At 41.4% G+C, this 377,099-nt stretch carries 319 protein-coding genes, 5 tRNA genes and 1 riboswitch (1 of these 325 only partly in view); of the genes, 155 read left to right on the forward strand and 169 right to left on the reverse strand.

Features of this window, described 5'->3' with window-relative positions; translation table 11 throughout:
- The 5 genes from Q0E08_RS00260 to Q0E08_RS00280 all read right to left on the reverse strand — a co-directional run.
- Positions 1-53, reverse strand: partial view of a TetR/AcrR family transcriptional regulator gene (locus Q0E08_RS00260; RefSeq protein ID WP_294774808.1) — the 5' end (the start) only. The gene continues 472 nt to the left of window position 1, outside the view; the window shows 53 of its 525 coding nt (coding positions 1-53); it begins with the start codon at positions 51-53; its stop codon lies beyond the left edge, outside the window.
- Positions 54-258: 205 nt separating this feature from the next.
- Positions 259-1,497, reverse strand: coding sequence for a 3D domain-containing protein (locus Q0E08_RS00265; RefSeq protein WP_294774811.1), 1,239 nt, complete (start codon positions 1,495-1,497; stop codon positions 259-261).
- Between the two features lie 547 nt (positions 1,498-2,044).
- Positions 2,045-4,324 carry an ATP-dependent helicase gene (locus Q0E08_RS00270; protein ID WP_294774814.1) on the reverse strand — a complete coding sequence of 760 codons (2,280 nt, stop codon included), beginning with the start codon at positions 4,322-4,324 and terminating at the stop codon, positions 2,045-2,047.
- An 80-nt stretch (positions 4,325-4,404) separates the two neighbouring features.
- A complete protein-coding gene (locus Q0E08_RS00275) occupies positions 4,405-5,622 on the reverse strand; it encodes a sodium ion-translocating decarboxylase subunit beta (RefSeq protein WP_294774817.1) in 1,218 nt (405 codons plus the stop codon).
- Between the two features lie 18 nt (positions 5,623-5,640).
- Positions 5,641-6,072: an OadG family protein gene (locus Q0E08_RS00280; protein ID WP_294774820.1), complete on the reverse strand. Its 432-nt coding sequence runs from the start codon at positions 6,070-6,072 to the stop codon at positions 5,641-5,643.
- A 167-nt stretch (positions 6,073-6,239) separates the two neighbouring features.
- Here Q0E08_RS00280 and Q0E08_RS00285 point away from each other — a divergent pair, with 167 nt between their 5' ends.
- Positions 6,240-6,374 (forward strand): hypothetical protein, encoded by a 135-nt coding sequence (locus Q0E08_RS00285; protein WP_273339237.1) that lies wholly within the window; start codon positions 6,240-6,242, stop codon positions 6,372-6,374.
- 427 nt (positions 6,375-6,801) lie between these two features.
- Here the strand turns inward: Q0E08_RS00285 and Q0E08_RS00290 are convergent, their stop codons facing one another.
- Genes Q0E08_RS00290 through lexA form a run of 7 tightly spaced genes read right to left on the reverse strand, consistent with a single transcriptional unit; the run spans position 6,802 to position 12,471 of the window.
- Positions 6,802-7,746: a biotin--[acetyl-CoA-carboxylase] ligase gene (locus Q0E08_RS00290; RefSeq protein ID WP_294774824.1), complete on the reverse strand. Its 945-nt coding sequence runs from the start codon at positions 7,744-7,746 to the stop codon at positions 6,802-6,804.
- A 36-nt stretch (positions 7,747-7,782) separates the two neighbouring features.
- Entirely contained in the window at positions 7,783-8,646 is an 864-nt protein-coding gene (locus Q0E08_RS00295) for a DegV family protein (RefSeq protein ID WP_294774827.1), read from the reverse strand.
- A 1-nt stretch (position 8,647) separates the two neighbouring features.
- Complete coding sequence (locus Q0E08_RS00300; protein ID WP_294774830.1) at positions 8,648-9,922, reverse strand: hypothetical protein; 1,275 nt, start codon at positions 9,920-9,922, stop codon at positions 8,648-8,650.
- A 15-nt stretch (positions 9,923-9,937) separates the two neighbouring features.
- Positions 9,938-10,528 (reverse strand): haloacid dehalogenase-like hydrolase, encoded by a 591-nt coding sequence (locus Q0E08_RS00305; protein WP_294774833.1) that lies wholly within the window; start codon positions 10,526-10,528, stop codon positions 9,938-9,940.
- Position 10,529: 1 nt separating this feature from the next.
- Positions 10,530-11,030 (reverse strand): dCMP deaminase family protein, encoded by a 501-nt coding sequence (locus tag Q0E08_RS00310; RefSeq protein WP_294774836.1) that lies wholly within the window; start codon positions 11,028-11,030, stop codon positions 10,530-10,532.
- Between the two features lie 11 nt (positions 11,031-11,041).
- The gene (locus Q0E08_RS00315) at positions 11,042-11,860 is read right to left on the reverse strand and encodes an Mrp/NBP35 family ATP-binding protein (protein ID WP_294774839.1); all 819 of its coding nucleotides are present in this window, start codon (positions 11,858-11,860) and stop codon (positions 11,042-11,044) included.
- Between the two features lie 20 nt (positions 11,861-11,880).
- On the reverse strand, positions 11,881-12,471 hold the full coding sequence (lexA, locus tag Q0E08_RS00320; RefSeq protein ID WP_294774842.1) for a transcriptional repressor LexA: 591 nt from the start codon (positions 12,469-12,471) through the stop codon (positions 11,881-11,883).
- Between the two features lie 225 nt (positions 12,472-12,696).
- Here lexA and Q0E08_RS00325 point away from each other — a divergent pair.
- Together Q0E08_RS00325 and Q0E08_RS00330 are read left to right on the forward strand one after the other, a co-directional pair.
- Positions 12,697-12,773 (forward strand) — tRNA-Met (locus Q0E08_RS00325).
- Positions 12,774-12,777: 4 nt separating this feature from the next.
- Positions 12,778-12,852: transfer RNA gene (locus Q0E08_RS00330), tRNA-Glu, on the forward strand.
- A gap of 217 nt (positions 12,853-13,069) precedes the next feature.
- On the opposite strand, the gene Q0E08_RS00335 is transcribed toward Q0E08_RS00330, so the two are convergent.
- The gene (locus tag Q0E08_RS00335; RefSeq protein WP_294774845.1) at positions 13,070-13,492 is read right to left on the reverse strand and encodes a flavodoxin; all 423 of its coding nucleotides are present in this window, start codon (positions 13,490-13,492) and stop codon (positions 13,070-13,072) included.
- 16 nt (positions 13,493-13,508) lie between these two features.
- Entirely contained in the window at positions 13,509-14,063 is a 555-nt protein-coding gene (locus Q0E08_RS00340; protein WP_294774848.1) for a DUF3793 family protein, read from the reverse strand.
- A gap of 391 nt (positions 14,064-14,454) precedes the next feature.
- On the opposite strand from Q0E08_RS00340, the gene Q0E08_RS00345 reads away from it, so the two are divergent.
- Both Q0E08_RS00345 and Q0E08_RS00350 read left to right on the forward strand, forming a co-directional pair.
- Positions 14,455-14,625, forward strand: a complete 171-nt coding sequence (locus tag Q0E08_RS00345) for a hypothetical protein (RefSeq protein WP_294774852.1) — start codon at positions 14,455-14,457, stop codon at positions 14,623-14,625.
- 29 nt (positions 14,626-14,654) lie between these two features.
- Positions 14,655-15,227 carry a GNAT family N-acetyltransferase gene (locus Q0E08_RS00350; RefSeq protein WP_294774855.1) on the forward strand — a complete coding sequence of 191 codons (573 nt, stop codon included), beginning with the start codon at positions 14,655-14,657 and terminating at the stop codon, positions 15,225-15,227.
- A gap of 339 nt (positions 15,228-15,566) precedes the next feature.
- Here Q0E08_RS00350 and Q0E08_RS00355 read toward each other — a convergent pair whose 3' ends face one another.
- The 8 genes from Q0E08_RS00355 to Q0E08_RS00390 all read right to left on the reverse strand — a co-directional run bounded on the left by Q0E08_RS00355 (position 15,567) and on the right by Q0E08_RS00390 (position 27,715).
- Positions 15,567-17,387 carry a DUF2357 domain-containing protein gene (locus tag Q0E08_RS00355; RefSeq protein ID WP_294774858.1) on the reverse strand — a complete coding sequence of 607 codons (1,821 nt, stop codon included), beginning with the start codon at positions 17,385-17,387 and terminating at the stop codon, positions 15,567-15,569.
- A gap of 17 nt (positions 17,388-17,404) precedes the next feature.
- Positions 17,405-19,942 (reverse strand): hypothetical protein, encoded by a 2,538-nt coding sequence (locus Q0E08_RS00360; RefSeq protein WP_294774862.1) that lies wholly within the window; start codon positions 19,940-19,942, stop codon positions 17,405-17,407.
- 119 nt (positions 19,943-20,061) lie between these two features.
- Positions 20,062-20,376, reverse strand: coding sequence for a hypothetical protein (locus tag Q0E08_RS00365; RefSeq protein ID WP_294774864.1), 315 nt, complete (start codon positions 20,374-20,376; stop codon positions 20,062-20,064).
- Positions 20,377-21,013: 637 nt separating this feature from the next.
- Positions 21,014-22,624 carry a hypothetical protein gene (locus Q0E08_RS00370; RefSeq protein ID WP_294774866.1) on the reverse strand — a complete coding sequence of 537 codons (1,611 nt, stop codon included), beginning with the start codon at positions 22,622-22,624 and terminating at the stop codon, positions 21,014-21,016.
- A gap of 3 nt (positions 22,625-22,627) precedes the next feature.
- Entirely contained in the window at positions 22,628-24,736 is a 2,109-nt protein-coding gene (locus Q0E08_RS00375; protein WP_294774869.1) for a toll/interleukin-1 receptor domain-containing protein, read from the reverse strand.
- A 21-nt stretch (positions 24,737-24,757) separates the two neighbouring features.
- A complete protein-coding gene (locus Q0E08_RS00380) occupies positions 24,758-26,104 on the reverse strand; it encodes a fibronectin type III domain-containing protein (RefSeq protein ID WP_294774871.1) in 1,347 nt (448 codons plus the stop codon).
- Positions 26,105-26,116: 12 nt separating this feature from the next.
- Positions 26,117-27,400 (reverse strand): SPFH domain-containing protein, encoded by a 1,284-nt coding sequence (locus Q0E08_RS00385; protein ID WP_294774874.1) that lies wholly within the window; start codon positions 27,398-27,400, stop codon positions 26,117-26,119.
- Between the two features lie 111 nt (positions 27,401-27,511).
- Positions 27,512-27,715, reverse strand: coding sequence for a ribbon-helix-helix protein, CopG family (locus Q0E08_RS00390; RefSeq protein ID WP_294774877.1), 204 nt, complete (start codon positions 27,713-27,715; stop codon positions 27,512-27,514).
- A gap of 138 nt (positions 27,716-27,853) precedes the next feature.
- Here Q0E08_RS00390 and Q0E08_RS00395 point away from each other — a divergent pair, with 138 nt between their 5' ends.
- The 3 genes from Q0E08_RS00395 (at position 27,854) to Q0E08_RS00405 (ending at position 30,119) form a co-directional block, all read left to right on the forward strand.
- Positions 27,854-28,138 (forward strand): helix-turn-helix domain-containing protein, encoded by a 285-nt coding sequence (locus tag Q0E08_RS00395; protein WP_294774880.1) that lies wholly within the window; start codon positions 27,854-27,856, stop codon positions 28,136-28,138.
- A gap of 486 nt (positions 28,139-28,624) precedes the next feature.
- Entirely contained in the window at positions 28,625-29,230 is a 606-nt protein-coding gene (locus Q0E08_RS00400) for a type IV toxin-antitoxin system AbiEi family antitoxin domain-containing protein (protein ID WP_294774883.1), read from the forward strand.
- Entirely contained in the window at positions 29,223-30,119 is an 897-nt protein-coding gene (locus tag Q0E08_RS00405) for a nucleotidyl transferase AbiEii/AbiGii toxin family protein (RefSeq protein ID WP_294774886.1), read from the forward strand. Before Q0E08_RS00400 ends, Q0E08_RS00405 begins: the two co-directional genes overlap by 8 nt.
- Positions 30,120-30,229: 110 nt before the next feature.
- On the opposite strand, the gene Q0E08_RS00410 is transcribed toward Q0E08_RS00405, so the two are convergent.
- From Q0E08_RS00410 to Q0E08_RS00460, 11 genes are all read right to left on the reverse strand, one after another.
- The gene (locus Q0E08_RS00410; protein ID WP_294774889.1) at positions 30,230-33,361 is read right to left on the reverse strand and encodes a type I restriction endonuclease subunit R; all 3,132 of its coding nucleotides are present in this window, start codon (positions 33,359-33,361) and stop codon (positions 30,230-30,232) included.
- A complete protein-coding gene (locus Q0E08_RS00415) occupies positions 33,354-34,604 on the reverse strand; it encodes a restriction endonuclease subunit S (RefSeq protein WP_294774893.1) in 1,251 nt (416 codons plus the stop codon). Before Q0E08_RS00415 ends, Q0E08_RS00410 begins: the two co-directional genes overlap by 8 nt.
- Complete coding sequence (locus Q0E08_RS00420) at positions 34,597-35,400, reverse strand: hypothetical protein (protein ID WP_294774896.1); 804 nt, start codon at positions 35,398-35,400, stop codon at positions 34,597-34,599. Before Q0E08_RS00420 ends, Q0E08_RS00415 begins: the two co-directional genes overlap by 8 nt.
- A gap of 3 nt (positions 35,401-35,403) precedes the next feature.
- Positions 35,404-37,068 carry a type I restriction-modification system subunit M gene (locus Q0E08_RS00425; protein WP_294774898.1) on the reverse strand — a complete coding sequence of 555 codons (1,665 nt, stop codon included), beginning with the start codon at positions 37,066-37,068 and terminating at the stop codon, positions 35,404-35,406.
- Positions 37,058-37,414: a hypothetical protein gene (locus Q0E08_RS00430; RefSeq protein WP_294774901.1), complete on the reverse strand. Its 357-nt coding sequence runs from the start codon at positions 37,412-37,414 to the stop codon at positions 37,058-37,060. The genes Q0E08_RS00425 and Q0E08_RS00430 overlap by 11 nt, the downstream gene beginning before the upstream one ends.
- Positions 37,415-37,588: 174 nt before the next feature.
- Positions 37,589-37,966 (reverse strand): TnpV protein, encoded by a 378-nt coding sequence (locus Q0E08_RS00435; RefSeq protein WP_294774904.1) that lies wholly within the window; start codon positions 37,964-37,966, stop codon positions 37,589-37,591.
- Between the two features lie 4 nt (positions 37,967-37,970).
- Positions 37,971-39,101, reverse strand: a complete 1,131-nt coding sequence (locus Q0E08_RS00440) for a plasmid recombination protein (RefSeq protein ID WP_294774907.1) — start codon at positions 39,099-39,101, stop codon at positions 37,971-37,973.
- Between the two features lie 176 nt (positions 39,102-39,277).
- Entirely contained in the window at positions 39,278-40,399 is a 1,122-nt protein-coding gene (locus Q0E08_RS00445) for an AAA family ATPase (protein ID WP_294774910.1), read from the reverse strand.
- 5 nt (positions 40,400-40,404) lie between these two features.
- Positions 40,405-40,722: a plasmid mobilization protein gene (locus Q0E08_RS00450; protein ID WP_294774913.1), complete on the reverse strand. Its 318-nt coding sequence runs from the start codon at positions 40,720-40,722 to the stop codon at positions 40,405-40,407.
- Complete coding sequence (locus Q0E08_RS00455; protein WP_294774916.1) at positions 40,703-41,800, reverse strand: site-specific integrase; 1,098 nt, start codon at positions 41,798-41,800, stop codon at positions 40,703-40,705. Before Q0E08_RS00455 ends, Q0E08_RS00450 begins: the two co-directional genes overlap by 20 nt.
- A gap of 3 nt (positions 41,801-41,803) precedes the next feature.
- Positions 41,804-42,004 carry a helix-turn-helix domain-containing protein gene (locus tag Q0E08_RS00460; RefSeq protein ID WP_177921107.1) on the reverse strand — a complete coding sequence of 67 codons (201 nt, stop codon included), beginning with the start codon at positions 42,002-42,004 and terminating at the stop codon, positions 41,804-41,806.
- Between the two features lie 180 nt (positions 42,005-42,184).
- Between Q0E08_RS00460 and Q0E08_RS00465 the strand changes: the two genes are divergently transcribed.
- Positions 42,185-42,679 (forward strand): helix-turn-helix domain-containing protein, encoded by a 495-nt coding sequence (locus Q0E08_RS00465; protein WP_177921106.1) that lies wholly within the window; start codon positions 42,185-42,187, stop codon positions 42,677-42,679.
- A 145-nt stretch (positions 42,680-42,824) separates the two neighbouring features.
- Here the strand turns inward: Q0E08_RS00465 and guaA are convergent, their stop codons facing one another.
- The 5 genes from guaA to Q0E08_RS00490 all read right to left on the reverse strand — a co-directional run bounded on the left by guaA (position 42,825) and on the right by Q0E08_RS00490 (position 47,536).
- A complete protein-coding gene (gene guaA / locus Q0E08_RS00470; RefSeq protein ID WP_288528192.1) occupies positions 42,825-44,369 on the reverse strand; it encodes a glutamine-hydrolyzing GMP synthase in 1,545 nt (514 codons plus the stop codon).
- Between the two features lie 209 nt (positions 44,370-44,578).
- Positions 44,579-44,905, reverse strand: a complete 327-nt coding sequence (locus Q0E08_RS00475) for a DUF86 domain-containing protein (RefSeq protein ID WP_294774924.1) — start codon at positions 44,903-44,905, stop codon at positions 44,579-44,581.
- Entirely contained in the window at positions 44,898-45,371 is a 474-nt protein-coding gene (locus Q0E08_RS00480; RefSeq protein WP_294774927.1) for a nucleotidyltransferase domain-containing protein, read from the reverse strand. The genes Q0E08_RS00475 and Q0E08_RS00480 overlap by 8 nt, the downstream gene beginning before the upstream one ends.
- Before the next feature lie 176 nt (positions 45,372-45,547).
- Positions 45,548-46,498 (reverse strand): 50S ribosomal protein L11 methyltransferase, encoded by a 951-nt coding sequence (prmA, locus tag Q0E08_RS00485; RefSeq protein ID WP_290906859.1) that lies wholly within the window; start codon positions 46,496-46,498, stop codon positions 45,548-45,550.
- 78 nt (positions 46,499-46,576) lie between these two features.
- A complete protein-coding gene (locus tag Q0E08_RS00490; RefSeq protein WP_294774934.1) occupies positions 46,577-47,536 on the reverse strand; it encodes a 3'-5' exoribonuclease YhaM family protein in 960 nt (319 codons plus the stop codon).
- A 230-nt stretch (positions 47,537-47,766) separates the two neighbouring features.
- On the opposite strand from Q0E08_RS00490, the gene Q0E08_RS00495 reads away from it, so the two are divergent.
- Positions 47,767-48,606 carry an SDR family oxidoreductase gene (locus tag Q0E08_RS00495; RefSeq protein WP_294774936.1) on the forward strand — a complete coding sequence of 280 codons (840 nt, stop codon included), beginning with the start codon at positions 47,767-47,769 and terminating at the stop codon, positions 48,604-48,606.
- A 101-nt stretch (positions 48,607-48,707) separates the two neighbouring features.
- Complete coding sequence (locus Q0E08_RS00500; RefSeq protein WP_294774938.1) at positions 48,708-50,156, forward strand: MFS transporter; 1,449 nt, start codon at positions 48,708-48,710, stop codon at positions 50,154-50,156.
- A gap of 98 nt (positions 50,157-50,254) precedes the next feature.
- Here the strand turns inward: Q0E08_RS00500 and Q0E08_RS00505 are convergent, their stop codons facing one another.
- Both Q0E08_RS00505 and Q0E08_RS00510 read right to left on the reverse strand, forming a co-directional pair.
- On the reverse strand, positions 50,255-51,841 hold the full coding sequence (locus tag Q0E08_RS00505; RefSeq protein ID WP_294774940.1) for a fibronectin type III domain-containing protein: 1,587 nt from the start codon (positions 51,839-51,841) through the stop codon (positions 50,255-50,257).
- Positions 51,842-51,957: 116 nt separating this feature from the next.
- A complete protein-coding gene (locus Q0E08_RS00510; RefSeq protein ID WP_294774943.1) occupies positions 51,958-53,472 on the reverse strand; it encodes a hypothetical protein in 1,515 nt (504 codons plus the stop codon).
- Between the two features lie 145 nt (positions 53,473-53,617).
- On the opposite strand from Q0E08_RS00510, the gene Q0E08_RS00515 reads away from it, so the two are divergent.
- Together Q0E08_RS00515 and Q0E08_RS00520 are read left to right on the forward strand one after the other, a co-directional pair.
- On the forward strand, positions 53,618-54,463 hold the full coding sequence (locus tag Q0E08_RS00515) for an NAD(P)/FAD-dependent oxidoreductase (protein WP_294774946.1): 846 nt from the start codon (positions 53,618-53,620) through the stop codon (positions 54,461-54,463).
- Positions 54,460-54,948 carry a transposase gene (locus Q0E08_RS00520; RefSeq protein WP_294774948.1) on the forward strand — a complete coding sequence of 163 codons (489 nt, stop codon included), beginning with the start codon at positions 54,460-54,462 and terminating at the stop codon, positions 54,946-54,948. Before Q0E08_RS00515 ends, Q0E08_RS00520 begins: the two co-directional genes overlap by 4 nt.
- A 160-nt stretch (positions 54,949-55,108) precedes the next feature.
- Here Q0E08_RS00520 and Q0E08_RS00525 read toward each other — a convergent pair whose 3' ends face one another.
- The 8 genes from Q0E08_RS00525 to Q0E08_RS00560 all read right to left on the reverse strand — a co-directional run bounded on the left by Q0E08_RS00525 (position 55,109) and on the right by Q0E08_RS00560 (position 64,956).
- Positions 55,109-56,722 carry a leucine-rich repeat domain-containing protein gene (locus Q0E08_RS00525; RefSeq protein ID WP_294774952.1) on the reverse strand — a complete coding sequence of 538 codons (1,614 nt, stop codon included), beginning with the start codon at positions 56,720-56,722 and terminating at the stop codon, positions 55,109-55,111.
- 14 nt (positions 56,723-56,736) lie between these two features.
- A complete protein-coding gene (locus tag Q0E08_RS00530; protein ID WP_294774955.1) occupies positions 56,737-58,527 on the reverse strand; it encodes a leucine-rich repeat domain-containing protein in 1,791 nt (596 codons plus the stop codon).
- Between the two features lie 468 nt (positions 58,528-58,995).
- The gene (locus Q0E08_RS00535; RefSeq protein WP_290906631.1) at positions 58,996-60,081 is read right to left on the reverse strand and encodes a CdaR family transcriptional regulator; all 1,086 of its coding nucleotides are present in this window, start codon (positions 60,079-60,081) and stop codon (positions 58,996-58,998) included.
- A gap of 186 nt (positions 60,082-60,267) precedes the next feature.
- A complete protein-coding gene (locus Q0E08_RS00540) occupies positions 60,268-60,972 on the reverse strand; it encodes a pseudouridine synthase (protein WP_294774960.1) in 705 nt (234 codons plus the stop codon).
- On the reverse strand, positions 60,959-61,417 hold the full coding sequence (locus Q0E08_RS00545) for a DUF4830 domain-containing protein (RefSeq protein WP_294774962.1): 459 nt from the start codon (positions 61,415-61,417) through the stop codon (positions 60,959-60,961). The genes Q0E08_RS00540 and Q0E08_RS00545 overlap by 14 nt, the downstream gene beginning before the upstream one ends.
- A 128-nt stretch (positions 61,418-61,545) precedes the next feature.
- A complete protein-coding gene (locus tag Q0E08_RS00550) occupies positions 61,546-62,943 on the reverse strand; it encodes a penicillin-binding transpeptidase domain-containing protein (protein ID WP_294774965.1) in 1,398 nt (465 codons plus the stop codon).
- Entirely contained in the window at positions 62,940-64,202 is a 1,263-nt protein-coding gene (locus tag Q0E08_RS00555; RefSeq protein WP_294774968.1) for an FtsW/RodA/SpoVE family cell cycle protein, read from the reverse strand. Before Q0E08_RS00555 ends, Q0E08_RS00550 begins: the two co-directional genes overlap by 4 nt.
- Positions 64,203-64,206: 4 nt before the next feature.
- Positions 64,207-64,956: an FHA domain-containing protein gene (locus tag Q0E08_RS00560; RefSeq protein ID WP_294774972.1), complete on the reverse strand. Its 750-nt coding sequence runs from the start codon at positions 64,954-64,956 to the stop codon at positions 64,207-64,209.
- Positions 64,957-65,111: 155 nt separating this feature from the next.
- Between Q0E08_RS00560 and Q0E08_RS00565 the strand changes: the two genes are divergently transcribed.
- Positions 65,112-66,164 (forward strand): aldose epimerase family protein, encoded by a 1,053-nt coding sequence (locus tag Q0E08_RS00565; RefSeq protein ID WP_294774975.1) that lies wholly within the window; start codon positions 65,112-65,114, stop codon positions 66,162-66,164.
- 93 nt (positions 66,165-66,257) lie between these two features.
- Positions 66,258-67,064 (forward strand): hypothetical protein, encoded by an 807-nt coding sequence (locus tag Q0E08_RS00570; RefSeq protein ID WP_294774978.1) that lies wholly within the window; start codon positions 66,258-66,260, stop codon positions 67,062-67,064.
- 196 nt (positions 67,065-67,260) lie between these two features.
- Here Q0E08_RS00570 and Q0E08_RS00575 read toward each other — a convergent pair whose 3' ends face one another.
- Entirely contained in the window at positions 67,261-68,502 is a 1,242-nt protein-coding gene (locus tag Q0E08_RS00575) for a M28 family metallopeptidase (RefSeq protein WP_294774981.1), read from the reverse strand.
- A gap of 203 nt (positions 68,503-68,705) precedes the next feature.
- Here Q0E08_RS00575 and metF point away from each other — a divergent pair, with 203 nt between their 5' ends.
- Genes metF through Q0E08_RS00595 form a run of 4 tightly spaced genes read left to right on the forward strand, consistent with a single transcriptional unit; the run spans position 68,706 to position 72,823 of the window.
- A complete protein-coding gene (gene metF / locus Q0E08_RS00580) occupies positions 68,706-69,575 on the forward strand; it encodes a methylenetetrahydrofolate reductase [NAD(P)H] (RefSeq protein WP_294774984.1) in 870 nt (289 codons plus the stop codon).
- On the forward strand, positions 69,568-70,128 hold the full coding sequence (locus Q0E08_RS00585; RefSeq protein ID WP_294774987.1) for a vitamin B12 dependent-methionine synthase activation domain-containing protein: 561 nt from the start codon (positions 69,568-69,570) through the stop codon (positions 70,126-70,128). The genes metF and Q0E08_RS00585 overlap by 8 nt, the downstream gene beginning before the upstream one ends.
- The gene (locus Q0E08_RS00590) at positions 70,125-72,416 is read left to right on the forward strand and encodes a homocysteine S-methyltransferase family protein (RefSeq protein WP_294774990.1); all 2,292 of its coding nucleotides are present in this window, start codon (positions 70,125-70,127) and stop codon (positions 72,414-72,416) included. The genes Q0E08_RS00585 and Q0E08_RS00590 overlap by 4 nt, the downstream gene beginning before the upstream one ends.
- A gap of 14 nt (positions 72,417-72,430) precedes the next feature.
- Complete coding sequence (locus Q0E08_RS00595) at positions 72,431-72,823, forward strand: Rrf2 family transcriptional regulator (protein ID WP_294774993.1); 393 nt, start codon at positions 72,431-72,433, stop codon at positions 72,821-72,823.
- An 81-nt stretch (positions 72,824-72,904) separates the two neighbouring features.
- On the opposite strand, the gene rpsR is transcribed toward Q0E08_RS00595, so the two are convergent.
- The 8 genes from rpsR to Q0E08_RS00635 all read right to left on the reverse strand — a co-directional run bounded on the left by rpsR (position 72,905) and on the right by Q0E08_RS00635 (position 78,643).
- Positions 72,905-73,141 (reverse strand): 30S ribosomal protein S18, encoded by a 237-nt coding sequence (gene rpsR, locus Q0E08_RS00600; protein WP_078768596.1) that lies wholly within the window; start codon positions 73,139-73,141, stop codon positions 72,905-72,907.
- Between the two features lie 30 nt (positions 73,142-73,171).
- Positions 73,172-73,615, reverse strand: coding sequence for a single-stranded DNA-binding protein (locus Q0E08_RS00605; RefSeq protein ID WP_177663121.1), 444 nt, complete (start codon positions 73,613-73,615; stop codon positions 73,172-73,174).
- A 14-nt stretch (positions 73,616-73,629) separates the two neighbouring features.
- Complete coding sequence (gene rpsF, locus Q0E08_RS00610; RefSeq protein ID WP_177663123.1) at positions 73,630-73,920, reverse strand: 30S ribosomal protein S6; 291 nt, start codon at positions 73,918-73,920, stop codon at positions 73,630-73,632.
- A 221-nt stretch (positions 73,921-74,141) separates the two neighbouring features.
- Positions 74,142-74,318: a DUF4250 domain-containing protein gene (locus Q0E08_RS00615; RefSeq protein ID WP_294775000.1), complete on the reverse strand. Its 177-nt coding sequence runs from the start codon at positions 74,316-74,318 to the stop codon at positions 74,142-74,144.
- 24 nt (positions 74,319-74,342) lie between these two features.
- Positions 74,343-75,149, reverse strand: a complete 807-nt coding sequence (locus Q0E08_RS00620) for an ABC transporter ATP-binding protein (protein ID WP_294775003.1) — start codon at positions 75,147-75,149, stop codon at positions 74,343-74,345.
- Positions 75,142-76,050 (reverse strand): ABC transporter permease, encoded by a 909-nt coding sequence (locus Q0E08_RS00625; protein ID WP_294775005.1) that lies wholly within the window; start codon positions 76,048-76,050, stop codon positions 75,142-75,144. The genes Q0E08_RS00620 and Q0E08_RS00625 overlap by 8 nt, the downstream gene beginning before the upstream one ends.
- Positions 76,051-76,379: 329 nt before the next feature.
- Positions 76,380-77,420: an ABC transporter substrate-binding protein gene (locus Q0E08_RS00630; protein WP_294775008.1), complete on the reverse strand. Its 1,041-nt coding sequence runs from the start codon at positions 77,418-77,420 to the stop codon at positions 76,380-76,382.
- Positions 77,421-77,710: 290 nt separating this feature from the next.
- Entirely contained in the window at positions 77,711-78,643 is a 933-nt protein-coding gene (locus Q0E08_RS00635; protein WP_294775011.1) for a CehA/McbA family metallohydrolase, read from the reverse strand.
- Positions 78,644-78,746: 103 nt separating this feature from the next.
- Here Q0E08_RS00635 and Q0E08_RS00640 point away from each other — a divergent pair, with 103 nt between their 5' ends.
- On the forward strand, positions 78,747-79,643 hold the full coding sequence (locus tag Q0E08_RS00640) for a phosphatidylinositol-specific phospholipase C domain-containing protein (RefSeq protein WP_294775014.1): 897 nt from the start codon (positions 78,747-78,749) through the stop codon (positions 79,641-79,643).
- Between the two features lie 353 nt (positions 79,644-79,996).
- Here Q0E08_RS00640 and Q0E08_RS00645 read toward each other — a convergent pair whose 3' ends face one another.
- The 5 genes from Q0E08_RS00645 to Q0E08_RS00665 form a co-directional block, all read right to left on the reverse strand.
- On the reverse strand, positions 79,997-81,613 hold the full coding sequence (locus Q0E08_RS00645; RefSeq protein ID WP_294775017.1) for a CTP synthase: 1,617 nt from the start codon (positions 81,611-81,613) through the stop codon (positions 79,997-79,999).
- A gap of 100 nt (positions 81,614-81,713) precedes the next feature.
- Complete coding sequence (locus tag Q0E08_RS00650; protein WP_294775020.1) at positions 81,714-83,168, reverse strand: DUF1846 domain-containing protein; 1,455 nt, start codon at positions 83,166-83,168, stop codon at positions 81,714-81,716.
- 493 nt (positions 83,169-83,661) lie between these two features.
- Positions 83,662-84,276, reverse strand: a complete 615-nt coding sequence (locus Q0E08_RS00655) for an ECF transporter S component (RefSeq protein ID WP_294775022.1) — start codon at positions 84,274-84,276, stop codon at positions 83,662-83,664.
- Between the two features lie 115 nt (positions 84,277-84,391).
- A riboswitch (FMN riboswitch) is annotated at positions 84,392-84,511 on the reverse strand.
- Between the two features lie 63 nt (positions 84,512-84,574).
- The gene (locus tag Q0E08_RS00660; protein ID WP_294775025.1) at positions 84,575-85,297 is read right to left on the reverse strand and encodes a 16S rRNA (uracil(1498)-N(3))-methyltransferase; all 723 of its coding nucleotides are present in this window, start codon (positions 85,295-85,297) and stop codon (positions 84,575-84,577) included.
- 8 nt (positions 85,298-85,305) lie between these two features.
- Entirely contained in the window at positions 85,306-86,124 is an 819-nt protein-coding gene (locus tag Q0E08_RS00665; RefSeq protein ID WP_294775026.1) for a DNA-3-methyladenine glycosylase, read from the reverse strand.
- A gap of 404 nt (positions 86,125-86,528) precedes the next feature.
- Between Q0E08_RS00665 and Q0E08_RS00670 the strand changes: the two genes are divergently transcribed.
- The 5 genes from Q0E08_RS00670 to trxA all read left to right on the forward strand — a co-directional run bounded on the left by Q0E08_RS00670 (position 86,529) and on the right by trxA (position 89,570).
- A complete protein-coding gene (locus Q0E08_RS00670) occupies positions 86,529-86,804 on the forward strand; it encodes a hypothetical protein (RefSeq protein WP_294775029.1) in 276 nt (91 codons plus the stop codon).
- Between the two features lie 89 nt (positions 86,805-86,893).
- Positions 86,894-87,604, forward strand: a complete 711-nt coding sequence (gene sleB, locus Q0E08_RS00675; protein ID WP_294775031.1) for a spore cortex-lytic enzyme — start codon at positions 86,894-86,896, stop codon at positions 87,602-87,604.
- A 300-nt stretch (positions 87,605-87,904) separates the two neighbouring features.
- Positions 87,905-88,864 carry an L-lactate dehydrogenase gene (locus Q0E08_RS00680; protein WP_294775034.1) on the forward strand — a complete coding sequence of 320 codons (960 nt, stop codon included), beginning with the start codon at positions 87,905-87,907 and terminating at the stop codon, positions 88,862-88,864.
- Between the two features lie 146 nt (positions 88,865-89,010).
- Positions 89,011-89,253 (forward strand): hypothetical protein, encoded by a 243-nt coding sequence (locus Q0E08_RS00685; protein ID WP_294775037.1) that lies wholly within the window; start codon positions 89,011-89,013, stop codon positions 89,251-89,253.
- Positions 89,254-89,264: 11 nt separating this feature from the next.
- Positions 89,265-89,570 (forward strand): thioredoxin, encoded by a 306-nt coding sequence (trxA, locus tag Q0E08_RS00690; protein ID WP_294775040.1) that lies wholly within the window; start codon positions 89,265-89,267, stop codon positions 89,568-89,570.
- Between the two features lie 61 nt (positions 89,571-89,631).
- On the opposite strand, the gene Q0E08_RS00695 is transcribed toward trxA, so the two are convergent.
- From Q0E08_RS00695 to Q0E08_RS00765, 15 genes are all read right to left on the reverse strand, one after another.
- Positions 89,632-90,855, reverse strand: a complete 1,224-nt coding sequence (locus Q0E08_RS00695) for a permease (RefSeq protein WP_294775043.1) — start codon at positions 90,853-90,855, stop codon at positions 89,632-89,634.
- Between the two features lie 93 nt (positions 90,856-90,948).
- Positions 90,949-92,553, reverse strand: a complete 1,605-nt coding sequence (locus Q0E08_RS00700) for an FAD-dependent oxidoreductase (RefSeq protein WP_294775045.1) — start codon at positions 92,551-92,553, stop codon at positions 90,949-90,951.
- A gap of 13 nt (positions 92,554-92,566) precedes the next feature.
- Positions 92,567-93,244: a 4Fe-4S dicluster domain-containing protein gene (locus Q0E08_RS00705; RefSeq protein ID WP_294775048.1), complete on the reverse strand. Its 678-nt coding sequence runs from the start codon at positions 93,242-93,244 to the stop codon at positions 92,567-92,569.
- 21 nt (positions 93,245-93,265) lie between these two features.
- A complete protein-coding gene (locus Q0E08_RS00710; protein WP_177663142.1) occupies positions 93,266-94,093 on the reverse strand; it encodes an FAD/NAD(P)-binding protein in 828 nt (275 codons plus the stop codon).
- Positions 94,093-95,112 carry a 4Fe-4S dicluster domain-containing protein gene (locus tag Q0E08_RS00715; RefSeq protein WP_294775050.1) on the reverse strand — a complete coding sequence of 340 codons (1,020 nt, stop codon included), beginning with the start codon at positions 95,110-95,112 and terminating at the stop codon, positions 94,093-94,095. The genes Q0E08_RS00710 and Q0E08_RS00715 overlap by 1 nt, the downstream gene beginning before the upstream one ends.
- The gene (locus tag Q0E08_RS00720; RefSeq protein ID WP_294775053.1) at positions 95,112-96,092 is read right to left on the reverse strand and encodes a 4Fe-4S dicluster domain-containing protein; all 981 of its coding nucleotides are present in this window, start codon (positions 96,090-96,092) and stop codon (positions 95,112-95,114) included. Before Q0E08_RS00720 ends, Q0E08_RS00715 begins: the two co-directional genes overlap by 1 nt.
- A complete protein-coding gene (locus Q0E08_RS00725) occupies positions 96,077-96,520 on the reverse strand; it encodes a hydrogenase iron-sulfur subunit (RefSeq protein ID WP_078767539.1) in 444 nt (147 codons plus the stop codon). Before Q0E08_RS00725 ends, Q0E08_RS00720 begins: the two co-directional genes overlap by 16 nt.
- A complete protein-coding gene (locus Q0E08_RS00730; protein ID WP_294775057.1) occupies positions 96,511-98,505 on the reverse strand; it encodes a CoB--CoM heterodisulfide reductase iron-sulfur subunit A family protein in 1,995 nt (664 codons plus the stop codon). The genes Q0E08_RS00725 and Q0E08_RS00730 overlap by 10 nt, the downstream gene beginning before the upstream one ends.
- A gap of 20 nt (positions 98,506-98,525) precedes the next feature.
- Positions 98,526-98,912 carry a 4Fe-4S dicluster domain-containing protein gene (locus Q0E08_RS00735; protein WP_294775060.1) on the reverse strand — a complete coding sequence of 129 codons (387 nt, stop codon included), beginning with the start codon at positions 98,910-98,912 and terminating at the stop codon, positions 98,526-98,528.
- A gap of 12 nt (positions 98,913-98,924) precedes the next feature.
- Entirely contained in the window at positions 98,925-99,710 is a 786-nt protein-coding gene (locus tag Q0E08_RS00740) for a CoB--CoM heterodisulfide reductase iron-sulfur subunit B family protein (protein WP_294775062.1), read from the reverse strand.
- A gap of 53 nt (positions 99,711-99,763) precedes the next feature.
- Positions 99,764-101,140, reverse strand: a complete 1,377-nt coding sequence (gene fumC / locus Q0E08_RS00745; protein ID WP_294775064.1) for a class II fumarate hydratase — start codon at positions 101,138-101,140, stop codon at positions 99,764-99,766.
- A 712-nt stretch (positions 101,141-101,852) separates the two neighbouring features.
- Positions 101,853-102,806: an L-lactate dehydrogenase gene (locus Q0E08_RS00750; RefSeq protein WP_366775124.1), complete on the reverse strand. Its 954-nt coding sequence runs from the start codon at positions 102,804-102,806 to the stop codon at positions 101,853-101,855.
- Positions 102,807-102,941: 135 nt separating this feature from the next.
- A complete protein-coding gene (locus Q0E08_RS00755) occupies positions 102,942-103,475 on the reverse strand; it encodes a DUF3877 family protein (protein WP_294775067.1) in 534 nt (177 codons plus the stop codon).
- A 1-nt stretch (position 103,476) separates the two neighbouring features.
- On the reverse strand, positions 103,477-104,517 hold the full coding sequence (locus Q0E08_RS00760; RefSeq protein WP_294775070.1) for a 3-deoxy-7-phosphoheptulonate synthase: 1,041 nt from the start codon (positions 104,515-104,517) through the stop codon (positions 103,477-103,479).
- Between the two features lie 155 nt (positions 104,518-104,672).
- Positions 104,673-106,739, reverse strand: a complete 2,067-nt coding sequence (locus Q0E08_RS00765; protein ID WP_294775073.1) for an alpha-galactosidase — start codon at positions 106,737-106,739, stop codon at positions 104,673-104,675.
- A gap of 186 nt (positions 106,740-106,925) precedes the next feature.
- Here Q0E08_RS00765 and Q0E08_RS00770 point away from each other — a divergent pair, with 186 nt between their 5' ends.
- The 4 genes from Q0E08_RS00770 (at position 106,926) to Q0E08_RS00785 (ending at position 110,930) form a co-directional block, all read left to right on the forward strand.
- Positions 106,926-107,282, forward strand: a complete 357-nt coding sequence (locus Q0E08_RS00770) for a cell division protein ZapA (RefSeq protein WP_294775075.1) — start codon at positions 106,926-106,928, stop codon at positions 107,280-107,282.
- Positions 107,283-107,347: 65 nt separating this feature from the next.
- Positions 107,348-109,357 (forward strand): U32 family peptidase, encoded by a 2,010-nt coding sequence (locus Q0E08_RS00775; RefSeq protein ID WP_294775078.1) that lies wholly within the window; start codon positions 107,348-107,350, stop codon positions 109,355-109,357.
- Positions 109,357-109,902, forward strand: a complete 546-nt coding sequence (locus Q0E08_RS00780) for a nucleoside triphosphate pyrophosphatase (RefSeq protein ID WP_294775081.1) — start codon at positions 109,357-109,359, stop codon at positions 109,900-109,902. Before Q0E08_RS00775 ends, Q0E08_RS00780 begins: the two co-directional genes overlap by 1 nt.
- A 125-nt stretch (positions 109,903-110,027) precedes the next feature.
- Positions 110,028-110,930, forward strand: coding sequence for a PHP domain-containing protein (locus Q0E08_RS00785; RefSeq protein ID WP_294775084.1), 903 nt, complete (start codon positions 110,028-110,030; stop codon positions 110,928-110,930).
- 355 nt (positions 110,931-111,285) lie between these two features.
- Here Q0E08_RS00785 and Q0E08_RS00790 read toward each other — a convergent pair whose 3' ends face one another.
- From Q0E08_RS00790 to Q0E08_RS00805, 4 genes are all read right to left on the reverse strand, one after another.
- On the reverse strand, positions 111,286-112,464 hold the full coding sequence (locus Q0E08_RS00790) for a leucine-rich repeat protein (protein WP_294775087.1): 1,179 nt from the start codon (positions 112,462-112,464) through the stop codon (positions 111,286-111,288).
- A 68-nt stretch (positions 112,465-112,532) separates the two neighbouring features.
- The gene (locus tag Q0E08_RS00795) at positions 112,533-113,924 is read right to left on the reverse strand and encodes a hypothetical protein (protein ID WP_294775090.1); all 1,392 of its coding nucleotides are present in this window, start codon (positions 113,922-113,924) and stop codon (positions 112,533-112,535) included.
- A 12-nt stretch (positions 113,925-113,936) separates the two neighbouring features.
- Entirely contained in the window at positions 113,937-120,488 is a 6,552-nt protein-coding gene (locus Q0E08_RS00800; protein WP_294775093.1) for an Ig-like domain-containing protein, read from the reverse strand.
- 265 nt (positions 120,489-120,753) lie between these two features.
- Positions 120,754-121,917, reverse strand: coding sequence for a PAS domain-containing protein (locus tag Q0E08_RS00805; RefSeq protein ID WP_294775096.1), 1,164 nt, complete (start codon positions 121,915-121,917; stop codon positions 120,754-120,756).
- Between the two features lie 225 nt (positions 121,918-122,142).
- Between Q0E08_RS00805 and Q0E08_RS00810 the strand changes: the two genes are divergently transcribed.
- From Q0E08_RS00810 to Q0E08_RS00820, 3 genes are read left to right on the forward strand one after another with little or no spacing between them, the layout of a single operon-like run.
- Positions 122,143-125,898 (forward strand): phosphoribosylformylglycinamidine synthase, encoded by a 3,756-nt coding sequence (locus Q0E08_RS00810; RefSeq protein ID WP_294775098.1) that lies wholly within the window; start codon positions 122,143-122,145, stop codon positions 125,896-125,898.
- Between the two features lie 14 nt (positions 125,899-125,912).
- Complete coding sequence (locus Q0E08_RS00815) at positions 125,913-126,209, forward strand: metal-sensing transcriptional repressor (protein ID WP_294775099.1); 297 nt, start codon at positions 125,913-125,915, stop codon at positions 126,207-126,209.
- A 10-nt stretch (positions 126,210-126,219) separates the two neighbouring features.
- A complete protein-coding gene (locus Q0E08_RS00820; protein WP_294775101.1) occupies positions 126,220-126,561 on the forward strand; it encodes a hypothetical protein in 342 nt (113 codons plus the stop codon).
- A gap of 98 nt (positions 126,562-126,659) precedes the next feature.
- Here Q0E08_RS00820 and Q0E08_RS00825 read toward each other — a convergent pair whose 3' ends face one another.
- Both Q0E08_RS00825 and Q0E08_RS00830 read right to left on the reverse strand, forming a co-directional pair.
- Complete coding sequence (locus Q0E08_RS00825; RefSeq protein WP_294775104.1) at positions 126,660-127,388, reverse strand: RimK family alpha-L-glutamate ligase; 729 nt, start codon at positions 127,386-127,388, stop codon at positions 126,660-126,662.
- 2 nt (positions 127,389-127,390) lie between these two features.
- Positions 127,391-128,206: a RimK family alpha-L-glutamate ligase gene (locus tag Q0E08_RS00830; RefSeq protein ID WP_294775108.1), complete on the reverse strand. Its 816-nt coding sequence runs from the start codon at positions 128,204-128,206 to the stop codon at positions 127,391-127,393.
- A gap of 134 nt (positions 128,207-128,340) precedes the next feature.
- Here Q0E08_RS00830 and Q0E08_RS00835 point away from each other — a divergent pair, with 134 nt between their 5' ends.
- Both Q0E08_RS00835 and Q0E08_RS00840 read left to right on the forward strand, forming a co-directional pair.
- Positions 128,341-129,516 carry a phosphoribosylaminoimidazolecarboxamide formyltransferase gene (locus tag Q0E08_RS00835; RefSeq protein ID WP_294775111.1) on the forward strand — a complete coding sequence of 392 codons (1,176 nt, stop codon included), beginning with the start codon at positions 128,341-128,343 and terminating at the stop codon, positions 129,514-129,516.
- Between the two features lie 138 nt (positions 129,517-129,654).
- A complete protein-coding gene (locus tag Q0E08_RS00840; RefSeq protein WP_294775114.1) occupies positions 129,655-130,929 on the forward strand; it encodes an adenylosuccinate synthase in 1,275 nt (424 codons plus the stop codon).
- 83 nt (positions 130,930-131,012) lie between these two features.
- Here Q0E08_RS00840 and Q0E08_RS00845 read toward each other — a convergent pair whose 3' ends face one another.
- Together Q0E08_RS00845 and Q0E08_RS00850 are read right to left on the reverse strand one after the other, a co-directional pair.
- The gene (locus Q0E08_RS00845; protein ID WP_294775116.1) at positions 131,013-131,348 is read right to left on the reverse strand and encodes a DUF86 domain-containing protein; all 336 of its coding nucleotides are present in this window, start codon (positions 131,346-131,348) and stop codon (positions 131,013-131,015) included.
- Positions 131,345-131,632, reverse strand: coding sequence for a nucleotidyltransferase family protein (locus tag Q0E08_RS00850; RefSeq protein WP_078768651.1), 288 nt, complete (start codon positions 131,630-131,632; stop codon positions 131,345-131,347). The genes Q0E08_RS00845 and Q0E08_RS00850 overlap by 4 nt, the downstream gene beginning before the upstream one ends.
- Positions 131,633-131,760: 128 nt before the next feature.
- Here Q0E08_RS00850 and Q0E08_RS00855 point away from each other — a divergent pair, with 128 nt between their 5' ends.
- The 3 genes from Q0E08_RS00855 (at position 131,761) to fba (ending at position 136,861) form a co-directional block, all read left to right on the forward strand.
- Complete coding sequence (locus Q0E08_RS00855; protein ID WP_294775120.1) at positions 131,761-133,350, forward strand: ClC family H(+)/Cl(-) exchange transporter; 1,590 nt, start codon at positions 131,761-131,763, stop codon at positions 133,348-133,350.
- Between the two features lie 17 nt (positions 133,351-133,367).
- The gene (locus tag Q0E08_RS00860) at positions 133,368-135,788 is read left to right on the forward strand and encodes a glycoside hydrolase family 3 protein (RefSeq protein ID WP_294775123.1); all 2,421 of its coding nucleotides are present in this window, start codon (positions 133,368-133,370) and stop codon (positions 135,786-135,788) included.
- Positions 135,789-135,997: 209 nt separating this feature from the next.
- Entirely contained in the window at positions 135,998-136,861 is an 864-nt protein-coding gene (fba, locus tag Q0E08_RS00865; protein WP_294775126.1) for a class II fructose-1,6-bisphosphate aldolase, read from the forward strand.
- A gap of 42 nt (positions 136,862-136,903) precedes the next feature.
- Here the strand turns inward: fba and Q0E08_RS00870 are convergent, their stop codons facing one another.
- The 6 genes from Q0E08_RS00870 to Q0E08_RS00895 form a co-directional block, all read right to left on the reverse strand.
- Positions 136,904-137,086 carry a hypothetical protein gene (locus Q0E08_RS00870; protein ID WP_177663198.1) on the reverse strand — a complete coding sequence of 61 codons (183 nt, stop codon included), beginning with the start codon at positions 137,084-137,086 and terminating at the stop codon, positions 136,904-136,906.
- Positions 137,087-137,175: 89 nt separating this feature from the next.
- The gene (gene folK, locus Q0E08_RS00875) at positions 137,176-137,664 is read right to left on the reverse strand and encodes a 2-amino-4-hydroxy-6-hydroxymethyldihydropteridine diphosphokinase (protein WP_294775129.1); all 489 of its coding nucleotides are present in this window, start codon (positions 137,662-137,664) and stop codon (positions 137,176-137,178) included.
- A gap of 6 nt (positions 137,665-137,670) precedes the next feature.
- Positions 137,671-138,030, reverse strand: coding sequence for a dihydroneopterin aldolase (folB, locus tag Q0E08_RS00880; protein ID WP_294775131.1), 360 nt, complete (start codon positions 138,028-138,030; stop codon positions 137,671-137,673).
- 2 nt (positions 138,031-138,032) lie between these two features.
- Positions 138,033-138,842, reverse strand: coding sequence for a dihydropteroate synthase (folP, locus tag Q0E08_RS00885; RefSeq protein WP_294775134.1), 810 nt, complete (start codon positions 138,840-138,842; stop codon positions 138,033-138,035).
- A gap of 33 nt (positions 138,843-138,875) precedes the next feature.
- Positions 138,876-139,445 carry a GTP cyclohydrolase I FolE gene (folE, locus tag Q0E08_RS00890; protein ID WP_294775137.1) on the reverse strand — a complete coding sequence of 190 codons (570 nt, stop codon included), beginning with the start codon at positions 139,443-139,445 and terminating at the stop codon, positions 138,876-138,878.
- Between the two features lie 156 nt (positions 139,446-139,601).
- Positions 139,602-140,525 (reverse strand): LCP family protein, encoded by a 924-nt coding sequence (locus Q0E08_RS00895; RefSeq protein WP_294775139.1) that lies wholly within the window; start codon positions 140,523-140,525, stop codon positions 139,602-139,604.
- A 341-nt stretch (positions 140,526-140,866) separates the two neighbouring features.
- On the opposite strand from Q0E08_RS00895, the gene dnaA reads away from it, so the two are divergent.
- From dnaA to Q0E08_RS00945, 10 genes are all read left to right on the forward strand, one after another.
- The gene (gene dnaA, locus Q0E08_RS00900; RefSeq protein ID WP_294775141.1) at positions 140,867-142,204 is read left to right on the forward strand and encodes a chromosomal replication initiator protein DnaA; all 1,338 of its coding nucleotides are present in this window, start codon (positions 140,867-140,869) and stop codon (positions 142,202-142,204) included.
- Between the two features lie 528 nt (positions 142,205-142,732).
- The gene (gene dnaN / locus Q0E08_RS00905) at positions 142,733-143,845 is read left to right on the forward strand and encodes a DNA polymerase III subunit beta (RefSeq protein ID WP_294775143.1); all 1,113 of its coding nucleotides are present in this window, start codon (positions 142,733-142,735) and stop codon (positions 143,843-143,845) included.
- Positions 143,835-144,083, forward strand: coding sequence for an RNA-binding S4 domain-containing protein (locus Q0E08_RS00910; RefSeq protein ID WP_290910902.1), 249 nt, complete (start codon positions 143,835-143,837; stop codon positions 144,081-144,083). Before dnaN ends, Q0E08_RS00910 begins: the two co-directional genes overlap by 11 nt.
- Entirely contained in the window at positions 144,073-145,164 is a 1,092-nt protein-coding gene (gene recF / locus Q0E08_RS00915) for a DNA replication/repair protein RecF (protein WP_294775149.1), read from the forward strand. The genes Q0E08_RS00910 and recF overlap by 11 nt, the downstream gene beginning before the upstream one ends.
- 2 nt (positions 145,165-145,166) lie before the next feature.
- Positions 145,167-145,400: an extracellular matrix regulator RemB gene (remB, locus tag Q0E08_RS00920; protein WP_177663216.1), complete on the forward strand. Its 234-nt coding sequence runs from the start codon at positions 145,167-145,169 to the stop codon at positions 145,398-145,400.
- Positions 145,401-145,413: 13 nt separating this feature from the next.
- Positions 145,414-147,408: a DNA topoisomerase (ATP-hydrolyzing) subunit B gene (gene gyrB / locus Q0E08_RS00925; RefSeq protein ID WP_294775153.1), complete on the forward strand. Its 1,995-nt coding sequence runs from the start codon at positions 145,414-145,416 to the stop codon at positions 147,406-147,408.
- A gap of 24 nt (positions 147,409-147,432) precedes the next feature.
- On the forward strand, positions 147,433-149,961 hold the full coding sequence (gene gyrA, locus Q0E08_RS00930) for a DNA gyrase subunit A (RefSeq protein WP_294775155.1): 2,529 nt from the start codon (positions 147,433-147,435) through the stop codon (positions 149,959-149,961).
- A 30-nt stretch (positions 149,962-149,991) separates the two neighbouring features.
- Positions 149,992-151,728, forward strand: coding sequence for an LCP family protein (locus Q0E08_RS00935; protein WP_294775157.1), 1,737 nt, complete (start codon positions 149,992-149,994; stop codon positions 151,726-151,728).
- 276 nt (positions 151,729-152,004) lie between these two features.
- Positions 152,005-152,226 (forward strand): hypothetical protein, encoded by a 222-nt coding sequence (locus Q0E08_RS00940; RefSeq protein ID WP_294775159.1) that lies wholly within the window; start codon positions 152,005-152,007, stop codon positions 152,224-152,226.
- A 152-nt stretch (positions 152,227-152,378) separates the two neighbouring features.
- Positions 152,379-153,758, forward strand: a complete 1,380-nt coding sequence (locus Q0E08_RS00945; protein WP_294775161.1) for a TrpB-like pyridoxal phosphate-dependent enzyme — start codon at positions 152,379-152,381, stop codon at positions 153,756-153,758.
- Between the two features lie 107 nt (positions 153,759-153,865).
- On the opposite strand, the gene Q0E08_RS00950 is transcribed toward Q0E08_RS00945, so the two are convergent.
- A complete protein-coding gene (locus tag Q0E08_RS00950; protein ID WP_294775164.1) occupies positions 153,866-154,498 on the reverse strand; it encodes a histidine phosphatase family protein in 633 nt (210 codons plus the stop codon).
- A gap of 190 nt (positions 154,499-154,688) precedes the next feature.
- On the opposite strand from Q0E08_RS00950, the gene Q0E08_RS00955 reads away from it, so the two are divergent.
- On the forward strand, positions 154,689-155,312 hold the full coding sequence (locus Q0E08_RS00955; protein WP_294775166.1) for a helix-turn-helix domain-containing protein: 624 nt from the start codon (positions 154,689-154,691) through the stop codon (positions 155,310-155,312).
- Between the two features lie 172 nt (positions 155,313-155,484).
- Here Q0E08_RS00955 and Q0E08_RS00960 read toward each other — a convergent pair whose 3' ends face one another.
- Entirely contained in the window at positions 155,485-156,189 is a 705-nt protein-coding gene (locus Q0E08_RS00960) for a 5'-methylthioadenosine/adenosylhomocysteine nucleosidase (RefSeq protein WP_294775169.1), read from the reverse strand.
- Positions 156,153-157,034, reverse strand: a complete 882-nt coding sequence (locus tag Q0E08_RS00965) for a VanZ family protein (protein WP_294775171.1) — start codon at positions 157,032-157,034, stop codon at positions 156,153-156,155. Before Q0E08_RS00965 ends, Q0E08_RS00960 begins: the two co-directional genes overlap by 37 nt.
- Before the next feature lie 220 nt (positions 157,035-157,254).
- On the opposite strand from Q0E08_RS00965, the gene rpmH reads away from it, so the two are divergent.
- From rpmH to serS, 12 genes are all read left to right on the forward strand, one after another.
- Positions 157,255-157,389: a 50S ribosomal protein L34 gene (gene rpmH, locus Q0E08_RS00970; RefSeq protein ID WP_078768629.1), complete on the forward strand. Its 135-nt coding sequence runs from the start codon at positions 157,255-157,257 to the stop codon at positions 157,387-157,389.
- Positions 157,390-157,412: 23 nt separating this feature from the next.
- A complete protein-coding gene (rnpA, locus tag Q0E08_RS00975; RefSeq protein WP_294775173.1) occupies positions 157,413-157,754 on the forward strand; it encodes a ribonuclease P protein component in 342 nt (113 codons plus the stop codon).
- Entirely contained in the window at positions 157,741-158,007 is a 267-nt protein-coding gene (gene yidD / locus Q0E08_RS00980) for a membrane protein insertion efficiency factor YidD (RefSeq protein ID WP_294775176.1), read from the forward strand. The genes rnpA and yidD overlap by 14 nt, the downstream gene beginning before the upstream one ends.
- Positions 158,004-158,996: a YidC/Oxa1 family membrane protein insertase gene (locus Q0E08_RS00985; RefSeq protein WP_294775178.1), complete on the forward strand. Its 993-nt coding sequence runs from the start codon at positions 158,004-158,006 to the stop codon at positions 158,994-158,996. Before yidD ends, Q0E08_RS00985 begins: the two co-directional genes overlap by 4 nt.
- Positions 158,997-159,014: 18 nt before the next feature.
- Positions 159,015-159,959 carry an RNA-binding cell elongation regulator Jag/EloR gene (gene jag / locus Q0E08_RS00990; protein ID WP_294775181.1) on the forward strand — a complete coding sequence of 315 codons (945 nt, stop codon included), beginning with the start codon at positions 159,015-159,017 and terminating at the stop codon, positions 159,957-159,959.
- A gap of 88 nt (positions 159,960-160,047) precedes the next feature.
- On the forward strand, positions 160,048-161,409 hold the full coding sequence (gene mnmE, locus Q0E08_RS00995) for a tRNA uridine-5-carboxymethylaminomethyl(34) synthesis GTPase MnmE (RefSeq protein ID WP_294775183.1): 1,362 nt from the start codon (positions 160,048-160,050) through the stop codon (positions 161,407-161,409).
- 12 nt (positions 161,410-161,421) lie between these two features.
- Positions 161,422-163,293 (forward strand): tRNA uridine-5-carboxymethylaminomethyl(34) synthesis enzyme MnmG, encoded by a 1,872-nt coding sequence (gene mnmG / locus Q0E08_RS01000; protein ID WP_294775185.1) that lies wholly within the window; start codon positions 161,422-161,424, stop codon positions 163,291-163,293.
- Positions 163,286-163,990, forward strand: a complete 705-nt coding sequence (rsmG, locus tag Q0E08_RS01005; RefSeq protein ID WP_294775187.1) for a 16S rRNA (guanine(527)-N(7))-methyltransferase RsmG — start codon at positions 163,286-163,288, stop codon at positions 163,988-163,990. Before mnmG ends, rsmG begins: the two co-directional genes overlap by 8 nt.
- Before the next feature lie 100 nt (positions 163,991-164,090).
- Positions 164,091-164,882 (forward strand): ParB/RepB/Spo0J family partition protein, encoded by a 792-nt coding sequence (locus Q0E08_RS01010; protein WP_294775189.1) that lies wholly within the window; start codon positions 164,091-164,093, stop codon positions 164,880-164,882.
- Between the two features lie 302 nt (positions 164,883-165,184).
- The gene (locus Q0E08_RS01015) at positions 165,185-165,946 is read left to right on the forward strand and encodes a ParA family protein (RefSeq protein WP_294775192.1); all 762 of its coding nucleotides are present in this window, start codon (positions 165,185-165,187) and stop codon (positions 165,944-165,946) included.
- Positions 165,947-165,980: 34 nt separating this feature from the next.
- Positions 165,981-166,826: a ParB/RepB/Spo0J family partition protein gene (locus Q0E08_RS01020; protein WP_294775194.1), complete on the forward strand. Its 846-nt coding sequence runs from the start codon at positions 165,981-165,983 to the stop codon at positions 166,824-166,826.
- Between the two features lie 40 nt (positions 166,827-166,866).
- Positions 166,867-168,159 carry a serine--tRNA ligase gene (gene serS / locus Q0E08_RS01025; protein WP_294775196.1) on the forward strand — a complete coding sequence of 431 codons (1,293 nt, stop codon included), beginning with the start codon at positions 166,867-166,869 and terminating at the stop codon, positions 168,157-168,159.
- Positions 168,160-168,518: 359 nt separating this feature from the next.
- On the opposite strand, the gene Q0E08_RS01030 is transcribed toward serS, so the two are convergent.
- From Q0E08_RS01030 to Q0E08_RS01040, 3 genes are all read right to left on the reverse strand, one after another.
- Positions 168,519-168,594: transfer RNA gene (locus Q0E08_RS01030), tRNA-Gly, on the reverse strand.
- A gap of 57 nt (positions 168,595-168,651) precedes the next feature.
- On the reverse strand, positions 168,652-169,191 hold the full coding sequence (gene rbr / locus Q0E08_RS01035) for a rubrerythrin (protein ID WP_294775199.1): 540 nt from the start codon (positions 169,189-169,191) through the stop codon (positions 168,652-168,654).
- 67 nt (positions 169,192-169,258) lie between these two features.
- Positions 169,259-170,077: a Cof-type HAD-IIB family hydrolase gene (locus tag Q0E08_RS01040; protein ID WP_294775201.1), complete on the reverse strand. Its 819-nt coding sequence runs from the start codon at positions 170,075-170,077 to the stop codon at positions 169,259-169,261.
- A 552-nt stretch (positions 170,078-170,629) separates the two neighbouring features.
- Between Q0E08_RS01040 and Q0E08_RS01045 the strand changes: the two genes are divergently transcribed.
- From Q0E08_RS01045 to Q0E08_RS01075, 7 genes are all read left to right on the forward strand, one after another.
- Positions 170,630-171,208 carry a xanthine phosphoribosyltransferase gene (locus Q0E08_RS01045; RefSeq protein WP_294775202.1) on the forward strand — a complete coding sequence of 193 codons (579 nt, stop codon included), beginning with the start codon at positions 170,630-170,632 and terminating at the stop codon, positions 171,206-171,208.
- Between the two features lie 138 nt (positions 171,209-171,346).
- Positions 171,347-172,618: a BMP family ABC transporter substrate-binding protein gene (locus tag Q0E08_RS01050; RefSeq protein ID WP_294775205.1), complete on the forward strand. Its 1,272-nt coding sequence runs from the start codon at positions 171,347-171,349 to the stop codon at positions 172,616-172,618.
- 120 nt (positions 172,619-172,738) lie between these two features.
- Positions 172,739-174,289 (forward strand): ABC transporter ATP-binding protein, encoded by a 1,551-nt coding sequence (locus Q0E08_RS01055; protein WP_294775207.1) that lies wholly within the window; start codon positions 172,739-172,741, stop codon positions 174,287-174,289.
- Complete coding sequence (locus tag Q0E08_RS01060) at positions 174,276-175,388, forward strand: ABC transporter permease (protein ID WP_294775209.1); 1,113 nt, start codon at positions 174,276-174,278, stop codon at positions 175,386-175,388. The genes Q0E08_RS01055 and Q0E08_RS01060 overlap by 14 nt, the downstream gene beginning before the upstream one ends.
- Position 175,389: 1 nt before the next feature.
- Positions 175,390-176,382, forward strand: coding sequence for an ABC transporter permease (locus tag Q0E08_RS01065; protein WP_294775211.1), 993 nt, complete (start codon positions 175,390-175,392; stop codon positions 176,380-176,382).
- 63 nt (positions 176,383-176,445) lie between these two features.
- On the forward strand, positions 176,446-176,991 hold the full coding sequence (gene hpt, locus Q0E08_RS01070; protein WP_294775213.1) for a hypoxanthine phosphoribosyltransferase: 546 nt from the start codon (positions 176,446-176,448) through the stop codon (positions 176,989-176,991).
- Positions 176,992-177,165: 174 nt separating this feature from the next.
- Positions 177,166-178,080, forward strand: coding sequence for a CAP domain-containing protein (locus Q0E08_RS01075; protein WP_294775215.1), 915 nt, complete (start codon positions 177,166-177,168; stop codon positions 178,078-178,080).
- A 170-nt stretch (positions 178,081-178,250) separates the two neighbouring features.
- Here Q0E08_RS01075 and Q0E08_RS01080 read toward each other — a convergent pair whose 3' ends face one another.
- The 3 genes from Q0E08_RS01080 to glmU form a co-directional block, all read right to left on the reverse strand.
- Positions 178,251-179,621, reverse strand: coding sequence for an MATE family efflux transporter (locus tag Q0E08_RS01080; RefSeq protein WP_294775218.1), 1,371 nt, complete (start codon positions 179,619-179,621; stop codon positions 178,251-178,253).
- 3 nt (positions 179,622-179,624) lie between these two features.
- Positions 179,625-180,503 (reverse strand): VanW family protein, encoded by an 879-nt coding sequence (locus Q0E08_RS01085; protein ID WP_294775222.1) that lies wholly within the window; start codon positions 180,501-180,503, stop codon positions 179,625-179,627.
- 66 nt (positions 180,504-180,569) lie between these two features.
- On the reverse strand, positions 180,570-181,958 hold the full coding sequence (glmU, locus tag Q0E08_RS01090; protein WP_294775226.1) for a bifunctional UDP-N-acetylglucosamine diphosphorylase/glucosamine-1-phosphate N-acetyltransferase GlmU: 1,389 nt from the start codon (positions 181,956-181,958) through the stop codon (positions 180,570-180,572).
- Between the two features lie 241 nt (positions 181,959-182,199).
- Here glmU and ppdK point away from each other — a divergent pair, with 241 nt between their 5' ends.
- Both ppdK and Q0E08_RS01100 read left to right on the forward strand, forming a co-directional pair.
- Positions 182,200-184,842 carry a pyruvate, phosphate dikinase gene (ppdK, locus tag Q0E08_RS01095; protein ID WP_294775228.1) on the forward strand — a complete coding sequence of 881 codons (2,643 nt, stop codon included), beginning with the start codon at positions 182,200-182,202 and terminating at the stop codon, positions 184,840-184,842.
- A 239-nt stretch (positions 184,843-185,081) separates the two neighbouring features.
- Positions 185,082-188,375, forward strand: coding sequence for an InlB B-repeat-containing protein (locus Q0E08_RS01100; protein WP_294775230.1), 3,294 nt, complete (start codon positions 185,082-185,084; stop codon positions 188,373-188,375).
- A gap of 38 nt (positions 188,376-188,413) precedes the next feature.
- On the opposite strand, the gene Q0E08_RS01105 is transcribed toward Q0E08_RS01100, so the two are convergent.
- Genes Q0E08_RS01105 through Q0E08_RS01115 form a run of 3 tightly spaced genes read right to left on the reverse strand, consistent with a single transcriptional unit; the run spans position 188,414 to position 192,429 of the window.
- Positions 188,414-188,623, reverse strand: a complete 210-nt coding sequence (locus Q0E08_RS01105) for a hypothetical protein (RefSeq protein WP_177663294.1) — start codon at positions 188,621-188,623, stop codon at positions 188,414-188,416.
- Positions 188,610-190,691, reverse strand: a complete 2,082-nt coding sequence (gene yidC / locus Q0E08_RS01110) for a membrane protein insertase YidC (protein ID WP_294775234.1) — start codon at positions 190,689-190,691, stop codon at positions 188,610-188,612. Before yidC ends, Q0E08_RS01105 begins: the two co-directional genes overlap by 14 nt.
- 10 nt (positions 190,692-190,701) lie before the next feature.
- Positions 190,702-192,429 carry a sulfatase-like hydrolase/transferase gene (locus Q0E08_RS01115; protein ID WP_294775237.1) on the reverse strand — a complete coding sequence of 576 codons (1,728 nt, stop codon included), beginning with the start codon at positions 192,427-192,429 and terminating at the stop codon, positions 190,702-190,704.
- Positions 192,430-192,592: 163 nt separating this feature from the next.
- On the opposite strand from Q0E08_RS01115, the gene Q0E08_RS01120 reads away from it, so the two are divergent.
- Positions 192,593-194,041 carry a hypothetical protein gene (locus Q0E08_RS01120; RefSeq protein WP_294775239.1) on the forward strand — a complete coding sequence of 483 codons (1,449 nt, stop codon included), beginning with the start codon at positions 192,593-192,595 and terminating at the stop codon, positions 194,039-194,041.
- A gap of 79 nt (positions 194,042-194,120) precedes the next feature.
- Here the strand turns inward: Q0E08_RS01120 and Q0E08_RS01125 are convergent, their stop codons facing one another.
- Positions 194,121-195,284: a glycosyltransferase family 87 protein gene (locus Q0E08_RS01125; RefSeq protein ID WP_294775242.1), complete on the reverse strand. Its 1,164-nt coding sequence runs from the start codon at positions 195,282-195,284 to the stop codon at positions 194,121-194,123.
- A gap of 101 nt (positions 195,285-195,385) precedes the next feature.
- On the opposite strand from Q0E08_RS01125, the gene Q0E08_RS01130 reads away from it, so the two are divergent.
- A complete protein-coding gene (locus Q0E08_RS01130) occupies positions 195,386-195,550 on the forward strand; it encodes a hypothetical protein (protein WP_294775244.1) in 165 nt (54 codons plus the stop codon).
- Positions 195,551-196,236: 686 nt separating this feature from the next.
- Positions 196,237-196,587, forward strand: coding sequence for an Hpt domain-containing protein (locus tag Q0E08_RS01135; protein ID WP_294775247.1), 351 nt, complete (start codon positions 196,237-196,239; stop codon positions 196,585-196,587).
- Positions 196,588-196,653: 66 nt separating this feature from the next.
- Here the strand turns inward: Q0E08_RS01135 and Q0E08_RS01140 are convergent, their stop codons facing one another.
- From Q0E08_RS01140 to Q0E08_RS01150, 3 genes are all read right to left on the reverse strand, one after another.
- Complete coding sequence (locus tag Q0E08_RS01140) at positions 196,654-197,478, reverse strand: hypothetical protein (protein WP_294775249.1); 825 nt, start codon at positions 197,476-197,478, stop codon at positions 196,654-196,656.
- 104 nt (positions 197,479-197,582) lie between these two features.
- Complete coding sequence (locus tag Q0E08_RS01145; RefSeq protein ID WP_294775253.1) at positions 197,583-198,710, reverse strand: 5-methyltetrahydropteroyltriglutamate--homocysteine S-methyltransferase; 1,128 nt, start codon at positions 198,708-198,710, stop codon at positions 197,583-197,585.
- Between the two features lie 90 nt (positions 198,711-198,800).
- Positions 198,801-199,706 (reverse strand): LysR family transcriptional regulator, encoded by a 906-nt coding sequence (locus Q0E08_RS01150; RefSeq protein WP_294775255.1) that lies wholly within the window; start codon positions 199,704-199,706, stop codon positions 198,801-198,803.
- A 173-nt stretch (positions 199,707-199,879) separates the two neighbouring features.
- On the opposite strand from Q0E08_RS01150, the gene Q0E08_RS01155 reads away from it, so the two are divergent.
- Both Q0E08_RS01155 and Q0E08_RS01160 read left to right on the forward strand, forming a co-directional pair.
- Positions 199,880-200,581 carry an ABC transporter ATP-binding protein gene (locus Q0E08_RS01155; RefSeq protein ID WP_294775258.1) on the forward strand — a complete coding sequence of 234 codons (702 nt, stop codon included), beginning with the start codon at positions 199,880-199,882 and terminating at the stop codon, positions 200,579-200,581.
- A 15-nt stretch (positions 200,582-200,596) separates the two neighbouring features.
- Positions 200,597-203,320 (forward strand): FtsX-like permease family protein, encoded by a 2,724-nt coding sequence (locus tag Q0E08_RS01160; protein WP_294775261.1) that lies wholly within the window; start codon positions 200,597-200,599, stop codon positions 203,318-203,320.
- Positions 203,321-203,392: 72 nt separating this feature from the next.
- Here the strand turns inward: Q0E08_RS01160 and Q0E08_RS01165 are convergent, their stop codons facing one another.
- Positions 203,393-204,541 carry an ATP-binding protein gene (locus tag Q0E08_RS01165; RefSeq protein ID WP_294775263.1) on the reverse strand — a complete coding sequence of 383 codons (1,149 nt, stop codon included), beginning with the start codon at positions 204,539-204,541 and terminating at the stop codon, positions 203,393-203,395.
- 69 nt (positions 204,542-204,610) lie between these two features.
- Entirely contained in the window at positions 204,611-205,603 is a 993-nt protein-coding gene (locus Q0E08_RS01170; protein WP_294775265.1) for a CehA/McbA family metallohydrolase, read from the reverse strand.
- Positions 205,604-205,723: 120 nt separating this feature from the next.
- Between Q0E08_RS01170 and Q0E08_RS01175 the strand changes: the two genes are divergently transcribed.
- Positions 205,724-206,098: a hypothetical protein gene (locus Q0E08_RS01175; RefSeq protein WP_294775268.1), complete on the forward strand. Its 375-nt coding sequence runs from the start codon at positions 205,724-205,726 to the stop codon at positions 206,096-206,098.
- A gap of 13 nt (positions 206,099-206,111) precedes the next feature.
- Positions 206,112-207,173 carry a leucine-rich repeat domain-containing protein gene (locus Q0E08_RS01180; RefSeq protein ID WP_294775270.1) on the forward strand — a complete coding sequence of 354 codons (1,062 nt, stop codon included), beginning with the start codon at positions 206,112-206,114 and terminating at the stop codon, positions 207,171-207,173.
- Between the two features lie 44 nt (positions 207,174-207,217).
- Here the strand turns inward: Q0E08_RS01180 and Q0E08_RS01185 are convergent, their stop codons facing one another.
- A complete protein-coding gene (locus tag Q0E08_RS01185) occupies positions 207,218-209,038 on the reverse strand; it encodes an ABC transporter ATP-binding protein (RefSeq protein WP_294775272.1) in 1,821 nt (606 codons plus the stop codon).
- Complete coding sequence (locus tag Q0E08_RS01190) at positions 209,031-210,809, reverse strand: ABC transporter ATP-binding protein (protein ID WP_294775274.1); 1,779 nt, start codon at positions 210,807-210,809, stop codon at positions 209,031-209,033. The genes Q0E08_RS01185 and Q0E08_RS01190 overlap by 8 nt, the downstream gene beginning before the upstream one ends.
- A gap of 291 nt (positions 210,810-211,100) precedes the next feature.
- Between Q0E08_RS01190 and Q0E08_RS01195 the strand changes: the two genes are divergently transcribed.
- Positions 211,101-211,174: transfer RNA gene (locus Q0E08_RS01195), tRNA-Gln, on the forward strand.
- Positions 211,175-211,637: 463 nt separating this feature from the next.
- Here Q0E08_RS01195 and Q0E08_RS01200 read toward each other — a convergent pair.
- Positions 211,638-211,973, reverse strand: coding sequence for a helix-turn-helix domain-containing protein (locus Q0E08_RS01200; RefSeq protein ID WP_294775277.1), 336 nt, complete (start codon positions 211,971-211,973; stop codon positions 211,638-211,640).
- 284 nt (positions 211,974-212,257) lie between these two features.
- Here Q0E08_RS01200 and Q0E08_RS01205 point away from each other — a divergent pair, with 284 nt between their 5' ends.
- Genes Q0E08_RS01205 through Q0E08_RS01220 form a run of 4 tightly spaced genes read left to right on the forward strand, consistent with a single transcriptional unit; the run spans position 212,258 to position 215,353 of the window.
- Entirely contained in the window at positions 212,258-213,091 is an 834-nt protein-coding gene (locus tag Q0E08_RS01205) for a nuclear transport factor 2 family protein (protein ID WP_294775280.1), read from the forward strand.
- Between the two features lie 60 nt (positions 213,092-213,151).
- Complete coding sequence (locus Q0E08_RS01210; RefSeq protein ID WP_294775283.1) at positions 213,152-213,763, forward strand: 4Fe-4S binding protein; 612 nt, start codon at positions 213,152-213,154, stop codon at positions 213,761-213,763.
- Positions 213,760-214,533, forward strand: a complete 774-nt coding sequence (locus Q0E08_RS01215) for a protein-ADP-ribose hydrolase (RefSeq protein WP_294775286.1) — start codon at positions 213,760-213,762, stop codon at positions 214,531-214,533. Before Q0E08_RS01210 ends, Q0E08_RS01215 begins: the two co-directional genes overlap by 4 nt.
- Positions 214,484-215,353 (forward strand): Sir2 silent information regulator family NAD-dependent deacetylase, encoded by an 870-nt coding sequence (locus Q0E08_RS01220; protein ID WP_294775288.1) that lies wholly within the window; start codon positions 214,484-214,486, stop codon positions 215,351-215,353. Before Q0E08_RS01215 ends, Q0E08_RS01220 begins: the two co-directional genes overlap by 50 nt.
- Before the next feature lie 240 nt (positions 215,354-215,593).
- Here the strand turns inward: Q0E08_RS01220 and Q0E08_RS01225 are convergent, their stop codons facing one another.
- On the reverse strand, positions 215,594-217,558 hold the full coding sequence (locus Q0E08_RS01225) for a hypothetical protein (RefSeq protein WP_294775291.1): 1,965 nt from the start codon (positions 217,556-217,558) through the stop codon (positions 215,594-215,596).
- Between the two features lie 710 nt (positions 217,559-218,268).
- Between Q0E08_RS01225 and Q0E08_RS01230 the strand changes: the two genes are divergently transcribed.
- A complete protein-coding gene (locus Q0E08_RS01230; protein ID WP_294775293.1) occupies positions 218,269-218,781 on the forward strand; it encodes an SLOG family protein in 513 nt (170 codons plus the stop codon).
- A 117-nt stretch (positions 218,782-218,898) separates the two neighbouring features.
- Here the strand turns inward: Q0E08_RS01230 and larE are convergent, their stop codons facing one another.
- The 3 genes from larE to cysK form a co-directional block, all read right to left on the reverse strand.
- A complete protein-coding gene (gene larE / locus Q0E08_RS01235) occupies positions 218,899-219,705 on the reverse strand; it encodes an ATP-dependent sacrificial sulfur transferase LarE (RefSeq protein ID WP_294775296.1) in 807 nt (268 codons plus the stop codon).
- Positions 219,702-220,382, reverse strand: coding sequence for a hypothetical protein (locus Q0E08_RS01240; protein ID WP_294775299.1), 681 nt, complete (start codon positions 220,380-220,382; stop codon positions 219,702-219,704). Before Q0E08_RS01240 ends, larE begins: the two co-directional genes overlap by 4 nt.
- 192 nt (positions 220,383-220,574) lie before the next feature.
- On the reverse strand, positions 220,575-221,507 hold the full coding sequence (gene cysK / locus Q0E08_RS01245; RefSeq protein WP_294775597.1) for a cysteine synthase A: 933 nt from the start codon (positions 221,505-221,507) through the stop codon (positions 220,575-220,577).
- Positions 221,508-221,879: 372 nt separating this feature from the next.
- Here cysK and rplM point away from each other — a divergent pair, with 372 nt between their 5' ends.
- The 10 genes from rplM to Q0E08_RS01295 all read left to right on the forward strand — a co-directional run bounded on the left by rplM (position 221,880) and on the right by Q0E08_RS01295 (position 231,160).
- The gene (gene rplM, locus Q0E08_RS01250) at positions 221,880-222,308 is read left to right on the forward strand and encodes a 50S ribosomal protein L13 (protein WP_294775302.1); all 429 of its coding nucleotides are present in this window, start codon (positions 221,880-221,882) and stop codon (positions 222,306-222,308) included.
- A 16-nt stretch (positions 222,309-222,324) separates the two neighbouring features.
- Positions 222,325-222,723: a 30S ribosomal protein S9 gene (gene rpsI / locus Q0E08_RS01255; protein ID WP_290907022.1), complete on the forward strand. Its 399-nt coding sequence runs from the start codon at positions 222,325-222,327 to the stop codon at positions 222,721-222,723.
- A gap of 221 nt (positions 222,724-222,944) precedes the next feature.
- Positions 222,945-223,601: a helix-hairpin-helix domain-containing protein gene (locus Q0E08_RS01260; RefSeq protein WP_294775306.1), complete on the forward strand. Its 657-nt coding sequence runs from the start codon at positions 222,945-222,947 to the stop codon at positions 223,599-223,601.
- Between the two features lie 211 nt (positions 223,602-223,812).
- On the forward strand, positions 223,813-225,162 hold the full coding sequence (gene gdhA, locus Q0E08_RS01265) for an NADP-specific glutamate dehydrogenase (RefSeq protein WP_294775308.1): 1,350 nt from the start codon (positions 223,813-223,815) through the stop codon (positions 225,160-225,162).
- Between the two features lie 482 nt (positions 225,163-225,644).
- The gene (locus Q0E08_RS01270) at positions 225,645-226,694 is read left to right on the forward strand and encodes an ABC transporter substrate-binding protein (RefSeq protein WP_294775309.1); all 1,050 of its coding nucleotides are present in this window, start codon (positions 225,645-225,647) and stop codon (positions 226,692-226,694) included.
- A gap of 169 nt (positions 226,695-226,863) precedes the next feature.
- Positions 226,864-227,805: an ABC transporter permease gene (locus Q0E08_RS01275; protein ID WP_294775311.1), complete on the forward strand. Its 942-nt coding sequence runs from the start codon at positions 226,864-226,866 to the stop codon at positions 227,803-227,805.
- Complete coding sequence (locus Q0E08_RS01280) at positions 227,805-228,590, forward strand: ABC transporter ATP-binding protein (protein WP_294775314.1); 786 nt, start codon at positions 227,805-227,807, stop codon at positions 228,588-228,590. Before Q0E08_RS01275 ends, Q0E08_RS01280 begins: the two co-directional genes overlap by 1 nt.
- Before the next feature lie 140 nt (positions 228,591-228,730).
- Positions 228,731-229,720, forward strand: a complete 990-nt coding sequence (gene cbiM, locus Q0E08_RS01285) for a cobalt transporter CbiM (RefSeq protein WP_294775316.1) — start codon at positions 228,731-228,733, stop codon at positions 229,718-229,720.
- Complete coding sequence (locus Q0E08_RS01290) at positions 229,713-230,525, forward strand: energy-coupling factor transporter transmembrane protein EcfT (protein WP_294775319.1); 813 nt, start codon at positions 229,713-229,715, stop codon at positions 230,523-230,525. The genes cbiM and Q0E08_RS01290 overlap by 8 nt, the downstream gene beginning before the upstream one ends.
- Positions 230,522-231,160, forward strand: a complete 639-nt coding sequence (locus tag Q0E08_RS01295) for an energy-coupling factor ABC transporter ATP-binding protein (RefSeq protein WP_294775322.1) — start codon at positions 230,522-230,524, stop codon at positions 231,158-231,160. The genes Q0E08_RS01290 and Q0E08_RS01295 overlap by 4 nt, the downstream gene beginning before the upstream one ends.
- 127 nt (positions 231,161-231,287) lie before the next feature.
- Here Q0E08_RS01295 and Q0E08_RS01300 read toward each other — a convergent pair whose 3' ends face one another.
- From Q0E08_RS01300 to spoIVB, 3 genes are all read right to left on the reverse strand, one after another.
- Positions 231,288-232,313: a branched-chain amino acid aminotransferase gene (locus tag Q0E08_RS01300; RefSeq protein ID WP_294775325.1), complete on the reverse strand. Its 1,026-nt coding sequence runs from the start codon at positions 232,311-232,313 to the stop codon at positions 231,288-231,290.
- A gap of 75 nt (positions 232,314-232,388) precedes the next feature.
- Positions 232,389-233,438 carry a DUF3048 domain-containing protein gene (locus Q0E08_RS01305; RefSeq protein WP_294775328.1) on the reverse strand — a complete coding sequence of 350 codons (1,050 nt, stop codon included), beginning with the start codon at positions 233,436-233,438 and terminating at the stop codon, positions 232,389-232,391.
- Positions 233,439-233,565: 127 nt separating this feature from the next.
- The gene (spoIVB, locus tag Q0E08_RS01310; protein WP_294775330.1) at positions 233,566-234,756 is read right to left on the reverse strand and encodes a SpoIVB peptidase; all 1,191 of its coding nucleotides are present in this window, start codon (positions 234,754-234,756) and stop codon (positions 233,566-233,568) included.
- A 114-nt stretch (positions 234,757-234,870) separates the two neighbouring features.
- Here spoIVB and Q0E08_RS01315 point away from each other — a divergent pair, with 114 nt between their 5' ends.
- Entirely contained in the window at positions 234,871-235,617 is a 747-nt protein-coding gene (locus tag Q0E08_RS01315) for a YebC/PmpR family DNA-binding transcriptional regulator (protein WP_294775333.1), read from the forward strand.
- A gap of 159 nt (positions 235,618-235,776) precedes the next feature.
- On the opposite strand, the gene Q0E08_RS01320 is transcribed toward Q0E08_RS01315, so the two are convergent.
- From Q0E08_RS01320 to Q0E08_RS01345, 6 genes are all read right to left on the reverse strand, one after another.
- A complete protein-coding gene (locus Q0E08_RS01320) occupies positions 235,777-236,514 on the reverse strand; it encodes a ZIP family metal transporter (protein ID WP_294775335.1) in 738 nt (245 codons plus the stop codon).
- 438 nt (positions 236,515-236,952) lie between these two features.
- Positions 236,953-237,813 carry a hypothetical protein gene (locus tag Q0E08_RS01325; RefSeq protein ID WP_294775336.1) on the reverse strand — a complete coding sequence of 287 codons (861 nt, stop codon included), beginning with the start codon at positions 237,811-237,813 and terminating at the stop codon, positions 236,953-236,955.
- A complete protein-coding gene (gene thiI / locus Q0E08_RS01330) occupies positions 237,813-238,982 on the reverse strand; it encodes a tRNA uracil 4-sulfurtransferase ThiI (RefSeq protein WP_294775338.1) in 1,170 nt (389 codons plus the stop codon). Before thiI ends, Q0E08_RS01325 begins: the two co-directional genes overlap by 1 nt.
- Positions 238,983-239,096: 114 nt before the next feature.
- Positions 239,097-240,230: a cysteine desulfurase family protein gene (locus Q0E08_RS01335; RefSeq protein ID WP_294775341.1), complete on the reverse strand. Its 1,134-nt coding sequence runs from the start codon at positions 240,228-240,230 to the stop codon at positions 239,097-239,099.
- Positions 240,230-241,405, reverse strand: coding sequence for an HAD hydrolase-like protein (locus Q0E08_RS01340; protein ID WP_294775344.1), 1,176 nt, complete (start codon positions 241,403-241,405; stop codon positions 240,230-240,232). The genes Q0E08_RS01335 and Q0E08_RS01340 overlap by 1 nt, the downstream gene beginning before the upstream one ends.
- Positions 241,405-241,794: a thioesterase family protein gene (locus tag Q0E08_RS01345; protein WP_294775347.1), complete on the reverse strand. Its 390-nt coding sequence runs from the start codon at positions 241,792-241,794 to the stop codon at positions 241,405-241,407. Before Q0E08_RS01345 ends, Q0E08_RS01340 begins: the two co-directional genes overlap by 1 nt.
- Positions 241,795-242,809: 1,015 nt before the next feature.
- Between Q0E08_RS01345 and Q0E08_RS01350 the strand changes: the two genes are divergently transcribed.
- Positions 242,810-243,034 carry a hypothetical protein gene (locus Q0E08_RS01350; protein WP_294775350.1) on the forward strand — a complete coding sequence of 75 codons (225 nt, stop codon included), beginning with the start codon at positions 242,810-242,812 and terminating at the stop codon, positions 243,032-243,034.
- Positions 243,015-243,347, forward strand: a complete 333-nt coding sequence (locus tag Q0E08_RS01355; RefSeq protein WP_294775353.1) for a sigma factor-like helix-turn-helix DNA-binding protein — start codon at positions 243,015-243,017, stop codon at positions 243,345-243,347. The genes Q0E08_RS01350 and Q0E08_RS01355 overlap by 20 nt, the downstream gene beginning before the upstream one ends.
- 171 nt (positions 243,348-243,518) lie before the next feature.
- On the opposite strand, the gene Q0E08_RS01360 is transcribed toward Q0E08_RS01355, so the two are convergent.
- The 9 genes from Q0E08_RS01360 to Q0E08_RS01400 form a co-directional block, all read right to left on the reverse strand.
- Positions 243,519-244,037, reverse strand: a complete 519-nt coding sequence (locus Q0E08_RS01360; protein WP_294775355.1) for a TIGR04002 family protein — start codon at positions 244,035-244,037, stop codon at positions 243,519-243,521.
- A 96-nt stretch (positions 244,038-244,133) separates the two neighbouring features.
- Complete coding sequence (locus tag Q0E08_RS01365) at positions 244,134-244,805, reverse strand: PHP domain-containing protein (protein WP_294775357.1); 672 nt, start codon at positions 244,803-244,805, stop codon at positions 244,134-244,136.
- The gene (gene recG / locus Q0E08_RS01370) at positions 244,805-246,823 is read right to left on the reverse strand and encodes an ATP-dependent DNA helicase RecG (protein WP_294775360.1); all 2,019 of its coding nucleotides are present in this window, start codon (positions 246,821-246,823) and stop codon (positions 244,805-244,807) included. Before recG ends, Q0E08_RS01365 begins: the two co-directional genes overlap by 1 nt.
- 67 nt (positions 246,824-246,890) lie before the next feature.
- Positions 246,891-248,516, reverse strand: a complete 1,626-nt coding sequence (locus tag Q0E08_RS01375) for a DAK2 domain-containing protein (protein WP_294775362.1) — start codon at positions 248,514-248,516, stop codon at positions 246,891-246,893.
- A 15-nt stretch (positions 248,517-248,531) separates the two neighbouring features.
- Entirely contained in the window at positions 248,532-248,906 is a 375-nt protein-coding gene (locus tag Q0E08_RS01380; RefSeq protein ID WP_177663799.1) for an Asp23/Gls24 family envelope stress response protein, read from the reverse strand.
- Positions 248,907-248,932: 26 nt separating this feature from the next.
- A complete protein-coding gene (locus tag Q0E08_RS01385) occupies positions 248,933-250,420 on the reverse strand; it encodes an ABC transporter substrate-binding protein (RefSeq protein WP_294775367.1) in 1,488 nt (495 codons plus the stop codon).
- A complete protein-coding gene (locus tag Q0E08_RS01390; protein ID WP_294775369.1) occupies positions 250,417-251,190 on the reverse strand; it encodes a TIGR00282 family metallophosphoesterase in 774 nt (257 codons plus the stop codon). The genes Q0E08_RS01385 and Q0E08_RS01390 overlap by 4 nt, the downstream gene beginning before the upstream one ends.
- 128 nt (positions 251,191-251,318) lie before the next feature.
- Positions 251,319-251,684: a metal-dependent transcriptional regulator gene (locus tag Q0E08_RS01395; protein ID WP_294775371.1), complete on the reverse strand. Its 366-nt coding sequence runs from the start codon at positions 251,682-251,684 to the stop codon at positions 251,319-251,321.
- 24 nt (positions 251,685-251,708) lie between these two features.
- A complete protein-coding gene (locus Q0E08_RS01400) occupies positions 251,709-253,235 on the reverse strand; it encodes a sodium/proline symporter (protein WP_294775373.1) in 1,527 nt (508 codons plus the stop codon).
- Positions 253,236-253,373: 138 nt separating this feature from the next.
- On the opposite strand from Q0E08_RS01400, the gene murI reads away from it, so the two are divergent.
- Complete coding sequence (gene murI / locus Q0E08_RS01405) at positions 253,374-254,132, forward strand: glutamate racemase (RefSeq protein WP_294775375.1); 759 nt, start codon at positions 253,374-253,376, stop codon at positions 254,130-254,132.
- Between the two features lie 64 nt (positions 254,133-254,196).
- On the opposite strand, the gene Q0E08_RS01410 is transcribed toward murI, so the two are convergent.
- Positions 254,197-255,348, reverse strand: coding sequence for a cation diffusion facilitator family transporter (locus tag Q0E08_RS01410; protein WP_294775378.1), 1,152 nt, complete (start codon positions 255,346-255,348; stop codon positions 254,197-254,199).
- 183 nt (positions 255,349-255,531) lie between these two features.
- Between Q0E08_RS01410 and Q0E08_RS01415 the strand changes: the two genes are divergently transcribed.
- The 5 genes from Q0E08_RS01415 (at position 255,532) to Q0E08_RS01435 (ending at position 260,430) form a co-directional block, all read left to right on the forward strand.
- Entirely contained in the window at positions 255,532-257,280 is a 1,749-nt protein-coding gene (locus Q0E08_RS01415) for a class I adenylate-forming enzyme family protein (protein ID WP_294775380.1), read from the forward strand.
- Between the two features lie 150 nt (positions 257,281-257,430).
- Positions 257,431-258,117, forward strand: a complete 687-nt coding sequence (locus tag Q0E08_RS01420) for a TIGR00266 family protein (protein WP_294775382.1) — start codon at positions 257,431-257,433, stop codon at positions 258,115-258,117.
- Positions 258,118-258,298: 181 nt separating this feature from the next.
- Positions 258,299-259,372 carry a macro domain-containing protein gene (locus tag Q0E08_RS01425; protein WP_294775384.1) on the forward strand — a complete coding sequence of 358 codons (1,074 nt, stop codon included), beginning with the start codon at positions 258,299-258,301 and terminating at the stop codon, positions 259,370-259,372.
- Positions 259,373-259,508: 136 nt separating this feature from the next.
- A complete protein-coding gene (locus Q0E08_RS01430; protein WP_294775386.1) occupies positions 259,509-260,159 on the forward strand; it encodes a vWA domain-containing protein in 651 nt (216 codons plus the stop codon).
- 121 nt (positions 260,160-260,280) lie between these two features.
- Positions 260,281-260,430, forward strand: coding sequence for a helix-turn-helix domain-containing protein (locus Q0E08_RS01435; RefSeq protein ID WP_294775388.1), 150 nt, complete (start codon positions 260,281-260,283; stop codon positions 260,428-260,430).
- A gap of 142 nt (positions 260,431-260,572) precedes the next feature.
- On the opposite strand, the gene Q0E08_RS01440 is transcribed toward Q0E08_RS01435, so the two are convergent.
- The 3 genes from Q0E08_RS01440 to Q0E08_RS01450 all read right to left on the reverse strand — a co-directional run bounded on the left by Q0E08_RS01440 (position 260,573) and on the right by Q0E08_RS01450 (position 262,279).
- Complete coding sequence (locus Q0E08_RS01440) at positions 260,573-261,025, reverse strand: RNA polymerase sigma factor (RefSeq protein WP_294775390.1); 453 nt, start codon at positions 261,023-261,025, stop codon at positions 260,573-260,575.
- A gap of 430 nt (positions 261,026-261,455) precedes the next feature.
- Positions 261,456-262,079: an acetyltransferase gene (locus tag Q0E08_RS01445; protein WP_366775080.1), complete on the reverse strand. Its 624-nt coding sequence runs from the start codon at positions 262,077-262,079 to the stop codon at positions 261,456-261,458.
- Positions 262,079-262,279, reverse strand: a complete 201-nt coding sequence (locus Q0E08_RS01450) for a cysteine-rich KTR domain-containing protein (protein WP_288547524.1) — start codon at positions 262,277-262,279, stop codon at positions 262,079-262,081. Before Q0E08_RS01450 ends, Q0E08_RS01445 begins: the two co-directional genes overlap by 1 nt.
- 639 nt (positions 262,280-262,918) lie before the next feature.
- Here Q0E08_RS01450 and Q0E08_RS01455 point away from each other — a divergent pair.
- Positions 262,919-263,455, forward strand: coding sequence for a stage V sporulation T C-terminal domain-containing protein (locus Q0E08_RS01455; RefSeq protein ID WP_177663781.1), 537 nt, complete (start codon positions 262,919-262,921; stop codon positions 263,453-263,455).
- Between the two features lie 169 nt (positions 263,456-263,624).
- Complete coding sequence (locus Q0E08_RS01460) at positions 263,625-264,473, forward strand: YitT family protein (RefSeq protein ID WP_294775396.1); 849 nt, start codon at positions 263,625-263,627, stop codon at positions 264,471-264,473.
- Positions 264,474-264,621: 148 nt separating this feature from the next.
- Here the strand turns inward: Q0E08_RS01460 and Q0E08_RS01465 are convergent, their stop codons facing one another.
- The 5 genes from Q0E08_RS01465 to Q0E08_RS01485 form a co-directional block, all read right to left on the reverse strand.
- Positions 264,622-266,337: an alpha-galactosidase gene (locus Q0E08_RS01465; protein WP_294775398.1), complete on the reverse strand. Its 1,716-nt coding sequence runs from the start codon at positions 266,335-266,337 to the stop codon at positions 264,622-264,624.
- Positions 266,334-267,503 carry a nucleotidyltransferase family protein gene (locus Q0E08_RS01470; protein WP_294775400.1) on the reverse strand — a complete coding sequence of 390 codons (1,170 nt, stop codon included), beginning with the start codon at positions 267,501-267,503 and terminating at the stop codon, positions 266,334-266,336. Before Q0E08_RS01470 ends, Q0E08_RS01465 begins: the two co-directional genes overlap by 4 nt.
- Positions 267,503-268,006, reverse strand: coding sequence for a small multi-drug export protein (locus Q0E08_RS01475; RefSeq protein WP_288527912.1), 504 nt, complete (start codon positions 268,004-268,006; stop codon positions 267,503-267,505). Before Q0E08_RS01475 ends, Q0E08_RS01470 begins: the two co-directional genes overlap by 1 nt.
- 10 nt (positions 268,007-268,016) lie before the next feature.
- Positions 268,017-268,733 carry a bis(5'-nucleosyl)-tetraphosphatase gene (locus Q0E08_RS01480; RefSeq protein WP_294775403.1) on the reverse strand — a complete coding sequence of 239 codons (717 nt, stop codon included), beginning with the start codon at positions 268,731-268,733 and terminating at the stop codon, positions 268,017-268,019.
- Positions 268,734-268,957: 224 nt separating this feature from the next.
- Positions 268,958-276,919 carry a hypothetical protein gene (locus Q0E08_RS01485; RefSeq protein ID WP_294775405.1) on the reverse strand — a complete coding sequence of 2,654 codons (7,962 nt, stop codon included), beginning with the start codon at positions 276,917-276,919 and terminating at the stop codon, positions 268,958-268,960.
- 758 nt (positions 276,920-277,677) lie between these two features.
- On the opposite strand from Q0E08_RS01485, the gene Q0E08_RS01490 reads away from it, so the two are divergent.
- From Q0E08_RS01490 to Q0E08_RS01505, 4 genes are all read left to right on the forward strand, one after another.
- The gene (locus tag Q0E08_RS01490) at positions 277,678-283,695 is read left to right on the forward strand and encodes a hypothetical protein (protein ID WP_294775408.1); all 6,018 of its coding nucleotides are present in this window, start codon (positions 277,678-277,680) and stop codon (positions 283,693-283,695) included.
- Between the two features lie 142 nt (positions 283,696-283,837).
- The gene (locus Q0E08_RS01495) at positions 283,838-284,896 is read left to right on the forward strand and encodes a carboxypeptidase-like regulatory domain-containing protein (RefSeq protein WP_294775410.1); all 1,059 of its coding nucleotides are present in this window, start codon (positions 283,838-283,840) and stop codon (positions 284,894-284,896) included.
- An 18-nt stretch (positions 284,897-284,914) separates the two neighbouring features.
- Complete coding sequence (locus tag Q0E08_RS01500; RefSeq protein WP_294775412.1) at positions 284,915-287,182, forward strand: hypothetical protein; 2,268 nt, start codon at positions 284,915-284,917, stop codon at positions 287,180-287,182.
- A 263-nt stretch (positions 287,183-287,445) separates the two neighbouring features.
- Positions 287,446-288,525 (forward strand): sugar-transfer associated ATP-grasp domain-containing protein, encoded by a 1,080-nt coding sequence (locus Q0E08_RS01505; RefSeq protein WP_294775415.1) that lies wholly within the window; start codon positions 287,446-287,448, stop codon positions 288,523-288,525.
- Between the two features lie 50 nt (positions 288,526-288,575).
- Here Q0E08_RS01505 and Q0E08_RS01510 read toward each other — a convergent pair whose 3' ends face one another.
- From Q0E08_RS01510 to Q0E08_RS01525, 4 genes are read right to left on the reverse strand one after another with little or no spacing between them, the layout of a single operon-like run.
- Positions 288,576-289,706 carry a sugar-transfer associated ATP-grasp domain-containing protein gene (locus tag Q0E08_RS01510; protein ID WP_294775418.1) on the reverse strand — a complete coding sequence of 377 codons (1,131 nt, stop codon included), beginning with the start codon at positions 289,704-289,706 and terminating at the stop codon, positions 288,576-288,578.
- A gap of 2 nt (positions 289,707-289,708) precedes the next feature.
- Positions 289,709-290,407: a class I SAM-dependent methyltransferase gene (locus tag Q0E08_RS01515; protein ID WP_294775420.1), complete on the reverse strand. Its 699-nt coding sequence runs from the start codon at positions 290,405-290,407 to the stop codon at positions 289,709-289,711.
- Between the two features lie 25 nt (positions 290,408-290,432).
- A complete protein-coding gene (locus Q0E08_RS01520) occupies positions 290,433-292,055 on the reverse strand; it encodes an FGGY-family carbohydrate kinase (RefSeq protein ID WP_294775423.1) in 1,623 nt (540 codons plus the stop codon).
- Positions 292,056-292,087: 32 nt separating this feature from the next.
- A complete protein-coding gene (locus Q0E08_RS01525; RefSeq protein WP_294775426.1) occupies positions 292,088-292,747 on the reverse strand; it encodes a TetR/AcrR family transcriptional regulator in 660 nt (219 codons plus the stop codon).
- 262 nt (positions 292,748-293,009) lie between these two features.
- On the opposite strand from Q0E08_RS01525, the gene Q0E08_RS01530 reads away from it, so the two are divergent.
- The 4 genes from Q0E08_RS01530 to bsh all read left to right on the forward strand — a co-directional run bounded on the left by Q0E08_RS01530 (position 293,010) and on the right by bsh (position 297,340).
- Positions 293,010-294,494 (forward strand): aspartate aminotransferase family protein, encoded by a 1,485-nt coding sequence (locus Q0E08_RS01530; RefSeq protein WP_294775429.1) that lies wholly within the window; start codon positions 293,010-293,012, stop codon positions 294,492-294,494.
- Between the two features lie 358 nt (positions 294,495-294,852).
- Positions 294,853-296,070, forward strand: coding sequence for a class II aldolase/adducin family protein (locus tag Q0E08_RS01535; RefSeq protein ID WP_294775431.1), 1,218 nt, complete (start codon positions 294,853-294,855; stop codon positions 296,068-296,070).
- Positions 296,071-296,203: 133 nt separating this feature from the next.
- Positions 296,204-296,290: transfer RNA gene (locus tag Q0E08_RS01540), tRNA-Leu, on the forward strand.
- 78 nt (positions 296,291-296,368) lie between these two features.
- Positions 296,369-297,340: a choloylglycine hydrolase gene (gene bsh, locus Q0E08_RS01545; protein WP_294775434.1), complete on the forward strand. Its 972-nt coding sequence runs from the start codon at positions 296,369-296,371 to the stop codon at positions 297,338-297,340.
- 90 nt (positions 297,341-297,430) lie between these two features.
- On the opposite strand, the gene galE is transcribed toward bsh, so the two are convergent.
- Positions 297,431-298,447: a UDP-glucose 4-epimerase GalE gene (gene galE, locus Q0E08_RS01550; protein WP_294775437.1), complete on the reverse strand. Its 1,017-nt coding sequence runs from the start codon at positions 298,445-298,447 to the stop codon at positions 297,431-297,433.
- 98 nt (positions 298,448-298,545) lie between these two features.
- Positions 298,546-299,988, reverse strand: a complete 1,443-nt coding sequence (proS, locus tag Q0E08_RS01555; RefSeq protein ID WP_177663747.1) for a proline--tRNA ligase — start codon at positions 299,986-299,988, stop codon at positions 298,546-298,548.
- Between the two features lie 426 nt (positions 299,989-300,414).
- On the opposite strand from proS, the gene atpB reads away from it, so the two are divergent.
- From atpB to Q0E08_RS01590, 7 genes are read left to right on the forward strand one after another with little or no spacing between them, the layout of a single operon-like run.
- Positions 300,415-301,242 (forward strand): F0F1 ATP synthase subunit A, encoded by an 828-nt coding sequence (atpB, locus tag Q0E08_RS01560; protein WP_177663745.1) that lies wholly within the window; start codon positions 300,415-300,417, stop codon positions 301,240-301,242.
- Between the two features lie 39 nt (positions 301,243-301,281).
- Complete coding sequence (gene atpE / locus Q0E08_RS01565) at positions 301,282-301,509, forward strand: ATP synthase F0 subunit C (protein WP_177663743.1); 228 nt, start codon at positions 301,282-301,284, stop codon at positions 301,507-301,509.
- A 40-nt stretch (positions 301,510-301,549) separates the two neighbouring features.
- The gene (gene atpF / locus Q0E08_RS01570; RefSeq protein ID WP_294775441.1) at positions 301,550-302,032 is read left to right on the forward strand and encodes a F0F1 ATP synthase subunit B; all 483 of its coding nucleotides are present in this window, start codon (positions 301,550-301,552) and stop codon (positions 302,030-302,032) included.
- Positions 302,032-304,050 (forward strand): F0F1 ATP synthase subunit alpha, encoded by a 2,019-nt coding sequence (gene atpA, locus Q0E08_RS01575; protein ID WP_294775443.1) that lies wholly within the window; start codon positions 302,032-302,034, stop codon positions 304,048-304,050. The genes atpF and atpA overlap by 1 nt, the downstream gene beginning before the upstream one ends.
- Complete coding sequence (gene atpG, locus Q0E08_RS01580) at positions 304,043-304,939, forward strand: ATP synthase F1 subunit gamma (protein ID WP_294775446.1); 897 nt, start codon at positions 304,043-304,045, stop codon at positions 304,937-304,939. Before atpA ends, atpG begins: the two co-directional genes overlap by 8 nt.
- 25 nt (positions 304,940-304,964) lie before the next feature.
- Entirely contained in the window at positions 304,965-306,347 is a 1,383-nt protein-coding gene (gene atpD / locus Q0E08_RS01585; RefSeq protein ID WP_294775449.1) for a F0F1 ATP synthase subunit beta, read from the forward strand.
- A 12-nt stretch (positions 306,348-306,359) separates the two neighbouring features.
- Complete coding sequence (locus tag Q0E08_RS01590) at positions 306,360-306,773, forward strand: F0F1 ATP synthase subunit epsilon (protein WP_177663734.1); 414 nt, start codon at positions 306,360-306,362, stop codon at positions 306,771-306,773.
- 57 nt (positions 306,774-306,830) lie between these two features.
- On the opposite strand, the gene Q0E08_RS01595 is transcribed toward Q0E08_RS01590, so the two are convergent.
- The gene (locus Q0E08_RS01595; RefSeq protein ID WP_294775453.1) at positions 306,831-307,775 is read right to left on the reverse strand and encodes a glycosyltransferase family 2 protein; all 945 of its coding nucleotides are present in this window, start codon (positions 307,773-307,775) and stop codon (positions 306,831-306,833) included.
- A 106-nt stretch (positions 307,776-307,881) separates the two neighbouring features.
- Between Q0E08_RS01595 and Q0E08_RS01600 the strand changes: the two genes are divergently transcribed.
- The 6 genes from Q0E08_RS01600 (at position 307,882) to gap (ending at position 315,993) form a co-directional block, all read left to right on the forward strand.
- The gene (locus tag Q0E08_RS01600) at positions 307,882-308,349 is read left to right on the forward strand and encodes a GtrA family protein (RefSeq protein WP_294775456.1); all 468 of its coding nucleotides are present in this window, start codon (positions 307,882-307,884) and stop codon (positions 308,347-308,349) included.
- A 167-nt stretch (positions 308,350-308,516) separates the two neighbouring features.
- Positions 308,517-310,178 carry a glutamate--tRNA ligase gene (gene gltX, locus Q0E08_RS01605; protein WP_294775458.1) on the forward strand — a complete coding sequence of 554 codons (1,662 nt, stop codon included), beginning with the start codon at positions 308,517-308,519 and terminating at the stop codon, positions 310,176-310,178.
- Positions 310,179-311,861 carry a glutamine--tRNA ligase/YqeY domain fusion protein gene (locus Q0E08_RS01610; protein ID WP_294775460.1) on the forward strand — a complete coding sequence of 561 codons (1,683 nt, stop codon included), beginning with the start codon at positions 310,179-310,181 and terminating at the stop codon, positions 311,859-311,861. It begins immediately after the preceding gene.
- Between the two features lie 13 nt (positions 311,862-311,874).
- On the forward strand, positions 311,875-313,710 hold the full coding sequence (typA, locus tag Q0E08_RS01615) for a translational GTPase TypA (RefSeq protein WP_294775462.1): 1,836 nt from the start codon (positions 311,875-311,877) through the stop codon (positions 313,708-313,710).
- Between the two features lie 2 nt (positions 313,711-313,712).
- Positions 313,713-314,753: a radical SAM family heme chaperone HemW gene (gene hemW, locus Q0E08_RS01620; RefSeq protein WP_294775464.1), complete on the forward strand. Its 1,041-nt coding sequence runs from the start codon at positions 313,713-313,715 to the stop codon at positions 314,751-314,753.
- Positions 314,754-314,976: 223 nt separating this feature from the next.
- Positions 314,977-315,993, forward strand: a complete 1,017-nt coding sequence (gene gap, locus Q0E08_RS01625) for a type I glyceraldehyde-3-phosphate dehydrogenase (protein WP_288527449.1) — start codon at positions 314,977-314,979, stop codon at positions 315,991-315,993.
- A gap of 202 nt (positions 315,994-316,195) precedes the next feature.
- Here the strand turns inward: gap and nrdG are convergent, their stop codons facing one another.
- Positions 316,196-316,726, reverse strand: a complete 531-nt coding sequence (gene nrdG, locus Q0E08_RS01630; protein ID WP_294775468.1) for an anaerobic ribonucleoside-triphosphate reductase activating protein — start codon at positions 316,724-316,726, stop codon at positions 316,196-316,198.
- Between the two features lie 144 nt (positions 316,727-316,870).
- On the opposite strand from nrdG, the gene Q0E08_RS01635 reads away from it, so the two are divergent.
- The 3 genes from Q0E08_RS01635 (at position 316,871) to Q0E08_RS01645 (ending at position 320,746) form a co-directional block, all read left to right on the forward strand.
- Positions 316,871-318,049, forward strand: coding sequence for a polysaccharide pyruvyl transferase family protein (locus Q0E08_RS01635; protein ID WP_294775471.1), 1,179 nt, complete (start codon positions 316,871-316,873; stop codon positions 318,047-318,049).
- A gap of 17 nt (positions 318,050-318,066) precedes the next feature.
- Positions 318,067-318,561, forward strand: a complete 495-nt coding sequence (locus tag Q0E08_RS01640) for a GtrA family protein (protein ID WP_294775474.1) — start codon at positions 318,067-318,069, stop codon at positions 318,559-318,561.
- A gap of 463 nt (positions 318,562-319,024) precedes the next feature.
- Positions 319,025-320,746 (forward strand): carbon starvation protein A, encoded by a 1,722-nt coding sequence (locus Q0E08_RS01645; RefSeq protein WP_294775477.1) that lies wholly within the window; start codon positions 319,025-319,027, stop codon positions 320,744-320,746.
- A 221-nt stretch (positions 320,747-320,967) separates the two neighbouring features.
- On the opposite strand, the gene Q0E08_RS01650 is transcribed toward Q0E08_RS01645, so the two are convergent.
- Together Q0E08_RS01650 and Q0E08_RS01655 are read right to left on the reverse strand one after the other, a co-directional pair.
- Positions 320,968-321,660: a response regulator transcription factor gene (locus Q0E08_RS01650; RefSeq protein ID WP_294775480.1), complete on the reverse strand. Its 693-nt coding sequence runs from the start codon at positions 321,658-321,660 to the stop codon at positions 320,968-320,970.
- Positions 321,661-321,664: 4 nt separating this feature from the next.
- The gene (locus tag Q0E08_RS01655; protein WP_294775482.1) at positions 321,665-323,173 is read right to left on the reverse strand and encodes a HAMP domain-containing sensor histidine kinase; all 1,509 of its coding nucleotides are present in this window, start codon (positions 323,171-323,173) and stop codon (positions 321,665-321,667) included.
- 337 nt (positions 323,174-323,510) lie between these two features.
- On the opposite strand from Q0E08_RS01655, the gene nrdD reads away from it, so the two are divergent.
- The 7 genes from nrdD to Q0E08_RS01690 all read left to right on the forward strand — a co-directional run bounded on the left by nrdD (position 323,511) and on the right by Q0E08_RS01690 (position 330,609).
- Positions 323,511-325,712 carry an anaerobic ribonucleoside-triphosphate reductase gene (gene nrdD / locus Q0E08_RS01660; protein ID WP_294775484.1) on the forward strand — a complete coding sequence of 734 codons (2,202 nt, stop codon included), beginning with the start codon at positions 323,511-323,513 and terminating at the stop codon, positions 325,710-325,712.
- Between the two features lie 163 nt (positions 325,713-325,875).
- A complete protein-coding gene (locus tag Q0E08_RS01665; RefSeq protein ID WP_290912039.1) occupies positions 325,876-326,619 on the forward strand; it encodes a tRNA1(Val) (adenine(37)-N6)-methyltransferase in 744 nt (247 codons plus the stop codon).
- The gene (rsmI, locus tag Q0E08_RS01670; protein ID WP_294775487.1) at positions 326,619-327,437 is read left to right on the forward strand and encodes a 16S rRNA (cytidine(1402)-2'-O)-methyltransferase; all 819 of its coding nucleotides are present in this window, start codon (positions 326,619-326,621) and stop codon (positions 327,435-327,437) included. The genes Q0E08_RS01665 and rsmI overlap by 1 nt, the downstream gene beginning before the upstream one ends.
- Positions 327,434-328,315, forward strand: a complete 882-nt coding sequence (locus Q0E08_RS01675; protein ID WP_294775489.1) for a radical SAM protein — start codon at positions 327,434-327,436, stop codon at positions 328,313-328,315. The genes rsmI and Q0E08_RS01675 overlap by 4 nt, the downstream gene beginning before the upstream one ends.
- A 48-nt stretch (positions 328,316-328,363) precedes the next feature.
- The gene (gene mscL / locus Q0E08_RS01680; protein WP_294775491.1) at positions 328,364-328,795 is read left to right on the forward strand and encodes a large conductance mechanosensitive channel protein MscL; all 432 of its coding nucleotides are present in this window, start codon (positions 328,364-328,366) and stop codon (positions 328,793-328,795) included.
- Positions 328,796-328,918: 123 nt separating this feature from the next.
- Positions 328,919-329,842, forward strand: a complete 924-nt coding sequence (locus Q0E08_RS01685; protein ID WP_294775494.1) for an alpha/beta fold hydrolase — start codon at positions 328,919-328,921, stop codon at positions 329,840-329,842.
- The gene (locus Q0E08_RS01690; protein WP_367118511.1) at positions 329,839-330,609 is read left to right on the forward strand and encodes a TatD family hydrolase; all 771 of its coding nucleotides are present in this window, start codon (positions 329,839-329,841) and stop codon (positions 330,607-330,609) included. The genes Q0E08_RS01685 and Q0E08_RS01690 overlap by 4 nt, the downstream gene beginning before the upstream one ends.
- 77 nt (positions 330,610-330,686) lie before the next feature.
- Here Q0E08_RS01690 and Q0E08_RS01695 read toward each other — a convergent pair whose 3' ends face one another.
- Positions 330,687-331,739, reverse strand: a complete 1,053-nt coding sequence (locus Q0E08_RS01695; RefSeq protein WP_294775497.1) for an SIS domain-containing protein — start codon at positions 331,737-331,739, stop codon at positions 330,687-330,689.
- Positions 331,740-333,851 carry a SpoIIE family protein phosphatase gene (locus Q0E08_RS01700; RefSeq protein ID WP_294775499.1) on the reverse strand — a complete coding sequence of 704 codons (2,112 nt, stop codon included), beginning with the start codon at positions 333,849-333,851 and terminating at the stop codon, positions 331,740-331,742. It lies immediately after the preceding gene.
- 155 nt (positions 333,852-334,006) lie between these two features.
- On the opposite strand from Q0E08_RS01700, the gene Q0E08_RS01705 reads away from it, so the two are divergent.
- From Q0E08_RS01705 to Q0E08_RS01720, 4 genes are all read left to right on the forward strand, one after another.
- On the forward strand, positions 334,007-335,614 hold the full coding sequence (locus Q0E08_RS01705) for an ABC-F family ATP-binding cassette domain-containing protein (RefSeq protein ID WP_294775501.1): 1,608 nt from the start codon (positions 334,007-334,009) through the stop codon (positions 335,612-335,614).
- Between the two features lie 439 nt (positions 335,615-336,053).
- On the forward strand, positions 336,054-337,250 hold the full coding sequence (locus Q0E08_RS01710) for a hypothetical protein (protein WP_294775505.1): 1,197 nt from the start codon (positions 336,054-336,056) through the stop codon (positions 337,248-337,250).
- Positions 337,251-337,361: 111 nt separating this feature from the next.
- Positions 337,362-337,928 carry a LemA family protein gene (locus Q0E08_RS01715; RefSeq protein WP_294775508.1) on the forward strand — a complete coding sequence of 189 codons (567 nt, stop codon included), beginning with the start codon at positions 337,362-337,364 and terminating at the stop codon, positions 337,926-337,928.
- On the forward strand, positions 337,928-339,631 hold the full coding sequence (locus Q0E08_RS01720; RefSeq protein WP_294775511.1) for a DUF2207 domain-containing protein: 1,704 nt from the start codon (positions 337,928-337,930) through the stop codon (positions 339,629-339,631). Before Q0E08_RS01715 ends, Q0E08_RS01720 begins: the two co-directional genes overlap by 1 nt.
- A 70-nt stretch (positions 339,632-339,701) precedes the next feature.
- Here Q0E08_RS01720 and Q0E08_RS01725 read toward each other — a convergent pair whose 3' ends face one another.
- From Q0E08_RS01725 to acpP, 4 genes are all read right to left on the reverse strand, one after another.
- The gene (locus Q0E08_RS01725) at positions 339,702-340,874 is read right to left on the reverse strand and encodes an NADP-dependent malic enzyme (protein ID WP_294775513.1); all 1,173 of its coding nucleotides are present in this window, start codon (positions 340,872-340,874) and stop codon (positions 339,702-339,704) included.
- A 140-nt stretch (positions 340,875-341,014) separates the two neighbouring features.
- A complete protein-coding gene (locus Q0E08_RS01730) occupies positions 341,015-342,181 on the reverse strand; it encodes an Ldh family oxidoreductase (RefSeq protein WP_294775515.1) in 1,167 nt (388 codons plus the stop codon).
- Between the two features lie 61 nt (positions 342,182-342,242).
- A complete protein-coding gene (gene glpK, locus Q0E08_RS01735) occupies positions 342,243-343,745 on the reverse strand; it encodes a glycerol kinase GlpK (protein ID WP_294775516.1) in 1,503 nt (500 codons plus the stop codon).
- A 175-nt stretch (positions 343,746-343,920) separates the two neighbouring features.
- Positions 343,921-344,157, reverse strand: coding sequence for an acyl carrier protein (acpP, locus tag Q0E08_RS01740; protein ID WP_294775518.1), 237 nt, complete (start codon positions 344,155-344,157; stop codon positions 343,921-343,923).
- A gap of 130 nt (positions 344,158-344,287) precedes the next feature.
- Between acpP and aroE the strand changes: the two genes are divergently transcribed.
- From aroE to Q0E08_RS01755, 3 genes are all read left to right on the forward strand, one after another.
- On the forward strand, positions 344,288-345,145 hold the full coding sequence (gene aroE, locus Q0E08_RS01745) for a shikimate dehydrogenase (RefSeq protein ID WP_294775520.1): 858 nt from the start codon (positions 344,288-344,290) through the stop codon (positions 345,143-345,145).
- Positions 345,138-345,629, forward strand: a complete 492-nt coding sequence (locus tag Q0E08_RS01750) for a shikimate kinase (protein WP_294775523.1) — start codon at positions 345,138-345,140, stop codon at positions 345,627-345,629. The genes aroE and Q0E08_RS01750 overlap by 8 nt, the downstream gene beginning before the upstream one ends.
- Positions 345,630-345,775: 146 nt before the next feature.
- On the forward strand, positions 345,776-346,633 hold the full coding sequence (locus Q0E08_RS01755) for an ABC transporter permease (RefSeq protein WP_294775525.1): 858 nt from the start codon (positions 345,776-345,778) through the stop codon (positions 346,631-346,633).
- Between the two features lie 37 nt (positions 346,634-346,670).
- Here Q0E08_RS01755 and Q0E08_RS01760 read toward each other — a convergent pair whose 3' ends face one another.
- Positions 346,671-346,985, reverse strand: coding sequence for a hypothetical protein (locus Q0E08_RS01760; protein WP_294775527.1), 315 nt, complete (start codon positions 346,983-346,985; stop codon positions 346,671-346,673).
- Positions 346,986-347,097: 112 nt separating this feature from the next.
- Here Q0E08_RS01760 and Q0E08_RS01765 point away from each other — a divergent pair, with 112 nt between their 5' ends.
- The gene (locus Q0E08_RS01765) at positions 347,098-347,448 is read left to right on the forward strand and encodes a cupin domain-containing protein (protein ID WP_294775529.1); all 351 of its coding nucleotides are present in this window, start codon (positions 347,098-347,100) and stop codon (positions 347,446-347,448) included.
- A 58-nt stretch (positions 347,449-347,506) separates the two neighbouring features.
- Here Q0E08_RS01765 and Q0E08_RS01770 read toward each other — a convergent pair whose 3' ends face one another.
- Positions 347,507-348,907: a hypothetical protein gene (locus Q0E08_RS01770; protein WP_294775531.1), complete on the reverse strand. Its 1,401-nt coding sequence runs from the start codon at positions 348,905-348,907 to the stop codon at positions 347,507-347,509.
- Between the two features lie 220 nt (positions 348,908-349,127).
- Between Q0E08_RS01770 and Q0E08_RS01775 the strand changes: the two genes are divergently transcribed.
- Entirely contained in the window at positions 349,128-350,777 is a 1,650-nt protein-coding gene (locus Q0E08_RS01775) for a leucine-rich repeat domain-containing protein (protein ID WP_294775534.1), read from the forward strand.
- Between the two features lie 49 nt (positions 350,778-350,826).
- Here the strand turns inward: Q0E08_RS01775 and Q0E08_RS01780 are convergent, their stop codons facing one another.
- The 7 genes from Q0E08_RS01780 to Q0E08_RS01810 all read right to left on the reverse strand — a co-directional run bounded on the left by Q0E08_RS01780 (position 350,827) and on the right by Q0E08_RS01810 (position 362,232).
- Positions 350,827-351,522: a M23 family metallopeptidase gene (locus Q0E08_RS01780; RefSeq protein WP_294775537.1), complete on the reverse strand. Its 696-nt coding sequence runs from the start codon at positions 351,520-351,522 to the stop codon at positions 350,827-350,829.
- A gap of 41 nt (positions 351,523-351,563) precedes the next feature.
- Positions 351,564-355,022: a transcription-repair coupling factor gene (gene mfd / locus Q0E08_RS01785; protein ID WP_294775539.1), complete on the reverse strand. Its 3,459-nt coding sequence runs from the start codon at positions 355,020-355,022 to the stop codon at positions 351,564-351,566.
- A 9-nt stretch (positions 355,023-355,031) separates the two neighbouring features.
- A complete protein-coding gene (pth, locus tag Q0E08_RS01790; RefSeq protein WP_294775541.1) occupies positions 355,032-355,622 on the reverse strand; it encodes an aminoacyl-tRNA hydrolase in 591 nt (196 codons plus the stop codon).
- A 3-nt stretch (positions 355,623-355,625) separates the two neighbouring features.
- Positions 355,626-356,894, reverse strand: coding sequence for a hemolysin family protein (locus tag Q0E08_RS01795; RefSeq protein WP_294775544.1), 1,269 nt, complete (start codon positions 356,892-356,894; stop codon positions 355,626-355,628).
- Positions 356,895-356,976: 82 nt separating this feature from the next.
- Complete coding sequence (locus tag Q0E08_RS01800; protein ID WP_294775547.1) at positions 356,977-358,401, reverse strand: radical SAM protein; 1,425 nt, start codon at positions 358,399-358,401, stop codon at positions 356,977-356,979.
- A 127-nt stretch (positions 358,402-358,528) separates the two neighbouring features.
- Positions 358,529-361,588, reverse strand: a complete 3,060-nt coding sequence (locus Q0E08_RS01805; protein ID WP_294775551.1) for a glycoside hydrolase family 2 TIM barrel-domain containing protein — start codon at positions 361,586-361,588, stop codon at positions 358,529-358,531.
- 26 nt (positions 361,589-361,614) lie between these two features.
- Positions 361,615-362,232, reverse strand: a complete 618-nt coding sequence (locus Q0E08_RS01810) for a sugar transferase (protein ID WP_294775554.1) — start codon at positions 362,230-362,232, stop codon at positions 361,615-361,617.
- Between the two features lie 237 nt (positions 362,233-362,469).
- Here Q0E08_RS01810 and Q0E08_RS01815 point away from each other — a divergent pair, with 237 nt between their 5' ends.
- The 12 genes from Q0E08_RS01815 to Q0E08_RS01870 all read left to right on the forward strand — a co-directional run bounded on the left by Q0E08_RS01815 (position 362,470) and on the right by Q0E08_RS01870 (position 375,969).
- Complete coding sequence (locus Q0E08_RS01815) at positions 362,470-363,063, forward strand: hypothetical protein (protein ID WP_294775557.1); 594 nt, start codon at positions 362,470-362,472, stop codon at positions 363,061-363,063.
- A 104-nt stretch (positions 363,064-363,167) separates the two neighbouring features.
- Entirely contained in the window at positions 363,168-365,984 is a 2,817-nt protein-coding gene (secA, locus tag Q0E08_RS01820) for a preprotein translocase subunit SecA (protein ID WP_294775561.1), read from the forward strand.
- Between the two features lie 499 nt (positions 365,985-366,483).
- Entirely contained in the window at positions 366,484-367,656 is a 1,173-nt protein-coding gene (locus tag Q0E08_RS01825; protein WP_294775563.1) for an Mbeg1-like protein, read from the forward strand.
- 15 nt (positions 367,657-367,671) lie between these two features.
- Positions 367,672-368,208 carry a VanZ family protein gene (locus Q0E08_RS01830; RefSeq protein ID WP_294775566.1) on the forward strand — a complete coding sequence of 179 codons (537 nt, stop codon included), beginning with the start codon at positions 367,672-367,674 and terminating at the stop codon, positions 368,206-368,208.
- A 34-nt stretch (positions 368,209-368,242) separates the two neighbouring features.
- The gene (locus tag Q0E08_RS01835; RefSeq protein WP_294775569.1) at positions 368,243-369,589 is read left to right on the forward strand and encodes an MFS transporter; all 1,347 of its coding nucleotides are present in this window, start codon (positions 368,243-368,245) and stop codon (positions 369,587-369,589) included.
- A 2-nt stretch (positions 369,590-369,591) separates the two neighbouring features.
- Positions 369,592-371,826, forward strand: coding sequence for a glycoside hydrolase family 2 TIM barrel-domain containing protein (locus tag Q0E08_RS01840; protein WP_367118512.1), 2,235 nt, complete (start codon positions 369,592-369,594; stop codon positions 371,824-371,826).
- A gap of 119 nt (positions 371,827-371,945) precedes the next feature.
- Positions 371,946-372,455 (forward strand): RNA polymerase sigma factor, encoded by a 510-nt coding sequence (locus Q0E08_RS01845; protein ID WP_294775576.1) that lies wholly within the window; start codon positions 371,946-371,948, stop codon positions 372,453-372,455.
- 24 nt (positions 372,456-372,479) lie between these two features.
- Positions 372,480-373,145, forward strand: coding sequence for a DUF4367 domain-containing protein (locus Q0E08_RS01850; RefSeq protein WP_294775579.1), 666 nt, complete (start codon positions 372,480-372,482; stop codon positions 373,143-373,145).
- 232 nt (positions 373,146-373,377) lie between these two features.
- On the forward strand, positions 373,378-373,869 hold the full coding sequence (locus tag Q0E08_RS01855) for a hypothetical protein (RefSeq protein ID WP_294775583.1): 492 nt from the start codon (positions 373,378-373,380) through the stop codon (positions 373,867-373,869).
- A gap of 39 nt (positions 373,870-373,908) precedes the next feature.
- Positions 373,909-374,706: a fibronectin type III domain-containing protein gene (locus tag Q0E08_RS01860; RefSeq protein ID WP_294775585.1), complete on the forward strand. Its 798-nt coding sequence runs from the start codon at positions 373,909-373,911 to the stop codon at positions 374,704-374,706.
- 64 nt (positions 374,707-374,770) lie between these two features.
- A complete protein-coding gene (locus Q0E08_RS01865) occupies positions 374,771-375,022 on the forward strand; it encodes a hypothetical protein (RefSeq protein ID WP_294775588.1) in 252 nt (83 codons plus the stop codon).
- 173 nt (positions 375,023-375,195) lie between these two features.
- Positions 375,196-375,969 (forward strand): sulfite exporter TauE/SafE family protein, encoded by a 774-nt coding sequence (locus Q0E08_RS01870; RefSeq protein ID WP_294775590.1) that lies wholly within the window; start codon positions 375,196-375,198, stop codon positions 375,967-375,969.
- 48 nt (positions 375,970-376,017) lie between these two features.
- Here the strand turns inward: Q0E08_RS01870 and Q0E08_RS01875 are convergent.
- On the reverse strand, positions 376,018-377,099 hold a 1,082-nt coding region (locus tag Q0E08_RS01875), incomplete at its 5' end, for an InlB B-repeat-containing protein (protein ID WP_294775592.1).

A 377,099-nucleotide genomic window follows, 5' to 3' on the forward strand; every position in this document is an offset into this window, starting at 1 on the left:
TCCAAAACAGATACTAAAATTGCTCGTCTGGTTCTCACAATTCTTTTATCCATCTGACTCTTTCCTCCTTGTGAAAACATTTATTCCTTTTTTGCTATGTTATCACACTTTTTGCCGTATTTCAACAAAAAAATCAATTAATTAACATCCAAAAAACAAAAAACCCCGTATGCCGACAGCATACAGGATTTTTAAATACAAGCGGTACTCAACCGTCTTTTGTTTATTTAATTTTTTAAGTGCTTTTTTGTGGTCAGATTACCAACCGAGGCGAACAATCTCTATTGTGCATGAACCGACGCCGAGCTTGTAGCACTCGCTGTGACCTTCCGGAGTGAATATATCGATTCTGCCCTTTCGTGACAAGCCGCTTCCGCCACGGTCTGCTACCGTGTAAAGTGTACCGTCCACGCTGATAACCGTACCGAGCGGCAACCAGTTGCAAGCAACATAATACGGATTTTCCATTCCGTTGGAAATCTTTTTGCCCGATGAGGTTACGCCTCTTGAATTGCCGTTGCATACGGCACAGGCACAATAATGGCTGTATCTGCCTTCAATTACCTGACCTACTTTGTAGCCCTTTGCACTCTTGACGCCGTTGGACTTAACAGCTTCTTTGGCTGCCTGTTCCTTTGTCTTTGTGCCTACGGCAACTTCTTTGTCCGTAACAAATTTTGTATCTTCTCTTGATACTTCGGTTTTTTCCTTTTTCTTGCCGTTAACATATTTAACTGAATATGTTACCTTGGCTTCACCGTTTTCACCGTCTTTGAGAACCTTTGTTTTGCCCTCTTCAATGGTGTTGTCTTTAATTTTTATTGTTTTATATTCAACCGTTTCGGTTGCTGTTTCTGTTTTGTACTCAACTCTTTTAACCTTTACAACAAGGTCTTTTTCAAGCTTTGTATCGAGTGACGGCTCGGTGTAATCATCCTTGCCGAGTTTTACGCCTGCTGTTTTGATAAGGTCTGCAACAGTACCGTCTGTCAAGGCATACTTTGTTTCGTTGCCGTCTGCTTCAAGCGTTACATACTGAGCCTCATTAATCTTAATTACCATACCGTCGGTAATTTCGGTATTAAGGCTGTAATTGAGTTGGTCATTGCTTTTAATGCTTAATCCGATTTGTGAAAAAGCGTCGCCGATTGTGTGCGAATAAACTTGATACGCTGTAATGTTGCCGTCAAATTCAACATAAATAGTGCTCAATCTGTTTACTACAATACTACCGCCTTCCGATTCTTTAAAATCGGTAATGTCCAGCTTATCGCCGGCAGATAATGTAATACCTGCGGATTTGAGAATCTCGATAGGTTCCGTCTCAGTTGTAGTAACGGCAATGCTTCTTGAACCGTCTGTAATGTCAACACTGTATTCGTCCGAAGTTTGTGCAAATGCTGTGCCGGCAAACGTTGTAATAAGAAGTACAAGCGCAATTACTATTGTCAGGATTGTTCTTAAAGAACGATTACCTGCAAATGATTGGTTAGTCATCTTAAATCTCCTTTTATCTTAACAAGTGAATTGGCAGTTGTGCCGAATATTTCCGCACCGCCTAATATCAGTTTGTCACGAACGTTGCCTATTATAGCAGTTTTTCACAATGAGTCAAGTTTGAACTATATAATTTTTTGTGCAACATCAACAAATAGTTACAGCCGTAATATTATTGTAACCTTTAAAATGTCCATATATTGTGGTTTTGAACTTTTACGCTTTACCATACTAAATTGAATATTTGGGAAAGGTGACGAACTTTTTACAAAACCTTACGATTTTGTAACATTTTTGCGTTTCCAAAATTTGGCAACTTCTATATATGGTATAGTTTTTGAATTTTTAAGGTTTTTATGTCCATATATAGAATTGCGCAAAACATCCGCTTGATAACTTTTTCACAAACTTTTCGCTTTTTTCGCCTTGTTTTTTAACCGACTTTTTGCCCTATATATTATAATATATAAATTATATACATTAATAAGAAAAACCCGTTCGACACAATTCGTCAAACGGGAATTATATATCATTCTTCAAAAATCAATTATAATTTTTGCAATTTTGCATAATTTGCCATAAGTTTTTTGGTGCCTGCCTTATCAAACGCAATTTCCATAAGAATATCATTGCCCATAGGCTTTGCAGAAATAACAACGCCTGTGCCGAATGAAGCGTGACGAACCGTATCGCCCACCGCATAAGAAACACCGCTTGCCTGCGGCTTTGCACCGCCTACCTGACCGAATGCGTGAGCTGCCGTAGAACTGCGTTTTGCGTCACCGATAGGAGTTGACCTGCTGTACTTGTGCGGCTTTGCCGGTGAGCCGAAATGGTCGCCGTAACCGCCGGCGGAAGTGCCGAAGGTCGATTGCATTCTTACCGTCTTATCCTCGCAAATATCGGTCGGGATTTCTCCCACGAAGCGAGAAAGCATATTTCTGTTTGTTGTACCGTAAAGCATACGCTGACGGGCAGATACAAGATAAAGCTTCTCTCTCGCACGGGTAATGCCGACATAAGCAAGGCGGCGTTCTTCCTCCAAATCCTCATCGCTGTACATACTTTGGTTGCCCGGGAAGATACCTTCCTCCATACCCGGAATGAAAACAACAGGAAATTCAAGTCCCTTTGCCGAGTGCAAAGTCATAAGCACAACGCTGTCCTCATCCTCATTGTACGAATCAATGTCCGACACAAGGGCAACATCCTCAAGGAAGGTTTGGAGAGTGAAGTTTTCGTCCTCCTCCTGATACTTGACAAACATTGACGAAAGTTCCTGAACATTTGCTTTTCTGTCGTCTGACTTTGTAGGGTCATCCTCCTCAAGATATGCAAAATACTCGGTCTGCTCCAAAATTTCCTGAAGCAAATCGTTAACGCTCATTCCGTCCTCTAAATCCTCACGGAAGCCGTTAATCATATTGCAAAACGCCTTGAGCTTGTTTGCACTTCTCTGTGTCTTTGCAAACTCGTCCGCCTGCTCGCACACCTCAAAAGCCGTCATTTTGTTTGCGGCAGCAATTTCCAAAATATAATTGAACATAGTATCGCCTATGCCACGCTTTGGTGTGTTGATAATACGCTGAAGTCGAACATTGTCCGCTGTGTTGTTGATGAGTGCAAAATACGACACAATATCCTTGATTTCCTTGCGGTCAAAGAAACGGTTGCCACCGATAATTCGATAAGAAATACCTGATTTTGCCATCATAATTTCTATGTTTCGGCTCTGTGCATTCATACGGTAAAGCACCGCATGGTCCTTGTAGCTCATTCCGTTTTTAACATTTTCGTTGATTTGGTCGATGATAAACTGTGCCTCGTCAAGCTCGTTATTTGCGGTATAAAGCACAATTTTGTCGCCGTCTTTGCCTGCATATGAGCGAAGTCGCTTGTCGGCAAGCCTTGTTTTGTTGTTGGCAATAACAGCATTTGCGGCGTCAAGAATATTTTGCTTTGAGCGATAATTTTCGGCAAGTTGAAGCTGAATTACCTTTACGCCCTCGTCCTCATATCTTTCCTTAAAACGCATAATATTTTCGATTGTAGCACCTCTGAAGCGGTAAATGCTTTGGTCATCGTCACCTACAACGCAAATATTGTGATATTTGCCGGCAAGAAGATAAGTAAGCACATACTGTGCATAAGAAGTGTCCTGATACTCGTCAACAATTATGTACTTGAATTGGTGCTGATAAGTTTCCAAAACATCGGGATTTTCCTTGAGAAGTCGAACCGTGTTGAAAATCATATCGTCAAAATCCATTGCGTCCGAACGCAAAAGTTCCTGCTGATAATCACGGTAACATTCGGCAATCTTTGATTTTCTGAAATCGTTTTGATTGGTGTGCTTGTATTCTCTCGGGTCGATAAGACTGTCCTTTGCACGGCTTATCTCCGTCAAAATCGCACGGTGATTTAGGAACTTGTCATCAATGCCGAGATTTTTTTGCACACGCTTCATAACACGCTTTTGGTCGTCGGTGTCGTAAATTGTAAAGTGCTGGGTATAACCGAGCCTGTCACCGAAGCGGCGAAGCATACGGCTGCACATACTGTGAAAAGTTTGTGCCCAAATGTCGTTTGCCTCAGGTCCGATAGTGTTTTCAAGTCTTTCTTTGAGTTCGCCTGCCGCCTTGTTGGTAAAGGTGATTGCAAGCACCTGCCACGGACGGGCATAGCCGTCTTTGATTATATGTTCAATTCGCTTTACAACAGTTGCTGTTTTGCCCGTACCGGCACCTGCAACAACAAGCACAGGTCCGTCAACAGTGTCGATAACCTGCTGTTGCTCACGATTTGGCTTTACTGCGTCTTTGTTCATAATAAATATCCTTTTACTGTTAAAAACAGAGGTGGAACATATGCGCCACCTCTATTTATAATCATTGTATTGTGTTTAATTTAACCGAGAAGGGTAAGCAAAATACCTGCGGCAACGGCTGAACCGATAACGCCCGATACATTTGGACCCATAGCGTGCATAAGAAGGAAGTTTGAAGGATTTTCTGCCTGACCGACCTTTTGTGACACACGAGCCGCCATAGGAACCGCAGATACACCTGCCGAACCGATAAGCGGATTAATCTTGCCCTTGGTGATAACATACATCAACTTACCGAAGAGTACGCCGCCGGCTGTACCGAATGCAAATGCGATAAGACCGAGAAGTACAATCTTCAAAGTATTGAGGTTGAGGAATGACTGAGCAGATGTTGTTGCACCTACCGAAAGACCCAAGAGAATTGTTACGATATTCATAAGTTCGTTTTGAGCCGCCTTTGCGATACGCTCTGTCTGTCCGCTCTCTTTAAGAAGGTTACCGAGCATAAGCATACCTACAAGAACTGCGGCATCCGGAAGAAGAAGCGAAACGATAACCGTTACCATAATCGGGAACAAAATCTTTTCAAGCTTTGAAACCGGACGAAGTGTGCCCATAACAACGCTACGCTCTTTTTTGGTTGTAAGTGCCTTCATAATAGGCGGTTGAATAACAGGTACAAGCGCCATATAACTGTATGCCGCCACAGCGATTGTACCCAACATTGCCGGAGCAAGTTTTGATGTAACGAAAATAGCCGTAGGTCCGTCTGCACCGCCGATGATAGCGATTGAGCCTGCCTGCTGAGGGTCGAAGCCCAAAACAATGGCAATAACATAAGCAACGAAGATACCGAGCTGAGCCGCAGCACCGAGAATAAATGATGACGGGTTTGCGATAAGTGAGCTGAAGTCGGTCATAGCACCGATACCGAGGAAGATAAGCGGAGGATAAATACCCGCTTTAACACCAAAGTAAAGGAAGTCCATAAGACCCGGCGTCAGCGTGTTGCCTGCCGCATCTGTCATTCTGCCGGCTACCAAATCAATAAATCCCTGCAAATCGTGATACTGTACGGCAAGGTTTGCGCCCGGCAGGTTTGCAAGGAGCATACCGAATGCGATAGGTATCATCAAAAGAGGTTCAAAGCCTTTCTTAATTCCCAACCAAAGGAAGAAGAAAGCAACAATAAGCATAATTAAGTTTTTGTATCCGCCGTCTGCGGTAAAGAAGTAAGCGTATCCGCTGTTAACAAGGATACTTTTAACTACTTCCCATACACCTTGTAATATTTCCATAAAGCCTGTTTGTCCTCCTTAAAACGGTCTGGTATTGTCCGCAACAGCCGCCTGTGCCCAAGGGTTACGGGTGGTAATAGGACTTGTTTTTCTTGTTACGCTGCGAATAACCGCAGAACTGCCCTCCATTGAATAAACGGCTGCGCTGATTGCCGCAACAACTTCACCGCTTATACCTTCTTCAACAACGGGAGCAGGTGCACTTACGGGAGCAGGAGCCGCCGGTTTTGCCTTTGACAAATCCGCCTCCATGGCACTTTGCATTTTTTTAGCTTCATTTTTCTTTGTCTTTGCCTGCGACTTCGACACGATTGCACCGAATGCATAGAAAACACCGATTAATACAAGAAGTGTGCAAAGAACAATTCCGATTCCGGCAACGATAACAGTTACGGTAAAGGTTACAGACCTGTCCGCAACAATGCCTGTTGCCAATGTTATAGTATCCATACAACAATATCCTCCGTATAAAATTTCATACATCACTCATTATATAGCATTGCCAAACTTTTTTCAACAATTATTTTATATAAAAATATTAAAAATACTTAAAATTACTATTGATTTTCTCATCAAAAGTGTATATAATAATATTATCGATCCTTTGGAGGTGGGTTATGAGCAAAGAAGCACTTATAATTGCAATCCTTATAGCGCTTATCATCCTTTGGTTTACAGAAACTTTAGGGATGCAAAAAACCTCACGAATTCTCGCCGGAGCGATTGATCTTGGTTTCGCAGTATTGCGTTGACAATACTATATTTAATAATTAATAAAAAAACGCATTCTTCCCAAATCGGATGCGTTTTTTTATTTTGCCCGAAAGCAACGTAAGCTGTTGAGAAAGGTTCTGAATTTCGTTTTCTTGCGAAGGAAGATGTACGATGGTACCTCGACTGAGCAAAAAACGAAAAACGCCAAAAGTGCCGCAAATTCGATGTTTGTGGCACTTTTACAATCCCTCCGTCAACACTTTGTGTTGCCACCGTCTCACCTGCCGGTTCGGTCAGTGCTTCTGCATTAAAATGCAGAGGTCTCCACAGGAGACCCGCACCCTTTACACAAGGGAGGCATTAAGCGGTTAGTTTATTTTATTGGCGTGGTTCAGGGGCTTTATCGACAGTCTGAGAGGCGAACACAGTTCGCCCCTACGATAATTTTGATACGGTTCAAAAATGTCATCTTGTCCTGACAGTGATTTCGCCCGAGCGGAGAACATCGTGAGTGCCGTCGGAGAGAACAACCTCAAGTCCGCCGACATCATCAATGCCTACCGCAGTTGCAGGAGTGACAATTCCGTTTTTGATAAAATTAATATCCTTGCCGACAATCATACTGTGAGAACGGTAGTAATCAATAAACGCACTGTAATCACCCGTTACGATTCCGTTGAGCTCGTTTGCAACGGTTGCAATAAACTCGGCTCTTTTGACCGGTGCTTCAAGGCACGCCGCATTTTGCACATCCGACGGAAAGCTGTGAGTTTTGAGATTAACCCCTATGCCTATCACAACCGACTCAACCGTTTGCGTTTCAAAATTTGTTACGGCTTCGGTCAATATGCCGCAAATCTTTTTGCCGTCAACATAAACATCATTCACCCACTTGATTTGCGGAGTGATATCGGTCAGCTTTTCAATAGCCTTGCACACGGCAACCGAAGCGGCGGTTGTAGCCGTTACGGCATTTTGGAGTTTTGCCATAGGGTGAACGACAAGGCTCATATAAATCCCCGTTTTTGCCGGAGAATAAAAACTCTTGCCCTGTCTGCCCCTGCCTGCCGTTTGCTCCTCGCCCACAACAAGAAGCGGCTTTGTGTCACCGTCGGTGATAATACGCTTTGCCTCGTTGTTTGTGGAATCTATGCTTTTGTAAAAAGCCACATTGCAATCAAAATCTATATGCTTTTTAAGTTCGTTTTCATTTAAAATATCGTTATTTGCATCAAACATATATCCACGATTTGTAACTGCTGTAATCGTGTAACCGTCCGCCTGAAGTGCCTTGACGGCTTTCCACACGCCTGCACGGCTTTTGCCGAGATTTTGTGCAAGCTCCTCGCCGCTGACATAATCTCCGCTGTGTTCGGACAAATAATTCAAAATTTCTTCTTTAAGTGCCATAATATTAATTACATTATATATAATAAGTGTTTACAATCATTTTTTGATATAAAATATTGCAAATGTTTTAGGTCCGCAATGAGATGAAATAGTACAGCCCGCATCTGCCACAATCACTTGATTGAACTTGTCCTTGCCCTCGATTACGCCCTTTGCAAAAGCTATTGTTTGCGGCGACACTCCGCCGCTCTCTGCAATAACAACACGGTCGGGCTGAATCCGTTTTATCTCGTTCATACGGTCGGCGATATACTGCTTGTAAACAAGTTCGATTTTGCCTCGGTATTTTTTTGAAACCTCAAGTTTGCCGGTTTGATTGTCAACGGCGATTGACGGCTTAATTCCGAGAACATTTGCACCGAACCTTGCAACAGACGAACATCTGCCGCCCTTGTGAAGATATTCAAGTCCGTCAAGAACAAAAGTTGCACTTACTTTTGGCACAAGTTTTGTAACCCTGTCGGCTATTTTTTTTGCATCCATACCCTTTGCACGGTAATCGCAAGCCTTGAGAACCAAAAGTCCCTGTGCTGCACAAAGTGTTTTTGAATCAACGCAAAAAACATTGTCAAACTCACTTGCCGCTACGCAAGCATTTTGGAACGAGGACGAAAGTCCCGAAGAAAATCCGATGTGCACCACCTTTTTGCCCTCATCGGTCAGCTGTTTAAAAACCTCAAAGTATTCTGCAGGAGTTACTGCCGAAGTTTTTGGAAGTTTGCCCGTTTTTTCAACAAACGAATAAACATCATCGGGTTTAATATCAACACCGTCACGATACACCGTATCACCCAAAAGAACGGTAAGAGGCACAACGGTTATATCATTTTCATCTATAAGCCTCTGCGGCAAATCACAAGTGGAATCGGTTGTAATTGCAATATCTTTAACATTATTCATATTACCTAACTCCGAAATTAATTTTTATCTTATCTATATTATCCCTCTTATAAGGCTGATCAAACTTAACGGTTAAAATTTCCGCACCATTTGAACTATGCGAAAGTGTAGCCGTATATGAAACATCAAAGTTGTTTGACTCACCATCCGTAATTGTCATAGGAACAGAAAATTCATTGCTCTTGATAAGCGACTTTTTAAATTTAAAGCCCTGTTTTGCATAAAGAACAACCCCGTCCTGCTGCACGGTAATTTTTGACAATTTATTCAAATCACTTGTATTTTTTGAAAAATCATCGGTATCCAGGTCTGATTTAACTTCCATATCATACTGAATATAATCTATAACCTTGTCGCCGTCTGTGGAAGAATTGGCGTTTTTGCACACCGACTTCCATTCCTTATCGTCATAGTCATAGTTATATGCACCGTATTCCATATTAGGCTTAAAAGTCATTGTTTTGTTAACAACATATGTTTGGTTAGTACTGCTTACCGAAAGCATACATTTTACATATCCGGCATCTTGCACAACATCGGTATTTTTATATTTTATTGTTATCGGGAACGAAACAAATATACCGTTGTCCTCAACCGTATATTCGGCAGCACCTCTTTCCCAAGTATCAACAGTGAGATAATCGCCGTTTTCATCCTGCAAAGTTTTAAACGAGCGATAATATCCCTGCGGAACACCTGTTTCACGGTCATATTCCATCTCGTTGTAAACATAATAAAGAGCAACATAACCGATTTTTTTGCATACAGGTGACTGGCTAATTTCTATATTAACCTTGTCATCAATAATTTGCTTTGTCGTTGAACGGGTCATTGCGTTGACGGTGTACTTAATTGTGCCGTCTTCTCTTGCAATTTCATTGATAACATAAACACCGTAAACATAAGTGCCGTCGTCGTTGACATCACTTACAAGCTTTATAATCATTTCAAGAGGCTCATCCTTATCAAGCTGCCTGAAATAAAGCTTTGGCTTTTCAACATCGATATAAGAACTCCAATTTTCAAATGTGTACTCCACACCGTTATGTACCATAATAACATCGTTGTCCTGCTTGTAAAAGTGATAATCCCTTTTGTTATTTTCAACAAGCAGAGTTCTGTCGCTGCCTTTTTCTGTAACGGCAAGCTTTGTTGCAGTGGTTTGCACGGCAGAGCTTCTGTCATGTTTTACCGCCTTTTCGGACACTAAATATGAAGAAAACACCGCACAAACAACAAGCAAAAATACCAAAAATATATCTGCAAATTTTTTCATTAACAACTCTCGTTTCTATTTTGAATAAACTTCTTCGTAATCAAACGGAACCTTTTCTCCGTGTTCTATATGATAGCATTGATTTTTTGCAAGTGCAAAAATGTACTTATCGTGCCTGTAAGAATCGGAATAAACATCCTCAATTTCCAAATCCTCCGGCTTATGTATCTCATAAAGTCGGCGTACCTTTTCCTCGCCCCTGCAATTTTCGCCTATTATAACACCTGTTTTAGGATTGTGGCGTGTGCATATCAATTCATCAAAATTGAGCCTTTTTGCAATTTCGCCAAGCAGAAAATCAGGGCTTGCACTGATGACAATGCTGTATCTTTTTCTGTCATAAAACCACGGGTGTACTTTTTTTATATACTTGTCCCAAAACTTTTTGACTGCCTTTTCCTTTGGAATAAGCGGCAAAAAAAGGTAACAAGTGCGTTTGAACAGCGTAAATCTGATTATACCGAGCCCCATAAGAAGTCCTGAAATCGCAACAAGCGGCAAAATAATCATACACCACGGATAATGCACCATGCAATACACAAAAAACAGCGTACCGCTGTCAAACGGCACTATTGTTTTGTCAAAATCATAAATATCAATTTGCATATTATACATCACTTTCGTCAAATGAGATTTCCAAATTTTTATGTGTCGGAGTGAATTTTGTAAGCTTTACACCTGCAGACAAAAACATTTTTTTGCTGGCAAGAGTGCTTTCTGTTTCGGCATATTTATCCGACATATAAACAACCTCTTTTATGCCGCTCTGGATAATGGCCTTTGCACACTCGTTGCACGGAAAAAGCGCAACATAAATCCTTGAACCGCTGAGATTGTGACCGCCCGAATTCAAAATAGCATTAAGTTCTGCGTGGCAAACAAACGGATATTTTGTATCGTTTGACTTGTCGCCCGAACGCTCCCACGGGTATTCGTCATCACTGCAACCGCGAGGGAAGCCGTTGTAGCCCACCGACATAATTTTGTTGTCATCGCTTACGATACAGGCACCGACCTGCGTGCTGGGGTCCTTGCTTCTCATAGAAGAAAGAAGTGCAATACCCATAAAGTATTCGTCCCACGAAATATAATTCTCTCTTTTCGGCATAATTTTTCTCCTTAATCAAGTGCAGAAACAAATTCGTCAAGCTGCGGACATTCCACATCCTCAACTCTGCCCTCATCAACAAGCTTTGCAACCTCGGGGTCAATCGGCAACTTTGCAAGAACGGGAACACCGAGTTCCTTTGCGGTTTCGTCAATTTGGCTTTCGCCGAAAATGTTATGCTTTTTGCCGCAATCCGGACATTGATAATAGCTCATATTTTCAACAAGACCGAGAACAGGAACATTCATAATCTTTGCCATATTAAACGCTTTATTTACAATCATCTTTACCAAATCCTGCGGAGTTGACACAATTACTATTCCGTCAACAGGGAGGCTCTGGAACACTGTAAGTGCCACATCGCCAGTTCCCGGAGGCATATCAACAAAAAGATAATCAAGTTCGCCCCAATTAACATCGGTCCAAAACTGCTCGATAACACCCGAAATAACAGGTCCTCTCCAAACAACAGGGGAGTTGACATCTTCAAGAAGAAGGTTGATTGACATCATCTTTACGCCTGTTTTTGTAACCGTTGGCAAAAGACCCGTGTCGTCCTGCATTGCTCTTGAAGTTATGCCAAAGGATTTTGGCACGGAAGGGCCGGTAATATCGGCATCAAGAACGCCGACTTTGAGCCCTGCCTTTTGACATTTTGCGGCAAGAAGACAGCTTACAAGGCTTTTGCCTACGCCGCCCTTACCGGATACAATACCTATAACTTTTTTGATATTTGAATTTTTGTTCATAGGTTTAAGAAAGCTCTGCGGCTCTTTTCTCTCTCCGCAGTTGCTCGAACAAGTCGAGCAATCGTGTGTACATTCGCTCATATTTCCACTCCTAAGTGATATTAGTATTTTCTGATTACCATATTGACCTTGCCCAAAATCATCACTTCTTTTACAATAATAGGCTCGTAAATATCGTTTTCGGGTTGAAGCCTGAAATGGCCTTTTTCTTTGTAAAATCTTTTTACGGTTGCCTCATCGCCGATAAGTGCAACAACTATTTCGCCGTTTGACGCAACCGGAGTTTTTTCAACTATAACCGTGTCGCCGTCCAAAATTCCGGCATTAATCATTGAATCGCCCCTGACTTTAAGAGCAAACATATTTTTGCCTTTATTCTTTACAGGCACCGGAATATAATCCTCAATGCTCTCAACCGCCAAAATAGGCTGACCTGCCGTAACCGTGCCTACAAGCGGCACATGATAAGCCTTTGTGTCAAAACCTTTTATGCGAACCGTTCTTTTCATCAAAGGGTCACGCTCAATATACCCTGCTTTTTCAAGCGAGTTGAGCATATACTGTGCGGATGACGGCGAATGGTAATCCATAGCCGTTTCTATTTCCCTTACTGTAGGAGCAACTCCTCTTTCATCAAAGTACTCTTTGATAAACTCGAGGCATTGCTGCTGCTTGAGATCCATCTTTTTCATTTGGCCCTCCGTTACTATAATTATAATATAGTTATTTTTATACATCTTATATATTCAATATACTATCACCGAGAAGTGCCAAAGTCAAACAAATGTACCCTTTTTAATAAAAAGTTCAAAAAAGATAATCATAAAGGGACGAATTTTACACTTTTAAAAAATTTTTTAAAAAAAGTGTTGACAAATGCCTCGTTTTACGCTATACTCTTGCTTGCAAGTCTAAATGGCTTTATAGCTCAGTTGGCTAGAGCACGCGGTTCATACCCGCGGTGTCACTGGTTCGAATCCAGTTAAAGCCACCAATTTGGCCCGGTGGTCAAGCGGTTAAGACACCGCCCTTTCACGGCGGTAACACGGGTTCGATTCCCGTCCGGGTCACCATAAAAGGAACATCAAATTTGATGTTCTTTTTTATTTTATAAAAAGCATATAACAAAAAGCGAACGACATAGCCGTTCGCTTTCTGTTTATTGGATTAGGAGTAGAGAAATGTGAACAATTTACTTTTGAGCTAAGTTTAAACTGTTCCGAATATCCTCAACCTTAATTAAAAACATTCGGAGCAATTTAAGCCGAAGCTTAAATTGTTCATCGGGCACTAAGCAAGTGCTTTACCTAAATCTTCGCATTTAGCAACCGCTTCATCATCCGGTGCGTCATTGCAAATTACGCTGTCGCATACCAAATCGGCACCAAAAGATTTGCAATCATTCTCCCATGTTTGCATCCACTCGCCGTCACCCCATCCGTATGAACCGAAAAGGGCTATTTTTTTGCCTTTTAACTTGCTTTTGCAAGAGTCAAACATAGGCTCAAATTCTGTATCTTCAAGCTGTTCGCAACCCATTGATGGGCAACCGAACGCTATAAAATCATAATTGTCAATCATATTGGAGTTGAATGAATCCGCCGTAAACAATTCAGGCTGTCCGCCTGCCGATTTTACACCGTCAACAACAGCGTCTGCCATAGCCGCCGTGTTGCCTGTTCCGCTCCAATATACAACTGCTGTTTTGCTCATAAATCCACCGTCTTTCTTAAACCGCTCTTACAGTAAGTTTCGTTATACTTCTGCCGCCGAGCCATAATTTTGTATATATTTCCTTGCATTTGTTGAATTTTGCAAAGGTTTTTATTGCTTCACACTCGTTACAATACACCTTCCAACAACCCGTGCACTTGCTGTTTTGCCCCGCATTGTCGATAAATCCTTTGACATCCTCAAGCGGATAGCCGAGGAAAATTCCGATTTCGTGCGGAAACTCATCCGTGTACATCAGTCGACTTTTAAGCCTTTCAAGGCACGCTTCAACATCGGTATTGCCGTAACCGTATTGCATCAAAAATTCCGCAACGCCGTCCTTTTGCAAATCGGACGCAAGTTTTGATTTCCTCACGGCATAAACAAGAGCACACTTTTGGCTTTTCTTCAGCACCAAAATGCAAACTCCCGTGCCTTGCAACTCCTTGTTTATTCTTTCAACCGACGATATGAGAAGTGCATCGTTGTCAAACGAAATGTTCACAAGATTTGCTGTTTTAAGCGACGCAAGGGTCGGCGAGCAATGCTCTATCAGGTACTTTTCAAGCATATGTGTTCTTCCTGTATTGTGTGCGAATATTTTATGTTTATCAGTTAGCATATGCTAACTTCATTACCAAAAAATAAAAGCATTTAGCTTTATAAATTCCGGCGTTTCAAATTGTCTCAATGAGTTAGCTGTTGCTAACCACAAACACATAATACCATCTCTCCAAGTATTTGTCAACACTTTTTTCAAAAAAAATTAAGAACAACAAAATGTCCCAAATCAGTTCATAATATTTTAGCATATTTACTACATATTTTCAATTCGCAAATAAATCATAAAAACCATCAATTAAGTATCGGGTAATCTTTAAGTACAAATACAGCATAAACACAATGTATAAATCTTTAAAGATTCAAGAAGCGAATATTATGCGTTTCTAAAACGAATGGATATGCCCGACAAAGATTTACCCCGCCTTGACATTGACAGCGTTATGCCGTATGATTGTATTAGATTGAAGTATGCGTGGGCTGAACAATCCGAGAAATATCACAACGGCAACAGAAAGTGCCGTCACAGAATTTCAGCGACGCTATGGTTGAAGCGTTTAAGGATAAGTTAAAAGATTAAACATAATTTAGGGGTAAATAAATGACTGATATAGAATTATTACATCCTTTAAATCACGTCGGAACTAATACGATAAAAACCGCAAGGTTAATTTTAAGGCGTTTTCAATTAAACGATAGTGTCGATATGTTTAAGTGGGCAAGTAATCATGATGTGGTAAAGTATCTTTCTTATGAGCCACACAAAACGATAAATGAAACAAAGACCGTCCTGAAAAGCTGGATAAAAAATTACAGTAAAACGACAACTTATAACTGGGCTATTGAATTTCAAGGAGTTGTTATCGGCAATATTGCTGTCGTTACTCAAGACGACGAATGTTTTACCTGTCATCTCGGATGGCAAATTGATAAGCCATATTGGAATAAAGGAATAATGACAGAAGCGGCAAGTGCAGTGGTGGATTATTTATTTGACGAAGTGCATTATGATAGGATTACATCCGGTTGCGATACACGAAATATCGGTTCAAGTAAGGTTATGCAAAAGATAGGTATGACTCTTGAGGGAACATTCAGAAGATACTGCTATCAAAAAGACGGAAGCATCGGGGATAAATTCTATTACGCTATACTCGAATCAGACCGATATTAATATCCAATTTACCGGTTCACATTTTATTTGGCATAATTTAAACAAAAGAACTATCGGACTTAATGTCTGATAGCTCTTAATCTTTTGTGAATATTTTGTTGTTGCCAAAATGTTGCCATTTGGAGTTGCAAAACCCTCGAAAGCCTTATAAATAGGGCATTTATCGAAATTGCGGAGTTACTCTCACTCGACTGTGGGTTTGCTATTCCTCACTGTTTACCGTTAAAAACAACGGTATTTCGCTGTTTTTAGCATAGCGCACTCGCTACATTCTTCACCGTTTTCAAATTTTGTACTCAATTTTTACTCATGAGCATAAAGATTATATCATCAATATTGTTATAATAGTTTGTAATATTTCTCAAAATATTCAGATAGCAAATCATTGTGAACCTGCTCAATATCATCGATTGGCTCTTCTGATATTGTCAAAATATCTGCAAACGGCATATACTCACTTGGAACCTCGTTTGTATAAACCGAAACACATTTATCATCTTCTGAAATTTTTCCGTTTATTGCACACAATCCAATTATTTCACTATTATCAAATATAGGTGCAAGAGAAAACAAGTATTTAAAAGTAAGATTTGGGAAATACCAGTTTTTTACGGTGTTTTGATTTGAGTATTTACTGTCAAGAATTAAATACTTATCAATTCCATTTTTAGAAAACTTAATTATATAATCAGGCAAATAAAACTTACCTTCAATTTCTTTTTGATTAATATGATTTGCCATTGATAATTTTGTATTTCTAATTATGTTAATTTGATTTGAAGCCATACTCTTTTTGAAAAAAATTACTGGTTGATAATACATAGTGATAGAAACATCACCTTTTTGGAAACAATAAGTATTAGCATACATTGTATTCTTGAAGTACTTAGAGTTAGGAACTTTATAGGTAAATCTATCCTTTCGAGATAACTCATAATCTGCTCCATCAAAATAATTATACAATTTTAATAGTACATAATACTCATATAATTGGCTATTAGCCAAAAATGGTAATAAGAATTCATCTTGTTTTAAATCATAAATTCCAAATTCATACCATTTTTTAATACACTTATAAATTCTGTTATACTGCTTTATAGACAGAAAAGTGTGTGTAGGTTTTGGTACATCAGCGACAATAAATTGTGATACTGGTAAAATATGTTTATATTGTTTTAGTAACGCTACCAATTCATCGACACATTTTAACAATTCCAAGCTAAAATTTTCCAATTTCTTTTTTGTTGCACCATAAATCATAAATGCAGATGCTTGATAACCATCTTCCGTTATCTGTTCTTCAGAAAAATCGATAACTCTCTTATTAATCTCTTTTCTCAAAGTAACGACATTATTGATTAAAGAACTTAAAAAGCCCACAACAATTTGGTTTTCATAAATATCAAAAGAAACCTTATTGTTAATTATTAAAGTATTTTTAGGAATAAAATTTCTTCTCCCAACCTTTATTCCACTCTCACCTAAAGTTTCGCGCAATTCTTCTGGATGTTGAGTTATATATGAAATTGTATCAGATGATACATAATTAAGCTTTTCAAACTTATCAATTGTATTATTACTTTTCAAAGTGAACTTACTGTTAGTTTTAAAGTATCTAAATGACTGTCTATATTCACTGATTATTTCTTTGATAATGGCCACTTGCGATTCAATTGTTTTCTTTTCACTTTCTTTTAATGATGATGTGTCAAGAGATTTCATTGTTCCATCAAACAAAAGTTTTTCTTGATTTGAGTAAACATATTCTGCCATTCTTCGGATACATTTCGATTCTTCATTCTCCTTAATCATAACATTGAAATAATCCGAATTTAATGTTATTTCGATGTTATTATAAAATGAAATAAGCAATGAAATCTGAACAAAACCGAAATTGTCTATAAATATTCGATTGTCTTTAAAGTAAAACTTTCCATTATTAAATTTTGAATCTACTTCAAATCCATTAATAAATAATGTAACATTTCTTATGTCACCAAGTTCACCATTCAGATATACGTCATAGGTTCTATCCGAATACACCTTATTAAACAATGTTTTCTCAATATTGTCAAAATCGAAATCGAAAATATCATCAAATAAAGGTGTCTCTAAAGCATCCATATTATATGGTTTAAGTTTTAGTGTAAACTTATCCATAGATATATGCTCCTAAATTAATTAAAGAATTGATAATATTGCATAGAATTATCACCATCAGAAATGATTTTATCTAATTGTGATGCAGTCATTGTAAGGAATTGACCCTCACAATAAGTCTTTAATTCTTCTAACCATTCTCTGTATTCAAGCCCATTACCAGAAATTTTAGTGATTGCTTTTTGACACATTGCATAATCCAAAGCAACTATAGAAGGTTCAGCAGATCTTTCTTTTTCTAACAAGTTTTGAGCTACTGAACAATAATTAATTACATCTTCTTCAATTCTTGGACTTAATGGTTGCTTAATACGTCTAAATCTATCCTTAATGTTTTCAAAGATAGAATTTGCTGTTTCTTCCATACTTGAACGATGTGATTCTATACACGAATTAATCTTTTCGATAGATATGGGTGAATTAAATCCATCAAATTCCTTAAGTGCTTCATCGTTATAGCTATAGCTCGACGAAGGTAATGAAACAACAAATGCTCTATCAATAAGTCGAGGAGATATTGTTTCAGTTGTATGGTCATTATTTATAGTTGCTAGGAAACGTAATGTTTTTGGAATTCTTAAAACTTCGTTTTCACCAAGATTAATTGAATTGTTAACATTTCTGCTTCCTCTATTAAATGTATCACATATATTAACAAAATCGCCCCAATAATATTCCATTGGACTCAAGTTTGCTTCATCAAGCAATATTATCATAGGAAATTTAGAATCTTGAGACTCAAAATGCAATAATTTCATAGCGTCATACAAATTACAATTATTTTTCTCAATTCTCTTTGATAATGGATTATAATATCCAATCAAATCACGTTTTGAGTTCCATCCTCTACCAACTGCAACAAGTAAATAACGTTCCGTAAACACATTTGTATCTTGAACAATTGGATGATCTAATCCTAATGAATGAGCAAGTATTCTACAAATTGAAGTTTTACCTGTTCCGGGTGCCCCAGAAAAGATTGTTAAGAATCCTAATGATGTACATAATACTAGATTTACAATCGTATTCTTTGAATACTTTGGTCTATACAACTGAATTTCACTTATAACATAATCAATCAGTTTTTCTTCTGTTATTCCACTATCAGAATAATTAATGATGGATGCCGCAATGTTTTTGTATTTTGTTTCCTCATCATCTCGCTCATATTTCGCAAGAGCATTAGATAAGGTTTTAGAAATCATTTTATCAAACTGTTCATCAAAAATAATTTTTGATGCCTTGTCTGTGACCTCTGTCACTTTATTTTCAATTTCTGTTTGTAATAAACTAAATCGTTTTTGATAGTGTTCTTCTAAAAACTGTAGTTCTTGAATATCTGTACTCAATTTAGTTTTTTGAACAATTTCATTAAATTCAGCATGAGCCTCTTCTATTTGAGCTTCTAATTGAATTTTTTCATTCTTTAAAGATTCTATTTCTCCAATAGCATCTTCTTTGCTACCTGCTTTAATTTCATCAATATCAGCAATAGTTTTCTCTTTTTCCTCTCTAACTCGTTCTAATTCTTCACGTTCTTCATCTAACTTACTCTTAAATACCTTATGTGATTGGAAACTATCGAGCAGTTCAGGATCAGAAACTATTTTCTCAACTAATTCGTCTAAATTAGAATCTCCATTTAACAATACAGCCAACATATCTGTTGTACTTGTCATTAATTCATGAAAATCTGTTGTATTGGAAATCAATTCCTTTAGCCTATTTACTCTTGATTGAGTTATTTTTTCATTACCATTTACAGCAATAAAAGGCGATGAATTAATCGTTTCAACTGCTTCCCCAAGTTTGTTAATAGGAATACTCGAATTGTCAAGATGCATACTTGATAAAGCTTTTATAAAAGCCTCTAACAAATCATCATCCGACATAACATCTTCAGTAACAACCTTAAAATTGGAATCTAAATGTATAAAATCAATCATTCTCTCTGAACGATAAAATTGACAGTAAATAATAGGATCATTCTCACCATCTTCATCAAGAGAATACTTATTAACAACATATCCATTTTGTTCTATTCTTGGATTAACATACATTTTTTCGTCGATATCTCTAATGGCAGTGTCAAAAGGACCATAATAGTATCCTTGATAATACAAAAATGATTTTGTCATAAACTTGTTAATAGGAAAACTGTCTTCTACAAAAATAACCTTCTTATTTTTGAAATCAACAGCGCTTTCTGCTATAACAGTTGGGTATAGATTATAATCTGATAAAGAATGCAATTTATTATTCTTTACCAAGTCTTTAATATCAATCTTAAAATGAGAGGTGTAAAAATCACCATTATAATTCTTATTCTCTTGTATATCACTTTCATCAAGAGTTAATACGCAAAACTCTCTTTTCATAATTTTGTCTTCTATGTCATAATATCTGCTCTTATAAACTGCAAAATTACCATGCTCGGGGAATCTTTCCTCTGCATCATCAATAGCGACAAACTTGTTATCTATGTATTCATACAGAGGATAAAAGTTATAGTATTGTTCGTCATATACATCCATATAACCTAAAAAAGTATACATATATAAACCTCCAAATGTTAAAAATACCATTGATATAATTATAGCACTTTTAATTTTAAATGACAATAATCGACATCAATTTTATATTATAACGGGTGGCAGATTAGTCTGCCACCCGTTTACATCATTTGAATATCGTCATCGTAATCATTATCATATCCGTAATATTCCTCGTAATTCTGCTTAATGGCTTTTATAGCCAGCTCGTGCAGGGAGTCTAAGATACGGTCACGCCATTGCTTGAATTCTCCAAACAAATCCGTTAAGCTTAACTGATAAAGGAAATCCTTATACCACTCAACCTCTGTTTGAAGATTGTCATTTTCGTTAGATCGCGATACTATCTCCATTTGGAGCTTATTGTTTGCTAAAACTGCGTTTTCACTGATTATCTTCAAATCATATTTTTCTGCTATCTTTGTGAATATTGACACTTTGCTCCCTCCAAATGCAGATTTGTCGCTCTTAATATGTTCAATTATACCACTTCTTTGTAAAATTTTCCACCGCTTAAATTATACTTGCAACTTAGTAACTTTTTGAATACTTGACGATAAAAGAAATCGGAGAATAGCAAAAGAGCTGTCAGACTTGATGTCTGATAGCTCTTAGCTTTATGTGAATATTTTATTGTTGCCAAAACGTTGCCATTTAGGGTTACAAAACTCCCGAATGCCTTGTAAATAGGGCATTTATCGAATCAGCGGAGTTACTCCCACTCTGCAACAAAGATGTGATTCTAAACTTTTTTGTTTAAAAATTTTATCTTCTTTTGCTCCTGATTATTTGATGTATCCATATTATCCAGCGTTGCTGATATATTGTTATCATTTTGTTATCAACCTTGATAACAGCTATAACATTTCACAACCTATTAGCAAGTTTATTATAGCATACACAGTATAGTAACGCAATATTATTCGTATAATCATATAAGGACTCGAGATATAAGGGTAAGCATTTAGGAGTTCTAAAAGCCGCATGAATACTGCATTTAAAAGTTTCAAAATGAGGGTAGCAACGGTATATCATTGCCACCCTCAAAAATTGTCTTCTAAATGCTTTTAATTGTTAATCATTAAACTCAGACAACAATAATTTCCAACTTGAATTATAATACTCTTCTATCATTTCATCTGTAATTTCATCATATCCTATCATTTTTGAAGGAATAAATGCTTCATCTTCTTCAAGCATTCTGGCATCATAAGCGTCGCAATATGCTTTTGATATAACACAAACTTCTGTTTCGGATGTAACTTCTGTTGGTTCCATGTTCATTCCTTGAGTTTCTGTCATCGTTAGACTATTATAAATTCCATCAATAAGATAAATATATTCATCGTCATGATAACTAACTTGAGTTGTTCCTATTTTATCCGGAATGATTTCACCTGCAGGTACTACAACCGCGGCAACATAATCATTATCAGCAACAAATTCATATCCTATATCAATTATTTGATAACGAGGTAACCCATCATGATAACCTTCAAACAATAATTTTGTTCGGAATCCTTGCTCGTTTAAGGTTTTTATTGTTTGGTTACCGTCAAGAATTACTTTAAGATAATCTTTAACGGTTGTATTTATTACCTCTTCATCTGATTTATTGTCTTTCGTGAAAACATGTTCTCCTTCATCAAAAAACAATTTTGATGATTTTGTATTAGTAATAACATTAAAAATAATCTTTTCGTTTTCAAGAGATACAACTATAGTGCCTTGATTGTTTTCCGTGTCGACAAAAGAAAATTCAATTGGAAACTCTACACCTTCTTTGGTCTCAGAAAAAGAATCAGTTTTAACTCCATCTTTCTTTTTTATCTCAATTCCAACATCGTTTTCATTAACAATTATGCGATAACCGGTACTAATGTCTTCATCGTAATAAAAGCCATTGAAACTTTCGTAATATTCATAAATAATTTTTTTGCTATTTTGATAATCGCCTAAAGCATAAAGAATTGGCAAGGCATTTACATAATCATTTTTTTCAACATATATCATTGCCGTTTCATATTTTTTGCTATCAAGTACTTTATCTGTTCCAAACACATAGTATAAAGCACCACTTGCAGCAATTAATAATACAACCAAAACAGAACAAAGGGCAATAATCTTTTTCTTTTTTGCCGCCTTATCATGTATCTTAGCTAACTCTATTTCCTTTTCTCTTCCCAAGAGTTTTAGAACAGCATTAGTTAAATCACTAATCGCACCAATGTTGTCATAATTCATAACCTGAATAGATTTTAACTCTTGTGGTAAGTCGTTGGCATTCATTTTAGAAATAACAGGAATAATTATTTTGTTTAATTCCTTGGCTTTATTCTCCTCTAATAATTGCTCAAAGTGTTCTTTTTGAATGCCTACAAAAATTAACACATCCGAATTGAACATAGCTAAATCGTTGCTAATTTCAAGGTCATCTCCAATTATATCAGCAGAATCTACTCGTGAGAAAAAAGCATTAATATTATTAAACTTTAGCTTTTGATAAACATCTTGAGCAATAATGCTGTCTTGTGTTCGTCTACCCAACTCATCATTTTCAATGCAGCATATACAAACGTCAAAATGCTGAATAACGATTTCAGGATGGAGTACATTACCACAACTCTGACATTTGTAATGCCCATTTACAAAATCTAATACACCACCACAATTCTTACAAATCATAATTTAACCCTCATAATTAATTACTTTTGAATTTAAAGAGCGAACTTCGAAAACCGAATTGTCATCAATATCCGAATAGTTATATTCTCCAATATACAAACTATTCGTATGAGTAGCAAATAAGTTATTACAAATATATCTTACATCACTTAATATTGATTTTGAACCAAAATTGCGGTAGAGCTCTCCTTTTTCGTTTACATAGAACATTTCATCTCCCCAAATGCTTACATCTTTAACATTCTTTATGTTCTTTTTTTCAAACTTATTTTGTTTTAATATACACAGATTATCATCAGTTGTGGCAATAACATTATAATACAATACACTCTCATCATTTTCATTTAATTCTTCTGAATATCCTATATCAAAATCCTTAACATTACTAAACTGCTCTAATCCTTCTATTGATGATGATTCATTATAGTATTCACCCGTGTAACTATCTTGCCATTCCGAATAATAAACACCGACAAGTGTTCCGTCTGATTTTAATCCTACTATACCAGCGTGTTTAAGAGCACCTTTCCAATAATCACTAAAACTTTTTATCTCAATAATGTCTGTCCATTCTTCTACTGATTCGAGCCACGAATCGTTAACATCGGAGAAACCATAACCATAGACAGCATATTCGGCCATATCGTCTGCAAATGAATATAACTTTACCGTACCATCTTTCATCAAGCAAGCAACAGTTGCCTGAAATGCATTTGAAATTTGAATAACATCCTCAAATTTTCCGTCAAATTTTGGGTTTTGATACTCAGTCCAAACAAAACCGTCCTCTTGGAGAATAACAGGATTCAAGCCTCCAGTTATTGATACCGGATATCCGTGACTCTCATCTATTTCCAGACTTTTTCCCTTTTTAACGTCTCCGCAATCTTCAATGTTTCCGTTTGCATTAATACAGTATCTGTATTCAGCACGATTACCGTCTTGAACACTGCAAACAGTATCGGCTAAACTTTTACGCCAACGGACAAGTGATTCATAGGATTTATCACTGCTGTCTTTATAGCCCTCAAGACTGTCAAATTTTTCAATAGCAAGTGCATAATTTCCGCTGTTCATGGTATACAAAGCATCTTCATAAACTTTGTTTTTCTTCATAATAGGAATATAAACAATAGTTCCAACAATGATTGATATAACAAGAATAACCGCAATAATTGAAAGAGCAATTCTTCTCTTTCTGCGTTTTTCCTTTTTGGTAACGGAAACAGGAATAATCTTCTTTATACCGCGAATAAACTCGTCCCAAAAACCTTCATCGTCAGTATTGTAAGAAGTAAGTGCAGACAATTCCGTTGGAAGTTTATCATGAGTCATTCCTATTCTTAACGGAATTAGGTTCTTATCTGCTTTTGACATTGAAGAATACCTAATCCACTCATTTTTTACCCACGGTGCATTAACATATTCTTCATTAGAAGCAATCAAAAGCATGACCTTGCTTGTTGAAAGAGCAGAATAAATATAAGGTTCATATTCAGAGCCAATTTTCGACTCAAGAGTAATTCTTGAATAGAAGACTTTATATCCTAATTCTGTTAATTCGTTATACACTTTTTGAGCAAACAAGCTGTCCGCTGTTCTGTTACCGTTTTTGTCACTCTCTTTGTAGCAGATAAAAACATCAAACGGCTTTTCTTTTTTACAAAGCTCAATTATTCCTCTTTGAATATCATCAATAGTCTTTGCATCTTTTTCGTAAATAGCTTTTTTGCCCTCATCTGCAAATTGTATTGCCTTCTTATAATTCTCGTCTTCGAATATTGAAGACATTGATGTTCTGTTACATGTTGGTACATATTCTGAATTTACGGGATTTTTTACATATGTAACACCATATTTACATAAAACCAAACTCCAGTAAGCATTTGAGTCTTCTGGTGCCACTAACAGAATCTGTCTATACAAATTCTCCGCATTACTAAAGTCGTTGCTTTGAAAGGCATTGTTTGCTAAATCATAAAGCTTTTGTAAATTTTCATCTAAACGTTTTGGTACTGTTTGCTCAGTTCCACAGTACTCACAAACTGCTGTATTTGAACCCTCTATTAGTTCTAACGTACCACCGCAGATTCTACATTTATAAGTGAACATGTTATACCTCTCTCTTAAACCTTATTTTAATAATTTGCACTTATTGTTTCTATCTTCAATAAGTATAAGGAGCTCTTTTTCAAGTGCTTTTGATAACTCATAATCATCATCTATTACAGCATCTGAAAATTCTTTGAATTTTATTGTGATTTGAGCTTCTGCACCTGCAAGAGCCTCTATTGACATTGGGTCTGAATATCTAATAGCCTCATACACTTCATTAGCCAGCGTCTTAACCTTATCAGACTTAGCTTTTGAAACAAGTGTATTAGCATTAACAGATAACATTTTAACAAATTGTGTCTGCTGCTTTACTTCTTCCCCTCGTTGCTCAATTAATTCTCGTGCAACTGTTTTTTTCAACAATTTTCCCAACGCACATGCAAAGATGATAATTGCTACAACGACTTGTAACAGTTGTGATAATCCAAAGAAAAGTGAAACACCACACCAAATTGTAATAGCTATATATGTTACTAATCCACTGTAAACAAAAGGAATTCCATAGAATGTGCCTTCTGCAGTTTTACTCTTCTTGAAGCCAATGAACGTTGAAAGAACGGCAAATAAATAACCAAGAATCATTACCGCCATAACTGTATAGAATTCTTTTGTATAACGAGACGATTTGAAAGTTGAATTAATTTTTGTTACACTCTCTGGTATTTGAACAGATCTAATGCCTTTATTCAACACCTTCATAGAAACAGTTTTTACTGGTAATCCATCAATTGTATTAGGAATAATAACATCAGGCGCCAAGCCTTTATATTCGGTAATATCAACAGATTCGCCATCGTAATTGTATGCAAAATCCATATTTTCTTTTGCTGTGACCGCATATACAACTTCACTGAAGTTGCTATCATCTATTTCTTTATCATCACTTGTTGCCTGAACGGAATAAAAATAAAATTTATTTGAATCAAGATTCTTTACTAGATATGCTGTAGTATCATTTGCCGAAGTAGTAGCTATCTTTTCATAATCACTTGTTATAGTTGCCTGATAAATTTCATAACGATCAGCATTTTCTACACTATCCCATGTTAATGAAATAGAATCAACCGATTTCGTTTGGGCCTTGAGATTTTTGGGCTTGCTTAATTTGTTTTTATTGTTGTTTTTCTTTTCTTTTTTAGCATACTTTGCTTCATCGATTATAGGAATACTTACATCATCATTTTCTGAATCATTTAATTCGATATATTCCAAGCCATTTTCTTCTGCAAATGTTTCGGCATATGAACCAGCAACTGCTTTAACTGAAACCGATTCAGAAGCATCAAATACAACAAATGATACAGCTAAAAACGCTGCTAAAATAATACTTGCTATTGATATAGGCAATACTTTCAAATTCTTCATATAATTCTCTCCTTAAAGAATACTTGAAAGAAGCTGTTGTTTGAGGTTGCTAAACTCTTCTTCTGTTAATAAGCCTGCTTCTTTCATCATTGTAAGCTTGTCGAGTTTTGCTTTAAAAACCGCTGTATCATCCTGAACAGGCGCTGTGTTTGTTTGTTCTGCATCAGAATCCAAGCCATCAAACATGCCTTTAAACTGTTTGCCCACAGCACCTGCTGCTTGAAGCCCTACACCTAGACCAACAATATCACTCATTGCAGAGCCACCGGCACTTCCTCCTGAACCCATATTACCCATTCCTTCTGCATAAGCTTTTTGAACTTCTGCTTGGAGAACATCTTTTTCAGAGTATCCCTTTGCTTTCATAACTTCTGCTTCAGCAAAACCAGTTGCTTTTGCAGCTGCTGCCTTAGCTTGAGCCTCAATAACTGCTCTTTCTGCTTCTCTTTTTGCAACTTCAGTCTGCGTGGTTTGTCTTTCGAGTTCTGCAACTCTCTGTGCAGCCGTGATTTCAGCCTCTGCCTGTGCCTGTGCAGTTTTAACCTGTGCTTCGGCATGAGCCATCTTCTGTTGCAGACCTACAGTGTATAGCTCTCTGAGGTGCTTGAAGTTTGGATCATCTTCAGGAAGAACGACTGTTGTAAGATAGAAATTAGGAATTGTTAATCCGTACTCTTCAAATCCACCAACAATATATGATTTTAATATATCTGATAATTCTGATAGGTGTTCATCAACTTCAAGAATGTTAATATTAAGCTTCTTGATGGCTGCAGTAAGATTAGATTTAACCTCTGTCGAAATAAGTGGGCGAAATGAAGTTTGAAGTGATTTTGTAAATCTTCCATTTTCATTGTTCCACGCAATACCATTAGTTGTTCCAACAAGTTTCATAAGCATCTTTCTGCTATCAGAAACCATGAGATTCATTTCACCGCTTGCTCCAAGTTCAAGTGGCAAGTTGGAATCGGGATCTATGTATCTTACCTTACTGTCTGTACCCCATTTAACTGACATCTGAACGGTTTTATTAATAAAATAGACCTCACAATGAAATGGGTTTTTCCCTCCAGTATGTATCCGCATAAATTTTCCTATAAGAGGGATGTTTTGCGTTTTAAGCGTGTGTCTTCCCGGTCCGAATGTGTCAAGTGCCTGACCGTTCATAAAAAAAATTGCCTCTTGTGACTCATGCACAATAAGCTGAGTGGTTGTATTAAAGTCTTCACAAGGATGCTTCCAAATAAAAGTACTGTTATCCCCCTCATATTGAATTACATCAACAAGTTTTGCCATAATTTTTCTCCTTATCGCTTTGGGTTATATAAATGTAAAACAAACAATAAATAACCCCAGCATAAACTCCTTTTCATTTTATTTTTGTTGGCACATGTTTAGATTATTTAACTAGTTATCGCACTCCTTATCTGTTATTTCTAAATTATCAATCGAAAACTCCAAACATCGTTGCATAATATCATTCCTTGTACGACCTGTTTCTTTAGCTAATTCATCAAGTGTATTGACGAGTTCAATAGGAAGTCGAAGTGATATAACCGATGTTTCGCCTTGATACTTTTTGATAGTTATTTTCAGTTTCTTGTCAGTCATTCTTTCACCTTCTTCAAAACATAATTCATCGACTTTATTGTAATACATTTGTAGTGCTTTGTCAATTGCTTTAATACTTATAATCGACCCTATTGATACAATTATTCGGTAAACTATATTTAAAACGGAGATAGCAATATGGTTGATTTTGATAATAACCTTAAAGAATTGCGGTTAAAACATAAAATGACAAAAAAAGAGTTTGCGGATAAAATCGGCGTTACTAAATCTGTTGTTTCATATTATGAATTGCAAGAGCGCTCACCCTCGCCTGAAATTTTAATTAAACTTTCAAGAATATTTCATGTAACTACCGATTATCTTCTAGGAATAGAGCACACGCATACAATTGATGTTTCAAATTTGTCATCAGAAGAAATAACGGTTGTTGAACAAATGATAAAAATATTAGAAAAAAAATAGTAAAAGAGCTATCGGACTTGATGTCTGATAGCTCTTAGTTTTATGTGAATATTATATTGTTGCCAAAATGTTGCCATTTTGGGTTTCAAAACTCCCGAATGCCTTATAAATAGGGCATTTATCGAATCAGCGAAGTTATTCCCACTCGCTCAATTCAGTTATTTACTAAGCTTTTTTGTTTAGTAAATATTTTGCTTTAATACAGATAATCTAACCGTTTTTTACTAAGTTTTTGTAGCTCAAAATTTACAGTATCAAAACAGTATCACCATCTGCCATATCGTTTGTATTGTATCATAGGTGTATATCAAAGTCAACACTTTAAAGCGATAAAGCTATCTTTTATATCTGTTTAATTGCCGTTTCTATAATTATATCTATGATTGCAGGGCTATTTTTCAAAAAATGTTGTATTTTATTAAAAATATTGCTATAATAAATTTGCGTACAAATTTTGATAACTGTACGCAGAAAGTTGGTGAGCCGTTGTCTAAAGAAAAAATTGCAAAAAATGTTTTTCAAAATGTTGGCGCAATCGCAAAAACTTCCGATTTTAAAAATGTGGGACTTACAAATTATGATATTGCAAAATTGTGCAAAGATGGTGTTATCGAGAGAATACGAAATGGCTTTTACCAACTTCCTAATAATTACAACATAAGTGAAGAACAGCTAATATCAAATTTATTACCTTATGGAACAGTTTGCGTTGAATCGGCTTTGTTTCATTATGGATACAGTGACTTTGCTCCAAGAGAATGGTCAATAGCAGTTCCTCGAACTTACAGAAATCAAATTTCAAATATCCAAGAAGTGCCTATCAAAGCATATTATGTTCAAAAGAATATAATTGAACTCGGAAAAACAATAGGTGATTTTAATGGTGTAACACTCCCTGTTTACGACCGTGAAAGGACTATTTGCGACTGTTTTAAGTATCGCACAAAGCTTGATAGCGAAACATTTAATAAAGCACTTAACGCATATGTTTTGGACGATAAAAAGAATCTTTTAAATCTTTCAAAATATGCTAAAGAAATGCATGTATATACAAAAATGATGAGTGTTATGGAGGTGTTGCTGAATGGCTGATATTGCCGCATCTGTACTTACAAGATTAAAAAACAAATCGAAAGAATCCGGTCGAAGCTATCAGCTGTGTATGCAACTGTTTTGTCAGGAAGAATTTTTACGCCGGTTGCAAAATTCAAAATATGCAGATAATTTCGTACTTAAGGGTGGACTATTTATCTATTCAATAACGGACTTTGACAGCAGGGTTACAGTAGATGTAGATTTTCTTCTGAGAAAATTACCAAACACACCTGAACAACTTCGTGCAATACTTGAAGAAATTATAGCTATAGATACCGGAAATAACTTTATAACCTTTGAAATTAAAAATGTTTCACCTATTTCAGTCGCAAAGAAATATGCCGGAATCAGTGCCTCTCTTGTTGCACACATCAAAAATACTCGAACTCCTTTTAGTATTGATTTCGGTATTGGTGATGTAATTGTACCAAATCAAGAAAAAAGGTCAATTCCTACACAGTTAAAAGATTTTCCTTCACCAATCATAAATACATACTCGCTTGAAACGACCATTGCGGAAAAGATCGATGCAATATTAGACCTTATGGAATTCTCAAGCAGAATGAAGGATTACTACGACATCTATTATCTTGCAAATAAATTTGATTTTAACGGTAAAACATTAACAGAAGCATTAAAAAGAACATTTGAAAATCGTGGTCATAGCTTTACTATTGAACAATTTGATCGGATAACTGCTTTTGCTGATGATGAAGAAATGCAAAAGAAATGGAAAGCATTTACTCATAAAATCAATACTAAGACTGATGATTTTAGCACAGTGCTGAAATCCATCAAAGAATTTTTAGCGGAGCCGTTTACGGCAGCAGTTGAAAATAAAGAATTTGAAGAAAAATGGTCTGCTTTGGAGAGCAAGTGGAAATAAGAGGAGGAATAATAAAATAGTAAAATCAATCAGAAGTTAGTAAAAATATCAAAATTTAATTTTCACATAGTTAAAACCGCTGCCGGTTTAAAAACGGTAGCGGTTTTGTGTTATATTAAGCCAAAATATTTTTCAAAAAAGTCTTTTAGTTTATCGATGACAGTTTGTTTTTTTAAGGTCCTATTAGAGCCGCTTGAAAACCTTGACATCGGAGGTAATATTTTATCAAGATCTGTTCCAGTGGTTTTTATTCCACCATCTCTGAAAGAGTTTTCCATAAATTTTTGAGCCTCATCGTGTTTTAGCTTTTCTTCTTTGATGATAGTATCTAAATCCTGTTCCTTTTGCTTTTTAACAAAGTCTTTCCAGTCCTTTTCAACATCTGTTTTTACTGTCATTTGGGCAACAAATCCCTCAATTAAAGCTTTTTTACTGCGCAGCTCAACACTTGCATCTATTGATTTATTAATATTAACAAGAATCGTTTTATCCTCACAATTTGATTCGTGATATTTGGCAACAAGCATCAAGATATAATCTATATTGACCTCGACCTGCTTAATAAGTTCAATTTCAAAGACAATATCATTGTTGATTCGTTCTTTTTCAATATCGCTTTTTTTAACATAATCTTGATATAAGTCAATATAAATGCTTTGATAATCCTGTAAATCTCTAACGGATACAGAACTGTCGCTTTCAAAATCATCGAAACACCTTAAAATATTTCTCAATTTCAAAATGCGACCAAACAGTTTGACGAATTCTTTTTCGTTATCCTCGCCAATGATTTGACTGCTTATCGGAAATTCATTTACCAGTCTGGCTACAAGCTCGTTATAACCTTCAATATGCTTTCCGTGCTCATCTTCATAGCCATTCATATACTCATTGTAAGTTTTTAGAATAACCATACCTCTTGCGTTTTTATCCCCAAAAAGCGCTAAGGCATTATTAGTGGCCGTCTCAAGATTTCTGAAACAAACAATATTTCCAAATGTTTTAACCGAGTTCAAAATACGATTGGTACGAGAAAACGCTTGTATCAAACCGTGATCTTTTAAATTCTTGTCTACCCACAAAGTGTTTAAAGTGGTTGCATCAAATCCAGTTAGAAACATATTAACTACGATCAGCAAATCAATCTCACGATTTTTCATTCTCAATGATACATCTTTATAGTAGTTTGGAAATTTATCCGCAGATGTATCGTAGCTAACATTAAATAACTCATTATAATCATCAATCGCACTGTCAAGAAAATCCCGTGAAGTCTGATCAAGACCGCTTGTGTCAAAATTCTCATCTTGCAAGATATCATCCGGATCTTCTTCGTTTGGATTAAAACTGAATATCGTAGCAATATTTAATTTATGACCTGTTTCCTCCATTTGCTTTTTAAATTCATTGTAGTATGCAATCGCTGCCGGAATAGATGCGACTGCAAAAATTGAATTAAAACCATTTACTTTTGCAGTCGTTTTTCGCTCTGATACCGTATTATTCTTGGACTTTGCCATTTTTTCTACATTCGTAATCACTTTATAGCCATAATAGGAACGGCTTTGATTGCGATAAGTTTTCTGCTCAAAATGTTCAAGAATGTATTGTGTAATCTCAGATACTCTTTGGGGATCAAGCAAAGCTTTTTCGCGGTCAATTGCTTTTACTTGCTTGTCATATAAAATTTCAGGATTTTTAATCGTATTGATATAATCAATTCTAAAAGGCAAGACATTTCCATCATGAATAGCATCTACAATGGTATATGCGTGCAGTGGTCTTACTTTGTTCCCGTTTTCGTCCGGTTCACCTCCGAAAACCTGTGCCGTAGTACGCATATTAGGTGCATTGGAACTGTTGGAATTTGATGGAAAAATCGGCGTACCCGTAAAACCAAAAATATGATAATTCTTAAAATGCTTTGTAATCGACTTGTGCATATCTCCGAACTGAGAACGATGGCATTCATCAAAAATCATAACAATATGTTTTTTATAAACTTCATGTTCTTTGTTCTTAGATATGAATTTATCTAACTTTTGAATAGTTGTGATGATGATCCTTGCATTATCATCTTCCATTTGTTTTTGCAAAATTTTAGTAGAGGTGTTGCTGTTGGCAGCACCTTTTTCAAACCTGTCATATTCTTTCATTGTCTGGTAGTCAAGATCTTTTCTGTCAACAACAAACAATACTTTGTCAATGAAATTCAATCCTTGAGCAAGCTGTGCAGTTTTAAAACTTGTTAAAGTCTTTCCGCTTCCGGTGGTATGCCAAATGTAACCGCCCGCCTCTTTTCTGCCGGTTTTTTTGAGATTGGTAGAAACGATAATGCGGTTTAGGATTTTTTCAGTTGCCGCAATTTGATAAGGACGCATTACCAATAATAAATCCTCTGAGGTAAATACACAGTAACGAGTCAAAATATTAAGCAGCGTATGTTTTGCAAAAAAGGTTTTTGTAAAGTCCACAAGGTCCGGGATGGTACGATTTTTTTCATCCGCCCAATAACTTGTGAATTCAAAGCTATTAGAAGTCTTTTTCTTTTTTGATATGTTTTTCTCTGCGTTATCTTTGATATGCTGAAATCTTGTTGAGTTAGAATAATACTTTGTATGCGTACCGTTGGAGATTACAAACAGCTGTACATACTGATACAATCCGCTGCCTGCCCAAAAGCTGTCACGCTGGTATCGATTGATTTGGTTAAACGCTTCTCGAATTGCGTTCCCTCGTTTTTTAAGCTCAATATGCACTAACGGCAATCCGTTTACCAAAATCGTTACATCATAACGGGTTTTACGTTCACCCTCATTTTCTTCGTACTGGTTTATTATCTGCAAATGATTGTTATGAATGTTGGTTTTATCTATCAACTTGATGTTCTTCACATAACCGTTATCGAGGGTAAGGTTTTGCAGGTAATCTTCTTGTATTTTGCGGGTTTTCTCAACAATACCATCATTTCCATTGGAAATAACAGTGCTGTAAAAGTCGTTCCATTCTTTATCGAAAAAGGTGTAGTTATTAAGTTTTTCAAGCTGAGTACGGAGGTTGTCAATTAAGTCTTGTTCGCTTTTTATGGAAATGTATTCGTAGCCCTGATCGACAAGGCGATTTATAAAATCTTTTTCAAGTTCCGCTTCGCTTTGATAGTCGGTGCTTTTTCTTTCTTCAGGCGTGTATTCAGCAACAACTGTATTTTCGGTTGAACTTGCCACAATTTCAAAGCTATTCATTTTCCACCGCCTCCTTTTTCTTAAAAGTTAAGAGCTTATCTCGGTAATATTCATATTGCTTTTGTCTTGCTTCGATTTCGGCAGGCAATCCCTCGCTAATATCGTTGCAAAGCCTGTCAAAATGGTCAAGGATATCAACTATGCGTTGTTGTTCTACAAGTGACTTTTCCTTGTCTTCCGGATATGGAATCGGAATAGTTAATTTTTCGAAATCGGTTTTATTAAATTTACTCTGTCCCATATTTGAAGTGACTTTTTTCAATTTTTTTTGGAATTCAAGAGATTCAAATGTGTATTTTAAATATAGCAAATTAACTTTACTGCTACGAATTAGCAACGCGTTTTTAGCAAGAGCATTGTATTTATAAGGTAGCTTTATTGGATTGATATAATATACTTCTCCACAATTTCCTACACTAGGCAAAACAATGCATGGGGTGTCTAATTGAACTCTCCACAAATAATCGTATGAATCTTTAGATATATAAATTGGTGAGCTATTGGTATAGTTGCACTTAATATCAACTGTTCTTATTAATTGAGCATAATCTGGTTTTGATAAATAAGGCACATTTTTTGAAACTTCAGCAAAAGAACCCGCTGCTGCAAAGTTAGTTATTGTGTCACAAACTTCCTTTATCGGATATAATTCACTCTGTTTAATTGAATTTAAAACAGTGTCTCTATAATACTCATACTGTTGCTTTCTCGCAGTGAGTTCCGCAGTGAGTTCCGCAGTGAGTTCCGTAAATTTATCCAATATACGAACGATTTCTTCTTGTACTGGTAAAGGTGGAAAAGGAATTATGAAGTCTTCAGTTACTCGCAAAGAAATTTGAGGTAATGATCCCATTCCTGAAGCTGTTTCTCTGAAGTGTTCAATATTATTTTTCAGAACATAATATAAATATTTTACTTTGATTGGATTATCTGCTGTATATGCCCACATTTCATTTTTAAAAGTAAATGGTTTATCGTAATAAACAGCATCAATTACCCCTCTGGACTGCACTAAAACAGCAGGTACTCTCGTAATATTTGCATTAGGTATATCAGCTTCATGAGCAGTGATGACAGTTTTTCCTCCTGCAAAGATTTTGATTTCACCGTCATCAGATGCAATGTCCTTCATTTTGCCCGCAGTAATAGGAGTACCTTTTATTCTTGTATAACTATTTTTTATTTTCTTAAATTCTACCCCATTTGGGCAAAGTTCATTTATAAGTTGTTCTAATTTACTCATTCTCCTCACCTCCGGTATGCCAACCTAAGGTACCTATCGCATCCATTAGTTCTCTGTTAGTTTTTATTTTTTCCAGTACACCTGTAACTAATCGATAAAAAGCATCAAATTTTTGTAATGCCTCATCTTCGTCATAATCTCCATGAACTACATCACTAAGCTCACCAAATAGTTTATAGCCATCTTCAGCAAATTCCGAAGGGATGATATTACATTGATCTTTTACCGGTGTAAGAATCTGAATAAACGGTTTAAGATTGCCGTTTGCTTTCCTCGTTTCAATGGGCGGATTTGCAGCCTCTGCTGTTTGGGTAATAATTCTTTCAAAAACCTTTCTCAAATAAACAATAGACCCTGCTCCAAATCCTTCTCTGGCCGCCTTTCTGGCTTTTTCCAAAGCATCTGTGAAATCACCGTAAGTTTCAGTATTTAGCGAAACTGCTTCAGAAAATTTTTCACTTCTTTTTGCAATACGCACATAAGGATATTGACTATGTATATTATCTTCCTCTCTGCACTCAAGCAAGAACCACATTTGCACAGAAGCTCCGCAACGAGGACATTCAAGAACACAGTCAATGCTGACAGTCTTTTCGTTTACACCAATACAGAACAAGTCTTCCCCAGAATAGAATGTTCGCTGATCGCCGCAATTATTACAATAATAATTTAATGCAACCTTGCCGACTGCAATTTTTTTAGAATTTCCGGTTTTAAGCTTTCTACTGCCCAAAAAGTTTTCTATTTGTACATAATCTGTTGTTATCGGTTTTGATAACACATCTGACAATCTCATATATTACGCCTCCTCAATATCAGCTATAATCGCATCAATTTCGGCACGCAACGTATTTTCACGCTGAACAATTTCAGATATTTGTTTGTTAAGAACGGCTATATCAATAATTTCTCTTGTATCCTCACTTTCTACATAAGTTGACACAGAAAGATTGTAATCTGCATTTTCAATATCTTTCTGTTTAACAAGAGCAGTAAAATACTTTTCAGTCTTTCGGTTGATATATGCGTTTAATATATTCTGAATGTTATTAGGTTCATTGCTTGCAGTTCCGTCGCCCAATTTATTGCTGTTGGTAGACTTGATAAATTCTTTTGAAGCATCAATAAATAAAGTTTGGTTGTCAACTTTTGATTTTTTGAGAACCATAATGCAAGTTGCAATGCTTGTTCCATAAAAAAGATTATCAGGCAACTGAATGATACATTCAATAAAATTATTATCAATCAAATATTTTCTGATTTTCTGTTCTGCGCCGCTACGATACATAATACCGGGGAAACAAACAATAGCCGCTGTTCCGTCTGTAGCAAGCCAGCTAAGGCAATGCATAATAAAAGCAAAGTCCGCTTTTGATTTAGGTGCCAATACACCGGCAGGAGAAAAACGAGGATCGTTTATCAGTGTTCCATTGTCAGACCCTTCCCATTTAATAGAGTACGGAGGATTTGAAACAATGGCTTCAAACGGTTCTTCATCCCAATGCTTAGGATCAGTCAAAGTATCGCCGTGTTCAATGCTGAATTTATCGTAACCTATATCGTGTAAAAACATATTGATACGGCAAAGGTTATAAGTTGTAATGTTGATTTCCTGACCAAAGAATCCATTACGGACATTGTCTTTACCGAGAATTTTTGCAAACTTCAAAAGTAACGAACCGCTTCCCACAGCAGGGTCGTATACTTTATTTACTTCTGTTTTCATTTTACCGTTATTATCAAGAAGTGAAATTTTAGTTAGAAGATCAGATACCTCTTGTGGTGTGAAAAATTCGCCGCCGCTTTTTCCGGCATTAGAAGCGTACATTCCCATTAAATACTCATAAGTGTCCCCAAAAGCATCAATGGAATTATCTTGATAATTACCAAGATCCATATCTCCAATAACAGTGATTAGTTTTTTTAGTCTTTTGTTTCTTTTGACTACTGTTGGTCCGAGTTTATTGCTGTTTACATCTATATCGTCAAACAAACCTTTGAAGTTTTCTTCGCTTGGACTTCCTATAGCAGATGCTTCAATGTTTTTAAAGTTTGTTTGCAATATTTCATTTAAATTTTCATCCAAATCAGCAATTTCTAATTCTTTGCCGTCTTTTTCTGCTTGATCCTTTGCGTCTTTATCAGCTTTTCTAATTCTGTTTAATAAATTCCCAAACAATTCACCGGGTAAAATAAAGAAGCCTTTTTCTTGCACCATATCATTTTTAACCCTTAAAGCTTCTTTATCGCTGATTTTCGCATAATCAAAATCAGTATTTCCTGCTTCCCATTCACCTTTGTTGAGATAAGTTGTAAGGTTTTCAGATATATATCTATAGAACAGCATACCTAAAACATATTGTTTAAAATCCCAACCATCGACACTTCCTCTAAGTTCATTTGCAAGCGCCCATATTGTACGGTAAAGTTCTGTTCTTTCTTGTTCTCTTTTATTATCGCTCATTTTTGTATTCTCCGTTCTTTAATAATTTTTCGTAATCTATACCATTTCTCAATTTTCTGCACAAATCTTTATTTTCTAAGGCTTTTGCGATATCAGCAGGTACTTCATTTCGTTCTTGTGCAGCTAAATCAAAAAACAACGCTATTTGTTCAGGCTTTGGATTCAATAACCGAAGCATTGCAATTTGTCTATCAGGAGGAGGTGGGTTAACTTTACCGCTTAAAATATCATAAAAGTAAGGTTTCTTTATGCCAAGTGCGGTGTAAAACTTGACATTTGATAATTTTGCCTCTTTTATCATTTGTGCAAGCAAATTACAGAATTTCATAGAATCATCAACAATCAAGTAATCACCACCGTTTCTAAATTAGTATGTAAGTTTACATACTTACATACTATCATATTTTAAAATAAAAGTCAATTTAAAAAGCTTTACAAATTCATAAATGAAATGTATATAATTATAACATTCTTGTACTATCTAAAAATCGGCAGGGATTTCTCCCTGCCGTCGTTGTGTTTATACCGTATAAATCAATTCCGCATTTACAATTTCTGTTGCTCTATTACGAACATTATTCATCTTTTGCACCCAACGCATCATATCGGTTGCTTTGAGTTCCTCGGTTACATTTTCTTTTTCGGCGAGGTCTTTTACTAGCCGGAGAAAAAGGTCTTGCGCCTGCTGTTCAATATCTGCAAGATATGAATTTAGTTTACATTGAGTAAGCAGGGTTGTATAAAACGCCGGTTTATGTTGTTTAATATACTCCTTATGTTTTCTGCCCCAACAGCCGATTTCATAATTTGTATCGGTTGACACAAGATTTGGAATATACACATCGCCTACAAGAGTATAGCTAATGCCTGTAATTTTGTCTGTTATATATTTTTTCATAAAATCACCTATACATTTCTTTATTTCTCGATTGAGATTGTTTTAGAATTTCATCAACATTTTTTGGTCCGATTATTCTGCGAAGTTTACTGTATTGAGCAAGCTTTTTATCTGCTCTGTGAGCCATCTTACTGAATGATTTTGCATCTTTTTTATAAATTTCAACATCATTTTGAAGTCTCCCGACAATTCTGTTTGCATTATAAGCTCGTACCTCTGCTTTGAAGCATCTTACAATCAACGCTTTTACCATTTGCTTTAGCTTATTGAACATCGGTTCAATCAATTTCTTATACGCATTTGCCGACATAAACGGCTTGGGTTCGGGTAAAACGAATTTGTCATCAAAACCACTTTCATCAATTTCTTGCAATTCATTATTGCAATCTTGATAACATTCAATTTCATTTTTAAGCATATCGACCTTTTCTTCAAGCTGTATAACTTCTTTTTGCCGTTCTTTCTTTTTATAATCAAGAACCGATAAATGCTCTCTGTTTGTATGCTGATTTTCCCATTCAATATTAAATTTAAACATAGATTCAGCCAATGATTCTTTTTCGGAATTCACCCATAATACCCATTCTGTTTCTTCTCTGCCGTTGCCGACAAAGCCTTGATTTGCAAGAGCCTGTTTTAACGACACTCTTGTATCAAGTCCACGCTTGCTTCCGGTTGTAAATGGAACAAAATCAATATGCAAATGCGGTGTTGCCTCATCCAAGTGCATATGGGCGGAGAACACACGCAAATACGGATTGCGTTTTTGAAAAGTGCTAACATAATTATCAAGTGCCTTTTCTGCAAGTCCGGTAGTTTGCTTACCAATTCCAAAATCATTTTTATTGCCAATTTGAACTACTATTTCATGAAATGGTTTTTCCTGTTTACCGTTGCAAATTTTTTCATAATAGTTTTTTACTTTTCTGTCATTGCGAGTTTGTTTGGAGTTATAACGCTCAACAGCTTCGTCAAACAATTCGTGATAAACATTTTTTATATCGTCATTTATATACTCTTTGTTCAGGTGCGACCTTTCGGGATTTGTATTCGAGGTATTAAATATCCTGCTGTTATGCTTTAATGCGCCTTTACCAAGTTCAATACTTATGCTTGCTAAATATATAATCGTCACGCCCTTTCTTATAATTTACAAACCTTATTTTTCTGTTACTCTTGCCAAGAGTAACGCAAAAGCACTTTTGACACTTACGCATCACAAGTGCCCTTGCGACCTACGGTGTTTTGAGAAAAGCGTGTCGATTGCGTCGATAATTACACAGCGGTTAAAATATCGACACATCGACGCACCTATTCTATTATCGACAATGATATTATTTTACCTGAATGCTTTCGTTCAAACTTGTATTCAATGTTATAATCGTTTAATAACACAGAATGAAGTGCATTTAAACTACGGCTCAAAACATTTGGAGTAATATCAAATTTCGTTTCTTCTATCAATTGAGTTGCCGTACCTTGCCAAACCTTACAGGCAGAAACAAAAGGCACAATTTTATCGAGTATTTTATCTTTTGGCTTATCGAATAAATCAACATCGGATTTTACAAAATCCCAAGTGCAATTTGCCGAGCGTTCAATTTGAATACATTGTTCGGGCAAATCCCTGCCGGTAACGGAAATAGTAGCTTTGTTCTTGCCTCGTTTTTCCTTTTGCATAACAAATGCTCCGTCAGCAGCACCAAGCAATCCGTTTGTACCTGAAATTGTATCAAACACATCATCGGAATCTTGCTTTCTTGTGTGATGAACAACAAGCAAACACACCTTGAATCTATCAGCAAATCTTTTAAGAATTTCAATAATTCCATAATCACTTGAATAATTCATTTTGTCATTTGAGCTTTCCCTAATCATCTGTAAAGTGTCAATTATAATTAACGATACGCCTTGATTTCTTGCCAAAATATATTCAAGCTGACCTTCAAGACCGTGACCCGCCTTGTTTGAGAATGTTGAAATTATTATATTATCCGGATTTGGCGGAACGCCAAACATATTATAATAACGAGATACTATTCGAGCCTCTCTGTCCTCAAGAGCAAGATAAACTACCTTGCCCTGATTGACCTTTTTATCCCACAAGTCTAAACCGTTGCTGACATGATGTGCTAATTGCAACATTGCAAACGATTTACCGATTTTAGGTGCACCGACAAATAAGTACATTCCCGGATAAAGCAAATCTTTAATTATCGGCTGCTTAATATCATATGATTTATCAAAAAGCTCACCTAAAGTAAAAGTTCTTATAAAATTCGGGTTGCTCTCCTCTCTGAATTCTGCAAACAAATCATCACTATTGCAAAAATCATCTTCATCGGTTATAATATTATTGCTATTTATTAGTGACTGCTTTTCATCTGTACCGGCAGATGTTTCAAAAGCAGTCTTTTTTATTTTCTCGTTCATTATGATTACCCTCCCATTTCCCTTAAAATGGCAGACATATAACAAATAAGACAAAGTGTTTCTTCGCTAATTTCGGAGCCTTTTTCTATTCTGCAAAGTTCGCTGTAAACATTATTTAACTTGTCCCTCAAACCTTTATAAACTCTCGGACTGGGATTAACTGTTATCTCCGTTCTCAGCACCCTATCGATAATATAATCTTGCTTATTAAGTCCCGAAACAGAAACATAATCGTCAAGAAGCTTTGCCTCTTGGGGCGACATACGAAACGATACGATTTTGTTTCGCAATCTGCCTTTTAAGTCAAGATTTTTCGCCGACATTATCAACACCCCTTTCAATATTCAGTTTATTTGCAATTTCGCTTTGCTTGTTAGGAAACATATGGGCATATCTAAAAGTAATATCTATACTTTCGTGACCTACACGATTTGCAATGTCGACTGCACTAAAGCCCATATCAATCAAAAGCGAAACATGAGAATGTCTTAAATCATGAATACGAATTCTTTTTACATCTGCTAGTTTACACCCTCTTTCCATTTCATGGTGCATATAGCTTTTTGTAATTTGAAATATTCTGTCGTCGTCTTCAATACCATAAATACTATGAATATAGTCCTGCATTTCTTCGGCAAGAAATGCAGGCATTTTCACTGTTCGCTTACTTTTCGGTGTCTTTGGGTCTGTAATAACATCCCTACAATCAAATCTTTGATAAGATTTATTTATGCGTACGGTTTCCTTTTGAAAGTCAAAATCAGAAGGAGTTAATGCAAGCATCTCGCCGAGGCGTAAGCCACACCAATACAGCATTTCAAATGCATAAAACGACACAGGTTTATCCATCATCACATCTGCAAATTTAAGATATTCTTCTTTTGTCCAAAAGAGCATTTCTCTGTCACTTTCTTTTTTGCCTATATTTCCTGCCTTTGCCGCCGGATTATTTCTTAAATCATAATATCTTACTGCGTGATTAAAAATTGCACTAAGTTGATTATGAATTGATTTAAGATAAATCGGTGAATAGGCTTTGTCACTCGGGGAACGATAAGCCATCATTTCATTTTGCCACGCTCGTATATCGGACGGTTTTATCTCGTTAATCTTCTTATTTTTGAAATAAGGTAAAATCTTTTTGTCAATAATAGCATTCTTTCCTATCCAGGTATGCTCCTTAATTCTATCCTTCATATCTGCCTTGTATATGTCAACAAAGGTTTCAAAATTCATACTAAGATCGCCTGCTTGCTTCGAGAGAAATTCTCTTTCCCACTCTTGTGCATCACGCTTAGTTTTAAAGCCACGCTTAACCTTACGAGATTGATTGTTTTCCCAATCTTTATAGTAAACAGAAACATACCAAGTACCATTATCTTGATTTTTGTAAACAGGCATAATTTACGCTCCTTTCTCTTCTGCATTTTCATTTATGCCATAAAACTTTTCATTAAAGAATTTACGGCTGACACGACCTGCAAGAGTTTTATAACCCATTTTTTCAAGCTCTTCGTTCAATTCTTTTATAATTTTATAAGCATATGTTTTTGAAATTCCTAATTCTTCTTGAATTTCCTCGGCTTTCATAAAAAGTTTGTTCATTATTTCACCTCCCTTCGATCACTAAACAATATTGTTTAGTGTTCATTTGTATAATACTAAACATTTTTGTTTATGTCAATACTTATGGCACAATTTCATTAAACTTTTTTGTTTAATATGTTGCAAATTTCAAATTTATCGGTTATAATCAAATTATACAAAAATGTTTAGGAGTAAGATATGACAGTTGGCGATAGATTAAAGAGGTTTAGAAAAAGAAAAAATCTCACGCAAAAACAATTAGGCTTAGCCGCAGGCTTTGACAAACTCGGAGCAGATGTTCGCATTGCTCAATATGAAAGCGGCACAAGACGACCAAAGGGTAAATATGTTGAACGGTTAGCCGCTATTGTCGGTGTACAGCCGTCAGCCTTGGAAGTTCCCGACATAAATAATTACGAAGCGTTATTTCAGCTTCTTTTCGCACTTGAAGATGAGTACGATTTACATATTTGCACCGATGAAATAGGTTTACCTTATTTAATGCCGAAAGACCCGACATCTCACGAGTCCGACGGGTTTATGGAATGGAGCAAAAAACATGAGCAGCTTAAAAATGGAGAAATAACGCAAGAGGAATATGATGAGTGGCGTTATAATTACCCTATGAGTGCCGCAAGAGAAAACCATAAAAAACTTATGGAATTATGGGACAAAAAGAAAAACGGCGAATAAAAATAACCCCTAATGTATGAATTGAGTCATACATTAGGGGTTTTCCCTTTGTATTAAATTAGTGAAACAGTATCAAAACAGTATCATTTGAAGTTATCAAACACTCAAAGCCCAGTGTTTAAGCCACTTTCAAGATTTCTGTTAATTATTCCCACTCAACTGTTCCGGGTGGTTTGGAGGTTATATCATAGACCACTCGATTGATATGAGCGCACTCGTTTGTGATGCGGTTGCTGACTTTGGCGAGAATATCATACGGAATTCTTGCCCAGTCGGCAGTCATAAAGTCATCGGTTGTAACGGCTCTGATGACAACCACATTGTCGTATGTTCTGTGGTCGCCCATAACGCCTACGGAGTTGACGCCCGGAAGGACGCAGAAGAACTGCGCAAGGTTGCTCTCGTAACCGTTTTTGCTCATTTCGTCACGGAGTACCCAATCGGCATCCTGCAAAATTCTTACTTTTTCGGCTGTAACTTCGCCGATAATTCTTACACCGAGGCCCGGACCCGGGAACGGCTGACGCCATACAAGCTCGTGAGGAATTCCGAGTTTTTCGCCTACTGCTCTTACTTCGTCCTTAAAGAGGTCGCCGAGCGGCTCGATTGTGTCAATAAACGAAATATCCTTTGGTTTTTCAACCATATTGTGGTGAGTTTTGATAACAGCAGTCTGTGCCTTGCCGTCGCTTTTGCCCTTGCCGGACTCAATTCTGTCAGGATAAATTGTACCCTGTGCAAAGAATCCCTCTGCGGCTCTTGCTCTGACTTCGTCCCAGAATACCTTGTAAAATTCCGTGCCGATAATCTTTCGCTTTTGTTCAGGGTCTGTAACGCCCTTCAAACATTCCATAAAGTGGTCGCCGCAATTTACACGAACAAAATTCATATCAAAAAGCTCTGTAAAAGTCTTTTCTACAAAGTCGCCCTCGTCCTTACGCATAAGGCCTTGATCAACAAAAACGCAGGTGAGTTGCTTGCCGACTGCACGGGAAAGCAAGCCTGCTGCAACGGAGCTGTCTACACCGCCCGACAAGCCCAAAATTACATGCTTGTCGCCGATTTTTTCACGAAGTTCTTTAACAGTATTGTCAATAAAATTATCCATTACCCAGTCGCCCGAGCACTTGCAAACTTCGTAAAGGAAGTTGTAAAGCACCTGCTTGCCGTACTCGGAATGAGTAACCTCAGGGTGGAACTGAACAGCGTAAATATTCTTTGCCTTGTTCTCCATAGCGGCACACGGGCAGTCATCGGTGTAACCGATAATTTCAAATCCCTGCGGCGGAGTTGCAATATAGTCTGTGTGGCTCATCCAAACTACCGACTTTTCAGGTACGCCTTTGAAAAGCACAGAGTCCTTGGCATTGAGTTCAATCTTGCCGTATTCGGAAACAGGAGCGGTTTTAACCTCGCCGTCGCCCATCCAAGCGATAAGCTGACAGCCGTAGCAAATGCCGAGAACCGGCACGCCGAGTTCCAAAATATCCTTTGTATAATGCGGTGACGACATATCAAAAACCGAATTAGGTCCGCCTGTAAAAATAATGCCCTTGTAACCGTTTGCTTTGATGGTTTCAAGCGGGGTGGTATAAGGCAAAATTTCGGCATAAACATGATGGTCACGCACACGACGGGCGATAAGCTGATTGTACTGACCGCCGAAGTCCAAAACTAAAATCTTTTCCATATCTTTCTCGCAATCTAAAAATTTTAAATACACAATTATTATATAGTATATCCCGAATTAATGCAAGGGGATAATAGCCCAAAAGAAAAAGAACTTTGCATTGCTGCAAAATTCTTGTGCTAACCCCTCAGTCGCACATAAAGTGCGACAGCTCCCCTTTAAAGAGGAGCCTTGGTCGGTTATTTGATTTTAGTTCGCCCCTACGGTGTTTAATCAAGCATATTTAGCAATTCGGGAATGTCATTTTTTAAGGTATCATAAACAACATTCAAATCAACATTTCCATAGTCGTGCACAATACGGTTACGCAATCCCGAAATCGAATTCCATGGAACATTTGCTTTTTTCAATTTATAATCGTCAGTTAAACGCTTTGAATTTTCAGATATTTGAATCATTCTAAACATCATAGAATCAAGCAATATATCGTTTTTACCGAATTCCTCCAAAGTCACATCTGCCATATGAAATGAAATAAATCGCAAATCGTTTACTATTTTTTCAATATAATAATTATCATTTTTAATGTTATCCATAAATTTTTATACCGTCCCTCAAAATTTCTCGGAGCAATTCAGGATTATTGTTTAGTTGTTTTATATCTAATGCATCAATTTTTTTATTAAGTGCATTTCTCAAATCTTCAACAAGTCCAAAATATTTCAATCCTCTTTCTTCAGTACAAATCAACAAATCAACATCGCTGGTTTCTGTTGCTCTGCCCTTTGCATATGAGCCGAAAAGATAGCAAAATTCAACATCATAATTCTCAAAAACAGAACTGCATTCATCAATTATATTTTGGATTTCAAGTATTCCGTGCTCCTCATCAACGGGGTTAATTAAATTTAGCTGCTCAACAAAATAATTATACTTTATTGTGTCTTTCTTTGATTCATCATTTTCATACGATTTATAAGAACGCAACGAAACACCAAACATATCGGCAACCTGCTGTTGGGTTAAGTTCTTTGATACTCTCAATTTTTTTAGTTCGCTCATAATTGCACCTCTATTGTATTATAGTGCAAAAATTGCACCCTGTCAATAATGAAAGTGCAAAAATTGCATTTTATGTAAAGTCAGGGTGCAAAAATTATATCAAGTCCTTTTAACCCCTCAGTCGCACATAAAGTGCGACAGCTCCCCTTACAAGTAAGAGGAGCCTTATTGAATTATTATGCTTTTTTGAGGGCGAAAACGAGCCAGCCGTTATTTTCGAGGCGTTCCATAACCTCAAAGCCGTTTTGAGCAAAGGAATAAAGCACTTCGTCCTCTCGGCTTTCGATAATTCCGCCTGTGATGTAAACGCCGTCATCTGTAAGGAATTCGCCAACCTGCGTGTTGAACTGCATAACAATGTCGGCAACGATATTTGCAACAACAACATTGAACTTGCCGCTCACCTTGTCGGACAAATCACCCTGAACGGCGGTGAATCTGTCCTCGCCGAAACCGTTTTGGAGTGCGTTCTCCTTGGCAGTTTTGACAGCAAGTTCGTCAATGTCAACGCCGAATGCCGACTTTGCACCGAGAAGAAGCGTTGCGATAGAAAGAATGCCCGAACCGCAACCGATGTCAAGCACGGTGCTGTTTTCATCAACATATTTTTCGAGCGTTTCAAGGCAAAGTTGAGTTGTCGGGTGAGAGCCCGAACCGAAAGCAAGACCCGGCTCAATATCAAGCACCTTGCGGTCGCCTGCATCATAATTATCTTCCCAAACAGGGCGGATAAGTAACTTCTTACCTATCGGCATAGGGTGAAAATACTGCTTCCAATTGTTCTGCCAATCCTCCACCTTGCAATCGGAAATTGTAATTTCGTGCTCAATTCCGAGTGCGTCAAGGCGTTCCTTGATAAACGAAGTGGACTCAAGCGGATTTTCATCAGGATTGATGTAAATATGGATTATGCCCTTTGTTCTGTCCTTTTCAAGCAAGGATTCCTCAATCAAATCAATGTGGGCAATCTCCATAGTTTCCTCTTCAAGAGCGGAATAATCCTCAATGTAAATGCCGTACGGCACTACCATATTTGCAATGTCGCCTGCGGCGTCTATATCTTTTGTGTCAACAGTAACAGCGATTTCCGTCCAGCTGTCCTGCTCAACTGCGTTAGTCATTCCCATAATTTTAACCTTTCATATATGGCATATTCGTAATTTTCATAAAAGGCGAACACAGTTCGCCCCTACGATATTTGATAATCAGAAATTCACCTTGTGGCTTGGGTCGCCGAGATGGTGATTATATAATTTTCTGTTGTCGAGTGCCCACTGTCTATCGGAAAAACCGCCTTTTTCAACGCCGTCAAGAGCGTTGTTAATCTCATAAATCGTTGCGTCAAGTGAGTCGAGAGTTGACAAAATCTCCGCCTCAAGGAACATTGGGCGAACAGCCGCACCGTAATCCGGAATTCCGTGGTGTGACAAAATCATATGCTCAAGAAGTGTAACCTTTTCGCCCGAAATGCCGAGTTTTTTAGCCGTTTCGTCAACATACATTGCACCTTTTACGAGGTGACCGATAAGTTCGCCCTCGGTGCTGTAACCGCTTGCAAGTCCCGATTGAGAAGTTTCAAGTTCCCAAGTTTTTGCGACATCGTGAAGAATTACACCCGAAAGAAGCAAATCCTTGTTGATATTTGGATAAATTTTGCAGATTTCCTCTGCCATACGCACAATGCTCATTGTGTGATACATAAGGCCGCCGACGATTGCGTGATGAAGTCGAAGTGCGGCAGGATAAGTTACGAGTTTGTCCTTTTTGTCGTCAATAATCGCAAGCACAATCGCCTTCAAATCATTGTCTGCAAAAGCTTCAACCCTTTTGTGAATCATATCAAAAAGCTGTGCACCGCCAACCTCGGCACTCGGCACAAGGTCGGCAAGATTATAGTCATCATTTGCCGATGCAGGACGCATTTGCGAAATTCTGAACTGGTCCCTGCCGTTATATTGTTCTACGCTTCCTCGAATTTTAACAATCATATCTGATGAAAAAATGCCGTTTGGCTGATAATCCCACCATTTGCCGCTCATCTCTCCGTCTTTGTCGCAAATAACGACATCAAGATAAATCGAGCCTGATTTTGTCTTTTTTTCTTCACATTTTTTGAGGAGCACAAAACTCTCAACCATTCCGTTTGGCAATTCGGTAAAATTCATAATATATCTCACTTTCGTTTGTGTTAATAACAAGAATATGTACAATATGTACGGTAGGCGAACACAGTTCGCCTCTACGATATATTGATTATACATTATAATACATTATATATCAAGTTGACGAACAAAAAAATGTACTTTAACATTCCATTTGACATTTGACAACAGCATAATTTTGTAGTATCATTATAGCGTATGAAAACACAAATAATCACTCGGAGGATATACATATGAGTACATGTTGGCTTCAAGGCAAAACCGTAGTTGTTACCGGCGCATCGGGCGGTATGGGTGCAGGTATTGCCGCAACACTTATCAAAAAACACGGCTGCACCGTTATCGGCGTAGCAAGAAACGAAAAGAAAATGCTTCACTTCATTGAAGAACTCGGCGAAACATATGCAAAGCAATTTTCATACGAGCTTTTTGATGTAAGCGTTAAAGAAAATTGGGAGAACTTTGCAAACGAGCTTAACGAAAAGGGCATTAAGGTTGATGTTCTTGTCAACAACGCAGGTATTCTTCCAAAATTCAAGAGATTTGACAAATATTCTTATGACGAAATCGAAAGAGCAATGAACATCAACTTCTACTCTTGCGTATATTCGGTTAAAACAATGTTGCCGATGCTTCTTCAGTCAAGCACACCGGCTATCATCAACATTGACTCATCTGCCGCTCTTATGACTCTTGCAGGCACATCAATGTATTCTGCATCAAAGGCTGCACTCAAGGGCTTTACAGAAGCACTTCGTGTTGAGTTCCAAGGCAAGATGTATGTTGGTCTTGTTTGCCCGGGCTTCACAAAGACAGATATTTTCAGAGGCCAAGGCAATGCCGATATGAGCAGCGGCGCAAAGGTTATGGATATGATTTCAACCGATTGCGACAAGATGGTTAAGATGATTATGTTTGGCATCGAGCACAAGGCTCCTATGCAGGTTCACGGCTTTGATGCACACGCAATGAGCGTTTTCAACCGTCTTATGCCTGTTTACGGTTCAAAGCTTTTCAGCTCGGTTATGAGAATGGCTAATGTAGATATTTTTAAAGAAGTATTTTCGGATTAATCTAAAATTTCTTCTTTGTCATGGCAAAGGCGCCAAGGCAGGATTGCACTATTCTGTCTTGGCTTATTTTATTTAAAAATTTAAAAGTGAGGTAAAAAACAATGGCTGAAGCTACAAAAGATATTGCAAAGCAAAAATATCTTAACTTCAAAGAAATTGCCGCTTATTCTCTCGGTCTGTTCGGCTTTCAGGCAATAGTCGGATTGCTCAACAGTTATCAGGCAGAATTTGACGGCTCGATTTTGGGTGCAAATGTATCGGTGGTTGCAATTCTCATCTTGATTGCAAAAATCGTTTCTGCAGTTGCCGACCCTGTCGTAGGTAATTTGGTTGACCGCTCAAAAAGCAAAATGGGCAAATTCAAAAGTATGATTGTGTATTCAATCGTTCCGCTTCTTATTTTCACGGCGGTTGTGTTTATTGATGTTCCGTTTAAAGACAACAAGGTTGCAACATACATTTGGATTTTCGGCACTTATCTTATTTGGAGCATTGCAATGACAATGGGTGATGTTCCGTCGCAGGGTATCGCCGCCGCACTCACACCAAACCCGACAGAAAGAACAAATGTTGTTTCTATCTCAAACACCTTCAAGCAGGTAGGTTTCAGTGCTTGCGTTGTAATTGTGCCTATTGTTTGCCTCATCATTCCGGGCGGCTCAAAGGTTTTTGTAAAATCGGGCGAAACAGACACCCCGATGATTTCCGGCGAATATCTCGGCACTGCAATTCTCACGGCGATTTTAGGTTGCGTACTTTTTGCACTCATTCCGCTCCTCAACAAAGAGCGTGTTACGGTTGAATCCGGCGAAAAAACAACCGCAAAAGATATGATTTTCGCCCTCAAAGACAACAAGCCGTTTATGCTTGTAATTGTTTCTTACTTCCTCGGCTTCGGCAGACAGATGGCAATGGGCATTCAGGTTCAGGCTGCCACCGTTATTCTCGGAAGCCAAAACCTCGTTGCCGTTTTGGGTATTGTAACCGCCGTAGGTTCTATGATAAGCATGGCACTTTGCCCGTTGCTCATCAAAAAGTTGGATGAAAGAAAGGCTTACATTCTTCTTTCGGTTTACGGTTTTGCCGCTTCGATTTTCTCATTTGCAGTCGGCTACTTCTGGTTCAAATCCCCAAGTAATATGGTGCTTACCGTTTTGTTCTACGCAAGCTTGTTCCTTATCGGCTTGCAATTCGGTGCCGTAACTCTTATGCCAATGATTATGACAGCCGACTGTGTGGATTACTACGAATACAAAACAGGCAAGAGAATGGAGGGCACCTGCTACTCAATCCTCACTCTTACAATCAAGGTTTGCCTTGCTCTCGGCACAGCTGTCGGACTCATCTTTGTTCAGGCTTCGGGCTATTATGACGGCCTTGCAACAGGCACATTTAACCTCAGCACAAAGAACATTATATTCTTTGCATACACCGCCCTTCCGGGTATACTTGCACTTCTCTCAATCATTCCTATGATTAAGTACGATGTTGTAGGTGCCAAGAAAGCCGAAATCAGCGAAACCCTCGCAAAGAAAAGAGAAATTCAGTAAAACAAAACAATTCAATAATCTTGAACCGAACACAAAAATTATAAGGGATTGCTTCACATAACAGTGAAGCAGTCCCTTATTTATTGTGCTGAATTAATTTACTTTGCAGTCTTTGCTTTGATGTTTGACCACGGGCCGTAATATATTCTGCCGCCTGCCTTTTTATAGGCTCTGACTCTTACATAATACTTTCTGCCCTTGGTGAAGTTTTTGCCGGTATAAGACTTGTATCTTCTGCCTGTGATTGTCTTTTTGGCAGAAATCTTTTTAAACTTCTTATCTCTTGCCCAAACAATTTGATAACCTGTAGCGGATGTTGTGCACTTGTTCCACTTTACAACAATCTTGTGACCGCTCTTTTTAGCTATAAGACTTACAAGCTTAACCTTTGCCGGAGTGTAGTTCTTAGTAGTTGTTACAGGCTTTGTTGTGGTTGGCTGAGCTTGAGTTATTGTGGCATTTGTGTAATACAATGTTGTATTTGTCTTTGCCTTCATATATCCTGCGGCAAATGCAAGACCGTCCGATGCAGTGTTGTTTGCACCGATATTAAAGAAATTATAAATACCCTGGAACGGTGCGGTTGTGCCTGTAATTGCAGAACCGTAGTATACACCGTTTTCTTGGCGAATCTTTGTTGCAATGTAATTTACGCCCCAGCCGTTAGTTGTGGAAGCAGCAATTATCGCATCTGTATATGTAGCATTCTTAAGAGTTGTTCCCGAGCCTGTTGTATAATTTGTTATTGAACCCTCTGTAGTGGTGTATGTGATGTCTTTATTCTCCATCCAAGAGCCCTTGAGAATACCGTTTACAAGATTCTTTGGGGCATTTGCATCAGGAGACATTTTATCACAATCTTCCTTTTTCAGGCTTTCAAACTGGAAAACACCGTCTAAAGTTAAGAAATTAAGAGGATTGAGATACTTTTCAACATCTGTTTTTAAAGCTCTAGGATTTGCTTTCATTTCTGCCGCTACCGCCTGATCAAATGTAAGACCGGTATTAACAGCTTTAAAAGTATAATTTGTTCCGCCGTACATTCTTGCAAAATCTGCAATATCATGCGCATATTTACCTGTAAATTCCGGATAACTTGCCGTTGAATAATTACCGTTATCACCCGGAATATTTAAATAAACAGGAATGTAAAATGTATGCGGTGATTCAAGCAAACCTGCATTTTTATATCCGTTATAAAGAATCTTTGCTTCATCAGCTGCACCGCTGATATTTGTCATATATTCATGTGTAAACTGCTTTGTTGAAGTTGTATTAACATTAAACTTCTGGAAATACAATGTAAATTGGTCTGAAAGATAATTGTCGGCAATATACTTTGCACCGTAAACGATTGAATCGTAAGGGTTTGTCCACGGTCTGCCGTAGTTACCGCCAAAAAATGTTGTGTCAACATCTGTTTTGTTGATGTAGCCGATGATTCCGCTTGATGCAGTTGCAGTTTGAGTGCCAAACTTTACCTGTGTTGTAGGTGCATATTTGCCACTGCCTTGCTCTGTATAAAGTCTGACCACATACTGATTTCCGCTGTCACGGATATAAGTCATACGCTGACCGGCAGGAATTGTAATGTTTGTTGTTGCCGCCTGAGCAGTTGAAGCAAAACCAAGCATACTTGTAGCAAGAACTGCAACAGACAAAATACCTGAAATTAATTTTTTCATTTTATTCATCCTTTCATAAATTTTATATAATTTATTCCTTGTATTCAAATTATACCATATGTACATTTAAAATGCAATACAAATCCGAGCACCGCTTTAACGCTCCGTATATTAAGTTATTTAGATGTTTTTGACTTAATATTTGACCAAGGAGCGTAATATTTTTTGCTTCCGACCTTCTTATAAGCTCTTACCTTTACATAATACTTTTTACCCTTTGTAAAGTTTTTGCCGGTGTAAGTTACCTTTGACCTGCCTTTTGTAGTTGTTTTGGCAACAATCTTTTTAAACTTTTTGTCCTTTGCCCAATAGATTTGGTAGCCTGTTGCAGATGTTGAGCACTTGTTCCACTTTGCCTTGATTTTGTGACCTTTAAGTGCGGTAAGGCTTGTTAACTTAACCTTTTTCGGAGTATAATCCTTTGTTGTTGTGGAAACTGACGAGTCTGAATCTGAATCATCATTTGGCATATTGTCAAAAACAGGAATATAGAATGTATGTGCTTTGTCGAGCAAATCCGCTCTTGAATAACCGCTGTAAAGATGATATCCCTCGCTTGCCGCACCGTTGACATTTGTCATATACTCATGCTTGTACAAATTGCCCGACTGCTCGTTAACATTAAACTTTTGCAAATACATTGTGTATTGATATTTAAGATAGCCGTTTGCGATGTACTTTGTGCCGTAGTAAATTGCTTTGTTTGGGTCGGTCCACGGTCTGCCGTAATTGCCGATGTATGTTGTATTCAAATCGGATTTTTTAACATATCCGATATCTTTATCTTCATATTTGCCGTTTCCGAGTTCATCGTAAAGAGTAACCCTGTAAAAATCACCCTTTTGATTAATATAGCACATCCTTTGACCTTTTGATACAGTTGCAATCGCCTCGGAATTTTCATCAGCGGCTTCGTACAAAACCGTATCGGTCTTTGCCTTTAAAAATCCTGCCGCCCAAGCAAGTCCGTCCAAAGCTGATGAGTATGCACCAATGTTAAAATAATTATATATACCCTGAAACGGCGGATTTAACCCACTTACGGCTTTGGCGGAATTTGTTGCACCGCCGTTTTCCTGACGGATTTTTGCCGCAATGTAGTTTGCACTCATTCCGCTGTCGTTTGACGCCTTAATCATTGACTCGGCATAGCTTGAAACTTCGCTTACTTTTTTGCTGACATTTTGTGTGTCAAAATATGTAATTTCACTGTTTGCCATCCAAGTGCCTTTGAGAATAGCATTTACACTTGATACGGACTGAGAAGCATCGCTTTTTTTGATGCTTTCAAACTGAAAAATGTACTTTTCGCTTAACCAATTACGAGGGTCAAGATAATCACGCAGATTTTCTTCTGAAGTAGGAGTGCCTGATTTTTCGCCTTGAACGGCTTCGTCAAAATCCAAACCGGTTTTGAATGCCACAAATTTCCAATTAGGGTGTTCTTTTTGCAATTCAGCCAATCCCACGGAGCCGTGTTCCGAGCTGTAAGAGCCGTCTATGTAACTGTCCGAAAATCCTGCGGCTTTTAAACTTTCTTCAACCGTTGCCGCCTGAACGCTTGCACCGAATGTTGCAAAGCTTGTTACAAGCATTACAGTTGATAATATTACAGATATAATTTTTTTCATAAATTTTCCTTTCAAAATATTACAAATTGTAACTTTCGGAATATATATTATCACAATTTGTAGAAAAATGCAACACACTAAGTTTTGGTACAGATGGAAAATAAACGCAATATGTGGTATAATAACCACAAAGGAAGTGAATAAAATGTTTGATATAGCAATAATCGGAAGCGGTCCGGCAGGAATTTCTGCGGCAATAAATTGCAAAATCAGGAACAAATCATTTGTTCTTTTCGGTCAAAATGAGCTTTCACACAAGGTGGTAATATCGGAAAAAATCAATAACTATCCGGGTTTGCCAAACATAACAGGCGAAGAACTCAACGCAAAAATGCGTGAGCACCTCAACTCAATGCAAATTGAGATTACCGATGAAAGAATAACCGGAATATACAAAATGAAAGACAAATTCACCTTGCTTGCAGACAGAAAAATGTTTGAAGCAAGGGCGGTTATACTTTGCCTCGGTGCGGAAACAATAAAGCCATTGCCAAACGAGCGAGAACTTCTCGGCAGGGGCGTAAGCTACTGTGCAACCTGTGACGGAATGCTGTACAAAGACAAAAAAATCGCCGTATTCTGCGACAATGCAGACAGCGAGGAGGAAGTTGAATATTTGAGCGAACTTGCAAGCGAGGTCTACTATTCGCACAGGTTTGAATCCAGAATAAACAACGAAAATGTTATACATCTTACATCAAAAATTAAAGGGGTTATCGGTGAAAACAAAGTAAGCGGAATTGAGCTTGCAGACGGAACAAAACTTGATGTTGACGGTGTGTTTTTCATCAAGCAGGCTGTTGCCGCCGATGTGCTTTTGAATAAACTCGAAGTTGAGCAGGGAAGAATTGTAGTTGACAGAAATATGCAAACTAGCATTGACGGCTGTTTTGCCGCTGGTGACTGCACAGGCACTCCGTACCAAATTGCAAAAGCCGTAGGCGAAGGAAATGTTGCGGCACACAGTGCAATAAAGTGGTTGAGTTTATGAACAACATTGAATTACCAAAAAGAAAAGCCAACAGATTGCCAAATTATGATTATTCGCAAAACGGTGCATATTTTATAACAATTTGTGTAAAGGATAAAGAACCGATTTTGTCAAAGATCGAATTTAACAGCATTTATCCAAACGAAATTAGGTTATCAAAATTTGGTATCATTGTTGCTAATGAAATTTTAAATATTGAAAAAAGATTTGATAATACTAAAGTTTTGGATTATGTTATTATGCCAAATCATATACATTTAATTATTCAATTAGATGATTGTAGCTGTTCATTAGGTCAAATTATTGGTTCTTTCAAATCAATAGCTACATTACAAAGCAAAAAAATCGGATATTCTAATGATAAATTATTTCAGCGAAATTATTATGACCATATAATTAGAAATGAAGATGATTATTTGACAAAATCAAATTACATCAAGAATAATCCGGAAAAATGGTTAGATGATAAATATTATAAATCGTAGGGGTCAGGCTTGCCTGACCCGTTTTAATTTTCGGGATGGGCAAGCCCATCCCCTACGGTGTTTCTTGTTATATATATAAGAGTAAAACCCGGTGCTCTGTAACAGAGCACCGGGCCACTTTGAGAACTATAATAATTTAATTAAAATTAACACTAAAAACTTACTTAACTTTTACAGTCTTTGCAGCTGAGTATGAGCTATACTTTGTGCCGTTTGAAGTCTTCTTGTAAGCACGAACCTTAACCTTATACTTACCAGCCTTGAGACCCTTAACTGTTGTGTTGAGAGCGCGAGCGTTCTTAACCTTTACAGACTTGCTCTTGCCGTTCTTTGTGAACTTGATCTGGTAACCAGTTTGGCCAGCCATAGCAGAAGCCTTAACTGTGAACTTGCTCTTGCCGCCCTTTACAGATGCCTTAAGAACCTTCTTCTTAAGAACCTCTACCTTAGTAGCGTCGCAAACCTTACATGTGTAAGTCTTTGAACCTGCAGCCCAGATTGTAGCAGCTACAGTCTTTGTAAGAGCATATTGATGCTTACCAGCTGCGCAATCAGCAGCGTTGTAAACTGCAAAGCCTTCAGCCTTAGCATACTTAGCAGCTGTTGAATCAGCGTTTGCTACTACGAAGAAGCCATTGATTTCCTTGTGAATAGTATCATCATACTTCTTGTACTGAGTTGTTGTGTTCATACCGTGTGTATAACCGAATGCACGTTCACCGATTACTGCATCATCATTTGGTACAGTAGCACCGGCAATGTTTGTGCCGTCGAATGACCAAGCACCGATGTAAGCAACTTTCTTGCCGAAGTCAACTCTGTTCTTGAGAGCCATATCTTCTTCAAAAGCATTATCATCTACATATGTGAGGTCTGCAGGCATGTTAACCTTCTTGAGGCTGTGCATGTAATCGCAACCATAGATAGCTGTAACTGTTGAAGGAATTGTCATACCAACGATTCTGATTCTCTTTGATTCAGACATATTTGAGAGGTCTACAGATGTTACATCGTAGCCACCAACTGTCTTAGGCATTGTGAGGTTGATAGATGCGCCATGGTAACCAGTAATTTCTGCACCAACACCTGTTGTGTACCACTGAGCAGGAGTCTTGATCTTGCCATCCTTGTCATAAAGAGCAACATATTCTCTCTTTACATCATACTGATATGAATAACCTGTGTTTTCAACAGCAGAAATTGTTGCATATGACTTTGCAGGAATAACAAGTTTTACAAGATATGTGTAAGCCTTAACGAATGTTTCTGTACCCATACCATTAAGATTGTAGTGAGTTGCATTTGCACCGGCATCATAGTTTACAACTACATCGCCTTCGTTAGCTGTCTTAACAATCTTTACGAATGTTGAAGAATCAAATACCTTATTTCTGATATCTGTAGGATCAGCATTACCTTCTGCATCCTTATGATTTTCATCAAATTGCATCATGTAGTTGCCGGATTTATCCTTAGCCCAGTCATAACGAACACCGTCATATACACCAACTTGTACCTGAGCTGTTGCGCCTGTTTCTTTTGAGCAAGCTACTGAGAATGTATAATCAGCAGTCTTAGCAGGCTTGAACAAATACCAAACTGTTTTTTCAGTATCTGCACTGTTCATTACTGTTTGATTTGCAAAAGCAGCTGCTTTTTGAACAGTTGAACCATCATTTGTTTCAGCAGCGAATGCTGTTGAACTTACAGCAGCAGATGAAACAGCCATAATAGCTGCAAGTGCTACTGAAAGAGTTTTCTTAAATTTTCTCATTTACTTTCTCCTCCTTACTTAACTTTTACAGTCTTTACAGGTGAGAATGCAGAGTATGTCTTCTTAGAACCGCTCTTCTTGTAAGCACGGATCTTAACATATACCTTCTTACCTCTCTTCAAGCCCTTAACTGTCTTGCGGAGGCTGTCTCTTTCCTTAACTGTAACAACCTTAGTTGTCTTCTTTGTGAACTTCTTAGAAGTGCTTACCTTAATCTGGTAACCGCTTACACCTGCAGTCTTGTTTGCATAAACCTTAATCTTGCCCTTGCCTGTTGACTTAACAGCCTTGATAGCCGGCTTTGTCTTTGCAAGAACCTGAGTTGTTGATACGCCGCAGAAACCGCAAGCCTTAACGATAGAACCTGTTGAGAAGAATGTTGGAGCAACCTTTACATATGAAATGTAGTGGTGTGAGCAACCGTTTGTAAGGTCTACATATGGAACGTCATTCTTCTGAGCCCACATCTTAACGAAATCTGTTGTACCGCCAAGAACGAACTTAGGGTTAACGATTGTAAGATAATCATGGTTGTAAGGATCCGGGTAGAAGTCGTTATCAGCTTCGATGAAACCAAAAGCTTCTGTGCCGATTGATGTAACTGTTGAAGGAACCTTAACTGCAAGAGCAGCTGTGTCATAGAAAGCTCTGTTGCCAACTGTCTTGAGGCCTTCGTTAAGTGTGATTGAAGCAAGGTTTACACAATGTGAGAATGCGTCGTCACCGATTGTTTCAATTGACTTAGGAACAACGATTGTCTTGAGAGCTGTACAATTTTTAAATGTACCTGCACCGATTGACTTAACGATATCGTTGTATGTGAATGATACAAGCTTCTTGCAACCTGCAACATTGAGGTTCATGTTTTCACAGTTCTTACCAAGCTTAACAGAAGTTACGTTCTTGTTAGCTGTACCTGTGATTGTAACTGCTTTGTAACCTGCAGGATATTCATCAGGCATAACGATTGAATTGCTGTCGCCAACATATTCAACTGAAGTCTTAAGATCTTTGTATGTAGCTGTTGTTGAAGCAACATTTACATTTGTTGAAACATCTGTGTACTTCCAATCAGCCTTAGAAACTGAAACTGTACCTGTTGTTGAAAGACCCTTTTCCTGTGAACCGATAACGATTGTGCTATCGATTGATCTTTCATAACGGTCATATGGATCTGCTACTGCAGCAATGTAGTATGTCTTGTTCTTTTCAAGAGATACTTGTGTTGTCTGAGCAAGATCTGTGTATGTAAGACCATCTTTTACATTAAAGCCTGTAGCGATGTGCTTGTAAGAACCAGCTTCGTGGTCTTTCTTGCTGCTATCCATTGTGTTAGCAACTGTATCTTTTTTAAATGTAACAACTGAATTAGCAACTGCAGCATTTTGATTTGCCTTGAAAGCATCAGCTACATTTGAAGCAGCCTTATCATCATCAGCCTTGAACATTACCAAGCTGGCATTGTCAAGTCTGTCGCCCTTTGAAAGAACCTTTACAGGAGCTGTTGAAGGGTCGTTATCTGTATCAGCATAAGCATCAGCTGTAAGAATATATGCTTGTGATGAAAGTGTTACATCATACAAACCTGATTCTGATGGCTTGAATGAGTAAAGAGTTAAAGTCTGATCATATTTCTTTGAATCAGCCTTGTTTGCGTCACACTTGAAAGTAGCTGAAGCCTTTGTTGAAGACTTAAGTTCATTAACCTTATTGTCAGCAGCAAATACTGATGTGCCAACAGCCAATGAAGAAACAGCCATAATTCCGGCAAGTGCAACAGAAATAGTTTTCTTTGCAAGTTTCATTATAAAACTCCTCCTTGAATTTTTGTGTGTTTGTGTTTCGCAGATTGTTCTCGTTCTGCAGTCTTTAGTGTTTTAATTCTTAAATTATTACCTCCCAAATCAGATTGCAATCCAAAGTTCTTGATTAGATCACACCATAAGTATAGTATAAGAGTACAAAAAAGTCAACAAAAATTTTCCATTAAATCATTTTTTTGTAAAAAACAATACAACGAACAAGATTTGTGACAAGATAAATTTTGCAACTTGCACACTTTTGGTAAGCTAATCAAGCCGATTACATTTATATATGCCAAACCGACGAAGTCGGGTACAGCCGATGTAAATAATCAAACGCAATGTAGGGGAGGATATTATCCTCCCGATGCAGTCTAAACGGGCGGATGATATCCGCCCCTACGGGTGTATTGTAAACAGGCGAACACAGTTCGCCCCTACGGGTGTAATATAATAGGTATATAATATATATTAATATTTAATAGGGGTAGAGTCAAGATATTTATTAACCATAAGTGCTACTTTGAACACGATTGCATCGTCAAACTCTCTGAGGTCAAGGCCTGTGAGCTTTTTAATCTTTTCAAGACGGTAAACAAGAGTGTTTCTGTGAACAAAGAGCTTCCTTGAAGTTTCGGAAACATTGAGGTTATTGTCAAAAAACTTTTGAATGGTAAACAAAGTTTCCTGGTCGAGCGATTCGATACTGCCTTTTTTGAACACTTCCTTGAGGAACATCTCGCAAAGTGTGGTAGGAAGCTGATAGATAAGGCGGGCGATGCCCAAATTATCGTAGTTGATGATGGTTTTTTCGTTATCAAAAACCTTGGAAACTTCGAGTGCAACCTGTGCTTCCTTGAAAGATTTTGCAAGGTCCTTAATGCCTGTTACGCAAGTGCCGATGCCGACAACAGCCTGGCAATAGAACTCGGTTGAAAGAGTGTCGCAAATAGACTGTGCAAGCTTTTCCAAATCCTTGGAATCAACATTTGGGCGTACTTCTTTGATAAGTGCAATATCGGTTTCGCTGATGCTGATAACGAAATCCTTGGTTTTGTCAGGGAAGAAGTTTTGCACAACATCAAAAACGGAAACATCGGTGTGCTCCGCAATGCGGATGATGAACACAACCCTTGTAGCATCGTTGTTGAAGCGAAGCTCACGGGATTTGATGTAAATATCACCCGGAAGAATATTGTCGAGTATTACATTTTTGATAAAGTTTGAACGGTCAAACTTTTCGTCATTATTTTTCTTAATTTGGTCAAGCGCAACAGCGATAATAGACACATAGCGGCGGCTTGTTTCGTCCGTGCCGTCAACAAAGCAGGCGTACTCCGGATGAACATCGTCACCGAAAGCCTTGTATGTGCAGGTATCCACGCAGACCTGTGCTCCGCTGAAAACTCCGGCGGCAACAACGCCCTTGCGGGATTCGCCGATTAAGCCGAGCTCGCTGCAAGAAATGACAGTGCCGGTATCGTCAACAACGCCGATGATTCTGTCGGTTGCGTCACGCATTTGATTTATGATACTTTGAAATAATCTGTTAGGCATAAAATCTCCTCCACGGTGCAACATACTCAAATACTGCACAAAAAAATATCAAACCTGTTGTATATATTATACAAGAGGTTTGACAAATTTGCAACCTTTTTACCAAATTTTTTTCTTATTTTTGTGACATTTGACCAAGGCTTTACAAAATACACAATATATAGTATTCAAACAATGCAAAACACACTATTTGCTACAAATTAAATCAAGTTCTTCGGCGGTCAAATATCGGCTTTCGCCCGGTTTGAGTGAAGAATCGAGCGAAAGATTGCCCATTTTTGTACGGTCAAGTGCGGTGACGGTTATGCCGTGTTTTTTGAACATACGCTTGACCTGATGATAAAGTCCCTGCCTGAGCACAACTTTGCAGACGGTCAAATTGCCGTCAATCGGGGTGACCTCGGCTTCAAGCAATTTTTCGCCGTTAAGCTCCATTCCACACTTGAAATCCTCAATCACCTGTAAAGTAATCGGCTTGTCAAGGTGAGCAACATAAGTTTTGTCGATATGCCGTGACGGTGACAAAATCGAATGTGCAAAATCGCCGTCATCAGTGATGAGAACGAAGCCGGTTGTGTCCTTATCCAGTCTGCCGGCAGGGAAAAGTCCCCGCCTTTTCATACTGTCGGGGAGCAAGTCAACCACGGTTTTTTCGCCCTTGCCGTCGGAGGCGGAAATCACGCCCTGCGGCTTGTTCATCATAATATAGACAAATTTTGAATACGCAATTTGCTCGCCGTCAACCGTGACAATGTCGCTGTCGGCACACTTGGTATCTGCCGTTTTTGTGACCGTGCCGTTGACCGAAACTCTGCCTTTTTTGAGCATTGTTTTGGCATCCGAGCGTGAAATATTAAGTTGTGTGGATAAAATTTTGTCAAGTCTTGTCATTGAGTGCTACCAAAAATCCGTCGTCGGCAGAGGTGTCGCACAAATCTGCACCGATAAGTTCGCCGTCGAGGACAATCAGGTTGGCAATAACATTGTCGTTATCGCCGTAATTTATAATATGATATGTGTACATCACAGCGGTTTTGCCCTTATAGGCGGTCAAATCAAAGTTCTGCTGTTTTTGAATTTCGTTGTATTTATTGTACACTTCGTTGAATTTTTGCGGAATGATTATCTCCTTGCTCTCCTCGTTTGAATCGGTTTTGTAGCCGAGAGAATTGATGTAATTTACCCGTTCTTCGGCGGTTTTGCACGACACAACCGTTGTTTTTGAGGCAGGTTTTGCCGGATGATTGCCGACAAAGGTTACAAGAATCACGATTACACCCGTCAGGAGAAGAATCAGCCCGAAAATAGTTTTTGGTTTAAGTTTAAAAGTTAACATACGCATAATATCACCAAAGGATTATATGCGAATGTTGAGGTTGTTATGAATTAAGTTGAATAGGTTAAACCCTACCGCCTCGTTTTACTCGGCACCTCCCATTGCAACAAGAGGAGCCTTAATCGGATTTATTCCGACTCAACAAGCTTTGTGAGGACTCGTTTTGCAACGGGGCCTGCCGTTTGTGAGCCTGAATTTCCGTTTTCGATTGCAACAACAAAGGCATACGGGTGCTCGCTGTCATCCATAAAACCAACAAACCACGCAATGTTGTGGCTTTCGTCGCTGTCTATCTGTGCCGTACCCGATTTTGCACAGAGATTAAGCCCTTTATATCTACTTTCGCCGTAATGGTCGGTGACATTGTAACGCATCATTTCCTTGAGTTTTGCCGCAACATCGGAATTCATCATGGAAAGCTGATTGCTTGGCAGTGTAAAGTCAAGTGCCTTGCCGGCCTGATTTGCAAGAGAATCAACAATATTGAACGAAACCGCATTGCCGCCATTGGCAACAGCCGACACGATACGAAGCATGGTTATCGGAGCAATTCGGGTATTGCCCTGACCGATGCCTGTCCAGCCGAGAGCGTCAACGCCAAGTTTGATTTTGTCGGTTGCGTCAAAATATCCTGCGTAAGAATCAATAGTTCCGCTGACGGTTACGACAGAGCCGATACCGAGTTCCTTTGCGGTGGTTGCAAGTTTTTCCTGACCGAGTTCAATGGCAATTTGGGCAAAAGCGGAGTTGCACGACTTTGCAAGTGCGTCCTTAAAATTGATGTGCTTGCCGTGATTTGCGTTGCACTTGATTGCCACGCCGCTTTTTGGCTGATATTCGCCGTTGCACACCCATTCTCTTGAATAAATATCGGGAATATTTTCGATTGCACAGATTGCCGTAACAAGTTTGAAAGTTGAACCGGGAACATAGTGAGCACCCAAAAGGCGATTGATGTAAACGCCCTCGTATCTTTCGCTTGTCAAGAGGCTGTCGGGAACATCCTCTACATCATATGACGGTGACGAAACGGAGCAAACAATATCGCCGGTTTTGTAATTTACAATGCCCACGGTGCCCTTTCTGCCGTCAAGTGCGTTGTACGCTTCATCGCAAATATCACGATCGATAGTGAGTTTGAGGTCGTTGCCCTTGCCGTATTTTTGAATATTATGCACGCCGAAAAGCAGGCTGTATCCCGTGAGCCTTGCGGAATAAACAGACTGAACGCCTGTTGAAATAAAGTTCTTTGGGTCGCCGACAACATGAAGCGTTGACTTTCGGGTTATGGCAGAATCGGAATAAACACGGTCGCCGTCCTTGGTTTCGGCAAGAACATCGCCGTCCTTGTCATAAATCGTGCCTGCACCGATAAGTTCGCCGTTGCTGTAAACATGGTGATTAAAGCGTTTCATAACCCAAGTGTCGCCGTTTTGCACAAGCGAAACGGTCATAAAAACAAGACCGACAACGAATGCAAGCGACATAATCCAGAGGAAAATTCCTCGTTTGGTAATCATTTTCATTTCTTCTTTGCACCTCCAAGATAATTGTAGGTACGGACATCCGAAGCCTTGATGAACGCAAGCACCGCCCAACAGCACATCATACTTGAACCGCCCTGGCTGACGAACGGAAGCGTTACACCCGTGAGCGGCAAAATATCGGTTATGCCGAAAATGTTAAGTGCGGTTTGGAAAAGCAACATTCCCGCACTTGCAATGGAAGCGATTGAATAAAATGTTGAACGGGAAGCGATGGAGTTCATCAGTGCCGACACCGCAATGCACACGAAAGAGAGCACAAGTGCGATACCGAAAAGATAGCCCCATTCCTCGCAAATTACGCCGAAAATAAGGTCGTTTGTTGACTCGCCGATATTGCGAACATTGCCGTTGCCGATGCCGAGACCGAGCAGTCCGCCGCTTGCAAGACCGACAAGCACACGGCTCTGCTGATAGCCTGTTGAATAGTAGAATTCAGGCTCCATAACATGGCGATAAACCGCAAATCTGTTCTTGATATTGCTACGGTATTTGAGCACGATTGCACTGCCCATCACAGCCGAAGCAACTGCCAAAACTATGGTTTTGATGTCGCCCGAATTCATAAACGCAATAATAAGGAAGGTGACAAAGAAAATCAACGCCGTGCCGAAGTCCTTGATGATGATAAGCGAACCGACAACCGCCATTGAGAAGCCGATGAATGCAATGATGTTCTTTGAAGTTTGAATTTTTTCGAGCGTTGCCGAGCCGACAAAAATAAACGCAACCTTGACAAATTCCGACGGCTGAAGCGTTATTCCGCCGATGGTTATCCAATTTCGTGCACCGAGTGTTGTTTTTGCAATAACGAGGTTGACGAGCAAAAGCAAAAGTGCACCGATTGCCACATACAAACGCACTTTCATACAAAAATCAACATAGCCGAGCAGGAACATCAAGAAAATGAAAATCAAAATTCCTGCCAAAATCATAAAATACTGCTTTAGGGCAGCGTCCGCATTTTGGCTGCCGATGGTCACAAGTCCCACTCCCGACAGGAAAAACGCAATGATTTCGAGTTCAAAATTTCGTCTGTGAAAAACGGTGTAAAAGAAAATCAAATACACCCATTCCGTTGCAATGAGAAGTGCCAACGCTATCATAACTTTCGGCTCAAAAGTGTCACCGCAATTTGCACCGGCAAAGCCTGTTACAAGCTGAAACAGCGACAGCACAAGCAGCAACGCAAAGTTATTGACCGGCTTTATTCTGACCGGCTTTTTAATTTTATCTTTCATAATCTTACCTCTCATAGAAGATGAACACCCTGTCGCCGAAGGTTATCATATCTTCATCAAAAATAAGCTGTGACTGTGTCAAAAATCTGCCGTTGAGCTTTGTTCCGTTGTGGCTGTCCAAATCGGAAAGTGCCCAACCTCTCGAAGTTTTGTAAATTCTGGCGTGGTGCGAACTTACGGTTTGCGACATAATGCGAATATCCGCATCCTCGCCCCTGCCTATGAGGACATCCTGCTTTTTAAGGTAAATCGGCTTTTTTGTTTTTATGTCAACAAGAACGCCGTAAGCAACGGTTTTTGATTTTTCGCCGCTCGGCTGAGCCTCGTTTCTTATCTGCTTTTTACTGTTTGACGAAAGAGCCTCTTCACATTCAAATTTGAGCGGAATGTTGCCGATTGTGATAATATCGTTGTTTTCAATTACGCAACTGCCGTCAACCTTTTCGCCGTTTACCAAAATGCCGATTGCACGGGCAGAAGTATCTGTTACCACCCAATCCTTGCGTTTTTTGGCAATAACCGCATGAAAACGGGCAACGGTCGGAAGCGGCAAAACAATATCGTTTGCCTTACTTTTGCCGATTGAAGTTTCCCAATGGGTGATTTCAACTATATTGCCGTCGTTTTGGTCGATGAGGCGAGCAAGTTTGTGCACTCTCGGGCGGTTGCGAAACAGCGATATAATACAGGTTGCCAATATAAGAATTGCGGCAACGGGAGCAACATATCGCAAAATCATAATAAGGTAGTCCATAAAAGTACCTCTTTTCGTTTTTACATAATAATACATTGTAATTTTATTAAGTTTTGCCTAAATTGTCAAGTTACTTGAAAATTATTTACAATTAATCTATAATGAAACAAGGGGAAACCCTGCTGATTTTTACAAAAACAAAGGGGAATTTTGATATGGTAGAAAAATCATTGTTCGGCACACTTGCCGACGGAACAGCTATTAGCCTTTACAAAATTACAAACAAAAGCGGTGCATTTGTAACACTCCAAACTCTCGGTGCAGGTATTCAATCAATCAATGTGCCCGACAAAAACGGCGTGCTTGCAGATGTTGTGCTCGGTTTTGACAATCCGCAGGATTACACAAATCCCGACCTCGGCTATCAAGGTTTGGTTGTAGGCAGATGGGCAAACAGAATCAGAGGTGCAAAGTTCACTTTTAACGGCAAAGAATACACAACACCGATGAATCAGGGACAGTGGACCCTCCACAGCGGCGGACGATTCAGTTTTACACCTTGGGATGTTGAGGAAACGGGCGAAAACTATGTTGTTTTCAAGCGTTTTTCACCTGACGGAGAGGACGGCTTCGGCGGCAACTTCACAATGAGGGTTAAGTACACATTCACCGAGGACAACACACTCCGCCTTGAATACAGCGTACTTTCGGACAAGGACACGGTTGCAAACCCTACAAACCACGCATATTTTAACCTTTCGGGCAATCCTGACGAAACCGTGGAAACTCACTTCCTCAAAATCAACGCCAATTACTTTACCGAAACCGATGACGACCAACTTCCGACAGGCGAGCTTGCAGAGGTTGAGGGCACAATGATGGATTTCAGAGAGAGCAAGCAAATCGGCAGAGATATTGACAAGCCGTTCAGAGCAATAATTGACGGAATCGGATACGACAACAATTTTTGCCTTTACAAAAAGGATTTTACACTTCAGGAAGCTGCCGTGCTTGAGCACAAAGAATCGGGCAGAGTGCTTGAAGTATACACAGATTTACCGGGTATTCAGCTTTACTGCGGCGGCTGGCTTGCAAAACAGGGCAATCCGGGCAAGGCAAACGGCAAGGTAACATACCGCAGAGGTGCGGCACTTGAAACACAGTTTTACCCTGACACCGTGCATTTTGCAGATGTGTTCCCATCACGCTTTGTAAAAGCAAATGAGGAATTTAAAACAACAACAGAATTCAGATTTTCCGTAAAATAAACTTTTGCAGTAACAAAAACAATTCTCCCTCATAGTATGAAGTGAAGTAAAGGATAATATCCTTATCTTACAATACTGTGAAGGAGAATTTTTATGCCCGACAATCCTATTATTAAAAATTGCAACAGACAGATAAGCGAGGCGGTTTGCATTGACACAAAGCGAATTTACGATTCGTGCGTCAGCAAGGACTGCTTGGAAGATTTAAGAGTTACATTTTTTGGTGCAAGCCAACGACTTATTGACGAGGCAACAACCGTAAAATGCCGCAGCTGTACAATCAAAGCGGTGAGCATTGATGTTGACGAAGTGCCGTTTAACAGAGGATTTTACAGTGCAAATGTGCATTTTTACTTTATGCTCTGCTTTGACTGCTATAATGCTCCGTGCTCAACTCCGCAGGTAGCTGTGGGCTACACCGATTTTGAAAAGAAGTGCATACTCTACGGCTCGGAGGGTGATGTTAAAATCTTTACATCAAATCTTTGCGATGAGAGAACGGACTGCCCCGAAGCACCGCAGTACACAAACCCAACCGCAAAGGTGCAAGCCGTTGACCCGGTTGTGCTTTCAAGCGAAGTTGTGGAAACCTGCAACTGTCCCGTTCCGCTTTGCACCTGCTTCCCTCAAAGCATTATGCAAGGCTCAAACGAAGGCGGAATTCCCGTTGCATCAAGCAGAGCCGTGCTTGTAACTCTCGGACTTTTCTCGATTATTCAGATGGAAAGAGATGTGCAAATGACCATTCCTGCATATGATTTCTGTATTCCTGACAGAGAGTGCAACTGCTCAACGCAAGACCCGTGCAGTGCTTTTCAGGGTGTGGAATTCCCTGTGGATGAATTCTTCCCGCCTGAAAAACCCGACGGCTGTTGCTGTCCCGGTGTGATTGAAAAGTAAACAAAAGCGGACGGAAATTCCGTCCGTTTTTTAATTGTAACGGTATAAAAACAAAAACAAAGAGGCGAACACAGTTCGCCCCTACGAAATAACAATATAAAATTTATAAATGGGATGATTTTTGCTTTTCTCGGGAGGAGAGCTGTATGAAGATACCGCCTCCGAGCGAAAAAGTGAAAAGCACCCATTTATGGTTTTATTGCTTTGCACCGTTGATGAACATTTCGCAAGCCTTTACCGTTGCTGCATAGCAGTTGGCAAGACCTTCGGCGTTCATATTGTCATATGTATCACGGCGAGTGTGGTAGTAATCTTCAAGATTATGGTTAAGACCGGTGATACCTGCTGCACGGAAACCTGCCTGTGCAAAAGCAGCCGAGTCGGTTGCACCGCCGAGTGGCGGAACCCAACCTTTTTTACAAGGAACATCTACTGCCTCGGCAGCTTCCATAAAGAGGTCGGAATAATCCTTATCAGCCTTTACGGTACCGTTAAGGTCACGGTAGTTAACCATCAAATATTTAGGGTCGTGGATTGTATCGTAAGAAATAATCATAGTCGGGCAATCCTGGAATTCGCCCTTATGAGCCTCGCACCAAGCCTTTGAACCACGAAGTCCCGCTTCTTCGGAACCTGTGAGAACGCAACCGATTTCTGTATCTTCAAGGTCGATACCCTCGTCCTTGAGTGCCTTCATAACAGCGATGCCCATATAGCAACCCGAAAGGTTATCGTTTGCACCGTCAACTACTCTGCGATAGTTAACCATCCAATAAAGACCGACAAGCGGAATGAGGAAAACAAGACCGATAAGGCTTGCCTTAACGATTGGCTCGGATACAGGAACATTGCCGAAAACACCGAACTTTACGCATTTGATGATTGCGATTACAAGATAATAAATCGCACCTACACCGCAAAGAATAGCGTGACCCTCAAAGCCGACACCGCCGAACTTATAGTTCATAGGCCATTCCCAAGCTGCGTCAGGGTGACCGTTGAAAAGAATTCTTCTCTTTGGTGTGCCGCTTGTGCACTTTTTGATTGCTGTTACATTGTGACCTGTTTTTTCAGGGAATGCCCAGTCAATGAGTTTGAGATAAAAACCGAACTGTGCAAGCACAATTACAAGACCCACAACGATGAGAATAATGCTCAAAATCGGTGCAAAGAATGAAAGTGCAATGCCTGCGATTACGAATGTGATGGTAAAATAAATCCAGCCATAGAATGAGCCCGGATTTTCCTTGAACGGCTCAACATCTGCCTGCTCGCAGCCACAATCCTTTTGAAGAACCTCTGCCATATATTGGCAAGCCTGACGCTCGCCCTTTGAGCCGGGATCTCTTTTATCAAAAGTCTTGATAATATGAGTGATTTCGTCAATCATATATTGAGCGGCTTCGTCTTTTTTGTTGATAATTTTTGTTAAATCCATAAAAAGGCCTCCAAAATGAAAAATTTATACATTCAGTTTATCACAATTATACAAAAGTTGCAATAAGTTAGACCGAATAAAAATAAATTTGTTGAAATATTCCTGTGCAAAGAGGTTTTTAATTCCTATTGACAAAGTGGGGATTGACTAATATAATATAAAATTAGAATTATACACATATTAATATATATGAGGGACAGAATATGAAAATCAGTGAAATACTCAAAAACAACAAGGTGACTGTATCGTTTGAAGTTTTTCCGCCAAAGCAGTGGGACAAGCTTGAAAACACAAAAAATACCGTAAAAGAAATGTGCAAATACAATCCGTCGTTTATGTCTGTAACCTACGGTGCGGCAGGCACAACATCGGGATTTACAACAGAAATTGCGAACGAGATAAAAAAATGCGGCGTATCTCCGCTTTCGCACCTCACTTGCCTGACTTCTACAAGGGACAAAATCCATCAGGTTGTCGGCGAGCTTGAAGAAAACGGAATTGAAAACATTCTTGCACTGCGTGGCGACATTCCGCAGGGATTTGAATTTACGAACAAGCAGTATTTCAAAAACGCATACCAACTTGTAAACGAAATCAAGAGCATTAATCCGAACATCTGCGTAGGCGGTGCGTGCTATCCCGAAATTCATCCGGAGAGCAAAAACAGAGTTGAGGACATTGCCCGACTCAAAGAAAAGGTTGACTGCGGCGTTGAATTTTTGACAACACAGATGTTTTTTGACAACGAAAAATTCTTCAACTTTTACGAAATGTGCCAAATCAAGGGCATAAATGTGCCGATTATTGCAGGCATTATGCCGATTACAAACGCAAACCAAATCAAAAGAAGTATTGAGCTTTCAAACTCGAGCGTGCCGCCAAAGTTCTTCAGAATTATGGACCGCTTCGGCGACGACCCGGACAAGATGAAGCAGGCAGGCATTATCTATGCCACCGAGCAAATCATTGACCTTATGGCAAACGGCTTCAACAACATTCACATTTACACAATGAACAAGCCTGATGTTGCGGCGGCAATTATGGGCGGACTTTCTAACATCATCAATGAATAAAGCAGACATTTTAAGATATATGCGAACCTCGTCCAAAACCGACGATCCGCAGATTTTGGCACTTGTTGACAAGGCGATAGACATCATCAACTCATCTGTTACACCGAAAACGCTGTACAGGATTTTTGACTGCAAGGTGACGGAAAACTCGCTGATTATCGGCGATACGGAATTTTTCAGCACCCGACTTGCACAAAACCTAAAAGGCTGTACAAGAGTGGTTGTGTTTGGCGCAACACTCGGCACGGAATGTGACAGGCAGATAAAAATCGCAACGGCAACCGATGTGGCACTTGCAATGGCATTGCAGGCAACCTCGGCGGACAAAATCGAGGAGGTGTGCGACAATCTTGAACAGGAAATAATCAAAGAGCACAACATAAAATTGCGACAAAGATACTCACCGGGGTACTTTGACCTTGACATAAAGGAGCAAAAAAAATTCTTTTCTCTGCTCGAATTACAAAAACGAATAGGCTTGACGCTCACGGACACATACGAAATGTTGCCGACAAAGAGCGTTACGGCATTTATAGGAATTGACGAATTATGATAAAATATTTTGACGGCGGAATGGGAACAATGCTCAACCTCAAAGCAGGTGAGCTTCCCGAACTTTTGAACCTCTCCGACCCGGAGAGAATTTTTGCCATCCATAAGGCATATGCCGAGGCAGGCTGTGACATCATTTCAGCCAACACCTTCGGCGCAAACAGATTGAAATACGACAACGCAGACGAACTCATCAGGGCTGCCGTGCAAAATGCACGCAGAGCAGGCAAAAAAGTTGCTCTCGACATCGGACCGACAGGCAAACTGTTGAAGCCGATGGGCGACCTTGATTTTGAAGAATGCGTGGATGTTTTTGCCGATATGGTTAAAGCGGGCAAAGACGGTGCAGACCTTGTTCTTTGCGAAACTTTCGGCGATGTTTACGAGCTTAAAGCCGCTATGCTTGCCGTCAAAGAAAACTGCGATTTGCCGCTTGTTGTATCTATGATTTTTGACGACAAGGGCAGACTTCTTACCGGTGCGGATGTAAAAACCGCCTGTGCGGTTGCCGAGGGACTCGGTGCGGACGCAATCGGATTCAACTGCGGATTAGGACCAAAGCAGATGCTTCCGCTTGTTGAGGAACTCGAAAAATGCTGTTCAACCCCTATCATCGTTATGCCGAACGCAGGCTTGCCCGAAAGCGTTGACGGCAAAACAATCTACAATGTTGACCCGGCGGAATTTGCCGACTATATGAAGCAAATTGCCGAAATGGGCGTTTCTGTACTCGGCGGTTGCTGCGGCACAACTCCCGAACACATCAAAGCTATGATTGAGGCAACAAAGGACATTCCCGACAAAGTGCCGAGTTTCAAGACCGACACGCTTGTTACCTCTTATTCTCAATGCGTAGATATTTCCGACATTGTGGTTATCGGCGAGCGAATCAACCCAACGGGTAAAAAACTGCTCAAAGAGGCACTCCGCAACAAGGATATGGACTACATTTTGCGTGAGGGCATCACCCAAAAAGACGCAGGTGCGCACATCCTTGATGTAAATATGGGCTTGCCTGAAATTGACGAAGAAGAGATGCTGTGCAAATCGGTGTTTGAACTTCAATCCGTGCTTCCGACACCGCTTCAGCTTGACTCATCGGACGCAAAAGCTATGGAATCGGCACTCCGCATTTACAACGGCAAGGCAATGATTAACTCCGTAAACGGCAAGGAAAAGTGCATGAAAGAGATTTTTCCGCTTGCCAAAAAATACGGCGGTGTGGTTGTGTGCCTTTGTCTTGACGAGGACGGTATTCCGTCAACCGCAGAGGGCAGAATTGCCATTGCAGAAAAGATAATAAACACTGCAAAAGAATACGGAATTGACAAAAAAGACCTTGTTGTCGACGCTTTGACAATGACGATTTCCACCGACAAAAACAACGCTGTGGAAACCTTGAAAGCCGTTGATTACATCCGTCACACTCTCGGCGTGAACACGGTTTTGGGTGTGTCAAACATCAGCTTCGGCTTGCCTAACAGAGAAGCAATCAACACTGCGTTTTACACGATGGCTATGAACGCAGGCTTATCAGCAGGTATCATCAACCCAAAATCAAAATCGATGATGAACGCCTTTTACAGCTACAAGGCACTTGCGGGGCTTGACGACAACTGCGAGGAATACATCAAATCGGCGACTCCTGTTGAGGTTGTTGCCGAGGGTGCAAAAATCGACTTAAAACAGGCTATCATCAAGGGAATGAAAGACGAAAGTGCAAAGTGTGCAAAAGAGCTTCTTCAAACCACGGACAGCCTTGAAATAATCAACAACTACATCATTCCGGCACTTGACTTTGTGGGTGACGGATTTGAGAAAAACACACTGTTTTTGCCTCAACTTTTGATGAGTGCCGACAGTGCAAAATCAGCATTTGACGAGATAAAAGCCCACATTGTTATGAGCGGAACTCCGCAGGTCAAGGGCGACAAAATCATAATTGCCACCGTTGAGGGCGACATCCACGACATCGGCAAAAACATAGTTAAGGTGCTTTTGCAAAACTACGGTTTTGATGTTATCGACCTCGGCAAAGATGTCAAATGCGAACTTGTGCTTGAGGAGGCAATCAAGCAGAATGTCAAACTTGTCGGCTTGTCGGCACTTATGACAACGACTGTTCCGAATATGGAAAAGACGATTAAACTTTTGCACGACAACACCGACGCAAAGGTATTTGTAGGCGGTGCGGTGCTCACAAGAGATTATGCAAAGATGATAAATGCCGATTGGTACGCAAAGGACGCAATGGAAAGCGTCAGAATTGCACAGGAATTTTTTGACTAAGGAAGCAAAACATTATGATGATTTCAACAAAGGGCAGATACGCCTTGAGCATTATGCTCGACCTTGCCGCACACGATGACGGCAACTACATTTCACTCAAGGACATATCCGAAAGGCTCGAAATTTCTATGAAATACCTCGAAGCGATTATTGCAAAGCTCTCAAAGGGCGGACTTGTTGACAGCGCACGAGGAAAGAGCGGCGGATACAAACTCAACCGCAAAGTTGAGGAATATTCCGTGGGCGAAATTTTGGTTTTGACCGAAAAAACGCTTGCACCCGTTGCGTGCGTTAATTGTGACGCTTGCAAAAAAGAGGAATCCTGCCTCACCAGACCTATGTGGAACGAGCTGAACGAAATCATTATGAACTTTCTCAATTCCAAAACCTTGGCGGATTTGTTGTAAAAACAAAAAAACGGTGATTAAACCGGCAATACGCAAAATAAAAAAGCAGTTCGCAATGAACTGCTTTCTTTATTTGCTTAATCAGTCTGATGTGTAAGGCAAAAGAGCGAGATGTCTTGCTCTCTTGATAGCTGTTGTAAGCATTCTCTGGTGCTTTGCACAAGTGCCTGTTACACGGCGAGGAAGGATCTTTGAACGCTCTGAAATGAACTTCTTGAGCTTTGTTGTGTCCTTGTAATCAATGCTTTCAGCCTTATCTACACAAAATTGACAAACTTTTCTACGGCTCTTTCTTGGGCCCTTAGCGTTATATGCCATTTTGGTTTCCTCCTTAATTAAAATAAGATGTTAGAACGGAAGGTCATCATCATCGTCAACGATTTCTTCAAAATCGCTGTTGTCTGCGCTTGCATAAGACGGTGCAGGCTCGTTGAAACCGCCATTTACGGCAGGTGCGCCTGTGTTCGACTCATTCTTTGAGCCGCAGAATGATACGTTGTTTGCAACAACCTCGACCTGTTTTCTTTGGTTACCGCTTTTGTCTGTATAGCTGCTTGTTTGGATTGAACCTTCAACAGCTATCATTGAACCTTTGTGGAAATATCTGCTGATAAATTCCGCAGTTTGACGCCATGCAACACAGTCGATGAAATCTGCCTGTCTGTCTTGTCCGGAGCGTTGATAATTTCTATCGCACGCAACCTGAAAACGGATAACAGAAACACCGCTCGGAGTTGTACGGAGTTCAGGTTCAAAGGTAAGTCTACCCATAAGGGCTACCATATTAATCATAGTATGCCTCCTAATTATTCGCCTTTAGCGACGATAAGTGAGCGAAGTACACCGTCTGTAATGTTGATTACACGGTCAAGCTCAGCAGGGAAAGACTCTTCTGATGAGAAGTTGATAAGAACATAGTAACCGTCAGCTTCGTAGTTGATTGGATAAGCAAGCTTCTTCTTGCCCCATTCCTCTACTTCGCCGAGAGTGCCATTCTTAGAGATGAGGTCAGTGAACTTTGTCTTGAGAGCGTTTACTGCCTCTTCTCCCTTTGAAAGAGAGAAAACCATTACGATTTCGTAGTCTTTTAATGCCATTCTTCAGCACCTCCTTTTGGACTTTGGCGTATTATCCATACGCAAGGATATTTACTTGCATTAAGACATACTGCAAGTGTTAGTATTATAGCAGTTGGCAAGCAAGATGTCAAGGATTTTTTTAAATGAGTATCGTACGAATCCCTTTTAACCCCTCAGTCGCACATAAAGTGCGACAGCTCCCCTTGATAACATAACAAGGGGAGCCTTAATAGATTAGATTATTTAAATGAATTTGTGTTTTCGTCGTATTCAAAGCCTGCGGCTGAGAGGGTGGAGATAATCTCGTCCTTATTCTCGTCCATATCATTGCAAAAAACGTCAAGCGACGAATAGCTGTCACGCAGTTTCATATTTATCATACTTAAAAGTATAAACGGGTCTTTTGGTAATGCCATAATGTTCGCCTTAACAAATTTTATTTATTCTTCCGCTTCGGAAAGGAGGATTTTATCGTCCTCTAATTCTTCGCCCGATGTGAGTTTGAACTTTGCAAGAAGGTCGGCTGTGGTGAGTTTCTTCTTTTCCTCGCCCTGAACATCATAGATGATTTTACCGTCATTCATCATAACAAGGCGGTTACCGATATTGATAGCGTCCTTCATATTATGAGTAATCATAATTGTTGTAAGATGATTTTCTTCAACGATTTTTTCTGTCAAATCAAGCACCTTTTTTGCAGTTTTTGGGTCAAGTGCGGCTGTATGCTCGTCAAGAAGCAAAAGCTTTGGTTTGCGAAGCGTTGCCATAAGAAGTGTAACAGCCTGACGCTGACCGCCCGAAAGCAAGCCTACCTTTGAAGTAAGTCTGTCTTCAAGACCGAGGTCGAGGTGTTTGAGCACTTCCTTATAATGCTCTTTTTCCTTACGCTTTACGCCTGCACCGAGGCCTCTGCGGCTGCCTCTTCTTGAAGCAAGTGCAAGGTTTTCGATAATCTGCATATTAGCGGCAGTACCTGTCATAGGGTCCTGGAAAACTCTGCCGATATATTTTGCTCTTTTATGCTCCGGAAGTTTTGTAACATCAACGCCGTCAATAACGATTGAGCCGCAATCAACAGGATAAACACCTGCTATCATATTGAGCATTGTTGATTTGCCGGCACCGTTGCCGCCGATTACGGTAACAAAATCGCCCTCGTTGAGAGTTAAATCAATGCCGTTGAGAGCCTTTTTTTCATTAATAGTGCCCGGGTTAAAGGTTTTATGCACATTTTTAATTTCAAGCATTTTCTTTAACCTCCTTTTTTGCAGTCTTAATATGAGTTTCTTGGTATCTGCCCTTGATGTAAGGAATACCGAGGAATACGGCAACTACTGCGGCTGTGAGGAGCTTGAGGTCGTCCGTATTAAGACCGAGGCTGATAACAAACTGCATAACAATGTAATAGATGATACCGCCGATTGCAACGGACAAAAGTTTGAGCGCAAAGTTTTTGAAAATCTTGCCGAAAAGAACTTCGCCGATAATAACGGCGGCAAGACCGATAACGATTGCACCTCTGCCCATATTGATGTCGGCATAGCCCTGATATTGAGCAAGAAGTCCGCCTGCAAGTGCAACCAAACCGTTTGAAAGCACAAGTGCGATAATTTTTGTTGAATTGATATTGATACCGTTTGCACGAGCCATATCCATATTTGTACCGGTTGCACGGATTGCGTGGCCGATTTCCGTTCCGAAAAACCAATAAAGAATTGCAATGATGACCAAAACAAAGATTGTGGCAACAATGAGTGCCTGATTAAGCTTTGTCATTGAGCAAATAAGATCATATTTGTAGCCGGACACAGGCTGATTTGCCTTGCCCAAAATACGCAAGTTAATTGAATACAATGCAAGCTGGGTCAAAATACCTGCCAAAATAGGCGGAATACCGAAAGCCGTGTTGAGTATACCCGTTACAAGTCCTGCCAAGCAGCCTGCAACAAAGGCAATAAGAAGTGCAACATAAACATTGCAACCTGCCATAAGCGACATTGTCATAGCGGCGCCGCCTGTTGCCAAAGTTCCGTCAACGGTAAGGTCGGCAAAGTCAAGCACTCTGAATGTGATATACACACCGATTGCCATAATGCCCCATATAAGTCCCTGACCGACAGCACCCGGCAGAGCGTTTAAGAATCCCATAAATTCTACCTCATTTCTCGGGCTTCTAAACAAAAGCCCAAAATTATCAATTATACTTCATCATTATACTTTAAAGCGTTGAATTAGTCAACTGTTAATTTGCACATAAAAGATTGTATTTGCGTTATTGATGTACCGTAGGGGCGAACTGTGTTCGCCTGCGGAAATACGGGAAGATGATATCTTCCCCTACGATATATTAATACCTTTTAACCCCTCAGTCGCACATAATCATAGGTTAATTCCTTTTATCCCCTCAGTCGCACATAAAGTGCGACAGCTCCCCTTACAAGTAAGAGGAGCCTGATTGGTTTTATTAATTTATTTGCTTATTCCTCTGTGGTTGCTTCGGCTGTTGTAGCTTCTTCGTAACCGTCAGGAATGTTTGCCTTAAACTTCTTAGCCTGTTCTGAATTGTACTTGTATGTAAGACCGTCTGTTTGCTGAATGTTCATTGTTGCAGGGTCTTTGCCGTTTACAAGAATGTCATATGCCATTTGAGCTGTTGTTTCACCGAGTGCATAGTAAGAAATAGAAAGTGTTGCTACGGCTCTGGTGTTTGTAAAGATACCCTCTTCACCTGCAATAATAGGAACATTTGCATTTGAGCAAGCATCATCAATTACCGCACCGTTTGAAGCTGCTGTGTTGTCGGTTGGAATGTAGACTACATCAACCTCTGAAGCGGCTTTCTTTGCAACTGCCGAAATATCGTTTGAGTCGGAGAAAGCAAAATATTCGCAAGTAACGCCCTTTGCTTCAAGTGCCTTTTTAACACCGTCTGCCTGTGGCTTTGAATTTGTTTCTGCCGAGCAGAAGATTACGCCGACTTTCTTTGTTTCAGGGAAAAGATCCATAATCTGGTCTGCCTGCTTGTCGAGCGGTGCAAGGTCGCTTGTGCCGGTTACATTGATGCCTGTTGCGTCTGTCGGGCCCATATCAATGTCGAGTGCAGCCGCATAATCGGTTACGGATGTTCCGACAACAGGTGTTTTTGAGGCAGCTGTTGCTGTCGTGCAAGCCTGAAGTGCCGGTGTTGCGTTTGCCATAATCAAATCATAGCCCGATGAAACGAACTTGTTTGCGATTGTTGTGCAGTTTGCGGAATCGTTTGAAGCATTTTGATAATCAAACTCAAATGTAATTCCGTCTGCCTCGCCAAGCTCCTTGAGTTTGTCCTCAAATCCCTTGGTTGCCGCATCAAGTGCAGTGTGCTGAACAAGCTGGCAAATACCGATTTTGTAAGATGTTTTTTTGTTGGATGTTTGAGCGTCGTCACCGTTTGAAGCGGCTGAACAACCTGCAAACATACCGCCGACCATTGCTACGGAAAGAGCAACTGCCGCAATTTTTTTTGCAAATTTTTTCATTGATAATCTCTCCTATCAAGTATTTTTTATTTGTGTTCAGTTTAGCACCTAAAAGCGTTAAAGTCAACGGGATTTTAGATATTTGCAATGAAACATTTTTGCCCAATTTCAATTATCAATAAAAATTTGTAATGCGAGTCATAAAAAATATTCGTAGGGGCGAACTGTGTCCGCCTGCGGTAATTGCGGTAAGTGCGGGAAGTACGGGAAGATGATATCTTCCCCTACGATATACATTATAAATAATGACGGCTCCCCTTACGATAAGGAGAGCCATAATTGAATATTTATTATGCCGTGTAAATCGGGGAGGTTACGGCGAGGAGCTTTTTCACTCCGTCAACCTTGCCCCAGAGTTCGGCACGGTACCATTGATTGCTTTTGAGATTGATATGTATATGTCGCTCGGACACGGCAGTTTCCATAATACAGGCACCGCCGTTTGTAATGAGTTTGATTGTTTGGTATTCGAGTTCTTCACCGCCTGAATTCTTTTCTCTTGAATGAAGGTCGGTGAAAAAGCTGAAAACAGCACCGCCTTTTTTGAGCGTTTCACCGATAGTGTAAGTTGTGCCTTTTTGATGAACACGGAAGAACATTTTGGCACCCGTTGAAGCAACGGTTTTGCCCATACGCAATGCCTTCAAGGCATTGTGCTGATTAATTTCTCCGTCTATATCAAGATATGTACAGCCGAAATGACCTGTGTTTTCGTCATTTTTCAAATCCTTGCCGTAGGTACACGCAATGTGATAACCCTTGTCAAGCAAAGCCGTCCACATAGCAAGTGCCTTATCGTTTTCGGAATTCTCAAAGGTAAAAGCACCGTGCCAAATTTCCACAAAATCCACATTTCTCGGATTGCGAAGATTATACTTCCACTCCGAACCGTCGGCAAACGGATGAGCAATGCCCACAACTGCACCGCCCTCTTTGAGTGCTTCTATCCTGCTGTCGATGTTTTCGGTTGTTATATCCGCAAAATCGGGAGCAAAATTCACTCCGAGAGCAAGCAAGTTGCCGTTTGGCGTTGCACATTCCACACCTTTAATTGACGGAATAACCCCGTCATTAAGCTCGGCAAAACCGTCCGTTGTATTTTTATCCGTCAATGCAATCAAGGCAAGATGGTCGTTTGTCGCCCTTTGCAAAATTTCGCCTACGGAAAACTTTCCCTCGCCGTTTTTGCTGTTGCAATGAAGTTCGCATGGTAAATAACTCATATGTTTCATCCCTTAAATAAATATATACTATTATAACATTATGACAAGCAATATTCTATTGCTAAACTTTAACAAATATTATATACTATTATTGGTGATAAGTATGAAAATTAATCTCAAAAAATGGATGGCAGACTTTGCCGACGACGAAAACCTCTTTAAAATGACAATTCCCGGCAGTCACGACTGCGTTACGCAGTATGTGCAGTTTCCCCGTCATTTTCAAACGCAAAATCAAAACATATACGAGCAGCTGAACATCGGCATTCGTGCACTTGACATCAGAGTTGAAAGCAAAGACGAAAGGCTGAAAATGGTGCACGGAGTTGTAAAGGCATTTTGCACGCCAAATCATTTCGGCAGACAAATGGACCTTGAAGATGTGCTCAATCACTGCTACAACTTCTTGAACGAAAACCCGAGCGAAACAATTATTTTTCAGTTTAAAAACGACAGCAACAGCGAAAACGAAAAATGCTTTGACAACTTGTTTTACACCTACATAAAGGGCAACGAAGAAAAATGGTACACTCAAAACCGCATACCTACCCTCGGCGAAGCAAGGGGCAAAATCGTGCTTATCCGTAGGTGCAAAATGGATATGCAAAACAAAGATTTTACCGATGACAACACGGGCATTGATTTTTCACGCTGGGTGGAACAGAGAACGGCAGAGCCGCACGCACTTACGCTTGAAACAAAAAGCAAAGACAACGCCGTTTTTATTGTTCAGGACAGATTCAAATACAAACCCGTTGAGCGTTGGAACGAGTGCCTAAAACCGTTTTTAGACAGTATGGCGGAATTTGACGGCAGATATATAATTGACTACACATCAACCGCCGGCGGATTAAAAGGTCCGAGAAAAAATGCAAAAATCATCAACACATTTTTTATGAGCTATCCGCTTGGCAAAGCAAAATATTACGGAACAATCTACCTTGATTTTCCTTATCCGGAACTTACACGCAAAATCATTGAACACAATTACAAAGATTAATTATTGACAAAAATAAATAATACGGATATAATAAAAATGAACAAGGAGCAGTCCGATAGACGGTCAGCCCTTAGTTATGATTAAGTAATCGCCCTAAGTTTGTTAGGCTGTGTGGGCGGTTACTTATTTTTTATAAGAATAATAAGTAATAAAACTACAGTAAGATACAATATTATCATTTCCATAGCATCACCCCCTAACATAAAATTAGAGGGCATTGCCCTCTTTATATCAGAGAGCTAACCGCCTACCGTTTTTCGTGACAAATCTCCTTGCCCGAAAACATTATAAATTAAACACAAGAATATGTCAAACAAAAATCCTTACGGTTACATACCGTAAGGATTTTTTGCTTATTTGTTCAATAAATGCTCGCAAGCGGCTGTTACAAAACCACGGAAAAGCGGATGCGGTTTGTTTGGGCGGGACTTAAATTCGGGATGGAACTGACCTGCAACAAACCACGGGTGATCCGGAATTTCTATCATTTCAACAATATGATTGTTTGGACTTGTGCCGGCAAAAATCATACCGTGGCTGAGAAGTGCCTCGCGATAATCGTTGTTAACCTCATATCTGTGGCGGTGACGCTCCCAAATTTCATCTGCACCGTAAAGTTCGTATGATTTTGACTCCGGATTGAGCACACAAGGATATTTGCCGAGGCGAAGTGTACCGCCGAGGTCGGTCAAATTTTTCTTTTCAGGCAAAATATCGATAACCGGGTATCTTGTATCGGGATTGATTTCAGCCGAGTTTGCACCCTCAAGACCCAAAACATTTCTTGCAAATTCGATAATTGCGATTTGCATACCGAGGCAAATACCGAGATACGGAATTTTGTGAGTTCTTGCGTAATTGCAGGCAAGAATTTTGCCCTCGATACCACGACTGCCGAAGCCGCCCGGAACAAGAATACCGTCAACATCCCTGAACACTTCGTCAAGGTCTACGCCGTCTGCTTCAAGGCTTTCGGAATCAATCCAATTAATATCAACAGCACTTCTTGTGGCAATACCGCCGTGCTTAAGTGCCTCGTTTACGCTGATGTACGAATCGTGAAGTTCAACATATTTGCCGACCATAGCGATTTTTACGGTTTGCTTTGGATTGCGAAGTGCAAAAAGCATATCCTCCCAATCGCTCAAATCCTGATTTGGTGCGTCAATGCCAAGCTTACGCAAAACAACTTCGTCCATTTTTTGCTCTTTGAGCATCATAGGAACGGCATAAAGAATATCGCAGTTGTTGTTTTCGATAACGCAATCCGGACCGACATTGCAGAAAAGGGAAATTTTACGCTTAATATCCTCAGACAACGGATGTTCGGTTCTGCACACAATAATATCCGGCTGAATACCGATGGACAGCATCTCTTTAACCGAGTGCTGAGTAGGCTTGCTCTTCAACTCGTCCGAAGCGGCAAGATAAGGCACAAGCGTTACATGAATAAACACACAGTTTTCTCTGCCGTAATCCGTTGCAAACTGACGGATAGCCTCCAAAAACGGCTGACTTTCAATATCGCCGATAGTGCCGCCGATTTCAACAAGGCAAATATCCGCACCCGTTTCTTCATTGCGGCGGATGTATTTTTTTATTTCATTTGTAATATGCGGAATAATCTGAATTGTCTGTCCGCCGTAAACGCCCTTTCTCTCGTCCGAAATAACCTTCCAGTAAACTCTGCCCGAGGTGAGGTTTGAATTTTGAGTAAGGCTTTCGTCAATAAATCTTTCGTAGTGACCGAGGTCAAGGTCGGTTTCCGCACCGTCGTCGGTAACAAAAACCTCGCCGTGCTGAACGGGGTTCATAGTGCCCGGGTCAACATTAAGGTACGGGTCAAGCTTTTGTGCCGTAACCTTTAAGCCTCTTGATTTAAGAAGTCTGCCGAGGGATGCCGCAGTTATCCCTTTACCGAGTCCCGATACAACACCGCCGGTGATGAATATGTACTTTGGTTTTTTCATTTATATGTCCTCCTAAATTAGTTTTGATATAACAAAAGACGGCAATACACCCTTGGGGTGTACAACCGTCATTGATTGTTGTGCGACCCCTTGTATATAATTACCTGTCGTTACAAGTGAGTCTGATACCAAGCTCCTTGAGCATTTTTTCGTCAACGGAAGAAAGCATAACAGAACAATGCATTTCGCTGTACTTCAATTTGTCAAGCTGTGCAAGAGCCTTTTTGGCATTTTCGTCCGTTACTGCCGATATTGCAAGGGCAATAAGAATTTCGTTGATGTGAAGCTGTGGATTTTTTGCACCTAAGTGCTGTGTTTTAAGATTTTCTATAGGCTTGATAACCTCAGGGTCGATAAGAGTAATATCATCAATCCCTGCAAGAGATTTGAGTGCATTGAGAAGCGTTGCGCTTGCACAACCCATAATAACCGAAGTTTTGCCCGTGATAATCTTGCCGTCGGGAAGTTCAACAGCCGCAGCGGGTGCACCTGTTTTTTCCGACAATTCCTCCGCAAACTTAACGCATTTTCTGTCGTTTACATCAAGGAGAGCGTTGTTGAGAAGAAGTTCAAGTTTGTATATTTCGCTGTCATTCTTTGCACCACGCTTTTTGTTACGCTTTGCATTGAAGTATCTGCGGATAATCTCATTATTCGACGCTTCGCAAACCGCATCATTATCAATAATACAGTTGCCTGCCATATTTACGCCCATATCCGTAGGTGACTTGTACGGGCACTTGCCGTAAATCTTGTCAAATGTTGCTTTAAGAACCGGGAAGATTTCCACATCACGGTTATAGTTAACCGTGGTTTTGCCGTAGGCTTCAAGGTGCCACGGGTCAATCATATTGACATCGTTTAGGTCGGCGGTTGCGGCTTCGTATGCAATGTTAACCGGGTGATTGAGCGGAATGTTCCAAATCGGAAAAGTTTCAAACTTTGCATAGCCGGCTTTAACTCCACGCTTGTTTTCGTGGTAAAGTTGTGAAAGGCAGGTTGCCATTTTTCCGCTGCCCGGACCCGGTGCTGTGATGACTACAAGCTCTCTTTCGGTTTCGATATAATCATTTTTGCCGTAGCCGTCATCCGACACGATTTTTGAAATATTATTCGGATAGCCGTCAATAAGATAGTGATGGTACGACTTAATTCCTGCTTCTTTAAGTTTTTCTTCAAAAGCCAAAACCTTTGGAGTTGCGGTATATTTTGTAAGGCAAACCGAGCCGACAAACAAGCCCTTGTTTTCAAAGGCATCAATAAGGCGGAACACATCAACATCGTATGTAATGCCGAGGTCGCCTCTGATTTTATTCTTTTCAATATCTTCTGCGCTGATTACAACAACAACCTCTGCTTCATCTTTTAGCTGAAGAAGCATTTGGAGCTTGCTGTCGGGCAAAAATCCCGGCAAAACTCTGCTTGCGTGATAATCGTCAAACAATTTGCCGCCAAACTCAAGATAAAGTTTGCCGCCGAACTCCGCAATGCGTTCCTTAATTCTGCTTGACTGCATAGACAGATATTTGTCATTATCAAATCCGATTTTATACATCCTTATATTGTCCCCTCTTACGAACATTTAAAAAAAGAAAAGACAGATGCACAAAACACCTGTCTGTACTTACCTATTATAAAGTATGGAGAGGAACTTTTCAATAGGTAAAAATAAAATTTATGAAAAATTTTATTTTAAGACTGTCGATAAAGCTCCTGAAGCACGCCAAAATATAATCCAACCGAATTATGCCTCCCTTTAAATGTAAGGGGAGGTGGCAACACGAAGTGTTGACGGTGGGGTTTTAAAAATGTTGTCAGTATCAAACTTACAACATTTTTGGCGTTTTCCGTTTTTTGCAAATAAGCAAATATAAGGCTTCCAAAAAATCCGTGGATTTTTTGGAAAGAGGAAAAACATATGTAGTATACTTACAAAACTTTGTTTTGTTCTATACGGAATATGTTTTGACGAGGTACAGCTCCCACTCGCAAGAAAACGAAATTCAGAACCTTTCTCAACAGCCCACAAAAATAAATCTTATAAATTTTTATTTTGTTTTACCTTTTAAAAACGGTCTGAGCGGTTTGTAAATAAGGGCAGAAATTGCAACGCTGATTAATCCCTTGATAAATGTAAACGGCACATTGTAAATCAAAATTGCCATTTCAATGCTGTTAACCTTGAAAAGTGCCTGATAAACACCGAGCACCGCCTCTTTTGGCATAAAGTTGTAATAAAACGGATAAACAACAAAGAGGTTTGACGGATAGCTGACAGCAGCCATAATGAGTGCACCGATTACGCCGCCCAAAATTGCACTTTTCTTTGTCTTGTGTTTTTGATAAATCAAGCCTGCCGTGAGGGTGAAGACCGCACCCAAAATGAAGTTTGACAATTCGCCGACATATCCGCTTTTGCTGACTGCAAGGTGGATAACATTTTTGATAAGCTCAATGAGCACACCTGCTACGGGACCGTAGGCAAACGCACCAAGGAGAGCCGGCAAATCCGAAAAATCAAGTGCAATGAAATTTACCGGACTCGGAATTTCAAGATATTGCAAAGCCGTTGCCGCCGCCGCAAGCACGCCGCAACCTACAATAAGGTGGGTTTTGTTCGGTTTTGATGATGAATTTTGTTTGATAATGTTTTCTTTTGACATAGTCATTCCTTTCCTGCCCGGGTCGGCATAAGAAAAACCCTAACATAAACCATGTTAGGGCGAAAGACAAATCCGTTACCTGCACACTCATCGGATGTGCAAAATGTATTAAGATTTTATATTTCTTTCATCCGGACTTTAACCGTCGGTTTCGGAATTGCACCGAATCAGCTGTCTGCGACAGGTCGTGGACTGTACCACCGGTGAGGAATTGCACCTCGCCCCGAAATATTTGTATATATAATAATACTAATTATATGTGTTGTCAATAGGTAATATTTACATTATTGCGGTTTTCTTATTCCAAATTACCCGTGAGGAGCATAATTGCCGTGAGAGCCGCAACAGGTGCGGTTTGCGTGCGAAGAATTCGTTTGCCGAGAGTTGCACGAACTCCGCCCGAAGCTTCGATTTGCTCAACCTCCTCCTGTTCAAATCCGCCCTCGGGGCCGATAAAAACACTCACGCTTTCGGTATCGGGCTTAACAATGTCGGCAAGTTTTTCGCCGCCGCCCTCATAAAACACAATTTTTACATCGCTTTCATCTTCGGCAATTGCCTGACGGAGCGTTTTCATATTTTCGATTTTAGGCACAATTCCTCTGCCGCTTTGCTGTGCGGCTTCAAGTGCTATTTTTTGATAACGCTGATTTTTTTTGCCTGCCGCCTTGTCATCGGGGCGTGAAACGCAACGCTTTGTAAGGGTCGGCACAATTTCGCATACGCCGAGTTCCACGCATTTTTGGATAATATCCTCCATTTTACTGCTTTTCGGCACGCCCTGATAAATCGTCACCCTGCAACTCGGTTCGCTCTCGCACGCCTGCTTGTAGCAAACCTTGAGCACAACCTCGTCCTTTGTAATTTCTTCGATTTGACAGCCGTAATCATCTCCGCCGCCGTCGGTAACGCAAATAACATCGCCGACCCTCATACGCAGAGATTTTGCAATATGCCTTGCACTTTCGCCGTCAAGTATAATTTTTTCTTCATTTATATTTTCAACAAACAGCTTTTGCATTTTTCACCTCATAAATTTTGTCTTGCCCAGTAAAACAAGTATTGCTGTGCTATGCCCTCAATGCCGTCAAAACATTCGGGCAGTCCGTCGGGATAAAACTTCATAACCCGTTTCATCCACACATCAAGCGGAAAACAGGAATAAAACCGCATACCGAAAAGCAGGGCACAGTTTGCCACCTTTTCGCCCACTCCGTAAATTTTGAGCAGTTCTTTTTTTGCTTCTGCAAGCGGAAGTGATTTTATGTAATCCAAATCTATCTCGCCGTTTGCAACATTTTTTGAGAGTTTTTCAAGATACTTTGCACGATAGCCCGTGCCGAGTGCTTCAAAATCCTCAACGCTCAACTTGCTCAGTCGTTCTGCACTCGGGAACGAATACCAACCGTCTGCAACCTCATCACCGTAAGCCTTGCAAAGCCGTGAAATTATCAGCTTTATCCTTTTTATATTATTCTGCTGACTGATGACAAACGAACACAGTGCTTCCCAGCTGTCCTGATTGAGTATGCGAATACCGTAGTATTCATCAATCGTGGAAGCAAGGAGCTTATCCTCTTTAAGTCTGTTGCAAATACCGTCATAATCTTTGTTCAAATCAAAATAATCAACCCAAAATGAATTAAATGTATCCTCATCGGTATCATAAAAAATAAGAGAGTCGTCCTCTTTTGCGATATGCAAAAAATGACCGCCGGCAACTCCGCAATACGAACCGTCCTCAAGACGCTCCCATCTGAACGCCTGACCGCAATCAAGAGTTAAATCGAGGTCAAGGCAGGTGACATTGTTTACAACTATATTATTTTCGGTAACGGTATAATTCATTTTGTAACCTCAAAAAACTTTCTGTAATATCAAGATTATAACATTTTTTTGTCAAGACCGAAAGTAAAAAACAGCAAATTATACAAAATTTTTAAAAAATATTTTTTGTTGAAAACTATGTGTAAAATGTTGAAAGATATGTATATTTTTAGTTTTCAACACCCTAAAAGTGCTTAAATATAGCGTTTTGGGGGTAAGTTTTACACCTTTTCCACATAGTTTTCCACATTTTAAACATCGGTGGAATAATACGAAATGTTTACCGAAACGAGTTGTCAAGAGAAAAAAACTGTTAAAAATGTAGAAATTGAACACCCTTGTTTATGTATAAAATTTGGGCAATATTCAAACACTATTTGTATAATTCAGTGCCGAAAATTTGGCACACAAAAAGGAAGATGCCTATGCTCAAAGGAGTTAACAAGCAAATACTCGAAATAACAAATCCCGACTCGCCGTATTTTGAAAAAATCATATTTTTTGTGCGACCCTCATCACAAAATACAGACAGCAAAAAGCTACACAAAGAAGCGGAAAAAATCTCGACCTCGACCGCCGTCAAACCGCCGAGGCAAAAACTTGATGTCAAAAAAACGCTTGCTCTTGCAGGCTACTCGGCAATGACGATAATGTCGGGCGTGGGAATAACATTTTTGCTTGACCGCTTAAACATTATATAAATATTTTCGGGAGGATGATATCCTCCCCTACGATACAATGATTTTGCGGGAGGATGGTATCCTCCCCTACGAAATATACGGAGGATTATATGAAAAACAAGGTAATCAAAAACATTGTAAGTTTTGCACTTGCACTTGCGATAATTTTCGGTGTAGGCGGTGCAGGGCTTCTCGTCTACGACACATTCATTAAAGAAACAAGCGTTTATGCGTTGTCAAAGCTCGGTTCAAGCGGAAATGAAGTGAAGAAAATCCAACAAAAACTTCAGTCGCTCGGATATTACAACGGCTCGATTGACGGAATTTACGGCTCGGCAACGAAAAAAGCCGTAACGGCATTTCAAAAAAACTGCGGACTGACGGCTGACGGAATTTGCGGCAAAACAACACTGCTTTATCTCGGACTCGGCGGAAGCTCATCGGGCGGCAGTTCAAACGGTGCGTATTCAAGTGCCGATGTTGAATTGCTTGCAAAAGTGATTTCAGCCGAAGCAAGGGGCGAAAGCTACGAGGGGCAGGTTGCCGTGGGGGCGGTAATTCTCAACAGAGTTGCACACCCGTCGTTTCCCGATACATTATCGGGAGTGGTGTACCAAAAGGGTGCGTTTTCGTGCGTAAACGACAGCAACTGGTACCAACCGGTTGCCGAATCAAGCAAGCGTGCCGCAACGGACGCACTCAACGGCTGGGACCCGTCGGGCGGTGCAATATACTACTTCAACGCAAACAAAACCAACGACAAATTTATGCACTCCAGAACCGTAATCAAGGAAATAGGCAATCACAGATTTTGCATTTAAAGGCTTGAAATTTTACGGGTCAAAATTATGTAAAAAACGGATATTTAAAACATAGGCTGTTGAGAAAGGTTCTGAATTTCGTTTTCTTGCGAAGGAAGATGTACAATGGTACCTCGACTGAGCAAAAAACGAAAAACGCCAAAAGTGGTGCAAACTCGATGTTTGCGGCACTTTTACAATCCCTCCGAGTGCGATAAATCGCACCCACCTCCCTTTACACAAGGGAGGCATTAAGCGGTTAGTTTATTTTATTGGCGTGGTTCAGGAGCTTTATCGACAGTCTGGTAAGAGGGTGACAATATGACAAATTCAGACGCAAGAAAAGTTGCGGTAATCGGTTGCGGCTTTGTGGGCAGTGCGTGTGCGTTTGCACTTATGGAAAGCGGACTTTTCAGCGAAATTGTTTTGCTTGACGCAAACACAGACAGAGCCGAGGGCGAGGCACTCGACATCAGCCACGGTCTGCCTTTTTCTAAGCCTATGCAGATTTACGCAGGCACATACGACGACATAAGCGACGCATCAATCATTATCATAACGGCAGGAACGGGGCAAAAAGAGGGCGAAACCAGACTTGATTTGGTGCACAGAAATGTGGGCATTTACAAATCAATCATTCCGCAAATCGCAGGGCGAAACTTCAAAGGCATATTGCTGATAGTATCAAACCCCGTGGATATTTTGACCTATACGGCACTTAAGTTGTCGGGTTTGCCGTCAAACAGAGTGTTCGGCTCCGGCACGGTGCTTGACACGGCAAGGCTTAAATATCTGCTCGGCGAACACCTCGGAGTTGACCCGAGAAGCGTGCACGCATTTATTTTGGGCGAACACGGCGACAGCGAAATTGCGGCATTCAGCAGTGCAAATGTATCGGGTATTCCGCTGAAACAGTTTTGTGCCGACAACTGCGGCGACATCTGCCACACAGACAAAATGAAAGAAATTGCCGAAGATGTAAAAAATTCGGCATACGAAATCATCAAAAAGAAAAACGCCACCTACTACGGCATTGCGATGAGTGTAAGACGCATATGCGAGGCGGTGGTGCTTGACCAAAAATCGATTTTGCCCGTATCGTGCATACAGACGGGGCAACACGGAATATCAAATGTTGCACTGAGTATGCCTGCCGTTGTGGGCGAAAACGGTGTTGAAAAAAATGTAAAAATATCCCTCAACGCGGAAGAGGAAACGGCGGTAAAAAAATCTGCCGAAATGCTCAAAGACATCATAAGCGAGCTTGATTTGGATTATTAAAACAAAATTCATTTTCTTTTTCTTGACATTATTCGACTTTTGAATTAGAGTAAAGGTAGAATACAGAAAGGAAATTTGCTTTTTTCGGCTTTGCGGGAAGATGGTATCTTCACCTACAAATACAGCCGATATGCAATCCAAACAATATGGCATTTAATCCGATGGCATTGCTTCAAATCAAGGAAAAGGCAGAGGGTTTCAACTCTCGCCACCCAAAGCTTGCAATGTTTTTCAAGGATGTAGGCGGCAGGATAGACACAGGCGCTGTGCTTGAACTTTCGGTCACCACACCCGACGGCAACAAAATACGCACAAATTTCAGAGTGTGTGAGGAAGACAAGGAATTCCTTGCCATGCTCACATCACTTGCAGGACAAAACAAACAGTAGGAGGGATAGTTATGACTGTTGATGTAACGGCAGAAAATTTTGATGAAGAAGTGCTCAATTACAACGGCAAGGTGCTTGTTGACTTTTGGGCAGAATGGTGCGGACCGTGTATGATGCTCGGGCCGATTATAGAAGAAGTTTCGGAAGAGGTTGACGATGTAAAATTTTGCAAGGTCAACTGCGATGTGGCAAGAGATGTTGCACTTCAATTCGGCATTATGACTATTCCAAACCTTATCGTGTTTGAAAACGGCGAGCAGGTCAACCAATCAATCGGCTACATCGAAAAAGAAGATGTGCTCAATTTGATTAAATAAACAGACAAACAAAAAAGGCGACACATTCGGTAACAAGAATGTGCCGTCTTTAATTTTTTACTCAGCAAAACATAATAATCAGTTTTGAAGCCACAACAACGCTGATGAGGGCAACGGGATAGGTTGCCGCATAAGCGGAAGCAACATCCTCTGTGCCGGCAACGCTGATGAGTGTGCCGAGTGCCGGTGTACTTGTCATACCGCCGGTGATAGAGCCAAGGTTGTTGAGAAGCGGCATTTTGAGCACAAATTTTGCAAACACATAGCCGATAACCATAGGCACGAGTGTAAGCAACGCACCGTAAAGGAAGTAAATCGGTTCAAAATACTGCACAAACTTTGCACCGCCCGAAACGCCCGCACCGATGAGGAACATCATAAGTCCGAGTTCTCTTGATGTGCGAAGTACCGACTGTTCCGGCATAATGCTGATTTTACCTATTCTGCCGAAGTGGCCGAACACAAGGGCAACCAAAATGCAACCGCCCGTTGTGGTGAGCGAAAAGCCCTTGACCTTGATTGAGCCAAGCATAACGCCCAAAATTGCCGCAAGCGAAAACGGAGTAAATCCGAGTTCGTCAAGCAAAATAAGTTTTTTGTCATCTTTCTTTTTTGACGATTCGCTTGCCTCAACCGAGATTTTTTTGAGTTCCTCTGCCATATCCGCCTTTGTGATTTTCGGAATAATCTGAACGAAAAGAACAACGCCGATAACACCGAAAAGGTAAGCTATTGCATAGCCTGCCGATACGGCATCCTCATAGTGAGCGCCCATTTCGGCAACCGCCTCTTTTGAAGCGGAAAACGCCGGGGTTGAAGTTAACGCACCCGCAAACAAGCCGACCATTGTTGACTTGAAAGTTTCGTGGTCAACAGATGTGAACTTGCCGCCGATGAACACGCAAAGTGCACACATAATCGAAGCGGAGGCAATGATCACAATGCCCAAAAGCACATAGGACTTAAAGTTCTTTTTCATATTTCTGAAAAACTTTGGCCCTGCGATGAAGCCGACCGAAGTGACAAAGAAAATAAGCCCGAGATTTTCTACAATTTTAAGTGCTTCTTTGGTAAACGAAACCGCTTCGTCGCCAACCAAAAGCTGGTCATCAAGAACAGGGAACAAAAACGCACCGAACAGCAGGGCAACAATGAACACACCTGCCGTGCCGAGATTTACTCCCTTAATGGTAATTCTGCCGAGAGTGTAGCCAACTGCCGCAATAGCCAGCACACTAAAGGTTAAAAACGCTACGCCCGTAACGGACACAATACCGAAATCCATAATTTCTCCTTAAATAACAAAGTGTGCCATTTGACACACCGTATAAACAGGCTCTCCTAAAAGCAAACAAGGAGAGCCTTATTAGATTAATACTTATTTATCATTTACCTTGCGGGTATAATCAGGGAGAAGCTTTGGTGAAACGGTTGTTGTTTCGATGCCTGCGTCCTTGATTTCTGCTTCAAAGCTGTCAACATGCGAAAGAGTGAGGTCTGCAACATCAACACTCTTTGACTTCTCGGAAGCGTGTTTACCTGCATTTCTGCCGAATACGATAACATCAAGAAGTGAGTTACCCATAAGTCGGTTTCTGCCGTGGATACCGCCGACAGCCTCGCCGGCAACATAGAGGTTTTCAACCTCTGTCATGCCGTCAGCCTTGATGTCAAGACCGCCGTTTTGATAGTGAAGTGTAGGATAAACGAGAATAGGCTCTTTGCGAATATCAATTCCGTACTTGCCGAACATTCTCATCATGGCAGGAATTCTCTTTTCGATTGTGCCCTCGCCGCCCTTGAGTTCAATCATAGGGGTATCGAGCCAAACGCCCACGCCGTCATCTGTGTGAACACCGTTGCCGTTTGTTGAGCACTCACGAATGATAGAAGCCGCAGAAACATCACGGGTTTCAAGCGGGTGCATAAATACTTCGCCGTTTACATTGACAAGTTTTGCACCGAGAGAACGAACTTTTTCGGTTACAAGAGCACCGAAAATCTGCTCAGGATAAGCCGCACCCGTTGGGTGATACTGGAGTGTGTCGGCATAAAGAAGCTTTGCACCTGCACGGTAGCCGAGGATAAGTCCGTCGGCTGTTGCACCGTAGTGGTTTGAAGTTGGGAAGCCCTGATAGTGAAGTCTGCCTGCACCGCCTGTTGCTATAATGACAGTCTTTGCCTTTGCAATGAGGATTTCCTCTGTTTCCATATTAACAAGAACAGCACCGGCAACCTTGCCCTCTGTGTCCTTGATAAGTTCAATAGCCGCCGTAAAGTCAACGATAGGGATTTGTCTGTTTTGAACTTCGTCACGGAGAGTTCTCATAATTTCCGCACCCGAATAGTCCTTTGCGGCGTGCATTCTCTTGCGTGATGTACCGCCGCCGTGGGTGGTAATCATTGTGCCGTCAGGTGCTTTGTCAAACTCAACACCGAGGTCGTTAAGCCATTGAATAGCCTCGGGAGCATCGTTTACAAGTTTGTAAAGAAGTTCCGGCTTTGCGGCAAAGTGACCGCCGCCGAAAGCGTCAATATAGTGCTGTGCCGGGGAGTCGTTCTCCTTGTCGGCAGCCTGAATACCGCCCTCTGCCATCATTGTGTTGGCATCGCCGATACGGAGCTTTGTAACTATCATACAAGAAGCGCCGTTGTTGTCTGCCTCGATTGCAGCCGATGCACCTGCACCGCCGCCGCCGATGATAAGAACATCAACATCATAATCAACCTTGTTAAGGTCAATATCCTTTGTGTTGATTCTGCTGTGAGCCTGAAGCAAATCCGCAAGCTCAAGAGGCACTTTTTCGCCTTTATTCGGACCGATTTGAAGTGTTGCAAATTGGTCCTGCTTATAGTCAGGGTGATAGGTTGCAAGGAGGGTGTCCTTTTCCTCGGCTGTCATACGGCGAGGTTCAAGTGCGGCGTTTTCCGCTCTGTTTGCCGCAACCTTTTTCATAGATTCCTGCATTTCTTTGTTGTACATTTCGGTCGCCTCCTTACTTTTCTATCTCTCTGTTATTGTAGAGTTCTTTCATTTCTTCAATCGGCTTTTGCATAAGATTTTGGAGAAGCTCCTCAAATGTGCCGTCCTTGATTTCCTGAACTCTGTTTGTCAAGTGCTTGCTTTCCGGAGCAAGATACTTGCCGTTGATTCTTCTTGCCAAAAGTGCAACCTGCGGATGAGAAATACCGGCAGGGCAACGGGATGAGCAAACACCGCACATAACGCAGTCAAAGCTCTCCTCTGCACACTTTTCAAACTCGCCACGCTGTGCATATGCAATGTACTGCATAACATTGAGCCCCTGTGTGCACGCATTTGTGCAGGCATTACAGCCTACGCAAGCGTAAATTTCGGGATAAAGCTGCATCATAATAGTTTCGTTTGTGCTGATTTTTTCAATATCATAAGGTTCTTTTACAAGAGGGAAGAACGGCAATGTTGCAATGTACATACCCTCCTCAACCTGTGTTTGACAAGCAAGGCAAGCCTTTAAATCCTTATCGCCCGCAACTCTGTAAATTGTTGCACAGGCACCGCAAAAGCCGTTGCGACAGCCGCAGCCTCTTTTGAGCTGATAGCCGGCATATTCCATTGCTTTCATAATTGTTAAATTTGACGGCACGGAATATTTCTTGCCGAACAAATATATATTAACCATATTATTTTCCATAATCCAATATCCTCCCAATCTTTAGTATTCGTCAGGCAATTCGTCAAGTTGGTCACAGCGGAACACCGGACCGTCCTTGCAAACATACTTGTTGCCGATGTTGCATCTGCCGCACTTGCCCACACCGCATTTCATACGAAGTTCCATTGTGGTGTAAACCTGTGTTTTTTCAAATCCGAGTTCAATAAGTCCCTGAAGTGTAAACTTAATCATAATAGGCGGACCGCAGATGACGCAGGTCTTGTTTGTGTCAAAGCCGAGTTCCTTAACATAATTGGGAACAAAGCCTACATGACCGTCCCAGCCCTCTTGCTCACGGTCGATGGTGAGGTAAACATTGATGCCGTCCTCTTTGCACCACTCGTCAATGATTTCCTTGTAGTCAACAAGGTCATCCATACTGCGTGAACCGTAAACAATATCGATTGAGCCGTACTTATCTCTGTTATCTCTGCAATAATTGATTACCGAGCGAAGCGGTGCAAGACCGATACCGCCGGCGATAAAGAGCAAATCTTTGCCTGCAAATTCCGTATCAACCGGGAAGCCGTTGCCGTACGGGCCACGGATTGCGATTTCCTGACCGACATCCATCATATGGAGCCAAGATGTGAGGCAACCGCATTTTTTGATGCTGAATTCCATAAATTCTTCGTTTGTAGGAGAAGATGTGATTGAGAACATACCTTCGCCTGCGCCCGGAATAGAAAGCATTGCACACTGACCCGGAATATGCTCAAACACTTTTCCGCCCTCAAGTGCGTTTACTCTGAATGTTTTTACATCCGGTGTGTCCTGACGAATGTCGGTAACAACGCCGATGTGAGGAATTAAAGTTTCATTATTCATTATGCTTCAACCTCCAATGCTTTTTCTACCTTAACGATATTCATCGAAATAGGGCACTTTGCAATACATCTGCCGCAACCTACGCAACCGAAAATACCGTCGTTGTTATCCGGATAATACACAAGTTTGTGCATAAATCTTTGACGAAAACGCTCAAGCTGTGATGTTCTCGGATTGCCGTGAGCCATTTTTGTAAAATCGCTGTACATACAGCTGTCCCAACATCTGAACTTCTTTACTCCGTTGCCGGTGTCGAATTCTCTGATGTCGTAGCACTGACAGGTTGGGCACACAAAGGTGCAAGTTCCGCAACCGATACAGCTTTCGCTGAGCTGTGCCCACTTTTCGTTTTTGAAATGAGCCAAAAGGTCGTTTTGCTTCATACCCTCAAACGATGTGTTTGCAAGCGGAAGCTTTGACATAACCGTTTTAACCGCACTTTTAACTTCTTCAACAGGGGCAGTGTCCGCATCTTCAAGCACAGTGCTCAATTTTGCGATAAGTGCCTCGCCCTTTTCGGTTTTGGCGTCCATATAAAGGGTGTCGCCGTGCTTCCAAGCGGTGATGTCGCCGTTAGGGTCGGAAGCGTCAATGCCGAAAGCGTTGCAAAAGCAAGTTTCTTCAGGGCGGTTGCACGCAAGCGAAATAATTGTTGCGTGGCTTCTTCTGTTTTTATAATATGTATCAATCGGGTCAACGAGGAACACTCTGTCAAGAATGTCAAACGCTCTGACATCGCAACCTCTTACGCCGAATACCACAAAATCTTCGCACTCCTTACGGGTGTCCTTGATTTCAAGCTTCAAGCCGTTCATACGAATGTCGTACAAATTCTCGGTCTGTGGGAAGAAGAAATCCTTTGCCGAGCGGTTTGTGTTGTACTTTTCGGTAAGTGTCATACCGTCCTCGTACTTTGCAAACTCTGCAATGTCGCCCTTATCGGTCGGGATATAAAGTGCCTCGTTTTGTGCGATAGCCTTAAAAAGAGAGTCGATTTGTGACATAGAAATCTTTTTCATTACTTTTGTCCTCCTCTCTCATAAACAACGCTCGGTTCGCAATCGTCAAAATCAAAGTTAACAAGAGGGAAGCGACTGTCTGCGTCCTCGCCTGCCTGATACTCGCCGTAAAGTTCGTTGGCGTCCTTGATGAATTTGCGATTGAGAAGATGAAGCGGAATATTTTGAGGGCAAACCCTTGAACATTCGCCGCAATCGGTACATCTGCCGGCAACATGGAACGCACGGATGATGTGGAAATTGCTCTCTTCAAAGCTTGTTTGAGCCGCCTTTTGAGCAACGCCGGAATTGTCGTTGTCAAACACGCACTTTTCGCAAGTGCAGGCAGGGCAAACATTTCTGCAAGCGTTGCATCTGATGCACTTTGAAAGTTCGTTTTGCCAGAATTCAAAGCGTTCATCCGGTGTCATTGCCTCAAGTTCGGCAACTTGGTCAAAGCGGTTTGAATCGAGAACCTCGCCGTTTTCGCCGATAAGTTCATCATAGATTACGATTTTCTTGCTCTTGCATGAAAGGCAACGCTCTGCCATAACTTCAAACTTCTTGAAAGTCTTTTTGTCACCGTAAATTGTTTCAACAACGATTGAATCATCAGCTTCGGTAATATCCGAAATACCGCTGAGCCCCGTTGCTTTAATCTTGTTTATGTCGGTTTTGCCAAAACATTCAATGCCGACAATGTAGACTTTTTCACGGTCTACTCTGTGCTCCTTGATGAGCTGTTGGAGGCTGTAAGAATCGCAAGGTTTTACAAAAATTGCGATTTTGCCCTCACCTTTTCTTGTTTGCTTTACAAGATATTTTGAAAGGTTGGCACCCGAAAAAGTGTTGTAAACAAATTCACGGTCAACCTCTTCTGCCGAAGTGAACACGCCCGGAGTGAGGTCGTACTTAAATTCGCCGACTTTCCAGCCGAGAACACGGTTAACAGTGCCGTTTTGGAGGAGTTCCTTTGCTTTTGCAATTATTTGTTCTTGCATCTCAAATCCTCCAATCTCTTATTTTCGCCAAGCTCGTAGATAGTTTCCACAAAGCTGTTCATAGTTTCCGCAAACTTTTGACCCTCTGCGGCGGATACCCATTCAACACGGGTTCTGCCCTTTTCGATGCCGAGATAATCAAGCATTGAGAAAAGGAGAGTCATTCTGCGTCGTGCATAATAGTTACCTGTGGTGTAGTGGCAGTCACCCGGATGGCAGCCGCACATAATTACACCGTCTGCACCTCTTTGGAACGCACGGAGAATAAACATAGGGTTTACTCTGCATGAGCAAGGCACACGGATAATTTTTACATCGGCAGGATAGTTAAGTCTGTTTGTACCTGCCAAGTCAGCCCCTGCATATGAGCACCAGTTACAGCAGAAGGCTACAATTTTTGGCTTGAATTCGTTATTCTCTATTTGCATATTGCATCTACCTCCGCCATAATCTGTTTGTTGGAAAATCCGTTGAGGTCCATTGCACCCGACGGACAGGCAACCGTACAAGCACCGCAACCCTGACAAACGGCAGGATTTACGCTTGCAACTCGTCTGATTTGAGTTGTTCTGTCAGGCATACGGAATTCTTTTTCCTGATATGTAATTGCACCGTAAGGGCAAACCTTTTCGCAAGATGAACAGCCGTTGCACATCATCTCGTCACTATGGGCAACACAAGGGTTGCAAGTGAGTTTGTCTTTTACAAGAAGTCCGATAACCTTTGCCGCACAAGCCGAAGCCTGCGATACGGTTTCCGGAATATCCTTTGGACCCTGGCACATACCCGAAAGGAACACACCTGCGGTAGGTGATTCTACGGGACGGAGTTTTGGGTGAGCCTCTGTGAAGAAATCGTTTGTATCCATAGAAGCCGTGAGCATTGTTGCAAGAGGTCTTGCAGTCTTTGACGGTTCAACAGCCGCCGCAAGAACAACCATATCCGCATCAATGTGAAGCTGTTTGTTGTTGAGCAAATCGGAAGCCTGAACTTTGAGCTTTTTGCCGTCCGGAACAACCTTGCCTACCATACCTTTTACATAATGAACACCGTATTCTTCAACGGCTCTGCGATAGAATTCGTCAAAATTCTTGCCCGGAGTACGAACATCGATGTAGAACACATAAACATCCGTGTCCGGATATTTTTCACGGGTGAGCATTGCGTGCTTTGCTGTGTACATACAGCAAACCTTTGAGCAATACGGCTTGCCCTTTGGGTCTGTTTCGGCACAACGGGAGCCGACGCATTGAACAAATACAATAGTATGCGGATGCTCGTGGTCGGACGGACGGAGAAGTGTGCCGTTTGTAGGACCTGCCGCATTCATAAGTCTTTCGTATTCAAGAGAAGTTACAACATCAGGCGACTGGTTGTATGCAAACTCATCAAACTTATCAACCTTAATCGGTTCAAAGCCTGTTGCAACAACGATTGCACCGTACTGTGCGTCAACAAATTCGTCCTTTGCGTCATAGTTGATAGCCTTTGCCTCGCAAACCGTTGAGCAAAGTCCGCACTTGCCTGTTTTCATCTTAATACAATAATTAGGGTCGATAGTTGCAACCTTAGGTACAGCCTGTGCAAACGGAATATAGATTGCACTGCGGTTATCCATACCGAGATTGAACTCGTTAGGCACTTTTTTCATAGGGCATTTTTCGGTGCAAAGTCCGCAACCTGTGCAAATGTCCTCATTTACAAATCTTGCCTTACGCTTAATTTTTACATTGAAGTTGCCCACGAAGCCTTTAACTTCTTCAACCTCGCTGTAAGAATAAATCTTGATTTTTTCCTGCTGTGCCGCCTCAACCATTTTAGGGGTCAAGATACAAGCCGCACAGTCGAGAGTCGGGAAAGTCTTGTCTATCTGTGCCATTTTACCGCCGATAGTAGGTGACTTTTCAACAATATCAACTTCAAAGCCTGCCTCGGCAATGTCGAGTGCGGTTTGAATACCCGCAATACCGCCGCCGATAACAAGCGCACGCTTTGTAACAGGGCTTTCGCCTGCAACAAGTGGAGTGTTGAGCTGAACCTTTGCGATAGCGGTTCTGCCCAAGATAACAGCCTTTTCGGTTGCCGTTGCCATATCTTTGTGAATCCAAGAGCACTGCTCACGAATGTTTGCAATCTCAACCATATACGGGTTAAGACCAACCGAAGCAGCCGCCTTGCGGAATGTGTTTTCGTGCATACGAGGTGAGCAAGAGCAGATTACAACGCCTGTAAGGTTATATTCCTTGATAGCGTCCTTAACCATATTTTGTCCTGCCTCGGAACACATATATTGATAATCGGTGGAGTAAACTACGCCCGGCTCGTTCTTCAAAGTTTCCGCAACCTTGTGAACATCAACCGTACCGGCGATATTGCTACCGCACCAACAAACGAATACGCCTATTCTGTGCATATTTTTCTACTCCTCCCTGCTTATTTCCAATACTTTCTCATTGCAGACACGATAGCCTGCTGAGGTAAATCCTCATCCCACATATCGGGAATGTCCTGCGGATGCAAATGCTCCTCGCCCTGACGGCGAATTTTGGCAACCCTTACAGCCTCGACAAATCTTGCCGGCTCAACGCCTCTCGGGCAACGCTCCAAGCAAGCAAGGCACGAAAGGCAGGTGTAAAGCGAGTCGCTCTCCAAAAGCGGTTCGATGTTGCCGTTTGCCACCATAGACACAAACTGATGCGGATGATATTCCATATTATCATAAGAAGGACAGGTAGCGGAGCACTTGCCGCAACCCATACATTTGAGCGGATTGATTCCTGCAGAACGGATAACCTGCTCTTTGAGATAATTATTTTCCATTGCAAGCCCTCCTTATTCGCCAATCAAACCGAGTGCCTCTGCAAGCACCTCTGTAAAGTACTTAACAGGCACATCGTAATCCGTTGCGTTCTTATTGAGATTATACATACAAAGCGGACAAGCTGTGATAACCATCTCTGCTCCGTTTTTAACAGCGTTTTCAAGCACTGCGTTGCCCTTTGATTTGGCAATTTCCTTGTTTTCAAGGGTGGTGTAGCCGCCGCAGCATTCGTTACGCATTGAATAAACAACGGGTGTTGCACCGAGAGCCTTAATCAAATCCTCCATAATTGTAGGATTTTCAGGGTCGTCCATTTGCATAACTCTGCTCGGACGAAGAAGCAAGCAACCGTAGTATGCGGCAATCTTTTTACCCTTGAGCGGATTTTTAACAGCCGCCTTTACATTGTCAAAACCCACCTTGTCACGCAAAACCTCAAGGTAATGAATAACATTGGTTTCGCCTCTGTATGGCTCGTCAAGTTTCATATATCTTGCAACCTTGTCGGCGATTTCTTCATCAAGCATATCGTTGTTTACCTGCTTAATTACATTGTGGCAGGCGGAGCACATGGTTACAAGGTCCTGACCGAGTTCTTTTGATTTATTGAGCGCACGGACGGAAGAAAGCTTTGTGGCAATCTCGTCCTTTGCCATAGGATAAACACCGCCGCAACACTGCCAATCAGGAAGTTCCTCAAGTGTAACACCAAGGGCCTCTGCCGACATTCTTGCGTATTTATCCAAATCCTGCGCCTTTGTTTTCAAGGTGCATCCCGGATAATAACTGAAAGTCATTATTCTATTCTCCTTTATCCTAAATCCAAAATTGTAATATTACCTACCGAAAATCAAACCATATTTTCCGGATGGAATACTTCGTCAAACTTTTCCTCTGTAAGGAAGCCGAGTTCTACGCAAGCTTCTTTAAGAGAAATGTTGTTTTTGTATGCAAGCTTTGCTGTCTTTGCCGCATTTTCGTAGCCGATATACGGATTGAGTGCGGTTACAAGCATAAGAGAGTTGTGTAAGTTGGCAGCCATTTTGTCCTCGTTTGCGGTGATACCGACAGCACAGTTGTCGTTGAACGATATCATAACTTCGGAAAGAAGTCTTACGGACTGTGTGAAGTTGTAAATAATTACCGGCATAAATACATTGAGTTCAAAGTTGCCCTGTGAAGCCGCCATACCGATTGCCGTATCGTTGCCGATAACCTGAACTGCTACCATTGTAACAGCCTCGCACTGTGTTGGGTTAACCTTACCCGGCATAATTGATGAGCCCGGCTCGTTTTCAGGAATTTTGATTTCGCCAAGACCGAGACGAGGACCGGAAGCAAGCCAACGAACATCGTTTGCAATCTTCATAAGGTCTGCGGCAAGTGCCTTGAGTGCACCGTGAGCAAACACAATCTCGTCTTTTGAAGTGAGAGCGTGGAACTTGTTTGGTGCTGTGATGAAGTGCTTGCCTGTGATTTCGGTTACAGCCTCGGCAACCTTAACATCAAAGCCCTTTGGTGCGTTAAGTCCCGTACCTACTGCGGTGCCGCCGAGTGCCAATTCCTTGAGTTCCGGAAGTGCGATTTCAAGAAGTCGTCTGTCCTTTTCAAGAGAAGATCTCCAACCGCTGATTTCCTGTGAAAAAGTGATAGGAGTTGCGTCCTGAAGGTGAGTTCTGCCCGACTTTACAATGCCCTGATGCTTTTCTTCAAGCATTTTAAATGTTGCAATGAGCTTGTCAAGAGCAGGGAAAACCTTGTCCTCAATTCCGAGAACAGCGGCAATGCTCATAGCTGTCGGGAATGTATCGTTTGATGACTGCGACATATTGATGTCGTCATTTGGGTGAAGAATTTTTTTGCCTGCAATCTCGTTACCTCTGTTTGCGATAACCTCGTTTGCGTTCATATTTGACTGTGTGCCCGAGCCTGTTTGCCAAACAACAAGCGGAAAATGCTCGTTGAGTGCACCGCTCATAACTTCGTCGCAAGCCTGCGAAACGGCGGCAAGTTTTTCATCCGTCATTTTTTCTGGCTTAAGCTGATTGTTTGCGATTGCGGCAGCCTTTTTGAGCACACCGAATGCGTGAGTGATTTCTCTCGGCATAACCTCGATGCCGACACCGATTTTGAAATTTTCGTGGCTACGCTCGGTTTGTGCTGCCCAATATTTATCGGCAGGCACCTTAACCTCGCCCATTGAATCGTGTTCAATACGGTATTCCATAAATCTTTACCTCCTGATAATTAGGTGATTATAATTTTTTACTTCTATATTATATATTTCTTAAATTCCAATATCAAGAGTTAATTGTTAAAAAAATAACAATTAATACATTTTCAGTTACTTCTACAAAAAAAGCTTTGTGAAAACTTTATTTTTTGTAATTATGCCTGTTGAATGATAAAAAATTGCACAACATTGCTCATTTCTTTTACAATTTGCACGAAAACGGTCAAATGATAGCGGAATTTTCATCCGCCCGTAAAACATTTGTTGTTCCGTAGGGGCGGATACCATCCGCCCGTTTTTGTTATTTCGCAAACCGTAGGGGCGAACTGTGTTCTCCTATGAAAATACGGGAAGATGATATCTTCCCCTACGATGTTAAAGTGCAACAGCTCCTTTTGCAACAAGCGAAAAAGTATTTTTGACACGCTGTAGGCTGTTGAGAAAGGCTCTGAATTTCGTTTTCTTGCGAGCGGGAGCTGTACGATGGTACCGCCCCCGAGCAAAAAACGGAAAACGCCAAAAGTACCGCAAACTCGATGTTTGCGGTACTTTTCTTTAAATAGTATTATTGAAATAATAATGTTTCGGGATAGGCAAGCCTATCCCCTACGAAATCACGCTGAAATAACTTTGGCGTGTTTCAGGGGCTTTATCGACAGTCTAAGCTCCCCTTGATAACAAGAGGAGCCGTAATAGGTTTTATATATTAGATATTTAATCCTTCGTACGATTCTTTAAGGATATTGTACGAATTGTGGAGCTTTTCTATTTCTTCATCGGTGAGGTTGAGAGGAAGAATTTTTCTGACGCCGTTGCGGTTGACATAAGCAGGCAAGCCAAGGTAAACATCACGCATACCGTACTCGCCGTTGAGTCTTGACGAAACCGTGATAACGCTGTTTTCATCACCGAAGATTGCCTTTGTAATTCTTACAAGGCTCATACCGATGCCGTAATAGGTTGCACCTTTAAGCTCGATAACCTCTGCACCGGAATTCTTAACCTTTTCTATAATCTTTTCAATATCCTCACGCTTGTAATCGTTTGCAAATCTTTCGTCATTAAAGAATTCTTCAACATTTTTTGTTGAAAGATTAAGCTGGCTGAACGGTACGAACTCGCTGTCGCCGTGCTCGCCGATTACATAGCCGTGAACCGAGTGCGGATCTGCCTGAAAATAATCGCCGATGAGATAACGAAGTCTTGCAGTGTCAAGCGTTGTGCCCGAACCGATAACTCTGTTTGCCGGGAAGCCCGAAAGCTCATAAGTTATTCTTGTCATAACATCAACCGGGTTTGAAGCAACAAGGAAGATGCCGTTGAAGCCCGAAGCAACAATCTTTGAAATGAAAGACTTAAAGATTTTTACATTTTTGTTAAGCTGGTCAAAACGGGTTTCGCCCGGCTTTCTTGAACCTGCCGAAGCCGTAATAACAACAAGGTCGGCATAAGCGCAATCCTCAAAAGAGCCTGCACGGATTTTCATATGAGAACTTGAAAAGCACAAGCCGTGATTAAGGTCCATTGCCTCACCTTTTGCCTTGTTCTCATTAATATCAATAAGAATTAACTCATTGCACAAATCGGAATTAAGAAGAGCATAAGCATAGCTCATACCTACCATGCCGCATCCGACAAGTGCTACTCGTCTGTTTGCCATATTTATCCCTACTTTCCAATAACATTGTTAATTATCTAACAATTTGATTTGTAATAATTTTATATCATGGCAACGCAATTGTCAATATTTTAACAAGTTTTATTAAAAAATTCTCCCTTTATAACAAAAAGGGAGTTAAAAATCGAAATCCAAATAGTCATCCTTCATAAAACGATGGTAGGTCATACCCAAATCCTCGGTATCTATGCAATACCAAAATTCATCGGGTGTGCCGTCCTCAAAGTAGATGAGATAATCAAATTCGGGGTTGTCGTCTGTTTTTTCGATGTGAACATTGTTGCTGTATTTTTTAAACACAGCAATAACGCTTTCAATAGTTGCCGACGGCGAGCGAACCTCATTGATGAAGTTAACCAAAAAGTCATCGTCACCGATTAAGCCGTGCACATAGTCCGCACCTTTGGGCGAAACATCCAGACGATAGCCGACATCGGTTTTTCTGACGGCAATTTCACCGAAAGTGTCCTCGTTTTGCTTTGCAAAATCAAGGAGAACCTGCTGCAAATCTTCCTCTTTTACGCTCGGCAAAAGGTGCAAAAGCGAGGGCGTAACATAATTTACGCCCATAGTTACACTTTCGTACCCCAATTTGATTTGAGATTCTTTAAGTACGCTGATTAAATTTTTCTTTAATACACCGTAATCCATATTACAACTGCTCTGCAATAGTATAAATAAGTTCCTTGGTCTTGTCCCAACCGAGGCACGGGTCTGTGATTGACTTGCCGTAAACGCCGTCTTCAACCTTTTGAGCACCGTCTTCAATATAAGATTCAATCATAAAGCCCTTAACCATCTTCTTGATGTCATCGCTGTGACGCATTGAATGGAGAACTTCGTTTGCAATACGAACCTGTTCAAGATACTTCTTGCCGGAGTTTGAGTGGTTTGTATCGATGATAACAGCAGGATTTTTGAAACCGCCGTCACAATACTGTGCACAAAGGTTAATCAAATCCTCGTAGTGATAATTTACATGATTAATACCGTGCTTATCAACGCTGCCACGGAGAATAACATGAGCCATATCGTTGCCGGCAGACTCAACTTCCCAACCTCTGTAAAGGAACATATGACCCGACTGTGCGGCTTTGATGGCGTTGAGCATAACGGAAACATCGCCCGATGTAGGATTTTTCATACCAACAGGGATGTTGAGAGCGGAAGAAACAAGTCTGTGCTCCTGATTTTCAACGCTTCTTGCACCTACCGCAACATATGAAAGAAGGTCGGATAAATATCTGTGATTTTCCGGATAAAGCATTTCGTCCGCACAGGTAAGACCTGTTTGCTCAATAGCGTCCTTGTGAAGCTGTCTTACCTCGATAATGCCCTCAAGCATATCCGGCTTCTTTTCAGGGTCCGGCTGATGAAGCATACCCTTGTATCCCGCACCCGTTGTACGAGGCTTACCGGTGTAAATTCTCGGAATGATGAGGATTTTGTCATCAACCTCTTTTTGAACTTCCGCAAGTCTGTGAATATAATCGAGTACAGGTTCAGGCTTGTCCGCAGAACAAGGGCCGATAACCAATACAAGCTTGTCGCTTTCGCCCTTGAAAACCTTTTCTATCTCTTTATCTCTTGCCTCTTTTTTAACGGCTGCTTCTTCGGAAAGCGGATACTGTGCCTTGATGTCCTTTGGTACAGGCAACTTTCTGATGAATTTTGTATTTTTCATATTGTCCATATTTTTCACCTCTCAAAGTTTGTTGTAATTATATGCTGAACATCAATATAATTTGTAACATATATTAACACTGTTTATACCATTAGTCAACTAATAGAACAAATTTTCATTACAGTTGAAAAATCAAGCAATTTTGTTTGTTGAAACAGGATGGTCTATACCTTTTCAAATTCAACAATAACACTTGAAAGCGGATTCCAATCATCAATTACAATACCTTTGTTCATAAGATATGCACCGCTCTTTGTGTACCTCCTGCCGCCAAGAGTGTAGGTATACTCCGCATTTTCGTCAAGTCCGCAAAGCGTTACATCGTGCAAACGCTCTGTGAATAATGCCGAGCCGACTCCGCAAACAAACAAAATCGCACCGTCGCCGTTTGCGTATTCCGTAGCATAGTAGCCGTTTTTGTCGGCGGTCTTTAGCCGATAAAGATTGCCAAACTGAACCAGCGGACGGATTTTTTTGTAAAAAGCAATATTGTCCCTGCATTTTTGCAAATCCTCGGCTGAAAGCCTGTCAAGATTTGCACCGACGGACAAACTGCCCTGCATTGAAGAATTGAAACGGTAATCCATAGGAACGGGACGCTTGTCGCTGTTCCAATCCGTTACCCACGCACGCATACATTTGACCGGATAAAGCTGTGAAAAGCCGTACTGAATTGCAAGGCGGTCAACCGGGTCCGTATTGTCCGAGGTCCACACCATATCAAAATGCTCCATTGCACCCAAATCGGCTCTGCCGCCGCCCGACGAGCACGCTTCAAGCTGCAAATACGGATATTTTTCCTTGAGTCTGTCGGCAATTCTGTACACCGCTTCGGTGTGTCTGAGCCAAAGCTCCTGACCGTTTTCAAGGTTTTCCGCTCCGATTTCCGAAAACGGGCGGTTCATATCCCACTTGATATAGCGGATATTGTGATTTTTAAGCATTTCGTTCATAGCCGAAAAAGCGTATTCCTCAACTTCGGGCTTTGTGAGATTGAGCACAAGCTGATGACGCAGCTCGCTGTTTGCCCTCTTTGGATAGTGATAAATCCAATCGGGATGAGCACGGAACAAATCGCTGTCCCTTTGCACCATTTCAGGCTCAAACCACAAGCCGAAATCCATACCGAGCGCATTAACGCCGTCTATAAGTTCATCAATTCCGTCAGGGAATTTTTCGGCATTTACAAACCAATCGCCCAAGCCTGCACGGTCGTTGTTTCGCTTGCCGAACCAACCGTCATCCATAACAAAAAGTTCGCAACCGATTTCTGCCGCCTTTTTTGCAAGAGAAAGCTGATTTTGGGTGTTTACATCAAAGCCGGTGGCTTCCCACGAATTGTAAAGCACGGGAAGCGGCTTGTCGGCAAAAGTCTTTGGCAAAATATGTGCAACCGCAAACTTTGACATATCGTTGCTCATCTGTGCAAAGCCGTCGGCACAACCCAAATACACCTTAGGCGAAACAAGTTTTTCGCCCGACTTTACGGTGTAAGAAAAATCAAAATCATTTATGCCGAGCATAATTCTTGTGCGGTTTTCAAAATCGCACTGAGCCTCCACCTTAAACGAACCGCTGTAACCGAGTGCACCGTAATAAACCGTGCCGTGTTCCTCCGTTGCACCGTGATGTGCCGCAAAAGTAGGCTGATTTGTATGACCCGAAGTGCCTTTTCTGCTGTCAAAAACAAGATAGCCTGCAAGGAGCTTTTCGGTTTTTACCTGAAATTCGCCGCCCCACGAACCGTTTGTGTTTTGGATATAATAAGGTTCAAGCCCCGGCAAGTTCACCTCGCACGACATAAATTTGTCCACCTTGACATCATCTGCCGAATTGTTGCAAAATTCGACATATCGGGTGATAACATCACTGTCGGAATAATGCACAAAATGAAGCACAAGTTCGGTGCCGTAAGCCTTATCTTCAAGCGTTATCACAAGTTCGTTTTCGCTCTCAATGTGTGATTTGTATGTATAAAGTGCATCACGGCAACCGTCAAAATATGTGCACTTAAAGGCACAGTTGCGGTACATTTTGCCGCCGAACACCGTGTATTCCTGACAAACTCCGTCCAAATCCGAATGATTTGAGTTGGATTCGTTAAGTTCATCCACGGAAAAATCGGAATGTTTTATTTTTTTGCCCCAATAAAGGTGAAAAAGTCTGCCCTCGCTGTCCGTGCCGAGGACATAGGTGAGTGTTTTTGTGTCAAATGCAAAAATCCGTTCCATACAGTTACCGCCGTAAATTTATTTTTTATTATTATACGAAAATTTGACACATAATACAATATGATAAATTAATAATTATATTTGCAATATCACAATACCGACGCTTATTTTATTGACAATAAGCAATTTAATTGTTATACTTATAAGAGAAATATTTTGAGCTATTATGACGAAAAAGGTGATACTATGGAAAAAAACAGAGTTACTCTGAAAATTTACGGCAATTCATACACCATCCTTACCGAGGACGACCCGGAATATGTTGAACAACTCGGCGAGCTCATCAACAAGGAAATGCACGATGTTTCAAACGATTCGCCAAACCTTTCGCAAACTCAGTGTGCGGTGCTTGTGGCTCTTGACCAGGCAGACGCTTGCAAAAAGGCAAACAGCGAGGCGGTTAACCTTCGTGTTCAAATCAAGGATTATATAGAGGACGCCGCAAGGGCAAAACTTGAGGTTGATGTTGCAAGAAGAGAAATCGAGCGACTCAACAGAGAACTCTCTGCTTTGAGAAACAAAAAAGCAAGCGAGAACAAGTAAAATATATATTTATGAATAACTAATGGACGCAGTCAATATGTGTCCATTTTTTTGCCCGAAAGGCTATGGTGATTACTATAAACAAAACAGAAATTTTGGCACCTGCCGGAAGCACGGAAGCGTTGACGGCGGCTGTAAGGTGCGGAGCAAACGCCGTGTACCTCGGCACAAAGGGAATAAACGCACGCAGAGGTGCGGCAAACTTTACATTTGAAGAGCTGAAAAACGCTGTGGAATACTGCCACGCAAGAGATGTCAAGGTGTACCTTGCACTCAATATTCTTATATCCGACAACGAAAGAGAAATTGCATACAAAACGGTTGAAGCGGCAATGTCGCTTGGAGTTGACGCATTTATTGTGCAGGATTTGGGTCTTGCAAAAATAATACACACCCATTTTCCAACGGCAAGGCTGCACGCCTCCACACAATGCAGCGTAAACTCGCCCGAGGGCTTCAAGGCACTTGAAAAAGCAGGCTTTGTGCGTGCCGTTGTGCCGAGAGAAATGAGCCTTGACGAAATAAAAGAAATACGCAAATCCACCGATATGGAGCTTGAAATGTTTGTGCACGGTGCTCTTTGTATGTGCGTAAGCGGTCAGTGCTATATGTCGGCAATGCTAGGCGGCCGTTCGGGCAACAGAGGACTTTGTGCTCAGCCGTGCAGACTGGGTTTCAGTGCAGACGCAAGCGGAAGCTGTGACCTGTCGCTGAAGGATTTGAGCCTTATCAAAAACATAGGCGAAATTGCCGAGGCAGGAGTTGTAAGCCTAAAAATCGAGGGCAGAATGAAGCGTCCCGAATATGTTGCGGCGGCTGTTACATCGTGCAAAAAAGCGATAAACGGCGAATATTCGCCAAACGACGAAGCAACGCTGAAATCGGTATTTTCACGAACAGGATTTACAGACGGATATTTTACGGGCGAACGCAAAGATATGTTCGGCACTCGGCAAAAAGAAGATGTTGTGGCGGCAAAAGATGTGCTCAAAGAGCTGTCGCACCTATACGACAACGAAAATCCGCTTGTACCGATTGACATCGAGTTCACCTGCAAGGAAAACCGCAAAGCGGAGCTGACTGCAACGGCACTCGGAAAAACCGTAACCGTAACCGGCACCGTGCCGGAAAAGGCAATCAACAAACCGATGACGGAGGACTCCGTAACAGGCAGGCTTGCCAAATTCGGCAACACTCAATTTTATTTGAAAAATATAAAAATCAACCTTGACGACGGCTTGATTTTGCCGGCAAGCGTAATCAATTCAATGCGAAGAGAAGCGGTTGAAATGCTTGACAAAGTTGAAATTCAGCCGTTTACCCAAATGCCGTACAAAGCCGAAAAGTACAAAGAAAAGGACTGCACACCGTACTACACGGCAAGATTTTTAAATCCCGACAGCATACCGGACAAACATCCGTTTAAGCGAATATTCATTCCGATTTGGAGCAGTGATGAGGATTTTGTGGACAATCGTGCCGGAGTTGAAGTGCCGAGAGGTCTTTTCGGCATGGAAGAAAAGCTGACAAAAAGGCTTGAACATCTCAAAAAAATCGGCGTAAAAAAAGCACTTTGCTCCAACCTCGGTGCATACGAGCTTGCAAAAAAATTGGGCTTTGATGTATACGCCGACTTTGGATTGAACATATTTAACAGTGAGAGTGCAAAACTTTTTCACTCCCCGATTTTGTCTTTTGAAGCAACGCTTGAACAGGCAAACCGAATTGACGCTGAGGACACGGGAATTATCGGCTACGGCTTTCTGCCGCTTATGCTGACAAGAAATTGCCCGATAAAAAATCACCTCGGCTGTGCAAACTGCACGGGCAAGCTGACCGACAGAAAAGGCTTTGAATTCAAAGTAAAATGCTCGCCTTACCCTTGCGTTGAAGTGCTCAACCCGGTTCCCGTTTATATGGGTGACAGACAAAAGGAAATCAAAACCGATTTTGTCCACTTTTACTTTACGGACGAGAGCAAAAAACAGGTTGAAAAAATTGTTGAATTGTTCAAAACAGGCGGTCAATTTGACGGCAAATACACAAGAGGCTTGACATACAGAGGTGTTGAATAATGATTATACTTGCATCGCAAAGCCCAAGACGGCAGGAACTTTTGAAGCTGATAACAAGTGATTTTGAAATAAAAGTGAGCAATGTTGACGAAACCTTGCCCGACAAAATTATGCCCAAAGAAGCGGTGATGTATCTGTCAAAAATCAAGGCAGAGCCGTTTGCCGACGGTGATAACATCGTCATCGGTGCAGACACGGTTGTTGCACTTGACGGCAAAATTCTCGGCAAGCCGAAAAGCGAAGAAAACGCAAGGGAAATGCTCAGATTTTTATCGGGCAGAACTCACAGCGTTTTTACAGGCGTTACGCTTGCAAGCGGCAAAAAAACAAAAACCTTTGCCGTTGAAACAAAGGTGAAATTCTTTGAACTCACAAACGAAGAAACAGACGCATACATAAAAACAAAAGAGCCTTTTGACAAAGCCGGAGCATACGGAATACAAGGCTACGGCTCGCTGCTTGTTGAAAAAATCGACGGCGACTACTTCAATGTTGTGGGACTTCCCGTAAGCACGCTTGCACGGGAACTGAAAGCATTTGAATAAAAGCTCAAAATATGCAGAAATACCGACATACAAAGGATTTTGTTGTTGAATTTTAATCATTTTTATGTTATAGTATAAATAGATATTGTGCCCTAATACCGACACAAAACAGAAAGGAGAGTATTATGGCGGCGGATTTACATTGTCATACAAAACTGAGTGACGGCTCGGTTGGCATTGAAGATTTGATTGTTATTGCTCAAAAAAGCGGCATAGACACTTTAGCCATCACCGACCACGACTGCCTTGCAGGTGTTGTAAGAGGTCAGGTTATCGGCAAAAGATATGGCATTAACATTGTTCCCGGCGTTGAAATCAGTGCATTTGATGAGATAGCCGGCAAAAAGGTTCACATCATTTCTTACCTTGCGGACGCACCGGACAGACTTGAGCGTATTTGCAAAAAGACTTCTGTTGCACGCAAAAGAGCAGGTCAGATTATGATGCTTAAAGTTGCGGCAAGATTTCCTGTTACAAGCGAATTCATCATCAACCACGCAAGCGGTTCAACCAATCTTTACAAACAACATATTATGCACGCACTTATGGATGCGGGTTACACAGACGAGATTTTCGGAGATTTGTATTATCAGCTGTTTGACACAGGCAGCGAAAATAATATTCTTGCTCCTACAAAGTACCCTACCGTTAAAGAAGTTATAGACGAAATTCACGGTGCGGGCGGCATTGCGGTGCTTGCTCACCCGGGCAAATTCGGCAACCAAGACGAGATTGAGGATTATATCGAACTCGGACTTGACGGTGTTGAGGTTTGGTCACCTGAAAACAGTGATGAACTCACGGAAGAACTTATTGCCCTTTGCAAAAAGAAAAAGCTTCTTCAAACAGGCGGCTCGGACTTCCACGGAACTTACGGCAGACAATCGGTTACGGTTGGTGCATACTCAACTCCGCAGGAGCACCTCGACAAGCTGTTAAGTTACAAATCACGCAAAAAGAGTGCGGCTCGCCGTGCCGAAAAAAAGGCGGCGGCTGAAAAAGCGGCACTTGAAGCAGCTCAAAAATAATAACGAATATAACAAAAGGAACGAACAGTTTAACGTTCGCTCCTTTCAGACTGTCGATAAAGCTCCTGAACCACGCCAAAATTATTTCAGCAAAACTCTGTAGAGATAGGCTTGCCTATCCCGGAATATATCGTATTAATAACACTGACTAAAGAAAAGTGCCGCAAACATCGAGTTTGCGGCACTTTTGGCGTTTTTCGTTTTTTGCTCAGTCGAGGTACCATCGTACATCTTCCTTCGCAAGAAAACGAAATTCAGAACCTTTCTCAACAGCCTACAGTGTGTCGAAAACACTTTTTCGACACACTGAGGAACGAACAGTTTAATGTTCGTTCCTTTTTATTATGCCCATATTTTATTTTTTGTAGAGTATTGCATAATCCTTTGCGTTGATAACGCCGTCACCGTTTACATCAAGGGCCTTGTTTTCATCCGTAACATCCGAGTGATAATTATCCGCAAAGCCGATTGCGGAAGTGTCATCACCTCTGACGCACTGCAAAGTAACCGTGTCGCCGTCAACCGAAACCGCCTTGTAGCTGTGACCGAGCGGCATAACGCTCTCTTTGTACGATTTGCCGCAAGCAACACAAGTGTAGGTATTGTAGCCGAATTCCGTGCAGGTAGGCTCGGTTGTTGCCGAAAGCTCATACCTATGTTCGGAGCAAGCAAAACTCACAGCAACACCGAATTTGCCGTTTTCGTTTGCTTTTGAGCCGTCATAAAGATTGTTGGTTCTGAAGCGGGCGGCAAGGTAATATCTTTTGCCTGCCGTCACCTTGTATGTAAGTTTAAAATTAACATCGTTGCCGTTATCGTCATTATAAGCAAGGGCGTTCTTTTTTAATTCGCTGATACTTGTTGTGTCCAAATAAACATAGTTTTCTGCATCATACAAAAGGGCAAAAGTATCCTTTGTGCCGCTTGAAGAAAAAGTAAGCGTGCCGTCGGTAAGCGGAACAAACGACCAAAACTGCCGTTCACCGCCGTATGTTATATGTGCCGTTGCTTGGTTATCCTGCATAGGCGAATCAAACGGAATATAATTTTTGAAGCAATACGCCTGAGCCGCACTTTTTGTTGAGCAATGAGCCACAAAGCCCTGCGGAACTTCTATATTTCCGTTGTATCCAAAAGCATAATCACCCACCGTTGCAACGCTGTCGGGAACAGTGATTTCGCTCAAACTGTCCGCTCCGACAAATGCGGCTGTGCCGAGCGACACAACGCTGTCGGGAATTTCCACACTTTGCACATACTTAAACCGGGCAAACGCATAATCACCCACGGCGGTTATTCCGTCACCGATTACAATATGCTTTGTTTCGTCCTTATAAACATTCCACGGACGGGATTTAATCGTGCCCTCGGTATAATCAGCAATTTCGCCCGTTCCTTTAACGGTGAGAGTTGCACTTTCTGCCTCATAAGCAAACGAAACATCACCGGCAAACGCCGTAAAGTTTATACCCGCAACAGCCGATACGGCAAGAACCAAAGACATCAAAATACATATTAACTTTTGTTTTTTCATAAAATCACACCCAAAATAATTTGTGAAAAAAATGCCTGCAACGATTATAACCGTTACAGGCACAAAAATCAATACTTTAATATAATTGCGTAGTCTTTTGCATTTACATACCCGTCACCGTTAAGGTCGGCATCGGCATTGTAATTGTCATCGCCTTTGGCAGAATTGTAAGTTTCCATAAAGTTGAAGTGCAAAGTTTTTTGGTTGCACTTTGTACACTTGATGTCCACATCACCGGTTGATTCATCAATCTTTCTTACCATATTATGGTCATCTGCCCACACAATGTAAATATCTTTGTCGCTTGTGATATTGGAAAAATCCTCCGACCACGAAACAAATTTTTTACAGGTTGGAGCTTCCGGAACAGCCGGAGCTGTTGCACTTTTGCCCGATTCAACAAGTTTGTAATCAATTCTTACGCTCTTGCTTTCATCAAGATAAAAGTTAACCTGATACATATTTCTGCTGACAACGGCGTTAACCGTCATCAAATCGCAATTTGGATTGCCTGTATTATATTTATAAGTAAAGCCGTCCTTAGTCTCTTTGTTTGCGGTTGTAAGCTTGCCCGAAATATCCATAAGCTCATTTGCAACAAACATACCGTTTGAATACGCAAGAATTATTTCCTCGCCGTCATCGGTTTGCTTAACCGTGTCAAGAGTTGTGGAAGTAATCCTTGACGAATTGGAAAAACTGCACGGAATAACAACATTGTTATCCTTAACGCTTGCCGACAGTTCAATCCATTGGTCGCCCAAATTTTCGGTTGAAGTGTTTTCAAGCAAAGTATTTCCCGAAAGGTCAAGTTCGGCAATGTGATTGCTGTTGCAAATCAGTTCGGTAAGGCTTATATTGTTGCTCAAATCAAGCTTGGCAATGTTGTTTTGGAACACATAAAGCGAAGCGAGTTGATTATTGTTGCTCAAATTTATGCTTGATATTGAATTTACGCTTGCCTGCAAAGTTTGAAGTGCAGGGCAATTTGCAACATCAATGCTTGTCAAATTATTGTTTGAACAGTTAAGCCATGTAAGATTTGGAAGTGAACCTACGGTGAGCGAGGTGAGTTCGTTACCCATACAGGTAACAGAGTTAAGTTTGGTGTTTTTGCTTACATCAAGTTCTTTAAGACCGAGCGAAGCACAATAGAGTTTTTCAAGATTATAAAACTTTTCAATGCCCGAAAGAGATGTGATTGTTTCGTTATCATTAAGGTAAGCACCCGGTGTCATAACCTTTACACGCTCAATTTCAGCCGTGCTCAGAAAACCGTTGCTGTCCTTATCGTACACCTCCGATATAACGGTGCGAAAATTTTTGTCGGGAAAAACCGTTTCGTTAATTACAACCAAATCCTCGGCAAAAGCCACACTGCCTGCCGAGAGGCAGGTGGCTGCTGAAATCACCGCTAATAAAGAGGCTATACCTTTTTTAATATTTTTAATTTTAAACATTATATATACCTCTTATCTTTGGATTGTAACCGGAATCTTTACTGTAACCGTTGAACCGTCAACATTTGTTATGGTGCAACTGATGTTTGTTGTATTAACTTGCTTTGCTCTGCCGACCGTTGTAAGGTCTACATTACCTTCATTGTCAACGGTGATGTATTCCGAATTTGTTGACTTCCATTCAACGCTTACAGGGTCTGCAACTCCAACCTCGTCGGTCTTGTATTCAAGCTTAAAGGATGCAAAATCTCTGTAACCGATCTTGTAGCCCGACTTGTTAACGGAAGTAACCTGTTCTCCGTTAAGCGTCATATAAATTGATGTGATGTAAACAAGCTTGTCAACAAGAGTAATGTTGTAGGTATAAGTTGTTTCTCTGTCGTAATTGTCAACAACTCTTGCACTTACAGTAACGGTTGCATTGTCGCCCGTCTTTGTAAGAGTAATGCTCTTGTCGCCGATAACCGAGGTTACATTGTTTTCGTTATCTGTTGCAAGTTCAAGAGTCTTATACATATTGCCTGCAACGGCAACATCAATGTTGAGCACGCCGTTTACGGTTTCAAATGTCATACCGTTTGTAACGGTCTTGTCGTTTGCTGTCATTGTTACAACAGGAAGCACAAACTTGTGCTCTTCAAGAACGGTTAATGTTTCCTGAAGTTTTGTGCAAGCGGCGTCAATCTCTGCCTGTGAAGCGTCCGGATTGTTATAAACAACCTTTGCTGCTTCCAAATCCGTCTTGAGCTGTTCGCCGTATTCATACTCGTAATCCTGATAGTTAAGCTCGCTTGCCTGAGCAATAGCTTCTTCAAGAGCCGAAGTATCCCAAGTTGTTTGAACCTGAAGTTCGCCCACATAACCGCCGTCAACGGTTGTAACCTTAATTGTTGTCTTACCCTGAGTCTTAAACAATACAAGTCCGCTTGCATTAACTGTTGCAATACTTTCATTCATTGATTGATAAATGCAATCCGTTACCGAAGCACTGATTTGTTCAACCTTTGAATCGCTTGCCAAAACAACCGGCACTTGCTTTTGCTTGTTTGGAGCACCGTAAAGAAGTTCTGTACCAAACGATACGCCCGTTACCGCATATCTTACAAACGAAACATAAACGCTGTCGGTATAGCTGTCGCCGTATGCGGTTGTAACCGTTGCGGTAATCTTTGCCACAGCAGGAAGAGCCGTTGAATTTGTAACTGTGCCTTCATCATTTACTGTAATTGCGGAATTTGATGAACTCCACTTGATTGATGAATACATACCTTTTTCAGGGAATGTTTTGCTTGCAAGCTGAACGGTTGCACCGTTGAGAGCGGTGCTCTTGTATCTGATAAATCCTGCGTTAGGCTCACTTACATCAGCCTGAGTATCAACGAGAGATACCTTAATTCCCGTTGCCGGAATGTAGCCCGAAAGATTGCCGTAAGCTTCGTTAAGCTTCTTCAATGCGGCATTAACTTCTCTTTGGCTTGCCTTGCCGTCATTAACAATTGCCTTGCAAATTTCTACCTGTCTTGACAATTCGTTAAGTGATTCTTCGGTATATTGGTCGGTATCCTTTGCACCGCCAATAAGTTCTTCGTACTCTGTTACCTTTGCGGCAAGTTGGCTGAAATCGGTTTGAACGGTTACGCTTACTTTTTGAGTAAAGCCACCGTCAAGAGTTTTAGCAGTGATTGTGCAAGAACCTGCATCAACAGGGGTTACAATACCGTCTGCCGAAACTGTGGCTACTTCCTCATTGTCGGAAGTAAAGTAAACCTTTTTTGTATATCCGTCTGCCGAACCCGTTGTAGAATAATTGAGCTGAGACGGCTTGGATGTACCGAGAAGTTCAAGTGTTTGCGGAGTTACGGTAAGGCCCGTACATACGCTGTCTGCCATTACAACCCAAATTTCACGCTCGGCTGTTTTGCCGTAGTAATCGGTGAATATTGCCTTAACTCTTGCCCATGCGGTTGAATTGTGACCGCTCGGAGTGAGAGTAATTTTACCAACCGATGTGCTTGATTGAATTTCGGATGATTCTATAATCTCCCAGCTGATGTTCTTGTACATCGCATTTTGCGGATAAGCCGAAGCGGAAAGAATTACATCATTATAATCATTATAGTTTGAATAACTGTTTGAGAGGTTAACGGATACAGCATTGTTTGTGCCCACCGTTTCGTCTTTAACAACTTCCGTCGGAACATTTGTAAGACTGCGTTTTTGAGTGCCGTAGTTTACATTGATTGCTTCAACCGGAACATTCGGATGCTCGGCAAGATTTTGACCTGCGTATTCAAGTGCAGAAGCGGCATCGTCAATCTCCTTTTGAGATTTTGATTTGTCGTTAAGAACTTCAATTGCTTTTTCGTACGCCTGCTTGAAGTTCATACCGTATCTATATTCATACTGAGTATAATCGGTATCCTGATACTTCTCAATAGCGGCTTTAAGTGCGGTTCTGTCGCCCTCCGATGAAACCTTACATTCGGAGCTTACACCGCCGTCATAAGATACGCAACGAACAACGGTTGAGCCTGCACCCACAAAGTGAACCGTGCCGTCTTGGTCAACGGTTGCAACATTTTCGTCATCCGACTCCCAATAATAATCCTTAATGTCTGCCGCACCGATATGGGTAAGCGACGAACCGGTTGGAAGAACGGTTGCCGTAAGTTTTTCTTCTGTGCCGATTGCACCTGTAATGCTGTCCTTTGAAAGCTGAATAGCCGTTACAGGATAGTAGGAGAACGATACCCAAACGGTATCTTCAAATTCCTTACCGAACGAGTCGGTAACAACACACTTGATTTGACCGTAGCAAGCCTTGTTTGATGTAGGCGAGCATACACCGTCGGACGAAACGGAAATCAATTCGGTTGATGATGACCACTCTGCCTTTTGATATGTTGCGTTGTTAGGGTACAAACGAACATCAAGGTCGAGTTTTGCATTCTTATAGCTCAATCCTTCTTTAAGAAGTTTGAGGTCGTATTGATAAAACTCGGAGGTTTGCTCACCGTTGAGGTAAAGCTCAACCTTTTGAATGTCTACATACTTTTTAAGGTTGTTATACGCAGTTTCAAGTTTAACATACTGTGCGTCAACTTCTTCCTGAGTGTAACCCTTCTTTTCAACCATATTTTCCGCCTCTGTTTTAGCGGTGATATACGGCTCCCAAGTTTCAGGATAGTAGCTTACTTCCTTGAGCGACAAATCGTCATATTGCTTGCAAAGAAGTGCAAGTTGGTCATAGTTTGTTGTTACGGTAACCTTACATTCTGTGGTGTAACCGCCGTCCGAAGTTGTGGCTGTGATTATTGCACTGCCGCCGTAAACGAATGTAAGAACGCCGTTTTCGTCAACCGTACAAACCTTTTCATTTGACGACTGCCATTTAACTTCGCCTACCGAAGCGGTGGAGTTGCCCAATACATTCTTAGGAAGAACGGTTGCTTTGAGCTGTTTTGTTTCACCGATTTTAGCCTCGGTGATTTCGTTTGTGTCAAGTTCAACGCCCGTTGCTTTTGTTTTTGCAAAGGCGATGTGAATAATATCTATTACCTTGTTGCCGTTGTAGTCTGTTACCGAGCAGGTAATGTCGGCTGCACAAGGATTGTTTGATGTAGGACGGCAAACACCGTTTTCATCAACAGATACCGAGCTGTTTGACGAAGTCCATACCGCTCTTGAGAACATCGCACCCTTAGGGTTTACTTTGTAATCAAGGTCGTAGCTGTAATTCTTGTAGTTCTTTGTACTGCCTACCGAAACGGTGAGGTACTTGCTTGCAAGTGCAGAACCGCCCGTGCCCTTGATTTCAAGAGAAGTAACCGCTACAAATCCGCCCACCTTTGTAAATGCGGCAAGAAGATTTGCGGCTGTTGTGTCAACAACATTTTGAGATGCCATATCCTCCTCGTACAAAACAATGTACGCAAGGTCAAGCTTCTTTGAATAATCCTTATAATATGCCTGATTGAACTTTGTTTTGAGAACTATGGTTCTGTCGCAAAGGTCAACAAGTTCTTTAAGGTTTTGTTTGTCAGGTTTAACGGTTACTGTTTTTGTATCTACAAACGCACCGTCGGCAGATACACAGTAAAGCGTCGCCGTGCCGACATCGTGAGCGGTGAGAACAGCGTCCGAATTGCTGTTGCCCTTGTTTTCAACGGTGAAAATTTCTTCGTCCGATGAATACCAGTTTGCATCGTAGCAGGCATATGCGTCGCTTTCCCACGAACCGTCAAAGGTCATTGTGTGAGTAGCCTCACCCGTTTTGCCGTTGATGAGTTCTATTGAGTCCTCATTAATCTTGTTGGCGGTTGCGTAGTTTCTTGTAACGCAAACCGTGATGACATTCGATTTAATCTCTCCGTCGGATGAAACGGCATAAACATCAAATTTTTGAGTTTGCTCGTGACCGGCTTTAAGAGTTATTTCGTTTGTATGAGTATCCTCCGAAAGGCTTTGATCGAAATTGCCGTTGCTGACAACCCATTTAAGCTTTTGGTCGGTTGCGTTTTCGGGATAAACACTTGCCGAAATGCTTGTGCCCTTGCCGTTGTACATATTGCCGACGCCGATTTTTTCGGTGCAATAGAAGTATTCTTTACCGTTTATCGTAACAGTTTCGTTTCTTCCGAGAGAACCGCCTGCACCGATTGCCTTTGTTACATCAATCTTAATGCCTTCAACCGGAATACCTGTTTCAACTTCTTTGGTTGCAATGTACGAGCTGATTTCGTAAAAACTGCCATCGGAAATAAGATAACCCGTTTTTGCTTCAAGGGCGATTTTGCATTTGCCGCCGTTGAGCGGAGTGAAGTGACCCTTGCTGTCAATTTGACCTACGCCGTCAGGGTCAACCGCAACATTGTCGCCGTCTGCCCAAATATATGTTGGGTTTCCGTCCTCATCTTCCGGACCTACAATACCCCACTTGATGTAGAGGTTGTCGCTTTCGGCAACACGCTTTGGATAAATGGTATAGGTAAAATCTTCGCTTTCCTCTATTCCGACAATATCCTTGCCCTTGATGTCAACTTTTGAAAGGTATTTACCTGTTTTACCCGTTACGGTAACGGTCATTGTACGCTTTACATCATTTGTTGTTGATGTTGCCGTGATTGTAACCGTTTGTGAAGAAAGCGAGCCGAGCGAACCGCCTGCGTCAAGACCGGTAATGATACCAGTTGTCGGGTCGATACAAGCAACGCTTGGGTCGGAAGAAGTCCAAACAATGTCCGAAACATCGCCGACAGACGGAACAACATTTGTAGGAGTAAGCTGGATTTGCTGACCCTCTTTAACGGAGTTAAGACCCTCAATGTCAAAACTTTCAATCGGTTTTGAATCAACTACGGTAAAATCGATTGTGTCATTGTAAGCAAACTGCAAGCAAAGGTTTGCAATAAGTTTTACCGCTGTTGCGGTGAGCTGAACAGGGTCTGCCGCATCGCCCACAATGTCTTTGATTGCAAAACAAGCATCAAGGATTGCGGCAAGCACCGTACGGTTGATGTCCAAACCTACATACTTAATGATAATATCGGCAATTTTGTCCGTATCGATGGTGCCGGTATTGTCAAGTTTGTAAAAATAATTAACAAGTTTGAGAATACCCTCGATAACATCCTCCGAATCGGGAGAAACCATAATGGTTGCCGTGCCCTTGTTTTTGAACGATACAAGACCGCTGTCCGTAACGGTTGCAACAACCTTGCCCTGGGTGAATATTGATGATGATTTTACTGAGTAAACCGTGCCGAAATGTAGTCTTTGCGGAGTGGTGATGGCATAAATCTGAACAGAACCGCCCGTTGCCACAGTGTCGGGAATTTGCGACTTGTTGGTGATATGGGTGCCGTTTGGCAAAAATGCCGCATACCATTCCTCGTTTTTCTTAACAACGATTTTGATAACATCGTCGGCAACCTGTTCGCCTTCTTTGTTATAAAGCACGCAGTGAACATTTGAATTTACCTTGTCAAGATATTCACGAAGCGAATCGATAAGTTCGCCCTTGTACGATTCGATTTGCTCGGCAATCCAAGAATTTGAGCCGAGTGTCTTTTCAAGAAGAGCAACAATTTCATCGGTGTCCATAGAATCAAGGTCAACATAATCGTTGAAAAATGCCTTTTCTATCAAAGCACCGAGAGGCTTGCCCAAAATAGGAATTGTCTTTACCTCATTGTCAATCCAAAGGTGGATAACCGCACCCTTAGACGAGTCGAAAGCCTTGACCTTACCTGTTTGGTCAACATCGGCAAGAGCCGGTGCCTCCGAATACCACTTTACATAGCCGTTATCCGGAAAGACGGAATCAATCAGTTTGTACTTAAACTGAACCTCTTCGCCCTCGGTCATATAAACGACAAACGGTGTTGTTCCGTCATCCTCATATGTAGGAACTATGGTGTCTGTGTCGCTGTAAAAAATCTGAAGATCGTAATAGCCCTCAACGCCGTCACCGGCAAATGCACTCATTGCAGGCAACATGGCTGTAAATGCCATAACGACTGCAAGCATTATGCTGATGGCTTTTTTTACAAAAGTCTTTTTCATAATTCTTCCTCCATTAAAAAATTACTCCGTAAGAATCTTATATAAGTATAAAAACTCTTAATATATATTATAAACCGATTGTATGAAACCGTCAATATTTACCATATCGGCAAAAATTACAAAGTTTTTTTGTATGGTTTGTGCAATAACACGGCAGCGATATTACTCGTTGTATATAAAATAAACCTCCCCTTGAAGCAAGGGGAGGCAGTAAGCGGTTAGTTTGTTTTATAGGCGTGTTTCAGGGGCTTTATCGACAGTCTGATTATGACTCGAAATACATATCCAAATTTTTTGATGTTATATCGCTGATCATACCGATAAGCGATTTTTCGCCGGAATCGAGTTCAACAATTTTTCGCCTGTCGATAACAATCAACTGCTTGCCGCTTTTTGTCCTGATTGCATAAGTTGCACGGAGAACTTTTTTATTGTTTTCAATATCTTTTTCGATAGAATGACGGGCAACATCCACCTCTCGAGGAACAATCAATTTCGTTAAATCACCGTCAAAATCCTCAAAAAGTTCCGCCCTTGTATATCCCAAAAGTTTTAGGAAATCGCTGCTTGCAACGGTAAGCCTGAACGGATCGTCAAACGGTGTTGAAAACATAGGACCGGGCACATTTTTAAGCACTTTAAGGAGCATTTCTTTTTGCTCCTCAACCTCTTTTTCAACCGCTTTAAGTTCGGTTATATCCGTAAGCATGGCGTGAAAAATCGGGCATTTGTCCTTTTTGTCATAACGCTGAATATCCGAATTTAACTTGACCCACTTATACTCATCTTTGTGAGTGATTATGCGAAGTTCCATATCAATCGGTTTTTTTGTTGCCATTGCTCCGCCGATTGCGGTGAGGGCACGGCTTTTGTCATCGGGATGAACAAGGTCACCGATTTTGTAGCTGTCCCTCGAAACGGTCTGCTTGGTTGTGCCGAAGAATTTGCAGCACGCCTCGTTGGCATAAAGCACTTCAAAACGCATATCGGAATTGACCTTGAACAGGCAAACGCCGCCCGTTACAAAATCAATAAGGTGGTTCATCGTTTTTGCTTTTTCACGAAGTTGCTTGCTCTTTTTTTCAGACTTGCCGACATCGGCAAAGGTGATTTGGCAAAGCGAATTTTCTTCATTATTCCTTGCGGTTGCGTGCACAAAATTATACTGAGAGGAATTATCTTTCAAATAAAGGTCAAAGTACACATAAGGCGAATCCTTTTTGCAAAGCTTCTTTACAACATCCTCACGGTCCTGCGGAACAAGAATGTCAAGAAGTGACAGTTTGCCCTGCTTAACCTTGGAATAATGTATGCCCACAAAGTCGCAAAAATGGCTGTCGGCATCCACAACCTCAAAATCTTTCTTTTTATCAACTGTGCACGAGAGGAATTCAACCTCAAATGCAAGTTCGTCGGTATTATCTAACATTATAAACAGATACACTCCGTTAAAATTCTCTAAAAAATTCATAGCTGTTAAACTATATTTTGATTATACCACACCTATGACAAAAAAGAAACAATGTTCACAATTTTTTAATTATAAATTATAAATTTGACATTAATTGGGACTATTTGCAAAAAACCGTTGTAATGCGGAATATTATATGTTAAAATATTTAATCATAAAAATTATAATTACAGGAGCAAGTTTATGAGCAAAGTTTATCGAGTATTCGCAGAGAAGAAAAAAGGTAACGACATTGAGGCTGTCCATATGCTGGAGGACCTCAAAAACAATGTCGGCATAACCGGACTTGAAGAGGTGCGTATCATCAACAGATACGACGCAGAGGGATTGCCGGAGGAAAGCTTCAAAGCAGCCGTTAAAGGTGTGTTCAGCGAAGCAAACCTTGACGATGTTTATTATGACGAAATGACATTTTCGCCTGAATGGAAAGTGTTTGCAACGGAGTATCTCCCGGGTCAGTACGACCAAAGAGCCGACAGTGCGGCACAGTGCATTCAGCTTCTTACGGTGGGCGAGCGTCCTACGGTTGCATCGGCAAAAATCATTGCGGTTAAGGGCGACATCACCGATGAAGAATTTGACAAAATCAAGGCATATGTAATCAACCCGGTTGAATCAAGACTTGCATCTATGGACAAGCCTGAAACGCTCGACATCAAGAGTGATGTTCCGGCTGATATTGTTCGCATAAACGGTTTTATCAATATGACCGATGAAGAAATTGCAAAATACCACGCATCAATGGGCTTTGCAATGAGCATTGCGGATTTGTGCTGGGTTCGTGACTATTTCAAGAATGACGAAAACCGTGAGCCGTCGCTTACGGAACTCAAGGTTATCGATACATATTGGTCCGACCACTGCCGTCACACCACATTTGCCACTCAGCTTGACGAAATCAAGATTGACGAGGGCAAATATTCAAAGGCTGTTGAAGAAGCTCTTAAACAATACTTTGCACTTCGCAAAGAAGTTTACGGCGACAGAAAAGACAAGATTGTTTGCCTTATGGATATGGCTTGCCTCGGCACAAAGGTGCTCAAAAAGAGAGGGGTTGTTACCAACCTTGACGAAAGCGAAGAAATCAACGCTTGCTCCATTAATGTTGATGTTGAAATAGACGGCAAAAAAGAGCCGTGGCTTGTTCAGTTTAAAAACGAAACACACAACCACCCAACCGAAATCGAACCTTTCGGCGGTGCGGCAACCTGCCTCGGCGGTGCAATCCGTGACCCGCTGTCGGGCAGAGCATATGTTTACCAGGCAATGAGAGTTACGGGTGCAGGCGACCCGACAACTCCGTTTGAAAAAACTCTTGACGCAAAACTTCCGCAGGCAAAAATCACCACGGGTGCGGCACAGGGTTATTCATCATACGGCAACCAAATCGGTCTTGCAACAGGTCAGGTAACAGAACTTTATGACGAGGGCTATGTTGCAAAGCGTATGGAAATCGGTGCGGTTATCGGCGCATCACCAAAAGAAAATGTTATCCGTGAAGTTCCGCAAAACGAGGATGTAATCATTCTCCTCGGCGGTCGCACAGGCCGTGACGGCTGCGGCGGTGCAACAGGTTCATCAAAGGCACACGACAGCTCATCTATCGAAACCTGCGGTGCGGAAGTTCAAAAGGGTAATCCGCCTACGGAAAGAAAAATTCAGCGTTTGTTCCGCAACAGCGAAGTTTCAAAGATGATTAAGCGTTGCAACGACTTCGGTGCAGGCGGTGTTTGCGTTGCCATCGGCGAACTTGCAGACGGCTTGCAGATTGACCTTGACGCTGTTCCGAAAAAATATGAAGGTCTTGACGGCACAGAACTTGCCATCTCCGAATCACAGGAGAGAATGGCAGTTGTTGTTGACAAGGCAGACGCAGAAAAATTCATTGCACTTTCAAACGAAGAAAACCTTGAAGCAACAATCGTTGCAAAGGTTACGGACAATAACAGACTTGAGATGACTTGGAGAGGCGACAAGATTGTTGACCTCAGCCGTGACTTCCTCAACACAAACGGTGTTGTTCAGCACGCAAATGCCGAAATCGCAGGTATTGACGACACATCATACCGTGACGAAATTCCGTCTGAACTTAAAGGAATGAGCAACGCAGAAGCTCTCAAAGCAAACCTTTCAAGACTTGAAGTTGCAAGCCAAAAGGGACTTGTTGAGAGATTTGACGCATCAATCGGTGCAAGCACCGTTCTTATGCCGTATGCCGGCAAATATCAGCTCACACCTGAAGAAGCAATGGTTGCAAAAATTCCGCTTCTCAAGGGCGAAACCGACACGGCAACGGTTATGTCTTACGGCTTTGTGCCAAAGATTTCACGCTGGTCACCGTTCCATTCGGCAGCATTTGCCGTTACGGAATCACTTGCAAAGCTTGCGGCGGTTGGTTGCAATCCGAAAGACGCAAGACTTACATTCCAGGAATATTTTGAAAAACTCGGCAACGAGCCAAAGCGTTGGGGCAAGCCGACAGCAGCACTTTTGGGTGCACTTTCGGCTCAAATCGGCTACAACACTCCGTCAATCGGCGGTAAGGACTCAATGAGCGGCAGCTTCAACGACCTTGATGTTCCGCCTACTCTTGTTTCGTTTGCAGTAGGTATTTCAAAAGCAAGCGAAACCGCTTCCGCACAGTTCAAACAAAACGGCTCAACCGTTAAACTCGTTAAACTTCCTGTTGACGAAGAAACAGGACTTCCTAAATATAAAGAGGCTCTCGACCTTATGATTGCCGTTGCCGACGGTATCAAAAACGGCACCGTTCTTGCGGCAGGCGTGGTAAAAGAGGGCGGCTCGGCAGCTACCGTATGCAAGATGGCATTCGGCAACAAAACAGGCGTTACATTTGCTCAAAACCTTGACAGCAAGGATTTGTTTGCACCGCTTCAGGGCAGTTTTGTGCTTGAACTTGCAGACGAAAACGCATTTGACGGCGTTGTTTTGGGTACTACAAACGACAACAGCGTGTTCATCATTGACGGCACGGTTTACACCTGCGATGACCTCATAGAGGCTTGGACAGGCAAACTCGAAAAGGTATTCCCTACCGATTCGGGCAAGCAGGCTAAGATGTACGAAGATGTGCCGCTTTACAAGGAGCGTTCTATCTTTGTTGCAAAGAACAAGGTTGCAAAGCCGAGAGTATTCATTCCTGCATTCCCGGGCACAAACTGTGAGGTTGACTCTGCCCGTGCATTTGAAAAAGCAGGTGCAGATGTTTCCGTTCTTGTTGTAAACAACCTTTCATCAGCCGCCATCAACGAAACAATCGACAAAATGGCAAAAGAAATCGAGCAGAGCCAAATCATTATGCTTCCGGGCGGTTTCTCGGGCGGTGACGAACCTGAAGGTTCGGGCAAATTTATCGCTACAACATTCCGCAATCCTAAAATCAGCGAGGCTGTTCAAAAGCTTCTCAACTGCCGTGACGGTTTGATGCTCGGCATCTGCAACGGCTTCCAGGCTCTTATCAAGCTCGGTCTTGTTCCGTACGGCGAAATCAAAACAATCAACGAAAACGACCCGACTCTTACATTCAACACAATCGGCAGACATATTTCTTCAATGGCGTACACAAGAGTTACAAGCGTTAAATCACCTTGGCTCTCGGGCGTTAACGCAGGCGATATGTTTGCAGTGCCTATCAGCCACGGCGAGGGCAGATTTGTTGCAAACGAAGATGTTATGAAGAAGCTCATTGAAAACGGTCAGGTTGCAACACAGTATGTAAACCTTGACGGCGAAGTTGTTGCCGATATGCCGTTTAACCCTAACGGCTCCGTTTGTGCGGTTGAGGGTATCACATCACCTGACGGCCGTGTACTCGGCAAGATGGGTCACTGCGAGCGTAAGGGCGACAATCTTTACAAAAATGTTCCGTTTGAAAAGGATATGCTTCTCTTTGAAAGCGGCGTAAAATACTTTAAGTAATCGGCAGGTACAATATGAGTGATTTGCAACACAAACATCACCATCATCATTCCGAAGAGCACAGGCGTGAGGTGTCAAACCGCCTTGCCCGTGCTATCGGTCATTTGCAAAAGGTTAAGCAAATGGTTGAAGATGACGAGGATTGCAGCGATGTGCTCATTCAGTTGGCGGCGGTTAAATCCGCCATCAACAACACCGGCAAGGTGATACTGAAAGACCATATGGAGCACTGCATTGTGCATGCGGTTGAGGACGGCGACACCGAAATGATTGACGAGCTCAACGCGGCAATAGACAAGTTTATGAAATAAAGGAGAAACTATGCCTACTTTAGCTTTAAGTCCAATGCTTATTTTGGAGATTATAATTGCATTTTCGTTTATAATGACATCAATATTTATGTTCAAACCAAAGGGCAACGAAACCGTGCACATCATATTCTTTTGGCTTGCGGTTGCACTCAATGTGCTTGTAACATTCATCAGTGCCACCTCACTGCCCGACAACTATATGCGTGAGGTTATCATCGCCTGGTGCGGACTGATAATTTCCGCCGTCGGCATAGTTATCCGCATTGCCAAGGGCAAAACGAGTGCCGTTGCAAACATTTTTGTAATGCTCTCCACAGTCTACGGCGTGCTGGGATACTTTTTGTTAGCATAAAAATATAAATCAATCGTAGGGGCGACCTTTGGTCGCCTTATTTTTATATAACAAAAACAAAGAGGCGAACACAGTTCGCCCCTACGAAATTGTTAATTTTATATATTCTTTATTATATACTTTATATACCTATCTATAATGTCAATATCGGTGAGGTCATAGACCATTCGTGCGCCGACGGTATCCTCCAACTCATTAAAGACGGCTTTGCCGTGATTGAACACAAAATCAATGCCGTAATAATGAGCACCGAGCGGAGATACCAAATCAATGATTTTTTGCACCTCTGCCGTTTCTTCGGCTGAAAGATTATAAAGTTCCGCCCTGCCGCCGAGGCAATAATTTGAACGAAAATCGGTATCGGACACACGCAAAATCGAAGCAACGATTTCTCCGCCGAGCACCCACACACGCACATCTTTGCCAAGGTCGGACGCCGGCATTTGGCACACCTGATTTTCATCGTATTCCTCCGCACTGCGGCACATAACAACACCGTTGCCGCCGTGGGAATTCTTCGGCTTTTTCACAAAAGGCGGAATTGAATACCTTGTGGGCATAATCTCTATGCCACGCTTTTGCATAAAATCATAACAAAGCTGTTTATCGTTTGCAAGACGGCAAAACTCCGCACCGTTAAAAACTTTTGCACCTGTTTTGCCGTAATATTCCGCAACCGCAAAGTCGTTGCTTCGGTTGATGACAACATCAGCCTGCACCCTCGCCGTCGGGTCAACAAGCTCCGCCCCAAGCTGTTCCTTAAATTTTTTCACCACAAAGGAATTGCGTGCGGCTTCCTCGGGCGAATAAACCAAAATCGTTTTCATATCTACTTAATTTTCTCTGATATTTCGTCAAAAATCAACGGTGCAACATCCACACCCGTTGTGTTCATAATGTTGATAATGTGGGCGTTTGAATTAACTTCGCACACCGCACCGTTTGGCAAAATGTCAACTCCGCCGAAAGTCAAACCGAGTTCTTTGCACACAGCCACGGCTGTCTGTTTTTCGTATTCTGTCGGAGTATACTCGCTTGCAGTACCGCCGTTTGTGATGTTTGAGCGAAAGTCATTGTCGTTATGCCTTTTCATTGCGGCAACCACCCTGTCGCCCACAACCTCAAGCCTTACATCCGAATTGTCACACTCAACATATTCCTGCAAAAGAAACGGCTTGCCGTTGATACAATTCATCACCTCATCAACCGTTTGGCACAAATGCACCTGCTCGCCGAACGAACCGCAACGCTCCTTAAAAACAACGGGAAGTTCCAAATTTTCCACCGCCGTATTCACAAATCGTGAATAATCCACGGCAAAAAACGAAAGCGGTGCAATAATCGTTTTTGGCTGGCTGAATTTGTTTTCAAGAGCAAAATAAGTTTTTGCCTTGTCATCGCAAAGTTCAATTGAGCGTGACGAATTAAAAACGGGAACGCCCTTGTTCTCAAACGATTTTGCAAGCATTGTGTCCTTGTCCCAAAACAGAACAAAATCGGGTTTTTCATCCGAAAAAAGTGCGTTTTCATTGGTAACAATATCCAAATCTACGCCTTTGTTTTTAGCTGAAACCAACAAATGATTGTGCAGTTCGTTGTACTTTCCACCGTGCAAATAGTGATTAACTACCAAAAAGCCGTGCATTGCCCCGCTCCTTTTCTACATATTACTGCAAATATTGTAGCATTCTCACTTGCAAACTGCAACAAAATATTGTACAATAATTACCTATGGTATTTTTATTATAGACTAAATATCTGATTTTACGGGGTGTATCAATGACAGAATATAAGTTAAAATACGGTTGTAATCCAAATCAAAACCCGGCAAGAATCCATATGGACGGCAAAGAGCTTCCGTTTACCGTTCTCAACGGTGCGGCAGGCTATATCAATTTGCTTGACGCCTTTAATTCATGGCAGCTTGTCAAAGAATTAAAAGAGGCAACAGGACTTCCGAGTGCCGCAAGCTTTAAGCATGTTTCGCCGGCAGGTGCGGCTGTTGCTCAACCGCTTGACGAAGCAGACAGAAAGGTTTGTATGGTTCCCGACGGTCTTGAGCTTTCTCCGATTGCACAGGCTTATGTAAGAGCAAGAAGCACGGACAGACAGTCATCATTCGGCGATTTTGTTGCTCTTTCGGACGAGTGTGACGAATCGATTGCACAGTTCCTTATGAAAGAAGTATCCGACGGTATCATTGCTCCGTCATACAGCGACAAGGCACTTGAACTCCTCAAATCAAAGCGCAGAGGCAACTTCCTCATCATCCAAATGGACCCTGATTATGTTCCCGAAGAGATGGAAACAAAGCAGGTTTTCGGCATTAAGTTTGAGCAAAAACGCAACAATGCAAAAATCACTATGGATTTGTTTGACGATATGCCGACAAAGGTTAAGGAAATTCCCGAAATTGCAAAAATCGATTTGCTTATTTCAATGATTACACTCAAATATACACAGTCAAACTCCGTTGTTTACGCACAGGGCGGTCAAACCCTCGGCGTCGGTGCAGGCCAACAGAGCAGAATTCTCTGCACAAGAATGGCAGGCTCAAAGGCGGATATGCTTTGGCTCAGAAGAAACGAAAAAGTGCTCAATCTTCCGTTTGTTGACGGCATAAGAAAATGCGATGCCGACAACGCAATTGACCTCTACATCTCTGATGATTACGAGGAACTCCTCAAAGACGGCGTATGGCAGAGATACTTTACCGTTAAGCCTGAACCGTTTACGGCAGAAGAAAAAGCCGCATGGCACGAAAAGATGGACAATGTTGCTCTCGGCTCTGATGCATTTTTCCCGTTTGAGGACAATATCGAGCGTGCCGTTAAGTCGGGCGTTAAGTACATCGCACAGCCGGGCGGTTCGGTAAGAGATGAAAATGTTATTGAATGTTGCGACAAGTACGGCATTGCAATGGCAATGACAGGAATTCGTTTGTTCCATCACTAAAATATTTTGCGGGAGGATGATATCCTCCCCTACAAATCAAAACATATATGTATGGCGAACCGGGTTCGCCTAATAACCACGATCCAAACCGTAGGGGCGAACTGTGTTCGCCTAATATAAATTCTAAGGAGAATAAAAATGGTACGAGCAATAGTAGGCGCCAACTGGGGCGACGAAGGCAAGGGTAAAATCACGGATATGTTCGCTGAAAAGAGCGACATCGTTATTCGCTTTCAGGGCGGTGCAAACGCAGGTCACACCATCATCAACGAACACGGCAGATTTGCACTTCACTTGATGCCGTCGGGTGTGTGCTACAATCACACAACCTGCATCATCGGCAACGGTGTTGCACTTGACATCAACAAGTTTATCAACGAGCTTGAAGATGTTAAAAAGGCAGGGCTTAATCCAAAGCTTCTTGTAAGCGACAGAGCACAAATCCTTATGCCATATCACATTTTACTTGACACATACGAGGAAGAAAGACTCGGCAAAAACGCATTCGGTTCAACAAAGAGCGGTATTGCACCTTTCTTCTCGGACAAATATTCAAAAATCGGTATTCAGGTTAACGAGCTTTTTGATGACGAAACTCTCAAGGCAAAGCTCAAGAACATCTGCACGCTCAAAAACCTCACTCTTGAGCATGTTTACCACAAGCCGCTTCTCAGCGAAGAAGAACTTTACAACACCTGCGTAGAGTACAGAGAAAAGATTGCACCTTATGTTTGCGACACTCACAAGTACATTGCACAGGCACTCAAAGACGGCAAAAACATTTTGCTTGAAGGTCAGCTCGGCACTCTTAAAGACCCTGATTTCGGCATTTATCCTATGGTTACATCTTCATCAACACTTGCAGGCTACGGCTGTGTAGGTGCCGGAATTCCGCCTCACGAGGTTAAGGACATTGTTGTTGTAACAAAGGCTTATTCTTCTGCTGTAGGTGCAGGCGAATTTGTATCCGAAATTTTCGGCGACGAGGCTCAGGAACTCCGTATCCACGGCGGCGACAAGGGCGAATTCGGTGCAACAACAGGCAGACCGAGAAGAGTAGGTTGGTTTGACTGCGTTGCTTCTCGCTACGGCATTGAATGTCAGGGTGCAACACAGGTTGTTATGACCGCTCTCGACTGCCTCTCATATCTTGAAGAAATCAAGGTTTGCGTTGGCTACGACATTGACGGCGAAGTAACAAAAGACTTCCCGACAACATCTGTGCTCAAAAAGGCAAAGCCGGTGTTCAAAACCCTTAAAGGCTGGCACTGCGACATCAGGGGCATCAAGGAATTTGACAAGCTCCCTAAGGAAGCACAGGACTATGTTCTCTTTGTTGAAAACGAACTCGGCCACAAGATTAATATGGTATCAAACGGCCCTGAAAGAGAAGCAATCATCTACAGAGATTAAAAATTTAATATTTCGTAGGGGCGAACTGTGTTCGCCTCTTTTTTATAATAAAAACCCTATCCGAACGGAAAGGGTTTTTATTGCTATATTAATTTTTTGACATCGTTCACAAATTCTTCCATCTCGTTAAAAATCACATCAACGATAATGCTCCAATTTATGCCCTCATAATCGTGAACAAGGCGGTGACGCAAACCCGACACAACGCTCCAAATAATTTGAGGATGTTGTTTTTTTGTTTCTTCACTGATTTTGTACACTTGCTCGCCTATATTGTAAAGAGGTGTTGTAACCGCCCATTGCGAAAACTCATCATCAAGCAATTGCTCTTTGGTGATTGAATGTTCGTCAATCTGTCTTTTCAACGCTTCCCAAGTGGAAACAATTTTTTTAATTCTTTCTGTGTCAGACTTTTTCATGCAATCTTGATTCCTTCTTTAATAACATTGTCATAAAACGGTGTAGATTTGTCTATCTCGCAAATTTCAAATGCGTCAACATCCTTGCCCGTAAGTTGTCGCAAATCCTCGGCAAAGGCAAAAATATTATATTTTTTAAATCCGTCACCGCCAAAAACAACAACATCAACATCCGAATTTTCGGTTTCTTCGCCCCTTGCATATGAGCCGAAAAGGAGCGCATATTCCGCATTATATTTTACAAGCAGTTGTCTGATTTGATTTTCTATTTCTGTTTTTGTCATAAAATCGCTCCTTTCTTTTTCTAATATTATTATACACAAACACCAAAGCTAAATCAACACAATTTCTGTCAGCGGATATTTCCATTTTCTTGTTGAAAAGTGCAAAGGTAATATATATAATAGTAAGTATGAGAGAACAAAAGAAGTTAAACACAATCAGGAAAATTAAATCAAAAAACAGCGAAGCCTTCTTTCTTGTTATAAGAGGGCTTGAAGTAGGCTTGTTTGCCGGACTTGTTGCCGTGCTGTACAGATATATGCTGTCCGTTGCGGAGGACGGACTCAACAAAGTTTTAACATTTATCCACGGCAGTTGGTGGAAAATCGCAATATGGTTTGGCATTTTGTGGCTTATCGGCACATTTGTTTGCTACATCATCAAGTGGGAGCCGGCTTCGGGCGGTTCGGGCATTCCGCAGGTTACGGGCGAAGTTAAAGGCAGAATGTCGCCGTCGTGGTGGAAGGTGCTTGTTGCAAAACTCATCGGCGGTACAGCCTCGGTATTTGCGGGACTTTCGCTCGGCAGAGAGGGTCCGAGTGTTCAGCTTGGCGGTATGGCGGCAAAGGGCATTGCAAAAATCACAAAAGCAGACAAAACCACCGAGCTCCGTATGATTTCGTGCGGTGCAGGTGCAGGTATGGCGGCGGCATTTAACGCTCCGCTTGCCGGAATTATGTTTGTGCTTGAAGAAATACATCACTCGTTTGACAAAAACATTCTTTGCATGGGCATTGTGGCAACCGTTGTTGCCGACTATGTGTCAAAGCTGTTTTTCGGTCAAAGCACAATTTTCAGCTACGACACGGTTAATTTTCCGCTGAAATACTACTGGATTTTGATTTTACTGGGCATAATTATCGGTCTTTCAGGCGTAGGATATACCAAAATTATGCTCAAATTGCAAGACTCCTTTAAGGCGATAAAAAAAGTTCCCAACACCGTCAAGCTTCCGCTTGTTTTCGTTTTCAGCGGAGTTGTGGGACTTGTCTGCCCGCAGGTGCTTTGCGGCGGTCACTCAATGGTTGAGTTTTTGATGAATGAAAAGCCGGGATTCGGCGTTATGTTCGGACTGTTGGTTGCAAAATTTTTGTTTGGTGCAATCTGTTTTGCGTGCGGTGCACCGGGCGGAACGCTTTATCCTCTGTGTATTTTGGGTACATATCTCGGTGCGGCTTTCGGCTCAATAGCACTTCAAATCACAGGACTTCCGGACGGACTTTGGCAGGAATTTGCCGTTATCGGCATGGCAGGATTTTTCTCTGCAACCATCAAAAGCCCGATTACAGGCGTTGTTTTGGTGTTTGAACTTACGGGTAATATGAACAACATTTTGCCGCTTGTAACGGTTGCACTGATAAGCTATGCGGTGTCTAACCTTTTGGGCAGCGAACCGGTATATGAAGCACTCCTTGCAAGGATTTCCGCACCGACAAGCGAGGAACAGGGCGGCGAAATTTCAAAAAGAGAAAAAATCATCAAATCATTTGTTATCCCGACGGGAAGCGACCTTACCGACAAAAAAATCAAAGACATTGATTGGGGCAGGCACGCTCTTATCATCACGGTTGAACGAGGCGAGGACAGCATAACCCCTAACGGAGATGTTGTGCTGAAAGCCGGGGACGAAATAGTATTTTTGGTGTCGCAAAGGCGACTTGCAAAAACAAGCGAACATCTTGAAGAACTGTTTGAAGACCGGTACAAACCGTCAACATAAGCACAAGGAGATGCACTATGACTTTTAAGGACAAATTCAACGACAAAATCGGAAAAATCGTTACAAAATTCACATCTGTTTCGCAAGACGAAAACGGAAATGCCGATGTTGAAAAAACAATCACCGACGGTATGCCGAAACTTGCCCGTCAGGCGGCGGCAGAAGGTGCTGTTTTGTTGAAAAACGACAATGTTTTGCCGCTTAAAGAGGGTACAACCGTGTCACTTTTCGGCAGAACATACAAAGATTACTTTTTTGTAGGCTACGGAAGCGGCGGTGATGTCATCAGACCGTACAACATTGACATTGCCGAGGGCATAGAAAACTGCGACAAGCTGAACCTTAATTATACGCTCCACAACATCTATACGGAATGGCGTGAAAAAAATCCCGTATCGCACGGTTACTGGGCACATTGGCCGCTGAGATATTGGGAAATGCCGCTCAGCGATGAAACAGTTAAAAACGCCTGTGCAAACAGCGATGTTGCGGTGGTTACAATCGGCCGTTCATCGGGCGAGGACAGAGATTGCGACCTTGAAAACGGCAGTTATTTTCTTCACGATGAAGAAATCGAAATGCTCGACCTTGTAACATCTTATTTTGAAAAAGTTGTTGTTCTGCTCAATGTGGGCAACATCATTGATATGAGCTGGGTTAAGCACTACGGCGACAAAATCGGTGCGGTAATGTATGTTTGGCAAGGCGGAATGGAAAGCGGCAATGCCGTTGCCGACCTGCTTTGCGGCAATGTTAACCCAAGCGGAAAACTCACCGACACCATTGCAAGAAACTACTATGATTATCCGTCATCGGCACAATTCGGCAACAAAAAAGCAAACGAATACACCGAGGATATTTTTGTAGGTTACAGATATTTTGAGAGCTTTGCCAAGGAAAAGGTGCTTTATCCTTTCGGCTTCGGCTTGAGCTACACAACCTTTGACATCAAGTGCGACAAAGCAAAAGCAAACGGCAACGGCTTTGATTTTGAATTTACCGTTACAAACACGGGCGACTTTGCCGGCAAAGAAACCGTTCAGCTTTACCTCAACAAGCCTTGCGGAAAGCTCGGTAACCCGAAAAGAGAGCTTGTCGGCTTTGCAAAAACCGAACTCATCGAGCCAAACGGCAGTCAAAAAGTGACTATGAGCGTTGATATGTATCAGCTGACATCATACGACGACTGCGGCTCAACAAACAACGCAAGTTCGTATGTAACCCAAAAAGGCGAATACGATTTTTATGCCGGAAACAGTGTCAGGTCTGCCGAAAAAGTGTTTACATATTATCAGGAAAACACCGAGGTTTGGGAACAGTTGAAGCAAGTTTGTGCACCTAAAACGAACTTTCTTGTTTGGCGTGCGGAAGAAAAGCACGGCAATTACTTCCTAAGCACAAAAACGGTTGCAAAGGAAAAATACGACCTTGCAACAAGAATACTCAACAATCTCCCTGCCGACATTGAGCAAACGGGCGACAAAGGAATTAAACTCCAAGATGTAAAAGACGGCAAGGCAACACTTGACGAATTTGTGGCACAGCTTGACAATGTTGAACTTGAAGCAATCACAAGAGGCGACTACAAAATGAACTCGCCGCTCGGTGCAAAAGGCAACGCCGGCGCATACGGCGGTGTGCTTGAAAGTCTGCGTGAAAAAGGCATTAAGCCGATTATCACAACAGATGGCCCGTCGGGAATAAGAATTTTATCGTGCTGCTCACTTTTGCCTATCGGCACGCTTCTTGCCTGCACATTTGATACAAAACTTGTTGAAAAGCTGTATTCAATCATTGCAAAAGAAATGAAAGAAAAGGGCAGCGATGTGCTCCTTGCTCCGGGTATGAATATCCACAGAAATCCGCTTTGCGGCAGAAACTTTGAATATTTCTCCGAAGACCCGTATGTAAGCGGCAAAATGGGTGCGGCTTGCGTAAGGGGTATTCAGTCGCTCGGCGGTTCTGCGTGTCCAAAGCACTTTGCGTGCAACAATCAGGAACTTGCTCGCACCACAAACGATTCACAAGTCAGCGAGCGTGCACTGCGTGAAATCTACCTCAAAGCGTTTGAAATCTGCATAAAAGAGGCTCACCCAAAAAATATTATGACTTCATACAACAAAATAAACGGTGTGTGGAGCCATTACAACTACGACACCTGCGTAACCGTTTTGCGTAACGAATGGGGTTACGAGGGCAATGTTATGACCGACTGGTGGATGCACCCGTCAAAGAGCATTGAATTCCCTAAAATGCGTGACCAGGCATACAGAGTGAGAAGCGGCGTAAATGTGCTTATGCCGGGCGGTGAAAGAGTTACAAACGGCAAGCCGGACGGAACATTGTTTGCCACCCTCGGCAAACCGTTTGGCATCACTGTCGGTGAGGTTCAACAAAGTGCAAAATGGGTACTCAAATCCGTTATGGAGATTGAATAACAGCGTATATTGTGTCGGGCGGATAATATCCGCCCCTACGGTAATCGTAGGGGAAGATACCATCTTCCCGCAAACAATTAAAATTTACCGTATTTTAGGTGCTTTATCGGCAGTCTACAAAAAAAGGTTGATATTTATATAACAATGTATTATACTATTGATGAATGAGTAGGAATACTCAAATTTTAACAATATAGGAGAGTAAAATTATGTTAGTTTCCGCTACAGAAATGCTTAAAAAAGCAAAAGAAGGCCACTATGCAGTTGGTCAGTTCAATATTAACAACCTTGAATGGACAAAGTCTATTCTTCTCACTGCACAGGAACTCAACAGCCCTGTTATTTTGGGTGTATCAGAGGGTGCAGGCAAATATATGACAGGCTTTAAAACCGTTGCGGCTATGGTAAAGGCTATGGATGAAGAACTCGGTATCACAGTACCTGTTGCACTTCACCTTGACCACGGCACATACGAAGGCTGCTACAAGTGCATCAAGGCAGGCTTTACATCAATTATGTTTGACGGCTCACACTATCCAATCGAGGAAAATGTTGCAAAGACAACAGAACTTGTAAATGTTGCTCACAACCTCGGTCTTTCTATCGAAGCAGAAGTAGGTTCAATCGGTGGTGAAGAAGACGGCGTTATCGGTGCCGGCGAATGTGCTGACCCTAACGAATGCAAGATGATTGCAGACCTCGGCGTTGATATGCTTGCTGCAGGTATCGGCAACATCCACGGTAAGTACCCTGCAAACTGGGCAGGTCTTTCATTTGAAACACTTGACGCTGTTCAGCAAAAGACAGGTGTTATGCCACTCGTTCTTCACGGCGGTACAGGTATTCCTGACGATATGATTAAGAAGGCTATCGACCTCGGCGTATCAAAGATTAATGTAAACACAGAATGCCAGCTTGTATTCCAGGAAGCAACCCGTGCTTACATCGAAGCAGGCAAGGACTTAGAAGGCAAGGGCTTTGACCCTCGTAAACTCCTCGCTCCGGGCGCACAGGCTATCTGCGACAAGGTTAAGGAAAAGATGGAACTCTTCGGTTCTGTAAACAAGGCATAAGTTTAAAATTGCAAAGCCTCCTCTTTTTTGAGGAGGCTTTTTTTACATAAACGATGCAACGGTGTCTGCAATGTCCGACATTTTGTTCATCGTTTTTTTCATAAATTTTTTGGTTGATGACGAAGTGGAATTTGAGCAACAGCTTCCTGCAACTGCCGCAACAGAGCAGAGTGCAAGCGTTGCACCGATGCACTTCATCATTATTTTTGATGTTTTGACATTCATAAAAATACCTCCGTTTTCATTACAGCGTTTTGCCTTGTCGGCAATAATAGTTTGTGCTTTCGGCTGTAATAATAACAGAGGTAATTTTTTTATTTTATATCAATTTTGTCTGCAATTCTGACAAATTGACCGTCAATGGTTTCGGCGGATTTCAGGAAATTATTGTCAAAAAATTCGCCGTTCGGGAACAACTCCAAAAGCGGTTCAAGTACAAATCTACGCTCTGAATACCGAGGATGAGGGCAAACCAGATTTTCGCTGTTTATAACCTTATCTTCCGCAAAAATGAGGTCAATATCCAAAACTCTCGGACCGTTTTTAATTTGTCTTATTCTGCCGAATCCCGCTTCGATACCGAGGCAGGCACCGAGCATTTCGTGAGGGTCAAGACCGCTTTCAACAAGAACAACGGCATTGTAAAAATCATCCTGTTCGGCATAACCGACCGGCTCGGTTTCGTAAATCGAGGAGCAGGCAATAACCGAAGTTTTCGGAACAAGATTGATTGCCTCAACCGCATTGTCGATATTTTCTTTTCTGTTGCCGATATTTGTACCTATCGCAAGAACATAAGTCATAATTTTTTACCTTTCTCTCGTAATTGAAACAGCAACATAATCAAACTCGGCACTTATAGGTGCTTCGGGTTTTTTGAGAGTTATCTCAACCTTAAAAATATCCTCAAATTCATCAAGTACCGCATCGGCGATAACCTGTGCCGCTCTTTCGATTAAATCATATTTTTCAGCCGTAAACACACGGCGAATTGTTTTTACAACCTTTGCATAGCTTACCGTGTCGTCAAGCGTGTCCATTTGGCAAGCCCTTGCAATGTTGACATAATAATCCAAATCTATAACAAAATTTTGACCGTTTTCTTTTTCCTCAGGATTAACTCCGTGGTAGGCAAAAAGTTTTAAGCCCTTTATTGAAATTTTATCCATAATTATCCCTTACTTTGCATTTTTTTGATTGCGTACGCCATATCTATGCCCTGTTTTTCGGCTTTTACATTGTGAAGGCGAATTATATCCGCTCCGCCCAAAATTGCCGCCGTATCGGCTGCTATGTTGCCGTAATCACGGTTTTTAGGCACGCTCTCGCCGCCGTATTCGCCTATAACACGCTTTCGGCTTGTTCCGAGTAACAGAGGGTAGCCGTCAGGCTTGTAATCGCTTATACGCGAAATGAGAGCCAAATCCTGCACTCTGTCCTTGCCGAAACCTATGCCCATATCAAAACAAATCTGAGATTTGTCTATTCCGAGTACCTTGCATTTGTTGATTGACTCATTAAAAAATTTGTGCACTTCGTCAACTCCGCCTGCACCGTTGTGCATAATTATCCAACCTGCTTGGTTATCCCGCACAACTTTTGCCATTTTTTCGGTTATAACACCGCTGACATCGTTGATGATATTTGCACCCCATTCAATCGTATTGAGGGCAACAACGGGAAAATAAGTGTCAATGCTTATCGGCACATCGGTTTGTGCCCTGACCTTTGAAATAACCGGCTCAAGCCTGTCCATTTCTTCAATAGGCGAAATCTCGGTATATCCCGGACGGGTGCTTTGTGCACCGAAATCCAAAATATCCGCTCCGTTTTCAACAAGCTTCAAGGCATATTCCACAGCCGCCTCGGGTGTAAAATGGTCGCCGCCGTCCGAAAAACTGTCAGGTGTGACATTGACAATACCCATAACAAGCGGTTTGTCACCGTATTCAATATTTTTATCGGTACATTTCCAAATCATAACAAAGCCTCTTTTTTCGGTAAAATAATGTTTTTACGATTTTAACAAAGACAAAACCTCTGCCCTTGTGCGTGCGTCTTTTTTCATAATTCCTCGAAGTGCCGAAGTCATGGTTGACGAGCCGGAAGCCTTTGCACCTCTGATTGACATACAGGTGTGCTCCGCTTCAATAATAACGGCAACACCTTTAGGCGAAAGATTTTCTTCCAAAAAATCGGCAATGTCCGAAGTCAAACGCTCCTGAACCTGCGGACGCTTTGCAAAATTGTCAACAATTCTCGCAAATTTTGAAAGTCCGAGAATTTTGTTATCCGACGGAATGTAAGCAATATGAGCCTTGCCCACAAACGGAAGCAAGTGGTGCTCGCACATTGACGAAAACGGAATGTCACGCACAATAACCATCTCGTCATTTGATTTTTCATCAAACAATTTGAGGTGCTGTTTTGCGTCACTGTCAAGACCGGCAAACATTTCTTCATACATATTTGCCACTCTTTTAGGTGTTTCGATAAGACCCGGACGATTTACATCTTCGCCCACCGCTTCAAGAATGTCACGAACGGCATTCATTATTTTTTGCTTGTTTTCTTCTGTAATCATAATAATTCCTCAATATATTCTTATGCTTGCCTTGTTGCAAAGAAAAGCAGATTTTTGCGTAGCAAAAAGACAAAAGAGTTTAAACCCTACCGACAACACTTCGTGTTGCCACCTCCCCTTAAAATTAATGGGAGGCATAATATGTTTATTTTATTTCTATTCGCTGAAATAACCCTTAATTTCCTGCACGGATTTTGGAGTTAATACATTTGATTTGTACTTAACTGTTGCGGAATATACCGCAATGTCGCTGTTTTTCTTGCAAAAAACCTCAAGTGCGTCAATATTATCCTGAAAATTACGGACCGTGATATTTGTTGTGGCACTGTTTATAAACAACCTGAATATTGCCTCGGCATTGTCAAAATTTTCGGCATTGAAAAGTTCCGTAAGTCCGTAAAGAATGATTTGGTTTGCTTTGGCATAATTTACTTTTTCGTTTGAATAATAACGCAAAAGGTCGGAAGTTTCGGAACCGGAAAGTTTTTGTTCGCCCGTACCGATACGCACGGAATACTTATCATCCGGATTTTCATTGCTGAATTTAATTGCCTCGTCCGACGGATAAATATATGTGCCGAGTTTGTTGACAAATTCTATAAAATCATCGGTTTTGAGTGCGGCATAATAATCGATGTTTATGCCGAGATAAGCGGTGAGTTTTGTTTGAATTGTTGCTCCGCCGCCGAGCGAATACAAATCATAAAGCGACTGACCGTCAATATCCGTATCGGGTGACAGAGAGCAAACCTTGTAGCTTTGTGTGTCCTTGTCCGCCTGCACCAAAAATGCAAAGTGAATAACGGATTCTTCCTCATCCGTTTCAATAATCAAAAAATTGCTTTTGCCCGATATTTGCGGCAATTCTTCAACGCCGTTATTTGCCTGTTGCGTAACGGTTACGCTGTCGCCGGCAAAAAATTCCTTAACCGACGAATATTTTTGCGACAAAATCGCAAAAAACACAACCGTAAATATTACAATTATTGCAAGCAAAATAAGCAAAATATGCTCTTCTCTGCTCTTTTTTCCGCTTGACTTGCTGATATAAATATCGCCGCGGTGTTTAAATATTTTCATATTCTGCCTTTCTAATATTTAATATTTGAATTTATTATAGATTAAAAACATTCAAATTGCAACAATATTATCCAATCAAAAATCATCATAGTATTTTAACGCTATATTATACAGGGTATATATTATAATAAGATTATAATTATTATTTATTTTAAATAAATGTTGACTTAAAGTGGGATGTTTACTATAATAGATTATGTATAGTGCCTCAGTCTTGTTTATTTGTCCCGAGCAAGGCCGGCCACTCGGCACAATACAAAAACTTTACATAAACCTAAAAAATTAAAATAAACACGATTTAAGATAAAATAACGACATAATTGGAGAGAAAATAATACTTTATGGATACATACCAAGAATTATGGCAAAATGTTCTCCTTTATTGCAAAGAGCAAACAAACGAAACCGCATACAACCTTTGGTTTACTCCGATAGAAATGACAAAGTTTAACGGAAGCGAAGCAACACTTAAATTCGGCAATGAGTTTAAGAAAAACACGGTTGTAGGCAGATACGGCAGTTTGATTGAAGAGGCATTTATGGCAGTTTGCGGATTTGAAGTAAAAATCAATTTTTACTGTCCGGAAGACGAAATGAGCCAAAAGCAAAAAACGGAGATGAGTTTTGCCGATTTTAAAAACGAAACATTTACTTTTGACAACTTTATTGTAGGTCCGAGCAACAGATTTGCCTACGCTGCGGCAAAAGCCATTGCTGCAGACCCTGCGGGTCAAATCAGCAACGGTGCAAAATACTACAATTACAACCCTCTTTTCATTTACGGTTCAAGCGGACTGGGCAAAACTCACTTGCTCAATGCCATCAGTTACGAAGTAAGCCGCAATTATCCGGAAATGAAAATTACCTATGTTAAGGCTGAAAATTTTGCCAACGAATTTATCGAAAGCCTCGGCAAAAAAACGGTTGATGAATTCCACAATAAATACAGAAACAATATTGATTTGTTTTTGGTTGACGATGTTCAGTTCATCGCCGGTAAAACACAGACGGAAGAAGAGTTTTTTCATACCTTCAACAGCCTTGTTGACAACGGCAAACAAATCGTGCTGACATCCGACCGTCCTCCTAAAGAAATCAAATCGCTTACGGAACGACTTTGTTCAAGATTTGAAAGCGGACTTTTGGCAGACATTCAGTCACCGGAATTTGAAACAAGATGTGCAATCATCAAAAGAAAAGCACAACTCCTTGATTTTGAAATTGAGGACGACAGCGTTGTTGAATACATTGCACAAAACATAAAAACAAACATTCGTCAACTTGAGGGCATTACAAAGAGATTGCAGGCTATTTGCAAATTCAGCGAACAAACGCCTACAATTTCGCTTGCACAAGGTGCCATCAAAGCGGTACAAAACGATGTTCGCCCAATCGGCGACATACTCAAAACCATTGTTGACGAAGTAAGCAGAACAACCGGCGTTTCGGTTGAGGACATTTACAGCAAAAAACAAACAAGCGATGTAAGCATTGCAAGAAAAATGTGCTTTTACATTATCCGTGAAGTAACCGATATGAGCTTTAAAGCTATCGGCGAAAAATTCGGCAAAGACCATTCTACCGTTATGTATAATGTAGAAAAGTTTGAAGAAAAGATGAAGTCGGATTCGGCACTTGAATATCAAGTTAGTGACATTATCAATAACGTTAAAGAATAGTTAATTTTAATAATTAAATAATTGATAAGAAATTATTTACAATCCCTCCGAGTGCGATAAATCGCACCCACCGTCTCACCTGCCGGTTCGGTCGGTGCTTCTGCATTAAAATGCAGAGGTCTCCACAGGAGACCCGCACCCTTTACACAAAGGAGGCAAAAATCGGTTTAATTTTTTAAGGTGCGGTTTAAATGATTTATTATTAATTTTTTCCACAAAATTTTACTTTTCCACACTATAGTTTTTCACACCGTATGTGGAAAACAAAAATTTTACACAGTTTAAACATTTTTTTCACAAACACGATGTTAAATTTTTTTAGGGCAAAATCATTGAAATAAAACGATTTTGAGAGTTTTACACATTTTGCACCGCCTCTAATACTATTACTATAAGAATGATATATTGTGATAACAAATTCTTTGCTTGACGGCAAAATGAGGCAAAATAACCTACTGATTTTTAACATCGACAAAACAACAAATAAATTAGCCGTATAAAGCTATATCATATAAGAGGAGCATCGGTATGAAATTTATATGCAATACAAAAGAATTATCTACTGCCTGCAACAATGTTATCAGAGCGGTAAGCACCAAAGTTACCATTCCTACAATAGAGGGTATACTCATTGAATGCGGAAGCAATACATTGAGCCTTACGGGATATGACTTTGAATTCGGTATCAACACAATTATGAGTGTTGATGTTGTTGAACCGGGTGCGATAGTAATCAATGCAAAGGTGCTTTGCGATATTATACGCAAGCTGAATAACGATGAGGTTACCATTGAAACAAACGGCAATTCTGTATCTATCATCAGCGGTGCGGCACAATATAATATTACTGGTATTGATGCGGAAGATTATCCGGAGCTTCCGTCTGTTAATAACGGACAAAAGATTGAACTTGACCAAAATCTTATGTATTCCATGGTTAATCAAACGGTTTTTGCGGTTGCGGATAACGAATCGTCAAAACCTGTTTATACCGGTCTTAAATTTGTTGTTGAAAACGGCACTCTCACTATGATAGGTGTTGACGGATACCGTCTTGCCATCAGAAAAGAACAAATCAATTATGACGGCGAAGAACTTGATTTTGTTGTGCCTAAAAAGACAATCAAAGAAATTATAAAATTATTTAATACCGAAGAAGAAAAAACAGTGAATATGCTTATCAGCAAGCGTCATATTGTATTTGAAATTGATAATTACAGCATTATCAGCCGACTTCTTGACGGTGAATTCATTGATTACACGGCTGCAATTCCAAGCGTATCAAAAACAACGGTGCTCATCAACACCGGTGACGCCATTGATTGCATAGAAAGAACACTTCCGGTTATTGAAAACAATCAAAAAAACCCAATCAGATGTTTGTTTGACGGCGACCAAATGAGAGTGTCAACCGTATCAAGTCTCGGCAGAGTTGTTGACTACACTCATGCAAACACATCGGGTGACAGGGTTGAAATCGGCTTTAACTCAAAATTTATGCTTGACGCACTTCACGCAAGCGATACGGATGAAGTTAAAATTGAACTCGGCGGACCTGTAAGTCCTGCGGTTATCAAGCCGATTAATGCGGATAATTTTATATTCCTTGTACTTCCTATGAGGTTGAAAAATGAAAATTAAAGTAAAAACAGCAGAACATCAAAAAGAAACGGTAAAAATCAACACCGAATTTATACAGTTGCAATCATTTCTTAAATTTAAAGGAATTGCGGAAACGGGCGGTCAGGCAAAAGAGTTTATTCAAGACGGAATAATCAGAGTAAACGGCGAAGTTTGTACCGCAAGAGGCAAAAAAATAAGAAACGGCGATGTGGTTACGGCATTTGCGGTTGACTATACGATAGTAAATGAAGATTAATTCAATTACACTTGAAAACTACAGAAATATAAAAAAACTGTCGGTTGATTTTGACGATATAAATATCATATGGGGTCAGAATGCACAGGGCAAAACAAATTTACTTGAAGCACTTTATTTGTTCAGCGGAGCAAAAAGCTTCAGAGGTGCAAAAGATAAAGAACTCATAAGATTTAACTGTGATTATGCAAAACTAAAACTTGATTTTTTTGCAAACGGCAGAGTGCAGACAGCCGAAATCAATATTAAAGACAGAAAAACGGTGCAGCTAAACGGCATAAAAAAGAAAAGTGCCGCAGACCTCGGTGACGAAATAAAAACGATTATTTTCAGTCCCGACCACCTGAATATGATTAAGGAAGGTCCAAACGAACGCCGAAAATTTGTTGACGGTGCACTGTGCCAAATAAAAAGCAATTACAGAACATTGCTGAAAAATTACAACAGAACCCTTGTTCAGCGAAACACTTTGCTCAGAAATGCGGAAAGTGAAAAAGCTGTTGCACCTATGCTTGAAGTGTGGGATGTTAACCTGGCAAACTTGGGTGCAAAAATAATTTATCAGCGAATTATGTACCTAAAAGCACTTAAACCGTACCTTAAAAGCATATTTGAGGGCATAAGCGGCGGCAAAGAGGACATTGAGCTTGTTTATATCGGAGCGGACACCTATACGGATGATGTGAATGATATTGAACAAAAATTGTATGATAAGCTGAAAAGTCATATAAAAACAGATGTGATTAACCGCACAACAACAAAAGGTCCGCACCGTGACGATATTGAAATTATGATTAACGGCAAAAGCGTTAAAACTTACGGCAGTCAGGGTCAGCAAAGAAGTTCGGTGCTTGCACTCAAACTTGCGGAGGCGAGCCTGCTCAAAGAAATGACGGGTGAAAATCCGATTGCCCTGCTTGACGATGTTATGAGCGAACTTGACGAAAAGCGGCAGGATTATATCCTGAATCACATCAAAGATTTGCAGGTTTTCATCACCTGCTGTGACAAAGAAACCGTGCTCAGACTGAAAAAGGGCAAAACTTTTCATATAGAAAACGGTACACTCTCGGAGGGGTGACAATGTATCTTCACATAGGCGAGGACACCCTCGTGAGAGATAAGGACATAATCGGCATATTTGATATGGATACATCAACGGTTAACAAAGCAACACGAGATTATCTAAAAAAAGCCGAAAAAGACAAAAGAGTAATTTATGTAAACTATGACTTGCCGAAATGTTTTGTTGTAACGGACAAAAATGTTTTTGTAAGTCCGATAAACACGGGCACACTCAACAAGCGTGCCAAATAAATGGGGTTATTAAATGGAAGAAGAAAAGAAGTTAACCAATCTTGAAGAAGAGGATATTAACACCGTTGTAACGGAAGAATACAACGCCGATGATATTCAGGTTCTTGAAGGTCTTGAAGCGGTAAGAAAAAGACCGGGTATGTACATAGGCTCAACAGGACCGAGAGGACTCCACCACCTTGTTTACGAGATTGTGGATAACTCTATCGACGAGGCCCTTGCAGGCTATTGTACTCATATTGAAACAGAGATTTTACCGGGCAATGTAATCACCGTTCGTGATAACGGCCGTGGTATTCCTACCGGTATCAACGAAAAAACAGGACTCCCTGCCGTAACCGTTGTACTTACGGTTCTTCACGCCGGCGGTAAATTCGGCGGTTCGGGCTACAAAGTTTCGGGCGGTTTGCACGGTGTAGGTTCGTCTGTTGTAAACGCTCTTTCCGAATGGATGGAGGTTGAGGTTACTCAAAACGGCCACATCTACGCACAAAGATTTGAAAGAGGAGTGCCGGTTAACGATTTGCATATTATCGGTGACAGCGAAGGCCACGGAACTTTTATCAAATTTAAGGCAGACGACGAAATTTTCCAAGAAACAACACAATACGACTTTGATATTCTTGAAAGACGACTTCGTGAGCAGGCATTCCTCAACGCAGGTCTTTCTATCAGCCTTACGGATAAAAGAGAACTTGTTGAAAAGCCGGAGGGCGACAAGTACGGCGAGGATGAACATACCGCAGTTTATTGCTACGAGGGCGGTATCCGCTCATTCGTAGAATGGATAAACGAAAGCAGGGGACTTACTCCTATTCAGCCTGAAGTTATCCACATTTCCACAACAAAGGGCGACAGAAGTGCGGAAGTTGCACTTTGCTATACCGACAGTTATTCCGAAACAAAACTTTCATTTGCAAACAACATCAACACTGTTGACGGCGGTACGCACGAAACGGGCTTTAAAACCGCACTTACAAGAGTGTTTAACGATTACGGCAAAAAGTACGGAATACTTAAAGACAGCGACAAAAAGTTTACGGGCGATGATGTTCGTGAGGGTATCACCGTTGTAATTTCGGTTAAACTTACAGAGGCTCAGTTTGAGGGTCAAACAAAGGGCAAACTCGGCAACACAGACATTACGGGTCTTGTGTCGGGTCTTGTTTATGACAAACTTATGACATATTTTGAGGAGCACCCGCAGGTTGCAAAAACACTCCTCAACAAATCGCTTGACGCTTCCCGTGCAAGAGAAGCCGCAAGAAAAGCAAGAGAAAACGCAAGAAGAAAGTCACCGCTTGAGAGCAATTCATTGCCTGGCAAACTTTCGGACTGCACATCAAAAGAACCTGAAAAATGCGAAATTTACATTGTCGAGGGTGACTCTGCGGGAGGCTCGGCAAAGCTTGGCCGTGACCCGAAATATATGGCAATTCTTCCGCTTTGGGGCAAGATGCTTAATGTTGAAAAGGCACGACTTGACAAGGTTTACGGCAACGAAAAACTTGTGCCTGTAATCACGGCACTCGGCACGGGTATCGGCGAGGACTTTGACATTTCAAAGCTTCGTTATCACAAAATCGTGCTTATGGCGGATGCCGATGTTGACGGTGCGCATATCACAACACTTTTGCTTACATTCTTCTTTAGATATATGCCGGAACTTATTGAACACGGACATGTCTATTTGGCAATGCCGCCGCTGTTTAAGGTGACAAAGAACAAAAAGAGCGAATACGCATACACCGACGAGCAGAGAGATGACATTATCCAAAAAATGGGCGGAGATTGCGATGTTCAGCGATACAAAGGTCTTGGTGAAATGGACCCTGAACAGCTTTGGGAAACCACAATGGACCCTGAGTTCAGAACAATGAAGCGTGTTACCATTGATGACGCACAGATTGCAAGCGAAAACTTCTCTATCCTTATGGGTGAGGATGTTGAGCCGAGACGACAGTTTATCGAGCAAAACGCAAAGTTTGTTAAAAACCTCGATATTTAATTTTAGAATAGGAGATATTACAAAATGGCAAGAAAAGAAGTAGTGCGTGACAATATTGACTATTCTAACCAAAAAATAGTTGATGTTGAAATCAGCAAGGAAATCAGAAGTGCATTTCTTGACTACTCAATGAGCGTTATTGTTGCTCGTGCACTCCCTGATGTAAGGGACGGCTTGAAGCCTGTTCACAGAAGAATACTTTATGCAATGTACAACACCGGACTTTATCCGGACAAGCCTTACCGTAAGTGTGCTACCACCGTCGGTGAAGTGCTCGGTCACTATCATCCACACGGTGACGCATCCGTTTATGATGCTTTGGTAAGAATGGCACAGGACTTTTCGCTCCGTCATCCGCTTGTTGACGGCCACGGTAACTTCGGTAGCGTTGACGGTGACCCTGCCGCTGCATACAGATATACAGAAGCAAGAATGAGCAAAATCTCGCTCAAAATGCTTGAAGATATTAAAAAAGACACAGTAAATTGGGTGTCAAACTTTGACGATACGGAAGTTGAACCCGAGGTTTTGCCTACAAAGTTCCCGTGCCTGCTCATCAACGGCTCATCGGGTATCGCAGTAGGTATGGCAACCAACATTCCGCCTCACAATATGGGCGAGGTTGCAGAGGGCGTTTGCTGTCTTATTGACAATCCGGACGCCGAGCTTGAAGAAATTATGCAATACATCAAAGGTCCGGACTTCCCGACCCACGGCATAATTATGGGTGCAAAGGGCATAAGAGAAGCTTATGCTACCGGCAGAGGCAAAATCATTGTTCGTGCAAGAGCCGAAATCAAGGAAACCAAGAACGACAGATTTAAGATTATCGTAACCGAACTTCCTTACGGCGTAAACAAAAGACGACTTATTGAAAAAATTGCCGACCTCATCAAGGACAAGAGAATTGAGGGCATTGCCGATTTGCAGGACTACACCGACAGACACGGTATGCACATCGAAATCACCGTAAAGAGAGATGCAAACGCACAGGTTGTGCTCAACAATCTTTACAAAATGACCGAAATGCAAACAACTTTCGGCGTTATTCTCCTTGCACTTGACGGCGGAGTACCGAAAATTCTCACACTCAAACAAATTCTTCAAAAATACATCTCATTCCAAGAGGAGATTATCACAAGAAGAACAAGATTTTACCTCAAGAAAGCCGAAGAGCGTGCTCATATTTTGGAGGGTCTTGCAAAGGCACTTGACATTGTTGATGAGGTTATCGCAACAATCCGTGCCTGCCGTGGCGGACAGAGCGACGCAAAGCAAGCCATTATGGACAAGTTTGGTTTTGACGACCCACAGGCAGCGGCTATCGTTGCTTACCGTTTGGGTCAGTTGGCAGGTCTTGAAATCGAAAAGATTTTGAACGAGTTGGAAGAACTTCACGAAAAAATCAAAGACTACAACGATATTCTCAACAACGAGCACAGAGTGCTTGACATCGTCAAGACGGAAATCCGTGAAGTTGCCGACAAGTACGGTGACGAAAGAAGAACGGAAATTTCCGCATTCACGGGTGATGTTGATGATGAGGACCTTATCCCTGTTGAAGATTGTATTCTCACACTCACCGAGCGTGGCTACATCAAGCGTCAGACGGTTGACACCTACAAGGCTCAAAACCGTGGCGGCAAGGGCATTATGGGTATGTCAAGACGAGAAGAAGATGTTGCAAAGAATATGTTTACATGCTCAACTCACGACGCTATACTCATCTTTACCAATATGGGTAAGGTGTTTAAACTTAAAGGTTATCAAATTCCGGAAGCTTCAAGAACAAGCAAGGGTATGAATGTAATCAACCTTTTGCCGATTGAGCAGGACGAAAAAGTAACCGCAATGGTTAAGGTGCCAAAGGACGGCGACAGAGAATATCTCTGTATGGTTACACGCAACGGCGTCATCAAGCGTACGGCACTTGATCAATACAACAACATCAGGAAAAACGGCATTATCGCCATTAATCTTGACGAGGGCGACGAGCTTTGCTGGGTTGAAATTACCGACGGTGAACGCAATCTTATTGTTGCCACTCACGACGGTATGGCTATTTGCTTCAAGGAAGAGGACGCCCGCCTTATCGGCAGAACCGCAAGAGGCGTAAGAGCAATTCAGCTTGCCGAGGGCGACTATGTTGTAGGCTTTGCCGTTGCCGTTGACAATATGCAGCTTCTTACCGTGTCCGAAACAGGTTACGGCAGAAGAAGTGATTTTGAAGATTACCGTGTTCAGGGCAGAGCCGGCAAGGGACTTATTAACTACCACACCGACAAGTACGGCAAGGTAGCTATGATTGCTCCCGTTATGGAAGAAAATGATGTTATTATGATTACCTCGGACGGTGTAGTTATCCGCACCCACGCCGACCAAATCTCGCTCATCAAGAGAGGCGGCAAGGGCGTTAAGGTAATGACCGTTAAGGACAACGAAAAGGTTGCAACAATAGGCATTGTTGAAAGAGCGGCAGATGAAGAAGAAATTACCGCTCCGGAGCAAACGGATGCCGAGGCACAGAATGAAGATGTGCCAACCGAGGAATAATAACCGTCAGTAATGACAGAGGAGTAATTTATGGAAAAAGGATATAATATCGACGATATTCTCTCGGAGGTCAAAAAACGCCGAGAAGAAAACGAGGCTCAGATTAAGTCGGATGACGAAGCTGCAAAAAAGGTTGTAGAAGAAGTTATCAACAGCAAAAAGCCTGAGCCTGTTGTGGAGGATATTACCCCGAGCGAGGAGCAACGAGAGAAACCGGAGGACATTTATTCTCAAACCACAAAACAAACCGAAAATGCCGAAACAGAGCAAAAAAAGGCGGCAAAACCGCAAAACACGGTGGATGTTAAATTGCCTAAAACGGACGAAAAACCGCTTGAACCGCTTAATGTTTCTCACGAAAAGAGGAACAGAACGGTGCCTGAAAACGAGGAAGAATTTGTTGATGTAAAGGACATTGTTGAGCAAAACAACGATTACGAAAATTATTACATCAATTCCTCCGGCGAGACCGACCGTGACAGAGAGCGTGCAAAGAAAAAGAAGAAAAAGAACGATAAGAAGAAAAAGAAAAATACGGCAATTCGAGTAATTCTTATTCTTTTGATTATTGTTCTTTGTGCAGGCATAGGTGTTTATTGGTATGTTAATAATATTTTGGAAACCGTGACGGACGAAAATGCGGACAAGCAAACCAATGTTTCTCAGATGAAGATGGACGAACGGGTTGAAAGCTTTGACCCGATTGAAGAAACGGACGCATCGGAAATCGGTTCGCTTCAGGATATGATTAAGAAGTGGTACAAAAACGGCACACCTGCATCGTCATCAAGAGTGCTCAACATTATGCTTATCGGTGAGGACACCCGTGGCAAAAAGGTGCTTGAGAGCGGAACGAGAGCCGATTCTGCAATCGTTGCAAGCGTAAATCTTGACACAAAGCAGATTAAACTCACATCAATTCTCCGTGACGCCTACGCTTATTGGGAAACCACACCGGGTGACGAATCAACAGGCCACTTCGGCAAAATCAACGGTGCAATGTCCACTTACGGCGGCGATATTCACACCTATATTTCAGCAGTTGAAAATCTTTATAAAATCAAGATAGACAACTATGTTATTGTAAACTTCACAAGTTTTGAGAAGATAATCGACAATTTGGGCGGTGTTGAGCTTGAACTCACAAGTGCCGAAATTAACGAAATCAACAACCACCAAAAGAGATATGGCGGTGTTTATATCGACAAAACATTTGACGGAACAAAGGGTACGCTCAAACTTTCGGGCAAGCAGGCTCTTGCTTATTGCAGAATCAGAAAGATTGACTCCGACAATATGCGTGCAAACCGTCAAAAGATATGCTTGAGCAAGGTTTTCAGCGATATGAAAAACGCTTCAAGCGTTCAACTCCTCAAAATCCTTAACGATATGGTTCCGTATATAAGGACGGATATGCCGAAGAGTAATATTATTTCTACGGCAAAATATGCTCTCAGCGAGGGCTGGATGAGCTATGATGTTTTCACATCCAATGTACCGGAATACAGAAATGACGAAAACGGTGCAGGCGGTACTTTTTACGGTGCTTGGTGCTGGAAAGCCGACTATCCGATGGACGCATATATGCTCCAAATGGACATTTACGGCAAGAGCAGCATTACACTTGCACGCACAAGAGTTGACTACATCAACTGCCGTGAATCGGGATTTTATTCCGAAACGGGCTATGCCGTGCAGGCAACCTACACCAACGAAAATTACGGTGAAGTAACCACCCGTGCGCCGGAAAAAACTGACGAAGAATAAACCAATTAAGGCAATTAATATTCGTAGGGGCGAACTTTGTTCGCCTCTTTAATTATTAGGCGACCGCAGGTCGCCCCTACGGTTTGATTTTGTGGCTATTAGGGACCGCAGGTCGCCCCTACGGTTGGGCTTCGTGGATATTAGGCGAACAAAGTTCGCCCCTACGAGTTGTTATTCAACATTTTGAAAGCTTACAATAAAAAATTTTTATAAAAGGTATTGACAAAATTGATACAGCGGTGTATTATGTGATTAATTCAATAAAACATCAAACCTATGATGAAGAGTGAGTACGGTTTTGTTGTTGTATTCAGCGAGTCGCAGTCGGTGGAAGTGCGATATACAGATAAAATGCGGAATGGACTTCAGAGGGCAAACAGAAACGGCGAAAGTCGGAGTATGGGCGACGGGGTTAAGCACCTCGTAATCAACAGCTTGCATATGATAGTATGCGATGAGTGGATGCTTTTGCATCAAGCCGGGTGGCACCACAGGTAAATTATCCTGTCCCAGCAGTTTTGCGGGGACAGGTTTTTTGTATTTATTAGGAGATAAATTATGTTTTTGTTAGTAAAACGATGGCGAAGCCGTTGAAAATTCATTTAAAAATTAAACAACAACACAATTTTACATATTTTAAGGAGATTATTATGAAAAAAGACGGAAACATTCCATACAAAATTTATCTTGAAGAAAGCGAAATGCCAAAGGCTTGGTACAATCTTCGTGCCGATATGAAAAACAAACCGGCACCGCTTCTCAATCCGGGAACACTTGAGCCGATGAGCTACGACGATTTGCGACCTGTTTTTTGCGACGATTTGGTTAAGCAGGAACTTGACGACACAACAGCGTATTTTGACATTCCGCAGGAAATCCGTGATTTTTACAAAATGTATCGTCCGTCACCGCTTGTAAGGGCATATTGCCTTGAAGAAAAGCTTGGCACACCGGCAAAAATTTACTACAAATTTGAGGGCAACAACACCTCGGGTTCGCACAAACTCAATTCGGCGATTGCACAAGCCTACTACGCAAAAAAGCAGGGACTTAAAGGTGTAACAACCGAAACGGGTGCAGGTCAGTGGGGCACGGCACTTTCGATGGCTTGCTCGTATTTTGACCTTGACTGCAAGGTTTATATGGTTAAGTGCTCATATGAGCAAAAGCCGTTCAGACGAGAGGTTATGCGTACATACGGTGCTTCGGTTACACCGTCACCGTCTATGGATACAAACATCGGCAGAAAGATAAATGCCGAACATCCGGGCACAACAGGTTCGCTCGGTTGTGCAATATCGGAAGCCGTTGAAGTTGCAACATCAACAGAGGGCTACAGATATGTTCTCGGTTCGGTGCTCAATCAGGTACTTTTGCACCAATCCGTTATCGGTCTTGAAACAAAGGCGGCACTCGACAAGTACAATATCAAGCCTGATATGATTATCGGTTGTGCAGGCGGCGGCTCCAATCTCGGCGGTTTGATTGCTCCGTTTATGGGCGAAAAACTCCGTGGCGAAGCCGATTACGACATTATCGCGGTTGAGCCGGCAAGCTGTCCGTCATTTACAAGAGGCAAGTTTGCATATGATTTCTGCGACACCGGTATGGTTTGCCCTCTTGCAAAGATGAAAACTCTCGGCTCGGACTTTATTCCGGCACCTAACCACGCAGGCGGTTTGCGTTACCACGGTATGAGTTCTACCCTTTCTCAACTTTACGAAGACGGCTTGATGAAAGCTGTGGCTGTTGCTCAAACAGAGGTGTTTAAGGCAGCCGAGCAGTTTGCAAGAATTGAGGGTATTCTCCCTGCTCCCGAAAGCTCACACGCAATCAAGGTTGCTATTGACGAAGCCCTTAAATGCAAGGAAACAGGCGAGGAAAAGACCATTGTATTCGGTTTGACAGGCACAGGATACTTTGATATGTACGCATATGAAAGCTTCCACGACGGCAAGATGACCGATTACATTCCGACCGATGAAGAGCTTGAAAAATCGTTTGCAAAGCTTCCTAAGGTTGACAAATAATTTTAAATACGAAGCGACCGCAGGTCGCCCTTACGGTTTTGCGGGAGGATGATATCCTCCCCTACGAAAAATGCCTCCCACATAACGGGAGGCATTAATGTTTTAATTTATTTTTCCTCTTTGCTCAGCGGAACGGGTACGGTGTCAACTACTTCAACCTTTTTGCCCTGCATCCAAAGTGACGGTGTGATGCGGAGCTTGTAGCCGTAGCCGGCGTCCATTTGCCAATGTGCCATGGGTGCTTCCGGGAGTCCGTAGCAAGCCAAAATCGTCATCAACACGCCTGCGTGCGACACGATTGCAAACTTTTCCGTGCCTGTTGAAATGCAGCCCTCAACAACCTGCTCAAACGCCTTGCACACTCTCTGCACAAATTCGGCATTGCTTTCGCCGTAAGGCGGACGGGCATACATATCGCCGTGGAGCCAGTTTTTGAAGTCCTCATTGTCCTTCAAATCCTCTGCGGTAAGCTCCTCAAATTCGCCGAATGAGTACTCGATAAAGTTATCTATTACAATTTTGTTATTTTTTGGGAACATAATATCGGCGGATTCAAGTGCCCTTTTGAGAGGCGAAACAAATACCGCATCAGCCTCCGGATAGGAGTGCTCTTTTTTTATCTCTTTGAGTTGTTCTATACCAAATGTGGACAAAGGATAATCGGTGTGCCCAATATACTGTGCGTTGAGATTGCCTTTTGTGAGTCCGTGTCTTAATAAATACACTGTGTATGATTTCATTGTGTTAAACCTCCGTGTGAGTTCCGTGTAAGTGAAGTTTTATCCTAAATGTTACAAAAATGCAACAAATAAAAATTTGTTGTTTACAAATTGTATAATAAGTGGTAGTATATATAAGGATTACAAATTGTATAGTGATGAAAAGAGAACTATCGCTTTTGTTCTAATATTAAATGACCAAGGGGAAATTATGAAGAACGAGACTGAAAAACTGTCCAAATTCTCCCAGATGTTGTCAAAGATGAGAAAAGAGAGAGGCATCAGCCAAAAGAAGGCTGCCACCGATTTGGGAATTTCTCAAGCACTTCTTTCTCATTACGAAAAAGGCATCAGAGAATGTGGGCTTGATTTTGTTATTAAATGCAGCCGATATTACGGAGTTACCACCGACTATCTGCTTGGTGTAAGCGACAGCAGGAACGGGCTTAACGGTGATGTGCTTTCCGCTCTTGACGGCAACGGCGAGGGCCGCTCGATAAAATCAATGGCACTTGCAACAAAATATTTGCTTGAGCTTGCAACCGCAGGTGCAAACAATAATCAAAGCAAATTTGTATATGATTACTTTATGCTTTGCATATATCGCGGTGCATTGACTCTTGCCAAAGCAGGCGATTTGCCAAAGGAACTTTTCAGAATTGATTATTCTGTTGCCCGTGATTTGGCATCGGCGGCGATTGCAGTGCAAGACGCAAAGTTTGTGCTTATTGAGGACAAGTCACGCACAGGCATTGACGAAAACCAATTTGCTCCGCTCAAGGATATTATCACCGAGGCAGAGGAATACATATTGTCAAACTATATTTTAGAGTAAACTATCGGGCGTTGCCCGGCAAGTCAGATTGCAATATATTGAAACGGAACGGCATTTTGTGTGCCGTTCTTTTTCATTGGCGGTGGTTTTACGGGAGGATGATATCCTCCCCTACGGTGTAAACGGTTTTGCGGGAGGATGGTATCCTCCCCTACGGTGTAATGATGCTTGATTACAATTCAAACTGTGTTTTTTGCGTTTTGATAAAATCAAGGATAATATCCGTGCTGATTTTAGCGGCTATCATCTTAAAGGTTGGATAATCCATTTGTGCGTTTGCGTCGCCGCCGTCACTTATTGAGCGAAGAACGGCAAAAGGCACGCCGTTTGCCTTGCAGGTGTGACCGATTGCTCCGCCCTCCATTTCGCCGCAAATTGCGTCAAACTCGTTTGAAATAAGGTCTTTAAGCTCTTGCGAAGCAATGAAGGTGTCGCCCGATGCAACCGTGCCCCTGTGAATTTTTTCGCCGCAACGGATTGCACATTGGCTGAGCGTTTCGGATATTTCTCTGTCGGTTTCCACCTTGATAACATTAAGCCCGTTGATAAATCCTCTCGGTTCGCCGAGGGCGGTAATGTCTATATCATATTCGCACACATCCGTTGCGATAACAACATTTTTGATGACAACATCACTTGAAAGCGAACAGCCCACACCTACATTTATAATTGCGTCGGGCTTGAAGGTGTCTATCATAATTTGCGTGCAAAGTGCGGCATTTACCTTGCCCGGTGAGCACTGCACAACAGCAACCATAACATTATCGATTGTTCCGCAAACAAAGGTTATTCCCGCAATTTCGGTTTCAACAGCATCTTTAACTTTTGCCTTGATACTTGCTACTTCCACATCCATTGCTCCAATGATTCCCAGCATAATTCGTTCTCCTTGATTTTTTCAATAATTATTTTGTAAACCACACAGCCGAGGAGTGCCCCCGCCGTGTTCATTATTATATCGTCAATATCGCTCTCGCCGCAGCGAAAAACAAACTGATATACTTCCATAAGCGTGCTCAGTATTATCGGAAAGCCTATCGCCCAAAACCGTTTGTGCCGTTTTGCAAGCTCGCAAAACATCATTGACAAAGCGGTGAAGTAAAATACATTGCCGGCATCTCTTACCAGCAATTTAGGTTTTCTTTCCGTGATAAAAGCACTCATCTCGCCTTTAAACGGAGTGAGGTTTATGCTGACTTCTTCCCAGCCGTATGTTCTTATGATAATGTATATCATAAAAAAACCGATTATAAAAACGGGGATTGAACCGACAAAAAAGCTTTTTGACGCCTCGCAATAATTGTTGTTAAAGTGCCCCTGCCTTTGCCTGATTAACGCAATTACCGTCATAACGGCAAAAACCGAAAAAAAGGTTTCAAGTCCGTAGGCAAGGTGGTAAAGCGAATACGATTTTTCAACATACCACATCAGCTTTAGCGTGAGGCTGTCAAGTGCATACAAAAATGTGTACAAGCCCATTATGCCGGCGGTTCGGTCGGCAATGAACAGCAAATCCCTGTTTATCAAATAGTGAACTGCCGTTATTATGACCGGCAAAACCACGGCAAGCAAAAATTTTATGCTCCTGTATTCAAATCTTGCAAAGAAAAAATACAGCTTTGTGTGGTCGATAAAGCAGCAGGAAGTAAAAAATATTGTAAATGTGAACACGATGTTTGAAAACTTTTTTATGCCCAAAGCGGCATTTTTAGTTGTTGACATCTTGCTCACCCCCAATATATAGTGCTATTATATAATAGATTAATAATAAATACAAGTTTTTGTTGACAAATTGACATATTTTATAATATAATATCAAGGCTAATAGTATGTGTGGCAGTATTGCCATATATCAACAAAAGCAATTTGCCTGTGCTATGCCGCACAGAGATTATAAAAGATTAAGACAAGTTTAGTCTTTGCGAAAGGTAGTGAAAAAAGAATGAAGAGAACATTTCAACCAAAGAAAAGACATGCACAGAAGGTACACGGCTTCAGAAAGAGAATGTCAACAAAGAACGGTAGAAAGGTACTTGCTCGCCGTCGTGCAAAGGGCAGAAAGTCACTTTCTTACTAATTAGCAAGTAAAGGAACGGTTTTGTGAAAGGTCAAACCTTAAAAGAAAATAAGGATTTTCGCAGATTGTATTACAGAGGCAAAAACGAGGCAAGCTCTGCACTTGTAACCTACGGTATGAAAAGCCGCGGGGACGGTGTTCGTTACGGAATAACCACAAGCAAAAAAATCGGCGGTGCGGTTGAGCGTAATCGTGCGCGTCGTGTTATCAGAGTGGCTTTTAGGAATATTGAGCCGAGGATTAACGGCAGTTGGGATTTTGTTTTTGTTGCAAGAACAAGGACAACCAAGTGCAAAGAGGACGCGGTGGAAAAAGCCATGCTTGCTCATATGAAAGCAATGGGTGCGGTGAATGAAGAAGATTAACGCACTTGTCAAAAAGGCAATGATTTTTTTGATAAGGACCTATCAGGTGACTTTGTCGCCGAGATTTTCGCATGGGTCGTGCAGATACACGCCCACCTGCTCGCAGTATGCCATTGAGGCAATACAAATCCACGGAATATTCAAAGGCAGTTTGCTTGCCGTAAGAAGGATATTGCGGTGCAATCCGTTTTTTAAGGGTGGCTACGACCCTGTTCCGCTGAAGAAAACAAAACAAGAGGACAATTATCGGTGATAACAACTATTACTATGGCTGTATCAAACGGTATGGGTTTGTTTAAACCGCTTTACTGGTTGTTCGGTAAGTGTATGGAAGGTTTGTTGATGCTTTTCAACGACCAATACTTCCTTGCTCTTATTGTGTTTACCATTATCACCCGTTTGATATTGTTACCATTTAACCTCAAACAGCAAAAAACAATGGCTAAGACCTCCCGTCTTCAGCCGAAAATTCAAAAAATTCAAAAGAAGTACGCAAATTCAAATGACCCTAAAGATCGTCAGAAGATGCAGGAGGAAATGCAGGAGCTTTACAATCGTGAAGGTCACAATCCTATGAATATGGGCTGCGGTCCTATGGTCTTTCAAATGGTATTTTTGATGGGTATTATCGGTATTATTTACTATCCTATCCAATATATCATCGGCGTTGATATTGCGTCAAACAGTGATGCGATTTTCAAAGCGCTCAACAAGGTGCACGAGATTAAGGGCAATTATTTCCAGATAGAAATTCTTCAAAACTTTGAGATTTACAGAGATGTGCTTGCAAAGAAGTTCCCTGAACTTTTCACTGAGGCAAAGCTTAATGCGATTGCCGACTACAAGGCACATATGTTTATCGGCAACCTTGATATGACTCAAATTCCGAGCATCAAGGACTGGAAAAATCCTATAATCATCATTCCTATTCTTTGTTTGGTAACTTCTTTTGGCTCAACACTGTTGTCACAGCAGATTCAGAAAAAGCAAAATCCGGCAGCTGCCGCTCAAGGCCAGCAGATGATGATTATGATGCTTATGATGCCGTTTTTCTCTTTCTACATCTCATTTAAGGTATCTGCCGCTGTAGGTTTTTATTGGATTATTTCCAACATTGTGGCTACCGCACAACAGTTGTTTATGGCAAAATTCTTCCCTCCTAAGCGTAATGTTGCCCGTCAGATGATTGAGTCAACTATCGAGCGTCGTTCGAGAGAAGAAAGTATCAAAAACACAAAATAAATCGGAGATTTACAATATATGATTATTGAAAGAATCGGTTCCGGCAAGACTTTAGAGGACGCAGTATCTGCCGCAAAAGCAATGCTTAATGCTCCGGCAGGTGCCGAAATCAAAACCGAGGTGCTCCAAACAGGAAGCAAAGGTTTTTTAGGCTTCGGCAAAAAGGACTTTGAAGTTAAGGTATCTTTTGATGACGGCAAACGCCCTGAAAAGGCAAAGAAGCCGACACCTGAAAAGAAGCCTGCTCAAAAGCCGGCACAAAAAAAGCAAGCCGCTCCGAAAAAGCCTCAGGCTCCTAAAAAGCAGGATGCTCCGGCAAAAACTGCTCAGGCACAGGAGGCAAAGAGCGAGCAACCTAAAAAGGATTATCCAAAGAGTGTTGACCTTGAATATGCAAAGAGCTACTTTTTGACAATCCTTGAGGGGTTAAAAATCGTTGACCCAAAAATTGAAGCGTCTTATGCAGAAGGCGTTGTAACCATCGACCTCGATTGCGAAGATTACGGCATTGTAATCGGTCACAGAGGCGAAACTCTCGACAGCATTCAGTATCTTCTTTCTCTTGTTATCAAGAAGAGCACTATGGAATATGTCAGAGTGGTAATCAATGTAGGCAACTACAGAGAAAAGAGAGCTATGACTCTCTCAAATCTTGCAAAGAAAAACGCTCAAAGAGTTCTTCGCACAGGCAGAAGATACACATTTGAGCCGATGAATCCTTACGAGAGAAGAATTATCCACACAGCTGTGCAGGAAATTGAAGGTGTTGAATCACGCTCAATAGGATATAATCAGGACAGAAGAGTTGTTCTTGAGCCGACAGGCGGTGTGAGCAGAAGCACAGGCGGCAACTATCGCAGAGGCGGCAGAAGCCAGGCTGTTACAAAGGCTCCGGCAAATCACACACCAAAGGCTGACAGAGCAGATTTGCCAAAGTTCGGCAAGATTGAAGTGAATAAATAAGCAGGTGAAAGGTGCAGTATACTAACCATATTTTATGGGTTTTGGTATTTTGCACCTTTTTTGCATAAAAATGTAAAGGAGAAAGAGTATGTCAACTATTGCGGCAATAGCAACCGGCAACGCGGCAGGCGGAATCGGTGTAATCAGAATAAGCGGTGACGAGGCAACAGCGGTTGCGGACAGAGTGTTTAAGCCTATGGACGGCAGTGCTCTTTCGGACCTGGGCGGATACAGAGCAAAGTTTGGCAATGTTATAATCGGTGGTCAGCCGAGCGACAATGCCGTTGCCCTTGTGTTTAAGTCGCCTAAATCGTACACCGGCGAGGATGTTGTGGAAATCAGCGTTCACGGCGGACTTCTTATAGTTCAAAAAACCTTGGAAGCCGTGCTTGACGCAGGTGCAAAGCCTGCCGAGGCGGGCGAATTTACAAAGAGGGCGTTCCTCAACGGCAAAATGGATTTGACCCAGGCGGAATCGGTGGCAAGCCTTATTTCCGCACAGGGCGAAGCCGGAATGAAAGCCTCTTTCAATGCCTTGCAGGGTTCTTTGAGCGATAAGATTAATTCTGTTTTGCAAAAACTGCTTGATATGTCGGCGCTTATGTCGGCTTGGGTGGATTATCCCGACGAGGAAATCCCCGAACTTGAAGAAACCGAACTGCTTACAACTCTCAAAGAATGTGAGGGCGAGCTTGACGAGCTTCTTCAAAATTATGATAACGGTCAAACCGTGATTGACGGAGTTGATACGGCGATTGTAGGCATGCCGAATGTCGGCAAAAGCAGTTTGATGAATATGCTTGTAGGCAGGGACAAGAGCATTGTTACCCAAATCGAGGGCACAACCCGTGATATTGTTGAGGAGAGCGTTCGCCTCGGCGACCTTGTTCTTCATCTGCGTGACACGGCAGGTCTGCGTGAAAGTGACGATGTGGTGGAAAGCATAGGAATTGACAAGGCGTACAAGGCACTTGACGATGCACAGCTTGTGCTTGCGGTTTTTGACAACAACAAGCCGCTTCAAAAGCAGGACAGAGAAATTCTTGAAAAGGCGAAAAACAAGCCTGCCGTTGCGGTCATCAACAAGGTTGACCTTGAACAGAAGCTTGAAACAGACGAGATAGAAAACGCATTTACAAAGGTGGTTTACATCTGTGCAAAGGAAAACAAGGGGCTGAAAGAGTTGTCCTCGGCGGTTGAGGAACTTTTGGGTGTCCAGGATTTTGACGCCGGTGCTCCGATTTTGGCTAATCTTCGCCAAAGGCAGAATTGCCAAAATGCAAAAGAAAGCATAGCCGAAGCAATCGGCGGAGTTGAGATGGGCGTGACCTTTGACGCCGTTAATGTTATGGTTGACAGTGCGGTTGAGGAGCTTCTCTCGTTAACAGGCAAAAAGGCAACAACAGAAGTAGTTAATAATATTTTCAGCAAGTTTTGTGTCGGAAAGTAATTGTGGTGAAATATGGAATATTTTGGCGGAAAATATGATGTAATAGTTATCGGTGCGGGTCACGCAGGAATAGAAGCGGCACTTGCATCGGCACGGCTCGGCGTAAAAACCGCCGTGTTTACAATAAATTTGGACTGGGTCGGCAATATGCCGTGCAATCCGTCTATCGGCGGAACGAGCAAGGGCCACCTTGTCAGAGAAATTGACGCTCTCGGCGGTGAAATGGGCAAGGCGGCGGACAAGTATTCGCTCCAAAGCAGAATGCTCAACCTCGGCAAAGGTCCTGCGGTTCACTCGCTGCGTGCTCAGATTGACAGGCGTGAATACTCGGCAGGTATGAAGCATACGCTTGAACTCACCGACAATCTCGACATTCGTCAGGGTGAAATCATCGACCTTTACAAAGACGGTGACGAGTGGGTGGTTAAGACAAGGCTTGAGGCGTTGTTCCGTGCAAAAGCCGTTATCCTTGCAACGGGTACATTTTTGGGCGGCAGAGTTTACATCGGTGATGTAACATACGAGAGCGGACCTGACGGAATGTTCCCTGCCAACGAACTCAGCAAAGCACTTTACAAACTCAACATTCCGCTTCGCAGATTTAAGACGGGCACACCGAGCCGTGTTAACAGACGAAGCATTGATTTTGACGGACTCGATGTTCAAGAGGGTGACGAGCGTACCGTTCCGTTTTCGTTTGAAACCAAGGAACAACCTAAAAACAAGGTTGTTTGCCATATCACTTATTCAAACGAGCAGACCAAGCAAATTATTCTTGACAATCTTGACCGTTCGCCGATGTACAGCGGCAAGATTGAGGGCAAAGGACCTCGTTATTGCCCGAGCTTTGAGGATAAAATCGTAAGATTTGCCGACAAGGAAAGACATCAGCTTTTCATTGAACCTTGCGGTGAAAACACCGAAGAAATGTACTTGCAAGGGCTTAGTTCTTCCCTTCCCGAAGATGTTCAGCTTGCGTTTATTCATACAATCAAAGGGCTTGAGCACGCTCAGGTTATGAGGGCGGCTTACGCTATTGAATACGATTGCGTTGATCCGACCGCACTTAAAGCGACCCTTGAATTTCTTGATATTCCTGGGCTTTACGGTGCAGGCCAGTTCAACGGCTCAAGCGGTTACGAGGAGGCTGCGGCACAGGGACTTGTTGCCGGAATTAACGCCGCACTCAAAATTAAGGGCGAAGAACCGCTTATTCTTGACCGTGGCGGTTCGTATATAGGCACGCTTATTGACGACCTTGTTACAAAGGGTTGCTCCGACCCGTACAGAATGATGACGAGCCGAAGCGAATACCGTCTTGTGCTCCGCCAGGACAATGCGGATATTCGACTTACTCCGACAGGCCACAAAATCGGACTTATCAGCGACGAGCGTTTTGCAAAGTTTTGCAAGAAACAGGAGCTTATTAAGGAAGAATTCAATCGTGTAAAGAATTTGTCCGTGCCGATGACCGATGAGGTTCAGCAAATTTTGACCTCCAAGGGCACAGCTCCGCTCAAAACAGGTTGCAAGATGATTGAACTTTTGCGTCGTCCGCAGATTACATATGACGATTTGGCACCTATTGATACAAATCGTCCCGACCTTCCGTTTGAAGTTTTTGAGCAGGTGGAAATCAGCATAAAATATGAGGGCTACATCAAAAAGCAAGAGGCTCAGATTAAGGAAATGCGTAGGATTGAGGCAAAGCAAATCCCTGCCGATATTGATTATTCCTCGCTTAAAGGTTTGCGACTTGAAGCTGTTGAGAAGTTGTCAAAAATCCGTCCGCAAAATCTCGGACAGGCAAGCCGTATCAGTGGTGTTAATCCTGCCGACATAACGGCGTTGAATATTATTTTGGAGAGTATGCACAATGATTGACAAAAATCGACTTTGCTCCCTTGCAAAAGAAAACGGAATAATTCTTGACGACACGGCACTTGACCGCTTTGACAAGTATGCCGAACTTTTGGTGGAGTGGAACGGCAAGATGAACCTGACCGCCATTACCGAACCCGAGGAAATTGAGGTTAAGCATTTTTTGGATTGCCTTATGCTTCCTAAGTATTTTAACCTTGATTATATCCAAACGGTTATTGATGTGGGTGCCGGTGCAGGCTTCCCGAGTGTGCCGTTACTCATCTATAAACCTGATTTGTGTCTAACAATGATGGACGCAATTAACAAAAGATTAACATTCTTGGATACAGCCGTTCACGCTCTCGGACTTGAAGCACAGCTCATTCACGAGCGTGCAGAAGTCGCAGGACAAGACAAAAATTACCGCGAAATGTTTGATTTGGCTACCGCAAGAGCCGTTGCACCGATGAATGTGCTTGCCGAATACTGCTTGCCGTTTGTTAAGGTCGGCGGATATTTTGTTGCACTCAAAGGAAGCAATGACGACACGGAAGAAGCGAAAAATGCCATTGCGACTCTCGGTGGTGAAGTTGTTGACAATATTTCATATAAACTTAACAGCACGGAACCACGCTCAATAGTTGTGATTAAAAAAATATCGCAAACTCCGACACAGTTCCCCCGCAAGTCCAAAAAAATATCAACAAAACCTTTGTAAAATCAGAATTTATGGCGAAATATGAGGATTTCTCTCGATGAGAAATCCTTTTCTTTTTGCGTTGTTTATGTTAATATAAGTATATCGAAAGGACAGGCTTATGAACAACATATCATATATAGCAACCGAAAAGCTGTTGCCAAATCCCAACCAACCGAGGCATCAGTTTCAATCGGAAGAAATGCTTGCACTCGCCAATTCAATAAAAGAAAACGGAATACTTCAACCGCTCCTTATTCGCAGAATGAACAATTCGGATTATTGCGAAATTATAGCAGGCGAACGCCGACTTCGTGCCGCAATTTTGGCAGGGATAGACACCGTGCCGTGCATAGAGATGGACATAGACCGAGAGCAATCGGCTGTGTATTCCATACTCGAAAATGTACAGCGTGAGGATTTGTCGTTTTTTGAGGAAGCGGCGGCAATCGGACAGCTTATGACTGTGTTCGGAATGACCCAGCAAGACATATCAAAGGCACTCGGCAAGAGCCAATCTGCTCTTTCAAACAAGGTTCGACTTCTTAAATTGCCCGTTGATGTGCGATATTTTATAGAAAAAGAGCACCTAACCGAGCGACATGCAAGGGCACTCCTTAATATAGAAAACGAAAAAGACATATGGACAGTGCTCAATGTCATCAAAGAAAGGCACCTAAATGTTGCCCAAACAGAAAGCTATATTGCAACATTCTATGCAAAGCCAAAGCCTAAAAAACGAACAACTCATCCTATATATAAGGATTTCAGAATATTTGTTAACACGGTTAACAAGGCAATAAAAACTATGCAGGACTCAGGCATAGATGCCGTGTCGGACAAAACAGAAACTGACGACTATATTGAGTATCGAATTAAGATACCGAAGGCGGTCGGTCAAAAATCGGCTTAAAATGGGTAAAACCATTTTAAACATATTCTCCTCTTTTCATCACAGCGGAACGGACAGGTTATGCCTGTCCGTTTTGCGTTGTTTCACATGAAACATATATATTCGTAGGGGAGGATACTATCCTCCCGATAGGCGAACACAGTTCGCCCCTACGGTTAATCGGAAAATGTTATATAATGTTTCATATGAAACATTCAAATCCACATATTGATGTTCCACGTGGAACATACACCATATATTCACCTTGATATATAATAAGTATAGTAGTATAATAATAATCAGAAAACGAATGAGGTGAATTTATGAGCAAAACTGTTGCAATATTCAATCAAAAAGGCGGTGTAGGCAAAACAACCACCTGTGTTAATATGGCTGCCGCACTCGGTCAAAAGGGCTACAAAACTCTGCTTATAGATATTGACCCGCAAGGCAATTCCACATCCGGCGTAGGCATAGACAAAAGTCAGGTTGAGCACAGCACTTATGATGTGCTTGTGGGCGAGCAAACCGCCCGTTCCGTTATGGTTCAAACCGAATTCAAAAACCTGTATCTTCTCCCTGCCAATATGAACCTTGCAGGTGCAGAAGTTGAAATTGCCGAACTTGAAAACCGCAACAGCGTGCTGAAGCGTTCAATCGCAACCCTTATTATGGAGTTTGATTATGTAATTATTGACTGCCCGCCGTCACTCGGCTTGCTTTCAATCAACGCTCTTGTTGCCGCAGATACGCTCATTGTTCCGCTTCAATGCGAATACTATGCACTTGAGGGGCTCAGTCAACTCATTTCAACGGTTCGCACAATCAAACAACATTACAACGAACACCTCGAACTTGAGGGCGTACTCTTTACAATGTATGACGGCAGATTGAGGCTCAACCAAATGGTTATTGATGAAGTGTCGCAATACTTCCCGGGCAAGCCGTACAAAACGGCTATTCCTCGCTCCGTCAAGATTGCGGAAGCACCAAGCTTCGGCAAGCCCGTAATCTATTACGAAAAATATTCAAAGCCGTCATTTGCATACAAAAAGTTTGTAGATGAGTTTTTGAGTAAGCAATAATCATAATTCAGCGTAAACAATTTAGGAGGAAAATATGGCAAAAATGTCGGGACTCGGTAAGGGTTTGGGTGCGTTGATGCTTGAAAACAACACCGATTCAATGGTGAATACAAGCACGCTCAACATAAACGAAATCATCCCTAACAAAGAACAGCCGAGAAAAACTTTTGACGAAACCGCACTTGAAGAACTTGCGGATTCCATTCGTCAGCACGGCGTGCTTCAACCGCTTTTGGTTCGACCGCTTACAAGCGGAGGCTATCAGCTTGTTGCAGGTGAACGCCGTTGGAGAGCGAGCCGTTTGGCAGAACTCAAGGAAGTTCCGGTAATCATCAAGGAACTTTCCGACACCGAGGCTATGGAAATAGCCATTATCGAAAACTTACAGCGTGAGGACCTCAACCCGATTGAAGAGGCGGAGGGGCTTCAGGCACTTATTGACAAATGCGGCTATACGCAGGAACAGGTGGCAACTTCTGTCGGCAAGTCAAGACCGGCAATCACCAACGCTTTGCGACTTCTCAAATTGCCTGAAGAAGTCAGAGAAATGGCAAAGGACGGCACAATCTCGGCAGGTCACGCAAGGGCACTTCTTGCGTTTGACAATCAGCCGATGATGATTGAATGTGCAAATCAAATAGTTTCAAAAAAACTTACGGTGCGTGATGTTGAAAAAATGGCAAAGCGTCCTGCCGCAAAATCAAAAGAGCAAAAAACCGCAAAAAGGCGTGACAGTTTTTATGACGAGGTTGAACTTTCGCTCACCGAGGCACTCGGCACAAAGGTCAGAGTGTACAACGGCAGAAACAAGGGCACGCTCGAAATTGAATTTTACACCCTTGATGACCTAAAAAATATTGCAAATGCCATTGCAAAGTAATATAATATATACTTATAAATAACAAACAGGAGAAAAAATAATGTTAGATATTAAATTTGTCAGAGAAAATCCCGATGTGGTTAAGGAAAATATCAAGAAGAAATTTCAGGAGCACAAGCTTCATCTTGTAGACGAGGTTATTGAGCTTGACGAGGAACGCCGTCAGGTTATCGCAAAGGCGGACGAACTCCGTGCCAACAGAAACAAGGTTTCAAAGGAAATCGGTGCTCTTATGGCTCAGGGTAAAAAAGAAGAGGGTATGGCTCTCAAAGAAAAGGTTACCGCTCAGGCAAAGGAACTTGACGAACTTGCCGGCAAGGAAACCGAGCTTACGGAAGAAGTAACAAAGAGAATGATGATGATTCCGAACATCATTGATGAGTCTGTTCCGATTGGTAAGGACGACAGCGAAAATGTTGAAGTTCAGCGTTACGGCGAGCCTGTTGTTCCTGATTTTGAAATCCCTTATCACACCGATATTATGGAAACATTCGACGGTATCGATATGGAAGCTGCCGGCAGAGTTGCAGGCAACGGCTTCTACTATCTTATGGGCGATATCGCACGACTTCATTCCGCAGTTATCAGCTATGCCCGTGATTTTATGATTGACCGTGGTTTCACATATGTTGTGCCGCCGTTTATGATTCGCTCAAATGTTGTAACAGGTGTTATGAGCTTTGAGGAAATGGACGCTATGATGTACAAAATCGAGGGCGAGGACTTGTATCTTATCGGTACTTCCGAGCACTCAATGATCGGTAAGTTTATCGACACCATCACACCTGAAGAAAAACTTCCGCTCACCCTCACTTCGTATTCGCCTTGCTTCCGTAAGGAAAAGGGTGCTCACGGCATTGAGGAGCGTGGTGTATACAGAATTCATCAGTTTGAGAAGCAGGAAATGGTTGTTGTTTGCAAGCCTGAAGAATCAAAGATGTGGTTTGACAAGCTTTGGCAGAACACCGTTGATTTGTTCCGCTCACTCGATATTCCTGTAAGAACACTTGAATGTTGCTCGGGCGACCTTGCAGACCTCAAGGTTAAGTCGGTCGATGTTGAAGCGTGGTCACCAAGACAGAAGAAGTATTTTGAAGTCGGCTCATGCTCAAATCTTACAGACGCACAGGCAAGACGCCTCAAGATTCGTGTTAAAGGCGAAAAAGGCAATTACCTTGCTCACACTCTTAACAACACGGTTGTTGCTCCGCCGAGAATGCTCATTGCGTTCCTTGAAAACAACCTCAACGCAGACGGCACGGTTTCAATTCCTGAAGCACTCCGTATGTATATGGGCGGCAAGGACAAAATCGTTCCTAAAAAGGACTGTTGATAAAGCATCTGAAACACGCCAATAAATAAACTAACCGCTTAATGCCTCCTCTGTGTAAAGGGAGGTGGCAACACGAAGTGTTGACGGAGGGATTGTAAAAGTGCCGCAAACATCGAATTTGCGGCACTTTTGGCGTTTTTCGTTTTTTGCTCGGGGGCGGTACAATCGTACAGCTCCCACTCGCAAGAAAACGAAATTCAGAAACTTTCTCAACAGCCTATAGCGTGTCGAAAATACTTTATTGACAGTCTGTAGGGGATAGGCTTGCCTATCCCTTTGTTTATATAAAAAACGGGTCAAGCAAGCTTGACCCCTACGAGTAAAATAAAAAACTCCACTTAAAAGTGGAGTCTTATTTTTGGAGCGGATTACGAGACTCGAACTCGCTACCTTCACCTTGGCAAGGTGACGCTCTACCGGATGAGCTAAATCCGCAATTGCAAGACTTATTATAACCAAGATAGTTACATTTGTCAAGCATTAATTTTATTTTTACGAATTTTTATATTCTTTAAAATAGGCTTTCGGCACTTTGCAGAGCGGACAAACCTCGGGTGCGGACTTGCCTACAACGATATGACCGCAGTTCATACAAATCCAAATCGCCTCGCCATCTTTGGTAAATACCTTTTGATTTTTCACATCTGTCAAAAGCTGACGGAACTTGCTTTCGTGTTGCGACTCCACCTTTGCCACAAGGTCAAAAAGCCTTGCGATTTCCGTAAAACCCTCTTCTGCCGCCGTTTTTGAAAATTCGGGATACATATTCACCCATTCAAAATTTTCGCCGTCTACCGCTTCGGTCAAATTTGTTTGTGTGTCGGGCATTTCATCGCTGTGGAGATACTTGTACCACAGTCTTGCGTGGGCAAGTTCGTTTTTTGCAGTCTGCTCAAAAATGTTTGCAATCTCGTTGTAGCCGTCATTTCTTGCCTTTGTCGCAAACAGCGTATATTTTGTGTTCGCCTGTGTTTCGCCGTTGAAAGCGGCAATCAAATTTGCTTCGGTCTTTGTTCCCTTGATACTGTGCATAAAAAAATCCTTTCCGTTTTTTATTAGTTTTAGAAAAAACGAAAAGGATATTCAAAATGTTTAAAATTTACACTTCCATAATCTGCTCAACAGCGTAGGCGATGCCGTCCTCGGTGTTTGCTTTTGTCACAAATCTTGCGTGGCGTTTGCATTCGTCTGTTGCGTTGCCCATTGCAACTCCGTATTTGCAAAATTCAAGCATTTCAATGTCGTTGCCTGCGTCACCGAACGCCATACATTCCGCATTTGTGATGCCGAGCACCTTGCACATTCCCTCAATCGCTGTGCCTTTGTTAACATTTGCCATTGTAAATTCCATACTTATCGGAAGCGAGGACGCAAGATACAGTTCCTTAAAACCGCTTAAATAATTCCAAGCTTTGTCGTAATCTGTTCTGTCGTCAAAATATGCGGTGAATTTTTCGATCCTGTTGCCCTCAAGCACGGCTCTCAAATTCTCAACGCCGCTCATTTTTCCGAGCAATTCGTCAACAAACTCCTGCGGCAATGTGCCCTTTGGATAAAACTTTGCCTTGTCGAGCTGATAGTAGCTTACGCCGTCAACATAAACTTCAAAAAAAGTCGGCATGGTGTTGAGTGTGTCGTAAATCGGTGCAACAAGTTCCCACGGCATAAATTTGGAATATATGATTTTTTGGTTGCGTCGGTCAAGAACGCCCGCTCCGTTTGAGTAAATCACATAGTCGATTTCGGGAACTTGCTGACAGATGTCGCCGATAATCGCAACGGTTCTGCCCGTGGCAATGGAAATTTTTGCTCCGGCGTCGTGGGCACGCTTCAAGGCGTCCCTTGTTTTTTGTGTAACGGTCATATGGTCGGCAGAAGTGAGCGTGCCGTCCAAATCAAGTGCAATTAATTTTACCATAATTATATGTTTATCTCCGTGTTGCGTGAATGTCCTTTTCGACATTCTCAGACTGTCGATAAAGCTCCTGAACTACGCCAATAAAATAAACTAACCGCTTAATGCCTCCTTTGTGTAAAGGGAGGTGGGTGCGATTTATCGCACTCGGAGGGATTGTAAAAGTGCCGCAAACATCGAGTTTGCACCACTTTTGGCGTTTTTCGTTTTTTGCTCAGTCGAGGTACCATCGTACATCTTCCTTCGCAAGAAAACGAAATTCAGAACCTTTCTCAACAGCCTACAGCGTGTCGAAAATACTTTTTCGACACGCTGTGAATGTCGCTCTCGGCATTCCGTTTTGTTTTATAATTTGTTTCTGATTATATAATACACCATATATCAAACCTAATTCAAGTTGACAAATTGCACGAAGCGGAGGCGGATATTTGCCTGTTCTTTGTGACGGATAGATAAAATAGTTAAAAAAGTGTATCAAAGTAAAAAAACTGTTGAATTTTGTTCCTTTATAATATAAAATATATGTGTATTTTAGAGGATAGGTGGATATAACTTATGGATTTGTTAAAGAAGAAAATTCTTGAAGAGGGTCAGGTTTATGCCGGTAATATCCTAAAAGTAGACTGTTTTCTCAACCACCAGATAGATTGCGGCTTCTTGGCAGAAGTGGGCAAAGAATTTCACAGATTATATAAAGATGAGGGCGTCAACAAAATTCTCACTATCGAAGCATCGGGTATTGCAATCGGTGCTATGGTAGCGCAGGAATTCGGATGCCCTTTAGTATTTGCAAAAAAGAACAAAACCAAAAATATTGCCGGCGATGTTTACACCGCACCGGTTGAGTCGTTTACTCACGGCACAACCTACAATATTATGGTCAGCAAAAAGTTCCTTAACCCGGGTGACAAAGTGCTTATAGTTGATGACTTTCTTGCCATCGGCAATGCACTCAAAGGTCTTATCAGCCTTGTAGAAGAGAGCGGCGCAGAGCTTGTCGGCTGCGGCACGGTTATTGAAAAAGGCTATCAGCACGGCGGTGACAAGCTTCGTGCAGAGGGTATTCGTGTTGAATCGCTTGCAATTATTGAATCTATGGACGCTGACAAGGGCGAAATCGTATTTAGAGATTAAACCTTATAAGGCTCCACTTGATCCAAGGGGAGCTGGCAAACCGTAGGTTTGACTGAGGGGTTTAACAATTTTTTCATTTGGTTATATGGCAACTGTGCCTGTAATATAAATCATTTTTATTCAACGGAGGAAAACGAAATGAAACTCACTAAAAAAGTTTTGGCTGTTCTCCTTGCCGCTTTGATGGTAGTTGTAGCTGCATTTGCAGGCTGCTCTGCTTCAAAGAGCAATGACGACAGCAAAGAACCATCATCAACAGACGCAAAGACAGTTAAGTTCGGTTTGATTACTCTTCATGATGAAAACTCAACTTACGACAAGAACTTCATCACAGCTGCAAAGGAAGCTGCCGAAGCTTGCGGAGTAGAGCTTGTTCAAAAGAACAACATCGAAGAAGGACAGGCTGCATATGAAGCAGCTGCTGAACTTGTTGACGAAGGCTGCAACCTTATCCTTGCAGACAGCTTCGGTCACGAGGACTACATTATTCAGGCTGCTAAGGAATTCACAGATGTACAGTTCCTTCACGCAACAGGTACAAAGGCTCACACAGAGAACCTTCCAAATTACCACAACGCTTTTTCTGCTATCTATGAGGGCAGATACCTTGCAGGTGTTGCAGCAGGTGAAAAGCTCAACCAAATGATCGCAGACAAAAAGATTACTGCTGACCAGGCTAAGATGGGTTATGTAGGTGCATATACTTACGCTGAAGTTATCTCAGGTTACACTTCATTCTATCTTGGTGCAAAGAGCGTTTGCCCATCTGTAACAATGAAGGTTACATTCACAGGTTCATGGTATGACGAAACAGCCGAGAAGGAAGCTGCTCAAAAGCTTATCAACGACGGTTGCGTAGTTATTTCACAGCACGCTGACTCAATGGGTGCTCCTACAGCTTGTGAAAAAGCAGGCGTTCCAAACGTTTCATACAACGGTTCAACAGAATCAGCTTGCCCTAACACATTCATCGTATCTTCAAGAATCAACTGGGCTCCTTACTATGAGCACTGCATCAAGGCAGTTCAAGAGGGTAAGGAAATCGAAGCTGACTGGGTTGGCACACTTTCCGACAATTCAGTATGCCTTACAGACTTCGGTGCAAAGGCAACAGCCGACGGCACAGCAGAAGCAGTTGAAAAGGCAAAGAAGGGTCTTGAAGACGGCACAATCCATGTATTTGATACTTCAACATTCACTGTTACAGTAACAAAGGATAAGAACCAAAACGCAAAGGTAGACGCTGACGGTCACCTCACAAGCTATATGGCTGATGTTGACACAGACGCAAAATACACTCCTGATACAGAAGCTGTTAAAGACGGTTACTTCCACGAATCTGAATACCGTGCAGCTCCATACTTCGATATTCAAATCGACGGTATCGAATTGCTTGATGTTGCTTTCTAAGTAACGCTTTAATAAACTGCACTCCGTGGCGAGGGATTACCCTCGTCACGGTATAGTTGTTTTATACAGAAGTATAAAAATGACAAAATTTATTCTTTTATGATGATTTAAGAGGTCGCAATGGAAAACAAATTAGCTTTGGAATTAAAGGGCGTCACCAAAAAATTCGGCAAGGTTGTGGCAAATCACGATGTGTCGTTGCAGGTGCACCACGGAGAAATTTTGGCTATCCTCGGCGAAAACGGCTCGGGCAAAACCACACTTATGAATATGGTGTCCGGCATTTACTTTCCCGATGAAGGTCAGATTTTTGTTGACGGAGAAGAGGTTATCATCAAATCTCCTAAAGACGCATTTAAGTATAAAATAGGTATGATTCATCAGCATTTCAAACTTGTTGATGTTTTTACCGCTACCGAAAATATAGTTCTCGGTGTAGAGGACGGCAAAAAATATAATATCAAAGAGGCTAAAAAGCGTGTTAAGGCTATCACGGACAAGTACGGCTTTAACATTGATTTAGACAAAAAAATCTACAATATGTCTGTGTCCGAAAAGCAGACTGTTGAAATCATCAAGGTACTTTACAGAGGTGCGGATATTCTTATTCTTGACGAGCCGACCGCTGTACTTACCCCACAGGAAACGGAAAAATTATTTGATGTTCTTCGCAATATGCGTAAGGACGGTAAATCAATTATCATAATCACTCACAAGCTTCATGAGGTTTTGGAAATCTCGGACAGAGTTGCAATTCTCCGCAAGGGCGAGCATGTAGACACCGTGCTTACCAAGGATGCAACCGAACAGTCGCTTACGGAAGCTATGATGGGTGAAAAAATAGACCTTAATATCATAAGAGAAGAACCAAAGAATGTAAAAGAGCGACTTGATGTTGAGCACCTCACCGTTATTAAGCGTGACGGCACAAAGGCACTTGACGATGTAAACTTTAAGGCTTACGGCGGCGAAATCCTCGGCATTGCCGGTATCAGCGGCTGCGGTCAAAAAGAACTTCTTGAATCAATCGCAGGACTTCAGCAAACAACAAAGAAGTCGAGCATTTTGTACAAGCCTGACGATTTAGGTCCGCAACAGCTTGTAGGCAAATCACCGAGGGAAATCAGAAAACTCGGCATTGCTCTTTCGTTTGTTCCGGAGGACAGACTCGGTATGGGACTTGTCGGCAATATGGACATTGTTGACAATATGATGCTCCGTTCGTACAAGGGCGGCAAAACCGCATTCCTCAGCAGAAAAGAGCCAAAGCATTTGGCAGATGACATTATCGAAAAACTCGAGGTTGTCACTCCGAGTGCTTCAACTCCCGTAAGACGGCTTTCGGGCGGTAATGTTCAAAAGGTTCTTGTCGGCAGAGAAATCGCACTCGGACCAAAGGTGCTTATGGTTGCTTATCCCGTAAGAGGTCTTGACATCAACTCATCATACACAATTTACGGACTTTTGTCGGAACAAAAAGAAAAGGGCACAGCCGTTATTTTTGTTGGTGAGGATTTGGATGTTCTCATTGAGTTGTGCGACAGAATTATGGTAATTAATTCCGGCGTCATTACCGGAGTGGTAGACGGCAAAACCGCTACTAAGGAAGAAATCGGTCTTTTGATGACCAAAAGCGTTGAAAGGGAGGTAAACACAGATGGCAAAGAATAACAATTCCGTGCGTGAACCTCTTTTTCATGTAGTTAAAAGGGACGGAGTTTCAAAGGCAAAATCCTGGGCAATCAGAATTATTGCAATACTCCTTGCACTCGTTTTTTCGGGCATTATCACAATGCTCCTCACGGGCGAAAACCCAATCAGCGTGTATGCCACAATGTTTGAGGGTGCTTTCGGTTCAAGCCGAAAGGTGTGGAAACTTCTCCAAAACCTTGCAATGCTCCTCTGCGTTTCGCTTGCACTTACTCCTGCTTTTAAGATGCGATTTTGGAACATCGGTGGCGAAGGTCAGGTGCTTATCGGCGGTCTTGCAACAACAGCTTGTATGGTGCTCCTCGGCAACAAAGTGCCAAATGCACTTCTCATCATTATTATGATTGTTGCTTCAGTTGTTGCAGGTGCTCTTTGGGCACTTATTCCGGCTGTGTTCAAGGCAAGCTTTAATACAAACGAAACCTTGTTCACACTTATGATGAACTATGTTGCGATTCAACTTGTTTCGTATTTCTGTATGCTTTGGGAAAATCCAAAGGGTGCAGGCAAAATCGGTATCATCAACCGTGAAACAGAGGCAGGCTGGCTGCCTGTAATCGGGGATAAAACCTATCTCCTCAACATCTTGATTGTACTTGCAATCACCGTTGCAATGTATATCTATCTCAAATATTCAAAGCACGGCTACGAAATTTCGGTAGTCGGCGAATCGGAAAACACCGCAAGATATATCGGTATCAATGTTAAAAAGGTTATTTTGAGAACTATGGCACTCTCGGGTGCTGTGTGCGGTATCGCAGGACTTCTCCTTGTAGGCGGCACGGACCACACAATCTCAACCACAACTGCCGACGGCAGAGGCTTCACCGCAATTATGGTATCGTGGCTTGCAAAGTTCAATCCTATTTATATGATTTTGACCTCGCTTCTTTTGGTATTCCTCGAAGCAGGTGCAGACCAAATCTCAATGATTTTCGGTCTTAATCAGAGCTTTTCGGAAATCATCACCGGTATAATTTTGTTCTTTATTATCGGCAGTGAGTTCTTCATCAACTACAAATTGCAGTTCCGCACTTCATCAAAAAAGGAGGTAAAGTAATATGTTTGCAACTTTGATTACTTTTCTTCACAGAGCCATTATGCAGGGTATTCCGCTTTTGTTCGGCTCAACGGGTGAAATTATTACAGAAAAATCGGGCAACCTCAACCTTGGTATTCCGGGCATTATGTACATCGGCGGTATGAGCGGCGTTATCGGTGCGTTTTTCTACGAAAATTCACTCACCGATAAGGCAGACGCCAACGGCTTCCTTGCAATTTTTATTCCGCTTATTTCCTGTATTTTGGGTTCGCTCATCGCAGGTATGATTTATTCGTTCCTCACCGTAACCCTCAAGGCTAACCAAAATGTTACGGGTCTTGCACTCACAACTTTCGGTACGGGCTTCGGCAACTTCTTCGGCGGTTCGCTCATCAAACTTACCGGTGCGGATGTTCCGTCTGTTGCTCTTTCAACAACTTCCGCTTATTTCAGCAAAACTCTCCCTGTTGCGGAAACAACGGGATGGTTCGGCAAGCTGTTTTTGAGCTACGGATTTTTGGCTTATCTTGCAATCATCATTGCTCTTGTTTGTGCATATGTGCTCAACAAGACAAGAGTAGGCTTGCATCTTCGTGCAGTAGGCGAAAACCCGGCAACCGCAGATGCGGCAGGCATTAATGTTGAAAAAACAAAGTACATCGCAACGGGTATCGGCTCAATTATCGCAGGTCTTGGCGGTCTTTACTATGTTATGGACTATGCAAACGGCGTATGGTCAAACGACGGCTTCGGCGACAGAGGCTGGCTTGCAATCGCACTTGTTATCTTTGCTGTGTGGAAGCCGAATATGAGTATTCTCGGCTCAATCGTTTTCGGCGGACTTTACATTGTTTATCTATATGTTCCGAGTGCACTCCGCACACAGGAACTTTTCAAGATGATTCCTTATCTTGTTACAATCTTTGTTCTTATTCTTGTCAGCGTAAGAAAGAAGAAGGAGGACCAGGGTCCTGCAGCTTTGGGACTTTCGTACTTCCGTGAGGAAAGATAAAATTATCTTGTCGTAGGGGAGGATATTATCCTCCCGTAAAATAACTGATAAAAGGAGATTACTATGGCTAATCTTGACAATAATATAGAAAAGGTGCTTGTTACCAAGGAAGAACTTGAGGCAATCAACGCTCGCCTCGGAGCACAGATAACAAAGGATTTTGAGGGCAAAAACCTCCTTGTGGTAGGTATTCTTAAAGGCTCGATTTACTTTTTGGCAGACCTTACAAGATATATCGATTTGCCGCTTAAACTCGACTTCCTTGCCGTATCAAGTTACGGCGGCGGTACTCGTTCATCGGGTGCGGTAAAGATTATCAAGGATATTGATATTGACCTTGCAGGCTACGATGTTCTTCTTGTTGAGGATATTCTCGACTCGGGCAGAACCCTTGAATATGTAAGAAGACTCCTTTCGGCAAGAGGGGCAAACAGTATTTCAATCGTGACGCTTCTTGATAAGCCTGAACGCAGAGTTGTTGATATTCACCCGGATTATGTCGGCTGTGATGTGCCTGACGAATTCGTTGTCGGCTACGGTCTTGATTACGACCAGGAATACCGCAACATTCCGTACATCGGCTCACTCAAGCGTGAGATTTATGAATAAAATAGTTTAACCTATTATGCCTCCTCTTATTTATAAGGGGAGGTGGCAACACGAAGTGTTGACGGAGGGGTTTTAGAATGCCGTAAGTATTAAACTTACGGCATTTTACATTTTTTGTAATACAGTGGATTTTATATTAATAATATGTTATTATATAAAAAAGGAGGTTTTTATATGAAAAGATTTTTATCAGTTTTATTATCATTGGTTTTGGCAATCGGTATGTTCGGCGGAATTTCCGCAACGGCGTATGCCAAAGATGCAATAAATGTTAAGTACGAACAAACCGAAGCACGCAAGATGTTAAATCGTATTAATCAGTTCAGAACAGCAGGCTCGTGGTGCTGGGATGAATCAAACACAAAAAAGGTGAAATATCCGGCAGTAAAAGCACTTGTATACGATTATGATTTGGAAAGATCGGCTATGATTCGTGCGGCTGAAATCAGCAGATTGTACGAGCACACCCGTCCAAATGGCAAAGGACCGGAAACTGCACTTTCAGGCTACGGCACCTGCGGTGAAAACATTGCATATACAGAAGGCATTGCTTTGAGCGAAGAATTTATTTTCGGACTCTGGAAAGAGGATAACGAGGACTATAACGGTCAGGGCCACAGAAGAAATATGCTCAACGGCGATTTCGGTGCAATCGGCATTGCTTGCTGTTATGTTAACGGCAGATATTATTGGGTGCAGGAATTCCGTGATTATGTTGTTGATACAAGTAATACCCCGGCAAACAACAGCAACAGCGATGTTGTGGTTGACGGCACAGCAGTGCCAAGCCTTACAGGCATAAAAATTACTGCTCCCAATCCGCCGACAATCAAGGTTACTTCTCCAAAGAAAAAGGCTGTTAAAATCAGCTGGAATTCACAGGCGAACATCAAGAGCTATCAGCTTCAATATTCATACAACAAAAAGTTTAAGAACAAAAAGACGCATAATGTTGCCGAACGCTACGGCTCGTTTACAATCAACGGATTAAAATCCAAGAAAAAGGTTTATGTTCGTGTTCGTGTAAAAAACAAATCAACAGGCAAATTTACAAAATGGTCAAAGGTCAAAGCCGTAAAGATTAAGTAAAAAATTAAGAACAAGCCGTTCTTATCTATCGGTTTGGTGGGTGCTTTTGCAGAAGTGCATAGGTTGAAGCAAACCACACAAATCATTGTCAAAATTGTTTTGGTGTGGCTCAAAACTTTATCTACAGTTAAAAAAGTCCTTACGGTATTCAGCCGTAAGGACTTTTGTTTTTATTGCGTTTTGCCGACAGCACTTTGTTGTTTGGCAAGGCGTTTAAATTTTTTCTGTTTGTTAATATAAATAATTGCAAGCGGAATATCCGCCAAAAGCCAAGCGGCAGGAGCGGCATAGCAAACAGCCGAAAAGCCGATAATCTTTGTAAAAATAAAGGCAATGGCTATTCTGCCCACAAGCTCGCCGGCACCGGCAATCATATTTGCATATGTGTAGCCGAGCCCCTGCAATGAGTTACGCAGTACAAAAAGTATTGCAACAAGGCTGTAGCATTGTGCGGTTGCAAGTATGTATCTATTTGCGGCAAACATCATTTCGTTGTTCACTTCTGTTGAAAACAGGCTCACAAGCGGTTCGCCGATTGCGTACAGCGTTATGCTCATTACAACCGAAACCACGAGGTCAAGCACAAATATCTTGTGTATGCTTTTTATGATTCTGTCGTAATTTTTTGCACCGTAGTTTTGCCCAACAAAGGTTTGCGTAGCCACACCCAAACCGCTCATCGGAATGTTTGTAAGGTTTTCAACCTTGCCTGCGGCGGTAAATCCCGCAATAACATTTGCACCGAAACCGTTTACAGCACCTTGCAGGCACATAGAACCGATTGATGTAATTGTAAATTGAAGCGATACGGGTATGCCGAGTTTAATCTGTTCCCAGGCAACTTTGATGTTCGGCTTAAAATCGGATTTTGTAACCGATATGTTTTGATTAAATTTGAATATATACGCTCCCGTGAGTATCATTGCAAGTGCTTGCGATATAAGCGTTGCACCTGCCGCACCCTCAACTCCCCAAGCAAAATGCTTAACAAACAGCAAATCAAGGAAAAAATTGACTATTACGCTGACAATGTGAAAGTACAGCGGTTTTCTGCTTTCGCCGACCGCTCTTGATATTGCCGTAAAGTTGCTTGAAAGCATTTGAAACGGAACGCCGAAGTACAGCACATTGATGTATGATGCCGACATTTTGATTATTTCGTTCGGTGTGCCGATTGCACGAAGCAGAGGATAACTCAAAATTTCGCCGAAAATTATTGTGCAAATTCCCGCAATGAGCGAAACCTTAACGCTTGATGCGGTGTATAAATTCAGTTTTTTTCTGTCGTTTGCACCGAACGCCTGTGCTATCGGAATGGTAAAGCCGCTTGTAAGTCCGAGCGATGCACCAACAACAAACGAACTGATTGAACCTACATTGCCCACAGCCGCCAAAGCGTCGGTGGATACATATCTGCCTACAATGATGTTGTCAACAAGCGAGTAGTTGTATTGCAAAAGTGAGCTTAACATTATCGGCAGTGCAAACGGAATTATGCTTTTGAGCACATTGCCCGAGAGCATATTGCTTTTTTGTTTCATAGATTATGATTTCTTCTTTTTTGTGGTTTTGGTTGATTTGTCGGATTTTTTGGTTGTTTGTTTTTTCGCCGTGGTGGTTGGCTTCGGCTTGTTGTACTTGCTTACGGTGCGGTAGTTTTGCTTGCCGTCAACCGTTCTTGTCAGCACATACTGTCCGCCGTCCTTTTTGATGTTAATCTTTACATTGTCGGGTTTAACATCTTTTTTGCCGTAAAGCTTGCAAGTGAGTTTTCCGCCCTCACAGGTCATTTTTATTCTCACATCACAACCGAGTGTGTTTTTAAACTTAAAATCCTTGCTGTTCCATTGCACCGTGGCATCGCCGCCGAGCGGAACATATCCGATTTCAAGCGAATGGTTTGTTCTGTACACAATTTCAACATTTGCACGGAGCACGCACTCAAACAATGTGGAGCTTACTTGGCAAACACCGCCGCCGAGCCCGTCTACAAATTCGCCGCCGTTGATAACCTTTGCGGTTTCGTATCCTGCGGTTACGGTTCTCTTGCCGACTGTTTGGTTAAACGAAAATACGGCGTCGTCCGGGATTTTGATATTGTTCAGCTTGCTTACAGCGGCTTTTAAGTTTGCTGTTCTTGTTTCATCGCTTGAACGGTAGTAAGAGGTGTATGTACCAAGCTCATACGGATAGTCGCCATCGCTGTCTTTTGAAAGCCCCGGATAGACCTTCATCGTGTCGCTTTCTTTAAATGTTGTTTCCAAATCTTCCGTTGTGGTAGGTTTGGTGGTTGTTGTCGTTGTTGTTTCGCTTGTGGATTCTTCTTCATCTTTTACATTCGCCGTGCAACCCGTTACGGCGCAGATTATTATTGTGAAAACAAGCAAAACGGCTAATAATCTTTTACTTCTTTTCTCTTTCATCACAAATTTTGCCTTTGGTTTTGTTTTAGTCGGGCGGTTAATATCCGCCTCTACGGATTTTAAATATTATTTTTGGTTTTTGTACGGTTTCTTTTCGGCAACCCAGCCCTCTTTGTTCACCTGTTTTGCCCTTGCGATAGAAAGTGCTTCGTCAGGGATGTTGTCGGTGATTGTTGAGCCTGCCGCAATGTATGCCATTTCGCCCACCTTAACAGGAGCGATAAGGTTTGTGTTGCAGCCGATGAATGCACCGTTACCTATTTCGCATCTTGATTTAACCTTGCCGTCATAGTTGCAGGTTACCGTGCCGCAGCCGAAGTTTACATTGCTTCCCACATCGCTGTCGCCGATGTAGGTGAGGTGAGCACTCTTTGTGCCCTCGCCGACAACAGAGTTTTTAACTTCAACAAAGTTGCCGATGTGCACGCCCTTTTTGAGTACGCTGTTTGCTCTTACCTTAACAAACGGACCGCAGTCAACGCCGTCCTCAACGGTAGAATCGGTAACTTTGCAGTTGTCAAGAACAACATCGCTTCCGATATTTGAATTGTCAATCCAAGTGTTCGGACCGATAACGCAGTTGTCGCCGATTACGGTGTTGCCGATGATGATTGTGTTTGGCAAAATTCTCGTTGACGCACCGATTTTTACATCTTTGCCTATCATAACACCGTCTGTGCAAGGAATGTCAACACCGTTTGTCATATGATTGTCGTTGATGTTTCTTCTCATAATGTTGTTGAGAATGTTGAGCTGTTTTCTGTCGTTTGCACCCAAAACGGTTTCGTTGTTTTCGCAGATGTATGCACCTGCATTTTCGCCTTTTTTGATGAGAATTTCAAGGCTGTCTGTAAGATAGTATTCGTTTTGTGCGTTTTCGTTTGTAATATTGTCAAGTGCATAGAGGAGTTCACTGCCCTTAAACCAATATGTTCCCGCGTTGGATTCGTTGATTTTTTTCTGCTCCTCATTTGCGTCCTTGTGCTCAATGATACGCTCCAGCACACCGTTTTCGTCACGCTTGATGTGGCCTATACCGTTTGTGTCCTCAACAATTGCAGAAATGAGGGTGATTGCGTTGCCGTTTTCTTTGTGATATTCGTATGCCTTGTTCATTGTTTCGGCATCCATAAGCGGGCCGTCACCGTTGAGGATTAAAATATCATCGTCTTTGTGGGCAGAGATAAATTCTCTTGCCTGCATAACAGCGTGTCCCGTGCCGAGTTGCGGTTCCTGAAGTGCTGTTTTGATATTGCTGTCGTAATTTGCAAGCCAGCCTTCTACAATGTCGTGTCTGTATCCTGTGATAACGCAGACATCTTCGGCACCCGCTTTCTTTACGGCGTCAACAACATATTTAATCATAGGTTCAAATATAACCTCGCACATAACCTTTGGCGAGTCTGTTTTCATTCTTGTTCCCTTACCGCCGGCAAGAATAATCGCACATTTCATTTTGCAAACCTCTTTCTTATTTCTCTCTTTTTCGGAGTATAATATCAATTTTGATATATTATGCACCAAAACCGATAAATTTTCAACTGTTTTATAATTAATTTATAATAAATCCGTAAATAATGAAAAAAATGTTTGAATTTGACCCTATTGTATGTTATACTTTTATCGGATTATTCTGCGTTGTCGTATTTTCCGCAGAATAAACAACAATGTATTTAATTTTTAGGAGGTACTTCAAATGTCAAACAAATGGGTATACATGTTTGAAGAAGGCGACATGACCATGCGTAACTTGCTTGGCGGTAAGGGTGCAAACCTCGCAGAAATGACCAAAATCGGTCTTCCTGTACCACAGGGTTTCACAGTTACTACAGAAGCTTGTACACAATATTACGAAGATGGTCGTAAAATTAATGACGAAATCATGACTCAGGTTATGGAAGGCGTTAAGAAGATGGAAGAAATCAACGACAAAAAGTTCGGTGATAAGCAAAATCCTCTTCTCGTTTCTGTTCGTTCGGGTGCAAGAGCATCAATGCCGGGTATGATGGATACAATCCTCAACCTCGGTCTTAATGACGAAGTAGTTGAAACAATGATCGCAGGTAACGATGACCCTGCTTTCGAGCGTTTTGTATATGACTCATACAGAAGATTCATCCAGATGTTCTCTGATGTAGTTATGGAAGTAGGTAAGAAGTATTTTGAGCAACTTATCGACAAGATGAAGGAAGAAAAGGGCGTTCAGTACGACGTAGAACTTACAGCAGCAGACCTCAAGGAACTTGCTACACAGTTCAAGGCTGAGTACAAGAAGCAACTCGGTTCAGACTTCCCTTCAGACCCTGTTGAACAGCTCAAGCTCGCTATCGAAGCTGTATTCCGTTCATGGGACAACCCTCGTGCAAATGTTTATCGTAGAGATAACGATATTCCTTATTCATGGGGTACTGCAGTTAACGTAATGCCTATGGTATTCGGTAACCTTAACAATCAATCAGGTACAGGTGTTGCCTTCACTCGTGACCCTGCAACCGGTGAAAATAAGTTGATGGGTGAATTCCTTATCAACGCACAGGGCGAGGACGTAGTTGCCGGTGTTCGTACACCTATGCCAATCGCTCAGATGGAACAGGAATTCCCTGAAGCATACGCTGAGTTCATCAAGGTTTGCGAAACTCTTGAAAATCACTACCACGATATGCAGGATATGGAATTCACAGTAGAAAACAAGAAGCTCTATATGCTTCAGTGCCGTAACGGTAAGAGAACAGCTCCTGCCGCTCTTAAGATTGCTTGCGACCTCGTTGATGAAGGCCACAAGACTCCTGCAGAAGCAGTTGCTATGATCGACCCTCGTAACCTCGACACACTCCTTCACCCACAGTTTGACGCTGCTGCTCTTAAGGCTGCTACTCCGATGGGTAAGGGTCTCGGTGCTTCTCCCGGTGCTGCTTGCGGTAAGGTTGTATTCACAGCCGAAGACGCAGAAGTTTGGAACGAAAGAGGCGAAAAGGTTATTCTTGTTCGTCTTGAAACTTCACCTGAAGACATCACAGGTATGAAGGCTGCTCAGGGTATCCTCACAGTTCGTGGCGGTATGACATCTCACGCTGCCGTAGTTGCTCGTGGTATGGGTACTTGCTGCGTATCAGGTTGCGGCGACATCAATATGGATGAAGAAAACAAGAAGTTCACTCTCGCAGGTAAGGAATTCCACGAAGGTGATTACATTTCTATCGACGGTTCAACAGGTAATATCTATGACGGTATTATCGAAACAACCGATGCTCAAATCGCAGGCGAATTCGGCAGAATTATGGCTTGGGCTGACGAGTTCAGAAAGCTTAAGGTTCGTACAAACGCTGATACTCCTGCCGATGCTAAGAAGGCAAGAGAACTCGGTGCAGAAGGTATCGGTCTTTGCCGTACAGAGCATATGTTCTTTGAAGAAGACAGAATTGCTGCTTTCAGAGAAATGATTTGCTCAGACACAGTAGAAGAAAGAGAAGCTGCTCTTGAAAAGATTCTTCCTTATCAGCAAGGCGACTTCGAGGCTCTTTATGAAGCACTTGAAGGTTGTCCTGTAACAATCAGATTCTTGGACCCACCTCTTCACGAGTTCGTTCCTACAGAAGAAGCTGACATCGAAAAGCTTGCAAAGGCTCAGGGCAAGTCTGTAGAAGACATCAAGGCTATCATCGCATCTCTTCACGAGTTCAACCCAATGATGGGTCACCGTGGCCTCCGTCTTGCAGTTACATATCCTGAAATTGCAAAGATGCAAACAAAGGCTGTTATCCGTGCAGCTATCAATGTTCAAAAGGCTCATCCTGATTGGACAGTAGCTCCTGAAATTATGATTCCTCTTGCTTGTGACGCTAAGGAACTCAAGTATGTTAAGGATATCGTTGTTGCAACTGCAGATGCAGAAATCGCAGCAGCAGGCGTAGAAATGAAGTACGAAGTTGGTACTATGATCGAAATTCCTCGTGCAGCTCTTACAGCAGCTGACATCGCTAAGGAAGCTGAGTTCTTCTGCTTCGGTACAAACGACCTTACTCAGATGACATTCGGCTTCAGCCGTGATGACGCAGGTAAGTTCCTCAACGCTTACTATGACAAGAAGATTTTCGAAAGCGACCCATTCGCAAGACTCGACACAACAGGTGTTGGTCAGCTTATGGAAATGGCAGTTAAAAACGGTAAGGCAACCCGCCCATCACTCCACTGCGGTATCTGCGGTGAGCACGGCGGCGACCCAACATCAGTTGAATTCTGCCACAAGATCGGTCTTGATTATGTTTCATGCTCACCATTCCGTGTGCCTATCGCTCGCCTTGCAGCAGCTCAGGCAGCAATCGCAGAGATGAACGACTAATCCCGACTCTCAATCACATAAATAAAAAGGACAGGTTCGCCTGTCCTTTTTTTGTTTGTACTCTACCGGAGTATAGAAAATTTTTGAAATGGTGGTATAATGTAAAAAACATGTTAATTTGTTTTAATTAAGAATATGTTTCCTAAATTTTATGAGTAAGTAACAGGTAGGAAACATATTGTAAAGTAAAAAATAATATGTTAAAATATCAGAAAAATATTTATTTGGAGGAAAAAATAATGAAAAAAACCAAACCTAATGGACTAATTAAAAGAATTATGTCCGTTTTCCTTGCGATAATGATGGTTATGTCTTTTGTTACATCGATACCTATTAATGTAAGTGCACAAACAAAGGTTGGCATACCGGAGAATATAATTGTAAAGGAAAAAAATAAAGATTTATATGTATCATTTAAAAAAGTAAGAAATGTTGATGGATATATTATAAATTATTCAACAAGTAAAAAATATTTAAAAAATAAAACGGGTAAAAAAGTAGTAAGAAATTCAAAAAAAAATCAATTTGTTAAAAAAACAATAAAAGGTTTAAAACAAAATACAGTTTATTATGTAAGAATTCGCTCATACAAAAAAAATAAAAATAAAAAAACATATAGTAAATGGAGTAAGAATTTTAAGATTAAAACATCAAAGAAAACAAATATTGTTAAAAATTCAAATCCAATTGTCTCAGACAATACTATTAAACAAGATTTTTCGGAACCTTCAAAAAATACCGATCAATGTAAAATTACATTTGAAACTAATTGCGAAATGAAAATTGCTCCGATAAATGTTAAAAAGGGCGATTTAATTGATTTGCCAAAAGCTCCGACAAAAAATAATGCCATATTCTCCGGCTGGTATAAGGATGACAAGTTTACAAATGCTTTTGATTATTCGGAAGCAATTATGAATGATATGGTATTATATGCAAACTGGACTCAAGATACTGACAACGATAAATTGTCTGATGAAATTGAAGATGTTTTAAAGACAGATAAGAGCAATCCGGATACAGATGGAGACGGATTGTCCGATTATGAAGAATATGAATTAATCGGAACAGATCCGTTAAAAAAAGATTCAGATGAAGATGGTGTTTTAGATTCGGAAGAAGATTTGGATGAAGACGGGTTGACCAACATTCAGGAATTAAAATATGGAACAAGTTGTATAATTGCAGATACAGATGTTGACGGATTATCAGATTATGATGAAATTTATGTTTATAAAACAAATCCGCTGAAAGAAGATACAGACGGAGATGGTTTGTCAGATGGGGATGAAGTAAAATTAGGTCTTGATCCGCTTAATAAATTTACAGACGGAAAAACACTTGACAGTAAAAGAACATTTAATCAAAAGACATCAACGGAAGCAGTTTTAGATGAAGAAATATTTAATGAAGATAATCCGGCAATTCCTTATGTTGAAGGTAAAACAGAAGGAAATATTGATTCTAAGATTAAAATTGATGCAAGTGCAGAAGCCTCGATAAATGAAAATAGAGCTGTTGTTGGTGTTCCGATAGACGTAAGTATTGATTCCGACAAAGCTTTTGAGTTGAAATTTGATATATCTAATGCATGTAAATACGATGAGAGTGTATTAAAAGATTATGTAATCTGTACTTTGAAAGATAATCAAATAAAGCCTTTAACAACGGATGTTGATTCAGAGAATGAAGTGATTTACGCTTCAATAAGCGAATCGGGAACATATTTTGTAGTTGACAGTACAGAAATGTTGAGAATGCTTGGAATAAATATCAATGATTATATTCCGGTTGCCAAAAATAGTAGAAATGTCTCAAATTATTCTGTTCGAGCATTAAATAGTCAATCAAATACTAAAGCAGTAACAGGACAGGCAGATATAGTTTTTGTTATTGATTCAACAGGATCAATGAAGTCAAGTATTAATAATGTTAAAAAAAATATTAATGATTTTGCCGAAAAGTTAAGAACTGAATATAATGTTTCTTTAAATCTTTCGTTAGTTGATTATAAAGACAGCATTGAAGATAAAAAACAACCGGCTGTTCATAAAAATGGACTTTCAAATTGGTACGGAAACAGTGAAATTGAAAAATATAAAAAATCTATTAACCAGATAGAGGTCAATGGTGGCGGAGATGATCCGGAAACATCTTTGGAAGCAATCGAATTTTCAAGAAGACTTGATTTTAGAACTGCCTCATCTAAATTTATAGTACTTGTAACAGATAATAAAAATAAAAATGATAATGTTTATAAAATCAAAGATTTAACAGAAGAAGCAGAATTGTTAGAAAAAGACGGAATATGCGCATCCGTAATTACAACTTCAAGTGCATTAAGTGATTATAATATACTTATTGACAAAACAAATGGAATATATGCAGATATTAATAGCAATTTTTCTGATGAATTAATGAAGATTGCGGATAGAATCGGAGAGGTAACAGTAGACGGTTCATGGGTATTATTAGATGATTTTCAGTTTGTTAAATTAAATCAAAAGCCAACTCCGGGTTCAGATGAAGACACCGATAAAGATGGCGTTCCGGATATCGAAGAACTTGGCAGTGAGATTCGTATAAGCATAAAAGAGTTTTTGAAGCATTCGTTTAGTAAGGTCGAACTTGAATATGCAAAGTATTATACGGGTCCTGAATATGTTACTGCATATGCATATAAATCTAATCCAACATTAAAAGATACAGATGGTGATATGTATGATGACAGTGTTGATTCAAAACCAAGAATTTATACTATAACCGATACAACATTGATGAGACTTGCAGATTTAACATATAAAAATTATAAAAAAGGTGTATATGTAGATCTTAAAAGCAAAGATTATTATTCTGAACCAAATTCAAAAGCAAAATTCAAAGTTGTTTATATTGACAAATCCAGTCCAGACGAAAAGAAGTCGAAGGATGGCGGTTTTGGATGTGTGGTATTCAGAGTTGCACTTGGTAATGGTAAAAATGCTACTGTAGTTGGATATAGAGGAACTGAAGGTTTTGATAATATATTAGATGTTATTAAACCTGATGTTAAAACTGACATAGTACTGGGTTTATGGGGAACTGCAAAACAATCTGATTGTGCATATGATGCATATAAATCAATGGTTAAAAAGTATAGCAATGATGATTTTTATATAACAGGTCATTCGTTGGGTGGAAGATTGGTTTTAGATGCGTTATATAAAACGGCAAAAAATAATGAAGTGAAGAAATTTCCTGTTCACAGTGCCACATTTAATGGCTTGGGTTATGCTAAACATGTATACTGGAGTTTATCAACAAAACATTTTAGACGATATTCTGAAAATTTAACTCATTATTATTATGAAAAAGATTTTGTTGGAGATGGTTTCGGAGATTCTTGGGTATATACGAAACCGGGATTGCAAATTAAATTAGATATAGACAAACCATCAAAATTTGATAATCATAGCGTTATTTTGGAAGATAAGACATTATTAAATGCACCTTTTAGAATTAAAGGTTATTATTCATCGAACAGAGTATATTAAATAAAATAAGGTCAAGGTGATTTTACCTTGACCTTATTTTATTCTTCTGTTTTGTTTTGTTCGGAAAGGTCGATGATGTCGTCTTCAACTTCCTTTTTTTCTTCGATGTTAAGAGTTTTTTTGATTTTCTTTTTGGCTTTGCGGACGATTATTCCTGCTATTGCACCAACAGTTACAACGCCTGCCACCACAAATTGAAGTGTGTAGCTCATAACCGACGGGTCTATGTATAATTTAATTGCTTCCATTTTTCTTTTGCTCCTTTTGTTTTTGGATTAAGCGTTTGATTATGTATTTGCCGGCAACCTCGCCGCTTTTGCCGTAGTTTGCAACATATTGTGTGCGAATATCTTTGATTTTTTCGGTATACTCGTTTTTGTTTTGCAACATTTTGGCAATATCTGTTGACATTCCGTCAAATTCATTTGGCTTGTATCGCTTGCCGATTATGTCCCTCAGCTTCAATTCAAGCGGCTCAATTCCGATTTCTTCGTAATCCTCGTTGTAAATTTTAGGCGGAGTATCAATGAAAATACACGGCTTGAGTGTTACATATGAAAATTCAAAACAGGTTGATGACCAGTCCGTAATTACAATGTCGGAATTGTAGATTGAGTCGGCATTTGAAAAATCAAGTTCAAATGTCAAATCGTTTCCGTCATAATCCTTGTATTTTTCAACAAGTGCTTCAAGACGGTTTGGATAACGCTTTTTGTATTCCGGGTGCGGCCGCACAACTACATTATAACCCTTTTTAAGCAATTCGTAAAGCAGTTTGTCTATACAACTGTCAAGAATATTGTCCTCTTGCCATGACGGAGCAATAAGAATTTTCGGCTTTGCGTTTTCCGACTTAGGCATATTGTCGTATTTTTCCTGTAACGCTTCCAAAAATCCGTAGCCGCATACAACAAGTTCTTTTTGCGGAAGATTGTATAATTCTTCTTGTTTGCGAATTTCTGGGATTTGAAAATCGCCTACGCAAAAGATTGTGTCAAAATGGTCAAGGCAACCTTTGTGCATTACCATATGTGTACTCATCGGACCGTGAACGGTGTAGATGTATTCAATGTCCTTTTTTACATAAGAGCGTTTGTAATAATAGGTTTCCAAATCCGGAGTGGTCATAAGCACAATGTCGGCGTCCATTTTCATAAAAAGTGTCATCATCTTTTTTTCGCCGATAAAGTATGCACGAAGGTTTTTTTGCTCTTTTTCAAGATTAAAAATATTGTCGTTCGGGTCGTTTGTTACATAGTGAATGACTATGTTTGAATTATTCAAAATGTAGTTGACAATTCGTTCAAAGTATTTGTAAAATCCGCCGTTTTCGGCATAAATCACAAGGTGTTTGTTTTCAACGGAGAAAAAGCGTTTGTAGTCCTTTTTTTCTCTTTTATAAAGTTCGGTGCCACGCTTAGGAGAGTTTGTTTTGCCAACCGAAGAGAGTTTTTCAAGTTCCTTTTTGCTTTTTTCAAGAGCATCGTAATCAATATATTTTTTCGGATTCATTACAGTGTTCAAAATTAATTGCTGAACCATTGTAAACAGATTGCTGCAAATCCAGTAAAAGCCGATACCGGCAGGAACAAATCCGCCTAATACAAGCGAAATGCCGATAGATACAGCGTTTGTTCCTATTTGTTCAAATCTGTTTTGCTCTGCCTGAAGAGGATTTTTGATGTTTTGGAAAAGGCAAAGTGCAAGTGCCGACAATCCTGCCAAAACAGGCACAATGTACATAATTCCGCCGGCGGTAAACGGAGTTGCCGAAAGGTCAAATCCGCAAAAGTTCATGCTGAGCGAATCAATAGCCGCCGTGGTTGAATTTGAGCAAATTCCGGCAAGCGAAAGACCGTTTTGCACCTCTCTGACGGCAAAAAGTTGAACTGTGTTTGATGTGATGTCAAAACCTGTTTTGTCACAAACAAAGGTGAGAAGCTGTGTTATTTCTTCTTTGCCGAGCGACAGTATGTGCGTGAGCGGATTGTAGATAATCTGAATAACACACATAAGTAAGAACAACTGGATTATCATCGGGATAAGGCCTGCGAGCGGGTGATAATGCTGTTCCTTGTACAGTTTTAACTGCTCATCGGAAATTTTATCCTTTTCGCCGAAGTATTTTGCTTTGATGTTATTTAATTGCGGCTGAATTCTTATCAGGCTTAATGAATTTTTATGTGTCCATAAGGCTATAGGGAACAGTATAACCTTTGTAATCAGCGTAAACAATATTATTGCCACACCGTAATTTGACAAAAGATTATAGCAAAATTTCATTATAAACCCAAAAGGCTTGGCTATGTATTCCATTCGCTTCTCCTTAATACCAGGCTTGCTTGGTATCTATTGACTTTTCAAATTTCCAATTGTTTTTGTCTGCGGCGTCGCCGGTTATTTTGTATTTGTCAAATATCAGCTTGCTGTCGCCACTCAATCGTGAGTGATAATAAATTCTTGTTCTTGTTTGATTTTCGTCAATGTCAAACAAGCTTTCGCCGTAATTGTGGGTTGTCTTGAGATTTGTGTCTTTTACTATTGTAGGAATAATATCGGTAAGTGATGCCTGAGTATGCCTTGTTTTTAATTCACCTTTTGAATTTTTCGGCTTAACAAATAAACAGGTTCTTGTGCCCTTGTCCATATATTTGAGCATTGACTCGGTATCGGTGTACGGATAGCCGTGGTCACCTGTGATGACAATCGTTGTGTTGTCGTAAACGCCCAAACGCTTCAGTTCTTTAATATATTCATCAATAATTTTAAAAGAGCCGATTGTTTGCTCAATAGAGGTTGATTCCTCAACTCTTTCAACATTTGAGTTGAGAGTAAACGGCGAGTGACTTCCGTGCAAATATATAAAAGTAAAGTTTTTGTCGCTGTCGTATGTGTCAAGTCCGCTTGCGGTTAAGTTTTTGTATACTGCTGCGTCATCGTCGTGATAGATTTTGCCGTCGGTTTTAAGGTCGGATAACTTCAAAACCGTTCCGTAAACCGTAAACTTAAACATTGTTGTTGACAAGCTAAAAGGTAAAATTCTACATCCTGAAAGTTGAAGTAAATAGGATAAAATATTTTTTTTGTTCGGGGTATAACCGTTTACTTTTACAGTATTGTCGGCAATGTCTTTTAAGTATTTTGCGTCCGAGTATTCATAGTATCTGTCAACATAAAGGTTAACATTGTAGCCGTTACTTTTCAAATCCTTTAAAAACGGCGAGGTTGTGTATGCTTTTTTAAAGTATTCGTTCGCACTTGTTTTGCCGTCATATGTTACGCCGGTAATCATTCCCGTAACAGCCGGATATGTCCTTGAAAAAGTCGAAACCGTATTGTCAAAGTATGTAAATCCGTCGAGCGTTTTGCTGAAATAATCGGGGTATTTTTCAACAACTTCATCGTAAAAGATTTTGTCAAATCTGTCAAAAAGGAAGTAAACAACATTTTCTTTGTCCGAAACATTGAACATATTTTTTTCTGTCAGTGCATATTCAACTTTTGCACCGTTGGTTTTTGCCGCATTTTTTGCGGTAAAGTCGGTTAAAAGTGTTGCCGAGTTCATTGCTATAAGTAAAACGCAGAGAAAAACACAAATGTTTTTCCATTGCTTTTTAAGGAATAAACCGAGTAGCAACATAATATAAATTGTTATTCCTAAAATAATAAAATACGCATTTTGTGCCTTGTTTAAGTCAATTCTTACATCACCGGATACAAATGTACCTTTTCCGATGGTTAGATTGTATATGTAGCTTGATGCGAAAATTGAAAGAATAACCGATGTGACGATATTGAGCAGTTGTTTGTTGAATATCATCAAAAATCCGAAAACCGCAGCAAAACACGCAAGAAAGCCTAACAAAAGCGGCAAAATGAAATCGCCGAGTGCAAAGGAAAATTCCTGTGCGTTGTTTGCAAAAATATCAATCGGATTGACTATAAATATTACAAAGGAAGCCGCAAAAGATATTAATATAGAAATCAGCAACTTTTCTTTTAAATTATACTTTTCCATTTTAAGAGCGGATTTGCCGTCTTTGTTCTTTTTCATATAATAACTCCTGAAAATATTATAAAATAATAGTATCATTATAAGTGTTTTTTTGCAAGTGATAAAAGAAAATAGATTGAGTCGTAATTTAAGGTTTATGTGATTATTGACGAATAATTTTATAAATGATATACTTGTTATAAATCTATATGGGAGAAATGATATGGAAATAAAAGCAGAAAAAGTACGAAAAATTTTGTTCTTGATTATTGCAATAGCTGTTCCTACGGCGATTTTTTTAATTCGTGATTTGGATAACGACACTTGGTTTATGCTTAATCACGGACGCTATATACTCAAAAACGGTCTTTATCCCGAATTTGAACCGTTTACTGTTCATGAGGGTCTGCACTTTACATTTCAAAAATGGCTGTGCTGTATTTTATTTTGGGTAATTTATAAATATTGCGGTAAGCTTGCACTCAAAGTGTTTTGCCTGATTGTATATTTGGCTTTTGATATTGTTATGTACAAACTTCTTGAGTATATAAGACCGAAAGCAAGCACTCAGCATATGTTTACATTAGCCGTTATGAATGTTTTTATGGGCCAGTTTATGTTTACCCGTCCGCAACTTTTTACATATCTTTTTTTGGCTGTCGAAATTTTGGTGCTTGAAAAATATGTAAAAGAGCATAATGTAAAACTGCTGGCGGTTATTCCTTTGCTTTCATTCCTCGAAATCCAAATTCATTCTACAATTTGGCCGATACTTCTTATATATATGTTGCCTTATATGTTTGATTTTTCATTTTCGGCAAAAGTTTGTAAAAAGGTAAAGGTCCTCAATCAAACAGAATATAAAAAATTGCCGATATGGATTGCGTTTTTTGTCAGTATGCTTGTGGCACTTATCAATCCTTACGGCTTTGAATCTATAGTATATCTTGTAAAATCTCTGAATATTAAAGAACTTGCTATACTTATTTATGAGGTAAGATCACCGCAATTCTTTTCGTTAAATGTTCTTTTTATTGTGTTGACAATAGTGTTTTGTCTTTACGGATTGTACAAGAGCAAAGCTACCGAATTAAGGTATGTCTTTTTTATCGGCGGAACTGTGCTTATGGCAATGATGTCTACCCGTCAGCTTTCGTTTTTGATAATTCCTGCCGCAATGGTTTTTGAGTATTTTTATGATTTAAAAGAGATTAAACCTTTTACAAAAAATATATTATTAATAATACTGTGTGCACTTATGGTTGTACCGATTTATGACGCATATGAAAAACAAGTTAATATCCAGCAGTATAAGGTTGATGTGGGAGATTTTCTTGCAGAATATGTTGGTAATCCAAAAGGAGTAAAAGTGTTCAATTCCAGTGATGAGGGCTCATATCTTGAATTTTTGGGATTTATAGCTTTTAATGATACAAGGGCAGAGGTGTTTTCGGATAAAATAAACAACAAGAAAAATTCTCTTAAGGATGTCATTAAATTTGATTGGGAATTGGTTCCTTATACCGAATATATTTATCAATATGATTATAAATATGTTGTTGTACAAAAAGCTTATAAAAAACAATGTTCCGCTATGAACAAGGATAAAAACCTAAAAAAGATTTATACAAATCGAGTGTACAATGTTTATGAAATAATGAATACCGATTAAAACAAAACTTATATATAACATGCACCCCAAAAGTCAAATACTTTTGGGGTGCATATTAATTTGACTTTTTGATATTTTATTATTCAATCTTTGAAACAGGCTTTGTGTTGCCTTTGATTTCCGCAATGTTTTGCAGGAGTATAACAAAGAAAATAATGAAAACAGGCCCTGTTATTTTCATTGCACCGACTTTTTTGGTGAGTATATTTGCAGAAAATATCAGCGAAAACATTATAATATAAATGTTATCATAAAATTTGTTGTTAAGTGTTTGATTACTTTGTAAAAATGCAAAAAATGCAATTAAGAAGAAGCAAACGGTGTACTGACCGCTCCAAAGAGGACACATAACCATAATAAATGCAATCATAAAATATTTTTGCCACATACTTTTTGTAAAAAATACCGTGATTAATGCAATGCATCCGAACAATGCACTCAGTATTATGCCGATTTTTTTGCCCAAATCAAAGAAAATCGCATATGAATAAATACTTACCAAACTGTATTTGCCCCACGCTTGGTGAACGGCACTTTGATTGTTAAAGAATGTTATCATTCCGTCAATTCCGCCTGTAAACACAAACGGAACAAAGAAAAATAATATTCCGTATATAATAAGGCGGATTGCCTCTTTGTATCTTTTTTCGGCAAGATATATAATTCCGAAAATTGCCGGATAAACTTTTATTCCGGCGGCAACGGCGATAAAAATCAATGCAAGTTCTCTTTTGACTTTGTTTTCTGAATCACGCCAAAGAGCAGCGACGGCGAGCAACATCATAGGGAGCAATACAATATTGCCCTGTTCTATTATTCCAAAAACAAACGGTGCGGAAAGTGCAAAAAGCACGGTTGCCGTCAGTCGTTTTGTAAAGCTTTCTTTTTCAAGCATTTTTGAGCAGATATACGAAAATGTTATAAACATCACCGATAAATATATTGCATATACAAAATTATACAGCATATCAATGTTGTCAACTTTTGGAATAATTAAATACAAAAAATGATAAAAAAGATAAATGAGCGGCGGAAAACAAGCGTGCATTGATGTGCTGTATGTATTTTTTAGGTCAGCCGTAAAATTTATATGGGATTTAAAATCCCAAAAAATTTTGGAAATATCCGAATCCATTAATGTATATAACATATTCGGTGTTTTCAAAAACAAAATTGTTGTAATTACAAGTATGATACCGGCAATAATTTCATAAGTTTTTAAATAATCTGTTTTTCTATTCATAAAAGTCATCCTATATAATATATTATATTAATAATAACATTTATATAATGTTTATGCAAGCAAAAGGATTGTGTGAAGATTGTTGTTATTGGTGTCAGAATATGGCGGAAGTTAAGAATTCCAAACTTATTGTTCATTCACGATACGAGGACAATCACAAATGTGACGGCGACTGCCCTGCAAAAGGCAGATTTACAAGCGGCATCGAAATCCGTAAAATTGTCGGTGACAACAAGAACAACAAGGGCACAAATGATTTGAATTGACAAGCTTCGACTTTATTCGACAAGCCGATAACGAAAACAGGTGCGGATTTTGATTTGTTTTTGTGAATTAATACAATTTTTGCAAAAAAAGTTGACTAAATGTCGAATGTATGATATAGTGTAGACACATCAAGAAAAGTTATTAAATAGCTCGGCATACTGCCAAAAACGGTATGACTCAAAGCTATGAGTTTAAGGTGATTTTACTATGGTTGTCAGGCCGCAATAAGTACAAAGGTATAATTGCGGTCTTTTTATTTTCTTAAAATTCAGATATTGTTTGATAAAATTCGATTTTGTTATTAAGCACAATTTGGGTGCTTGTTTCTATAAAAGTTGCCCGCTACAAAATTTCAAATTGTACCGCACCCTCAACCGGTATGGTTTGCAGTCTTTCTCGGGTGAATAGCTTAAATACTTTTATTGTTCATTACTTTTTACCATTTTTCCCTTTTTGTGCTTTTTATAAATTAAACCGTGTGCCCCCTCAGGCATGCGGTTTAGTTTTTTTACGGTTAATAAAATACATCGATTGTGATTGAAATATTTTTGTATTATTGCTATAATATACAGTAAATGATTTTTTGGAAAATATTATTGAAGTTATCCGCAAATTGTGCTTATTTCAACGCAACCGGCGATAATACGGCAACAGATAACATAAAAGAAAACGGAGAAATTGACATATGCAGATAAAAGAGTTTTACGGTGCAATCGGTAGCGATTACCAAAAAGTTTTTGCAAGACTTTGTTCAAATGCAATCATCACAAAGTTTGTAAAGGCCTTTTTGCAGGATGAGAGCTACAGTAATTTTATTTCGGAATACAAAAAAGGTAATTTGGAGGACGCTTTCAGAGCGGTGCATATGTTCAAAGGCTTGTGCCTCAATCTCGGATTTGAAAATCTTTCGCAATCAAGTATTGAAATTACCAAGGCTCTCCGTGGCGGAAAAAATGATGTTACTCCGCAAATGATTGAAAAATTAACAAAGAATTATAACTTTGTTGTTGAAAACATCAAAAATATTGACGATTGATTGTACATTTAAAAAAATCCCCGCCTTTTGCATTGTGCTAAGGTGGGGATTTAATTATACAATTAATTATTCGTTGTTGCTTTGAACTCTTTTGAGCATATCTTGAAGAAGAGCGTTGCTGTTCTGCCCGTCTGCCTGAGCAATCGGCTGAACGGCTTCTTCTTTTTCTTCGTATACGGGAGCTTCAGGCTCTTGTTCTGCGATTATCGGTTCTGCCGGAGCAGTTGTCAAAACAGGTTCGGCAATATCAACCTTTGGCTGAATCGGTTTTTTCTTTGCATTTGTTGAAAACGAGTCAAAAAATTCCCTGTACTCTTCGGCAACAACCTTTGCTTTGTCTGCGTTTGCGGATTTGATATTTTGAATATCGTCCATAGATTCGGCAATAAGGGTTGCTTTTTTAATCATAGCGTCCGTGTTTGCGGAAACAGCATTGATTTGCTTTGTGAGATTTGCAAGCAAAGCCTTAACATCCGTGTTGATAAGGTTGTAAGCGTTGATTGCTCGCTGTGCTTCTGCCTTTGCCTCTGCCGAAACGCTCTCGATTTTTTGCAAAAATTCCTGCGAACCTGCTTTTGCATCGTCGGTTATCTTTGCACCGCTTTCGTACGCCGAATAGAAGACTTGACCGATGCTTGAGATGTAGTCGTTGTTTGACTGCTCGCTTTCTTCAAGCTGTTTTCTCAAATCGGCAACAAGGGCTTCAAGCTTTGCCGTTTCGTTTTTAAGTTTTGCGGCTTCGGTTTGGTACTTGTCCGCCTTGAGTGCGTTGTGCTCGGCAAGGTCAAGTGCTTTTTTTAATATTTCGTTTTCGCTTTCAAGTTTGGCAACATATTCGTTAACCGATTTTTTATTATAACCGCCTATAAATGCGGACTTAAATTCTGCCATTTGTATCTCTCCTTCAACTTGGATTAATATATTATATCACAAAAAGGCAACAATTACAATGCGGCAGATAAGGTACAAGCATCGTGCAAAACATCTATATGTAGTTAATTTTTAAGAAGTTTGCAATGCTCCCAAACTTCTTCGGCGATTTCCTTAACCAATCTGAGCTTTGCCCACTGTTCTTCCTCGGTGATTTTGTTGCCTACTTCGCAAGAGGCAAAGCCGCACTGCGGGCTGAGGCAAAGTCTTTCAAGCGGAACATATTTTGCCGCTTCGTTAATTCTTGCAATAACTTCTTCTTTGTTTTCAAGCTTAGGTGATTTTGTGGTGATTAAGCCCAAAACAACGATTTTATCCTTCGATACCTTGGCAAGCGGCTCAAATCCGCCCGAACGCTCGTCATCGTATTCAAGGAACAAAGCGTCTACATTTTCCTGTGCAAAAACCCAGTCTGCAACAGGGTCGTATGCACCGCTTGAAAAATATGTTGAGTGGTAGTTGCCGCGGCAAATGTGAGATGTGATTACCATATCATCAGGCTTGCCCTCAAGTGCAAGATTGTTGACTTTGAGAAGTCTGTTTTTGTATTCTTCTGCGGTTATGCCGAAAATATCGGTGCCGTCCTCGGTGAGAGCCGAACCCCACGAGCAGTCGTCAAGCTGAAGATTGCGGCAACCTGCTTCGTAAAATTGAGCGATAACATCACGATAAGCTGCCGCAATGTCCTCAATGAGTTCGTCATCGGTTGCGTAAAATTTACGAGTAAGTTCAATGTTGCCTGGAACGGTAAACTGCAAATATGTTTGTGCCGGTGCAGGAATTGTGTACTTTGCAACCGTGTTTTCGTCCTCAAACTGTTTCAAAAACTTGAAGTATTCCACAAACGGGTGAGCCTTTGCCTTGAATTTGCCTACAAGGTAGGTGTCGTCAAGCAACGCAAGTTCGCCGTTAAACGGAACTCCGCCGCCTGTTGCCTTGTGCTCAACGCCGTCAAATCCCCACATAAAATCAAGGTGCCAAAATGTTCGTCTGAACTCGCCGTCGGTGATTGCGTGGTAGCCAAGCTCCTTTTGCTTTGCAACAAGGTTTGCGATGGCATTGTTGATGATTGTGTTATATTCGTTTTTGTCGATTTTTCCGTTTTTGTAATTTTCCTTTGCGTCCTTAACCTCCTGCGGTCTTAAAAAACTGCCCACAAAGTCATATTTAAACGGTGTTTTGATTGTACTCATAGTAAACTGTCCTTTCGTTTGTTGATGAGTACAGTTTATCACACAAAAATCGTTTTGTGAAATACATATAAAATGCAGTTTGCCATAGTTTTATTCTATGGGCAAATGCCTTTGCAGGGCTTCAATATATGCGTTTGCGTAGCGTGAAAACATAATGTTTTTCTTTTTAACAATGCCGATGTGCATTGAGCAATCCATAATGAGCGGTTTTGCAATGATGTCCTCGCCGTTCAGCTCTTTGTCAATAACGCCCGAACTTACGGTAAAGCCGTTCAGTCCGATTGCAAGGTTAAACAGCGTTGCACGGTCACGCACTTCTATGCTTTTGGGCATATCAAGTACGCTCAAAAACTCCTCGCTGAAGTAAAAAGAATTTCGCTCGCCCTGTTCGTACACCAAATACGGATAAGGCTTCAATTCTTCAAGGTTTATGTTAGTTTTGTCCGCAAGCGGATGATTTTTGCTTATGAAAATATGCGGTGATGCTTCAAATATCTCTTCAAATACAAGGTCGTTTTTCTTAAACAGCTTGTGCAAAACATCTTCGTTGCTTTCGCTCAAATACAAAATTCCCAGCTCGCTGTTGCCGTTTGCAACATCGTCTATGATTTCACCCGTCTGGGTTTCACGCAGGGTAAAGTTGTATTCTGCGGTGTCGTATTCGTTCACCACATCAACAAAGGCGTTTACGGCAAACGAGTAGTGCTGGCACGACACGCAAAATTTAGGCTTTCTGTTTGAGTCGGTACAAAATCTCTCTTTCATAATGTCCGCCTGTTCAAGCAGATTGCGTGCAAATGAGAGAAGTTCCTCGCCCTCTTTGGTAACGGTCATCCCTTTGTTCGAACGCACAAATGCCGTAACATTCATCTCTTTTTCAAGGCTGTGAATTGCCGCACTAAGGCTCGGTTGCGATATGTACAGTTTTTCGGCAGCCGCAGTAATGTTTTTGCATTCGGCAACGGTTACAAGGTATTTAAGCTGTTGCAATGTCATACGAACACCTCTAAAATAAATATGTTTTTATTATATATTGATTTTTTTGTTATTTCAACTCTAAAAATAATTGACAAAGTTATATATGTGTGCTAATATGAATGTGAGTTAGCAGGTGCTAACTTAATTTACACGCTAAAGGTTAGCATAGACTAACTGCATAGGAGAACAATATGGCTTTTGTTGAAATTAACGGAATAAAAAAACATTTCGGTGCAGGCGACAACAAGATTGAGGTGCTCAAAGGCATAGACCTTGAAATAGAAAAGGGCGAGATGTGCGTGCTTCTCGGACCGTCGGGCTCGGGCAAATCAACGCTTCTCAACATCATCGGTGCCATTGAATCGGCAGATGAGGGCACAATCACCGTAAACGGCGAAAAAACACGCCTTATGAGCGAAAAACAGCTCACTCAGTACCGCAGAAAACACCTCGGCTATGTATTTCAAATGTATAATTTGATACCTAATTTAACCGTAAGGGAAAATATAGAACTCGGAGCGTATTTGAGCGACAATCCGCTTGATATTGACGAGCTTATGGCAACACTTGGTATTATCGACCAGGCAGACAAACTGCCGTCACAGCTTTCGGGCGGTCAACAGCAGAGGACTTCAATCGGCAGAGCGATTGTTAAAAATCCGGATATTTTGCTTTGTGATGAACCGACGGGTGCACTTGATTACAATACCTCAAAGGAAATATTAAAACTTCTTGAAGATGTCAATCAAAAGTACGGCAACACGGTTATTATGGTTACGCACAATGACGCAATCAAAAATATGGCAGACCGAGTTTTTACTCTCCGTGACGGAGAAATTCGCAAGAATTATATAAACGAAAACAAGGTGTCTGCCAAGGATTTGGAATGGTAAGGAGAGTGAATAACAATGCACAATCCACTAAACAAACGCTTCAAGCGTGATTTGCGTTCCGACGCAGGCAAGTATGTTGCAATATTTTTGTTTATAGTTTTCTTTATCGGTGCGGCATCGGGCTTTATGGTTGCGGACAATTCCGTTTCCGCACAGTTCAAAACAACAGATGTTGAGTATAATGTTGAGGACGGACATCTCGCCTTTAATGTAAAACCGTCAGCAGATGTTTTAAGTAAAATTGAGAGTCAAAACGACCTCAAACTGTACGATTTGAACTATAAGGAGGAAACAATAAAAAACAGCAAAACCCTGCGTATTTATAAGGTAAGAAATGAACTCAACAAAGAGTGCCTTATGAGCGGAGAAATGCCGACAAAGGATAACGAAATTGCCGTTGACCGAATGTTTGCGGAAAATAATAAAATCACGGTGGGCGACAGCCTCAAAATAAAAGGAAAAAAGTATATTGTATCGGGCTTGATTGCATTGTCCGATTACAGTGCATTGTTCAAAAGCAATGGGGATATGATGTTTGACGCCGTGGGCTTTGGTGTTGCGGTTATGACAAACGGCGGTTATAACACGATTGAAACAGCACACGAAACAATCAATTATGCGTGGAAGTACAACGTTCCCGTTGAAGATGAAGAAACCGAAAATGCAAAAAGCGAACTTTTGATGAAGTCGCTTGAAAATATACTCAAAGAATACGACGAGCCGCTTATTCAGGCACAGGTTGATTCTCTTTACAAAAAAGCAAAGCCGTACATAAACAGCCTTTGTGATGAATTTGATGTTGCCGAAAAACAGCTTGAAGCAAAGTATTTTGCCGCTATAAGAAATGCAAGCATAAACGATACGGCAAAGATGGCAAAGGAGCTCGGCATCACTGAAAAGCAATACAAAAATCTGAAGCAGGTTCTTGAAGATGCGGATAAAAACAGCGATGATTGGGATTTGGATTCACTCGATTCCGCACCTAAAATCAATCTTGACGATTACAAAACAAGCGACGATATGGATTTTGATGATATGTACAACCAAATCTATAAAATCGTTGATGCGGTAAGCGACGCCAAACTTTATGATTGCAGTCGGATTTACCGTGACCTTGCCTCGCTTAAAAAAATTACGGATAAATTCAGCATAGACGACAGCGGTATTCTGAATATAACCGATTACAGTGCAAAATACACCAACAAATCTATTATGTACGCCAGAGAGGACAGCACCTCGGATAAGGCAACTATGATGTTGATGACTTACATTGTTATGGTTATGATTGCGTTTTTATTTGCGGTAACAACCTCAAACACAATCTTAAAAGAGGCAAATGTAATCGGTACGCTCCGTGCAATGGGTTATTCAAAGGGCGAACTTATCGGTCACTATATGTTTTTGCCGATGGTTGTAACCGTGGTGGGCGGTATAGTCGGCAATGTTTTGGGCTACACGGCGTTCCAAAAAGTATTTGAGAGTGTTTATTATTCAAACTACTCACTTCCGACATATAAAATGCTGTGGAATATGAATGCGTTTTGGGAAACAACGGTTGTGCCGTTTATTCTGATGATACTTGTAAACTTTGTTATGCTTACAAAGAAACTTAAAATCAGTCCGCTGAATTTCATCAGGGGCGAGCTTAAAGAAAGCGGACAAAAACGACTGATAAAACTTCCAAAGAAAATGCCGTTTTTCTCAAAGTTCAGGCTTCGTATTTTCTTCCAAAATGTGCCGTCATATCTTACTCTTGCCTTGGGCGTATTCCTTGCCGGAGTTCTCGTTGTGTTCGGCTCAATGTATGGTCCGTTGCTCGATGATTATGCAAATATTGTTAAGGAAAATCAGCTTTCAAAATATCAGTATGTTATGATTAACGAGGCTGAAACCGAAATATCGGACGCAGAAAAATTCTGTATGACTTCGCTTCAAACAACCGACAAAAAGTTTATAACCGATGATGTAACGATTTACGGAGTTGAAAATCAAAGCAAATACATCACCGAGAATATTCCTGCCGGTGAAGTGCTTGTTTCAAGCGCTATGGCAGACAAATTCAACCTTTCAATCGGTGACGATGTAACACTTAAAGAAGCGTATAAAGAAAAAACCTATTCGTTCAAAGTCGGCGGAGTTTATAATTATGATGCCGCAATTACCGTTTTTATGAACAGAACAGATTATGTCAGACAGTTTAACGAAGATTCAAATTATTTTAACGGATATTTCAGCAACAAAAAATTAAATGATTTGGACGATGCCGATGTTGCCACCGTGATTACCGAAAAGGACTTGACCAAGGTGGTTACTCAAATGCAGGTTTCAATGACGGAATTTGTAAAGGTGTTTAAGGCACTGGGCGTTGTAATTTTCTTGCTTGTTATGTTTATACTCACAAAGCAGATTATCGAGAAAAACAGCAAGTCGGTTTCTATGGCAAAGATTTTAGGCTTTTCGGATATTGAAATAGGCAAACTGTATATAATCATAACTTCGCTTGTTGTGCTTGCGTCGCTTCTTATATCCGTTCCGCTCATATCTCTTGCTCTGCGTTGGTGCTTCAAGTCCTATCTTTACACGCAGATGACGGGCTACATTCCGTATATTATTTCAAACAGCTGTTATGTAACAATGGTGGTTTTGGGCATTGTCAGCTATGCCGTTGTTGCGTGCCTTATGCTTCTTAAAATCAAAAAAACGCCTCTCGGCGAAGCACTCAAAAATCAATCGTTTTAGTTTGAGTGAATTTTTAAATCAAAACCGCACCTGCCGAATTTGACAAGTGCGGTTGTTTTGGTTAGCCGAGTTTTATTTATTGTAGTTTTCAAGGAAGTTGTGCTTTACGCCGTCCTTTTTGTATGCAATTACGGTGTCGATATTTACATTTTCAACACTGCGGAAGATGTTGCTTTCAACCTGCGGGTTGACTTTTTTCATCTCTCTTATCATATTTTTGATTTCCTGACGCTTTGAAGCGTTGTCCGGATTGCACGAGGTGCAGGTGTCGGTAAATTTGCACGCACACTGGATAAAATGCAAATCGTTGTAGTCACGCCAACGCTTGATGTCGTCCTCACGGATGAGATACATCGGGCGGATAAGTTCCATTCCCTCAAAGTTTGTTGAATGAAGTTTTGGCATCATTGTTTGCACCTGACCGCCGTAAAGCATACCCATAAGCACGGTTTCGATAACATCATCGTAATGATGACCGAGTGCGATTTTGTTGCAGCCGAGCTCCTTTGCCTTGTTGTAGAGGTGACCTCTCCTCATTCTTGCACAAAGGTAGCAAGGCGATTTTTCAATATGCAAAACCGATTCAAAAATATTCGATTCAAACACGGTAATCGGAATGTTGAGAAGTTTTGCGTTTTTCTCTATAATCTCTCTGTTTTCGGGGCTGTAGCCCGGGTCCATAACAAGAAAAATAACTTCAAACGGAAATTTGTTGTGCCTTTTAAGTTCCTGAAAAAGCTTTGCCATAAGCATTGAATCTTTGCCGCCCGAAATGCAAACGGCGATTTTGTCACCCTCTTCAACAAGGTTGTAATCGTTGAGTGCCGCAGTAAATCTGCTCCAAATCTCTTTGTGGAACTTTTTGTTTATGCTTCGCTCAATATCCTTTGCCCTGTTTGAATTCACCTTGAGTTCCGACAGCATATAGCCGTAGTATCCGTCTTTGAGGTTTGCGGCAAGATAGCCGTGCTGCCTTAAATTTTCGGCAATCGGGTCGCTGATAATGCCGCTTTTGCAACAGATGATGAGAAGCTTGTCCTTAGGCAGAGTGTCAAGACTTTCTTCAAGCTTAGCCTGCGGAATGTTCACCGCTCCGTTAATCGTGCCGTAGGTAAATGCAATTTCGTCACGGATGTCGATAACCGTATAGTCGTTGTCGTCAAGCGTTTTCATCTCGTCAACGGTTATTTGTTCAATTTTTTCAAAATCACTTTTTGTCATAGTTTTGCTCCGAGCATAAAATGTCACAAATATTATAGCAGAAATGCCAAAAAATTCAATGAAAATTTGTCATTCTATCCAAATCGGATTTGTAAATGCCCAAAACATTTCCGGCATTGTTTTGTTTGTTTTTTTAACTCCTCTGTTGCCGAGGAAGGTTCTCTCCGCAAATGCCACAACCCTTGTTGATACCGGACCGAGGTTGTAATCTATTTCGGCACGGATAAAGCCCGCCTCTTTGATTTTAAACTGTGCCGACCAGGTTTTAAAATTCTTTTCCGCCGTGTGGGCAAAAATCACTTTGTCGTTGTTGTAAACCACGAGTTTGTGCCCTTTTTTGAATTTTGTAATCGTTATTTCCGCCGTGTCGTTTTCGGATAGTTTTGCCGTGTCGCCCACCTGAGCCGAACCTACGGTTAAGTAAATCATACTCGATTTAGGCGAGTTTGTAACAACGCTCCTGCCCTCACGGATGGCTTTTAGGATTGAGTCGGCAGTCTTTTCTTCTGCCAAAACATAGGTTGTCGGCACGGCAAGAAACGACACAGGGCCGTAATATCTGTGATGGTCCGAGCCGCCCACAGCCATAATTTTGTTGCCTTTGAGCAATTGTTCGTGCCACCACTCCATATTTTTCAGGTTGTCGGAGTGCTGAACGGTGTTCCAAACTTCAACCGTGTCAAATGTAAATTCGTCCTTGTCAAGCAAAAACGGACAGTTTGAACAAAACGGGTGATTGAGCGAAATTGTTGCTCCGGCTTCTCGGCTTGCGTCAATCAGTTTTTTGTAATCTTCAACGGTGTCAAGTTTGTGCGGCGGGTCGTGCGGAACTTTTGCACCCCAAACATTAACATGCCCCGGTTCGTCTGTAAGCTCCTGACCTTGAATAATCAGCATATCGCCGTCAAATCGGTTTTTCTTAATCGTGTTGTAGTTGTGGTCTGTTATTATCATATAATCAAGGCCGATTTTTTTACATTCCGAAATCAGCTTTTCGGGCGTCATATTACCGTCGGAATTTGTTGTGTGCAAATGCGTGTCGCCCTTGTACCAATTTTTCATAATACCAACCCCTTAATATATACTTATTATATCATACTTGCTGAATGTGTTGCAATAAGTATAAATATATGTTATTTTAAAATTAAAATGATATAAACCTCTTGAACATCGGGAGTAATTATGAAAAAAAGTACAAACGAAAAAAGATTTATTTTTAAATTGATTATTTTGCTTGCTTCGCTTGCCTGTTCAACTTTGATGGGCTATGCAGGCTTGCTTTTGCTTGGCGGTACGGGTTTGTTCGATGATGTAAATTCAACGGCAGGCACTACGGTTATGACAGGCTTCTTTCCTTTTGTCAATATAACCGAGGCGGTTTTGGCAATCATTTTTTGCCCTATGGAAAACAGTAATTTCAAAATCAAGCAAAAACTCGGCAGGCATTTTGATTTGTCCGTTTTCAGCGGAATGATGACAGCTTTTAATATCGTTAATTTCGGCATTTGGATAACAATATCCGTCGGACTTATTAAACTTTTTGATAATTTCGGTTAAACAGAGGTGCGTTATGAGTAAAAAAATCAATTCCGTTCTTGCCGCTCTCGTTGTTGCGGCGGTTTTAATTGCCGCTTACTGCGGTGTAATTTTTGCCGTGCAGAAAAATTCAAATAACGCTTTAGATATCAACAAGGTGACAGCTGTTGACAAATCAACAACTTTGAATAACGCTCAAAACGGTTCGGCTGACGGTTCGTCTTTTGTAGGCTGTGTGCAAGATGACGGATATTACATAAGCGGTATTGCCGATAATTTCGATTCAGGCAAAATCCTTACCGTTCCCGTAAAGTACGAGGGCAAATATGTTAAGTTTGAAACTTCGTTTTTCAGAAAATTAAACGAAAATTCCGCAAAACTCAATTTTGAGTCCGAAAGTCCGTACTATACAATTGAGGACAATGTTTTGTACAATAAAGACAAAACAATATTGCTTTGTTATTTTAACGACAGCACAAAGGCAGTTATCCCCGACAGTGTTTGTGAAATAGGCGATTATGCGTTTTACAAAAGCAAAATAACCGATGTAAAAATTCCGAACAGTGTTAAAACAATAGGTAAAGAAGCGTTTACCGACAGTATGCTTAAAGAGGCTGATTTGCCCGAGGGTTTGCAAACAATCGGTCAAAAAGCCTTCCTTTGCGAAAGCCTTACAAAAATCACAATTCCTTCAACCGTAACCTCGTGCGGCAATTCTGTTGTCGGCTCGTCCGACAATTTTAAAGTGCTCAACATAAATTGTTCCTACGATGCGTTCGGTGATTATGGCATTGTTTATTTTGGGTTTAGAGAGGGTTCGCCTTATTATTTTGACGGCAGCTACACCGTAAACAGCAAGGAAGTTTTTTATCCGTGCCGTGATTTGTATATTTTGCTTTCTGCCAAGAAAATAACGGTTAATGAACCGTGCAAAGAAAAAGATTTTGACCCTTTGAAATACGGTGACGAACTTAAAAAGGCTACAAATAATGCCTGTGAAATAAAGGTTGTTCAAAAAGGCAATCCTACAAAAATCAGGTTCAAATTTGCCGCCGATGTTAATCACGAATGTATTGTTACACTAAAGTTTAATTAATGGAAGAAGCGACCTGAATATATCCGGGTCGCTTCATTAGTTTATCAGTTTATATAATATTTTGCCTGTGCGTTCCACAATTCGGCGTATTTGCCGCTTTCGTTCAGGAGTTGCGAGTGTGTGCCCGTTTGCACAAGTCGGGCATTGTCAAACACGGCAATTCTGCTGCAAAATACACAGCTTGAAAGCCTGTGCGAAATGTAAATTGCCGTTTTGTTTTCAACAAACGAATTAAATCTTGTGTACACTTCGTTTTCGGCAATCGGGTCGAGTGCCGCCGTCGGCTCGTCAAGGATAACAACGGGGGAGTCCTTGTACAACGCTCTTGCGAGGGCAAGTTTTTGTGCTTCGCCTCCCGATATTTCCACACCCGCCTTGTTCGTGTCCTTGTAAATGCAGGTGTTTTCTTTTTGCGGCATTGCCTCAACTCGGTCTTTTATGTTTGCGTTTTCAAGGCAGGCAAAAAGCCTTTCTCTGTCGTATTCGTTTGATGTGCAAACATTGTCCCTGAGCGGAATCGAAAACATCTTGAAATCCTGAAAAACAACCGAATAAAGCTTTGCAACACTGTCTTTTGAGTATTCCTTAATATTGATACCATTAATAAGTATCTCACCGCTTGTAACATCGTAAAGTCGGCACATTAGCTTGATAAAGGTGGTTTTGCCGCTTCCGTTTCTGCCGACAACGGCAAGGTGTTCGCCGTTTTCGATTTTTATGCTTACATTTTCAAGTGCATATTTGTTCGTGCCGGGATATTTAAACGATACATTTTTGAATTCAATGTCAAAATTCGTGCCGTCAAGTTCTTTCGTGCCGTATGCCTTGCCGTCGGTGCACTCGATAATCTCAAAGTAAACCCGTGCAAGCGGCAGAATTTCGGCAAGTTTGCCGAGCGTGTTTGCAATCAGCATAACGCCGTTCACTATTTGCATAAAAGCACCGCAGTACATAACGAGCGAGCCTATGTCAAACAGCCCGAAGTTGCCTTTTACACCGATAAAAACATACACCCCAAACGCAACCAACGCCCCCATAACGGCAACAATAGAACTTGTTTTTGCCGTACGCATAGAGATTTGCTTCAGCGTTTTCTCACCGTCGGTGAGTATTTTTTCGGTTGCAATTTTGTTTATAAGATTTTGCTCTTTGTATATTCGTATTTCTTTGCCTGTTTTGTAATCGTCGAATATGTCAATGAGCGAATAAAACAGCCTGTCAAGGGTTGCGTAGGCTTCGTTTGCGGCAAGGTACGATTTGTTCATTTTAACCGCAATCAGTGCCATAACCACAGCCATAACCACAAGGGTGGTTATAAGCAAAATCAAAAATATAGGCCTTTCAAAAAACGAGTTGCCCGTTTTGGTAAATCCGATTTTTAAAAGCGGCATTATCATTATTACCGACACGATAACCGTAAACACGCCTTTTACAAACACTTGACTTGTCCACATAAAGTACGAAAATCTTGCCCACCTGCTTGCTCCGGCTTCCTCGTGTTTGTGTAGGGTTTTTCTGAATTCGTTGTCCTCAAGTTTTTCGTAATCGATTCCAAAGATTTTTTCTGCCATTTTGAAGTTTTCTCTGCCGAAAAGCAAATCGGCTTTTACATCGTATAAATCGGACAAAAAACCTCCTGCATAATCAAGTATAAAATTGAGTGCAACGGCGGTTAAAATGTAGCCCAAAATGCCTTTAAAGTCCGCACCGGCGGTCATAATTCCTATGATTTTAGCGGTAAACCATATGTTTACAAACGGCTTTGCACCCGTTATAACCGCACAGAAAAAATCAACAGGCACTATTCCTCTGTCAAGGTTTCCTATTTCACGGTACATTTTGAATATCATCTTGATGTTACTCATTCACAGCCACCCCCTGTTCTCTGTAATAGTAGCTCTGAATTTGGAACATTTTGTAGTACGCACCTTTTTTTGCCATCAACTCATCGTGCGTGCCTTCCTCGGTTATCTCACCGTTTGATACAAACAAAATTCTGTCGCAAAAGCGAGTTGAAGAGAGCCTGTGAGATATAAAAAACGAAAGTTTGCCGTTTGTCAGTTCGCTGTATTTTAGGTACAGTTCGTTTTCGGCAATCGGGTCAAGTGCCGCCGTCGGCTCGTCAAGGATTAATATCGGTGCGTCTTTGTATATCGCTTTTGCAAGGAGCAGTTTTTGCTTTTCACCGCCCGAAAAATCAACAGCGTCCTTGTATACATTCCTGTCCATAAGCGTGTCTGCTCCGTTCGGCAGGGAATACACTTTGTCGTACATATCGGCTTGCTTCAGTGCAAGGGCAAATTTTTCTTCGTTACATTCAATGCTTGCCGTAATGTTTTGCTTAATTGTCATCGGCAAAAAATAATAGTCCTGAAAAATTGCGGAAAACATATCAAAATAGCTTGTTTTTGTTATTTCGGCTGTGTCTTTTCCGTTTAGCAAAATTTTGCCGTCGGTCGGCGAATAAAGTCCGCACAGAAGTTTGATGAGTGTGGTTTTGCCTGCTCCGTTTTCTCCTACAACGGCAACCTTTTCACCGTTTTTGAATTTAAGGTTGATGTTTTTCAGCGTCGGTTCATTTGCCGACGGATATTTAAACGACACATTTTCAAATTCAATCCCGTCAACCGATTTTTCGGTTAATTTGTCGCCCTGTTCGGCTTTGTCCTCGGATTCAATGTACTCTCTGTATGTCTTGCATTCGTTACAATCCCTTTCGATTTGATTAACGGAATATCCAAGGCTGAGCACCCAGCTTGAAAAGCCTGTGATAATGCCGAAATAGAAAATAAAATCGGACACTCCGAGTTCGCCTTTTGTTGTCAAATATGCAAGGTAGATGTATGCAATCGCTTCACGCACGGCGTTCAGCAGGGCGGTAATACCGTCAAATGCCACGCAGGTGTGGGTGTATTTTGCATAGATTTTTTCAATTTTGCAAAGCGAGTCGGCAAGTGCTTTTACAAAGAAGTCGCCCAATTTGTACAGTTCAATATCTTTAGCCGCCGTTCCGTCTTTGCTCAGCTTGTAAAAATAATCAAATTTTGTTTTCGGGCTTGAACGCTTGTTTAGGTTCTCGTGTTGCTTTTTTGTAAGTGCTCTTTGTATACAAAATTGTGCACCGCAGGTGGCGATGATGAGCAAAATCATAAAAATATTGATTTTGTAAATCAGCACGCTTGAAGCGATTACGCCCACAACCGCAACAAAAAATTGGTTGAGCCTTGCAATAAAATTCGCTCCGCCCGACCATCTGCCGTTGTAAAAAACTTCGGCACGCTTTTGTTTTTCACGCATTTCAAGATTTTCTATGTTAACATAGTCGGTGCGTAAATTCTTTTCAAAAGCGGCAACGGCGTATCGCATACGCACAATTCTCGCACCGCCGAGTATAAGTTCGTTCATAAACGGGTCAAGCCAAATGGTCAGCGTCAGCAGCAGGCTCAGTCCACCGATAACGGCAATAAGCCGCTCGGTAGTTACGCCTTTTGTGATGCAGTCAATCATCGCTTTTGGTATGTATGCGGTTACAATCGGCTGAAAAACAAGTGCCGGCACTCTTACAAAAAAGTAAAACAGGCTCTTTTTATCCCACTTGAACCAATTTTCAAGCATATATTTGATGTTCTCTTTCATTTCTCCTCCTTAAACAAAAAATGCCCTGCAAATAACCGCAAAAGGCTGTATTTGCAAGAGCTTTACTTCTGTGTTCGGAATGGTAACAGGTTTCTCTCTTTTTATCGGCTGCAACCGATTTTATTGTTGATTTTATAATACATCACAGCGGTGCAAACTGTCAAGATTAATTTGATTTGAAACACAAATCGTGCAAAATCTTATTTCAAATTAAAAAACAGCAAAATTTCCTTCAAAAAACACTTGCATTTTCAAAAATCTGTGTTATAATAATTTAGCAAAAGCGAATATAGAGGTATAGTGTAACGGTAACACTCCGGACTCTGACTCCGTCATTTAAGGTTCGAATCCTTATACCTCTGCCAAGAGAAAACAGACATCCGCACGGGTGTCTGTTTTTTTCTTCGATAGAAGAAGATAAGGATTCGAAGAATACTTATTACGGGTTTATAATGCAAATAAACCCGTAACATCGTTCTGTCAAGTCTTTAAGGTGGAGATTTGCGAAGCAAATACTACCGTGACTTGACAGGTTGATATAATCTGCCAAGAGAAAACAGACATCTGCACGGGTGTCTGTTTTTTCTTTACCTTAAAATCTTGCGAGAGCTTTTGAGAGATTTTTCAAAAACAAGTTTAATACCATTATACATCAATATCAAAAAGAGGACTTGAGGCACAAAGTGCCCAAGTCCTCCTATTCATTTTAATTTACTTTTTCCCCGAAACCGCAACTCAAACGATTTTGTATATGCCGTTTAGCACGGATTATTCAAATTATCCGAGAATTACAAATTCCTATTGTAATCTTGTTGTCGCACAAAAATTTTATTTCTCTGTTACGCTGTTTTTGTAGTCCTCGCCCCAGTTCCACATAGCGTCAAGTATCGGCTTGAGGCTTTGACCCAATTCCGTCAGGGAATATTCCACTCTCGGCGGAACCTCGGCATATACCTCTCTGTGCACAAGTCCGTTTGCTTCCATATCACGAAGCTGTGCGGTCAACACCTTTTGCGATACCGTGCCGATGGATTTTTTCAACTCGCCGAAACGCTTTGTGCCGGGCATTAAATCTCTTAATATCAGAACTTTCCATTTGTCGCCAATTAAGGTCAGCGTGGTTTCCACAGGGCAAGCCGGAAGTTCTTTTGTTTTCTCGTTCATATGCTGCCTCCGCAATAGTATCTTTTGGTTACTTACAGATTTAATATACCATACAGAAATTATTTTCGTCAAGTGAAAAAATTTTTTCAAATCAGAAAAACTCCGAAAGCCCTTGTGTTTACGCATTAGTTTCTATTTGGTAACTGCCCAATAGTATCTTTTTGGTAACTACGGCACAATATTGTGCTTACTTTACAACTGATACTGACACAGATATAATGAAGTCAAGAGCTACGGAGAACGGCCGATTCGTAACTCAAAGCACAGACAAGGAGAAATCCGAAATGAATATTTTTAGAAAGATTTTTAGCAATAAATCAAACGACAAGAAAGAGGTAATTACAATGACAAATACAGAAAAAGCTCTTGCACTTATTAACACATTTTCAACAGGCGACACAGAAAAAGCTTCCGCACTTCTTGCAGAGGGATACATTCAGCACAATCTTGCATACGGCACAGGCAGAGATGCTTTTGTAGGCTCGGTTTCTTACCTTGCTTCTGCTCCCGTAAAAACAACCGTAAACAACATTCGTGCTTTCGAGGACGGCAACAAGGTGTTCTTGCAGACGGTCTACAACTTTGCAGGTGCGGGCGAGCAGGTTGCATTTGACATTTTCCGCTTCGACGAAAACGGCAAAATTGCAGAACACTGGGACAACCTTGCAAACAAGGCAGAGCCTAACCCATCAGGTCACACACAAACAGACGGTACAAAAGAAATTAAAGATCTTGATAAAACAGAGGCAAACCGTGAGCTTGTAAAGAATTTCCTTTATGATGTAATGCAGGGCAACCGTCCTGAAAAGACACCCGATTACTTTGACGGTGACACTTACATTCAGCACAACACAGGCATTGCAGACGGACTTTCAGGACTTGGTGCAGCACTTGAAGCACTCGGCAAGCAGGGCATTCAGATGATTTATACTACTGTTCATCAGGTGCTTGCACAGGGCAATTATGTGCTTGCAGTCAGCGAGGGAACTTTTGGCGGAGCACCTACATCTTATTATGATTTGTGGAGAGTTGAAAACGGCAAAATTGCAGAACATTGGGATGTAATGGAAACGATTGCCGAAAAATCAGCTTGGCAAAATCAAAACGGCAAGTTTTAATGTGGCAAGAGCCACGCAAGCCCTTTCTTGCGTGGCTTTCTGCCTTGCACGGAGGGAACAATGAATTATCTTAAATATCTTACGGAAGAAATACATTCAACCGTTATGGCAACTGTGGATGAGAACGGCTTGCCCGTAACATGCGCCATAGACATTATGGACTATGACGAAAACGGACTGTACTTTCTTACCGCAAGGGGCAAGAATTTTTATGCTCGATTAAAGCGTGGCGGATATGTCTCTTTAACAGGTACAAAAGGCACGGACACACTTTCTTGCGTTGCAATTTCTGTCAGAGGAAAGGTTGAGGAAGTCGGAAGTGATTATCTTAATAGGTTGTTTGAGAAAAACAGCTATATGAGCGAAATCTATCCCACAAAAGAGTCACGCACGGCTCTTACCGTGTTTAGAATTTATGACGGTTGCGGAGAATGGTTTGACCTTTCAAAAAAGCCTATTGAGAGAGCTTCTTTCTCATTTGGAAAAGGTATAAAAACAATTGACGGCTATTGTATAACAGATAAGTGTATCAGTTGCAAGAAATGTTTGGAAGTCTGTCCGCAAGGATGTATTGATTTTGCAAACGGATACGCAAAAATTATTCAAAGCAGTTGCCTGCATTGTGGGAATTGCTTTACTATTTGTCCCGTAAAGGCGGTTGAAAAATTATGACCCAAGCAGAAAAAAGACAATATTTAATAACAGAATTGTTAAACGAGCAACCCGAATATGCAGATATATCTGTTCCGAAAGACGAAACCGAACAGAAAAAGTTACTTCGAGCGTTATTTAATGTTCGTATGCCGTTGCCGATATGTGATGATTTTCTAAGGGTGCAGGATGAATATTTGCAAGAGGAAATCGCTCAAAAAGGCATAACAAGTATAAACGATTTAGAGCCGATTAAACCTGACATTTATTTATGGCAGGGCGATATTACAACGCTGAAATGTGATGCAATAGTCAATGCGGCGAACAGCCAAATGCTCGGTTGTTTTTGCCCGAATCACGGTTGTATAGACAATGCCATTCACACATTTTCGGGCGTTCAACTTCGTCTAAAATGTGCCGAGATTATGAAAAATCAAGGCCAAAACGAAGAAACAGGCAAGGCGAAAATTACGCCTGCGTATAATCTTCCCTGCAAATATATTCTGCACACGGTAGGTCCGATTGTTACAGGCAAATTGACAAAAAAGGACTGCGAATTACTGCGTTCTTGCTACCGTTCTTGCTTGGCACTTGCAGATGAATACAAGCTAAACAGCATTGCGTTTTGCTGTATATCCACAGGCGAATTCTGTTTTCCGAACGACAAAGGTGCAAAAATCGCAATTGAAACAGTCGGCGAATACAAAAAACTTACAAACAGTAAAATCAAGGTGATATTCAATGTTTTCAAAAATTCAGACTACGAAATTTACCGAGAATATCTCGGATAATATAAAAAAATTAAAAGAAAAAATCCGCACGGCAGACGCTGTTGTAATCGGCGCGGGTGCAGGACTTTCCACCGCCGCAGGTTTTACTTATGACGGTGAGAGATTTGAAAAATACTTTTCCGATTTTCGCCAAAAATACGGATTTGAGGATATGTATTCGGGCGGATTTTACCCCTATCAAACCCCCGAGGAGTATTGGGCATATTGGAGCAGATACATTTTTGTTAATCGCTATCAGGATGCACCTTCCGATTTATACAACAAACTGTATGAGGCGGTTAAGGACAAAGACTATTTTGTAATCACAACAAATGTTGACCATTGCTTTCAAAAGGCAGGCTTTGACAAAAAGCGACTTTTCTACACGCAGGGCGATTACGGTCTGTTTCAGTGCAGTGAGCCGTGCTGTCAAGAAACTTTTGACAATGAGGCTGTTGTTCTTGAAATGCTCAACAGGCAAAAGGATATGAAAATTCCGACCGAACTTGTGCCCGTCTGTCCGCATTGCGGAAAGCCGCTTACAATGAATTTGCGAAGCGATGACAAATTTGTTGAGGACGAGGGTTGGCATCTTGCGTCAGAACGATATGAAAACTTTCTCCGCACCCGAGCAAACGAAAAAATCCTCTTTCTTGAATTAGGAGTCGGCTACAACACGCCGGTTATCATCAAATATCCGTTTTGGCAGATGACGGCAAAAAATCCCAACGCCACCTATGCTTGTGTCAATAACGGTCAGGCGGTTTGCCCGCCCGAAATACGGCATAAATCCATCTGTATAAATGACGATATATCAGATGTTATCAATGAATGTATATAGCAGAAAGAATATATAAGACTGCGTTCAGCTTGAATTCGATTGAATAATGAGCTTTTATATTTCTCATATGAATTTCTATGCGAAGCAAATACTACCGTGACTTGACAGGTTGATATAATCTGCCACAAAAAAAGAGCTGAAAAATCAGCTCTTTTTTCTTTTTGTACAGCATAAAAAAGCGCCGTATTGCTACGACGCTTTTGCCTTGCTCGGAAGATGGAACAAGGGAACGCTATTCAATTATCTGTTGTACTTTTTCTTTCTGCTGACAATCGTTGTAGCAAGGGCTGCGCCGCCGCTGGCAAACATCAGGGAAATCCACAGTGCAAGGTTGCTTGTATTTCCAGTCAGCGGACTCTTGTCGGATGTTCCCAGTTTAGTACTGGTAGGTTTTTTCTCAAGAGCAGCAATGGCATCTTCAATAGCCTTCGCCATTGCATCAACTTCGGATTGCTCCGTAATATTTTTACCACGGACAACAGCATTGACAGCAGCGTCCACACCGGAGAAATCCTTGTAATCCTTCTTGTTCAAGGCATTTGCTTTTGCAATGGCTTCATCAACCTTAGTGTAATCAGCATCTTTGTATTGCAGGGCAGCAATGGCATCTTCAATAGCCTTCGCCATTGCATCCACTTCGGTCTGCTCCGTAAGGTTCTTACCACGGGTCACAGCATTCACAGCGGCTTCCACGGCGGTGAAGTCCTTGTAGTTGTCCTTGTTCAGTGCATTTGCCTTGGCAATGGCTGCATCAACCTTTGTGTAATCAGCATCCTTCTTTGTGTAATCAGCATCCTTGTATTGCAGGGCAGCAATGGCATCTTCAATAGCCTTTGCCATTGCATCAACTTCGGATTGCTCCGTAATATTTTTACCACGGACAACAGCACTGACGGCGGCTTCTACACCGGTGAAGTCCTTGTAGTTGTCTTTGTTCAGTGCATTTGCTTTGGCAATGGCTGCATCGACAGCTGTGTAATCAGCGGGGATATTATTGTCATCCCACACAAAAGTTGGATGACCGATTCCGGCAACCCATTCAATGCCCGAACCGGCATTGGTTTGCAAGCCAGCAAGGACATCTGCGGAGGTGAAGTTGGAGACAGCAGTGCCGCACGATGACTGGTCAAAGGTCGGGTCGGCACCCGCAGTACCTGCATCCCAATCAACCACCAGCTTAGTAACGGCAAAGTAATTGCCTTTATTATCAGGATATGTTTCTTCATTAAGCGTTACACCATCAGGAGGGGTATCCGGCCAAATGCAGTCGGTAACATGGGTTTTTACAACAGCTGTAATCCAAGTGATATTGCCAGGCTCAGCGCCAGTGATGTTTTTTGTTGCAACTATGCAATTTTTGATTATTACACCAGGCTTGTTCCCAGAGAAGTTTTCAAAGTTTGCACCGAGAATACCACCTACAGCTGAATAGATATTATTGCAGGAAACAGAACCGCCAAACCAACAATCGGTAATCGACGAGCTGTCCGCAGAGTTTTCCCACTGACCAATCAGCCCGCCAACGGTATCAACATCATCTTCATTGGACTCTGTACTGATAACCGTGGCGTCTGAGCCACAGCCTTTTACCTGTGTACTCCAAGTACATTGACCAATCAGCCCACCAACGAACTTGTTGCCAACATTGTTTTCTATTTTTCCGCTTGTGTAGCAGTTTTCAACGGTGCCGCCATTGACCCAATCCGCCAAAATGCCGGCAATTAATGAATCATCATTTGAGGCAATATCAGCGTCTATAACAAGTAAATTCTTTAATGTACCACCGTCAGAAACAACTCCGAAAAGTCCATTTCGAACAAGTTCGTCCCCAGTATAGTGATGGTACAGATTCATGATTTTATGATGTTGCCCATCAAAGGTACCAGCAAAATGTCTGACAAAGTTATCACCATTTCCAATGGGGGTCCACTGGGTGCCGGATAAGTCGAGGTCATTATCTAAGTAAATCGTTTTTCCTCCAAATGATACAGGTGTAGCTTTGTCATTGACCAGCTGTGCCAAGCCAGCCAGCTGTTCAGCCGTTGAAATATGGTATTCCGAAGCATCGGGCGCACTCGTATACCAACTTGTGTCTGCTGTGCCGTCCCAATTATCTACTGAAGTTCCTTCAGCAAACGCTGTCATCGGAACAAGTGCCATCACAAGGCACAACGCAAGCAGAAGGCTTAGAAGTTTCTTCTTCATTTTCATTCCTCCAAAATAATTCTATCCGCTATTTACTTCCTCCGACAGCGGACACGCCGGAGAAGATAGAAGGTTTAACCGGAAAAGATAGAATACTCAATCCCACATGAAATACATGTTCATTATTGCAAAATTCTTCCATCCCGGTTTCATAACCTCCGCAATGTCGCATAGGCAAAGGACAAGGATGTCAATCCGACCGTTGTTTCTGCGTCATCTCATTCATATGGTTTTCCACTTTCTTTCAGCAAGCTGCATCAGACCCTTTTTTGCCGAATATAATCTATCATAATATATTATAGCATAGCCCCTTTTCATAAATCAAGTACCTTGAAAAGTAATTTAAATTCAACATACAATCTTTAGTATAGATAAAATACCAATGGCTGGCGTTTTCTATAAAGAGTTTAGAAAAGACTAAGTATAATTGCTCTCGCTCTATAACTGAGTGAGGGCAATTTGTTTTGTTAACAATCCATTTGACTTGCAGATACCTTTAATGGTATAATCATCTTGCGACGAAAATTTTATAGTATTTTTAAGTTTTGAAAACCCGAGCGTGGCTTTTTATCTTTTGATAAAAACACACGCTTCTTTGTCATACGCTTGGGTTTTCCAGACTATGAAATTTTCGTCGCAGAAAGTTTGAAGCAAGTGTTTTTTGGGCGTAGCTTCGGCTACGCTCTTTTTGCTTTTCTGCGGTGATTTCAATGGATTATAAAAGCCAAACATGTTGTTTTACAGGGCATCGCAACATTGCCCCATATACGCTCGACACGGTCTTTGAACAGACTAAGGCTATCGTTACCCTACTCGTTTCTAAAGGTTACAAATACTTCGGCACAGGCGGTGCTTTGGGGTTTGATACCATTGCTGCACAGGCTGTTTTGTCGGTAAAAGAAACTCATCCCGAAGTTAAACTCATTTTAGTGTTGCCATGTGAAAATCAAACGAAATATTGGAAGCAAGAAGATATTGATGTGTATAATGATATTAAGTTGAGAGCTGATAAGGTGAAAGTTCTTGCTCCGCATTACTATAACGGATGTATGCAAAAAAGAAACAGACACCTTGTTGATTGTAGTTCTGCTTGCATTTGTTTTCTTACAAAGCACGAGGGCGGCACGGCATATACTGTTGATTATGCAAAACAAAAGGGTCTTGATATAATAAATGTTGTTGAAAAACAGACAAAATCCGTGAAGAATTACAAAAAAGAATAAATTGATGTCGGTGAAATAAATGCTCTTGATTAAAAAAACGAGCCAAATTAAGGCTCGTTTTTATTGTCCGCTTTTTACTGATTTGTATATGTGCAAAGTTCGGTTTTTGATGTTGATTTATTTTCCTATGGCTTTATTCATACTTCCCTGAATATAACCGTTAAGGTCAAGGGTTATGTAGTCAAAGCCGTAGGTTTTAAGTGTTTCGTTGATTTTGTCTTTGTTGTCAAGCACCGCTTGCATTTGCGGTTTTTCAACCTCAATTCGGGCGGTTTTGCCGTGCAGGCGTACACGCACCTGATTAAATCCGAGGTTAATCAGCATTTGCTCGGCTTTGTCAATCATTATCAGCTTGTCTTCGGTTATGGTGTCGCCGTATTCAAGGCGTGTTGCAAGGCAGGCGAGGGAGGGCTTTTGGGCGGTTTTCAAATTCAGTTTTGCCGAAAGTTTTCGTATTTCCGCCTTTGTCAGTTCTGCCTGTCTGAGCGGACTGATAACTCCCAATTCCTTTATTGCCCTCATTCCCGGGCGGTAATCGTTGTCGTCATCAAGGTTTGAACCCTCAAAAACACAGTCGCAGTTTTGCTCCTCGGCAATTCTGCAAATTTCCGTAAAAATTGCTTTTTTGCATATGTAACACCTGTCCGGCGGGTTGGAGCAAAATCCCGGAATTTCAAGCTGGTTAATGTTGAATTTTATTTGCTTTATGCCTTCACTTTTGCAAAACTCGATTGATTCGTTTTGCTCCCTTTCGGGGAATGCAACAGAGCACGCCGTGATTGCGATTACATTTTCTTTTCCGAGTGTATCCGCACAGATTTTGAGCAAAAGCGTGCTGTCAACGCCCGATGAAAATGCAACGGCAACCCTGCCGTGCTCCGTGATTATTCTGTTTAATTCTCGTTCTTTTTCGGTCAGGTTCATTTGTTTTTCTTCTTTTTGTTACGCAAAATAATCATAAATATCATACCGAAAATGCCGCCGATTGCGTTCATCATCATATCGGTCATGGTGTCAACAAGTCCCAAATAACCGTATTCGTTGTGGTATTTTGTGATGTCGATATTGGCGGTTTCCGCTCCGTATTTTGAAAGCTGAAGATTTGTGCCGTGGAGCGAATCCATCAAAAATTCGTAAAATTCCCAACCTACGGCAATCGAGAGTGCAAACATTATGCTGAAAAGTGCGGCGAGTGTGGCGGCACATTGCCCTTTTTTACGCTGAATAATTACGGCAAAATCGTAGCCGAACACGGCACAGACGATACCGCTTAAAATGTGCATAAAGTTGTCAAACCAACTGATTTCGTCAAACAGTTTAAAATACGAGCCGAATACAATGCCTATAAAGATTATTAAATTAAGCATTGTTTGGCTGAGCGGCGGAACTTCGATAATAAAACTTGTGTGCCCGAAAATCTGAAACATATCCCATAAATGCGAAAATATAAAGCAAAAAATGCTTTCAAATCCCATCACAACATCGCCCGTAACAAAGCTGTATGTTGCACACACAAGCATGGATATTCTTACAATTATCCAAAATACCAGCTGTGCTTTCGGAATTTCATTAATCGGGTCTTTTCTCAATTTATATTTCATATTTAACCTCTGTGCAGTGATATATAATATAATATGTATAAATCAAAGGATTTATTTGCCCCATGGCTTTTTTAACAAATAATTATGAATATTATATAACATATTTATATATACTTCAATAAAATTTTGAAAGAAAAACACGGCAACGGGTAAATCGCTGCCGTGCTTTTAATGTATTTGTATTTGGAGGGATTATTTTGCAAGCATTGGAGTTGAAAGGTATCTGTCGCCTGAATCGGGAAGAATAACAACGATGTTTTTGCCCTTGTTTTCAGGACGCTTTGCAACCTGTGCCGCAGCCCAAAGAGCCGCACCCGAGCTGATACCTACCAAAGCACCTTCAAGTGATGGGAATTTTGCACCGTATTCAAACGCTGCTTCGTTTGGTACTGTGATAACTTCGTCATATACCTTTGTGTCAAGAGTGTCGGGAACAAAGCCTGCACCGATACCCTGAATTTTGTGTGCGCCGCTCTTACCTGTTGTAAGAACCGGTGAAGTTTCAGGTTCAAGAGCGATAACCTGAACATCCTGGTTTTGCTCCTTGAGGTATTTACCTGTGCCGGATACAGTACCGCCTGTGCCGACACCTGCAATAAAGATGTCTACCTTGCCGTCAAGGTCGTTCCAAATTTCAGGACCTGTGGTTTCGTAGTGAGCCTTAGGGTTAACAGGGTTTGAGAATTGACCTGCAATGATTGAATTCGGAGTTTCTTTTTGCAATTCTTCGGCTTTGGCGATTGCACCCTTCATACCGAGTGTTGCGTCTGTGAGCACAAGCTCGGCACCGTAAGCTTTCATGAGGTTTCTTCTTTCAACGCTCATTGATTCGGGCATTGTGATGATTACCTTAAAACCTTTTGCGGCTGCATATGATGCAATGCCGATGCCTGTATTGCCCGATGTAGGCTCAATGATTGTTGCACCTTCTTTGAGCTTGCCCGATGCAACAGCGTCATCGATGATTGCTCTTGCGATTCTGTCTTTAACCGAACCTGCCGGGTTAAAGTATTCAAGCTTTGCGTATACATTTGCTTCAAGGCCGTATGCCTTTTCAAAATTGTTTACCTTTACAAGCGGTGTGTTGCCGATGGTGTCGGCTACTGATTGATAGAGTGCCATAATAAATTTCCTTCTTTCATTTGATTGGGATTATCGCCCGGGTGAAAGCCGAGGTTCATCTCGTTTTGTTTTGTTGTGAACTCATAATATCACACAATACCCACTATGTCAATAGGTTTTGTGGAATTTCTTAAAATTTTTTTCAAAACACCCTTTTTCGGAAATATATAATGTATATATAATTAATATAATGATAAATAATAAATCAGCTTTTGCATAGAAAATCAAAGAAAAACAGAGAAAACAAGAGCAAGTACAAATTATTTTAATTTAGGTGTTGACTATTTTTTTTCTTTGTGGTAGTATATCGGAGCAATCAAAAATGATTTGGATTTATGAATCAAAAGATTAAGAATTTATTCGGAGGAAAAGATTATGTCAACATTTATGCCAAAAGCTGACGAAATCGAACGCGCATGGTATGTTATTGATGCTGCTGACAAGCCACTCGGCCGTGTAGCTGCAGAGGCTGCCGCTCTTCTCAGAGGCAAGCACAAGCCAATCTTCATGCCAAATGTAGACTGTGGCGATTTTGTTATCATCATTAACACAGACAAGGCTGTTCTTACAGGCAACAAGCTCAACAAGAAGCATTACTATCATCACTCAGGTTACATCGGAAACCTCAAGGATGTTAAGTACGGCACACTTATGAAGGAAAAGAGCGATTTCGCTATGCAACTTGCTGTAAAGGGTATGATTCCTGATACAACACTCGGCAGAAAGCAGCTCACAAGATGCAGAATTTACAAGAACGCAGACCACAAGCATGAGGCTCAGAAGCCTGTTGCTTACGAATTATAAGGGAGGTATATAGATTATGTACGAATCAAATCCTTATTTCTATGGAACAGGCAGACGCAAGGAGTCTGTTGCTCGTGTACGTGTATATGCAGGTACAGGTAAAATTATCATCAACGACAGAGATATTGACGATTACTTCGGTCTTGATACACTCAAGCTCATCGTTCGTCAGCCTCTCGCTCTTACAGAAACAACAGAAAAGTTCGACATCGTTTGCCGCGTAAACGGCGGTGGTGTTTCAGGTCAGGCAGGCGCAATCCGTCACGGCCTTTCAAGAGCTCTTCTTCAGTATGACGAATCACTTCGTCCTGCACTCAAGAAGGCAGGCTTCCTCACTCGTGACCCACGTATGAAGGAAAGAAAGAAATACGGTCTCAAAGCCGCTCGTCGTGCACCACAGTTCTCAAAGAGATAATTACATTATTTCATTCAACAACGCTTTCATTTCGGAAGCGTTGTTTTTCTTTTGAATGAGTTACATATCTCTTTGTTCCTGTGGGTCCTCGCAACGCAGTTGCTGCGGCGGAGCTAATTATTTCTCAAATTCAAGGCATTCCTTACGGAGTGCCTTTTTCTTATTGTAAATTAATGCTTTTTATGATACATTATAAATATGAATGTTAAGGGGGTGGCAATGTGGCTAAATATGGGCGTGAAGGGCACAGAAACAGAATCAGGCAAAACTATTTTATCAACGGCATTGACGGTATGAGCGATGTTCATATTATGGAACTGTTTTTGTCGCTTGTTGTTCCGCGAAAAGATGTCAAGCCGATTGCTTACTCTCTGTTTAACCGCTTTGAAAGCCTTGAAAACATATTCGGTGCAAGCTATGAAGAACTTGTTGAAGTAGACGGCGTCGGAGATAATACCGCTGTTGTAATTATGATGTATAATGATTTGATGAAAAGGGCGGATAAAAGCGAATTTTTAAGTATGTTTAAAAAGAAAAACCGTTTTACCTATGCAAAATCCTACATATTCGGCAAAGAAAGATACAATGTGGTTTTTGTTGGTTCGCAGGGTGAGGTTGTTGACAATTTGCGTTTGGATTCTTACAGCGGCGGCGTAAAAGAACGCTTGATAAAACGGCTTGTTGAATACGGTTGCCCTGCTGTTTTTGTTATGCGTTGCGGAAGTGAAAATATTTTGGGCAGCGATGTGAATTTTATATCGGAGATTAAAGCCGTACTTTTGGCTATGGGCGTGGTGTTTTTGGATTATATTGTTGTCGGTGCTGACGGATGTGTGAGTATAAATGACACAAAGCATTTTAAACTCCTTGAAAAATAAAATTGCACAAAAATTATATGATTGTAAATATATGAAAAGTACAAAAAAGTCGATTTTCACCTTGTGTATTACACAGAAAAATCGGCTTATTTTTGTGACTTTTTACAAAATTATAAAAAATATATTGAAATTTTCGGCGATAGTGTTATAGTATTAATTGTAAATAGGGTGAGCAGTTGCTCACTCAACAAAACAACAGGAGGAAAATACTATGAATGATTACATTGAAAAGGTAATTGCAACCGTTGAACGCAGGGATAACGCAAAACCCGAGTATATTCAATGTGTTAAGGAAGTTTTTAGGTCGCTTGAGGCTGTTATAGAACAGCATCCCGAGTATGTAGAGGACGATTTGCTTCAGCGTATGGCAGAGCCGGACAGACTTATTACATTCCGTATTGCATGGGTTGATGATGCAGGTAAAACACAAATCAACAGAGGTTATCGTGTTCAGTTCAATTCGGCTATCGGTCCGTATAAGGGCGGACTTCGTTTTCATCCGAGTGTAAATTCATCAATTATGTATTTCCTCGGATTTGAGCAAACATTTAAAAATTCGCTTACGGGTTTGCCTATGGGCGGTGCAAAGGGCGGTTCTGATTTTGACCCGAGAGGAAAGAGCAAAGGCGAAATTATGAGATTTTGCCAGGCGTTTATGACAGAGCTTTACAGACATATCGGCCCTAATGTTGATGTTCCGGCAGGCGATATTGGCGTTGGTTCAAGAGAAATCGGCTTCCTTTTCGGTCAGTACAAGCGTATTTCCGATGCGTTTGAAAACGGCGTTATCACAGGTAAAGGCCTTTCTTACGGCGGTTCACTCATCAGACCGGAGGCTACGGGTTACGGTGCCGTTTATTATACTCAGGAAGTGCTCAAACACGCGGGCGAGTCTGTTAAGGGCAAAACCGTTGCCGTTTCGGGCTTTGGCAATGTAGCTTGGGGTGCTTGCAAAAAGCTTGCACAGCTTGGTGCAAAGCCTGTTACAATTTCCGGTCCGGACGGTTATATATATGATAAGGACGGCATTGTTACGGACGAAAAAATTGGTTATCTCCTTGAAATGAGGGCGTCGGGCAGAGATAAAGTACAAGATTATGCCGACAAATTCGGCGTGCCTTTTTATCCGGGCGAAAAACCGTGGGGCGTTAAGGTTGACATTGCAATGCCTTGTGCAACTCAAAACGAGGTTAATCTTGAAGAAGCAAAAAAGATTATTGCAAACGGCACAAAGTATTACATAGAGGTTGCAAATATGCCGACAACAGAGGACGCACTCAATTTGTTTATTGATACGGACGGCATTACGGTTGCTCCGTCAAAGGCAGTTAACGCAGGCGGTGTTTGCGTATCCGGCCTTGAAATGAGCCAAAACTCTCAGCGTTTGTCTTGGACAGCGGAAGAGGTTGATGAAAAATTGCATCACGCTATGATTAATATTTATAACAATTCCGTTGCCGCCGCAGAAAAATACGGCCTCGGTTACAATCTTGTTGCCGGAGCAAATATTGCAGGCTTTGAAAAGGTAGCACAGGCTATGATGGAGCAAGGTATTTATTAACGGCTTCTCATAGTTCCTTGATTGGCTTTGAAATAAAATTTTCAAAAAACTGTTGACAAATCATTTTTTGTGTGGTAGAGTTAAGAAAACCGATGAGAAAGAGTAAGTAAGTTTTTTACCGCTTTTCAGAGAGTCGCCGACGGTGGGATGGCGATAGGTAAGGGAAAGACCGAATGGGCTTTTGAGGGCGAACCGAAATTACAGTAGGTAAGACGGAGCAGGCACTTCGTTAACAACAGTCTGCGTATGACAGTACGTGCAAAGTGGGCACAGCATATGTGTCAAGACGGGTGGCACCGCAGGAGATTGATTTATCACTCTTGTCCCGACAGAAATGTCAGGACAAGAGTTTTTTTATTTACCAAAGGAGATTTGCGGCAATGTTTATTTTGAAAAGGCGATGGCGAAAGTGAGTTTTGCATATCATATACCGTTAATAAAAAACAAAACATCACTTTTTAACATCGAAAGGAAAAATAATTATGAAAAAGTTTAAGAAAATCATCGCAGTACTCACAGCAATTTCAATCATCTTCGCTTTTGCGGCATGCAGCAAAAAGGCAACAGACAGCAAAACAGAATCAGACGCAAAGACCACTTATAAGGTTGGTATTTGCAACTATGTTGACGACGCTTCGCTCAACCAAATCGTAGAAAACATTCAGTCACAGCTCAAAACTTTGGGCGAGGAAAACAATGTAACATTTGATGTAACCGTTGAAAACTGCAACGCAGACGCATCTGTTATGAACCAAATTATTTCAAACTACATCTCAACAGATGTTGACCTTATGGTAGGCGTTGCCACACCTGTTGCGGTTGCAATGCAGGCAGCAACCGAAGATAACAAAATTCCTGTTGTATTCGCAGCAGTTTCGGACCCTGTCGGTGCAGGCTTGGTTGCAGATAAAGACGCTCCGGGTGCAAATGTAACCGGTACTTCGGACTACCTCAACACAGACGCTATTATGGATTTGATTTTTGCAAACAACGAAAAGGCAAACAACATTGCTCTTCTTTATGATATGGGTCAGGACTCATCAAAGACACCTATCGAAAACGCAAAGAAGTACCTTGACAAAAAGGGCGTTTCATACAAGGAATACACAGGCACAAATGTAACAGAAGTTCAGCAGGCTGTTTCAACAATCATCAACGACAAGTGCGACGCTGTGTTCACTCCGACCGACAACACAATTATGACAGCAGAGCTTTCAATTTACGAAGACCTTGCAAAGGCAGGCATTCCTCACTTCACAGGTGCCGATTCATTCGCACTCAACGGTGCATTCCTCGGCTACGGCGTTGACTATGCGGCTCTCGGTCAGCAAACAGCAGATATGATTTCGGACATTCTTGTAAACGGCAAAGACCCTTCAACATATCCTGTAAAGTTCTTTGACAACGGCACAGCAACAATCAACACAGAAACTTGCTCAACTCTCGGCTACAAACTTGATGATGTAAAGACAAAGTCAAATCCGTTCTGCACAGAGATTAAGGAAATCCAAACAGCAGAAAGCTTTGAATAATCTTTAAATAAACAATTATGTATGGCACCTTGCAATCGCAGGGTGCCCATAATTCTCGATATACATATTTATATATTAATTATGTACATTTACGGATAAATTTATATATTTATATGTACGGGCGAACTGTGTTCGCCTGTGAAATTTATGAAAGACAATGGTGAAAACAATGTCAACTTTAGCTTCAATATTTGATGCGGGACAAATGCAAACCGTTTTGGAACTCGGATTAATCACTTCACTTACGGTGCTTGCTTTGTTTCTCAGCTACACAATGCTCAATGTATGCGACCTTTCAACCGACGGTTGCTTCACACTCGGTGCGGCAGTCGGTGCAATAGTTGCTTTAAACGGTCATCCGATTTTGTCAATTCCGCTTGCAATGCTTGCCGGTGTTGCTTCGGGTTTGATTACTGCGCTGTTGCAAACCGTTCTCGGTATAGACAGCTTGCTTGCGGGTATCGTTGTTAATACCGGATTGTACTCAATCAATATTGCGGTTATGAAAAAATCGTCATTGCTCAATCTCAACAGTGCCGACACTGTTTTTTCGCTTCTCAAATCAAAGCTTGACGGCACTGCACTTGAGGGCAAACAAACCCTTATCATTGCGGCTTTGGCAGTATTTTTGATTGTGCTGTTTTTGTCATTGTTCCTCAAAACAAAACTCGGACTTTCCATTCGTGCAACGGGTAACAACCCGGATATGGTAAAGTCATCATCAATCAATCCGATTGTCACAACAATTATCGGTCTTTGCATTGCAAACTCGTTCACCGCCTTGTCGGGTTGCTTGCTTGCACAGTCTCAAAAGCAGGCAGAAATCAACATCGGCACGGGTATGGTAACCGTTGCACTCGCTTCGCTTCTTATCGGCGGCGTGTTTGTCAGACGGGGCAAAATTCCGCTTCGTGCAATCGGTGCGGTTATCGGTGCGGTTGTGTTCCGCTTGGTATATCAAATCGCTATCGGTCTTCATATGCCGCCGTTTATGCTCAAATTTGTATCGTCGGTAATCGTAATTATCGCAATCGCAGGACCGTATCTCAAAACAAAAATGCCTGAATATATCAGAAAAGCAAAGCTTCGCTCGGGAAAGAAGGTGCAATAATGCTCACATTGTCAGATGTAAAAATGGTATTCTTTAAGGGCACACCAGATGAAAAGGTGGCACTTAACAATCTTTCCCTTGAGGTAAATCAAGGCGATTTTATCACGATTATCGGTGCAAACGGTGCAGGCAAGTCAACGCTTTTCAACGCTATTGCCGGCACATATCTTACCGATGAGGGCAGAATTTTGCTTGAGGGTAAGGACATCACCGCTATGCCGGAACACAAGCGTGCATGCTTTATCGGCAGACTTTTCCAAGACCCGATGAAAGGCAGTGCTCCCGGTATGAGTATTGAGGAAAACCTCGCTCTTGCCGCAGGTCACGGCGGATGGCTCAGCACCGTTTCAAAAAAGGATAAAAAGATTTTCAGGGAAAAGCTCGCTCTTTTGGGCATGGGACTTGAGGACAGAATGAACTCGCCCGTGGGACTTCTTTCGGGCGGTCAGCGTCAGGCTCTCACCCTTATGATGGCAACAATCAATCCGCCGAAAATTCTGCTTCTTGACGAGCACACGGCGGCTCTCGACCCGGGCACAGCCGAAAAGGTGCTCAATCTCACCACTCAAATTGTGGATGAAAATAAAATTACCTGCCTTATGATTACTCACAATATGCAGTCTGCGCTTGACCTCGGCAACCGCACAATTATGATGGATAAGGGCAGAGTGGTTTATGATGTGGCAAACGAGGAGCGTGCCGGACTTACCGTTCCCGACCTCCTTGAAAAGTTCAAAATCTCCGTCGGCGAAAACCTCGATAACGATAGAATGCTCCTGTCGTAAAAAGTGTATATAAAAATCTAAGGCTTCTCTTATTCAAACAAGAGAAGTCTTTTTTGTAAAAACAACCCCCGGGGAGGCTTGTTTTGGATTTTTGGGTATGATAATATACAAAAGTGAAATTTAAGCAGAGGAGAAAACTTATGCACATTCCCGAAAACTATCTTTCCCCGGCTACCTGTGCGGTTATGACAGCCGCTACAATTCCTGCGTGGGGATATTCAATCAAAAAAGTATCTAAAGAAATCACAAAGGACAAAATGCCGCTTCTCGGTATTTTTGCCGCTTTTTCATTCGTTGCAATGATGTTCAATATCCCTATTGTCGGCGGCTCAACCGGTCACGCAGTAGGCGGAACGCTGATTGCCATACTTCTGGGGCCTGAGGCGGCGTGCCTGTCGGTCAGCGTAACGCTGATTTTGCAAGCGTTGCTGTTTGGAGACGGCGGTGTGCTTGCAATTGGTGCAAACTGCTTTAATATGGCTTTTGTTCTGCCGTTTGTCGGCTATGCCGTGTATAATCTCATTACTCGCAAAATCAAAAATAAAAACGGCAAGTTCATCGGTGCGGCTGTCGGCAGTTATGTCGGCATCAATTGTGCGGCACTTTGTGCGGCGGTTGAGTTCGGCATTCAGCCTCTGCTTTTCAAATCCGCAGACGGTCAGGCACTTTATTGCCCGTACGGACTAAATGTGTCAATCCCTGCAATGATGGCGGAACATCTCACACTTTTCGGCTTGGCAGAAGCGATTTTCACCGTTGCAATGCTTGCGTTTGTGGAAAAAACTTCGCCTGAGATTATGGCAAAGCAACCGAGAACAAAAAAAGGCAACACCTTCATCGGCGGCCTTCTTGCGGTGCTCACTCTTGCAACCCCTATCGGACTTTTGGCAACAGGCACAGCCTGGGGCGAATGGGGTGCAGACGAAATGACCGACCTTGTAGGATATATTCCAAAAGGACTTGCAAACGGTCCGCTCTCAACATTTGAGGCGATTTGCCCCGATTATTCAATCGGCGGTTTGCCTGAGTGGGTAGGATATATTTTGTGTGCCGTTATCGGAATTGCACTTTCAACAATTCTGTTTAAACTTGTAAGCACATTTATGAAATCAAAGGTTAACTATGACTGAAAATGAAATACCGTCATGGTTGACGGTAAACGAGGACTACACACCGCCAAAGGACAAAAGCGGATTTATCACAAAATCGCAAAAATCCGTGGTGGCGGTTATGTCAAAATTTAAAGTTAACAGCGGCGTATATAAGACGAAGGAAGCGAACACTTCCGTTCGTCTTTTTGCCGTTTTATTGCTGATAATTCTTACCGCCGTGGCAAAAAATTACAGCTTCGTTTTCTTTATGCTCGGCGTAACTGCGGTGAGAGTTGCCCTGCTCAAAGCGGACAAAATCAGGGCACTTTTTAAGGTGCTTATCCCTGCAATGATAATATCGGTTATCATTCTGCTCCCCGCTGTTTTTATGGGGCATCCGAAAACCTTGCTCACGGTTCTCGGCAAAGTTGCCGTCAGCACAAGCCTGATTATGTCGGTCAATTTGACCGCACCGTTCAACAGCATAACTTCGTCGCTCAAATCGTTTCACATTCCCGATGTGGTGATTTTCACCTTTGACATCACGATAAAATATATTTTTATATTGAGCGAAATCTGCCTTGAAATGCTGACGGCACTTAAAATTCGGTCAATCGGCAAAAACGACAACAAAAAATCCTCGGCTTCGGGAATACTCGGGACGGTATTTATAAAAGCCAAGCAGTCGGGCGAGGAAACGGTAAAAGCTATGGAATGTCGAGGTTTCGGCGGAAAATACACGGTTAAACGGCACGAAAAATTAAAGGCAAATGATTTTTTGTATATCCTTTTTGTTGCCTGCGTGGTAGGAATTTTTGTTTATTTTGAGGTGATTGCAAAATGATAAAACTTGACGATATTTGCTTTGCATACGACATCACTCCCGTGTTGAAGCACTTCGGCACGGAAATCGCAGACGGCGAATTTGTTGTTATCAAAGGCGATAACGGTTGCGGCAAAAGCACACTTTTGAACATTATAAACGCTCTTGAATTTGCCGAAATCGGAACTTACACCTTTGACGGCACCGTAATTGACAAAAAGGCTGTGAAAAACGAGCAATTCGCAAAAAACTTTCATCAAAAAATCGGATATGTGTTCCAAAACACAGACGCACAGCTGTTTTGCTCAAGCGTGTACGACGAAATTGCCTTTGCTCCACGCCAAATGCAACTTGACGAAGCGGAAATTGCCAAGCGAGTTGACGATATGCTGAAACTTACGGGCACGGAACACCTCAAAGAGCGTGCACCGTTCCACCTCTCAATGGGCGAAAAGAAAAAAGTTGCCGTGGCGTCCGTGCTTGCAATGAATCCGCAAGTGCTTGTTCTTGACGAGCCGATGAATTTTCTCGATAAAAAATCAAGAGAGTGGCTTGTTGAATTTTTGAATCAAATGCACGCTGTCGGCAAAACAATCATAATCGTGTCGCACACCGATGATTTTGACAAAATGGCAGATAAAATAATCGAATTATAAATGAAGAATATTAAAAACGCTGTAAGTATCGAACTTACAGCGTATTTAAAACCCCACCGTCTTTTTTGTTACACAAAAAATCCACCTCCCCTTGCAACAAGGGGAGGCAGAATCGGTATGTTTTATATTAGTCGATTTCGCAGATCCAGCCTTCAGGGGCTTCGATTTCGCCCATCTGGATGCCTGTGAGTGTTTCGTAAAGTTTCTTGGTGTAAGGACCCATTTCTTCCATACCCGATGGGAAGCAGATTTCTTCATCGTGGTTAACAATTTTGCCAACCGGTGAGATAACGGCTGCTGTGCCGCAAAGGCCGCATTCTGCAAAGTCCTTGAGTTCGTCGTAGTAAACTTCTCTGTGTTCAACAGGCATATTGAGATAGTGTTCTGCAACATACATGAGTGAACGGCGAGTGATTGACGGAAGAATTGAGTTTGACTTTGGAGTTACAAGCTTGCCGTCTTTTGTGACAAAGATGAAGTTTGCACCGCCTGTTTCCTCAACCTTTGTACGAGTCTTAGGGTCAAGGTACATATTTTCATCAAATCCGCAATTATGAGCGTCAACAATGTTGTGGAGCGACATAGCATAGTTAAGACCTGCTTTGATGTCGCCTGTACCGTGAGGTGCGGCTCTGTCAACATCGGAAACTCTGATTGTGATTGGCTTTGCACCGCCCTTGAAGTAAGGGCCTACAGGTGTAGCAAAAATTCTGAATTGGAACTCGTTAGCCGGTTTTACACCGATGATTGAATCGTAGCCGAATACGAACGGACGAAGATAAAGTGTTGCGCCCGAGCCGAACGGAGGAACATATGCCTCGTTTGCCTTAACTACCTTTTTAACCGCATCAATAAATTTTTCTTCAGGTACTTCAGGAATTTCAAGTCTGCGGCAAGATTCCGCAAGTCTTTTAGCGTTCATATCAGGACGGAAGCAAACTGTTCTGCCGTCTTTTGTTGTGTATGCCTTTAAGCCCTCAAATACTGTTTGAGCATATTGAAGCACACAGGCACACTCGCTCATGGTGATGTTAGCGTCTTTTGTGAGAGCACCGTCATCCCACTTGCCGTCTTTGTACCACGAAACATATCTTTCGTCTGTCGGAATATAACCGAAGCCGAGGCTTGACCAGTCAATATCCTTTTTTTCCATTTGAAACATCTCCCTTGTTTGTTATATACTGTATAAATTCATTATAGCACTTTGAATAATTTTGTAAAGAGTAAATTATTCTGCCGAACAAGTTATTTTGCCGTTATGATTTGATGATACAAATCCTATGTACGACTTACCCTTGTTGACCGAAAGAGTGTTGCCCACTGCGTCTTTAAGCACAAGTTTGCCGTCTGAAACCTCCCAAGTAATATCCGTTGCCGTGCCGTTTGAAATATATTTGCCGCTGCCTGATGTCCACTTGTAGTTGAGGTAAGTTGTGGTTGAGCCTTTGTACGGCACTGTTATGTAGGTTGATTCGGCTTTCAAGATGATAAGGTTTTGGAATTTAACCTTTTTCTCCCAATCGTTTGTGCTGTACTTGCCGTCCTCTGCGTTGTAGGTGAATTTTCTTGTGTCGGTTCTGTCAGAGAACTTTACGCCGACAGAAGTTGCACCGTCTGCACCGGCAGGAGCAACGGTTGAATTAAAGCTAAATTGTGAAAATGAACTGTCTTTAAGTTCGGTTCTGTATCCCTTTTTCTCGATTGCTTTTTTTATCTTTTTGCCGTTGAGAACGCCTCTGTGCTCGCTTGATACCTTTCTTGTTGTGTCACGGCTGAAAAGCTCGCCGCCGGACATACCGTCAATGTCGTTGACTTTTTCTTTTTTGATGGTTTCATATCCGCCGGTGTAATTTTTTGTGCTGTGGCTTCCGCCCCAATGGATGAAAATTGCGTCAAAAAACTTGCTGAATTTTACATAGCTCGGTCTTGCCGAACGGAGCGGACCGACTTTTTCGGGTACATCGTTTGTGTCGGCATAGAGCCAAAGCATACGGCTGATACCGCCCTCAACTTCGCCCTCACAGATGATGTCCGGTGAAGTGATGCCCCATTGCGGTCTTGCCGGACGGAGATTTTCTACAACTATTGCAACAGGTCTTTTGCCGACTGCCGATTCGGAAAAGCCTTCTTCGCCTGTGAGCGGATTGAGCACCGGTGCCTTTGTTGTGGTTTCGGTTGTAGGCTGTGCGGTTGTCGGTTCTTCATCTTGTTTTGCTGAGCAACCAAACAGTGCAACCACCATTAAAACAGATAATAAAATTGCTGTGATTTTCTTCATTTTTACATATCTCCCAAAAGTTAATATACAATAATTTTACCACTTGGGATATATAAATTCAATCGTTAATAGGTAGAAATTCACAGCAAAATTTTGTACAGATTGAAAGGTATCAAAATCGGATTGCTTAATTGTTTGACTCCTCTGCCATTGTTTGCGCAAAAACGGCATATCCCTTTTGCGGATTGCCCACAATAACATGGGTGAGGGCACCTACCAATTTGCCGTTTTGAATAATCGGAGAGCCTGACATTCCCTGAACAATTCCGCCCGTTTTGTCAATCAAATCCTTGTCCGTCACCTTGACTATCATATTTTTTTCACGGTTATTTTCGTTAAATCCTATGTGGGTTATCTCAATTTCGTATTCCTTGGGTTGTCCTTTTTCTACGGTTGAAATTAAGGTAGCCTTGCCTTTTTTTACCTCTTGAATTGCGGCAACGGGGTATTCCTTTGCACATTCCGACACTTCGGCATATGCGCCGTAAATTCCGCAATCCGTGTTTGTGAGCAGTTTGCCGAGTGTTTGATTTGTAAAGTCACATTCAAGTGATCCGGTTGTGCCTCTTGTGCTTTTTTCGATTTTTGACACGGTGGCTTTAACCGCTTCGCCGTCAAGCATCGGCATAATTTCCTTTGTGTCAATATCATTGATTTGGTGACCGAGAGCCGCAAAAATTCCGCTTTGTTTGTTGTAAAATGTGATTGTGCCTATCCCTGCGGTGGAATCCCTCACCCACATTCCCGCCTTGTAGCAACCCTCTCGCTCGCAGTAAACGGGAGTGACGGTGTAATCTCTGTATCGCTCGCCTCGCTTGATTTTCACTTCAAAGCTGCCGCCGTTGTTTGCACCCAAAATTGACTGAACTTGGTCCGAAGTGTACACATTTTCGCCGTCTATGGCAACAATAATGTCGCCGACTTCTATTCCTGCCGAACCTGACGGACTCTTTTTGCCCGAATCGGTTTGAACCTCCTGAATTCCCACAACAATTACGCCGTCCGTGTACAACTTTATGCCGAAAACTTCACCGCTTACCATAACCTTTTGTTCGGCTTTTTCGGTAACGGTAACTTCTTTTACCGGGATTATTCCAAACAGTTTTAGGTTTTCTCTTCGTGGTGTGGCTGTTTGCCTGTCAACGGCAAGGCTTGTGCTTTTTCCGGTATAGGTAAACACCTTTGCAAGTGGCTCGCTGTTGCCGTCGTAGGTTACAACACCGCTCGGAAGTGCGGCATTGCCCCAAATAATAACGCCGAAAATCACAACGCAAATAAAAAATAAAATAACATCAAAAATTCTGATTGCCTTTTTCAAATTTAACACCTCGTTATAGTTTTGCCGAGGTAAGCAAAATTCATACTTGCAACCATATATTATATGTGCTAAAATATTTTGTGTATAAATCTGACAGAAAGGTATTTTTTAATTATGAGCGGACATAATAAATGGAGCACCATTAAAAGAAAAAAGGGTGCAAACGATGCTGCAAGAGCAAAAGTATTTACTAAGATAGGAAGAGAGCTTGCCGTTGCAGTTAAAAACGGCGGTGCAGACCCAAACAATAATGCAAAGCTTCGTGATGTTATCGCAAAGGCAAAACAAAACAATGTGCCAAACGACAATATCGACAGAATGCTCAAGAAAGCCGCAGGCGACGCCGACACCACAAATTACGAAGAAATCGTATACGAGGGCTACGGTCCGTCAGGTGTTGCGGTTGTTGTTGAGGCACTTACAGACAACAGAAACAGAACTGCCGGCGAAGTAAGACATTACTTTGACAAGGCAGGCGGAAATATGGGCAACCCGGGTTCGGTTACATTTATGTTTGAAAAGCTCGGCGTTATCATCATCGAGAAAGAGGACACAGATGAGGATCAACTTATGGAGGACGCACTTGAAGCAGGTGCTTCCGACTTTCTTACCGATGAAGAGGATATTTTTGAAATCCGCACAGAGCCAAACGATGTCGGCGTAATTCGTGACGAACTTGAAGCAAAGGGCTACACGATTATTTCAAGCGAAGCCGCATATGTTCCAAGCACTTATACCCGTCTTGAAAGCCAGGATGATATGAAGAAGATGGCAAAGATGATTGAAATGTTTGAAGAAAACGACGATGTTCAAAACATCTACCACAACTGGGAAAACGAAGACGAATACGAAGAAGATTAATAAACAAATTACTAAAGCTCCTCTTATTTATAAGGGGAGCTTTAGCACTTTATGTGCGACTTTAACATCGTAGGGGAAGATATTATCTTCCCGTATTTCTGCAGGCGAACGCAGTTCGCCCCTACGATTTATAATTTACAAACGGTATTCCGTTGTATCTCACCCAAACACAACATCCAAAATCATCATCACGCAAAAGCCGATGGCAAATGAGAATGTTGAAAGATTGTTGTGCGTGCCGAGGCTTGCTTCGGGTATCAGTTCGTCAACCACCACAAACAGCATTGCACCTGCCGCAAAAGCCAAAAGATATGGCATTGCAGGCGAAATTATGCCAAATATCAAAAGGGTCAGCACCGCAAAAATCGGTTCGACAGCACCGCTCAAAGTTCCAATCAAAAAGGCTTTCCCTTTGCTTTTTCCCTGTGCAAGTTCAGGCAGGCTGACTATTGCACCTTCGGGGAAGTTTTGAATTGCTATGCCGATTGACAAAGCCATTGCGTCTGCCAAGGTTACATTGCAGTCGGGCGAGAGCATACCGGCAAAAACTATGCCTACCGCCATGCCCTCGGGTATGTTGTGCACGGTTACGGCAAGGACTAATTTTGCCGCTTTTGTAAGTTTCAGTTTTGGCAAAATCACATCCACAATTGGCAGAAGTCCCACACCGAGCAACAGGCCTACCGTTGCCGGAAAAAACGACAGTTTGCCCAAGTTTTCGCTTTGTTCTATTGACGGAATGAGTAGCGACCATACCGATGCCGCCACCATAACTCCTGCCGAAAAGCCGAGAAGCGGTTTTTCAAGCGAGGGTTTTATTTTTTGTTTAAAAAACAGCACGCACCCGGCACCGAGTGTTGTGCCTATAAATGGAATAAGTATTCCGATAAATGTCATAGTATCACCGTTTTATACTATGATATTTTTTACTTTTTGGTACAAAAGAGCCGTTCTTAATGAACGGCTCAGCGTGTCGAAAAAGTGTTTTCGACACGCTGTAGGCTGTTGAGAAAGGTTCTGAATTTCGTTTTCTTGCGAAGGAAGATGTACGATGGTACCTCGACTGAGCAAAAAACGAAAAACGCCAAAAGTGCCGCAAACTCGATGTTTGCGGCACTTTTCTTTAAATAGTATTATTAAATTAATATTATTCCGGGATAGGCAAGCCGGTCTCACCTGCCGGTTCGGTCGGTGCTTCTGCATTAAAATGCAGAGGTCTCCACAGGAGACCCGCACCCCCTACTTAATGTGTGTTAATATAATTTTGGCGTGCTTCAGGGGCTTTATCGACAGTCTGAGCCGCTCATAATTTGAACGGCTTTTACTGTAAATGCTTTATAATTTTTGCGTAGTTTTGTGCTTTTTGTCCGTGTACACATCCGGCTGCCATTGTTCGGCAAGCCAATAAGGATTGTGCTTGTCATTTTTGTCGTACCACACCTGAGGATAATGCACTTTTTTGTTTTTGGTAACATCGGTGTAAGGCTTAACCTTGCCGTCAACCTCAACGCATAAAATAACAAATTTAAAGTTCGGCATAAAGTCGGTGTCAACATTTATGCTTAAAAATCTGTCTGTGTATGACATATCATATTCCGTATGGAAAAGAGAACGGGAATAGATTCTGTCCTCGTAGTTGTTGAAGCTGTCCTCGGTGAGGTCGCCGAAAGTGTAGTACGGAAAAACATATCCGTTGTCATCGGCTTTGTTTGTGTTGGTGTAGTAAGCGGCTATAACCTGATATGTTGTGCTCTTGCCGTAAATATCGGTAAGAGTTACTTTTTGTTTTGAGTTTTTGTACTTGTCGACGGATGAATACAGTGCTTCAATATCGGCTGATTCTTTTTCAACCCCTATTGATTTAATTTGCTTTTCATCATCGATTTTTGAGCCCTCGTCAAAGTGATTGCCGCTTTGCAAGGTGTCGTCTGTTACAAAAACTTTTTTGCCGCTGTCGGCAAAATCAAGCCTTGCGGAAACATATTTGTTTTGACCGTATGCGTCGCAAAATTCTTCGGCAATATGGCGAGGATATTTTACTCCGTACTTTTTTTCATAAGGCTTTAAATATGCCGTGGATGCCGCGTTGATAATTGCAATAACGATTATAACAACCAAAACCGCCGCAATGCAAACAACGGGAATTTTATTTTTTTTGATTATTTCTGTAAATGATTTATTGTTATCTTTTTTCATTATTTAATCACTGTCTTTCTTGCGCCCTGAACTGCTCTGTTTATTAGATTTTCACTGTCAAGTGCCTTTTCGGCTTCAAGGATTTCTTCAATATGCGGTCTTGTTTTAGGATGTTTCGGAGTAAACACCGTGCAACAGTCCTCGTACGGCAAAATTGATGTTTGGAAGGTATCGATTTCTCTTGAAATACGCACGATTTCATCTTTGTCCATACCGATACAAGGTCTGAAAACAGGGAGTTCGGTTGCAACATCGGTGCATCCGAGTGCGTAAATTGTTTGGCTTGCAACCTGACCCACGCTTTCACCCGTGATGAGTGCGGAACAATTTTGATGCTTTGCAATGATTTCCGCAATTTTCATCATATATCTTCTCATAATGATGGTGAAGTAAACTTCAGGGCACTTGTCCCTGATAGCTTCCTGAAGCTCGGTAAACGGCACAACATATGTTGCTATAGGTCCGCTGTACTGTGCAACCTTGTGGAGCAAATCCATAACTTTTTGCTCGGCAAGTTCCGTTGTGTAAGGAGGAGATGCAAAGTGAACGGAGATAAGCTCAATTCCACGCTTTGCCATCATATATGCCGCAACAGGGGAGTCTATGCCGCCGCTGATGAGCACGGCACCCCGTCCGCTTGTGCTGACAGGCATACCGCCCGCACCCTTGATGTTGTTGCCTCTGATGAACGCATAGGTATCTCTGATTTCAACCGTAACGGTAAGCTCCGGATTGTGAACATCAACCTTTAAATCGTGATAGTTTGAAAGGATGTGACCGCCGAGTTCTCTGCAAATTTCAGGTGATTTGAGCGGAAACTTTTTGTCGCTCCTTTTTGCCTCAACCTTAAAGGTTTCAACCTCTTCAAGTCGCTCGCCGAGATATTCAATAGTTTTTTCCTTGATGTCGTCCATATCCTTTTCGGCAACAAGTGCTCTTGAAAGTGCCGCAATGCCAAAAACTTTTTTGAGCCTCTCAACCGCATCGTCAAGGTCGATGTCGTCGTCCTTAGGCTCAACCATAATCGTTGATTGGCTTTTTTTAAAGGTGAACTCGCCGATTTCGGCAAGTGCTTTTTTCATATTTTTGATGAGAATATCCTCAAAAGTGTTCCTGTTAAGACCTTTGAGAACAAGTTCTCCGTTTTTGATAAGTATAATTTCTCTCATTTTTTGTTCCTGTTGTGTTGAAAGTTTGTAGTTAGGGTTAATCCCCTCAGTCTGCATATAAGATGCAGACTGCTCCCCTTACAAGTAAGGGGCGCCTTGGTAGGTTTGTTTGATTTATAGTGGGTATTTTTCCACGGTTTCTCTGACAGCCGCAACAAGTTCGTCAACATCTGCCTTTGTGTTCATTCGGCTGAAGCTGATACGGATTGATTTTTCAATCACTTTGTCGCCGAGTTTCATTGCCGTGAGTACATGGCTTTTTTTGCCCTTGGCACAAGCCGAACCGTTGCTTACATAAACTTCGTATTGGCTTGAAAGGTGCTGAACTATTGTTTGGCTTGTCATAAAACTCGGAATGTACACATTAAGAATGTAGTCCGATGACTCGGCAGAGTTGTTGATTTTTACTCCGTCGATTTTTTGAAGTTCCTCTCTTGTATAGAGGTTAAGTTCGTGAATGATTTTTGTCTGCTCTTTCAGGTCGGGGAACAGCGAAACCGCCTCGCCGAAGCCTGCAATCAAAGGTGAAGCCTCCGTGCCCGGTCTGATTTTGTGCTCCTGCTCGCCGCCGTAGGTTCTCGGTACAATTCGTGTGCCTTTTTTGATATAAAGTGCACCCGTGCCCTTTGGACCGTGTACCTTGTGTGCCGTGATTGTCACCAAGTCCGCACCCAATTTGCTCGGCCTGATTTCGTACTTGCCGTATGCCTGCACGCAGTCAATGTGAACAAGTGCCGGTGCTTTTGCTTTTTTTACAGCCTTTTGTATACATTTAACAGGCAAAATCGAGCCAACTTCGTTGTTCACATACATCATTGAAACAAGGATTGTGTCGCTGTTTACGGCTTCAAAAATTTGTTCTTCCGTGATGTTGCCGTTGCTGTTCGGCTCAAGCCTGATAACCTCAAAGCCTTGTTTTTCAAGTTCCGCCACGGATTCAAGCACGCTTTCGTGCTCGATTGCCGTTGTTACAATTCGGTTGCCTTTGCGTTTATTAGCCGCCGCTGTGCCGAAAATTGCAAGATTGTTTGCCTCCGTGCCGCCCGAGGTAAAAAATACTTCTTCACTCTCGCACGACAGGGATTTTGCAATTATTTCCCTTGCTCTGCGAACTTCTGCATTTGCATTCAACCCCTCTTTGTGAAAAGATGACGGATTGCCGAAGTTTTCGGTAAGCATTTGATATACTTTTTTTGCAACAGCCTCCTCCGGCTTTGTGGTTGCACTGTTGTCTAAATAAGCACTCATTATTTTATATTTCTCAATTCTTTCAGTTTAAATGCGGCGGCAATGGTTTTTGCGTCCGTGATTTCACCGCTCATAATTTTTGTTATAAGGGTGGAGAATTTCATCTTTACCACCTGCAAAAATTCGTCCTCGTCAAGCTCTTGGTCGGTTTTACTGAGTCCGGTTGCCGCGTAAAGATAAATTTCTTCACTCGTGTAGCCCGGTGACGGATAAATTTTGCCGAGATCAATGTAATTTTCTGCGATTATGCCGCACTCCTCGTGCAATTCTCTTTTGCCCGTAACAAGCGGGTCTTCGCCTTTTTCACGCTTGCCTGCGGGAATTTCGTATATTGTTTCCTTGTAAGGATAGCGGAATTGACGCACCATATAAACACAGTCGTCATCGGTCAACGCAATAATTCCCACTCCGCCCGGGTGGTCAACGATTTCTCTGTTTGCCTTGTCGCCGTTGCAAAGCACAATGTCATCCACATGGAAGGTGAGCACTCTGCCGTTATATATGCCTTGGGCATTTTCCGTTCTTTCGTACAAGCCGAGAGCGATTGATTCTATATCCTCGATTTTGTCGATTATATAGTCGGCACCGCTTTCGATAAGTTCAAATTTGTTGCCGAAGCCCCACAAAACGCCAACGCTTGTAACGCCGGCTTCCCGTGCACCGTCCATATCGTAAAATCTGTCACCAACCATAATTGCGTCGGTAGGTTCAATACCAAGCTCGTTGAGGCAACGGCTCAATATGCTTTGCTTTGATTCGCAGTCTGCGTTAAAGCTGACTGCACTGATGCAGTCAAAATATCCTTTAAGGTCTGATTTTATCAGCAGTTCTTCAACATAATTGATAGGCTTTGACGATGCAACGCCGAGCTTAAAGCCCTCGTTTTTGAGAGCCTTTAAAAGCTGTGGAATTCCTTTGTAAAACTCGCTTTCGTACAGTCCGATATTTGTATATCGCTCACGATATTTTTTTACAAGCTTTTCGGCGTCGGTTACGCTTTGATTAAATTTTTCCTGAAATGTTACAAGCAGGGGAGGACCGATGAAAAAATCAAGTTCTTCCCAATCCGGTGCATCGATATTAAACGCGTCAAGTGCATATTTTGCACTTTTTTTAACGCCTACACCGGTGTCGCAAAGTGTGCCGTCAAAGTCAAAAATAACCGCTTTAACCATTATTTTGCCTCCACTTTTTTCATAAAACGCTTGCTGTCAACAACAAATCGCTCTATTGTTCCTTTGCCGATTACCGTGCCGTCCTCTTCGCAGGCCTTTACATCAAAGATGAGCTTTCTGCCCTGTGCTTCTTTGAGCTTTGCGTATGCAATTACAACCGTGCCGACGCCGCTTGCCTTGTCGTGGCTTACATTGATTGCCGTTCCGACAGTGGTTTCGTCACCCTCCAAGCAGTCGGATATAGCAGTGCAGGTTGCCTTTTCCATAAGTGCTATCATAAACGGTGTGCCGAATACAGGCAAAGAGCCGCTTTGTGCCGCAATAGCCGTGTTTGTGGAATTAACTATGGTAAGAGCCTCGCCCTTAACTTCCGTAAAAATTTCTTGCATAAGTTCACCTCGCAATTTATTCGATATATTATAACATATAATTGTAATTAATACAATATATAGGCAGAGTTTATTTGTATTAACGAATTGTTTGATGTTCGGATTTTGCAGGCGAACACAGTTCGCCCCTACGGAATTTGGGTAAAAAGAATATTGTAGGTACGATTTTTAAAAGGCTCTTGAGAAATGATATTTTTGCTATATTAAACTAATTGAGTGAGAATGAATATGTGCTTGAAATATAGTTATACAGCTAAGATGACGGTTGAATTCTGTTTTCTTGCGAAGGAAGATGTACCTCGTCAAAACATATTCCATATAGAACAAAACAAAGTTTTGTAATTATACTGCATATGTTTTTCCTCTTTCCAAAAAATCAAATGATTTTTTGGAAGCCTTTATATTTCGACTGAGCAAAAAACAGAAAGTGCCAAATATTTATTGAATTCGATATTCAATAAATATTTCCGTTCGTTTTTGTGACAAATGATTTTTTATTATATTAAACTAATTGAGCGAGAATGATTTTGTGTTTTAAAGCAGGCACGCTTCAGCCGTTATATTAGTTGTATAAAAGAAAAAAGAGTAGGTGTAACACCTACTCTTTTCCCTCTCTGTCTATAACAAACTATAGGAGGACAGGTTACCCAAAACGGTTGCGGCTCCGTTTTGAGCGTATGAACATTATAGTAAAAATTTACTAACTTGTCAAGGGAAAAGTTAAAACATTTTTGGTAAATTATACAAAAATAGCAATGAAATTTTATGATGATGTTCATAAAATTAAATTGTTGCCTTTTAATAGACAAAAACAACGGTTTTTGTACCCATTGTCGATTTCTGTCGAGAAGTTTTTTGGACCTTTTTTCCAAAAAACATTGACATAATACAAATGTTCGACTAATATAAGCATTAGACAACGGCAGAAAACGAACATAAGTTCGACAGTGCATTTGTCATAAATTGACGAACCACTCAAGTCGATTTGAAGTTTAAAACGAAAGAAGGGCATAAGATGACAATTAATGAATTGGCTCATGAATATGAGCAGCAATACAAGGTTTTGAGTGCACGACTTGACGCAATGAAACCGTTACTTTGCGTGTATCGCGGCGAAGACCTTGTAACGCTGAGAAGAAAAATAAAAATATATTACGATATGGCTTGTGAATGCAGAAGAACGGCATCAATGCTTTTTGGATATTATGAGGAGGACAACAATGATGATAGATTTTATTAATAATTATTATTACGAGGATTATTCTGCGGTGGAGGGAATGGACAAGGAAAAGGCAAAGAAAAAGGCTTTTTCAACCGTTTTGCCTATAATTATGCAGGAGGAACTTACACCGATGCAAAGCGTCTGCCTAAGATACAGATATGAAAATCACAAAACACAGGCAGAAATCGCAAATTTGCTCAAGCTGTCACAACCGACCGTTTCCCGTCATATTTCATCGGCAAAGGAAAAGATGAACAACTCTCTCGGTTATTGCTACATAGCACTTTCAAAGGCTATTGATGAATACGACAGACTTGCAAATTCTATATAATCAGGCAGGTAATTGACGGCTGTTCAAGGCAGTTTTAATGCACCGTCACACCGTTTTTGCCTGTAATCTTACATACTATAATATGTATATAAATATAAAACTGACACAAACAAAAAGCGTTGCGGCAACAAAACCGTAACGCTTTTTTAAAAGGAAATTTATTATATTTGATTAAATATACTTTTGAATCTTAATTTTGTCGAGGACTGCACCGACAATAACAAACACGATTGCCGAACCCAATGCCTGCACGCATGAAAACGGCACGGATGTAAGTGCTGTAGGGAATGAATACATAAGTCCTTCGGCAACAAGATAACCGCCGATTGTCCAAAGACCGGATACAACGGTCATAAGTACAGTCCATTTTGTAATGATTTTGTGGTTTGTATTTCTTACAACAAGAATAAACGGAACAGCGTTGATTGCCTTGATGATTGCCGTGGCAGGTGCCCATTGAGGTGCACCCGAAATTACATCGGCAAGTGCTCCGCCGATAGCCGCAGCAAGTGATGCCCAAGGGCCGAGCAAACAGCCTGCAAGATAAATCATACTGTCACCGAAGTGAAGATAGCCCGAGTTGATGCCGGTAGGCATTTTGATAAAAGCTGTTGCAACACAAATCAGAGCCGCCATAAGACCTGTTATGCAAATGCGTTTTACTTTGTTGTTTTTGCTTGTTTTTTCCATAAAACATTCTCCCGTCTGTTTGTTAAATATAAGATATTATACAATACACTTAACCATTAAAACAGATATAGAAAAGAGAATGTTTTAGAGTACAGATTAATATGTTTTTATAAATTCAAAGTTCATTGATTTTAAGGTGTCGAGCAAATCGGCATTGTTGCGTATCGGCTTGTCTGTGATTATGCCGCCCCTTGCAAGTTGTTTCGGCACATGAAAGTCCGAACCCGATATCATCAGCTTGCCGTTTTGCTTTGCCCACGCTTCGGCTTTTTCGTTGCTTTTTTTGTCGGTTTTGCCGTTGTAGATTTCAACGCCGTCCAAATATTCGGGATTGCATCTGCGTATGCCGGGTCTGAACGGGTGAGCCTGATACACCAAATAGCCTTGGCTGTGCATAAGTTCGCTCATATCTTTTTCCCACAGGGCAAGCAAATTGCCTTGTTCCCTGAGCCATTTTTCGTCAACGCCGTAAATTAGGTAGTCGTTTGCCGTTGCGTAATGCCTAAGTTCCATTCCGAACATAACGGAAAAATTGTCGTCCTCGTATTTTTTCATCTCGTAATAAGGATTGATGTAGCAATCAATGAATTTTTTGGGATTAAAAAGTCCGTGGAGCAAATCAAAGGTCAGCGGACTGTAATGGTCGGTCAATACAATGCCCGAATAACCTTTTTCCTTGTACATTCTTGCAATGTCTTTCGGTTCGGTTCTGCCGCATTGACGGGAGCCGTATTTTGTGTGAGTGTGTAATTCGTATTTGTATTTCATCAATAGTCTGTCTTTCTGAACATATTTGAAATTTGCGTGCAAAGTTCCGGGAAATAATCAAGATTAGGGTCGTCTTTCAGTATGAATTTTGCACATTCACGGCTTTGCTCGAGAATTTTTGTGTCTTCAAGCATATCGGCGATTTTGAGTTGCGGCAGTCCGTGTTGCCTTGTGCCGAAAAAGTCGCCCGGGCCTCTTGTTTTGAGGTCGTAGTCTGCAATTTTAAAGCCGTCGGAGGTGGATTTAAGAAGTTTTAGGCGTTCAACCGAACTTTCGGATTTGTTGTCGGATACCAAAATGCAAAAGCTTTTGTCCTTGCCTCTGCCTACTCGCCCTCTTAGCTGGTGAAGCTGTGACAAACCGAATCGGTCGGCGTTTTCAATCAGCATAACGGTTGCACTCGGTACATCAACACCAACCTCAACAACAGTGGTTGAAACAAGAATTTGCACATTTCCGTTTGCAAATTCCTGCATAACCTTGTCCTTTTCTTTTGGCTTCATTTTGCCGTGGAGAAGCCCCAAGTTATAGCCTTGGAACACTTGAGTTGACAGCTTGTCGGCATATTCCTTTGCGGATATGAGGTCGCTTTCGTTGTCGTCAACAAGTGAGCACACAATGTATGCCTGGTTGCCGTTGTCAACAGCGTTTTTGATGAATTTGTATATTCTTTGATGATATGCGCTTGTTACCAAATCGGTGCGGATTTCCTGCCTGCCGGGCGGAAGTTCGTTGAGCACGCTTATGTCCAAATCGCCGTAAATAATCAGCCCCATGGTTCTCGGAATCGGTGTTGCGGACATAACGAGAAGATGCGGATTGTTGCCTTTCATAGCAAGGTTTGAGCGTTGTTCAACACCGAATCTGTGCTGTTCGTCCGTGCAAACAAGACCGAGATTTAGGAATTCAACATCGTTTTGAATAAGCGCGTGTGTGCCGATAATCAAATCAATTTGACCCTCGGACAGAGCAAGTTTGATTTTTTTCTTTTCTGCCGCCTTTGTTGAGCCTGTCAGCAGTGCAATGTTGATGTTTGTGCCGTCAAACAGCTTGCAAAAACTGTTGTAATGCTGGGTGGCAAGAATTTCGGTCGGTGCCATCATTGCGGCTTGGTATCCGTTTTTGATGACGGTGTACATAACCGCACCGGCAACGGCGGTTTTGCCTGAACCGACATCGCCCTGTATCAGTCGGTTCATCTGCCTGTCGCTTTGCAAATCGGCTACGCAGTCGGCAACCGCTTTTTTCTGTGCATTTGTCGGAGTAAAAGGCAGAAGCGAGTAAAATTCGTTGCTGAAGTCGTTTGACATTTTCAGCATATTTTTTGTTGCACGCTTGCTTTTAAGTTTCATCAAGCCGAGTTGAAGCGTAAGCAGTTCTTCAAAAATCAGTCTGCGTCGTGCAATTTCTATATTTTCTTCTTTGCTCGGAAAGTGAATTTGCCTGATCGCAAAATCAAGCGGGCAAAGATTGTATTCTGCTTGTATATATTCGGGCAGAGTATCGTTTATTTTGCCGATTTTTTCCAATCCTGCTTTTACAACCTTTTCTATGATTTTTGACGAAAGGTTTGTAGTTGCGGGATAAATCGGCTCAATGCCCGTTGCCTTTTCGGCTTTTTCGATTTGAGGGGAGCTCATCGACGCTTCGGTAAAAGTTTTGTCAACCTTGCCGTAGAGTATGTAATCGTCAAATGTACGCAATGATTTTGCAAGGTAAACATTGTTAAAAATCGTTACATGGATAACGGTTTCTCCGTCGGTAAAGTTGCATTTGTACAGCATAAGTCCTTTTCGGATTTTAGCTTCTTTAACAGGTGTAATCATTGTGGCTTTGATAAATGCCGTGTCGCCCGATTGAACATCTTTTACGTTCAGCGTTTTGCTCCAGTCAATGTATTTTCTCGGATAAAAGTGAATAAGGTCCTCCAAAGTGTAAATGCCCAACTTATTGAAAAGTCGGGCTCTTTTATCTCCTACACCTTTTATGAATTGTATGCTGTAATCACTGTAATCCATAATATAAGACCTTGAATTTAAAGGTAAATAATCGTTTGTCGGCGGTTCGCCGTTACGATAGATTTTGTTATTCCACCGAGATGAGGTAGTAGTATACCGGCTGTCCGCCGTTAACTATGCTCACTTCAATGTTGCTTTGGTATTTTTCGGTGAGTTTTTCTTCAATCTTTTGTGCGTCCTCTTCGGTTGCGTCCTCGCCGTAAATAATTGTTACAAGTGCATTTTCGTCGGGGTTGAACAGTTCGTCCGTTGCGGAAAATGCAATTTCTTCCTTGTTTTCGCCTATGAATTTGATTGCACCGTTGCAAAGGCCCATAATCTGACCTTCTTTAATCGGCTTGCCGTCAACCTCGCTGTCACGGGCGGCAAATGTAACCGATGCGGTTTGCACGGCTCCTGCCATTTGCATCATTGTGTCAACATTCTCTTCCTTGCCTGCGGTTTCGTCAAACGCAAGCATTGCCGAAATGCCCTGCGGCACCGTCTTGGTTTCAAGCACGATAACTTCTCTGTCCTTTACGCTGTTTTTTGCCATTTGTGCCGCCATAATGATGTTTTTGTTGTTTGGCAAAACATATACAACCTTAGCCGGAACTTTAAGTACGGCTTTGATTATGTCGTCCGTTGACGGATTCATCGTCTGTCCGCCGCTTACAACAATGTCTGCTCCGAGGTCGGAGAACAATTCTGCAAGACCGTCACCTGCACAAACGGATACAAAGCCGTATTCGTTTTCAGGCTCAACAATCTCGTTTTCGTCACTCTTTTCAGGTTCTTCCTGTTTTGGAGTGGCAAGGTTTTGTATATTGATGTCAAAAAGTTGACCGTATTTTGTAGCAGTTTGCACAATCGTTCCAAGCTGTTCACTTGTAACTTTAACTGTAATTTTGCCGTTTTCCTCGTGCACTTCAACATTTGTACCGATTGCTTCAAGATATGCACGGAGCTTGATGGAGTCGCTCTCTTTTGCACCGTGTTCCTTTTGGATGACAAATTCACATTCGTAGCCCGTTTGAGCTTTTTCGTCGGACAAATCGGACTTTTTATCCGCAATGGCTTCCTCGCCGATAGGGCGGATTATCACATCGTTGATAAATACGGATTTAATGCCCTCGAGTATGAGTACAAAGCCCTGACCGCCGGCATCCACAACGCCTGCCTGCTTAAGAACAGGAAGCATATCCGGAGTTTTTGCAAGTGCTTCCTTTGCCGCTTCAAGTGCCGCTAAGAATACTTCAACCGGTTCGTTGTTGCTCGGTGCAAATTCTTCTGCAGCTTCGGCGGCACATCTTACAACCGTAAGTATTGTGCCCTCGGTCGGCTTCATAACAGCTTTGTATGCTGCGTCACTGCCCATGCGGAATGCCCGTGCAATATCGTTGCCGTCAGCTTTTTCAAGACCTTTGAACGCCTTTGAAAAACCACGGAATATAAGCGAAAGAATAACGCCGGAGTTACCTCTTGCACCCCTGAGAAGTGCGGAAGCAACACGCTTTGCAACATCGCCGAGGTCGCTGTCGTCCTCCATATTCTTTATGTCGTCCGATGCCGATGCGATGGTCATCGACATATTTGTGCCTGTGTCGCCGTCCGGAACAGGGAAAATATTAAGTGCGTCAACCGCCTGTCTGCTGTTTGATATGTTGTTTGCGGCGGAAATAACTCCGTCGCGTAACATCTGTCCTGTAATCATGGTTATCCTCCGAGATTAGTTAATACTGTCGATACCTTCGACATGAACATTTACTTCGGAAACCTTCAAGTCTGTGGTGCTTTCGATAGTGTAGCGAACTTTGTTTACTATGCTGTCCGCAATGGCATTGATGTTTACACCGTATGACACAGCGATAGAAAGGTCAACCACTAATGCGCCGTTGACGCTCTTGATTGTTACACCCTGATTTGATGTGTCAAGGTCTGCACCGTCAACCCTGCTTTTTATGGCATACTTTATTGTTTGCACAGGGTTTGCATTCACCATTCTTGTAACGCCGAAGCAGCTTTGTGCCGCATTGCCTACAAGCCTTGCAAAGTAGTTGTTGGTGATTTCTATATATCCGTTTGGATTTTCGTATTTAATCATAAAGTTCTCCTTTTTATGAGTGTCGGTTAATTGTAATACCAATCGTCTATGTTGGCAAAGAAGTTGCCGTAATATCCCTGCATATCGCCGTGCATAGCCTTTGAATAGCAGATAACTCCTTTTCTGTACACAACCGGTACAAACGGAATTTCGTTTGAAAATGAAAGAATAAATTTGCCGAGTTCACCGCCGTTGTTGATGTAATCTTTGTATAGCTTTGCGGTGTTGCTGTCGGTTTTCATACCGTAATGGGTTTTGCCCGATTTGTCAAAAAATGACGAAAGCCGCATATCGTTCGGTATCTTTGTTTCGGCAACATAAATATCGTAGTTGCTGTATTTTAACGCATCGTTAAATACCTTTTGGCTGTAGCTTTTAACGGTTACTTTAAATCCTACGGCTTCTAACTGCTGTGCCGCAAGTTTTGCAAGGGCAATCCTGTTTTCGTTTTGATTTGTTACGATTTTAAGCGTCAGTTGGCTTGCCTTGTATCCGCTTTTGATTATCGCCTGTTTTGCCGCCGCAGTGTCTGCCGAGTCGGCAAAAATCGCTGTTTCTCTGCCTATCTTGGACATAGGGTTAAACGGTGATGTTGCGGCTCTTGCGTAGCCTTGGTAAGCACTTTTTGCAAGCGTTCCTCTGTCTATCGCAAGCGAAATCGCACGCCGAATGTCGGCATTTGATGTTATGCCCATTGTGGTGCGAAGCCCCAAAAATACCATATTGTTGAGGTTAACCTGCTTCTTGTTGCACTTCAGCCTTGCAACGGTTTCGTTTGTTTCGTCACGGTATGCGTAGCTGATGTTGCCTATATTCAGTGCATTGTTGATTGATTCCGCCGACGGAACATTTACAAGCTGAATTTTTGTAAATCGAGGGTTAAATTTTTCTTTGTATTCGTTGTTTTTTTCTGCGTACAACTTGCCGTTTTCTTCAAGAAATTTATATTTGCCGCTTCCGAGAGGGTATTTGCTTTTTGAAGAATTTTTTGCAACATAAAATGTTAAAAGTTGATGTGCATACGGATTTGCGTATGACAATTTGAATTTAACCGCCGTGTCGCTTGTTGCGGTTGCACTGTAAATCGGAGTCAAGCTGTTTTTCCATCTCGGTGAGCTTTGTGCATTGTAAAATGATGATACAACATTTTTTGCCGTAAGCGGTGTACCGTCCGAAAATTTAAGCCCGCTGACTATTGTTACCGACAGCGTGTGAGCGTCCTCATAAGTGTAGGAACTTGCAATTTCGGGCACAGCTTCAAAGCTTTCGTCCGTTCTGAACAGCGGCTCATACACAAGGTCGTCTGCCGTTTGGTTGTTCAGCGTTGTGGCTTCAAACGGATTGAGCGAGTCCGACTGGCTGTAGCTGATTTTAAAATTGTCGGTGTCCTCCGTAACCTGTGCGGTTGTTTGCAAAACAAGCTCGTGCTGTTCGGGCACTTCGCTTTTGCAACCGGTAAACAAGGCGGCGATTACGGCAAATACACAAAGTACTGCCACTGCCTTTTTGGTCATTTTCTGAACCTTTCTATATGGGTTGTTTTGCCGGTTCGGTCGTCAATTTCAATCACAACGCCTTCCATGGTGCACGGACCGTCGGGATTGGTAAATCTTACCGGCAAATTTGTTTTCATTTTTTGTATTGCAACTTCGGGAGTTACGCCCAAAACGGAATAGTAAGGGCCTGTCATACCAATGTCGGTGATGTAGCCCGTGCCGTTTGGCAAAATCTGCTCATCGGCAGTTTGCGTGTGGGTGTGGGTGCCAAAGACAGCCGAAACCTTGCCGTCAAGGTAAAAGCCCATACCCTTTTTCTCTCCGGTTGCTTCTGCGTGAAAGTCAACTATTATGATGTTGGCACCGTCATTCTTGACCTTTTCGATTTCGTCATCAATGCTGTCAAACGGATTGATGATGTTGTCAAGGTAAACAGCACCCTGCAAATTGATAATTGCCACTCGGTTTTTGCCTTTGTCGAGAATAACCGAGCCGTTGCCGGGAGCAGACGGATGATAGTTGCACGGACGGATGATGAATTCGTTTTCGTCAAGATAGTCTGCAATTTCGGGTCTGCGAAGAGAATGGTTGCCCAAGGTGATTACATCTGCACCGCTTGTAAAAATGTGCTGTGCACTTTTCGGTGTTATGCCGTTGCCGACCGCACTGTTTTCACCGTTTACAATAACAAAATCCGCCTGATGTTCTTTTTTTAGCTTTGGCAAATTATCACGCAAATAATCACAGCCTTGGCTTGACACAACATCACCTATGGCCAATATCTTCACTTTTTCACCGCCCGTTACCGTATAATCGATTTTATTATATATTATATTAATCTAAAAAACAATATATATTTTGTAAATAAATCGGCTCCCCTTGATTACATAACAAGAAGAGCCGTGATTGGTTGTTATTATTTTATGTGTTCGTTGAGGTGCTTTTTGAACGCTTCCAAAGTTTTGTCGGATATAACATGTTCCATTTTGCAAGCGTCCTGTGCAGCCGTTTTTTCGTCAACACCGAGCAAAACAAGCGTTTTGGTAAGTATGGTGTGCCGCTCGTAAATTTTCATTGCCAAATCCATACCTGAGTCGGTAAGTTCAAGATAGCCTTTTGGGTCAACGGTCAAATAGCCGTCACGCTTGAGTATGCTCACGCCTCTGCTGACGCTCGGTTTTGAAAATCCCATTTCTTCCGCAACATCTATTGAGCGAACATCTCTGTTTTTTTGATACAAAACATATATCGTTTCAAGATACATTTCGCCTGATTCGTGCAATTTTTACACCCCTTTTTGTGAAAATTACTTGATTTTTTTAACTTCTTCAAATGCCTTGACAATATCCTCATCAGGAGCTTTTGTGCAAAGTGAAACAATTACATTCACTGCAAGACCCGTAAGGAATGCCGGCAAGAGTTCGTAAATGTTGAAAATCGGTGAAAGCCCTGCAATGACAAACTTCCAAAGGAATACCATTGCACCGCCGGCAAAGATACCTGCGATTGCACCGTATTTGTTTGAACGCTTCCAGAAAAGCGAAAGAAGAACAACAGGTCCGAACGCAGCACCGAAGCCTGCCCAAGCAAACGAAACAATGCCGAATACCGAACTGTTTGAATCCCAGGCGATTACAACACCGATAACGGAAATGATAACAAGGGTAAGTCTTGCAACAATCATTTTTGCGGTTTCCGAAAGGTCAAGTTTGAAAAGACCGCCGAGGAGATTTTCGCTTGCCGATGATGAAGCAGCCAAAAGCTGACTGTCCGAAGTTGACATTGTTGAAGCAAGGATGCCGGCAAGGATAACACCTGCGATAAGTGCCGGAACAATGCCTTCTTGGCTGAGTGCGTTTGAAATTTGAATGATGATGGTTTCGCTGTCTTTGAAGTGCTCGATTGCACCGTTTGTAACCATTCCTCTGCCGACAATACCGATTGCGATTGCGATGAACATAGAGATTACAACCCAAACGGAAGCAACACGGCGGGAAATCTTGATTTTGTTAGGATTTTCGATAGCCATAAATCTGAGGAGAATGTGAGGCATACCGAAGTAGCCGAGACCCCAAGCGAGTGTGGAAACAACGCTGATTGCACCGAAAGCCGTTGAAGTGTTGCCCTCATCGTGGTGCACGGCAAACAGATCAAGATAGCCGTTGAGCTGATGTGCGTTGTTCATAACTGCGTCAATACCGCCTGCCTTTGAAACGCCGAAAATAAGCACGATAACAAGTGCAACTGTCATAATGATTGACTGGATAAGGTCGGTTACGGATGCCGCATTAAATCCGCCGAGTGAAGTGTAGCCCACAATAACGATTGCCGACACAATCATTGCGATGTGGTAGTCAATGCCAAACAATGTGCCGAAAAGCTTGCCGCATGCACTGAAGCCCGAAGCGGTGTACGGTACAAAAAAGATGATGATAATCAAAGCCGCAAGAGCCATAAGGATTTTTTTGTCGTCTTTATATCTCAATGAAAAATAGTCAGGAATTGTGATTGCACCGATGTGTGCCGAATAGTTACGCAATTTTTTTGCAACGATGAGCCAGTTGAGATAAGTGCCGACTGCAAGACCGATTACGGTCCAGCCAACTTCTGCACAACCCGAAAGGTATGCAAGTCCCGGCAAACCCATAAGTAAATAACTGCTCATATCCGAAGCCTCGGCACTCATTGCCGTAACGATAGGGCCGAGTTTTCTGCCGCCGAGGTAAAAGTCGCCTACATTTTTTGTCTTTTTTGCATAAGCAACACCTATTAAAAGTACACTGATTAAATATACCACAATAGATATCATTATACATATTTGTGCTGATGTCATTTGTTTTTCCTCCGTTGAAAATATACTACAATATCATACCATAAATTGTATAATAATGCAAATGTTTTGCACATTGAAAAATATCGGGCGTTGTGATATGATAAAATTCGGTTGAATTAATACAAAGAAGGTATCAAAATGAACAACAATCCAATCGGATATTTGGACTCCGGCATAGGCGGAGTAACCGTTTTGAGAAAAACGGTTAAGCTTTTGCCAAACGAAAATTATTTCTTTTTCAGCGACAGTGCACACAATCCTTACGGCGACAAAACCGACGAGGAGGTTATTGCAAGATGTGACGAGATTGTGCAGCTTATGATTCAAAAAAATTGCAAGGCTGTTGTGCTTGCGTGCAACACCGCTTCGGCAAAAGCGGCAGGTTTTTTGAGAGAAAAGTATGATTTTCCGATTGTAGCGATTGAGCCGGCGTATAAAATGGTGCACGATAATAATCCCGACGGTGCAACCCTTGTTATGGCTACAAAGGGCACTATCGAGAGCGAAAAATTCCACAAGCTTTTTTATAAATATTACAACGAAAATACCGCACTTATGCCGTGCGTGGGACTTGCCGATATAATCGAAAAAGGCGATGGGGCGGAAATAAAAAAGTATCTGTTTGAAAATCTTGCCGAATATGTCGGTTTGGTTGACAATGTTGTGCTCGGTTGTACCCACTATCCGCTTATTAAAGACGAAATAAGTGCCGTTTTGGGCAATGTAAAATTTTTTGACGGCTCTGTCGGAGTGTCAAAGCAATTAAAAAGAGTGCTTGAGAAAAACGACCTTTTGTCGTCCTCGCAAACACTCGGAACAGTTGAATTTGTTGACAGTTCGGCGGACGAAGCCACCCGAATTGCAAAGCAAAAAAGATTTTTTGAATTGTTAAAATAAATTTTTACCGTAGGGGCGAACTGTGTTCGCCTCTCTTTTTATTTCTCTTGCAACAAAGCCTACATTATATAAATGAATGTTCAATAACCATCACAATTTCAAGCGTCGAATCCTTTTCTTTAAATCTCTTTATAAGGTCGGCGCTGATTTGTGCTTTTTTGTCGTCATCGCAAAACGGAATAATCAAGTCAAAAATCAAGTTTGTATGTGTTTCGCCCTTAACAACTCTGAAATCGTGGAAGGTGAATTCGCTGTCGTAATTTGCAATAACTTCTTTTGCAAGAGCCTTGTAGCGGTCAACTTCTTTGTCGTCAACAACAATCGGGTCCATATGTATGCACATAATTATGCCGAGTTCCTTGTTGATTTTTGATTCCACATTGTCTATAACATCGTGTAGCTTCATCACATCAATGTTGGACGGCACTTCTGCGTGGGCACTTGCGATAATTCTGCCCGGTCCGTAGTCGTGCACAATCAAATCGTGTACGCCGAGGATGTATTCCGGCTCAAGCATAATACGCTCGATATTGTCAACAAGTTCCTTTTTCGGCGGTTGACCAAGCAGGGGAGATATGATTTCTTTTGCTATGTCAATGCCTCCGAGCAGGATAATAACCGCAACGCAAAGACCGATTGCACCGTCTATCCAAGCAAGCTTGAAAAGGTGCGACACGGTGATTGCAATAATCGTTGCACCTGTTGAAATGCAGTCGTTCAGGCTGTCTTGTCTAACGGCTTTGAGGTTGATGTTGTCGGTGTGCTTGTAAAGTTTGTTGTTAAAATACGCCATCCACAGCTTAACAAGAATAGAAGCACCGAGAATAACAATGTAAACAATGCTGAAGTTGAGTTCTTCGGGATGAATTATTTTTTGTACAGAACTTTTTGCAAGCTCAAAACCCATTATCAGAATAAGAGCCGAAACGGCAAGGGCGGATATGTATTCCATTCTGCCGTGACCGAACGGGTGCTCCTTATCAACCGGCTTTTTGGACAGCTTTGCACCCACTATCGTTACTCCGTTTGACGCAACATCCGAAAGGTTGTTGAGTGCATCTGCCGTAATGGAAATAGAGCCTGACAGTTTGCCGACAATAAATTTAAAAAGTGCAAGCAGTATGTTGCAGAATATTCCCACTCCGCCGCTCAAAACGGCAAAGGCTTCTCTGTCAAATTTTTTCTTTTCTCCGAGATTTATTAAAAATCGAGTCATCTTATCACCTTATCAGATAATATGGTTTGATTATAGCAGTTATTCAACATTTTTTCAACCGAACCGGAAAATAAAGAATTATAAAATTATTATAAAAAATCTATTAATATTTTTTAAAAAGGTAGATTTTTATTTTTTTATTAGTTATAATACCGATACATCGAAAGATTAAGGAGATTTGTTATGAATACACCTAAAGCACCGTGGCTAAAGTATTTCGGCGATATGCCTGCTCATCTTGATTATCCTAAGGGTTCAATGTATGAGGCGGTAAAAGAGTCCGCAATTACCAAAAAGAAGATGAACAGCGTTGCGTATGAGTTCCAGGGCAAAAAGACAAATTACAAGCAGTTTTTGAACAAAATCGAGGTTCTCGGCAAGGCTTATAAAAGTATCGGCATTGACGAGGGCGATATGGTCACCGTTTGTATGCCTAACACTCCGCAGGGCGTAGATACTTTTTATGCTCTTAACAGAATCGGTGCCGTGCCGGCAATGATTCATCCGCTTTCAGCTGTGGGCGAAATTGCATTCTATATCAACTCAACTCAAAGCAAGGCGGTTTTGGTTGTTGATTTGTTTTACGAAAAGGTGCTTGAGGCACTCAAACAGGTTAAGCATCCCGTTAAGGTTGTTGTTGCTCATATCAAGGATGAGCTTCCGTTTCCGCTTAATATGCTTTATCCTCTTACCGTCAAGAAAAAGCCTGCTCCGCTTCCAAAGGATAACAAAAATGTTATCGACTGGTCCGATTTTATTTCGGGCGGCAAAAAGGTTAAACTTTCGGATAAATTCCCTAAGGCAGAGGACACAGCCGTTATTTTGTTCTCGGGCGGTACAACAGGTACTTCAAAAGGTATCCAGCTTACAAACCTCAATATGAATGCCCTTGCGGCTCAGGTTGCGGCAAATGCCGGCTTTACAATGGAGGGACTCCGTATGTTCTCCGTTATGCCGCTTTTCCACGGTTTCGGCTTGGGTGTAGGTATTCACACCGCACTTATGGCAAGCGGAACATGTATCATTATTCCGCAGTTTACAATCAAAACATATGCAAGAGATGTAAAGAAATACAAGCCTAATGTTATCGTAGGTGTTCCTACTCTTTATGAGGCACTTCTTCGCAGTGAGGGATTTGATTTTGACCTTTCGTTCCTCCGTGGTATGTTCTGCGGCGGCGACTCGCTTTCCGTTGAACTTAAAAAGAAAGTTGACAAGTTCCTTAAAGACCACAATGCAACAATTCAGGTCAGAGAGGGCTACGGCACAACAGAGTGCGTAACTGCTTCCTGCCTTACCCCTTACGATACTTACCGTGAGGGCAGTATCGGTATTCCGCTTTCGGATACATATTACAGCGTTGTTGACCCGCATAACGATAAGGAACTTCCATACGGCGAAGAGGGCGAAATTTGTATTTGCGGTCCTACGGTTATGAAAGGTTATCTCAACAACGCAGAGGAAACCGCTTCAACTCTCCGCAGACACGAGGACGGCAATTTGTGGCTTCATACAGGCGACCTCGGCTATATGGATGAGGACGGCTTTGTGTATTATAAGCAGAGAATGAAGCGACTCATTATTGTTTCGGGCATCAATGTTTATCCGTCACAGGTTGAAAATGCTATTGATGCTCATCCCGATGTTCTTCTTTCTTGTGCTGTCGGTATTCCTGACCCATACAAAATGCACGTTGTAAAGGCATTTGTTGTTCTTCGTCAGGGTGTTGAACCGTCGGATAAGATTAAAGAAGAAATTATCGAAAACTGTAAAAAGAATGTTTCACGCTACGGCGTTCCGAGAGAAATCGAGTTCCGCACCGAGTTGCCGAAAACTTTGGTCGGCAAGGTTGCTTACCGAGTTCTTGAAGAAGAGGAAGCCGCAAAGTACGAAGAAAAGAAAAAAGCAGAAGCTGAAGAAAATAAGCAATAAATTTATTAAGACTTCCCATACACAAGGGAAGTCTTTTATGTTTTGCACAAAAATCAATAGGTAAATATAGAAATAACGATAATTGTTTTTTGTATGATTATGTGATAATGTATAATTGAACAGAATATAAAAATAAAAAGGAGGTCCTATATGAAATACGAAATTAAGGGCGGAAGCTTTCCGGTTGCCGTTTGTCAACTTGACGCAGGCGAAACAATGATTACCGAGGGCGGCGGAATGAGCTGGATGTCGCCTAATATGAAGATGGATACCATAGGCGGCGGAATGAGCAAAATTCTCGGCAGAATGTTCTCGGGTGAAAAAATATTCCAAAACAAATATACGGCAGAGGGCGGCAACGGCGAAATTGCGTTTGCAAGCTCTTTCCCGGGCGATATTTTGGCATTGGAAGTTTCACCAAACAACGATTATATTGTGCAAAAAAGTGCATTCCTTGCTTCAACAACGGGTGTTGACCTTTCTGTCTTTTTTCAAAAGAAACTAGGCTCGGGATTTTTCGGCGGCGAAGGTTTTATTATGCAAAAACTTTCGGGCAACGGCATTGCATTTATTGAGATTGACGGCTCGGCTGTTGAATATGAACTTGCACCGGGTCAGCAGATTGTTGTTGATACGGGCCATGTTGTTATGATCTCAGGCTCGTGCTCAATGGATGTTCAAACAGTTAAGGGTGCAAAAAATATTCTTTTCGGCGGCGAGGGTCTTTTCAATACGGTTGTAACCGGTCCGGGCAAGGTTGTTCTTCAAACAATACCTACCGTTAAGCTTGCAGAGGCTATCGCACCGTATATTCCTACGCAATCATCTTCAAATTAATTCGCAATTAATAAAGTTTTAAAAGGCTGTGACGCAGGGCATTTTCGCAATTCGTCACAGTCTTTTTATTTATATGTTCTTGCCGATGTCTGAAAAAACGGACTTCATTCCTGTTTTTGTTGAATTATTCCGTTTGTTTGGTATAATTAAATTGTAATTAAGTTAAGTTTGGAGAATCGATATGCCTTTTCAGATAGTACGAAACGATATAACAAAAATGGAAGTTGATGCCATTGTCAATGCGGCAAATCCAACCTTGTTGGGCGGAGTGGACGGTGCCATTCACAGTGCCGCAGGACCCGAGTTGCTTGAGGAATGCAAAACTCTGCACGGCTGTGATGTCGGCGAGGCAAAGGCAACAGCCGGGTATAATCTTCCGGCAAAATATGTAATTCATACCGTCGGTCCGATTTGGCAGGGCGGCAATAATCATGAACAGCAAAAATTGAATTCGGCATATATCAATTCTCTGTATTTGGCAAAAAAATTAGGCGTTAAAACCATTGCGTTCCCGTTGATTTCATCGGGTGTGTACGGCTATCCAAAGGCGGAAGCACTCAAGGTTGCAACAAAGGCTATTGCCAAGTTTTTGCAGTATAATGATATGATGGTCTATCTTGTGATTTTTGACCCGGCATCGTTCAAAATCGGTAAAACCCTTTTTGATGACATTGAAAAATATATTGACGACAGGTATGTTGCCGAAAATGCAGAGCCGTTTTATTCAGAAGAAACTCCGACGCCCGATATAAAATGTGCCGATGTCAGCCAAAGAATAGAACCGCCTTGCGAAAACAGCGGTATCCGTTATAGCAGAAACACGAGTTTTGAGCCGTCGGTTTGTTATGACGATATGTTGGCATCGTCAGATGATTATGCCGAAATTTGCGGAGATTTGATTGAAAAAATCAAAGACGAGAGTTTTTCTGAAATGTTGCTTCGCAAAATTGACGAAAGCGGAATGAAAGACAGCACCTGTTACAAAAAGGCGAATATCGACCGAGGCTTGTTCTCCAAAATCAGGTCAAATCCTCAGTATAAACCAAGCAAAGCCACGGCTTGTGCGTTTGCGATTGCACTCGAAATGTCAATAGACGAAACCAATGAGTTGTTGCTAAAGGCAGGCTACGCTCTTTCTCACAGCAGTAAATTTGATATTATTATTGAATATTTTGTTACTCACGGGATTTATGATATTTTTACAATAAACGAGGTTTTGTTTGCAATGGATCAAGCAACTTTAGGCTCTAAATAAGAGGTAGCAGACTGTCGATAAAGCTCCTGAGCCACGCAGAAATGTAGAACGCCATTCTACCTTTTTGGCTATGCAATCTCCTATAATTAACTTGTAAGGTTAACAGCCGAGCAAATAATTTATAGGAGATTTTATTATGACTAATCAAAACAATGTTACGGAAATGGTATTTATTTTGGACCGTTCGGGTTCAATGGCAGGGCTTGAAAGCGATACAATCGGAGGCTTCAATTCTCTGATTGAAAAGCAAAAGAAGCTTGACGGAAAAGCATATGTTTCAACCGTTCTTTTTGACAATTTGACAGAGGTTGTCCACGACAGAGTTGAAATTCAAAACATCAAGCCTATGACCGAAGAGGAGTATTTTGTCAGAGGCTGCACGGCGTTGATTGATGCAATCGGCGGTGCAATTCATCACATTGCCAACATTCACAAGTATGCAAGACCCGAGGATGTTCCGAGTCACACGGTTTTTGTCATCATAACCGACGGAGCAGAAAATGCGAGCCGTCATTACACAAGCGACCGTGTTAAGGCTATGATAGAAAAAGAAAAGGAACAGTACGGCTGGGAATTTATGTTTATCGGTGCAAATATTGACGCTGTTGAAACCGCAAGAGAATACGGAATTGACGAAAGCAGGGCGGTCAATTACAATGCCGACACCGTTGGCACAAGCATTGTTTATGAAGCTGTTGAATCGGCGGTAAATTCCATACGTTTTTCAAATGAATTGCGTAGTGATTGGAACGCACCGATTATCAAAGATTACGAAAACAGAAAATAATAATGTTTAAATATAGTGATTAAAGGAGCAAATTATGGCATTGAACAAGTCCTTAAAAAATGGATAACAGAAAAAAGGGACCTCCTATGGTAGAATAAAAACTATCATAGGAGGTTTTGTTGTGCCAAGAGAACATAGACATATTGAACAATATGAAAATAAATTGTTAGATTTGAGAAATCAAGGTCAAACATATAAAGAAATAGCAGATAGGTTGGGTTTTAGTAAGAAACAGATAGAAAAGTTTTTTGAAAGGTATCGAATTAATTAACGAAAAATAAAATCAGGTAAATCAATACGTAAGAGAGGCAGACCCTGCAAGAACACAGATAACGGAATACCACCGTCAATTCAAAAGTCAGATGAGTTTGCACAAATGTGATATATAATCTTCACATATGAAGGAATAATATTTATATATAAAAAGAGTATGTAATAGTATACATTATCCAACACCAGAAAAGTTTTTTCATGCGTTCAAGGCCACGCTTGATCGACTGGCGAATAGACTCCTCATGTACGCTCTCGGCCTCGGCAATTTCCTTGATGCTCTTTCCGAGAATGATGTGGGCATCAATCCTGCGACCCTGGATCTCCGGCAAAGAGTTGAGTGCGTTCCACAGACGGATGAACAGCTCCATGCGCTCCAGAAGCTCCTGGGGCGTTTGCTCATGCAGGCAGGCGGAATATTCGATCCCGTCATCGCAGTCCAGCGAATACTGCGCCTTATGCAGGGAGAGCCGCCGCTGGTAGGCCATTTCGTGCCGGGCATCGGCCACAAATACTTCGGCTACCTCGTCAGAAACCTCGATAAACTGATCCTGTGTGTACCAATAATAAAAATCCTTCAGATTGATTGTAGTCATAAATAAACCTCCGTTTCGGTGTTGTGTGGATGAGTGACCGAAACGGGGCTTGGCGGGGAGCGGCACCCCGGGGAGCCGCCCCGCACCTCGGGACAATTTGTTTCGAAGTACAAAAAAGCGCCTGGGCGACACAAAGCCGCACAGACGCATGAAATTATATATTCATTTATGTACTGCCAAATTGCACACCGACCGCCGGATTGATCCTGCTGGGCAGGTGGGCTTTTTTTTGACAGGTTAGGGGGATGGAAAATAAGCGAGAGCACAGCGACACCTCCATGTAGGGCCGCCATACTTCGTTAGGTTATATACTCATAAAGAAACGGCGGCTTGATAAACTCAAAACCGCCGTTTCCATTGCACCGCAGGCCATTCAACAACGGTTTCGTTGTGATGGCTCTGCGTCTGTGCGTCTGGCTCTTTTCAATATTTACTTAAATTGATCGATACGGCCCGATTGGATTGCCGCAAGATTACGAGCAATTTTTTCTTCCGGCCAATCCCACCACCGCTCTGTCAGCAACGCCGAAATAGTTGCATCAGAAAAGCGTTTTCGGATAGGTTTAGCCGGAACACCTCCTACAATGGTATAGGGCGGGACATCTTTTGTTACAACAGCTCTGGTGCCAATAATGGCACCATCCCCTATGGTAACTCCAGCGAAGATCACGGCCTCATATCCAATCCAGACATCACTTCCAATAACAATATCGCCTTTGTTGTCCCATGCCTCGGTTATGTGGCTAACATCCAGCCCCCATTCCTCAAAGAAGATAGGAAATGGATAAGTAGCAAGTGAAGTCATGCTGTGGTTGGCACTGTTGAACAAAAAACGAGCGCCACAAGCGATAGAGCAAAATTTACCAATAATCAGCCTGTCATGGTTAATGGGATAATGGTAAAGAACATTATTCTTTTGAAAATCAACAGGATCATTTACAAAGTCGTTATACATGGTGTAGTCGCCCACGATGATGCTGGGATCAGTAACGACATTTTTTAAATATACAGTTTCCCGATCTTTTGACCGGGGATAAATTTTTTGTTTGTCCATCATAATTCGTTATCCTCCTTAGAAATCAAGTCAGCCATGCGGATGACAGATAGTTTTGATTTTTTGACATTCACTAAAGTTTCCTGTTTACATTTCGGGCAATACAGTGGAAAATTGATAAGCTCTGTATCTGTCCTCACTCTAAGACGAGTTTTATTCCCACATATAGGACAGAGGAGCCATATTGCTTTATTTTTCAAGTAGTATCATCCTTTCAAAAAAAGAGGGCAACACAAATAAATTTGTGTGCCCCCTGCTGGGAAATTTAACAATAAAGACAGCAAAAGGCCACAAACAAAACATTGTTTGTGGCCTACATAGACTTATAGCCTAAGTCAATTCGTAAAAAGGGTACAAAAACCAAAGGTAGCCTATATCTACCTTGGCCTTCCCGTTTTACAAATTGACTTTCCGAAAAGGCTCCGCACAATGTTTTGCTTCATAAAATTGTGTGGAGCCGAAACCACCGCAGCGCTTCACGAATAACATCGTGCTCACCCCTTCCATAACTTGATAATTTCATTTTAAGCGTTTTTCATACAGTTGTCAAGTTTGCAACAAACTTTCGCAATCATAAATTTTTAAAACGCCATAAAGAATTTACTAAATTATTATACCATAAAAAATCAACAGGTTCTATAAAATTTATAATCAACGCTCAATGCGTTTCCCCGAACTGATAAATATTGATACCGATTATTTATTATCAGGTATAATATTTTGTTACACAAACAAAAAGCATTTTTTTCCAAAAAATAGAAGCAGTCGGATGGTATTAATTCCGATTCGTTGAGCAAAATATTACAGTAACAAATGAAAAAGAATTGGAGAGATACAAAATGAAAGCAACAGGCATTGTCAGAAGAATTGACGATTTGGGCAGGATTGTAATCCCAAAGGAAATCCGCCGTTCGTTCAGAATTAAAGAGGGTGACCCGCTGGAGATTTACACGGACAGTGAGGGCGAGGTTATTTTTAAGAAATATTCGCCGATTGGGGAACTTTCAAACTTTGCGGAGCAGTATGCGGAAGTTTTGCACAAGGACGCAGGTATGCCCGTTGCAATTACGGACAACGACCATGTTGTTGCGGCTTCGGGTATCAGCAAGCGTGAGGTGCTTGAACGCAGGGTAAGCAAAAGTCTTGAGGAGCTTATGGAAAACCGTCAAATCCACATCAAAACCGACAAGGTGCCGTCTATGAATGCCATTGAGGGCTTTGACCGTCAGGCACAGATTGTTTATCCTATCATTTACGGCGGTGATGTCAGCGGTGCCGTGGCTGTGTTTGATGACGGAAAAGGCACTTTGCCGAGCGAGGCAGACATCAAGCTTGTTCAGGTGGCTGCTTCTTTTCTCGGAAAACAGATGGAATAGTATTATGCAAATTGCACAAAAATCTTTTGCAAACTTTGTGTATACTATCCAACACATAGAATATAGCAAAATACCCTTGCATTTTTTGAAAAGGTGATTATAATAGGGTGCAAGAGAGAGGAAAGTAAGGCAAATGAATTAGATTTGTCAAGATTACGAGGCGTATTCTATGAAGAAATTTGAAAAGGAAGCATATGGCTACATCAAAGATATGTTCGCTCAGCATAATATGGTGAAGCGAGTAGTTATGACGGTAATTTCCATTATCGTGATGGGCTTTGGAATTGCACTTTTCAATGTTTCGGGATTTGGTGTTGACCCCTTTACATCAATGAACATGAATATTTCCTCCACCTTGGGAATCGGCTACGGAACATATCAGCTGATTGTCAATGCCGTTATCATTGTATTTGTCGTGATAGTTGCTCACAGAGGACTTATCGGAGTGGGTACGGTGATAAATATGGTTGGCGTCGGTTACAGTTGCGAATTTTTCAGCGGTCTTATTGCTCCTCATATCAGCAACAGTCTTGCGGTTCGCATATGCCTACTTGCGGCAGGTATTATTGTTCTGTGCTTTTCCTGCTCTCTGTTTTTTGTGTCAAATATCGGCGTCGGTCCGTATGATTCACTCAGCTTTATGCTTAGCCAATTTACTCATATACATTACAAATGGCTGAGGGTCATGACCGATATTGCCGTTATTATTATAGGACTCGTGGTAAGCGGAGGTTTGACTTCGCTGCTTAAAGGCGATATTTCGGGTGTTAAAAATATCGGAATAGGTACAATTATCACAGCCTTTATGATGGGTCCGCTTGTTAATTTCTTTTCTAAGCATATCACTTCCAAGATTTTGGATGTTGATTATGCCGGAATAAGTCGTGATATTGCATTTTTTATGATAAAAGGTGCAATGGTTAAAAACAAAGTTCCTGCTGATTACAATCCGGCAGAGCTTAACATAGATTCTCCCGATTGTTTGGTTATTACCGAGGGAGAGATAAAAGATATTTAACTTCGCAACAAAGGCTTTCGATTAATTTCGTCAACCTTTTTAATATAGCCCCTTTTAGATTTTATATAAATTTACTCCAAATGCTTGTTATAAGCATAAAAAAGCGACTCTCGAATAATTCGAGGGTCGCTTTTTTTTGTCGTTAATTTTAGAGATTTGATATTCTGAAAACTTTTACATCGTGCGATGCAACGGATGTTTTGATTGTGTCGGAATGGAAGATTTCCTCGCTCCACAAATTCTTGATTTGTGCATTGCTTGTGCGGGAAACACCGAGATACTTTTCATCCTTGAGCGTTGCAAGGTCAAATTCAATTTCTTTTTTGCTGCCGCCTTTGTTAAAGAAGCAAAGGGCAACATCGCCGTTTGAAAGCGGACGGGCAAGAATATCGATACTGCCTTTTTTGCCGATACGCTTTGCCGGTTTAACAATAGTGTCTTGGTCAACACGGATAAGATTTTCGTTTGTAACGATTTTGAGAATGGCATCGCTCTTTTTTGAGCCGTTTTGGAGTTCTCTCAAATCATTGCCCAAAACAAGCGGAGCAGCCATCATACACCAAAGTGTAAAGTGAGCACGGTTTTCCTCAATAGTGAGCTTGCCGTTGCCTACTTCAAGCATATCGGGATCGTTTATATGCCCCGGAGAAGCACTTTTGTACATATTAACGGTACGGTTGTATATCCAAACAATGCTGAACCATTTTGGCATAATGTCGTGTGTTGTACGCCACATATTGCCTGCCTTTGCACCCCAAGTCCACGGATGATTTGTGCCCCATTCGCACAGGGAATAGGTGATAGGCTTTTGCGGTTCACCCGAATACATTGACCAAGCGTGCGAAGCGTCCTCAAGTGCCTTGCCCATTCGTCTGTACTGAATATATGACGAGTCGGCACGGGTGACAACAGGGTTTTGAAGTCTAATAATGTTTTCGCCTGCCGAAAGTTTGACGATTGTTTGAAGTCTTGCATCGGGAGTGAATGCCACGCTTGGCGGGAAGAACACTTCGTTTGTGTTGCCGTTGACATTGATTTGAAGATAAGTTTCTTTTCTGCTTGCAAGTTTTTTGTAGTGGATGGTGAAAACATATTCTCCGCCCTGTGCAACATCAACTTTGAATTGAGCGGTGCCTGCACCGTGATTTAAAAATGCAATGCCTTTTTTGGTAGGCAATTCGTCAACCTTGATTGCCTTTGCCCTGCCTGTGTATTTTGCACGGTCGGGCGTAAGCTTAACAAATTCTCTTTCGCCCTTACGGCTGATACCTACATATTCGATAATCGGAGTTTTACCGCTGATGTATTTGTGGTGGCAAAAATCGTATTTAAAAAATTCAACACCCCAGGAAGCAAATGTTTTTGCGTCAATTTCTTCATTACCGAGAGAAGCCGGCAAATCCTCACAGGTGAGGGTGCCGTTTGATGTGTAAAGACCCATTTTGAGCCCCATTTGGTTGATTTTTCTGCCAACCTGAGCCATACCGCTCGGGAAAGACTCAAGGTCGCCCTGGAGCATTCCGTTTTCATCTCTCATGGAGCTGTGCCAGCAGTCGTCAATGTTAACATATTTATATCCTGCGTCGGCAAGGCCCGTGTCAACCATAGCCTTTGCCATATCAAGAATAGTGTCCTCATCAATATGATTACGCAATGAGTTCCAGCTTGACCAACCCATAATCGGGGTTTTGCTGCCGCCGTTGTAGTCCTCGTCTTTTTTGTAGTCAATGGTTATTTTTGACGGCGGAAAAGCCTTCATTGCACAAAGCGGACAGTTGCCGTCTGCCTTTGTTGACAAAAACCATGTAACAAACAGTACAACGGCTATTGCGATTAATACGATTAAAATAATAAGGAATATCATAACAGTCCTATCTCCTCAAAGTATTCAAATTCCTTTTGTGCCTCTGCCCTTGTTTCATCACTTGCAAGGTCAAAGGTTGCTTCTTTTACAAAGTCTTTTTTGTTTTTAAAGTTGTATATAATTCTGTACATCCAGCAAAACGGCAACAGATACGGTCTGCCGTCTATGAACTTGACATACGGTATGTTTTTCATTTTTTTGTATGACGGAAAGAGAAGGGCCAGCTTTGTCATAAAATTGCTGTTGTGGCCGTCCTCGATTGCCTTACGCTTAACCACAACTGCCTTGTTGCGGTTGATATTGCCGAATGCACCGAAGCCGAGCAAAAATTCCTTTGTACTGTCGGTATCATCGGTGTATTTTTTGCCGACACCGAACCAATCATAACAGATTGAAAAAATGATTTGCGAAAAGCGTTTTAAGTTAAGCTCGTCCGCTTTGCTTGCAACTCTGTCAATATCGGGCGAAAAGTGTTTGATGAACACTGCCAGGTCAAGTATCATCTTCACCCCGGCACCGTAAAACCAAAAGTGGTGCGCAATATGGGTCAGCAGATACAGCAGGTTGTATTCGGGTTCAAGTTCACCGCAAAATCCGTCAAAATTTGCGTGATTGATTGCGTCCGCAAAGTAGGTTTCGGCATCTGCATTGCCGACTTTACCGCTGACAATTTTTGTGTGACATTCAACCAAAACATCACCCTTGTGATAATTGTAAACAGGTCCGTTGTCCTCGGTCAACTCAAAGCCGTTGCCGACAAAAAGCTGTTTTGCCTTTGGTCTGTCGTCAAGCCTTATCAGCACATCGATGTCGCCCATAAGTCGAAGTTCGGGAGTGGGATAAAGTTCTTTCAGTTGAGCACCTTTGAAAAAGATGTGTTCAATTTTGTTTGCCGTCAGCAGTTCGTCAATCTCATCAATAACCGCCTTTTGCATATCGTAGTTGACAATTCCGTCGTAAAAGGCGTCTTTGAAAGCCTCATAAGCCGTTTTGCTCTCTTTTAAGGAATTATTGTCCTTAATCACAGAAAAGACGACAGGAGCCAAATTGTGAGCGTTACAAAGCTCGTAAAAGCTGTTGAGGTCAACATTGATTTCGGTATTTACTTTGTTATTTTCAAAATATGCCCTGAGGCACCGAAGCATAAAATCCTGTTCTTTAGTCATCAAAATACTGCCATATTAAATACTTTTGACAAAACCGTCATTATCACTCCGGCACAGAAAACACCCAAGCAGATTACGCCGAAGCTCTTTTTTCTGTCGAGATGGAGGAGGGAGGCAAGGAGCGAACCCGTCCAAGCACCTGTTCCCGGCAACGGAATAGCAACAAAAATGAGCAATCCCCAAATGCCGTATTTGTCAATTTTATCTCTTTTTTTCAAGGTCTTTTCTTCGAGCCAGTAAATCGGCTTGTTTATTCCGGGAACTTTCTTGAGCCACTCAAAAATCTTGTTTATGAGGAGCAGAATGAACGGAATAGGTAATATGTTACCTAAAAAGCTGATTATGAAGCCTTTAAAGATGTTCATCTGAAGCAGGCTGATTGCCGTGAACATACCGAGTCTGCATTCCAAAACAGGGCAGACGGATATGATGAAAACAACAAGCCAATCAGGGATACCGTGTGAGGTTAAGAATTCTTGAAAACTTGTAACAAACTCGTGCATAAAATCACCTTTAAATTATATTGTGTTCATTAAGAAAATTATATGCACCCAAAAGAATGTTTTTGTCATTTTCAAACTTAAGCAGATTCATTGCCTTGTCGTAGGTCAGCCAAATATAATCTTCGATTTCTTCTTTTTGAATAACGGTTGAAGTGTCTTGTGTTGTGCCGACAAAGATGGTAACCATTTTGTCAATCTTGTCACGGATTTTGTATTTTGACACACAGCTGAAGCCGTCAATCAAATTGATGTGAAGCCCTGTTTCTTCAAGCACTTCACGGTAAGCGGTTTCTTCGGGAGTTTCTCCCGGTTCGATATGGCCTTTTGGAAAGCCCCAATGAGCCGAGCGATTGTTTTTGATTAAAAGGTATCGCACTTCGCCTTTTATGTCCCTAAAAACGACTGCTCCGCAACTGCACTCGTAAAGGCAGTCAAGTCTGTAAGTAGGGAAGTCTTTTTCAACATCAATGTATTCTTTGATGTCGTTGATTATGAAGCGGGTACTTTTCGGCGCAACAACCCAAATGTAATGATTTTTCTTTCTGTCGCTTAATATGGCAATAACTCTGCCGTCAAAATTGCGAACGGGATGATGGATGCCCATAACAAACGCATCCTGATTTTCTGTATTGTATACAGTGCCGAAATTTAATGGATAGGTGTAGCCCGCTTCGTCCGTTGAGCCGATAGGATGTTCTATCTTGACTCTAACATATTTTCCGAGCATTTTTTCACCACCGAGTATAAAGTTATATATGGGTTTATTATACATAATTTTGGCACGATATACAAGTGTTTGTGTACAAATAATTATATTTTATGAAGGGGTAAATTCGGTTGAATATCCTTTTGCACAGTTCAGGAGTTTTATCACAGACTAAAAGGCCATCCTCGATTGAGGATGACCTTTATGTTTTGAGTATTCAGTTTTAAGCTGATAGTTATTAACTATTAGCCTGCGATTGACTGAAGCAAATCTACAAGGCTTTCGATAACTGTATCCGCATCGCCCTTAAGCATACCGAGTACTTGGTCTACTACGCCTGCGATACTGTCGCTCAAACCGCCAAGGAGTCCGCCGAGGAGGTTAACGATTGTGTTGTAGTTATCTTTGTAGTTAATTGTGTTGATGAGGTATCTGAGAACAGCGATGAGTGTTTCATCCTGGTCTGACTGAACAGCAATTCTTGTGCCGAATGTTGCAACCTGTGAAGTTGTTGAAACAACCTTGCCGTGGCTTGCAAGCTGGAACCAATCGATTTCAGGGAGAACTATGCCGAGTGGCTGACCCTTAATCTTGATTGTGCTGAGAATGCCGTTGAGAAGTGATACAACATTGTCAGAACCGATGAGCGGTTCAAGTGTTGATTTAAGGTCATATACATCAACCTTAACATCCGAGTTGATACCAATCTTGCCGAGGAGGGCATTTACATCAACATTGAGTACATCAAGTACAACATTTACATTGATGATTGGCTTAACTGCATCAAGGAGAGCCGATACAGGAGTCAAAAGATTGTCAATCAACTGAAGCAAACCGTTGTTTGCAAAGAAGAGTGAAAGGTTTGGAAGAATGTCTGCAAGCATTTCGATAGGAGCGTTGAGAATATCTTCTACCTTATCCCAAAGAGGATTGATGATGTCAAGGAGAAGTGCGTCATATGCCTTTTCCATATCCATTCTGTAATCGTACTGGGTCTTGATGTTGTATACACCGAATGCCTCAAGAAGAGGAACGATGAATGATGTGTATCCGTTTGAACCAGGAACGCTTACAATGTTGAAGAGGTTGAGGTTGCCGTTGTTAAGGAGAACATCAACTACACCGTAAACCGGACGAAGAACTGCAACAAGTGCATTGAGGAATGTATCTCTGTCCTTAACGCCCCACTTAAGGTCTTCTTTCTTAACATTCTTCCAGCTGCCTGCCTTAGAGATAACATTTGCAGCCTTAGAGAATTTCTTGCCGTATCTCTTATCTGTAAGAAGATTTGCAACATTTGTTGTTGTGAAGTCAATACCTGTCTTTGCGAGGAGAGCTGAAAGTGAGCCCATATCGCCAAGGTCAACTCCGTCTACCGCACCGTAAAGGCCGCAGGCAATTGAGCTGATAACATCATCTGTGTAAGCCATACCGCCGATAAGACCGAGGAGGCCGCCCTTGTCTGCAAGAAGTCCGCCAACCAAGCCGTCAAGCATAGGAGCAAGCTTTCTGCAGAATTCCTCATCCATGTTGCCGAATGTGAAGTCATACTTCTTTGTCTTGAAGTTGCTGTAATCGAAGAATGAATCCTGAGCACCGTTTTGAGTGAGGAAGTAGAATACAGCTCTTACAATGTCATCCTTTGTTGCAACCTTGAGTGAAGAGAATACACAGTTGAGAATGTCGCTGATTGTCTTGTTGTCCTTAATGGCTTTGATATTGCCGAGCATGTTATTAAGAGTTGTAGCATTCTTAATAAGTACATCGCCTACATATCTGAGAAGAGCAACAAACATTTCGCCCTTGTAAGCCTGAACCATTTCTCTCTTATATTCGCCATCGTTGTTCTTTGCGGCACTCTTGGCTGTTACAACCTTGCCGTGAGAAGCAATGTCGGCAAATGTGAAATCAGGAATCTTAATGTTGATGTTGTTCTTCTTGAGAAGTGTCTTGATAAGAGGAACAACAATGTCCTGAATGTTGCATGCTGTCAAATCTGTAATCTTAAGGTTGAGTTTAACATTAAGACCGAGAGCATCTGTTACAATCTTGCCGAGTGATTTACCGGTGATTGCCTTAATAATCTTGTCTACGTCTACTCCGTTCTTCTTGAGGATGCCTACAAGGCCCTTCTTTGAAGTGATAGGAGCAAGCAAGTTGTTTACTACCTGACCCAAACCGTTGCTGTCAATGAAGTAAGCAAGATTTGGAAGGATAGCTGTGAGTTTGTTTGCAGGTGAAGCAAGAACTTCATCAACCAAACCGAAGAGAGGATTGAGAATGTCAAGGAGGAGGTTATCCTTTGCCTTTTCATAATCCTTGAGATATTGCTTGTATGTTACAACATCGTCGCAAAGGAATGCTTCAAGAAGAGGAATGATTGCATTTTCATATCCGTTTGTACCGAAGCCTACGCTTGTGTCGCTGAATGATTCAACAAGTGTCTTTGCAATGTTGTAGATGTTGCACTTAAATGTTGAATCGTCGTCGCTTCCGTTACTGTCAATAGTAAGGGTAAGTACGCCGTTCTTAATTGTAAGATACAACTTGCAACCGTAAGGATCTTCTTCCTTAATTCCGCCGATTGCCTGCTTTTTGATGTTAATCTTCTTGATTGTGTCAAGAAGGTCTTTAATGTCAGACTCTGAAAGTTCATCTTCAAGTCCCTTACCTTCTGCAAGGAAGATTGAAAGTACGCTGTTTACAGGACGAAGAAGTGCTGTAAGTGCATTGATAAATCCTGTTTGAGCCTTATCCGAGCCGTCTTTGAAGCCCCAGTTAACCGTTTTAACCTTGCTCCAGCTCTTTGCCTTCTTCAATGTCTTTGCTGCTGATGAGTATGTTCTGCCGTAGCTTTCATCCATCAATACAGTTGCAAGACCCTTAGGTGAAAGGTCAATTCCCAAAGACTTGAGTGTGTCTGTAAGGCCTGCTTTCTTAACTGCGTCATAAATGCCGCCGTAAACTGTTGTTGCAAGCTTTGTGATGAGTTCGTTCTTGTAAAGCAATGAGTTTACAAGTGTAGGCAAGTCTTCGTAATCAAGTACGCCCAAATCCTTGAGGAGAGGGAATACATTTTGTACAAGCTTGTCAAGATTGTCAACAGCTTCGTTTGATTCTGATGCTGTGATACCCTTAGGGTAAACAAATGTCTTTGTAACCTCGCCGGCATATTCTCTGAATGTCCAGAAAATTTCTGTCGGGCTTTGAGTTACATCAAGGATTGCATTGATGATTGCAAGGATTTGTGCAGGATTGAGTGTGCTGAGCAATTTGTAAATCTCAGGTGAAGCGTCTTTTACCAAACCGAGGATTACAGGTGAGCTCAACAATACATCTACCAAGTAACCGAAGATGAGGATAAGCTTTTCGCCTGCATTGTTTGCATTTGCAAGTGCCCTCCAGTTGATAGACTTAAGAGCAACAAGTTGACCGACTGTCATATTAAGGCTGCTGATCTTAATGCCTCTGATAAGGCCTACAATAATGTCTGACTTAGGAAGAGTAACCTTGAGTTGAAGCTCTGTAGTAAAGAGATCTGTCTTTGCGTGAGCCATCTTACCGAGAGCCTTAACAAGAGTAGGAGCGTTGAGATAAGCCTTGTTGCCTACGATTGTTGTGAAGCCCTTGAATGCGTAATTTGCAACGCCGATAACGCCGTTTACAATTTCCGTTACGCTTTGGTCGTTCAATATATCACCGAGTGAAGCTACGAGGTTTACAAGGAATGTTGCAGGAGCCTTGTAGAACTGAGTGATGATATTTGCAAGAGGAGTAATGATACCCTTAACAAGTTGGTCAGGAGCATCAAGCAAATTGAATGTTGCACCGTCAACTACACCTGTTGCACCTGTGTGCTTTGCAACAGCCTTGAGAACAGGCTCAACTGCTACAGAGTAAAGGTTGTCTGAATGGTCTGCAGATGTGTAGCTGAATGTGAGAACGGCACCCAATACTGTAGCAAGAGTTGTAAGTGACTGGCCGAGACCGTCATAGAAGCTTTCCTTGTCGCCCTTTGTAACGCCGAAGCTTACAGAGGTAACTTCTTTCCAGCTCTTCTTGCCCTTAATTGATTTTGCTGTTCTGTCTTTTACTCTTACAGAAAGTGAGTCAGGTGAGTAGATACCGTCAATAGCACCTGTGATTACCTGATATTCATCGCCGTATCTCAAAATACCGCTTGTGTTGTTGTAGAAGAGATAGTTAACGATGTTTTCAATAAGTGTGTAAGTCTTAATTACAATGTTAGAAAGATTTTCGTCTGTGTATACCTTGTCGGCGTCAACTTTGCCGTTCTTTGCGGTTGTGTTGAACACATTGAGATAATCGTCTACTAATGTAATAAGTTCTTTAGTATTATTTTCACCAAGATAGTTAGATGCAGTTGTAAGTACGCCTGCAAGTACATTTTCGTTTGAATTCAAAACGAAATCATTGAGTGAAGAATTATCAAGGAGAGATGCAAGAATTGTATCAAGCTTTTTGAGTAAACTGTTTGCGTTCTTTACATTTTTCTTTGTAAGAAGCTTGCTTGTGTCATACTTCTTGTTTGTCTTTGAAGAAGAAACAAGTGTAGGCTTCTTTGTTTGAGTTGTTGTGGTTGTCGTTGTTGTGTTATCTTTAGGCTTCAAGTTTTCCTGACCCGGGAGATATGTTGTCGGGGTAGGGTTCTTTGCATACTTAACGCCTGCAATAACATTTTTGATAAGTGGGATAAGACCTTTTTGACCGTCATTAAAGATAATGTTTGAAATAAGGAAGAATCCCGATTCTTTTGACAAACCTACAAAGTTTTTAATATCATCTTGCTTTTTGAAAGTGAATGATGCTTTGTCTTCTCTTGAAAGGTCAAACAAACCGTTGAGAACATCTGTAAGGATGCTCTTTTCGCCAAAGCCGCCGAGTGAATTGAGAAGTCCTGCTACCAATTCAAGGTTGCCTGTGAGCTTGTTTGATGTGCCGATTGTATCGTTGAGGAAGTCAAGCAAGCTGTTAACCCATGTGCCTGTGAAAGCATTGGCAAACAAGTCAAGTACTTCTACTGCGTTTCTCTTTGCAGCTTCATCGGCTGTTTCGCCGAGTTTTACTTTATATACAGCTTTTGACTTAAACTCTTCAAGAGGAGTGTTGTAGTGCTGAGTTACAGTGTTCTTTTCGGATGAACCCTGTATTGGGTAAGTCTTATCCTTTGTTGTATCGAGCTTGCCGGTGTAAAGGTAAGTCCAATCGGAAGGAATGTCGTATTTTTCAATTACTTTCTTGCCGATTCTGTCAATAAGTTTCGGAAGTGCAATTGCTACGTTGTTAAGACCTCTTTGTGTTGTTTTGCAAGGAACGGAATAGTCGATAGAATATCTGTAATCTTCTTCGCCGGAGTCTGCAATGTATTCTTCCGTTGCTTCAAGAGCAAAGCCTGCAATCTCAACAATAAGTTCGTTAAGACCTGTTGCAAGGTCTGCGTCCATTTTGCTTGCAAGAAGTGCTTTGAGGTCAAGGTTATAGATAGCCTTGTCGGCTACATATATACCGGTGAACATGATTGTGTTACCGTCGATACCGCCTGCGTTATTATCGAGTCCCTTGCTTTCAAGGAAGTCGTTGTATGTTCCGCAGTATTCAAGTGCCTTTTCGGAATCTCCCGCAAAGTATGCAAGAACACCCGGAAGAATTGTGTTAAGGTCAAACGAAGAGTCTGTAAGACCTACACTTGTATTTGCAATTTGACCGTCCTTTACAAGGCTGACACCAAGGTTATTAAAAATGGCATCGAGAGCCTGGTATCTTTCATCACCTTCGGCATTGAGAACCAGAGGGAACCCAACTTCTTCAACAAGAATTACAAGTGTCGGAAGAAGGTTAAATATGGTTTCTGTAGGTGCATTGTAAAGTCTTGACCAAAGGTCGTTGAGAGCACCCGTGCCTGCTGTGTTGTAAAGGGAGATTTTTGATTCCATCAATCCGTTGATGGCAGGAGCAACTATAGCGCCTGTTGATGTTGATGGATCAAGAAGGTCACCGATTGTTTTGTTGAGAAGGTAGTTTACTTCTGCAACGGTATCTTCGGATTTTTTGCCGTTATAGTAGCTGCTTACATCACTCGGCATTGTATATTCCGAATACTTGTAAGCGTACTTTTTGCCTGTTTCAGGATTTGTAAGACCGTTTTGAACAGCCTTTGCAACATTAACCTGCATATAGTCCATAGCAGTAGATGAAACACTGTTGAACTTAGGGTTATTTGTACCCGAATCAAGGTCCGTTTTTGTCATAAGACCGGAAACAATATCGTTGATGAAGTTAACATAAGAAACAAGGTTACCTTCGTTTCTGCCCATGATGTACTGGTACAAGTTAAGCTGAGCACTGGTTGGACTATCATAGTATTCGGCAGGAATGTTCATTACCTTTTCAATTTCTTCATCGGTAATGTTTTTATAATCTTTAAAGACTTCAATTTGATTATTGTTTTCATCATATACATGAGGTCTGATTTGTTGTAAGAAAAGCAAGAAGTCTGTATAAAGAGCACCCGAACCGTTTGAATAGAAGATTCTGAAGTAGTCCTTTATATATTTAGACATCTTACATTCATCGGATTGAACATACTGAAGAACATATTCTTCATATTTGTCCTTCTTTTCAGGGTCGTGGTAAAATTCGTTTACCTTAGTGCAAAAAGCTTTGTACTGCTCTTTTGTGATTTTTGCATCATTAATAGCTTTCTTAGCAGCTTCCAATGATTCGTAGTTACCTGCTTCGTAAAGAAGTTCGGCATTGATTGCTTCGTATGATGAAGAAGCAAATGTTTCCCACTTTGAGTTTTCTTTTGTTTTAAAGCTGATAGGGCCGTCACTTAAGAAAATGCCGCATGGTCTGCCTTCAGGGTCTGTGTTTTCACCGTTGTCATTGAACTTTTTAGATTGAATAGGAACAACCTTGTCACACAAACATTCATATACAGCTAAAGGAATATAATAATATTCTTTACCTTCTTCATATCCTGTATATCTTGAATCACCCGCAGCCTTTTGAGCTTTGATGTAATCCAAAAGTACGGATTCGTAGTTGCTGATCGAAAGTTCTGTGTCACCGCCGATTGCCTTGGTTGTAATCGGCGCACCGCCTTTTTGTGCAAGGCTGATGTAAAGCAATGCGTTATAATATGTAATACCTACCTGCATACCGCCGTCGTACTGTCTGCCGTTTTCAGGGAACGCATAGTAATACATAAGAGCCTTTGCAGGTGTGTCGATTGTAAGATTAGCACCGAGGCTGTCAAACTGATTCTGAACATATTCCATACCTGCTTTTGTTGCGTCTGCAAGTGTTGTGGAACCGCTGAGTACAGTTGTATCTGATGTAAAGTCGCCGAGCTTTACATTGCTGAATGTGATGTTGTTAATCTTACCCGAGAATGTTTGCTCGTTAAGGGCATCAACCGTAAACTTACCTTGCTTGGTTTTGTTGATAAAGCTTGAAACCTTTGTCAAACCGTTGTTTGGTTGACCCTTACCGCTTGCGTTGGTACCGGTGTATACCATGTCACCGATGTTCTTCTTTGAGTTGTATTCGTTTTGAGCACTGCTTACAACTTTAAGAAGAATTTGCAATTTAGGCAATGTTTCTGTGCAGTAATCCTGTACAGCCTTAAGAACTTTGTAGTTATCATCGTTCTCTTTGCCTTCAGCCAAAGTCAAATTGTTTTCGCAGAAGGTGTAAAGGTTGTAGAAGGTTATGTCGCCGTCTTTTGCGTCCGGATCGTCAAGGTACGAATAATAGGTGTCGTACTTATCACTCCAGGCTGTAACACCTGTAATGTCTTTGTGGTTCATCAAAAATGTTTTCTTGTCTACATCGTAAGCCAAGTTTGATGAATCTGTTGATGATCCGCCGAGAGCCTTCAAAAGCAGTGGGCTGGCGTTGGCTACAACATCTTTCAATGTTGCACTTTGGATTTGGCTGTCACTCATACCGAGTAGGGCACCCAATTTTTTGCCGTTGACATTGATGCCCAAAATTGAAGGAACAGCAGTATCAACGATTTCGCCGATTGCATCAAATGCATCACCGGCTTCCGTTACATCATTCCAATATTTATTGGTGTCCGTATTGTCTTCCGCAAATGCGGTAAAACCAACGGAACATGAAGTAACGATCATTACTACAGCCAAGAAAAAGCTGAGTAATTTTTTGCTCGTTTTTTTCATAATCATCTCTCCTTTTCTTTGTAATGATTTTCGCAGCCGAAAGTTGATGTAAAGTTATCCGCTTTACAGCTGTGACCGGAATCACAGAGGCGTTTGCACCGTTAATTCTTTGGGATTTTGGCGCAGAATACCCCTATGCACGAACAATATCCAAGATTATTTATAACAAATTAAGAACGCAAAGTCAATATCTTTTTACAGAATAATAACTAATGCTTAACAATCACATAACAAATGCAGCCGATTTTTGCTTTAAATCCGCGGATTTTGCCGATGAATGATTAGCCGATTTTGTGTACTGTTTGCCATAAAAAATCCCTTGTCCACAAGTTGTTGTGTGCAAGACCTTTTTGACAAAAAATGTCCGAAAAAGTTTTGACAAAATGTAAAATGATTGTAAACAATTTGTGAACTTTTAATTGAATTCTATACCAAAGTTTATAAAAAATCAAGGTTTCAGCCGAATTTTCTTGCACTTTTCACAAAGGTGAATATGGTTTTGTTGTGCAAATGTTACGAAAAAATTAATGAAAATTTCGGCTTTACTATAATGTTATTAATATGTTAATAAACTTGATTTTATTTGTTAATTGTGTTTTAATAATTATGCGTGAAGTGGATTATCGCATTTCAAAATTATGTTATCGGGATTTGTTCCATTCTTTCTGTTGCGAGGTCTTGCAATCAGGTCAGAGAAAGTGACAGGTGCATAATCGGTGATTCATTATCGTAATTATAAATGGAGGAAATTTAATAAAGTGAAAAAATCTAAAACCTTTGCACGCAAAATTGTTGCAATAGTTTTGGCTGTGCTTATGGCAATGTCCACCTTTACCGGTGTACTTACCGTATTTGCAAAATCAACAGATGATGCGCACGACTCAAACTTGGCAGCAAACTTTATGACTTGGGCAGAGACAACAGATAACCAAACTTGCGAAGCACTCCTTGACTGGGTAGATGATACACTCGGTAAAGCAAACATCAGTCCTTTGAGCCTTCACTACGACTACGTAGTAGTTAAGATTGACATTGACGGCTATATCGACAGCGTTGACGGTATTATCAATCTTGTTAAGCAGATAAAGCCTTATCTTGACCAGTACGGCGGACTTCTCGGCGGTGATATTCCAAATATCAACCTTGACCCGATTGCTTCGTTAAGCGGAACAAAAGATTCTTCTGCTATTGTCTCACAGTGTAATGAGTCATATCGTGCACTCAATGACGCTAAAGACATCGTTATGGCTTTGGCAAAGACAATTTATTGGAACTCAAATGACGATACTGCAGGAGGCAGAGCAAACAAGAACGTAATCGGACAGTTCTTTAAGGGCGAGCTTTCATTGGGTTCTATTCTTAACGGCGTACTTGATGTATACGGCCTTATCGGTAACATCGCAGGATTGGGTATGTGGAGTGGTTACCAGTCAAATCTCGTATACAACATTCTCGCACAAGCTATTCTTACAAAAACTAACTGGTTTACAGAATCAGAAATTTCAAACTACCAAGCTTATCTTCAGGATAACAGCAAGGGAACAAAGTGGAATTTCGATAACGAACTTCTTGAAAAGCTTACAAGCGAATTCATCAGCAAGATTTCTGTTGAAATGACATATGCTCTTGAAAAGGATACAGACAAAGACGGCAAAACCGTTTACAATGTAACCGATTCGTCAAAGAGTCGTTATACAAAGATTATCAAGTATCTTGATGATCACAATTTGAGCGAAACAGATGCCAATATTGCAACAGCATCGCAAGAACTCGGTTATGACCCTAACCTCAGATACGACAAGAACGGTAACGGTATGATTTACATCTTCAGATACGGCAACGACAGCGGTAGCGAAGATACTCTTGAAATCAAGACAACCGATAAGTTCTATGACATCGTAAACAAGGCTCTCAAGATTGCTTGGAAGACAGTTCTCAGACCTACACTTTCAACTATGCGTGTTAACAACAGCATGGATTGGTACAAGGACCACGGCGGCAACTTTGATAATGTATATTATTATTGGTTGGCAGGCGAAGGCTTGGTAGACAAGACCGATTGGAAAAATAACTACACACCTGAAAAATTCCAAATGTTTGCTGCAGCTAATTATGCAAACTATGGCTGTGCAGATGCCGAGGAATTTACAGAAAAGGTAAGAAAGACATTTGAATATGACAGAAATGTAGTTGAAGATCCTCAGTACAACTGGAGAGATGTTGCAAAGAGCAACAACTATGTAACAGAAGAAGGTAGAACAGAAAGCATCCTCTTCGGTAAGCTTCGTTACAGCCCTCTTGCTGATAAAGTATTCAATATGCAAACAGGTCCTATTAACCTTTACTTCATGCAGACAGGCTTCCCTAATTTGGAGAAGTTTATGGATGCTTATGTTGACGGTAAAACAGCATATCCAAACGTTGCAGCAGCTCTCAATAATGCACTTGTTGCAGCAGTTAAGGACTTGTTCCCTAATTCTACAAATATCGGTATGGGTGCCGATAACACAGTTAACGTAGACCTTAACCGTCCTGATCTTAAGGAAACAGGTACAAATCCTACAGTCAGCGAAATCGCTTCAACTCTTGTAGAAAATGCTTGCAAGATGTTTGAATACGGTGCAAACGCAGCTGACCAAAACATCCTTAACGCTTTCTATCACAACAACGACATCAGCGATAAGACATCAAGCAACAACTTGTCGGAAGCAAACTTCGAAGAAGCAATGATTCCTCTTCTTGTCGGCTGCATCAAGATTGTTAAGGATACAGAAAGCATTCACAATGAAGACTTTGACTACGCAAAAGACGCTGAAGGCGTTGCTTATGTAGCATTGAGAGAATATCTTTCATTCTCACAACCTAACAAGGATTATGACCAACTTGTTACAACAAAGAGCGGCTCATATGAAGCAGCTTATGATGTAAACGGCGACAGCAAGAAAACAATGTTTGAGGATGCTATCCTTCCTATGTGTCGTGACGCAGTAGGTTACCTCCTCAGCTCAATCGTTCCTTGTCGTGATAAGAACGGCGATGTTTGGGATTTCTCAAAGTCAGATCCTGTAAACGACAAGACAACATTGTTTGACCTTTTGAACTCTGTAGTATGCTACTATGCATCAACAGAAGAGTTTAATGAACCGTCTTACAACAAAACAACCGCACATACATACGGTAAGGGCGTTGCCGCTCTTCTCGGTGTAGTTGATGAAAACGGTAACTGCTTGGTTAAGATGAGCAATTCACTTTGGCAGAACCTCAGTGAAATCGCTAATAAGATTTGGCCTACAATCGGTACATTGCAATACGGTACCGCATCTAAGGCAGGTCAGGCAAATGCCGAAGAACTTATTTACGATACAGTAGTTAAGTCACTTATTAACATTTCGGATACTCACGGTTCCGAAGGTACAAGAGGTATTACAACAATTGTTAAGCAGTTGCTTACAATTTTCACAGCAGAACCTATTATGAATAAGGGCGTTGATGTTCTTATTTATGATGATGTTGTAGCTTCACTCGTTAACGGCATCTTTGGTGCAAAAGTTTCGGGCCAGGCTTACAAGAAGGTAATTCCTACATCAACCGATATGAACACAACCACTCCTTTTGACAGCTTGGTTAATGCCAATGTATTCGCAAAATACAAGGGCGACGGCACAAAGGAAAACGGTGTTATCGGTATTTTGATCAGCAATATTTATTGCGCATTCGGCGGTGTAACCGCAGTAACAAATAAGACACGCGGCGACGGTTGCTGGCAGGGTGCCATGTTTGCGGTTAAGGGCGTAAGCTACTTTGTAGACGGCTTCGTTCCGCAGTTGAAGGATCACAAGTTCGGTGCTGCTTCAATTTCTGTTAACAACCCATCAACTTCTGACTTTGACGTATCAAAGCAGATTAAAGGCTCTTATGTAACAATTAAGAACGAGTCAACAGGTCTTAACAGATTCTATAAGGACGCAAACGGCAATATTGCAGTTGATGACAGATACTTCATCGAAGTACTCAGCTTGACATCTAACTCTTCTTCGGCAAGACTTGATTCCTACAAGGGTATCATTGCTCCTGAAAAGAGTGTAAGAGTTGAAATTAAGGGTGAATATCCTAAGGCAACCGAAAATGTTAAGTTTACTCTTAAATATAACATTTATAAGGGTACATCAAAAAATCCTACAAAGGAACTTAAATATTCTAACCAAACTGCTGTTGCTTACTTTAACCTTTCGGCAGATAAGGGTTGGTACGGTACTCTTACAGAAAGAGATAACGATACTAACGCTGCTTATAAAGAAACAATGTCAGATTGTGCTGTAGGTTACTATTATGACGAAATGGTTCTTTCAAGCACAAATCCTAAGCAGGCTGCAGAAACCGGTATCGAAGTTTACGATATCGACGGTATGTATGCTACAACAGATGCTACAGGTAAAGCTGCTTACGCTGCATTTGACACAGCAACAAGAAACAAGAAGAACTACATTGATGTAATTAATAATACTAAGTATGACTACCGTATTGATACTGTAAACGAAGACGGTGAAGTTATAAGTGAAGGTACTTGGAATTTAGGTGCATCGCAAAATGTTAACGGTGTTACAGTATATAACGGCTACACAAGAGATGAAGCTGACGCTAAAATCAAAGCCGCTGTTACCGATAATACCAAGAAGGGTGTAACAAGAACTCATATTGCTTGTTCAACCGAAATTGGCGTAGACAGCACAGTAATCACTCAGGTTATGTATGATGACAACGGCAATGTTGAAAAGGTTGCTGTTGATCCTAAGGTAATCGCAAGCGGTGCCGTAACTGCATCTACTCCGTCACAAGGTATTAACTTCCTTACTCTTGATTCTGATTCTACTGCACAGCACAGACATTGGTTGAAACTTGAAAATCAAGTATCTTCAATCAAGCCTGAAGACTACACAATGCATCTTTATGCTTATCTTGATGGTGTAGCAGGTACCGAAGTTGGTGATGTTGATGTTAAGATCGCCGATACAAGCGGTGCTGCAACACTTCAAAAATCTTATGAATCAACTCAGGAAGAAATGGGTCCTTATCAGCCATCAGACTATGATGACTATAATGACGTACTCGGCACATCAGCAACTTATGATGATCTTCAAGGCAAGTATGCTGTAGTTCTTGACGCTATCGCTAAGGCTCCTACAGCAAAGACAGCTGCATCATTTGCAGGTGTTAAGGAATTGACTGCTCAAACATCAGTTGTTAAGAGTGCTACAGGTGATCCGGCTTACAAGCCTGCAACAACTGTATCTGCTAAGGTTGCAGAAAAGTTCTACAAGAACCCTAAGAACGGTATCTACTATGTAGATGAAAATTACAAGTTCCCTGTATTCTCAAATGAACTCCTTAAGGACGCAGATGTAACAAACGGAGTTGATTCGCTTGGCCGTAAGGTTGAAAAGCAGGGCGAAGTATACTATCTTGTAAACGATTATTCTTATGAGAAAACATGGGATACTGCATCTTATGATTATCCGTATTATGCTGATACAACAACTGTTGCACAGTATGAAGACGGTAAAGACACAGAAGGTAACCCTATTATGAAGAACTATTATGTAAAGACTCTCCATAACTATTATTCCGAAAATGGTATAAAGGTTAACGCTTCTGACAAATGGGCTTATACATATGCTCAGGTAGTTAACACTACAAAGAAAAATGACGGTAAAAACGATTACCGTAGCATTTATGGTCAGGTACAGGATTACTTGACATATTATAAGAAAGAAATCCTCAAGCACATTGATACTTCCTCAATGGTTGGTATCACAGGCGAAGAGGGTCTTATGGAAACTCGTAAGGGCATGGAAAGTGTAAACTACGATGTTACTTCTTACGAGAAGATGGTTCAAATTGCTAAGGAAGCTGAAGCTCTTGTTTATGTAACAAGTCAGAATGCTGACGGTACAAACAACTATTCAACAACCGCTACAGCTGCTCAGCTTATAGAAGCTAAAAAGCAATTTGACGACTATTTTGCAAGAGTTGTTGCTCGTGGCTATGAAGGCAAGAAGATTGAAAAAGAAATTGCTGATGCAACAGGCACAACAAAGGCAAGCATTACTGCTACATTTGATGAAAATAAGGATACCGGTGTAATAACTAACGGTGTTGTTAAGTTCAACGGTACTCCTAAATACGGTAAGATTGTTAACGGCACACTTGTTAACCAAGGTGATGTTGTTTACTCAGATGAAACTTGGACAAATTATGTAAATGCACTTGCAAAGGCTGTAGGTGTTGCACAAGAAGAAAAATCAGCAAACATTTCAAACACATATGTTGCTAAGAAGAATCTTGTAATTGCAGAAAATGAACTTGCTCTTCCTAAGCAGGCTACAGAAGCAACCGTAACAGGTACAGTTTATGCAGCCGTTGACGGAACAGGTACAGCAGGCTCATATGCTCTTGGAAATGCTAAGATTTACAATGGTTCAAAACTTCTTGCAACAGCAAAGGCTGACGGTACATTCTCTGCAGAAATTCCTGTAGGTGAAACCGTAACATTAACAGTTAAGGCTGCTAATGCTGTTGAAAGAACTGTAACATTTACTCAGGCTGCATCAGGCGTTAAGATCGGTTTGGTTGCTATTGACTATAACGGTGACGGCAAGGTTAACTCAACAGACGTTGCTCTTGCTTCTAAGACTTCTGACATCGGCACAAAGGTTACAGCTGATCAGTTCAAGGCAATTATGAGATCCGGAGTACATTACAGCAGCACTCTTCAATAATTAATTGCTTACCGCACTTTAGTTAAACTTCCGCCAAATTAATTGCGATTTGGCATATGTCCTATGATGTTCTTGCACGGGGGCAACCCTGTGCAGGAGTATCATTTCAAAAAATAAAACAAGAACTTTGGGGGTTTCATCAATGAAACATACTTTTAAAAGCTTCTTAACTACCCCATTCGTTTGTTTAATTTTAATAATTTCTATTTTTGCGTTGCCATTCAACGCAAATGCCGAGGCAGGAACCCTCGGAACGGAAACACCTGAATTATCATGTGCATTTACCGATGCAAACGGTAAATCCGCAGACGGCAACAGACTCCAAGCGGGTACATATTATGTAGATGTTGTTCTTAGCGGAATGAAGGCGGTTTCCATAGTTGAGTTAACAGCAACATATGATCCGGAATATATTTCAAGCCTCAGTGTTTTGAGCACTTATGCAGATGAACACGACGGGATGAAAAAAGGCGGTCAAAAGATTGAAAACAATACTGTTTCTGTTTTTCAAGTTGCTGAAAGTGATGATGCATCTACAATCGATATTAACGGGACTGTATTGGTCTCACTTTCTGTTACAGTCGCATCCTCTTGCGATTTCGCAGATGTATTTGCATTTTCAAAAAATCCAAGTTTGTGCTTTATAGAGGCATCATACAAGGACGGATACGAAGACTGTTATGTGCTTGATACAAGTGTGCAAACCACTTGCAAGACTTACCCAATGACAGCGGACGCATCTCCTTATTATCTGGTTACAGAGTTTGATGTTACGGGCAATGTAACTGTTGCCAAAGAACTTACGGGTGCTGCAACAACAGCTCCGGCAAGCGGAATTACGGTAACAATTAAAGGTACCGACAAGAGTACAGTTACGGCAGAAGACGGTTCGTATAGTTTTACCGGTCTTAACATCGGAGAATATACCCTCGTGTTCAGCGGAGCACATACTATAGACAGAGAAGTAACGCTTAAAGTTGAAAGAGAAAACGCCAACTACGATCAAATTACCGTTGATAATGTAGGTATCTGCGTTGTGGATTACAACAAAGACGGCAAAATAAATTCAACAGATGTGGCTCTGTTTTCAAAGTTTAAAACCGACTTAAACGGTGACGGTCAATTTGACAAAAGTGACACCGAAATATTTAAGTCATTTTTCAGACAGACAGTTGCATATACTCAACTGGAATTAAAATAATGGAGGAAACTATATAAAATGAAAAAATCATTTAAAAAAGTAGTTGCAATCCTCTTAGCAGTAATGATGATAGTTTGTTCCTTCCCGTTGACAGCTTTGGCTCAGGAAGAAACAAGAACAAATATAAATCTTCAATTCGGAGATGTTTCTAACTCTGCGACGGCGAAGCATTATACCTCAGGAAGAGGTGCATCTTCAGCCACATTTAAGAAATACACCGGATTGAATTCTACTAAGTTGGAATACAGCAACGGCAAGATTACCGGCTATGGAGTGGGCGACTACTTTGCAGTCAGTGTCCTTGTTGAAAATGTATCACAGATTGCAGCCGCTGAAACTGCAATCAAGTATTCAGACTCAATTGTACCTGCATATGTTAAAACTACTTCATCAGGTAATTTGGTAGGCGAATACACAGAATCAGATGATGCACACGAAGATTCTCCTAAGCTTGGTGCATTTTTGCCACAGAGCGGTAACGCTTTGTACAATGCCACAAACACATTGGGCGAAACTTCTTATGTTAATGCAGAAACAAAGACAATGCACGCTCAGTACTCAGTACAGACAGGTGCAGAGTATACAGCTGCAACAACTGTTAACGGTGTTGCAGACAATACATTTGTTTTGGCAACATTTTTGTTCAAGATTGTCAGCAACGATGCTATCACTTTCAGCATCGATACAACTGAAGAAAACTACTATCTTGCAACAACCGCAAACGGTGGTAAAGTAGAAGAATATAAAACATATGCACCAAAATCAGAAAATGCAAAAGCAGATCTTGACTTTATGGGCAAAAACGAGTATAATGGTAGTGAAGTAAACAAATACACTATCAAATTTGTTGACGCTGACGGTCAGGAAATCTCTTCTACACAATATGAAGAGGGTGCACAGGTAACTATTCCTGAACTTCCTGCAATGACATATGATGATGCTCAGCACTATTCATATGCTTGGGATGTTGAACCTGAAGCTACCGCTACAAAGGACGCTACTTACACAATCATCAAGACAGGTGAGGCTCATGCTTGGGATGAAGGTACTGTAACAACAAAACCTACAACCACAACTCCTGGCGTTAAGACATTTAAGTGTACAGTAGCAGGATGCGACGCAACAAAGACAGAGTCTATCGACCCTATCGTAGAAGAACATGTTCATACATGGTCTGAATGGACATATAACAATGATGCAACTTACACATCATCTTCAGTTCATACAGACGGTACAGCTACAAGACATTGTACAGGTAAGCTTCCAGACGGTTCAGATTGTACAGAAACCGAAACAAAGACAATTGCCGGTACAGGATTGCTTCGTGTTAACACAGCATCTGTAACTCTTGGTGCTGCTGTTGTTATGAACATTGGTATGGATAAGTCAAGAGCAAGCAACTTCAAGTCAACATATATCAAATTTGAGTATGCAGGCACATCTGTTGATGTTGATGAACTTTCAAGCAGCACAACAGCATCGCGTTACTATTATGACTTTGACAAGGTTTCACCGGATAAGTTTGGTGAAGATGTAACAATTACAGCTTATGGTGTAACAGAAGATGGTATTGTTTGTCGTGGACATTCAGTAACAACTTCAATTGAATCTTATGCATATAAGACACTTCGTAAAGCAGGTACAAGAGATACACTTAAGACATTGCTTGTTGAATTGCTTTACTACGGTGCACAATATCAGAACTACATGAACTACAAGACAGATGATCTTGTAACAGCTGACCTCACATCTGATGAAGCAGCTCGTCATACAACTGATGTTCCGGAATACCAGAAACTTACTGATTCTAAGTATTCTCTCAACCCTAACGGTGATTCAGCAAATAAAGTTACTGTAAAGGCTGCAAGCTTGTTGCTTGAAGGTAAGGTTCTTCCACAGATAAGAATTGAAATTCCAAAGACTTCAAGCATTAACGACTTTATATTCACTTGGACAATTAACGGAAAGGTAACTTCATTTACATATGAAGAACATCCTGATTGGTTTGTTAAGACAAATCCTTCTGCTGCCACAGCATCGGTAAATGATTCTTACTTTATCCAATGTAATGTCCTTAAAGCTAACCAGTTCTCTATTCCTTTCTATTTAACAGCATATGAAGGCTCAGTAGATGAGGCTCATCAGGTATCTAATGTCCTTCAATACAGTGTTGAATCTTATGCAACAGGTTCTACTGTTAAGAACAATGCTAAGCTTAAGGCACTTGTTGACCAAATCCTTAGATACGGTCGTGCAGATGTTAATTATGTAGGTGGAGTACAATAAAATAAATACCTTAGTTTAAAAGGTTTTTATAAAGAGAAATAACCACAGGGGGTGACTCATCAATGAAGTACACAAAGCCAGTTGCAGAACTTGAAAAGTTCGAAGTTGCTGATGTAGTAACAACATCTATGCTTCCTGAAGAAGATATCTAATCGGGAAATGATGAGTAAAAACATTACATAATGTTCAACGGACGCTTCGGCGTCCGTTGTTTTTTGTTTGACTTTATGCACATAATGGGTTATAATTTTTTTGGTGATATAATGAAAGAGATGTTCAGAAAAATCGGCAAATCAAATGCTTTTATGTACAAAATATGCTGTGATATTCTTTATGCGGCAAAAAGCGATGTGCAAAAGGAAGCTAAAATAAAGGAAAATATAGATAAGCTTGCACCGGAACTATATAATGATAAGCAAAAGTTTAAAAAAATATATAAGGATTTACTCGGTCAAAAATATATTTACGGCATTACTTATCTTGATGAGTATTTTTTGTTTGATTTTCCAAACAGAAGCTTTGAAGAAAGAAAGGCTTTTGTAGGCACGGATGAATATTTAAGAAATACAAAAAAAATAAAAACTAAAGAGGTTGAAGAACATCCTATATTAAAGGACAAATATTCCGCATACCAAACACTCAAAAAGTATTACAAGCGTGATATTGTTCCGATAAAAAGCTTTGCGGATTTTGCCGAATTCAATGCTTTTGTTCAAAAACATCCTGTCTTTTTGATAAAAAAAGAAACAGGCTCACTCGGTAAAAATATTACAAAATATGATTTGTCGGACGGCAAAACCAATCCAAAAACACTCTTTTTGGCTCTTCTCAGCAAGGGGCAATGGGTTGCCGAAGAAATGATTGAACAATGCGATGAAATGGCGGCGTTTCATCCCGCTTCGGTTAATACTGTAAGAATTGCAACATTTTATGACAAAAATAAAAAGCTTACAAAGCTTTTTGCAATGTTCCGCACGGGCAGCGGCAACAGCGTGGTTGACAATGCAAGCAGCGGCGGTATTTGTGCAAGTATAGACCTAAAAACCGGAATTATCGAATCAAACGGATACAAAAAGAACGGCGAAATTGTGGAACTTCAACCCGATACAAAGCATATAATCAAAGGCTTTCAAATTCCGCAATGGGATGAACTTTTGCACCTTGCCGATGAGGTTGCTTTTGCCGTGCCGTATTACAATTATATCGGTTGGGATTTTGCACTCACCGATAACGGTTGGGTGGTTGTTGAGGGCAACAGCCGACCGAATATCAATTCAATTCAAATGTGCTCGGGCAGGGGACTCCGCAAAATCCTTGACGAAACCCTCGGCCTCGGAGAATAACAAAAGACATTCTGTGCTTTTCAACACGGAATGTCTTTTTGTTATATGGTTTAGTATATTGCTTTTTGGTATTTTTCGCAATCCTTTGATAATTTGAAAAAAGTTTCAGCATACAAAGGGCGTAATCCTTCTTCTGCAACAAGTTGAGTAAAATAATGACCCGGAACACCGTTTGCTTCAACAAGAACCCAGCCTTTGTCACTATACGCAAAATCCCAACCGATGTATTTCTTTTCAGGGAATACTCTTACGATTTTTTCAAGCATTTCAAGCAATTCATCCCAATGAGGAATAAAAGTACCTTCATATTTTATGTGGGAATCGGGATGTTCGTCAAATCTTTTTAAGCTTTTTTCAACTTGACCTTTGGTATATATTTCTCCGGTATCTTTTTTAACTCCGATTAAAAGACCGCCACGAGTGCCATTGTCAATGTTTGAACCTTTTCTGCCTGTTCTCAGACCTGACGAGATTTTGGTGAGCTTATTGTTGTCATAAAAAGTAACATATCTGATTGTATTAATTGAATCGGGATTAAAATCATTGAGTATACCTCTTTGATTTATAAGTTCTTCAACAATTGCACCTCTGTCATTTAGTGCATTGTCAAATATCTCTTTTACGGATATATTATCTTTTGTTAAATCGTAAAACCGGATTCCTTTGCCGTTATTGTTTAAAGCAGGCTTAACAACAAAACGATTGTGCTTTTTTGTAAAATCCTCAAAAGCAGACAGGTCGTTTTTGTTTTGAATAAGAACAACATCACGCTTGAAAAATTCGGAATATTTTTTATATGTTTCCCTCTTGTCACAGAAAATATCAAATTTTTCAGGACCGTCTTTGATGAGAATTTCTCTCATTATTCTTAAATATTCAAAGGCAGAAACATTTTTTAAAATTTCTTTTTTTGTTTTGTGCTCAAAATCAAACGAAACAAATTCCTGGTAAACAAATTCATATGCAAATCTATAATATACCATTTTAAGTCTTAACTTAAATAATTGGAGTTTGCTTCTGTTTTGGTCAAGCTTATATGCCTTTATTTCATTATTAATGTTACAAACATTACCACCAAAAAATGCCTTTATCATAGCGGCAGATATAAGCGGAATTCGCAAAAACCTGTTTAGTCTGGCTTTTTCCGCTCGCTTATTTGAAGGAAATACTAAATCAACCATTATTATTTCACCTCATTATTTTTAGAAGGGTCAAAAGTCCAGACAGAATAAGAAAACGGACAATATGCGTAAACCAACGGACCTTTTTTGAAAAGGATGTCACGCTTTTCCATAGTCCAGCGTGGGTCGTTTCTCAAAGGCGGAACCATATAGTTATCCGCATAAAGAAGCACTTTGACAGGGTGGTCGATTTCTTTTTGAATTTTGTCAATAAACTTTAGGTACAGTTCCTCAAAAAACGGGCGGCACAACAATATAACCGTGTAGTCATTGTAGTTGAGTTTGAAAGCATCACCCGAATATACTGTTATATTGTCATATCTTTTTGCCCAATTTTGGGTATATTCGGCAACCTTGGGATTGAGTTCCACGCCGTATAATTGACCTTTAAATCCGATGCTTTCAAAAAAAGCAAAAAATCTGCCTTTGCCGCAACCTACATCAATGATTTTGTCATCATCCGTAAAGTGTTGGTCCTGAAAAATCTCCTGAAGTGCCCAATATCTTGCATTTTCACTGCCTGTGGCATTTTCATATCCGTCAACGGACGGAACATATTTTTCAAGCGACACGCCGCAAATCTTTTTGTCGATTTTGCGGTCATAGCACGATGCGATTGTGCGAGTGATTTTTTTGTACACTCTGCCTGCAAAGGTGGTCATATACCATGAGTATTTCCATTGGTTTTTATATGTTCCCATTAAAAAATCAACCTTTCAAACGGAATTAACCGTTAAGAATTTCAAAGTTCTTTTTGTTGCATTTGTAGAGGTTCTTAAACACCTCAAAGTTGCGGTCGTAAACCGCTTTGTTTGCCTTGTTAGGGTGATATGTAATCTTAGCCGGGATAAGCTTTTTAACTTCTGTCATCGAGCTTATCATGCCTGTACCTACTGCGATACAAGCCGCAGCACCGACCGCACCGATATTTTGCGGAGAATCAACAACCTCAACATCACGCTGGAGAATATCGGAGAGAATTTGGCAGGTAGCCGCACCGAGTGCACCGCCGCCGCAAAAACGAACAGCGTTTGTTGTTTTATACTTTGCAACCTTTTGTTCCTGACGCTCAAGCATCCATCTCATATGGAAGCAAACGCCCTCAACAACGGCTCTGATGAGCTCGGTTTTGCCTGTTTCAAGGTGAATGTTGAAGAACATACCTGCGGCATTAGGGTCCTCAAACGGGCATCTGTTGCCGTGGAGCCACGGAGTAAACACAACACCGTCCGAACCCGGATTTGCACGCTCGATAACTTCTTCAAGATAATCGTAAAGGTTGAAGCTTTGTTCTTCCAAATCGTCCTTTTTGTGGCCGTATTTTTTGAGGAATATGCCTATTTCGTCAAGTGCAAGGTGGTCCTTAACCCAGCCTACGCATTTATTTGAAGTTTCAAGTTCTGCAAAGTAGTTGTAAGTTTCAGGGTTTGCGCCTACGATAGCCGCCATCATAGCGCCTGCGTCAACAAGCTGCTCAGGAACAACGGTTCCTACCCAACCCGAAGTGCCCGAATAAATGTGAGTGTCGCCGACTTCGGTTGCACCTGCACCTACGCCGATGAGTGATGCGTCACCGCCGCCGCCGTAAACAGCCGTGCCCTCTGCAAGTCCGAGTTCTTCAGCGGCTTGCTTTGTAACCTCGCCGACTTTTTCCGTGCTTGCTTTGATTACAGGCATATGCTCGATATTAACGCCCACCATATCGCAAATAGGCTTGCACCAGCCCTCGTGACCCTTACGGGTATCATAAAGGAGTGTGCCGAATGCAGAGTCGTTTGTCATAACAAATTCGCCGCTGCAACGAAGAATCATATATTCCTTAACATCAAGCCACTTGTAAATACGCTTGAAGTTTTCAGGCTCGTGAGCCTCAACCCACTTGTATTTCCAAATCGGGTCCTTAACGGATGACGAAACAGCACCCGTGTACTTGAGATATTTAAGAAGTTTGGTAACCTCTGCACCCGCAACCTGAACACCGTGTGCAATGCCTTTTTTGATTTCTTCTCTTGCACGCTGGTCCATATATGTCATAGGACGGCGGATGCACTTGCCCTCTCTGTCAACAAGAACAAGACCCTGCATAGCCGAGCAAAAGCTGATGCCTTCGATTTGCTCTTTCTTGATTTTCTTGCATTTTTTGAACACATCCTTTGTGGTTACGCACATTGCGTTCCACCATTCGTCTGCATCCTGCTCGCTGCCGCCTTTAACGCCTGTTTCTTCGTCAACATAAAGGTTGTATCCCTCTGTTGCCGATGCAAGAATTTTCATTTCCTTGTCGATTTCGATAAGGCAGGTTTTGATACCCGTAGTACCGATATCATAGGTGATTACATACTTACTCATATTATCCTCCGTATATAAATATAGTTTGTTAACTATTTTTCAAAAGTAAATGCCGACTCAATAAATTTGAGCAGTTGTTTTACTATTTGGTCTTCCGACAGTTCGGCTACATCAACGCCCGTATAAATCTCAAGCCTGTTGCGATAGTAGTCGCAGGTGAACGAAAACTGAAGCGAAGTCAGCAAATTGTCAAGGAAAAATGCAAAAAGACGAGGATCCATATCCTGTCTTACATCACCGTTTGCAAGTGCGTCGGTAATACATTTTACATATTTTTTGCTTGTTTCGCCCTCAATGGCTTTGGCAAATTCCATCGCCTTTTCGCTGTTACGCTCGGATGTTATTTCGTTGTAGAGTTTAACATAGTTTGCATCCTTTTGGCTGAGCTGACAGGTTGTTCTTATCAACTTTTCGGCTTTTGTAAGGAGCTTGTCATCGCTTTTGAGTATTTCGTCAACCGCATCGTCAAGGATTGACATACCTCGTTGAATGCAGGTGATGAACAAATCCTCCTTTGTGCTGAAATACTTGTACATCAGCCCGATGCTTATTCCGGCATTTTTGGCTATTATATTTATGTTGGCGTTTTCGTATCCTTTAGAAGCAAATTCATTAATACCGACTTCAAGTATTTTTTCTTTTCTCTCGTCGGAAGCCCTCTCAAACGCTTCTTTATATCTCTTTTCAAACATAAAAACTTGATTTTGTAGCCTTGCACAAAAGGTGAATGACTTGTTTGTGCAAATGCTCCAAATCTCCTTTGGTGAGTATTAATTCACTAAGAACATATTACCATTTTTCAATATATAATGCAACAAAAATAACTAAAAATTCGTAACATTAAAGTTGACAAATCGGTAAAATGTGATATACTTAACTTGTAAAGACTGTGAGCACCCGCTCACCAATTAATTAGTGAGTAACCGCTCACCATAAAATCTAAGGAGGAAAATTATGGATACAAGATTCGCTATTACAGAGTATCCTAATGCTGCTGCACTTACAGCACAGCTCGATGCATTAATCAAAAAACCAATCTACTCTATCAACAGAGCAGCTCTTAAAGAGTATGAAGATGAATACTTCGCAAAGAAGTGCGCAAAGTCTAAGGAAATGATTACAGAAGCAAAGCAAGTAATCCCGGGCGGTGTTCAGCACAACCTTGCGTTCAACTATCCGTTCCCAATCGTTATGACAAAGGCTAAGGGCAATAAGCTTTGGGATATCGACGGCAACGAATATTTTGACTTCCTTCAGGCAGGCGGTCCTACAATCATCGGTTCAAACGACGATGTTGTTAAAGAAAAGGTTAAGGAACTTCTTGATGACTGCGGTCCTTCAACAGGTTTGTTCCACCCTTACGAATATAAACTCGCAAAGAAAATCAGCGAATGTGTACCTTCTGTAGAAATGTTCCGTATGCTTGGTTCGGGTACAGAAGCATGTATGTGTGCTGTTCGTGTTGCTCGTCTTGCAACAGGCCACAAAAATATAATCAAAATGGGCGGCGCTTATCACGGCTGGTCAGATCAGCTTGCTTGGGGTATGCGTGTTCCGGGTACACTTAACCTTCAATCACACGGTGTTCCTATGTTTGTATTCAAGCACACACAGGAATTCTTCCCTAATGATCTTAAAGACCTTGAAAAGAAGCTCATCATCAACAAGTTCCGTGGCGGCACAGCTGCTGTATTCATCGAGCCATGCGGCCCTGAATCAGCTACCCGTCCTGTTGATAAGGACTTCCCTAAGGGCGTACAGGCACTTTGCCGTAAGTACGGTGCTCTTCTTGTATGCGACGAAGTTGTAACAGGCTTCCGTATCGGTTTGTCAGGTGCTCAGGGTTACTACGGTATTGATCCTGATATTACAATCTTCGGTAAGATTATCGCAGGCGGTTATCCTGGTGCAGGCGGTATCGGCGGTCACAAAGAAGTTATGAAGTATCTTGGTGCAGGTCTTGATAAGGCTGAAGGCAAGAAGATTCATAAGGCTATGTGCGGCGGTACAATGGCAGCTACACCTATCTCTTGCTGTGCAGGTTACACAGTTATCTGCGAAATCGAAAAGAGAAATGCTTGCCAGGTTGCAGGTCAAATGGCTGACAGACTTGTTAAGGGTCTTAACGAATCAATTAAGAAATACGACCTTCCGTTCGTATGCTACAATGTAGGTTCAATCTGCCAGTTACATACAGTTGCTACAATGCACTTCAGAATTAACTGGAGAAAGCCTTGGACAATTCCTACGGTTCTTAAGGAAACAGGCATCCGCCAGACAGAAATGCAATATATGGGTGCTGCTTATATGGCAGAAGGTCTTGTAACACTTGCAGGTTCTCGTCTTTACACATCAAGCGCTTATACCGAAGAAGACATTGATGAATGCATCAAGAGATTCGACAAGGTTCTTTCAAAGTGCGAAAAGATTGATTATTAATTAACGGCATAAAAAGGGCGGAACAAGGGGCACACTGCGTAAGGAATAAATGCTCAAAAATCAAATAAACATCGAAATACTGCGTTAAATTTACAGTGAAGGCGGCAAGCCTGCCCTGTAAATTATGCCTTGTCTTTCATCTGTTTCTTTGGCTTTTTGAGTGCAGGGCAGTTTAAGCAAACTGATTTTGTTCAGTGTGCATTAACAAAATCCCGTCAATACTTGCGTATTAACGGGATTTTTTAATAATACAATGGGCAAAACTCAGAAAGCTTAAACCAATTACTTCCTTAAGCAGTGCGCCCCAATGACCGCCCGTTTGTCGCTTTATAAATTACATAAATATAAGGGGAAAAATATGGCTTACGAAATTGAAGAAGCTAAAAGATTAGTTGTTGAAGCAGGCAAAAAGCTTGTTGAATCCGGTCTTATTGCCCGTACTTGGGGCAATGTTTCCGCTCGTATCAGCGATACTCAGTTTGTTATCACTCCGTCGGGCAGAGCTTATGAAGATCTTACTCCCGATGAAATTGTAGTTGTTAACATTGCAGACTGTTCACACGAGGGCGATATTAAGCCGTCATCCGAAAAGGGTGTTCACGCAGCAGCATATCGTCATCATCCTACAGTTGATTTTGTTATTCACACTCACCAAAGAGCGGCTACAATCGTTTCCATCACCGGTATGGAAATCAGAAATGTATATGACGAATTCAAGGGCGTTTTGGGCAACAAGGTTCCTTGTGCTGATTATGCTATGTCTACAACAGATTCACTTCGCAGGAAGGTTGAGATGTGTATTCAGATGAACCCGAGCAGCCGTGCAATTATGCTTATGCACCACGGTACACTTTGCATGGGTGATAATTATGACCACGCATTTGCTATTGCCGAAAATCTTGAGAAGTGCTGTGAAAAGGTAATTAAGGACAATTATCTTCGTCATTCGTGGGATAAGGCTTATTCGGATGAAGCAAGAAGAGCTTTCTATCTTAAAAAGCACAATGCAGGCGAAATGCCGGCAGAAATCTGTGACCTCGGTTCTTCTGTAAGAAACGGCAACCGCTTTACTCTTACGGTAGGCGGCAAGTCTGTTGATGTTGACCTTGAAACAGGACTCGGTATCAACGGCATTGCTCCAAAGGTAGAGAAAATTCACAGAGCTATTTATAATACGGAAAATGTTACAATGATTAAGCACCTTGCAACTCCTGATGTTGTTGCTGTGTCTTGCCTTGATGAAACTATGGAACCTATGATTGACGACTTTGCTCAAATCGTCGGCCTTGATGTAAAATGCGTTCCGTGGATTAACGGTGACACAGACGATTGTGCAAAGGAAATCGGCAAGGCTGTTGAAAAGAGAAATGCAGTTCTTGTTCAGGGTATGGGTGCAATGATTACCGGCAATAACGACGGTGACCTTCAGGCTCTCGATATTATTATGGATAAGGGTGCTGCCGCTCAAATCGATTGCGATATTTTCAATCGTTCTCACTATGTTCCAAAGGCAGAATGCTTCCTTATGAGAACGGTTTATCTTGCAAAGTATAGCAAGCAAATTGACGAAAAGTAACTATAGACTGTGATAAAGCTACTGAACCACTAAATTAATAATTGTTAAAGCCGAGGCGGAAACTTCGGCTTTTGTTTTTTTAAAAAACTGTTGACAATATATATGTTTTTATATATAATATAAATACTGATTTGCCGGCGTGTCGGAATTGGCAGACGAGACAGACTCAAAATCTGTTATCCGTTTGGGTGTGTGGGTTCAAGTCCCACCGCCGGCACCAGAAAGAGAACGATGAGGACAATCCTTGTCGTTTTTTCTTTTATATATTGCGTATACTATTATAAAAGGAGATGGTTATATGTGCACTGCCGCAACCTACAAAACAAAGGATTTTTATTTTGGCAGAACTCTTGATTATGAATTTTCTTACGGTGACAGCATCACGGTTACACCTCGCAATTATCCGTTTGATTTTCGCTTTGAGGGTAAAAACGACAATCACTATGCCATTATCGGTATGGCACATATTGCAAATGACTACCCGCTTTACTATGATGCCGTAAACGAAAAGGGCGTTTGCATTGCAGGGCTTAATTTTGTGGGCAATGCTGTTTATGCAACCGAACCTTGCGAGGGCAGGCAAAATGTTGCACAGTTTGAATTTATCCCATGGATTTTGTGCCAATGCAAGGATATGTCGGAAGTGCGTGAACTTCTCGGCAATATAAATATCACAAACACTCCGTACAATGAACAATTCACTTCCGCACAGCTTCATTATATAATTTGTGACAAAAACGAGTGCATAACCCTTGAATGTATGGCAGACGGAATGAAGATATATGACAATCCGGTGGGCGTGCTTACAAACAATCCGCCGTTTGATGTGCAGATGTACGAGTTCAGCAAATATATGTCGCTTTCACCTCAGCAACCAAAGAATAATTATGATTTGGATTTGCAGTATTTCAGCAGGGGAATGGGTGCACTCGGATTGCCGGGCGATTTGTCATCTCCGTCACGCTTTGCCAAGGTTGCGTTTACAAAACTTAATTCCAAATCTGCCGATGATGAAAAATCAAGCGTCGGTCAGTTCTTTCACATTCTCGGTTCTGTTGACCAGCAGCGTGGATGTTGCGAGGTTGCCGACGGCAAGTACGAAATTACGATTTACACATCTTGCTGCAATGCCGACAAGGGCATTTATTACTACACAACCTATAATTGCCGCAAAATCAATGCGGTTGATATGCACCGTGTTGACCTCGACAGCGACACCCTTTTTGCATATAACATGATTGATGAAGAGGAATTCTTTTTCCAAAATTGAATTTGAAGTATTAAGAAAACTCCCGAAGCGTATTCGCTTCGGGAGTTGATTTGTTATTAGCGTGGTTCAGGAGCTTTATCGGCAGTCTTATTAATCAGGGTAGCCGTTAGGATTTTGACTCTGCCATCTCCAAGAGTCCTCGCACATTTCTTCAATGCCTCTTTCGGCTTTCCAGCCAAGTTCCTTGAGTGCCTTGGATGGGTCGCTGTAGCAGGTTGCAATGTCGCCGGCTCTGCGTGGCTTGATTGAGTAAGGAATCTTTACGCCGCTTGCCTTTTCAAAAGCGTGAACAACATCAAGTACGCTGTATCCGATACCTGTACCGAGGTTGTAGATGAACAAGCCTTTATCCGCTCTAACTTTTTCAACGGCCTTGAGGTGACCGAGTGCAAGGTCAACAACATGGATGTAATCTCTTACGCCTGTGCCGTCAGGAGTGTCGTAATCGTCACCGAATACGCCGAGTTCTTCTCTCTTGCCGATGGCAACCTGAGTGATGTATGGCATAAGGTTGTTTGGAATACCGTTTGGATCTTCACCCATTGTGCCGCTCTTGTGTGCACCGATTGGGTTGAAGTAACGAAGAAGGCAAATGCTCCAGTCGTTGTCGCTTGCATAAAGGTCTTGGAGCATACATTCAATGATGTACTTTGTTCTGCCGTATGGGTTTGTAACTCCGCCAACCTGCATATCTTCGGTGAGAGGAGAAATGTTGTTCATGCCGTAAACGGTAGCCGATGATGAAAATACAATTTTCTTGCAACCGTTGTTACGCATAACATCAAGCAAAACAAGTGTGCCTGTGATGTTGTTGTCAAAATATTCAAGAGGCTTCACGCAGCTTTCACCGACTGCTTTAAGACCTGCAAAGTGAATAACGCTGTCGATGTCCTCGGCATCAAACACCTTTTGCATGCCTTCTTTATCTCTGATGTCTACCTGATAGAAAGGGAAGTCCTTTCCTACAAGTGCCTTAATTCTGTCGTAGGATGATTTTTTGCAGTTGTAAAGATTATCAACAACAACAACATCAAATCCTGCATTCATAAGTTCAACGCATGTGTGCGAACCGATGTAACCGAGTCCGCCTGTTACTAATACTGACATAGCAAATGCCTCCTAATGCTCGGATGTACTAAAGTACATCACAGTTTTTTATTTTATTGACTCAATGCCGATTGGCATTTTTTACTGTTTGTTACAAATTAATATGCTTTGCCCCAGTATACCATACATTTGGCAGGCTTGCCGCAGCATACGCATTTGTCATCAATATGCTCTTGCTCAAGCGGAATGCAACGAGAACCTACACCGGTAACTTCCTTTACCTTGTCCTCGCATGCTTCATCGCCGCACCACATAGCTTTTACAAAGCCGTCGCCGTTCTTTTCAAGGTCGGCAATAATTTCGTCCATATTATGTGCAATGTATGTTCTGCGTTCTCTGTTTTCAAGAGCCTTTTCGTAAATACCCTTGCGTACTTCTTCAAGTTTTTCAAGGATAACTTCTTCAATTTTGTCAAGAGGAACGATTGTTTTTTCTCTGTTGTGACGGGTAACAACAACGCATTGACCTGCTTCGATATCTCTCGGACCGAGTTCGATTCTTACAGGAACACCTTTCATTTCGTATTCTGCAAACTTCCAGCCCGGAGTGTTGTTTGAATCGTCAATCTTTGCTCTGCAAACCTTGTTGAGTCTGTCGCAAAGTTCGTTTGCCGCATCAAGAACACCGTCTTTGTGCTGTGCAACAGGAATAACGATTGCCTGAATAGGTGCAACAGCCGGCGGAAGAACAAGCCCATTGTCGTCACCGTGTGTCATAATGATTGCACCGATAAGTCTTGTTGTTACACCCCAAGATGTTTGATGAGGATATTGGAGTTGATTGTTTTTGTCTGCAAACTGAATGTCAAAAGCCTTTGCAAAGCCGTCGCCAAAGTAGTGGCTTGTGCCTGCCTGGAGTGCCTTGCCGTCGTGCATAAGTGCTTCAATGCAGTATGTTCTTTCCGCACCGGCAAACTTGTCGCTTTCTGTCTTTTGACCTTGGATAACAGGCATAGCCAAATCCTCTTGGCAGAACTTGGTGTAGATGCCGAGCATTTTTTCTGTTTCTTCAATTGCTTCCTCAGGTGTTGCGTGGAGTGTGTGACCCTCCTGCCACAAGAATTCTCTTGAACGGAGGAACGGTCTTGTTGTCTTTTCCCATCTTACAACCGATACCCACTGGTTGTAAAGTTTAGGCAAATCTCTGTGAGAATGTACAATGTTTTTGAAGTGCTCGCAGAAAAGAGTTTCGCTTGTAGGTCTTACGCAAAGACGTTCTTCAAGCTTTTCGTTTCCGCCGTAGGTAACCCATGCACATTCCGGAGCAAAACCCTCAACATGGTCTGCTTCCTTTTGAAGAAGTGATTCAGGGATAAACATAGGCATACAAACATTTTCGTGACCTGTTGCCTTAAACATTCCGTCAAGTATTCTTTGGATATTTTCCCAAATTGCGTAGCCGTAAGGTCTGATTACCATACAGCCCTTAACGCTTGTGTATTCGATAAGCTCTGCCTTTTTGCACACATCCGTGTACCATTTGGCAAAGTCCACATCCATCGATGTGATGTCATCAACCATTTTTTTCTGATTATTTGCCATAACAATCTCCTATATACCATAGTAATTAATTATATACATTATATATATCTGCTTCAGCCTTTTATTATAAATGAAAATATCTGAAAAGTAAACCGTTATTTTGATAATTTTACTTTTATTTTTTGCCAAATTTATTTATACTTTGAGCTTTTTCCTCTTTGTGTTGATTGATTTTGTGTGATTATTACTGTTTGGAATAGAGTTGTTCATAACTTGTATACAAATAGTAAACAGATTGTTAACGGTAGGTATAAAGTTGCACAAAAATAACTAACATTTATTGTATATTTTTATCATACGAATGTCAAAAATATGAAAAAGTCGTATTGCAAAATTTAAATTTCGTGGTTATAATGAGAGTAAAAGTAGGTGAAGAAAATAACAATCTTTTCAAACCTGCAAATATATGGAAATGGAGGAATGACGATGGCATTAGCACCTATTAGTATGAGCGTCAATTTGCAGGAAGAACTCCAAAAGCAACTCAACATCGACGAAGTGTTCGGCTTTGACATCAAGGGCGTGCATGTAGGCTTTGATGAGAGCACGGTTGTTTCCTGGATTATTATTGTCGCTGTGACGATTTTGGCTATATTCCTCACCCGAAACTTAAAAGTTCAGGGCGAAATATCCAAGCGTCAGATGATACTTGAAATGTGCTATGAAAAGGCAGAAGCATTTTTCAAAACCGTAATGGGTCCGAAAGTGGAAAAATACATTCCGTGGCTTATGAGTATGGCTTTGTTTATCGGTGTGTCCAATATGATTGGACTCCTGGGATTCAAGCCGCCTACAAAAAGTATGCAGGTTACCGCGGCAATGGCACTTACCACAATCGTGCTCGTAGAATATTGTGCCTTTAAGGATAAAGGTGTCCTCGGCAGGTTTAAGGAATTCACAAAACCTGTGTGGATTGTAACTCCTATCAATATTCTTGAAGTGTTCACCAAGCCGCTTTCACTTTGTATGCGACTTTTCGGTAACATTATCGCAGCGTTTACCATTATGGAGTTAATCAAAGCGGTTCCGTTTATGAAATTCGGATTTCCGGCTGTGTTCAGCCTCTACTTCGATTTGTTCGACGGACTGTTGCAAGCGTACATTTTCTGTTTCTTGACAGCTATTTACCTTCAGGAAGCCGTAGAGGAGTCCGAAGAAGAGCCTAAGGAAGCAAAGAAAATGCGTAAGGCACAAAAGAAAGCCGAGAAATTGGCAAAAAAACAAGCAAAAAAAGAAGCTAAAGCTGCGGCTTAAGCACATAAACAACGATTTATATTTTAAGGAGATAAAATTATGACAGGATCAATTATCGCAATCGGTGCAGGTATTGCACTTTTGTGTGGACTCGGTGCAGGTATCGGTATCGGTATCGCAACAGGTAAGGCAGTAGAAGCTCAGGCTCGTCAGCCTGAAATGGCAGGTAAAATTCAAACAACACTTATTCTCGGTGCGGCTTTGTCCGAAGCAACCGCTATTTACGGCTTGATCGGTGCTATTTTGATTATCTTTATGGTAAAATAGTCAGACCTACCGTTCATTTTAATTGAAAGGAAATCAGCAAATGTTAAAGTTTGATTTTAATTTGCTTTGGACAATATTCAATCTGATTATATTTTATCTTTTGATGAGATTGTTCCTTATCAAGCCTATCAGAAAAACTTTGCAGGCAAGAAAAGAACTCATTGACAATCAGTTCAAGGAAGCCGAGGATACGGTTAATGCCGCAAACGAAAAAATGGCAGACTATGAGGATAAAATCAAAAATGTCGACACCGAAGCAAAGGAAATTATTTCCGACGCAAGGGACAAGGCAAAGGTTGAATATAACAAAATCCTTGATAAAGCAAACGATGACGCCGCTAAGATGAAGCAAGATGCTCAAAAGCAAATCAAGCAGGATACCGAAAATGCCCGCAGAGATGTTAAGGAAGAGCTTGCAAAACTTGCTATGGAAACGGCACAAAAGGTTGTCGGCGAAAGCGTAAATGCTCAAACAGACGCCGATATTTATAACAAATTTTTAAACGAAAGCAGTGAAGATTAATGATTAAAAATCAGGAATTATATATCAAAAAGCTGCTTTCAAATCAAGTAAGCGTCGGCAGTTTGGAGGACGCGTTAAGACTTATGAACGGAAGTGAGGAACTCCGCACAACTCTTAACAATCCAAACTATAAGACAGAAGAAAAGCAGCAGGTAGTTAACGATTTGTTCTCTCCGTCCGTAAGAGAATTTATGGGCGAGCTTGCCGAGAACTGCCAATGTGATGACCTCGAGGAACTCATTGAGGCATACATCGTTGAAAGCGACAGACAAAAGAATATCGTTCACGCAACAGTAACCTGCACAACTCCTCCGGATGAAAAGCAACTCAAGGGCATTGAGGATTTTGTTCGCAAGGAGATGAATTGCGAAAATGTTGTTGTAGATGTTAAAAAGGACGCATCTTTAATCGGCGGTTTTGTAATTGCCGTTGAGGGCAAGGAATACGATTTTTCCCTTAAAACAAAGATGCAAACAATCAAAGACCAAATTCTTCGCACGGCAAAGGAAAGCACAGGCGACAACAAAGAAGTGCTTGAGGTTTTGCGTAAGGATGTAAAATCCTTTAAGGACAATCTTCAGGGCGAGGAAGTAGGTCAGGTAGTTAAGGTCGGCGATAATATCGCAACCGTTGTCGGACTCGGTAACGCAGTATACGGCGAAATCGTTGTATTTGAGGACGGCACAAAGGGCATGGTTCAAAACATCAACCTTAACTCAATCGGCTGTATCCTTTTCGGTTCGGACGAAGAAATCGAGCAGGGTACAAAGGTTAAGCGTACAAAGAGAAAAGCCGGTGTACCGGTAGGTGACAAATTTGTCGGCAGAGTTGTTAACGCACTCGGTGAGCCTATCGACGGCTTGGGTGATATTGAAGCAAGCGATTACCGTTTGATTGAACAGCCGGCTCCGTCAATCGTAGACAGAAAGTCGGTATCAAAGCCTATGGAAACAGGTATTCTTGCAATCGACTCTATGTTCCCGATAGGCAGAGGTCAGCGTGAACTTATCATCGGTGACCGTCAGACCGGTAAAACTTCCATTGCGGTTGATACAATCATCAACCAAAAGGGCAAGGACACAATCTGTGTTTACAATGCTATCGGTCAAAAGGCTTCAACAGTTGCAAAACTTGTTAACACACTTAAAAAGAACGGTGCAATGGATTACACCATCGTTGTTTGCTCAACAGCGTCGGATGCGGCATCACTTCAGTACATTTCTCCGTATTCGGCAACGGCTATGGCTGAATACTTTATGTACAAGGGCAAGGATTGCCTTATTGTATATGACGATTTGAGCAAGCACGCAGTTGCTTATCGTGCAATTTCGCTTCTTCTCGGAAGACCGCCGGGACGAGAGGCTTATCCGGGCGATGTATTCTACTTGCACTCAAGACTTCTTGAGCGTTCAAGCCGTTTGAGCGATGAACTCGGCGGCGGTTCGATTACTGCTTTGCCTATTATCGAAACTCAGGCAGGCGACGTATCGGCTTACATTCCTACAAATGTTATTTCTATTACAGACGGTCAGATTTATCTTGAAAGCGACCTTTTCTTCTCGGGTCAAAGACCGGCGGTTAATGTCGGACTTTCCGTATCCCGTGTAGGCGGTGCGGCTCAGACAAAGGCTATGAAGAAGGCGGCAGGTTCACTCCGTGTAGATTTGGCTCAGTTTAGAGAAATGGAAGTATTTACCCAGTTCTCATCTGATTTGGATGATGAAACAAAGACTCAGTTGAAGTACGGCGAGGGACTTATGGAACTCCTCAAGCAGCCGCTTACTCATCCTATGTCTTTGGCACAGCAGGTTGTTACCCTTGTAGGTGCAATCGGCAAAAAATTTGTTGATGTGCCTAAAAACCAAATCAAGAGCTATCAGGGCAAAATGCTTGAATATTTTGACACTCATCACAGCGACCTTATGTCGGAAATCAACACACAGCAGGTGCTTGACGATGAGCTTAAAACTTCAATCCTCAATGTGATTGATGAATTCGGAAAGGCAAATAATGGCTAATGCAAGAGAAATCCAGGGCAGAATGAAGTCCATCAAGGATACCATGAAAATCACAAATGCGATGTATATGGTGTCCTCATCAAAACTTCAAAAAGCCCGCAGAGATTTAAAAAACACAGAGCCTTACTTCTTTATGATTCAAGACAGCCTTGCAAAAATTTTGGATGTTGCCCCGGAGGTCGGTTCGGCATATTTTGACGGGCGTCCTTACAGGCAGGGTAACGACAGAACGGTTGCGTATCTTGTTCTCACAGCCGATAAGGGCTTGGCAGGTGCTTATAACCACAATGTTATCAAGCTTGCCGAGCAAAAGGCAACGGATGACGGTTGCAACAATGTGCTTTTTGTTGTGGGTCAACTCGGCAGACACTTTTTTGAAAAAAAGGAAATCCCGATTGATATCAATTTTAAATATGCCGCACAAAATCCAACCGTTAACCGTGCAAGGCACATAAGCGAAAAACTTGTTTCAATGTTTCTTGACAAAAAGATTGACGAGGTGCATGTTATATACACAAAAATGGTCAATTCAATGACAGTAGAAGCGGTTTGCACTCAACTTCTTCCTCTAAAAAAGGAGAAGATTAATATGCAAAGCAACGAGCTTGTTGCACATTATACCGACGCAACATTTTTGCCCGATGCAAAAACGGCGTTTGATTCAATCGCTCCGAGTTATGTTGCCGGCTTTGTGTACGGTGCGCTTGTAGAAAGCTATTGCAGCGAGCACAATGCCCGTATGATGGCTATGCAAAACGCAACGGACAGTGCCACTTCTATGATAAGAGATTTGTCCATTCAGTTTAACAGAGCAAGACAGGCGGCTATCACGCAGGAAATCAGCGAGGTTTGCGGCGGTGCAAGCCACGCCTCTCAAAATGCTCAATAACAACCTTTCAGAAAGGTAAAAAATTATGAATTACGGTAAAATAACACAAGTTATGGGACCTGTTGTCGATGTACAGTTTGACGGTGATCTTCCTAAAATTAAGGAAGCACTTGAGGTCGAAAATGACGGCAAGCGTGCCGTTATGGAGGTTGCACAGCATATAGGCGGCAATACCGTTCGCTGTATTATGCTTGCCGCATCCGAGGGCTTGTACAAGGATATGCAGGTTGCCGCAACAGGAGATTCTATCAAGGTGCCTATCGGCGAAAAAACCTTGGGCAGACTTTTCAATGTTGTAGGCGAAACCATTGATGATTTGGAAAATTTGGATAACGAGGAGCACTGGTCAATTCACCGCAAGGCTCCGAGCTTTGACGAGCAATCGGACGAAGTAGAGATTTTGGAAACAGGTATTAAGGTTATCGACCTTCTTACCCCTTACCAAAAGGGTGGTAAAATCGGTTTGTTCGGCGGTGCCGGCGTAGGTAAAACCGTACTTATTCAGGAACTTATCACCAATGTTGCAACTCAACACGGCGGTTATTCCATCTTCACCGGTGTAGGTGAGCGTTCAAGAGAAGGTAACGACCTTTGGAACGAAATGAAGGAATCCGGCGTTATCAACAAAACTGCCTTGGTATTCGGTCAGATGAACGAACCGCCCGGAGCAAGAATGAGAGTTGCCGAAACAGGACTTACAATGGCAGAATATTTCCGTGACAGAGAGCATCAGGATGTGCTTCTCTTCATTGATAATATTTTCAGATTTATTCAGGCAGGTTCCGAGGTATCCGCACTTCTCGGCAGAATGCCGTCAGCCGTAGGTTATCAGCCTACTTTGGCTACCGATGTCGGCGAACTTCAGGAGAGAATTACTTCTACAAAGAACGGCTCCATCACATCTGTTCAGGCTGTATATGTTCCTGCCGATGACCTTACCGACCCGGCTCCGGCAACAACATTTGCTCACCTTGACGCTACTACCGTACTTTCCCGTAAGATAGTAGAAAAAGGTATTTACCCTGCAGTTGACCCTCTTGAGTCCAACTCAAGAATTCTTGAGGCCGATGTTGTAGGCGAAGAACATTATGAGGTTGCCTGCAAGGTACAGGAATATCTTCAAAAATATAAGGAACTTCAGGATATTATCGCAATCCTCGGTATGGAAGAGTTGTCCGATGATGATAAGCTTTCGGTATACCGTGCAAGAAAGATTGAAAAGTTCCTTTCACAGCCGTTCCATGTAGCAGAAACCTTTACGGGCTTAAAGGGCGTTTATGTTCCTATTAAGGAAACCGTAAGAGGCTTTAAGGCTATCGTTGACGGTGAAGTGGATGATTTACCTGAAATGGCATTCTTCAATGTCGGCACTATTGATGATGCGATTGAAAAAGCAAAAACTCTTTAACGGGTGATTTATATGAACACTTTTAAATTGAAGATTGTTGCATCAAACCGTGTGTTTTTTGACGGTGATGCACAAAGTCTTGTTGTGCCTGTTGCGGAAGAGGGACTTTGCGGTTTTTTGGCAAACCACGAAAACACGGTTGCACCTATTGAATTCGGTGAGATGAAATTTACCGATGCACAGGGCAAGGTAACCGAAGCGTTTGTGGGTTCGGGATTTCTTGAATTTTTTGACAATACGGCAACACTTGTTTGTATTTCTGTTGAACTTCCTGAAGAAATTGACAAGCGTCGTGCTCAGGAAGCTGCCGAAAGAGCGGAAGAAGAGCTTCGTCAACAGCATTCGCTTGATGAATACTATCAAATTCAGGCAAATCTCTCCCGTGCGATGGAAAGACTTAAAATCAAAAATAAACACCAAATATAAACAAAATGACCTTTCGAAAAAATCGAAAGGTCATTTTATGTTATATCTTTTGCGAGATTATTGTTCTTTGTTTCGCTTTATTATGTCCTTTGCAATGTATATCGGGCGGTGCTTTGACTGTTCGTATATTTTTGCAATGTATGAGCCGATTATGCCCAAAGTGGTAAGCGTTATTCCGCCGAAAAATGTAATCAAAATTACAAGCTGTGTAAAACCGTCAACGCTGATGTTGTTTGTGAATTTTCGTATCAGCGTTATGATAAAGTAGATAATTGAAAATGCCGTGGCGATTGAGCCGACATATGATGCCATTTTGAGTGGGGCGGTGGAAAATGCCATTATTCCGCTTATTGCGTATTTGGTTAAAGAGCGAAAACTCCATTTGGTTTCACCTGAGTTTCTGTCGCTTGCCTCGTATTCCACAAATTCAGTGTTGAATCCAACCCAACTGAATATGCCTTTTGAAAATCTGTGATATTCGCCGAGCGAAAGTATGGCGTCTTTAACCTTTGATGTAAACACCCTAAAATCGGACGCACCGTTTTTGAATTCGGTATCCACCATTGAATTCATAATTTTGTAGTACAGCGATTTGGTTTTGGACATAAATTTGCTTTCACGCCTGTTTTTTTGATAAGCGCATACGCAATCAAGCTCCGGATTTGCAATAAGTGTGCGGTACATTTGATATGCCGTTTGCGGCAACTGTTGCAAGTCGGCGTCAATCAGACAGATTGCGTCGCCTGTGCTGTTTTGAAGCCCTGCAAATATCGCCGATTCCTTGCCGAAATTTCTTGAAAAATTTATTATCGTAATGTTTTTGTCGGGATGGTTGTCAAACAATTCTCTGAGCTTTGCTTCTGTTTGGTCGCCGCTTCCGTCGTTTACAAAAACATATTCGTAGCTTATCGGAGCAAGGTCAAGCACCTTTTCCGCCTCATCAAAAAAGGCGGCAACATTGCCCTCTTCGTTATAGCAGGGGATTATTAAAGAAAAGTCCATTTTGTCCCTCGTTTCCGCATTTATGCTGTGGTTGTTGACCGATAGGTCGGTTTGTGATAAAATCAATTATACCACAGTTAAAAAATCTATACAAGGACTTTGATTTATGAAAAAGTTTTTTACCAAAGAAATATTGATGTATCTTATTTTCGGTGTGCTCACAACGGTTGTGTCTTGGGGTACATATACCGTGTTTGTAAACATCTGCAATATGTCGGTATTTTGGGCAAATCTCATCAGCTGGGTTTGCGCGGTAACCTTTGCTTATATCACAAACAAACTTTGGGTTTTTGATTCAAAAAGTTGGGAAGTTAAGTTTGTTGTAAAAGAGGCGGTTTCGTTTTTTGCCTCTCGAGGCGTTACCGGCGTGATTGAAATTGTGTGTGTTCCGCTTCTTGTAAAAACTTCGTTTGACAATCTGTTTTACAATTTGTTTGATAAAATGGGCGTAGGGATGAAAGTTTTGTTCACCGACGGAATTTATTCAAAGATTGTCGTGTCGTTTATTATAGTTATTCTTAACTATGTTTTTTCAAAATTGATAGTGTTTAAGAACAAAAAGGTCGAGGATTAAAAGGCCTTTTTATTCTTTTTCACAAAAATATTATTCCTTCTTTGTATAATTTTTATAAATTATTATAATAAATATATAAATTAATATTGAATATCAAGTCCGTTTGTGAGATAATAAAATGTAATTTTATGTAGAATTAAAAAAATGTGATTTGTTAGGGAGAAAATATGACTGATTATAAAGAATTGGCACAGCTTTTGTTTCCGAACATAACAAAGGCTCCGCAGGATTTTGAAGAAATGTATCCGCCGCGTGCTCTCAAAGACGGTGCAAGGGTAACCCGTTTTGCACCGAGCCCAACGGGATTTTTGCACTTTGGCAATCTCTTTACCTGTATGGTGTCGTATAAAACGGCAAAAACCACCGACGGTGTGTTTTATGTAAGGGTTGAGGATACCGACCAAAAGCGTAAAGTTGAGGGTGCTATTGATGTAATGCTCAAGGGACTTTCGGTTTACGGCATCAATGCCGATGAGGGTGTTGTCGGCGATGAAAAAGAAATCGGCAACTACGGACCGTATTACCAAAGTGCAAGAGTTGAGATTTATCAAACTTATGCAAAGGCACTTGTTGAACAGGGACTTGCTTATCCTTGCTTTTGCTCTGCCGAGGAACTTGACGGAATTCGCTCCGCTCAGGAAAACGAAAGCATCAAGGGCTATTGGGGCAAATGGGCAAAATGCCGTGACCTTTCGTTTGAACAAATCAAGGCTAACATTGATGCAGGTATGAGCTGGACTCTCCGCCTTAAATCTCCGGGCGAGCTTGATAAAAAATGTTATTTTGACGATATGATTAAGGGCAAAATTGAAATGCCGGAGAATGTGCAGGATGTCGTTCTTCTCAAATCGGACGGAATTCCGACCTATCATTTTGCACATGCCGTTGACGATCATCTTATGAGAACAACTCATGTTGTAAGAGGCGACGAGTGGATTTCTTCAGTTCCTATTCATCTTCAACTTTTCAAGGTTCTCGGCTTTAAGCCGCCTAAATACGCCCATGTTTCTCCTATTATGAAAGAGGAAAACGGCGGCAAGCGTAAGCTTTCAAAGCGTAAAGACCCTGAGGCAGCCGTTACTTATTACGCAGAAGAGGGCTATCCTCAGGAGAGCGTAAACGAATATTTGATGACTCTTGCCAACTCAAACTTTGAGGACTGGCGTAGAATGAACAAAACGGAGCCTATCGAAAAATTCCCGTTCAATCTCAAAAAAATGAGCGTGTCGGGTGCATTGTTCGATATAGTAAAACTCACCGATGTGTCAAAAAATGTAATTTCTCTTATGCCGGCAGATAAGGTGTTTGAACTTTCATACGCTTGGGCAAAGGAATATCAGCCGCAACTTGCAGAACTTTTTGCACAGGATGAGGCAAAGGCAACCGCAATACTCAATATCGACCGTGAGGGCAAAAAGCCTCGTAAGGATATTGCAAAATGGAGCGATGTTTTGGACTATGTAAGTTATATGTATGACGAAACTTTTGTTCCTAATTATGAACTTAACGGCAACGCAACACCTGCTCTTGCAGTTAAGGTTATTGAAGAATATATCAAGGTTGTTAATCTTGATGATGACAAAGACGCTTGGTTTGGCAGAATGAAAGATATTTGTCCGCTTGTCGGCTGCACACCGAATGTTAAGGAATATAAGGCAGAGCCTGAAAAATTTGAAGGTCATGTCGGCGATGTTTCAACAATCATTCGTGTGGCACTCACAGGCAGAACAAACACACCCGACCTTTTTGCTATCACCGCTCTTTTGGGTGAGGATACGGTAAAGGCAAGACTTAATTCGGCATTGAAATATTATAAGGAGGAAATGTAAATGGCAGTTGACGAAATCAAAGACGAGGAAACCGTAACCCAAAACTTCATTCACGATTTTATTGATGAAGATTTAAAAGAGGGAGTGTATTCCCGTGTTCAAACAAGATTTCCTCCGGAGCCTAACGGCTATCTCCACATCGGTCATGCAAAGGCTATTTGCATAAACTTCGGTGTAAAAAACAAGTACAACGGCGTTTGCAATCTCCGTATGGACGATACAAACCCGATTAAAGAAGATACGGAATATGTTGATTCAATCAAAGAGGATATTAAGTGGCTCGGATTTGATTGGGACAATATGTATTTTGCTTCCGACTATTTTGATTATATTTACGAATGTGCGGTTAAGCTCATCAAAAAAGGTCTTGCCTATGTTGACGAATCATCGGCAGACGAAATCAGAGAGATGAGAGGCACGCTTACAGAACCGGGCAAAAACAGCCCTTACCGTGACAGACCTGTTGAAGAAAGCCTTGATTTGTTCCAAAGAATGACCGACGGCGAATTTGAGGCAGGCTCAAAGGTGCTTCGTGCAAAGATTGATATGGCGTCACCGAATATGAATATGCGTGACCCGATTATTTACCGCATTATGTATGCACATCACCACAGAACAGGTGACAAGTGGTGCGTTTATCCTATGTATGACTTTGCTCATCCTCTTTCGGACGCTTGTGAAAAGGTAACACATTCGCTTTGTTCTTTGGAATTTGAAAATCACAGACCGCTTTACGATTGGGTTTGTGATAACTGCGTTGAGGGTGAAAAACCAAGACAGATTGAGTTTGCAAGAATGAATCTTAACTACACTCTCACTTCAAAGAGAAAGTGCTTAAAACTTGTTCAGGACGGCATTGTAGACGGCTGGAACGACCCGAGAATGGCTACCATCAGCGGTATGCGTCGCCGTGGCTATCCTGCCGATGCTATCCGTGATTTTTGCGAAAAAATCGGTGTTTCAAAGGCTTACAGCGTAATTGATTTTGCAATGCTTGAAAGCTGTGTTCGTGACAGCCTTAACAAAAATGCCAAGAGAGCAATGGCTGTTGTTGACCCGCTTAAACTTATTATTGACAATTATCCCGATGACAAGGTTGAAGAACTTGAAGTTGAATATCATCCGGATCACGAGGAATTCGGCAAGCGTACAATTCCTTTCGGCAAAGAACTTTGGATTGAGAAAAACGACTTTATGGTTGAACCTATCAGCAAGTACCGCCGTTTGTTTGTCGGCAACGAGGTAAGACTTTACAAGGCTTATTGCGTAACCTGTATAGGCTATGATTTGGACGAAAACGGCGAGGTTGTTGCAGTTCACGCAACATACGACCCTGAAACTTTCGGCGGTGACACACCGGACGGAAGAAAGGTAAGGGGTACAATCCATTGGGTATATGCAAACGATTGCAACACTGCACAAGTCAGACTTTACGACCGTTTGTTTGATGTTGAAAATCCGAGCGATGAAGAGGGCGTTGGCTCGTTTGAGGATAATCTCAACCCTAATTCGCTTGAAGTCAGAACCGCTTATGTTGAAAAGGCACTTGCAGACACTCAGCCGGGCGACAGATTTCAGTTTATGAGAAACGCATATTTCTGCACCGATCAGGACAGCAAGCCGGGTGCACTTGTGTTTAACAGAACAGTTCAGCTTAGGGACAGCTTTAATAAAAAGAAGTAAAGAAGGCATTATTGTGGCAAAAGAAGAAAGAAAAGATATAAAAAATATTGCGATTATTGCTCACGTTGACCACGGCAAAACAACTCTTGTAGATGAAATGCTGCACCAAAGCGGTATTTTCCGTGACAACGAGGTTGTTCAGGAAAGAGTAATGGACTCAAACGACCTTGAAAAGGAAAGAGGCATTACAATTCTTTCAAAGAACACATCAATTCATTATAAAAACACAAAAATTAATATCGTTGATACCCCGGGACACGCTGATTTCGGTGGCGAGGTTGAGCGTATTCTCACTATGGTAGACGGTGTTTTGCTTGTAGTTGACGCTTTTGAGGGCTGTATGCCTCAAACCCGTTTTGTACTCAAAAAAGCACTCGGTTTACATAAAACTCCGCTTGTTGTTGTTAACAAGATTGACCGTGACGGTGCAAGACCGGAAGAGGTTATTGACGAAGTTCTTGACCTTTTCATTGAACTCGGAGCAGACGATGACCAAATTGATTTTCCTGTTGTTTATGCTTCGGCAAGGGACGGCTATTCGTCACTTGACCCTAATGTTCGTGAGGGCGATATGCGTCCGCTTTTGGATGCTATTTTGGAATACATTCCGTCACCTGTCGGCGACCCTGAGGGTCCTGCTCAGATTTTGTTCTCGTCACTTGAATATGACGATTATGTAGGCAGAATCGGTGTCGGCAGAGTTGAAAGAGGCACAATCAATGTCAACACTCCTTATGTTCTTTGCCGTCAGGACGGAACACAGGAAAATGTAAAGTTTTCAAAAATGTATCAGTTTGAAGGACTTAAAAGAGTTGCTTGCGACAGTGCCGAATTCGGTGACCTTGTTTCGGTTGCCGGCATTGCCGACCTCAACATCGGCGAAACCGCTTGCGACCCGGAGCATATTGAACCGCTTCCGTTTGTAAAAATTGATGAGCCTACAATCAGCATGAACTTTATCGTTAACGATTCACCGTTTGCAGGCAGAGAGGGCAAGTATGTAACTTCCCGTAATCTCCGTGACAGACTTTTTAAAGAGGTTGAAACCAATGTTTCCATGCGTGTTGAAGAAACCGATTCTATGGACACCTTCAAAGTTTCGGGCAGAGGCGAACTTCACCTTTCAATTCTTATTGAAACTATGAGAAGAGAAAATTACGAATTCCAGGTTTCCCGTCCACAAGTTATCACAAAGACGGATGCCAACGGTAAGGTGCTTGAACCTATGGAAACCGCTATTATCGAGGTGCCGGAGGAATATGTCGGTGCCGTTATGACAAAACTTTGCTCACGCAAGGGCGAAATGATTAATATGGATACCCGTCCTACGGGTATGACTCATATGGAAATCAAAATTCCGTCAAGAGGTCTTATCGGCTACAGAAGCGAATTTTTGACCGATACCAACGGCAATGGTATTATGAACCAGCTTTTTGCAGGTTATGAAGAATGGCACGGCGATATCGAAACAAGAAGCCGTGGCTCAATCGTAGTTCACGAAACAGGCACAACAACAGGCTATGGACTTTGGAACACACAGGACAGAGGTCGCTTGTTTGTTGGTCCGGGCGTTGATGTTTACGAGGGTATGATTGTCGGCGAATGTGCAAAGGACGAGGATATTGTATGCAATGTCTGCAAGAAAAAGCATGTTACAAACACCCGTGCAAGCGGTTCTGACGAAGCACTCAAGCTTGTTCCGCCAACCACTCTTTCGCTTGAACAGAGCATGGAATTCTTGGCAGATGACGAACTTCTTGAGGTTACTCCAAAATCAATTCGCTTGCGTAAAACAATTCTCAGCAAGGAACTCAGATTAAAGGCTGAAAACAGAGCCAAAAAGGGTTAATTATGAATAACGAGCGTTCGGGATTGTATTTTCACATTCCGTTTTGCAAAAATAAGTGTCCGTATTGCGATTTTTACAGCGTGAAGTTTGACGAAGCGTCTGCACGGCAATATGTTCAAGAAATATGTAATGAAATTAAGCAGTATCAAGGTGTCTTTGATACTGTTTATTTCGGTGGCGGCACTCCGAGTATTTTGCCGCCCGAGTTAATCGGCAAAATCCTTGATTGTGCAAGGAAACGGTTTGATATATCCGATGATGCGGAAGTTACCGTGGAATGTAATCCAAGCAAGGATTTGTCCGAGGATTTCAAAAAATACGCTTCGTACGGTGTTAATCGTATAAGCCTCGGTATGCAAAGTGCGGTTGACAGCGAACGCTTTGTACTCGGCAGAGCGGCAGGGAAGAACGAAGTTGAACGCACGATAAATTATGCAAGGCAGTCGGGGATAGAAAACATCAGCCTTGACCTTATGCTCGGCACACCAAAGCAAACACTCGCCTCGCTTGATTATTCGTTTGATTTTATCAAAAGTATGGGCGTGCCGCATGTGTCGGCATATATGCTCAAAATCGAAGAGGGCACAAAGTTCTATCAAATGCGTGACCGACTTGTTTTGCCCGATGACGACACGGTGGGCGAAATGTATCTCAAAACCGTTGACACTCTCGCTTCGTTCGGAATTGAGCAGTACGAAATCAGCAATTTTGCCGTGCCGGGATTTGAGAGCAGGCACAACACGAAATATTGGACTTTGACCCCGTACCTCGGCATAGGAAAGTCGGCTCACAGTTTTTGGGGCGGCAAAAGATTTTTCTACGACAGAGAGTGGAACAAAATCAATGACGGCACGGGCGGCGACAAAGAAGAACAAATTATGCTCGGACTTCGCCTTGCAAGGGGAATTGACAAATCACTTGTTGACCGAGATTTTGCCGAACTTGTCAAAATGGGATATGTTGCCGACCTCGGCGAGCGAATTGCATTGACCCCAAAAGGTATGCTCGTTTCCAACACGATAATAAATTATATAATAGGTTAGGGGAAATCGTGGTGATAGGGCTTGCAAATCGGTTAAAATATCACCAAAATTTTGCAGATTGTTACAAAATTAACATAATATGTGTGGGGTATATAGATTGTTTTTGTATAATCTGTAAAAAATCATATTTTCACTTGATTATTGGGATTAAACAGTATAAAATAATAGTGCAATAAAATAAAGCAATTTATTTAATTAATTTAATTTTCGGAGGTATAATCCAATGGTAAAAGTTGCTATTAATGGTTTCGGCCGTATCGGTCGTCTTGCTTTCCGCCAGATGTTCGGCGCAGAAGGTTACGAAGTTGTTGCAATCAACGATCTTACAAGCCCAAAGATGCTTGCTCATCTTTTGAAGTACGATTCATCACAGGGTAAGTATGCTCTTGCTGATACAGTATCAGCTACAGATGATTCTATCATCGTTGACGGTAAGGAAATTAAGATTTATGCAAAGGCTGACGCTTCAGAACTTCCTTGGGGCGAACTTGGCGTAGACGTTGTACTTGAATGCACAGGTTTCTACACATCAAAAGAAAAGGCTTCTGCTCACGTTAAGGCAGGTGCTCGTAAGGTAGTTATTTCTGCTCCTGCAGGTAACGATCTTCCTACAATCGTTTACAATGTAAACCACGATACACTTACAGCTGAAGATACAGTTATTTCTGCTGCATCTTGCACAACAAACTGCCTTGCTCCTATGGCTAAGGCTCTCAACGATTTTGCTCCTATCCAGAGCGGTATCATGTGCACAATCCACGCTTACACAGGCGATCAGATGACACTTGACGGTCCTCAGAGAAAGGGCGACCTCAGAAGATCAAGAGCTGCTGCTGTTAACATCGTACCTAACTCAACAGGTGCTGCAAAGGCAATCGGTCTTGTAATTCCTGAACTCAACGGCAAGCTTATCGGTTCTGCTCAGAGAGTTCCTACTCCAACAGGTTCAACAACAATCCTTACAGCTGTTATCAAGACAGACAAGGAAGTTACTGTTGAAGCTATCAACGCAGCTATGAAGGCTGAAGCTACAGAATCATTCGGTTACAACACTGATGAAATCGTTTCTTCAGATATCGTTGGTATGAGATACGGTTCACTCTTCGACGCAACTCAGACAATGGTTCTTAAAGTTGCTGATGACACATATGAAGTTCAGGTTGTTTCATGGTATGACAACGAAAACTCATACACATCACAGATGGTTAGAACAATCAAGTACTTCTCAGAACTTGGCTAATCAATAACCCAAAACAAAACTCGGAGCATCTGCTCCGAGTTTTTTAGTCTGTCGATCTTGCAATAAAAAAATAACCGCCCAACCCCGCTAAAAGTTGGCGATTATTTCATAATCAACTTTTGATGAGGGCTAACCGTCTATCGGGCAAGCTCCTTATCTATTCTTATTATATATCAATTATTTTATTTTGTCAACATCGTGCTTATTCAAGGTAAAGCACGATTTTTTGTTCTTTGATGGTTTTCTTTATGTCGATTACTCTTTGATTGGATGAACCGCGGAATTTCAGCGTGATTGAGTGCAAATCTTCCACATACGGGCCGTCAACAAGTATGTCAATAAGCGACAGCATTTCCTTGCTGATGTCGGTTGCGGCACGGCTTTTTTCTTCCGTACAACCGAGAATTTGTTCAAGCGTAAATCCGGTGTAGCACCACACGGTTTTGTCAGGAAATCTTTCGTGGAACATCACCAAAAACGGCACAAGTACCTTTTGATTTTCGGGTTCAAACGGTTCACCGCCGAGGAGCGATATGCCGTTAATCCAGCTGTGGTCAACACTTTTGAAAATATCCTCCATGGTTTCTTCGGTGAAAAGATGACCGTAGCCGAAGTCCCATGTAACTTCGTTAAAACAATTTTTGCAATGATGTCTGCAACCGGATACAAAAAGGGAAGTTCTTACTCCCTCGCCGTTTGCGATGTCATTTGTTTTTATTTCTGCCCAATTCATAAATCAGTCCGCCTTTCAGCGCTCTTTTTTATATTATAGCACATTAACATTGTAAAATAAAGAGTATTATAATTGACAATGATATGTTGGGTGTGATAATATATTTACATACTATATAAAGTATTAAATAAGGAGTATTGCATAATGAAATACGGTGTGTTATACAGAAAAACCACCAAAAATATCGGCGACGATATGCAGTCATATGCCGCAGAGCAATGGTTGCCGCATACCGATTATTTGGTGGATATTGAGGCTATGGATAGCTTCAAGGCTGATGATGACGAGCCGGTTGCAACCATTATGAGCGCATGGTATATGTGGGAAAAGTGGAATTGGCCGCCGTCAAAATATGTTTATCCTTTGTGGATAGGTCTTCACTACAATGATATTCAAAGAGGCAGACCTCGTGGTATGCCTTCAAAGTTTGAATATATCGAGAGCGGACCGGGCAAGGAATATCTCAAGAGATTTGAGCCTATCGGTTGCCGTGATTATTATACACAAGAGCGTCTTTCGGAGCGTGGAATAGACAATTACTTTTCGGGTTGCGTAACCCTTACACTCAAAAAGCGTCCGCCAAAGCCGAGAGAAAGAGAATATATTGTTCTTGTAGGTCTTGCAAAGCCTGTTGAAGAGGCTGTAAAAAAGCAGATGGAGGGCACAGGCATTGATGTAATCGTTGAGCCGCCTACCCGTCCTATTCCGTCAGACCAATTTATGACTTGGGAGCAGAGGCGTGCCGAGGTTGAGGAAAGACTTGACCTTTATCAAAATGCAAAATGCGTGCTTACTTTCAGAGTTCACTGTGCACTTCCTTGTATCGCACTCGAAACTCCGGTGCTTTGGGTTCGTCACAACTTCAATTCGGTTCGACTTGACCCGTACAAGCACTACGCCAATACAGCTCTCAATGAGGATGTTATCGCGGGTAAGTATAAGGATTATATGCTTAATCCTATTCCAAATCCCGATACTTACAAGCCTGTCAGAGAAAATCTTGAAAAAATCATTTCGGAATTTATCGACAAGGCAGAGCACGAAACCCGCACTGCTTCCGAGCTTTACGAATCACAGTATACCGATGAGGAAATTATGCAGTGGCGTCACGATACTATGAAGAAAACTCTTTACAGCTATCACAAGGAACATCACATTGACCTTCGTGAAATGACTGCAATGAGGAACGAACTTGCAAAGTATCACAAAATCGGCGATATTGACGAAGTTCGCCGAATGAACAGGGAATATAATTCAAAGATAGTCAAATTTGCAGTTAAATGCAGACGACTTTTGCTTAAGCTTTTAGGCAAAAAGCCATAATAAAAAGGATCGATTATATGAGCGAAAAGAAAGAAAAGGGCAACGGCGGTTTTTGGCAGTTTGTAAAATTTGCACTGTTCTCCGCTTCTGCCGGTATTATTCAGGTTGCGGCTTTCACTCTTATGAGCGAGGTTATTATCAAACTTCCGGTTTTTCAAAATTGGATGGCTTCAAATGCCACTTTTGCAAAAATTATGCAAAATGAGTACGGCCCTATGTATCTCATTGCACTTTTGCTGTCGGTTATTTGGAATTTTACATTCAACCGTAAGTTTACATTCAAATCGGCAAACAATGTGCCTATTGCTATGCTCAAAGTTCTTGCGTTTTATTGCGTGTTTACACCGGTGAGCACAATTTTGGGCAACTACTTTACCGCAAAATTTGCCGATGTAACCGCTATTAACTATATTGTTCTCGGTTGCACAATGGCTTGCAATATGATTACGGAATTTTTATACGACAAGTTTGTTGTGTTCCGCGGTCAAGAGGGAACAGCGGTTAAAAAATAGACAAACGGCGGCTTTTGATTAAGTTACAATTTGTTCATACTTACAAAAATGTGCCAAAACATTTGACAAATCGAATTTTTGGTACTAACATAAAAGCATAAATTAAACAGTCAAATGCAATGAACAGGATATGACTTTGCGTAGCACCGTTTACAGAAAGCTGTCGGTTGTGCAAGACAGTAACAGGCACGCTTTGCCCTCCCCTGCAAGCAGTTTCAGTGAAAGATTGCGAGTAGTTGAAAACGGGACTCACCGTTATATGAGGCACTGTTAATTTTATTGACGGTGGTTGAGCGGTCGGCATCTGTCGGCAAGCAAAGTGGTAACACGAAAGCACTAAAATTTATGCCTTCGCCTTTGCGGAAAATCGGAAACGATTTTCGCTTTGGCGGAGGTTTTTGTTTTTGTTTACCGATGCAAATTTGGATTTAGGCTGTAAAAAAAGAGAAAGAAGATGTAAATTATGAACACGCTTGTAATTGTTTTGATTGCTGTTGTTGTTCTCGGTGCAGGTTATGTCTTTTACGGCAGACATCTTGCAAAAAAATGGGGCGTTGACCCCAAAGCCGAAACCCCTGCCGTAAAGTATAATGACGGTAAGGATTATGTTCCGACAAACGGTTGGACCGTATTTTCTCACCAATTTTCATCAATCGCGGGTGCAGGCCCTGTAACCGGTGCCATTCAGGCGGCTGTATTCGGCTGGCTTCCCGTACTCCTTTGGATTTTAATCGGCGGTGTATTCTTCGGTGCGGTAACAGACTTCGGTGCACTTTACGCTTCGGTTAAAAATCAAGGTAAATCCATGGGTATGCTTATTGAAAAGTACATCGGTAAAACAGGCAGAAAGCTTTTCTTACTTTTCTGCTGGCTCTTTTCCCTCTTGATTATTGCGGTATTTGCGGATATGGTATCGGGTACTTTCAATGCGTTTGACGATGTAACGGGCAAACTTGCGGCTAACGCTTCGGTAAACGGCTCGGCAGGTATGGTATCGATTATGTTTATGGTATTTGCCGTAATCTTCGGCCTTATCCAAAAGAAGTTCAACTTCTCCGGCTGGAAAGAAGCTGTTTTGGGCATCGTGTTTATCGTTGCTTCGTTTGCTGTGGGTATGCAGTTCCCGCTTGAATTCAGCAAAACAACATGGAGTTATGTTGTATTTGTTTATATTTTCTTTGCCGCAATTCTTCCTATTTGGCTTATGAAACAGCCTCGTGACTATATGACAACAATTATGTTTGTTTGTATGATTGTCGGTGCGGCTTTGGGACTTGTAATCGGTCATCCTACAATGAACCTTCCTGTATTCACAGGCTTTAAAAACGAACAGCTCGGCACAATGTTCCCGATTTTGTTTGTAACTGTTGCCTGCGGTGCGGTTTCGGGCTTCCATTCACTTGTATCATCCGGTACTTCATCAAAAACAATCGCCAATGAAAAGGATATGCTTAAAGTAGGCTACGGTGCAATGATTCTTGAAAGTGTGCTTGCCGTTCTTGCCCTTTGCGTTGCCGGTGCCGCCGCTAAAAACGGTGTTCCTGCCGAGGGTACTCCTTTCCAAATCTTCTCATCGGGCGTTGCAGGTTTCTTTGAAAAGATGGGTCTTTCGGTTCACTTTTCAACGGTATTTATGACAATGTGCGTATCTGCTCTTGCACTTACAACACTTGACGCCGTTGCCCGTATCGGCAGAATGTGTTTTCAGGAATTCTTCAGCGTTGACGATATGGAACACGCAAAGCCTTGGAGAAAGGTTGTTTGCAATACATATTTTTCAACAATCATCACACTTCTTTGCGGCTTTGTTCTTACAAAAATCGGTTACCAAACAATTTGGCCGCTTTTCGGTTCGGCAAACCAGCTTTTGAGTGCACTTGTTCTCATCACACTTTGCGTATTCCTCAAGGTAACAGGCAGAAGCAACAAGATGCTGTTCCCTCCAATGATTATTATGCTTTGTGTAACATTTACCGCTCTTATTCAGCGTGTAATCGGTCTTGTTAAATCCCTTGCCGCAGGCACGGATATTTTTGCAAGCGTAATTCAGCTTGTTGTTGCTGTTCTTCTTATCGTACTTGCCGTTATCATTGCAATTAACTCATTCAAGAGTTATGTTCACAGCAAGAAAAACAGTGAGCTTGAAGAAAAGACGGAAACAGCCGAAGAAGTCAAAGGCTGTTGAGAAAGGTTCTGAATTTCGTTTTCTTGCGAACATTGCTGTACGATGGTACCGCTTGTTCGCAAAAAACGAAAAACGCTAAAAAAGCTGTAAGTTTGATACTTACAGCTTTTTTAAAATTCACCGTCAACACTTCGTGTTGCCACCTCCGCTTACATTAATGTGAGGCGTAATTCGGTTGACTATATTTTGGCGTGTTTCAGGAACTTTATCGACAGTCTTTTCTATTTGTTAAATCGGTAACCCTTACCCCAAACCGTGTTGATGAATTCCATATTGTTGTCCACCGCAAACAGCTTTTCACGCACCCTGTTGATGTGCACGGTTACGGTTGATGTGTCGCCCATTGAGTCGTAATTCCAGATTTTGCTGAGCAGTTCTTCCTTTGTAAAAACCTTGTCCGGGCTTTCAGCCAGAGTTGCAAGGAGGTCAAACTCCTTATTTGTAAAGGTTATTTCGGTGTCCTCAAAATAAATTCTGCGTGATTTTTTGTCAATTTTAAGGTCGCCGATTTCGATAATTGAACTTTCTTTAATATCCGTGTTTGTAAGTCTTTCGTATCTGTTGAGGTGGGCAATAACTCTTGCCACAAGTTCTGACGGACTGAACGGCTTTACGATATAGTCGTCGGCACCGAAGCCTAAACCGTTGATTTTGTCAAATTCGTCCTTTTTTGCACTTACAAGAAGAATAGGGATGTTGCTGAATTCTCTGATTTTTTTGCAAACCTCAAGCCCGTTGAGTGACGGAAGCATAACATCCAAAAGCACAAGTGCAACATTGACCGTTTTTGCAATTTCAAGTCCTTTTAATCCGTCGTTTGCACAAAGTACCTCAAAGCCGTGTGCTTCAAGATAATCCCTTTCAAGACAGGTGATGTTTTCGTCATCTTCGATAATGAGAATTTTTTTGTTCATAGCGTTATGCGTCCTCTCTGTTAAGTGAAATCATAATGGTTGTTCCGTGGCCTTCTTTACTTGTTGCCCAAATGTGACCTTGGTGCAGTTCAACAATTTCCTTGCAAACCGCAAGACCCAAGCCTGAGCCGTCATGCACCCTTGTGCGTGCTTGATCGGCACGATAGAATATATCAAAAATATGCTTCAGATTTTCTTCGCTTATGCCTATGCCGTTATCGGATATTGCAATGATGATTGATCTGTCGTAAATCTCAAGGCTGATGTTAATGGCAGGTTTTCGTGCTTTTGACGAGTATTTGACAGCGTTTGAAATAATGTTGTTGAGCACTCTTGAAAATCTGTTTGGGTCAAGCATAACATAGGCTTTGCCTTTTGTATTGGGACCGGAATATTTAATCGTTATGTTGCCGGTTTGCCATTTGTTTTCTTTTTCCGCAAGGTATTCGGCAAGGTATTCGTTTATGTCAATCTTGATTAAATCAAGTTGGGTGTTGCCTGATTCCAATTTTGAAAGCGTCAGCAGTTCGTCAAGCAGCTTTTCCATATCAAGTGCCGAAGAATAAATGGTTTGCAGGTATCGTTCCTGCTTTTCCGGAGTGTTTGCAATGCCGTCACGCAAGCCTTCAACATAGCCTTTTATAGATGTAAGCGGCGTTCTCAAATCGTGGGCAATTCCGGCTGTCATCTCTTTTCTTGACTGTGCCATTTCGCTTTGCCGTTCTATTGAATATTTCAGCTTGTCCGTCATATCATTGATGGATTTTACGGTTACTCCGATTTCATTTGTACTGTCGTAATCAATGTGATAGTCAAGATTGCCGCCGGCTATCTCGTTTGCACCGTCCGAGAGCTTTTTGATAGGCGCCGTGATTGTTCGTGATGTTATCAGTGACATTATCAGGTTTGATACCACGATGATAACAAGTGCCATGAGTACCATAAATCCGCTTCTGCCCGTAAAAAGCAGTTTAAAGCTTTGCAGTGAGTTGCGAAGCGAATAATCGCTTACTGTATAATTAGGGTTTACTATATTGATTACAAATTTGCCGTTTTGCGTTTTTATATGAGATTTTATTACAAGTCCGTTTTTTCCGTAATAGTACATATTCCTCTTGCCCGAGGTGTCTGTTATTGTGCTTGCCAAGGATTTTATTTCATCCTTTTCGGTGTTGGAAAAATATTTTTCGCCGTTTTTTGATATGTATATTTTTGAGCCTAATTCGGTTATGGATTTTGTAATGCCGTTTAAGTCTTCCTTTATTTTTTTGTCGGTGGCGTTGTCGGCAAGCTCACGGTTGATGCTGCTCATCGTTTGTGCCCATTGCAGTTGGTTGATAATCGAATACTCGTTTGATTCAACTCTTGATATTCCGTATATATCGGGCAGCAGGGAACGGAAAATCAATATTGCCGCTATTATCATAACCACCGAGGTTATAATGCTTGCAAGCGTTGCAATGGAAATTCGTGTTGCAATTTTAAGATTTCGGGTTTTGTTGGACTTTTTCATATGTATACCTCTCATATATATTAAAACAATTTATAATATTTTTCAAGTGGTAGAATTTCTGCTCATAATTGTTTTTACGGGTGTTTACAATTTGTAATATTTACTTGTCGGGTGAGTTGTCGCTTTATGCGTAATACAGCGGTTTTGATGAAAAACGCAAAACTACATTTCGTATAAATTTATTACAATTTGAATTTTAGGCACAATATATTGTATTTTTTATCCAAATTCTATTGACACAGCCACAATGTTTTGTTATTATTGTAATTGTCATCGAGTGAAAAGTTACAGCGTTGTAACTACTTGGGTATAAGTATTTGAAAGGGGAAAGAAGTTTATGAATATTATCAAGAGAAACGGCTCGGAAGCAAAGTTTGACCTCAACAAAATCGTTATAGCCGTATCAAAGGCAAATGCCGCTTGTGAAAGAAAAGAGTTGACACAGGGTCAAATCAATGATATTGCCGAATATGTGGAATTTAAAATCGGCAAGGCAAACCGTGCTCTTTCGGTAGAGGAAATACAGGATATTGTAGAAGACCAAATTATGGCACAGGGTGCGTTTGAGGTTGCAAAGCGTTATGTTAAATATCGTTACACCCGTTCTCTCGTGCGTAAGGCAAACACCACCGATAATCAGATTTTGTCCCTTATTGAATGTAATAACGAAGAAGTTAAGCAGGAAAATTCAAATAAAAATCCAACTGTCAATTCCGTTCAGCGTGACTATATGGCGGGTGAGGTTTCAAAGGATATTACAAAGAGAATTCTTCTTCCTGAGGATATTGTCGAAGCACACGAAAACGGACTTATTCACTTCCACGATGCAGACTATTTTGCACAGCATATGCACAACTGCGACCTTGTTAATTTGGAGGATATGCTCCAAAACGGCACAGTTATTTCGGATACAATGATTGAAAAACCGCACAGCTTTTCAACAGCCTGCAATATCGCAACACAGATTATCGCACAGGTTGCTTCATCACAGTACGGCGGTCAGTCAATTTCTCTTGCACATCTTGCACCGTTTGTGCAGATAAGCAGAGAAAAAATCCGTGCACAGGTTATCGAAGAAGCAAATGATTTCGGCGGTGAACTTACGGAAGAAAAGATTGTTAAGATTACCGAAAAGCGTTTGCGTGATGAGGTTTCAAGAGGCGTTCAGACCATTCAGTATCAGGTTGTAACACTCCTTACAACCAACGGTCAGGCTCCGTTTGTTACCGTGTTTATGTATCTTAACGAAGCAAAGAACGAGCAGGAAAAGAAAGACCTTGCACTTATTATTGAGGAAACACTCCGCCAAAGAATCAAGGGCGTTAAGAACGAAAAGGGCGTTTGGATTACTCCTGCGTTCCCAAAACTCATTTATGTTTTGGAAAATGATAATATCAATGAAAATACACCGTTTTACTATCTTACCGAGCTTGCCGCAAAATGTACGGCAAAGCGTATGGTGCCCGATTATGTAAGCGAAAAAGTTATGCTCAATCTCAAAGGGGATGTTTACACTCCTATGGGTTGCCGTTCGTTCCTCACTCCTGACAGATTTACCGAAGCGGGAGTTGGCAATATCGCAAGAGCAAAGAACTATGTTGAGGGCAAAAAGAAGTACTACGGCAGATTTAATCAGGGCGTTGTTACAATCAACCTTGTTGATGTTGCCTGCACTTCGGGCGGCGATATGAATAAGTTTTGGGAAATCTTTGATGAGCGTCTTGAACTTTGTTATCGTGCACTTATGTGCCGTCACAACAGACTCAAGGGCACACTTTCGGATGCTGCTCCTATTTTGTGGCAACACGGTGCACTTGCACGACTTGACAAGGGCGAGCCTATCGACAGACTTCTTTATGACGGATATTCAACAATTTCTCTCGGCTATGCAGGTCTTTATGAATGTACAAAGTATATGACGGGTAAGTCACACACCGATGAAAACGGCGGCAAGGAATTTGCACTCCATGTTATGCGTCATATGAATGAGGCTTGCGACAAATGGAAAAAGCAAACAAATATTGACTTTTCGATTTACGGCACTCCGCTTGAATCAACAACCTATAAATTTGCAAAATGCCTCCAAAAGAGATTCGGCATTATTAAGGGCGTAACAGACAAGAATTACATCACAAATTCTTACCATGTTCATGTTGCGGAAAAGATTGACGCATTTACAAAGCTCAAGTTTGAGAGTGAATTCCAGGCTCTTTCACCGGGCGGTGCAATCTCGTATGTCGAAGTTCCTAATATGCAGGATAATATTCCGGCTGTAATTCAGGTAATGAAGTTTATCTACGACAATATTATGTATGCCGAGCTTAACACAAAGAGCGACTATTGTCAGTGTTGCGGTTATGACGGCGAAATTAAGATTGTTGAGGATGAACACGGCAAACTTATTTGGAGATGTCCAAACTGCGGCAATGAGGATCAGGACAAGATGAATGTTGCAAGAAGAACTTGCGGCTACATCGGTACTCAGTTCTGGAATCAGGGCAGAACGCAGGAAATCAAAGACAGAGTTTTACATTTATAATATCAAATTCAAAAAGGCTCCTCTTGATAATATAACAAGAGGAGCTGTTTTGTATTCAGTCTGAGGCGAACGCAGTTCGCCCCTACGATTAATAAGGCAACACTTACGGAGTGTTTTTATATTACGCTTGTAATAAATCTTAAAATATATTATAATAATTTTTATGGAATATAATTATGAAAGACTGTCGGATAATATAAAAATTGCTGTGAGCGGTGACCACACATTCGGCACGGATGCGGTGCTTTTGTCACATTTTGCAAAGCCTAAATATAAGGATAAAGCTCTTGATATGGGTACGGGGTGCGGCATAATTCCGCTTTTGTGGTTGCGTGACGAAAAACAAACGGGCGTGCATTGTCTTGACATTCAGCAAAATGCTTTTGAGCAGGTTAATGCTTCGATAAAATATAATAATCTGGGTGACAGGCTTACTCCGCATCTTTGCGATTTGAGAAAAATCAATGAGGAATTTTCGGCGGAATGTTTTACGCTTGTTACTATGAATCCGCCGTACAAGCCTGTTAACACAGGTATTGAATCACTCGGCGAGAGTGCAAGAATTGCACGCCACGAGGTGTGCTGTAATATTGAGGACGCTGTTAAAGCGGCTTCGTATTTGCTTACATATATGGGCAGATTTTGTATGTGCCACCGCCCCGAAAGATTGGTGGACGCACTTGCAATAATGCGTCAATACAAAATCGAGCCGAAAAGGCTTCGTTTTGTTATTGATAAACAGGGAGAAGAACCGTTTTTGTTTTTGGTAGAGGGCAAAAAAGGAGCAAAGCCGTTTTTGCGTGTTGAACCTACTTTGATTATAAAAAACGATGAGAGCAAATTCACTCCCGAGATGATAGAAATTTACGGCTCTTATGCCGACGGATATGAGGACAAAATCAGATAATGAGCGGAAAACTTTATGTTGTGGGTACTCCGATAGGCAACCTCGGTGACTTTTCGCCGAGAGCGGTTGAAACACTCGAAAGCGTGGATTTTATCGCCGCAGAGGATACCCGAGTAACCCTTAAATTGCTTAATCATTTTGGCATAAAAAAAGAAATGGTCAGTTATTTTGAGCACAACAAAAATGAGCGTGGGAATGTGATTATCTCCCGACTTGCAAACGGCGAAACCTGTGCAATTTGCACGGATGCGGGTATGCCGGCAATCTCTGACCCCGGCGAGGATTTGGTAAAACTTTGCCACGAAAACAATATTGATGTTGAAAGCGTACCCGGACCTACGGCATTTGCAACCGCACTTGCAATATCGGGTATGAATACAAGAAAATTCACATTTGAAGGCTTTTTGTCGGCAAACAAAAAGGAACGCAGGGAAGAACTTGAAGAACTTGCAAACGAAAAACGCACAATGGTTTTTTACGAAGCACCGCACAAACTTACGCAAACGCTCAAGGATATGTACGAGGTTTTCGGCGAGCGTGATATTGCCCTTGTAAAAGAAATTACAAAGGTGTACGAAAATGTTGTTCGTACCGATTTGAAAACCGCTTCAACAATGTTTGACGAAGAAAAACCCAAGGGCGAATTTGTTGTTATAGTTGACGGCAAAAAAATTGAAGAAAAGGAAATATCGTTTGACAAGGCGGTTGAGGAAGCAAAGCGGCTTATGGTAGACGGAATGAGCACAAATGCCGCCGCAAAAGAGGTTGCAAAAATCACCTCGTTTAAGAAAAACGATATTTATAAGGCGTTGCTATGATTTGTAATGCGTGCCCGAGAAAATGCAATGTTGACCGTCAAAATACGCTCGGCTATTGCAAAAGTCCCGATAAGTTTAAGCTTGCCCGTGCCGCTCTCCATTTTTGGGAAGAACCGTGTATCAGCGGAAAAAACGGCTCGGGTGCGATTTTTTTCAGCGGTTGTAATTTGGGTTGTGTTTTTTGCCAAAATTTTGATATCAGCCATAACTGCAAGGGCGTTGAGGTGAGCGATGACAAGCTGATTGATATTATGAAAAGCCTTGTTGATAAGGGTGCAAACAATATCAACCTTGTTAATCCAACACATTATTCGGCACAGCTTTTGCGAGTGTTTGAAAAATACAAGCCGCCCGTTCCGATTGTTTATAACACTTCGGGATATGACAGCGTTGAAACGCTCAGGCTTTTTGACGGAATAGTAGATGTTTATTTGCCTGATTTTAAGTACATAAGACCCGACAAAGCTAAAAAATACAGCAAGGCGGAGAATTATCCGCAGGTTGCCGAGGCGGCTTTGACCGAGATGAAACGACAGGTCAAAAGCGATGTTTTTGATGACAGGGGCATTATGCAAAAGGGTATGATTATCCGTCATTTGGTGCTGCCGTCAAACACCAACGCTTCTGTTGAAGCACTTGATTATTTGGCAAAAAATTTTGACGATACTTACATATCCGTTATGGCTCAGTATGTGCCGTGCGGTGATTTGTCGGATTATAAGGAAATTAATCGACCGCTCACCCAAAGAGAGTATGACAAGGTGGTTAATCATATTTTTGATTTGGGGCTTGATAAAATTTTTGTTCAGGAACTTGAGGCCGCAAGCGACGAGTTTATTCCCGATTTTGATTTTACCGGTGTGGTTGATTTTGACTGAACAATATGTTAATATGTTGTTATAAAAGATGTGAAAAGGAGAATAGCAATGAAGAAGTTTTTAGAAGAATTCAAAGCGTTTATTTCTAAGGGTAATGTGCTTGATATGGCTGTCGGTGTTATTATCGGCGGTGCGTTCGGTTCGGTCGTGTCGGGACTTACGGATAACATTATTCAGCCGCTTCTCAACTGTATCGGCGGTGCCGAGGTTCAAGGTAAAATTCGCCTTTTCGGCACTGAAAATTATCTTGATTACGGTGCGTTTATTTCTGCCGTTATCAATTTCCTAATTATGGCACTTGTTGTATTTTTGATTGTAAAATCGGTCAACAAGATTTCTGAAACCGCACATAAACTTGCAACCAAAGATGAGGAAGAAACAGCCGCCGCACCTACAACAAAGATTTGCCCTTATTGCAAGAGCGAAATTGATATTGAGGCAACAAGATGTCCGCATTGCACATCTGATTTGAAAGAATAATTGCAGGGGCGGATATTATCTGCCTGTTGCATAATTTGAATTTTCGGGAGGATAATATCCTCCCCTACGAATAAAAATTTAATATTACATACTTAATTTTTATTATCTAAAAGGGGTTTTATTATGATAAAGAAAGAGTACACTTATAAAAGTGCTTCGGGCATTTGTGACATCAAGGCTTGGCAGTTTGCACCCGAGGGCGAGGTTAAAGCCGTTATTCAAATGCACCACGGTATGGCGGAGCACACAAACAGGTATCGCAATTTTATTTCTGCTTTTACCGACAGAGGCTATGCAATTTTCATCAACGATATGCTCGGCCATGGTCAGTCGAACGAGGATAAAGAATTGCTCGGTTATTTCGGTGATAAGGACGGCTACAAAAACATTCTTGCCGACGCAAAAGCACTCACCGATATTGCAAAAAAAGAGTATCCGAACAAGAAATTTATCATTGCCGGTCACTCTATGGGTTCGCTTATTATGCGGTGCTATATCAACGAGTACGGTAACGATTTTGACGGTGCCGTGTTTATCGGTACGGCAGGACCTACGCCTATTGCAAAAGCGGGTATTCCTATTATGAAGGTTGTTGCCGCACTCAAGGGCAAAAAGCATCACAGCAAGTTTCTCAATGATATTTCGCTCGGTCCTTACGATAAGCCGTTTGAGCACAGAACTCACTACGATTGGGGTATGAGAGATACAAAAGAGGTTGACGAATATGTTGCCGACCCGCTTTGCGGATTTCTCTTTACCGTTGCAGGCTTTATGGATTTGAGTCAGCTCACCATTCAGTGCAATGAGGACAGATGGTTCAACAATGTTGCAAAGGATAAGCCGGTTCTTTTGATGTCGGGTGATATGGACCCTGTCGGAAATTACGGCAAGGGCGTAACCGAGGTTTACAGAAAATTGCTTGAAACCGACCATAAAAATGTAACCCTCAAACTTTATCATGATGCTCGCCACGAGATTCTTAACGAGCTTAATAAAGACGAGGTTTATAACGATTTGGAACATTGGATTGAGGAGAACATTCTTTGATTTATACAAATATTTTTGACACACATTCGCACTATGACGACGAAGCGTTTGACAGCGACAGGGAAGAACTGATTTTGTCGCTCAAGGACAAGGGCGTTGTCGGTGCAGTCAGTTGTGGATGTGATATTCCGTCAACGGCGGCAAACCGTGATTTGGCACATAAATTTGATGATTTTTACTTTGCGGCAGGCTTTCATCCCGAAAATTTGGAGGAGTACGGCATTGACGATTTGAGCCTCCTTGATGAATATTTGAGTGATGAAAAGTGCGTTGCCGTCGGCGAAATCGGACTTGATTATCATTGGATGGAATCGACAAAAGAAAAACAAAAGGCTTTTTTTGAGGCACAGATTGAAATTGCCAAGAACAACGATTTGCCTGTGATTGTACACGACAGAGAGGCACACGGCGACACTCTCGATATTCTCAAAACAACCAAGCCGAAGGGCGTTTTGCATTGCTTTTCAGGCTCAAAAGAGATGGCAAGGGAGATTATCAAGTTGGGTATGTACATCGGCTTGAACGGCGTTGCAACTTTCAAAAATGCACGCAAAAGCCTTGAAGTTGTCAAAGAAATTCCGCTTGACCGCCTGGTGCTTGAAACGGATTGTCCTTATCTTGCACCCGAACCGCACAGAGGCAAACGCAACGATTCGTCATATATTCCGTTCATTGCCGAACGCATAGGCGAAGTGCTCGGAATGTCGGCACAGGAAGTCCTTGACCAAACCTACCAAAATGCCAAAAAATTGTATAATATTAAATGATAAATTAAAAGGCGAACACAGTTCGCCCCTACGAAATTCGGTTCAACCGTAGGGGCGACCTGCGGTCGCCTTATTTTTTACGCCGATTGGTCGGTGTCGGATATTGAAAGGGTGTTCACTTCAAGCAGGGTTTGCTGGATAACCGTTGCAAGGGTTATCGGGTTAAACAGCGGTATGCTGTCGTCAACCGTTACCGTGCCGTCGGCTATTTCCGCTTCCTGTGCAATGCCTTTGGTGGTGAAAATTATCGTTTCTTTGCACGCACTTTTGATTTCGTCAATGTACGGCATTACAATTCCCAAACTTGCATTGTTGCCGATTATCGGGATAATCAGCGTGTTTTTTAAATCCAAACAGCTTGCCGCAACATCGTATATCGGCATAGAAAATGCAGGGATGTTTGCAATCAGTCTGAATTTTTCGGCAAGGGATTTTGCAAGTGCTTCGTCGGTTGAGTAACCGCATAGGACTATGTTGTCAAATTTGCCGATGTATTCGCCAACGCTTTGCAGTTCTTTTTGACTGTTAGGAGTAAACGACAGCTTGCCGGGGAGCATTTGACCGAGTTTAAGTGCAACGCTCATATTGATTTTTGTCATACAGCCGAGCGTACTTCCGAGGTGAATTCCGAGGATTGCAAGTGCAAGGTATTCGTTTTGAAAAGTGCACAGGCTTGTGTCGCAGTCGGCAAGATACAACTTGCTTTTGCACATTTTTGAAAGGGTGGAATCTTTTGCCGTCACTGCCGTTATCTTTGTGTTGTTGTTCATTGCACGCTTCACCGCCGCTATGGTGTCGGTATTTTCGCCGCTTTGCGAAACGGCGATTACAAGTGCATCACGGTACAGCACGCCCCTTGTGCTTTTCAGAAGAGCCGACGGAATTGCGTATGTCGGCAAATCCGTGAGAAGTTCCAAGTTGTGTGCCATTGCCTGTGCGGCATAAAAGGATTGCCCCGAGCCTGTAAGTATTATTTCCGACAGGCTTTTTATTGCTCGCTTGCTCATTTTTAAAGTAGGTAAAGTGAGCTTTTCTTTTTGTATAACTTCACCTAAAAATCTCTTTATGGTTTGTGCAATTTCGCTGATATCAATTTCGTATAAACTTCCTATTCCCAAATTATCTGTCATTCAGTTTCGCTCCAATCTTGCAAAAATTATACTCATATCGTCTGCCTTTTTGTTTTTCATTTCCTCTTTTGCACAGCCCAAAATGTAGTCTGCACCCTCTTGCACGTCTTGCGGCATACCCGATATTGTGTCCTTCAACCAACGCTCACCGAGGTCGGTTATGCCGTCACTCATCAAAATTATGCTGTCGCCGAGGCTCAAAACCGCCGTGCGTTTTGCAAATTCTATGCCTCGCAAAATTCCTGCCGGCATAGAGGTCAACTCGCATTTTGTCAGCCTGCCGTCTCTGATGATGTAGCTTGCCGGTGCACCCGCTTTGAACAGTTCGCATTTGCCCGTAAACAAATCGATGTTTGCAATGTCAAGCGTTGCAAGGCTCTCGTCGTTGGATTTGACAAGCAGGGCAGAGTTGACTATTTTAAGTGCCGAGTCAAAGCCGAAGCCCGAATTGATGAGCTTTGACAGCAACCCGGCACCCATTGCACCGTCAAGTGCCGCACGGGAGCCTTTGCCCATTCCGTCACTTATAATAAGTATGGAGTGTCCTTTGCTGTCGTTGATGATTTTTACCGTGTCGCCGCACAGTTCGCCCTCTGCACTGTATTGTGCAAAGCCGACTTCAAGCGAATAGTTCGGTTTTTCCGAGAACGAAAGCATGGTTTCCGTTTTAAAATTCGTTATTCTGCCCATGTCAAAATATCTGTTGCAGATTTTGCCTATTTCGTTTTTAAGTTCGACATTTGTCAGGTTTGCGTTTGATGACGAAAGCAGAATTTCCACCCTCATCCGTCCGTATTTGTCAACTATTGCAGAAATGTTTGTTGGATAGATTTCGTACTCGCCGAGCAGTCGCCGTATTTTGTTGCTTGCGTTGCCGTCAAATATTTCCGCCTCGTCAAATTCTTTTGCCAAGTCGTTCAACATTCCCGATATTGATATGAATTGGTCGGACGCAACCATTCTGATTTGATTTGTCTTTTCAAGAATTATCTCCTTTGTGATGTATTCTTCGTTGCTCATCGTGCCACGCAAAGCCTCGTTTTGCCTGCGTGTTACATCGTTTATTCGCTCACGAACTTCGTCAACGCTGTCGGATATTGCCGCCATAGCATTTGATGCAAACCTTAACTTTAATACCAAATTTTGCCTGAGCGTGCCGTCGGGCGGCAGGTCGGTTCCGATGTCAAAAAAGTCCTCGATTTTGTCTGTTAATCCCGTTGGCAAAAGTATAAAGAACAGCGTGCCCACAAGTCCGTCAAGAAACAGCGACAGCCCCGCATCGTCCCCCGAAGCTATGGAGAAAAAAGTAATTGAAGCAAAAAACGCTCCGCCCGTTGCAAATATCGAAGCTTTTGAAAACAGGCTTGCCGTCAGTGCGGAAAAACCGAAAGCACCGCACAAAAACAAAATGTCCTTGTCGTAAACACCGAGCACAAAGCCGAGTATCAGCGACAAAATAAGTCCCTGCCGTTCTCCTGCGTAGTGAAGTGTTATCAATATAAGTGATATTGCGACAATCCTTATCGGGTGAAACTTCCACAGCGATATGTTGCCGAGGGTTAAAAACAGCGTTGATATTGATATCAAAATGCAGGTAAGCTCCGTTATCGGCAGTGCTTTAAATCGCATTTGTTTAAAATTTGCGTTTATGCTTTTGTAGTAGCAGTAGGTTACTCCGGCAGTCAGCATTGTTTCGGCAAGCAGTAAAAAATACGCCTGTGCTTCTGCCGCAAGTTTGATGTTTACAAATATTCCCGTTGACAAAATTGCCGCCGTGCCTGTTGCGATTGGAAAAAGCGGTTTGTGATATAAGTCGCACATGTCAATTAAAAACGCACCGAGTGTTGCAAGCAAAACGGCACACATATATCTTATGTTTTGTGCGTTGAAGCCTAACAGTAAATAGCCTATTATTGCACCTGCGGCAGAGAATAGGTATCCTTTTTTTCTGCCTGCGGCTGTGAGTGCAACGCCAAACGGCTTTATTCCTCCGATTGCCGAGCCGAGCGAGATTATCAACCCCGCAAAAAAATATGCGGCAAATATTCCCGCTTTTTTTAACACTTCACTTTTTACATTCTCCTCTATCTTTTCCTTGATTTTAACTTCCATTTTTGCCTCTTTTTGTTGTTATTTCCTCTGCATTATATGGCATAGTATACAAAAAATATGTCGCAATAGGGGAACACACAAAAATAGGTTGAAATATATTCGCCGTTGTGATAGAATATTGTGGATTTTAGATATTAGAAAGGTGAGGTATAAATATGATTTCCGCAAATGATGTTTCCGTTCAGTTTGGCGGCCGCTCTTTGTTTGAAAGAGTAAATGTCGCATTTACACCGGGCAACTGCTATGGTATTATCGGTGCAAACGGTGCAGGCAAATCAACATTTTTAAAGGTTCTCAGCGGTGACCTTGAACCGTCAAAGGGTGAAATTCACATCACTCCGGGCGAGCGTCTTTCCGTTTTGAAGCAGGACCACTTTGCATATGACGATTATGAGGTTGTTCGCACCGTGCTTATGGGCAATCCTCGACTTATTGAGATTATGGAGGAAAAGGACGCTCTTTATGCAAAAGAGGATTTCTCCGAGGAAGACGGCGTAAAAGCGGGCGAACTTGAAGCAGAATTTGCCGACCTTGACGGTTGGAACGCAGAGAGTGATGCCGAATTTATGCTCAACAAATTGGGCGTTCCGGATGAATTCCATTATCTCAAAATGGCGGAACTTCCGTCCGATATGAAGGTTAAGGTGCTTCTTGCACAGGCTCTTTTCGGCAATCCGGATATTCTTCTTCTTGACGAGCCTACAAACCACCTTGATTTGACCGCCATCAGCTGGCTTGAAAACTTCCTTTTGGATTTTGAAAACACCGTTATTGTTGTATCGCACGACCGTCACTTCTTAAATAAGGTTTGTACTCATATTTGTGATGTTGACTACGGCAAAATTACTCTTTACACAGGTAACTACGATTTCTGGTACGAATATACCCAGATGCGTCAGCGTCAGGCAAGAGACCAAAACAAGAAGAATGAGCAAAAGATTAAAGAACTTCAGGACTTTATCAACCGTTTCTCCGCAAATGCGGCAAAGTCAAAGCAGGCAACATCCCGTAAGAAACAGCTTGATGCTCTTGAAATGATTGAAATGCCTGTATCATCCCGTCGCTTCCCGTATGTAGACTTTAAGCCTGACAGAGAATGCGGCAACGATTTGCTCCGTGTTGACCATTTGACAAAGACAATCGGCGACCGCAAGGTGCTTGATGACATCAGTTTTGTTATCCACCCGAGAGAAAAGGTTGCTTTTGTCGGCTCCGATGTTGTGGCAAAGACAACACTTTTCAAAATCATTATGGGTGAACTTGAACCTGACGAAGGCTCGTTCAAGTGGGGTGTTACAACTTCTCAAAGCTATTTCCCAAGTGACAACAGTAGTTATTTTGACGGCGTTGACCTCACTCTTGTTGACTGGCTCAGACAGTACACCGAAGAACAGCTTGAGGCTGATATAAGAGGCTGGCTCGGCAGAATGTTGTTCTCGGGCGACGAAGCACTCAAAAAGGCAAATGTTTTGTCCGGTGGTGAAAGAGTTAGATGTATGCTTTGCAAGATGATGCTTTCGGGTGCAAATGTTCTCATTTTTGATGAACCTACCAACCACCTCGACCTTGAATCCATCGCCGCACTCAACAACGGTCTTATCCGTTATCCCGAAACTGTGCTCTTCACTTCTCACGACCATCAGTTTGTAGAAACCGTGGCAGACAGAATTATTGAGATTTCGGGCAACACCTACATCGACAGAAAGGGAAGTTATGACGAATTCCTTTCTACATTTGATGAAGAACAGCTTAAAAAAATGTAATATATTAATACGCACATTCGTAAATTGAATGTGCGTTTAGACTGTCGATAAAGCTCCTGAACCACGCCAAATATAATTAACCGAATTATGCCTCCTCTTGTTTATAAGGGTAGGTGGCAACACGAAGTGTTGACGGAGGGGTTGAAAAATGCTGTAAGTATCGAACTTACAGCATTTTTGGCGTTTTTCGTTTTTTGCTCAGTCGAGGTACCATCGTACATCTTCCTTCACAAGAAAACGAAATTCAGAAACTTTTTCAACAGCCTACAGCGTGTCGAAAACACTTTTTCGAAACGCTGACGCACATTCGTAAATTGAATGTGCGTTTTTGTATAATTTTAACAAATTACAAAGACTCTTTTGGTGAAAATGGTTAAAAACTCTTGCTTTGCATATACTCTTGTGATATAATTACCCTGTTTTAAAAGAGGTGTTATAAATGAGTGAACATAATCACGCTTCCCATCACGAGCATAATTATGAAAATTGTTGCGACAATCATACACCCGATAATCACGGTTGTGGTTGTTGCGGCGAGGATCATTTTAATGAACATAAAAAAGAAACGCTTACAAAAATTATTATAAGTGCTGTATTTTTTGCAGCAGGGTATATAATCAGCGAATTTACCGAATTGCCGAGTTATGTATATCTTGTTTGCTACCTTATTTCATATCTTATGGTAGGATTTGACATTGTAAGGGATGCGGCAGACAGTGTTATCCACGGCAGATTTTTTGATGAAAACTTCCTTATGAGTTTTGCAAGCATCGGTGCATTTGCTATAAAGGAATATACCGAGGGCGTAGCGGTTGTGCTTTTGTTTACAGTGGGAGAGTTTATTCAAGGTCTTGCAGTTTCAAAGAGCAGAAAATCAATTGATAAAATCTTTGCTCAAAAGCATAAAACTTACACTCTTCCTCGTCATTATGACAACGAGGAAAGCCACACGGAGCAGATGATTACAAAATTTGCGAGAATTTACACTCCGGCAATTTGTATTATAGCCATTGCCGTTGTTGTTATTCCTCCGATTTTCTTAAAGGCAGAATGGCACGAATGGCTTCACAGAGGTCTTGCCGCACTTGTTGTAGGTTGTCCTTGTGCCATTGTTATTTCCGTTCCGCTTTGCTACAGTGCCGGTATCGGTGCTTGCTCAAAGGATAATGTTTTTGTAAAAAACACTTCCACTATGGATGAAATCAATGCTTGTGATACAATTATTACTTACAAAGAAGATAAGAGCATTGATGATATTAAAGTTCTTCAAAATAACGGTCACAAGGTTATTTATCTCGGCAAGGGTCACGGTGATTTGACCATGCTTGAGGTGGCTGATATAGCCGTTGCAGTCGGTGAGGATTGCACAGGTGATGCGGTCAATCTTGCCGATATGGTTATGATTGATTATTCCGACACCGCTATAGACGATGTTAAGGCTGTTGCAAAGAAAATTCACACTATTGCAATGGAAAACATTTATTTTTCCGTTGCCGTAAAGCTTGTAATTTTAATTCTTGATGTTGTGCTTGCAAAGAGTATTCCGATGTGGTTTGCGATTTTCGGCGACATCGGCGTGTGCCTGCTTGCGGTTGCAAACTCGGCAAGAGCTATAGCATTGGGCAAAAGAAAATAATTTTAAAGGATGTATTCTTAAACGAATATGTCCTTTTTTCTTGTTAATTTTTCATTAATGTGCTATATTAAAATTAAAGATAAAAATATGAATAAACGGAGGTAATTTATTATGAACACAGGAACTGTTGTTTTGATTGTTGTTGTTGCTTTGATTGTGCTTGTCGGAGTGTACATCGGTGCAACTTATAACAAGCTTGTAAAGTCAAAGAACAGCGTTGAGGAAGCATTTTCAACAATGGATGTTTATCTCAAAAAGAGATGGGATTTAATTCCAAACATTGTTGCGTCCGTTAAGGGTTACGCAAAGCACGAGGCAGAAACACTTGAAAAGGTTATTTCTGCAAGAAACAACGGCTATTCATCAATGAACTCACAGCAAAAGCTCGAGGCAAATGCGGAACTTAACACAGCTATAAAGAGCCTCAATGTTGTTGCGGAGCAATATCCGGAACTTAAAGCAAATCAAAATTTTATGGATCTCAATGCTCAACTCAAAAAGACAGAAGAGGATATTTCAAACGCAAGAAAGTTCTACAACGCTGTCGTAAAGCAGTACAACAATACTGTTGAGATGTTCCCGTCAAGCATTGTTGCGTCTATGTTCCGTTTTGAAAAAAGAGAAATGTTTGCAGTGGAGGATTCTGCTCAAAGAGAGGCTGTAAAGGTTGAATTCTGATGAAAAAGGTCAAATATGTATTTTTGTTTGTGCTGTGCCTTGTGCTTTCTCTTGGCTCAAGCGTAACAGCACTCGCAGAAGATTATTCAACTTATCCGTACTACATCAAGAATTATGATGTAAATATTACCGTAAACGAAGATAACAGCTATCATATTACGGAAAATATCGATTGCTTTTTTAATGAATACAGGCACGGAATTTATCGCTATATTCCCGTTCGCTTTACTGTGTACAGAGCAGACGAAAGTTCAAGCGATGTCAAGGTGAAAATCAGGCACGCAAAATGCAGTGACAAAACGAGTAATTCCATACAAAACGACAATTTTGTTATGCAAATCGGTGACGAGGACGAAACTGTAATCGGCGAAAAATCCTATACCATCTCATATGATTATTATGTCGGTCCTGATTATGTGACCGATGCCGACGAATTTTATTTCAACATCATCGGTGACGGTTGGGATACTGTTATTGACAAGTGCAATTTTACCGTTACTATGCCAAAGGAGTTTGACAGTTCCAAACTCGGCTTTTCAACAGGCAGATACGGAAATGTCGGCACGGATATTGTTGACTTCAAGGTTGACGGAAAAGTGATTACCGGCCACACAACCGCACCGTTGGGAGAACACGAAGCACTCACCGTCAGGACAGAACTTGACGAGGGATATTTCACCTTTGATTATGCTCACGAAAAAATGCTCGATGCGTTTATGATTGGGCTTCCTGCGATTGCATTTGCCGTTGTTCTCATCATTTGGTTGAAGTTTGGCAAGGATAAAAAGGTTATCGAAACCGTGGAATTTTATCCGCCGGAGGGTATGAACAGCCTTGAAGTTTCTTATTGGTACAACGGAAAAGTTGAGAAAAAGGAAATTGTTGCAATTCTCATTGAACTTGCAAACGAGGGCTTTATTGAAATTAATGAGGATAAGGAAACCTATATCCACAGGCTTCGCGATTATGACGGCGATGATGAGGATAAAAGGCAGTTGTTCAACTCGTTGTTCAAAAAAGGTAAGCTTAAAGGTACTTATGTTAAAGAGTTGCAATATCGTATGGCAGGTACAGCCGAAAAGATTGCAAACAGGTATGTTGTCAGAGTAAATCAAGCAAAGGCATTCGATTCAAAGTCGCAGTTGCTTCGTGTTTTGTGCTGGGTAATTTCCGTAGGCTCGTTTGCTTTGTCGTGCTGTATTTCTACATTTACATTCGTTCCAAAAACCACGGCGACAGCTTTACGCATAGGTTTTGTGCTTGCAGTGATTAGCTTCTTGCTTTCGTTCTTTGTGCGAAAAAGAAGTGATGAGGGATATGAAAACCTTTGCAAGGTCAAGAGTTTTAAAACCTTTTTGGAAACTGCCGAAAAGGAAAGACTTGAAGCACTTGTTGAGGAAAACCCGAGTTATTTTTACGACATTTTGCCGTATGCCTATGTTTTGGGCGTGTCGTCAAAGTGGATACGAAAATTTGAAAAGATAGCTATGGACCCACCTCGTTGGTACTACGGCAGTAACCCGTACACCTACATTTGGATGGCAAACTTTATGCGTAGCAGTGTGCCGCAAATGGGCGACACAATTGTAACTCCAAAACCATCAGAGCATAACGGCAGTTCGTATAGCGGAGGCGGAGGCTTCAGCGGAGGCGGAGGATTTTCAGGCGGAGGCTTCGGCGGAGGCGGAGGCGGAAGCTGGTAAAAGAATATAAAACAAAAACTCAAAGCGGAGGATGAGCCCTTCACTTTGAGTTTTATATTTTGTGGTAAAGTTAAATTCTTGCTACGCCGTCTTTGCGAGCTGCTTCGGCAACTGCGTTTGCAACCGTGTCTTTGATTCTTTCGTCAAATGCGTACGGAAGAATGTAGTCCTCGTTGAGCTTATCGTCATCAACAAGAGAAGCAATAGCGTAAGCTGCTGCGATTTTCATATTCTCTGTGATAGCAGACGCTCTTACATCAAGTGCACCTCTGAAAATGCCCGGAAATGCAACAACATTGTTGATTTGGTTAGGGAAGTCCGAACGGCCTGTGCCGACGATTTTTGCACCTGCCGCCTTTGCTTCGTCCGGCATAATCTCAGGTGTAGGGTTAGCCATTGCAAGTACAATAGGGTCTTTGTGCATTGTTTTAATCATATCTTCGGTAAGAACGCCCGGAGCAGAAACACCGATGAAAATATCTGTGCCGACAATAGCGTCCTTGAGTCCGCCTTTAACCATTCCACGGTTTGTAACCTTTGCGATTTCAGCTTTTGACGGATTGAGCTTTTCTCTGCCCTCATAGATGGCACCTGTTCTGTCACAAAGGATAACATCCTTCAAACCGAGTGTCATAAGGAGTTTTGCAATTGCGGTGCCTGCCGCACCCGAACCGTTGATAACAGCCTTGCATTCGCTCAAATCCTTGCCGATAATCTTTGTTGCGTTGATAAGTGCCGCAGATACAACAACCGCCGTACCGTGCTGGTCATCGTGAAAAATAGGAATGTCGCACATTTTTTTGAGCTTTTCTTCAATTTCAAAGCAGCGAGGAGCCGAAATGTCTTCAAGATTAATTCCACCGAACGAACCCGAAATGTTGTAAACGGTTTGTACAAACTCATCAACATCCTTTGTTCTTACGCAAAGAGGGAATGCGTCAACATCACCAAACTCTTTAAACAGCACGCATTTGCCCTCCATAACAGGCATACCCGCCTCAGGTCCGATGTCACCAAGGCCGAGAACAGCCGAACCGTCTGTGATAACTGCTACAAGATTGTTTCTTCTTGTAAGTTCATAGCTTTTGTTGTAATCCTTTTGTATTTCAAGGCAAGGCTCAGCAACACCCGGTGTGTATGCAAGTGAAAGAGATTTGCTGTCGTTTACCTTTGCTTTGGCAACAACCTCAATTTTGCCGTTCCATTCATAGTGCTTTTTGAGCGATTCCTCTCTTATGTTCATTTTATAACACAGTCCTTTCTTTTTATTATTTATTGTGTGACGAATTGTGAAAATAATCACAAAAAGGGGGCAGGTCGCTCTCGGACAGAAGCCCGAGGGCATCCCGCCCCTAAGTTTTATATGGTTTTAATGAATATTAATTACTTTTTTCTTTCGATGTGAGAAGTAATTTTTTCTTCCTTTTCATAAGGAACATAATTATCTTCCCAAGGGAAGGTGTAGGAAAGACCGAGTTTATCTCTGACTTCGTTGATTTCCTTTTGTACAGCCTCATTGATAGGAACACCGCTGTTTTCTCTTTCTTTCCAAACAAGGTATTCTTTTTCGCCGGCTGTGTAAATTCTTTCCTGACCCGGAGCCTTTTTTGATGCTCTTACTTCACGGAGAATTTCACCCGTTTTCTTTCTTGTGGCTTCTTCGCCTGTGAACTTTGATGTGTCAATAGCAAGGAAGAAGTGACCGAGATGATAAGGAACAAGATTTCCGTTTTCGTCCTTACCGTCAAGAGCTTTGCCGTAGTTACCGTCTTGAAGAACAGCGGAGAGAAGCTCAATAATCATAGCGTAGCCGTAGCCCTTGTATCCGCCGAGTGCTTCGCCGATACCGCCGAGTGCGGTAAGAGCCGCCGTGCCCTGACGAATTCTCTTTAATGCTTCGCCTGCGTCGCCCTCAACAGGATCGCCGTCAAGACCGATGATTGTGCCCGGATGAACAGGCTCGCCGATTCTTGCGTAATATTCAATCTTACCGTTTTGAGTGATTGATGTTGCACAGTCAAGTACAAAGTCAAAATCTTCATCAGACGGAATACCCATGGTGAGTGGGTTTGTACCGAACATACCCTCAACGCCGAAGGTCGGAGCAACGGACGGTCTTGCATTTGTACCGGTAAAACCGATGCAACCCTGCTCTGTTGCCTGAGTTGCATAGTAACCTGCGATACCGTAGTGGCAGGAATTACGAACTGCAACCATACCAAGACCAAATTCCTTTGCCTTGTCGATAGCCATTTGCATTGCCTTGTAGCCGATAACCTGACCCATACCGTCATGGCCGTCTACAACTGCAGTGCAAGGTGTTTCTTTTACAACTTCAAAATTTGTAACAGGGTTTTGAATACCTGCAACGATTCTGTCAATATAAATAGGTTTAAATCTGTTACAGCCGTGGCTTTCAATACCTCTTTTGTCCGATTCCAAAAGTACATCGGTGCAGATTTCCGCATCCTCTCTCGGAACACCGTAGCCAACAAATGCGTCGGTTACAAAGTCGGTGATTAAGTTCCACGGACATACAACTTTTCCCATAATTAATTAATCTCCTTTGATTTATATTATTTTTTACATAAGTAAAAATTTTATACTTTTATTATCTTTCCCAATTTCGGCTGCGTTCAACCGCACGCTTCCAGTCGGAATATTGTTTGTTACGCTTTTCTTCAGGCATAGACGGAATAAAAATTTTGTCTACCTGGCGATTGGCTTCAATTTCTGCGGTATCTTTCCACACGCCCGTTGCAAGACCTGCAAGGTATGCCGCACCGAGTGCCGTTGCTTCTCTGTTTTTAGGGCGGTTAACATTGCAACCGGTCATATTTGCCTGAATTTGCATCATAATGTCGGACACACTTGCACCGCCGTCAACACGCAAATCTTTCAACCTAATGTCGCTGTCGTTCATCATTGCTTCAAGCAAGTCTGTCATTTGGTATGTTATGCTTTCAAGCACCGCACGGCAAACATGTTTTTTGTTGATGGAGCGTGTAAGCCCTACCATAATGCCCCTTGCGTACATATCCCAATAAGGAGCACCCAAGCCTGTAAATGCAGGCACAAGGTACAGTCCGTTGCTGTCCTCAACCTGTGCGGCAAGCTTGTCGCATTCTGCGGCAGAACCGATGAGTTCAAGCTCGTCACGAAGCCATTTGATGACCGAACCTGCATTGAATGCCGAACCCTCAAGGTCGTATGTAACCTTGCCGTCAAGTCCCCAAGCAATGCCTGTGAGAAGATTTGAACGGCTTTCGATTCGCTTTTCACCCGTGTTCATAAGCAGGAAACAACCTGTGCCGTATGTGTTCTTTGCCTGACCGACTTCAAAGCAACCCTGACCGAAAAGTGCACCCGGCTGGTCGCCTATGGCACCGGCAATCGGAATTCCTTCAAGTTCTTCGATACCGATGATTTTTGCAAGGTGACCGTAAACGCAACTTGACGGTTTAACCTCAGGCAAAATATTCATAGGAATATCAAGCTTTTCGCAAAGATATTCGTCCCAGCAAAGTTTGTCAATGTCAAACAGCATGGTTCTGCATGCGTTTGAATAGTCGGTTACATGAGCCTTGCCGTTTGTCAAATTCCAAATAAGCCATGTGTCGATAGTTCCGAAAAGAACTTCACCTCGCTCGGCTTTTTCTCTTGCACCTTCAACATTGTCCAAAATCCATTTGATTTTTGTTGCGCTGAAGTATGCGTCAATCAAAAGACCGGTTGTGCTCTTGATGTAGTCCGAAAGGCCCTGAGATTTCAGCTCTTCGCAGTAATCGGCGGTTCTTCTGCATTGCCAAACAATGGCGTTGTAAAGCGGTGTGCCCGTTTCCTTATCCCAAAGAATTGTTGTTTCTCTTTGGTTTGTAATACCGATACCCGCTATGTCCTTAGGGTCAACCGTGCCCTCACGCATAGCACCTATCATAGAACTTACAACAGAAAAAAGTATTTCGTGCGGATCATGCTCAACCCATCCGTTTTGCGGATAGAACTGCGTAAATTCGTTTTGATTTTTGGCGACAATTTCGCCCTTCTTATTAAATATAATGGCACGGGAACTTGTTGTTCCCTGGTCGAGTGCCATAACAAATTTTTCTGCCATATTAAACCCCTTTTACAGCATTATTATTGTTATACATATATAATAATAATACTATTAAAAGTGTGCGGTGTCAACGAACTAAACTAACGAAAATTTCGACATTTCTTTGGTGATTTTAACAAAATAAAAACAGGCAGACTCCTGCCTGTTGTATAAATTGTAATATTTGTACAGTTTATTCTTCTGTGGTTGAATTTTCAATAAAGTTAACAATGTCCTCAACGGTTTTCATATTTTCTATTGCACTGTCGGGAACTTCAATGCCGTATTGGTCCTCAAGGCTCATAACAATGTCAATGGCGTCAAGTGAGTCCGCACCGAGGTCCGAGGCAAGGTCAGAGGTCATTTCAATAGTGTTTGGGTCCAAATCAAGATTTTCTGCCAATATATCTTTTACTTCTTCAAAAATCATAAAAATATGCTCCTTAAAAAATTAGTTGTTATATTTAATGTAATATGTTATTATCATATTAGTAACTTTTTACTGATTTGTCAATAATTTTATTATAAACATTATCTTAAAAATATTCGGAGGGATAAATATGCGAGTGGTGAAGCCAAGGAGATATATCTACGGACTTACGGGTTACCCTTTGGGTCATTCAATGAGCCAAGTTATTCACAATGCTCTTTTTGAACTTTGCGGTTTGGAAGCAACTTATTTGATGGTCGAAACTCCGCCTGAGGAACTCGGCGATACTTTCAGAAAAACATTGAGCGCTTTGCGTGGATTTAATGTTACAATTCCGCACAAAATCGAAATTATCAAATATTTGGACGAGCTTTCACCGAGGGCAGAGCTTTTCGGTGCGGTTAATACAGTTGATGTCAGAGAAGATAAAATTGTAGGTCACAACACCGATTGTGCCGGATTTTTGTCCGCACTTCAAATGGCTGATATTGAACTCGGCGGCAATGTTCTTCTTCTCGGAAGCGGCGGCGTTGCCCGTATGATTGCGTTTGAGGCAATTTTGGCAGAGGCCGATTTGACCATAGCTGTCAGAGAAGCAGATATTCCTGCGGCAAACGAAATCAAAAAGGAAATTAACGAAAAACTCGGCAAGGATTGTAAAATTATTCTTTTAGGTGAGGCAAAGGGCGGATATGATTTGGTAATCAACGGCACACCTGTCGGAATGTATCCGAATGTTGATGCCTGCCCTGTGGAAAAAGAAGTGATAACAACATCTAAGGCGGCTTTTGATGTTATTTATAATCCGGAAGAAACCGTGTTCCTTAAATATGCAAAAGAAGCGGGAATTAAGTATTCCGGCGGTCTTTCAATGCTTGTATGGCAGGCTGCCGTGGCACAGGAAATTTGGAACGGTTTTCAGTTTTCAAACGACGATATTCAAAAGGTAATCGATATTACCAAAAAGGAGCTTGAAAAGAATGAATAATATTGTTCTGTGCGGATTTATGGGCAGCGGCAAAACCGTTGTGGGCAAAGAACTTGCAAAAATTTTGGGTGTAAAGTTTGTTGACACCGATGAACTTATCGAAGAAGAACAGGGTGTTGCCATCAAAGCGATTTTTGCCGCACACGGCGAGGATTATTTTCGTGATTTGGAATATGAAATGTGCAAAAAGGTTGCCGAGATGAACGGCGTTGTGGTTTCAACCGGCGGCGGAGCAATGACTTTTAAGCGTAATGTTGACGCAATCAAGGAAGGCTCAAAGGTTGTTTTTCTCGATGCCTCGTTTGATGTTATTTGCGACAGAATAGGCGACAGTACAACACGGCCTCTTTTTCAGGACAAAGAAAAGGCAAAAAAATTGTATGACGAACGCAAGGATAAGTACCTTTCTGCTGCCGATTATGTCATAAACGGCGATATGGGAGCAAGGAAAACCGCTATGCAAATTGCCGAAATTTTCAGATAATAGACTATTACGGCGGTTTTGGTATGCCAAAAAAGTTACGATGTTGTAACTAATTGATAAAATGTGTTGAAAAATAATATTGCATATGATATAATGGCACAGATTTAAGACAGCCGCACTCAGTGGTGAAAACAGAGGTGTTCTATTTGAGTACTGAGGAAAAGAAAGAAGAATTTAAACATACCGTCAGTATGTTTAATAAATATAAAGACCTGTTGATGGAGCTTACAAGAAAGAATGTAAAGCTCAAGTACAGAAATTCGTGGCTCGGCATTTTTTGGAGTTTTTTACAGCCGCTTCTTAATATGATAGTTTTGTCTGTCATTTTCGGCGCACTCCTCGGCAGAAAAAAAGACGGTATCGTTTGTTATCCTGTTTACTTGTTCTCCGGTCGACTTATTTATGAATTTTTCGTTACATCTACAAAACAGTCGCTCACCGCATTCAGACGAAATGCGTCGATTATTAAAAAGGTATATGTACCAAAGTATATGTATCCGCTGTCGTCAACGCTTTCAACATTCGTTACATTTGCTATTTCAACTATTTGTTATGTGTGTGTATGGCTGTTCTTTAAGATAACGGGTCTCAGCGGCGGTTCGGGACTTACTCTGAGCTGGAAGATAGTTCTTGTATTTCTGCCTATGATACTGCTGTTGATGTTCTCAACGGGTGTCGGCCTTATTCTTTCCGTAGTCAATGTTTATTTCAGAGATGTCGAGTATATTTGGGATGTTTGCACAAAGCTCTTTATGTATATGGTGCCTATCCTTTATTCTATGAACAGATTTGAAGGCAGAAGAGTAATGTATGTTATCAAACTCAATCCGCTTTATTCTATGATTGAACTGTTTAGACAGTGCATTCTTTACGGCGATACGGTGCCAACGCAGCTCCTCAGCTGGAAATTGGTGCTTTATGCAACGGTTATGTCTATCGCATCGCTTGCAGTCGGAATTTTCGTATTCAATAAGTATTCCGACAAAATTGTATATCATCTTTAAAATCAAATTCCCGTACAACGCAATTGTACGGGAGTTTTTATCTTTCGTTTTCTTCTTCGTATTCTTTTGAATACGATGTGTTTTCGGTTGAGGGGATAGGCACTCCCATTTCGGTTTTGCCGTCCGGCTGTACGGTCGGATTGTACACATTTTCGCAGTATTTGTTTGTGAGGTGTGCGTTCAATTTATATTTGTGCTTATAGTTGCCCACCTCGGTCATTTGTGCCACAATGTCTTTCAGGTCTTGAAGGCTCGTTGCCGAAAATCCCGAATGCGTAAGCTCCTGCTTGATGTTCATCGGTAGGGAATCAAAGTAATTTTTCATTTCGTTTGTCATATTAAATGAGTTCATAGTATCATCCTTTCGTTAATATTATTTTCAATAACGCTTAAAATATTACGGTTGATATTATTGCTTTTCGGTGGTAAAATACCGATATAAGACGAACGAAAGGTAATGTTTTATGGATAAATTTATTAAAAATATCAATCACGAAGAGGTTTGCAAGCTTACCGATTTGGTAAATGCCGCAGACGGGCAGGTTGTCAGCAAAACACTTGCTCAAAACAAAGCCGTGTCGGTCACTCTTTTTGCTTTTGCAAAAGGCGAAGAAATCGGTACCCACGATTCAACGGGTGACGCTATGGTTACAGTGCTTGAGGGCACCGGCAGGTTTACCGTAGGAGGCGTTGAGCACCTTGTTCATGCGGGCGAAACGCTTGTTATGCCCGCCAAAGTGCCTCACGCAGTTTATGCTCCCGAGGCGTTCAAATGGCTGCTTACAGTCGTTTTCCCGGACGGATACAAGGATTGATTATATATTGATAATAAAAACGCTCACAGGAAGTTGTTGCTTCCCATGAGCGTTTTTGTTATTCTGCGTTTAAAATGTCAATTTGCGACTGAATGAATTTTCTTGAATAATCCGGAGAATATGTTTTTTCGGATATTGTCAGGTATTCAAGGTAATTGTTAAAGGATTCGATAAGTTCGGTGTCTTCGGTTTCAAATACAGCTTGAATTCCCAAGTCCGGCTTAGCTTTTTTGTCATCATGACTTTTTGATATTAATAATTGATTTTGGCATAATTCAATATTATATGATAATTCATCAAATGCTTCATATTTAGGATTTGTAAGATAAATTTGATGATCTTGTTTCAGATAATAATTTAAAATATCGGCTCTGTGCTTCGGCTTTAAATTATTTGCCAATTCACTCGGAAAATCAAACAGTTTTCCCGTGTTTACAAATTCGATAAGCCCGTTATATGAAAGGTTCCATTTTTTGATATTTTCGGTAGAACTGTCAAACAGTAGGTCATAGTGCGATATAAGCTGTTGATAAACCTGCGTTGCACTTTTGATTTGCTCGGTTGCAATGTCTTCTATTATTTCTTTTGTAACTCCAACGCTGCAAATGTGATTGTCAAGTGTAATAATTTCGGGATTGATTTTTTTGTGAGATATTACATCAAGATAATTCATATATTCAAACGCATTGTGGAACACAGCCACATCGGTTTTTGCATTTTGCATTTTCTTTTCGTTTTGTTTTATTATATGCTCTGCCAGCTCTTTGTTCTTGATTACCGAGCCGCTTTTTACATTTTCGTCAAACATAACAATGATGTCGCCGCACATAACAAATTCCGGGAACATAAGGTTAAAGTTGTTGTAATTTCCGGTGTAGGTAATGCAATCGTACATTGCGTAATTTATGCTGTTAAAGATGATGTTTGCGTTTTTGATTTCATCATCGGTATATTTGGTGTAGTGGTAAAATTCTTTGAACTTTTTATTTTTGCAAGCGTCGTAAATTATGCTGTTTATTTCTTTTTTGTCAAAGCTGAAGTTTGAAATAAAGATTTCGTCATTGTTTTTCAAAACAGCCGTGTTGATTGCCGCAAGAATTTTTTCCTTGCTGTCCAAAAACATAACATCGCTGTTTGCTTCAATCACGCCTGCTTCGTACTTTTTGCTCATATCCTCTTCAAACTTTTTGCTGAAGCAGTAATTGCAAAAATCAAAGAATTCAGGCTTTTTCTCATCATACTTTTCAACAAAATATGCGTCGCACAAATTTTTTATTTGTTCGCTTGTGAAAAACACGGAATTGAGCAAATCACCAAGCTTTTTTTGCGGAAACTTTTTTCTGCCGGCAATTACATTTTGAATAAAGGTGCGGTTGATATCCGCCTGTTTTGAAATTTGATAAATCGCCACTCCCTGAGTGTCTATGTATTCTTTTAGCAGTTCATTAAAATTTTTCATATTTTCCTCTTTTTTTCAAATGTTCTCAAACCATATGTGTTACCTTTTTTTTTTTTTGAGTAACACTCTAATAAATATACACTTTTTTTCACTGTAGTTCAATATGTTTTCGCACAATAAAAATTTGGTAACACTCAGGTAACATATTGAAATGTCGATTTTTGTGTGTTATATTCCTCTTTACATAGGTTATAAATTAAGAAAGGAAAGGATAATATCTATGAAAAAAGTTATTAGTTTATTAATGTCATTTGTTATGCTTTTGAGTGTAGCATCAAGTGTAAGCATTTCTGCATTTGCTGATGAATCCGAAACACCGCATTCGTTTTCTGTACAATGTGGCGATAATGCTTATTTTAATTATGATCTTGCAACCGAAACGGTTTCAATTACCGGTACAGGTGATATGTGGGCTCATGCTCTTTTTTATCGAGAGTTCCCGCATTTTTATTCTAATGGTGAAAGAGTTGACGGTAACTGGCGACAACCATATTATAAATATGTCAAGTCGATTGTGATTGGTGATGGTATTACCAAAATCCACAATCAGGAATTTAGCGGATATGAATCTGTTACAAGCGTTTCAATCGCCGATTCTGTAAAAGAAATTTGTTATGACAGTTTTAGATATTGTTCAAGTTTAAAAGAAATTAAGCTTCCTAAAAATCTTGAGATTATTGGAGTGGAAGCTTTTAACAACTGCACTTCTTTGGAAGAAATTACGATTCCTGCTTCTGTATATTTTATTGACCGTGTTCCTTTCAGAGGCAGCGAAAATATTAAAAGTTACAATGTTGACTCTTCAAATAAGAATTTTACATCTGTAAATGGTGTTTTGTACAATAAGCAAAAGACAACTATAGTAAGATATCCAAGTTCATCAACTGCTACAGAGTTTACAATCGGCAAAGATGTAAAAGAAATTTATGACGGAGCTTTTGAAGGTTCAAAAAATATCAAAAAGTTTAAGGTTGAAAAAGGTAACACTAATTTTGTAACGGTAAACGGTGTTCTTTACAGCAAGGATTTGACAAGATTGATTGCTTATCCGCCTGCCGATTCAAGCGTAACCGAATTTGCGGTTCCTCAATCGGTAACAAGTATTGATTTGGGTGCTTTTTCGCAATCTAAGTACTTAAAAAAGGTATATATTTTACCGGAAATTAAGGAAATAAAGATGCATACTTTTTATAATTGTTCAAATCTTAAAGAAGTGTATTTTTCAAAGACAATCAATTATGTTTCGGAAAATGCTTTTGATAAGTGTAATGTTAAAACAGCATATATTGCCAGTGGCGGTATTACTTTTGATAAACTGAATGATGGTATATATAATGCCGAAAAGGTTTATAATTATGTTTTGGATATGAGCAATGTCAAAGTTAATACAACCATTGATAGTCAAGTCGCCGGTGATAATGGCAATAACGACGGTAACCAAGGCGGCAATCAAGGCAGCAATCAAGGCGGAAGCGATCCTTCTGCACCTTCGCCGACACCTGCACCGGGAACAAGTGACAATAATGTAAACAATAACACAACAAATTCAAACAACAATTCAAGCACACAAAATCAACCAAAGTTTAAGAGAATTGTTCTTAATAATATAAAGGCTCAAAAGAATGGTGTTGTTGTAGCTTGGGACGCTGCTAAAAATGTAACCGGTTACCAACTTCAACTTGCAACAGACAAGAAGTTCAAGAAGAATAAGAAAACTATAACAGTTACAAACAAAAAGGTAACAAAGAAAACTGTTAAAAAGCTTAAGTCAAAGAAAAAGTATTATGTTCGTGTTCGTGCATACAAAAAACAAAACGGTAAGAGAACATATTCATCTTGGTCAAAGACAAAGTCATTCAAGACAAAGTAATTAAAAGTAAGTAAAAGGACTGCATTCCGTATGGAGTGCAGTCCGATTTTTATTCCGTCTTATTCATTACATTGAGCGGGTTGATGGTTTGACCCTTATATTTGGCTGAAAAGTGGAGGTGAACGCCGTCGCCGGATTCGCACGGGATTTTGCCGAGTGTGCCGATTGTGTTGCCGATGTCGACAAAGTCGCCTTTTTTCACCGTGGCACTTTCAAGTCCGCAGTACTTTGCCACAAATTTGCCGCCGTGGTCGATTTCCACGCACAAGCCGTACATCGAGTCGGTGTACACCTTGGTTACAAGTCCGTCGTTTACCGCAACAACCTTGTCGCCGAGTGCACCGCTGAAGTCAACCGCTGTGTGTGCACGGTAGTCGCCCATAGTTTTGTCGTAGGTCAACTCCTCGCTGTAGCCCTTTGAAACAGCGTCCGTAAGCGGATATTTGTAGTAGCTTTTAAACGGAGTATTGTTTTTGTTTTTTGCCATTGTAAGTTCTTTTTCGGCTTGCTTTTTGGTTGTGCTTTGTGCCTTGGTCGTCGTCTCGGTCGTGGTTTCTTTAGCCGTTACCGCATGCTGAACCTCGGTGGTTTCAACAATCGTTGTCGGCTCGTTTACCGTGCTTTCCTTGCTCTTTTGCGTTGTTGAAAAGTACACTATCAGTCCGAGTGCAACTATGCAAAGGCATACAACCGAAAATAAAGCCTTTATATTTTTGTCCTTGTTTTTTGAATTTGATGTAGACATAAAAAACACCTCGGTTATATTATCAACCGAGGTATCGTTTTTTATTCATTTTTGACGGAGTCGCTCAAAAGATTGAGTGTGTCACGCACGCAACCGATGGTGTCGCCGCCGATTGTTTCAACCGAAATAAAGGTTTTTTTGCCGGAATTAAGCTTTGCTCTGCCACGCATTTTTTCGTTGAGAGCAATGAGATATTCGGGCTTAACATCGTTTAAGAAAAATTTTGCGTTTATGCCGGCTTGCCTGATTTCGTAAATGCCGAGTTTCATAGCCGTGTTGCGTAAAAGTGCAATTTCTACAAGTCCGTACACGCTTGCCGGCGGTACGCCGAAACGGTCGGTAAGCTCGTCGTAAACATCATTTGCTTCTTCGTTTGAGCGAATGTTGGCAATCGTTTTGTACATATCGAGCCTTTGCGGAGTTGAAGAAATGTACGATGCCGGAATGCTTGCGTCAACAGGCAAGTCGATAAGACATTCCTGCTCTTTTTCATCCGGTACGGTTTCGCCTTTCTCCTCGCTGACAGCCTGCTCAAGAAGCTTGATGTACATATCGTAGCCTACGCTTTCCATATGTCCGTGTTGCTTGTTGCCGAGAAGTGAGCCTGCACCTCTGATTTCAAGGTCACGCATGGCGATTTTAAAGCCTGCACCAAACTCGGTGTACTCTCTGATAGCTTCAAGTCGCTTTTGTGCAATGTCGGTAAGTTCCTTGCCCTTTGCAAATGTAAAATAGGCATAGGCGCGTCTGCTGCTTCTGCCGACTCTGCCACGGATTTGGTGAAGTTGAGCAAGTCCGAGTTTGTTTGCGTTTTCGATTATAAGCGTGTTAACATTCGGCACATCAATGCCGGTTTCGATAATTGTTGTGCACACCAAAATGTCAATTTCGGCATTGAGGAGCTTTTGCCAAACATCGGATAACTGTTCTTCTGTCATTTGACCGTGTGCAACTCCCACCGTGGCGTCAGGCATTGCCTTTTTTATCTGCATTGCCATGTGGTCAATGGTTTCAATATCGTTGTGCAAATAGTAGCATTGACCGCCTCTTGCAAGCTCTTTTTCCATAGCTTCAACAAGTATGCCGAAATCGTATTCGATAACATAGGTTTGCACAGGCTTTCGGTCGCCCGGTGCTTCTTCAAGCAGGCTCATATCACGGATTCCGCTCATTGCCATATTCAGCGTTCTCGGGATAGGTGTTGCCGATAGGGTCAGAACATCGACTCTCGGGAATTTTTCTTTGATTTTTTCTTTTTGAGCAACGCCGAAACGCTGTTCTTCGTCAACAATCAGCAGTCCCAAATCTTTGAACTTGATGTCACCGCCGAATATTCTGTGAGTGCCGATTAACAGGTCAACCTTGCCTTTTTCGAGGTCGCTCAGCACCTCTTTTTGCTTGGTAGGCGATACAAATCTGCTGAGCATTTCTATTCTTACGGGGAACGCTTCCATTCGTTTAAGTGCAGTTTGGAAGTGTTGCATGGCAAGTACGGTTGTCGGCACAAGAATTGCACATTGTTTGCCGTCACCGATACATTTGAATGCCGCACGCAGGGCAACTTCTGTTTTGCCAAAGCCTACATCGCCGCAAAGCAGTCTGTCCATAGGTGCGGTTTTTTCCATATCGCCCTTGATTTCGTCAATCGAGCGAAGCTGGTCGTCGGTTTCTTCGTATGCAAAGCGGAGTTCAAAATCCCGTTGCATATCCGTGTCCTCGGAAAATGCAAAGCCTTTTGTGTTCATTCGCTTTGAGTAAAGGGCAATGAGCTCTTTTGCCATATCCTGAAGTCCTGCACGAACCTTGGATTTTGTTTTGCTCCAATCACCCGAACCGAGTCGGCTGATTTTTACCTTTGAGTCGTCACGGGGACCGATGTATTTTGAAACAAGGTCAAGCTGAGTTACCGGAACATAAAGATTGTCGCCTTTTGCGTAGCTGATTTTGATGTAGTCCTTGCTGACATTGTTGATTTCAAGTGCCTGTATGCCCTCAAAAATGCCGATACCGTGGATGTTGTGAACAATGTAATCGCCGATGACAAGTTCATCAAGCGAATGAATGGCGTCTTTTGAACTGAAGTGCTTGTGCTTTTTCTTTGCTTGGTTAACTTTGCCGTAAGTGATGAGTGCAAACTTGCACGAGGAAAGCTGAAATCCCGATGAGGTTGTGCCCGACATAACGGTTACAAGACCGTGGGTGAATTCCTCCGGCTTTTTGTCACAGTAAACGGCTTGATAGCCCATTTCCTGCAAATCGTAGGCAAGAGCTTTTGCCGATTTTGATGTGCCGGCAAGTATGCAAACGGCGTATTTTGTTTTGATAAGAGGGAACAGTTCGTCTTTGAGTTGGCTGAGAGTTCCGCTCCAGGAGTTGAAAGTTTGACAGGTGAATGACGCAAGGTGTTTTATTGGCGTGTCAAAACTTCCGCGAGGGAATGAGTCGAGATAAATCGCCTTATGGTTTTCGTAAACACCCAAAAGGTCGGTAAAATCAAGACTGAATTTGTCAATACCTTTGCAAATTATGCCGTCTTCCAACAGCCACTTGATATCCTCAAGCATAAGTTTTTGTTGGTTTTCGCATTTTTCTTTGCATTTACCGCTTTCAAGTACAAACAGCAGACCGTTAAAATAATCAAACAGTCCGTTACTGTTGTATGCAAGCGGAAGATATTTATCGTTGCACGGCAGATTTATGCCTTGCTTTAATTTGTCGCTGTCGGCGTAGAGCTTTTCTCTTGCTTTTATGGCTTTGCCTTTGAGCGATGCGGCAAGTTCGTCAATCTTTTTTGCCTGAATTTCCTTTGACGGAAACAAAACTTCCGTTGCCGGAATGATGTCTATCTTTTCAACAATATCATTTCTTCTTTGTGTGGAAATATCAAATTTTGCGATGGAATCAACCGTGTCGCCCCACAATTCAATTCTTACAGGGTCATCGGCTCCCGGTGGGAATATGTCAATAAGTCCGCCTCTTACGCTGAACTGACTTGTGCCGTCAACCTGGTCAAATCGTGTGTAGCCTGCCTTAACAAGTTTGTTGACGGTTTCGTCAATGTCGATGTCCTCGCCCTCGCTGATGGTGAAAGAACGGTCGATAAGTGCCTGCGGCGGCATTGTCATTTGGCACGCCGCCTGTACCGAGGCAACAACTATGCTGTAGTCGCCCTTGATGATTTTTGACAGCACGCCGAGTCTGATATGTTCAAATTCACGGCTTATGCCCTCAACATCAAGAAAGGTGAACTCTCTCCTCGGATAGAGCAAAACTCCGTTTGTAAGCGTTGACAAATCTTCGTAAACCCTGATTGCACTTGCTTCATCGGGTGTGATGACAAATGCTTTTTTGCCGAGGTCGTCACACAGAGAATGAACAATGTGCACCTTGTTGATTTCGGGCAGACCGACAGCACCCACGGGGAATTCGTGAGTGCCGACTGCTTCTTTTAAATTTTGATATTCTTTGTCTTTGTCAAATATTTTTGAAAAACAGCTCATATTTCGCCTTTAACTGTTGTATTTGTTCATGGCTTCGTCGGTTTTGCCGTTGACCATAAGTCTTGCCGCTTTTGTTGCGTTTTCAAGTGCGGTTTGCAGTTCTTCGGATTTGTCTTTCGGAAATTCGCTCAAAACCCATTTTGCAAGGTCGTATGCGGCATTCGGCTTTTTGTCAACTCCGACTTTAATTCGTGGGAATTCTTCGGAACCGAGGCACGAAATTATGCTTTTTATTCCGTTGTGACCGCCGGCACTGCCTTTTCTTCTTATTCTTGTTTTGCCTATGTCAAGGCTGATGTCGTCATAAATTACTATGATGTTTTCGTTTGGAATATTATAGTATTCGGCGGCTTCCATAATCGCCTCGCCGCTGAGGTTCATCATAGTCTGCGGTTTCATAACAAGGCAACGCTTGCCGTCTATCATTTCGTCTGCAATCAAGGCTTGAAATTTGGATTTTTTAATTTCAAAACCTTCTTCCTTTGCAAGCAAATCAACCGCTTTAAATCCTGCATTGTGCCTTGTGTTTGCGTATTTGGGTCCGGGATTTCCCAAGCCTGCAATGATGTATTCTATTTTTCCTCGTTTAAATGAAAACATTTGTTATTCCTCGTTTTGTTCTTCGTTTTCTGTGATTATTTTTGTAACCTTAACTTTTTCTGCCCTGCGTCCGTCGGTTTCCACAACTTCAAAATGCAGGTCTTTATAATCAAAACTGTCGCCGATTTCGGGTATTTTGTCTGTGTTTTCCATAATCCAGCCGTTGAGCGTGGTTACATTTGTGTCCTTGTCGTCAATTTCAAAATATTCAAATATATCGTCAAGGTTTGCCATTCCGTCAACAATGTAGGTGTTGTCATCGATTTTTTCAATATCCACTTCAACTTCGTCGTGTTCGTCCCAAATTTCGCCAACAAGTTCTTCAAGTATGTCCTCAAGCGTAACAATACCCTCGGTGCCGCCGAATTCGTCAATTACAACTGCAAGGTGAGTTTTGTTTTTTTGAAAAATTCGCAGCAATTTGCTGATTTTTGTATCCGGGCTGACGGTCGGAACGGTTTTTATGATTGTGCGGAGTGACTTCAATCCACGGCTTCTGATGTCCTCAAAATCACGGTGGTGGATGATGCCCACAATGTTGTCAATGTCGCCGATGTAAACAGGAAGTCGGCTGTATCCGCTTGCCTTGAATATTTTTTCTATGTCGGACAGCTTTGCGTATTTGTCAACGGCTTCAACATCAATTCTCGGAGTGAGAATATCGCTTGCGTAAAGGTCGTCAAATTCGATTGATGAACGGATAAGTTCGCTTTCGTTTTCGCTGATTTCACCGCCTGTTTGAGCTTCGTCAACATAGGTTTTCAGCTCTTCTTCGGTTACGGCATTGTTTTTTTCAAGGCGAAACATTTTGTTGAGCAGAAGTTTCCAGCCTCTGAACAGCATATTGAGAGGGTAGAAGAGAAACACAAAAAACTTAACTGCCGGAGCAACTGCAACGGCAAAGGTTTCTGCCTTTTCTTTTGCAATGGTCTTTGGTGTAATTTCGCCGAAAATCAACACAACAACGGTCATAACCACAGTGCTCACGGTTGCACCGAGGTCGCTGTTGTCGCCCAAAAGTCCCGTAAAAAACAGGGTTGCAATAGAGGTTGAAGCAATGTTTACGATGTTGTTGCCAATCAAAATTGTTGAAAGCACAATGTCAAAATCATCCGCCAACTTCAATGTTCGCTCGATTTTTTTGCTTTTTTCGCCTTGTTCCATCGCTTTGAGTTTTACTTTGTTAAGCGATGAAAATGCGGTTTCCGCCGATGAAAAAAATGCCGAAAACATTACTAAAATAATCATTACGATTAATAAGGGTGTGTTCATTTCTGCTCCTTTGTTTAAAATTGCTTTAAAGGGCATATCAAACCAGATATGCCCTTATTTTGTTTATGCGAAAAACCTGTTGTTATTCAGTTTTTTCAAATTCGTTAAATTCTCTTTCAGAGTCATCTTTTTCGTAGTTGTACATATTTTCGTCTTTAACATGCTTTGCAATGTACTCATCTCTGTCAAACAATTCGTCTGCCTTAACTTTCCAAGCCTTTGCGGCTTCAATAGTTTTGTCAAACAAAGCGTTTGCACTTTCAGGATGTTGCATTTCTGTTGAATATGCACCTGTTTCGGCAACCATTTTGCTGATAGCACCCGGGTTGTCAAGTACAGGGCAAGGACGAAGCATATTGTTTGAGAACGGTTGGTTCTTCTTGTAAGCCATAAAGAGCGGGCTTTGAAGTGCTTCCAAAACGCTGCATTCTTTGATGTTGACATTTGAATAGTGAACAAATGCACAAGGCTCACAGTCACCGTTTGAGTTGATGTGGAAGTAGTGTCTGCCGCCTGCGATACAGCCCTGAACATATTCGCCGTCGTTCCAGAAATCGAGAGCAAATATAGATTTTGTCTTACGCCATTCGTGCATCTTTTTGTACATAAGAGCACGCTGTTCAGGCGATACCATAAGCTCGGTTACGGCACCGTTGCCTGTCGGCATATATGTAAAGAACCAAGCAAACTTTACGCCCTGTTCAATGAGCCAATCCATATATTCGTCTGATGCCAAAACATCTGTGTTTTTGCTTGTGTAGCAAAGAGATGCACCAAACGGAACGCCTCTGTCTTTAAGACGCTTCATAGCGGCTGTGCACTTTTTGAATGTACCGTTTCCACGGCGGAAGTCGTTTTCTTCTTCGTATCCTTCAATAGAGAATGCAGGGTAGAAGTTGCCGACTTCTTTGATTTCGTCAGCAAAGCTGTCATCAATGAGCGTGCCGTTTGTAAAGCTCAAAAATGCACAATCAGGGTTTTCACGGCAAAGACGCATCAAATCTGCTCTTCTCATTGTAGGCTCGCCGCCTGTGTAAAGGTACATATATGTGCCGAGTTCTTTACCCTGTTTGATGATTCTTGCAAGGTCGTCGTATGAAAGACTGCTTGTGTGGCCGTATTCTGCTGCCCAACAGCCTGTGCATTTGAGGTTGCATGCTGCGGTTGGGTCCATCAAGATTGCCCAAGGCACATTGCAGCCGTACTTTTCGATAGCTGCCATACGCTTTGTGTAGCTGTTGATTGCAACATTCATAAGCGGCGGAACGAGCTTTTCGATAACATGTTCGTCTGTATTGCAGATGATGTCTTTTGCAAACTTCATCCAGTTGTTGTTAGGGTCGTCCATTACTTTGTGAAGACCTGCATATGTTGAACGATTAACACGCTTTACATCTGCTTTTTCAATTAAATTCAAAATTTTCGGTGCGTTTCTGTCAAAATCTTTTCTGGCATACTTGATAGCATTTCTGATAGCAAAATCAACTACCTGCTCTTTAAATGACATGGTTTTACCTCTCTTACGGGGCAAGTGCCCTCTTTCATCATTATTATTTTATAGATATAGATAATATAATACTAAATTTTAGGTTTGTCAAGTTTGATTTGCTCAAGTGACAATTTGGTAATTTTTACTAAAATCTAAGCTGAAATTTTAGACGATATGTCTTGTCTGTTTTGTTTTTGTATTTTTCATTGCAATGTGCACCCCAGCTGTCATAGCCGCCAACGCCTTGCTGTCTTGCTATAACTCTTACAACGGTTTTATCGTATTCGGGCAAGTCTTTTTCGTGCCATACATCTTCAATTTCTTTAGGGAGATAATGGCAAACATTAAGCTCGCAAACAGGCTCGGCAACAATGCCGAATGATTTTTTGTCGCCCAAAAGGGTTGCGTATCTTACACCTGTTCTGTTGCCGCATTCCTGAGGCTTGAGGTAGTCAACCCACAGGTCGTTAACAGTTGTGCTGTACAGTCCTATTTTTGCGGCATTGCATCTGTCAATGTAGTTTTCGTCCGGACCTGCACCGAGATAGGTTAAACTTTCAAAATCCTTAGGAAGTTCAAACAAAAGGCTGACTTCCGGAATTTCAGGCAAGGTGTCGTTTGGTTTGAATTCAAGACTTACTTCCATGCCCTTTGATGTGATTGTGTAAACAACAACTGCTCTTGAAACAGGCTGTGTGCAAACTTCTGCACCGCCTACAACCACAATTTTTTTGCCGTTGTCAAGAATTTGATAATTTTCAATTCTCCATTTTGTGTTGTTAAAAATGCCCGGTGTGTCGCCCGCATCTCTCCAGCAACCGAGCCTGCTTCCGGCTCTTGAACCTCTGTCGTTGTCGGTGAGTGCTCTCCAGAAATTCAAACGCATAGGTGCTTGGAGCATTTCTTCGCCGTTTACCTTAATTGAGTAAAGCTGATTGCGTTCTCTTCTTTCAAAGCGAATGTTTATGTCGTCGCTGATGATACGGAGTGAGCCGTATGTATCGTCAACAAGAAGAGGGAGTTCCTCCTCCAATTCATCGTATGTGTTTGCAAATTCGTTTATAACAAATTGTTCTTCTGCTGCAATGTGACCCGCCTTGCACCAAGAGGTGTCCTCTTTTACTTTGAGTTCAAGATTAAGGTAGTATTCTGTTGAAGAAGCCTTTGCAAGTTCAAGATTGATTGTTTTTTTGTCAAAAGGCTCAAGGTCAACGGTGATTGTACCCTCGCTGAATATACCTTTGTCACTGCATTGGCTCCAGTGCAAATCGTATTCTTTAAGGTTTGTAAACAAATTTTTGTTTTTAATTTCGATAATTCCACGCTCTGCGTCGATAGCCTTAAAGTCAACATTTTGGTAAAGCTTTTTGATTTCTGCAAGTTTTGGTGTAACTGCTCTGTCGCCGAACAAAAGTCCGTTGCCGCAGAAGTGGCCGTCGTGCGGATTTTCGCCGAAATCACCGCCGTAGGCAAGATATTCTTTGCCGTTTTCATCGGTTGTCATTATGCTTTGGTCAACCCAGTCCCAAACAAAGCCGCCCTGAAGGCAAGGATATTTGTCCCAAAGGGTTGTGTATTCGTCGGTTGAACCGCAGGAATTACCCATAGCGTGAGTGTATTCGCAAAGGATGTAAGGTCTGCCGTCTCTGCCCGTGAGTGCGTATTCCTCGCAATCCCAAGGTTTTGCGTACATTTTGCTTTGAACATCCGAAAGCTCTTTTTCGTCAGGTGCTCTGTCACATTCAAAGTGAACAAATCTTGACTTGTCGGCTTCCTTAATCCATTTGTACATCTTTTTAGGTGTTTCGCCGCCGAGAGATTCGTTGCCGAGACTCCAGCAAACAACGCACGAATAGTTTTTGTCACGCTGGTAAAGAGCCTTGATGCGTTCCATACAAGCCTTTTCCCATTCCGGACGGGAAGCGGGAAGCTGAGGGCAACCGATAATTGTTGACCAGCCTGTGCCGTGGGTTTCCATATTATTTTCATCAATAACATAAAGTCCGTATTCATCGCAAAGTTCATACCATCTCGGAGCATTAGGATAGTGCGAGGTGCGAACGGCATTGATGTTGTTTTTCTTCATAAGTTCAATGTCTTGACGCATTACATCTTCGCTGATATATCTGCCCTTGTGACAGTCAAACTCGTGTCTGTTTGTGCCTTTAAACACAACTCTTCTGCCGTTGATTCGGATAATACCGTCCTTGATTTCAACGGTTCTGAAGCCGATTTTGTGCGATATGTATTCGATAGGAACACCGTTGTTTTTGAGTGTGAGCACAACCGTATAAAGGTGCGGAGCTTCACTGCTCCAAGGCTTAACGTTTGTAACAATCGCTTTTAGGTCGGTAACATGGTCTTCGCTTGCATACTGACTGTCGAGTGCGGCGGTTGTGCCGTCATCGTCAACAACTGTCATATCAATGCTGAGCCCTTCGTATGCACCGTTTGTTTTAACCCGAACGGTAAGATAACCGTCGTGAAGCTGTGAGTCAGGCTCTGCATGGATTTCAAAATCACGGATGTATTCACGCTCGGTTGTGTAAATATATACATCACGGAAAATGCCGCCGAGACGCCACATATCCTGGCATTCAAGCCAACTGCCGGTGCACCAGCGGTAAACTTCAACGCCGATAACATTTGAACCTTCAACAAGGTGACGGGTGATGTCAAACTCGGCTCTGTTAAATGTTGACTCGCTGTAGCCCACTCTTTCGCCGTTTACATAAAGGTAAAAGGCGGCCTCAACACCCTCAAAGCAGAGAACAACTCTTCTGTTGAGCACGGCTTGATTGATGTGAATTCTTTTGAGGTAGCAACCTACCGGATTGTGCTTAACAGGTGCGTTAGGCGGGCATATATCTTCACTGCCCTCCCAAGGATAACGCACATTGCAGTATTGCGGCTGGTCATATCCCTGCATCTGCCATGAGCAAGGCACAATAACCGAGTCCCAATTATGCGAATCATAATTAGGGTCGGCAAAATCCGACGGTCTGTATGCGTAATTTTTGTATAGTTTAAATTTCCATTTGCCGTTTAAAAGCTTGCATCTTGAAGAAGCGTATCTGTCTGCCTTTTTTGCTTCCTCAAATGTTTCATAAGGCATAAGCGTTGCGTGCTGAGGCAATCTGTTTACGCCTACAATTTCCGGATTGCTTTGCCATTCGGTATATCCGTCAATAAAGTTTCTTTCCATATATTTTCTCCCTCGGGTTTGTTATGTTATCTTCTGTGAATTGCACCCTCTTGATAGCCTTTTTGCTTGGCTACAACTCCAAATGAGCGTAAAAGGATAATAAGGTCGAGCTTTAAGCTCCAGTTGTCGCAGTATTCTTTGTCAAGCTTCATTTTCTTCATAAGAGATATGTCATCTCTGCCGTTGATTTGTGCCCAACCCGTAAGTCCGGGTCTGAATCGGTAAACGCCGTATTCAAGTCGCAGCCTGTGTGCTCTGATTTCGCTTGAAATAAGCGGTCTCGGACCCACAAAACTCATATCGCCTTTGAGTATGTTCCACAGTTGCGGAAGCTCGTCCATGCTCGTTTTGCGAAGAAATGCACCGAATTTTGTAATGTACTGCTCCGGATTTTCAAGTTCGCCGGTGGCACAGTTCGGTGTGTCGTTACGCATGGTTTGAAATTTGTAAATTCTAAACGGCTTTCCGCTTCTGCCCCTGCGTTCGTGGCTGAAAAATACTTTGCAGTTAGGTGTGAAGTAGTTAACCGCTATAATGAATAAAAACAGCGGTGATAAAATTATCAGGCTGAAAAACGAAACTACAATGTCAAACAATCGCTTCCACTTTGTAGCTCCGAAATATCTGTGCAAAAACTGTTTCATTTATTCTTCCTTGTTTCATCATATATTCCGCATTTTTACAACAAAATGTGTTGCAAAGGGTATAAATCCCCAATATATAGTTTATAGACTAAATGATTATAGCATAGCTTTTATAAAAAAGCAATTAGTAAATTATTAATTTTTTCGAAAAGATTTTTTTATAATTTATTGTTAAAATTATATACAAATTGCCGTTTGTGTGATAAAATATCTGTATTCTATTATTGAGGTGTAATTATGAAAAATATTCCTAAAATTTTGTTGAGCGTGTTTTTGATTGTTGTTTTGGCGTTTTCTTTTTCGTCGTGTGCAAAAACAGAGATGACCGAGGAAAACATTACCGATACCGTTTCAACGGTTGAAACCGCACTTAAAGAATTCGACAGCAAGACGCTTGAAAAATATGTCAGTTCTTCAACGCTTTCTTATATTATGAAATATGCCGAAAATCACCAACAATTTGTTGATTTGGGCAAGGCGATTTTTAAGGATTTGGAGATAACGGTTACCTCTGTTGATGTTGAAAACAGGACGGTTACCCTTGATGTTAAAAATAAAAATCTCAAAACCGCCGCTTCCATTTTTGCTCTGAACCTAAAAGATAAATATACTACAATGCAACTCCTTCAAAAACTTGATGACGAAGCATTTTTGGATGAGTCGCTCGGCACACTTGTCGACTCGATAAATTCTACAAAAGATACGGTTGAAGCAACCGTTACGCTGAAGGTTGTGCAGGGCAAGAGGAATCTTGTGCTGTCGTTTGACGATGACGGAGAAGATGCCGTTTCCGGAGGGGCACTTACAGGTATAAAGAACATATATAAATAATATAAAATAAAATTAAAATACTATTTGACATTCTGCCGGCTTTGTGTTATCATATCGAAGTATGCAAATGCAAAATTTTAATTCCTAATTTTGAGGTGAAATAAATGGCTAACAAATTTGTAACAGCTATTTTCGGAGATTACTCAAAGCACGAGGTTAAAAAGCTCCGCAAGATAGTTGACAAAATCAATGCTTTGGAAGATAAGTACCAGAGCATGGATGATAAGGAGCTTGCAGCACAAACTCCTGTTCTTAAAGAAAGACTTGCAAACGGAGAAACACTTGATGATATTCTCCCTGACGCATTCGCAGTTTGCCGTGAAGCAAGCTCGCGTGTTCTCGGTATGCGTCACTTTGATGTACAGCTTATCGGCGGTATCGTTCTTCACCAAGGCAGAATTGCCGAAATGAAGACCGGTGAAGGTAAGACTCTTGTTGCTACACTTCCGGCTTATCTTAATGCACTTTCGGGTGAGGGTGTACATATCGTAACAGTTAACGATTACCTTGCAAAGCGTGACTCCGAATGGATGGGTAAGATTTACCGTTTCCTCGGCTTGAGCGTTGGTCTTATCGTTCATGAAAAGAGCGATGCAGAGCGTCAGGAAGCTTACAATGCCGACATTACATACGGCACAAACAACGAGATGGGCTTTGACTATCTTCGTGACAATATGGTTCCTTACAAAGACCGTAAGGTTCAGAGAGGTCATTCATTTGCCATCGTCGATGAAGTTGACTCCATCCTTATCGATGAGGCTCGTACTCCTCTTATTATTTCCGGTAAAGGTGACGCTTCAACAGACCTTTATCGCCAGGCAGATATTTTTGCCAACACTCTTACTATGACAAAGGTTGCAAAAACCGATGACAAGCAAGATACGGAAGAACAATATGAGGGCGACTATGTAGTTGACGAAAAGGCAAAGACAGCAACCCTCCTCAAGAGCGGTGTTGAAAAGGCCGAAGCATTCTTTAAGGTTGATAACCTTATGGATATTGAGCACACAACACTCCGTCACCACATCGATCAGGCTATTAAGGCTCACGGTGTTATGACAAGAGATATCGACTATGTTGTTAAAGACGGTCAGGTTAAAATCGTTGACGAATTTACAGGCCGTATTATGGAAGGCCGTAGATATAACGAGGGTCTTCACCAAGCTCTTGAAGCTAAGGAAGGCGTTAAGGTTGAGCACGAGAGCAAGACTCTTGCAACCATCACTTTCCAAAACTACTTCCGTTTGTACAAGAAGCTTTCCGGTATGACAGGTACAGCTTCAACAGAAGCAAACGAATTTGACGAAATTTACAAGCTTGATGTAGTTGAAATTCCTACAAACAAGCCTGTTATCCGTGTGGACAAGCCTGATGTTATTTTCCAAACAGAAAAGGGCAAGTACTACAATGTAATTAAGCAAATCGAAGAATGCCACGCAAAGGGACAGCCTGTTCTTGTTGGTACAATCAGCATTGAAAAGTCCGAGGAACTTTCAAAGCTCTTGAAGAAAGAGGGCATTGAACATAAGGTTCTCAACGCAAAGAACCACGAAAAGGAAGCAGAGATTGTTGCACAGGCAGGTAAGTTCGGTGCTGTTACAATCGCTACAAATATGGCAGGTCGTGGTACCGATATTATGCTCGGCGGTAACGCAGAATTCCTTGCTAAGGCTCAAATGAAGAAGATGGAATTCACAAATGAGCAAATCAGAGAAGCAACAGGCTTCGGCGATACTGATGATGAGGATATCCTTCGTGCCCGTAAGACATTTATTGAGCTTGAAGCTAAGTTCAAGGAAGAAATCAAGGACGAAGCAGATAAGGTAAGAGAAGCAGGCGGTTTGTTCATTCTCGGTACAGAAAGACACGATGCCCGTCGTATCGATAACCAGCTCCGCGGTCGTTCGGGTCGTCAGGGTGATCCGGGTACAAGCCAGTTCTTCCTTTCACTTGAAGATGACCTTATGCGTTTGTTCGGCGGCGACAGAATGCAGAAGATGATGGGCAAGCTTACAGATGATGAAAATATGCCTATCGAATCCCGCCTTATCTCAAAGACAATCGAGTCATCACAGCAAAAGGTAGAAGGCAAGAACTTTGCTATCCGTAAGAACACTCTCCAATACGACGATGTTATGAACCGTCAAAGAGAGCTTATCTACAGCCAGCGTGATCAGGTTCTTGACGGTGTTGACCTTACAGAAACAGTTAACAAGATGCTTGATACAAATATTGAAGAAACCGTTGCAAACTACTTCACAGGCGAGTCAAAGGCTGATTGGAATGTTGACGGCCTTCGTGAAAAGTACAAGGATTGGAATATTGCAACAGATGATGATTTCAAGGATATTGATTCACTCACAGTTGCAGACACAGTAGAACTTCTCCAAGACAGAGGTCATAAGATTCTTGAAGAAAAAGAAAAGATTCTCGGCTACGATATGTTCCAGGATTTCGAAAGAATGGTTATCCTCAGAAATGTTGATACATACTGGATGGATCATATTGACGCTATGGAAGACTTGAAGCAAGGTATTCACCTTCGTTCTTATGCTCAAAAAGACCCTGTTGTTATCTTCCGTATGGAATCATACGATATGTTTGATGAAATGACATCACTCATCAGAGAAGATACGGCAAAGATGATGCTTACACTTATGCCTATCCATAAGTCGGATGTTCAGCGTAAGGCTGTTGCACAGGTTACTTCAACAACTTCGGGCGGTGACGAACCTGAAACAGCAAAGGCTGTTACAATCCGTAAGGATAAGAAAATTGGTCCAAACGATCCATGTCCATGCGGAAGCGGCTTGAAGTACAAGAAGTGCTGCGGTTCTCCTGCAAAGCTTGCAGAAGCTGCTCTTGAGGCAGATAAGAAGCATAAGGAAGAAAAACGCAGAGTTAAGCCAAGAATTAAGTAATCAAATAGGAATTTTAAAAGCGACCCGAAACTTTAGGGTCGCTTTATTTTTGGCAAGCTGTAGGCTGTTGAGAAAGTTTCTGAATTTCGTTTTCTTGCGAACTTTGCTGTACGATGGTACCGCTTGTTCGCAAAAAACGAAAAACGCCAAAAATGCTGTAAGTTCGATACTTACAGCATTTTTAAAACCCCACCGTCAACACTTCGTGTTGCCACCTCCCCTTGCATCAATGGGAGGCATAATTCGGTTGATATTATTTTGGCGTGTTTCAGGAGCTTTATCGACAGTCAAAAGCGATTCGATTTTCGAATCGCTTTTTTTATATAATATATAATAATATTACATTATATATATGTCATTTCCTGTCGCTTTTGTTGGCATATTGCAGGATTTTACTGTTAATGAGCAGTGTTTGTACAAATTACATAGTTTTTTGATTGAAATTGTGTAATTTTTTTGTTATAATCAATATATATTTACATTAAATGGAGTGATTTTTATGCCTAATGTTATTGATTATATAGAAAAGTACGGTGACATCTCGTTTTGCGATGTTCCGTTTGGTGAAGCTGACAATGTTGCTCTTTGCGATATGTATTATATGCCTCTTGACCTTGCCGTTTCGGACAGTTTTGATGACGAACCCGTGCCGTATGATGAGGTTGCAAACAAGATATTTGATTTACGAGGCAGAAAGCATGAGCCTGTCGGTTTAGTTCTTCAAAAGTACATAAGCGAGGTTATGATGGCAATGGCTCCGAAAAAGCGTTTTGCCGAAATGAAGGTTGTTGCCGCAGTGCGTATTTATGAAAAAAAGCCTGCCGTTCAGTTTGAGGCGGCAACATTTTTGCTCCCTAACGGAGATGTTGTTGTGCTTTTCAAAGGTACAGACGATACCCTTATCGGCTGGAAAGAGGATATTGACATTCTTACCAAAAAAGGTATTCCGTCCAATATGTTTGCAACGGAATATCTTGAAAAAGCGGCTGCTAAGTTTGACGGCAAAATCATTGTTTGCGGTCATTCAAAGGGCGGCTTCATTGCTCAATATGCAACCCTGTTTTGTAAAAAAGAAATTAGGGACAGAATATTAAAAGTATATAACAATGACGGTCCGGGTTTTTGGGATTATTCATATCTTGAGAGCGAGGCATATGCCGAAATGCTCCCTAAATATCGCCATTTTGTGCCGCAATCGTCGTTTATCGGTATGATGCTTGCACACGATTATGATTATACCGTAATTAAAAGCGACCAGGTTCTCGGTCCGCTTCAGCACGATTTGTATTCATGGCAGTTTGACGGCAGAAGATTAAAGCGAGTTGATGACCTTACGCCGGTAGGTAAACTTAATGACGGCATTTTGCACGACTTGGTAGATAATCTTACCGATGAGCAAGAGCAGGCACTTGACGAAGTTTTTGATGTTGTGATAGCGGGAATCAATCAAGAAGGGCTCCTTGATGTCAAAAATAATATTATTCCGTCACTTAAGGGCGGTGCTGAGGCTTGGCGTTCACTTGATAAGGATACTCAAAAGAAATTTTTGAAGATTTTTTCTGCTGCTCCGTCAATAGTTGTTAAAAATACGGAAAAGATAAGAAAAGAAGAACAGGCAAAGCACCAAAAAAAGATTGTTGATACCTTGAAGTATCTCAATGTTCTTTTTTGACAGACGAGGTGACATATGCAGGATATAATCCACATTATTTACTGTACGGATAAAACTGTTGTTTTGCTGTCACTTGTTGTTTTGTCAATCTTATGTTCGGTTTACAAATTTTTGTATCAATCAAAAAAGCAAAATAATTTTATTGTGGGCATTGCCTTTGTGTTGTGCGTTGTCATTGCACTGTGTCCGTCTGTTTTTATCAGGTTTGGCGGTGAAACAAGAGAACTGGTTTTAGAGCCTTTTCGCTCGCTGAAACTCTATTTTCAGACGGGATACGAGGAGTGGATTAGAGTTATTGTTATGAACATTGCAATGTTTTATCCGCTCGGTTGTGTATATGCATGTTTTAATAAAAGCAAAAAGACAAAGCCGTGGATGTTTTTTCTTTTCGCTTTTCTGTTCAGCACGGCAATAGAGGCAGTACAATATGTTTTTTCTCTCGGCGTCAGCGAAACGGATGATGTAATCAACAACACATTGGGTGCGGTGCTCGGTTATTTGATAACATATTTGTTTTATAAGGTGCTCAATAAATCGGGTGAAAAGCAATAGTTTTGTATAAACAAGAATAATAAAGGGGTAAATTATGGAAAATAAAGAAGTTAGACCTTTCGGTATGCGTGACAAAATAGGATACGGTCTTGGCGATTTCGGCTGTAATATGAGCTTCGCTTTCATCAACAACTATCTTATGGTGTTTTATGTCACCTGTATGGGTATCAAGGCAAAGCATTTTGCGGTTATTATTTTGCTTGCAAAGATTTTTGACGCAATTAACGACCCGATTATCGGCGGCATTTGCGACGCTTCAAAGCCGGGTAAAGACGGCAAATTCAAGCCGTGGATTAAGTGGGCGAGTTTGCCGCTTCTTGTGTCAAGTATTCTTATGTTTATTTATGCTCCAAATGCACCGTATGCACTCAAAATTGCAATGTGCCTCGGTTTGTACTGCGTGTGGAGCGTCGCTTACACAAGCGTAAATGTGCCTTACGGTTCAATGCAGTCTGTAATCACAACGCAGTCGGATGAGCGTTCGTCACTTTCAACTTGGCGAAGTGTCGGTGCAATGTTTGCACAAATCCCTGTAATGATTTTGCTTCCAAAACTTGTTTACGATTCAAACACATCAAATCCACGAGGCAATGTGTTCATCTATATTGTGGGCGTTATGGGTCTTATCGGCTTTGTATCGTTCATTCTTCTTCGCAAACTCACAACGGAAAGAGTTGAGCCTAAGGTTAACAATGAGCAAAAGTTCAATTATTTCAAAACCCTTGCTTCATTCTTCAAGAATAAGCCTATGATGGGCGTAACAATTTCTTCGGTTGCTTACCTTGCGTTGATGATGACTGTTACAAATTCTATGCAATATGTGTTTATGTGCTACTTCAAAAACACAGATATTATTCCGATTGCCACCATTATTGCAGGGCTTCCGATTGGTTTGGGTATTGTTATAACAAAGCCGCTGCTTAAGAAGTTTACAAAAAAACAGCTTTGCACTTATCCGTTTGCAATTTCAGCCGTTGCGGCAGGTATTGCAACTTTTGTAAGATTTGACAATCCTTATGTTTGGATTGCATTCATCGGTGTTTCGATGTTCGGCACTTGCTTCTATCTCACTCTTATGTGGGCACTTGTTGCAGATTGTATTGATTATCAAGAAGAAAAAACAGGCAGACGAGAGGAAGGCTCAATTTACGCAACCTACTCTCTTTTCAGAAAAATTGCACAGGGCGTAGGTGCTTCAATCATCGCTCTTTCACTTGATTTGACAGGATACAGCGAAAAGCTCGATGCACTTTCACAGGCAAAGGGCGTACCTGAAAAAATCTACACTATGACGGGTGCATTGCCGCTTATCGGTGCACTTATCTGCTTATGCAGTATGCACTTCTTGTACAATATTAAAGATAAAAAATCGGAGGAATGATTTTGAGAAATATCATTACAATAAACGAAAATTGGTCATTTACCAAAGAAAATAAAACAGAAACAGTCAATTTGCCACACACTTGGAACGGCACAGACGGTCAGGACGGCGGAAACGATTATTATCGCGGCACTTGCATTTATCAAAAGGAAATTGCAAAAGCCGATATGCCGGACGGCGAGGAAGTTTACATTCAGTTTGACGGTGTAAATTCAAGTGCAAAGGTGCTTTTCAACGGCAGGGAAATTGCCGTTCATCACGGCGGATATTCAACCTTTAGGGCAAAACTTGACGGCATAAAGGACAGCAACACAATCGTTGTTGAAGCAGACAATTCGCCAAATGATTTTGTTTATCCGCAGCAGGCAGATTTTACATTTTACGGCGGAATTTATCGCAGCGTAAAACTTATCGGTGTGCCAAAGGCTCATTTTGATTTGGATTATTACGGTGCACCGGGCATTACGGTTACTCCTGTTGTTGACGGCAAAAACGCAAAAATCACTATGCAGGCATTTGCAGACGGCGAGGTTCAGTTTGATATTATCGCAGACGGCGAGGTTGTTTGCACAAAAACCGCAAACGGCAAAAATCCGACTGCCGAGGCTGTTATAGAAGATGCCCGCCTTTGGAACGGAACAGTTGACCCTTATCTTTACACGCTCAAGGCAAGCCTTGTTGTTGACGGCGTGGCTGTTGATGAAGTCAGCACAAAATTCGGTGTCCGTTCATTCAAGGTTGACGCACAAAAAGGCTTTATTCTCAACGGCAGGGAATATCCGCTTCGTGGCGTTTCCCGCCATCAGGACAGACCGCAAATCGGCAACGCTCTCAGCTATGAGCACCACAAGGAGGATATTGACCTTATTTGCGAAATGGGTGCAAACACAATCCGCCTTGCTCACTATCAGCACGCACAGGAATTCTATGATTTGTGCGATGAAAGGGGACTTGTGATTTGGGCGGAAATTCCGTATATTTCCCGCCATATGCCAAACGGTGTTGAAAATACAAGAACGCAGATGACCGAGCTTATCTGCCAAAATTATAACCATCCGTGCATCGTCACTTGGGGATTGTCAAACGAGATTACCATGGGCGGAGCAAGTGACAAGAGCTTGATTGAAAATCACAAAATGCTCAACGACCTTGCTCATTCGCTTGATAAAACCCGACCGACTACTCTTGCGGCACTCACAATGTGTGGCATAGATGAGGAATATGTGCACATTTCCGACATTTTGTCGTATAACCATTATTTCGGTTGGTACGGCGGTAATGTTTCAATGTACGGTCCGTGGTTTGATGATTTCCACAAAAAATATCCAAACAGGGCAATCGGCATAAGCGAATACGGTTGCGAGGCTCTCAATTGGCACACTTCAACTCCGGAACAGGGCGACTACACCGAGGAATATCAGGCGTATTATCACGAGGAGGTAATCAAGCAGATTATCGACCGTCCGTATTTGTGGGCAACTCATGTTTGGAATATGTTTGACTTTGCCGCAGACGCAAGAAGCGAGGGCGGCGAAAACGGTATGAATCACAAGGGACTTGTGACCTTTGACCGCAAGTACAAAAAGGACAGTTTTTATGCTTATCAGGCTTGGCTTTCGGACAAGCCTATGGTGCATATTTGCTCAAAGAGATATGTTGACCGAGTTGAGCCTGTAACCAAGGTTACCGTTTATTCAAATCAAAACGAGGTTGAACTTTTTGCAAACGGCAAAAGTGTCGGCAAGCAGACAAAGGGCAAGTATCCGTTCTTCCATTTTGAAGTTGAAAATGCAGGCGAAACCGCACTTGTTGCCAAAGCGGGCGAGTGCGAGGACACCGCTGTTATCAAAAAGGTTGACACTTTCAACGAGGCTTACAGAATGGCAGAGGAGGGTGCAGTTATCAACTGGTTTGAGATTGACACCCCTACGGGCTACCTTTCCGTAAACGACACTTTGGGCGATATTATGGCAACCTTTAGGGGCAAAATTGTGCTTCTCAGTATGATTCCGATGCTCAAAAAGGCACTTTCGTCACCCGACAAGCCAAAGGAGAAAAAGAAAAAAGAAAAATCTTCGGGCGGTATGTCGGTGATGGGCTTCAAGATTAACAAAACCATGCTCGACATTGCCAAGGGATTTGCACTCAAGCGTGCGTTCTCGATGCTCGGCGGAAAGTTCACAAAAGAGCAAATCCTCACAATCAATAAGCGACTTAACAAGATTAAGAAGAAATAGCAATAATTTACGGCTCTGTTTAATGGAAGCAGAGCCGTTTTTTGCTACCGAAAAATTTTGTGTTTTTTGTAACCGTTTTTGGTGTACGAAGTGTTGTATATAGTAGAAGGATAAATTTTATGCTGGCATTTTATATGATGCTCATTGATGATGAGCAAAACAAATCAAAATTTGAACAACTTTATTATGAATATCGTGACCGTATGATGTATGTCGCTTTGTCGGTGCTTCATAACAATGAAGATGCCGAGGACGCCGTACATAATGCTTTTATCGGTATTGCAAAGAATATGGATTCAATAGGTGAGGTGGCTTCGGTGCAAACATTGTCTTATGTGCTTAAGGCGACAAAAAACACGGCGATTAATATGCTTGGCAAAAATAAAAGATACGAAAGTGTGGATATAGAAAATTTTGATGTCGTTTCAGATGATGATTTTTTCGCAAACCTTGATATTAAGGAACGCTACAACGAGGTTGTAAAAGCCATTGTAAACTTGGACGAAAAATACAAGGATGTGCTGTTTTATCATTATGTCAGCGATATGCCCGTTTCAAGGGTTGCCGAGCTTCTCGGCAGAAAGGTGTCAACCGTAAAGCAACAGCTTGTCCGTGGCAAAAGTTGTTGATTGAAAGTTTGGGGGCAAATGAAAATGACGAATAAGGAACTGTTTGTAAATGCTTTTATCGAAGCTGAAAAAATCCAATACACAGACTATCTTGACAAGTCGTTTTTTACTTTTGAATTTTCACCTAAATTTGAAAAGAAAATGTTAAAACTTATTTCAAAAGAGCATCTGATTAAGTTTTCAACCCGCCGTAAAATTTCAAAATCGCTCATTGCCGCAGTAGTTGCAATCGTTGTTATGTTTACAGGCTTGATGTCGGTATCTGCAAATCGCCGAAAAGCTATTGATTTTATTGAAAAGATATTTCCGAAACATATTACAATTGAGTTAACAGATGATTCTATACCGGAATATGATTATTTGCAAACCGAATATACACTTTCTTCTGTTCCGAACGGATATAAACTTATTGAATATGACAAAAGTGAATATAGCGTTTGGTCTGTTTGGAAAAATGAAAATGATGATGAAATCGTATTTTCACAAACTGTTGTCGGCGGCAGTATGTCGATTGATAATGAACACAATTTAGAGTATTTGAAAATAAACGGTTATAAAGCATATTTGATAACAGAAAATTATAATTGTACACTGACTTGGAATGATTCTAATTATAGTTTTATGATAGATGTTCCGATAAATGAAAAGGAAAATATAATAAAAATGGCAGAAAATATTGTTGAAAAATGATATTTCCTTTAAATTTAAAAAAATTGGGATTTTTTGTAACCAAAAATCTCCTTTGTTTTGTTGTATATAGTGAAGGCACAAATACAGCAGGAAAGGAGGTCTTTTTGTGAAAATCTATTGAGTAATTTCTAATGTTGAATATTTTATATAAGTATGATATTATCAAGGTGAGAAGTACATAAACATATGGGCGGACAATATCCGTCCATGTAGTATAATTTGAGGTGATTTGATGAAAAAGGCGGCTGTTCCTTTAGCTTTAATATTTGTTGCTTTTGCAGTTTGCATATGTGCTTTTCTTTTGCCCAAAAGTGATGCGTATAATGATAACAAGAAATACAGGCAAACTTTTGGCGTGATTGCGTATGAAACATTAAATTCCGAGTTAAATGACAAGAAAATCAAACAAATTGAACCGATTTTCAACGAGGTAAAAGCCGCAATTTCATATTCGGGAAGCAAAGAGGACTGCAATATATCTCAACCTCTGAACAAATTGTGTAAATTTACGGACGAGGACTGTTACAAAATCAATAAAAGCAATGTCGAAATTGTCACATACAAAAAACTCTTCCGCACCGGGTATTTGTGGATTGAATACAGCCGTGAATTGCTTGATGAAAACGGAAATGTAGCTTCCGCCGGATGTGACATATTGTGCTTAATTAAAATTAAATACAGCAATGGCAAGAATGAAGTAACAAGAGTTATTGAAGCACCTTGATGCTAAATCTGCCATATAATATGATTTGGAGATGTTTTTATGAAAAAGTTAATGAGCATTTTGTTGGCATTGGTGACCGTGCTGTGTGCATTTTCGGGTACAACCGTTTTTGCCGATGATGAGTACATACCGAATCATATTTGCGAATATGAGGAATATGTTGAATCGGGAAAATTTGTTAGAGGCTTGTACGGCGGAACAGATTGGCTTGACGGTGAAAAAGGTCAAAAATGTAAGATTTGCGGTGAGAAAAAGGATGTTGAGGTAATCACTTGCCCAAATGTTAATTTGAGTAAAGACTTTTATTATTACAACGGCAAACAAAAAACGCCAAAAGTGATTTGCACCAAAGAAAACGGCGATTTGCTTGTTGAGGGTGTGGATTATACCGTTGAATATGTCGGCGAAAGAATAAATGTTTCGAGATACAGAGTTACTGTGCGTTTTATGGGTGATTATGCAGGGTATATAAACAGATATTTCAGCATTTTCCCTAAAAAAGTAAAAATCAAAAGCGTTCAGGGAATTAAAAACGGCTACAAAATTTCTTGGAAAAAGTCATCGGGTCAATTTGACGGATATAGAATTACAATCTATGACGGCAATTACAAAGACAAAAATTCGCCTTTGAACAGAACAAAAACCGTCAAAATCAAAAACAAAAAGCAAACCTCTGCAACTGTCAAAGGCTTGAAGCGTAATCACAAATATTATGTTTTTGTTGAGACATACAAAAAAGCACCGCTTGATTACAGAAAGAGAAATAGTGATACATTTTCTTCGGGCGGATATGATTTATTCAAAAACTTACCTATCAAGCAGTACAAAACAAAATAAAAAGACCGTAGGGGTGAACTTGGTTCGTCTGTTAAATTCAGAAAGGTTAAATTAGGGTGTTTTTATGAATCCAAAAAAATTGAAAGCGCTTAAAGTTGTTGATATAATTGTTCTTATTATTGCAATTGCACTGCTTGCCGCGGGTATATATGGATGTATATTTGCAGCTTTTGTCTATGATGGCTCGGGATCACTTAATAAGAGCGATGTATTTATTATATACGCTGTAATTTATGGTGTACCATCTATTGTTTTTTGGGTATTGTTTTTTATTATCAAAAGCAAAATCAAAAAGTATGACAAACTTGATGATTAATAGTGACGAAACACAAGGTTATCGTACACCGTCATTTGTTTTAATATAGCATTAAGTTCGTTTTAACAATCTGTAAACTTTACCCCGACTTTGCGGTCGGGGTTGATTTTTGCCTTGACGGGTGAGTTTTTAAGCTATATAATACCTTTTATATTTATTTGGAAGATGATTATATGCTGTTTAAAATTTTGATTTGTATAATCGCCGGTGTGGGTGCAGGGCTTGGTACGGGCTTTGCCGGAATGAGTGCCGCTGCGGTTATCAGTCCGGTGCTTATCACATTTTTGGATATGGATTCGTATATGGCGGTAGGTATTGCTCTTGCAAGCGATGTTTTGGCAAGTGCCGTGTCTGCCTATACTTACGGAAAAAATAAGAACCTTGATATAAAAAACGGACTTATTATGATGGCGTCCGTTCTGTGCTTTACAATGGTGGGCAGTTATGTTGCAAGCATTGTGCCGAGGACAACAATGGGCAATTTTTCTGTGTTTATGACATTTTTGCTCGGCGTTAAATTTATTGTAAAGCCGGTTACGGAACCGAAAAAGCGGCTTCAAACAGCAACGGCTAAGCAAAAGGCAATTCGCTCCGTGCTTTGCGGTGCAATGGTTGGATTTATTTGCGGATTTATCGGCGCAGGCGGCGGAATGATGATGCTTTTGGTGCTCACCTCGGTACTTGGATATGAACTTAAAACCGCTGTCGGCACAAGCGTTTTTATTATGAGCGTAACCGCTCTTACGGGATGCGTCAGCCACTTCGCAATAGGCGGCAAACCCGATACTTTGGCACTTATTGTGTGCGTAATCAGCACACTTGTTTTTGCTCAGGTTGCGGCTCTGTTTGCCAATAAGGCAAAGCCTAAAACGCTCAATCGTGTAACCGGCGTTATCCTTGTCATTCTCGGTATCGCAATATTTTCGGTTAAATTCTTTGCAAAATAAAAAGATATGGCATAAGTCAAATGTGGCTTATGTCATATCTTTTTTTATTTACCTTTTTTTCTTCTTCATTGCGGTAAGGATAATCAGTCCTGTGCCTGCGCTGATGATTGATGCAAATGTTGATGTGTTGCCCGTGAGCGGAGATTTTTCGTAATTGTTTGAGTTTGCATCGGCTTTTTTTGCACCTGCCGATAACGAGTTGTTGTCTGTTTTGTCTTTTGTGTTTTTGCTGTTGTTTTGTTTGTTCGGCTTTGTTGTCGGCATAGTTGTCGGTTCGGTCGGTTTTTCGGTGGTAGGTTCAATTGTTGAACCGCTTGACGAACCGCCCACATATTTCCATTTTGCCGTTAAGGTGATTTCATCAAACACAGGAGTGTCAAAATCGTACTTTTGCTCTCCGTTGTACCAGCCGTCAAAGGTGTAAGCGTATTTGTACGGCTTTGTCGGCTCGGCAAGTTTTTGACCTCTCAAAACTTTTTGGAGCGTTGTGCCCGTACCGCCGTCAAGGTTGAAGTTTACATTTACCGTTGCACTGTCGGCGATTGTGCCGTTGCCTGTGACCTTGCCGAAAAATGTTCCGCCCATTATTGTGCCGTTGTTTTCAACATTTCCCTTAAAAATACCGCTGATTATATTACCATTGCAGACAATGTTGCTGTTAAGTGTGAAGTAATCAAACTCAATATCACCGTCAATAATCATATTGTCTTTTATTTCAATTTTGGCATTTTCCTGTGGGAGGGAAATTTTAATTTTGCCTGTGATTTTCGCATTTCCGCCGATATATGCACGGCTGTCGCTTGTCAATTCTTGAATAATAAGCGTGCCCTGAAATTCAGAGTTGCCGTCAATTTTAGTTTCGGCGTTTCCTGTTGAAAATACATCGCCGATGAATTTTGAATTGCCGCTGAGTGCCATTTTTGAATCGGGTTCTGTACAAAGATTATATCCGTTTTGAAGCGTGCCTGCGTACATATTAAACGAACCGTAGTTATCAATCGAACATTCAAGTTTGCCGCCGTCGGTGCAGTCTGTAATTGTAAGTGACGCACCGCTGTTAACGCTGATTGCATAATCAATTGTGTTGCTCTTTATTGTTTTGCCGTTGAGGCAAATGTTTATATCGTTTT

Source organism: uncultured Eubacterium sp. (assembly GCF_934561735.1).
GTDB lineage: Bacteria > Bacillota > Clostridia > Oscillospirales > Acutalibacteraceae > Eubacterium_R.

Bases quoted from the DNA above. Each gene is read 5' to 3' on its own strand.
- Q0E08_RS01810 (WP_294775554.1), bottom strand. From the start codon at position 362,232: ATGAAACAGTTTTTGCACAGATATTTCGGAGCTACAAAGTGGAAGCGA.
- Q0E08_RS01350 (WP_294775350.1), top strand. From the start codon at position 242,810: ATGACAATTAATGAATTGGCTCATGAATATGAGCAGCAATACAAGGTT.
- Q0E08_RS01695 (WP_294775497.1), bottom strand. From the start codon at position 331,739: ATGACAGATAATTTGGGAATAGGAAGTTTATACGAAATTGATATCAGC.
- Q0E08_RS01470 (WP_294775400.1), bottom strand. From the start codon at position 267,503: ATGACTAAAGAACAGGATTTTATGCTTCGGTGCCTCAGGGCATATTTT.
- Q0E08_RS01515 (WP_294775420.1), bottom strand. From the start codon at position 290,407: ATGGGAACATATAAAAACCAATGGAAATACTCATGGTATATGACCACC.
- atpG (WP_294775446.1), top strand. From the start codon at position 304,043: ATGGCTAATGCAAGAGAAATCCAGGGCAGAATGAAGTCCATCAAGGAT.
- Q0E08_RS01020 (WP_294775194.1), top strand. From the start codon at position 165,981: ATGGCAAAAATGTCGGGACTCGGTAAGGGTTTGGGTGCGTTGATGCTT.
- Q0E08_RS01060 (WP_294775209.1), top strand. From the start codon at position 174,276: ATGGCAAAGAATAACAATTCCGTGCGTGAACCTCTTTTTCATGTAGTT.
- nrdD (WP_294775484.1), top strand. From the start codon at position 323,511: ATGAATATTATCAAGAGAAACGGCTCGGAAGCAAAGTTTGACCTCAAC.
- Q0E08_RS00515 (WP_294774946.1), top strand. From the start codon at position 53,618: ATGTTTGATATAGCAATAATCGGAAGCGGTCCGGCAGGAATTTCTGCG.
- Q0E08_RS01010 (WP_294775189.1), top strand. From the start codon at position 164,091: ATGAACAACATATCATATATAGCAACCGAAAAGCTGTTGCCAAATCCC.
- Q0E08_RS01345 (WP_294775347.1), bottom strand. From the start codon at position 241,794: ATGCAAGAAATTTTTACGGAAGTTAAGGGCGAGGCTCTTACCATAGTT.
- Q0E08_RS00420 (WP_294774896.1), bottom strand. From the start codon at position 35,400: ATGAGATTGTCAGATGTGTTATCAAAACCGATAACAACAGATTATGTA.
- Q0E08_RS00700 (WP_294775045.1), bottom strand. From the start codon at position 92,553: ATGTACAACAAAGAAATGCAGGAATCTATGAAAAAGGTTGCGGCAAAC.
- Q0E08_RS01080 (WP_294775218.1), bottom strand. From the start codon at position 179,621: ATGAAACAAAAAAGCAATATGCTCTCGGGCAATGTGCTCAAAAGCATA.
- Q0E08_RS00670 (WP_294775029.1), top strand. From the start codon at position 86,529: ATGCTCAAAGGAGTTAACAAGCAAATACTCGAAATAACAAATCCCGAC.
- Q0E08_RS01705 (WP_294775501.1), top strand. From the start codon at position 334,007: ATGATTTCCGCAAATGATGTTTCCGTTCAGTTTGGCGGCCGCTCTTTG.
- Q0E08_RS00955 (WP_294775166.1), top strand. From the start codon at position 154,689: ATGAAGAACGAGACTGAAAAACTGTCCAAATTCTCCCAGATGTTGTCA.
- atpB (WP_177663745.1), top strand. From the start codon at position 300,415: ATGGCATTAGCACCTATTAGTATGAGCGTCAATTTGCAGGAAGAACTC.
- recF (WP_294775149.1), top strand. From the start codon at position 144,073: ATGAAGATTAATTCAATTACACTTGAAAACTACAGAAATATAAAAAAA.
- Q0E08_RS01290 (WP_294775319.1), top strand. From the start codon at position 229,713: ATGACTGAAAATGAAATACCGTCATGGTTGACGGTAAACGAGGACTAC.
- rplM (WP_294775302.1), top strand. From the start codon at position 221,880: ATGTCAACATTTATGCCAAAAGCTGACGAAATCGAACGCGCATGGTAT.
- Q0E08_RS01825 (WP_294775563.1), top strand. From the start codon at position 366,484: ATGCCTAATGTTATTGATTATATAGAAAAGTACGGTGACATCTCGTTT.
- Q0E08_RS00870 (WP_177663198.1), bottom strand. From the start codon at position 137,086: ATGAATGTCAAAACATCAAAAATAATGATGAAGTGCATCGGTGCAACG.
- Q0E08_RS01650 (WP_294775480.1), bottom strand. From the start codon at position 321,660: ATGAACAAAAAAATTCTCATTATCGAAGATGACGAAAACATCACCTGT.
- secA (WP_294775561.1), top strand. From the start codon at position 363,168: ATGGCTAACAAATTTGTAACAGCTATTTTCGGAGATTACTCAAAGCAC.
- Q0E08_RS01610 (WP_294775460.1), top strand. From the start codon at position 310,179: ATGGCAGTTGACGAAATCAAAGACGAGGAAACCGTAACCCAAAACTTC.
- Q0E08_RS01130 (WP_294775244.1), top strand. From the start codon at position 195,386: ATGGCGGAAGTTAAGAATTCCAAACTTATTGTTCATTCACGATACGAG.
- Q0E08_RS01170 (WP_294775265.1), bottom strand. From the start codon at position 205,603: ATGAAAAATTGGTACAAGGGCGACACGCATTTGCACACAACAAATTCC.
- Q0E08_RS01780 (WP_294775537.1), bottom strand. From the start codon at position 351,522: ATGTCTACATCAAATTCAAAAAACAAGGACAAAAATATAAAGGCTTTA.
- Q0E08_RS01640 (WP_294775474.1), top strand. From the start codon at position 318,067: ATGAGCGAAAAGAAAGAAAAGGGCAACGGCGGTTTTTGGCAGTTTGTA.
- Q0E08_RS00480 (WP_294774927.1), bottom strand. From the start codon at position 45,371: ATGAGCGAACTAAAAAAATTGAGAGTATCAAAGAACTTAACCCAACAG.
- pth (WP_294775541.1), bottom strand. From the start codon at position 355,622: ATGTTTTCATTTAAACGAGGAAAAATAGAATACATCATTGCAGGCTTG.
- Q0E08_RS01440 (WP_294775390.1), bottom strand. From the start codon at position 261,025: ATGACTACAATCAATCTGAAGGATTTTTATTATTGGTACACACAGGAT.
- Q0E08_RS01040 (WP_294775201.1), bottom strand. From the start codon at position 170,077: ATGGTAAAATTAATTGCACTTGATTTGGACGGCACGCTCACTTCTGCC.
- Q0E08_RS01500 (WP_294775412.1), top strand. From the start codon at position 284,915: ATGAAAAAATCATTTAAAAAAGTAGTTGCAATCCTCTTAGCAGTAATG.
- Q0E08_RS01655 (WP_294775482.1), bottom strand. From the start codon at position 323,173: ATGAAAAAGTCCAACAAAACCCGAAATCTTAAAATTGCAACACGAATT.
- Q0E08_RS01355 (WP_294775353.1), top strand. From the start codon at position 243,015: ATGATGATAGATTTTATTAATAATTATTATTACGAGGATTATTCTGCG.
- cbiM (WP_294775316.1), top strand. From the start codon at position 228,731: ATGCACATTCCCGAAAACTATCTTTCCCCGGCTACCTGTGCGGTTATG.
- Q0E08_RS01535 (WP_294775431.1), top strand. From the start codon at position 294,853: ATGGCTTACGAAATTGAAGAAGCTAAAAGATTAGTTGTTGAAGCAGGC.
- Q0E08_RS00910 (WP_290910902.1), top strand. From the start codon at position 143,835: ATGAAAATTAAAGTAAAAACAGCAGAACATCAAAAAGAAACGGTAAAA.
- Q0E08_RS00535 (WP_290906631.1), bottom strand. From the start codon at position 60,081: ATGCCTAACAGATTATTTCAAAGTATCATAAATCAAATGCGTGACGCA.
- Q0E08_RS00370 (WP_294774866.1), bottom strand. From the start codon at position 22,624: ATGATTTGTAAGAATTGTGGTGGTGTATTAGATTTTGTAAATGGGCAT.
- Q0E08_RS00735 (WP_294775060.1), bottom strand. From the start codon at position 98,912: ATGGAAAATAATTATCTCAAAGAGCAGGTTATCCGTTCTGCAGGAATC.
- Q0E08_RS00725 (WP_078767539.1), bottom strand. From the start codon at position 96,520: ATGCAAATAGAGAATAACGAATTCAAGCCAAAAATTGTAGCCTTCTGC.
- Q0E08_RS01485 (WP_294775405.1), bottom strand. From the start codon at position 276,919: ATGAAAAAAACGAGCAAAAAATTACTCAGCTTTTTCTTGGCTGTAGTA.
- Q0E08_RS00500 (WP_294774938.1), top strand. From the start codon at position 48,708: ATGGCTGAAGCTACAAAAGATATTGCAAAGCAAAAATATCTTAACTTC.
- Q0E08_RS00810 (WP_294775098.1), top strand. From the start codon at position 122,143: ATGAGCAAAGTTTATCGAGTATTCGCAGAGAAGAAAAAAGGTAACGAC.
- atpE (WP_177663743.1), top strand. From the start codon at position 301,282: ATGACAGGATCAATTATCGCAATCGGTGCAGGTATTGCACTTTTGTGT.
- Q0E08_RS00635 (WP_294775011.1), bottom strand. From the start codon at position 78,643: ATGAGTTATTTACCATGCGAACTTCATTGCAACAGCAAAAACGGCGAG.
- Q0E08_RS01215 (WP_294775286.1), top strand. From the start codon at position 213,760: ATGACCCAAGCAGAAAAAAGACAATATTTAATAACAGAATTGTTAAAC.
- dnaN (WP_294775143.1), top strand. From the start codon at position 142,733: ATGAAATTTATATGCAATACAAAAGAATTATCTACTGCCTGCAACAAT.
- prmA (WP_290906859.1), bottom strand. From the start codon at position 46,498: ATGGGAATGACTAACGCAGTTGAGCAGGACAGCTGGACGGAAATCGCT.
- rpsI (WP_290907022.1), top strand. From the start codon at position 222,325: ATGTACGAATCAAATCCTTATTTCTATGGAACAGGCAGACGCAAGGAG.
- Q0E08_RS00310 (WP_294774836.1), bottom strand. From the start codon at position 11,030: ATGCCGAAAAGAGAGAATTATATTTCGTGGGACGAATACTTTATGGGT.
- Q0E08_RS01770 (WP_294775531.1), bottom strand. From the start codon at position 348,907: ATGAAAAATTTTAATGAACTGCTAAAAGAATACATAGACACTCAGGGA.
- hemW (WP_294775464.1), top strand. From the start codon at position 313,713: ATGAATAACGAGCGTTCGGGATTGTATTTTCACATTCCGTTTTGCAAA.
- Q0E08_RS01295 (WP_294775322.1), top strand. From the start codon at position 230,522: ATGATAAAACTTGACGATATTTGCTTTGCATACGACATCACTCCCGTG.
- Q0E08_RS00950 (WP_294775164.1), bottom strand. From the start codon at position 154,498: ATGAAATCATACACAGTGTATTTATTAAGACACGGACTCACAAAAGGC.
- Q0E08_RS00545 (WP_294774962.1), bottom strand. From the start codon at position 61,417: ATGTTAACTTTTAAACTTAAACCAAAAACTATTTTCGGGCTGATTCTT.
- Q0E08_RS00960 (WP_294775169.1), bottom strand. From the start codon at position 156,189: ATGCTGGGAATCATTGGAGCAATGGATGTGGAAGTAGCAAGTATCAAG.
- mfd (WP_294775539.1), bottom strand. From the start codon at position 355,022: ATGAGCTGTTTTTCAAAAATATTTGACAAAGACAAAGAATATCAAAAT.
- Q0E08_RS01275 (WP_294775311.1), top strand. From the start codon at position 226,864: ATGTCAACTTTAGCTTCAATATTTGATGCGGGACAAATGCAAACCGTT.
- Q0E08_RS01590 (WP_177663734.1), top strand. From the start codon at position 306,360: ATGAACACTTTTAAATTGAAGATTGTTGCATCAAACCGTGTGTTTTTT.
- Q0E08_RS00375 (WP_294774869.1), bottom strand. From the start codon at position 24,736: ATGTTCACTTATAAATGTAGAATCTGCGGTGGTACGTTAGAACTAATA.
- Q0E08_RS00390 (WP_294774877.1), bottom strand. From the start codon at position 27,715: ATGACTGACAAGAAACTGAAAATAACTATCAAAAAGTATCAAGGCGAA.
- Q0E08_RS00730 (WP_294775057.1), bottom strand. From the start codon at position 98,505: ATGCACAGAATAGGCGTATTCGTTTGTTGGTGCGGTAGCAATATCGCC.
- Q0E08_RS00785 (WP_294775084.1), top strand. From the start codon at position 110,028: ATGGCGGCGGATTTACATTGTCATACAAAACTGAGTGACGGCTCGGTT.
- Q0E08_RS00895 (WP_294775139.1), bottom strand. From the start codon at position 140,525: ATGAAAATATTTAAACACCGCGGCGATATTTATATCAGCAAGTCAAGC.
- Q0E08_RS01425 (WP_294775384.1), top strand. From the start codon at position 258,299: ATGCCTTTTCAGATAGTACGAAACGATATAACAAAAATGGAAGTTGAT.
- Q0E08_RS00450 (WP_294774913.1), bottom strand. From the start codon at position 40,722: ATGTCGGCGAAAAATCTTGACTTAAAAGGCAGATTGCGAAACAAAATC.
- rpsR (WP_078768596.1), bottom strand. From the start codon at position 73,141: ATGGCATATAACGCTAAGGGCCCAAGAAAGAGCCGTAGAAAAGTTTGT.
- gap (WP_288527449.1), top strand. From the start codon at position 314,977: ATGGTAAAAGTTGCTATTAATGGTTTCGGCCGTATCGGTCGTCTTGCT.
- Q0E08_RS01160 (WP_294775261.1), top strand. From the start codon at position 200,597: ATGCACAATCCACTAAACAAACGCTTCAAGCGTGATTTGCGTTCCGAC.
- fba (WP_294775126.1), top strand. From the start codon at position 135,998: ATGTTAGTTTCCGCTACAGAAATGCTTAAAAAAGCAAAAGAAGGCCAC.
- Q0E08_RS01185 (WP_294775272.1), bottom strand. From the start codon at position 209,038: ATGAGTAACATCAAGATGATATTCAAAATGTACCGTGAAATAGGAAAC.
- Q0E08_RS01760 (WP_294775527.1), bottom strand. From the start codon at position 346,985: ATGAACTCATTTAATATGACAAACGAAATGAAAAATTACTTTGATTCC.
- Q0E08_RS00525 (WP_294774952.1), bottom strand. From the start codon at position 56,722: ATGAGAAAATTTAAGAAAACTCTTTCAGTAGCACTTGCAGCTATTATG.
- Q0E08_RS01845 (WP_294775576.1), top strand. From the start codon at position 371,946: ATGCTGGCATTTTATATGATGCTCATTGATGATGAGCAAAACAAATCA.
- sleB (WP_294775031.1), top strand. From the start codon at position 86,894: ATGAAAAACAAGGTAATCAAAAACATTGTAAGTTTTGCACTTGCACTT.
- Q0E08_RS01125 (WP_294775242.1), bottom strand. From the start codon at position 195,284: ATGAATAGAAAAACAGATTATTTAAAAACTTATGAAATTATTGCCGGT.
- Q0E08_RS01165 (WP_294775263.1), bottom strand. From the start codon at position 204,541: ATGACAAAAAGTGATTTTGAAAAAATTGAACAAATAACCGTTGACGAG.
- Q0E08_RS01420 (WP_294775382.1), top strand. From the start codon at position 257,431: ATGAAATACGAAATTAAGGGCGGAAGCTTTCCGGTTGCCGTTTGTCAA.
- Q0E08_RS01360 (WP_294775355.1), bottom strand. From the start codon at position 244,037: ATGGAAAAAACAAGCAAAAACAACAAAGTAAAACGCATTTGCATAACA.
- jag (WP_294775181.1), top strand. From the start codon at position 159,015: ATGATTATTGAAAGAATCGGTTCCGGCAAGACTTTAGAGGACGCAGTA.
- Q0E08_RS01795 (WP_294775544.1), bottom strand. From the start codon at position 356,894: ATGAACACACCCTTATTAATCGTAATGATTATTTTAGTAATGTTTTCG.
- folK (WP_294775129.1), bottom strand. From the start codon at position 137,664: ATGACTTATGTTCTTGCGATAGGTACAAATATCGGCAACAGAAAAGAA.
- Q0E08_RS01805 (WP_294775551.1), bottom strand. From the start codon at position 361,588: ATGGAAAGAAACTTTATTGACGGATATACCGAATGGCAAAGCAATCCG.
- Q0E08_RS01385 (WP_294775367.1), bottom strand. From the start codon at position 250,420: ATGACCAAAAAGGCAGTGGCAGTACTTTGTGTATTTGCCGTAATCGCC.
- nrdG (WP_294775468.1), bottom strand. From the start codon at position 316,726: ATGAATTGGGCAGAAATAAAAACAAATGACATCGCAAACGGCGAGGGA.
- Q0E08_RS00680 (WP_294775034.1), top strand. From the start codon at position 87,905: ATGACAAATTCAGACGCAAGAAAAGTTGCGGTAATCGGTTGCGGCTTT.
- Q0E08_RS01240 (WP_294775299.1), bottom strand. From the start codon at position 220,382: ATGAAATATAAATTGAGAAAAGACCCGATTAATGAAATTCCGAAAGCA.
- Q0E08_RS00860 (WP_294775123.1), top strand. From the start codon at position 133,368: ATGACTTTTAAGGACAAATTCAACGACAAAATCGGAAAAATCGTTACA.
- Q0E08_RS01525 (WP_294775426.1), bottom strand. From the start codon at position 292,747: ATGTTTGAAAAGAGATATAAAGAAGCGTTTGAGAGGGCTTCCGACGAG.
- gltX (WP_294775458.1), top strand. From the start codon at position 308,517: ATGACTGATTATAAAGAATTGGCACAGCTTTTGTTTCCGAACATAACA.
- Q0E08_RS00720 (WP_294775053.1), bottom strand. From the start codon at position 96,092: ATGCAAGAACAAATAATTGCAAAAGCAAAGGAACTCCTCCAAAACGGC.
- Q0E08_RS01475 (WP_288527912.1), bottom strand. From the start codon at position 268,006: ATGCACGAGTTTGTTACAAGTTTTCAAGAATTCTTAACCTCACACGGT.
- trxA (WP_294775040.1), top strand. From the start codon at position 89,265: ATGACTGTTGATGTAACGGCAGAAAATTTTGATGAAGAAGTGCTCAAT.
- Q0E08_RS00540 (WP_294774960.1), bottom strand. From the start codon at position 60,972: ATGACAAGACTTGACAAAATTTTATCCACACAACTTAATATTTCACGC.
- Q0E08_RS00685 (WP_294775037.1), top strand. From the start codon at position 89,011: ATGGCATTTAATCCGATGGCATTGCTTCAAATCAAGGAAAAGGCAGAG.
- rsmG (WP_294775187.1), top strand. From the start codon at position 163,286: ATGATTGACAAAAATCGACTTTGCTCCCTTGCAAAAGAAAACGGAATA.
- Q0E08_RS00315 (WP_294774839.1), bottom strand. From the start codon at position 11,860: ATGAGCGAATGTACACACGATTGCTCGACTTGTTCGAGCAACTGCGGA.
- Q0E08_RS01065 (WP_294775211.1), top strand. From the start codon at position 175,390: ATGTTTGCAACTTTGATTACTTTTCTTCACAGAGCCATTATGCAGGGT.
- Q0E08_RS01865 (WP_294775588.1), top strand. From the start codon at position 374,771: ATGAATCCAAAAAAATTGAAAGCGCTTAAAGTTGTTGATATAATTGTT.
- atpF (WP_294775441.1), top strand. From the start codon at position 301,550: ATGTTAAAGTTTGATTTTAATTTGCTTTGGACAATATTCAATCTGATT.
- Q0E08_RS01045 (WP_294775202.1), top strand. From the start codon at position 170,630: ATGGATTTGTTAAAGAAGAAAATTCTTGAAGAGGGTCAGGTTTATGCC.
- Q0E08_RS01495 (WP_294775410.1), top strand. From the start codon at position 283,838: ATGAAACATACTTTTAAAAGCTTCTTAACTACCCCATTCGTTTGTTTA.
- Q0E08_RS01205 (WP_294775280.1), top strand. From the start codon at position 212,258: ATGAATATTTTTAGAAAGATTTTTAGCAATAAATCAAACGACAAGAAA.
- Q0E08_RS01115 (WP_294775237.1), bottom strand. From the start codon at position 192,429: ATGAAAAAGAACAAAGACGGCAAATCCGCTCTTAAAATGGAAAAGTAT.
- Q0E08_RS00425 (WP_294774898.1), bottom strand. From the start codon at position 37,068: ATGAGCGATAATAAAAGAGAACAAGAAAGAACAGAACTTTACCGTACA.
- Q0E08_RS01225 (WP_294775291.1), bottom strand. From the start codon at position 217,558: ATGAAGAAGAAACTTCTAAGCCTTCTGCTTGCGTTGTGCCTTGTGATG.
- Q0E08_RS00380 (WP_294774871.1), bottom strand. From the start codon at position 26,104: ATGAAGAATTTGAAAGTATTGCCTATATCAATAGCAAGTATTATTTTA.
- gyrA (WP_294775155.1), top strand. From the start codon at position 147,433: ATGGCAAGAAAAGAAGTAGTGCGTGACAATATTGACTATTCTAACCAA.
- Q0E08_RS00285 (WP_273339237.1), top strand. From the start codon at position 6,240: ATGAGCAAAGAAGCACTTATAATTGCAATCCTTATAGCGCTTATCATC.
- Q0E08_RS00300 (WP_294774830.1), bottom strand. From the start codon at position 9,922: ATGAAAAAATTTGCAGATATATTTTTGGTATTTTTGCTTGTTGTTTGT.
- metF (WP_294774984.1), top strand. From the start codon at position 68,706: ATGAAAATCAGTGAAATACTCAAAAACAACAAGGTGACTGTATCGTTT.
- Q0E08_RS00350 (WP_294774855.1), top strand. From the start codon at position 14,655: ATGACTGATATAGAATTATTACATCCTTTAAATCACGTCGGAACTAAT.
- Q0E08_RS00560 (WP_294774972.1), bottom strand. From the start codon at position 64,956: ATGGACTACCTTATTATGATTTTGCGATATGTTGCTCCCGTTGCCGCA.
- rpmH (WP_078768629.1), top strand. From the start codon at position 157,255: ATGAAGAGAACATTTCAACCAAAGAAAAGACATGCACAGAAGGTACAC.
- Q0E08_RS00455 (WP_294774916.1), bottom strand. From the start codon at position 41,800: ATGCCTGTTTACAAAAATCAAGATAATGGTACTTGGTATGTTTCTGTT.
- Q0E08_RS00530 (WP_294774955.1), bottom strand. From the start codon at position 58,527: ATGAAACTTGCAAAGAAAACTATTTCTGTTGCACTTGCCGGAATTATG.
- Q0E08_RS00305 (WP_294774833.1), bottom strand. From the start codon at position 10,528: ATGCAAATTGATATTTATGATTTTGACAAAACAATAGTGCCGTTTGAC.
- Q0E08_RS01850 (WP_294775579.1), top strand. From the start codon at position 372,480: ATGACGAATAAGGAACTGTTTGTAAATGCTTTTATCGAAGCTGAAAAA.
- Q0E08_RS00790 (WP_294775087.1), bottom strand. From the start codon at position 112,464: ATGAAAAAACAAAAGTTAATATGTATTTTGATGTCTTTGGTTCTTGCC.
- gdhA (WP_294775308.1), top strand. From the start codon at position 223,813: ATGAATGATTACATTGAAAAGGTAATTGCAACCGTTGAACGCAGGGAT.
- Q0E08_RS01105 (WP_177663294.1), bottom strand. From the start codon at position 188,623: ATGGAAGCAATTAAATTATACATAGACCCGTCGGTTATGAGCTACACA.
- Q0E08_RS01725 (WP_294775513.1), bottom strand. From the start codon at position 340,874: ATGAACATAAGAGAGGAATCGCTCAAAAAGCACTATGAATGGAACGGC.
- ppdK (WP_294775228.1), top strand. From the start codon at position 182,200: ATGTCAAACAAATGGGTATACATGTTTGAAGAAGGCGACATGACCATG.
- Q0E08_RS00595 (WP_294774993.1), top strand. From the start codon at position 72,431: ATGATGATTTCAACAAAGGGCAGATACGCCTTGAGCATTATGCTCGAC.
- Q0E08_RS00505 (WP_294774940.1), bottom strand. From the start codon at position 51,841: ATGAAAAAATTAATTTCAGGTATTTTGTCTGTTGCAGTTCTTGCTACA.
- Q0E08_RS01410 (WP_294775378.1), bottom strand. From the start codon at position 255,348: ATGACTCGATTTTTAATAAATCTCGGAGAAAAGAAAAAATTTGACAGA.
- folP (WP_294775134.1), bottom strand. From the start codon at position 138,842: ATGATTTGGAAATGTACCGATAAAAATATTGAATACGGTGACAAACCG.
- folB (WP_294775131.1), bottom strand. From the start codon at position 138,030: ATGGATAAAATTTCAATAAAGGGCTTAAAACTTTTTGCCTACCACGGA.
- Q0E08_RS00830 (WP_294775108.1), bottom strand. From the start codon at position 128,206: ATGCACGGCTTTTTGGTAGTTAATCACTATTTGCACGGTGGAAAGTAC.
- Q0E08_RS01220 (WP_294775288.1), top strand. From the start codon at position 214,484: ATGTTTTCAAAAATTCAGACTACGAAATTTACCGAGAATATCTCGGAT.
- guaA (WP_288528192.1), bottom strand. From the start codon at position 44,369: ATGGAAAAGATTTTAGTTTTGGACTTCGGCGGTCAGTACAATCAGCTT.
- Q0E08_RS01445 (WP_366775080.1), bottom strand. From the start codon at position 262,079: ATGGACAAACAAAAAATTTATCCCCGGTCAAAAGATCGGGAAACTGTA.
- Q0E08_RS00290 (WP_294774824.1), bottom strand. From the start codon at position 7,746: ATGGCACTTAAAGAAGAAATTTTGAATTATTTGTCCGAACACAGCGGA.
- Q0E08_RS00695 (WP_294775043.1), bottom strand. From the start codon at position 90,855: ATGGATTTCGGTATTGTGTCCGTTACGGGCGTAGCGTTTTTAACCTTT.
- Q0E08_RS01305 (WP_294775328.1), bottom strand. From the start codon at position 233,438: ATGAAGAAAATCACAGCAATTTTATTATCTGTTTTAATGGTGGTTGCA.
- Q0E08_RS00555 (WP_294774968.1), bottom strand. From the start codon at position 64,202: ATGAAAGATAAAATTAAAAAGCCGGTCAGAATAAAGCCGGTCAATAAC.
- Q0E08_RS01180 (WP_294775270.1), top strand. From the start codon at position 206,112: ATGAGTAAAAAAATCAATTCCGTTCTTGCCGCTCTCGTTGTTGCGGCG.
- Q0E08_RS01325 (WP_294775336.1), bottom strand. From the start codon at position 237,813: ATGAAAAAAGATAACAATAAATCATTTACAGAAATAATCAAAAAAAAT.
- serS (WP_294775196.1), top strand. From the start codon at position 166,867: ATGTTAGATATTAAATTTGTCAGAGAAAATCCCGATGTGGTTAAGGAA.
- Q0E08_RS01645 (WP_294775477.1), top strand. From the start codon at position 319,025: ATGAACACGCTTGTAATTGTTTTGATTGCTGTTGTTGTTCTCGGTGCA.
- Q0E08_RS01280 (WP_294775314.1), top strand. From the start codon at position 227,805: ATGCTCACATTGTCAGATGTAAAAATGGTATTCTTTAAGGGCACACCA.
- Q0E08_RS00825 (WP_294775104.1), bottom strand. From the start codon at position 127,388: ATGAAAACGATTTTGGTTTATTCGCCCGAGGAAGCCGCACGCAATTCC.
- Q0E08_RS00415 (WP_294774893.1), bottom strand. From the start codon at position 34,604: ATGAGTAAATTAGAACAACTTATAAATGAACTTTGCCCAAATGGGGTA.
- acpP (WP_294775518.1), bottom strand. From the start codon at position 344,157: ATGATTTTTGAAGAAGTAAAAGATATATTGGCAGAAAATCTTGATTTG.
- Q0E08_RS01505 (WP_294775415.1), top strand. From the start codon at position 287,446: ATGAAAGAGATGTTCAGAAAAATCGGCAAATCAAATGCTTTTATGTAC.
- Q0E08_RS01120 (WP_294775239.1), top strand. From the start codon at position 192,593: ATGGAAATAAAAGCAGAAAAAGTACGAAAAATTTTGTTCTTGATTATT.
- atpD (WP_294775449.1), top strand. From the start codon at position 304,965: ATGAATTACGGTAAAATAACACAAGTTATGGGACCTGTTGTCGATGTA.
- Q0E08_RS01710 (WP_294775505.1), top strand. From the start codon at position 336,054: ATGAGTGAACATAATCACGCTTCCCATCACGAGCATAATTATGAAAAT.
- mscL (WP_294775491.1), top strand. From the start codon at position 328,364: ATGAAGAAGTTTTTAGAAGAATTCAAAGCGTTTATTTCTAAGGGTAAT.
- yidC (WP_294775234.1), bottom strand. From the start codon at position 190,691: ATGGAATACATAGCCAAGCCTTTTGGGTTTATAATGAAATTTTGCTAT.
- Q0E08_RS00775 (WP_294775078.1), top strand. From the start codon at position 107,348: ATGGTGATTACTATAAACAAAACAGAAATTTTGGCACCTGCCGGAAGC.
- Q0E08_RS00660 (WP_294775025.1), bottom strand. From the start codon at position 85,297: ATGCAAAAGCTGTTTGTTGAAAATATAAATGAAGAAAAAATTATACTT.
- Q0E08_RS01175 (WP_294775268.1), top strand. From the start codon at position 205,724: ATGAAAAAAAGTACAAACGAAAAAAGATTTATTTTTAAATTGATTATT.
- Q0E08_RS01510 (WP_294775418.1), bottom strand. From the start codon at position 289,706: ATGGTTGATTTAGTATTTCCTTCAAATAAGCGAGCGGAAAAAGCCAGA.
- Q0E08_RS00965 (WP_294775171.1), bottom strand. From the start codon at position 157,034: ATGTCAACAACTAAAAATGCCGCTTTGGGCATAAAAAAGTTTTCAAAC.
- Q0E08_RS00395 (WP_294774880.1), top strand. From the start codon at position 27,854: ATGGTTGATTTTGATAATAACCTTAAAGAATTGCGGTTAAAACATAAA.
- Q0E08_RS01595 (WP_294775453.1), bottom strand. From the start codon at position 307,775: ATGGACTTTTCTTTAATAATCCCCTGCTATAACGAAGAGGGCAATGTT.
- Q0E08_RS01140 (WP_294775249.1), bottom strand. From the start codon at position 197,478: ATGGCAGAATTTAAGTCCGCATTTATAGGCGGTTATAATAAAAAATCG.
- Q0E08_RS00750 (WP_366775124.1), bottom strand. From the start codon at position 102,806: ATGGCAAACAGACGAGTAGCACTTGTCGGATGCGGCATGGTAGGTATG.
- Q0E08_RS00385 (WP_294774874.1), bottom strand. From the start codon at position 27,400: ATGGCAAAACTTGTTGATGTAATTCAATATGAGGGGGATAACAGTACT.
- Q0E08_RS00615 (WP_294775000.1), bottom strand. From the start codon at position 74,318: ATGGCATTACCAAAAGACCCGTTTATACTTTTAAGTATGATAAATATG.
- Q0E08_RS01320 (WP_294775335.1), bottom strand. From the start codon at position 236,514: ATGACATTTATCGGAATACTTATTCCATTTATAGGCACAACACTCGGT.
- Q0E08_RS01380 (WP_177663799.1), bottom strand. From the start codon at position 248,906: ATGATTAAATACGAAAATCCAAACGGATATATAGAAATCACCAACAAC.
- Q0E08_RS01100 (WP_294775230.1), top strand. From the start codon at position 185,082: ATGAAAAAAACCAAACCTAATGGACTAATTAAAAGAATTATGTCCGTT.
- Q0E08_RS00575 (WP_294774981.1), bottom strand. From the start codon at position 68,502: ATGGATTTAACAAAAATTATCAACAAAAAAGACGAAGCCGCTCAATAT.
- Q0E08_RS01150 (WP_294775255.1), bottom strand. From the start codon at position 199,706: ATGACATTGCAACAGCTTAAATACCTTGTAACCGTTGCCGAATGCAAA.
- Q0E08_RS00845 (WP_294775116.1), bottom strand. From the start codon at position 131,348: ATGAAAAAGTCTGACACAGAAAGAATTAAAAAAATTGTTTCCACTTGG.
- Q0E08_RS01335 (WP_294775341.1), bottom strand. From the start codon at position 240,230: ATGAGTGCTTATTTAGACAACAGTGCAACCACAAAGCCGGAGGAGGCT.
- Q0E08_RS01600 (WP_294775456.1), top strand. From the start codon at position 307,882: ATGAAAAAGTTTTTTACCAAAGAAATATTGATGTATCTTATTTTCGGT.
- Q0E08_RS00340 (WP_294774848.1), bottom strand. From the start codon at position 14,063: ATGCTTGAAAAGTACCTGATAGAGCATTGCTCGCCGACCCTTGCGTCG.
- Q0E08_RS00495 (WP_294774936.1), top strand. From the start codon at position 47,767: ATGAGTACATGTTGGCTTCAAGGCAAAACCGTAGTTGTTACCGGCGCA.
- Q0E08_RS01750 (WP_294775523.1), top strand. From the start codon at position 345,138: ATGAATAATATTGTTCTGTGCGGATTTATGGGCAGCGGCAAAACCGTT.
- Q0E08_RS00445 (WP_294774910.1), bottom strand. From the start codon at position 40,399: ATGAACGAGAAAATAAAAAAGACTGCTTTTGAAACATCTGCCGGTACA.
- Q0E08_RS01835 (WP_294775569.1), top strand. From the start codon at position 368,243: ATGGAAAATAAAGAAGTTAGACCTTTCGGTATGCGTGACAAAATAGGA.
- Q0E08_RS00265 (WP_294774811.1), bottom strand. From the start codon at position 1,497: ATGACTAACCAATCATTTGCAGGTAATCGTTCTTTAAGAACAATCCTG.
- Q0E08_RS00510 (WP_294774943.1), bottom strand. From the start codon at position 53,472: ATGAAAAAAATTATATCTGTAATATTATCAACTGTAATGCTTGTAACA.
- Q0E08_RS00760 (WP_294775070.1), bottom strand. From the start codon at position 104,517: ATGGACAATATGAAAAATACAAAATTCATCAGAAAGTTGCCTGTACCA.
- Q0E08_RS01270 (WP_294775309.1), top strand. From the start codon at position 225,645: ATGAAAAAGTTTAAGAAAATCATCGCAGTACTCACAGCAATTTCAATC.
- Q0E08_RS00780 (WP_294775081.1), top strand. From the start codon at position 109,357: ATGATTATACTTGCATCGCAAAGCCCAAGACGGCAGGAACTTTTGAAG.
- rsmI (WP_294775487.1), top strand. From the start codon at position 326,619: ATGAGCGGAAAACTTTATGTTGTGGGTACTCCGATAGGCAACCTCGGT.
- Q0E08_RS00820 (WP_294775101.1), top strand. From the start codon at position 126,220: ATGCCTACTTTAGCTTTAAGTCCAATGCTTATTTTGGAGATTATAATT.
- Q0E08_RS00835 (WP_294775111.1), top strand. From the start codon at position 128,341: ATGACAGAATATAAGTTAAAATACGGTTGTAATCCAAATCAAAACCCG.
- Q0E08_RS01365 (WP_294775357.1), bottom strand. From the start codon at position 244,805: ATGAAATACAAATACGAATTACACACTCACACAAAATACGGCTCCCGT.
- Q0E08_RS00740 (WP_294775062.1), bottom strand. From the start codon at position 99,710: ATGACTTTCAGTTATTATCCGGGATGCACCTTGAAAACAAAGGCGCAG.
- Q0E08_RS00490 (WP_294774934.1), bottom strand. From the start codon at position 47,536: ATGAATTTTACCGAATTGCCAAACGGAATGGTTGAGAGTTTTGTGCTC.
- Q0E08_RS01700 (WP_294775499.1), bottom strand. From the start codon at position 333,851: ATGGAAGTTAAAATCAAGGAAAAGATAGAGGAGAATGTAAAAAGTGAA.
- Q0E08_RS01340 (WP_294775344.1), bottom strand. From the start codon at position 241,405: ATGGTTAAAGCGGTTATTTTTGACTTTGACGGCACACTTTGCGACACC.
- Q0E08_RS00465 (WP_177921106.1), top strand. From the start codon at position 42,185: ATGACAGTTGGCGATAGATTAAAGAGGTTTAGAAAAAGAAAAAATCTC.
- Q0E08_RS00475 (WP_294774924.1), bottom strand. From the start codon at position 44,905: ATGGATAACATTAAAAATGATAATTATTATATTGAAAAAATAGTAAAC.
- Q0E08_RS01210 (WP_294775283.1), top strand. From the start codon at position 213,152: ATGAATTATCTTAAATATCTTACGGAAGAAATACATTCAACCGTTATG.
- Q0E08_RS00460 (WP_177921107.1), bottom strand. From the start codon at position 42,004: ATGAACAAACTTTTTATGAAAGCCGAGGAAATTCAAGAAGAATTAGGA.
- Q0E08_RS01415 (WP_294775380.1), top strand. From the start codon at position 255,532: ATGAATACACCTAAAGCACCGTGGCTAAAGTATTTCGGCGATATGCCT.
- Q0E08_RS00715 (WP_294775050.1), bottom strand. From the start codon at position 95,112: ATGAAAAAGATTTCTATGTCACAAATCGACTCTCTTTTTAAGGCTATC.
- Q0E08_RS00270 (WP_294774814.1), bottom strand. From the start codon at position 4,324: ATGAACAAAGACGCAGTAAAGCCAAATCGTGAGCAACAGCAGGTTATC.
- Q0E08_RS00585 (WP_294774987.1), top strand. From the start codon at position 69,568: ATGAATAAAGCAGACATTTTAAGATATATGCGAACCTCGTCCAAAACC.
- Q0E08_RS01455 (WP_177663781.1), top strand. From the start codon at position 262,919: ATGAAAGCAACAGGCATTGTCAGAAGAATTGACGATTTGGGCAGGATT.
- Q0E08_RS00640 (WP_294775014.1), top strand. From the start codon at position 78,747: ATGAAAATTAATCTCAAAAAATGGATGGCAGACTTTGCCGACGACGAA.
- Q0E08_RS00355 (WP_294774858.1), bottom strand. From the start codon at position 17,387: ATGGATAAGTTTACACTAAAACTTAAACCATATAATATGGATGCTTTA.
- thiI (WP_294775338.1), bottom strand. From the start codon at position 238,982: ATGAGAGAAATTATACTTATCAAAAACGGAGAACTTGTTCTCAAAGGT.
- Q0E08_RS00850 (WP_078768651.1), bottom strand. From the start codon at position 131,632: ATGACAAAAACAGAAATAGAAAATCAAATCAGACAACTGCTTGTAAAA.
- Q0E08_RS00280 (WP_294774820.1), bottom strand. From the start codon at position 6,072: ATGGATACTATAACATTGGCAACAGGCATTGTTGCGGACAGGTCTGTA.
- Q0E08_RS00650 (WP_294775020.1), bottom strand. From the start codon at position 83,168: ATGTATAAAATCGGATTTGATAATGACAAATATCTGTCTATGCAGTCA.
- bsh (WP_294775434.1), top strand. From the start codon at position 296,369: ATGTGCACTGCCGCAACCTACAAAACAAAGGATTTTTATTTTGGCAGA.
- Q0E08_RS01855 (WP_294775583.1), top strand. From the start codon at position 373,378: ATGAAAAAGGCGGCTGTTCCTTTAGCTTTAATATTTGTTGCTTTTGCA.
- Q0E08_RS00625 (WP_294775005.1), bottom strand. From the start codon at position 76,050: ATGGGATTCTTAAACGCTCTGCCGGGTGCTGTCGGTCAGGGACTTATA.
- Q0E08_RS00620 (WP_294775003.1), bottom strand. From the start codon at position 75,149: ATGCTTGAAATTAAAAATGTGCATAAAACCTTTAACCCGGGCACTATT.
- Q0E08_RS01135 (WP_294775247.1), top strand. From the start codon at position 196,237: ATGCAGATAAAAGAGTTTTACGGTGCAATCGGTAGCGATTACCAAAAA.
- Q0E08_RS01665 (WP_290912039.1), top strand. From the start codon at position 325,876: ATGGAATATAATTATGAAAGACTGTCGGATAATATAAAAATTGCTGTG.
- Q0E08_RS01015 (WP_294775192.1), top strand. From the start codon at position 165,185: ATGAGCAAAACTGTTGCAATATTCAATCAAAAAGGCGGTGTAGGCAAA.
- recG (WP_294775360.1), bottom strand. From the start codon at position 246,823: ATGGATTACAGTGATTACAGCATACAATTCATAAAAGGTGTAGGAGAT.
- Q0E08_RS01145 (WP_294775253.1), bottom strand. From the start codon at position 198,710: ATGAGTACAATCAAAACACCGTTTAAATATGACTTTGTGGGCAGTTTT.
- Q0E08_RS01300 (WP_294775325.1), bottom strand. From the start codon at position 232,313: ATGGAAAAAAAGGATATTGACTGGTCAAGCCTCGGCTTCGGTTATATT.
- Q0E08_RS01465 (WP_294775398.1), bottom strand. From the start codon at position 266,337: ATGATATTCCTTATTATTTTAATCGTATTAATCGCAATAGCCGTTGTA.
- Q0E08_RS01860 (WP_294775585.1), top strand. From the start codon at position 373,909: ATGAAAAAGTTAATGAGCATTTTGTTGGCATTGGTGACCGTGCTGTGT.
- Q0E08_RS00855 (WP_294775120.1), top strand. From the start codon at position 131,761: ATGAGAGAACAAAAGAAGTTAAACACAATCAGGAAAATTAAATCAAAA.
- Q0E08_RS00360 (WP_294774862.1), bottom strand. From the start codon at position 19,942: ATGTATACTTTTTTAGGTTATATGGATGTATATGACGAACAATACTAT.
- Q0E08_RS01480 (WP_294775403.1), bottom strand. From the start codon at position 268,733: ATGCTCGGAAAATATGTTAGAGTCAAGATAGAACATCCTATCGGCTCA.
- Q0E08_RS01830 (WP_294775566.1), top strand. From the start codon at position 367,672: ATGCAGGATATAATCCACATTATTTACTGTACGGATAAAACTGTTGTT.
- Q0E08_RS01230 (WP_294775293.1), top strand. From the start codon at position 218,269: ATGGATTATAAAAGCCAAACATGTTGTTTTACAGGGCATCGCAACATT.
- Q0E08_RS01730 (WP_294775515.1), bottom strand. From the start codon at position 342,181: ATGGGAAAAGTTGTATGTCCGTGGAACTTAATCACCGACTTTGTAACC.
- Q0E08_RS01765 (WP_294775529.1), top strand. From the start codon at position 347,098: ATGGATAAATTTATTAAAAATATCAATCACGAAGAGGTTTGCAAGCTT.
- proS (WP_177663747.1), bottom strand. From the start codon at position 299,988: ATGGCAAATAATCAGAAAAAAATGGTTGATGACATCACATCGATGGAT.
- Q0E08_RS00795 (WP_294775090.1), bottom strand. From the start codon at position 113,924: ATGTTTAAAATTAAAAATATTAAAAAAGGTATAGCCTCTTTATTAGCG.
- atpA (WP_294775443.1), top strand. From the start codon at position 302,032: ATGATTAAAAATCAGGAATTATATATCAAAAAGCTGCTTTCAAATCAA.
- Q0E08_RS00605 (WP_177663121.1), bottom strand. From the start codon at position 73,615: ATGATTAATATGGTAGCCCTTATGGGTAGACTTACCTTTGAACCTGAA.
- Q0E08_RS01775 (WP_294775534.1), top strand. From the start codon at position 349,128: ATGAAAAAAGTTATTAGTTTATTAATGTCATTTGTTATGCTTTTGAGT.
- murI (WP_294775375.1), top strand. From the start codon at position 253,374: ATGAACAACAATCCAATCGGATATTTGGACTCCGGCATAGGCGGAGTA.
- Q0E08_RS01190 (WP_294775274.1), bottom strand. From the start codon at position 210,809: ATGAAAGAGAACATCAAATATATGCTTGAAAATTGGTTCAAGTGGGAT.
- Q0E08_RS00405 (WP_294774886.1), top strand. From the start codon at position 29,223: ATGGCTGATATTGCCGCATCTGTACTTACAAGATTAAAAAACAAATCG.
- Q0E08_RS01715 (WP_294775508.1), top strand. From the start codon at position 337,362: ATGAACACAGGAACTGTTGTTTTGATTGTTGTTGTTGCTTTGATTGTG.
- Q0E08_RS01460 (WP_294775396.1), top strand. From the start codon at position 263,625: ATGAAGAAATTTGAAAAGGAAGCATATGGCTACATCAAAGATATGTTC.
- glmU (WP_294775226.1), bottom strand. From the start codon at position 181,958: ATGAAATGTGCGATTATTCTTGCCGGCGGTAAGGGAACAAGAATGAAA.
- rbr (WP_294775199.1), bottom strand. From the start codon at position 169,191: ATGCACAGTATCAAGGGAACAAAGACCGAAGCAAATTTGATTGCCGCT.
- Q0E08_RS01815 (WP_294775557.1), top strand. From the start codon at position 362,470: ATGAAAAATATTCCTAAAATTTTGTTGAGCGTGTTTTTGATTGTTGTT.
- Q0E08_RS00815 (WP_294775099.1), top strand. From the start codon at position 125,913: ATGAGTGATTTGCAACACAAACATCACCATCATCATTCCGAAGAGCAC.
- Q0E08_RS01800 (WP_294775547.1), bottom strand. From the start codon at position 358,401: ATGTCATTTAAAGAGCAGGTAGTTGATTTTGCTATCAGAAATGCTATC.
- rpsF (WP_177663123.1), bottom strand. From the start codon at position 73,920: ATGGCATTAAAAGACTACGAAATCGTAATGGTTTTCTCTCTTTCAAAG.
- Q0E08_RS00570 (WP_294774978.1), top strand. From the start codon at position 66,258: ATGCCCGACAATCCTATTATTAAAAATTGCAACAGACAGATAAGCGAG.
- Q0E08_RS00410 (WP_294774889.1), bottom strand. From the start codon at position 33,361: ATGAATAGCTTTGAAATTGTGGCAAGTTCAACCGAAAATACAGTTGTT.
- Q0E08_RS00520 (WP_294774948.1), top strand. From the start codon at position 54,460: ATGAACAACATTGAATTACCAAAAAGAAAAGCCAACAGATTGCCAAAT.
- Q0E08_RS00655 (WP_294775022.1), bottom strand. From the start codon at position 84,276: ATGTCAAAAGAAAACATTATCAAACAAAATTCATCATCAAAACCGAAC.
- Q0E08_RS00840 (WP_294775114.1), top strand. From the start codon at position 129,655: ATGGTACGAGCAATAGTAGGCGCCAACTGGGGCGACGAAGGCAAGGGT.
- Q0E08_RS00935 (WP_294775157.1), top strand. From the start codon at position 149,992: ATGGAAAAAGGATATAATATCGACGATATTCTCTCGGAGGTCAAAAAA.
- mnmG (WP_294775185.1), top strand. From the start codon at position 161,422: ATGGAATATTTTGGCGGAAAATATGATGTAATAGTTATCGGTGCGGGT.
- dnaA (WP_294775141.1), top strand. From the start codon at position 140,867: ATGGATACATACCAAGAATTATGGCAAAATGTTCTCCTTTATTGCAAA.
- lexA (WP_294774842.1), bottom strand. From the start codon at position 12,471: ATGAAAAAGATGGATCTCAAGCAGCAGCAATGCCTCGAGTTTATCAAA.
- remB (WP_177663216.1), top strand. From the start codon at position 145,167: ATGTATCTTCACATAGGCGAGGACACCCTCGTGAGAGATAAGGACATA.
- Q0E08_RS01200 (WP_294775277.1), bottom strand. From the start codon at position 211,973: ATGAACGAGAAAACAAAAGAACTTCCGGCTTGCCCTGTGGAAACCACG.
- Q0E08_RS01155 (WP_294775258.1), top strand. From the start codon at position 199,880: ATGGCTTTTGTTGAAATTAACGGAATAAAAAAACATTTCGGTGCAGGC.
- Q0E08_RS01520 (WP_294775423.1), bottom strand. From the start codon at position 292,055: ATGAGTAAGTATGTAATCACCTATGATATCGGTACTACGGGTATCAAA.
- gyrB (WP_294775153.1), top strand. From the start codon at position 145,414: ATGGAAGAAGAAAAGAAGTTAACCAATCTTGAAGAAGAGGATATTAAC.
- aroE (WP_294775520.1), top strand. From the start codon at position 344,288: ATGCGAGTGGTGAAGCCAAGGAGATATATCTACGGACTTACGGGTTAC.
- Q0E08_RS01075 (WP_294775215.1), top strand. From the start codon at position 177,166: ATGAAAAGATTTTTATCAGTTTTATTATCATTGGTTTTGGCAATCGGT.
- Q0E08_RS00565 (WP_294774975.1), top strand. From the start codon at position 65,112: ATGGTAGAAAAATCATTGTTCGGCACACTTGCCGACGGAACAGCTATT.
- Q0E08_RS00550 (WP_294774965.1), bottom strand. From the start codon at position 62,943: ATGAAAATGATTACCAAACGAGGAATTTTCCTCTGGATTATGTCGCTT.
- Q0E08_RS00590 (WP_294774990.1), top strand. From the start codon at position 70,125: ATGATAAAATATTTTGACGGCGGAATGGGAACAATGCTCAACCTCAAA.
- Q0E08_RS00335 (WP_294774845.1), bottom strand. From the start codon at position 13,492: ATGAGCAAAACAGCAGTTGTATATTGGAGCGGAACAGGCAACACGGCG.
- glpK (WP_294775516.1), bottom strand. From the start codon at position 343,745: ATGGCAGAAAAATTTGTTATGGCACTCGACCAGGGAACAACAAGTTCC.
- Q0E08_RS01400 (WP_294775373.1), bottom strand. From the start codon at position 253,235: ATGACATCAGCACAAATATGTATAATGATATCTATTGTGGTATATTTA.
- Q0E08_RS01870 (WP_294775590.1), top strand. From the start codon at position 375,196: ATGCTGTTTAAAATTTTGATTTGTATAATCGCCGGTGTGGGTGCAGGG.
- folE (WP_294775137.1), bottom strand. From the start codon at position 139,445: ATGATTACAGAAGAAAACAAGCAAAAAATAATGAATGCCGTTCGTGAC.
- Q0E08_RS00295 (WP_294774827.1), bottom strand. From the start codon at position 8,646: ATGAATAATGTTAAAGATATTGCAATTACAACCGATTCCACTTGTGAT.
- Q0E08_RS01085 (WP_294775222.1), bottom strand. From the start codon at position 180,503: ATGAAAGAGAAAAGAAGTAAAAGATTATTAGCCGTTTTGCTTGTTTTC.
- larE (WP_294775296.1), bottom strand. From the start codon at position 219,705: ATGAACCTGACCGAAAAAGAACGAGAATTAAACAGAATAATCACGGAG.
- Q0E08_RS00435 (WP_294774904.1), bottom strand. From the start codon at position 37,966: ATGAAAAAATATATAACAGACAAAATTACAGGCATTAGCTATACTCTT.
- Q0E08_RS00345 (WP_294774852.1), top strand. From the start codon at position 14,455: ATGCCCGACAAAGATTTACCCCGCCTTGACATTGACAGCGTTATGCCG.
- Q0E08_RS01050 (WP_294775205.1), top strand. From the start codon at position 171,347: ATGAAACTCACTAAAAAAGTTTTGGCTGTTCTCCTTGCCGCTTTGATG.
- hpt (WP_294775213.1), top strand. From the start codon at position 176,446: ATGGCTAATCTTGACAATAATATAGAAAAGGTGCTTGTTACCAAGGAA.
- Q0E08_RS01685 (WP_294775494.1), top strand. From the start codon at position 328,919: ATGATAAAGAAAGAGTACACTTATAAAAGTGCTTCGGGCATTTGTGAC.
- Q0E08_RS00665 (WP_294775026.1), bottom strand. From the start codon at position 86,124: ATGAATTATACCGTTACCGAAAATAATATAGTTGTAAACAATGTCACC.
- Q0E08_RS01675 (WP_294775489.1), top strand. From the start codon at position 327,434: ATGATTTGTAATGCGTGCCCGAGAAAATGCAATGTTGACCGTCAAAAT.
- Q0E08_RS00945 (WP_294775161.1), top strand. From the start codon at position 152,379: ATGAAAAAAGACGGAAACATTCCATACAAAATTTATCTTGAAGAAAGC.
- yidD (WP_294775176.1), top strand. From the start codon at position 157,741: ATGAAGAAGATTAACGCACTTGTCAAAAAGGCAATGATTTTTTTGATA.
- Q0E08_RS00765 (WP_294775073.1), bottom strand. From the start codon at position 106,739: ATGGAACGGATTTTTGCATTTGACACAAAAACACTCACCTATGTCCTC.
- Q0E08_RS00705 (WP_294775048.1), bottom strand. From the start codon at position 93,244: ATGGAAAATAATATGGTTAATATATATTTGTTCGGCAAGAAATATTCC.
- Q0E08_RS00645 (WP_294775017.1), bottom strand. From the start codon at position 81,613: ATGAAAAAACCAAAGTACATATTCATCACCGGCGGTGTTGTATCGGGA.
- Q0E08_RS01315 (WP_294775333.1), top strand. From the start codon at position 234,871: ATGAGCGGACATAATAAATGGAGCACCATTAAAAGAAAAAAGGGTGCA.
- mnmE (WP_294775183.1), top strand. From the start codon at position 160,048: ATGTCAACTATTGCGGCAATAGCAACCGGCAACGCGGCAGGCGGAATC.
- Q0E08_RS01055 (WP_294775207.1), top strand. From the start codon at position 172,739: ATGGAAAACAAATTAGCTTTGGAATTAAAGGGCGTCACCAAAAAATTC.
- Q0E08_RS01635 (WP_294775471.1), top strand. From the start codon at position 316,871: ATGAAATACGGTGTGTTATACAGAAAAACCACCAAAAATATCGGCGAC.
- Q0E08_RS00755 (WP_294775067.1), bottom strand. From the start codon at position 103,475: ATGGATTACGGTGTATTAAAGAAAAATTTAATCAGCGTACTTAAAGAA.
- galE (WP_294775437.1), bottom strand. From the start codon at position 298,447: ATGTCAGTATTAGTAACAGGCGGACTCGGTTACATCGGTTCGCACACA.
- Q0E08_RS00805 (WP_294775096.1), bottom strand. From the start codon at position 121,917: ATGTTAGATAATACCGACGAACTTGCATTTGAGGTTGAATTCCTCTCG.
- Q0E08_RS00940 (WP_294775159.1), top strand. From the start codon at position 152,005: ATGATGAAGAGTGAGTACGGTTTTGTTGTTGTATTCAGCGAGTCGCAG.
- Q0E08_RS01430 (WP_294775386.1), top strand. From the start codon at position 259,509: ATGACTAATCAAAACAATGTTACGGAAATGGTATTTATTTTGGACCGT.
- Q0E08_RS00800 (WP_294775093.1), bottom strand. From the start codon at position 120,488: ATGAAAAAGACTTTTGTAAAAAAAGCCATCAGCATAATGCTTGCAGTC.
- Q0E08_RS00630 (WP_294775008.1), bottom strand. From the start codon at position 77,420: ATGAAAAAATTTGCAAAAAAAATTGCGGCAGTTGCTCTTTCCGTAGCA.
- Q0E08_RS01530 (WP_294775429.1), top strand. From the start codon at position 293,010: ATGGATACAAGATTCGCTATTACAGAGTATCCTAATGCTGCTGCACTT.
- Q0E08_RS00710 (WP_177663142.1), bottom strand. From the start codon at position 94,093: ATGAATAATGAAACTTTAATTCCTCACATCGGCGTTGTTACCGACATT.
- Q0E08_RS01375 (WP_294775362.1), bottom strand. From the start codon at position 248,516: ATGATTACAGGACAGATGTTACGCGACGGAGTTATTTCCGCCGCAAAC.
- Q0E08_RS00770 (WP_294775075.1), top strand. From the start codon at position 106,926: ATGGAAAAAAACAGAGTTACTCTGAAAATTTACGGCAATTCATACACC.
- Q0E08_RS00275 (WP_294774817.1), bottom strand. From the start codon at position 5,622: ATGGAAATATTACAAGGTGTATGGGAAGTAGTTAAAAGTATCCTTGTT.
- fumC (WP_294775064.1), bottom strand. From the start codon at position 101,140: ATGGAATACCGTATTGAACACGATTCAATGGGCGAGGTTAAGGTGCCT.
- Q0E08_RS01720 (WP_294775511.1), top strand. From the start codon at position 337,928: ATGAAAAAGGTCAAATATGTATTTTTGTTTGTGCTGTGCCTTGTGCTT.